Below are 461,373 nucleotides of genomic sequence, written 5' to 3' on the forward strand. Positions count from 1 at the left end.
CATAGCAGTAAGTAATAAATATGCGGGCATAGCTCAGTTGGTAGAGCGCTACCTTGCCAAGGTCGAGGTCACGAGTTCGAGTCTCGTTGCCCGCTCCAAATTAAAGCAAAAAGGTCTTTGGAAACAAAGACCTTTTTGCTTTTGTGGGAAAGCTGTATTTGCTGATTAAAGCACCAGCTGCTCCCGGCCAAGCTGTCTCACGGAAGCTCAATATTGAGCCAGAGAATCGTCCTCCCCATGGAAAGGGCCAGCCTGTTTTGGACGAACTTCAGCTTGTTTGTGGAAACTTCAATATGGATCTGCTTGCAGATATTATCGGTATGGCCGGCACCTCGCTGGTGGTCGGTGCCTTTTTCCTGTTACAACTCAACAAAGTATCACCCAAAGGTTTGGCCTATAACCTGATGAACCTGACCGGTGCTTTGTTTTTGTTATTCAGCCTTTGTATTAACTTCAATCTTGCCAGTTTTGTCATTGAAGTGTTCTGGATAGCTGCGTCAGTCATTGGTCTGGTGCAGTACCGCCGGAGCAGAAAGGCGCAAACAGTCGCATAAATAGCAGGTGCAAAAAAAACCGGGCAGCAGGCCCGGTTTTTTTATGGTCTCGTCCCAGCAGACTGGTTATACCCAGAAAGGCAGTATCAACTGGCAGAACAGGGTGATCAGCAGCACGCCGAAAATATTCAGCACCACGCCGGCACGGATCATGTCACGGATCTGCAACTGCCCACTGGCAAATACGATGGCATTCGGTGGCGTGCCGACCGGCATCATAAAACCCAGACTGGCCGCCAACGCTGCCGGCACCACTAAATACAATGGGGATAATTCCAGACTCAGTGCCACGGGCCCGAGGATTGGCAGAAAAGCGGCTGCAACTGCGGTATTACTGGTCAGTTCGGTCAAAAATACAATGAGCAGCGCGACACCGGCAATGATAAATAGCGCCGGTACGCCCTGTAACCCGTGAAACAACTGCGCCAGCGCATCGGACACGCCATGATGCTGCAACTGACCGGCGAGGCTCAGACCGCCACCAAATAACAGCAGCACGCCCCAGGGCAATTTTTCGCTGTCTTGCCAATTCAGCACTGGCTGGGCAGCTGCCGGGCCTTCGGTTACAGTCTTGCTGCGCGGTTGCCACACCGGTAGTAAAAACAGCGCAAAGGCGGCGGTTAACGCGATGATAGTGTCACTGAGGCTTAGCCCGCTCCATTTACTCAGCAGTGGCTGAAAAATCCAGCACAGCGCTGTCAGCAGAAAGATCAGTGCGACCTGACGCTGCGCTGCGGACAGTGGTAACGGCGATTTGTCCATCCGATGGGTTGTAGCTGGCAGCAAATGCAGCCGGAAATAAACCCGGCTCAGCCACAACCAACAGACCACTAACATGGCCAGCGCCAACGGCACTCCGAGTAGCATCCATTGGCCAAAACCGAGTTTAATTTGATAGGTTTTTTCCAGAAAAGCCGCCAGCAGCGCGTTCGGTGGAGTGCCAATTAAAGTAGCGATACCGCCGATACTGGATGCGTACGCCACGCCTAATAACAAAGCCGGTGCCAATGCCGCACGATTGCTTTGCGGCGCCACGGCGACAATCGACAAGGCGATAGGCAACATCATCACGGCCGTGGCGGTATTGGACATCCACATTGATAAAAATGCGGTGATGGCCATCAGTGCCGCCAGTTGCCGGGCAGGCGCGCCGCCAACATGGCGTAGCGCCCGCTCAGCAATTTGTTGGTGTAAACCGGTCTTTTCCAGCGCAATCGACAAACAAAAACCGCCAAAAAACATAAAAATCAGCGGATGCGCATAGGGCGAGGTCGCTGCTTCTGCGCTGCTGATCCCGAGGAGCGGAAACAACAGCATCGGCAATAACGAGGTGACCGGGATAGGCGCGGCTTCGCTGATCCACCAAATCACCATCCACAGCGTTACGCCGCAAAGCACACTGGCAGTGCTGCTAAGACCTGGCACAGACCAGAGGCTAAACAATAATAGCGCGGCAGGGCCTGCCAGCAGCCACCAGACTTGACGACGGGACATAGGGTACCTGATGGTGAGATTAAGGTGTTGTTAAAGACTCTAACTGCTTTTGCATCCCGGATCATCCATTTGTTGTGCTGCTGGTAAGTGCACAGGCTTGGACACAGGGTCTAACTCAGTTAGACTCGGTTAATTTTGCGAAAAGGAGCAGTTAAATGCTGGCTTTACAACAATATTTTCCCGATGTTTCTCCGTTGGTGTTCGGCTGTATGGGGCTGGGCGGTGACTGGAATTCTCCAACAACAACCACAGAGCAACAGCAACAGGGTTTCGCGGCCATCGAAGCCGCGCTGGAGCTTGGTTTTAACTGTTTTGACCATGCCGACATCTATACCCGTGGCAAAGCTGAAACGGTATTTGGTCAGTTTCTGGCCGCGCAGCCGCAGCTGCGGGAATGTCTGGTGTTACAAAGTAAATGCGCTATCCGTTTCGCAGACGAACATCATGTCGGGCGTTATGATTTCAGCGCTGGTTATATCGCCGACAGTGTTGAGCAAAGTTTGCGCCGGCTGCAAACCGACTATCTGGATATTCTGCTGTTGCACCGGCCAGACCCTTTGATGCAAATCGACGAAGTGGCTGAAGTGCTGCACCGGCTGCAACAAAGCGGTAAAGTCCGCCAGTTCGGTGTGTCGAATTTCGGCGCGCCACAGCAACAGCTGCTGCAATCAGCGCTGCAGCAGCCACTGGTGGTGAATCAGCTGCAAATGAGTCTGGCCAATCTGGACTGGCTGGAAGCCAATGTACTGACCGGTATGCCCCAAGGCGCTGGCCATTATTTTGGCTATGGCACTGTGGAATATTGTCAGCTGAACAAAGTACAAATTCAGGCTTGGGGCAGTCTGGCGCAAGGCCGTTTCAGTGGTGCCGGCAAAGATTTATCTGCCACTGACCAGCGTACTGCCGATTTGGTAGCAAAGCTTGCTGCAGACTATCAGGTCAGTGCTGAAGCCATCGTATTGGGCTGGCTGATGCGCCATCCGGCCGGCATCCAGCCAGTGATTGGTACTGTGAACCCTGAACGCATTCGCGCCTGCAGCCAGGCGGTGGATGTTAAGCTCAGTCGCGAACACTGGTATGCGCTGTATGTAGCCAGCCGGGGTCAGGCGTTACCCTGAGCAGGTCTTCAAAGTTTGAAGTGCAACACAACAACTTAAAAGGGAAGCAGATGGTTACGCAAAGTTTTACGCTCACTAACACCGGCAAAATTGAGTTTGCGCCGGGACAGAAATCAATCACCGCCGACAAAGGCGAGTCAGTGCAATTTGTCCTGACCAATAACAGTGGTCAGCACCTGAAGGATTGGGGGCTGTATTTTAACAATCCATTTGATGTCAGCAATTCGCTGCGTTATTCGTTTGGTGATTTGCAGGTAAACGGTAATGTCTACACGGCGGAGAAAACCATCAGTGTTGACACGGCAGAGGCTAAAGTCGCGAAGTACAACGCTTATGCGATTTACGTCACAGTGGAAAACAGCAGCGGAACAGTCACCATTTTTCAGCGTGATCCTGAGATCATCGTAAATGGCGGAGACGTTGAGGACTAGACCGTCAGATTATGTTGATGATTGCTTTTCAATTATATGGTGCTGGCGGGCTTGTTGCCTTCAGGGCGCGTCAGCACTTGCTGCTGCAATAGTTGTCTGAATTCTGGTTCAGATTGCACTGAATCAAAGTCATAACCTAACGCCAGTGCGGCTTGCAGATAGTCGACGGCCCGCTGGCGTTCGCCACTGATCTCACAGATTTGTGCTGCATTGATCAGTTGTAGCGGTTTCTTCAATGTACCTGCAGCCTTGAGTTCTTGCAGAGCTTGCCGGCTTTGGCCGTTTTTTGCCAGATAAAGACCCAGTCTGAGTCGTGCGTTTTGCAGCTTTGGTGTTTTCTCCAATAGCAGACTGACCAATCGGATCGCTTGCTGATAACTTTCTCGCGCTTTGTCCGGTTGTTGCGCCCAGCGATAGCTGTCTGCCAAATTGCCCCACAATTGGTAATTGTCTGGTTTTAACTCAACGGCCAGTGCAAAGTGCGCGCTGGCTTCAGCGTACTGCTGCTGATAAAACAGCAAAGTCCCAATGTTCGAATGATTCACGGCGTCGTCGTCGATGGCGACCGCTTGTTTAAATGTCGTCAGCGCCGCCGGGTAATCGCCGCGGCTAAATTGAATTGCCCCCAGTGTCTGCAAGACTTGTGCATTATTAGGTGCTAAACCGGCGAGTTCGCGATAACTGCGTTCCGCCTTGTCCAGCTGCTGATGCTGATAATAAAACACCGCGAGCGCATTGATAAAATACCAGTTTCGGCTGATCGCCGCCGCCTGTTGAAACTGTTGTTCAGCGGCAGCGGTTTGGCCGGCCAGATCAAAAGCACGGGCCTGACCATGGATTAACATGGCATTGTCTGGTTCTAATTGCAGTGCCTGACTGAACAGATCGATCGCCCGGGGATAGTCGCTGCGTATTTTCGCAATTTCAGCTTGTAGTGCCAGTAACCTGCTGTTTTCAGGCAGCTGCTGCGCCAACTCGTTAGTTAATTGCTCTGCTTGTGGTAACCATTGGTGGATATCGCGAAGGCGTGCCGTCTGTAACATGGCATCGATTAGGGCATAACGGGCTTCAATAAACTCAGCATCTGTTTGTACAGCCAGCAGCAGTTGCTGCAACGATTTTTCGATATTGTCTTTGTAATCATGGCGATACAAATAACTGATGCCGGTCAGATACGCTTTATACGCCGTATCATTGGTCGCACTGCCTTTGGAGAGGGGTAAAGCATCCGGCAGCTGCCAGTTCAACAGGTGCACCAGCTCAGTTCTGACTTGCTGTTGCGCCAAATCCCAGTTGTCTAATGCCAAATCCACTTCTGTAGATTTCAGGATGCGGCCGTCTGCACCGTTTTGTAGATTCAGCGACAAACGCCGGGTATTGCCAAGGTGCTGCAAGCTACCGCTGATCACCAGTTCGGTCTGAAATTGTTGGTAAATGGCTTTAGTACTGACTTCTTTGAGCTGGCCCAGTTCTGCCGGCGGTAACACCCAGACATTGCCGTTCAGCTGACCTATTTGCGCTAAATCCTGGCTCAAACTGAGCGACATCCCGGTCAGGAATTGTTGCACCGACGGATCTGCACCGATATTTTGCAGCGGCAGCAGCGCCAGGGTTTTGCCCTGACTGAGTAAACTCTGTTTATCGACGCTTTGCTGACCAAGCCACAAACTGAAAATTAGGATAATTGGAGCAAGTGCGGCCCAGAATTGCCAGCGCACCAATGGATACCAGATGCCTAAGCGCTGGCGTTGCAGTAATTCTTGCTGCAGGTTTGCTAGTAACACGGCGACTTTACTGAGATCCGCCGGGCGTTGTGACGGATGGGTGGTCAGACATTGGTCAATCAGGTTTTTTAGCGATTGCGGCAACTCCACCGGTTGCGCCGGTGGTTGTTTGATCTGTTGCACAATAGCCTGCATCGTTGCATCGGCATTTTCCCGCAGAAATGGATGCACGCCATAACAGAGCTCGTACATGATCACGCCAAAGGCAAAAACGTCGCTTTGAATAGTGGCATCCACGTCGCTTTGCAGCAGCTCTGGTGCCAGATAAGGTAACGTACCTTTGATTTGATGCGCCGTGGTGTGTTGTGACCACTGGGTGTTCAGCTGGCTGGATAACATCGGCGGTAAGCCGGCGCCTTCGGTTTCAGCCTGCTGTTGTAGCCGCCGTTGCCGGCTCGCCATACCAAAATCGAGAATTTTGACCTGTTGCGCCGGCAGGCAAACCATCAGATTGCTGGGCTTTAAATCGCGGTGGACCACGCCAGCCTGATGCGCGCTCGCCAGACCTGCGGCTATCTGCTGCAGTAAATGCAATTTATCCGGCAAACTCAGCGGGCGTTGTAAGTAATGGTCCAGCGTTTGACCTTCGAGCCATTCGGTGACGATGTAGCTTTGCTGCTCGGTTCGGGAGATGTCGTAAACAGTGACGATATTCGGATGCTGCAATGATGATGCGACGCGGGCTTCTTCCAGCAATTGCTGCTGATGAAACTGGCCCTGGCGTTGTAACTGCAGCACCTTGAGTGCGACCGGTCGTTGCAGGGCTGCATCATAGGCCTGATACACAATACCCATACCGCCTTGACCAGCCTGGCGCAGCAACTGGTAATGGCCATAAGGCGCTGCAGGCGGCAGATCGGCAGTGGGCCGGGCATGCGTGGTCGCATCCGCTGGCATCCAGGTATCCAGCTGCGACGGAAAGTCAGACTGACAAAAATCACATTGGCCGGAAGACGCTGAAATAGGCATGTCGCACTGCTGACAAATCACGCGTATTTAACCCCTCGAGCCGGATCTGAGGGGGTCACTGGCGGTATCAAGTAGTTGCAATGTGGCAGGTTTATGCGCACACACGCGGTTTTTGCCACTATTTTTCGCCTGATACATCGCCTGATCGGCACAATCAATAAAGCGGTAAGCCAGATTGTGCAGGGCATGGTGAAAGCCGGCTACACCAATACTGGCGGTGATCTTTAAGCTTACGCCTGTGACCAGCGGTTCGAGCGCGGCAATATCGGCCCGGATCCGTTCGGCATAAATCAACGCGCTGTCCGGCGAGGTGTTATTAACCAGCACAACAAATTCTTCGCCGCCCAATCGGCCGACCCGATCGGCTTTACGCGCCAGCGTTTTTAACAGACCGGCGACACAGCGCAATACTTCATCGCCGGCAAAATGGCCGTATTGGTCATTGATTTGCTTGAAGTTGTCTAGATCGATAAAAATCAGACTGCACGGCTGGCCATAACGTTTGGCCTGCTCCATCGATAAGGTGATCTGTTCTTCAATCATGCTGCGGCTGCACAAGCCGGTCAGATCGTCACAGAGCGCCCGACTGATGGTGATGGCGTTTTTCAGCGCCAGACCAAGCTGGGCCTGTAGTGTTTTACAGAATGTTTCCTGCAGCTGATTAAAACCATCGGTATGGGTGGTGTCCAGATACAGCAGGGCCAGCGTCTCGCCATTAGCCTGCAGCGGCATGGCCAATACACCCGTGACTTCGGCGTCAGGGCGCGGCGCGGCAAAGCTGGTTAGTTGGCCGGAAAACAGCAGTCTGAATTCCTGACGTTCAAAACATTCACGGGCGATCCACTCGCTAAACACAGTTCTATCATTTGCCTGAGGCGGGATATAGTTCCAACAAGCCTGCCGTTGTAGCGTTTGCCCGCGCTTATCAGCCATCAGCACAAAACCACGGCGGGCGCCCAGTACTTCAGCAATCATCGGCACTGCATGTTCGAGCAGTACCAGATAGCCTTGCGTCTGATTAACCAGAGTATTGAGGCGTTGCAACAGGCTGTTTTGCGCCGACCATTGCTGTGCCGCTTGCTGTAATTGCTGGAACTGCTGACACAGATGTTGTTGTAATTCTGATAACGGCTGCGCTTGCTGGCTTAACTGTAACAACGCGGCGAGGCTGTGTTGTTGCATATCATCGATGCGGTGTTGCAGATCATGTAAAGCCCAGACGGCAAAATCCTGTTCATGGTGTTGCGCGGCTTCGTATCGCAACGAAACTTTTTGCCGGCCAAACAAGAGTTCGCATTGCGGCGGCAGCAGCATACTTTGGGCGGGCCGCAATAAATGTTGATCAAGTTGGGTGCCAAAGCGTGAGCCTTTGTCGCGCAGCGCCGGGCCTTGTGCTGTCAGAAAGATTTCCGCATGTTGGCGCGATACACTGCTGTCATGCAGGACCAGCAGGTTGACCGGATCGCGCCCAATAGAAACAGGCGTATCGTCCAGCGTGAGCCGCACGGAATGATGCTTATCGCCTTGCAGCCAGTCGAGATCAAGCACCATGGGGTCATTCATGTTATGCACTCCGAAACGTCACGAGCCAGACTGCAGATGGTTCCAGTCGGTGGCTACCGATCGTTTAAGTCCTGCGCGTCTTCTGCGCTGTTCAGGATAAAACCGCTATTTTGCCGAGTTTATACCCGATTTAACCCCTGTAACAGTGACAATCTGCAGATATCGGTAATTTAGCCATGGCATCGTGCTGTGCCATGGCCAACGTGACTAGATCAAAAACCTTGCAGATACTGCTGTTTTGGCTGCTGCAGAATTGTCTCCCAGGAGCCATAGGTTGGGTTGGTCAGCATAAACCAGCGGCTGCCCCAATATTGCTGATATTGGTCGACCAGCTCAAAGCGTTTGGCCGGGGTAATATTGCTTTTGACCTGCGGCAGGAAATCACCAAAATCATCGCCAACCAGCATAATGACTCGATATTGTTGTGCGGCTTTTAACCGGCGGCTTTCTTTCTCTGAGGTCCAGTCTTTTTGTTCAGACTTGAGCCAGAGCTGACTGGCATCGACCTGCGTTATGCCCGTCGCCTGCAGGTTTTTCAGCGTATCGGTTTTTTGCGGGCAGCCATCTTTGACTTTGGCTCTTGGTGCACATTCACGGTTACTGATGTAGAGCACTGTTACGCCGTTTTTGCCGGCCAGATTGAGAAAATCCACCGCGCCCGGTACGGCTTTGGCTTTCGCGGCTGCAACCCAGTTATCCCAACGCTTGCCGTTAAAACCAGTGTCTTGCTCCAGAATGGCCTGGGCAGCCGCCGGGGAGTTGTCCAGAATCGTTTCGTCAATGTCGACGATGATGGCTGGTGGCAACTGCTGGAAATCGCTGGTTTGGCCCGGCAGCGCCGTCCAGTTTTTGTCTGTCAGCGCTTCTTTGAGTGTCAAACTGGCCATTTTATAAGTTTGCAGGCTGTTGGCGCGAAATTCCGCTGATGTCTGGTACCACAAAGTGGCATTGAAGTTGTCGTGTGGGGCAGAGACCGCAGCAGCGGCATACAAAATAGCGGCGGAGAAGGCCATATACAGATCCTGACAAAGAAAAACGCCGATCATACTGAGTTCAGGCTGAAATTCAACAAAAGCTGCGTTAAGCAGGGCTTTGCCAAGGCAAAACTGCGCTGGCATCGCCTGCTGGTGACTGAAGACGCAACAAAAAGGCAGCTTACGCTGCCTTCGTCGGTCTTACATATTCGGATAGTTCGGGCCGCCGCTGCCTTCTGGTGTGACCCAGCGGATATTCTGCGACGGGTCCTTGATATCACAGGTTTTGCAGTGAATGCAGTTTTGCGCATTGATCTGCAAACGTGGTTCACCGGCGTCCTGACCCACAATCTCATAAACACCGGCCGGGCAATAACGTTGTGCCGGTTCATCGTAAATCGCCAGATTCACTTTGATTGGAATAGTGCTGTCAATCAGCTGCAAATGACAAGGCTGTTCCTCTTCGTGGTTAGTGTTGGACAAAAACACGGAAGATAACTTATCAAAGCTCAATGCCTGATCCGGTTTTGGATAGGCGATTTTAGCGCAGGCCGACGCAGGCTTCAGGCAGGCATGGTCGACGCTGTTGTCTTTGAGGGTAAACGGCAGTTTGCCGCCAAACCAGTTCTGGTCGACCATATTAAAAGCGCCACCCAGAATAGAGCCAAATTTGTGCATGGCCGGACCAAAATTACGGGAGCGATATAACTCATCAAACAACCAGCTTTGTTCAAAACGGCCTTTAAAGCTTTGCAGATCCTCACCACCGGTATCACCACGGCTTAAGGCTTCAAACACCGTTTCCGCCGCCAGCATGCCGGATTTCATCGCCGTGTGATTGCCTTTGATTTTGGCAAAATTCAGTGTGCCGGCGTCACAGCCGAGTAACAGGCCGCCCGGGAAGGTCATTTTCGGCAGGCTGTTCAGGCCGCCTTTGGCAATAGCCCGGGCACCGTAACAAACGCGTTTACCGCCTTTGAGATACTGCGCAATCACCGGATGGTGTTTGTAGCGCTGGAACTCATCAAACGGGCTTAAGTGCGGGTTGCTGTAATTGAGGTCGATAATCAGGCCGACGACGATCTGGTTATTCTCGGCGTGGTACAGATAACCACCGCCAGACGTGCCTTGTTCCAATGGCCAGCCGGCGGTATGCACCACCAGGCCCGATTGGTGTTTGTTGGGGTCTATATCCCAAATCTCTTTAAAACCAATAGCATAATGCTGAGGTGAACAGTCTTTATCGAGCTGATAAAGTTTAATCAGTTCTTTGCCTAAATGACCACGGCAGCCTTCAGCAAATAGGGTGTATTTAGCACGCAGCTCCATACCGGCAACAAAACTGTTTTTCTGCTCGCCATGTTTATCCAGACCCATATCGCCGGTGATGATGCCTTTGACCACATTATCTTCGATGATAAGACTGGCTGCGCTGAAACCCGGGAAAATCTCCACGCCAAGCGCTTCAGCCTGACTGGCCAGCCAGCGGCAGACATTGCCCATTGAAACGATGTAATTGCCGGTATTGTGCATGGTTTTTGGCACGGCAAAATGCGGGATCTGGCGGGAATCATCAGCGTTTTGTAATAAATAGATATCGTCATGGCTGACCGCTGTGCTTAAAGGCGCGGCTTTGTCCTGCCAGTCAGGGATTAGTTCATTCAGGGCGCGTGGTTCAAACACGGCACCGGATAAAATGTGGGCGCCGACTTCAGAGCCTTTTTCCACGACACAGACGGTCAGTTCAGAACCTGCGGCTTTTGCCTGTTGCATCAGTTTGATCGCCGCTGATAAGCCCGCCGGACCGGCACCGACTACGACTACATCAAACTCCATCGATTCCCGTTCCATTTGCCACCTCGCTGCTGTGATTTGCGCTGCATCAACAGTTTCTGCACTGTTAACTGCTATTCTTGTCTGGTTTTTTTAAAAGCGTTGTCGGCAAGGGTATTTCAGGTTGACGTTAACGTCAACACTGGTTAGATTGTCCGGCATTGAAATGGTCTGAAGTTTACCTTTACGTAAACTTGACCCGAAAACAGCAGGGGTGTGCATTGATGAAAATTCTGGTGCCGGTCAAACGGGTGATTGATTACAACGTAAAAGTGCGGGTGAAAGCCGACCAGAGCGGCGTGGACCTGGCTAATGTCAAAATGGCGCTGAACCCTTTCTGTGAAATTGCAGTTGAAGAAGCGGTGCGGTTAAAAGAAGCCGGTGTTGCCACCGAAGTGGTGGTGGTGTCGATTGGACCTGGTCTGGCGCAGGAACAATTGCGTACAGCACTGGCGTTAGGCGCTGATCGCGCCATTTTACTGGAAACTGAACAAAGCCTTGAATCGCTGCAAGTAGCGAAACTACTGGCCAAAGTTGTTGCGAATGAGCAGCCACAGCTGGTGATCCTCGGCAAACAAGCCATTGATTCTGATAACAATCAGACAGCACAAATGCTGGCGGCTTTAACTGGCATGGGCCAGGGCACTTTTGCCTCAAAGGTGGTGGTTGCTGATGGTACAGTGAATGTCACCCGCGAAATCGATGGTGGCCTGCAAACCGTGGCGCTAAATTTACCAGCGGTAGTTTCGACAGACCTGCGTTTAAACGAACCACGTTATGCATCGCTGCCAAATATTATGAAAGCCAAGAAAAAACCTTTGGATGTGATCGCAGCCGATTCAATGGGCGTGTCATTGCACAGCCAGATTAAAGTGCTGAAAGTCACAGCGCCGGCGACTCGTCAGGCGGGTGTCAAAGTGGATTCAGTCGACACGCTGGTCGACAAGTTAAAGCATGAAGCGAAGGTGATCTGATGGCCATTTTAATCATTGCCGAACATAACAACGTCTTATTAAAAGCCGATACGGCGAAAACACTCACTGCAGCACTGGCAATCGGTGGTGATATCCACGTACTGGTTGCCGGGCAAAACTGCCAGAGCGTTGCCGCTGATGCTGCTGCGCTGCAGGGCGTCAGTAAAGTAATAGTGGCTGATGCAGCTGCCTACCAACATCAACTGGCTGAAGAAATGGCGGCGTTGGTGTTGTCTGTGGCTTCGGGTTACAGCCATATTCTGGCTTCAGCCACTACCAACGGTAAGAATTTCCTGCCACGCGTGGCGGCCATGCTCGATGTTGGGCAAATCTCCGACATTATTGCGGTAGAGAGTGCCGACACTTTTGTCCGGCCAATCTATGCCGGTAATGCCATTGCCACAGTGCAAAGCGCTGATGCGGTAAAAGTTATCACAGTGCGTAGTTCGGCCTTTGCCGCCACAGCAAATGGTGGTTCAGCGGCGATTGAAGCTATTGCTCCGGCTGCAGCTGCAGGTTTATCGGTCTTCGTCGACGAACAACTGACTAAATCTGAGCGTCCTGAGCTGACTGCCGCTTCTGTGATTATCTCCGGCGGTCGTGGCATGCAAAACGGTGATAACTTCAAATTACTCGAAGGTATTGCGGATAAGCTGAATGCTGCCATTGGTGCCAGTCGTGCTGCAGTTGACGCCGGTTTTGTACCAAACGATATGCAAGTCGGCCAGACTGGTAAAATTGTCGCGCCGGACTTGTATATTGCGGTTGGTATCTCCGGTGCTATCCAGCATTTAGCCGGTATGAAAGACTCTAAAGTCATTGTGGCGATTAACAAAGACCCGGAAGCGCCTATTTTTCAGGTGGCGGATTACGGCCTGGTCGGCGATTTATTCGCTATTCTGCCAGAGCTTGAAGCCAAACTTTGACCTGTTGCTTGTGGAAAAAGGTCGCTTAGGCGACCTTTTTTTATGTACAGGATGTACGGTACACCGACAATGCAGGAGCAATTGTCGGTGAATGACAGGATGTACGGTACAGTGAATCAGGGATTTCAGGATGCCAAGCTGTTGGCATCCTGCCTGATAAACGCTTCGAGCAAGGTGTTTTCTGTCATACTCGCTGACAATTTTTGTACAAGTGTTTGCGCAGCGTCTCTTGACTGCAAGTACTGGCTTGTTAATCTATCTGCCTTACATCATTTTAACAATTTGCGGCAGTGCGCTTGCTCAGGGAAGTTTGAATGTCATTGTTACGTACATGTTCGTTGGTTTCATTGCTGTGGCTCGCTGGTTGTGCCCAAACGCCGCCACAGAATCAAAATTTACTGACTGAACTTGATGGACCGCTGGCACAAATGCAGGTCGATGGCCGCCAGTTATATCAACGCATGCAAAAGCTGACGGCGGATAAAAGCTGCAACACTGACCAACAATGTCAGGTTATCGGTATAGGCTCGCGGCCTTGTGGTGGTCCTGAGCAGTTTTTATTGTTCTCTACACAGCAGACGGATCAGAAAATGCTGACCATTACCAACGACCGCTACACCAGAATAAGGCAGGAACAGCAACAGCGTTTAGGATTACGCAGTACCTGCCAGCAACTACCGGCACCGGTGCCGGCCTGCCGGCAACAGCAATGTGTGTTACTGGATGCGCAGCGTTAAAAAAAGACTTTGAATAAAAAAAGCCGCTATTCAGCGGCTTTTTTACTCTGGCAATGCAGCTTATTTATGCTGACTGTCTTTAAACTGTTCACAGCTGACTTTATCCACGCATTCGCCATACAGATACAGGCTATGGTGGGTTAGCTTGATGCCATTTTTTTCGGAAATTTCCAGCTGTTTGCGTTCGATTTCGTCATCTTCAAACTCAATGACTTTACCGCAGTTCAGGCAAACCAGATGGTCGTGGTGATCAATACGGCTTAGTTCAAACACCGATTTGCCACCTTCAAAATGATGGCGGGTGACAATGCCGGCATCGTCAAACTGGTTCAGTACCCGATAGACGGTTGCAAGGCCGATGTCTTCACCAATTTCCAGCAGGATTTTGTACACGTCTTCAGCACTGATATGCTGATGTGCCGGGTCCTGCAGGATCTCCAGGATTTTTACGCGGGGCAACGTGACTTTTAAACCTGCTTTTCGCAGCTCGCTGTTATGATCTGGCATGAGGGCATCACTAAAAAATATGGTTACCGGATTATAAGACTATTAATCGCTTGAGGAAAAGCGAAAATTGGCTTGTCGGCCGGATCGCTGGTCAGGCGCTGTGAAAAGCGGCATAATCACAGGACAGACCAGTTGAGGAGCAACAAATGAAATGGGCGTTTAAACCCGGTGTCATGCGGCATTTACTAAATTTCTGGCCGCCATTCTGGTTTAACGGTATCAAAGTCGCCGTGCTTTCAAGTGATTATCGTTATGCTAAAGTCGAATTGAGTGACAGGCCCTGGCGGCGCAATATCAATAGCAGCCAGTTTGGCGGTTCGATGTTTGCGATGACCGATCCGATTTACCCCTTGTTGCTGATGGGCGCCATGGGCAAAACCTATATGGTCTGGGATAAAAAAGCTGACATCGATTTTATCCGGCCTGGCCGTGGCACCCTGACCGCTGAATTCTGGTTGCATGACGCGACAATTGCCGAGATTAAAACCGCCACCGATGATGGGCAGAAGTATTTCCCGCAGTTTCTGGTGCTGGTAAAAAACAAAGCCGGTGAGGTGGTTTGCGAAGTCAACCGCACTGTGTATATTCGAAAGAAACCACAACACAGAGAAAACTAAAGGCAGGGTAATCATGCTGGGACTTCGTACTGTCATTTATCCGGTCGCTGATTTGGCGGCAGCAACTGCATGGTATCAACAGGTGTTTCAAACCGGGCCTTATTTTAATCAGCCATTTTATGTTGGCTTTGCCATCGGCGGTTTTGAGCTGGGGCTGGTGCCGGACGGGCAACCCAGCCGTGATGGCCAGGTGGTTTACTGGGGCACTGAAGACATCGATGCTGAACTCGAAAGGATCAGGGCGCTAGGTGCTGTTGTGGTTGCTGCAGTGACCGATGTCGGCGAGGGGATCAGGGTGGCAAGTCTGGGTGACCCATTTGGCAATGTGCTGGGGTTGATTCAAAATCCGCTGTTTAATTTAGCCCAGGTGCGCTAAACCGATCTGACTTGCAAAGACAACAAAGCCACCTGTTGGTGGCTTTGTTATTTAACCGAACTGCTAATCAGAGACCTTCAAGGTCTTTCAGGCTCAGCTCATCATAAACTTGCTTACACCATTGCTTGATCCGTGCTTCGCTCAGTTCTGGCTGACGGTCTTCGTCGATACCCAAACCAACGAAATGGTCGTTATCGACCAAGGCTTTGGAGGCGACGAAATTGTAGCCTTTGGTTGGCCAGTGACCGACGATGATAGCGCCTTTAGGTTCAATAATGTCACGCAGGGTGCCCATAGCATCTAGGAAATACTCAGCGTAGTCTTCCTGATCGCCACAGCCAAAAATTGCCACCAGCTTGTTATTAAAATCAATGTTTTCCAGTTCAGGGAAAAAGTCATCCCAGTCACATTGCGCTTCGCCGTAGTACCAGGTCGGGATCCCGAACAGCAGCAGGTCAAAAGCGGCGATGTCTTCTTTTGAGCTCTTGGCAATATCGTGAACATCAACCAGATTTTTACCCAGTTCTTTCTGGATTTGTTTTGCGACATGTTCAGTGTTACCGGTGTCGCTGCCAAAGAAAATACCAACAGTAGCCATAATTCAGCCTTCTTACTTTGTTATCAACGGCTTTGCTAAAGCCTGCGTTAACAGTTGTTCGATCAACGCACTGCGGGTAGTCTGCAGTGCCTGTGCTCTTGCATCCAGCTTTTGATACAAATCTTCCGGTATCTTCGACTCAATGCGTTTTAACCCTTTACTGCGATCTCGCCGCACCTGATTGCGCTTATTCAGTTTCAGCTGTTCTTCACGCGGCAGAGGATTGGTTTTCGGTCGACCCGGACGCTTTTCATGGGCGAACAGGTCAATTGTCGTTCTGTCGCTGGAAATTTTTGCCATCAGCCCATGCCCTGTGACTCGTAAATAACCTGAATAATTCCTTTGGCAATAAAACCAAAGCATCCAAGAAACAATACCAGCCAGACAAAAATTCTGCCGAATTTTGGCACATCACCTTTTTTCAGCACGTCCTGAATTGCCATCCCAATCAGGAAAAACAATGCAGCCAGCGCAAACCAGGTGCCAAAGGTTTCAATTTGTTCCATGTACTGATTTAACATGTCGGAGACCTGCAAAAAAAACCCGCGCAATATAGCACAAAGCGCAACAGAAAAAATTGCGTCAACTCAATAAAAAGTCTGCAGTAATTTTGGCAAAAGCCGCCGGTTTTTCGGCGTGCAGCCAATGGCCGGTGCCTTCAATGACTTTAGCGCGGGCCTTTGGAAACAGTTGTTGGATTTGTGGCTGATGTTCCGCCAGCAAATAATCGGAATTGCCGCCTTTGATAAACAGCACCGGAGCCTCAAAGGAGCCGGTGGCTTGTGGTGCAGCCAGCACCTGCGGGTATTGCGCGGTAAGCGCAGCCAGATTAAAACGCCACTGAAAACCCAGGTCGGTTTTCTGCAGGCTTTTGAGCAGGAAAGCGCGGGTGCCGGCATCGCTGATGCCTTGTTGTAACTGGCGGTCGGCGTCTTTGCGATCGGTAAGCGTGGTCAAATCGATACTATTTAATGCATCGAGGATACTCAGGTGACGGGCCTGACTGACCACCGGCGAAATATCTGCCAGTACCAGCTTGCTGACCCGCGTTGGGAATGAAAGCGCCAGTTGCATGGCCGCTTTGCCACCCATCGAATGCCCCAGCACCGCCGCGGTTGGGATGTTCAAAGCGTCCATGGTTTCTACCAGATCAGCAGCCATCAACGGGTAACTGAGTGCATCGCTATGGCCAGAGCGGCCATGGTTGCGCAAATCAATGTTGATCACGCGAAAACGGTCGGCTAACAACCGGGCTATCATGCCGAGATTTTCGCCACTGCCGAACAGTCCGTGAATTAATAACAACGGAGTCCCTTGGCCTGTGATGTCGGTATGTAATATCATGGATTTCCTCTTGATTCTGCCGCGGGTCTGCCGCTGGGCTGATTGGCCGTGCCGGACACGCGGGCAATGTCATTTTGGGTCTTTTAAAGGTATTTACATGAACACAATCGAAATTGACGACGAGCTTTATCACTTTATCGCCGGACAGACCCAACGCATTGGCGAGAGTGCCAATGATATTTTGCGCCGTATTCTACTGAATAAGCAGTCGGTTGCCCAGCCAGCTGCTGTGGCTGCAGCTGTCGCAGAAAATTCAAAATCCGGCCAGAAAGTCTTTGATATCCTGAGCAAACAGGATTTACAGGCAGAGTTGTCTGTTGTTGGCCGCTTTTTGATTATCCTGTCGGCACTGGCCCGGGCTCACAAACAAGATTTTGCTCAGGTGCTGGATATTAAAGGCCGTAACCGGGTGTATTTCGGCCGTAGTGACACAGATTTGCTGGAAGCGGGCAGTAGCACCAATCCAAAACAAATTCCTAACAGTGAATTTTGGGTGATCACGAACTCCAATACCACGCGGAAAAAAATGATGCTGACAGAAGCGGCATTAAAACTTGGCTACAGCGCAGAAGAAGCAGAAACGATCCGCGATTTTCTCTGATCTGCGCCAGTGACAGCGAGCCGGCTTTGCGCCGGCCTTTGTCCGGCTCCACGATTTGAAAAGGAAGCTTTATGTCGTTACATCCATTGGCCGGCCAGCAGGTGCCCCGCGCGATGCTGGAAAATATCCCCCGTCTTTGCAGTCACTATTACACCATCATTCCTGATTTAACCGACGCCGCACAGCGGGTTGCCTTCGGTACTTCCGGTCATCGGGGCGTGGCAAGCGCAGGTTCCTTTAATGAAGCGCATATCCTGGCGGTCTGTCAGGCGGTCGCCGAATATCGTGCTATGCAGGGAATTTCCGGGCCGATGTTTGTTGGCAAAGATACTCATGCTTTATCTGAGCCTGCGTTTCAGACTGCTCTGCAGGTATTGATTGCCAATGGCGTAACAGTCAAAGTACAACAAGGCTTTGGTTTTACGCCGACACCTGTGGTGTCGCATGCCATCCTGAATTTTAACCGCGGCCAAAGCGGCTCGCAGGCCGATGGTTTAATTATTACGCCGTCGCATAATCCGCCGTCAGATGGTGGCATCAAATACAATCCGCCACATGGTGGACCGGCCGATACGGACGCGACCGGCTGGATTGAACAACGCGCTAATCAGTTGATTGAACAGCATTTATCTGGCGTTCAACGGGTTAGCCTTCATGAGGCACTGGCAAGTCCGCTGTGCCAAAGCCATGACTATATCAGCGCTTATGTTGAAGATTTACAGCATGTAGTGGATATGGACGCTATTCGCGCTGCCGGCATCCGCATCGGCGTCGATCCGCTTGGTGGTTCAGGCCTTGAATATTGGCCGGTTATTGCTAAACGCTATGGCATTGATTTAACCGTGGTCAACGACCAGATTGACCCGAGTTTTGCTTTTATGCCACTGGATAAAGACGGCAAAATCCGCATGGATTGCAGCTCGCCCTGGTCGATGGCCAATCTGATTAAACTCAAAGACGATTTTGATATCGGCGTTGGCAACGATGCGGATTTTGACCGTCATGGCATCGTCACTCAAAGTGGTGGCTTGCTCAATCCAAATCATTATCTGGCGGTTGCAATCGATTATTTGCTGGCGAACCGGCCTTTGTGGCCGCAGTCGGTCAAAATCGGCAAAACTCTGGTGTCCAGTGCGCTGATTGACCGCGTTGTTGCGGGGCAGCAACGTCCACTCTACGAAGTGCCGGTTGGCTTTAAATGGTTTGTGCCAGGATTGTTTGACGGCAGTCTTGGTTTTGGTGGTGAAGAGAGCGCCGGCGCCAGTTTCCTGCGCTTTGACGGCACTGTCTGGTCGACCGACAAAGACGGCTTTATTCTCGGTTTATTAGCGGCAGAAATTTATGCCAAAACTAATCAGGACCCGCATCAGCGTTATTTGGCGCTGACTGAGAAATACGGTGCGCCTTTGTACCGCCGTCTCGATGCTCCGGCATCTATGGCGCAAAAAGCGGCGCTGAAAAAACTTGATGTATCCAGCGTCACGCAAACCACGCTGGCTGGTGATGATATTCTCGCTGTGATGAACCGGGCGCCGGGCAATCAGGCCGACATTGGTGGCGTCAAAGTCGTCACTGCCAACGGCTGGTTCGCCGCGCGGCCGTCAGGTACCGAAAACAGTTATAAAATCTATCTGGAAAGTTTTGTTGGCCCGGCGCACCTCGATGCGCTGGAGCAGGATGCTAAAGCCTTTGTGGCTGAGGTCTTCCGCCGCGCCGGCTGATTGTCAAGGCTTTGCATTCGTATGTAATTGGGTTACAGAATGCAAAGCGATACCTTTAGTTTCTTGCATTATCACGGTCTATTCTGTAATTTTGTTACATGATTATTTTGCTCTGGACTTTCGAAGTTAATCGATTAAGATCCAGATAAAGCGACGGTCATCGGACCCTTAACAGCTGGAACCTTATTATGAAAGCCAAAGTTACGACTGCTCCTGCCACGACTGCTGTCGGAGCGCGGCCAAATGCCGTGGAACTGAAAGAACGCATCGTCCGCCATTTGCACAGCACCCTCGGCACCGACGTCAACAAAGCCAGTCCACAAGCCTGGTGGCGTGCCACCTGCGCCTCGGTTAACGAATACGTGTTTGATGGTTTGCGCAACACACAACGCACGCACTATCAACAAAATACCCGCGCCGTGCATTATTTCAGTCTGGAATACCTGATGGGCCGTTTGTTCAGTAACAACCTGCATAATCTGGGTTTTTACGAAGAAGCCAAACAGGCACTGCTGGAGCTCGGCATTAATATTGCCGATCTGGAAGAGCAGGAAGAAGACATGGCGCTTGGCAATGGCGGTCTGGGTCGTCTTGCTGCTTGTTTTATTGACTCCATGGCGACGCTGAATTACCCGGCCATTGGTTATGGTATTCACTACGAACACGGCCTGTTTAAGCAGGAGTTTCAGCACGGCATGCAAATCGAGCGGCCGGATTCCTGGCGCGAATATGGTAATCCGTGGGAGATTTGCCGGCCGGAATCGGCGCAGGAAATTTCCGTCTACGGTTATGTTGAAACGGTGTATGACTTACAAGGCCGGATGAAAAAAGTCTGGCACCCGGGCCGCATCATTAAAGCGGTGCCTTGGGATATTCCGGTGGTGGGTTACAACGGCAGCTCAGTCAACGTGCTGCGTCTGTGGGAAAGTCGCGCCAGTGATTTTTTTAACTGGGACGTGTTTAACTCAGGCGGTTATGTCGACGCGGCGCGCGAGAATATCGAAGCCGAAACTATTTCCAAAGTGCTGTACCCAAATGATGAAACTGAAGCAGGCAAAGAACTGCGCCTGATTCAGCAGTATTTCTTCTGCTCCAGTTCGCTCAAAGACATCATCCGCCGGTATAAACGTGCGCAGGGTGATGACTGGTCACAGTTTGCCAAACAAGTGGTTATCCAGTTAAACGACACACACCCGACGGTAGCTATCCCGGAACTGATGCGGATTTTGGTCGATCGCGCTGAGATGACCTGGGATGACGCCTGGAATATCTGTCAGCATGTGTTTGCTTACACCAACCACACATTGCTGCCAGAAGCGCTGGAGCGCTGGCCGGTACGGTTATTTGAAAAAGTATTGCCGCGCCACCTGGAAATCATCTACGAAATTAACCGCCGGTTCCTGGTCGAGCAGGTCGACGTGCGCTGGCCGGGTGATGTCGAGAAAAAACGCAAACTGTCGATCATTGAAGAAGGCCACGAGCCGATGGTGCGGATGGGCCATTTGTGTGTGGTCGGTTCGTTCCGCGTCAATGGCGTGGCGGAAATTCACTCGCAGCTGGTGCAATCGGACTTATTCCCGGAAATGGTTGCACTGTGGCCAGACAAGTTCACCAATATTACCAATGGTGTGACGCCACGGCGCTGGTTAAAAGCTTGTAACCCACGCCTGGCAAAATTACTGGATAACACCATTGGCACCACCTGGCCCACGCAGCTGACCGAGCTTGCCAAGTTAAAAGCTTTTGCCGATGACCCGGCGATGCAAGACGCTTTTATGGCCATCAAACAGCAAAACAAGGCTGAACTGGCCACTGAAGTGAAAAAGCTGACCGGTGTGGATATAGACCCGCATGCGCTTTTTGACGTGCAGATTAAACGCTTGCACGAATACAAACGCCAGCATCTGAATTTGCTGCACATTCTGGCCTTATACCGCCGGATTCTGCAAAACCCTGATTACGACATGGTGCCGCGAGTGTTCCTGTTTGGCGCCAAAGCGGCGCCCGGATATAAACTGGCGAAGGAAATTATCTACGCGATCAATAAAATTGCCGACAAGATTAACCACGATAAACGGGTGAAAAACCGGATTAAAGTGGTGTTTATGCCAAATTATCGTGTCAGCCTCGCCGAGAAAATGATCCCGGCGGCCGATGTGTCTGAGCAAATCTCAACGGCCGGTAAAGAAGCGTCCGGCACCGGCAATATGAAGCTGGCACTCAATGGTGCTGTCACTGTCGGCACGCTGGATGGTGCCAATATCGAAATCGCTGAAGAAGTCGGTGCGGACAATATTGCGATTTTTGGTCTGACCGTCGACGAAGTCAAAGCGCTGTATCAGCAAGGCTACAATCCGCATGATTATTACCTGAATAACCCGGAACTGAAGGCCATTCTGGATTGGCTGGAAACCGATTATTTCACGCCGGGTAAGCCGGGTGAGCTGGCGGCTATTAAACGCAGCCTGCTGGAAGGTGGCGACCATTATCTGGTGCTGGCGGACTTTGCTTCGTATTGCGAAGCGCAGCAACAAATCGACACTTGGTACCGTGACCGCAGTGGCTGGGCGCGTAAAGCCATGCTGAACACGGCTAGCGTGGCGAAGTTCAACTCGGACCGGTCGATTGAAGACTATGTGGAACGGGTCTGGCAGCTTGAGCGCTGCAATATCACGGTAAAACCCTGAGCAAATAAAAAAAGCCGCTGAAAAGCGGCTTTTTTGTCAGGCAACATTCACAGGTAATATTCACAGGCAACATTCACCAGTAGCCTTTGCTATGCCGGATCCGGCATTTAAGGCGACTCTGAGTACCACAGGCCGGCCTGGTCCAGTTCGGCGATGGCCTGCTCAATTTGTTTTTGCTGAAATGCCAGCACGGAGTTTTTACTGAATCCGGCGGCGACTTCGGTCTGTGTCAGGCGTAGTGGCGTGATAGTAAGTTGCTGATATTCCGGAAAATTGGCTCTGGCGAACTGCAGATAATCCAAATCTTCCACCAACCCCTGCGCACGGTCTTTTAGCACCAGCTCGTTTTTGACGCGGCGCTCTGCGACTTCGATGGTTCTTTGCCGAAATGCCGGCTGTTGCAGCATTTTTTGCATTTCAGCCCCCATGAAACTGCCTTGAGTCAGGGCAATAGTGCCGGGAAAGTTGTTTAATGCCTGAAGAGTGCTGATTTGTTGCCATTGTGGGTCTGTCAGCGTGGTGGCAAAGGCCAGACGCTCAAGATGATGCGGCCGGCTAAACCAGATATAGTGTTGCCGGTCCGGCGTGGGGGTCAGGTTAAACATTAAATCAATGTCGCCTTGTTGCATCAGCAGCAGGGCCCGCGCCCAGGGCACGTCTAAAAACCGCACTGTACAGTTCAGCTTTTGTGCTAAGCGCTGTGACAAAACTACCCGGCTGCCTTGCCATTCGCCATCCTTCTGATAGGAATAGGGCGGAAAATCGCTGACCTGAACTTTCAGTTCACAGGCCCAAAGCGGCGTGCAGAGCAGGGATAACAAAAGCCAACGCATCATGGTCTCCGGCAGTGAAGCTATCTCATTAAAGCAGAGCAATCCCTGAGGCACAATCGACACGCAATCCACCCACAATCCGCAGTCCTGTAGTAATCTTTTACAAATATGGACTGGGGATCGCGGCGCGCGCCCCCATATCGTTAGCAAGTCATTATTTTCAGCAGATATCTGAGGTTGTTATGCCCGGTTTTGGCCAAAAAGGTCCGGTTTTTATTCAGTTCAAAGGGGGCCGGCCGGCCAGCTGGTTCAGCCTGTTGCTACTTGTTGCCGGCGGTCTGTTTTTATTCGTCTTTGGCGTTTGGCTGTTGATGATTGTCGCCACTTTGCTGGTGTTATTGCTGCCTTATCTGTGGTGGAAAAAGCGTAAGCTGATGCGGCAGATGCAGGCCCATATGCAGCAATTTAGCCAGCAGCAAGCAGGCGCCGAACCTGCCGATATTAATCCGGCTGCACAAACACAAACCCGGCCCCAGCAACCCGGGGCAAATCCAGGTCTGGTGATCGAAGGTGAAGTGCTGCAAAAGCGGCAGGAAGATTAAGAAAACTGTGATACAACCGCCAAATCGGTCTTAATAGCCTGGCAGCCCGGTGATATACTCGGGCTCCCTTTGCCTTCAGTTTTCAGTGTTATGATCCCGAAGTTAAGTCCAGAGCAGGCGTTAGCGCCGGTGGTTGCAGAATTTTGTGCACTGTTGCAACAAGCCGGTTTTAGCGGCGATATCGAAACCAGTTATGCCTCCCGTTTAGCGGTTGCGACCGATAACAGTGTCTATCAGGCACTGCCTCAGGCGGTGCTGTTGCCACGCCAGCAGCAGGATGTTGAATTGTTGACCCGGCTGGCCAGTGAACCGCGTTTTTCTGCGCTAAAGTTTGCGCCGCGCGGTGGCGGCACCGGCACCAATGGCCAGGCGTTAACTGAACATATTGTCGTTGATTTATCGCGCCACATGCGGACTATCCTGCAGTTTGACCCAATCAAACGGCAGGTGCGGGTGCAGGCAGGGGTAATTAAAGATCAGCTCAATGCCTTTCTGGCGCCGCATGGATTTTTCTTTGCACCGGATTTATCCACGTCAAACCGCGCCACTATTGGCGGTATGGTTAACACTGACGCTTCAGGTCAGGGCTCGCTGGTGTATGGCAAAACCAGTGATCACGTGCTGGCGCTGACCACAGTGCTGGCGGATGGCACAGTGTTAAATACCGCACCGATGCCTCTTGCAGCAGCTGCCGACAAAGCGCAGCAGGACACACCGGAAGGGCGGATTTATCGCCAGGTGCTGCAGACCTGTCGCGATTTTCGCACTGAAATTCTCGCCAAATTTCCGCGTCTGAACCGGTTTTTAACCGGTTACGACCTTGAACATGTGTTTAATGCCGATTTAACTGAATTCGACCTTGGCCGTGTCATCACCGGCTCTGAAGGCTCGCTCGGTTTTGTCACTGAAGCGCTGCTTAATGTCACACCAATAGCACGGCATAAGTGTCTGGTGAACGTCAAATATGACAGCTTCGAAAGCGCGCTGCGTAACGCGCCTTTTCTGGTTGCCGCCAATGCCACTTCGGTCGAAACCGTCGACAGCAAAGTGCTGGATTTAGCCCGCCAGGACATCATCTGGCATCAGGTCAAAGCCTATATCGAAGATGTGCCGGATAAAACCATGTTGGGCCTCAACATGGTTGAGTTTAATGATGAAGACGACGCCGGCATGGCGCAAAAGGTGGCGCAGCTCGAAGCGCGGCTGCAGGAAGCAGTGGCAACCGGTCAAAGTGGCATCATTGGTTATCAGCTGACGTCCGACCCCAAGGCTATTTTGCAGATTTATGCGATGCGCAAAAAAGCCGTGGGGCTTTTAGGCAACGCAAAAGGTGCGCAAAAGCCGCTGCCATTTACCGAAGATACCGCAGTGCCGCCAGAGAATCTGGCTGATTTTATTATGGAATTTCGCGCTTTGCTCGACAGTCATGGCCTCAGTTACGGCATGTTTGGCCACGTTGATGCCGGCGTGTTACATGTGCGTCCGGCATTGGATCTTTGTGATCCGACGCAGGAACAACTGCTGCGGACTATTTCCGATCAGGTGGTCTCGCTCACGGCCAAATATGGTGGTCTGATGTGGGGTGAACATGGCAAAGGCTATCGCAGCGAATATGGCCCGGCATTTTTTGGTGAAACTCTCTTTGCGGAACTGCGCAAGATCAAAGGCGTGTTTGACCCGCTGAACCGGATGAATCCCGGCAAAATCTGTACGCCATGGCAAAGTCAGGACCAACTGGTCAGCGTTGATGATCAAAAACGCGCTTTTTTTGACCGGCAAATTCCAACTACAGTGCGGCAGAGCTTCGAAGCGGCCACCAGCTGTAATGGCAACGGCCTGTGTTTTAACTATGAAGAAAACTCGCCGATGTGCCCGTCCAGTAAAGTCAGCAAAGACCGCCGCCACAGTCCGAAAGGCCGGGCAGGCCTGATGCGGGAATGGCTGCGGCTGATGCAAAACCAGGGCGTCGATGTGCTGGCGCAAGAGCAGCAGTTACTGCAGGCCAGTAGTGGTCCGGCGGCGCTGGTACAAAAAGTACAAAATACTGTCGGCAAATGGCGTGGCGAAGCCGATTTTTCGCATGAAGTGATGGAGGCGATGGAAGGTTGTCTGGCCTGTAAAGCCTGCGCCGGCCAGTGCCCGATTAAAGTTGATGTGCCGTCGTTCCGCGCGCGCTTTATTCAGCTGTATCACAGCCGTTATCTGCGGCCTTTGAAAGATTATGTAGTCGGCAATATTGAGCGTTCAGCGCCGTTATTGGCCAAAGCGCCGGGCCTGGTTAACGGCGTGGTCAAACTGGCACCGGTGGCCTGGGTGCTGAAAAAGGCGGTAGGGTATGTCGATACGCCGTTATTATCAACGCCGGTGCTGGCTGAACGCGTACAGCAATATCGCCCATTCGATTTAGCTGCTTTGCAGGCGTTATCAGCTGTAGAACAAGCCAAATTAGTGTTGTTGGTGCAAGACCCATTTACCAGTTTTTACGAGGCTGATTTGGTGGCTGACGCGATGGCGCTGCTGCATAAACTCGGTTTCGACCCGGTGTTGTTGCCGTTTTTGCCCAATGGCAAACCACAGCACGTCAAAGGTTTTTTACGCGAATTTGCCACGACTGCTCAGAACGCCAGTGAGTTTTTGCAGCAAGTGAGCCAGCTCGGTGCGCCACTGCTGGGCCTCGATGCGTCCTTGGTTTTGGTGTACCGCGATGAATATGTCAAAGCGCTTGGCAGCGCACGCGGCGATTATCAGGTCAGTTTGCTGCATGAATGGCTGGTCGGGCAGCAGTTGCCGGCGCTGCAGAGCTCAGGCAGCTTTAAGCTGCTGGCACACTGCACCGAAAAAACTGCGTTGCCGGCGACGGAAAAAAGCTGGCAGCAGATTTTTCAACAGGCCGGTTTGTCATTGCAGGTGGTTGCCACTGGTTGTTGTGGCATGGCCGGGACTTATGGTCATGAAGCGCAAAATCAGACCAATAGCCGCGCTTTGTACGATTTAAGCTGGGCCAGCCCGGTGCAACAGACCGCGCCGGACTTGTTACTGGTGACCGGTTTTTCCTGTCGCAGTCAGGTCAAACGCTATGAAGGGTTTAAGCCAAAACATCCGTTGCAGGCGTTATTACAACTGCTGCCTTAAAGCAGATGTGATGCCGCTCACAATACGAATGTGATAAACGCGCTGGCAGAAAAAGTCTCTGCTGCTACTGTTAGCAGCGGTGCCTTTTCTGACAGGAGCGTGAACTATGAGTGTGGAATATAACCCAGTGGGCTGGTTTGAGATCCCATCGCCGGACCTTGGCAAAAATCAGCAGTTTTTCCAGCAGGCCTTTGGTTTTGAGTTTGAAATTCTTGAGATGTCGCCTTACACCATGGCGATGTTTGCCGCTGATCACAGTAAACCCGGCTCGGCTGGGGCATTAGTGCAGGGGCCGGATGTGGTACCGGCGACAGTCGGCGTCACAATTTACTTTGGCTGTGCTGAAGTCAGTGCGCAGCTGGAGAAAATTGCAGCAGCAGGTGGCACTGTGTTGATGGAAAAGACGTCAATTGGTGAGCATGGTTTTATTGGCATGTTCCTCGACGTCGCCGGCAACAAGCTGGGTTTACATAGTATGAGTTAGGCCTGGCAAGGATAATAAAAACGGCAGCGCAAGCTGCCGTTTTTGCATCAAATAACCTGTCAGAAAAAAATCTATCAGAAGCGGGCTGTGAGACCCAAAGCCAGTGAGCGGCCCGGTAAAGGCACATCTGCTTTGACAAAAGAGCTGTGTACAAAACCCAGTTTATCCGTCAGGTTCGTCGCTTTCAGATAAGCGGTGAGATCCAGCGCAGATAAATCGAAGTCATAGCTGAGGTTGGCATCGACCAGCGTGTAACCGGCTGTGACGGTTTCATCCACGGCGATTTTGTCTTGTTTAGCGTAGTGGGTCAGGCCAAATTGTCCTGACCAGTTTTCTCCCTGATACTGATAGCTGACACCGGCTTTGTTAGGCGGTGTACGCGGCAGATCGCCGCCGGATTTCAGTTCTGCCCGTACGCTGTCGGTGAAAAATTCCAGCTGCTGCGCCGGCGCAAAACGCCAGGTCAGCGCAAATTCTGCGCCATAAAGCCGGGCATCGGCCTGACGGTATTGGTAGACGGCATAATCGTCATGCGCATGCTCATCTTCGGCTTCACCTGCATGCTCCTCGTGCGCATGCAGCTGTGCCATGGTCAGGCCTGTATTGGCCTGATAGACAAAATCATCGACTTCATTGAGGAAGAAGTTGTAGCTGAAGGTCAGCTCGCCTTTGGTCTTGGCAAAACCTAAATCAATGTTATTGGCGACTTCTTTAGCGACGGCAGCCGGGTGGTAGTGAATGTTACCATCTTCGCTGAGTTCATAACCCAAACCCAGCTCATAACCCTGAGTGGCGATATGCAGACCATTCGCAAACAGTTCACTGGCACCTGGTGCCCTTGCCGAGTGACTAAGTTGCAGCGACCATTGATAACCAGGCACAAATTGCCAGACCAGGCCGGAGGAAAAACTCGCTGCAGTAGCCGAATATTTATTTAGCAGCAGTTCCTCGTGCTCTTCGTCATCATGTGAGGTGTCGTGCTCGTCGTTGACTGGCGTATGACTGACGCGTTCTAAGCGAGCGCCAAGCTGCCACTGCAAATCGCCAAAGGATTTTTCTTCTAACACAAACAAAGCGTTGCTGTTTGTGTCAGTCGCCGGCGTAAAGGCTTCTTCGCCGCTGGCGGCAAACTCATTTTGTTGTTGGTGCAGCCCGACCAAACCATGCCAGCCGAGGAAGTCGCTATGTTCTATGCTGAGGCGATTTTCCAGACTGTCGTTGTCAAAGCGGGTGCCCGGCACACCGGCTTCAACTTCCGCGTGCTGATAGTCGGTGTAAGCACTTTGCAGCGCGATGGTTTCAATCCCGTTGATCGGGGTATACCATTCCGCCGCCAGGCCATAGCGGTTTTGCGTCAAATCAGCATATACGCCGTCGTCCGCATGCTCTTCCGCTGTGGCGGTTTCCTCTTCGCCATGATGGTGGTGGCCGGGAATACCATATTGGCTGTTGATCCGGCCATAAGACAGACCAATCAGGCCGTCAGTCGTGACCCAGCTGCCGCCAAGGTTAAAGGCCTGATTGTCGAGCTGGCTGTTGGCAATTTGACTGAGGGTTTCGCCTTCGTCATTAGTGAAAGTTGGGGTGTCGAAGTTATTGCTTTGGCGGTCGTAGCCATCAAAATGCCAGGCGAATTCACCAGCGCTACCGTCATGCGCCAGTGCTGCGGTTCTTTCATCGGCGACGCTGTTATATTTGGTATCAATCACGGTTTGTGGGCTGCGCATCTGGCGTGGAATACGGTTGTCGACCAGATTCACCACGCCGCCAATAGCACCACTGCCGTACAATAATGTAGCCGGACCACGTAACACTTCAATTTGCTCTGTGGTGATGGCGTCGGCGGAAATCGCATGGTCTGGGCCGACGCGGGACACGTCGGCGCTGTCGAGGCCATTACTCAGTACTTTAACCCGGGGACCATCTAAACCGCGGATCACCGGCGCTGCTGCGACCGGGCCATAATAGTTGCTGTGCACACCTGGGGTAAATTTCAGTGTCTCGCCAATAGTGGGTTCCTGCCGGCGCTGCAACGCTTCACCGCTTAACACCGAAGCCGGCTGCGCCATATCCAGATCATAATGATGTAAACCGGCTGCTGAGACGCGTAAATGCTCGATATTGCCTTTGCTCAGTGCAACTTTTAACTCGGGCTGCTCTGCTTTAACAAACTGGTCGTTAAAGCCTTTGGCTGCGATGTGGATTTCGGCGCCGGATTGCACGGTTAAACGAAATTCGCCGGCAGCGTTGGTATAAACATATTGTTGGCGGCCATGTACGTGGACTTTGGCATTGCTGACCGGTTGGCCTTGTTCATTCAGCACTTTGCCTTGTAACTGCAATTCGGCGCCTGCTGCCGTGGTGGAAACCAGCGCCAGACCCAGCGCAAAATTCAGGGCGGATAAACGAAATGTCATAGCAAATTACCTGATTGAGGTGTGATAACATCACATTTTAAAGGTAATGATATAAAGTAACAATACACTTCGTCGGCAAAATTTGGCAGTTGGCAGGCTGGAACCTTGATTTGTTGTGCTGTAAAAACTGCTGTGCAGTCGAGATCACAGCAAAATGTGCATAGATTATGCTAGATAAAAAACGAGCTTCTACACTGTAATTGCTGCGGTTTGTCGCCGATGAAGGGGGCTATATGCAACTGGCAATGAAAGTCGTGCGGCTGGAGCTTTTTTATAACCATGCGGCCAGCCAGCGTTTTTTACACGAGATCCGGTATTTGTCGCCATTTTTTGCCGAAGAGGTCGAACACTTCTGTTTGCGGCTGTTGTCGTTATTAAGTCTTTATGAATATGCACCGGCGCTGGCGGTGACCGCCGGCAAAGGGCCTGATCTTTTTGTCAAAGATGAGCACAGCCATTACCGGCTCTGGTGTCAGGTGGCGGTGCCAAATGACAAACAGCTACAGCGTGCTTGCCATCAAAGCGATCAGGTGTTGCTGATGTTGCCGCAAGCTGACCAGCAGAAGTATCTGCAGGCACATAAACAAAGCGCCAATCTGCAGATCTGTGGTGTCAGTGCTGACACCCTGACCGATTTTGCCCAGATGCTCAAAGCCAATATGCAGTTAAGTGTCTGGCGCGATGATGACATGCTGCAAATCACCGACGGCCAGCAGCTGCTTGAACTGGCCGCACCGCAGGTCAGCGCCACGCTGCACTGATTGCACTTTCATCTGCCACAGGTATAATTCGCCGCTGTTTTTCTGCTCCGGATTTGCGATCCGGCTTCTTGCAAAAAAGGTGAACTATGTACGTTGTTGCTGCGCTTTATAAGTTTGTGAATTTGCCCGATTATGTTGAACTGCGGGATAAGTTGTACCAGCATCTGGTGCTGAATAAAGTCAAAGGTACTTTGTTGTTGGCTGAAGAAGGCATCAACGGGACTATTTGTGGCACTCGTGAAGGCATAGATGCAGTCTGCCAGTGGCTCGATGCCGATGGCCGCTTTGAAGGCCTGTCTTATAAAGAATCATTCGCCGACGAGCCGGCGTTTTACCGCACTAAAGTCAAGTTAAAAACCGAAATCGTGACGATGGGCGTGCCGGGTGTGAACCCGCAACATATCGTCGGCACTTATGTCAAAGGCGAAGACTGGAACCGGTTGATTGAAGATCCGGACACAATCTTAATCGACACCCGCAACGACTATGAAGTCGCCATCGGTACTTTTAAAAACGCGGTGAATCCTAACACCACCAGCTTTCGCGAGTTCCCGCAATGGGCCGCTGACAATCTGGATAAAACCAAACATAAAAAAGTCGCGATGTTTTGCACCGGTGGTATTCGCTGCGAAAAATCCACAGCCTATTTAAAAGAGCAGGGCTTTGATGAGGTCTATCACCTGGACGGCGGCATTCTGAAATATTTGGAAGAGATGCCGGAGCAAAACAGTTTATGGCAAGGTGAGTGTTTTGTGTTTGATCAGCGCGTCGCGGTAAAACACGGATTGGAGCAGGGCAGTTACGACCAATGTTACGCTTGCCGCATGCCGTTATCACCAGCGGATATGCAATCCGACAAATATTTGCAGGGCATGAGCTGCCCGCATTGCCATGACCAGTTATCGGACGAGCAAAAAGCCTCGTTCGCCGAACGGCAAAAACAAATTGAACTGGCCAAACAACGCGGAGAGCAACATATCCGCGACGGCAAAGTCGATTTCTAAGCACTGAGTTTGAATAATGAAGGGCACCTGCGGGTGCCCTTATGCGTTTATTGGCGTCAGAACAGACTTGGGTCTATTTGTTGTAAAAAAGGTCGCAGGATCCCGGCCGCTTGCAGCGCAAAATCACAGAAATCCTCTTTGACAATATTGGTGTTCATCGCCAGAACCAACTGATAATCCGGATAAATCACCAACCAGCTCTGGGCACCATCTGAGACCCCGCCATGGTGGATGTAGCGGATAGTTTTTTTCAGCGGATTGTCTTTATCACAATACAAGTTGCCATGTTCAGTGCGCCGAAATCCCAAAGCGTAGTTTTGCGGATTGACACTGCCATCTGCCAGACGTTGTGGTGTCCAGAATTCTTGTTGTAACTGTGGTGGGATAAACGCCGGGTCGAACCAGGCGGAGCCAATGCTGACCAGGTCGATTGAGCTGGCCGCCAGACCACCGCCAGCCAGCTTCTGGCTAAGATCAACTGACCAGTGAGGTTTCACCTGATTGGCTTTCGACTGGTAAAAAGTCACCTGCTCTTTGTGTGGTTGATGCGCTGCGCCAAGACTTTGCAGTTGCAACGGCAGACTAAGCTGTAGCTGCAGATAGTCCAGGAAGGGCGTCTGACTAGCACTTTGCAACACACTGCTTGCCAAATTAACATCAAATGAGCTGTATAAAAAACTGTGGCCCGGCTGATACTGCAAAGTTGCATCATCAAAAATCTGCAATCCATCGTCGACATCTGGAAAATGTCGTTGCTTGAGCCAACTCTGGACAAACCCACGCCAGTCATCATTTTGCTCATAACCGGGTAAGCCTGCGGTATGAGACAGTAGCTGTCGCAGCGAGAATTCCCGCCATTTTGGATTGGGTAAATCGGCTTTATACCGGCTTATAGGAACATCCAGCTTTAGGATCCCGGCCGCTACAGCACGTGCTATTGCGGTTGCCGTGACCGCTTTGGATGTGCTGCCAATACGGAACTGACTTTGCGTGCTGGCGGCCCGCTGAGTGCTGATATCGGCATAACCGGCGGCACCAGCCCAGATGAGCTTACCCTGCCAGGCAACTGCCGCCGTCAGTGCTGGCATTTGTTGCTGTGCTCTGGATTGTTGCAGTGAACGGAACGCGCTCTGTGCAGCGCTTGAGAATTCATCCTGATAAATCTGTTGTGTCGCTGGTACCTGGTCTGGGATCTGTTGCCAGCCTGTGTTCAGGTACCACAGAGCAGGCGTGGCAATAACCAGTACTGGCAGCAGCACTAAAATTTTCCATATTTTTACATTCAACTTCAGCATCTTGGTGTTCCTTATGGCAAAAGCGGGCCCGACAGCGCCTGAAAAGGGCTGCTAGCAGGTGAGTGGTATTTCGGGAAGGGTTTAGATCAGGGCGACATCAGCGGGCGCCCCGCGCCAGCAAAAATTGCCGGGTTTGTTCGTTCGCAGCACGATTGAGTGCTGAACGCATTTGTGGGCCATCCGACAAAGGCGTTTCGACCTGCAGGTTAATCAATGCGCCGTGGGCCAATAATAATTGCAGCATAGCAAGGTCACCGCGGCTACTTGCGTTAATCAGTGCGCTTTCATCAGCAAGCACCACGGCGTTGACATCAGCACCAACCGCCAGGAGTTGCTGAGCCAGTGTGAGATTGCCCAGCTGACTGGCGATGATGAGCGCGTTGCCGTCGCCGCGGCTACTGACATTCGGATCTGCGCCGCGCGCTAACAGCAGGTTGACCATCTCTGGCAGTTGCTGGCGGACTGCTGCCATCAATGCATTGCCATCTCCAGGCATTGGTAAGTCCAAAGGTGCGCCTTGCTGCAGCAGCTTCGTTACTTGTGTTGTATTGTTTGTTTGCACCGCCTGGAGCAGTTCGGCCAAAGGCTTTAACTGACTGAGCCGTACCTGAGCATGCCTGGCCGGCAACTCGGCCAATTGCCATTGCTGCACCAACAACGAAGATGCGACAAGCCAGAGTATGAATGCAGAAAAAACGGCAGTGGATAACCATGCCGGGCTTGGAGCCCCGGGCTCTAGTACCGCATCAATGCGGGTGGTCAGGACGGCTTGACGCAGGAAATGCTGAGCAAAAAAAGCCCCGGTGTTTTTGTGTTGGTTCGCATAGAGAGCGCAGTCAAGCAGGGTTTGCGCATAGAGGGTCTGGTCGCCTTGTTTGACCGCGGTTTCTTTGTCGCAACGCAATTCGCGCCAGATATTGAATTGATTGGCGATCAGGCGCCAGGCCGGGCTCCACCAGAACAGGCAACCAACTAATTGTTGTAGCAGGTAAGCGCGCAGGTCCTGATGTTGCAAATGACACAGTTCGTGATTGAGCACACATTCGAGTTGTGCCGGTGATAAGTGCGTCAGATAACGCTCAGGCAACAGGATCTGAGGTCTGCGCAGCCCGACCAGCATTGCACTATGGATAGCAGGATGCTGCAATACCGGGACAGGCGCTACGAATGAATGCAATGGAGCCAGGCTGGCCTCCTGCCGAAGGCGTCGGACCTGATAGTATCCGCCAAGCAATTTCGCGGCGCGAACCAAAGTACCGAGCGGCAAAATCAGCCAGAGCCAAAAAGCCGGTGCCAGTAAATAGATAAGCTGCGAGGTCAATGGCCAGCTTACTTGCTGCACAATATCGCCGGCGACAGTGATCGAATGGGTCGCTTGGGTTATCGTGTTTTGTGCCAGGACGTGACTAACGCTGGCCTGAAACCATGGCATCAATTGTTGATCCAGCGCCCAGGGTTGTAGCAACAGCATTGGCGTGATGATGAGTAAGCCCGCTGCGATATGCCAGAGTCTTAGCATTGTCGCGGGTTGATGCCTAAGGCGGCTGCGGCCAGCAAACAATAAAACTGGTAGTAGCAGGGCTGCCAGAAATAAATGCAGAAGCAGATAGAATGCGAGCCAGCTGATTTCAACCATGACTTTACTCTTTGTCTGGGACTTGTTCTGTCGATGACTGTTGTGTGTTTGTCAGCTGAGTGGGCAGCGCAGCCAGATCGATCTTTTGTTGCAGCTGTTTAGCAAGATCAGCGGACAGCGCTGTTTCAGCAATCAGATGCTGCGCTAACAAGTCTGGCGAGCCAGCAAAAAACTTTTTCACCAGTGCCAACAATGCCTGGCTGCGGGCTTCCTGTTGGACTGTTGTCGCCTGATACAAAAAGGCCTTGCCTTGTTTTTCACAGCTGACGTGGCCTTTATCCAGCAAAATGCGACAAAGTGTTTGCACAGTGGTGTAGGCGACCGGCTGGTCTTGACTGAGTTCTGCGGCGATATTGCGGACAGTTAAAGGCCCACGTTGCCACAGCACCTGCATAATTTTTTGCTCAGCAGCGGTCAGTTCGTTCGATTTAGGCCTCGCCATGGCAGTGCTCCGATTAAAACTAATTGATTAGTTTTAACTCTACTGAAGCTGAGGCGGATGATCAACTAATTAATTAGTTTTTTCGCAATCGCGTAATTGAAAATAAGGAGAGTTATTTTGATAACCTGGTCTGACCCTGTACTTCAGACTTTCTTTGTCACCCGCACGGCCGCTTGTTGCGCCAGGGCAGGCTGCAGCGGCCAATTTGCGATGAGCCTGAGCAAAAGTGTCATAATTCTCTTATAAATTAGAATAATAAGGCCTAATTTTGCCACTATTTTTCGATTGTAGATTAAGCCAGAATGCAGTCAGGAGGGTTTATGACCACAAAAACGCAACATTATCATCCGCTGCATATTGCATTACATTGGCTGATGGCACTGATGATCCCGACGCTGTTTGGCGTCGGACTCTGGATGACCGGGCTTGATTATTACAGCAGCTGGTATAAAACCGCGCCGGATCTGCATAAAAGTTTTGGCATTTTGTTAGCCTTATTGTTGTTGTTTCGCCTGGTGGCGATCCGCCTCTTTGGCAAGCCAGCTGCACTGGGGACCGGCGTGCAGCAAAAAGCTGCTGCATTGGCGCACGCACTGATGTATGTGCTGCTGGTGGCAATTATGTTGTCCGGGTATCTGATTTCAACGGCGGATAATCGGGGCATTCCGGTATTTGGTTTGTTTGAAGTGCCTGGTTTTGGTGAGTTTTTCCCAGATCAGGCTGACATCGCCGGCACTGCCCATTTGTACCTCGCCTGGACTTTGATCGCACTGGTTGTTTTACACGCCGGTGCGGCACTGAAACACCATTTTATTGACAAAGATAACACCCTGACCCGGATGCTCGGCCGTCGTAACGCTGCTGCGTCTTCCATTGATAACCCGGAGATCTAAATGAAAAAATTATTGTTGGCCGCTGCTTTTGCCGCATCTGTTACTTCTGTTGCTCAGGCGGCGGATTATGTCGTGGATACACAAGGCGCGCATGCTTTTGTCCAGTTCAAAGTCAGCCACTTAGGCTACAGCTGGTTACATGGCCGTTTTAATACCTTTAGTGGCGATTTCAGCTATGACAGCGCCAATCTGGCTGCCGCCAAAATCAAACTGGATATCGATACTAAGTCAGTGGATTCTAACCACGCCGAGCGTGATAAGCACTTACGCAGTGGTGATTTCCTGAACGTGGAGAAACACCCGAAAGCCAGTTTTGTCAGCACTAAAGTGGTGCCAGGTGCCGACGGCAAATTTGATCTGGTGGGTAACTTCACGTTAAACGGCGTGACCAAAGAAGTGACGATTGCCGCGACGAAGACCGGTGAAGGCAAAGACCCATGGGGCGGCTACCGCGCTGGTTTCCACGGTACCACCAGCATCAAACTGAGTGATTTCGCCATCAAAAATATCCTTGGACCGGCATCAGAAACCGTGTACCTGGATCTGGTGGTTGAAGGTGTGCGTAAGTAAGTTTTAGCCTAAAGAAAAAGCCTGCTGTTGCAGGCTTTTTTGTGCGTTAAAAACCACTCTCTGCGGTTTTTGACTAGGGAATTTCGATATCTAAATCCGAGGCAGGTACACTGCAGCAGGGTAAAAACTCACCTTTACGCACAAAAGCCAGTGGTTCTTCCAGATAGCTGATTTGGCCGGAGATTAGTTTGCAGCGGCAGGCACCGCAAAAACCGGCACGGCAGTGGAAATTGACCTGTAATTTTTGTTGCTCCAGGCTGGTCAGCAAGTTCGGACTTTGCGGGTCAAAATCAAAACTGCTGCCATCCTGTAGCCGGATCCGATGCATCAGAGATCAAAGTCGCCAAAGTCAGCGCCATCAACTTCGTTATCAATCTGGCCGACCAAATAAGAACTGATCTCAGATTCCTGTGGCGCCACTTGTACGTTGTCAGACACCAGCCAGGCATTGATCCATGGAATTGGGTTTTGTGTGGTGCTGAAAATCGGCTTCATGCCAATAGCAGCCATGCGGATATTGGTAATATATTCAACGTATTGGCACAGAATGTCTTTATTAAGCCCAATCATCGAGCCATCTTTAAATAAAAACTCAGCCCATTCTTTTTCCTGCTCGGCGGCACGACGGAAAATCGCATAAGCCTGCTCTTCACATTCCTTCGCAATTTCACCCATTTCAGGGTCATCTTCACCGGCAGCCATAATGTTCAGCATATGCTGAGTACCGGTCAGGTGTAGCGCTTCGTCGCGGGCGATCAGTTTGATGATTTTGGCGTTGCCTTCCATCAGTTCGCGCTCGGCAAAAGCAAAACTGCAGGCAAAGCTGACATAAAAGCGGATAGCTTCTAACACATTTACCGACATGATGCACAGATACAGCTGCCGTTTCAGTTCTCGCAGCGACACCGAGCGGCTTTCGCCGTTAATTTGATGCGTGCCTTCACCGCACAGGTGATACAGGTTGATCGAGGCAATCAGTTCGTCATAATACCGGGTCACTTCATCAGCCCGTTCGATGATTTTTTCGTTCAGCAGAATATCGTCGAACACTTTGTGCGGCTCAGTGGTGATATTACGTACAATGTGGGTGTAGCTGCGGCTGTGAATGGTTTCGCTGAACGCCCAGGTTTCAATCCAGGTTTCCAGTTCCGGCAGCGACACAATCGGCAATAACGCCACGTTTGGCGAGCGGCCTTGTACTGAATCCAGCAGCGTCTGATATTTCAGGTTGCTGATAAAAATATGTTTTTCGTGATCCGGTAAATGCTGGAAATCAATCCGGTCTTTACTGACATCCACTTCCTCCGGCCGCCAGAAGAAACTCAGCTGCTTTTCGATCAATTTTTCGAAAATGCCATATTTCTGCTGGTCGTAGCGCGACACGTTTACCGAGTTGCCAAAAAACATCGGCTCTTTCAGCTGATCATTGTTGGTCCGGTTAAAAGTGGTATAGGTCATGGATTCTCTCGTTATTATGCGTTCAAAAATACAGGATCAGCAGTGTGGTTACTGACACAACAAAGCGGAGCACCAGGCTCCGCTCTTGCGATCGGCTTTTTATCAGATCTTACAGGCGCCACCGGCGCAGCCGTCATCTTCAGCGGCCGCAGGCTTGATATCTTCCTGCACATCAGACGCGCCATCACGGGTGTTGTGATAGTACATCGTCTTCACACCGAGTTTGTAGGCGGTCAGCAAGTCTTTCAGCAACACCTTCATCGGCACTTTACCACCGTCGAACTTGGCCGGGTCGTAGTTAGTGTTGGCAGAAATAGTCTGGTCGACGAATTTCTGCATAATAGCGACCAGGCTGATATAACCGTCATTGCTTGGCATATCCCATAACAATTCATACTGGTTTTTCAGCCGCTCATACTCTGGCACCACTTGTTTCAGGATACCGTCTTTACTGGCTTTGATACTGATGTGGCCGCGTGGTGGTTCAATACCGTTGGTCGCATTACTGATCTGTGATGATGTTTCTGACGGCATCAGCGCGGATAAAGTCGAGTTACGCAGGCCATGTTTGACCACGTCTTTACGCAGTTGCTCCCAGTCCAGCTGCAGCGCTTCGTTACAAACTTTATCCAGGTCTTTTTTGTAGGTATCAATCGGCATGATACCTTCAGCATAAGTGGTTTCATTAAACAGCGGGCAAGGGCCAAATTCCTGCGCCAGCTTGTTTGAGGCTTTCATCAGATAATACTGAATGGCTTCAAAAGTGCGGTGCGTCAGTGCATTGGCAGAACCATCTGAGTATTTCACGCCATTTTTCGCCAGATAATAAGCGTAGTTAATAACACCAACACCCAGCGTGCGGCGGTTCATCGATGCCTGGAATGCTGCAGGGATTGGGTAATCCTGATAGTCCAGCAGGCTGTCCAGCGCACGAACCGCCAGTTCTGCCAGCTCTTCCAGTTCACCTAAATGCTCGATAGCGCCGAGGTTAAAAGCAGACAGCGTACAAAGCGCAATTTCACCGTTTGGATCGTTAACGTCGTTTAATGGCTTGGTCGGCAGCGCGATTTCCAGACAGAGGTTGCTCTGGCGCACCGGGGCGAACTTCGGATTAAACGGGCTGTGTGTATTGCAGTGGTCAACGTTTTGCAGATAAATACGGCCGGTGGAGGCGCGTTCCTGCATAAACAATGTGAACAGTTCCAGCGCTTTCATGCGTTTTTTGCGGATAGAACCATCGTTTTCGTATTTGACATACAGCTGCTCGAACAGGTCCTGATCTTCAAAAAACGCATCGTACAGGCCCGGTACGTCAGATGGGCTGAACAACGTGATCATTTCATCTTTAATCAGACGCTGATACATCAGGCGGTTAAACTGCACACCGTAGTCGAGATGGCGCACGCGGTTTTCTTCAACACCGCGGTTGTTTTTCAGTACCAGCAAACTTTCTACTTCTAAATGCCACAGCGGGTAAAACAACGTGGCTGCACCACCACGTACGCCGCCTTGTGAGCAGCTTTTTACGGCAGTCTGGAAGTGCTTGTAAAACGGAATACAACCGGTATGGAAGGCTTCACCATTGCGAATTGGGCTACCCAGGGCACGGATGCGGCCGGCGTTGATGCCGATGCCGGCGCGTTGACTGACGTATTTGACGATAGCGCTTGAAGTAGCGTTAATCGAATCCAGGCTGTCACCACATTCAATCAATACACATGAGCTGAATTGGCGGGTTGGGGTGCGTACACCGGACATAATAGGTGTTGGCAGAGAAATCTTAAACAGCGACACTGCATCGTAAAAACGGCGCAGGTAATCCAAACGGGTGGCTTTTGGATAATTGGCGAACAGGCAGGCCGCGACCAGAATGTACAGGAACTGTGCGCTTTCATAAATCTGACCTGTGACGCGGTTTTGCACCAGGTACTTACCTTCCAGCTGCTTGACGGCGGCGTAGCTGAAGTTCATGTCACGGTTGTGGTCGATAAAACTGTCAATCTGGTCAATTTCTTCTTTGCTGTAATCGGCCAGAATGTGGGCGTCATAGCGTTTGGTTTCTACCATCTGCACAACATGGTCGTACAGTTTTGGCGGTTCAAACTGGCCATAAGCTTTTTTGCGCAGGTGAAACACCGCGAGGCGGGCTGCCATGTATTGATAGTCTGGCGTTTCTTTAGAGATCAGGTCGGCGGCAGCTTTGATAATAGTTTCGTGGATATCCGCAGTTTTAATGCCATCGTAAAACTGAATATGGGATTTCAGTTCAACCTGAGAGACAGATACATTTTGCAGACCTTCGGCCGCCCAGTCGATGACGCGGTGAATTTTATCCAGGTCCAGAGGTTCGCGGGTACCGTCTCTTTTGGTTACGTATAATGGCTGATTCATTGCGAAAGAGTTCCGTCTTAGTTGTAATTTTTAGGGTTGTCGCTGACTGCTGTCAGGCTGCCTGCCCGCAAGAGAAGGGCTATCCGGCGCCTTGGGTGGCAAAAAAACCGGAAGCACTAGATATAGGGCTAAAAGCATAACGAATCACAAGATAAGGTGGATCAAATTCGAATGCAACCCTAAAAATTTTACTAAAATGGGCTTGATTTTTGCTATGTCAGTGGTCACTAACTTGTCAGCTTCGAGCGGTTGAACGGATCGCAGGAAGCAAGCGATCCGCACAAAAAAAACAGAATTAAATTGATCGGTTAAAAAGTAAAAAGCACTGACTGAAAAGCAAACAGCATGCGGCCAGACGTCTGCTGAAAAGCTGAGCGTTGCTGCAAACAAAGGGTAAATCCCCGGTAAGTAAAAAGCGTTTTACCACACCGAAAAAAACCGCCAGAGCGGCGGTTTATTATCTCAAGTCTGACAATGCCAGTAAGTGGTCGACCCGGCAATCGGCACCCCACAGCTCTGGTGTATCGGTATCAGCAATAAAACCATAGTCGGCGATGATTGACGTCATGCCAGCCCGGTTGGCCGCTTCGATATCCCGTTCGGCATCACCGATGTACCAGCAGTCTGCAGCCGGCACACCCATTTTATGTGCTGCGACCCACAAAGGTACCGGACTGGGTTTACGCTGATGCAGACTGTCGCCGCCAAGCAGAATTTGGCATTGTTCCATACCGCGCATTTGCCTGAGCATGGCTGCTGCCAGTTTATACGGCTTGTTAGTCACAATGCCCCAGGGGATTTTGCGCGCGTTCAGCAACGGCAAAAATTGGTCGGCGCCGCCAAACAGCTGGCTGTGCACCGTTAAATGCTGCTGATAATACGCCAGCAGCTCGTTGCGCAGTTGGGTAAATGGCAAGTCATGCAGCGCGTCGGCAAAACCAAGCTCCAATAACCCTTTGGCACCGTGTGACGCCACAGGCCGGTATTGTTGTGCAGCTACAGGCGCAAAGCCATATTTGACCAGCACATGATTCAGCGCCGCGCCTAAATCATCGGCGGTGTCGACTAAAGTGCCGTCTAAATCAAACAAAACCGCCTTGGCTGGCCGCAGCACCTGACCGGTTTTCACAGAGATCAGCATGGTTTACGCGCCACCACAAAGTAATTGACGTCGACGCCATCACCAATGCGGAAGCTTTGATTGAGCGGGTTATAGTGCAGGCCGGTACAATCAACCAGCTCAAGGCCGGCCGCTTCAATAAAACGCATCAGCTCAGAAGGGCGAATAAATTTCTGGAAATCGTGGGTGCCTTTGGGCACCAGTCTCAATAAATGCTCGGCGCCGAGGATGGCAAATAAATAGCTTTTGGCGGTTTTATTTAATGTGGAAAACACCAGCGTGGCGCCTGGCGCGGCTAAATCCGCACAGGCCTGCACCACAGAAGCCGGTGCCGGCACGTGCTCGAGCATTTCCATGCAGGTGACCAGCTCAAATTGCGCTGGATGCGCAGCGGCAAACTGCTCTGCGGTACTTTGCTGATAACTGACACTGACGCCGGCTTCCAGCGCATGTAACTTCGCCACCGTCAATGATTCCGGCGCCATATCGATGCCGGTCACCACAGCACCGGCTTTTGCCATGCTCTCTGCCAGAATACCGCCACCACAGCCAACATCAATGACCTGTTTGCCAAACAAACCCTGCAGCTGATCGCTGATGTAGCTGAGCCGGGTCGGATTTAACTGATGCAGCGGTTTAAATTCACCGGCCGGGTCCCACCAACGGGAAGCCAGCTCATTAAACTTATTAATTTCAGCCTGATCGACATTGGCAGGCGCGGGAGAAGTGAACTCAGTCATAAGGCAGTCCAGGAGAAATTTGCGGCCATTATAAAGGCTTAGTCTGAACACGCAATCCACCGGCAAAACCAGCGCGAAAAAGTTGCCACACATGATCATGGCAACATGGCGCTATTGTGTTAGAATCCCCGGTTCGTGGTTTGCCGAGATAACAACTACACGCAAGCCAACCCACTGATTTTAAGGGATATAACGCTTTTTATGACAAATCTGGCCAAAGAAATTGTTCCCATCAATATTGAAGAAGAATTAAAGAACTCTTATCTGGATTACGCGATGAGCGTAATCGTCGGCCGGGCGCTGCCGGATGTGCGCGACGGTTTAAAGCCAGTGCACCGCCGTGTTTTATTTGCGATGAAAGAACTCGGTAACGACTGGAATAAAGCCTACAAAAAATCTGCCCGTGTGGTCGGTGACGTCATCGGTAAATACCACCCGCACGGTGACAGCGCTGTGTATGACACTATAGTCCGGATGGCCCAGCCGTTTTCTCTGCGTTATATGCTGGTTGATGGCCAGGGTAACTTCGGTTCTGTTGACGGCGACTCTGCAGCAGCCATGCGTTATACCGAAGTGCGGATGGCCAAAATCACCCAGGAATTGCTGGCTGATTTGGACAAAGAGACCGTGGATTTTGTGCCGAACTACGACGGCACTGAACAAATTCCGGCCGTATTGCCGACCAAAATTCCTAACTTACTGATCAACGGTTCCAGCGGTATCGCGGTTGGTATGGCGACTAACATTCCGCCACACAACATCACTGAAGTGATTAATGCCTGCTTGGCAATTATCGCCAATCCGGACATCACTATTCCGGAACTGATGGAATATATCCCGGGCCCGGATTTCCCGACTGCCGCTATTATCAACGGCCGCCGTGGTATCGAAGAGGCGTACCGCACTGGCCGCGGCAAAGTCTATATCCGCGCCAAAACTCATATCGAAACGGATGACAAATCCGGCCGCGAGTCGATTGTCGTCACTGAAATTCCGTATCAGGTCAACAAAGCACGTCTGATTGAAAAAATCGCCGAACTGGTCAAAGAAAAGCGCATTGAAGGCATCAGTGCGCTGCGCGACGAGTCTGACAAAGACGGCATGCGCATCGTGATTGAAGTCAAACGTGGCGAATCCAGCGACGTGCTGATTAATCACCTGTACGCCAATACCCAGATGCAGACTGTGTTTGGTATCAATATGGTGGCACTGGATCAGGGCCAACCGAAGTTACTGGGTTTAAAAGAAATTCTTGAGTGTTTTGTGCTGCACCGCCGCGAAGTGGTGACACGCCGTACCGTCTACGACCTGAAAAAAGCCCGTGACCGCGCCCATATCTTGGAAGGCCTGGCAATTGCGCTGACCAATATCGACGAAATCATCGAACTGATTAAAACGTCGAACAGCCCGTCAGATGCCAAATCTGGTTTAGTCTCACGCGGCTGGAAACTTGGTAACGTGCAGGAAATGCTGGAGCGCGCCGGTGAGAGTGCTGCGCGGCCAGAATGGCTGGAAGCGCACTTTGGCATCCGCGATGGTTATTATTACCTGACCGAGCAGCAGGCTCAGGCCATCCTGGATTTACGTCTGCATAAATTAACCGGCCTTGAGCACGAAAAAATCCTCGGCGAGTACAAAGAGCTGCTGGATTTAATCGCTGAATTGCTGCATATCCTTGCCAGTTCGGTCCGGTTGATGGAAGTGATTTGTGAAGAATTAGAAGCGGCGAAACTGCAATATGGCGATGCCCGTCGTACTGAGATCCAGGACAATGCGCTGGATATCAATATGGAAGACCTGATCGCCGAAGAAGATGTCGTTGTGACCTTGTCGCACTTGGGTTACGCCAAATATCAGGCGCTGACCGATTATGAAGCGCAGCGTCGCGGTGGCCGTGGTAAAGCGGCAACGACTGTCAAAGACGAAGACTTCGTCGACCAGTTACTGATCGCTTCCACGCATGACACAATTTTGTGCTTCTCAGACCGTGGCCGCCTGTACTGGTTGAAAGTGTATCAATTGCCGCTGGCATCACGTCAGGCGCGCGGTAAACCTATCGTCAACCTGTTGCCGCTGGAAGAAAACGAGCGCATCACCGCCATTCTGCCGGTGCGTGAATACGAAGAAGGTAAGTTTGTCTTTATGGCGACCGCTAACGGTACCGTGAAGAAAACTGCGCTGACCGAATACTCACGGCCACGTTCGAACGGCATTATCGCCGTGAACCTGAACGAAGGCGACCAGTTGATTGGTGTTGATATCACGGACGGCAACAGCCAAATCATGCTGTTCTCTGATGACGGTAAAGTGGTTCGCTTCCACGAGGAACAAGTGCGAGGTATGGGCCGCACCGCAACCGGCGTACGTGGTATCAAGCTGCGTGAAAACGGCTCTGTGGTGTCATTAATTGTGCCGAAGTCGGATGGCGCTATTCTGACTGTAACTGAAAACGGTTATGGCAAACGCACACCGTTAGACCAGTATCCAGAGAAGAGCCGTGCAACGCAGGGGGTGGTGTCGATCAAAGTGTCAGAGCGTAATGGTCTGGTGGTTGGCGCCGTGCAGGTAAACGCGCTCGATGAAATCATGCTGATCTCGAACAAAGGCACATTGGTGCGGACACGCGTGAAAGAAGTGTCACAAGTCGGTCGTAATACCGCTGGTGTCATTCTGATCCGTACGCAGGAAAATGAAAAAGTCGTTGGCGTACAACGTATCGACGAAATTCAGGACGCTGAGGAGCTGGCCGCGGCAGAGGCAGAAGTGCAGCAGCTGGATGCGCAGAACCGGGTCGATGTTGAAGTCGAAGCGGATACCGCGGACGACTCCGAAGAGTAAAACGAAAAGGCACCTGCGGGTGCCTTTTTTCTGTCTGCGGGTTTCTGCCGGTCGTAAAATGCGATACAGTGAGCCTCATAAAAAGAGCCATCCAGATGGCGAAAATTGCTGCAGTGCCGGTACTTCGATAATAACAAAACCGCCAAAGTCTGCCGCCAGGTCCCAAGCCCGTTTTAATCCGCGAATATTATGTTTGACGCAATGAGGTAAAAATGACGACCTATAACTTTTGTGCCGGTCCGGCAATGTTGCCGGTGGAAGTGATGCAGCAAGCACAGGAAGAGCTGATCAACTGGCATGGCCGGGGTTGTTCCATTATGGAAATGAGCCATCGTGGCAAAGACTTTATCAAAGTCGCGGCACAGGCAGAGCAAGACTTACGCGATTTATTACAGGTGCCGGCCAATTATAAAGTGCTGTTTATGCACGGTGGCGGCCGCGGCCAGTTTTCTGCGGTGCCGCTGAATTTACTCAAAGCCGGGCAGAGCGCTGACTACATCGTTTCCGGCGCCTGGTCGAAAGCCGCAGCTGAAGAAGCGCACAAATTTGGCACTATTGCGGTTCAGGGCATAGCGCAAAAAACCGAAAACGGCCTGCGTAGCCTTAAAGCGCCGGCAGACTGGCATCTGGATGCAAAATCCGCGTTTGTGCATTTTTGCCCGAATGAAACCGTCGACGGCCTCGAATTTACTGATTTGCCGCAAACACAAGTGCCACTGGTAGCCGACTTATCTTCAACGATTTTATCGCGGCCTATCGATGTCAGCCGTTATGGCGTCATTTATGCCGGCGCGCAGAAAAATATTGGCCCTTCAGGCCTGACGCTGGCGTTGGTAAGAGAAGATCTGTTACCGCCAGCCGGAGCCGCTATTCCGGCCGTGCTGGATTATCGTCTGGCCGCGGAAAACGACTCAATGTTTAACACACCACCGACTTATGCCTGGTATCTGGCGGGGTTAGTGTTTCAGTGGCTCAAACGTCAGGGTGGCGTCGAGGCGATGGGCAAGCTGAATCAACTGAAGGCGCAGACGCTGTATAACTATGTCGACCAGAGTGATTTTTATCGCAATGATGTCGATACGCGTTACCGTTCCTGGATGAATGTGCCGTTTTTGCTGGCCGATGAGCGCCTCAACGACAAGTTCGTTGCTGAAGCTGAAACCAATGGTTTATTGGCGCTGAAAGGGCATCGGATGGTCGGCGGCATGCGCGCCAGTATCTACAATGCGATGCCGCTGGAAGGCGTGCAGACGCTGGTGACTTTTATGCGTGAATTTGAGCGGGTGAATGGCTGATGAAGACCTTAACTCTGCATAAAATCAACGGCGTACAAGGCACAGTACATTTACCGGGTTCAAAGAGTATTTCCAACCGGGTGTTGCTGCTCGCCGCATTGGCAAAAGGCGAAACCCACATCAGCAATCTGCTGCACAGCGACGATATCGAACATATGCTCAATGCACTGACCGCTTTGGGTGTGTCGTACCAACTGTCTGACTGTAAAAGCAAGTGCGTGGTTCAGGGCCTTGGTGGTTTATTTAATCATCCGGCGCCGCTGGAACTTTTCCTCGGTAATGCCGGCACTGCGATGCGGCCATTAACGGCTGCGCTGGCAGCATCGAATGTGGATGTGACGCTGACCGGCGAGCCGCGGATGTACGAGCGGCCTATAGGGCATTTAGTCGACGCGCTGCACCAGCTTGGCGCCGATATCAGCTACTTGCAACAGGACGGTTTCCCGCCGTTGCAGATCCGCGGCAAATCGTTAAGCGGCGGCACTGTCAAAATTAACGGCAGTATTTCCAGCCAGTTTTTAACTGCGGTGCTGATGGTGGCACCTTTATTAGCCGCAGACAGTGCAATCGAGATTGTTGGTGATTTAGTGTCTAAACCCTATATCGATATCACGCTGGCATTGATGAGCCGCTTCGGTGCCACCGTCGATAACCAGAATTATCAGAAGTTTGTCATTGCGGGTCGCCAACAGTATGTGTCACCAGGCAATTGGCTGGTCGAAGGCGATGCGTCTTCCGCCAGTTATTTCCTTGCTGCAGCTGCGATTGGCGGCAGTGTCAAAGTGACCGGTATTGGCAAAGACGCGGTACAAGGCGACATCCGCTTTGCTGATGCGCTGGAAGCAATGGGCGCGACTGTTGAATGGGGCGATGACTATATTTCGGTTACGCGGAACCAGCTAAACGGCATTGATCGCGATTACAACGCCATTCCGGATGCGGCCATGACCATTGCCACCACAGCGTTATTCGCCAAAGGCCCGACGCTGATCCGCAACGTTTATAACTGGCGCGTCAAAGAAACCGACCGTTTGCATGCGATGGCGACGGAACTGCGTAAAGTCGGTGCCGAAGTGGAAGAAGGTGAAGACTACCTGAAAGTGACGCCACCGGCACAGATCCAACACGCCAGTATCGCCACCTACAATGACCATCGCATGGCAATGTGTTTCTCAATGTTGGCTTTTGCCGATTGTGGTGTGACTATTGAAGATCCGGATTGCACCCGTAAAACATTTCCGCAGTATTTTGAAGTGTTTAACGGCTTAGCAACCTAAAACGCGTAACCAATATCAAGTGACGCTAAGGCGCGGTTTTTCTTAGAGAAACCGCGCTTTTTTTAACATTTGTCTGTATAATGCCGGCCTTTAGTGGTTTTACCAGTTATCTGGAGGCAGCATGCAGAGTATTCCGGTCATCACGATTGACGGCCCCGGCGGTTCCGGTAAAGGCACAATTTGCCGTCTGGTCGCCCAACAACTGGGCTGGCACCTGCTCGACAGCGGTGCAATCTACCGGGTACTGGCGCTCGCAGCGATTCATCACGACATCGCTGCCGATGACGAAGAAGCACTGCAACCTCTGGCAGCACACCTGGATGTACAGTTTAATTCGGATGATGCCGGTCATGTCCGTATTACGCTGGAAGGCGAAAACGTCACTCATACTATCCGCACCGAAGAAGTCGGCTCCGTCGCCTCAAAAATTGCCTCTTTACCACGGGTGCGTGAAGCCTTATTACGCCGGCAGCGCGCCTTTCGCGAAGCGCCGGGTTTAGTCGCCGATGGCCGTGATATGGGCACTGTGGTTTTCCCCGGCGCTGAAGTGAAAATCTTCTTAACAGCCGCGGCTGAAGAGCGCGCCAAACGGCGTTATTTAGAGTTGAAACAAAAGGGCCATGATGTTAACATCGGCGACCTTTTGAGCGAAATTCAGGCAAGGGACGAGCGCGATATGAATCGTGCAGTGGCGCCGCTGAAACCGGCTGCCGATGCGTACCTGCTGGATTCGACCGATAAATCTATTGAACAAGTGTTGGCAGAAGTCCTGAGCTTCATGAAGAAGCAGTTGAACCAGGCCTGACATTACTTTGGACAGCCGCAGACAAGGATGCCTCGCGGTAAATTAAGCAACCCCACCCAATATGGACCTAAGGTGGAGCAACTAACCGAAACAGTGAAAAATGACTGAAAATTTTGCACAATTATTTGAGGAAAGCCTCAAGACTATCGAAACTCGCCCAGGTTCAATCGTTAAGGGCACCATCGTAGCAATCCACAAAGACGTAGTACTGGTTGACGCCGGTCTGAAATCTGAAGCTGCGATCCCGGTTGAACAATTCAAAAACCTGGCTGGCGAGATTGAAGTGAACGTTGGTGACATCATCGACGTAGCTCTGGACGCAGTTGAAGATGGTTTCGGTGAGACATTACTGTCTCGCGAAAAAGCCAAACGTCACGAGTCCTGGGTACGCCTGGAAAAAGCCTGTGAAGAAAAAGCTACCGTTATCGGTGTTATCACTGGCAAAGTTAAAGGCGGTTTCACTGTCGAAGTTGACGGTATCCGTGCATTCCTGCCTGGTTCATTAGTCGATGTCCGTCCAGTACGCGACACGCTGCACTTAGAACACAAAGAACTTGAGTTCAAAGTCATCAAATTAGATCAGAAGCGTAACAACGTTGTAGTTTCTCGCCGCGCTGTTATCGAATCTGAAAGCTCAGCTGAGCGCGATACTCTGCTGCAAAACCTGGAAGAAGGCATGGAAGTCAAAGGTATCGTTAAGAACCTGACTGACTACGGTGCATTCGTTGACCTGGGTGGCGTAGACGGCTTACTGCACATCACTGACATGGCTTGGAAACGCGTTAAGCACCCAAGCGAAATCGTCAATGTTGGCGACGAAATCCCAGTGAAAGTTCTGAAGTTCGACCGCGAGAAGCAACGCGTTTCTCTGGGTCTGAAACAGATGGGCGAAGATCCATGGGCAGCTATTGCTTCTCGTTACCCAGAAGGTGCTCGCATCACTGGTCGCGTAACCAACCTGACAGATTACGGCTGCTTCGTTGAAATCGAAGAAGGCGTTGAAGGTCTGGTACACGTTTCAGAAATGGACTGGACTAACAAAAACATCCACCCATCTAAAGTTGTTAACTTAGGTGATTCAGTGGAAGTTATGGTTCTGGAAATTGACGAAGAACGTCGTCGTATTTCTTTAGGTCTGAAACAGTGCAAAGCCAACCCATGGGAAGAGTTTGCTAAAGGCTTCAACAAAGGCGACCGCGTTTCCGGTAAGATCAAGTCAATCACTGACTTCGGTATCTTCATCGGTCTGGACGGCGGCATCGACGGCCTGGTTCACCTGTCAGACATCAGCTGGAATTCAACTGGCGAAGACGCCGTACGTGAATTCAAGAAAGGCGACGAAGTGTCTGCCGTTGTTCTGCAAGTTGACCCAGAGCGCGAGCGTATCTCTTTAGGCATCAAGCAATTAGACGAAGACCCGTTCAACGGCTATCTTGCTGATAACAAAAAAGGTGCTATCGTTAAAGGTACAGTGACTGCAGTTGACGCGAAAGGCGCAACAGTATTACTGGAAGGCGGCGTAGAAGGTTATGTTCGCGTTTCTGATATCGCTCGTGAGCGTATCGAAGATGCAACTACTGCGCTGAAAGTCGGTGAAGAAGTTGAAGCTCGCCTGATGGGTGTTGACCGCAAAAACCGCGTGATCAGCCTGTCAATCAAAGCCAAGTTCGAAGCTGAAGAGAAAGAAGCGTTAGAATCAATCAAGCAGGACGATTCTGCTTTTGGTGGTAACGCAATGGCTGAAGCATTCAAAGCAGCTCAGAAATCTGAGTAATTGATGCAAGCCGGTCGGTTGGGGCATTTGCCTCAACCGGCATTTTCCAGCAACAGTGTAAGCGGAGTCCTTATGACCAAATCTGAGTTGATCGAAAAGTTAGCAACTGATTTTCCTCATATCCAGGTAAAAGATGTTGAGTCCGCCGTTAAAGAAATTCTCGAGCAAATGGCCGGTTCTCTGGCAGCCAATGAGCGCATTGAGATCCGCGGCTTCGGTAGTTTCTCCTTACACTTCAGAGCTCCACGGGTAGGTCGCAATCCGAAAACCGGCGACAAAGTTGAACTTGACGGTAAATACGTCCCGCATTTTAAACCAGGTAAAGAATTACGCGACCGCGTCAAAGAAAATACCTGAGTCTTGTCCGCGCTGAAACAGCGACGGTGCTAACGGAGCCGAGTTTGAGAAAGCTGATTTTTTTCCTGTGTTTTTCTGTGCTCATCCTGATTGGTCTGTTTTTCGGCTCAATCAACCAGCAAGTCGCTGAATTAAATTATTTTATTGCCAAAGCTGAGCTGCGGGTTGTCGATATCGCCCTTTTATTTTTGCTGCTTGGCTTTGCTATTGGGCTGAGCCTGTCTTTGACCATTCTGGTGAAGTTGCGTACCAAACGCTGGATTAACCGGGCGATGAGCAAGACCTAATCCTATGCTTGAACTGCTATTTCTGTTGTTGCCTGTTGCCGCCGCTTATGGCTGGTTTTTTGGCCGCAACAGTCTGCGGCAGGAAGAGCTGAAAAACAAAGCTAACGTCGCGAAAAACCTGTCCTCCGGGTTAAATTTCCTGCTGACCGATCAGGAAGACAAAGCGATTGAGCAGCTGCTGCAACTACTCGATATCGAAGCGGCCACCATCGATACTTATCTGGCGCTTGCCAATTTATTCCGGCGCAAAGGCGATTGGGATAAAGCTATCCGCATTCATGAAAAACTGCATCAGCTGAAGCTTCCTAAAGCACAGGCCCAACAAATTCAGCTGGAACTGGCCAAAGACTATTTCTCCGCCGGCTTATATGACCGCGCAGAAAGTTTGCTGCGTAAGCTGGTCGATAGCGACCCTCTGCAGGAAACCGCATTAAAACAACTGTTTGCCATCTTTGTCGTGACGCATGACTGGCATAAAGCCGCTGACTTTGCGCCGCAGGTCGATAAAACCGATTCGCGCTCGCTGCGTATTGCGCTCGCCAATATGCGCTGTGAAGATCAGAAAAAGCCGATGGATGTGATGGCGCTGCGGATTCTGGCACAAAAATATCCGCAGGCGATCCGGCCACGCCTGCAGCTGGCAAGACAGTTATTAGCCGAGCAATCTTTAACAGACGCCGCCGTCGCATTTAAATCGGTACTGACACAAAAACCGCAATGGGCCGCCGATATTCTGCCTGAATTGCAACGCTGTCAGTTACCGGAAGAAGAATGGTATCCGCTGTTGAGTCAGCTGGTGCATAAAAATAAGAATATCACCGCGACTATCTTCTTGTGTGACTGGCTGGTACAAACTGGCTCGCCGGCCGCGGGCGAGCAGCTGCTGCTGGAAAAACTGCAGCAACAACCGAATATCCGCTTGTTTCAGCGTTTGCTGCAAGTCCGACAGCTGAACCAACCTGCACAGATGGAAGCCTTGCAGGCCATCGATGGCTTGGTGCGTGCTTATCTTGATACTAAAATCCTGTATAGCTGCCGCAATTGCGGCTTTAAAACCCGGCAGCAATACTGGTTATGTCCGTCGTGCCAGCAATGGGAGACGGTTGAACCTCTGGGCGGCATCGACGGCCGCTAATCTTGTCCTTTCAGTTTGTGGAACTATCGTTATGCAATTAAGCCCTGTTGTGGTGGCGCTGGATTATGAAGACCAACGCGCAGCATTAAATCTGGTGAGCCAGCTTGACCCGGCGTTGTGCCGGCTAAAGGTCGGTAAAGAGATGTTTACCCATTTTGGCCCAGATTTTGTCCGTGAACTGCAACAACGCCGCTTTGACGTTTTCCTTGATTTAAAATTTCACGATATTCCAAACACAGTGGCTAAGGCGGTAAAAGCCGCTGCAGATCTTGGCGTCTGGATGGTAAACGTGCACGCCAGTGGCGGTAGCCGGATGATGGTTGCGGCGCGTGAGGCCTTACAAAGCTTTGGTGCAGACAAACCGCTGCTGATTGCTGTTACTGTGCTGACATCGATGGAGCAGGCTGATTTACTGGAATTAGGCATCACATTGACGCCTGAACAGCAGGTGCTGAAACTGGCGGGCCTGACACAGCAAGCGGGCCTTGATGGCGTCGTTTGTTCGGCGCATGAAGCCAGCCTGCTGAAACAGCAGTTCGGTAAAGCTTTTCAGTTGGTGACACCAGGCATTCGTCCGGCTTTTGCCGGTGCAGACGATCAAAAACGTGTGATGACGCCGGCACAGGCTGTAGCAGCTGGAGTGGATTACATGGTCATTGGCCGGCCTATCACAAAAGCGGCAGATCCGCTTGCCGCCTTACAGGCGATTTATCAGGAACTCCAGGCGAGTTAACCTAAGGATGTTTTATTGGATGCAGTCAACCTCAATATTCTGATTTTTGGTGCGCTGTTCACCGTCAGTATTATTGCAACTCTGATCTCAGCGCGCTTTGGTGCGCCTTTGTTGTTGATATTTCTGCTGATGGGCATGTTGGCCGGTGAAGATGGGGTTCTGGGCATCCAATTTGCAAATCCTGACGTGGCGCTGCTGATAGGGTCAGTCGCGCTGGTTATTATCTTGTTTGATGGCGGGATGCGCACGCATCCTGACCGGGTCAAAGTGGTGTTAGCACCCTCTGCGGCGCTGGCGACTGTCGGCGTCGTCATTACCTGTCTGATTTTGGGCCTCGCGGCCATGTATCTGTTTAAGCTCACTTTATTAGAAGGCTTGTTGCTTGGGGCAATTCTAAGCTCGACCGACGCCGCTGCGGTGTTTTCTATTTTTCAGTCGGCCGGTCTTAATATCAAAGAACGGGTGGCGTCGACACTGGAAATAGAGTCGGGCAGTAACGACCCGATGGCTGTGATGCTGACTTTTACGCTGGTCAGCGTGGTCGCAGGTGAAGCGGCGCTTGGCTGGAGCACTATGCTGGTGTTTGTGCAGCAGGCGCTGGTCGGTGCTTTGTTTGGTTGGGCTGGAGGCAGGGCGCTGATTTGGCTTTGCCGTAAGTTACCGTTAAGCCCGGCATTTTTCCCGTTATTTGCTATTTCCTGTGCCTTGTTGCTGTACGGTCTGACTAACCAGTTTGGCGGCAGTGGCTTTTTGGCCGTGTACCTTGCCGGTTTTCTGGTGGGCAATGCGCGGCTTGCCCCAGTGCAACATATTCTGCGTTTGCAGGATGGTTTGGCATGGCTCAGTCAAATTATCATGTTTTTGATGTTGGGTTTGCTGGTGACGCCAACTGATCTGCTGGACTATCTGCTGCCAGCTATCTCGCTGGCGCTGGTGATGATCTTCATCGCGCGGCCGCTTGCCGTGGTGCTGAGCCTGCTGCCGTTTCATTTCCCCAAACGTGACCAGATTTTTATCAGTTGGGTAGGGCTGCGCGGCGCTGTGCCGATTATCCTCGCATTAATTCCCTGGCTTGCCGGCGTGCCCAATAAAGATTTGTACTTTAACGTGGCGTTTTTCGTGGTGATTGTATCGCTGTTAATTCAGGGCTGGTCGATAGCGCCAGTCGCGCGTTGGTTAAAACTGGAAGTGCCAAAAGCCCCCGGCGCAGATTATGTGATGCCGCTGGAAGTCGCACAAAGCAAAGACGTGCTGCAGGTGTTAGCGTATCAGGTAAACGCCGATTCACCGGTACTGGACACCGACTGGACCATGTTACCGGTGCCATCTTCAGTACAGTTTTTAGGTATAGTGCGCCACGGCGAGTGGATCCAATGCCTGGATTGCACACGTTTTAAAGCTAACGATACGCTAATGGTGATGGCCAAAGCCGCTGACAGTGCAGTGGTCAGCGAAGTGTTATCCAGTTACGCGGCTGAGGCCAGCCAAAGCAAACAAGACTTCTTCGGTGAATTTGTCCTCAACGGCCAAATCACACTGGCCGATCTAGGCGCTTTCTACACCATAGATTTTGGTCAGTTGGACCCAACACAATCCATCTCAGACTATATCAGCGCGCGCTTTTTCCGCCGCGTCGTGGTTGGTGACGACGTCCAGCTCGACCAACTCATTTTGACTGTGCGGCAAATTGATGAACAAGATCGTATTTTGCAGGTTGGTATAAAGCCGGCTTGAAAACCGGTGTTTCACAGGTATCTGTAGCTGGTGCATTAGGAGAGTTATTCATGATAACTTTCATGTACTTACTAGATATACTAAATGTCCCATAATGAAAAGATTACGTTAAATAACAATGACTTAAAAAAGGCCCGTTTACAAAATCGGGCCTTTCTGTTTTTATGTGATTCTATTAACAATCGTTCCAAAATGGAACAAGGTCCGGCTATTACTGTGCCGGACTAGTAGTTTCGGTTCAGTCTGAGCAGTTGACCCTGAAAGATACTTTTATTAACCGTTGAGTTCATGGATGAAGATGAAATACCTCAAACTCGCTGTTTTGTGTTTTCTGTTAGTACCTTCAGTGTCGAATGCTAACAAGTACAGCCTCCGCGGAAAAAACACGAAAGCGGAAGTGATAGAGCTTGGCATAGTAGTTAGGAACGTTACAGCTGATAGCGGCGTGAGCCTGATAAATGCAAAAGCAGGGATTCAAACCTTCGAAGTCAAAACAGATAAATTTAAACCGTGCCAACCGCAAAGAGTTGGTATAACACTTTATATTCCACCTCAAGGCATCATATTTTCAGGTGAGTTGAATGAGGTTTCCCATGGTAATTTTAAATTTCGTATCCGAAGTGGCGAAGAGGACAGTGTGTTACTTACTGTCGTGTGTAGCGGAAAAAATAATTACACGTTTCCATTGGTTAGCTAATTTATTTTTTGTTTAAGGAGGAATGTTTGGATTCTTTAAGTGTTTCTGTTTTTACCGGGGTTGTTGCTGGTTTGATCACTAGTGCATTTTTAATTGTGCTTAGACGCATCTGGATAAATACGTTAGTGCCTGCATGGGAAGATGCAGTTTATAAAGATGTAAAAATAGAGGGAAGATGGAAAGCGTCGCTTAATTTATATTCGGTTGATCCAACAAGGGTTCGTTCTCTAATAAGTAGAGCAAGAGCCTCGGAAAGAGAGAAAGTTCTTGCAGAAATTGAAAGAGAAAAAGTAGATGGCGGTGATAGTAAACAGGTAAATAATGTAAAAAAACCTTCTGAAACTAATCATGGAAAAGACAGAAAAGTAACTATTACACGCAAAGAACCACTTATAGACGAGTTTATTTTGACCCTAAAACGGACAGGTCACAATATAGAAGGAACTATGTTGTGTACAAAAGGCGAAAACGAGGGTAGAGCATACAATTTAAAAGGTTCGCTACGTAATTTAATACTTTCTGGGGTGTTTGAATCCGAGTCGAGATCGATGTTAGAGCGTGGAAGTATTTCTTTAGTTCTTGCAAATAATGGTTCGGCTTTGGTTGGGTATCTGTTGGTGTATAGTGATGATGAGCATGTAATTAGTCCTATGAAAATTGAATGTAAGAGAGAGTCTTGATTCATTCAAAATAACATAAATCATAAAGTATTAAGGTTGCAGAATTAAATGAGCAAGTACTATCCTCCGAAGTTAAATGAAGCATCTTTTAATTGTGCTCTTTGCGGTGTTTATGCCAAACAAGAGTGGGATACCTTAGCAATTACTTCTAGTGTTGGGCCTAACAAATATACAGATTTCAAAAGCAGTAGATGTTGTCATTGCGTTCAAAGAAGTTACTGGTTTCTGAACAGAATGATTGTTCCATCCGAAGCTCCAGTGCCACCTCACCATGTCGATACCCCCGCATCTTGTGTAGATTTGTACAATGAGGCAAGAGACATAGTCAGTAGGTCCCCAAGAGCGGCTGCAGCTTTGTTAAGGTTATGCGTTCAGAATTTAATGATTGAACTAGGTGAAAAAGGCAAAAATATTAATGATGATATTGCTTCGCTCGTTAAAGGCGGTTTGCCTGTTGAGGTGCAACAGGCGTTAGATTATTGTCGTGTGATTGGTAATAACGGTGTTCATCCTGGGGAGATTGAATTAACTGATAGACCAGAGATGACACATAGCCTTTTTGAAATGATAAATTTTATCATCGAAGATAGGATTGCTAGACCTAAAAAAATTAGAGAGCTTTACAACACTTTACCTGAAGGCGCTTTAAACGCGGTAAAGAAGAGAGATGGTGATTGAGATTTGTACATTAAATGTTTTAGTGAGTCGGAAAATCATTCATTTTTCAGGGAGAAGCTTCGCTTCGGCGGCCAGCTGGCACTGGCCTTGAGTTACCGCGCTCCGCGCTACATCAGGGGGCTTTGCCCCCTAATAACCCCAGCCCGTTTCGTTGATAGCTCAGACCCAGAAGCAAAAAAGGCCCGATTGGGCCTTTTTGTTTGAGTCACTTTAAGCGGATTTCGTTTGGGTCATGCTCAGCCAGCCAGTCTAGCAAGGCTTTATCCATCCGAGTCTGCCAGCCAGTACCGGTGGCTTTGAACTTATTAATCACTTCCTGACTATAACGGACAGACACCAGTTGCTTTACAGGCTCTTTTTGCTGACCGCGTCCGCGGCCAGACAAAGTCGAGCGTAAAGCAGCAGGCAAACCAGCAAAAGACACTGATTTTTCCACATCACCGGCAGACCACTCTGGATTCTCGTCCAGTGGCAGGTCAGACACTGCTGGTTTTTTCATATTCGACTACCTCTCGCTTATTCGCTTTGCGAAAGCTGATGACGCGAATGCCACCGGCGATTTCAGTAAACACAATGGCATGCACACGGCTAGCTAATCCAATCAGGCAGGCCCAGCGCCCGAATTCGGGTTTCGCCATAGTCTTGGCGATCATCAATGCATTTGTGGCTTTGTAAAAAGCTGACAAAAGCGAAGCAGGGCGCTGATTTTATTAGTCTTTTAACGACAATTCTGTCTGGATTTTCTGTTGAATTTCAGTTACCTGGTAGTTGGCTTGTGCCGCGAACCGTATCAATGGTAATCCCGCGCTGGCACATGCGGATGCGATCACAAAATCCCGTTTTTGGGTTTTACCTTTTTGATGGCTTTTGTCATCCAGTTCAATCACTGCAATGACTTCAAGCGTTTGTTTGTTGCACAGCACAAAATCAAAATGCTTAGCGGAAATTTTATTAAAGGCAATTTTCCAGTGGCTTTTGTTCAGGCCTTTGCCTGGTAACAAAATATCAGCCACCCGGACTTTGCCAAAAACTCGGTATTGATCGGCAATTGCTAAATCCAGCACGCCAAGAAAAGAACGCTCAGCGGGCGTAAACAGCGTTTTGTTCAGAACATAAGGATAAGGCTGGCCAGCTGCGTTGTTTTTGCCAAATAACAGCTTCAGCACGATAAGCAGCAAAATAGCGCCGAAAAATATCAGTACAGCATCAGACATAAAGCTCTCCATAGCGGTGAAAATTCAACAGTGCTTGGGACGCAAACCAGCGCAGCACTAAAGGCAATTTGCCATAGATCATCAACACAGAAAAGTCTTTAACTTTGACTAAGTTAGCTAGCAAAACCAAGGTTAGCATTTCACATAATCAACACATTAACGGACATATAGTGGCACTGATCCACAACGGTGATTGTTTGAATTGAAAAATTGCAGATAGCTGGCAAGTTCTGTGGATAAAACGGTGATAACTTTTTAAATTAGAAAAATGCATATAATATTGATATTAATAGAAATATAGCTGTTTTGATATCATATATAATATCCCATAATGTATATTATGTTAAATGCAGTGATTAAGTCTTAACTTGCTAGCACACCACTTTATCCTGACACACTTCAGGCTGTTCCCCAAACAGATATTCTATTAATTTAACGTTTCCGTCTAATTTTCGCGGTTTGATGCTGATTTTACTCAGTTTTCTTCGGCTGCTGAAAATTCGTTTTTAATAACCAAATGGAATTTATAGAGTTATAACGATGCAAATAAAATCTAAAGAAGATAGCCAATTATTATTCCTAACCGGCTTTTGTAAGACTGTGATCAGCAAAACTTCCGTCAAAACTGTGCCTGATCTGAGCAAAATCGCCGCCTTCTTTTTGGTGAGCATTCACACTGCCAGGCGCTGGTTGCGCGATGGCCTGCCAAAAAAAGTAACCCATCAGCTGAAAATGCTCAGCTCCGGGCACCTGTTACCGCCCCCATGGCAGCGGGCTCAATTGACGATCTGCGCCGAAGGGATCGTTTTACAGAATGGCCGCATCCTTGATTTGGCCTGCATTCAGTTCTGGCCCTTTATTGCACCTCATGTGGACTGGAGCCGTGTGCCGTCACTCGTGATCCAACGCATGCGTTAGAGAAACCGCACGCCCTGGGTTCCGCCACAAAGCCCGTTTTTCATTTCATTTTTAAAATGGGCTATATCATTGTTTTATATGCTATTTCTCAAACAGCCTTTTAACTGGCTTCAGTGAAAAAACCCACGAAATCCACGAAAATCGTAATGAATTGAATGGCTTAGCTTTTGGGCCCACACGCATTTTCCCCCACCAAAACTGAAAAACACTGAAAAAAAGCGCGATCTTTTCAGATCCACGATCCATGCAAGCCTTTAGAAATGGCGCGGTCTGCGCCCATGAAATGCACGTTCAGAAAACTGAAAAAAAATTAACATTTAAAGCCCGAAGGAGGGTGTGGAAGAGTCCGGATTTCGTGGCGGGGTTTTTGCGTTGGCTTATTTTCCGCGTAGCGGCTCCCCTGTTGCTCTATGCTTGGTTATTTGTGCGTATTCGTTGCCGTGATGCGGTTTAATTCGCGTGGCGTGGTGGCTTTTGTGGTGCGTTTGGTGTGGTACTTCTGGGTGAACGTTCACTGGCTGGCCGTCGCGGCCAGCACAGCTTTTTGCGGTCAGTTATGCAGCGTCGATCACCGCGTGTAGGTCTATTTCGTGAATGATCATGATTGGGTGGCCGTTCTTCTTCAGCTTGATGGCTGCATCAATTTTGCTGCCGTAACTGCCGAACTTCCATTTCGGTTGGCCTTTGTTGCCGATCACCAGGTAATTGAGTCTGGTGGTGATGTCTTCAGTCACTTTGCCGCCAAGGCCGGTGATGACTTTCTTAAACTCCGAACGGCTGTACCTGGTGGACGCGCCCGTAAAACAGAACACGCCATTTAAATCGATGTGCGGATTTTTTTCGCACAGGCTGTTGTCGTTCACTGTTGGGTTGGTGATGGTTTTATCATCCAGCATTGAAACAAATTCACCGAACAGGCTCAGCAGTTCCTTTTGTTCCTGCAGGTCTATCAGCTCGTCTTTGAGCACTTTTGTTATTTTGGTGCTGACTTCATCGTATGGGTAAGAGTTCTCGAGGTGGCTATGTTCTGCCAACCATCCGGATAGACCGGAAAGCTCTCCCATTGAAACCGTCGCATCCGCCGCGATACCGGCCAGCAGTGTATGCAGCCTTTGAATATCTGCAGTAATGGTGCTGAAGTATTCGTGTGCAGCCAACGAATTACACGTCACTTTAATTAACCGAAGCTCTTGTTGTGTGAGTACCCCATCCGAAATAACTTCTGCTACCAGTGGTAGCAATTTGTCGTAAGGCGGGTTTGACTCGTTGATGCGGTGTTCATGCATCCAGTTTTCTAAAAACTGGATCTCTTCGTCGTTGATAGCACCGTCTATCGTGATGCCTTCAATAATACCTAACAGTGAGTTCAGCGATTTTTCAAAATCAGCCCTTCTCTCATAGGTTGAATTGTTTTGCGGCAAGCTCATGCGATTGTCCTTATCGGTAGTTATTTTTAGATTCCGTTATCAATAGCGGAACATAACTACACTGCAGCAGAGCTCGCCCGGTGGCAATACTGGTTATTTTTACACCCTAAAGCCTTGCTTAGTTGTAAGAAGCACCACTAAAATTGTGAGCGCGAATTCAAAAGTGTAGTGGTTGTGTTTCCTCCATAACACACGGTCAAAATGCTAACGTTGACCCTTCCCGAAAGCCCTATGCCAATAGGGCTTTTTTATAACTCGAAACATTGTTGCACCGATTCGAACTAAAAACTGATTGTCTATGGTGCCAGGTTGTGTAGACGAACATGACTGCACTCGATACAGCCACTTATAGTCGTGGCTTGGTGGCACCGAACGTTATGGCGCCGTTCAGTGGGTAGAACGTCAGGCCTTCCAAGTTTTTGGCTACGCATTGATGGGTATAACTACTTGAAAGCGTCGCGGTGTCGTCTTCTGTCAGCTGAATTTCGATCAGTCCTTCGCTGAACTCGATACCCTCGCCCAATGCTTTTGTGACAAGTACTTGGCCGGTGCGGCCATACAATTCATACTTTGCATCGCTGATGCCTGATACCGGCTCGTTGTCGATGGTATGTTCAATTTGCAGCAGCGCGCTGGCGCCCTGCTTAAAGTTTAATTCCTGCATATAACCCCCGCCGCTTTGTGTTTTCAGCTCGATTTTGTGCCGCGATACTGTGTGGTAAATCTTTTTGGTGATGGACCGTGATTCGATGCGCCGGATATACACGGCCTTTTGCAAAATGGTATTGACCCGGCTTGTGCTCACCGTTGCGGTACATTTTGCTGATCCGCGCCCGCTGCTGTGCCGGTTCTGCCCGTTGCTGGTTGTGGAAATTGCGGTAGCGCTTGCGGCCTGTTTTGTACTTCCAGATGTGCTTCGGTGCTGGATATTGCCAAGGTCAACGGTATTGACCCAGCCGGTGCCGGCGATGAAGCCCGCGACCGATCTCAGCTGGCCGGCGCTTTGGCAATGCTGGCTGTTACTGGCCGCCGTGTCTGCCGTGCCAGTGCCTGCCTGTGCGCTGGTGCCTCTGCTCTGGTGATGCTGGTTGTTCAGTGCTGAAGTGGTGGCCTTTGCCGTTGCAGATTGCGCGGCGCTGCCCGATGTTCCCCGGTGCTGAACATCGCCAAGGTCAACGGTATTAACCCAGCTGGTATCTGCAATAAAGCCCGCAACTGACAGCAGCTGGCCGGCGCTTTGCCGGTGCTGGTTGTTCAGGGGTGTGCTGCTTACCTGTGCTGTATATATCTGCGCGGCGTTTCCTGCGGTGGCTTTGTTCTGACTGTTACTGGCCGTTGTGTCAGTTGTGCCTGCGAATTCCTGCGCTGTGGTGCCTGTTACCTGGTGGTGCTGGTTGTTTAGCGGTTCGGTTGTGGCTATCGCAATTGTAGTTTGTGCAGTACTGCCAGCTGTTACCCGCTGCTGGCCATTTCTGGCCGTGGTGTCTGCTACCTTGCCTGCCGATTGTGTTGCTGTGCCTGTTGTTGCCCGGTGCTGGCTATTTCTGGCCGAGTTGTCTGCTACGCTGGTTGCCGCCTGCGTAGCCGTGCCGCTGGTGCTTTGGTGTTGTGTGACTCCGCCATAGTAAATCCACCAACTATCAGCAGCGCCGGTTGCGCTGGTGATGGTGATATTTCTGGTTGCACTGTCATCTGCCCAGTTCCCACCAGTACCGCTGGCTCCTGTTTCGTCCCACTGAGCTTGGTATGTCGCATTGCCGCCGTAAGTGCGAACGCCATACAGCTCAAATGTCTGTGGTGATGGCGACGATGTACCGACCCGTCCTATTTGATTCCATGCAATGTTTGTAGTTAGTGAGTTCGCTGCGGCGACATATGGGCCGGCGATCCTTACGCCATTTTTTGTCAGATATAGCGACGTCGTAGACTCTTCGTATTCCGCACCATATTTTGCACGTTCGTTCATCGGGGCGGCGCCAGCTGCGCTGGCTAAATAGACAGTTCCACTGTACCGCCACTGCAAAATGCCAGTCGCAACCTCAATTCGCAGCGCCGTTGTGTTATTGCTGCTGATCCCCGCGATATTAAAAAAACCAGCCGCATTTCCGCCTATCGGCTTAATGTCGAATTCAATACCGCTGACATCAGTATTCGCACCCGCATTAATGGAACAGGCGGGCATCGTGAGAAATACAGAACTGCCCTGGCCAACAGTAGATATTGCAAATGGCATTATCTTGTACTCACTGAAGCATTTAACTGGTAGTCACACTTCCAGCGCAGCTTTCGCGGGTATAGGTTGTGCGGCAATGCTGCGGTGTATTCTCTGGCTGCTAACAATCCATGCAACGCTGTTGCGTGATACCACTCAGATTGACCTTCATCATATTGGTCTTGCATCTGGATCACGATAGAAGTGTGCTCAGGTAATCCCACAGACAACCGAACCACGAATGTGGGCGCATCTGTTGCGGCTAACTCGTGCCACTGGCCATCCAAAGTGGCTGACCGCGCGGCAATGACTTCCGCCAATGTCACCCCGCTGTAAGGCCGCTTTTTGTTTGCCATGTCATACATCACAGCGCGAAACTGCTGCAGCTTCACTGCCAAGTCCGGCAAATTGGCAATCATACTGTCAAGCATGGCCAGATTGCCGTCACCCGCGGCGGTGCCTCCGATGAAGTTAAACGGATGGTCGCCACCAATCGACAAAATCACCGACGCCATTTTGTGGCGGAACTGATGGTCATGTGTGGCCGCAATGTCTTGAATAAAGCCAGTCAAATCCAGCTTTGCAAACAGCTGATTGACTGTCGTTGCCGGGATCAGGTTTTCCGCTCCAACTGTCACAGCTCTCAGCGCTGACAAGGCCTGTTCGTCAGTTAAAGCCGCATACTCGGGTTTTGATAACTCTTCAGTCAGCGTTCTCATGTGGCACCCCTTATGGGTTGTCGCGGATCAGTTTCGTGGTGTCGGCGTGCACCGTAAAACTGCGCTCAGTTGCGGCGCCTGTGAAGTTAAACGGCTCGTCTGGCACGATGTATCCCAGATAGGTGGTGTTTTCCCACAACCCGATAAATTGGGCGTTCTGGTTGTTGGTCAGGTGCAAACTAAACACGACATCTGCGTTTAGTTCTGACACTGCCGCGGTAACAGCTGCGACCGGCGCATCAAACACGCAGTTTTGGCGGGCGTATGGTGCATCGGTCAGTTCAGAACCTGCGGCCGGGTTAGTTCCGGTGCCTGGGTTGGTGGCATGCAGCGACATTTTGTTTGCTGCGTTGATGGCTTTGCTGTTGCCTGCGAAATTAAACATGGTGAACCTCTTTGTATTTTCTCTGACGTTTATGTAGCGACTATCGGATCAAGCGTGTTGTGCAGGTTGTCTGCATCGGTTTTACGGCTGGTCATGTTTGCGGCGATATCTGGCGCTTGTGACAGGGTTGAACCGACTAAATGTTTGTGTTTTGCGCAGTGGTCTGCGAGCTGTGCCACGCATTGCATGAGCTGATCCAACAGGTTGTAGATATTCACGCTGTCGGTGCCGGCCCAGTGCGTTGCTGCTTCGAAGCGCTGCAGTTCTGTAGCAACTGAGTGGCGTAACTTGCCAATGGTTTCCGTTAACTCGCCCGCCGTTGCCAGACGGGTGTTGCCCAGTGATCCAAGCGTTAAATCATCACCGGCCAACACATCAACAGCGCCCAGCGCTTCAATCACTTTCTTACCGGCAACTTCTTCAATGGAGTGCTGGCCCACTTTGGCATGCACAGTTCCGGCGCTGATTTCATACAGATCGGCTGCAGTGATTTTGTGATATGCGCAGTGCTCCTGGCGCTGGTCTGTTGCGCTTATTTGGTTGCCTGCGTTATCGGTGCGCTGATAAACCTCTGCACGTTGCTGCTGCAGCTGTTCGCCTGGCTCAATCGCCGGCAAAGGAAAACCGGTACCCAATACTGTCCGGATAAATGGTTGGTCGGCGCGGCCATAGGCAAAGCCAATTTCAACAAGTGCCCCTTCTAACGGGTACTGCAGCAAGCCCTGCTCTGCGCCTGCAAACATCACCGGCAATGGGATGGCTTTATAAACCGGTACCGCTGTGTCTGGCTGGCCGTTTTCGTCCAGCAACTGCACGTCGACGGCATAACGGGGCCGGTAAGGGTTATTAATATCCCCTGCAGCAGCAAAGTCAGAAATGGCTACAACGCGGGCGAAGCGCGGCAGATGGTAACCGCCGGCCAGTTCCGGAAAAGCGGTTTTTACCTGGCGTTCCAGCTGGTTGTTGTCGGCCGAATTGGTCATCCATGTAATGGTCATGGTGTCGCCTGAAAGCTCCACCTGATTGATCCGGTTGTTGTTCACCATCGCGCCCGGGCGCATGGCTGGCATGGCCAGTAACTTCCAGTTGTTGTTGTTTTGTTCCTGGCTGAGCTGACGCGGTATTTCTACCGGCTTTGATGCCCAGCGGCATTGCTGGTATCCGCCGACATAAATCTGGCCATCTTGCTGCTGATACCACACGCCATCTGGCACCGCAAAGGCACGAAACAGGTTATTCAGCAGCTGATAACCCGTGCCTTGTGATGTGAAATTGGCAATTGGTGTGTCGGTATATACCGCACCTTCTGGAATGATAAAACTCAGTCCGCTGTCTTCGGCCAGCTGTTTTACCACTTGGCGCATGGTGGCGTGGCGAATCGATACCGGGAAACGCTCGGCCAGTATGCCGGCCAGTTCCCGCACCATAATTTTATTCGTGCCGTTTCCCGCAGGCGTCACTTTGCAGATGTAGCCAGTAAAGTAGCGCACCAACTGATTGTCATAGCCGATATCGAGGCTCACCAGTTGGCCTTTGCTGGCATCGCCTTTGACCGTCAGAATGCCACGGCCGCCGGCCGACAGTTCCAGCACAATGTGGTGCGAAACGAATTCTGTTTGTGTACTGCCGATGGTCAGGCGCTTGGTTAGCTTCATGCCGTGGCCTCTTCTTTCGGCGCGCCAATGGCTGTGTCGATGTTCTTGAGGAATTTTTCAATCGACGAAATTTCTACCTGTGGCGGCGCCTCTTGGCTCATGGCGGCTGTTGGGATCACGCTGGCTGTTTGTTCGCTGGTCTGCGCTGTGCTGGCCGCAGCCTTTGGCTGGCGCTGTTCTGTCACTTCCGGCACGCTCAAATATTCGCGCAGCTGAAAACTCACCTGCCATGCCATCAGCGTTTGATGTTCTGGCGCTGATACGGTGCCGTGAAACTTCACCTGCCGGATTTTTGCCGTGCGGCCAATGGCAGCCCCCAGACGGCGCACTACTCTGTTGCCTTTGTCATCTTTGGCACTGGCCAGTTCAAACAACCTAGCCAACTGTGCACTGTCAGTAAATGGAATAAGCCCGCTGATGCGCAGTTCCTTGGCTTTGTCGCCCTGTTCGCTGCTGCCAGTGGCCGATGTCTGGCCGGACATATCCTGATCTGCAAGCTGCATGGACAGTTCCATTTTGCAGCTTTTGAGGTTTATCAGTTCACCGTCTAATGCGATTTGGCTCATTGCAGTAGCTCCTGAAAAAACGTCAACGGCTGTGTGCTACTGATCACCATGGCCACGCTCACCGGTTGTTTTACCGGTGCGGCCGTGTTTTGTAATTCTGTGGCAAGCGCCGCTGCGCTGCCGTTATAGGCAAAACGCCAGATACTGCCGGCAACGCCCTGCAGTGCAGTTAAATCTGTCTGCAGTGCACCAATTAATGCGCTGCGTTTGTTGGCCAGCGCGGTCAGTTTGGTCAGTGGCGTTGCGGCATCAGCACTCAGGCTTTCCAGCTGAGCGATTTGCGCACCCAGCAAAGTGCTGGCGCTTCTCAGTGGCTGCAAATTCAAGTCGCTTATTTGTGTCCAGCGTGGCGTCAGTGCCGGTGCATTTTGCTGCATTTTGTCGGCAGCTAAGCTGGCTTCTTTTTGCAGTTGGCGCTGATAGGCCAGCAACGTCGGCACGGCTAACAAATTACAAATGGGTGTGAGCTGGCTTAGTAACTGTGCCGGTGATGCGGCACTTAGCAGCAACACTAAAGCATGGGTTTGATTACCTGGTGTGTGCCGGTCTGCGTTATCACGCAGTTTTGCGGCCAAGGCATTAATCGCCTGCTGGGTTGATAAAAAGCCATCGTTACCTAAGCCATAAACGGCCGGTGTTACCGTCAGTGTTTTGGCCTCCACCATCAGATCGTTTAGTTGGCTGCGAAGGTTCAGCAGCGCTTCTGCCTCGCTGCTTAAGTCGTGCCGGCTGATCGTTATTTTTGCTTCAGTGGCAGCGACTCTGCCAATGGCGTCCGACATTACACCGCCGACCTGGTTGAGTACCTCGGCGGTGCTGTCAGATATGGCCTGTGCGCTCGCTGGCCAGTTGGCGTTTGCGTTCAGCCATGCCATTAAGCAACGTACCTTTGTAGGTCGTTAAAGAGCCCGTTCGGGTGGTTCGACTTTGGCATTTGCAGTATTTCCGCCACCGCCTCGCTGCAGTATTTCTTTTTCTGGCTCTGCTTTAAAAACGGCACCCGGTAGCGCATCGCACCGGTGTAGTCGTATTTCGCGCTGCTGTGCTGATAGAACCACTGCCATGCATCGCTGACCGTTACGCCCTTGTTCACGGTGATGACTAACCAGTCAGCAGTGCTGATGTTAATCAGTTTTACCCGCACACCGCCGTCCATCATGCTGGCTGATACGCATAGCGCCCAGCCGTTCGGGTATTGCTCCAGCACCACTTCAACGTGCGAAAACGGCCCGCCTGTCAGGTCGGCAATGATGCGGTTGGCCAATCGCTTGCGGCCACGATAAAACGCTACCTTCATGGTTAACCCCTTACGCTAAAAAGGTGATGTCTTCGTGCTGCAACTTCCAGTTGGCGCCGATGCGCTGTATGGCTTCGTTGTTGCGCTCGATAATAATTTTCCAGTCGCCTGACCACGGAATAGTCCCCGTCGCTGTCAATACACCGTCTTGCAGCGTGACGTTCAAATAGATTTCGTCTTGAGTTGGCTTTCCATTGGCGTGGCGAATAAGTGGCATTTTCAGCGTGATAGGCAAGTTCATCTGCGTTTGCACATTGCCGGCATCATCGGCAATTTCGCCCTGCATCTGGATCGTGTCACCCGGCTGGCAATAGTGATTTCCAGCGAAGAACTGCACTGGCTGCCCGTTGGCGGTGATCTGCTGATTTTTAATTTTGTACATGGTGCGGTTGTCCAGCGGCGCATAGACTGGATCGCCTACAAAAAATGCTTCCATGGTTACTTCACCCTTAAATACTTGTTTGCGTTGATTGTCACAGAGCCAAGGCTATACGGCAGGCCGACTGCATTGCCTAAATGGCTAGCGCTGTTGTAAGTAATGTTGCTATTAACGCGCATCCCATATGTTTTGTTCCCTACCACAGTCCAGCCGCCGACGCTTTGTATTGAATTCGCCGTAGTGATCCAATTAAGACCATCTTTTGAGTACATCTGTGGGTTTTGACTGCCGCCGCGCGGATCGCCCAGCCACACACTAAGTTCAGAGTTCCAGCGACCTGCTACCCCTGCAGTTTCGCCAAGCGTCCACGTGGTTATGTTGTTTGCAATAGCGGCCACGGTCACGTTTCTGATGGTGTTTTTGAACGCCGTCTGCCACTTGCTGTTACCGAATGCCACATGGCCGGTAGCTGTGTGGTTCGCCGGGCAGTTCTGCGACGTCCAGCTGGTGCCGTTCGCGCTTCTGTAATAGACAGACATGCCGGACAGCATGGCCATAATATTGTTACTTTCATCTACAGCCAGCTTGCCAGCATCGGTGACCGCATTAGCTGCCCACGCCTGGCGCTGTGTCCAATTTAGGCCGTCGGTGCTGCTGAAGATGCCAGCACTGGTCAATGCCACCCAGATAGACGGTAGGCGGATAACATCAATGACATGGCCTGCCAAACCGTTGATCGCCTCAGGCGTCCATGCTGTCCCATTGGTTGTTTTGAACCTGTTAGCGTGATTTGCTACATAGCAGCACAGTGCACTGCCTACACTGTCCCAGACCAATGTTGGTGCTGATGTTGCTTGCACGGTCAGTGTGGCTGTGGCGTTGTCTGCCCAGTTCGTATAATCCGTCGAGCTGCCGATTTGAAATTGACCGCCGCCAGAGGCGTATGACCGCGCAATAATCCATCGGCTGAACCGATATTCAATCTGCGATGTTTGTGCCGACGCGAATGTTGTGCCGTCAGCAGGAGGGTACAACCATGACATCTTAGTGGCCAATGGGTAGTTCTCCACCGCATTGGATACGTAACCAGTGCGAAAATAAGTGGCGCCATCCCGCTCTACAACTGGTTCAAACTCATAAAGATCAATGAATGAATTGACTGGCACAACACCGCCACCATTTAACAGGCTCAAATCCATAATTAAAATCCCCCTGCATATCGCAGCTGGTTTGCTGCCACACACTCAAAAATTAATACTCCAGATCTTCCAGCTGGAAGCCAGTGGTTTAGCTCGCTCACCCCGTTTGGCAACACGATATTGACGGTTCCCACGATGTCGATGCGCCCTGCTTTTGCCAGCTTGTGAACTTCTATCACGTCGCCAGCTATCAGGTTTGCGGCGTCTAGCGTCACCGTTTTTGATTGGCCTTGATCAAACACGATGGTTTCACGCTGGGCGGCGCCGGCGGCTGTGTAGTTGTTTGGGTTGTGCACCAGTTTGTGCGTGACGCGCTCTTTTAACTCGGTCAACTCTTCAGAAATCGCTGCAATTTCAGCACTAAAATCGTACATCCAGCTTTCTGCCGATACGACAATCGGCACTCCGTTCGCAATGCCAAGGTGTTCGATCACCATGTTTCTCACGATCACGTTGCCAACCGATGCGCCGGCAGTTTTTACTTTTTGCGTCAGCGGTACATAGGCAAACATCACCAGTTGGTCGCCGTTGACCGGATGTGTATAAACCAGCCCAATCCAGTTAAAACTAAAATTGCCTATTTCCGTGGTCAGCATCTTTGCGTAAGTGACGCGGTTGTCATCGATGATGCCCTGGCCCGTTGGTGCGCTTTGATGCACAACGTGCGCTGGTGCTGGCATTGGTTCGTTGGCTGGCTCTGGGGCGGTATGTACCAGCCCCGGAATGTTAGCGAATACAAATTTGGTAATCTCCAGCTCTGGTCCTACGCCTACAGCTGCAGCAACCATGGTTTCGCCTATGGTGGTTAAACGCGCCATTAACTGGCCCTCGCGGTTAGTGTCTGAAAATCTGCATTGACTTCGCTCACCGCCAAAATGACGGACGTCGCTTTGTTTGAGACGTACTCATAACGGCGACAAGTGCGGCCATAGTCCTGAATGATGGTGGCCATCAGTGCGGCACTCGATACTGAGGTGTCATCTATTTCAATCGAAACCACATCCCAGTCTTTGTCTGGCTGACGCTCAGCGATGCTTATTACCGGCACCCCCAAGCGGTTAAAAATATTGATAAACCCCTGGGTGCTTCCGGCGTCTTTGGCGTTAACAAAGGCAAAGGCCACACGCTTGCGATACAGCCACAATGGTTCATCGCGAAAACGGGTTATTCGCCGCTCCCACGCCAGTAAATGCAGCATGTCAACTGAACAGGTCAACGGGTCGCTTTGGGTGAGTGGCCACAACAGCCAGCCATGCACACGCTGCCAAAAACTTTGCATGCCAGTGGTCAGCATGGCCGGTTCCTGTGGCTCTGGGCTCTCAGTTAAAGTTTTACCGTCCATCCAAAACGGCAGGTTCAGTGCTGGCAGCTGCGGGCTTTCTTCGCTGTGGTTAATGCTCACGGCGCCACCCCGCTATTGGTGATGGTTAAGCTGTTAATCCGTGGTAGCACCAGGGCATTTTCAATGTCTTCAGTGGTAAACCGAATGCTTTTTAAACCCGGCAATGCACTGTGCAATTCCTGAATTAACTGTGAAAACGCGAACACGCTTTGTGGCAAGGTGCGCGTGATATCCGGATATAAATCTGACTCCCGAAAAGCCGCCCTTACCCGCGCTTCGATACCAGCTTCCAGTGCGTCGATTTCCTCCACGCTCAGGTTTTCGCGGTGCCAGAACTCCAGCTCTATATCAGCCGGCGCGGCCGGTATGGCAATCGCCAACAGATCATCACCATGGCCGTGATAGCCTTGGTTGGTGATGTAGTCGTTGATGCTGTCTATCAGGCTTGATGGTGTTTCACCGACCGGCATCATCACAAAGCAGTTTGCTGTGCCTGGCCCGCGCGGTGCGTTGTGTTCGAAAAAAAGCAAATCACTTTGAATGCCGGCAAAACTGGCAATGGCCGCACGGTAAACGGCGTCGATATGGTAATTCCCCACACTGGCAAACTGGTCCCGAATGCGCAACGCTAATGCTTCGTCTTGTTCGAGGTCTGCGCCAGATCGCGTAATCCAGTTGGCGTCGTTGGTGACTGAGTCAATGCCTGGCACAACGCTTTGCATGACATTAAAAAAACCAGCTGGCAGGTTATAACCTGCACCGGCTTCCAACGCTTCACATAATACCGGCGCACTTAAAGTGCCTGTCGGGATCAGCGTATTGTTAAGCACCACAACTTTGTAGACGGCGCCCAGGGTGCTGTCGGTTTGGATGATGGTGCCCGCTTCAACCACAACCGGTGCATTGATATCCAGCTTGGTAAAACTGATATTGCCCTGAGTTTTTACTGCAGCTTTTCGCGTCAGACCTACGTCCCACGCTTTAAGCTCTAAATATTTTTTGGTCGCAGTGGCCGCAAACATGGCTGGCAGTACATGGTTTGCCAGCAGCGTTTTAATCAGCCACAGCACTGGAGTGACCACACAGGCAGAAAACAGCCGCCAAAATGGGCTCATGGCGCTATTGTTGGAAATAATTGAGTTGGCCGCGGTTACATCGGCTTCTAACAGCGCAATCACACCTTCCGTGCTGGTTGGCATGCCCTGTTCTGCTAGCAGTTTTTCAAAATCAACTGTTGGCCGCATTTAACTCTACCTCTGCTGTCATGTTGCCAAATTCGTAAGTTGTGGCGGTGATCAGGATTTGCTGCTCATTGCTGGCATCAATTTCAATGGTGCCAGGCACTAAACGTGTGTCTGTCTCTATCAACAGTTCCATGGCGGTATACACGTCATTGCGTAGCGCTGGGCTACGCTGGGCCAGTAGCTTTGTGACCAATCCGGATTCCAGCAGCATGTGCTTTACGTCCTGTGCAATGCTGGCGCGGGTGGTGATCAGTTCTGGCTGTGGCAGCGTATCCAGTGCCAACGCACCCTTGTTGATGAATAAATCGCTGTATTTTTGCAGTGTCATGCGGTGCGTAACTCCTGCTGATCGGCAAGCTCTGCCAGGCTGAAGCTTTTCGGCGGGTTCTGCACTATCACATCACCAAAGCTGATGGTTTTGCCGCTACTGACTGACTGGGTCGCCTTTCTAACCGCTTGTGCTGATGCCGCTGCCTGCTGGTTGTATTTCGGCGTGATGGTGCTGGTCAGCATGTCTGTTGCAACCGGCTTAATATCCAGTTGCTGTTGGAGTTTTTCCGGTGTGTAAGGCTTCGGCAAATTGCGTTGCACGTTCAGCTGCTGGCTTAACTGCTCCGGCACATAAGCTGCAGGTTTTACCAGTTGCAATTGTTGCTGCTGAGTGACGGCCTCTGGCTGGTATGGCTTCGGCAAATTGCGTTGCACATTCAGCTGCTGGCTTAACTGCTCCGGCACATAGGCTGCAGGTTTTACCAGTTGCAATTGTTGCTGCTGAGTGACGGCCTCTGGCTGGTATGGCTTTGGCAAATTGCGTTGCACGTTCAGCTGCTGATTTAACGGCTCCGGTACGCCCATTTTTGTTAGTGATCCGGCATGTTTAGGCAAAGCGCCGTTAAATGCGCCAGTATCGTTTGCCGCCTGGCGCAGCATCCATTGCGGCATGGCCTGCTGGTTTGGCATGTTTTCAGGCAGCTTGGTTGCGTTTTGCAGTTTCTGTGTATCCACTGGCCCGACAATTGGCTTTAGTTCGATGTCGACACCTGGCAAAGTGTTGAGCTTGCCGGCTATCCAGTTGTAAAAGCTGATAAACTGGTTTTGGATGCCTGTTATCATTTCCCCAAAAAAATCGCCAACCGCTTTTATCCAGCCCCATTCTGAAACAGTGGCTTTGAGTTCATCCCAGTAATAAATAATCGCCCCGACAGCGACTATCGCGAGAGCAATACCGGCGATTAGAAATCCGATTGGGTTTGCAGCCATCGCAAGGTTTACCGCTAACGTCCAAGCTCTCATCGTCTTCATAACGGCGGTATATTTAGTCCCGGCCCATGCGGCTGCATCCGCGGCCAACTTCCATGTTGTAAGTGCCATTTTTCCAGCACCTAACATCAGCGTAACCAAACCACCTGCTGCGACTGCCAGCAACAGGCCTATACCGAAGTAGCCCAGCCAGCGCGTGATGTTTGGAAACTTGCTTGTGAAGTCGATAACTGAACTGCTCATGCTGGCTAGTTTGCCAACGAATTGGTTAAACGCCGGCAGAATTGCAGCACCGAACGCGGCCCGGATCACAAACCAGCTTTGGGAAAGCCGCTCGCTTTGGTCTGTCATGGCAGCGGCCATTTTTTCGGCTTGTTCCATGCCGTTGACTTTACCGAGTTGGTTGATGGAACCAGCGAGGCCATTGACGTCATTGAGCAACAATTTCACCAAGGAAACAGCCTCTTGCGAACCAAAGGCCGTGGCTAGTTGATCACCTTCGGCAACGCTGATGGTGTCGCCGTATTTTCCTTTTATTTTGTTCAAGATGTCGATCATTGGCAGCATATTGCCGTTGGCGTCAGCAAACTGCAGATTCAGTGCTTTTTGCGCTTTGCCCACACCGGCTAAAAATGATTTGTACTTGGTGGCCGACTCGCTGCCCTCCATCGTGGCCTGCAGGGTGCCCATGATGGCCATTTGCTCTTCTAGCGGCGCAAGACCTGCCGATGCACCGAGGGCTGCAAAAGCATCCGACATTTTTTTACCGTCGGTTTTAAATGCCACGACAGCGCTGGCTGTCATGCCGGTGACGCGCTCTATCCAAGCGCCCTCACCCATGTTTTTAGCATCATTTTTAAAGATGCCGTACATGGTGCCCATGTAGCTGGTCACGGTGGCCGCATCGGCTTTGGTGGCTTTGGCCAGTACGTTTGAGGCCATTGTAAATCGGCTTAAATCAGCATCGTTTAGGCCGCCAATGGCAGATTGGATATCGTAGCTTGAGCGCACAAAATCGACTGCTGATGCACCATATTTCAGCGCGTAGTCATATGAATTTTGAGCCAGCATTTTCAGGGCACTGTCACGCACACCCAATGACTCTACTTCACCCAATGCCCGGTCCATTTCAATGGCCGGCATCAGGGCATTTTGCAGGGCATAACCACTTGCTACCACGCCACCGATGCCGCTCGCCATTTGCATGGTGCCCGCCTGGTAGTTGGCTGACAGGTCGTTTAACCGGTTGCTGATTTTGGCGATCGGCTTGGTTATCTGGTCAATCAGCCCGACAGTGAACATCAGTGGTGCAGGTAAACTCATGGGTGCCCCGGTTTATTTACCGCTGAAGGCGCGGTTAACGCCATTGGCGGTGATAGCTTCTAACGATTCGAAGTGGTTTTTGTGCAACCACAGGGCGCGGGCTATCGACTCTTCACTATCGTCTTCGCCTGGTAACCAATGCCGGCGCAGCGCCAGCATTTGTTCCAGCTGGTTGTTTTCCAGCGCTGCGACCAGCTCCGTTATTTTTTTACGGCAATTTCCAGTACTGGCGAGAACTCGGCGCCCAGCTCCGAAGCAATTTGCACGGCCGCACCTGGCGATTGTTCCAGTAACTTTTTCAGCTCGTCTTTTTGTGCCGGTTCGATGGTACGCATCACCAAGTTATGCGCTGACGCGGTGATGGATTCACGGCGGGCCGCTGCATCCACAAAGCTGTTGTGGTCTTGCGCCGTTACGGCAAAGCTAAAATCTGTACCTGCGATGGTTAATACGATGGTCTTTTTCATGCTGCGTCCTTATCTCTTCGGTTGTTTAATAGTTCTTTGAGGTTGTCGAAACCGTCTTTCATTTGCCGCTCGATGCGCTCACCCAGTTTCTCTACTTCAGTTTTTGGCGAGTAGTACTCGGCAACGTGCGTCTTATGGTCGCTTAACTCTTTGCTGGTCTTGTGCACCGTGCCGTATAGGTGCCCGATCAGCGGCACCATGACGGCAAGCACCAGGCTGATTAGCCCCACAATCACCAGTATCCAGTTGGTTAATTCCATGCATGCGTCCTTACTTCTGCTGGCCAGTTGGCGCCTGCGTTGCAGTGCCCATGCTTAAGGTTTTTTCCCGTTCGCTGGCGTCTTTGGTTGAACTCACCCAGTAGTACACCGCGGCCGAGACGAACGGCAGGAAGTTACCCGACAGGTACACCAGCAAATCGCGGTTTTCGGGCGGTATTGGCATGTAAAACAGCACTGCCATCTGAGCAGCCAACATCAACAGCAAAAAGATGGTGATGGCTGATGGCATCCAGTGGTCTTTATGGATGATCCGCGCCTGCTGCCGGTCCTGCAGTTCTGCTTTGTATTCATCCAATGCGATTTTTTGCAGTTCAACATGGCTTTGGCGGATCTGCTCCCGTTCAAGCGCGGCCCATTCCTGCAGCTTTAACGCGGCATTCGGGTCTTTTTTCAGCGCTGCTGACACTGCTTCAGGGCTGTTGTCAGTACCCAGTGCGCCGGCGATTTGGCTGCCGATACTCACGGCCAAGCCAGCAGGGCCACCCAGTAACGGGGCCACGGAACCGGCAATGCTTCCGACGGTGCTTGCGATATCTTTCCAGTTCATACGGTCCCCGCTTTGCAGTGTTGTTGTAGATAACTCGCTTCGCGTTGGCGGCGGGTTACGTACCTGTCGCCGAAGTTATTCAGCTCCCGGATCATGGCTACAGCGTCACCCGCTACCGCTGCACGCCAGAACGTAGGGCAGCGCCTGGCTAAATCGCCATATTGAAACGCGACGGAGGCGATCACCGTTTGCATGGCAGTCGGTAACAGGGCAAAGCCTGTTTCTGATGCGCTGTCGTACCGCTGCTGCAGCTGGTTGAGCAGCTGTTGTTTCACCGCGCTATCAATCACCTGTGCTTCATTTTCGGTTATGCGTAACGGGCTGTTGACCAGTACGGCCAGTGCTTTATTGCGTTTGTGGCCACAGTAAATGGCCAGCTTGTCGACCAGTTCGCCATGCTCTGGCAGCAGCGCGACTAAATCGCTGTCACTACGACAGCCAAGGTCAAAACCGGTGGCAATCGTTACCCCCGAACTGGAATGCTCCGGATCCGGCACATAGCCATTGAGCGCCGGGCCACCTTCTAATGACGAGATAAAACCAAAATCAACTGCTGCCATGGCCATTGCCTTTTAATATCCGAGCACAGCTGCAGCGCAGTCATTGGTGACTGCGCTGGCCGGCGTTATTGCTTAATATTCTCGATTTCTTCCGGACGCAGGTATGGCACACCATCGATGTGCACAAAGTCCGGGCTGGTGACGTCGTAAGGGATTTTGAACATGCTGGCCTGACCGCCTTTGCTGTCTAAATCCAGAATGTCTGACAGCTTGATGCGACAGCCGAACGCTTCAACTTTCACTTCGTCTTTGGCGGTTTTGCCATAGAACATGATGTCGAACGTCTGCATGGCGCGCCACGCACCAGCGCTTTTTGCTGCTGCCGAAATCAGTGCAAACTGGCTGGCATTGACATTCAATTCACCGTTTGCTGCAACGTCGCCATCGACATAGCCATCAGGGACGCCGCTGGTTTGGCTCACCGCACTGTTGTCGGTAATGGACAAAGTGGCGGTATCGACATGGATCATGATATCGCCAAGATTTACGTTAAAATTCATGCCTGATAAACGCATATTATTTCTCCTACACGCTGCTCAATCTGAAGCTGGCTAAAAGTTAAACGCTGCTTAAATCAAGCAGAATGTTCACGGTAATTTCTTTCGGTGAGTTGTAAGGCCGCACCACCATGTAGATGGTCACTGCCTTGTTGGTGGTCCAGACAATGCTGATATCTCCATCACGCGGTGGCTGAATTTCACCAGGGAACTGAGTACCTAAAATCACTGTGCTTTTGCTCATATTGCGCAGCGGCTTCATGAAGTAGGATTTGTTTAATTGGATGCTTGCCGGCGTTGAGTTCAGCGCCCGGTTCGCAATACGGCGAATGGCTAAAATGCGTACTTCGCGGCTGGCTTTGTGCACCGGGCGTAAATGCTCGATATATTGGTAATCACCGCCTGCTGCATCCAACGTGCTGCCGTCGCCCCAGTAAGTGCCTGCCAGATCCGGATACCACTGAGGTACGCTTAGGCGCGCGTTTGCCAGTGTTCCCAGCGTGGCCAGTGTCAATGGCTTCTCTGAACTGTCGACCGGTGCAGCACCCAGCCCCAATACCGCGCCTGTTGCCACCCGCATTGGGCTATCTGCGATGCTGACTCCCCGATTACATAAACGCCCAGCCAGCACACCCACGTTGTTGCCGTGTAGCAATGGCACCGGCACAATTAATGGCGCTGCAATACCAGCCTGAATTGCCACGGTGGCGGTTTCGTACTGAGCCCAGGTTTGCACTGCAGTAATGCCTGGCAGCGCCGCAATGCCAAACACAAATCTGCCATGGCTTGCTTTGAGGCTTTCCAGATAGCCGTGTTTAGCGGTCAGCGCGGCGCCTGTTGTGCTCACATCACAAAAAACCACGGCTTCAAAGCTCTGTACTTCGTTTGCTGCAGTGATGGCATCAAACACGCTTTCACCATCTGCCAGCGGGTACACTGCCGCTGTCCAGTTCTGGCCAGCGTTGAGCTGCGCTGCAATGAGTTGATCACGCAGCGGGCTATCCGCGAACGTTGCTTCTAAGTCAGTCTGGGCGCCAACACTGAACAGCTGGCTTTCTTCGGCTTCAATGCCGGCAAGGCCCACAAATAAGAAGTGCCGTTCAATGGCCGTAATATCACCCTGGCCTTGATTTAAATTGTTTACCTGTACCTTACCTAGTGACATTTTCAGCCCCTTCTATTGTCTGTTAATTTGTTCAAAGATGCTGACCAACTGCCGCTGTACGTTGTCGGTCGTATCACCAAGGAACGGTCGCGCCGCTACGGGAATGTCCCAGCGCTGTTTTTGTGGTTTGTCGCGCAATTCGCGCAAGATCAACATGGCCTGCCCTTGCCTTAGGGTTTCCATAATTTCGCGCAGGCTGGCCCGGCGGTAACCCTTACCATTGGCTTTTCTGACTTTGTACCCTTCGGCGGATAACGCCTTGGCCTGTGGGCGGGTGCACGGTGCTTTGTAATCTGGCTGCCCGTGAATTCGCGCCATTTTGTTGGCGGTCATTTTTTCGCTGCCGCCTTCCTGGTGCATGGCCGCAATTCGGCCGGTAAGCGCTGCCTTGTGTTTCAGCTCTAACCGGTTGGCGTTTTTTACATAGGGCTCTAAGGTTTTACCCAGCCGCTTTAACATCCGGTCTTTTTTACCGTTACTTCTCGGGGCAAACGCTTCACCGTCTGTGGTTGTTTGGCTTGCAATGCGCTTGCGGGCCAGTGTGCGTTCGTACCGCCCCAGCGTTTTTAAAATGCGTGTCCGCTTTGCTGCCGGCAGCTTTAACAACTGCAGCTGCATGCTGGCGCTCAGTGCCTGTTCTTTGTTCGGCGTGATAATCAGGCTCATGCGTCACCGCCTGGCACAACCTGCACGTTGATTTCTTCTGCTACGTTGATTGCAACCAGCGCCACGCTGTATCTACTGCCGTTAAACAGCACGGGGCCGTTCGCATTCGGGATCAGGTCAATGTTATCCAGCAGCTCCACTTCAATGATCACCGTGGCGTTGTCATCGCTGATTGGATCAATATCCAGTGTCGGGTCTGTAAGCCCAAGTTCATCGCGTGGCCATGCGCTATCGAGTAAAAATGCGGCCAACATGGCCAGCAGGTTGTACGGGTCAACCTGCTGATGCGGAAAGTTCTCGATGGCGATCACGGCGTTGTACTTCCACTTCGCTACCTGGTAGCCGGTGCCCAAATCTTCACCGCTTAAAATCAGGGTGCCGCCCTCTTGCCATGCATCAATGTTGTTGGCTTTGACATAGGGCTTCATGCTCAAAAGCAGAAACTCTGTCAGCTGCTGTAACTGGGTTTTGGTGGCGCTCATAACGAATGCACCCCCGCACGGCCAAGCCCTAGCAACAAACGCACAGAACGGTTTGATTGCGCCAATATTGCATCTTGTTGTGCTGTGTCTGTGGCTTTGTTATTGCCGGCTTCTTTTTGGTCTACAGCGGAAAAATAACCCAGCAAATCGGCATGCGAACGGGCATATACTGCGCCGCGGTAAATGCTGATTTGCTGTTCACTGAAATCAGGAACTAAGCCAATGCCCAGGGTGAAAGTGACATCCGTGTCAGTGCCGACGTTTCTAACAAAATTAATTATTTGCTGCTGGACCTCCGCGACACTGCGGTTGATAGCGTCAGCGATGGTGGCTTCTTCAAAATACTCAGGGATGCGGCGGTGCTGACGAAATTCGCAGGTTGACAGCACTGGCCAGCCGCTTGCGTCATCAATATCGATGCTTTCTTGTGCCGGTGACTGAAAACCAAATCCGCTCATGTCTTGCCCTTGCAGTTGAATAGGTTCAGTGCGGTTAACGTCGACGTGGTTTTTAGCAGTCGCCTGCTAAACACTCAGTTAGCGCACTGGAGGGTTGGAGCCTGTTTTACTCCGGCTCGCTTTCGCTCTGCCGGTTTAACTCTTCAATTGCCCGCAGTCGCATGGCAATTTTGTTTCTGACCGTTTTTACCTGGGCGTGCTTATGCAATTCCGCCGCTTTTTCTAAAAGCTGATCGGCTCGCTTAAGCCTGTCGACATCGCCAATGTGGCTTGGGGCAATGTCGCCGTTTTTTGCCCGTAATAAGGCAAGGCCGGCGAATTTGTAAAACTTTGCGGTAACGGGTTCTGGTAGTTTCCACTGCCCAACCACCCGGTTAAACACGGTGCCGAAATAGGGTTCGATGCTGTGGCCGTGCTCAGCTTGCAGCTCTGCCCAATCAAAAACAGTGTCTGCGATGAAACCAGGCCATTTTCTGCGGATACTGCCGGCCATTGGCTGGCCAAGTTCAATTGCAGTAAAGGCAAATTCGATGGCTCTGCCGAGATTGCCGATGTCGAAAAGCCAGACAGTGACATAAGCAAAAATGGGATGATCCGTAACAGTTTTTTCATGGTCTTTTTCCTTTCGTTCATTGAGGTATGCTTCGACGATTGGCAGCCACTTCGGCAGCAACACGTCGCGTTTATGGGCGATTTTGTCCGCACGTCGGTCAAAGGCTTTTAGCCTTTTGAGGTCTGCATCCAGTTCAATCAGCTGTAAATGCAGGCTTGGCGCGTGCTGCGCGTTACCGGTTAGCCTGACTTTTTCAAGTTGCTTTTCCGCGGTGCGGCTTTCCCGCCACGCGAGGATTTTGGCGCCTCCAACGGCTTTTTTAATTCAGCGGTCGCCTCTTTTAATTCAGCAGTTACCTGGCCGATATCTTCAGCGCTGTACGCTAACTGGTTGGCTGTGTCTTCCAGCCCACCCGCTGCGCTGCTGATTTGATCGGCTGCACCTGAAACTGCATCTGCCGCACCTTCGACGGTGCTGGCGCTTGATTCAATGTCTGTGGCTGCGCGTTCTAGATCCGCTGTCACTGTGTCGTTTTGCGGTTCTGCTACGGTGATTTTTTCAATTTCCCCGCTGGCAGATATTTGAACATATGCAGTAACGGTTTTGTCATCACCACTGGCTAAATCAACGTTCATTTTCACTACATAAAAACCGTCGATAATTGCCTGGCGCCCTTCTTCCAGTGCTTCTTGCGCATCACAACCCAGCAAGGCTGCCAGCAACTGCAGTGCTTCATTTTCCGGCACTGGCGTTTCGGCCGAGGCATCGCCGGCAGTGTTGTTTTGTAATTCGCGCTGCGCTTGACGGCGTTTTTTAAAGTCTGCAATGGCACTCATGGCGATTCCTGCTGGTTTGTTGCTGCTAAATATTGTTCGGTTAAAATGCCAGGCACTAACAAGCGCCTGGCGTTGCTACTGCTACCGGTTAAGGTTTAGGGCCGATGTTGACCGCTGATTCATCTACAGCGCCGTAGGCCAGATATTCGTCCACCGCGTAACCTTCAAAGCGCCAGTATTTGTCTTCCCAGCGTTTGCGGTCTTCCACGTTTTCAGATTTGCGCGACCGGGTGCCTTTTTGGGTGTAGCAGTGCAGGTTTTGCAACATGGTGACCACGATGCGTTTGCCTGGGAAAAATGGCGGTGTGTAAGCTTTCAGGCCACCGATAGATTTATCCATCATCTGGGCGGCAACGCGCTCAGTTGGCTTGTCTGCCTGATTCATCAGTTTGATTTGTGCAGCGGCGATTAAGTCGCTACCCACCAGCACCACCAGGCGCGGATCGTTGCGGAACTGCTCAGGAATGAGCGTTAGCTTAATTTCGGTAACAATGGCATCCAGCGTTTTATATTCGCCAGCGGCCAGTACACCTGTTTCATCCGGATTGAAGTAGATAGGGTCAGTCATGACCTGATCCGGTGCTTTTTCTTTTACCAGCTGATGCCAGCCTTTGTTCACGTCCTGACCTAACGGATTGGCAACTGGATCCGTGGTTGCGGCTGCAGATGTGCCGTTAAAACCAACGCGCAGAATGTCTAACGCAAAACGCATCGTGGCGTTTTCACTCATTAACCGCATAAACTCGCGTTCTGTGCCAGCGTTCGCCCACACAGCCAGTGTTGCCCATGGTACAAAGGCGCATGAGTCGGTTTCTTTCAGTTCGTAGTCGTTGCCGTCAACGCCCTGGCCTGTGGTAAAACGGCCTGTAGCGCTCCGGCCAGTGGCGATACCGGTATTGCCCACACTTACGACCTGACCTTTAATCTGGTCAACGTCCATTAATGTGATCAGTTTTAAAAACTCAACTGAATCCAGAATGGCGGCGCGTAATTTGGTTTCCATTGGACCTGTCACAGCAAACTGTTTGCTGGAGTCCGGAGTGTCGTAGGCTTTGGCCAGCTGACTGCTGTAAGCCATTACGCAGGCTAATGCGGCTTTAGTTAAATTCATCTTGTTCTCTCGCTGCTAATTTTTACAAAGGTTTAAGTGCTGATCGTTTTGCAAATGTCAGCGATTAAACGACCGCGTACGTTTCACCACCACCCGCTGGGTCTGGCTTTTGGCCCGGCGCTTCCTGGCTCATTTCTTTGAATTTGGTTTCCAGTCCGTCAACTTTTGCTACCAGGCCAGTCAGGCTGGTATTCAGTTGGTTGAACTGCTCAGCGGTAATGCCTGTGTCGGCAGGTTTATCCGCTGGTTTGTCTTCGACTTTGTCAGCAGGCTTTTCTGCCGGCTTATCACCTTCCGGTGCTTTGCTGAATTTGGTTTCCATCTCTGAAACCTTATTTTCAATGCCGCCGACTTTAGCCATCAGCGCGTCAAATTGTTCTTTGGTCATGGGTTCTTCCTCGGTGGTGACTGTTGCCGGATCAGGCGTATTAAATTTTTTGATGGCGTCGCTAATGGCTTTACCAAGTTCGGCAAACAAGCCCTTTTCCGTGGCTTTATGTTGTTGGTTTGGTTCTTTGATGAAGTCGGTGCTTAACAGCTCTTCCAGTTGGCTGACTTCGTGATCAAAGTCGTTTTCGCCCACTGAGAATTTCAAACGCGTGGTACCGGTTGATGCTGGGGAGTCTGTAACCGCAATGCCTTGCAGGTAGGCTTTTCCCGTTCCTTTGTAGTCGATGTTTGGTTCAATCGACATAAACAGCTTTTGGCCGTCTTTGTTGGCAGCCAGCAGATAATCGTTGGCAGTTAATTTGATGTATAGGCGCAGTTTCCCGCCATGGGTGGCGGCTTTTACTTCGTCAACAGTGCCCCAGTTCTTACCTTCGAACGGTCCCCATGAGGAACGGAAATGTTCCGGCCAAATCAACGCTGTGTACTCTTCGGTCGAATAAGATTCGGCCATTTGCTGGATCCACTCTTTGGTGATTGTGCGGCCGTCGACTGTTGCTCCTTCGGTTGCTGCGATTACCCACCCAGTTTGTTTTCCTGCCATGTGCCTGCTCGTTTTAACTGAAAAATACCTTTGAGGCCTTAAGCTTAAGGCGTTGTAAATGGTTAATCACGGGGCGTTGTTCTTGGAGGTTCCGATTTTAGAATTATCAGAATGTGCAGGAAAATTAGTTAGTTAACCCATCCTTTGCAGACAATACACTAGCTGTATTGTGTCAGTTAACCCGGCAAATTTCCGCTTTTATGGCCTACTCTCCCGAAATCCGCGAATCAGCAAAACGGCTGTATTTGAAGCGCTGGACGCCCGACGAAATTCGTGACGACCTAGGGCTGCCAAACAACCGCATTGTGTATTTTTGGGCCGATAAGTACGGCTGGCGTGATTTGCTGCGTGAGGAAGAAGTAGACGAGGCCATCGCGCGCCGCATCGTGGTGCTGACTGACATCCCAGATAAAACCGGCAACCAGATCAAAGAACTGGACATGCTGATTAACCAGCATGTCCGGCTAAAGAAACAGCGGATTGATGCAGAGCGCAAAACACACGCTGAAGAGACTGGCCATCAGCAAAGCGACAAACGCAACGATGTCGGCAGTAATGCCAGCGGTCAGGACAGCACAGAAAAGCCCGGAGCCAAACGCAAAGGCCGCAAAAAGAAAAACGATGTCAGTGAATTAACCGCCGAAGATTTTGCAACCTGGCACGATACGCTGTTTGGCTATCAAAAAACGATGCACCAGAATCTGGGGCAGCGGATCCGGAACATTTTAAAAAGCCGACAGATTGGCGCCACTTACTATTTTGCCGGTGAGGCGTTTGAACAGGCCACGTTGACCGGCGAACCGCAGATATTCCTTTCGGCATCGCGCAGCCAGGCAGAGGTATTTCGCAGTTATATTATCGCCATTGCTCAGCAGTTCTTTGAAATTGAACTGACCGGTAACCCGATTGTGCTGCACACAGCCAAAGGCGATGCCGAATTGCGGTTCCTCAGTACCAACAGCAAAACTGCCCAGTCATACCACGGCCATGTTTATATCGATGAATACTTCTGGATCGGTAAATTCGACGTCCTGAACAAACTGGCGTCGGCGATGGCCACCCACAAAAACTGGCGCAAAACCTACTTTTCCACGCCATCGACCAAAGCCCACCCGGCGTACCCATTCTGGACCGGTGACCACTGGCGCCAAGGCAAACCCGACCGCGAACAAATTGAGTTCCCCAGCTTTGATGCGCTGCGCGACGGCGGCCGGCTGTGTCCGGATAAGCAATGGCGCTATGTGGTTACCATCGAAGACGCCATAGCCGGCGGCTGTGAACTGTTTGATATCGATGAACTGCGCGACGAATACAACGGCGATGACTTTGCCAACCTGTTTATGTGTGTGTTTGTCGATGACGCCGACAGCGTATTTAAGTTTGCAGATCTCGAAAAATGCATGGTCGACGCGGCCCGCTGGCAAGACTACAAACCGGCTGCGCCCCGGCCATTTGGGAACCGCGAAGTGTGGCTCGGTTACGACCCATCCCGCACCCGGGATAATGCAACCTTGGCGGTAGTCGCACCAGGCGAAACCAAAGGCGAAAAATTCAGGCTACTGGAAAAGCATTACTGGCGCGGCCTGAACTTCTCCCACCACGTCAGCGAAATCCAAAAGATTTATGCCAAGTATCGTGTGACTTATATCGGCGTGGATACCACCGGTATTGGCTCCGGCGTTTTCGATTCCATCAGCACCCTGTACCCGCGTGAAGCTACAGCCATTCACTACAGCGTATCGAGTAAAACGCGGCTGGTACTGAAAATGGTCGACGTGATTGAGGGCGGCCGCATTGAATGGGATGCATCCCACAAAGACGTGGCTATGAGCTGCCTGGCTATTCGCCGCACCGTCACCGACAGCGGCGGCGCCATTACTTTTAAAGCCAGCCGGGACAACGCCACCGGCCACGCTGACATATTTTTTGCCATCGCCCACGCGGTGATTAACGAGCCCCTTAACCACGAACATCAAAGGAAATCCTCATGGTCGATACCCAACTAACCGCCCCTGATCAGCTAACTGCTGAAGAGGATAAAAAGCCCGGCACCGTGGTTTTTTCCATGCCTGAAACCGTGATGCCGAAAATGTGGCTGACTGACTACGATTCTCTGTACTACAACCAGCACGACGATTACTGGGAACCGCCGATAGACCGGCACCTGCTGGCGAACCTGCCACGGCGCAATGCCCAGCATGGAGGCATTTTGCAAAGCCGCGCCAATATGGCGGCAGCGCGGTATAAATCCGGCGGTATGAGTGCGCAGGAAATTGGTTCTGCATTTTTAAACCTGATCCAGTTTGGTGATGTGGCTTTACTAAAGATCCGCAACGGCTTTGGCAAAGTGCTTGGCCTATTTCCGCTGCCCAGTTACCGGTCCCGTGTGACCGAAGACGGCGGCTGTGCGGTGCTGGAACGCGATCGGCAAATTAAGCGTTACAAACCCAAAGATATTATCTGGTGCCGGATTTACGACACTGTGCAGCAGGTTTACGGCTGCCCTGATTACCTAGGCGGTTTGCAGTCTGCCATGCTCAGCGAAGATGCCACGTTGTTCCGCCGTAAGTACTACATCAACGGCGCCCACATGGGCTTTATTCTGTATGCCACTGATCCGAACCTGGACCCAGCGGTCGAAAAAGAGCTGAAACAAAAAATTCAGGACTCAAAAGGCGTCGGCAATTTCAATTCGCTGTTTGTAAACATCCCGAACGGCAAAGAGAAAGGCATTCAGATTATCCCGGTCGGCAACTTTGAAAGTAAGGATGAATTTAGCCAGGTGAAGTCAGTCAGCGCGCAGGATGTGTTTAACGCTCACCGCTTCCCCGCCGGCCTTGGCGGTATGATCCCCACCAACACCGCAGGCCTTGGCGACCCGACCAAATACAACGAAGTTTATTTTGAAAGTGAAACCAAGCCACTGATTAATATTCTGGTGGATGCGGTAGCTCGTGATCCTGAAGTGCCGGCAAATGTACGGCTGGTGTTTGATATGCAGGCAAAGGCAGCGCCGGCAGTTTGATCACCGCTTTGTCCCATAATGAGCGAAGCCCGCATTGCGCGGGCTTCTCTTTTTTACTTTGCACATGAGCGATCATGTTAATTGAGCCACCATGGCAGTCTTTCCTTGTTTAAACGTTCCCTTTTGAATTTTTAATCCACTCCTTTAAACGGCGTCTATAGACTACGCCGCTTGATGCCCTTTTAACTTTTCTTCAGCCTGATACGTTTTGTAATCAGCTTCCAAGTTAAACAGCATCTTGATTGACAATCCAAAGGCCCGATGGATCTTTGCTGCCATATCTGCGGTTAAATCACCGCCTTTCACCAACCGGTTTACAGTTGATGCTGCACAGCCGAGCGTTTGCGCGGCCTGATTCTCACTAAGGCTTTTACGGGTTAAAAAGTCGGCGAGAAAAAGGCCAGCGTTACGCGGCGTGACATTTGTCAGTTGCGTCAGTTCGCTTAGCGTTAGTTCTCTGTCCATACCCCTCTCCAGTGTTGCTCCGTTGAATTTAAAACATCTTATGTTAAGCTGAGTGAAAGCGCCCTTATCGGGCGCATCACCTAAAAGTACCGTGTCATTGTTACTTTCAATTTATTGTCTTCCGTTAAGGTGGCTACCAGACTTCCCACAGTCATTTGGTAGTTTTCCTTAACTGGAAGAGTAAACCCTTCCAGCGTCACGTCTATCAGTTCCAGCCCTGTGTTTGCAAAGTCCGCTATCGTTGGTGCCGCAATCATTTCTTGTAACGCGGTAACAAGATATCGTTTTGCATTCTCAGGTAGTTCTACTAGCGCCTGCCTGAAGGGATCATCAGCTATGATCAACATAAAATGTCCCTCTTAGGTTAGTGCCGGCATTGCTGTCGACAAAAGAATAATACTCTAATTGTGCGTTGTGCGCAATGCGCACAAGGAAATTTTATGTTTATTCTTTGACCAATTCAAAACGCCAGCTCCTGCTGCAATTTTTTGCGTTGCTCTGGTGACAGCGCCCTGGCCAGCGCAGCGACAACTTCGGTGGCCGTCTTCGCTGATGGACTGATGGTGTGTGAAAACGATACGTTGGTAACGAAAGTGTGGCCGCACTCCGGATCCTTGCATGAACAGTACAGGTTTGTAACAGCTACGCTGAGCCGGTCAGTTTTCCCGATCACCGCTTTTTGGCCGCACACTGTGCACAATATCCGCATGAGTTACCCCTTTACTCGCTGCTGGCTAACAGCGCAGCAAGAATTGCTTGTTTTTCCGGTTGCGGTAGTTCTGAAAAGTTTTTTGCCCATCGAGCAGCCTTGCGCTGTATTCTTTGCCGGTCAGTGGCATTTTTACCGGCATAGCGGTGGTAATGCACTTTACCTGGCTCAAAGTTGCACCAGACTGTCTCTGTTCTAACTCCGCCTCTGGTCATGGCCTGAAAATCCTTACTCCACCAGTCGGCTAATGTTTTGTCGTATATGTCGTTTCTGTAGCCAGACAAGATCACGAACGCAGGTACCTGCTTCAAAATTTCCAGCAGTTCTCGGTGCTGTGCATCCGTTAACTCATGTTGATATCTGGCATTGCTTGTTCTGGTGCTGTGCACATATGGCGGGTCACAATAAATCAGGGTTTTTCCAGCTGCAGCGTAGTCAAAATCAGCTAAAAAACTGAACGCATCTCCTACAAATAATTCTGGTACCACGTAGTCAGCACCGTCTATTTCCGGTGCACCATAGTCAAAACCGTTTACGCACTGCTCGTTTTTATCTATGCCAATACTGCGTTTGGCTGGCGCTTTCCGACGCATCACTGCGCCAGTGCCTAAAAACGGCTCGATATATGTTTCATGTGGTGGCATCAGATTGATAATGGCCTGATAAACGCCACTGCCATTTTTTGCGCCTAAGTAGCTAACAGCTGCTGACATAGCTACCCCTAACTATTCTGGCCAGCGTAGTCAGGTTTGACTGCGCTCGATTGAAGTTGGATTTGACTATTCGTGCCGGCACCAGGTGCCATAGACAAATCTGGCTTTTTCTTCCGTCGACGTACCACAAAATTCACGCGCTGGCTTGGGTGCGGCGGTTCCGGCACTTGTTCCAGGTTGCCGTAACGCAATTTCCAGCGCTGGCCGTCGATGTTGACCGTACAGCCTCGCTGCAACAGAGTCATTTCCTCCGGCCCAATCCCGTAAAGATGGGATTTTGGCGGTGGATTTGGCGTTATGCTTTGATTTCCGGCCGATTTTGAGTCCGTACAGTTAACGCCACAAGTCCAAGATTGTCTGGCTGCGCCAGACTTAACAGCGTTCCGACGCATTTCCCACTTATGCGGTCGCGTCAGGGCAAAGCCTTTTTCGGCTTGCAAACCCTTTATTCGTTTGACCGCTTCGCCATATTCGTTGCCGTATGGCGTGACCTCGTATTTTATTTCGGTTGTCATGGTGCGCAGCGCTCTGATGAAATTTACAAAGTCGTTGCTTTCAGCCGCCACGCGCAATTGTTCCAGCTCTTTTTGATGCTCTTCGGTGAAGGCTTCGCGCACCCGGCGGATTTCGCGGTATGACGTGATCGGATCACAGCCCTGAAACTGAAACTGCCGGATATTCCAGACACTGGCCCACGTTTTTACGTTCATCACGCCGTCACCCAGCGTTTTGCCGGTTTCGCTGTCAATCAGATCGGCAACTTCAAAACCGTTGATGTTTTTGCTGATGTACTTGGCGATATAGGCTGATGCGCTGCCTTTGCTGGTATCGATATATTCCGCGTCAAAGCGCGGCTGGAATGGGTAGTGAAACTTGCGCGGCTCGGCGACTTTCTTGCCTTGCGATTTTTGATAACCCCACTGCTGGCGCGCCCTGCGGTATAACTTGCTCAGTGCCTTACGCTTTTTAAACCGGTCCATTAACTCGCCGATTTCTTCCTGGCAGAAGTACCAACGGATGCAGCGGCAAATGGCTTTCAAATCCTGCTTTGGTGCAAACAACATCATGTGCCAGTGTGGCGTCGCATCTTGGTGCGGCTCTGATACCCGTACACCAAAATATTTGGCATCCAGCCGTTTCAGCTTTGCCCGTGCTTTGGCCCATGTGTCGACCAAATAGGCGTTGGTGTCTTTTGGGGTGCTGCCGTTCCAGTTTGCCGCGTTGGCGTGAAACTTTGCCGGCGCAGTCACTGTGATAAACACCGCTGAAAAGCCGATTTCCTCCGCCCACTCTTCAATGCCGCGGATGCGTTTCATTAATTCTGCCCGGGCGTTTTCTGGGTTGGCGGTACTGGCTTCAATGGCATTGATCAGCGCCAGTTCGTCGCCGCACTCGTTGATCAGCGTTAACGATTCAGCCCAGCGGCGCTGCGCTGCTTTATCACGAACAAATTCCGCAATGGCGCGTTTGCTGGCATAGGCGCTGACGCCTTTGCCGACATTACCCTGGATGATTTCCAAGGTTTCCAAATGCTGCCGGCGCAGTTTAAGCAACTTTCGGCGCCACCACTTCGGGCACTGCAGGCGCAGCAGCGCGCATTCTTTGGCTAATACGTCGGTTTCCATACCCCACAGCGGCGGCGTGACATGCGGCAGGCGTTGCAGACTGAGTTTGCAGACCGTTTCATACACCTTTTCCACGCGGATTTCGTGGTCATCGTCACCGGTTAAACCTTCGGCGGTTTTAATCATGTCCTCAAAACACAGCATGGCCAATTCGTCGGCCAGTTTTTTGGTGCGGTCTTTTTGATTGATTACTTTTGCCGGAATTCTGAACTGCTGCAGGTACAGCAATTTGCGCCCGTACTGCTGGCGCTTTTTGCTGGCTGCTTTGCGAAAAGCAAGGTTGTTCTCTTTGGTTGGATTGTCTTTTGCTGCCTGCGCCAAAGGCCAAAGGCTGTGCACCATTGGCTTTGGCAGCCCGCGCAGCATCTTTTCCACAAAGCGTTTTTGGTCACGGTTAAGGACTGGGCTTAAATGCATGGACAGATCACCGACTTAATCAAACTACCTAACGCAGAGAAAACAAAAACTGAAAAATAAGCGCAAACAGTCAGAACCAGCACAGTGACAAAAGCCCGGGTCATATTCGGCCCCGGCCTTTTTACCGCTGCGTGGTTCCGGTTCATTGCGGAATGTCCTCGTCGTAAGGTTCTTCTTTTTGCATCTGGCTCAGTTTGGCCAGTTCAATATTGATCAGCGCCTGAATCGCTACTGCTGCAACTTGCGTTATTTCCGACTCAACCGAGTTTCGACCGGTGCTGTTTTTCATCCAGCCGTCGATTGCTTCTTGAACTTCCGATTGCAGAACCAGTAAATGCCCTTCAACCGACTGCTGCCGGATATGCTGTTGGCCCCATTTGCAGTTCTGGTAGCTAATTTCAGCGGCAACCAGCGAAAGCACTTTGTTTGTTACAAGGTTCGTTTCAAGGCTCTCAATACTCATGCCGCCCGCTCCTGCTGTTCTTTGTTGTAAACCGCTAACAGCTCCTGCGCTTTTTCTCTGTTGTCAGTTCTGCATGAAATGCTGCGCTGAACGTCGAAAAAATGCAGTTCTGCGCCGGTGTATAACGCCCGGCTTTGCGCCGTGTCGGCGTTTGAAATGATCACAGGAACAGCGCAGGTTTTGGCTAAGTGCATCAGATAACGTTGGTGAACAATGCCAAAGCCTTCCGCTGAATAAGCAGTAAAGTTTGCGGTTTCACTGGCCGGCATGTATGGCGGATCGCAATACACAACGCTGTCTGCTGGAATGTGTTTGAAGGTGATATCAAAGCCCCGGCAATGCAGCTCGGCGCGCTCTAACTTGCTGGCAAAAGCGACCATTTCTTCGGCTGGAAAGTACGGGTCTTTGTACTTACCAAACGCCACATTGAATTCGCCCGACTTGTTGTAACGGCACAGGCCGTTGAAGCAGAACCGGTTCAGATAGACAAACAGCAGTGCTTTTTCGTACTTGTCAGACGTGCTGTTAAACTTGGCTTTTAACTGCCGGAACATGGCATCATTGTTATTGGCCGGTACAAACAGCTCCCGTGCATCGGCGATAAATAACGATGGATGCTGTTTCAGCTGGTTGAATGTATTAATCAGGTCCGGATTGATATCGCACAGCACGTAATGATCAAAGTCGGTATTCAAAAAGATGCTGCCAGCGCCTACAAACGGCTCGACCAGACAACTGGCTTTTGGCAGTACTTCGCTGATGCGGGCGGCTAATTTTGACTTGCCGCCGGCCCATTTGAGGAATGGTCTATTCATGATCCAGCCCTCACATGCATTCAAGAAAAGAAGCGATAACTTCAACAATCAGTTCTGCTGCGGCTATTTGCCCAGCAGTGCCTGACTTCATGTTGCCGCTTTCATCTATGAGGTTGCCGCGCCACATCTCGGCTGATTTGTTCCAGTCGATGCCTTTCAATGCGCGCTCAACTTTGTAAAAATCAATCCGAAGCCCGTATTTGCATTTCAGCAGGTGGAAAACCCGCCCCAGTGTCATCAAACCAGCTGCGGTAAATGCCAGGCTGTTGGCCGCGGCTTCGCGTATTTCGATGCACTTCTTATCGTCTTTTGTTTCTGCGATGCGATCGGCGATGTCCCAGCCAACTACCCGTGTAACGATGTTCCACCAGTTGCTGATATCGTTCACGCTGAACTCGTCCGGCGATTGCTTAGCACTTAATCCCAGCACTAATCGGCTGGCTTGAACGGCGTGACGGAAAGAGAACAGGCAGCCATGGGCTTTTGCCACGTTGTTTTCGTGGTCGATGCGGCCTTCCCATGCGGTGACTTTATTAATCTGATCAGCGATAGCTAAAACAGCATCATTGCGCTTGTCATAAACCATGTTCAGGCTGGTGCTGACGGCTTTAGCATTTGCGTTGATATCGCTAAATGCCTGCTGCCGGTCGGCCAGTGTCATATTGACGAACAGCTGGACGTTAACTTGCTGAGATTTCAGGGCTGGGTATTGCTCTTTGAGCGCGGCCATGATGCCGGTTGCCCGGTGCTGGCCGTCGAACAACTTGATCACGGCATCCATTGACAAACTCAACTCACCAACAGGCGACTTTTCATCGGCGCTGTTGAAGATCAACGTTTCATCTTCAACCACACCAGTCAGCGCTGGCAGAACAAAACTATCAATGTTGTCCAGAATGTACTGGCTGATTGCCTTTGCTCGTTTAGGATCAACAGCTCGTTGGCTGCGGTCCAACACGTTGCCGGTATCAATGGCCAGCAGACGTGCCAGCATGCCGAACGGAATGCAGGCTGTGTAAAATGTGCGGCCGCCTTGCTGGCCTCGGGCGGCTGGGAAACCAAAGCGCATGTTATCCATGATTCACCTCGGCAACTTCAGCAACCATATTCAGCAAAACAACTTGTTCATCAGCGGCAATGCCGGTGACATACCAGTCATCAGCTGAGAAGTATTCAACGAAAAACACTGAATCATCCGGTTCGTCTATCGCGCAATCAACCGGATCTACGATTTCGCCAAACACCATTTGCATAGAACCGTCGCCGTACAGGACGCTGACTGCAACGCATTTCGCGCCATGCAGTTTTTCCATGCCGAATTGTTCAATGGCCTGACGGCCGGTAATGGGTAATCCTGAAATCATGCTGGCAGTCTCCGTCCTTGGCTGTTTCTGATAAAACGCTCAATGCGGGCGTTGCCAATTCTGGTTGCCACTTCCCGCGCAGGTAGGCTGGCGTAATGCAGCATGGAAATTGGCTTTTTAGCGGCTCTGAGCCACTCTTGCTGATGTTCCTTTGGCATAAACTTGGCTTGGATCAGCAATAAATCTTGGGTCCACAGCAGCGCAACGGCTGCAAAGTTTTGTTGTGATTTCATAATTGCGGCAGCCCCATCAGTCGGTTTGCGTAGATGGGCCGTGCAGTGGCGGGTGCTTTTGGCTTGACCAGGCTGGCTTTGATTTTGTCGAGGTTTGCGGCGTTCAACGCGGCTTGCTGTGGGTTGACCACGGCGCGTTTTGCGGATTCTTTCAGCCAGGCGATGTCTGCTTTGATGCTGCGAAATGCAACAGGGTCTTTGGTGGCATTGGCGGCCATGGATTCTAAAAGCGCCAGTTGCTCAGTCAGATTGGGTTCAGTTTCGGGAACTACTGTATATATATCCATGTATGGATACTCCTTTTGTTTGATTTACCGCCCTACATCCCGCCCCTACAGCGGTTGGGGACCATCAAACCGGAGAAGTAAGATGGCCCCCGTAGGGATTTGCGCTGCTGTGTTCTTGGGGAACGTCGAACGCGGAGAAATGGTATGCAATGCGCATTGAACCTTCAATGCCGATTGTATAGTTGTAGGGCATTGGGTAGTCGCCTAGAATTCAATCGTTAAAATTGTTCTTGGGGAACATAAATGAAAACTGTCGATTATCTCGATGCGGTGAAGGCCGCGTATTCTCTAGGGTCTGATTATCAGCTTGCTAAAAAACTTGGTGAAAGCCCTGCTCGGGTTAGCCAATACAGGTCAAAGCCTGTAAGCATGGATGATGATATGGCTATCAAAATTTCCTACCTACTCGACCTAAACCCTTTGGCTGTGCTGGCTGACGCGCACATTGAACGCGAAATGAAGCGTGGCAATAGTTCACTGGTAATTTTCTGGGAAGAAGTGAAGCGATCAGGGAAAATGGACGTTCAAGTGCTGACTAAAATGGTGGCTTAAGTGGTTTTTTGTGGCGTTTTTGTGTCGGTCAAAATAGACATTTCAGGAACGCCCTTTCCGCTCTAAGTTGCTGTTATATATTGCTATTTTATCCGCAATAGCAATTATAGTGTATATTATGTTAAATCGTATTATGCGGAAGCGCTCGCTTCACTCGGACTTGGTGTCAGAGTTAGGCTCATCGTCAGAACGATGGCCGCAAAGGCTCCCGCTAATCTCTTTAGTACTTTTTCAAACTCTGCTCTTACTGCCGGTGACTTTGCCTTTTCCATATCCAACCGAACAAGAACTTCCCCAATGTCCATTTTGCAGCGCTCAGCGATAGTCATTGCTTGTTCTGGCGTCAGGTGCCGTAATCCAGTTCTAATCTGGCTAACGTTACCAACAGTCATTGCTGGCAATTCAGAAGCGATAACTTTGTCAGATTTTCCGCCATCAAGTTTCTTGTATTCGTCGATTAGATAACCGCTGTAATTCATTAGGTTGTCCCCTGCAAAAACTCTATAGATTCTACCTGCTCAGCCGCAGGTTTCAAAATTACTCCAAAAATGAAGTTGACTAATCAAAAAGTCAGGATCACAATCACTCCAGTTTTGGAGTAAATGGATCTGCTATGAACGCGTTAGTCACTCACTACGAAAAAACCGAAGCCCTCAAGCAACTCGAAAAGTTCTTCCCGCATTTCTCCCTTGCTGTATCTCCGTCAGAAATCGCGTTTCTGTATGACTGCCTCGATGTGCCAGGCGATGAAAGCGACATCATTTCTGACCCGTTTGGCTTCCTGCTGCGTGATCTCGAAACCGGCGCTGTAGTCCTGTTCTCTGGTGGTGATAACGATTCTGTCATTTGTCACGGCGTATTCGCAGAACCCCAAGGTGCGTTTGATTTGGCCTGTGATTACATCGGCGCTGAACTGCATATCACCGAATTTGCAGCGATTTCTATCCCGGCTTTATCCACAGAATCGGTGGATAACTGATGTTCCGTGACTCACCAGGTGAATCAACTGTGACTGCGCCGGCAGATTTCAGTCTTGAAACTGTGACTCGCCTGGCTCCGAAGCCAGTTCCGTCAAACCGGCTGATTTTGTCTTTATTCCCCGGTATTGACCTGTTTTCAAAGCCGTTTGAAGCACTTGGTTTTTGTGTTGTTCGTGGCCCTGATTTGCTGCTCGGTCAGGATGTACGCGATTTTCATGTGCCGTCTGGTGTTTTCGCCGGGATTATCGGCGGCTCGCCTTGTCAGGAATTCTCTGGCCTTCGTCGTCAGGAACCAACTGGCTACGGCTTGGAAATGCTGTATCACTACAACCGCATCGTTAAAGAAGCTGAGCCGGATTGGTGGCTGCTAGAAAACGTCAGCCGCGTACCGGATATGCTCGTTGATGGCTATTCCCGTCAGCGCTTTGAACTCAATCAGGCGTGGTTTTCAGATACCAGCCGCTTGCGTCATTTCCAGTTTGGCTCCCGCTCCGGCATTTTGCTCAATCCGCCCTATTATCCCGGCCGCTCTGCTCAGAACGGCTGTGCGACTGCATCCGATGACCGGTCATTTGAACAGCTCAAATATTGTCAGGGATTACCCGAAGATTTCGATTTACCGTCTTTTAACGTCGAAGGCAAAAAACGTGCGGTTGGCAATGGCGTTCCATTGGTGCTGGGTCAGGTCTTGGCAGACCTGATTAACTTCCATATCTACGGCGTGACTCGCCGGCCGCAGTCAGATGTGACTGACCAGGTGAATTCCCCTGTGACGCATCGAGTGCAAAACCTTGTGACTCGTCCAGGCGATAAAGCTGTGACTGCCCGGGTCTGTTTATGTGGCTGCGGCCGCGTCGTCGTTGGCAAAGCCAAGTATCACAATCCCGCCTGTAGAAAACGCGCATCACGCGCAAAGGTGGCGGCATGATTGACTTCGGCGCCTTCTCAGTGTTTTTCAAGGATGAATTTGCCATCAAGCTGACTGATGACGAATTCAAACTGGACCCTGAAGTATTAAAGCGCCTCGGTGTTCGCCTGACTGGCCAAATTGATTTTGATGAAGACGGCAATACCCAAGTGAGCCGCCTTGTTCACCATTACGAATCAATCCCTTCGAGCTTTGCCTCGATTGCGTTCTGTATCGTTGATGGCTCGGATTTTCACAAATTCCCGTATATCCGCATCTGCGGCTGTCCCGCCAAGGTCTTACAGGGTCACAACGTATTTGGCTCTGACAATGCTGATTTGTGCTTTTTCGCTGTCCTCGAAGCTTTCATGCTGGCCATGCCGGAACTGGCCGGTTATCTCGACTGGCCAACCACCTCAATTGATTATTTCGATGTGACTTACACCGCCCGCGTGATGAACGATAACAACGCGGTTCAGGTGATTAACATGCTGAAAAACGTCAAAAGCGGCCAAACCAAAAACCGTTCAACCGATGACCATTTGACCACTGTGACTTGGGGGAAAGCCTCAGGTCGCAATGGCAAATCGTCCCGGCGTAAGCAGCTCAAGGCTTATATGAAATTCCCTGAGCTGCAGAACCAAATCCGTGAACTGACCAAACGACTGCGCCAGAACAAAGGCGATGCAATTATTACAGAAGGTCTGAATCGGCAACTGTCAGCCATTCAGCACCCTGTTGTGCAGCAGATGGCGATGGGCGCTATCCGTTTTGAATCCCGACTATTCGGCCGCTGGTTAAAAGACCGGGGCATTAACACCAACCTGTTTTCATTCATCAACCTTGCCATCGGCAACCCAAACCTAATGACTGACCTCTGGCGCGATAGCTGGAAGGATGTTTTCGCTACCTTTGAGGGCGCATCCATGAAACTGACTGATCACAACACTGTACTTGAAGCACTGAAAGCCAATTACATGACCGTAACACCGAAAGGTAACCCGAGCTTTTCCAAAGCTGAAAGCCTGTTCGCGTTCTATTGCCAGATTGAAAGCCTCGGTTATGACAAGGCGTATCGCCTGAATAACCGCATGAAATGGTCCCGCTATACCCGTGACCTGTCGGCCATCGGCATCAGTAAAGCTCAGCTTCAAAATATGACCGGTCAGCATAACAACGTGGTTCCGCTTATCCGGTTAATCAATATCGATTTCTCTGCCCAATTGCCGGCCAATTGGGTGGAGCCTCTGCCGTTACGTGAGCAAATTAAGCAGCGTAACCCCTTACTTAAACTCGCATCTTAGGAAGATAACCCATGCAACCAATCAAATTTAACGGCAAGTACCTCGGTGGTCTGTTCCGTGGCCTTCGTCAGGACGGCAACAAAACGGACCAAAAAAACAACCCGGTGATGGTGCTGTTGTTACAGACCGAGCAAATCAAAGAAGTGCTCGGCCTTGAACAGAAATCAACGGTTATCGAAAAAGTGCGGGTTCCGCAGTTCCTGATTGAAAAAGGTGCTCTGAACGATTTCGCCGACTACCTCGATTTGGAAATTTTGCTGCCTATCAATGAACGTGACTGGGAAATGAAAGGCCGCGAAGGCGACATGATGCGCGGTGTCACTTTGACCCTCGCCAGCGAATACAAAACGTTTTTAGCGCTGACAAACAACAAGCCATTGCCAGGCGGGCCGAAGAAGGAACCATTTTAATGAACCGTTTCGCCGCCCTGCTGCTTTTGTGCATCTCCACTGCCAGTCACGCGCAATGCGCGTTACCCCAGCAGGACGGCACCTTTATTTTCACAGCGGACACTGCTGCCAACTGTACCGGTTACTGGTTAATCCCAGCAGCCGAATACAGCGCTTATTTGTCCTCCGTGGAAATAACCGCCTCAGAAGTCACTGAGGCTTTTATGTGGGGCTTTGGCGTCGTTGTGACGTTCTCCGGCCTCGCTTTCTCTGTTGGCGTCGCCCGGAAATTGGTTAACAAAATCTGACGCCTTTGGGGGGTGTATGAACGACTTATTGGCATTGATTGCTTCAGGTTTGCAAGTAGCTACCACTGCAATGATTGCCATCGGCGTTTTAATCGTCGGCATCGCCTTGGTATATCGCGGCGTCGACATTGCAAACCGAGTGATCCAAAGAGTTGGGGTTTATTCATCCGCTCGTGAAGCCGACGAAGAAGCCTATCAAGACTATTTAGAGCGCTCAAAAGACCTGTAACTTTAACTGGAGAAATAAAAATGGCTGATATTTTTGCTGCTATCGACCTGTCTGCTGTAACTACTGCTGTTGTTGCCGCTGGCGTTCTGATTGTTGGTATTGCTCTGGCAATGAAAGGTATTTCATTGGCCAAACGCGCTATCAACAAAGCGTAATCGGACGGGGCCAATGCAAATGCAAAGGCCCCAACCTCTATGGCCGGATTAATTGTCGCGCTGATTTATACGCTGGTCGCACTCATCGGGGCTTTGTGCGGCTTTATCGTTGCCACTCTGATGTTCAGGACCTGAACCATGAAAACACTACTCAAGGCCCTGCTTATTGCGGGGCTTTTTCTTTCTGTAAACCTTAAAGCTGCCCAGATTGGCGGTATCGATTTTAACGCCGGCAATTATCCACCCGGCAAAGTTGATAAGACTGTTTGCACTGGCTTTAATCCTGCCCTGCCTACAAACGACCCTAATTTTCCTAAGTTTCAAATCGACGGAAAAAAGAATGGTTATGACTGCACTGTTGCAGCAACAAAAAAGTATCAGGGTGAATACATGGCACACATCAATAAAAACGCTGAGTGTCCCGCCCTTGTTGTTAGCGTTTTTACAGGTGGCTTCGACTATCAACCACGTTATATGTATACAAACGCCGCAACAGGTGCCAGAAGTTGCCAAAATTCCGGTGGCACTGTCGGCGCCAGTGTTGGTAGCTCCGTTGTTGAATGGATATTGGAAAGCTCTTGCCCTCCAGAGTTAACAGGAAATCCAATTGAAGACGCCAAACGAAAAGATTATATCGTGCTTGGCTTTTTACCGAATTCACAAACCAAAGTCTGTTTTAAGCCATTACCTCCACTTGATTGCTCAAAGCTTTCAGGCATTGCGGCAACCGGCCAAGACTCATTTATTACCAACACCCCCGGATATACAAATCCATCCTGTGTGACTAAATGCGGCACTGACGCCGGTGGCCAGCAGCAATGCGGGAACTGCAAAGTGATTGCTAAAAGCTGGATACAAACCCCGCTGGGTGGCGATATGAAAAAATGGTACCCGCAAGTCGGTACGTTTACTGGCGCTGCCTGTGCTGACAACGAGCAAGACGTTCCGCCCCCTGAACCCCCAAAATGCTGGGTCACAAAAAACAATCTCAAGATGTGCCAGCAGGACCCTGCCGAAAAATGCGTGACGATTAACGGCGTCCAGCAATGTGAATCTGGTTGTGGCTATATCAATGGTGATTTCTTTTGTCAGGATAAAAACGATACGGTACCGCCAAAGCGCACCGACGATGACAAGCCATTGCCGCAAGTCGATGACTCCATCGACAACCCAGAAAAACCAATGGCCGATATGGTCAAAGGCGACTTTAAAGATGTGCAAAAAGGCGTTGAAAGTCGCCTTGCTGTGGTCAGCACCGGCATCGGCAATCTTGAAAACTCAGTTGATACCGGCAATCAGATACTGCAACAAATCGAAGAAAACACCGAAGGCGCATTGGCAGACAATCAGACCCAAATCGGTCTGTTAGGCGACATTAAGGACGCCTTATCCGGCAACGGTGAATGTGACCCGGCCACCGACCCGAACTGCACACCGCCCCCTTGCGACCCTGCCAAAGATAACTGCGATGACTTCGACACCGGCGCGCCGAAATCGTGGTGGAATTCGAAGTACCCGGACGGTTTGCAAACTCTGTTTGCCAATAAAAAAGCCAGCTTTATGTCCTCTGACGCATATCAGGCGATGACCGGCGACGGCATCACCGATTCAGGCGGCGGCGCGACCCAGTGGCAAATCTGCCTGCCGTTTGGCTTTGCTGATTACGGTTGCCATACCTTAGAAATTTCACCGGCCATTTGGGCCTTTATCCGGGCCTGCATCCTGTTTGGTGCAGCCATCCTGTGCCGTCGCATGTTAATCGGAGCGTAAACAATGGAAGAAACTACCCCAGAAACGCCGGTCAATACCGGCCCTGAACCCACAGACATTGATACGCTGGATTGGTTAGCCGTCCAGTTTCAGAGCTTTATTTTAACCCTGTGGGACATGCTCAAAGACTTTTTGCTCCTCATCGTCGATTTGTTTATGGACCTTGGCTTGGTCATCCTCAATGGCTTTGCCAGTGTGCTTCAGCTGATTGACTTGTCTCAGTACATCACCGGCATGCCGCCAGAAGTGCAAACCGTCTTTGCCAACACCGGTCTTGGTGGCGCTGTCGGCATGGTCATGCTCGCCGGTTCTACCCGGCTGCTGATGCAGCTCATTCCTATTGTGAGGTTAGGCTCATGATTAACGGATTGTCCGGCCGCCCTGGCAGCGGCAAAAGCTATGAGGCAGTCATCCGGCACATCATGCCGGCCTTACTGAAACAACGTAAAGTTGTGACCAATATCCCGCTGAACGTCGATTGGTTCTGCTCGGTGGTTGGTGAGCACTGCCGGGATTTAATCGTGCAGATTGAAGGCGGTTTTCATAACTACGGCGGCAAGCGCTATTTCTCTGATGCTGAGCATTTTTTGCGGTATCAGGATTGGCGCAATGAAGAAAACCAAGGCGTTTTCTTTGTCGTGGATGAATGCCACTTGTGTATGCCGCGCACAGCCGGCGCTGGGGAAGATAGGGTTTCGACGCAACAGGAACTGAAAGAATACCTATCAATGCACCGGCACTATGGACATGACATTCTGTTGCTTTCGCAGAATTTCCGCAAAGTCGATCGGGATGTGGTCGACATGATCCAAAACTGCTATTACACCATCAAAAAATCCTTTCTCGGACAGGATGACAAATACATCTGCAAAGTTGCTGATGGTGTCAGTCGCAACATCGTTGCCACCCATGAGCGCGAATACGAACCGAAGTATTTTGCTGCGTATCAGTCGCACACTAAAAGCGTTGGCTCTGTTACAGAAGCAAAAACCGTTGATGTGAAGCCGTGGTGGCAAAATAAGTTCTTCGGCATGGCTGCGGCCCTCCTAATCGCTTTGGTGGCCCTGCTGGCCCTCCTGTCTAGCCAGATTGAAGAATCGAAGCAGCGCAAAGCTGACATTTTGGCGAAAAACACCCTCAACAAGCCTGCACCGGCTCCGGCTGTTCAACAGCAACAACAGGCGCAGCCAGTCGCACCTGTAGCGCAAGCCAAACCATCGGTAAAAGCCGAAGAAGGCCCACAGCCCAAAAAACATCCCTTGGATGGTTTGCAGATGCACCTGACAGCAACCGCTGAGGACTGGACCCGGCACAGCCGGTACCAGAAAACGATTTATGTCGCGGTTAGCCGAAACGGCCAGATGCTGAAAGAGATCACCGCCGCAGATTTGGCGCTCGCTGGGTACCAATGGACCCTGCTGAATGACTGTATGCTGGAAATTAAATACAACGACGTTTATCAGGACTGGATTTTCTGCGATGCACCGACTCAGGAGGTGCAATTCACCAAGACCGCCAAAGAAGAAACAGCCGGTTAACTGGGGAGGGACCCGCGCCAGCGGGAGGGGTTCCCCAGTAAACCGGCAGGCGGTCTGGGGTTATTAGGGGCGAAGCCCCTGATGGTAGCGAAGCGGTAACTCAAGGCCGGTTTACCGGCCGCCGAAGGGCAAAGCCCTTCCCTCTGCCAAACCAGCCCCGAAAGGGGCTTTTTTATGAGGGCTCAGGCGAAGCCGCGCAGCCCGAATTTTGGACCTGCGTCCACTATAGTAATAGTGGACTCTTGTAACATAGCGTTACACCGCACCCCGTTTTTCACCCCGTAAAGCTACCCTGTATTCCGCTCGGAATTGCAATCCTGCTTCATCACCAATACAGTGGCTTCAAACATTAAAAAAAGGACTTTTTATGAATATGCTGAAATGGTTTTTTGTAATTTTCTTTGCGGTATTTTTTGCCAACATTGCGTCAAATTTTGCGACGATAGCCCTATCCCTAGCAGGCACAAAAGCTGCCATTCAGAATCTGCTTCCTCAAGCTGCAAAACCGGCGTCAGTGCGTGTGGCTCACCCGTTAAAACCCGGTGAAAGCCCAAGAGAGGCGCTCTGTACTTCATGGCAGACGTTATACCGTGATAATCCTAAGACGCCCTATCTGCAACAAATGGAATTGGCATGTAAGTCCGTACATGGTGAAGACTGGGCTTACAACCCTAATCCTTAGATTCACCTCTCTGCTCCCCAGTTCGAGTTCTGTTACACTCGAACTGAGTCCGGACTTCCGGACTACTCCGGACATCTACGAAACACCAAACTCGCTCTAAATGTCTGTTTTGTATAAACTATTTCAATAATTCTCTAAGATTTGCACAGTTACCCAGTTCCGGTACAGGATTCCACTTCCAAAGCAGTACAGGACGCACTTAAAAATGGAAAAAAATCGGAAAATCAGACCTGAAAAACTCGTGGATTTTAGAGAGCTTTATTACGACGCTTTCGGTTTTGGCGATGGCAGGCATGAACGGGCAGCAGAATTCTTTGGCGTACCGGTGGCTGAGTGTCAGCGCTGGCACGATGAACGCCCTCACCCGACCGCGCATAGGTATCTACAGGTTCACTGCAAGGGCTATTTGCCCTACAACACCAACTGGAAAGAATGCCGCATCAGAGAAGACGGCATGGTCATGACGCCTTGGGGTAATTGCATGCCATCTGATATGGCTTTCATGAATCGTCGCAAATGGACAACAGAGCAGACTCGCCTTCAACTTGTTAAGTGTCGCCAGCAGCTGGAAGAACTCAGATCTGGCACCAAAATTAAAATGGTCATTCATACAGCAGATTATCTCAATAGGCTGGTAAGCGAGCTTTTTAGCGACAATTGAGTATTTTTTGTGACATTTACCGCTTTATCGCTCTTTATGAGGCTTTAGTTGAGCGTTTGTGCAACTTTCAGAATTTTCATTTGCTATAAGTTGTAAAAGTCCAGAATTTGCAACTTATAGCACCTTTTACGGCGTAACTTATAAACAATGGTTGACACACAGCCTGCGGTTACCAATAATTAGCAAGTTAGCATTTGCTAATTCCTTTTCATGTCCCCTAAGAGGTGTCTATGCCTGTTATAGCAAGGGATAATTACCCCGAGTTGAACAAGATTCTTTGGGATATTAAAGCTGATAAAATTCAGCCTAAAGATGCTTTCGAGATCTATGAGCGTCGTTGGGGCTATGTTGAACAACAAAACCTAACTCAACCAGAACGTAAGCTTATCGCTAAGCTAGCACGTTTGTTTGGGAACGGTATTTTTGCTCCACTAAATGTCTAATCCTGTTTATCGTCTTAGTCAACATCAAGCTATACATTCAGTTTTAGAGTGTTTTGATGCAACTTTTTTCATACAGAACAGAATTATGTTTGGAGGCGGCACGAGAATTGCGCTCCAGTTTGATGAATTTCGTGAATCAATAGACGTAGACTTGTTTTGTCCAGACAAAGAGTCCTATCGAGCTGTGCGAAATACGGTTTTAAGCAATTCTCTTGGCCAGTTAGTTTTGCAAGATTTCACTTATCTCCGTGAGATAAGATTTGATAGAGATAAGGTGGTGTGTTTTTTGAAGCACCAAGGTTCGGATATCAAACTTGAAATTCTCAGCTGCGATTCGTATTCATTGGTACCGGATGTTGGTCAATTATTCCCTATCCCGTATTTCGATTTGGATACGTGCTTTTACACAAAGCTGCTTGCTAATTCGGACCGCTGTCGCGCTTATCCATATAAAGATATAGTGGATATATTGATGCTTTTTAGGCATTTACGTCATATTCCTCTCACCTCAATTCAGCGTGCAGAGTCACATTACGGTGATGTTGTTAAACGAGATTTATTATTTGCGTTAGAGCACGTAAGAACTGAACCCCAAAAGTATCATCAGACTATGGCTTCATTATCTATTTCTCAAGGACTTATAACTGAACTCTTACAGGATGTTTGTCCTCAATTGATCCAGTGGCTCCCTCAATGGGGCCACTAAGATCCATTATGTTAAATCGGATTGTGCGGAAGCAGATGCTTCGCGCCCACTGTGACATTGCTCCCATAAATCTTACCGTTGTATTTAACGCGTGCTATCGCAATGTTGTAGCGCGCGTTGGCTTGATTAGGTGCCTGTTGAGTATGGTGAAATTTTCAGTCGCATCTTTGGTGTTGATGTATCAGAATTGCCCATCCCAGTTCCACTGTGCTTTTAGCCAGGCGGTTCGGCCAGGTTCATTGACGCGTAAGGTCTGGACATAACCTGGGATGCCGCCCCCCATGCCATTGCCGGCGGCGCGGCTGACAAATTCGGCATAAGTACGGTCGAGTAAATTGTCGACGCCGGCGGTCAACAATAAGCTTGGTACCGGCCGCCAGCTGCTATTCAGGGAAAGCACGGCGAAACCTGGTGTTGCACCTAAATCTTTGCCTACAATGTTCCCTTTGTTCCGGTCGAAGTTGCTCTGTGCGTCAACGATGCGGACTAATGAACCCACCGACCAGTTATCCCTAGCGTAGCTCAGGCCTAGTTTGATTTCCAGCGGCGAAATCTGTGGTAATGCAGTGCCATCGCTGTTGTTATCGCCGCGGGTGTATGCCAGCGTCGCGTCAGCTTGCCAATGGTGGGAAAATTTTTGCTGTACGCCAAATTCAGCGCCGTAGCTGCTGGCGTCGATGTTCCTGACAAAACCATTTGATTTCATTATGTTGCTGTAATCAACCAGAATGTAATCACTGATCTCATTGTAAAACGCCGAAGCTGACCACTCGGTGTCGGCATCTTTAAACAGATAACCCAGGTCCAGCTGCGTGGTTTGTTCCGACGCAATGTCGGCAAATGCACTTTTCGATTTGATGCCCTCTTTGGCAATCAATTCCCAATAATCCGGGAAACGTGCTGTGCTGCCAACGCCAATGTACCAGCTGGCTGGAATGCTACTGAATTGATGTTCATAACGGGCGAAACCGCTGTGCAGGTCGTCGTCGCGCTGTTGTCCCGCCGTTGGGTTTGGCATCGAGCTCATCATGCCGGCGATTTTGAGCCTCTGGTCTGTGGCCTGCCATTGGTCCAGCCGATAGCCGGCCACGACGGTATCAAATTGCGCCAGCTGATAACGCCATTCTGCGAATACGCCGACCTGAGAGATCTCGGCATCATCCAGTAAAGCACTGTAAATACCAGACGCGGGAGCCGAGCGTGAACTATGCCCACTGTCCTGTTGGTCTGCGCCCAGCGTCACTTTGTAGTTCATTGACGGTGTAAAGACTGCACTGAGGCGCCCGCCTTTGGTATCACGAAATAAATTGGCATAGCCCATCATACCGGGTTTGCGTAGTTGCTGGTCGTCCATCAAATGGTCGACTTCGTTATCGAACCAGTGGAGTTTCAGTTGCTCAAGCCAAGGGGTAATGTTGGATTTTTCAATACGTAAATTCACGCTATCACGCCTGAAAAGGGTGCCATCCATGCCGCGGTCGGCATAAGCGGCTTCGCCGTCACTGCGGGCACCGGACAGCTCGACTTTGGTATCGACATCCGGTGTCCAGCCGACTGCGATATTGCCGCTGTAACGCTGATACCGGGAGTGGATATTGTTGCCATCGCCGTCCTGATAGTCATCTGCAGCTGAGTTACTGCCACTGAGTAACACATAGCCATTTTGTTGACCGAACTGCAAATCAGCCAGTTCATCATGGCGGCCAAAACTGGCGCTGGTCAGGCTGCTGTGAGTACGAAATCCGGCTTGTGTAAAAGGCGCGACGTTGCGCTCAAACAGAATCACTGCGGCAGAATGCCCTGCTCCATGTGTCACTGATTGCGGGCCTTTTATCACCGTCATTGAATCATGCAATTCCGGGTAGATATACGCTGTTGGCGCATCCATTCTGGCGTTGCAGCCGCCTAAGATATTCTCGCCGTCCACCAGAATACCAAGCCGCGAACCAGCCACACCGCGGAACACTGCATCGCCGTCAGCGCCGCCTTTGCGGGTGACGGAAAAACCCGGGATAGTTTTCAGGTAATCCGCACCGTCGTGCGCCGGCAATGGCTGGCGCGGCGCTTTCGGGTCCATCACCAGCTGACCGGGCCCGTTCAGCACCACGCCTGTGATCTGGACCCGTTCGATGTCTTTTTCGGCTTTATCAGCAGCTGCATCGGCATCTGCCACTGTACTCGCCAGAACACAAACCGGCAGGCAGAACAGGCTAAGCGCCAGCGTCAGACGGGATAACTGATATGAAACGAGAAATGGATGTTGAATGGTCACGGCACACACCTTCATAGATTAGTAATGCATGTGCCTGATTTTACGGAAAAGTTCCTGCTGGCCCTATGCGGCAAATTGTCGCAGCAGGCCTTACAAGGCGTGGTACCTGTGATTTAAAGCAGAATGTAGTCGTTGCCCTGTTGTGCTTCTGCATAAGCGCCGGGCACCAGATGGACAAAACGACCTTCAACTGCATCAATTGCGATACAATCGTCGACGTCATACAGATTGTCCGTGTGTGGTTTATCCCACTGCTGAGGCATGCGCTGTTTACCAAGCTGCTTGGCTTCAACCGGATCGTGCGCGACCACCAGTAAATACTGATGATCTTCGCCAAAACTGCCGGGTAAATAACCGCCGAGATTTATAAAATAGAGGCGTGGCTCGCCGGCTTTGGGTGCCACATCGCTAAAATGCAGCTGATAACCATCGACGCCCTGCACCTGCCACCAGGAGTCGATATGCAGGCCTTTGGCTGCGCCAAACCACTGTTGTCTGAGCTGGTCATAACAATCGCTGAGCTGCTGGCCAAAGGCAAATACCACGTCATGTACTTCAATTTTGGCGGCCGGGTGTTTGCCACCCAGCATCACAATAAATAACATCCGGATGTCCCTGCGCTGTTTGTGTGCGGCCAAGCATAAAGAAAACTGGCCGCCCGTCAACAGTTGTCCATACCAGATATTTTCTATTGTCGGGTCTGGAGTTTAGCTTTTGTTAAACCGCAGCGATTTGCTGAAAAACATGCCGCTGTTGCAATCGGCGGCGGTTTTGTCGCCCGGCGTGACCACCCGTAGCTGATCATAACTGCCGGTGGGCAGTTGTGCCGTGACTTGTTGTTCAAACACTTTGGCGACCTGGCCGATGTGGTCACCATAGCTGCTGATGGCGTCGATATCGCCCTGATAGCTGTCGGTAATATCTTCGATGCGCTCGGCCGTCATGCGGGTTTGCTCCAGCAGTTCGTCGTCCGGTATGCGGTGACTTTTGGTTTGTTGCTCCAGCTCTGCGCTCAGTTGCTCCATTTTATCCTGATGTGGCTGCAGCGCTTTGCTCATTTGGTCCAGCGGGATTTGCAGCTGATCCATTTTCAGTTCGGCTTTTTTTAAGTCTTGCCAGGCGCTGATTTCTGCCGGCGTCAGGTCGCGTTCGGACTGCAGTTTGCAGTCTTTCAGCACCTGTAATTTGTGTCCGGTTGCCACTGTTTGTTGGGTTATGGCTTGCTCGGCTGTGGCCTGCTGTGAGGCAAGCACCAGGCTGCAACTGCCCAGTAGTAAAATAGCGAAGGTGAAACGATGAAAATGATGGGTTGGGATTTGGCGTTGAATCTTAGCTTGCATGTTGACCTCGGGCTCTTCACAAAATGTTGATGCCTGTTGGTCGTAGTGCCGTTGCAAATAGTTGGGCGGAAATGCAGAAAAACAGAAAATTTCCGGCGAAATACTCCAGGGTATTTCGCCGGATCTGGTCTGTCAGCTGCTGACGCGTTTATACAGCCGGTATTCTGGTTTCCAGAAATTGCTGTTGATTTTGCGCAGCAAACGCTCGTCATCCATTTCTAAGGCATGGCCTTGCGCCATCGCCATTTTCGCCACGGCAAAGGCAATTTCTTTTGATAACTCAGATAATTGCGTCAACGGTGGCAGAATACCGCCCTCGCCTGTATTGGCCAGTGGCGACGCTGCAGCCAGCGTCTCACTGGCGACCCGCAGCATCTCGTCACTGATATGGCGGGCTTTACAAGCCAGCACGCCAAGACCGATACCAGGGAAGATATAACTGTTGTTACACTGCGCCACCGGATAAGTTTTACCTTTATATTCAATCGGCTTAAACGGGCTGCCGGTCGCAATAATGACTTCGCCATCAGTCCATTCAATGATTTTTTCCGGGCGGGCTTCAATCTGTTTGATGGGGTTACTGAGCGGCATAATGATTGGTAAAGCACAGTGTTTTTTCATCGCTTTCACCACCGCTTCAGTGAACAGCCCGGCAACGCCTGAGACACCTATCAAAATGTCCGGTTTTGCACAGTTCATCACGTCCCGCAGCGAGGCGTAATCGCCGCTGAAAGACCAGTGGCTGATGGCGGCTTTGGTTTGCACTAGCGCTTGCTGGAAGTCGCGTAAATCTTCCATGCCTTCGGTCAGCAAGCCATGGCGGTCAACCATAAACACCTGGCCGCGCGCCGTCGCATCATCGATGCCTTCGCTGACCATCTGGCTGATCACTTGCTCGGCAATACCACAACCGGCAGAACCTGCGCCGACAAACACTACTTTTTGATCAGACAGTTTCATGCCTTTAGAACGACAAGCTGCCAGTAAAGTACCAACAGTGACGGCCGCAGTGCCCTGAATGTCGTCGTTAAAACAACAGATCTGGTCACGGTAACGTTTCAGCAGCGGCATGGCATTTGGCTGGGCGAAATCTTCAAACTGCACCATGGCTTCCGGCCAGCGGCGCTTCACCGCTTTGATAAACTTGTCGACGAACTCATAGTAGTCGTCGCCGCTGATACGACGGTGACGGTTACCCATATAAAACGGGTCGTTCAGCAGTTTTTCGTTGTTGGTGCCCACATCGAGGCACACCGGCAAGGTATACGCCGGGCTGATGCCGCCACAGGCGGTATACAGCGACAACTTACCAATCGAAATGCCCATACCACCAATACCCTGGTCACCGAGGCCCAGTACACGTTCGCCGTCAGTGACGACAATGACTTTGACCTTTTTCTTGGTGGCGCTACGCAGCACATCGTCTAACTGGTCGCGGTCGCTGTAAGAAATAAACAAACCACGGGCGCTGCGGTAAATATCAGAAAAACGCTCACAGGCATCGCCAACCGTTGGCGTGTAGATAATAGGCAGCATTTCTTCGAGATGGTTTTGCAGCAGGCGGTGAAATAAAGTTTCATTATTGTCCTGCACTACACGCAGATAGATGTGTTTGTTGATTGGCTCTTCAAACGACGAATACTGCATATAAGCACGGGCGGCCTGCTCTTCGATGGTTTCATAGCGCGGTGGCAACAGGCCGGTTAAGTTAAATGCGGCGCGCTCTTCGCGGCTAAATGCACTGCCCTTATTCAGCAACGGCGTTTCCAGCAGTGCCGGGCCGGCATAGTGGGTGTACAAAGGGGTGTTATCTGCTTGACTCATAATATTCCCGGAAATAGCGGCCATCTGGCGAAAAGTGGGCGGATTCTACCGCTGTTCAGACCCTGTAGTAAAATTTCAGACAACTGGTCGGACATTTACGGCTACCGGTGGCTGAGCGCATTTTGTCGTTGCCTCACCACAGCTACTGTTGCTACGACTTTATCGTTTAAATTTGGTTTCGAGGATCACCGAAGAATTAGTCCGTTCCACGCCGTCCAGATCACCAATCTGATCAAGTAAATGACTGAGCTGCTCAGTGCTTTGCGCCTGCACCACTGCAATCAGGTCATATTCACCGCTGATGGCATAAAGCTCGGCGATTTGCGGGATTTGTTTCAGCTCGTTATTGGTTTTGACCGTCAGCTTTTGTTTCACTTTAATCGACACATGCGCTGACACTAAAGATTTGGTATAGCTGTCGCCGTAGTCGAGCACATAACCACGGATCACACCGGTTTGCTCCAGTCGCGCGATACGCGTCTGCACTGTAGAACGGGATAAATCTAGCAGCCGAGCCAGATCCGATACACTGGCCCGGGCGTTGGTGCGCAGCAGCGCCAACAGTCTTTCATCTTCTTTGCTTAGCATTTTGTCAAAACGCTCCGTCAATATGGCAAAACAAATCATATATTTGCTGATTATGATACTGCAGTTTGACTGCCCTGCCCAATATAATAAAGGCATTCCGTCCTGGAATGACGCATGCCTCTTTGTTAAATGGCAATTGCAGAACAACACCAGGGCTTCAAAAAGCCGCTATAGACGGCGACACCACTCACGAGGAATTCGCAATGCAATTAACCCGCGCCCTGTTTGATGAAGTTATGGTCCCGAACTACGCCCCGTCACCGATTATTCCGGTACGTGGCCTTGGTTCCCGCTTATGGGATCAGCAGGATCGCGAGTTTATCGATTTTGCCGGCGGTATCGCCGTCAACTGTCTGGGCCACTGCCATCCAGTGCTAGTCAAAGCACTGACTGACCAAGCCAACAAACTGTGGCATTTGTCCAATACCATGACCAACGAACCGGCGCTGGCGTTAGCACAGCGTCTGGTCGACACCACGTTCGCGGAAAAAGTTTATTTCGCCAACTCTGGCGCTGAAGCCAACGAAGCTGCGCTGAAACTGGTACGCCGCGTCGCGCTGAATAAATTCGGTGCCGAAAAATCGCAAATCATCGCCTTTAAAATGGGCTTCCACGGCCGCACGCTGTTCACAGTCACTGTCGGCGGTCAACCGGCTTATTCTGACGGTTTCGGGCCAAAACCAGCCGACATCGATCACGCCGAATACAATAATTTAGACAGCCTCAAAGCGCTGATCTCCGACCGTACCTGCGCTGTGGTGTTAGAACCCCTGCAAGGCGAAGGCGGCATCATCAGCCCAAGCAAAGAATTTATCCAGGGCGTGCGTGAGCTGTGTGACCAGCATAATGCGCTGCTGGTATTTGATGAAGTGCAAAGCGGCGTCGGCCGTACCGGCGAGCTGTACGCTTATATGGGCCTTGGTGTCACGCCAGACGTGTTAACCACCGCCAAAGCTTTGGGCGGTGGCTTCCCGATTGGCGCCATGCTGACCACCACCGAGATTGCCAAACATTTAGTCGTTGGCACTCACGGCAGTACTTATGGCGGCAACCCGCTGGCTTGTGCTGTGGCACTGGCCGCTTATGACACCGTCAACACGCCGGAAGTATTAAACGGCGTGAAAACCCGCGAGAAGCTGTTTAAAGATGCGCTGCACGCGATTAATGCCAAATATCAGGTGTTCAGTGAAGTGCGCGGTCAGGGCCTGTTGATTGGTGCCGCGCTCAATACTGAGTGGGCCGGTAAATCGCGTGATTTTATGCTGGCGGCTGCTGAACAAGGTCTGCTGGTACTGATGGCTGGTTACAACGTGGTGCGTTTTGCGCCGTCACTGGTGATCCCGGAGCAGGACATTCTGGACGGTATGGCGCGTTTTGAAGCGGCCATTGCCAAGCTGGTCGCAGCACGCGGCTGATCTATGACTTTGACAAGCCGGCACCAGGCGCCGGCCTTTGCCAGGATTTAAACATGTTATTGATCCGCCCTATCACCCAAGCCGATTATCCGGCGCTGATGCAAATCGCCATCGAATCCGGTGCCGGTTTCACCTCGTTGCCGGTCAACGAGCAAAAACTAAAACAAAAAATCGCCCACTCAGAGCACAGCTTTGGTATCGACACCGAGCAGCCCGGCAATCAGGGTTATTTGTTTGTGCTGGAAGACACCGAAACCGGTGAGATTTTAGGCACCTCCGGCATTGAAGCCTCAGTTGGCCTCACCACGCCTCTGTACCATTTCCACAAAAGCACTGTGGTGCATCACAGCAACGAGCTGAACGTTTATAACCCGGTTGAAGTGCTGACCATGTGTAACGACTACACCGGCGTGTCAGAGATTTGTACGCTGTTTTTGCGTGAACCTTACCGCAGTGGCATGTACGGCCGGTTTTTATCGAAAGTCCGTTTTATGTTTATGGCGGAACATCCAAAACGTTTCTCGAAAATCGTCATTGCCGAGATGCGTGGGATGGCTGATGAAAACGCGCTGCCGCCGTTCTGGCAATGGCTGCAGTCGTATTTTTTCAGCATCGACTTCCCGACTGCCGACCATATGATTGGCATTGGCAACAAAGGTTTTATCGCTGATTTGATGCCACGCCATCCGATTTATGTGTCCTTACTGCCAAAATCAGCACAGGACGTGATTGGTCAGGTGCATGTCAACACAGCACCAGCGCTGAAACTTCTCGAGAACGAAGGTTTTATCCATCGTGGTTATGTTGATTTGTTTGATGCCGGCCCGACCGTTGAAGCGCAGCTGAAGCAAATCAAATCGGTGCGCAGCAGTCACCGGATTAAAGTCGCTATTGGCGTGCCGGTCGAAGGCCCGACGCTGGCGATTTCTAATCCGCAGGTGGCTGGTTTTCGTGCAACTATCAGCAATCAGGCGCAAGTTGACGGCGATGTGTTGATTATCACTCAGGCGATCGCCGATGGGTTGCAAGTCAATGCCGGCGATGAAGTGCGTTATTTAAATCTGGATCGGGGGGCAAAATGAGCCAGGCAACAAAAGTTATTCAGGGCTTGCAGCTGATCAACGGTGAGTGGCAGGCCGGTGCTGGCAGCTTGTTTCAGTCAATGGACCCGGCGACGAATCAGATGATTTGGCAAGGCCAGGCCGCAGATGAAGCACAAGTGCAACAGGCTTATCAGGCGGCGCGCAGCGCATTTTACAGCTGGTCGGCGCGTCCACTTGCTGAACGTATTGCGATTGCTGAAGCTTTTGCCGAACAGCTCAAAACCAACACTGAAGCCTTAGCGCGCACTATTGCGCTTGATACCGGTAAATCTTTGTGGGAAAGCCGCACTGAGGTCGCGGCAATGATTGGCAAAATCGCCATTTCAGTTAAAGCCCATCAGGAACGCACCGGCACTGTAGAAAACCCGATGCCGGGCGCGCGTGCTTTTATCCGGCATAAACCGCACGGTGTAGTGGCTGTGTTTGGCCCTTACAACTTCCCTGGGCATTTACCGAATGGCCACATAGTGCCGGCGCTGATCGCCGGTAATACCGTGTTGTTTAAGCCATCGGAATTAACGCCTTTGGTTGCACAGCATACGCTGGAACTGTGGCAAGCCGCCGGTTTGCCGGCCGGCGTGCTGAATTTGCTGCAAGGCGAAGTGGCTACCGGTAAAGCCATTGCCAATTTAGCGGGTATCGACGGTTTGTTTTTCACCGGCAGCTCGAACACCGGGCATTTGCTGCACAAACAATTTGCCGGTCATCCGGGCAAAATTCTGGCGCTGGAAATGGGCGGCAATAACCCGTTGATTGTCAAAGACGTGGCTGATGTCAAAGCCGCAGTACATGACATTATCCAGTCGGCTTTTATCACCAGCGGTCAGCGCTGTACCTGTGCGCGCCGTTTGTTCATCGAACAATCCGCCAATGGCGATGCCATTCTGAACGCTTTAGTGACTGCAACTAAGCAGTTAGCTGTCGGTGCACCTTTTGCCGAAGTGCAGCCGTTTTACGCCTCGATGATTAGCAGCAAAGCGGCTGCTGGCATGGTGAAAGCGCAGGCGGAGATTGAAGCTTTAGGTGGTGTTTCTTTGGTGCGGCTGACCCAGCTTGACCCGGCTTTGGGTTTTGTCACGCCAGGTATTATCGATGTGACACACGCCAAAGCCCTGCCGGATGAAGAGCATTTTGGCCCGCTGCTGAAAGTGTACCGTTACACCGAACTGCAAAAAGCCATCGATGAAGCCAATAACACCAGCTTTGGTTTATCGGCCGGCTTGCTGGCGGATAATGCCAGCGATTATGAGCTGTTTTTCAGCCGCATTCGCGCCGGTATCGTCAACTGGAACAAACCTATCACCGGTGCGTCCAGCAGTGCGCCTTTTGGTGGCATCGGTGCCAGTGGTAATCATCGCGCCAGCGCTTATTATGCGGCCGATTATTGCGCTTACCCGGTGGCGTCGGTCGAAGCGGACAAAGTCAGTCTGCCGGCAACATTAAGCCCGGGCCTCAGTCTCTGAGCCCGGCCGCTTAAAGTAAAAAAGTTTTAGCAAGATCAAAGTAGTTCCGGCCGCAGCGCTTTAAAATCTGCGGCCTTAGCAGTAAATAACAGGCAAACCCATGCATAGCAATTTTAAAGATTTATTCGCCGCTCTGTGGCAAGACTACCTGCAACTGACGCCGTCAGCAGAGAAAATCCATGCCCTGCTCGGCTCCGGTCAGCAGGATGATGTGATCAACGACCATATCGCGCTGCGTACTTTTAACCTGGACAAAGTTGGCTTGGATAAACTGGCCGCCCATTTTCTGGCTGTGGGTTACCGCGAAGCCGGTGAATATCACTTCGAAGCGAAAAAACTCTACGCCAAGCATTTTGAGCATCCGGACCCAACAGCGCCAAAAGTGTTTATCTCTGAGTTGCTGGTAGAAAAATGTTCGCCAATGCTGCAGCAAGCGGTACAAAAACTGGTTGATCAAATTCCGGTTGAAGCTGTGACTGCAGAGAATTTTATCTACTCAGGCCGGCACTGGGATATTGATCAGGCGACTTACCGTCTGCTGCTGGAAGAGAGCGAATATGCTGCCTGGATGGCGGTGTGGGGTTTCCGCGCCAACCACTTCACAGTGTCAGTCAATGCGCTGCAGAATTTCAGCACGCTTGAAAGTGTCAATCAGGCGCTGAAAGACGCCGGTTTCCCGCTCAATACCTCAGGCGGCGAAATCAAAGGCTCGGCCGACGTGTTACTGGAGCAATCTTCGACGCTGGCTGATGAAGCCGAAGTCGCTTTCACCGATGGTGTGTTGTCGGTGCCAAGTTGCTTCTATGAATTCGCGCTGCGTTACCCAACGGCTGACGGCTCGCTCTACACCGGTTTTGTCGCAGCTTCTGCTGACAAGATCTTTGAAAGCACCAATGCCCGATAACGCGCTCGATACCGTGCTCGCTGAGCACAGACTCTGAGCATCTGCTCTGAGTCACCGGATCGCAGGTTTGATTTGCCGGGGGGCAAATCGCTTGCTAGTCCGACGTCCCAGAATTCACCTCAAGAGTGTGTCAATTGAAGTGAAGATGTAGAAAAAGCCAGCGGGCCTTCGGGCCCGCTGTTTTTTTGCTGCAGATTAGAAATCGCCGCTTTGTATCCAATGCTGGCAACGCTGCCAGAAAACCGCGGCAGCTGTGGCGTCATACCCTGTCGAGTGCGGGTTAATAAAACCATGCCGTTGTGGCCAGTGCTGTTGTCGCACATTGCCGGAGTGGCCGAGCTGTTGTTGCAGCGCCATCACATCAAAATGACTTTCATCACTCCACAGGCAAGTCACTGGCCAATGCGGAGTTAATTCACGATGTTGCCGGATTTGGCCGCCATAACAGAACAGCGCTTGTCCGGTTGAATCAGCACAGTCTGCACTACTTAACGAACACCAGAGTGCGGCAGCACCGGCACTGAAACCCAGCACCAGATCAGGTTGCAGCGCCGTCAGCGTTTGCAGCACCTGCTGTTGATATCGCTCAAGTCCGCCCTGTTGTAAAAAAGCCTGATAGGCCAGGTGATCATCCGTAAAAACGGTTGAGGTGTTCACACAGCTGTCCGGCTGGCATAGTGTGAGTTGTAACTGCCCGCTCAGAATTTCTGGCAATGTCGCCAACGTTTCCCGCAAGGCTGGCGTCGCGCCAAAAATGTCAGTGGCCACCAGCAGATGTCGTTTGTGCTGCATCTGTTTTAAAACTGATTCAGTGGCAGCTTCAGGTAACGGATGCCGTTGGCTTCTGCCGCTGGCAGCTCGCCGGCTTGCATATTGACCTGCACTGCCGGCAGCAGCAATTTCGGCATGCTGAGTGTTGCATCGCGGCTGGTGCGCAGCGTGACAAAATCGGCCTCAATGCGGCTCTGCCCGACATGGATATTCTGTGCTTTTTGCGCGCCGACACTGGTTTCATTGGCGACATCGGGCCGGCCCGGCGCCCCGTAGTCGTGGCACATTAGCATTCGCGTATTATCCGGCAGCGCAAACAACTTTTGGATGGAACGATACAATGTAGCCGCGTCGCCACCGGGGAAATCACAGCGGGCAGTGCCAAAATCCGGCATAAACAAGGTGTCGCCGACAAAAAGCAAATCGTCAATCAGATAAGACACACAAGCCGGGGTATGGCCTGGGGTATGCAGCACACGGATAGTAGCTCCGCCCAACGGCAAAGTGGCGTCATCGGCCAGTAACAGGTCAAAAGGTCTACCGTCGGCCTGGGTTGGCAGCGCAAACAACGCGCCAAACACCTGTTGCACCCGGCAAATCTGCTCGCCGATCCCGACCGGCACAGCGCCGCCACAAAGCGCTTTTAATGCCGCAGCACCGCTTAAATGGTCGGCGTGTACATGGGTTTCCAGAATGTAAGTCAGTTGCAGCTGATTTGCTTTGATGTCCTGCACGATGCGCTCTGCTGCGACTGTGCTGGTGCGGCCCGATGCCGGGTCAAAATTTAATACCGGGTCAATCACCACTGCAGCCCTGCTGGCCATCTCCCAAACTAAGTAACTAAAAGTATTAGAGTCTTTGTCGAAATAGCTTAAAAACTGCAGTGATGACATAGGTGCCCCGTCTGGCAAACGAACTCAAAAAATCTGCTAAAACTATATCAAAATAAATCTATAACTATAAGCGCTAGATATATGCAAAAAAGTAATATGCGGGTTCTTGCTTGGTAAACCAGCAACTAAGCTTGTTTGGCCATCTAAACGGCTCGTGTGTCACAAATTTGTCATCTAATCCACCTAAGCTCTGCGCGATCCCTGCCGACGGGCTGGTTTGATGGTGGAACAACGCAAATGAAAATTGCACAAAGACTGATGTGGGTAATGGGTGGTACAACAATCGGCGCTATGGTGCTGGCTGTTGCGATCAGTAGTTCAATTGCCGGCAAAAATGCCGAAACTGCACTGAGCGACAGCATCGAACAACGTTTTTTAGCGGTCGCAACAGGCCGGCGTCAGGCACTGACGCAATATATGGATCAGCAGCGCGACCTGCTACAGAGCATGGCTTCGAACCGCATGACACAAGAAGCGTTACAGGCACTGAAAAATCCTTATCAGTCGTATCGTTACGAAGTCGAAAATCCCGGTATCGATGCATTACGCACCGAAGTTGGCCAGTGGTATCAACAACGTTATCTGCCTTTGGCCAGTGAGTCGGGCGCGAAACCTGCCGTTGCCAAATGGCTGGAAAAAGCCTCGCTGGAAACTTTATTGCTGCAGCGTTATTACCTGGCGACCAATCCAAATAGCCCGGCAGAACTGGCCAAAATGACCGACCGCGCCGATGGTTCTGTCTATGGACAACAGCACAAAAGATTTCATCAGAGTTTTCGTGAGCTGGTGACCCGCCTGCACTATGACGATTTATATCTGGTGGATGCGAAGTCCAAAGCAGTGTTGTACTCAGTCAACAAAGGCCCGGCCTTTGCCACATCGCTGCAGGACGGTGCTTTTGCCAACACAGCGCTGGCGGCCTTGGTGCGACAGGTGGTCAAACAACCTGCAATGGGCTGGCAAGTGTCCGCTGCAGCGCCTTTTAGTGCACAGTTTGACCAGCTCACGCTGTTTATGGCAGCGCCGGTGTTAAATCCGCAGGATCAGAAGCTGAACGGCGTGCTGGTGCTGCAGCTGCCGCTTCGTACTGTCAGTGCTTTGATGTCCGATCAGCAAAACTGGCGCGGCATTGGTCTTGGCGATTCCGGCGACAGTTACCTGCTGGATAACAACGGTCAGCTGTTGACTGAGTTACGTAACAACACAGCACCGGTGCCTGCAGCCGCTGAGATCCCGCATTATCTGCAGGGCAAACAACAAATCCGCCAGGTGGTTGCCGCCGATGGCAGTGACTGGTTACAACGCACTGAAGCGCTGTCATTGGGTGGCCATCCGGTATTGCTGGTCACGCAGCAGCCGACGGCTGAGCTGTATCAGTCGTTGCAGCAGTTAAAGCAACAGCTGTGGCTGAGCAGTGCGCTGACAGCTATTGGCCTCGCTGTCTTGCTGTTCTGGCTGACGCGCCGTTTGGGCTTTGGCATTGCCAAACCGCTCGAGCAGTTGTCGGCGCAGCTGACGCAGGCGGCTGAGCAACAGGACTTACGCCAACAATTTGTACCGCAGCGCGATACTGAACTCAGTCAGACCACTTCGGCGCTGCAGCAATTATTCAGCCGTCTATCGGTACTGCTGCGTGGTGTGCAGCAAGCCGGTCAGCAAAGTCAGGAATTGGCGGCGCAGAATCTGCAAATCAGCATGCGCAGCAAAACGGCGGTTTATCAGCAAAAGGCCGCGCTGACGCAGTTAGACGCCGAAGCTGCGCAAGCCTCAGCGGCCCTGTTGCAGCTGCAACAGCAAATTGCGCTCGCCAATGACGACGCTGCTCTGACTCATCAACAGGCCGTGTCTGGTGAAGACAGCGTCAAAACACTGAATCAGCAGATTGGCCAGCTGGCGGAACAGGTTAAACATTCCGCCGGCAGTATGCTGACGCTGGATAAAGCCTCAACGGATATCATGCAGGTACTGGAAACTATCCGCGGCGTGGCGGAGCAAACCAACCTGTTGGCGCTCAATGCGGCTATTGAAGCGGCACGGGCCGGTGAGCATGGTCGCGGTTTTGCCGTGGTCGCCGATGAAGTGCGGCGTCTGTCGGCCAATACCGCCAACGCAACTGCCGAAATTCAAACGATGCTGAACCGCTTAGCCGGCTCAGTCGCCCAGACCCGTCAGGGCCTGGAGCAGGAACAACAAACGGCAGAACACTGTCTGCAAAGTGCGGCGCACGCCGATACGATGCTAACGCAAATTCGTGCCGCAGCCGCCAGAATTGTGCAGGTTGCCACGCACATTCATCGCCTTGGCAGCGACGAATGTGCGCGCAGCCAGCAGATCAGTGCTGCGCTGGCACAAATTCATCAGTCGGCGGTAGAAACCGACAGCGCTATGAGCATGCTGGCGGAGCAATCCGAAGTGCAGCAACGGCTCAGTGCGCAGTTGTTGACTCAGGCCAGCCAACTTAAAGTCTGAAGCCGTATCACAGGGCCAGCCACTGCCTGCCAGTGGCTGCAGCGGTTTAAGCCCAGATATCCTGTTGTAACTGCGTAATGAGGTCAGTGACTTGTGCACTGGCCTGTTCCATCTGTAACAACGACTGCTGCATGGCAGCAAAATCGCCGCGTTGTCCGGCTGCTAAGGCTTCACGCCCGGACTGATGCACCGCCTTGTGTGGTATGTCGAGCTGCTGAAAACTGCGTTTACCGCTGTAGCGCTTTTTACCTTCGCCTTCGAAGTACCATTTGCCTAAGCGGCATTCAGTATGCGCATTCACAGTGTCAGCGAAGCGTTGTTGTTGGATCAGCTGATACACCTGATGTTTCCAGACAGCGTGGTCGAGCTTGACAGTATTCAAAAACGCCATCGTTGCGCTTTGATTAATGACGCTCTGCATGTGACTCGAGGTGTTGATCACTTGTTCAACTACAGCACCAATCTGGCTGCTGGAAGTAGCGACATCATTGGCGCTGTGCCGGCTTTGTTCAACTGTGCTGCGAATTTGCCCGGTCTGGTCAATGATTTGCCGCACCAGCTGTTCAATCTGATTACTGGCCTGATGCGCTTTACCGGCCAGCTGACGCACTTCATCCGCGACGACAGCAAAACCACGACCTGCTTCGCCAGCCCGCGCCGCTTCGATTGCGGCATTTAATGCCAGCAGATTGGTCTGGTCGGAAATTTCCTGAATGCTGGAGATCAGCTGATTGATGGCATTTGCTGTGCCGTCCAGTATCGCAGTGACGGACGCACTTTGTTCAGCGTCTTTGCTGATTTGGCTGGCCCGCTGGTCCAGATTCGCCAGCGCCTGATGAGTCTGACCGAAAATATCATCGAGCGCCGATAACGCCTGATGTTCATGTTCCAGCGCACCGGCATTTTTTGCCAGTTCCTCCCGGATTTGCCCCAGCATAGCGCCGCCCATTAACATGGTCGCGCAAACCGACTGCTGATGTGTTTCCTGCTGCCGGGCGGTTTCATGTTCTACGGTTTGTTGTTGTAACTGCTGCTGCAGTTGGTTGATTTCCTGAATGTGCTGGATCTGCTGTTGGTTTAGTTGTTGTTCGAGTTCAGCGATGCGTTGTTTGAATGCTGAGGTAAAAAACATCAATCTTGCTCCGGCGTGGTCAGAGGGTTCTGAGAAATTTGGGGCATAACACCAGGGTCCATCGGTGTTAGCAATGACAAATGGCGGGAGTGGTGGCGTACCAAGCTGCCAACCAGGCCGTCGACCGCCTACCTTGTCAGTGCGGCCTGGTTATCGCTTTATCGTGACACAAAAACGATTAAGTCGACAGTTCGACTATTGTCTTAGGTCAAAGATGTGGTTGATTTATTGTGCCCGGACATCCTGCTGCAGCCGCTCAATGGCCCCAACCACTTGTTGCGCAGCAGCTTCCATCTGTCCCAGTGCACGTGCCAATGTAGTGGTATCGCCGTTGCGGCCTGCCTGCACCGCTTCACGGGCAGCCTGATGCATGCCACGGTGCGGGCTTTCGATGCTGCGGAAACTGCTGAGCTGGCCATAGTGTTTGGCGCCATAACCACCTGCCCCGCACCATTGCTGAAATTTTTGCTCGGCTTGCGATGCAGATAAGTCGCGTTGTTGGGCTATCGCCTGATAAACACCGGCTTTCCAGCTGATGTAATCCATTTTCAGGCCGTCCAGATAAGTTAACGTGGTGGTGCTGCGGATTAGTTTTTTCATCGCTTCCGAGCGATTAATCACTTCGTTGACCACAGAATCAATTTGTTTGGATGACAAAGACACATCCGCGGCACTTTGCTGGCTGTGTGACACCATGGTTTTGATATTGTTGGTTTGTTCTATGACCTTACGGATCAAACTTTCAATTTGTTTACTGGCTTCATTGGCTTTGCCGGCAAGCTGACGAACTTCATCGGCAACCACGGCAAAACCGCGGCCGGCTTCACCGGCGCGGGCCGCTTCAATCGCTGCGTTGAGTGCCAGTAAGTTGGTTTGGTCGGAAATTTCCTGAATGCTGGAGATCAGCTGATTGATAGAGCTGGCCGTGCCATCAAGCACAGCTGCTGTTGCTGCGCTTTGGTTGGCGTGGTCGGTAATTTGCACGGCGCGGTCTTCCAGGGTGCGAATGGCACTTTGGGTCTGACCAAAAATATCTTCCAGTTTTGCCAGAGCAGTGCGTTCAGCGATCAGATCGTCAGCATGGCGGTCCAGACTATTGCGGACCTGATTCAGTACTTCACCGCCTTGTAATTGCAATTCCTGCCATTGGTTTTGCTGCTGTGCAGCCGCATGCTGCTGGACCTGTTGTTCGAGCTGGGTGAGCTGCTGCTCTAAATGTTGTGTGCTGTCCCTGGCCTGGCGTTGTGCTTCTTTGAGCTGCTCTCTGAGTTGTTGATTTTCTTCTTTCAGCGCACGATTAAAAAACATGAGATTCCCCGACTTCTTATTATTGAAGAACCATCCTAAGACAAGGCTAAGGTGCTGAGAAGCCCCTGAGCCGGTAAATGGATTAAGAAAGCCAGATAATTGCTGAAGTGGCAGTCGCGGGGCAGAAAAAAAGCACCCGAAGGTGCTTTTTTGCCGGAAACTATCCGGTTAAATCATGCCAGCGCCAGTTGCTGAGCCAGATAATCGTCGTAACTACCAACAAAGTTACGCACGTCATGATCGGTGATCTCAATAATGCGCGTTGCCAGTGAAGAGACGAATTCGCGGTCGTGGCTGACGAATAACAAGGTGCCTTTAAACAGCTCCAGTGCCATGTTCAGCGATTCAATCGATTCCATATCCAGGTGGTTGGTTGGCTCGTCCATAATCAGGATATTTGGTCGTTGCAGCATCAGCTTGCCAAACAACATCCGGCCTTTTTCACCACCGGATAACACTTTGACTTTTTTCTTAATGTCGTCCTGGCTGAACAGCAAACGACCGAGGATACCGCGCACCGCCTGTTCATCGTCAGATGGTTGTTTCCAGTAAGACATCCAGTCAAACAACGTCATCTCTTTCATGTCGCCGGCGAACTCGTATTCGTGGTCCTGCGCGTAATAACCGATATTGACGTTTTCAGACCATTTCACCAGACCGCCGTCGACCGGATATTCACCGACCAGACACTTCAGCAGCGTGGTTTTACCGATACCGTTGGCGCCGAGGATGGCCACTTTTTCGCCGACTTCAATCATCATGCTGACTTTATTCAGCACTTTTTTGCCATCAAAGCCTTTGGAAACATCTTCCACTTCCAGTGCCAGCCGGTACAGTTGTTTCTGCTGTTCAAAGCGGATAAATGGATTCACCCGACTTGAAGCTTTCACTTCTTCCAGCTTGATTTTATCCATTTGCTTGGCGCGTGAAGTCGCCTGACGGGCTTTGGAAGCGTTTGCCGAGAAACGCGCAACGAAGGCTTTTAATTCATCAATCTGGGCTTTTTTCTTGGCGTTGTCCGACACCAGACGTTCACGCGCCTGCATCGCAGCCAGCATATATTCGTCGTAGTTGCCCGGATACAAGCGCAGTTCACCGTAATCCAGGTCGGCCATGTGGGTGCAGACGCTGTTTAAGAAGTGGCGGTCGTGCGAGATGATGATCATGGTGCTGTTACGCTCAGCCAGGGTGTCTTCCAGCCAGCGGATGGTATTGATATCTAAGTTGTTGGTCGGTTCGTCCAACAGCATAATTTCCGGATCAGCGAACAGCACTTGAGCCAGCAACACCCGCAGTTTCCAGCCCGGTGCCACTGCGGACATCGGACCATAATGTTGTTCAACCGGAATACCGACGCCTAACAACAATTCACCGGCACGGGATTCAGCGGTGTAACCGTCCATTTCACCAAAAGCGACTTCGAGATCAGCGACCTTCATGCCGTCTTCTTCCGACATTTCAGCGATCGCATAAATGCGGTCGCGTTCGGCTTTGACCTGCCACAGTTCGGCGTGGCCCATGATCACGGTGTCGATGACACTGTATTGTTCAAAGGCGAACTGATCCTGATGCAACTTGGCGACGCGCATATTCGGCTCGACCATCACGATGCCGGCGGACGGGTCCAGCTCACGGCTCAGGATCTTCATAAAAGTGGATTTACCACAGCCGTTGGCGCCGATCAGGCCATAGCGGTTACCTTGACCGAATTTAACCGAAATGTTTTCAAACAGCGGCTTGGCGCCGAATTGCATCGTAATATTGGCAGTAGAGATCACAGTCAGGGGTTCCTGTTGGCCGAGCGGGCCCATTAGCGTGTTAGCAAAAAAAGCCCGGCACATGGCCGGGACAAAAAGCGCGCTATTATAGCGGCTAACCCAAATTTTTGCTACGCCGGCATGTGCCAGAAAGCAGAGTTCACTGAAGTTTCATTAACCAAAGCGCCGCCCGAGCACAATGCAAAGCACCACCAGCGCGGCGATGCCATACTGCAGCGCACTGATTGGTTCACCAAGACAAACCGTGGCCCAGCCTAAACCCAGAAACGGGCTCAGTTGCTGCAGCTGACTGATCTGCGCTACGCCGCCTAACGACAGGCCGCGATACCAGGCAAAAAAGCCCAGAAACATCGAAAAGACCGCCAGATAAGCAAAACCAAGCCAGGCCGACATCGAGATAACTTGACCTGAAATCGCCGGCAGCTGTAACAAAGTCAAGGGTAATGACAGCGGCAGCGACAGCACCAGCGCCCAGCAAATCACCTGCCAGCTGCCAAGTGTTTTCGCCAGCATGGCGCCTTTGGCATAGGCCAGACCACAGCAAAGACAAGCCAGTAACAGCAAAGCATCAGCCAGCGCCAAAGTGTTAATCTGATGCTGGGCCAGGCTATAGCCGAGCACCAGCAGCGCGCCAGCGCAGGCAAACAGCCAAAAACCAAACCTTGGCACCTGAGTGCTGAGCCAGGCGCCGAAGATGGCGGTAAAAAGCGGCATCAGTGCTGTAACTAACGTCGCGTGGCTGGCATCGGTCCACTGCAGCGCCAGGGCGGACAACAGCGGATAAGCGAAAACAGCGCCACCCGCGACAACCAATAAACCCGGCCAGTACCGCCGCGCTGGTAAGCGTTGCTTTAAGGCAACCAACAGCAGCAGGCTTAAGACGCCGGCAACCGCCGCGCGGCCGGCGCCGACAAACACTGCAGGCAGTTCCAGCACCGCCATCCGCGTCGCGACCAAGCCGCCGGAAAACATCAGCACGCCGCTTAAGCCCCACAAATAAGCGATGGTCACTGGCGATAACGTCTGAGTGTTGACTGTATCCTTTGGCAAAACCTGCTCTGACATAAAAAACTCCGTGCTTTGCACCTGCAATCTGATCTGCGACTGACAATAAAGCAGAAATACCTGTACACTCAGGACAGTTGTCAATGATGTTTTCAAACTGTACTGATTGTTTTGCCATGACAGTCAACAACAGGCGGGAGAAAAACCATGCAGGTGGTGCTACAGGATTTTCAGCTGGACAGTGCAGCAGCTCTTGGGCTGACCCAACAGTTGCTGCAGCAGAGCAAACAGCAGATCCAACAAGGCAGCTGGCCGGCCGGCGCCCGCCTGCCCTCAGTTCGTGCGCTGGCGTCGCATCTGGGTATCAGCAAGTTTACCGTGGCTGATGTTTACGAGCGGCTCAATGCCGAAGGGTTAGTGTTAAGCCGGCCCGGCAGCGGTGTGTTTGTCGCAAGGCGTAATCCGGCACTGCAGCTGCAGGACAATAGCAGCCCGAGCGAGCTTGCCGGCGAAGTGGCGCTGATGCGCCAGACGCTGCAGCGCGAAGCGAATTGGCTGAAACCGGCTGCCGGCTGGTTAACACCGGATTTTTTGCCACAACAAGAGATCCGTGCCGCGCTGAAAGAAATAGCCCGGCAAGAACAGGCGCTGACTGATTATGGACCGGCACAAGGCTATCTGCCGCTGCGTCAATATCTGGTGAACCGGCTGGCGGAACTGCGCATTGCGCTCACGCCGCAGCAGCTGTTATTGACCCACAGCGCGACCCATGCACTGGATTTAGTACTGCGCTTGTTGTTAAAGCCCGGCGACAAAGTGATTGTCGATGACCCGGGTTTTTATAACTTTCAGGCGATGCTGCGCTTGCATCAGCTCGAGCTGCTGTACCTGCCCCGCTGTACCGACGGCCCGGATATGCCGGCGCTGAGCGCCCTGCTCAGCAACCACAAAATACGTGCTTATCTGACCAATTCAGTGCTGTCCAATCCGGTCGGCACTTGTGTCAGCCCGCCCAAAGCGGTGCAGGTGTTGTCGTTGCTGAAACAACATCAGGTGCTGTTAATTGAAGATGATATATACGCCGATTTTGAGCAGCAACCGGCGCTGCGTTATGCCAGTCTGACCGGTTTGCAGGATGGTGTTTATCTCGGTAGTTTGTCCAAAACCATTTCGGCTGATTTGCGGGTGGGTTATATCGCGGCGTCGCCGGCCTTGATTGCGTCACTGACCGATTTAAAACTCATCAGCAGCACTTCGACACCAGCCACAGTGGAACGGGTGGTTTATCAGGTGCTGACCAGTGGCAGTTACCGCCGCCATCTGAAGCAATTACAGCAGCGGTTAGACGGGCTGCGTCGTGAAGTCATTGCGGAATTTGCCAAACGCGACATTGTGCCATGGTTTGTACCTGAGGCTGGTTTTGCCCTTTGGCTTCAACTGCCGTCTGGCATCAGCAGCCGGGCACTGACAGCGCTTGCGGCCAAGGCACAAGTGGTGCTGGCGCCGGGGCCAAATTTCAGTCAATGGCCGGATGCTGACCAGTTTATGCGGGTTAATATCAGTCAATGCGCCGAACCAAGGTTGTGGCAAGTGCTGGATCAGGCTCTTTTACAGCTAAAAGCCTGACAGCCGGTGTGCTTTTTGTGCACGGACATCAAAATAAAAAACCGGCAAATGCCGGTTTTTTTATGCTGTAGCAGCGCTTAAGCCTGCGCTTTGGCGACCGCGTCTTTGCAAAGCTGCGTGATACGATCCCAGTCACCGGCGACAATAGCATCATCCGGCACAATCCAGCTGCCACCAACACAACGCACATTTGGCAGCGCCAGATACTCGAGGAAGTTTTTCTCGTTGATGCCGCCAGTTGGACAGAAACGGATATCAGAAAACGGCCCATGAATAGACTTTAGTGTCTTCACACCACCAGCCGCTTCCGCCGGAAAGAATTTAAAATGGGTATAACCTAAACCTGTGCCTTCCATCAGTTCAGAAATCGACGCAATGCCCGGAATCAATGGAATTGGCGCTTCTTTACCGGCCACCAGCAATTCACGGGTCAGGCCCGGGCTGATGGCAAATTTTGCACCGGCTTCAACTACTTTTTGCAGCTGATCGGCGGTGGTGACAGTACCGGCACCGACAATAGCGTCCGGCACTTCTTTCGATAACAAGGCAATAGCTTCCAGAGCGACCGGCGTGCGCAAAGTCACTTCCAGTACTTTGATGCCACCGGCTAACAAGGCTTTCGCCATCGGCACGGCCGTAGCCAAATCTTTAATCACGATCACCGGAACAACCGGGCCTTGCGCAAATAAGGTGTCTGGTTGTAACTGCCAGTTTGAAAACGACATAATCAGCCCGCCAATTTTTGTTTTAAATAAACTGCACAGCCGAGTAAGCCCGGTTGCTCTGCAGTGACGATATAAGTTGCGATTTGCCGGTTGAACGCCGCAAAGCGCCCTTTGGCTTCAAATCTGCTGCGAAACTCGCTCTGTTCCAGCAATGGTAAAAGCTTTGGCGTAATACCACCGGCGACATAAACCCCGCCGAAAGTACTTAAGGTCAACGCCAAATCACCGGCCAGACTGCCAAGTGAAGCAAAAAACTGTGCAACCACGGCCTGACTTACAGCACAACTGCCATCCAGCGCCTGTTGGCCAATTTCTGCGGCGCTTTTGGCCGGCACGTCCAGCTGCTGATAGGCAGCGAGCGCCAGATACAAACTTTCCAGGCCCGGGCCTGACAACAGCCGCTCCGGCGATACATGGCCATAATGCGCAGCCAGATAACGCTGGATAAACCATTCCTGCTCGTTCTGCGCTGTCCAGTCGGTGTGACCGCCCTCGCCCGGCAGTGGAATATAACCCTGCGCGGTCGGAATTAAATGCGCCACACCTAAACCAGTGCCAGCACCGAGCACAGCCATAGGTTTGCTCAAATCACGCTCGCCGGCGCCGGTTTTCACCAGTTCTGCATCACGAATAGCCGGAAGCGACATCGCCACCGCGGTGAAATCGTTCAGCACGATAAATTCAGCCAGGCCAAGCTCGGCTTTGATTTGCGCGATGGAAAATTCCCAATGGAAATTGGTCATTTTGACAAAATCGCCGGTGACCGGACAGGCAATGGCCACGGCCACATGGGCGATGTCGGTCAGGCCTTGTTGTTCGCGATAGTACTGCAGCGCTAAGGCCAGCGTGGCGAAATCCGCGCACGGATACACCAGCACTTTATCCAGTTCCAGCGTGGTCAAATCAACCCGGCTGAAACGCGCATTGGTACCGCCAATGTCTGCGACTATGGCGAAGCGGATAGCTGCATCAGCCATTGAGGTGCTCCTCAGTGGTAAACAGACTGCAGGCCCCTTGTTCAGCACCGGTCAGCACTGTGCGCAGGCCACCAAAAATTTCGCGGCCCATGCCGTAATAACTTTCTGACATATCGCAGGTGGCCAGTGGCCGGGCGTTAAATTCCGCTGCATCGACCAGCACTTGTAACTCGCCGGTTTGTGCATTGACGCGGATCATATCGCCATCCTGAATACGGGCGATTGGGCCGCCTTCAATGGCTTCCGGCGTAACATGGATAGCGGCCGGCACTTTACCGGACGCGCCGGACATGCGGCCGTCGGTGACCAGTGCTACTTTAAAACCGCGGTCCTGTAATACGCCAAGCGGCGGTGTTAATTTGTGCAGTTCCGGCATACCACAGGCCTTTGGTCCCTGGAAGCGCACGACCACCACACAATCTTTATTCAGCGTACCTGCCTTAAAAGCAGCATCGAGTTGATGCTGGTCGCTGAACACCACAGCAGGGGCTTCAACAATGTCAGTGCCCTCACGCAGTGACGAAGTTTTGATTACGCCACGGCCGATGTTGCCGGCTAATACATGCACGCCGCCGGTGGCTTTAAATGGTTTGGCGACGGATGAAATCACCTTGTCGTCCAGCGACTTAGCCGGGCCATCGACCCAAACCAGCTCGCCGTTTTGCAGCTCTGGAACCTGGGTGTAACGACGCAGACCAAAACCGGCCACGGTGTGCACGTCTTCATGCACTAAACCAGCATCTAACAGTTCACGAATAAGCACAGCCATACCACCAGCCTGATGGAAGTGGTTGACGTCGGCTTCGCCGTTTGGATAAATTTTTGCCAGTAATGGCGTGGCTTTGGACAAATCTTCAAAATCGTCCCAGTTGACGATAAAGCCAGCGCTGCGGGCTACTGCCACTAAGTGCATGGTGTGGTTGGTAGAACCACCGGTTGCCAGCAAACCAACAATACCGTTGACTACAGCTTTCACATCAACAATCTGGCCGATTGGTGTGTAATTCGCGCCCAGATCAGTCAGACGAGTGACCTGACGTGCAGCCGCTTTTGTTAATGCATCACGTAATTCTGTGCCCGGATTGACAAAAGACGAACCGGGTAAATGCAGGCCCATCATTTCGACCACTAACTGGTTTGAGTTGGCTGTGCCGTAGAAAGTACAAGTACCAGGTGCGTGATAAGATTTGGCTTCTGAATCCAGCAACTCTTCTTTGCCAACTTTGCCTTCGGCGTACAGCTGACGCACCCGCGCTTTTTCTTTGTTTGGAATGCCCGATGGCATTGGACCGGCCGGTACAAATACAAACGGCAGGTGACCAAAACTTAACGCCGCCATCAGTAACCCCGGCACGATTTTATCGCAAATCCCGAGCATCATGGCGCCGTCAAACATATTGTGTGACAGGCCAACAGCAGCTGACATCGCAATGATGTCACGGCTGAGCAAACTAAGCTCCATGCCCGGCTGGCCTTGCGTCACACCGTCACACATCGCCGGCACACCACCGGCAAACTGCGCGACGCTACCTACTTCAGCACAGGCTTGTTTAATCAGTGCCGGATAGGTTTCATACGGCTGATGCGCCGACAACATGTCGTTGTAGCTGGAAATAATACCAATATTGGCTTTGGTCAGACTGCGCAGGTCTGTTTTTTCCTGTGCATTACAGGCAGCAAAACCATGCGCCAGATTACCGCAGGCTAAGGCGCCGCGATGCGGGCCTTTGTGCCGGGCTTTTTCCATCCGTTGCAGATAAATAGCCCGACTTTTTTCACTGCGCGCTAAAATCCGTTCTGTAACCTGTTGTATGACCGGGTGCATATAAACCTCTATTGATCTGCGTACATAACTGACAACTCTGGGTCTGTCAGCTGAATAAAAGCACGGATTGGCATTGCTGCCACATCAGTGCCGGCAGCGGCTAGCTGCAGTACCTGTAATTTTTTGCTGCCAACCAAATGCAGATAAATCGCCCGCCCCTGCGCCAGACGCTGTTTGCTGAAGCTGATGCGCTGATAAGGTGCAGTCGTTGGATTGGTCGCCAGTAAATCGGCAGCATCATCGGCAAGGCCGGCCGCCAGTTCTTTACTGCAAGGAAATAACGATGCGGTATGACCGTCTTCGCCCATACCCAAAATCACCACATCAAAACGCGGCAAATCCCGCACGCGGGCTAACAATGCAGGCACGGCCGCTTCAGCGCTGTCAGCCGGTGCATACAAGCTGACAAATGTGGCCGCGGCGGCTTTATGTTGTAACAAAGCAGACTTCACCAGCCGCTCATTGCTGTCTGGCGCGTCGTCTGGCAGATAACGATCATCTGCCAGGGTAATAGTCACTTTCGACCAGTCTAAATCTGTGTTCGCCAGCGTCTGGAACAATGGCAACGGCGTGCGACCGCCGGACACGACAAAGACCGCTGCTCCGCGTTCATTGATCGCCTGTTGCAGCTTCGCGCTGATTTCTAAGGCAAAAGCCGCGTTCAGCGCTTGTGAGTCTGAAAATTGCTGCAGCTGCATGTTATTCGTCCCAGTTCCGGTCATCGCGAGCCAATAAAGAGATGGCGGCAACCGGGCCCCAGGTGCCGGCTTGATAGGCTTTTGGCGGCTCGTTGTTGACGCGCCAGGCATCGAGAATACCGTCGACCCATTTCCAGGCCTGTTCCACTTCATCACGGCGCACAAACAAATATTGGTTGCCCAACATCGCTTCTAACAACAAACGCTCGTATGCATCCGCGATACGTTGTGACTGGAAAGTTTCATCGAAACTTAAATCCAGTTTGCTTTGCTGCAGCTGCATGGTTTCACCCAGACCTGGGATTTTGTTCATGATCTGGATTTCGACGCCTTCATCCGGCTGTAAGCGGATGATCAGTTTATTCGCCGGCAACTGTTTATAAGTTTCATGGAAAATGTTGTGTGGCTGTGGCTTAAAGCAAATCACCACTTCTGACACTTTATTTGGCATACGTTTGCCGGTGCGCAGGTAAAACGGTACGCCGGCCCAGCGCCAGTTGTCGATATCAACTTTAATCGCGACAAAAGTTTCGGTTTTACTGTTTGGCCGTGCGTCTTCTTCTTCCAGATAACCTGGCACCGCTTTACCACCGACAAAACCGGCGGCATATTGGCCACGCACGGTTTTTTCCTGCACGTTTTGCAGGTTAATCGGCCGCAGTGCTTTTAACACTTTCAGTTTTTCGTCGCGGATGCTGTCGGCATCGAGGCGCGCTGGTGGTTCCATCGCAATCAGCGACAACACTTGTAACAAGTGGTTTTGCACCATGTCGCGCATCTGGCCGGCATCATCGTAATAACCCCAACGGCCTTCTACCCCAACTTCTTCCGCCACTGAGATTTGCACATGGTCAATGGCATTGTGGTCCCAGTTCGAGGCGAAAATTGCATTGGCAAAGCGAAGCGCTAACAGGTTTAGGACTGTTTCTTTACCTAAATAGTGGTCGATGCGGTAAATTTGCGATTCTTTGAAATAACGTGCCACTTCGTCGTTGATGACTTTGGACGATTCCAGACAATGGCCAATAGGCTTTTCCAGCACCACACGGGAAGGCTCGGCAGAAAGACCCGCTGAATCCAGGCCTTTACAGATATTGCCGAATAATGACGGTGCTGTAGCGAAATAACTGACCGGAATGCGTTTTGCCGGGTTCGTCACTTCTTTTAACTGCAGATAATCCGCTTCTTTCGACAGATCGATCTGGACATAAAGCAGTTTGGATTGCAGCCGTTGCCATACCTCTGTTTCAATCGGTTCTTTGATAAATTTGTGTAAGTTGGTTTCAACTAACTCGACATAATCCGCGAGGCTCATGGCATCACGGGCTACCCCGATAATACGTGAATCCGGATGTAATAGCGCGGCGCGTTCCAGTTGATATAAGGCAGGTAATAACTTACGGCGCGCCAGGTCGCCTTTGGTGCCAAACAGAATTAAATCGCAGGCTTTATTTGATTGTGCTGTTGCTGTCATGCAAATGACCCTTGAATAGATGTAATTTTACAACACTTAGCCGCATACTAGCCGACTGAAAAGCGCTTGTAAACCTAATAAGATGTAATTAAATTACACAATAACTAAAGATTTTGACGGGCCGGTAGCCATCAGGCAGTCTTTGACAACTATCATCCAGAGTGTGGTAAATTTAGCACTTTTGATGTAGCCGGCTTTGTCAGACTACAGATAATATTACATCAACCTGCCGTCGCAGGTCTCATAACAAGCAGGTAAAAGCGGATGAATGTGCTGGAAAAAATCGTCAACAGTGTCAACAGCTTTAGTAAGTCAGAGCGTAAAGTGGCAGATGTGATCCTGGCCAACCCGCAAACGACCATTCACAGCAGCATCGCAGCACTGGCCAAAATGGCCGATGTGTCTGAGCCGACCGTGAACCGCTTCTGTCGTCGCCTTGATACAAAAGGCTTTCCGGATTTTAAACTGCATCTGGCGCAAAGTCTGGCTAACGGCACTCCATATGTAAACCGTCACGTGGAAGAAGATGACGGCCCTGAGGCTTATACCGCCAAAATTTTTGAATCTACCATGGCAGCGCTAGACGCGGCGCGGCAAAACGTCGACATTCCAACCATCAACCGTGCTGTTGATGTGCTGACGCAAGCGAAAAAAATCTCCTTTTTTGGCCTCGGTGCTTCCGCTTCTGTTGCCCACGACGCGCAGAACAAGTTCTTTCGTTTCAACGTGCCTGTGGTTTGTTTTGACGATATAGTCATGCAGCGGATGAGCGCCATTAATAGCGCTGAAGGCGATGTGGTGGTCTGTATCTCTCACACTGGCCGCACCAAAAACCTGTGTGATATCGCCGCTATTGCGCGCGAGAACGACGCCACAGTCATCGGTATCACCGCTTACGACAGCCCGCTTGCTAAAGAATGTACGCTGGTGTTGTCGCTGGATGTGCCGGAAGACACCGATATGTATATGCCGATGGCGTCCCGGGTTGCCCAGCTGGTGCTGATTGATATTCTCGCCACCGGCTTTACGCTGCGCCGTGGCACTAAGTTCCGGGAAAATCTGAAGAAAGTAAAAGACAGTTTGCGTGGCTCGCGCTTCGATAAAAAGGATTTTCATAGCTGATCGGAGCAGTTAAGCGGTCAAAGTTGTAGTTTTTTTTCAGATGCTCGCTATATTCTGTAATTTAATTACATTAAACTAATGCAGTTCGAACCGGGCACCCGCCCGGTTTTTGCCAATCAACAGGCAGGAGTTGCCAATGCCAAGAAGAACCAAAATAGTCGCCACGCTAGGTCCAGCCACTAATACCCAGGCCGCCATTGAAAAATTAATTCAGGCCGGCGCCTCAGTTTTTCGTTTTAACTTCTCTCACGGCACTGCCGATGATCACAAACAACGTGCTGCTATGGTGCGCGCCGCTGCTGCGGCCTGTGGCGCCCATGTTGCCATCTTAGGTGATCTGCAGGGCCCTAAAATTCGCGTATCAACTTTTAAAAATAACAGTGTTGAGCTTAGCGAAGGTCAGGACTATGTGCTGGACGCTACGCTTGGCAAAGGCCTTGGTGACGAAACACAAGTTGGTATCGACTATAAAGAGTTACCGGGTGATGTATTCCCGGGTGACTTATTGTTGTTAGACGACGGTCGTATTCAGCTGGTGGTATCGCATGTTGAAGGCAGCCGGATTGTCACCAAAGTGACGGTTGGCGGCAAGCTCAGCAACAACAAAGGCATTAACCGTCAGGGCGGCGGTTTGTCTGCGCCGGCACTGACGGATAAAGATAAAAACGATATCGCGCTTGCTGCTGATATCGACGTCGATTATCTGGCCGTGTCTTTCCCGCGCACTGGTGATGATTTACGTTTGGCTCGTCAGCTGGCCCGCGCGGCCGGTTCTGAAGCCTTAATTGTTTCCAAAGTAGAACGCGCTGAAGCTGTTGCTGATGACGAAACGCTGGACGATATCATTCGGGCATCTGATGCCGTGATGGTTGCCCGTGGCGATTTAGGCGTAGAAATTGGCGATGCCGAATTGGTTGGCCAGCAAAAGCGTATTATCGCCCGCTCCCGTCAGCTGAACCGTGTGGTGATCACGGCGACGCAAATGATGGAAAGCATGATTGAAAGTCCGATGCCTACCCGCGCTGAAGTGATGGACGTCGCGAACGCTGTGCTCGATGGCACTGACGCCGTGATGCTGTCTGCCGAAACTGCCGCAGGCAAATATCCGACTGAAACCGTCAAAGCCATGGGCCGGGTTTGTGACGGCGCTGAGAAACATCCAAAAGTGTTGTCGTCTAAACACCGGATGGACGTGACTTTCACTGAGATCAGCGAAACTATCGCTTTATCAGCGATGTATGCGGCAAACCATCTGGCGGGTATTAAAGCGATTATTGCGCTGACCGAATCTGGTTATACCGCCAAGCTGATGTCGCGTATCACCTCGTCGCACCCGATTTATGCGTTATCGCGTCATGTGAAAACGTTAAACAAGATGGCGTTATATCGGGGTGTTTACCCGGTGTCGTTTGACAGCCATGGCATCAGCAACGACCACATTGCCGATGAGGCTGTTGCCGCAGTGAAAAAAGCGGCAGGCCTGCAAAGCGGTGACCTGGTGATCCTGACTCACGGCGACGTGATGGAAACTGTTGGTGCGTCAAACACCTGCAAAATCGTCACGGTAAAATAACCGCCATAGCAGTGTAAAAAACGCTGCATAAAAAAGGTCGCTGTTGCGACCTTTTTGCTTTTCAGTGGGACCCGCGATGGTCGAACAAGTTGCAGCAACAGCCCCGCCCACCGCCGGCAAGAACAGCCAGCCGGATCAACCAGCTTGGCGTTTGCCGGCCAGATGATGTTTTAATAGCGGTGATAACGCTGTGATGGCTGAACCGGCAACCACCAGTAAAGCCCCGGCAACGGACCAGAAATTCAATGCTTGTGCCGGCGCAGCATCTGGAAACAACCAGCTGACAATATTGGCGAACAAAATAGTCAGCAGCGGCGTAATAGCAAGCACTGCACTGACTTTCGACGCTTCCCAATGTTCCAGCGCTTCGGCAAATGCACCATAAGCAATAATGGTATTCAGACAACAAAACGCCAACAAGCCCCACTGTAAACCGGACAATTGCAGCACTGGAGTCAAATCAATCAACGGCAGGAAACACACTGCGCCGGCCAGATAAATAAACCACATAATTTGCTGCGAGTTAAAGGTCATTAATAGCTGTTTCTGCGCCAGAGCATAACAAGCCCAGGTCACAGCGGCGATTATCACCAGCAACACGCCCAGACTGTCCTGATTAAACTGGGTCAGCAATACCAATAGTTTTTCGTTAAAAAACAGCAGTAATCCGATCACTAACAGCGTCGCGCCAATCTTTTGCCACAGTAAAAGCTGCTCACGGAAGATAAAAATACCGCCCATCATCATCAAAAAAGGCGCCAGCTGGATCACCACTTGTGCAGTTTCCGCCGTCAATAAATGCAGCCCCATCAGGTATAAGATGTAATTAGACAACAAACCGCCGATGGCGATGAGTAGCAGGGTCAGTGCTTTTTTACTCAGGCCACGGACTGCCGGTAGTGCATTCTTGTGCCAGAGCACCGCACTGACAAATAATGCGGCGACTAAAAACCGTACCCAGGTGATGGTATTCGCGCTGAGATCCACCAGTAAGTGCTTTAATGCGATGGGCAACATGCCCCACAGCACAGCTGTGATTAATGCCAGAATAAAGCCGTAAAAACTGCGGCCGGACGCCTGATGCATACCCTACCCTTAGTTAAAAAAAAGCGCGCTATTGTCGTTGTTTTTGCCACATTTGTCGCCTGTTATCCGTGATTCCTGCCGCATTTTGTCGTGAACTGAGCGGTGTTTGCGTTATATCAACCCAAAGTCGTCGACCGTGGTTTATGCTGCTGTAAAAAGACAGATTGCAGGTAAAACAAATGAAAAAAATAGGTGTCCTGACTTCAGGTGGCGATGCACCAGGCATGAATGCGGCTGTCCGCGCCGTGGTGCTGACAGCCAGCCAATATGGCATCGAAGTGGTTGGCTTTCGCCATGGCTTTAACGGCATTTTTCAGCGTGATTTTCAGCCGCTGACTGCGGCAGATGTGCGTCAGATAGCCCACCTTGGTGGCACTATCATCAAAAGTGCACGTTGCAAACAGTTACCAGAGCCTGGTGGCCCGCAGCAAGCAGCCGACATTCTGCATGAACTTGGCATCGAAGCTTTGCTGGTGATCGGTGGCGACGGCTCGTTTCGAGGTTGTGTAGCATTATCACAATATTATCGCGGGCAGCTGGTCGGCTTACCCGGCACTATCGACAATGATTTGGACGGCACTGATTTAACCATAGGTTTTGCCACCGCGCTGGAAACCGCCCTGGAAGCTATCGATAAAATCCGCGATACCGCCGATGCGTTTGAACGGACTTTTTTAGTGGAAGTGATGGGCCGTCATACCGGCTATCTGGCATTGTCCGCCGGTATCGCCGGCAGTGCTGAACAGATTATTTGCCCTGAGTATGGCGACACTGTTGATGTCGCGGATATTGCTGCTGACATCCGCAGTTATCAGCAACAACACGGTGCCTGCAGTTATATCATTGTACTGGCTGAAACAATGTATCCAGCTGGCGCAGCTGCTTTGGCGCATGAGTTGTCAGTACAAAGCGGCACTGAATGCCGCGCTGTGGTGCTTGGGCATTTACAACGTGGTGGCAGCCCGGTGGGTTCGGATCGCATTCTGGCCACTAAAGTTGGGGCTTATGCAGTGGAGCAGCTAGTGGCTGGCCATGCCCATATGATGATGGCCGGAGAACAGGCCGGTCAGGCGGTGTTGTTTCCGCTGCGGCTCACTGGTGCTCAGCACAAAAAAGCGGACCCGTTTTTATTGGCTTGGCAGGACCGGATTCTGCAGCAGCATTAAGGCGTTGCCTAAAGAGCGATTAAACACAAAACGACGTCAGATAGACGCCGTTTTGTCTGTGTTGCACCCAGCTTAACTGCCAAATACAGTTTTGACCCGGTCTTTGTAGCTGCGGCTGACTTTCACTGACTGACCATTGGTCAGCATTAACTGATGTTCGCCATTGGCCAGCATCTGCAATTTGGCGATAGTGCCGACATTAACAATAGCGGAGCGATGTACCCGCACGAACAAACGTGGGTCCAGTTCCTGCTCCAGCTCTTTCATGGTGCGGCGCAGAATGTGGGTTTGACCGTCATTGGTATGAATACACATATAGTCGCCGGCTGCGTCAACCCAATCGATATTTGCCACCAGTACACGGGTGATTTCGCCGGAGTCTTTAATACTAATAGCGTCCGGGAACTTGTCATTCATCACCGGCTGTTCGTTATCGAGCCGGCCCAAAATCTGCGCAGTGTCTTCACCGGTGAGTTTAGCCACCACTTCAGCCAGCTGGCCTTTGTGCTTGTGGTCGTCGCGGGCTTCATAAACCCGCAGCAGTTTTTCCACGGCGGCCTGCAGCCGTTCGGTTTCCACTGGCTTTAACACATAATCGACCGCGCTGACGTCAAATGCACTCAGCGCATAATGATCAAATGCAGTGACAAAAATCACATAAGGCAGCTGTGTCAGTTGTTGCTGTAATTGTTTGAGTACGGCAAAACCATCTAACACCGGCATCTCGACATCCAGAAATAACACGTCTGGCTTGTGCTCCAGCACCGCCGCAATGGCTTCTTCGCCGTTACTGCATTGCGCCACTACTTCCAGTTCTTTGAATGCAGCAAGCCGCATCAGCATGCCCTTTCGTGCCAGCGGCTCGTCGTCGACAACGACAACTTTAAGAATGTTCTTCATTCGTCTCTTCCACCTCAAACGGGATCCGGATATTCACTTTGACACCTTGCGGCTGATTGTGAGTCAGCACCAGTGAAAAATTCTTGTCGTACAATGCCGCCAGTCGCTCGCGGGTATTTACCAGCCCTAAGCCGCTGTTTTCCTTCGGCAGACCGGCATCTATTGGCATGCCCGGCCCATTGTCAGCCACTTCAATCAGCAAATCATGACCAAATTTACGCGCCTTAATCGCGATCAGACCACCGGTTGCTTGTCGCGCAACCGCATATTTAATGGCATTTTCTACCAGCGGTTGCAAAATAAGGCTTGGTACCAGTGCGACTTCGGTGTTTTCGGCGATGTCGTATTCAATAGTCAGGCGCTCAGAAAAGCGGACTTTTTCAATCTCCAGATACAAAGCGGCGGCATGAATTTCCTGCGACAGCGCGACCTTTTTGATTGGGTCTTTGTAAAGGGAATAACGCAAAAAGTCACTGAGCCGGCTCAGCATTTTGTTGGCGGTGTCGGCTTCGCCGAGCATTACCAGCGTCGAAATGGCGTTTAACGTATTAAACAAAAAATGTGGGTTGAGCTGATAGCGCAGCATCTTCAGCTGGGCTTCGTGCGCTTTATTGGACGCGGTCAGCAGTTTTTGTTTTTCCTGCTGCAAGCTTTGGTAATACCGTACACCGAAATACAAACCGCTCCAGCTCAGCATCACATAAAAGGCGACCGGTGTTTGCTCCAGATACTGCAACCAGTCTTTTGGCCGAAAACCATGCCGGTAGATTTCCCAGTAGTTGAAGTTCTTGATGACGGACCAACAAGCAGCGGTCACCAGAGATGCCAACAGCACTGTGGCGATGAGTGCAACCGGATGCCAGCTGCGGATGCGCTGATAAAAATAACGCAGTGGAATGGTCAGCAGCCAGCCGGCATAAGCGTCGAGCGCGACAACCAGCAAGTAGGCGTCGCGCATCTCCTGAAATAACGAGCCGAGAAACGCGACCAACGCAAAACCCAGCCATCCGAGGCTGTGCAAAATCCAAAACTGGCGGTGTCGGTCTTCAAAAATTCGCAGCAAGCGCAGATTTCCATCTAAATAAGGACGCCGATTATACCAAAGCTGCCTTCGGCTGAATCGACATTAATCCCGCGCCAGTCTCTGTTAGTCGCAGCGAAGTATCAGTTTGGTGTTAACCCAGCACTGGTGTTGGCTTGCGATCAGGCCCGAGCGCGACAAAGGTGAAAGAGCCGGAAATCGCCCTATGCTGATCGTCGCTGTACATATTTTCAACAAAAATATCGACATTGACGCGGATACTGGTGCGGCCAACATGTTCGATGCGGGCAACCAGCTCAATGATAGTACCGGCCGGAATTGATTCTTTAAAGTCGACCCGATCAGAGCTCACTGTGACCAATGGTTTACGGCAAAAGCGGGTGGCAGCGATAAAAGCGGCTTCATCCATCCAGGCCAGCGCTTCGCCACCAAACAGCGTATTGTGGTGGTTGGTGCGGCCAGGAAATACGGTTTTAGTGACGCGGGTGACGGCTTGTTCAATCCGCACTGCAACTTGTGCTTCGTTCATCATATCGGGAATGCCCTCTTGGAAAAGCCGCGCATTCTAGTTGATGCACGGCATATCCGCAAAACTCATCAGCGCGCCAGCATCGCGCCTAATGCTTTACCGCCGACCAAATGCATGTGCAGGTGGAATACTTCCTGCCCACCATGTTGATTGCAGTTCACAATCAAGCGGTAGCCGTTTTCTGCAATACCGGCTTCTGCAGCGAGTTTGCGTGCGACGGTGAACAGCCGGCCCAGTGCCGCTTCGTGCACTGCCTCGACGTCATTGGCCGTTGGGATTAAGACGTTTGGAACAATCAGAACATGGGTCGGGGCGCGTGGATTGATATCGCGAAAAGCCGTAACCAGTTCGTCCTGATATAAAACGTCGGCTGGGATCTCGCGGCGGATAATTTTACTGAAAATCGTTTCTTGTGCCATTTCAACTCCTTATTATGCAGCGCCGGCGTTATAATCCGGCGAAACAGCAAGCCGGAAGTATATGTGATGAATGAAGTTCGTTACCAGCTGGAACTGGCAGATTTAGCCGGTCATTATCTGGATGTCCAACTCGAGCTGATGCCGCAGGACGATGCTGCAGTGTGTTTAACTTTACCGGCCTGGATCCCGGGTTCTTATATGATCCGCGATTTTGCCCGCCATTTGTTGGATATCCGCGCTCAGGATCAGGCAGGCCCCTTGCCACTACAGCAAACTGATAAACAAAGCTGGCAGCTACAGCATCGTGGCTCGGCAGTTACAGTGCAATACCGGCTTTATGCCTTTGATTTGTCAGTGCGCGCGAATTACCTCTGTGCCGATATTGCAGTGATTAATCCTGCGGCGAGCTGCCTACAGGTAATTGGTCAGCAGCATCTGCCGCATTGGGTTCAGGTCAAACGCGGTCAGGCGCCAGAGCACTGGCAACTGGCGACAGGCTTACCGCGCGCAATCGACACTGCACCTCTGCAGTTTGGTTTTTACCGCGCGGCGAATTATGCGCAGTTAATCGACAGCCCGCTGCTGGCAGGCAAGCTGGATGTCGCCAGTTTTGTGGTCGATAACGTGCCGCATCATCTGGTGTTATGTGGTGCGATAGCAACAGACGTGCAACGCATCGCAGCTGATTTGTTGCCGCTGTGCCAGGCACAAAAACAGGTGTTTGGTGCCCTGCCGGTAGATTTGGACGAGTATTGGTTTTTGACCTGGGTGGTTGACCAGGGTTACGGCGGCTTGGAACACCGCAATTCGACATTGTTGTTATGTAACCGCTTTGATTTACCCAATCCACGTCTAGCCGATGAATATACCGAGGATTATCAGAATTTCCTCGCATTGTGCAGTCACGAGTATTTCCATACCTGGTGGGTCAAACGCGCGAGGCCGACGCCTTATCTTGACTATCAGCTGCAAGCCGAACAGTACAGTACGCAGTTGTGGTTATATGAGGGCTTTACCTCTTATTACGACGATTTGAGTTTGCTGCGCACCGGCATTCTGACGCTGGAACAGTATTTGACTGGCCTTGCGAAGACCATCAGCCGGTTACAACGCGCGCCGGCAAATCAGCGCCAGAGCCTGGCCGACAGCAGCTTCAATGCCTGGACCCGGTTTTATCGACAGGATGAAAACGCCGTCAATGCGGTGGTCAGCTATTACGCGAAAGGCGCTTTGTTGGCATTTTGTCTGGACGCAGAGCTACAGCAACTGAACCTCTGTTTAGACGGCTTGATGCAGCTTTGCTGGCAGCAGTTTGGTCAGAACGAAAGCGGTAGCGCAGAAGACAGCTTTTTTTCGCTGTTGTTGCAATATTCGCAGTCCGAAGCGCTGGTAAAAAAAGTGCAGCATTGGGTGCAAGACGCAGCTGAACTGCCGCTGGTTGACGCCGCCTTGGCGCTTGGTCTTGAATTGAGCTGGCGTCAGCCTGAGCATCATCAGGACCAAAGTGGTCAGAAGGTGCTGCCACTCGCATCGCTGGAGCCCGGTTTCCACTATGAAGTGAAGTCCGATGGTCTGTTGCTGACGGCGGTGCGTAATGATACACCGGCACATCGCGCTGGTTTGAGCAGCGGTGACCTGCTGATTGCTGTGGGTCAGTTAAAAGCCACGGAGCCGACCTTCCGGCAATTGCTATTACGCGCCGCGCCAGGCGATGTACTTTGTTGCCATCTGTTTCGCCAACAACGTTTAGTGCAGCTCGACCTGCAACTTGAAGCTGCGCCGCAGACCGTTGCGGTGTTTAAAGTTGTTGCGCAGCGCACCAGTTGGCCTGGTGTATTTTGGTCTGGTGCAGTTGGGCCTGTGGGTAGCGAGAACCAGTGCTGACTAGCGTTGACAACTACCCCAGCCAGAAACAATGAGCCCGCGATGATCGCGGGCTCGTTCTATGCTGCTGGTTGAGGCTTTCAGGCAAATGCGATAGCGCCTTTGCCGACTCCTTCATACGCCACTACTTTATAGGCTGCTGGTTCCAGCGCCTGTAATGTGTTGGCGATATACTCGGCCAGACACTCGACTGTGGTGTCACAAGGCACGATTTCGCAGTGACTGACTGGCAAGGCGATTTCAAACCAGCCTTGCGGGGCCTGATAGCGGAAAAAGTGACTATTGTCTTGCGGTTGTAACCATTGGCAATCAGCGGCCTGCACCTGATCTTCGGCGGTACCGAGGTAAATATCGGTCCAGCGTTCAGTCCAGAATTTGTTCAGGCGTGGGCTTAACATATTGTGCTGATAAATTTCGATAGTTGAGCGATGGCCATGTGCAATACGCTGGCAGTTACCATCATGTTTTTTCAGGCCATGGCTGTAATGATAATAAAAGCCGTTGGCTTTTTCCGGCCGCAGCACAAACAGCAGTTGCTGCACGTTATCCGGTAACAGCGGTTTGATTTGCTGTTGCAAAAAAGCCGTCAGGCTTAACTCATCAACTTTTTCCGCCGGGATGGCGACATGGGCGTCAGCCGGCGATGCGATTTGCACCGGGCCGCGTTGACTATTGAGTTTTAAGATCTCGGTCTGACCGTCCTGACGTTTGCTTACCGCCGGATGTAACGCCGGATAGGCCAATTTGTGATCAACCAGGCTATCAATGGCTTTTTTTATCAGTTTTTTGACATGGGCGAAATCCAGCACCATAGACGTAGCGTCGAGGCCGCCGTGTAACTCGACATCGACGATAAAACTCTCGCCTAACAAACCGCGTTGCGGACAGAGGTAAGAAAAATCGATCACAGTTAAATCACGGACAAACAGAATCATGGCGGTACTCAACGCAGAAAACGGACGCCTATTATACGGCATCGGGCTTCGACAGTCACAGCTGAATCGACATCAACGCTGATGTTCATTCAGCCAACTATTGAGCAGACCAACCTGCCCTAACTTGTGCGCTGCATACATCAGCCGTATGGCATTACTGAGGAGTTGGCTATCATTCCAGTCAGTTTTGTCGACAATTTCCTGATAACAGCTCAGGGCTTCCGGCGTCAGATAACCGCGTAGTTCCTTTTTGCCGGATTGACGTTGTTTTTCCCGGTATCTTTGTTGCTTTTCGGCGTTGGTCAGAGCAGGCTGGGCTGATTTGGGCATAGCAGATTAATCTCGGTCGAAGCGTCGGTTGGTGCCGTTGTCATCTGGCTGTCTTGTGTCCGGATTATGTTCTGCAACCAGCAGAAATCGACTAATCGGACTTGTTTAGCGTACAACTGTTCGCTAAAGTGACCCGGCATTTTTTACGGATTTAACATACATGACTCAGAATAGCTTTACAAAAGAAGAATTAATCGCGTGTGGCAAAGGTGAATTATTTGGTCCAGGCAATAGTCAGCTGCCGATTGACAATATGCTGATGATTGACCGGGTGCTGCATATTTCTGAGGAAGGTGGTAAGTACGGCAAAGGCCAGATTATCGCTGAATTCGATATCAATCCGGACCTGTGGTTCTTCGCCTGCCATTTTCAGGGTGACCCGGTGATGCCAGGCTGTCTGGGTCTGGATGCAATGTGGCAGCTGGTTGGTTTTTTCCTCGGCTGGTGTGGTGGTCCTGGTAAAGGCCGGGCACTGGGTGTTGGTGAAGTGAAGTTCACCGGACAAATCCTGCCGACCGCGAAAAAAGTCACTTATACCATCGATATGAAACGAGTGATCAAACGCAAATTGTTTATGGGTATTGCCGATGGTGTGGTCAGTGTTGACGGCCGTGATATCTATGCCGCCGAAGAATTAAAAGTGGGTCTGTTCCAGGATACTTCCAGTTTCTAAGCTGATGTAGTGCAAGCTCTGTAACGACAAACCCCGCTATCGCGGGGTTTGTTCCTTAATGCATCAGTCTCAACAGACTGGGATTATTGACCTTTACTAAACAGACCACCACCGCGGTCTTCCATCGCCTCGCGATACCCCCCTAACCACTGCGAGCGCGCATCAATACTCTGATACGGACAAAGCTCCTTTGAACGGCCTGTAACACCTGCACGATAACCTTGAGCATGAGCACGTTCTAAACGATCACGTTTTTGTCTTTTCATACGGCAGTCTTCCTCAACTCTATGTGTTCTTCACAGAAAGTACCGGCTGCAGGGGTGCAACACCGGCACACAGTTAATAGATAGACCTGTGTAGCAAAAGGTTCAACCGAAAATAGCAGAGATACTAATTGACTTTCGCTAACAAACTGAACTTCATTGCAATTTGACGACAAAAAAATGAAATTATTTTTTGTATAAACGCGAATTTAGCCAGCTGAAAGTCGCTGCTACGCACGTTTGCAGAACGGGCTTGTTGATTTGATGTCTGCAGGCAGAAAAAAACCCGCAACGCGGGTTTTTTTAGCAGCGATTTGTCGACTTAACGCCGGCGACGACGCAGCGCGAGTGGCAGCAGTGCTAACAAACCAAACAAACCAAAGCTGGCGCCCTGCCGCTCGTAGGTTTGTTCTGCGCTGTTATCGCAGTTGTCGATTGTGCCGTTGGCGATTGGATTTAACTGCACTGCCACGGCAACTTCTTCTTTGAGCACATTACCGGCGCTGTCTTTCACCAGCTCACCTTTAATGTCGCGCCGCTCGACTTCTTTAATAGCTGTCGCGACAATGACGTTTTTCTCGTTAATGTCAGTCGCTGTAACAATTGTGTAAGCCGACTTACAGGTAAGCAAAGTGTTGATGTCTTTAAAGGTATTGGCATTGATGTCATAGAGGAAACCAACATTACGGCGCGTGGATGTACCAGCGGTAGAGGCTTCTGTGGTACCAACAACCAGATTGTTGTCATTGATGGCTTCAGGGGCCGTCGAGGCTGACGCAAACAAATCTGCCGGGAACGTCAGCTTTTGTGTGTTGTAATCATAAATAAAGAAACGATTACGCTCAGCGCTGTTGATATTTTTGACCGCAAAACCGGTGATAATATTTTTATTATTAACGCCGGTGGCATAGCTTGCGCTCCACTCTTTGGTATCAATAAAAGATTTCAGCTCAGTGCCGTCGAAAATGGTGGCGTGAAGGGCGTGATACACCTCATCACGACCCGATAAACCGATGATATAGAAACGGATATCATCACTGTCCGAGTACATCGAAGCACCAACGACCAGACCATTGTCATTAATGTCGTTCGGCGTGCTGGTGTAAGTAACGGTTGGGTAATCGGTCCGGGTATGCGCTTTACCGGAGTTTTTGTCACCAAGGAATCCCAGCAATTGCGGCGTGCCCGGTTTGCCATTGGCATCCAGCTGCCACACCATACCGCGAGTCTCATAAGCATTACCGACTGCGTTGCGGTAATAACATAAATCTTTTGGCTCTGTAGTGCCATCGCAGGCTTTGGCGATAGCGGTCTGGGTATCTGCCGCCATAGTGCTGCTGCCATAACCAATCACTTTGCCAGTGTTGTTTAAGCCCCGGCCAACGCTGTAACCGCCACCGTAGTCGGTGTACGCCGGTGGTAAGGTGTATTTACCTTTATCAGTGAAAATGACACCTGCCATATGCATAGGAGCCGGCACCCATAATTGCTGTGCAACAGGGTTTGGCGTCGTGGTAGTCGCCGCAGGGGTAAAAGACTGACGGTTGAACGGTGCTGTGGCGTAACCGACCATCTGGTTCAGGTCATTAATCCCTAACAGATATTCGTTATTGGTTTGCACAGTTGCTGTTTCACGAACGCGTACCAGCTGTTTGGTGTCGAGCCGGACCGGATAAGTGCCGGCAAAACGTTGGGTGGTATAAATCCCACTGGCTGATTGCAGATAGTTGATAAGCACAGTCAACGCTTTGGCGCTGATATTGCCCTTTTTAACTTCTTCAATTTCTGCCGCTGTTAGATTACCGGTGATAACGGTATTAGTGAAATCGACAGAATTCAGGTCAATTGGATAATTAAATCTGTTACTTAAATTGCCGACGACCTGGTTATTGTTATTGAGGCCAGAGACGAAACTTGATTTATAACCATCGATAGGTCCAAGTTCGACGACCTGATAAGTGGCTGCCTGCCCCGTAAAGGCCACAACGGCCGGTAACATGGCGACAAACAACGGCGAAAATTTCATTCAATTCCCCTGCTACTGCTGGTTTAATGCTTCTAATTGTTCCCAACGCTCGTATGCGTGCGCCAGCTTCGACTCGACTTGCTGAATTTGGTTCAATAGAGCTGTGGTGACATCGGCACTCTGGCGGAAGAACTCCGGATCATTGACCTGCGTCTGTAAGGCGCTGAGCTGTCCATCAAGACTTTCGATCTCGGCGGGCAACAGTTCCAGTTCGCGTTTCTCTTTGTATGATAACTTCTTCGGTGCTGAAGCTGAAGCCTGCGCGGCAGATTGCTCAGCGGGTTTTGTAATTATTTGTTCATTCGACGGTTTTTTCACTTCCGTCTTACTTTGTTGCAGCTGTTGGTACGCCAGTACATCGTCATACCCGCCGGCGATTTCAACTATCCGGCCGGTGCCGGTAAACCATAATGCGCTGGTGACGGTGTTATTGACGAATTCACGGTCGTGACTGACCAATATCACAGTGCCCTGATATTGCTGCAGAATATCTTCTAACAGCTCCAGCGTTTCGACGTCAAGGTCGTTGGTAGGTTCATCGAGGATCAATAGGTTGCTTGGTTTAGCGAATAACTTCGCCAGCAACAGCCGGTTTTTTTCGCCGCCGGACAAAGCCCGCACCGGTGTGCGTGAACGCGCCGGTGCAAACAGGAAATCCTGCAGGTAGCTCAGCACATGGCGGCTTTGGCCATTTTGCACGATTTCCTGCCGCCCTTCTGCGACGTTATCCTGCACTGTGGCGTCTAAATCCAGCGCCATGCGGTGCTGGTCAAAATAAGCCACTTCGAGGTTAGTGCCGCGTTTAATTTCACCGCTTTCAACCGGATATTCATCCAATAACACTTTGATTAAACTGGTTTTGCCGACGCCATTTGGCCCGACTAACGCCACGCGGTCGCCACGCATCAACAGGAAGTTAAAATCCTGCAGCAGGGTTTTGCCGTCAAAACTTAAATTGAGTTTTTTGCCTTCAAACACCAGCTTGCCGGATTTCGCCGCCTGTTCAATGGCAAAATCGACTTTACCCAGCTGTTCAACGCGGGCAGCACGTTCTTTACGCAGCTCTTTCAGTGCGCGTACCCGACCTTCATTACGCGTGCGTCGCGCTTTGATGCCCTGACGGATCCAGACTTCTTCTTCAGCCAGTTTTTTATCAAACAGCGCATTGTGCTGCTGTTCAACCTCGAGCATCTTGGCTTTGCGTTCCAGATACTCGGCATAGTTGCCCGGGTGAGAAGTTAACTGGCCGCGGTCTAAATCGATGATACGCGTCGCGACATTGCGGATAAAAGCGCGGTCGTGCGAGACAAAAATAATAGCGCCGGCAAATTGCAGTAAAAACTGTTCCAGCCATTGAATAGCAGCCACATCTAAGTGGTTGGTTGGTTCGTCCAGCAGCAGAATATTTGGCTTGGCAATCAGTGCCCGCGCCAGGGCGGCTTTGCGTAACCAGCCACCGGATAAACTCGCCAGCGTGGCATCAGGGCCCATCACAAACTGCTCACAAAGCTGAAGCACACGGGCTTCTAATTGCCAGCCGTCCCGCGCGTCCAGTTCACTTTGCAAACTGGCAAATTCGCGTTGTTGTGCGTCATTATCGGCGTCATATTCGTTGGAAATTTGATAAAAACGCTGCAATTTAGCCGCAAGGTCGCCAGCACCCTCGCGGATAAAATCAGCGATAGTCACGTCAATCCGTGCCGGCGGGTCTTGTTCCAGCCGCGCCAGCACCACGTTGTTCTCTTTGACGACCTGACCGTCGTCCAGCACTTGCTGGCCGGTTAATACTTTGAGCAGCGACGACTTACCGGCGCCGTTGCGGCCAACTAAACAAACCCGCTCGCCGGCAAACAAACTAAAGTCGACATGGTCGAGCACCGGATTGGTGCCAAAGGCCAGGCAGGCTTGTTGAAATCTGAGTAATTCCACGCTTAATCTTTCCTGTTCACAGCGCTGGCTGTGTGATAAATCTCTGTAGTGCGGCCGCATCAAAGGGCCACTTCAATTCATAGGTTTGCCCGTGCTGCAGTCTGGTCAGTACCGGGATCTCTGTGCGATACAAAGCAAAAGCGGCCGGCTCGTCGACAATGTCGACCAGGCTGAACTCAAGGCTGGCTGCATGCAGCAGCGCTTCCGCCTCTTCACATAAATGGCAACCCCAGGTGCTGTAAAGCGTCAGCATCAGGCGCTCCGCGTCAGCTCAAAACAGACGTGAATTTGCGGGGTACGCTTAAAATCCTCCGGCAAAGACGCGGCGCTGATGTCTTTAATCGACCAGCCGGCCGCTTCGAGTGCGGCGCGGTCGATTTTAAACTTACGTTTGTTATTGGAGAAAATCACTTTACCGTTGGGTGCCACCAGCTTGCTGATCATCGTCAGTAACTTCACATGGTCACGCTGTACGTCCCAGGTATCTTCCATCCGTTTTGAGTTGGAAAAAGTCGGTGGGTCGACAAAAATGAGATCAAACTGGTTTTTACAATCAGCCAGCCATTCCAGCACGTTGGCCTGGATAAACTGGTATTGCTTACCAGCGAGATCATTCACGGCAAAATTGCGTTTGGCCCAATCCAGGTAAGTATTGGACATATCAACAGTCGTCACGCTGCGCGCACCGCCCAATGCGGCGTGCACAGAAGCCGAACCGGTATAAGCAAACAGATTCAGTACGGCTTTGTCTTTGGCTTGTTGCTGGATACTTCGCCGGGTCAGTCGGTGGTCTAAAAACAGCCCGGTATCGAGGTAATCACGTAAATTCACCAAAAATTTGGCGCCATATTCGCTGACCGTTTTGTACTGGCCGGCTTTGGCGAGCGCCTGATATTGCTCTTTGCCTTTTTGCTTTTCACGGACTTTTAGAACTATGGCGTCGGTCGATACCTGCAGCACCTGCGGCACCAGGTTGACGATATCAAACAGGCGTTTTTGCGCGATTTGCTCGTCAACATTCGAAGGCGCGGCATATTCGTGGATCACTACTTCGCCGTCGTACCAGTCGACTGCAACGTTGTATTCCGGAATGTCTGCGTCATAAAGCCGGTAGCAGCTGATTTGTTCGCGCTTGGACCACTTTTCCAGCTGTTTGACGTTCTTTTTCAGCCGGTTGGCAAAAGACTCACTTTCAGCAAAAAACATCGACGGGCTTTTACTGGTGATTTGCACCTGTTTTTCCGTCAGGTCAAACAAACTGAATTCACAGTCCAGCGGGCCGTTGGCAAATTTATACGATTTGAGCTTGGACAACTTCAGTGAACGTAGTAAGTCAGTGTTGCTGGTGATAATCGCCAGCCGCCAGTTAGCGTAATGTTGCTTCAGGCGTACTGAAAATTCGCTGTAGACCGGGATCAGCGACGGGATATCGCCCAAGCGCTCACCATAAGGTGGGTTACAAATCACCACGCCGGGGATTTGGGTGCCGGCAGCCTCTAGAGTAGTGGCATCACCGGCTTTAAATTCAATAAATTCAGCGACACCGGCACGGGCGGCGTTTTGGCGGGCTTTGTCTAATTGACGCGGGTCTGTATCAAAACCGATGAACTTAGCCGTTGCTGCTAAAGCCCGGCGTTGCCCCAGCGCTTTGGCCCGTAGTTCCTGATACAAAGCGGCATCAAAATCGCTGTCGTTTTCGAAGGCAAATTTTAAACGCTTGAGGCCCGGCGCTAATTGCCGCGCCATCAGCACAGCTTCAATTAATAAAGTACCGCTACCACAAAATGGGTCAACCAGCGGTTGCTCAAACTGCCAGCCGGAACGGATCAGCATGGCCGCAGCTAACTGCTCTTTTAACGGCGCTTCGCCCTGCTCTTTACGGTAACCCCGCTGATGCAGCGACGGGCCGGAGAAATCTTTTAAGAAATAAAAATGTTGGCGTTCCATTCGCAGCTGAAAACGCACGTCCGGTTCCAACCGGCTGACGTCCGGCCGCTCGCCGAATTTCGCTCTGAATTGGTCGACGATGGCATCTTTCACGCGCATCGCGCCGAACTGACTGTTATCAATAGTGGCATGTTTACCGACACACTCGACCGCGAGGCTTTGACGCAGATCCATCTGTGCGGTCCAGTCCAGCTCGTTGGCGACGGCATAGACATCGGATTGTTCATTAATAGCGAGTTGATCGAGCTGGCGCATGATCCGGGTAGCGAGGCGCGACCACAAACAGATTTGGTAGCCCTGCTCTAACGTTGCCTCAAACCGCACAGCGCCAAGGCTGACTTTACTGACGGTGGCGCCGAGGCTGGTCAGTTCACTGGCCAGTACTTCTTCAACGCCTTTGGAGGTTAACGCCCAGAATTGCAACATAAAAAAATCCACGCAAAAAAATTGCGCGAAGTATATCAGAAGTTGCAGCAGGCCCGCTGCCGAATTTGGCTTTTGCTGGTGGCACATTATCGGGTTACAGCTAATTCGATGATTTAAAACACAAGATGCTGATAAAACCAGCAGTCAGTGCGTTGTCGCTGGTTTTATGTCAATTGTTGCTTGCTATCGATATCTAAAAGCAATAAGATGCGCCCCGCAATGACGGACGCGGGATGGAGCAGCCTGGTAGCTCGTCGGGCTCATAACCCGAAGGTCGTCGGTTCAAATCCGGCTCCCGCAACCAACTAAGTCATTGCAAAACAATAGATTACATTAACTGCTCAAATGTAATTTTCGGACGCGGGATGGAGCAGCCTGGTAGCTCGTCGGGCTCATAACCCGAAGGTCGTCGGTTCAAATCCGGCTCCCGCAACCAACTTAAGAACCAGCATGATGCTGGTTTTTTTGTATCTGAAATTCGGCAATCTAAATTGAAACAGCCCGACGACAGTCGTCGGCTTGTGTTTCATTACCCTCTTCTACCCAACCCCTCAAGCCGCCACAGCACTTGCCTGTTCCAGCCATTCTTTCGGCGATACACCAAAACGTTGGCGAAACACCCGGTGAAAAGCTGCGACGCTTTGATACCCTACGGCGGGTGCGATTTGTTTCAGTGCATTGCCGGATAACAGCTGCTTACGTGCCAGCGTCAGACGCCAGTTTTGCAGGTAATCGGCCGGGGTTTGCCCGACGATTTTGCGAAAATGCTCGGCAAAGCGGGCGCGTGACATGCCCGCTTCCAACGCCATACTGTCTAAAGTCCAATCCAGCTGGGGTTGTTGATGCAAAGCAGTGATCACCGGCGCCAGTCGTTTATCAGCGAGGCCGGCAAATAAGCCTGCTTGTGGCGGTTCTACCGCCATAATGTGGCGCAACAACAAGATCAGCAGATATTCGGTCAGGCGTTGCAACGCCGCGTCGCGGCCACAGTATTGCGCTTGATTTTCCTGCCAAATCAAAGAAATGGTACTTCTGAGCGACGAGCAGCCGGACAGCGGAATTAAGCTTAAATCCGGCAATGCGGCCAACAGTGGGTTGCCGGCGGTTTCACCGCAGTCCAATGTTGCGCAAAACAGCAACAGCGACTGTTGATGGTCCACTTTAAATTGATGCGCATGTCCGCGCGGAATAAACAACAAACAAGGTTCAGTGATGACATGGCTACGGCCATTCACACTGACTTCCCCTTGCCCGGCCTCAATTAAATGCAGATAAGCCCGGCCACTTTGTGGACAAAATTGGGTTTTCTGGCAGCTGCTGCCGTGGAAATAAATCGAGGCCTGTGGTGAAAAATGCGCGAGCAAGGGGGTTAATCTGTCCATCATGATACTCTCTGCAACTGTATAGGTACATTTTGTAACTAATCGTTCCCGATAATAGCAGCCATTACCGCAAACGCCAAGGTGGCGTGGGTGCACAGAGGAACACACCATGACTTTCAGTTTCAGCGTCAGAGTGAACCGGGCTATTTTACGCGCTTTGGTCCTCACTTTGTTTTTATCCGGTTTCAGTCAAATGGCCCAGGCGAAAAGTCTGCAGCAGGCTATAGCTGTCGATTACCTGCAGGGCGAAGGCGATGTACAGGGCTTAAAGCTGGCCTATCAACATCATGTGGACTGGCTGCATGGCCTGGACCCACGCCTGAACATGTCATTTGAAGCCAGTGCCAATTTCTGGCGCTATGGCCCGGCCAACAGCTCAGACAGTAATGCCGTGTTGGCGGTGTCGCCGGTGTTGCGTTATCCGCTTGGGCAAGCCTTTGATTTAAATTGGGATCTGGAGTTCGGCATCGGTGTATCCCTGCTGGATGACACCCGTTTTGCCGGTAAGGATGTCAGTACTCATTATCAGTTTGAAGACAGGCTGGGCTTAGTGGCATGGCTGGCGCCGGACCGTAGCCTGACCTTGCGTTACCTGCATTATTCCAACGCCGGTTTTAAACGACCAAACCCTGGCCTTGATTTTGTCAGCCTGTCTTATGGCTGGTATTTCTAGGAGGCGCGGATGAAAATTATACTGCTGTTCAAACTAACTGTACTGGCGTTACTGCTGTTGATGCCACAGCAAGTACCTGGTGCGGCAACTCAGTCGCTGCCAAATACGGCGCTCCAAGTCGGTTCAACCGAGACTGTGCTGCGTAAACTGGACTTCGAATTGCGTGTGCTCAGCCAGGCATTACCACAAATCCACCGTGTCTCAGCGCAGCAATTGCAGCAAATCGAAGATTTATGGCAGCAGCTGTTTGCGCTGAGCCAAAGCCCGCTGCTGAACAAACTGTATAACCAGTATCAGGTTCAGTTGCAGCAAGCCCTGCAGAGCAGCAAAGAGGCTGCAGGTGAAGTTGATGCAAGACAAATGATCGCGCTGCGTCAACGCCTGATGGCGGCGCTGACCTTACAGCAACAGCAGCAATAAGTTTTTTGCCGGGACAGCTCCACAGCGTAGCAAAATTTTCGCTACTGCCCTTGAATTGTCAGGAACCAGCGCCATCAAACAAAGATAACCAGCGGTGTTTTCCCGCTTATTTATCTTGATGCCATGGAGCTGCCAATGTCTTTCACTCGTCCTTTGTTAACAGCCGGCCTGGCTTTTTTGCTGACCAGCTGTGGTTATCTCAGTGAAAATCCCAAATCTGCATTAGAGCAACAATGGTTGCAACAAGATCCACAAATCGCCGAAGCAGTGAAACAAATCCGTGAACAGGGCCTTGCTGCTGTTGCCGGCAGTGCTGAAGCCGGTACCGTAGCCGCTTGCGTTGCAAGCCGGTTGGCGGCAGATCCGATGGGGAAACTCATTACGGTGGAAGGTGCTTTGGTCGAATCGGCCAAAGTAGCTAAGTTGCTGGCTGACATCGAACAGATGTTTTCGCAGGAAATTAGTTTTGACAGCGTCGCGGCGATGCTGGAACAAGGCGCAGACGCTGCCGCTTATGCCAAAACGCTGATTGACCAGCAAGGACTGGAACAAGCGCTGGCGACACTAAAAACGCTGGTGGCACAGAGCCAGCAATTTGCCAGTAAAGATTTAGGTGGCCATTTGCAGGCGCTGATCAGTACCTGCAAAGCCTATGAAGTGCCTGCTGAAGCACCGGCAGATGCCGCCAATAAAACCTGAGCCTGTTTACCTGAAACCAGCCCGCCCTAAACCGATCAGCCCAGCTCGCTGATCCGGCGCAGATGCGCAGAATAGAAACCATCAAAACCGGTTGCCGCCGGACTGATTTGCTGGTCTGACAGCAGCACAAAATCCGGCCGGGTGGCTAAAAACAAGTCAATTTGCCGACGGTTTTCGCTGGGGAAAATGGAACAGGTGGCGTACAGCAGCTCGCCACCGACCGCCAGCATTTTGCTGTAGCGCTGTAAAATGTCCTGCTGCAGTTGCTGCAATTCCGCCAACCGCATCGGCGCACGCCATTTTGCATCCGGATTGCGCCGCAGCACGCCGCTACCGGTACAGGGCACATCCAGTAACAGGTAATCAGCTTTACCGGCCAGCCGTTTGATGGTTTTACTGCTGCTGATGAGCCGGGTTTCGATATTGCCGGCCCCTGCTCTGTTGGCGCGCTGCTGCAGATTATCCAGCTTCCATTGCTCGACATCCATCGCCAATAAGCGGCCCTTAGCCTGCATCGCTGCGACCAGTGCCAGCGTTTTACCACCGGCGCCGGCACAGGCGTCAATGACCCGGCTGCCGGGTTTGACTGGTAACGCCGCAGCCACTAGCTGCGAGCCGGCGTCTTGTTGTTCAAACCAACCCTGTTTAAAAGCCTGAGTTTGAAACAGCGCGGCGTCAGAGGTGATTTGTAGCGCCGTGTCGACGCCATGGACCGGCTGATTCTGAATGCCGGCTTGTGCCAGTGCTTGTTGCAGCTGTTCCTTGCTGGCCTTTAGCCTGTTGACCCGAATGTATCTGGGTGCCGCCTGCGCCAGTGCTGCGCGCTCTGCCGGCCAGTCAGCCCCAAGTTCAGCCTGGCCGAGTTGTTCCAGCCAATCCGGGCAACCATCCTGTAGCTGAGCCGGCAGTTGTTGCCAGCGCGTCTGTGCTTGGGCTGTGGCCTGCACTTGATTCAAATAGGCCGCAATGAGTGCTGGCAGACTTTGGTCCGCGCCGGCCAGCGCCTGATAGGCATTGAGCCGTCGCAGCAAAGCACCACAATGCGCCACGGTCTGAGCTTGCTGTGCGAGCGTTGGTTTGTGCTGGCTGAACACCTGCGACATCGCACGCTCCAGTTGCTGGTCCTGCTGTAATACCAGTTGCAAAATGGCGCTGATAAGCGTTGTAACTGTGTCTTGTGGGCTTAATGACATGTTGAGTTCCGGGCAGCACGCAGCAGGATAACTCCCCGCTGCAAAGTGGCGCGATCATAAAAGCTGACAAGCGCTAACACAAGCGCTGAGATGCCAGCGGTGCTAACACCGCGAAAAAGTTGCTACGGCCGGTTAATCAACCTGCAAACAAGCCCTTTGTTGCTGCGCCAGCCGGAACTGGCTGGGCGCGACGCCGGTCCACTGCGCAAACTGCGCACGAAAGGCTGAAGCGCTGGTAAAACCACATTGCCCGGCGACTATTTCAATCCGCTCACCGCGGCTTAACAGCACTTTTGCCTGCTCAATCCGCGCCTGTTGCAGCCACTGTTTGGCACTTTGACCGATACTGCTTTGAAAATGCCGGTCAAAGCTCCGCCGGCTCATCCCAGCTTGCTGCGCCAGAGCATCAATTTGCCAGTCCCTGCTTAAGTCTGCCAATACAGTGTCGATTACCCTGGTCAGGGTTTTACTGGCGGTTGACACCGGCAACTGAATAAATTGGCGTTGGCCGCCCTGCCGGGCAAGCGGCACCACCAGGCGTCGTGCGCTGCTATTGGCCTGCTGCGTGCCAAAATCCGCTTCAATCAGCGCCAGCGCAAGGTCAATGCAGGCCGCGCTGCCGGCGGAGGTAAAGATGTGGCCGGCCTGCACGAACAACGGAGCGGTATCAAGCTGAACTTTCGGAAATAACTGTCTGAATTTTTTAGCGTATTTCCAATGTGTTGTCGCAGTTTTCCCATCCAGCAAGCCGGCATAGGCCAGGATCACTGCACCGGAACAAAAACTGACCAGCCGCGCGCCTCTTTGCGCTGCCTGCTGCAACGCCTGCAGTAATTGTTGGGGTGGCCGCTCGTTAATATCGCGCCAGCCCGGCAGTACTATAGTGTCGGCCTGTTGCAACACCCCAAGATCATCGGGTAACCATAAACGGCTGCCATCACCCAATGCTAATTGCGGACCATCACAGCTGACGACTTCGCCCTGATACCAAGGGCTATTCGTCCGGCCATGGCTGATAAAAATTTCTACTGCGGCGCCGTATTCCAGCATCGACAGACCGTGGTAAGCGCAAATCACCACGTGATGGGGTTTTTCAGATGTCATCATTTCACCGGTTTGATAGCCATTCAGCTGCCCATTTGCACATCCATGGCTTATTCTGCCGCCGTCGTTTGAGCAGGACAAGGTGTTGGCTGAAAACAGGCGATTATTGGTAAATCCGACAGTGTTGCCTGGCGAAATTTATTGGTCAAATAAGCCATCGCTGTTTAATCCCAATCCAGGAGTAGATCATGACATCACAAGTTTTAACCAACACACAACCTTCGTTAGTCTGCCAATATCCCGCTGCAACCGCCGACACTGCTATCGATTGGTTCAGCCAACGTTTGATGCTGGAGACTGACTGCAGCGATGTGCACAGCGCATTACAAGCCGGTGCGACCGACTTTGTGTTATTGGATGTCCGCAGTAGCGCAGTTTTTGCCGCAGGCCATGTGCCGGGAGCAGTTAATTTGCCGCACCGGCAAATCAGTGACTCGACACTCGCGACACTACCGCCACACCGGCTGCTGGTGGTGTATTGCGCTGGACCGCATTGCAATGGCGCCGATCAGGCCGCGCTGAAAATTGCCCGGCTCGGTTATTCGGTCAAAATCATGATTGGCGGTCTGCAAGGTTACATCGACGAAGGTTTTTTACTGCAAACCGGGGCGCCGGCGCGGCAAAATGCCAGCAATGGCTGCTAAACCCTGAGTCAGTGCTAGCTGAGCTGGCAAGCGAAATCAAGTACCGGTAAACTTGGCGCCATTGGAGTGGCTGCAGGTTGTTGCCGATGACGCGTTCTGCGGAAGTGTTTTACTTGTTTTTACGGCTGGGTCTGACCTCTTTTGGTGGCCCGGCGGCACATCTGGTTTATTTTGAACAGTGGGTCGTCCGGCAAAAAGCCTGGATGGACGAGCAGCAATATCGTCAGCTTGTCGCGTTGTGTCAGTTTTTACCCGGGCCTGCTTCCAGTCAGGTTGGCATTGGCATTGGTCTGCAGCATGCCGGTTTTACCGGTGCCCTGCTGGCTTTTATTGGTTTTACCTTACCGTCTTTTCTGCTGATGACGTTGGCTGGTCTTGTTGGCAGCCAGTGGTTCAGCCCGTTGGCACAACAAGGCGCATTATGCGCACTGGTGGTGATTGTTGGCCACGCAGTGTGGCAAATGAGCAACAGCCTGACGCCTGACTGGCCACGCCGATGCCTCGCCGGCGTGGCACTGCTGTGTTTTCTGCTCTGGCCTCAGCCTTTTTATCAGCTGCTTATTTTACTGGTTTTTGCCCTGTTCGGTGCCTGCTGGTTACAGCCGCACACAGTCGCTACTATCACGGCAAGTCCGCAGAAAACCCACGCCACAACCTACACTACAGTGCTGCTGTTAACGTTGTTTGCTTTGCTGCTGTTTGGTTTACCTGTTGTTGTGCTGCAAACCGCTGATGCTTTGTTACAACTGGCTGACGCCTGTTACTGCGCCGGCGCCATGGTATTCGGCGGTGGTCATGTGGTATTGCCGCTGTTGGAACAAAACACTGCCGGCCTTATCAGTGAAGCGGATTTTCTCTCTGGCTATGCGCTGGCCCAGTTAGTCCCGGGGCCGTTGTTTAGTTTTGCCGCGTATATCGGCGCTGCAGCCGGACAAGGCGTGACCGGCGCTTTGCTTGCGACTGCGATGTTATTTTTACCCGGCGCGCTGCTGGTCTGTGCTTTATGGCCCTGGTGGCACCGGCTGAGTCAGTATAGGCCTCTGCTCGGTGCAGTTACTGCGGTGAATTGTGCAGTAGTCGGCTTGCTTGGCGCAGCCTGGTGTCAGTTTATCGTGCCGCATGCAGTCAGCAGTAACTGGCACTTACTAGTGATCGCGGTCGCCGGACTGGTGGTGTGGCGTCGTTGGTGCCCGCCAATTGTGCTGTTGCCACTGCTGATGATTGCCGGCGCGATGCTCGGGTGGATTTGACAGCAGGATGTTTTGTTTCATCATCAAAGATGTGGCCCATCGGCAGCACCTTTAACCGGAGAAAAGACCCACCAATGCGTATTGGCCAACACAACAAGTTGTTTTGCAAGTCACTCACACTGCTGCTTTTTTGCTTTAGCAGCGCTTTGCTGGCGCAGAATTTAACGCCGGCGCGCATTCTGACGTCGGAAAAAATGCCGTTTAATTATCTCGAGGGCCAGCAGATCAGCGGTTTGTCGGTGGATTTACTACAACTGATGTTTAACGGCAAATTACCGGCACCGGTTGAGCTGATGCCGTGGCCGCGCGCCTATGCCACTGCGCTGGAGCAGCCTGATGTCCTGCTGTTTACGATGGGGAAAACAGCGGAGCGCGAAGCATTGGGTTTTCAATATATCGGGCCAGTATCACGACGTTTTCACTCGTTATACGCTGTGCGCAGTGATTTACCGCCGGTTAAAAGCTTTGCAGATATCAAAAAACACCGGTTGGTAGTGGCAGGCCTTCGCGCCGGTTGGCTCAGTGAGCAGTTTAAAGCCGCGGGCATCGCGATTGAAACTGTCGGCAGTTACCAGCAAGGTATGGACATGTTACTGAAAAACCGTGCTCAGCTCTGGCTGTCGACCGATCTGGAAGAACAGGTGTTGCAGGCGCAACTGACAGCAGCGCCTGTGCTCACGCCAGTCTGGCGGGTGCTTTGTTCAGAAAATTATTTCGCGCTGTCACCGGGCTCAGACCCGGCTCTGGTACGCCAGTTACAGCAAAAATACCGCGATATTCTGCACTCAGCGGCGCCGCAAGCCATCCGCCAGAAATGGCAAACTAAACTTGCTTTGCCATTAGAATTCGCGCCTGTTGCCGGCTTTTATCTGAAAGATGCCGAACTTTTGCGCTGTAAACCAACCAGCCAGGCCGGTTAACAGCGCTGAGTTTCAGTGTCCGGCAGGTAATGCAGCCAGTGGCCAGGGCGTGAGGCCGCGGATCTCTTTGATGCCTAAACCCGGGCTTTGATTTAGCAAGATCTGCGGGCCGTCAAACTGGCAGCCGCCGCTGACCGGATCAAAACAGCTCAGGGTCGGACCGTCCAAATCCAGATAACGGATTTGCTGCGGATAAGCCGCCGCTAAATGCGCAGCTGCAGCCACACTGATGGATGATTCCAGCATAGATCCCAGCATACAGGGTTTACCGGCCGCCGCCGCAAGCGCCAGCACCTGCAATGCGCCGCTGATGCCGCCGGTTTTCATCAGTTTGATGTTGATGATGTCGCAGCAGTCCAGTGCCAGCAGTTTCGCGACATCCTGTGGGCTATAGGCACTCTCATCGGCCATCACCGGAGTCAGGACTGCGTCTTTGACTGCTTTTAACCCGGCCCAGTCCGCAGCCGGCACTGGTTGCTCAACCAGCTCAGGGAAAACACCGCCCGCTTCAATTTGCCGCAACACCTGAATACTCTGTTTCGCGGTCCAGGCCTGATTCACATCAAGCCGTAATTTTACTTCGGCCGGTACTGCCTGATGAATAGCCAGCACGCGTTCGACATTCAGCGCCGGCTCGCCACCTAGTTTGATTTTCAGTTGCTGGTAACCGGCAGCTACTGCGTTTTTTGCATCCTGCACCATCTGATCCGGACCGTTTAAACTGATAGTGATGTCGGTCATAAGCAGCGAAGGCGCAGCGCCGAGCAGCTCGCACAAAGGCACTCTAAATAATTGCGCCCGGGCATCATAAAGCGCGATATCCACAGCAGCTTTGGCGCTGCTGTTGCCAACCACCGCCTGCTCCAGCCGGTGCAGCAACGCCTGGAAATTGACAATGGACTGACCCAGCAGCAGCGGCTTAAATACAGTCTGGATCACCGCCTGCATCGACTGCAGGCTTTCGCCGCTAATGACTAAGGTCGGGGCTGCTTCGCCATACCCACAGCAACCATTTTCCAGCTCAATGCGCACTATTAAATCCTGTACAGCGTCCACGCGGCGCAGTGCTGTGACAAAAGGTGTTTTCAGCGGCACTTCCAGCAAAAAGGTGTCGAGTTTAACGATGCGCATAAGTCTCCCGGCTCAGGCTTTTGATTTGATATAGCGCCTGCTGATAACTGGTCTGTGGGTTGAGTTGTAACGGCGTGAACTGGGTGACGCTGACACCATTAAGTTTGCTGTGATAATAGTCACCGTTCTGCAGGAAATAACTCAGGCCGTTGACGGCGTGGATCACAAACATCTTGTTTTGATCGCTGCGGCCCAGTATCAGCATGACATGGCCAGGGATCATTAATAAATCACCGATATCGGCTTGTTCAAGTGCTTGTTGTTTTTCACTGGCTGTTGTTTGTTCAAGCTGAATAAAGGCGCCAAAACCCAGATCAGCCAGACTGCCGGTATTGCGCGGCAACAACAGGCCAAAAGTTTTAAATACTTCATTGATAAAACCAGAACAATCCCTTGCGTTGTAATCGTGACCCCAGCCATAACGCTCGCCTAAGAATTTAAACGACTGGCGGATAATATTGGCGCGGGTCAGTGGCAGATAACCGCTCTGCACATCCTGATTGCGGCTAATCAGTGCCGGCAGTAACGCCAGAGTGCCATCATGTTGGCGAACCGGTAACTGCACGGCATAACTAAAAGCCGGGTTTTGTTGATACAACAGCGCCGGTAGTCGTTGCAGCAGCGGCAGGCGCACGCCCATCTCGAGCGCTACCTCAGAAACCTGTGGCTGCTGCGGATTAAAATTGGTAAACACCCGAGCGCCGGTCACCAGCAAAAAGTCGGGTTGCCGGGTAAAATCCAGCGCAGTCTGGTGATCGGTCAGCGCCAGATGCTGCACCTGCAACCAGCCGTTGTAATGATAATGCCGGACATAAGCCCACAATTTGTCCTGACTGTAATGCAGCACCTGTAGCGCCTGCCCGGGAAACACTGCGGTTTCCTGAAAACGGTCAATGTCAAAGTCCATTTGCTGATTAAACACCCGATCCAGAGTCGGGAAAGTGCGGATGCTGCCCCGGCTGGTCACCAGTGCAGCTTTTGCCGGCACTTGTGCGGTAATTGCCGGTAACGCCATCGCCTGCTGGTAACGGCTAAAATCGGCTTCGCTCAGCTGGCGGCCGTCGGCATAAAAACGTGCGGCCTGCGGCCGTTGACTGCTTTGCGCGATGAGGGCGCGCACTTCAGCACCGGTATAACTTTGTGGTGCTGTGGCAAAGTCGAACATGCCAGCCGTGCTGCGAAATAACACCGCATTGTCGGCCTGAATTTGCGGCGCAGTGCGCAGGATTTGGTCAGGCGCCGGGCTTCGCGCCAGCCAATAATCAACCTGAAGCTGCGCCGGTGTCAGGCCTGGAATGTCGTGCACGACGGCGTTGGCGTTAGGCAATGACAGCCACAACATGCTGAATAGCAGCAGACAATGAAAAACGTAGGAAGAAAAATTGTGGCGGGGTTTGCGGCTGTGCATGGATAAACCTATGACATGGCGGGAATTTTTTATTCAAGTATACTGGCCACAGATCAAATGACAAGCGCAGGCGTCCGCATGAAAGTAGTACAGAGCTTGATGAAACATCTTTGTAAATCAATTACTTTTGACACTTTATCTCGCTCGTCAGCGCAGCGCAGACCGCAGCGGCATGTCGCCGGCACTTTGGTGTTGACGGTTTTATTGCTCAGTAACATAGGATGCAGCCAGTCGCCGCAGCTGCCGGCCTCGTCTGGTGAAGCACTAGCGGCAGCGCCGGTGATCCCTGCGTCCACCAGACAACTGGTGATAGTCGTCAGCGACGACTGGGGCGCCAGTACTGGTCGTTTATATCTGTTTGCCCGCAGCGTCGGCATGCCGTGGCAAGTAGCTGGCCCGGCAAGCGCTGTTGACCTGGGTCGAAACGGCAGCGCCTGGGGCCTGGGTTTACATCCGCCACAACAAGGTCAGCAAAAACAGGAAGGTGACGGTAAAGCGCCAGCCGGCCTGTTCCGGTTAAGTTCGGCTTTTGGTGCCTTACCTACTTTGGTCACACCGATGCCGTACCAGCAAATGAGCCGTTTTGACTATTGTATCGATGTGCCGACTTCGCCTTTATACAATCAGACGCTGGATGTCCGGCAATACCGGCCGGAATGGACCGCCGGCAGCTCAGAGCCGATGCGACGCGATTTGATGGCAACCCCGGATGCGGTGTATCAGCAAGGTTTGTTTATCGACCACAATTTCAGCGACGGCGAGGCCCGCCAGACGGGTGCCGGCAGCTGTATTTTTCTGCATCAAAAAGCAGCCAATGGCCGAAAAACCGCCGGTTGTACAGCTTTAGACCCGGCAGCACTCAGCGCTCTGCTGCGTTGGCTGGACCCACAAAATGCGCCGCTTTATCTGCTATTACCCGTCGCAGAATATCGCCGCCTGCAGCAGGACTGGCAATTACCGGTGCTGGCCGAATGATGTCAGAGACAAGTGGAGTGACCTCAGCAGTGGACTTATTCAAACAGATATTCCGGCTGATGCCTTTTTGCAGCCTGCTCCTGTGGTTAAGCGGCTGTGCCAGTCAGCCGGGCGCTCAGCTGCGTCAGGAACTCATCCAACAAATTCAAGCGGCCGGGTTACAGCCTGATCAGGTTGCATTGGTGGTGATGCCGGTCGAGCCCGGGCACCTGACCAGGCCTTTGATTGCACATAATGCGGATTTATTGATGCAACCGGCCAGCACTTTAAAACTGCTGACCAGCGCGGTCGCCTTAGACCAGCTGGGCCCTTTGTGGCGTGGTGAAACTGAGCTGCTGGCCAATCCCGCGGATTTGACGCAGGCGCGGCAACAAGGTGTGTTGCGCCAGCCGCTTTTTGTGCGTGGTAAAGGCAATCCGGATCTGGATTACGCCGCGCTGTCGTTTTTATTGGCACAGTTATACAACGAAGGCGTGCGTGATTTGCAAGGCGGTGTGGTGCTGGATCGCAGCTGGTTTCATCCGGCCCTGCCCGACCCGGCTACGCCAGCTTTTGATGAGTCGCCGCGCGCCCGCTACAACCACATTCCCGATGCACTGAGCCTGAATCAGCAGATGGTGCAGCTGCGGCTACAAAGCGACGCCAATACAGTGCGGCTCAGTACTTTGCCGGCATTTACCAATTTGGAACTCAGTGCGCAGCTTCGCCTGACGGACAGCCGCTGTGACCAGTTTAATGGCCAGCTTTTGCAATTAAACGAACAAACATTGCCTGATGGCCGTATCAGGCTGGTGCTGCGGGGGGAATTTCCACGCCACTGTTTACATGAAGAAGATGCCGCCTGGTTAAGCCAAGAGGCGCAGTGGCAACTCAGCCTGCAGCAGTTCTGGCGCCAGCTTGGTGGCAACACAACAACGCCGCTGCAGGTGCGTCATGGCCAAACGCCAGCCGATGCTGTGGTAGTGGCACAGCACTTCAGCCGGCCCTTGCCGCAATTGCTGCAGCAGCTGAATAAAAATTCCGACAATGGTCTGGCGCGTACTTTGGCGCTGCAACTTGGCGCACAGTTTCAAAGCGTGCAGCAAAAAAACGAGCAAACCGCAGAAAAGCCTGCAGCAACTGACAGCGTTGAGGCGGCAGAGCAGATGGTAAAAAGTTGGCTTATACAGCGGCAGTTACCGGCAGAGGGACTGGTGCTCGACAACGGTTCCGGTTTGTCACGTCAGGCTCGGATCAGCGCAAGTCAGCTGGCCGCTTTGTTGCAATATGCCTGGCAACAACCCTGGGGACTGGATTTAGCCAGTAGTCTGCCGCGCGCCGGCACCGATGGCACTTTGCAGAACAGGATGCGGACGTCAGTGGCGCGCGACCGTGCCCGCCTAAAAACCGGCACTTTACGCAATGGCACCGGCCTTGCCGGTTATGTGTTTGACCGTCAGCAACGGCCGTGGATTTTTGTTGGTCTGGTCAATGCCGAGCAAGGGGTGGCCAAAGGCCGGCCTTTGTTAGACCAATGGGTGCAACAGGTCAGCCAGTTTTAACTGGCTGACTGTCAGCGTCAGACGCTGAATTTATACGCGGTAAACAACTGTTGCGCCTGATGCCACAGTGGGCCCGGTTGCCCAACGCCGTCAAGCGTAGTCCCGACCGGCACACCATCAATAGCCACAACAGGCACGACCTCTTTGGACGAACTGGTCAGCCAGACTTCGTCAGCGCACAGCACTTCAGCTTTGCTGATCACCCGCTCCTGCACTTCGATAGCGCTGTAACTGCGCAGAATATGCAGCAACAACAACCGGGTGATGCCCGGCAGGATTTGATGATCCAGCGGCGGCGTGCTGACCATACCATCTTTGACGATAAAAGCATTACAGGAACTGCCTTCGGTTAATTCATCGCGCTCATTAAATAACAGCGTTTCCTGAGCACCTGCATCGACTGCTTGTTGGTGATGTAACACGTTCCCGAGCAGCGCTGTGGATTTGATATGGCAACGTTTCCAGCGTAAATCTGTAGCCGTAATGACCTGCATCGGTTTGGCGCTGCCAGGAAGGCCATTTGGCGGTGGATTAATCGCAAAAGTAAATGCAAACACGGTCGGACTGACACCGGCCGGGAAGGCATGGCCACGTTTTATGTCAGCACCGCGCGAAACCTGTAAATAAACACCGAGGTCGCCCTGACCGTTGCGCTGTAACAGGTCGTTAATCAGTGCGAGCCAGCGGTCGTGATCCCAGGCCAGTTCGATGCCAATCTCAGCAAGGCCCCGTTGCAGCCGGTCAATATGCGCAGTGAAGCCCACCAGCTTACCCTGATAACTTGGGATCACTTCATAAATGCCGTCGCCAAACAAAAAACCACGGTCCATTGGCGAAATACGCGCTTCGCTGGCCGGCATAAAACTGCCATTTAAAAAAACTTCAGACAAGAGACTGTCCTTAAACCGGCACGGGCCGGTGTTGCTGATAAAGTTGATAAATGTGTTGGCACAACGCGGCACCAACTTCTGGCGTGAGGCCATCTTCGGTCAGGGTATTTTGCCGGGTCACCCCATCGACGCTGCCATGAGCTGATAAAAATTGCAGCACTGGTTTTGCATCGCAGCAAGCAAACAAATCCTGACCGCTTTGTAGCGACAAAAAACAGGCCAGGCCATAAGCGCCCCAGTTTGACACATCCGCCACAATTAATTCGTCACAGCAGGTTAGCGCTGGCCGGATATCCAGCGCACCAATGATATTGGCGATATTGCCCATGCCTATTTCGTTGCCACCGTCGCCGATACCGACAGTGGCGACACCTGAGTCGCGCGCCAGCTGCACCAATGCATCCAAATCAGCGACTCTGCAGCTGATATCTTCATGGCGCATATTGTAATAACGCCCATCGGCGGCTTTACCAGGTCTTTCGATACAAAGTACCGCCGCCGGCTGATAGATTGTCAGCAGTTCGCTGGCACGGGTATGGCCATCAGAGCCAAGCTGCATCTGTTCTACCTGAAAGTCGCGCTGCAGCGCAGTATATAAAGGCTCACCACAAACCAGCACTGGCTTGATACCAAGTTGTTGCAACATGCGATAGATGGCTATAGCGCCGACCGGGCCGTCGGTTTCAAAAGTACCGGCCACCGGAAAACCGGTGCCAATCAGCACGTGTTGGCCAGGTTTAAACAGCAATGCTGCCGTGCGAGCCAGATATCCGGGCCGCAGCGCCTGGCGCGCCAACGCCATACCGCGCAGGTTACGCTCAACCAGTAAACCTTCTATCTGCTGGCTGAGCTGCAGAACTGCTTGCGACGCGACTGTTGTTTGCTCTGTTGCTGCCATTTAGTTGCCCATTTGGCGAATTTCCGTGCTATCGCCAGCTTGTACCCACTGCGCCGCCAGATGGTCCAGCTGCAGTTGTAAAGCCAGCAAGCGCTGCCGCTCCTGCAACACTGCTGTTGCCGCGTCCAGCCAATAAAACCTGACCAGGTTACCGGTCATCAGCTGGCCGATTTGTTCACAGGCGCCGCGGCTTAAGGCGCCGGTTTTGGGATAACCGCCAATGGTCTGATGGTCGTTTAGCATCACAATCGGCAAGCCATTGGGTGGCAATTGCATGGCACCTAAACAAATCCCTTCAGAATAAAGCGATTGCGCCCGGACGGGCAAAGGTTCACCACCGAGCAACATGCCCATACGGTCGCTGCGCGCTGTGACGCGAAATAACCGCTGTGGCAATAACCGGATAAGCTGTGGGTCCAGTGTGTCGAGCTGGGCGCCACCAACCAGTGCTAAAGCGCGAATGCTGTGATGGTGATAATGCTGATGATAAGGCAAAGACAGCTGTGGATCGGCTTGCCGCCAGGGTTGACATGGCAGTAAAGAACCAACGGTGACAGCGCTGCCCTGTCCATCCGGCCCACCGACTTTTTCCCGCAGCACGGTGGCGACACTGCCACAAATAAGCGGCGCTTCAAAGCCACCGGCGACGGCCAGATACGCCCTGGCGCCAGCCCGGCTGTAGCCGATTTCAAGTAAATCCCCGGCCTGCAATAACAAAGTGCGATATCTGGCCACCGGCTGACGATTCAGCAGCAATGGCATCGCAGCGCCGGTGACAGCCAACAGCAGCGGCTGCTCAGCGCGAAATGCTGCATTGCCTAACGTGATCTCCAGCACCGGCGGACAAGGACCAGTCACACTGTTGTGATTACCAACCAGCGCATTGGCCAGTCGCGCCGCGGTTAAATCCACAGCGCCGCCCTGCGTCAGGCCCGCAGCCGCGCCGCCAAAACGGCCGGCATCCTGCAATTGCACGCTGCTATGGCTTTGCAACACCCACAGGCCCGATGTGCTGGCTGGTAGTCGCTGTGTCATAGCTGGCCACCTAAACGCAAAAACTCGGCCCGCTCGACCGCGACAAAACGCACGGTATCACCGACGGCAAAAGGCATCATCGGACTGGCGTTTAAATCAAATAACAGTGTTGGGCAGTTGCCAAGCAGACGCCAGCCACCGGGAGATGCTGCCGGGTACACGGCGGTTTGCCGATCGGCAATAGCGACACTGCCGGCGGCAACCTGCGGTCTTGGCGTAGCAAGCCGTGGTGTCTGCAGACGCTCATTGATAAAACCGAGATAAGCAAAACCCGGTGCAAAGCCGATAGCATAAACCTGATACGCCTGAGCGCTGTGCAGCCGGATAAGCTCGGCAGGGCTTATCTGATGCAGCGCAGCAACCTCCAGCAGATCAGGGCCGGTTTCAATGCTGTAATAACATGGCAGTTCGATGAATTTGCCCGCAGCGGCCATATCTGCCGGGCGGAATAACCAGGCACTGGCGTCAAACAGCTGTTGGCCGATGTGCTGATGGTCGGTTTTCAGCACATCAAAAATCAGCAGCACCGAAGTATATGATGGCACCAGTTCCAGCAAAGCATCACCAAGCAATAACGGCAGCTGCAGCCGCAGATGTTGCAGCAACTGCATCAGCTCAGGACCGGGGCCGTCAGGCGCGAGGGGCGACAAATCCAGCAACAAAGCCTGTTCGCTGTGGACACAAAGCCGCACCGGAATGTCCTGGCTCAAAGGCACTGACAGACGCATCTACAGCACCGCCAGACTGGCATTGGTCAAGTCCGTCACCAGCATACAACCCGGACTGTGGCTAAAAGCTAAGTCCGGTCTGGCATGGCGAATAGCAACCTGCGGCGTGACACCACAGGCCCAGAACACCGGCAGTTCGCCGGCGCGGATGGTGACTGCATCACCATAATCGGGTTGATGAATGTCACGGATACCAATCAGTGCCGGATCGCCAAGATGCACAGGCGCGCCATGCACAGTCGGAAACCGGCTACAAATCTGAATGGCGCGAATGGCATCGGCAGCCAGCATTGGCCGCATACTGACGACCATCTGGCCCTGAAAAGGCCCGACCGGTGTGAGCCTGAGATTAGTGTTATACATCGGCACGTTTTTTTGTTCGCTCTGGTGGCGCAGTTCAATCCCGGCTTGTTGCAGTGCATCTTCAAAGGAAAACGAGCAGCCAAGCAGAAAACTGACCATATCAGCACGCCAGTACGGCGATAAATCATTGACACTTTCTACCAGCCTGCCATCGCGGAACAAGTTGTAACGCGGGGCGTCGCGGCGGATGTCGAGTGTATGCCCACCGACCAGCATTTCATATTGACCCGGGTATTCGGCCACCGCAATTAACGGACAAGGCTTTGGATTGACAAGACAAAATTTGAGGAAATCAGCGGCCAAAACTTCAGGCAATATCGCCAGATTGGCCTGCACATAACCATTGGCGAGACCTGCAGTCGGCCCCTGCAACAAACCTTGCCGGGCGGCCGTGCGTACGGCTTGCGGCATAGAGCTGGCGTTTAGGTGCATCGGAGTTCCTTTGTCTCGGCTAGGTTCTGTATACACTGGCATAACCGCTGCGCGCCTGCCAATGATAAAATGCTGAAAAACAACAAATATCCCGATAGAATGATGCAGCTACGCACGCCTGTGGTGCGCAGAATTCAAGTGTGAGGTTGCCGATGAACCTGAACCGACGCTGCTGTATCCGTGGCCTGAAGTGGTTGCCATTGTTGTTGCCCTGGCTACTGGCTGCATGCAGTGTCAAACCGCCGGTGCAGATCAATCACCAGATCAATACTGAGCATCAGTCGGCCAATCGCAATGAGCGGGTGCGGCTTTTGGTGCTGCATTATACCGCGATTAACTGGGAGCGTTCGCTCAAGGCTTTGACGCAGCCCGGAGCGACCGCGGTCAGCGCACATTATCTGATCCCGGAGAGTTTTGACCCAACCTATCCGGCCGGCAAAGCACTGCAGGTGTATCAGTTAGTGCCGGAAACACAACGCGCCTGGCATGCCGGCACCAGTCAATGGGAAGACCGGCAGGCATTAAATGACCAGTCGATTGGTATTGAACTGGTCAATCAGGGCTGGTGTCATCAGCGTGAAACTGTTGTTAGCAGCACCGCCCGGGCCGACGCAGTGAACACATTGTGCCTGACACCGGATTTTGACCCGGCGCAGCTGCAACTGCTGGCGACTTTATTAACAGATATTCTGGCGCGAAATCCGGAGATCACGCCGACCCGGGTGCTGGCGCACAGCGATATTGCGCCATCGCGTAAACAAGACCCGGGCCCGCGCTTTCCATGGCAATGGCTGGCACGTCAGGGTATTGGCGCCTGGTATGACGACGCCGTTTTACTGAAGTATTGGCATGGCCTGCAAAGCCTGCCGCCACCGGACTTGGTGCAGCGTGCACTCAGGCGCTACGGTTACGGCATTGCAGTCACCGGGACTTGGGACCAACCCAGTCGCGACGTGTTGACTGCCTTTCAGCGCCATTTTGTACCAAACCGCGTCAGCGGAGAATTAGACATAGAGACTGTCGCCGTGCTTTGGGCCTTGCTGGAAAAGTATTTTCCTGACAGTCTGACCGGAAAACAAAGTCTGGCGCTGCCGTTGCAATAAGGCGCCTGGCTCCATAAAAAATAAAAAAAGAGGTGATCTTTGGCAGAATGGATGACGCTCATCCCGGCAGTTGTGGCTATTGCTGTGGTGTTGTGGCGTAAAGAAGTCATAGTGGCGCTGGTGTTGTCACTGTTTAGCGCTGAACTCCTGCTGCTGCTCAAAGGCGGCAGTTCTTTGGTGGGCGCTTCAGCCCTTGGTGCTGTCAATACTCTCGAAGCCCTTACCACTGTGCTGACCGATCCGGGTAATGCCCGTTTGCTGTTGTTTGCACTGATGGTGGGCGCCCTGATGGCCTACATGCGTTACTCCGGTGGTGTCGCTGCGCTGGTGACCAGTCTGGTCAATCGGGGTGTCGCAAAAACGCCACGGCAAAGTAAATTGCTGGCATTCTGGACCGGCGTCGTCATTTTTATCGAATCGAATTTGTCGGTGCTAACCGCTGGTATTTTATCGCGGGGATTGTTTGATAAATTCAAAATCAGCCGGGCTGAACTGGCGTATATCATCGACAGTACCAGTGCACCGATTTGTATCCTGATTTTACTGAACGGCTGGGGTGCTTATGTGCTGGGGCTGATTTCGCCTTATGCGCTGACCGACAATCCGGTATCGGTGTTAATGGCCACTATCCCGCTGAATTTCTATGCGATTTTTACATTGTTGCTGCTGTTTTTTACCATCTGGACCGGCCGTCATCTGGCACCGATGCGCCGTGCGAACCAAGAGCTGAATAAAATTGACGGTCATGATGAGCAGGAAGTCGCGCCGACTAAAGCGCGTTTTATGCTGGTGCCGCTGCTGACGATGATTTTTGGCATGGTCGGTTTTATGCTCTGGACCGGCAATGGCGATTTATCACAAGGCTCTGGCTCGAAATCGGTGTTGTACGCCACCACGTTAAGTTGTGTCGTCGCTTATCTGATGCTGTTATTAAGCAAACGCTACGACCATCAGCAACTGGTCAATATCGGTTTTAAAGGTATGAGTGAACTGCTGGGGCTGGTCAGTATTTTGTTACTGGCGCTGGCTTTGGGGCAGAGCTTAAAGAATCTCGGTACCGGTTTATATATCTCCGGCGTCGTGGCGGAAACCTTACCGCTGTGGTTAATTCCGGCGATGTTATTTTTAGCTGGCGCGCTGATTTCGTTTACCACCGGCACCTCCTGGGGCACTTTTGCCATCCTGATCCCGATTGGCATGCCGCTGGTGGTGAATCTGGGGTTACCGCCGCCGCTGGTGCTGGCAGCCATTTTAGGTGGTGGTGTATTTGGTGATCACTGCTCGCCGATTTCAGACACCACTGCGGTGAGTGCAGTAGCCGCCGGTTGTGATTTGCTGGAGCATACCCGTACCCAACTACCCTACGCGCTGATTTGCGCTACGCTGGCACTGTTGGGGTATCTGCTGTGTGGTGCGCTGATGATTGGCTAAGCCAAGTGCTGGCGCAAATTAAAAAAGCAGCCGTTGGCTGCTTTTTTAATTTTTACGGTGAGGCTGTGTTGCTGCTTCAGGCTGCGTTGGCCGGTGTCAGCTCCGTCAGTTGCTGTGCCAACAACTCAGCCTCTACCGGCCAGAAGGTTTCGTCGCGGGGTTGTTCTACACCTGTCACTCCATCCTTTGGACGGCAATTTTTTAAGGCGTCGCGCCATTCCTGCGGTACCTGTTCGATGCCGCCGATAGCGCCAAACACCGCCGCAACAATCACCGCGTTAGTACCGGTGTCACCGCCCAGACGGATAGTGTCGACCAGGGCCTCGCCTAAGGATTTGGCATATAACAGCTGAAACAACAGATTTTGGAAAGCCGCTAAGGCCGGATTTTGCTGCCGAAGCTCGCTGCTGCCCGGCATAAACAACGCTTGCGCAATAGCTGCGCGGATCTGCGGGTCTGATTTGAGTTCCAGCGCCCAGGTCTCAACGTCCTGATACAAAGTGTCGGCATCAGCGCCACTGTCGATGGCTTTGGCCAGTAACATCGCATACAGGCCGCTGATTTCCTGCATCAGCACGGCATTTTGCGTCAACGCAGTATCGGCCATCGCCCAGGCGGCAATTTGTGGCAGCGAAAAATGGACCCCGAGAATACACAGCGGCGTTAAACGGGCTAAGGCATTGGCGGTATAGTCGTGCTCATCCGGCCCGCCGACAATGGCGCGTTGTAATGAGGCACCAAGTGCAAAAGGTTCGGTGCTGAGCCAATACCGATAAGCAGACAACGCCTGTTCATCCTGATAACTGCGGCAATATTGCAGCATTCTGGCCTGCAGCAACATCAGCTCGCCTTCTTCAGTTGGCTGCCCGGCCAGTGTGTGCCAGGGACCGCAATCCTGCAGTTGCAAAAGCTCTGCTGCCGGCTTACGTCTGAGTTCCGCCGGCTGACAAAACTCAAACTGGGTGCCCAATGCATCGGCGGCCAAAGCCGCAGTCAGCGCACCCTGCGCCCGTTGCAAAGTAGTTAAAGCCATGACACCTCCTGTATGCAATAAATCTGATGCACAGTCTGCAGGCTGAGCCTGTACATTGCAAGCTTCTGATTTTACAAAAGTCCCTGTTGACAGGGCCTAGAGCGCATTTGTTGTTGCTGACTGTGTAAATAACCGACAAAAAAGCCAACCCAAAGGTTGGCTTTCAGATGACCCGACAGATCAGGTGGCTTTTCAGCCGCCGTATTTCTCCGCCAGATATAACCAGGTTTCCAGCACTGTATCCGGGTTCAGCGATACAGAATCAATGCCCTGATCCATCAGCCAGGCGGCGAAATCTTCATGATCCGACGGGCCCTGGCCACAAATACCGACATATTTGCCTTTGGCTTTGGCGGTAGAAATCGCCATCGACAACAGCTTTTTAATCGCCGGATTGCGTTCATCAAACAGATGGGCAATAAGGCCTGAATCACGGTCCAGACCCAAAGTCAGCTGCGTCAGATCGTTCGAGCCAATCGAGAAGCCATCGAAGAATTCGAGGAACTCCTCAGCCAACAGACAGTTCGATGGCAGCTCACACATCATGATGACTTTGAGGCCATTTTCGCCACGTTTTAAGCCTTGCTCAGCCAATAAACCAATCACAGCTTCGGCTTCGCTTAAGGTGCGCACGAATGGGATCATGATCTCGACGTTGGTCAGGCCCATGTCGTTGCGCACACGTTTTAAAGCTTCACACTCAAGGGCAAAACAATCGCGGAAATCTTCCGAGATATAACGCGACGCACCACGGAAACCAATCATCGGGTTCTCTTCGTGTGGCTCGTATTGACGGCCACCAACCAGGTTGGCGTATTCGTTTGATTTAAAATCGGACATCCGCACTATCACGCGCTCTGGCGCAAAAGCGGCCGCCAGCGTGGAAATACCTTCAGTCAGTTTGGCGACATAAAATTCCACCGGCGAGGCATAACCGGCCATCATTTCATCGATTTGAGCTTTGACATCCGCCGGTTGCACACTGTAGTTCAGCAGTGCTTTGGGATGCACCCCAATCATCCGGTTGATGATAAATTCCAGACGCGCCAGGCCAATACCGGCGTGTGGCAGTTTGGCAAAACCAAAAGCACGCTCCGGATTACCGACGTTCATCATGATTTTCATCTTCAGCGCCGGCATGCTGTCAACGCGGGATGTCACGACGTTAAATGGCAGAATGGCGTCATAGACATAACCGGTGTCACCTTCGGCACAAGACACTGTGACTTGCTGACCGGTTTTGACTTTGGAGGTCGCATCGCCACAACCGACCACAGCCGGAATACCCAGTTCACGCGCGATAATCGCCGCGTGACAAGTTCGGCCGCCACGGTTAGTGACAATAGCTGAGGCGCGTTTCATGATCGGTTCCCAGTCCGGGTCTGTCATGTCGGTAATGAGCACATCACCCGGCTGGATTTGGTCCATATCGGCGATGCTGGCCAGCACTTTGGCCGTGCCAGAGCCGATTTTGTGGCCGATGGCGCGGCCTTCAGTGACAACTGCGGCGCTGCCTTGTAACTGGTAACGTTCCATCGAGTTGCTGTCTTCGCGCGAACGTACCGTTTCTGGCCGTGCCTGGACGATGTAAAGCTTGCCGTCGATACCGTCTTTCGCCCATTCGATGTCCATCGGCCGGCCATAGTGTTTTTCGATGATGATGGCCTGACGGGCTAACTCTTCCACTTCGGCATCAGTAATGGAGAACTGACGGCGTTTGTCGGCGGCGACATCTTCAATCCGCACTTGTTTGCCGTGGCTATGTTCGCCGGAATACACCATCTGCACCGCCTTACTGCCTAAGGTGCGGCGCACCACTGCCGGACGGCCGGCGCTGACCGTTGGTTTATGCACATAAAATTCGTCCGGATTGACGGCGCCCTGCACCACCATTTCGCCAAGGCCAAAGCTGGAGGTGATAAACACCACGTCTTCAAAACCTGATTCGGTATCAATCGAGAACAACACGCCGCTGGAGGCGCAGTCAGAGCGCACCATGCGCTGTACACCGGCGGATAACGCCACGCCGCGGTGGTCGTAGCCCTGGTGCACGCGATAAGAAATGGCGCGGTCGTTAAATAACGAAGCAAATACGTGTTTGATGGCTTCGATGACGTGCTCGTAGCCACGCACGTTTAAGAAGGTTTCCTGCTGACCGGCGAAAGACGCGTCCGGCATATCTTCGGCGGTGGCGCTGGAGCGTACTGCGAAGGAAGCATCGTTGCCCATACCGGCGCAGAGCTCATCAAAAGCCTGACGGATGGCGGTTTCAAACTCAGGTTGGAATGGTGTGTCAATGACCCACTGACGGATTTGCGCACCAGCTTTGGCCAGAGCTGTTACATCGTCAACATCCAGGCCGTCGAGCAGCTGATAAATCCGCTCGTTCACACCGCTTTGCTCAAGGAATTGGTTAAAGGCTTCGGCGGTGGTGGCAAAGCCACCCGGCACTTGCACACCGACGCCAGAAAGGTTACTGATCATCTCACCCAAAGAGGCATTTTTGCCTCCAACCCGCGGGACATCGTGCATGCCCAAATCCTGATACCAAACAACGAATTCTTGCACAGTATGTCTCCAATTTTTGTTGCAGGTTATGTAAGCTTACAGCGGCAGACACGTAAGCGAAATAATTCTACACTGCTGGCCGTCTAAATTAAAATGCTAATTTTTAATGAAAATTTATAACAACAAATGGGGTTTTTGATGCGTACAGCCTTTTATATCTCTGATGGTACGGGCATTACGTCCGAAGTGTTCGGACACGCTTTGCTGTCGCTGTTTGAAGCCGAATTCGACCATGTCACTATCCCATTTGTCGAAACTCCGCTGAAAGCCGAACAAGCCAAGCAACGGATTAACGATCGTTATAAAACTACCGGAGTACGGCCGCTGGTGTTCCTTACTTTTGTTGATGAGCAACTGCGCGCAATTATTAACAGCTCTGAGGGCGTCTGTTACGACTTTCTCAATGCTTTTGTTGAGCCAATGCAAAAAGAACTGGGCATTCCAGCCAAACCGAAAACCCACCGTACCCACAGCATTCATGAAAAAACTTATGACTATCGCATCGACGCTGTGAACTACGCACTTGCCAATGACGATGGCGCTAATCTGAAAGATTATGCCAAGGCCGATATCATCTTAGTCGGCGTTAGCCGTAGCGGCAAAACGCCGACTTCGCTTTATCTGGCACTGCAGTACGGCATCAAAGCGGCCAACTATCCTTTTGTCGAAGAAGATATGGATTCACTGCATTTACCGGCAGCGTTAAAGCCGCACCGCAACAAGCTTTTTGGCCTGACCATTACGCCAGAGCGTTTAAGCCAAATCCGTGAGCAGCGCCGGCCTAACAGCCGCTATTCGTCGCTGCGCCAATGCAAGCTGGAACTGGATGAAGTGGAAAATCTGTATCACAAAGAGCGGATCCCTTATTTGAACTCCACCACTTTGTCGATTGAAGAGATCAGCGCCAAAATCATGGCCGAAACCGGCTTAAAACGGCAAAAGTACTAAGAGATTTGACAGCGTCAGCAGAGTTGCAGTTGACGGCAAAGTTGCAGCGGTTCTGCTGTATACAGCGGCTCTTGTTGTTTTTGATGCACCAGGTCGACAATGGCCTGGTTAACCGGCGTGTTGATACCGTGTTGCTTAGCAAGCTGCACCACAGCGCCATTTAGAAAGGCAATTTCGGTGCGACGGCCACTGCTGAGATCAGCCGACATCGACAGTCGCGCTTGCGGGTCTATCCGCAGCATCTTGGCGGCCACCCGGCGGAACAGCCAGTCCGGTAGCCGTAAGACCAAAGGCAATAACGTCGGTTTTAACGCGGTAAATTGCATTGGCGTGACTTGTTCACAAGCACAAACCGCCAGCCATTCCCGCATCGCTGCGCTAAGCAACAACCGCCAATGCCGGTTCAGCAACTGGGCGCGCAGCGGCAAGCCAGACACGGCGTTTAACGCATTATTCAGATTAAGCAGTAATTTGCCATATTCTGCCGCTTTCATATCGTCGACGGCCTGTACTTCCAGACCGCGGCTGTAAAACGCCTGTTGCAGATATTGAACCACAGCTGTATCCACCGCAGGCCAGAGCAAATTGCCACTGCTGCTTTGCAAAAACTGCCCCGGCGCGGGACTCACCACATTAAACGGCACTATGGCGCGCAGCACCGGGTTATGTAGTTGTGATTGGATAATGTCGGTGATGCCGATGCCATTTTGCAGCGCAATGACCGGCACATCAGGGCGTAAATGCGGTTTAATTTGTTGTAACAGTGCACTGAGCGCAGTGGCTTTGACGGACAGCAACACCACATCGGCTTCAATCAGACTGACGAAAGAGGTGTAAAACGCGACTGCGGAAGCGCTGGCCTGATAGTGTTCTGCGGCTTGTTGCCAGCGAGCAGTCAGTCCATGTGCCGCCAGTTCCAGCCCCATATAATCGCGGCCAAACAACATCAGTTCCAAATCAGCGTCTTGTGCCAGAATAGCGCCTAAAAAACAGCCGATGCTGCCTGCGCCGACAATGCCCACCCGGTATTTACGCCCACTGGTTTGCACTTTGCTTTGCAGGTCCTGCATCGGCTGTCCTTAGCCGGTCCACCGGCTGTTTATTTACGCACGTTTCGAAGTGTATCTGCGATCAAAAACGCCAGCTCCAGCACCTGATCGGCATTTAGACGCGGGTCACACTGGGTGAAATAACGCTGACTTAAATCGTTCTCAGACAGGCCGTAAGCGCCGCCGGTACATTCGGTGACATGTTCACCGGTCATCTCCAGATGGATACCGCCGGCATGCGAACCTTCTGCCTGATGCACCGCAAAGAAGTTGCGTATCTCACGCAGAATAGCCTCAAAATCACGGGTTTTGTATTCGTTGCTGGCTTTGACGGTGTTGCCGTGCATCGGATCTGAGCTCCAGACCACTTTACGGCCTTCACGCTGCACCCGGCGCACTAAGGCTGGCAGTTTGTCTGCAAGTTTATCAGCGCCCATCCGCGTGATCAGCGTCAGCCGGCCCGGGATATTGTCCGGGTTCAGCGCGTCGATTAAGCGGATAAGATCCAGTTCATCCATACCAGGGCCAATCTTCACACCTATCGGGTTATGAATACCGCGGAAAAATTCGATATGCGCGTGGTCCAGTTGCCGTGTACGTTCGCCAATCCACACCATGTGCGCCGAGCAGTCGTACCACAGCCCGGTTAACGAATCACGTCGCGTCAGCGCTTCTTCGTAATTGAGCAGCAAGGCTTCATGCGAGGTGTAGAGCGTGGTCTCGCGAATAGACGGCGAGGTCTGGGCGCTGATGCCGCAAATTTCCATAAAACGCAGCGCTTCCTGAATACGCTGCGCGATATCCTGGTAACGGCCTTTTAATGGGTTGCTTTCAACAAAGCCCATATTCCAGCGGCTGACCTGATGCAGGTCGGCCAGGCCGCCCTGAGCAAAAGCCCGTAACAGGTTTAGCGTCGCGGCGCTGTGGTGATAAGCCGTCATCAGCCGGTTTGGATCTGGCTGGCGGGCGGCTTCAGTGAATTCAAAACTGTTGACGATATCGCCGCGATAACTTGGCAGGCTGATGCCATCGATAGTTTCTAAATCGCTGGAGCGTGGCTTGGCATATTGACCGGCCATGCGGGCGACTTTCACCACAGGACAGCTGCCGGCAAAGGTCAATACCACAGCCATCTGCAGCAGGACTTTAAAAGTGTCACGGATCTTCGGCGCATTAAAGTTGCTAAAGCTTTCCGCACAATCACCACCCTGCAATAAAAACGCATTGCCCTCGGCCACCTGGCCGAGCTGACTAAACAGATCACGGGTTTCCTGAGCAAAAACCAGCGGCGGATATTTGTGCAGCTGCTGCTCTACCGAGGCTAATAAAGCCTGATCTTCATAATGGGGTTGCTGTTGGATCGGAAATGCTCGCCAGCTTTGAGGCGTCCAGGTAGTCACTTTAAAATTCCTATGTCAGGTGTTTGTGGATGTAAATTTCGCTTGGGTTATGGCTCCACCGCACAAGGTAAAGGCACTGGCAGCGAAATTCAACGCTTTCACCGGATAAATTTCAATCTGGACGTATAAACGGCTATTTAATGCTCAGCCTTGCTTTAAATGCCGCACTAACTGCTGACAAGCCTGCTCAATCAGATCAAATACCACAGCAAAGCCACGTGGGCCGCCATAATAAGGGTCCGGTACTTCCTGCCATTTTGGATACTCCGGGTGATACTGCAGCAGCAGTTTTAATTTGTGTTGCTGCTCAGGTGGGCAACGACGGGTTAAATCAGCCAGATTTTGCTGATCCATCGCTAAAATTAAGTCATAGTCATGAAAGTCAGCCGGTAGTACGGGCCGTGATTTGATGCCTTTAAAGGAATAATCCGGTGCCGCCTTGATACTGCGCGGGTCCGGTGCGTCACCTTTGTGCGAAGCACTGGTACCGGCCGATTCGACTTCGCACACCAGCCCTTGAGTGGCTGCTAACTGACGAAATACCGCGTGTGCGGTCGGCGAGCGACAAATATTTCCCAAACAGACAAACAGTATTTTCACTGACAAGGCCCTGACTCTAAACAAGTTGCGCCAGTATACGAATTTTGTGACTATTTGAAAGTAGCAGCAGCCAGACAAGGAAAAAGCAGTGACTGATGTATCAAATGCGGCTGTACTTCACCAGGTGGAGCAGCAACTGAATCAGGTGATCCTCGGTAAACCGCAGCAAATCCGGCTGGCGCTGACCTGCCTGCTGGCCGGTGGCCATCTGCTGCTGGAAGATATGCCCGGCATGGGTAAAACCACACTGGCGCACGCCTTAGCCCAAAGCCTCGGTTTGAGTTATCGCCGTGTGCAGTTTACCAGTGACCTGTTGCCGGCCGACCTCACCGGTTTTAACCTGTTTGATGCGCGCACCCAGGAGTTCAGATTCCAGAGCGGGCCAGTATTTAGTCAGGTATTGCTGGCCGATGAAATCAACAGAGCCAGTCCGAAAACCCAAAGCGCACTGCTTGAAGCGATGGAAGAGCATCAGGTGTCGATTGATGGTGCTACCCGTGAGTTACCCGCGCCATTTTTTGTTATCGCCACGCAAAATCCACAAAATTACAGCGGCACCAATGCCCTGCCGGAATCTCAGCTCGACCGGTTTATGCTGCGTTTGAGCCTGGGTTTTCCTGACCGTGCCGCCGAGCTGCAGCTATTACAACAACAGGCCGGCCGCAGCGCGGCGCTGCAGGCCATACTAAATCCGCTGACTTTAGTGGAGTTACAGCAGGCGGTGGATGCGATCCACTGCAGCGAGCCGCTATTGCTGTATGTGCTGGATTTGGTCAGCAACAGTCGTAGCCGGCAGGATATGCAGGCGCTGTCGCCGCGGGCAGCCAAAGCGCTGGTTAGAGCCGGTCGCGCGTACGCCTTAATTTGTGGCCGTAGTTTTGTCACAGCCGACGACATCCGGCACATTTTTCCGGCTGTGGCGGAGCACCGGTTACATCCGGGCGGCCATGCCGGTGAAACCAACGCCAGTACTCTGTTGTTACAACAAACGCCTTGCCAAATCTGAGATGAAAGCGATTTTAGCTGCCATCAGAGCCAGAATTCGTCAGCGCGTCTGGCACTGGCTCGATCAGCGCATTCCGGCGGCAGCCGAACAAAAACTACGCCAGCACATGTTGTTTGTCTTTCCGACGCCTTTTGGTTTTGCCCTGCTGGCCTTAGTGGTGTTGTTATACATTCTTGGTACTAACTATCAGAATAATCTGGTGATCTTACTTGGTTATCTGCTGCTGGTACTCTGCCTCGCGGCTATCCTGCTGGCATTTCTGAATTTACATCACACCATAGTAAAAGCCGAAGTTCCCGGCGATACCTGTGTTGGCGAATCCGTGCACATCATGCTGCACCTGCAACGCACCAGCGGTTTGCCACAAACGCTGCAACTGGGCTGGCAAGACGAGGCATTTATGCTCGCGACGGGCCACACTCAGTTATTGACCTTAGCAGCGGTCAAACGCGGCTATCACGCGATCCCCCGCCTTAAGCTGCAATCGGTTTACCCTTTTGGTCTGGTCCGCTGCTGGAGTTATGTCCGCCTCGATTGTAACTATTGGGTGTTTCCAAAGCCGCGGCTGTCGCAGTTCAGCGCATTACAGGCTAAGGATAACAGCGGCAACCGTGAAGAATGGTCCGGACAGCGCCAATATCAGCCTGGCGATGCCTGGCGGCAGCTGGACTGGAAGCGCTTCAGCCGGCAGCAGCAGTTAATGGTGCATCAGTACAGCGCTGTCAGCCAACCGCTGCGGGAGATTTGGCTGACCGCCGATGCACGGATTGACGGGCTGGAAGCGCAGCTGTCAGACCTTGCTGCCCGGGCGCAGCTGCATGAACAAACGGCTCAGCCCTTTGGCTTGCGTCTGGCGCAGCGCGAAGTGGCGATTGGTGTGGGGCCGGCGCATTTGCGCCAGGTGTTACAGGAGCTGGCATTATGCTGACGTTGAGCCCGGCACTGTTTCAGGCGTTGCAATGGCGTTTGTGGTTGTTTCAGCTGCTGCTGTGGGCGCTATTGCTGCCAGCTTATACCTCCTGGAGCCTGGCGGTGTTTGCGTTGTTATTGCTGGCTAAGCTTTGGCAATTGTATCGAAACGGTAAGCCATGGAGCCTGGGTTACAGCAATTTGCTGGCCGGTGGGATGCTGCTGGCGTTGCTGCTGAGCGCCCGCGAGCTTGGCGTCATGCACCTGATGTTTCATTTCCTGTTGCTCGCTGCAGTACTACGCTTATTAGGTCTGACACCACAGCGGCGCACGGACGTGGTTCAGCTGATTTGGGTCCACTACTTTTTGCTGGCCTGCGCTTTTATTCTGCATCAGGACTTGTGGCTCGCGGCCATTATTCTGGCTGCCTTTACGCTTAATCTCTATGCACAGTACCTGACGTTCTGCACCGAAATACCGCGTCTGCAATGGCGAATTCTGAGCCGAAATACGCTGTTGGTGATGCTGTTCACCAGCGCTTTGTTTGTGTTGTTTCCGCGTTTGCCACCGTTGTGGCAATTGCCGGGCGCCAAAATGACACAAACGGGCCTTACCGACAACTTAGCACCGGGCGCCGTAGGCCAGTTACTGCAGTCAGACGCGCTGGCGTTTCGGGTACGCTTCAGCGGTCAGGCGCCAGCGGCATTCCAGCGTTATTTTCGCGCCAAAGTTTACGACGTGTTTGACGGCAGCAACTGGCGTGCGCAGCGCTTGCAGACCCGGACTTTGCCGCCAGCTAATGGCGTGGCGCAATTTAGCTATACCCTGGTGGCGGAACCACATCAGCAATTCAGTTTATTTAGCCTCGGCGTGGTGCAGCAGCACAGCCAGAACGTGCAGGCGACGAACGAGGCCTTGCTGGTGACTGAGCAGCCGCTGAGCCAGCGACTCAGTTATCAGGTGGCCAGCAGCATCAGCCCGCTAAAAGCCAGTGGCAATATCAACCGCTACTTGCAGCTGCCGGCTGGTAACCCGCAAAGCAGGGCGCTGGCCCGGCAATTGAGCGAAAATACTGCCACCGCAACTGTTTTAGTCCAGCGCATCAGTGATTATTTCCGCGAGCAGGAGTTTCGTTACAGCCTGAGGCCCGGTGAGCTCAGTGGTGCCCAGATTGACCAGTTTTTATTTGAACGCAAACTCGGTTTTTGCAGTCATTACGCTGGCGCAACGGTGTTTTTATTGCGCGCCGCCGGCATTCCTGCCCGCTTAGTCGGCGGTTATTTAGGTGGCGAGTGGCAGGATGACGGCGCTTACCTGCAAGTATTGCAAAAAGATGCGCATGCCTGGGTGGAATATTATCAGGATGGCCAATGGCTCAGTTTCGACCCCACCGCTTTGATTGAGCCGTCATTGCTGCAGGAAACTTTGTCAGATACCAATCTCGGCGACTTTGCCGGTGCTGGTGGTGACTGGATGCTGGCGAAGCTGCGGTTGATGGTGCTGCAACCGTTGCGCGATCTGGACTATTACTGGTCGATGTGGGTGCTGAGCTTCGATTCGACGCAGCAACAAGGTTTGTTTGGTCAGTTACGGCAATGGCAACAGGATTTCCGCCTGCCGCCGTACTTCTGGGTGTGGCTGCTGGTACCCGCTGCAATCGCGGGCGTTTGGTATTGGCGGCGCCGGCCGCAACAAGACCCGACCACCCGCTTATTCCAGCCATTGCTGCGATTGCAGCCCAAAGCGCTCGATCAAAGTTATCAGCAATATTTAACACTGTGGGCGCTGCAACAGCCGGTACTTTCCGCAGAGCTGGCCGTGCTAAATGACAGTTATCTGCGTTGGCAATTTGGCGGCGAGACAGCTGCGTATGCCGAGTCCCGCCTGGCCGTGCGCCAGCTGCTGACGCGGCTTAAACGGCTAAAATCCTGAGCGCGGTTTGCACATGTTCGGCGCAGCTGCGGCCAAGGTCGGTCAGGTAACCACCGTCGGCCTGAGTTAACAGGCCCTTTTGATACAATCGACCAATGGCCGCTTTGGTTTCGTCATCAGCGTCTTTGTGGGCTTTGATGCCCTCCAGACTGCTGTCGAGATTAAATAAATTCAGCACGCGGATCTCAACATTCAAATCGGCATTAATTGGCATAAAGACTCCTTGGTGTTGTTTTGTTCTAACCATAGCCTGCAGCAAAAGCCACGGCAACTCAGTTCAGTGCGTCATCACGCCAGAACTTGGTGCCTTTAATAGTTGCTTGCAGTGCCAATCCGGTTTCTGTCAGCTGATAAATAGTGATGTTGTCGACCGTGATCTCGCCGCCAATGGCGTCGCCTTTTTCATTGGCTTTGGCTGCTGCGTCCATCTGTCCGCCGAAGGCCCAGCCGTCATCGACAAAGCGATTCAGTGCCTGCTGGTTGTGGAACACAAATACCAGCCGGTAGTCTTTGGCACCTATCCCAAGCCCAAGTCCAACCTCGCCCATTTTCATATATGTCACAGTGCCATTATTGCTGTGGACCACGCCATGCCCGCCACCGGCGCTGGCGAAAATTAAATTGACGTTGGCATTGGAAAATACCGCATAACCGGCCGCGCGCTCGATACTGTCGGCGGCGTAAGGTTTTTCTTTGTAGAGTTTGTTTAAAGTCGAAGCACGCATTTGTTCAATGGACTGCCGTTTTTGGTCAGCGGTCTGGCCGCTGGTACTGGCGCAGCCGCCAAGCAATAAACTACAGGTGAGGGAAAAAGCAACCAGCCATTTTGTCATTATTTTGCTCCGGGATCAGAAGTGTTGCAGATTCTGACCTGCGCCCGCTGCAAAAGGTTGCAGAAAATTCGGTTAAACGCGGCAGGTCAAAGCAGAAATTTATATTGCTTCATAAACTTAGCCCCGGCAACCAAAAATTGTCCGACGTTAAAAAGCAAAAGGCCGCATGGCGGCCTTTTGGGATGAAGCTTACGGATTAAGTGGCGCTGCGCAGTGCCGCAATGCGTTTTTCCAACGGCGGATGGCTCAAAAACAACTCGCTGCTGGCTGGTTTGTTGGCGATACCAAAGGCCATCATTGAGCCTTCCAGCTGACTGTCGTGGTTGTTACGCAGCCGTTCCAGCGCAGCGACCATTTTGTTGGCACCGACCAGTTTGGCGGCACCGGCATCAGCGCTGTATTCCCGTTTACGCGAGAACCACATCACAATGATGCTGGCAAGCACACCAAACATCATTTCCAGCACAAACACTGTGGCCATGTAAGCAAAACCGCCAGACTCTGACGATTCATCATCGCTGCTGCGGGTGGCATTGTGGATAGCGCCGGCGATGAGTCGCGCCAGGAAAATTACGAAGGTATTGACCACGCCCTGAATCAGCGTCAGCGTCACCATGTCACCGTTGGCAACGTGGGAGACTTCATGCGCCAGGACTGCTTCGACTTCTTCTTCGCGCATGTTACGCAGCAAACCAGTACTGACTGCAACCAGGGCATTGTTGCGGCTCATACCGGTTGCAAAGGCGTTCATTTCCGGCGAGTCGTAAATGGCAACTTCCGGCATGCCGATACCGGCTTGTTGCGCCTGACGCCGTACTGTGTTGACCAGCCAGTGCTCAGTTGCGTTTTGTGGCTGCTCAATCACCACTGCACCTGTGGAGCGTTTTGCCATCCACTTTGACATCGCCAGGGAGATAAAAGAACCGCCAAAACCAAACACTGCAGCCAGTAATAACAGACCGCCCATGCTTTGCCGGTTGATGCCAAAGACACTGAACAGGATGCTCAGCACCACAGACAACACCAGCATCACCGCCAGGTTTGTCATAATAAACAACAGTATACGTTTCATCTCTACCTCAAATTTCTGATGACCTGCCTGTAAGATATGGACTTTAGTGCTAAATTCAAGCCCGATGCGACAATTCGCCTGCCGAGTCCTGCCACCGGCTTGCCGCCATGGTTTTGCAGCAGCTACACTGCGCCATCAAACCAACGAGACCTTAAAATGAACTTACTTCTGCTCAGTAGTTCCCGTGCTGGCGACAGTGACTATCTGGCCCCGGCACTGGACCTTATCGCAGCACAGCTGGCAGAACGCCGCGAAGTGCTGTTTGTGCCCTACGCCGGCGTCACTGTGTCTTACGACGATTATCAGCAAAAAGTTCAGGCGGCGTTAAAGCCCTTGGGGCTGAAAGTGACTTCCATTCACCAGTTTGCTGACACAAAACAGGCGCTGCAGCAGGCGCAAGCGGTGATGGTCGGTGGCGGCAATACTTTTGCTTTGCTACAGCGGCTATATCAGCACGATTTAGTGGAAGATTTACGTCAGCTTGTGTTGCAGGGACTGCCTTACACCGGTTGGAGCGCGGGTTCTAATATTGCCGGCCTCAGCATTCGCACCACCAATGACATGCCGATCATTGAGCCGCCGTCGTTTCAGGCGCTCGGGCTGCTGCCGTTTCAACTGAACCCACATTACGCCAACTTTGCCCCGCCGGGTTTTCATGGTGAAACCCGCGATATGCGCATCGCCGAGTTTATGCAGCTGAACCCGGACACGCCTGTGGTTGGCTTGCCGGAAGGCACTGCGCTGAAACTGGTGAGCGGCAAACTCAGCTATGTTGGCAACAGCGACGCGGCGTTATTTCAGCGTGGAGTGAAATCGGTCATAGCACCAGACAGTGACCTGTCGGCGCTATTGATCTGAGTGATTGCTGGCTGCCAGCTGCTGCTTCAGCGCAACAGCCAGCTGTAAACATAAAGCATCGTCGGCCCCGTCTGGCGAAAACGGCAAAGTCGCAAGCTGTCGCAGTTGCAGACGGTTTGACAGGTCCGCCAAGGTTTCTGCCAGATAGTGCATATCCGGCGTGAGGATATTGGCAATGTAACCCAAAATCGGCACGCCGGCGCGACGTAGTTCGCGAACTGTCAGCAGACTGTGGTTCAGGCAGCCCAGTTTCACCCCAACCACCAACGCCACAGGCCATTGATGCCGCACCACCCAATCTGCCAGGTACTCGGTGGCGTTCAGCGGCAATAACCATCCGCCGGCGCCTTCAATCAGTTCAAACTGGCTGTTATGTTGTGGTAACAAGGTATCGAGCTGATGCAGGCTCAGCGTCTGGCCTTGTGCCAACGCCGCCAGATGCGGCGCTGTGGGCAGACTAAAACACAGTGGATTGACGGCGCTGAGACTTTGGCCTGTCACCGCCGCCAAGGCTTTGGCATCGGCATTGTTGCCGTCATGGTCGACGCCACTGGCCAAAGGTTTAAGCGCGCTGCAGTGATACCCCAGTAACTGCAGGCCCCGCAAGATGGCGCTGCTGCAATAAGTTTTGCCGGCGTCAGTATCTGTCCCCGTGACAAAAAACCGCTGCGGCCTTGTGTTTGATGCTGCGTCAGTCATGGCATCTGACCAAAAATAAACAGCACCTGATAACTGAGTGGCAGGCCTTGTGTCGTCAGATTACGCTGATAGGCGTCGGCAAAACGTTGCCAATAGCCGCGGCCAGCCAGACCTGGTACGCTGCCAGCCTTCAGGCCGGTATAGTTGGCTCCAACCTGCTTAAACTCGCGGGCCAGCGTAAAAACATCCGGAAAAAACAGCTGAAAAGTTTTTTGCTGGCCATGACAGCTCAAGCCGTTGGCTTTGGCTGCACGCAGATAATCAGCGACCGGACTGAAACTTAGCGTCGGCGGCACCTGACCGGTCTGGCGCCAGGCCTGCTGAAACTCATGCATCGACTCTTCCACCAGCGTAGTCAGCACAAAATGGCCACCCGGTTTTAACACCCGGGCAATTTCGGCAAAGACTGGCGCCGGGTCCGGACACCATTGCAGCATCAGCGAGCTGAACACTGTGTCGACGCTGTCATCCGGCAAAGGGATTTGCGCGGCATTGGCCTGAATAAACTGCCGGGCGATACCATGGCGTTTGGCTTGCTCCAACATGGCAGCACTTAAATCCAACGCGATCAGCTCGTCACAATAACTACTCAGATTGTGATGAAACCAACCCGGACCACAGCCTAAATCCAGCAAAGCGCCCTGTCGTTGCTGCGGCAAAAAACGCAAAGCATCAAAAGCCACCTCGCGCTGTAACCGCGCACTTTGTTCGTAAGTTTGTGCCGCTTTTCCGAAATGCGCACTGATTTGTTCTGCTTGCAGTTGGCTTTCCACCGAAAAATCCTGTGATAAATCTGTTAGTTAGAACCCACGATAACAGGCCTGGTTTGTACCAGGGCGCTTATAAGCACCGCAATTTGTGCCGGGCTGTGTGCGGCGGATAAACAAATGCGCAGCCGCGCCTGCGGCACTGTTGGCGGGCGAATGGCGTGCAGCCAAATACCGGCTTGTTTCAGCGCCTGACTCCACAACATCGCTGTGGTATTGTCCTGACAAAGGAGCGGCTGTATGGCAGTGACAGAAGCCGTCAGCGGTAAGCCTGCAGCGGCTGCCCCGCTGCGAAACAACCCGATATTTTCTGCCAGTTTGTCACGCCGCCACTGCTCGCGCCGGCATAAATCAATGCTATGCACCATAGCCAGGCAAAGCGCCGGCGACAGCGCCGTGCTGTAGATATAATGCCTTGATTGTTGCCGGATATAGTCAATCACATCGCGGCTGCCAGCCAAAAATCCACCCTGGCCTGCCAATGCTTTACCAAAGTTCGCCATCAGGCATTGCAGTTGCGTCGCTGTTGCTCCGCTGTGCTGCCAGCTGCCGCGCCCTTCTTCGCCAAGTACACCAATGCCGTGGGCGTCATCGAGCAGCAGCGGTTGCTGCGGCGATAACAGGGACAGCAGCGCGTGGCTGTCGGTGATGTCGCCGTCCATGCTAAACACGCCTTCGGTCGCCACCACTACGGCTTTATCCTGTGCTTTGACTAATAGCTGCCCGAGCGCCTGAAAATCCTGGTGTGGAAAACGCTTAAAACGCAGCTGACCATGCATCAACACATCCTGCATCGAGGCATGACAATATTTATCCAACAGCAACAGCTCGTCCGGCGCCACCAGCGCGCTCAGCATCGCCTGATTGGCGGCAAAACCGGAGCTGAATAACAACACGGCTTCGACACCCAGCCAGTCGCATAGTACGCTGCAAAGCTCCGCATGAGCCGGCTGAAAACCTGTCACCAGCGGTGAGCCGGTCGCTGCACTGCCGACACTTGACGCGGCATCAGCAAACGCCTGACGCAGTGATGGCGCGCTGGCAAGGCCCAGATAGTCGTTGCCGGAAAAATTCAGCAGCGTCTGGCCGTCAAAGCCAAGCAGACCGTCTGGCAAGGGTTGCAGCAACTGTTCCTGACGGTACAAACCCTGGTCGCGGCGCTGCGCCAACCATTGTTGCATCTGGGATAATTGCATTTTACTCAGACTGCGGCATGAAACAGACTGGGTTCCAGCTGCTCCTGAATAGCCTGCGCCATCGCGGCTTCGTGCGCTTCGTCAGACACATCGCCGCGCTGCTCCGGTTTTAAGCCGAGCTTAGCGAAGAGCTGCATATCGGCGTTGGCTTCCGGGTTTTCTGTAGTCAGTAATTTATCACCGTAAAAAATTGAGTTGGCGCCGGCCATAAAACACAGCGCCTGCATTTGCTCATTCATCCGGGTCCGGCCCGCAGACAAACGCACATGGCTTTTTGGCAACATGATGCGAGCAACGGCAATAGTGCGGATAAATTCAAAGCCATCTAAATCTTCGACATTTTCCAGCGGTGTGCCGGCAACTTTGACCAGCATATTAATTGGCACTGATTCCGGATGTTCCGGCAGGTTAGCAATCTGGCGTAACAATGCGGAGCGATCATTGGCGCTCTCGCCCATACCGACGATGCCACCGCAGCAGACTTTCATACCGGCGTCGCGCACGTGTGACAGCGTATCTAAACGGTCCTGATAAGTGCGGGTGGTGATGATCTCGCCGTAAAATTCCGGCGAGGTATCCAGGTTATGGTTGTAATAATCGAGGCCTGCGCCGGCCAGTTCCTGCGCCTGTTCGGCGGTGAGTTTACCGAGCGTCATACAGGTTTCCAGACCCATGCCTTTGACGCCCTGGATCATTTCCATGATGTAGGGCATATCGCGTTGTTTTGGGTTACTCCAGGCCGCGCCCATACAAAAGCGGCTGGCGCCCTGCGCTTTGGCGGCTTTGGCTTGCGTCAGAACTTTTTCGACTTCCAGTAAACGCTCACGCTCGAGGCCGGTATTGTAATGACCACTTTGTGGGCAATATTTGCAGTCTTCCGCGCAGGCGCCGGTTTTAATCGACAACAAGGTGCTGACCTGCACTTCATTGGCCGGAAAGTTTGCCCGGTGCACCAACTGAGCGCGAAACATCAAATCGTTAAATGGCAGCGCAAACAGTGCGTTTACCTCGGCCAAAGTCCAGTTGTGGCGCACTTCAGTCAGGCTTGGGTCAGTAAAAAGCGAATGCATAAGAGTCCCTGTATTTCGTTTGTCTTTGTCTGGGTTTGCCGCTAGTCTATCGGCGCGCCGCGCCTTGTCAACGCGTACCAGTTAATCAGGTTTACCAGTGGTTATTTTATGAGCATTGATTTGCAGTTTGACCGCCAGCATCTGTGGCACCCTTATACTTCGATGGCAAATCCTTTACCGGTGTACCCAGTCAAAAGTGCCACCGGCGTCTGGCTTCAGTTGGATGATGGCCGGGTTTTAGTCGACGGCACGTCCAGCTGGTGGGCCGCCATTCACGGTTACAACCACCCGCAGCTTAACGCGGCGGTGACCAATCAACTGCAGCAGATGAGCCATGTTATGTTTGGTGGCATTACCCATGCGCCCGCAGTGGAGCTGGGTAAGCTGTTATTGCAACTGGTGCCCCCGGCGTTACAACATATTTTTTATGCCGACAGCGGCTCTATTGCTGTGGAAGTCGCACTGAAAATGGCGCTGCAGTATCAGCTGGCGCGTGGTCATTCCGGTAAAACCCAAATGCTGAGCCTGCGTAAGGCTTACCATGGCGATACTTTTGCCACTATGGCGCTGTGTGATCCGGTCGATGGCATGCACGCGATGTTTCAGCGCCAGCTGACTTCGCATGTCTTCGCGCAAGCGCCACAGCGCGCTTTTGACGATGTATGGCAACACAGTGATGGTCAGGCACTGCGGGACATATTTCAGCAACATCACACCCAACTCGCGGCCTTTGTGCTGGAACCTGTACTGCAAGGCGCCGGCGGTATGCGGCTCTATCATCCGGAGTATCTGCGCCTCGCGCGGGAACTCTGTGACCAATATGACGTGTTATTGATTTGCGATGAAATTGCCACCGGCTTTGGCCGCACCGGCAAGCTCTTTGCGCTCGAGCACGCCGGTATCATTCCGGACATCATGTGCCTCGGCAAAGCCTTAAGCGGCGGTTATATCACGCTGGCGGCTACGCTTTGCACTAAGGCAGTGGCTGATGGCATCAGTAGCGGCGCTGTCGGTGCTTTGATGCATGGTCCAACCTACATGGCCAATCCGCTCGCCTGCGCCGTTGCCTGCGCCAGCTTGAAAATTATTCAAACCGGCGCCTGGCAGATGCAAGTCCAGCAGATAGAACAGCAGTTACAACAGTTAAAACGGCTCACGCAGTATCCGGCCGTCAAAGCCGTGCGGGTCTTAGGCGCGGTGGGTATTGTGGAGATGCAGAGCAATATTAATGTCGCTAAAGCGCAGGCGCTGATGGTGGCCCGCGGTGTCTGGATCCGGCCTTTTGGCAATCTGTTTTATCTGATGCCGCCGTATATTATCGAAGAAGCTGAGCTGTCGCAGCTGATTGCAGCGCTGGAGTTTATTGTGCAGCAGGATGTACTGCATCAGGCGCAGGCTTTGCCGGGCGCCTAGATTTGGTAGAAGAAACTTAACGCCGCCATAGCAATCAGCAGTAACGCCACCGAGTTGTATTGCTGGCGGTCAGTCGCACGGCGCAGCCGGAACTGATTTAATACTATGCTGAACAGACTAACCAGACAGCACCACCACAACAAATAAATCAACTGACCGGTTAAGGTCGGCTCCCAGTAATCGCGGATCTGAATGCCCCAATAGCGCACCAGGCCGGAATTCATTTCCGGTTTGGCCATATGGCTGAGGCCGAGCGCCACAATCAGAATGACCCAACCAATCACCGACAACCAATGAAAACTCAGCACCACCCAGTCCGGGCCTTTACGGCGGTTTTTACGCGGTTGGCTGCGAAGAGGCTCGTTCACTGCACTGTTCCTTCGGTTTGTGACAAGTTTTGCTTGTGCTTAGGCGCTGCCTGCGTATCATTACACCTCCTGAATTAAAATCAAACTTTTCTGAAGCGCAAGTTGGAGCCTGATGCATGACGCATGCAGTGATTAAAGACGTACTTGCCGGCCAGTATGCTGCCGGTGCCACTATTACCGTCAAAGGTTGGATCCGGACCCGTCGTGATTCCAAAGCCGGTATTTCTTTCCTCGCCGTACACGACGGCAGCTGTTTCGAAGCACTGCAAGCCGTCGCTCCGGCTGATCTGAATAATTATGAAACTGAGATTAAGCGTCTGACGACTGCCTGCTCTGTGATTGTCACCGGCACCGTGGTGAAATCTGAAGGTCAGGGTCAGTCTTATGAAATTCAGGCCACTCAGGTTGAAGTGCTGGGCTGGGTGGAAAATCCGGATACTTACCCGATGGCGCCAAAACGCCACAGTATGGAATATCTGCGTGAACAGGCGCATTTACGCGCCCGCACCAATATGGTCGGCGCTATTACCCGTGTACGGCATTGTCTGGCGCAAGCCATCCACCGTTTTTTCCACGAGCGTGGTTTTTACTGGATCAGCACGCCAATCATCACAGGCGCCGATGCTGAAGGCGCCGGTGAGATGTTCCGCGTCAGCACTCTGGATTTAGAAAATCTGCCGCGCGATGACAAAGGCCATATCGACTACAAACAAGACTTTTTCGGTAAAGAGACTTTCCTGACCGTTTCTGGTCAGCTGAACGTTGAAACCTACGCTTGTGCCCTGTCCAACGTTTATACCTTTGGCCCGACGTTCCGTGCTGAAAACTCCAACACCACACGCCATTTAGCAGAGTTCTGGATGATTGAGCCAGAAGTGGCTTTTGCTGAACTCAAAGACGTGGCGCAGCTTGCAGAAGACATGCTGAAGTACGTATTCAAAGCCGTATTGGCTGAACGGGCGGATGACATGGCGTTTTTCGCTGAACGCGTTGACGACAAAGCCATCAGCCGCCTGCAACAAATCGTTGAATCCAGTTTTGTGCGGATGGACTACACCGATGCCATTACTATCCTGCAAAACTGTGGCAAAAAGTTCGAATATGCCGTGGAATGGGGTGTGGATTTACAATCTGAACACGAGCGTTACCTCGCCGAAGTCCACGTCGGTGCGCCAGTGATCCTGCAGAACTATCCAAAAGACATCAAAGCATTTTATATGCGGATGAACGAAGACGGTAAAACCGTGGCGGCGATGGATATTTTGGCACCAGGCATCGGCGAAATCATCGGCGGCAGCCAGCGTGAAGAGCGCCTGGAGCAGTTAGACGCGCGGATGGATGCCATGGGGCTGAATAAAGAAGATTACAGCTGGTACCGCGACCTGCGCCGTTATGGCACTGTGCCACACGCCGGTTTTGGCCTCGGCTTTGAACGTTTAGTTTCTTATGTCACCGGCGTCGGTAACGTACGGGATGTGATTGCATTCCCGCGCACACCGGGCAACGCTGAGTTCTAAGCTCTGCCGCAATAAAAAAAACCGCCATCCGGCGGTTTTTTTTATTGGTGTTATTTATTGATAGTCGCTGAAAAACTCACTGACTTCCAGCACCGGCCGTTGCGGCGCCTCTGAGGCACAAGTACCGAGATAGAGATAACCAACAATTTCATCGTCTTCGGTAAGGCCCAGTGCCTGACGGACAAATTCGTATTGGGTGTAAGCACCAGTGCGCCAGATGCCACCAAAACCTAAGGCAAATGCGGCTTGTTGCATCGCCATCACAGCACAGGCTGCGGACTGTACCTGCTCTGCCACCGGCACTTTATGATGCTCGCGGCATTTGGCGATACAAGCAATCACCATTGGTGCGCGCAACGGCAATTGGCGGGCGCGTTCTAATAAATCGTTGGCAATGGCCGGATCTTCTTCCAGCGCTGCCTCAGCAAAAATATCACCGAGTTTTGCCAGGGCCTGTTTTCCAATAAACACGACAAAACGCCAGGGCCGCAGGCCACCGTGGTCCGGTACCCGCAATGCGGCTTGTTTAATCAGCTGTAAGGCTTCGCCTTGTGGCGCCGGCTCGGTCAGGCGGGAAGAGGAATAGCGGGTAGTTAATAAGGTAATGGCGTCCATAAATAAACCCTTAAGAAAGTCCCGCTAAGGCTAGCAAACTTCAGCTTCAAACGACAACATGATTTGCCCCTGCCACAGCTGAATGCGTTAAATTCAGGCTAAAACCGTTATTTTTCAGCAAATTAAACGCCAAGCGTACTTTGATAAAAGTCCTGATAAGCGATGCTGGCCTGTTGCCAGTCAAATACCTGGGCCATGCCGCGTTGTTGCACACTGCGATAACTGCGTTTGTTCTGATAAAGCGCCAAGGCCTGCTGTAAGGCGTCATAAAGCGCGTCGGCACTTGGCTCAGTAAACACGATACCGGTTGCACCCCGCGCCGGAAAACCAACTACAGTGTCTTTCAGGCCACCGGTGGCGCGTACCACTGGCACGGTACCGTAGCGCAAACTGTAAATCTGATTCAGGCCACAAGGTTCAAACAAACTCGGCATCAGGAAAAAATCACCGGCTGCTTCAACCTGATGTGACAGCGGTTCATCAAAACCTTCCAGCAACCGAAACTGCTGCGGAAACTGCTGTTCCAGCTGGCGTAGCGGCTGGATAAATTGCTGCTCACCGGTCCCCATCACCACCACCTGCACGGCAGTGTCGGATAAAAAGCGCTGTAACGCCGGAATTAGCAGACTAAAACCTTTTTGACCAGTGACCCGGCTGACACTGACAAACAGTGGTGCCGTGCTGTCCGGCAACTGGGCTTGCCTGCGCAGTTCTGCTTTACACAGCTTTTTACCGGCCAAATCGCTGGCATCGTAACGGGAAAACAGACTGAGATCGGTGGCCGGGTCCCAGCGGCTATAATCGCAGCCATTTAAGATGCCGCGAAAATATAGTTGTTTTTGCTGATACAGCGCCGACAAACCATTGGCAGCCGGTTCAGACAACAATTCGTCGCGATAACCCGGGCTTACCGTGTTGACCGCGTCGGCCTGCCACAAACCAAGCGCCAGCAAAGTAGTTGGCAATTCGGCCGGCAGCTGCCAGTGCGCAAGGCCCAGCAAGCTCAGTTCATGCCGGCCAAAGCCTTGTTGATAAGCGGCGTTGTGCACCGTCAATACAAACTTACTGTTTGCCAGCGGGCCATGGCGCATCTCTTTGAGGTAACAACTGGCCAGCGCACTTTGCCAGTCATGGCCGTGCACAATATCAATGGGGTCGGTTTTCTGCGCCAGATACTCCAGCGCAGCTTTGCAAAACATAGCAAAACGTTCGAGATTGTCCGGATAAGGTTGTTCGCCATCATCATAAGGCCGTGGCCGCTGAAAAAACTGGTGATGTTCAATCAGCGCCACCGGAATATCATCGACCACTGTATGCCGGACGGCACAACCATAGCTCTGACTGCCAAGGTTAAAATATAGCGACTGCCACTCTGGCGTGCAGCTGACCCCGTACAAAGCGCCATAACGTGGCATGATTATCTGCACTGAATGGCCGGCCTGCTGCAGGGCCTTGGCCAGACCGCGGGTTGCATCGGCTAAACCACCAGTTTTCAGCAAACCTTCAAATTCACTGCAGATAAACGCCAAACGCATGCCAACTCCTTAATCAAACCCGACCATAGCCCCTTTCGGGATCACCACCACGCCATCCGGAGATACATGGAAGCGTTGTTTGTCTAATACCGGATCTTCGCCGATCACAGTGCCGGGCGCAATCTTGACGTCTTTGTCGATAATAGCGCGGCGAATACGACAGCCCCGTCCGATGTCGTTATTACCCATCAGCACACTCTTTTCAACATAAGCATGGCTGTGTACGTGCACGTTGTAACCAAGGATGGAGTGATAGACGATAGCGCCACTGACGATACAGCCCGCCGCCACCATTGAACTGATCGCTTGACCAGTGCGGTTGGCTTCATCGTGCACAAACTTCGCCGGCGGCACTGGCGGTGTATAACTGCGCATTGGCCAGTATTTGTTGTAGAGGTCAATCGGCGGTACCACCGAAATCAAATCCATATTGGCTTCATAGTACGAATCGATAGTGCCGACATCACGCCAGTAACCACGGACTTCTTCTTTTTCACCGCGAATACGGTTACTGGAGAAGTCGTACACGTAAACATCGCCGCCTGGGAACAATTTGGGAATGATGTTATGGCCAAAATCGTGTTTGGAATCAACTTGCGCCGCATCTTCTTCCAGTACTTCAACCAAAGTTTTAGCTTCAAAGATGTAGTTGCCCATCGACGCAAGCACATAATCCGGCCGGCCCGGAATGGTTTTTGGATTGGATTTTGGTTTTTCTTCAAAGCCAATCATCCGGCCATCGGCGTCGACCTCGATAATGCCAAATTCGTGCGCATCAGCGACAGGCACCGGAATAGCGGCGACTGTCAGTTTGGCATTGTGCTGACGGTGGAATTCCAGCATCTGACGCACGTCCATTTTGTAGATATGGTCGCCGCCAAACACACAAACATGCTCTGGGTCCAAGCCTGAGATTAAATGCAAATTCTGATACACGGCGTCGGCAGTGCCCAGATACCAGTGTTTACCGGTTTGCATCTGCGCCGGGATCGGGTCGATAAACCGGCTGGTTAAACCGGTCACCCGCCAGGCCCGGCTTAAATGTTTCATCAGGGAGTGCGATTTAAATTGGGTAATGACAAAAATCTGCAGCAAATCTGAATTAACGAAATTGTTCAGCACAAAATCAATAATCCGGTAATTGCCACCAAAAGGTACTGCGGGTTTGGCACGGATACCGGTCAGCGGCGCTAAACGCGTCCCCTCACCACCGGCCAGAATCATCGTTAACACACCTGACATATCAGACTCCCTGTAGATTTCGACAAACTGCGCTTGCTGTTGCTGAATCAACTAAGCAAGGCCAATACCATGATTGGCAGTTACGCCGATAAATCCCGCTGTGCTCGGGATATACCACTGCGGCGTCCGGACCAATTTATGGCGGTCCGATGGCAACAGTATGACAACTCGCATTATTTTGGTGCAAAGTCTGTAGCTTGCACCAATTTGGCGTGTTGCATCCGTATGACAGCTACTAAACGTGGGAATCTGCTTTGGAGCAAGTGAAATCTGAAAAAATTGTTTTCAGGGCGGGCAACAACAAGCACGAGCGCTTCGGCCTGTTGTTGCCTGAGATATGAGAATGAATCACTACAGGCGTTAAATCCGTGCAGCGAGTTCAGCCCCCTGCCGGATCGCGCGTTTAGCATCAAGCTCTGCTGCAACTGAGGCGCCGCCGATCAGATGGCTGGTTACGCCCATGCAGGTCAATTCATCATGCAGACTGCGTTGGCTTTCCTGACCGGCGCAGATCACCACATGGTCAACATCGAGGCAACGCTGCTGGCCGTCCACTTCAATCCACAGACCTTCATCATCAACCCGCAGATATTGCACACCGGCTAACATGTCGACACCTTTTTTCTTCAGTGAACTGCGGTGGATCCAACCGGTGGTTTTACCAAGGCCAGCGCCGACTTTGCTGGTTTTACGCTGCAGCAGATAAATTTTACGTGGTGATGCCGGACTGATTTCCGCCGGTAACAAAGCACCGCGCTTTGCAAAAGATTTATCAATGCCCCAGTCCTGTAACCACAGATCCGGCTGTAAGGTCAGCGAATGCGGCTCTGTCAGATATTCCGCGACATCAAAGCCAATGCCACCTGCGCCGATGACGGCGACTTTTTGCCCAACCGGTTGATGGTCCCGCAATACATTGAGGTAACTCAGCACTTTCGGGTGGTCGGCGCCCGGCAGTTGCAGTGCTCGTGGCACTATGCCACTGGCAATGACGATTTCGTCAAAACCACCGGCTTTGAGGCTATCGGCAGTTTGCGGGCTGTTCAGCTCCAGCCGTACGGCATGACGCTTCAGCATCTCGGCAAAATACCGCAGGGTTTCATGGAACTCTTCTTTACCCGGCACTTGCTTGGCGTAATTAAACTGGCCACCAATTTTGTCGTCCTTATCAAACAAGGTAACCTGATGGCCGCGTTGTGAGGCATAGACTGAAAACGCAAGGCCGGCCGGCCCGGCACCGACCACAGCAATTTTCTTTGGTGTTGCAGCTGCACTGAAATTCAGTTCAGTTTCATAACAAGCCCGCGGATTCACCAGACAAGTCGCGCGTTTTTTCTGGAAAATATGGTCCAGACAAGCCTGATTACAGGCGATGCAGGTGTTGATGAGTTCAGCATGACCTGCAGCTGCTTTGTTGACAAATTCCGGATCGGCCAGAAATGGCCTTGCCATACAAATCAAATCTGCTTCGCCTTTGGCGAGGATGTCTTCACCGACTTCCGGCGTGTTAATCCGGTTTGTGGCCACCACCGGAATGCCGACCTGCTGTTTAATTTGTGCTGTGATCCAGCGAAACGCTGCGCGCGGTACCATAGTGCCAATGGTCGGCACCCGGGCTTCGTGCCAGCCGATGCCGGTATTGATTAAGGTAGCGCCAGCATCCTGTACCGCTTTGGCCAGCTCGACCACTTCATCGTAACTGTTGCCGTCTTCGACTAAATCCAGCATCGACAGGCGGTAAATAATAATAAAGTCGGCACCGCATTTGGCGCGCACCGCGCGGATAGTTTCCAAAGCCAGCCGGCAGCGGTTGGTAAAGCTGCCGCCCCATTCATCTTGCCGTTGATTGGTGCGCTGACAGATAAACTGATTAATCAGATAGCCTTCAGAACCCATAATCTCAACGCCGTCGTAACCGGCTTTTTTCGCCAAAGCCGCCGAATGGGCGAAATCTTTGATTGTGCTGCGGACCTGGCGGCCGGACATTGCTGCAGGTTTAAACGGCGTGATCGGTGATTGGATGGCACTCGGTGCCTGATTGAGCGGATGGTAGCCGTAGCGGCCGGCATGCAGCAGCTGCAAACAGATTTTGGCGCCATACGGGTGTACAGCTTCGGTCAGTAACCGATGTTTGCCGGTCTGCCAGAACCAGCTGAGCTGACTGCCAAAAGGCACCAGCGAACCACGTAAGTTAGGGCTGATGCCGCCGGTGATGATGAGGCCAACGCCACCTTTGGCGCGCTCAGCATAAAAAGCTGCCAGTTTGTTAAAGCCGTCTTTTTCTTCCTCAAGGCCGGTGTGCATGCTGCCCATAATCACCCGGTTCTTCAGCTGGGTGAACCCCAAGTCTAGCGCTGCTAATAAATGTGGATAAGACACTTTGGCCCCTCTGGTCATACCTGTTGAATATTGCCGAATGTAGCTGCTTTTTCTGTTGCTGACAAGCACCGATGTCCCGCGCGAGCGCGTCACTGACACACATTTTCTTACAAATTGCCGTCGAACCCCGCTGCTGAATTGGGTATCTTAGCCATAACTGTAAATGTATCGAAGGTTAGTTGAATGTCTGAGCAAAAACCTGGTTTTATCCGTCGTTTGCTGCAATCCGTGTGGCATGGGTTCCGGTTTATCCGCAATTTTGTATTAAATTTTGTATTTGCCGTGCTGTTTATTGGTTTTATCGCGGTGCTTTTCAGTGAGGAGGAATCCGTCCAGGTCGAGCCTTCAACTGCGCTGGTTTTGAACCTCAAAGGCGATCTGGTCGAAGAAAAACGCTGGGTTGACCCGGTGGAAAAAGCCATCAGTGAATCCACCGGTTCCGAAGAAGAACAGCCTGAGGTGCTGGTCCGTGATTTAGTGAAAGTCATTGATGAAGCGACGAAAGATGAACGGGTTAAAGTCATGGTGCTGACCTTGTCAGATCTTGGCAGCGGTTCACTGGATAAATTGCAGACCGTCGGCGCGGCGCTGGAGCGCTTTAAAGCTGCGGGGAAAAAGATTTTTGCCACTGGTGCTTATTACAGTCAAAACCAGTATTTCCTCGCCAGTTACGCCGACAGTATCAATTTAAATCCAATGGGCGCGGTGATTTTAGAAGGTTATGGCTCTTATCCGATGTACTACAAGGCAGCGCTGGAAAAACTGCAAATTTCTACGCATGTATTTAAAGTAGGCACCTACAAATCGGCGGTAGAGCCATTTACCCGAAATGATATGTCGCCGGAAGCCAAAGAAGCCAACAGCGCCTGGTTGCAGGAACTGTGGCAAAATTACAAACAACAAGTGGCAGAGCGCCGTGGTTTTGCGCCCGATAACTTTGACGAAACTTTTGCCCGCCTGTACGAGCGCATTAACGCCGCCAATGGTGACATGACGCAATATGCTTTAGACGCCAAACTGGTCGATAGCATCAAAACCCGTGAAGAGTTCCGTCAGGACATTATTGCACTGGTTGGTGAAGACAAAGAGCATCACACTTTTAATCAGGTGCATTACGACGATTACGCCAGTCTGGTGATCCCGCCTTTCCCAGTTAACAATCCGATGACTGACAAAGTCGGTCTGATTATTGCGCGCGGCACTATCGTTGATGGTAACGTCAAAGCCGGCATGATCGGTGGCGAAAGTACAGCAAAACTGCTGCGTAACGCTCGATATGACGAGAAAATCAAAGCTGTAGTGCTGCGCATTGACAGCGGTGGCGGCAGTGCTTTTGCTTCAGAACAAATAGCGCAGGAGATCCGGCTGTTAAAGGCAGCGGGCAAACCGGTGATTGCGTCGATGGGCGCTGTGGCTGCCTCGGGCGGCTATTGGATAGCCGCCCCTGCCGATCAGATTTTTGCCGCACCTACCACTATCACTGGTTCAATCGGTATTTTTGCGCTGTTCCATACCGCTGAAAATGCGATGTCAACGATTGGCCTGAATGTCGATGGCGTTGGTACTACTGAGCTGGCTGGCTTCTCCTCTGGCCTGCCACTGTTTAAAGGTTTATCAGGTGATGCGGAAAAACTGCTGCAACGCAGTATTGAAAATGGCTATGACGAATTCATTACGCACGTCAGCACGACCCGTAATATCGACAAGGCTCAGGTCGATAAAATCGGCCAGGGCCGGGTCTGGACCGGTCAGAAAGCCCTGGAATTAGGTCTGGTGGATAAGTTAGGCACGATGGAAGATGCCATCGCAGCGGCAGCAGAAAAAGCCAGCCTGAAACATTTTGATGTGCAGGTAATTGAACAGGAGCTCACAGAGCAGGAAAAACTGTTAGCCCAACTGTTTGGCAGCGCTAAAGCCTTTGGTTTATTGCCCGAGCAATCGGTCAGCCAGACACCGGTGCAAAAGCTGATGAAACAACTGAATCAGGAACTGTCGGTATTAAGCCAGTTTAATGATCCGAATGGTCTGTATTCGGTCTGTTTCGCCTGTCAGGTGCAATAACAACGCTGTTGATACAAGAAGCCGGTTCACACCGGCTTTTTTTATGTCCAGGGATGGACGGTACGCCGCAAATGCAGGTACGTGGTACCCAGAGCTTTTTTGGCGATGTCCTAAAAGCAAAAACCCCGCTTAAAAGCGGGGTTTTCTGTAATTTGGCGGAGAGAAAGAGATTCGAACTCTTGAAGGGCTACTAACCCTCGCCGGTTTTCAAGACCGGTGCATTAAACCACTCTGCCATCTCTCCGTGGCGCTTATATTAATCAAGACACTAAAAAATTCAAAGCACTTTTTTATCAATTAACATCTTGAATTGACTGAAAGAATGTTTTTTGTTCAGTCTGGCGGTTTTTTAGCAAAAGCAGTAGTCACCGGGAATTATTTTCAGTCCCAGTGGTCTTTTTAGTCATAGCGTCGCTGGCAACGATTCGGTATAGTCCATTGGTAACCAAGGAGAGTCTATGCAATATCAACAATCACAGGCCCTGACCAGCCACGACAGTGCTGCGGTCAATAAAGTTCTGCGTAACACTTATCTGCTGTTGGCGATGACGCTGACCGGCAGCGCTGTAGCAGCTGGCATTTCGATGGCGTTGGAACTGAGTGCCATGGCTGGCCTCGGTTTGTCGATACTCGCTTTAGTGCTGGTATTTGTTGTGATGAAAACCGCAGATAAAGCTTCAGGTATCGGCTGGGTGTTTTTATTCACCGCCGTGATGGGCGCGTCGATTGGTCCTATGCTGAACCGCTATGCCGCCCTGCCAAATGGCCCGGAACTTATCATGCAGGCATTTGGCGCTACTGCGCTGATTTTCTTCAGTTTGTCGGCTTATACCCTGACCAGTAAAAAAGATTTCTCATTTATGGGTAATTTTTTGTTTGTTGGTTTAATCCTGGCGTTTGTTGCCATGATTGCGAATATCTTCTTTCAGGTACCGGCGCTGCATCTGGCTATAAATGCAGTTATTGTGCTGATCATGTCTGGTTTTATCCTGTTTGATACCAGCCGCATCATTCATGGCGGCGAAACCAACTATATCCGCGCCACTGTCGGTCTTTATCTGAATATTTTTAACCTGTTCACGGCCTTACTGCAGCTGTTAGGTGTTTTCGGCAGCGACGACTAACGACAAGCCGGTCCATTTCCTCTAAAATGCCCCACTCGTTGGGGCATTTTTTTTAAGTCTATGGCCAATTTTGTTTTGTACATCCAATCAGACTGCTATGCCAGTCCGGTGCTTGACGACGTGCAGCGTTTTGTCACTGCGGCTATCGCACTCGGTCATCAGATTGACCATATCTTTTTTTATCAGCAAGCCGTGCAGGTGATTTGTCCGGAGATTGATTTACCGTCCGACGAAGCAGATCTGGCCGGACGTTTTTGCGACTTTGCCAGTATGCAAAATATCCCTTTATTATATTGCGCAACAGCAGCAGAAAAACGTGGCCTGCTGCGGGCCCGCCCCGGCTTTACTCTGGCAGGTCTCGCCGAATTTGGTATGCGTCTGGCTAACGCCGACAAACTGGTGCAATTCTGATGCGCCGCTGTGTCATTATTCAGCAACACAGCGCCTGGGTTGGCAGTGCCGCGCGCGAAGCGCAGGACCTTGCGCTCGCGCTGGCTGCCACTGACCATCAGGTCACGCTGCTGTACAGGGGCGCTGCAGTTACGCAACTTTTGCCACTGGCTCAACCGCTGGTAGTCAAAGATTTTACCGTCACGCAAAAACTGTTTGCGCTTTATGACATTACATTAGTTGCCGTCTGTCAGCAGGCGATGGCTGAATTTCAGCTATCAGCCGATGCGTTGCGTCTGGCAGTTGAAGTGCTGGATGAGGCTGGTCAACGCGCTCTGCTGGATCAGGCAGACTTTGTGTTGGTGATTTAAATGCGATTATTTCAAATCCATCAGGCAAGCTTGCCATCTCTGCTCACGCTGGTTCAGCCGGATGACAGGCTGTTGCTGCGCCGCGATGCGGTGTATTTGTTATTGCGTACACAAAACTGGCCTTGTCAGGTCAGCGTGCTGCAACAAGATTTACAGCAACGTGATGTTGCTTGCCCGGAGTCAGTCTCAATATTAAGCGATGAAGAATGGGTGGAACTGACCCTGCTGGCGTCACAGGTGATTGCATGTCCGGACTAAGCGCAGAGTTTTCGCATATCCCGCTGGATAAACATGGTTACCTGGCAGATTTAGCGCTTTGGAGCGAAGCTCTGGCGTTGGAGTTTGCCAGGCAGGAACACATCAGCATGACAGCGGCGCATTGGGAAGTCGTTTGGTTTGTCCGCGAGTTTTATCAGGAATACAACACCTCGCCGGCAGTACGTATTCTGGTCAAAGCCATGGCGGAAAAACTAGGCGCGGAAAAAGGCAACAGCAAGTCTCTGTTTTTGCTATTTCCGGACGGACCGGCAAAACAGGCTACCCGTATTGCAGGTTTACCCAAGCCGGCAAAGTGCTTATAGCATCAACGTTTTCCGGCGCTTGCCGCAGCGCGGCTATAACCCTTTAATGCGCGCTGTTTTTGTAAATCATCCAACCAGCTTCGAAGCTGATGTAAAGCACGATGCCGACAATAGCCAAAGTGATCAGCCAATAAACAGTGCGCAAAAATACCTTTACCGGGCTGGTTCTGGTGCGTTTTATCGCCACTTTTTTCGTGATGCCTGGATTTCTGTGTTCAGCTGGCGTTGGTTTTTGCGGTGTTGCAGTCATAACATACTCATTTGGATCAGTCATACCGGCGGCAATGCCGCCGGTATGATGGAAGCTTAAGCCAGAACCGTTTTACCTGCCATATAAGGCTGTAACACGGCTGGAATAGCGATGCTGCCGTCGGCTTGCTGGAAGTTCTCCAGAATGGCGACTAAAGTGCGGCCGACTGCTAACCCTGAGCCATTAAGCGTATGCAGCAATTCAGGTTTTTTACCCTCTTCCGGGCGGAACCGCGCTTGCATCCGGCGCGACTGGAAATCGCCCATGTTGCTGCATGAGGAAATTTCCCGATAGGTATTTTGCGCCGGTAACCAGACTTCTAAATCATAGGTTTTGCACGAACCGAAACCCATATCACCGGTACATAACAACATCACCCGGTATGGTAAACCTAACAGCTGCAGGACTTTTTCAGCATGACCGGTCAGTTCTTCCAATGCAGCCATCGACTGTGACGGATGTACCAGCTGTACCAGCTCAACTTTATCAAACTGATGCTGACGAATAAGACCTCGGGTATCGCGGCCATAAGAACCGGCTTCACTGCGAAAACACGGCGTGTGCGCTGTCATTTTCACCGGCAGTTCTGAAAGTTCATAAATCCGGTCACGCGCCAGATTGGTCACCGGCACTTCTGCCGTTGGGATCAGGCTCATGCCGACGCCTTCTTCAGTCGCCGGCTGCGTGTGGAACAAATCTGCACCGAATTTTGGCAGTTGACCTGTGCCATACAATGAATCTTTGTTGACCAGATAAGGCACATACATTTCGGTATAGCCGTGCTGCTCTGTGTGTAAATCCAGCATAAACTGGGTCAATGCACGATGCAGTCGGGCAATTTGACCTTTCATCACCACAAAACGTGAGCCGGCAATTTTCACTGCGCTTTCAAAATCGAGGCCTTTATCTAATGCTTCGCCAAGCGCGACGTGGTCTTTGACATCGAAGCTATACAACGCCGGCGTACCAACCCGACGGACTTCGACATTGCCGGTTTCGTCTTTGCCTACCGGCACTGATAAATCCGGTAAATTCGGAATTGTCGCTGCAATACCGTCCAGTTCGGCCAGCACGGCATCCAGCTGAATTTTCGCTCTGTCGAGTTCTGCCCCTAAACCATCCACTTCAGCCAATAACGGCGCAATATCTTCACCACGCGCTTTGGCCTGGCCAATGGCTTTGGATTTGCTGTTGCGCTGATTTTGTAATTCTTGTGTCGCCACTTGCAGTTCGCGGCGCTGTTCTTCCAGTGCGCTGATCTTTGCCACATCCAGCACAAAACCCCGGGTGGCCTGACGGGCCGCTGTTTCCGCCAGTTCGGCGCGTAAATATTTGCTATCTAACATGTCTGCTTACTTCAAAGTCCCAAGCTTGATACCAAGCCAGGTCAGGGTTAAACACAACACCAGGTTGGCCAGCACATTCAGCGTCGCTTTGATAAAAGCACCCTGCTGCAGCATCAACACAGTGTCCATAGAAAAGGTGGAGAAGGTGGTAAACGCGCCCAAAACGCCGATGCCGATAAATATTCGCCATGGATTGGGCGCCAGTTGTTCAGTCAGGATCAGACCATACAACAGACCGATAATAAAGGACCCGAGAATATTAACCAGCAAAGTGCCAAAAGGAAATGCCCGGCCGAAAAGATGTAACATGGCATCGCTGAGCGCAAAACGCAGACAAGCCCCGATGGCACCGCCCACAGCAATAGCCGCATAGTTAACCCACATCAGGCTTGTCCTTGTCATCCGTGGTCGCATTGGCATCAAGACCACGTAAATAACTCAGCTTTTCTGAAAGCTGACGCTCTAAACCGCGATCGGTCGGCTGATAAAATTGCATCTGCTGCATTTCTGGCGGCAAATACGTCATGCCTGCGGCATAAGCGCCAGGCTCATCATGGGCATAACGATAGCCTTCGCCATAACCCAGTTCTTTCAGCAAACCGGTGGCGGCATTACGCAGTTGTATCGGTACTTCAAATGCCGGCTGTTCACGGACAAAAGCGCGCATTTGATTAAAGGCGCTGTAAAGCGCATTACTTTTTGGCGCTAAAGCACAGTACACCGCTGCCTGCGCAATAGCGCGCTCACCTTCAGCCGGGCCAACCCGCTGGAAGGTATCAAAAGCAGCCAGCGCCAGCGACAAGGCGCGAGGGTCGGCATTGCCGATATCTTCTGAGGCTATCGCTAACAAACGTCTTGCTACATAAAGAGGGTCACCACCGCCTTCAAGAATACGGCAATACCAATACAGGGCCGCATCCGGCTGTGAACCGCGGACTGACTTGTGAAAAGCAGAGATCAGGTCGTAATACAGCTCGCCCTGATTATCAAAACCAGGTAACTGTCGTTCCACCAGCTGTTTTAGTAAGTCGGTATCAATCTGGCCATCGGCACTGCTTTGGGCGGCGAGTTCCAGAAGGTTCAGCATCTTACGTGCATCGCCGTCGGCCAACTGTAACAACAGTTCGGTGGCGTGCGGCGCAAGCACAATCGGAAACTGCAGGTTCAGAGTTTCATCGGCCAGGGCGCGTTGCAGTAACTGTCGCAAATCATCACTGCTGATTTTACGCAGCACACAGACCCGGGCTCGCGATAACAGTGCGTTATTGAGTGCAAACGACGGGTTTTCAGTGGTCGCGCCAATAAAGATGATGGTGCCATCTTCGATATGCGGTAAAAAGGCGTCCTGCTGGCTTTTGTTAAAACGATGCACTTCGTCTACAAACAACAGTGTGCGCTGACCTTGTTGTAAGCGATTCGCGGCCCGCTCGATGGCTTCTCGGATCTCCTTAATGCCGGCGGTGACTGCCGAGATTTTCTCAATGGCAGCTGCTGTGCTGCCGGCAATCAGTTCCGCCAGACTGGTTTTACCGGTGCCTGGTGGCCCCCAGAAAATCAGTGAGTTCAGCTGTCCTGCTTCAATAGCCCGACGCAGTGGCGTGCCTGGGCCCAGCAAATGCTGTTGACCGACATATTCCTGTAGATTTTTTGGCCTTAACCGTGCCGCCAAAGGCCGCACGTCCGGCGCAAAACTAAAAGACAGATTGCTCACTTGCCGCGTAAATCAACAATGTCTACGCCCTTAGGCGCACTGAACTTAAACTGGGCACTGTCGATACTGACATTACTTTGCATCGCAATGAACTCAAAACTGCTGGTCTGCCCATCCTGACTGGCTACCGCCATTTTGGCGAGACCAACCCCTGAGAATTGCAACGTCAGCTTTTGTACCGGATTATTTTGGTCCTTGGGTGTGATAACAAAAGTTTCACCCTGACCGCTCACATCGTACAAAGACCAGAGTTTGGCATCGCTGGATGTCAGCAGCACAAAAGGCGTTTTGTCGACTTCTTTTGCCGCGTCATAGACTTTCAGCTCTTCCAGAGTTTCGTCGTAATGCCACAAAGTGCGACCGTCACCAATTAACAGATTCGGCGTCGGGCTGATGGTCTCAAAGCGAAATAACGCCGGCTGTTTCAGGCTCAGATAACCTTCACCGGTTTGTACCTGTTTATTCGTAGCGTCAGTGACCGTTTGTTGGAAACTGGCCTGATAACTGTTGAGGCGCGCCAGTTTGTATTTGAGCTGCTCGGCGGCCGTTTCAGCCGCACTAACCACACCAGAACACACTGCGGCAAGCAACAGACCCGTTATGGAAAACACATGTTTCATTTAAAACCCTTTTGGCGGAGGCGGAGCTAATACTTCACGGTTACCGTTGTGGCCAGGGCCACTGACAATACCGACTTGTTCCATCGTTTCGACCAGACGTGCAGCCCGGTTATACCCAATCCGGAAACGACGCTGCACACCGGAGACTGACGCTTTGCGACTTTCGGTAACAAAAGCCACCGCTTGGTCGAATAACGGATCGGCTTCAGCGTCGTCTTCTTCCAGCGTCTCGCCAGGCAACAGATTTTCTTCATTGGTCTCGCCAGACAGAATTTCCGGAATATAGTTTGGACGACCTCTGGTTTTCCAGTCAGCGACTATAGCGTGCACTTCGTGGTCGTCGACAAAAGCGCCGTGCACCCGGTTTGGTACGCCAGAGCCCGGCGGCAGATACAACATATCGCCCTGACCTAACAAGCTTTCTGCGCCTTGCTGGTCCAGAATGGTTCTGGAGTCGATTTTTGACGACACCTGGAAGGCAATCCGGGTTGGAATATTGGCTTTAATCAGGCCGGTGATCACATCAACTGATGGCCGTTGTGTCGCCAGAATTAAGTGAATGCCGGCTGCCCGCGCTTTTTGTGCAATACGCGCGATCAGCTCTTCAACTTTTTTACCAACAATCATCATCATGTCGGCAAATTCGTCAATCACCACGACAATGGACGGCAGCTTCTCGAGCAATGGCGGCTCGCCGCGCATATCATCGGTTGGACGCCACAATGGGTCGCGCAGTGGCTTGCCTTCGGCAATGGCCTCGGCAACTTTGGCGTTGTAACCTTTAAGGTTCCGTACACCCATCGCTGACATCAGCTTATAACGTCGTTCCATCTCGCCGACACACCAGCGCAGGCCATTAGCCGCTTCTTTCATGTCAGTGACCACTTCGGTCAACAAATGTGGGATACCTTCATAGACCGATAATTCGAGCATTTTCGGGTCGATCATCAGGAAACGCACATCGTCCGGCGTTGATTTGTATAACAAACTACAAATCATTACGTTGACGCCAACTGACTTACCTGAGCCCGTAGTACCGGCCACCAGCAGGTGCGGCATTTTTGCCAGATCAGCCACCACGGCCTTGCCCGCGATGTCTTTGCCGAGCACCATGGTTAAAGGCGACTTAGACTGCTCAAATACTTCATCGCCGATGACTTCAGATAACCGGACTATTTCACGGTGCTGATTCGGCAGTTCCAGACCGATAAAAGATTTACCCGGGATTACTTCCACCACCCGCACACTGATGGCAGATAAAGAACGGGCTAAGTCTTTGGATAAACCAGTAATTTTGGAAACTTTTACGCCTGGTGCGAGGTCCAGTTCAAACCGGGTAACCACAGGGCCCGGATAAACACCCACGACTTTGGCATCTACGCTGAAATCCAGCAGTTTCACTTCAACCAGCCGAGACACCCGCTCCAAATCTTCTTCCGAAATTGGGTTGACGGTGCGGTTCGGCCGCTCTAATAAGCTGATCGATGGCAAAGCATCAACCGGCGGCACTGGTTGTGGATACAGGATTTCATCCTGCTCTTCTTCTTCGTCAGTGCTGGCTAGCTGTTGCGGCTGCACCGAATCCGCTGGTGTCTGGGTGTGCAGGAAACTCTGTGCAAGTTCATCTTCGGCATAAGTTTCATCGATTGCACTGTAACTGAGTTCATCCCCGGCGATCTCGTCAATGCTGACAAAAGCGCGGGCATCAGTGCGGATATCCAAAGGCTGGATAGGTAATGGCTCGACACGGGCGTCAGCATCCGGGAAAAACGCCCGGCTCTGCACCGCAGGGTCAATCTTAATTGGGCTGACTGGCTTCACTTGCGCAGGCACTGTGGCGTCCGCACTGACTAAAACAGCTGGAGCCTGTGTTAGTGGCATGATTTGTTCAGGAGCATAGCTGCCAGGCTGTTGAGCTGGTTCAGACGCATCGGAGTCAAAAGCCTGATCATCGTGACCTGTTACTACATCAAAACCAATCTCTGGTTCAATCCGGCTGCTGGTTAACGACGGCTCTGCGCGATCAGTTTCAGGCTCTTTTTCCGGCGCAGACGTTTCTGCTTTAACCATCATTGGGGCTTTTATTTCTTGCTGATACGGCGTGCCCTTGATGTCACTGCGTTGCAGCGGTGCAACCACCCGGACTTTAGGTTTAAGTTTTCGCATCAGCGCATCGATAGTGGCGTTGAAGTTCCACAACCGGCGGGCAGTCGTCACAGTGAAAGCACCCAATTCATCGGCGACAGTCAGCCAGGAAATACCGGTCAGTAGCGTCAGGCCAATACAAAAACTGCACAGTAATAATAAGCTGGAACCGACAAAGCTCAGCTGGGGTAACAAAACGGCCACCAGCACGTCACCAACCACACCGCCGCTGGAGTACATATAAATGTCGTCGAAGTTAATACTGCTAATCGCACAGGCGCTGATCACGGTGAGCAACAGGCCCAACAAGCGCATGCCGAGCACGAAATAATCTAATGACAATAGGTCGGTAAAACGGCGGAACAACAAGTAACCGCAAAAAGCCAGAAATGGCGGCACCAGATAAGACAACCAGCCGAACACTGCGAACAAAATATCTGCGACCTCAGCACCTATTGGACCGGCAATATTGCGAATGTCACTGTGATAGCCGGTTTGCGTCCAGCTCGGGTCTGCCGGGTCAAAACTCAGCAGTGCCAACAGCATAAATGTGGCAATCCCCAGACAGGCAATTAACCCGACTTCAACCAGCCGCTGGACTCCGTTCAGCGAAAATACAGTTTTTGCTTGCAACAGCATGACCCTATAAAAACTTGTCAGAAACACAGCAAAGATACCAGACTGACTGGTTTGCTGCACATATTTCCTTGCCGTAAAATCAGCGCAAAAAGCACTTTGCTGATTTTTTATCCAGTATTGCTGTTTTCAGCCGGTGACTGCAACAAAAGTTGTTTGTTTGACCTCTTCCATCACCACATAAGTCCGACTTTCGCGCACGCTGGGTAATCGCAATAAGGTTTCTCCCAGTAACTCGCGGTAGGCGGCCATATTGGCAACCCGGGTTTTCAACAGGAAGTCAAAACTGCCGGAGACCAGATGACATTCCAAAATTTCATCCAGCTTCTGGACCGCCTTACTGAACTCGTCGAAATCTTCCGGTGAGGTTTTACTCAGCGTGATTTCAACAAACACCAGCAAAGCAGCGCCAACCTTATTGGGATCCACCCGGGCGTTGTAGCCGAGGATAAAGTGTTCCTGTTCCAGCTTACGCACCCGTTCCAGACAAGGTGTAGGACTGAGCCCTACCCGCTTGGCCAGTTCCACGTTAGCGAGTCGGCCATCTTTCTGTAATTCCGTCAGAATTTTACGATCAATACGGTCCAGTTTACGGCCGCTGTGTTGTGGCGAAATTGGCAAGTCAATAATCCTGCTATAGCTAGTTTATCGATATATTATGCTGCCAATCAAAAATAAAACAATCAGCAATCCTGCTTTATGCGCTTTATACTAGCGAAAAATTTTACCACCCCCTGCAACAATTCAAAAAGGCAACAGTTATGATTATTGGCGTACCAAAAGAGATTAAAAACCATGAATACCGCGTCGGTATGACGCCAGCCAGCGTGCGCGAACTGGTCGCACATGGCCATACTGTTTATGTTGAACACAATGCCGGTGACGGTATTGGTTGTGGTGACGCCGAGTACCAGGCGGCCGGTGCCAAAGTTCTGAACAGTGCCGCAGAAATCTTTGCCATCGCAGAGATGATTGTTAAAGTCAAAGAACCTCAGGCTGTTGAACGTGCGATGTTACGTGAAGGCCAAATCCTGTTTACCTACCTGCACCTGGCGCCAGACCTGCCACAAACTGAAGATCTGATTAAATCTAAAGCCATCTGTATTGCTTACGAAACTGTCACCGACGGTCGTGGTGGTCTGCCACTGTTAGCACCGATGTCAGAAGTGGCTGGCCGGATGTCGATTCAAGCCGGTGCCCGTGCTCTGGAAAAATCTTGTGCCGGCCGTGGCATGTTACTGGGCGGTGTGCCTGGCGTTGAGCCGGCTAAAGTCGTGGTGATCGGTGGTGGTATGGTCGGTACCAACGCAGCGCAAATGGCCATTGGTTTAGGCGCTGATGTGGTTGTACTGGACCGCTCTGTTGACGTCCTGCGCCGTATCAATGCGCAATTTAATGGTGCAGTCAAAGCCATTTACTCTACTGCTGACGCTCTGGAAAAACACGTGCTGGAAGCCGATTTAGTCATCGGTGGTGTGTTAATCCCAGGCGCTGCGGCACCAAAACTGGTGACCCGCGAGCATATCCGTAAGATGAAACCAGGCTCTGCCATCGTTGACGTGGCGATCGACCAGGGCGGCTGTGTTGAAACATCACACGCCACCACACACGCAGAACCAACCTTTATTGTTGATGACGTGGTGCACTACTGTGTGGCGAACATGCCAGGCGCAGTACCACGCACTTCAACTTTTGCCCTGAACAATGCGACTTTGCCATTTATCATCAAACTGGCGAACAAAGGCTACAAACAAGCGTTATTAGATGACCAACATCTGTTAAATGGTCTGAACGTGATCAACGGCCAGGTGGTGAATCAGCACGTTGCTGAAGCGCTGAACCTGAGTTATGTTGACCCGCGTCAGGCGTTAAACGCCAACTAATCCGTCAGAGGGTCATTGCGCTAAAGCGATGGACGGATGTAAGTGTCAGGAACACTTGCAGGATAGTCTGGAGACTGTCTGTCACAACACAGGACAGTGTGAAGAATAGCCGGGGCAACCCGGCTTTTTTTCGCGTAAAAAGCTGCCTTGCGTGGTACTTATCTTTTAAACCTGTATTTAGCGTGAGCCGAAAAACACCCCAAGCAGAATTGCATTTGCAATCAGACAGTTTAAGACGGCACAATAAAGCAGTTGCAACCGGAGTCTGTGATGCGTCAATTTGCCTGGATTTGTCTGTTACCCTTAGCCGCCTGTCAGGCTGAAGTCCCTGTTTTTCCACTCATTCCGTTACAAGCCGGCGAACAGCAGTTGCAGGTACAGCTGGCTGATACGGTAGAACGGCGCATGCGTGGTCTGATGGAACAGGCACCGGTCAAACACGGTATGTTGCTGCTGTACGACACACCAAGGCCAATGACGTTGTGGATGAAAAATACCCCGACGGCACTCGATGTAGCCTTTATTGACCCAGAGTGGCGCATCAGCAAAATTCAGCCAATGATGGCCAATAGTGAAGATTTACATGAATCACCGGGCAAAGTGATCGCCGCACTGGAAATGCCGCTGGGCTGGTTTGCCGCCAACGCGGTCAAGGTAGGACAGGCGGTCAGCAGCTGTCAGGCCATTGCGGACAGCTGTCACAACAAAGCCGCAAAATAACGCGCCAAATTTAGCTGGCGGCGTCCGGCTCGTCTTTATGTAGGTAGATGTCGGCAAAGCCCATGCGTTTAAATTCGCTTTGCCGGAACTCTTTGATCGCAGACTTATGTTTGGTCGTCATCGCAATCTGCTGTTCCATCTGCAAAAACTTTTTCAGATCTATGCCTTCAGCGGCCGCTACCGCTTCATGCACGTCGCGGAACTTGTCATAGCTGAAGGCTATGCGTCGCGGTTGCCCTTTGAAGGTATAAGTAATGTGGCGCGCCATGCTTATTGTTCCTGCACTTTTTGTGCGTTTTTCAGTGGATTGGCGTACATAGCACGGGCATAACTTTGAATTTCCGGCAGCATATGCGCCAGGCGACTGGCAAACTTGGCGGCAGCCTGTTGATCGCTGACGTGTTCCCCGGCCGCATATTGATTCGCCGGATAAATTTTATAGCCTTGATAAATCTGCCGATCTATTAATTCAGCAAGTTGTTCCGGGCTGTCAAAGCCATCTCGGATCACCTCACCAAAATGCAGGTGCACACGGCCTTTGTAGCCGGTAATGCCTTTGATAATATTATCGATGTCTTCGAATTCAGCCTTTTGGTAACCACCGTCTTCGGCTCTTTGATAAAGCTCCAACGCTTTGGCTTCATCACAAGGGTCGTATTCGTAGGAAATCACCACGGGCACAATATTGAGCTGCTGCATATAATCGGCAAACTCATGGCCCTCGGCTTTACCGGCCATGTAAAACATTTTTAAAATCGCCGGGTCGGTCTGGTCAAAACCATCTTTGGCCCGGCCTTCTTTTTGTGCGATCCAGATATGCTGGCCTTCAGACAACGAATGGCGGATATAAGCAGATAATTGGCTGAGCGCCTTCAGCATTTCGCGCGGGCCTTTGGCACTTCGGCGCACGATAAAACTTTTATTCAGTTTCATCAGTGCCGTGACACAAGGTTTTTTCAGCAGGTTGTCGCCGATGGCAATGCGGGCGGTGTCAAAGTCATGCAAGTGCAAGCACCAGTTGACTAAAGCCGGGTCCATCGCGATATCACGGTGGTTACAGACAAATAAATAGGCCTGATCTTTCGGCAAGGAATCCAGCCCACTGCAACTGACGCCATCTGTGGTGTGCTGCAGCGCCTGTTCCAGATAACCGGACACATAACGTTGCACATCTTGCACCGTCTGCAACCGCCGCCAGTGCCGGCGTAAATACCAGCCCAGTAACGGGCTTAGCAGCTTGCTGAGACCACCAAAAGCTCTACCAAATTTGAAGCGGATAATGGCCGCGGTAAATTCAGGATCTGAAATGATTTGTTCGATCGCCTGCGGTACTTCGGCATCCGAATACGGCCGGATCTCATCAAAATTCTGCACTTCAGTCTTCACACGCGTTACCTGTTTCTGCTGTTAACGGCGTATTTTTACCGATCTGCGCGCGACTGCCTAGCTTTTATCTTAAGAACCGCTGATGTTTTCAGCAAAAGCCACAGATCTCCGACCAGATCAGGCTGATTTGCGCCAAGGGGTTTGTGGTGGGTGGTACAGGCTCAGCCGGTCATGCAGACTACTGAAGCTATGGCCAGCATGAAACACACGGCCGGTCAGGGTTTCCAGCTCGGACAACAGCATCAGCCGGCTTTGTGTGGCGGTGGAGTCCAGCACTAATGCCAATGCCTGATTGCGGCCACACAGCTGCACCAAACTAAAGGGGGTTGGATGCTGGTGACTATGGGAATTTTGCAGATAAAAACTTTTGTGCGCGTCCGCCACACCAAATTCAAGATGCGCGACAGCGTCAATACAGGCGGCAAAAACTGCTTCGGCCGGCCAGTGCAAAGCTTCCAGCGCAAACAGGCTTTGCCAGTAGAGCTCAGCCTGGCCTAAAGTAAAATCAACCTGCAGCATGTCACTTCTGCACAGCAACGGAGTACGGTGTAGCCCCTGTGCGGTTTTTAAACACAGCTGGCCCTGCTGTTCACACCATTGCCAGTCAAAATGAGGTTCTGTCACACTGGATCCGCTCAAAGATTTTTAATAACGCTGTTATAACGCAATCTGATCAAGGCTTTAAATACTGTTTTGCACTAGCCGGCCTTGATCAGATCTGGATCGTTATAAGGCGCTGACGATCTGTTTGATGAGCGCCGGCCCCTGATAAATAAAGCCGGTATAGACCTGCACCAGCTGCGCGCCGGCAGCGAATTTTTCCTGCGCCGCTTGTGCGCTATCGATGCCACCGACGCCAATGATCGGAAAATCAGCGCCGACCGCCTGGCGTAATTGATTGATCACTTGCGTGCTTTTTTGCCGGACCGGCTGGCCACTGAGGCCACCCATTTCATTGCCATGCTCTAAAGTTGCCACTGCCGTTTTATCCAACGTGGTGTTGGTGGCAATAGCACCATCCATTTTGCTGCGCAGCAAGGTTTCAGCCACTTGCTCCACCGCCACCGCATCCATGTCCGGTGCGATTTTGACAAATACCGGCACATACTTACCGTGTTTGGCGGCTAAATCGAGCTGTTCGTTTTTCACCGCCACCAGTAAATCTAATAGGGCTTCGCCAAATTGCAGATCGCGCAGGCCCGGTGTGTTCGGCGACGAGATGTTAACAGTAATGTATGTGGCATGAAGATAAACCTTACGCATACAGGCGACATAATCGTCTTTGCCCTGCTCGTTTGGTGTGTCTTTGTTTTTGCCGATATTGATGCCTAACACCCCTTTGTACCGGCTGTTTTTGACGTTTTCGACCAGATAGTCAACGCCTTTGTTGTTAAAACCCATCCGGTTGATGATGGCATGCGCTTGCGGCAACCGGAACAGCCGCGGTTTGTCGTTGCCGGCCTGCGGTCTTGGCGTGACGGTGCCCACTTCAATAAAACCAAAACCCATAGCAGCGAAAGCGTCGATACAGTCAGCGTTTTTATCCAGACCAGCCGCCAGGCCCACCGGGTTATCAAAGGTAATGCCCGCGACTGTGACCGGCTTTGACGGCACCTGTTGTGACCACAGCAGATTCAGCGGTGTATATTGTAAACGTTTGAGGCTTTCCAGCGCAAAATGGTGAGATTTTTCTGCATCCGTTTGAAACATCACCGAACGCGCCAACTGATAGAACATAAAATTTCCTTAAAAAAAGCCCCGCTAATTGCGGGGCATTTTACCTGTCTGTTGGTGTCGACAGAAGTTTTTCTTTGCGTTCTGCTTACTTCACAGAATCACAATGGTGGCTTAATAACATCAGCTCACGCAGTGCGACTGAGAACTTGGCAAACTCATGGCTCTTCGTCGTTTTGAACTCAGCCAGCATCAGGCGCCAACGGGCCAGAATGGCGTCGTTAGCAACCAGCCAGTTGGCCACCACGTCGTCTGCTACACAACTGCCGTTGCAGCTGTGCACGACCACTTGCGCCAGTGCACGTTGTTGCCAGTCCAGCTCTTCGCGGTACGAGGCACGTGCTAAGGCTTGCCAGTGGTTGGCCACCGGCTGCTGGGTGATTTGCTCCAGGAACCAGTGTAAATCCAGCTTGTCGCCAAGCTTGAAGTAGATTTCCGCCACCAACAGCAAGTCAGCTTGTTCGGCCGCGGCCACCTGCGCGATATCCATCACTGAGAACACTGTGCTGAGCTGCGCCATATAACGCGCCACTTCAGCCGGAACTTGCTGTTCCTGCAGTTTCTGAGCATACAGCGCCAGTGAATCGGCTTCAGCACGCGCCAGTAAAGTATCCAGTTTTTCACTGACACGGCTCAGGGCTGGTTTGAAGAACTCAACAGTGTCGGAAACGCTCAATGCCTTATTGCGATGACGCAGGAACCAGCGGGTGACGCGGCGCATCGTGCGGCGTAACTGGAACAACAGACGCGTCTGCAGGTCCGCAGGAATTGCGGTATCCAGCGCTTCGAGTTTGCCCCAGATACCTGGCAGGTCAAACAGGTCACGGGCAATCGCGTAGCTGATGGCGACTTCAGACACGCTCGAGCCGGTTTCTTCCATCATGCGCTGTACGAAGTTAGCGCCCATGTCGTTGACCAGCATGTTGGCCAGTTTAGTCGCAATGATTTCGGCTTTCAGCGGATGGGTTTCCATCTCGGCGGCGAATTTCTCGACCAGTACCGGCGGGAATGCGCCCAGCAGTAACTGTTTGAAATATGGCGTTTCTGACACTTCAGGTGTCACCAGCTGCTCTTTCAGCACCATTTTGCCGTACGCGGTTAAAATCGACATTTCTGGTCGGGTCAGGCCCTGGCCTTTCACCATGCGCTCAGCCAGCGCTTCGTCCGTTGGCAGGAATTCCAGCTCACGGTTCAGCTTGCCGTCTTTTTCCAGTGCGTGGATAAAGCGGGTGTATTCTTTCAGTTGCTCAGCACCTAACAGCATCGATACTGAAATCGACTGGGTCTGGCGATAACAATCGCTGATCACGATGTCAGCAACGTCGTTGGTCATGCTGTAAAGCAAGTCGTTACGTTGTTTCAGCGTCATATCGCCGCTGGCAACCAGAGCGTTCAGCAGGATTTTGATGTTGACTTCGTTATCTGAACAATCCACACCGCCGACGTTATCGATAAAGTCGGTATTGATGCGGCCACCGTTCATGGCGTATTCAATACGGCCACGCTGGGTAGTCCCTAAGTTACCGCCCTCGCCGATGATCTTGGCTTTGACTTCTTTGCCGTTGACGCGCAGTGGTTCTGATGCCCGGTCACCGACTTCAGCATGGCTTTCATCAGTCGCTTTGACATAAGTACCGATACCGCCGTTCCAAATCAGGTCGACTTCCATCATCAGCGCGGCACGAATAAATTCGTTTGGCGTCAGGCTCGCAACGGTTACACCGAGCATTTGCTGCATTTGCGGCGTCAGTTTGATGGACTTGGCGCTACGCAGGAAAATACCACCGCCTTCTGAAATCAACTCTTTGTTGTAATCATCCCAGGTTGACGTCGGCAGATTAAACATGCGCTGACGCTCAACAAAAGATGCGGCCGCATTTGGATTCGGGTCGACAAAAATGTGCATGTGATTAAATGCCACCTGCAGGCGGATATGTTCCGACAACAGCATACCGTTACCGAACACGTCACCGGCCATATCACCGATACCCACACAAGTAAAATCTGTGGTCTGACAATCAATACCGACTTCACGGAAGTGACGCTTCACGGATTCCCAGCCACCGCGGGCTGTGATGCCCATGCCTTTGTGGTCGTAGCCGTTAGAGCCACCGGAGGCAAAAGCATCGCCTAACCAGTGGTTGTATTCCAGTGAAATACCGTTGGCGATATCGGAGAACGTTGCGGTGCCTTTGTCGGCTGCAACCACCAGATACGGGTCGTCTTCGTCCAGGCGAACCACTGATTTTGGCGGCACAATGGCGCCTGCGACGATGTTGTCAGTGATATCAAGCAGCGCACGGATAAAGGTACGGTAACAGGCTTTACCTTCGTTGAGCCAGGCTTCGCGGCCACCGCTCGTTGGCAGTTTCTTACAGACAAAACCACCTTTAGCACCGACCGGCACAATCACAGTGTTTTTGACCTGTTGCGCTTTCACGAGGCCCAGTACTTCAGTACGGAAGTCTTCACGACGGTCTGACCAGCGCAGACCACCGCGCGCCACTTTACCGAAGCGTAAATGCACACCTTCCACTTTCGGTGAATAGACGAAAATTTCAAAGAACGGCAATGGCAGCGGCATATCCGGGATCATCGACGGCCGGACTTTAAAGGAGATATAAGGTTTCTGTGTACCGTCCGCAGCGTTCTGGAAGTAGTTGGTGCGGACAATCGCCTGAATAATAGCGAGGAAACGGCGGATGATGCGGTCGTCATCGAGGTTAGCCACTTGTTCCAGCTGCGCCAGGATCTCAGCTTCAATCGCAGCCGTTGCATCGCTGCTCGCTGTTGCCGCCGGGTCAAACTTACTGTTAAACAGTTTCACCAACAGATTGGCCAGTTGCGGGTAACGGCCAAAGGTGGACTCGACATAGGCCTGGCTGAAAGTCCCGCCAATCTGACGTTTATATTTGGCAAAAGCACGTAATAACGAGGCTTCGCGGCCGGTCAGGCCAGCCCCCAGAATTAAACGGTTAAAACCGTCATCCTCAAGGTCGCCTTTCCAGACTTTATCAAAACCTTCCTGGAACAGCTGCTGGGCTTTTTCGAAGTCTGCCGGCATTTTGCCGTTGACTTCCATGCTGAAATTCAGCACCCAACTGACTGAACCATCCGGGCAACGCACGGCATATGGCGTTTCACCAATGACACGTAAACCGAAGTTTTCCAGCATCGGCAACACGTCAGACAAATGGATTGGGCTGTCTTTATGGAACAGGTTCAGCCGCACTGCTTTGCTGTCGGCCGATTCTTCCTGCGGCCGATAGAACAACATTTCCAGCGGATGGTCAGCGCTTAATGCTTCGAGCTTAGCGATATCCACTAAGGCGTCGTTTGGCAGCATTTCGTCTTTGTAAGCACGTGGGAACGCATTAACATATTTATTGCCAAGCTCACGGCCGCGTACTTCACCAAAACTGCCAACCAACGCAGTGGCCAGTTTATCTTCCCAGGTACGGGCGGCTTCAATCAGATTTTGTTCGATTTCTTTCACATTGAACTCGACTGTGCTGTCGTTGATCCGCACAAAATAATGGGTGCGTGCCAACACGGATTCAGAGAAATAGGTGGTAAATTCCACCGGCTCGTCGCTGCCAAGGAAACCCTGCAGGATCTTTTGCGTGTCTTTACGTAACTGCGTGTTGTAGCGCTCACGCGGTACATACACCATGGCAGAAACAAAGCGGCCAAAAGCATCTTTACGCAGGAACAAGCGTGTCATATCACGCTCCTGCATTTGCAGCACGCCGGTGGCGACGTCTAACAACTCGTCGTGATCAGCCTGGATCAACTCATCGCGTGGATAAGTCTCCAGAATGTTCAGCAGCGCTTTATAAGCGTGAGTACCGACCGCAAAGCCGGATTGCTCCATCACTTTGGCCAGTTTGTTTTTCAACAGCGGAATGTCGGCCGCACTGTTGTTATACAGCGAGCTGGAATACAGACCGATAAAGCGGTCTTCACCGACCACCTGGCCTTTGGCATCAAAACGCTTAATGCCGATGTAGTCGATATAGGCTGGTCTGTGTACGCGGGACTTGTTGTTGGTTTTGGTCAGGATCAGTAAATCAGAACTCAATGCCTGTTTGCGCGCAACATCCGGCAAGTCGCTTAACATCAGATCGCGCGACGTGCTGCGGCGCATTAAGCCAAGCGCACTGTCAGCGATACCTTCGATTTTATGGTCGCCGGAAATAGGCACTATGGCGTATTGGCGGTAACCCAATAAAGTGAAGTTGTCTTTGACCAGCCAATTGAGGAAATCCGTCGCCTGCTGCAACTGTTCTGCAGAAGCCAAGCCGGCATTTTTCGGTAAATCAGCAATCACCTGCTCCAGCTTGGCACGTGTTGGCTGCCAGTCTAAGACGGCCAGCGACACATCCTGCATCACAGAGGCCAATTCTGCCGTCAGTTGATCCATCGCCGTTTTGTCAGTCATCCGGTCGATTTCAACATGAAACACCGTTTGTTTGGTTGACGGATTGGCTTTGGTCCCTAATTTATAGAATTCGGTGATATTGCCTTTATCATCGCGGAAAGTTTGCAACGGATGATGTAATAACAGGTGGGCGGTAATGTTGTGGCGATTCAGCGCGATACGCAGCGAATCCACCAGGAACGGCATATCTTTAATCACCAGCTCCACGATAGTGTGCTTGGATTCCCAGCCGTGTTTAGCGATTTCAGGGTTAAATACCCGGATCATCGCGTCGTCGCTGTGGTGAGCATTTAACGACTGCCACAGGCTTAATGCTGCGCCATATAAGTCGCTGTCAATCCGACCAACCAGGTCGTCATGGGCAACGTTGCCATATAAGGTGAAGGCGAATTTTTCAACCAGGTCGACCTGATCTTTGACTTTCTGACGAATTAATTTGCTTACGTTTTGTAGTAGTACAGATGGTTGACCGTCTATCAGTGCCATTTTTGTATCCTTGTGTTGTCTATGCCCGGGGGGGAGCATGACATTTGTGCATAGTATACAGAGCGTGTCAGGTGCGAAGTTTATTGAGAATTGTAGTGCTTTTCGAGCTTTATTTCTGGCTTTGCAACTGGTTGTACCAGAGCTAAAAGCCAGATTTGACAAGATATTCAGCGGGATTAAATAACAAAATGGCCTTTCGGCCATTTGTATAAGGATTTTTGCATAAAGATGCGAATTGCATCTTTATGCATTTTTGCCCTGGCCGGCCAGTTTATTTGCGCTGTGGCCAGAAAAAAGCTGCCAGTGCCGGCAGGACAAACACTGCACCTAACATGTTTACGACAAACATAAAGGTCAGCAGAATGCCCATATCGACCTGGAATTTCAGTGCCGAGAATACCCAGGTACTGACACCAATCGCCAGCGTGACGGCAGTGAACAGCACCGCACTACCGGTCGACTTCAGCGCGTTAAAATACGCGGTGCGCAGCGGTACGCCATCGCGCAGCGGCTGGGTCATATTGGTCAGGATATAAATGCCGTAATCCACGCCAATGCCAACGCCCAGCGCAATCACCGGTAATGTCGACACCGTCAGACCAATTTCCAGATAAGTCATCAGCGCCGTCGCCAGCATGGTAACGACATACAGTGGGATGATCACCGCTGTGGTGGCCCGCACCGAACGGAAGCTCATTAAACATAAAGCAACCACCGCAGCGTAGACATACCAGGTCATCGGATCCTGCGCTGCAGCCACCGCTTCATTGGTTGCCGCCATCACACCAACCGGGCCTGATGCCAGCATAAACTTAGTTTGATCTGTGCCCAGTTCTTTGCCGATGCGTTTGGCTTCCGCCACCACTTTTTCAATGGTCTCGGCTTTATGGTCCTGCAGGAACAAAATGACCGGCATCACCGAACAATCCGGGTTTAACAGGCCAGTACTGGTTTCCACCCGGCTTGACGACTGCACCAGCGATTCCGTGGTGCGTGGCAGTACGCGCCACTTCACGTTGCCTTCGTTAAAGGCGGCATTGATGGTTTTGGATACCGAAGCCAGAGACACCGCACTTTGCACACCCGGCACGTTTTCCATCTGCCACTGGAACTGGTCGATTTTTTCCATGATTGGATGGAAGGTACAACCATTGGCGTCAGTTTCCACCATCACATTGATGTAATCGACAGAAATCGCATAGCGGTCAGTGATAAGGAAAGTGTCCTGGTTATAGCGGGAGTCGGAGTGCAGCGCAGCAGCGCCTGGATGTAAGTCGCCGATTTTCAGCTCTTTACTTTGCTGATAACCAAACACAAACAGCGCGGCTGTCAGCAACAAAATGGGTGCTGCGACCTTCTTCTCAGTACAGGCCGACAGCACATACCAGAATTTATCTGCTTTAGGCGTTGGCGCTGACACCGCCGCCACATATTTATCACTGAATTTGATGTAAGACATCAGCACCGGCAACAAAATCAGGTTGGTCAGAATGATGACGCCAACACCTAAACTTGCCGTGATAGCTAGCTCCCTGATCACGCCGATATCAATGGCCAACAAAGTGATAAAGCCAACAGTGTCGGACAATAACGCCACGCCACCCGGGATCAGCAGTTTGCGAAAGCTCGACTGCGCCGCAGTTTTGGCGTCCAGGCCTTCAGCGACGCTTTTGCCTGTCGCGTTAATCATCTGCACGCCATGACTGACGCCAATTGCAAAAATCAGGAAAGGCACCAGGATAGACATAGGGTCAATACCGAAACCGACCACCGTCAACAAGCCCATTTGCCAGATCACGGCAATCAGAGAACAACCAATGGGCAGTAAGGTCAGCTTCATGGAACGCGAAAACATATAGACCATCAGCGCTGTGATGAGGATTGCAACCGCGAAAAACACCAGAACGCCTTTAGCGCCTTGCGCCACATCACCAACCATCTTGGCAAAACCGATGATATGGACCGTGATTTTGTCGTTTTCATACTGGCCGCGGACTTCTTTTTCCAGCTGGCTGGCGAACGCGATGGTATCGAGTTTTTCCAGCGTATCCGGATTTACTTCCTGCAGTTGCGCCGTCACCATGGCGCAGCTGTAGTCATCGGCCACCATCCGGCCAACAATGCCGGCTTTGTCGACGTTTTGCCGCACAACAGCCAGGCCCTTTTCATCCGACGTAAAGTCGGCCGGAATGACCGGCCCACCAGCAAAACCGTCTTCAACGACCTCAACAAAACGGGTACTGGGGCTGAATAAAGATTTAACCAACACGCGGTCCACACCCGGCATGTAATACACCTGGTCATGGATTTTACGGAAAGTGTCAAAGAAATTCGGATTAAAGATGTTGCCGGACGCATCACACACCGAAATCAGAATATTGTTGGCGCCGCCAAAATCTTTGGCATGCTTCATATAAGTCTGCATGTACGGATGTGCCAACGGAATATTCTTGGTAAACGCTGCATCCAGCTTGATTTGACTGGCTTTGAACAACAGGAAAAAAGTTGCCAGCACGAATGCAATCACCACGAAACCACGATGGCGGAACAGCGCGTACTCACATTTATTGATAATACGATTTGCACTCATAATTATTGGCTTACCACTTGTTGCACTGTTTTGACCCCAACTTCAGTCGCCAGCACTAAATCCGTACCAACCACCAGGCCGTTGAGCACCGCTTTGCCTTCAGTCTGTGGGATCAGCTGAAAACTCTGGCCATCATCACGGCTTTGGAAAATCACGCCACTATTACCGAACAACCAGACCTGTGAGTCCGCTGCGACCACTGAGTTCAGTGTCGCCGGCGACGATAAGGTCAGTTGTTGCCAGCTCTGGCCGTTGTCGCTGCTGCGAAAGGCGTGGCCACGCAGGCCCACAGCAAACAAAGTGCCTTGTGGCGATTGTGCGACAGAAAACAAGGAGCCGTTATAAAACTCCGGTTGACGCTGCCAGCTGTTGCCGCCGTCGGTACTGGTCGCCCAGAAACCGGCTTCACCGACCATCACCAGTTTATCTTTTGCCGCAAATACCCGGTTGATGTGCGGCAACACTGAGCCGAGTTCGGCCTGATAAGCTTCAGGGTCTGAATCTTTCAGTTCAGCCAGCATGGCCTGGTCATCGGCATTCGCCAGCTCTGCATGATATTCCTGCTGCCAGGAGTCACCACCATCTTTGGTGCGATAAAACAGACCATAGGCTCCGACCGCAAAACCTTGTTTTTCATCAGTGAAATACACATCAAACAAGGGTTTATCCAGCTCTGGCAAAAACTGCTGTAGCTGCCAGCTTTGGCCGCCGTCTTTACTGGCGATAATACTGGCGTCATGACCGACAGCCCAGCCATGGCTGGGATTGACGAAAAACACAGAATTCAGATTGGACTGCAAGGGTGTTGGGCTCTGTTGCCACTGCTTACCATCCTTGCTCAGCAAAATATGACCACGCTCTCCGGCGGCCACCAACATATCTGCTGACACACGCACGAGATCAGTGAGCACTGATTTTTCTGCATGCGGCAGCAGATAAGCACTTTGCGGTTTGATGCTGGTTTCTGCCAGCGCAGGCCATAAGGTAAACAATAAACTCAGGCCGGATAATAATTTAAACTTCATTAGAGTCTTTACTCGAGATGAGATTTGAAACAAAAACGGTTGGCAAGTTGCCAACCGCTTTTTCGTTCTGTTTTGCCTTACCGCGTGCCTTCACGACGCAGCGCTGCTGGTGTGAAGTCGTTGTCTGACAATTTCACTGAGAAATCATACATTTTGTCTTCGTTATCCAGACCGATAGCGATATAACGGCGTGAATTCAGATCATGATAGACTTCGAGCGTACTCCAGTGCGTTGGCACTTCGTAGTAGTTCAGACCGTGTGCGACGGCAACGCGATATAACTCACCGCGCGCGTCATACAAGTCTGCCACATGAATTTGCCAGCTGTCTTCGTCGATAAAGAATACCCGTTTGCCATACACATGACGCATACCGTCTTTCAGCGTGGCTTCAACCTGCCAGACGCGGTGTTTTTCCCAGCGTACATACTCAGGGTTGATATGGCCTGGTTTTAAGATATCCGCATACTTGGCATCTTTGCTGTGCAGCTTGTAGCTGTTGTATGGAATATACATTTCCTTTTTACCAACCAGCTTCCAGTTGTAGCGATCTGGTGAGCCGTTAAACATATCGAAGTCATCAGTGGTACGCAGGCCGTCTGATGCCGTACCTGGCGCATCATAGGCGACGTTTGGTGCACGGCGAACACGACGCTGACCGGTATTATAAGTCCAGGCCTGACGCGGGGTTTTCACCTGATCCATGGTTTCATGCACTAACAGTGCTGTACCGGCCAGACGGGCTGGTGTGGTAACGCTTTGTTTGAAGCGGAACAGGATATTTTCTGCCTGCAAGGCTTCAGCAGTTGCTGCTTTATCAGAATATTTGAACATGATTTGTTCATCAAAACCGATCAGCGTGTAATCACCGGTGGCTGTTGGTGCAGCCTGACCACCATTACGCGTCGCGGCGACACCACGATAACGCACAGTATGGTTCCAGATTGCTTCCAGACCATTGGCAGGGATCGGGAACGGAATACCAATAGCAGCATTGATAATACCGTTACCGCCCTGCACTAACTCCGCTTTGCCGGCGATGTTTTTGGTCGCATCGTAGACATACTGCGGGTATGACGCAGTGCGGCGGGTCTGGTACACGTTCATCTTGTAAGTCGGATACAGGTCAAACAGCGCTAACTGACCAGGTGACAATGTATCTTTGTACTTCGCCAGATTCGATTTATCGATAGTAAACAGTACTTTATCACCAGAAAACGGGTCCGGGTGATGGTCACCTGGTTTGTAGCCGGCAGGCGCAGAAGTAATACCACCATCCCAGGCTGGGATTGAACCGTCTTTATTACCGGCTTTTTCCGCACCCAGCGGCGTCAGATCAGCACCTAAACGGGCGACCTGATCCGGGCTAATTTTTGCAGCTGCCGAGCAGCTCAGTACCAGCGCAATGGCGCTCGATAACAGGGTGAGTTTTTTCATAATTCTGTCTCGTCCCTTCTTATAAAGAGTATTTGATGTTAAAAGACACGAAATCACGGTCTTCAGTGTTATTGGTTGTACCTACACCGTCGAAAAACGCGTTGTAAGATAACTCTGCTGACCAGGCGTTCAGATAGTCAAAAGCCAATGAATAACTCAGCGCTTTTTTGTCTTCTGAGAACATAAACAGCGGGTCTGGCGTAATACCGTTGACGTCATGCGAGAACGTCAGACGTTGCGTCAGGTTCACGCCGGCCAATACGTTGTTGTAGTTGGCGATGGCAACCAGACGGTAACCCCAGGCTGATTTAGTCGGGAACGGGTTGGTTTCCGCGCCGTTTGATACCCCAGTGTGCAGACCGGTTTTCAGGATCAGCTGGCCTTGCGCGTTGGTACCCATCAGTGGATAGCCGCTGCGGTCAGTGTTTGGACCGTTCAGACGTAATACGTCCTGCGCCGGCATATCTTTAATATCGATACCACCAATTTCAGCCAACACTGTGAAGTTGTCAGTATTCAGTACCGGGCCAAACAAATGCGTCACAGTTAACTGCGCCTGCATCGTGTCGCTTAACACATAACCTTGTGCAAACTGGCCTGGTTGTACTTTTTTGCCATCGAAACGGCCGATTTGTGAAATACCGGCTAAGTCTGGACGGATACCGGCATTTGCCAGCTGTTCCGGCATACCGGCGTACAGAATTTCCACGTCATCAATTTGCAGCGGCTCATCCTGGCGATACGCCAGTTCACCGGCGATTGAAGTGCCTTCTAAGGTGGTGTTGAAGCTAAAACCATAAAGCTTGATGTCTTCCGGATATTCAATCAGACCTTTTGACATTGCTTTGAGGTTACTGACATTGTCCGCAGTCAGCGTATTGGCTGCCATGTAGGCGATATCAGACTGAATTGCCGCTGTACGGAAGTCAGATGCAATCCCTGAAATCACCGGTGTACGGCTGTGGTAATTCATGTGATACAGCGCAAACTCAGTGTCACCGAGTTCAGGCGAGAAGTATTCAAGCTTCAGACCGTACTGACCAGAATCGCTGGGTTCAATTTCACCGGCATCGCCTTTTGGCCGCAGCGTTACTTTGGTTGGATAAGCCAGGTAAGCGGCAGAGAGCTGAGTCAGACTACCCTGCGCCTGAGCTTTCTGAGCTGCTGTCGCTGCCGGATTTTGCAACACTGCCATCGCAGCTTTGACGCCATTACCAATGCCATTCAGACCAGCCAGTAAAGTGCTGAGGTCCAGATCCGGGTTACCGGCAAAACCTAACTGAATGTTTTGGTTATAACCGCCTTTACCGGCGAAATCGTTGGTCGAGAAATAAGTGCCTGGGACCGGCAGATAACTGTTTTGCCAGTCGTATTGATAAAACACTTCAGCAGACAGTTGCTCGGTCAGACCCAAAGACGCCCAGGCCATACCAACTGGAATATAAGCCTCTTTTAAGTCAGCACCAGGCAGACGGGCGATACCCACGTCGATTGGCGTGATGTTAATACCGTGCTGGATCAAGGTACTTTCACCCCAGCTCAACACCTGCTCACCGACACGGATCGACAGCGGGTTGGCGCCATCATTCAGGGCGAAATTAGCAAACACATAAGCGTCGAGTAAACGGACATCGCGACAGGCTAAATCACGGGCATCATCGTCCTGACATGGGTCAACGCGATTGCCGGAGACCGGATTGTTATAGGCACCGTCGTTATCCATCAGCGCCGCATCATAGAAGTACATAAAGCGGGTGAACAGACCAAAGTCACCTTTGGTGATTGATAATTCGTGGGTACCTTTAAACAGCTCGGAGAAAATATCGCCTTTGTCGTAATTCAGGTTACCGGCGTCGCCGTTTGATGAATAACCACCAGGCTGAGCCCAAATTTCTGAAGAAGGATAAATCACGTTGGTAGCGGCGTTATAACCGGTCCAGTTAAAACGCGGATGGTTGACTTTACTGATGGTGTCCCAGTTGCGGTCTTCTGCCCGCCAGCTGGCACCATATGAAAAGGTTGAGTCAAATACAACTTCGACATCCTCGCCCAGCGTGACGCTGGCTGCTTGAATGGACGTTGCAGACAAGGCTAACAGTGCAGACGCGACACCAAGCACCAGTGGCTTTTTGGTGAAGGCTAAAGGCCTTTTGTTCATGTTCGATTCTCCCCCCTGTCCCTGCAGGTATATTTTGTTTTTGTAATCGGTCGCGTTGATCAACTGCTCTGATCTCTGCGCACGTAGCAGAAATAATTACATCATTTTCCGGAGGGCGCAAGGCTTCAAGTTGGGTAAATCTGTTGATTTACCTTTAGTTTTTGCCGTTTGCCTGAAGTGGTGGCAGCAACACTCCCCCCATCAGTTTAACTGAAGCTTGGGGTTGTGCTGACAAAATGCTTAACTCGCTGAATTAAAACGGCAAAAAGCAGAAAACTAGCGAACAGGTTTTAATCTATCGTTTAAAGTATTCACTCTAATTTATTTTCTGCAGCGCCTTAAACTTGCCGTTTTCGTCAGTTAACAACTCAAAACGGCCATCGAGCCCTGAATGTTGAAAATAACGGCGAAAATGCCGCAAATCGAGCTGGACGCGCAGGCCATTGTCGGCCTGCACGACCACTGCAGTGATATGTCCCTGATAAAAACTCAGCACCTGCTCTGCGCTGAGTAATAACCGGAAGCGATAAGAGCGCTCAGCCATCAAGTGCTTTGTTCAGCTTTTCACTGAGATCAGGACTCAGTTGTTGTTGCATAAGCTTTTCAAGTGCTGCACGCATCAGCGACTGCCGCTTTGGCTCAAAGCGCCGGAACGATAACAGTGGCGTCACCAGCCGCGATGCCAGCTGCGGATTGATGCTGTCGGCTTTGGCAATCACGGCGGTCAAACGCTGATATCCCTGACCGTCAGGCTGATGAAACATCACCGGGTTTTGCTGACCAAATACCGCGTATAAAGCGCGAACCCGGTTCGGGTTTTTCCAGTCAAACAAGCCGGTTTGCTCGACCTGGTTCATCAGCGCAAACACACTGTGGTCGGGAATGGAGGCAACCAGCACAGAATGTTTATCAAACAGCTGCACGTTGTCCCCATACTGTTGCAGGAATTGCTGCAGCATCTGTGTCGTCGCTGCATGCCCGGCTTTGACTAAGCCCTGCAGCACAGCCAGTTTGTCAGTCATATTGTCGGCATCGGCATATTGGCGTTGCCAGAACTGCTCTGGCGTCGCTTGCACGCGCAGCAGGTAGCGTAAAGCGGTATTACGTAGCGACCGCAGGCCAACCTGCGCCTCAGTGTACGCATAAGGTTGTGGTTGCAAGCGCTGATACAAGCTGAGCCAGTCGGCAGCAAAAAGTTTGGCTAATTGTTGCTGGTAATGCTCTAACGCCTGCAGGATAAGGTCCACCGGGATTTGTTCGTACTGCTCGGCCAGACTGTCAAAGCCGGGCAAGGTCAGCAATTCAGCAGTAAACGCTTGATCTGGCAGAGGTTGACGGATTAACTGCGCCAAAACTTCCAGCATTTGCGGCGGTACTGGCACAATGTGCTGCTGTTGCACCGACTGGCGGACCAAATCTGACCACAGCTGTTGCATCGCATCCCAGCGCGCCACACCGTCCAGAGCATGCTGACACAGATACAATAATTCTTCGGTCTGATAGGCGTAGTTCAGTTTCACCGGCGCACTGAAATCAGCCAGCAATACCGGTATCACCGGCATCACTAAGCCTGCAAAAGAAAAAGATTGCTGCGCTTTAGTGCATTGCAGAATGCCGGTTTCCACCCGGCCACTGGCGTCGTGGAATTCATAACGCAGCGGCAACAACAATGGCTGCTTCTGTGCCTGATCTGCGCTGACTGGCGTCTGTTGTTGCAGATGTAACTGCACGCCAGTCCCGGTTTGTTCAAGCTTCGCGGTCAATTCTGGCGTACCGGACTGGCTGTACCACAAACTAAACTGACCTAAATCAACCTGATTGGCATCCTGCATCGCGGCTAAGAAGTCGTCACAGGTGACAGCCTGACCGTCGTGTCGCTTGAAGTACAAATCCATACCGCGGCGAAAGCCTTGTGCACCCAGCAAGGTATGTTGCATCCGGATCACTTCAGCGCCTTTGTCATACACTGTCACGGTGTAGAAATTATTCATCTCTTCCACCACATCAGGCCGGATTGGGTGCGCCATCGGACTGGCGTCTTCGGCAAATTGGGCGGTGCGGATAGTCTTAATCGCATCAATCCGGCACAAAGTGGCGGAGCCCATCGCCGCACTGAACTGTTGGTCGCGAAATACCGTCAAGCCTTCTTTTAAACTGAGCTGAAACCAGTCGCGGCAAGTGACTCTGTTGCCAGTCCAGTTATGAAAATACTCGTGGGCGATAATACTTTCGATGTTGAAATAGTCGGTGTCAGTTGCAGTCGCGGCATCGGCCAACACATACTTACTGTTAAAGACATTTAACCCTTTGTTTTCCATCGCGCCCATATTAAAGAAATCGACAGCGACGACCATGTAGATATCGAGGTCATACTCAAGACCGTAGACTTCTTCGTCAAACCGCATCGCGCGCTTGAGCGCCTCCAGCGCAAAGGTTGCCTTAGTACCCTGACCTTTATCGACATAAAATTTCAATGCAACGTGCCGGCCGCTTTGGGTGACAAATTCGCCGCACAGTTCATCAAAATCGCCGGCGACTAAAGCAAACAAATAACAGGGTTTTGGAAATGGGTCATGCCAGCTGACGCGCACCCGACCATCAGCCAGCTGATGTTTCGCTATCAGATTGCCATTGGATAACAAAAACGGGATCGAATCATCGGCTATGATGTGGGTGGTAAACACCGCCATCACATCGGGCCGGTCCGGGTAAAAAGTGATGCGACGAAAACCTTCGGCTTCACATTGGGTGCAATAAGCACCGTTCGACAGATACAGCCCCTCTAAGGCAGAATTGGCTGCCGGGTCCAGCACTGTTCGCACTTTCAGTTCAAACTGCTCAGGTAAACCGGACAACAAAATCCCGTCGTCATTTTGAGTTTTCTGTGTCCACGCCACACCATTGACTTCCAGCGACACCAGTGTCAGTTGTTGACCATCAAGCCAAAGCGTGTCCGCTCCTGCTACAGCACGCTGCACCTGACTGACCGCCAAAACTCTGGTGGCTGTCGGATTTAGTTCAAACTCCAGTTCAATCTGACTGATCTGATAAGTTGCGCGCTGATAATCCAGGCGACGTTTGGCGATATTGGCTGACATCAATTACTCCTTTAAACAGCAGAAAAAAGCCTGCAAGTGCGCAGGCTTATCCAATCAGGCTAGCGGTCTTTCCACCACGGGCCTGAGCGTATCTGGCGGTGTTAAGCGCAGAATTTTTATGCCGAGATAAGCATAGACAATCGCCAGCAGTGGATTAATTAAGTTAAAAAATGCATAGAAGATGTAGTCGAGCGGGCTGACGCCCAGTACCCCATGCATATAGGCACCACAAGTATTCCACGGGATCAGCGCACTGGTAATAGTGCCGCCATCTTCCAGAGTCCGCGACAGATTCACCGGTGCCAGCCCGCGTTTTTCAAACTCTTCTTTGTACATGCGCCCTGGCATCACAATCGCCATATACTGGTCAGCCGCCAAAATGTTTGTGGCAATACAAGTCAGAATTGTACTGGTGATTAACGAGCCGGTACTGTGGGCCCGGCGTAAAATCGCCTGGACAAAACGGCGCAGCAGACCCGTGTGTTCAAGCACTGAACCAAACACCATCGCCGACATAATCAGCCAGACCGTATTCATCATCTTCGACATACCACCGCCGCTGAGTAGTTTGTCCAGCTCGACGTTACCGGTCTCAATGACAAAACCGCTGTGTAAGGTGGTCCAGACCACTTTTAACTGACCAAGCACCATCGGATACGCCTGGTCGGTCATTTTTTCAATCAGTGGCTGCTGAAACAACACGGCCCACAATCCACCAAGCAAAGCACCGATAAACACTGTCGGGAAAGCAGGCACTTTTTTCACCGCCATCACTAACAAAATCAGCATCGGTACCAAATGCAGCGGGGAGATATCAAAATGTTGCTGCAGGTCGTGGCTGATTTGTTCAATTTTTTCTACATTCGCTACGCCGTTGGCATTAAAACCAATCAGCACAAACAGCACAATTGCCAGAATTAAACTGGGAATAGTGGTCCATAACATATGACGGATATGTGAGAACAAATCAGAGCCGGCCACCGCCGGTGCCAGATTGGTGGTATCTGATAACGGAGAGATTTTGTCGCCGAAATATGCGCCTGACACAATGGCACCGGCAGTGATCACCGGCGACAACCCCAACCCCATCGACACGCCGATCAAAGCCACACCCACAGTGGCTGCTGTGGTCCAGGAACTGCCAATGCCCAGCGCTACGATGGCACAAAGCACACAAGTCGCGGCGTAAAACCAGCTTGGGTTTAATACCTGCAAACCATAATAAATCAGTGCCGGTACTGTGCCGGATAATAACCAGGTGCCGATTAAAGCGCCGACCGAAAACAGGATTAACACAGCACCGAGCGACAACGCGATACCGCGGATCATCGCCTGTTCCATTTCCTCCCAGCCGAAGCCGTTTTTCAGGCCAATCAGCACGGCGATGCCGGCTGCGACAAATAACGCCATTTGATTCGGACCAAAGGACGAATCGCTGCCGTACAGGTAAACCGACAAACTTAACAGAAAAATCAGCGCGCCGAGTGGTAGCAAGGCATCCAGCATGCTCGGGGCTTTGGTGGTTTTAGATGTTGTCATTCTTTGCTCTATTTATTGTTTTATTTGGCCCGTCGGGCGGGCTTTTATTTTCAGAGTACACCGGTCAGGTTCAGAAACACGGCGAGGATTGCCACCGGCGTGAACCAGCGGATACAGAACAGCCAGATACTATAAGCAACCGGCGAGGTATTCAACTCTTCACGGCTGGCATTTTGTCTGACTTTCCAGCCAGCAAAAATAGCAATCGCCAGACCGCCCAGTGGCAACATAATGTCAGAGGTCAGATGGTCAATGATTTCGAACAGGTTGTGCACTTCTTTGCCGACAAACACAAAATGCCACTGCGCCCACTCTGCACCCGCGAAACTAAACACCGTCAGCAGGCTGAGCAGCCACAACACCACGCCGGAAAACACACAAGCCTGCAGCCGGGTAAAACCTTTGGACTGGGTCAGCCAGGCCACCACAGATTCAATCATCGCAATAGTCGAGGTAAAAGCAGCAAACACCAGCATAGTGAAAAACAAGGTGCCAACAATTTGCCCCCCAGGCATCTGACCAAAAGCGACCGGCAAGGTGACAAAAATAAGCCCAGGGCCTTGTCCTGCGTCTAATTGCTGCGCGAACACAATCGGATAAATGACCATGGCGGCTATCAGCGCAACTGAGGTGTCCGCCAATGCTATCCAGATAGAAGTGCGTGCGATCGAGACTTTACCTGGCATATAAGCGCCGTAAGTGATCATCACACCAGACGCCAGGCTCAAAGTGAAAAACGCATGACCAAGCGCCATCAACATGCCGGCAACGGACAATTTGCTGAAATCCGGCGCAAACATAAAATGCAATGCCTGAGCGAAATCACCTGTGACGCCAGCATAGATGGCAAGGCCAATCAGCAGCACATATAAAGCCGGCATCATCCAGCGGATCACACGCTCCAGTCCCTGCTTCACACCCCGGGCAACCACGGCGCAGGTCAGCACTATGACAACGGTTGTCCAGAATAACAGACTGGGTAAATCAGCCGAGAACTGGCCGAACATCGCGCCGATTTGTCCGGCATCGAGGCCCTGAAAACTGTGTTGTGCCGCCTTACTGACATAAGCAAAAGCCCAACCCGCGATCACCGAGTAAAACGACAGAATTAAAAAACCACCGACCAGACCCATCCAGCCCGCGATTTGCCACAGTGGATTGACTTTGGCTTCAATCGCCAGCGCGTTCACCGACAAACCAGGGCTTTGCCGGCCACGCCGGCCAATCATCACTTCGGCCATCAGCACCGGAATGCCGATCAGCAAAATACACAGCAGGTACATCAACATAAATGCACCGCCGCCGTTTTGCCCCATGATATAAGGGAATTTCCAGATATTACCCAGCCCGACGGCAGCGCCAGTGGCGGCAATAATAAACATCAGTCGGCTGGACCATTGCTGATGGACGGCAGCTGTAGCAGTCGTCATAAGATACTCTTTTACAAAGTTGCAGATAAAACAAAGGACTGCAGGCAGTCCTTTGTTCAGGGGTTATGCTGGAAATTCGCTATTTTTTGGCGATCTTGCTGCTCATCACCAAATCTTCAGTGATCAGTACAGTTTCTTCCAATAACGGATCTAACTTCTCCAGCACTTCAGGCGCATCATCGACTGATTTCACCGGCGGAAGTTTTAACCGCGCCAGACGCTCGTTCAGCCGTTTCAGCTCACGGGCCGTTTCGCTGTCTTTTTTCGCCAGGCGTTCTTTTTCGTTGAGAGACACGGTCTTTTGGTCTTTTTCCTGGTTATAAAGCGCGATATCGTCATTGAGGTATTTAAACTCAACTTCTTCAGCGATGCGTTTCTGATGTTTGGCTTGTAACTGCGGCAATGCCACTTTGATATCCGGCGCGCTGGTGTAACTGGCTGGCGCTATTGAATCCCATGGCAACGCGTTTTCTTCTTTACTCTCGCCCCACTCGTCAGGATTAATCGGCGTCGGATAAGTAATATCCGGCACCACACCTTTGTGCTGCGTGCTGCCACCGTTGATCCGGTAGAATTTGGCAATGGTGTAGTTCAGCCCGCCAAGCTCTGCATCAAAAGTGTCGTAAATCCGGCCTAAACCGCGGTGTTGCTGCACTGTACCTTTACCAAAGGTGTGTTCACCAACGACCAGTGCCCGGCCATAATCCTGCATTGCCGCAGCGAAAATCTCAGAAGCAGAAGCACTGTAGCGGTCAACTAATACTGTCATCGGGCCGTCGTACAACGTGGAGCCGTCAGTATCGTCATTTTGCGTGATACGGCCATTGCCTTCGCGGATTTGCACCACAGGGCCGCGGTCAAAAAACAGCCCGCTCAGTGAGATGGCTTCCGGCAGAGAACCGCCGCCGTTGCCGCGCAAATCAATGACTAAAGCGTCGATTTTTTCGCCCTTCAGTTTGGTGATTTCTTTGCGGACATCTTCGGTCAGATTGTTGTAGAAACTCGGGATATTAATCACACCGACTTTTTTATCGGTCTGGTGTAATTGCGATTTAAAGACTTCACCTTTGGCGGCCCGGTCTTCCAGCCGGATTTTATCGCGGACAATTTCGATCTGCTGCGGTGTTGCGCCGGCTGTGCCGCTGGCGGCAAGCACCTGCAAGCGCACTTTGGAGCCCTTCGGCCCTTTGATCAGGTCAACCACATCGTCCAAACGCCAGCCGACGATATCAACGAATTCGTCATTACCCTGGGCAACACCGACAATTTTGTCTTTTGGTTTCAGCTTTTTCGTCAGATCAGCCGGACCACCGGGTACCAGGCTGGAAATAACAGTGTAATCGTCATCTGCTTGCAACACTGCACCAATACCTTCGAGCGACAGGTTCATTTCCTGCTGGAAACGATCGGTATTACGCGGTGATAAATAATAAGTGTGCGCTTCGATCGAACGGGCGTATGAATTCATCACCAGCTGAAACACATCTTCACTTTCTGTTTGCGCCAGACGTTTTTTCGCCGACTTGTAACGCTTGGTCAAGATATCTTTAATCTCTTCCGGCTTTTTACCGGCGAGTTTCAGATTTAACGCATCGAATTTGACGCGCTGGCGCCATAACTCATCAAGCTGCGCCTGCGTTTCTGGCCATGGCGCATCTTCGCGTTCATATTCGTAGGCATCTTTGCTATTAAAATCAAAGCCTTTATCCAGCAGCGATAAAGCGTAGTCAAAACGCTCGGCACGACGTTGCAGGCTCAGATTAAACATCTGATAAGCAAAATCAAATTGGCCTTTTGCAATAGCGTCATCAAACTGAAATTTGTACTGCTCAAAGGCCGCAACATCCGACTTGAGCATCACGTTGTGAAAATAATCCAGGCTATCCAGATACTGGTCATACACTTTGGCTGACAGCTTATCGTCAATCTGAACCGGCAGGTAATGGCCGCGGGTCAGGATAGCCGCGATGCGTTTACTGGCAGTAAAATGTTGATCTAACTGAGTCAGTTCCGGCAGCGTGACTTTCTCTGCGACCGGTGCTGCAATAGTGGCGCCACAAAACGCCAAAAACAAACCTGCGGCAATACCTGATAATTTTCTCATCGGACACTCTTTGAATTAGGCCTGAAACAGACTTCCACGCTGGGTTTTAACGATCATACCTGAGGCCAGCTGCACCACAACATCTTGTTTGGCAAGCTCAACCACAGTTGCAGCTATTGGGCTGGCGCCGAATTTAACCAACACCTTACCGCCCACCACTAACTGACCATCTTCCACGGCTTTGAGTTCAACCGGCGCTGCTTTTAATGGCTCAGCTGCAGGTTTAGATTTCAGCGTAGCGGCTTTTGCAGCTCTGTTGTTTGGTTTATGTTCCGGTTTTTTGTAAGCAGGTTTTGCAGCTTTTGGCGCATCGGCTGGTTTTCCCGCATCGCCAGCTGCTACGGCAGCGGCTTTTGCTTTTGCACGTTCCGCTTGTTGCCGGGCTTTACGAGCTTCCTGCGCCTTGGCCTTACTTTCGGCTAAAGTCGCAGCTGCGTGTTCGGCCTGCGAGGCATCAATTACGGCACCGTCAACGCCTGCCAGATCAACGCGGAATGCACCTTCCTTAACGGCTTCCAGATACCGCCAGCTACTGGTGTAAACCCGTAATGCCTGCCGTAACATGGTTTTGCTGATCAACGGATTTTCCTGCAACTTTTCTGCAAGATCCTGAAAAATACCGACTTTCAGCGGCTTTGCCGGACCAGTCAGACTAAAACACAATGGAAATTGTTCGGCCAGGAGTGCCACAACTTCTTTTACATTGTGTGGTTTGACTTGGGCTTCAACTTGACTGGTCATGGTTTAATACTCTTCTTCATCAATGACATCTTCGGCGTCGTCATCTGCGTCTTCATCATCTTCGTCGTCAGACGGCGCGCCCTGTTGTTCTATAAATTGGCGACTATGCGCAAGCGCCCAGTCGACCAGTTCGTCTTCATCTGCTTCGATCATCACTTCGCTGCCGCGCAGCTGATCCCAGATATCCCGCATCAGCCGGTCGATTAACGCGACCGAGGCATCGTCGGGAATGATTGGCCAGACCGCATGGTAAATCGCATTAATGCGGTCTGCGACCAGTTCTTCTTCGCCTTCCCAGTCACCGACATCCCGGACGTCATACAAATAATCCTGGACGGACAACCAGTCTTTCATAAGGTTTGTTCCAGACGTTGTTCCAGAGCACTGACAAGTCTGGCAAGGCCAGCCTGATCAGCGTCATCAAAACGGGCCAATGACGGGCTATCAATATCCAGCACCCCGATGATTTCACCGCGCAGGCGCAGCGGAAACACAATTTCTGAATTACTGGCAGCGTCACAGGCAATATGGCCTGGAAATTCGTGCACATCTTTCACCAGTTGCACTTCGCCAGTGGCAACAGCTGTGCCACAGACGCCTTTGCCAATGTCGATCCGCACACAAGCCGGCTTGCCCTGAAATGGGCCAAGCACCAGTTGCTGGTCTTTTAACAAATAAAAACCGGACCAGTTCAGGTCCGGCATTTCCATAAATAATAAGGCGCTGACATTAGCGAGATTGGCGATGAAATCGGTCTCGTCGGAGATTAACGCAGCGCATTGCGCCGTGAGCGTGTCATAAAAGGCTAGTTTTTCAGCAAACATCAGGTCTGAACGGGTTATTAACTCAAGGCCCCTACCATACTTGGTTTGCCCGAAAATTTAAACCATCCGCTTCACATTTCTCAGCGATTTATCAGTTCAAACTGTACCTGCAGGTCGGCACGGATCTGTTGCTGGCCAAAATTGACCGGCATCGCCTCCGCCGCCATCATCATGCCTTTGAACCGCGGCCCCGGTGCACTAGACTGTTCCAGCACCTGATTGACCTTACCGAGTTTGCGGCCACTGAGTTCGGCAAGCTGTATTGCTTTGCTTTTTGCTGCGGCAAAAGCCTGCTGCAACGCTTCGGTATAATATTGTTCGCTGTCGGCGGTTTGCAGTTCAACCGGCTGGATCTGACTGACTCCGAGCTTGGTCGCCGCTTCCAGTAAGGCCGGGTAGATTTTCAGGTCGCGGATGAGCACTGTGGTACTACGTTCAATGCGGAATTGGTCAAGTTTTTCCTCGCGTTGCTCCGGATAAATCACCAGCGGCGCATTGTTGATATCAGTAGCTTTAATCTGGTGTTGCTGCAAAATTGCGGCAAACGCGGCGCTTTGTTGGTCAACCAGCTTTTTGCCGGCCGCGACATCGGCCTGTTGGGCTGAGAACACCAGCGTCAGCCGCGCTTGTGTCGGTGTCACTGCGACGGCACCACTGCCGTTGACCAATACATAATCCGTTTCAGCGGCTTCGGCAGCACCAACAACACAAAAGCTCTGTAAAGCGCCAAGTAATAACAACGTAGGGTATTTCATCAAAATCTCCTTGTTAAACACCGCAACAGCTTAACAGAGCCCGAAGTCAACAGACTGTGACCAAATGTCAAAGTCCAAGCCGGTCCAGTTGTTGCTGCGCCAGCGGATGATAGCCGGGTCTGGCTTCGCGATAGACCTGTGCGGCCCAGCTGCGCCACTGCGGATTGGCTTTGAGCTCTGTATAAAGTGGTGTAATAAATTTCTGCCGGCCCACACTCAGTAAAAACTGGCGCAGTGGCTGAATAATCTGCTGATGATTCAGCGGGATCACCAGTTTGGCCCAGGCAGTGAAAATCTCTGCATTACTGCTTTGAGACAGCGAAAACGCCATCTCCAGCTCGCTGAGCTGTTGTGGACTCAGCTGGCGCGGCAATTGTTCAATAAAATGTAGCCACTCGTGTACGGACCAATGATTAGTGGCAAGCAGACTCAGGCTGGTTTCGCCGCGCAGCCATTGCTGCTGGCTTGCATTGATACGGCGAAAAGCATCGGACGCCGGCAGCTGAATTTCATCGGTCAGACCAGGCTGATGTAACCACTGTGACAGCGATGCCGCACTAAAACTCTGGTCTTGATTCAGCTCTTCGGAAAAAAACCGCACAAATGTCGCAGAATCTATCGATTGAAAGGCGAATTTGGCAAAATAACGCTGCAAAAACGCGTCAAATTTATCCTGTCCAAAATGTTGCGCCAACGTAGTCAGCAGCAATTGGCCTTTGACATAAGGCACCTGATGAAAAGCATCGTCCGGGTCCCGCCCGCTAAAATCAGGCTGCAGCCGCGTGTCAGCCGGCGGTAATTGCTTTAAACGCTCACGCAGCGCCTGCACGTTCAGCAGCAATTCCATGTCGGCGCGATTTTGGCCGTACACCTGCTGCATAATGCGGTTTTCGACATAGTTGGTGAAACCTTCATTCAGCCAGACATCGTTCCAGCTGGCGTTGGTGACCAGATTACCGCTCCATGAGTGTGCCAGCTCATGCGCCACCAGACTAATCAAACTTTTGTCGCCGGTGATAATAGTCGGCGTGACAAAAGACAACCTTGGGTTTTCCATGCCGCCAAACGGGAAGCTCGACGGCAACACCAGCAAGTCATAACGCTTCCACGGATACTGACCAAACAAGCGATTGGCAGCGTCCATCATTTTCTGGGTGTCAGCAAACTCGACACTGGCTTTATCCAACCAGATTTTCTCGGCGTACACACCGGTATCCGCCGACATCGCTTTAAAATGCAGGTCGCCTACCGCCAGCGCAATCAGATAAGACGGCACCGGTTGCGGCATATCAAAACGGTAGTGGCCATCTCGCTTGGTATTGGCGCTGTTGTCTGCGCTCATCACTGCCAGTAGTCCGGGTGAAGTCTGGACCTGTGCCTGATAAGTGATGCGATTGGCCGGTGTGTCCTGCAGCGGCAACCAGCTGCGGGCATGAATAGGTTGAGATTGTGAAAATAAAAATGGCTGCTTCTTCTCGCTGGTCTGGTCGGCGGTCAACCATTGCAGGCCACTGGCCTGCGGTGTGGTTTGGTAATACACCCGGACCGCTTGTGTGTCTGGCTGCAGCTGAATAGTCAGCGGCTGGCCTTTTAGTCTATCTGCAATGCTCAGCAGATAAGGCGTATTCTGCCAGTGCACGCCGTCTCGGCTGGCAGTCACTGCGGTTATTTTCAGATGGCGGGTGTCCAATATCAGGCGTTGTACCGTCGGATCGAGGCGCTCCAGCCGGTGCTCAACATAACCGGTCAGTTGTTGCCGGGTGAAGTCCACGGCCAGATCAAGCACCAGATGACGACTACGCACCTGTTTAAAATTGGCAAAACTATGTGGGTCCGGTGCCTGTAACGGCGTCACGGCGCCTGCGCTGCCACACAGCCAATACAACAGCAACAACCAACTTTTTCTGACCATGGCAGGACTCAAGACTCTTTTTAGCAATGCACCAGCATGTTAACTGCTATCGGATTGAAATCAAAGGTTTAGCTATTAGTCCGCCAAGCCTTTAATACATCCGCACGCAATTACGTCCCTGCGCTTTGGCCTGATATAAGGCATGATCAGCCGCTGCGGTCAGCTCATCCATGCGCTGCAGTTGCAGGGAGAATTCCGCAATACCGATGCAAGTCGTGACTTGGCCGCCATTAAGCGCCGGACACTGCCAGTCGGCAATTTTGACGCGGATGCGCTCTGCCAGCGCCACCGCGGAATGGGCGTTGGTATCGGGCAATAACGCGATAAATTCTTCGCCGCCAATGCGGCCGAAATCATCGGGTTTACGCAACTCAGACTGCACTTTGCTGGCGAAGCCTTGCAGCACCTGGTCGCCAGTGGCGTGGCCATACTGATCATTCACTTGTTTAAAGTGATCGAGGTCAAACAGCAGAATACTGAAATCCTGCTGATAACGACGGGCTTTTTTTAAGTGCAGTTCGGCAATTTCGAGGATGCGACGGCGGTTAAAACACTGGGTGAGCGGGTCATGATCTGCCAGATTCTGTAACTGCCGCTGCAGTTCTTTTAATTTACTGATATCAGCCGCGACCAGACCTGTCGCAAACAGCTCGCCTTGTTGGTTGGTGATGGGAAATTTCAGCGACAAAAACTCTTTTTCAACGCCATCGACTTCCACGCGTTCTTCGACGCTAATCGCCACTGCAGATTGCTGCGCCAAAATATCTGCCCGGCGAAATTGCAACGCGGTTTCCGCCGGAAACAACTCCGCATCGGTTTTGCCAATAAAATCTGTCACGGGACGGCTGAACAAACGGCCATATTGCTGATTCACATACAAATAATGGCCATCCAAATCCTTGGCGCCTATCACTGCACCTGAATGGTCGGCAATAGCCTGCAGGATCGCGATTTGCTGTTTTACTACCGAAGAGTCCACTCCAAGCTCCAGCCTGTTACTCCATCTGTCAAACAATAGCAAATCCACGGGCAGCTGCAGCTTATTTTAACTTTATCTTATATTCGGATTTACCGGGTATACCAAAGGCGGTTGCACCAGCTGATGACTGAACTTGCGGGTGTCTTTATGCGGCAGCTTCATAAAACCGCCGACACCTTCGCCGCGGATCAGCGGAATTTTCCGCACGATATTTGCCAGTAACAAAGCAAACTGCGGCTCTGCATCCGGGTCCAGCAAATGGAAATAGCTGTGGATTTTCATATAAAAGCTGGTGACTTCAAAGATAATACAACCGGTATGACGAATCAGGTTCAGCTGCGCCAGGTCGTCCATGATAGCGTCCGGCAGCGTCAGCTGCTCATCGGGGTCTTTACCATCTTCAAAATAAGAATGTTGTTTGCTGCTAAGCTCAGCGTTACTGACCGCTTTGACTTCATAAGGGATGGTTAAACCCGAAGGAATGGCGAACGCATCTTCAGCATGGTCGCGGGCCAGGTGGATGGTCTGGCGTGCATCAAACAAACAAGCCTTAAAGGTCCCCACTTTCGCGATGGCCCGCGCCAGCGTCACCACATTGTTTAATGCCAGCGTAAATGCATCGGTCAGCTGCTGTTGATACAAATGAAAATGGCAGTCGATATACACTCCCTGAGCTTGCCAGTGAATAGCTAAACCGCCGACCACCGGATAACGGCCAAGCCGGCTCACCGCGGCAACAAAAGCTTTTTCAGTTTCGCCCATGCCTTCGAGGTAGTTTTTGTAATAACGCTCCAGCTGCACGTCATCGATGTACTGAATGCCATCTTCTTCGCTGTGTTCACGCAAAAAGGATTTGCGCGATGAATAGACCACAGTGTCCAGCTCACGGCTTTGTTGATTGATACCAAATGGCAGCAAGGGGTTATCGTCCAGTATCTCAATGGGCGGCAGCACCAGATGCACCAGTCGTGGCATGGCTTTGAGGAAATAGTCACCGGCCTGGGCTCTGAGCTGCGGATCATCGGCCAGCAGGCTGTCGAGGATAGTGGCAAATTCATTCGGCAGGCCTAAACTTCGCGCCGGAATGGCTTTGCGACCAAAACGACAACTTTGCCCGGACGCCAGCGCATACAAAGTACCCGCCACGCCCTGCTCGTCAAAACGTGGGCTGGACAGCGCGCCGGCGCGTTGCTCAGCACCGATAAAATACACATCGCCAAGCCGCGCATTGGAATGTTGCAAATCGGCAGACATCAGACTCATCACGTTATTACCCAGATAGTTGCCCTGCTCGTCGGTCTGCGCAAACACAGAACTGCCCCAGTCAACCAAGCTGATTTGGCCGCTCACTTCGTCATACACCAGATTGGATGGTTTGATGTCGCCATGCACTATCGGGCAGGCATCGCCGTCTTTTTGATGGCTGCGCAGAAACTTCAGCAAACTGGCGAGCTGTGCGGCAATATCAATAATCAGCCGCACTGGTAAGCGGCCGTGACGCAGACTGTACTGCTCTAAATCAATGCCGCGCGCCCGGCCCATCATCAGAATGCCTTGTTTTTTCACCAGCTGATAAGTGATGTAACGCGGCACATTCGGGTGCTGGATTTGCGACAGCATGTAGGCCTCGTCGGCCAGCCGCTCCTGAATATGCTGCGGCAGATTAACCCGGGAGAATTTAAACACACATTGCTCACCGGCTTTATCGAGCCCGGCAAAAGCAAAACCATAAGCGCCTTTCCCCACAAGTTCGATGTCGCGATACCCGAGTTTACGCAGCTCGTCCATACAAAGCGCCACCCAGTCTTTGAGCTTTTTCGCGTCGTTGGCGTTGAGCAGGTAAATCGACTGCTCTTCCGGGATATAAAAGTTACGTAGTTGGTGTTTGTACATCGCCAAAACAAAAAAGCCCCTAATGGGGCTTTTTTAACAGGTTTTCACGCGGTTAGATAGTTCTAGCCTATCAACGCATCGCCACCAGCATGGCAGACGGCTCTTCCAGATACTTCTTCCACAGATTGGTGAAACGCGCGATAGTGCCGCCGTCAATGACCCGGTGATCGCCCGACCAACTAACCTGCATGATGGAGCGCGCTACCACATGGCCTTTGCTGTCAAAACGCGGCAGCTGCTGCACTTTACCCAAAGCCACAATCGCCACTTCCGGTTTATTGATAATCGGCGTCGCGACTGTCCCGCCGATAGCGCCGATATTGGAAATGGTGATAGTGCCGCCCTTTAAATCGGCCGGACTGACGCGGCCTTCGCGCGCCAAATCAGTGAGCCGCGTTAAATCCTGTGCAATTTCAACAATAGATTTACGCTGGCAATCTTTGACGTTCGGCACCAACAAACCAACTTTGGAATCGACCGCAATCCCGATGTTATGCTCGTCAAAATAAGTCAGCGCGGTGCAATCTGCGTTGACCTGACTGTTTAAGATTGGGAACTCGTTCAGCGCCAGTGACATCGCTTTCATAAAAAACGGCATCATAGTCAGCTTGACGCCTTGTTTAGCGAGGCCGTCTTTGAGGCTTAAACGCAGCGCAATCAGCTCGGTCAGGTCAATCTCTTCGCAATAGGTAAAATGCGGAATAGTCGCGACAGATTCGGCCATTTGCCGCGCCATCGCGGCTTTAATGCCCTTAATTGGCTCAACCCGGCGGCTGGTACTACAACTGCTGGCTGCCGGCGCAGCTTCGCGTGTCACAACAGCGCATGCTGGAGTGGCTACCGCTGCTGTGGCACCTGACACAAACGCCTGCACATCTTGTTTAAACACCCGGCCTTTAGGGCCAGTGCCCGGTACGCGGTGGATGTCAACGCTGAGTTCACGGGCAAGGCGGCGTACGGCCGGACTTGCCAGTGCTTTATGGCCAACCGGCAGGCTGGTCGCCACTGCCGATACCACAGCTGCTACTGGCGCAGCGGCCGGCACGCTCGCCTGAACCGCTGCTGGCGCACTGACGTGCGCAGAGCCCGGTGTAGCCGCGGCAAGCGCTGCATCCATTTCAATGGCAAACAGCGGTGCATGCACTTTGGAGATATGGCCTTTGGCCGTATACAGCTTCACCACTTTACCCGGATGTTTGGCCGGGATTTGCACTAAGGCTTTGTCGGTCATCACATCACAGACCGGTTGATCTTCGGCGATGATATCGCCTTCCTTCACCAGCCAGTCGACAACTTCACATTCAACAATGCCTTCGCCAATATCCGGCAGAATAAAATCTTCCACCACTTTACCGCCGACAGCCACTGGCGCAACCGGCGCGGCAACCACAGGGGCATCACCGGCGGCGACATCGACAATCATTTCAAACAACGGCGCATGCACTTTGGCGATATCGCCTTTGGCGTAATAGAGTTTGCTGACGACGCCGTTGTAGACCGCCGGAATTTGTACCAGCGCTTTGTCAGTCATCACGTCGCAAATCGGCTGATCTTCGACAATACGGTCGCCTTCTTTCACCAGCCAGTCGACCAGTTCACATTCGACGATGCCTTCACCAATGTCCGGCAGGATAAAATCTTTTTTCATCGATAACTCCGGCTCAGAAATTGACAGAAGCTTTAATGGCTTCAAAGGTTTTTAAATGGTCGGCGACATATTCTTTTTCCAGCGCCAGCGGGTACGGCGTATCCAGACCACAGACGCGCAGGATTGGGCTTTCCAGATGCAGGAAACAGCGCTGCTGAATAGTCGCGGCAATCTCACCGGCAAAACCACCGGTTAACGGCGCTTCGTGGTTAATCACCAGCCGGCCGGTCTTTTTCACCGACTCCGCCACTGTATCCACGTCCCACGGCAGAATGCTGCGAAGGTCAATCAGCTCACAGGAAATGCCGATGGCTTCAGCCATTTCCACCGCTTTTTCGACGATTTCCATCTGCGCGCCCCAGGCCAGCACTGTGACCTGTGTGCCTGTTTTCATCACTTCGGCCTGACCAATCGGCAGCTCGTAATATTCTTCCGGTACTTCACCGACCGACGCGCGGTACAGTTTTTTTGGTTCGAAGAAAATCACCGGGTCCGGGCAGTTGATCGAAGCCAATAACAAGCCTTTGGCCTGATGCGGATTCCGTGGTACCACAATTTTTAAGCCCGGCGTGTGGGCAAAATAAGCTTCCGGTGACTGGCTGTGGTAATGACCACCGGCGATGCCGCCGCCATATGGCGTACGGAACACCAGACCACCGACATTAAATTCGTTACCTGAGCGGTAACGGAACTTGGCAGTCTCATTGACGATTTGGTCAAAGGCCGGGAAGATATAATCAGCGAACTGAATTTCTGCCACCGGCTTCATTCCTTGTGCCGCCATACCGTTGGCAAAACCGGCGATGCCTTGCTCAGTTAAAGGCGTGTTAAAACAACGGGCTTTGCCGTATTTTTCCTGCAGTTTGGACGTTGCGCGGAACACGCCGCCAAAATGGCCGACGTCTTCACCAAAACACACTACACCGTCATCTTTGGCCATCGCTAAATCGAGTGCGTTGTTGATGGCCTGTAACATATTCATTTTCGCCATTACATTCTCCCCGACGTGATTGGATACGCATCCGGATATTTGCGGATGTGGTCTTTCAGGTCCGCCAGTTGGCGTTCCAGTTCAGGGATAGGTTCGGCGTAAACATCACTGATCAGATGTTCGATACCCGGCTTGGCGATTTTTTCCGCCACTTTTAATGCTTCCAGAATATCCTGACGCAGCTGCTCAGTGGCGGCTTTGTCGGCTTCATCATCCAGCCAGCCTTTTTGCAGCAGGAATAAACGAAAACGCGCGACCGGATCGTTTTTGCGCCACAGTTCTTCTTCTTCTTTTGAGCGATAACCACTTGGGTCGTCCGACGAGGAATGTGCACCTAAACGATAAGCAATGGATTCCAGCAGTACCGGCTCGTTATGCGCTAATGCATATTCACGCGCCATTTTAGTGGCCTGATACACCGCCAGAATGTCAGCGCCATCCACGCGGATTGTTTTCATGCCATAACCGACGCCGCGACAGGCAATGCCGTCGCCTTTAAACTGCTCGTTGGCCGGCGTGGAAATGGCGTAGCCGTTGTTGCGGCAGAAAAACAGCACCGGCGCTTTGTGCACCGCAGCCATATTTAAGCCGGCGTGGAAGTCACCTTCAGAAGCCGCACCTTCGCCGAAATAACAGATGGTGACGTTCGACAGGCCACGCAGTTTTTGCGCATAAGCGTAACCGGCGGCTTGTGGGATTTGCGTGCCAAGCGGGCTCGAAATCGTCATGTAATGAATGGCATTGCTGCCGTAATGCACCGGCATCTGCCGGCCTTTGCCTAAGTCTTTTTCGTTGGAAAACAGCTGGTTCATAAACTGTTCCAGCGTAAAACCGCGGTAACGCAAGGCGCCTTGTTCGCGGTACTGTGCCATGATCATGTCAGCGTCATCCAGCGCTGCGGCACTGCCGACAGTGGCGGCTTCTTCACCCAGACACTGCATGTAAAAACTGATACGGCCCTGGCGCTGTGCCCCTAACATCCGTTCATCTAATACCCGGATAAAGGTCATGGTCTGATACATTTTTAAGGCGGTGGCTTGGTCCAGCTCAGGCGCCGTGGCGCCTGCGTACAGCGTGCCGTCGTCTTGTAAAATGCGCAGTGTTGGGATCTGCAAGGCGTGGCCACTGGTGAATTCGGCCTGATGTACAGTCGAAATCGTGGCGTTATTCGGGTTGGTCATAGATCTCTCTTTGTCATGCGGGTAACGCGGACCTTGGTGTTTGCCTGCTTTACCTTGATGTTAAACCCATCTGACCGACAGTCTGGCGCTGTTTAGGTCAGCTTCTCCCCTGGATTTTTGCAGGCGCTCTGGCGCGTCGGATTATTTTACTTGACGTAGACGTCAACCAAACCCCTGCATTCTCGCTGTTGTTGTTTTAATTCAGCGCGGCTGACTTTACCTTTACGTAAACTGCATTGCAACTGCGCCAGCCTGTAAAACGTAGCACAGCTGTGGTTTTTACGGTGAATTTTTCCGAGGGCTCGGATAAGGAAAACTAATGTGAAGGAAAAACGGGCGCAAAGCCCGTTTGTCTATGCAGAGATCAGCCGTTAGTCACACAGTTGACCGGCGATTGACACTGGCTTCACCAGTAACATAGCGCGCTGGCCAATTGCGACATCGGCATTGGGGAAAATAATGGCTTCGCCCGGTTCATCGACGCGATATTCGATTGCGCCATCCCGTGCCAACACAGTACCGAGCGCAAATTGGCTAAAGTTTTCAATATTGCGGGCAAAACACAGCTCAAACTGCTCGGTTTGTTTATTCACCGCGCGGCTGACCACAAAGAAGTTGAACTGGCTTTCATCAAACTCAGCAAGCTCTGGCACTGTGTCAGTGACCAAAGCCCGCAGCATCAAATCACAAGCAGCAAAGCGGCTCATGTCGTTGTCGCCAAAGGGCCGCACTTTACCCAGTTCCAGCGTAAAAGCATGAGCGCCGCAGCTTTGCGCGCCAAAATAACTAAAAGTAGAAGCTGGCGTTTGCATGAGCAGAAAAGTTTCTACGCCGCAGGCATGTAGAAAACGCAGCTGAGTTTTGTTCCAGGGTTTGCCATGTAAAAACGGATAAACAGCAAATTTCTCAAACTGCGAACCGCGAATGGCAGTGTGCAGGTCATACAGCAGACGTTCGCGCCCTTCGCCACCGGTCTGATAAAAACGCTGCACATAGTGTTCAAGCTTTGCTGCGCGCTGGCGCTCCCAGCCAGGTTCCCCATCACCTTTACTATGATGGCCGGAGAATAAACGATTCAGGTTATCCTGCAGTTCCCGTTTGCCCGCGTTGATGGCCGGCGGATTGCCAAATAAAAACAAGGTGCGTTGCTTGAGTTGTAGCTTGCCAGTCAACAGGTCCTGACACAGTGCTGCACAAAGTTCGATTGGCGCCGTTTCATTACCATGCACGCCAGCAGACAACACAATGTCGGTATTGCCATGCTGCACTGGTGACAGACAGATGACGCCAGTGTCCCAAATCTCGGCGACAGTGCCGTCCGTAAGCACGTATGAAAATGGCGTTAAATGTTCAGGATGGCTCAGCGTCAGAGCCAGAAAATCACCGCTGGCTGCGAGATCTGCCGGGCTCAGTGCCCGGTCAAGGATATTAGTTGTCATATTTTTGGCTTTGTTTTATCAAAAAAAACGTTGGCACATTCTACGCAAAATCAGGCCCACATCACCAGTACAGCCGCCACCACGACCAGCGCCAGGCCCAGTAAGTCGGTGCGCTTGAGCTTTTCTTTAAACCAGAACACTGAGATCAACAAGGTAAACAGCACTTCTACCTGCCCCAGCGTTTTGACCAGCGGCACAGATTCGAGGCTCATGGCAGTAAACCAGCCGAGTGAACCGATGCAGCTGAAAAAGCTGGTCAGCATCGTCAACCGCGGCCTGTGCCAGAGCGCAACCAGCACAGCGTGGTCGCGAAGTAGCAGATAGCCCAGCAACATCAGGGTCTGGCAACTGATGACAAACAACAACACCCAGGCGGCGCCATAAGGAAAGGGTAAACCCAGCGTGAGGCTGGCTTCTCTGATCCATAAAGATGTCAGCGCGAACGCCGCACCACTGGCCGCGCCGATGGCGACGGTTTTAACTGGCAGTTCGGTCAGATTTCTCACACCGCTTAATAAAAATACCGCGATGGCGCCGACACCGACACCGATCCAGCCTAGCGGCGACAACACACTGGCAAAAAACAACACACCGAGCACTGCAGCAAAAATCGCTTCCGATTTCGCCAGGCCAACCCCGATAGCGTAATTTTTTTGTTTAAACAGCACCACCATCAGTGCAGTGGCCAAAATTTGCATCAAGGACGCTGCGAGGATAAAACCGGCAAAACTCAGCGAAAACAACGGGACTGCTGGCCGCTGTGCCGGCTCAGTCAGCGCATACAAAGCCCACAAATAAAGCGCCGCCAGTGGACTGGCATAAATAAAGCGCGCCAGCGTCACACCCAGCACTGAGACTTCTTTACTCAGTTCTTTTTGACAGGCATTACGCACCGCCTGCATAGACGCGGCCAATAAGGTAAATAAAATCCACATAAATTTTCCTGCCTAAGACGTGGTCCGGCTGATAAATGCAGACATCCGGATGGATGTAGCTGATTGATACCATAACCGAAATCGTCGCCTGAGTTTGGGCTATTTGTCTGATAATCCGGCTAAAAATGCCGCAGTCAGGCTGGATGGCATTGCAATCAGACAGAAAGACAGTAAGATAAGGCGCTCGTCGGTACGTAGCGCAGCCTGGTAGCGCACTGTCATGGGGTGTCAGGGGTCGTGGGTTCGAATCCCGCCGTACCGACCATTAAATTTCGTTGAAAAAAGCCTGCTTTTGCAGGCTTTTTGCTTTTTAAGCGCATTAGTTCAGGTTTCACTAAATTATGAAAACCCAATGACACCGTTGTCTTGTAACAAAATACGGACAGTCGTCGGTAGTAACCGGAGAACACGCTGTTTCAGCGTCTTGATCTGATGGAAATTTTCCAGTCATTGCAGATACGGCAACATCAGAACCAATAGCGCTGTGGCAGAAAACTGACAGCAGGCTGGAGCAGCTTTTTTAGTCACAAACCTTTACACTCACCCCGTTGCGGCCGGAACGGATAACCGTGCTCAGACGAAGATCCGCCAGATGCAGAAGTTTCTGACTATCTGTCGGCGGATCATCTGACTGCAACACATGACTGGCAAATTGCCGGTGTGGCCTGAGATATTACAGAGGTGATGTGATGAAGATGGAACAACAGAACAGAACATTTCAGCCGGAGTACTACCCGACCGCAGGGTTTGGCAGTGTGGCACCGCCTTGGATCAAGGCCGATTTGCTGATGTCAAATCCGCCTAAACCTGCCCCGTTAAAAACCGCCCCGCCAAGCTGGCAATGGCTCAGGCGCCAGCTCGGCTGGCACCTGGGATAAAGCTGCAAAGTGTTGCTGTTAATAAAACCAGCTGACCCAGTGCTGATACAGCGGTAAGCCAATCAGCACGTTGACCGGAAAAGTAATCCCCAGTGCCGCTAACATGGCAAGCCCAATGTTAGCACCAGGCACTGCGGCGCGGATCGCAGCCGGCGCGGCAATATATGACGCGCTGGCCGTTAAACCGGCAAGTACCACAGCACTGCCCTGCGGCAACTCTAGCCAAAGCGCAGTCGCTATCCCGCTCCAGGCCAGGGCAAACGGCATAATTGCAGCAAAGGCTAACAATCGCCATTGTGCCAGTGGCAACGGCGAGCAGACCTTCGCGGTACACAGGCCCATTTCCAGTAGAAACAGCGCCAGCATGGTTTTAAAACCGCCTAATAACGCCGGAGCAATAGGCTCCAGCCCCACAGGTCCATAAACATAACCAATTAACACCCCACCGCCGAGCAACAACACGCCGCGGCTGGTCAGAGATTCGCGCACGATACCGCCGGCACTGCCCTGACCGGTCAGGCGCCGGTGCAGCCACAGCATAGCGACAATCGCCGGCAGCTCCAGCAGCACCAGATAAAGCGTCGTCTGTGGAGCCACCGGTAAACCGGCGCGCTCCGTCATCGCCAGTACCAGCGCAAAAGTCCCGGCACTGACCGAGCCATAATGCGCAGCGATACTGGCTGCATCGTCGATATTCAGCCGCACCAGCTTGCGTAAAATCGGATAACACAGTAATGGCAGGATAAGACCCAGCAATGCCACCGGCAACAGTTCCAGCAGTAAAGTAGAAGTGACATTACCGTGCAGCGCCAGGCCACCTTTTAAACCCAGCACCAGCATCAATAAAATCGACAGCGTCTCATAAATTGAATGCGGTACTTTTAAGTCGGATTTCAACAAACCGGCGATTAAACCAAAGGCGAAAAACGCTATCACAATATCGGGCATCAATATTTCCTCCGCTTTGAGCCGGGCGCTATTGTGCCTGCGGACGGAACTATTGAATAATAAATGTATGAACACACTGATATAGATAATTATCTATGAATATCCGTCATCTGAGTTTTCGGCTATTACAGGTTTATCAAGCCGTGGTGCAGCAGGGCAGTATTTCGCAGGCTGCGCGGCAACTGCATCTGACCCAGCCTACGGTGTCTATCCAGCTGAAAAAACTCAGTGAATGGGCTGGCGAACCTTTGTTGGAGCCAGTGCAAGGCTTACTGATGCCGACGCCGGTGGGCGCCGAGTTATACCGCGCCAGCCAGGATGTGCTGGGCCGTTTTGCCGATTTTTCGCAGTTTGTACAAAGCGCTCGTGCCGGTAACAGCGGCAGCTTAAGCCTTGGTATCGTCACCACCGCCAAATACATTCTGCCCCCGTTGCTGGCAGAATTCTCCCGTCAGTTCCCGCAAATTGAGCTGACGTTGAATATTGGCAACCGGGCGCAAATTTTAAGCCGGTTTGAACAACAACAAGACGACTTGTTTCTGTTCAGCCATCCCCCGGCCGGCAATCAGGTGCTGGCGCGCCGGTTGCTGAAGAATCCGCTGCAACTGATTGCGCCGCCTGGCCACTGGGCGTCAGACCGACCTGATTTGACGATGGCCGATTTAAAAGCCGAACGTTTTCTGATCCGTGAACCCGGCTCCGCCACCCGGCTGATGCTGGAAACCTGGCTTAGTAACCAAGGGCTGGCGCTGGAAAAAACCATGCAAATTGAAAGTAACGAAGCAATCAGGCTCAGTGTCGCTTCTGGCCTTGGTTTGGCGGTATTGTCTGCTCATACGCTGAAGGCCGGCACTGAACCGGTGCAGATTTTGTCAGTGAAAGGGTTGCCACTGGAAAGTCACTGGTATCTGGTGGTCAGACGCGACCGGCGCCTGTCGGCGACCGCGACACAGCTTATCCGTTATTTGCCGCAGGGACTCCGGCAATATCTCGACCCGGCCTGGCTGGTCAGCGATCTCGACGGTCTGACTCAGGCTTTTGAGACCAGTCCGCAAGACCAGTCGCCCCTTTAGTCGCAGCCTCAATGCTGTTGGTCAGAATTCATGGTGCCAGCAGCTCCGATTTGCTTCGAACACTATGTTAAAGTGGCATCGTCACAGCTTCTCCCAGGGATCACTAATGATTGATTTTCGTTCCGACACTGTCACCCAACCTACTGCTGCCATGCGTGCTGCCATGGCCGCTGCGCCACTTGGCGATGACGTATTTGGTGACGACCCTTCCGTGAATGCGTTGCAACAATATGCCGCAGAGCTGCTGGGCTTTGAAGCGGCGTTATTCGCGCCAAGCGGCACTATGACTAACCTGATTGCGCTGATGAGCCACTGCCAGCGCGGCGATGAAGCCATCGTTGGCCAAAACTGGCACACCTACAAGTGGGAAGGCGGTGGCATGGCGGTGCTTGGTTCCATTCAGCCGCAACCATTAGCCAATCAACCGGACGGCAGCCTGTTAGCCGCGGACGTGCTGGCGGCGATTAAACCAGACGACCCGCATTTTGCCCGCACCCGCTTGCTAGTCATTGAAAATACCACCGGCGGCCAGGTTTTAAGCCTCGACTATATGGCGCAAATGGCGGCTTTGGCCAAAGCCAACCAGCTGGCCTGTCATATCGATGGTGCACGGATTTTTAATGCCGCTGTGGCGATTGCAACAAAAACTCAGGCAGATCCCTATCAGGTCGCCCGGCAGTTAGTCAGCGGTTATGACTCAATTTCGGTGTGTTTGTCCAAAGGACTTGGCGCACCGGTCGGATCTTTGTTGTTAGGTTCGGCGGAATTTATCGCCCGCGCCCGCCGCGTGCGCAAAATGCTTGGCGGCGGCATGCGTCAGGCCGGCGGTTTAGCTGCAGCTGGTTTGTATGCTTTGCAGCAGCATGTCAGACGGCTCGCAGATGACCATCAACATGCGCAGCAGCTGGCGTCAGGCCTCAAACAGATAGTGTCGGACTGCGGTTTGGAAACTCAGTTTTCACTGCAAATGCCGCAAACTAATATCATTTTCTGCGATCTGGACGCTGCGCTTGCCAACCATTTTGTGGCAGAATTAGGCAAACATCAGGTCCGGCTGACTAGCAGTGTGTATCAAAGTGCTGGCCAGACCAAATCCCGCTTACGCTTAGTCACTCATCTGGATATCACGTTGCCACAGATTCAGGCCATGCTGAGCTGTAGCCGGGATATTCTCAGCAATTATTAACACCTGTCGCGCAAGTGGCAGGTTTATTGAGGTCTGCCATGCTGCAGTTTTTCGAAAAACTAACCAATCCTTTTCCGGCAGAAGAGCCGACCCAACCGCCCAAAGGGTTGTATGCGTTCTGCCGTCATTACAGCAAAGGCATGGAAATTCCTTTAGCTGTGATGGCGCTGCTCACAGCCTTATTGGCGATGCTGGAAGTGTCGTTGTTCGGTTTTATGGGGCAATTAGTCGACTGGCTGGTGCAAAAAGACCCGGCGACTTTATGGCAAACCGAGCAAGACACGCTGATCCGCATGGGTTTATTAACCGCTGTCGGTATGCCGCTGTTGGTGCTGATTCACTCAGCCGTGTTACACCAGACCTTGTTAGGCAACTATCCGATGTCCATTCGCTGGCAGGCACATCGGTATTTACTTAAACAAAGTGTCAGTTTTTATCAGAATGATTTTGCCGGCCGCATCGCCACTAAAGTGATGCAAACTTCCCTTGCCGTGCGGGAAACTGCCACCAAACTGCTCGATGTCATGGTCTATGTGTTGGTGTATTTCAGCACTATGTTGTATCTGGTGTTTGACGCCGACTGGCGTCTGGTGTTGCCGTTACTGGTATGGCTTGCGCTATATATCTGCCTGCAAATCTACTTTATTCCGCGGCTGAAAAATGTGGCGAGCCGCCAGGCTGACGCCCGCTCTGATATGACCGGCCGCATCGTCGATAGCTACACCAATATCAATACCATTAAGTTGTTTTCGCACACCAGCCGCGAAGCCGATTACGCCAAAGACAGCATGTCGCGTTTCTTAAACCCGGTATATGAACAAATGCGCCTGGTCACCTGGTTAAGTTTCAGCGTGCAGGCGCTGAACTACCTGCTGGTATTCTCCATTGGCGCTTTGTCGATTTGGTTATGGATGGCGCAAGCGGTCAGCGTCGGCGCAATTGCCATTGCCGTCAGTCTGTCGCTGCGCTTAAACGGCATGTCGCAGTGGATCATGTGGGAAGTCAGTAGTTTGTTTGAAAATATCGGTACAGTGGCCGATGGCATTACTACGCTGGCACAGCCACAACAAGTGGTGGACCAGCCAGACGCCAAGCCGTTGCAAGTTGACGGTGGCGCTATTCATTTTGACCAGGTCAGTTTTCAATACGCCAGTCAGGGCCGTCAGGTGTTGCAGCACCTGAATTTACAGATAAAACCAGGTGAAAAAGTCGGTTTGGTCGGCCGTAGCGGTGCCGGTAAATCAACGCTGGTCAATCTGCTGCTGCGGTTTTATGACCTGGAAACCGGTCAAATCCGCATTGACGGACAAAATATCAGTGAAGTGAAACAAGAAAGCCTGCGTGCACAAATTGCGATGGTGACACAGGATACCTCGCTGCTACATCGCACTGTGCGGGAAAATATTCTGTATGGTAAGCCGGATGCCAGCGAAGCTGAACTACTGGCAGCCGTTAAAGCCGCCGAAGCCGACCAGTTTATCAGTGAACTGAGTGACCCACGCGGCAATCAGGGCCTAGACGCACAGGTTGGTGAACGTGGCGTGAAGTTATCCGGCGGCCAGCGCCAGCGCATTGCCATTGCGCGGGTGTTGTTAAAAAACGCGCCGATTTTAATTCTGGATGAAGCGACCTCGGCACTGGATTCTGAAGTCGAGGCGGCCATTCAGCATAGTCTGAACCGGCTTATGGCAGGCAAAACAGTCATTGCCATCGCGCACCGGCTGTCGACTATTGCGGCGATGGACCGGCTCATTGTGCTGGACCAGGGGGCTATTGTCGAGCAAGGCAGCCATCAGGAGTTAATTGCACAAGGTGGCATCTACGCGCAGTTATGGGCCCATCAGACCGGCGGTTTTATTGGGCTGGATTAAGCCCGTATTTCTGCCCCACTGACAAAAATGGCTGCAATTGCAGCCATTTTATTTGATTTGGATTCAACCCAACCTTGGATCTGTTTCGGCTACCCCGACTTCATCCTGATGGGCAATTTTAAACTGCAATAAAGCGCCAAACGGCTGCATATCGACCAGTTCACGGAAACAAATCCAGTCGACCAGACAATACAGGCTCATCGCCAGATAGTCCCACTGCTGAAATTCGCCAGCTGACACTTTGCTGTTTAAGATCTTCAGCGTGGCCTGAACCCGTTCATGCTGCAGATTAAAAAACAATTTGTTATCCCGGACATCAAAACCTGAGCGTTTACACAGCAGCAACTCAACGAGCGAATCATTGGCTGCGTTAATGATGGTCAGCAAATTCTCCTGCGGCCAGCTTAATGGGCTTAAGGCGAACTTCTGTGTCAGGTAACGATAAATAACGCCGGAATCAAACACCACCTGCTCGCCGTCGGCGAGCATCGGCACTTTGCGTGTCGGGTTCAGTGCAATCAGCCGCTCCCGGTCGGCCGACTCAAAAATATTCAGGCTGATAAACTCATGCGGGTGCTCTGCCAACAACAGACGCAAACGGCGGACAAACGGCGACGAGGTAGACCCATATAACTGCATAATTTCTCCTAAAAAAACCAGGCAGCCCGCAGGCTGCCTGATAGTGATTATTGAATACCGCTTTGTTCAATCACCGGCTGGCTAACCGGTTCCGGTTGCTGATACACCGGCTCAGGCTGTTGATAGACAGGTTCTGGCTGCTGATACACCGGTTCAGGTTGTTGATACACAGGCTCCGGCTGCTGGTAGACAGGTTCAGGTTGCTGATACACCGGCTCTGGCTGCTGGTAGACAGGTTCAGGTTGCTGATACACCGGTTCTGGCTGTTGGTAGACAGGTTCAGGTTGCTGTACAGGTTCAGGTTGCTGTACAGGTTCCGGTTGTTGATACACCGGTTCTGGCTGTTGTACAGGTTCCGGCTGCTGGTAAACAGGCAGCTCCGTGATCGGTTGCTCTGTCACCGGCTCTGGCATTGGTTCCACTGGCTGTGGTTGTTCAAACACCGGTTGTGGCTCAGGTTGTGGCAATACTTCTGGCGTCGTGATTTGTTCTGGCGAGCCAATTTGATCCACAGGCGCTGGCATATCTGTCACCGGTGTTTCATGCACAGGCTGCTCAAACACTGGTTGTTCAATCACACCATCTTTGTTGTTCTCAACGGTTTCAGCGACCGGCTGCACTGGAGTGGTGGTATCACCCTGGTCTGGTGTCACTGCCACTGGCTCAGTCTGCGGATTTAACTCATTGACTGGCTGGGCAAACACCTGATCGCGTTCCTGTTGCTGCCGGCGTAGCTGATCCAAATCGGGATCAGGCTGCGTGATAATTTGCTGGTCGCCAGGCATAGCAACATTGTTGTCCTGGCGTTTTTCTGCCGCCCAGCGCCTGCGGTCGCCTTGGTCTTCATAACGCCAGGTTTCGCCGCGAGTCTCACGCACAGGTTCATAACCCGCCTGATACACCACGCCGTGGCGGTGCTCAGGGTTATGCCGCCAGTGCCGGCGTTCTTCATGCTGATAGATATCATGGCTACGGTAATATTGCCGCGGGCGATAGTCATGATGATGGATCACAACGATTTCGTTGCGGGGCCAGTAAAAGGTAGAAAAATAGAAATTTGGTGCAACCTGTACGCCAGCACCCCAATAAAATGAGGTGTGACTGCGATAGCCGGTTGGGTATGGCCAGTGCACAGGCGGATAAGAACGCCACCACCAGTCGCCGTATACCACCCGAGTATCATAAACAGGTACGTAGATCACTTCAGGCCGTGCCGGCTCAATGACTATGACTTTTTCTTTGCGCTCAACCCGGATATGTTCCTGATTCTTCAGATTACCGGCGGTGTAGGCTTTTTCGCGCAGGCGCTGCACTGTCGCCATCACTTGTTTTTCCTGCACTAAAAACGCATCACCGAGTTTTTGCGTCCAGTCCAGTTCATTGTTCATCTTGGTGAGCAGGGGCGGAAACGCAACCAGCGCACGCACGCTGGGGTCCCACGCTTCGTTTTCAGCGGCTTTGAGCGCCTGTTCCGACGTCATGCCGGGTTTTGCTGATAACCAGCGGGTGGCTTTGATAATTTCCAGTGGATAAGTCGCGGCGATGAGGACATGGGATAACACCGTATCCGGGTACAGCGCCACAGGCGCCAGCATTTGGTCTAATTCAGCCTGAGAGAACTGCTTCTTTTGCTGTGCCGGCGCTTTTGCTGTGGCAGCTGCAGGTTGACTGAGTTGTTGTGTTGCCTTGGCTGCAGCCTGTTTGTCTGCCGCAACAGCCGGAAACTGGGTCACTAACGCGAGAGTAATGGCAGATAAAAACGGCACGCGGCACGACATTTTTGGCTCCTTGCTGCAGCTGATGCAGCATGTTTATCAAGGGTCACAGTCACAACATCTCGAACGATAACTCAGTTATATGCCGTTGTTTCTGAATCGCTTCTGAACACAACTCAGCTGTTCGACTGTTTCTTCGGCCACAAGTTCGACAGCGAAAATCCGGTCACCAACGCGGTACCGCAAAGCACCGTCAAGGCGCCTGCTAAGGTATGCCAGCCGACCGTTTCACCTAAAAACAACGCGCCCCAGCTGACACCAAACACCGGGATTAAAAAAGTCACGGTCAAAGTCGGCGTGGCGCCAATATCCCGCACCAATGCAAAGTACAGCAGATAAGCGACACCAGTGCACAACACACCAAGCAACAATAAGGCGATACCCTGTAGCGGACTTGGTACAGTTGTTGGCGGCTGCAACAATGCCAGCGGCAATAACCAGCAGAAAGCTGCCCACATACTGCCATGGGCATTAGCAAAAGGTTCCACAGCAGCAGCGCGACGGGTGTAATGGGTGGCTAAACCATAACAACAGGCGGCACCGGCAGCAGCGGCAATCGCCACCGCCGCATTGGGTTGCAGCACCACGGCATCAAAACCAACCAGTATGGCCACGCCGCTGATCCCCAGCAACAGACCGCTGACCAGTTTCAGGCTCAAAGGCTGGCGAAAAAACAGCACGCCAAGCACAGCCCCCCAAATCGGCGCTGTAGCGTTTAACACCGACAACACAGACGCAGTCAGCCAATGTGCGGCATAAGCAAAGAGTAAAAACGGCAAGGCTGAATTAATTAGCCCCAGGATCAGAAAATGCCGGATATTGCCACGCAGCAATAAAGGCTTGTGCCAGCACCATGCGATGATCGCCAGAAACAAGGCGGCGAGACCGACCCGGCCGGCCATCAAAGGGGCCGGACCAAAAGCAGCAACCGCCAGCCGGATAAATAAAAACGACGCGCCCCAAATTGCAGCAAGCAACAATAACCGGACAAAATCCCGCGCCAGCATTTGATTAACCCTGATGACCAGGATCGTCTTGCCCGATCCGGCTGGCGACTGCCCCGCTTTGCTGGCGATATTTGGCGTCTTCGCGTTTGTTATAAGGCCTGGCCGCTTCGCCGGTCATTAATTCAAAATTCAGCGCGCCGATTTTCATGTTCGGTCTAAGCGCCAGTGGCAAGCGGCCACTGTTGTAGAATTCCAGCACGATATTGCCAGACCAGCCCGGGTCAATCCGGTGCGCAGTGACGTGCACCATCAGGCCCAGCCGCGCCAGACTGGAACGACCGTCCAGCCAGCCGACAATATCTGCCGGCAGCGTGACTGATTCGAGTGTAATAGCCAGCGCAAGCTCGCCTGGATGCAGGAAAAATGCTTCATCATCGGTCAGTACAATTTCGTCACTCATTACCGAGTCGAGCGCAGCCTGCACTTCTTCGCGCGGGCCGGACAAATCGATAAAAGGCGCGGCATAAGCGCGAAAAGTACGGAATTTGTGGCCAAGCCGGATATCGACGCTGACGCCGCTTACCATGTCGGCAGCAGGTCTTGGTTCAATTTTGATCCTGCCTTCAGCCAGATATTGTTCGATGTCGCGATCACAAAGTCTCATGTTAATCATCCGTCATTAAAATTTCGACCGCCTGTTGCGGGCTGAGCCGGGTTTGCCAGTATAAAGTGAAGATCAGCTGCTGTGCTATTTTTCTATAGATTTCAGCTGTTTGATTATCTTGCGCTAATGCGATAGGTGTCCCGGCATCCCCTGCTTCACGAATTTTCGCCTGCAGTGGTAATTGCCCCAACACACTGACTTGATAACGCGCAGCCAACTCCAGCCCACCATTGGTGCCGAAAATATCGTCCTGATGACCACAGGACGGACACTGATAAAAACTCATATTTTCGACAAGGCCCAGCAACGGAATATTGACCTGACGAAACATCTGAATGGCTTTTTTCGCATCAGCAAGCGCCACATCCTGCGGCGTCGTCACAATCACAGCGCCCGCCACCGGCAGTTTTTGTGACATAGTCAGCTGGATATCGCCGGTGCCAGGTGGCATGTCGACCACCAGATAATCAAGCTCTGGCCATAAAGTTTCATTTACGAGCTGCATCAAGGCCTGGCTGGCCATTGGGCCGCGCCAGACTGAGGCATTGTCCGGGTCGACCAGAAAACCAATTGATTGCAGCACAATGCCGTGTTTTTGCAGCGGATTCAGATGTTTTTCGTCCGGTGAGGTGGCCCGGCTTTGCGCTTCGCCAAGCATCAGCGGAATAGATGGCCCATAAATATCCGCGTCCAGCAAACCAACTTTTGCGCCTTGCTGTGCCAGCGCGACCGAGAGATTCACCGCTGTGGTTGATTTACCGACCCCACCTTTGCCGGAAGCCACCAGAATCACCTGCCGTACTTTGGCAAAAGCAAAAGGCTGTTCTGGTTGCCAGTTAACCTGAACTTTGTAGCTAAGCCCCAGCGTTTGGCACTGCGCACTTAACCAGCCCTCCAGCCATAATGCCGGAAATGGCAGCGTCAACGACAAGGTGTTGCGTTCAAGGCGAATATTGGCGATTTCGCTAAGCGGCAGCGGAATGGCCTCATGACAAGGCGTTTCCAGTAACTGTCGTAGCGGCTCAGGTAAGCTTTCTGCGGAAGAAGAATCGGCTGTTTTTTTCCAGAATGAAAACATAACAAATCCTTTTAAAGTACAGGGGCACAACAGCCTGGAGCCTTTGCGCGGGCCAGACTAAAAGTCGGCAGTTATTGCGCTGCTGTCGCGCTTTGTGGCTGGCTATTGTATCATGATGCACATTGTTTTTATTGCATTCATCGATACAGAGCCGGTTCATGACGACACGTAAAATCTTAATCACCAGCGCTTTACCTTATGCCAATGGCCCTATCCATTTAGGTCACCTGCTTGAATACATTCAGACCGACATCTGGTCGCGGTTTCAAAAGGCGCGCGGCCACCAATGTTATTACGTCTGTGCTGATGACGCCCATGGCACACCAATCATGCTCAAAGCTCAACAGCTGGGTTTAACACCTGAGCAAATGATTGCCCAGACCGCCATTGAACATCAGGCTGATTTCGCAGAGTTTTTAATTGGTTTTGACAATTACCACAGCACCCACAGCAGCGAAAATCAGGCCTTTGCCAGCGAAATCTACACCAAGCTCGACGCCGGTGGTTATATCAAACGCCGGTCAATCAGCCAGCTGTTTGACCCGGAAAAACAAATGTTTTTGCCGGACCGTTTTGTCAAAGGCGATTGCCCGAAATGTGGCGCGCTGGATCAAAACGGCGACAGCTGTGACGTCTGTGGCGCCACTTATAGCCCGACTGAACTGAAAAACCCGAAATCGGTGGTTTCAGGTGCAACGCCGGTATTAAAAGACTCTGAACACTATTTCTTCGACTTGCCGGCCTTTGAACAAATGCTGCAGGACTGGACCCGCGGCGGCGCGCTGCAAAGCGAAATGGCCAACAAGCTGCAGGAATGGTTTAAAGACGGCCTGCAGCAATGGGATATCAGCCGTGACGCGCCCTACTTCGGTTTTGAGATCCCGGGCGCGCCGGGCAAGTTTTTCTATGTCTGGCTGGACGCGCCAATTGGCTATCTCGCCAGTTTCAAAAATTATTGCGACAAAACCGGCATCGATTTTAACCAGTTCTGGCAATTAGATTCTGATGCTGAGGTGTATCACTTTATCGGCAAAGACATTATCTATTTCCACAGCCTGTTCTGGCCCGCGATGTTACACGGTGCCGGCTACCGCAAACCGACCAGTGTGTTTGCCCACGGTTTTGTCACGGTCAACGGCGCCAAAATGTCGAAATCGCGCGGCACTTTTATCAAAGCCCGCACTTATCTTGAACATTTGAATCCGGAATATCTGCGTTATTACTTTGCGTCAAAACTAACCTCAGGCATCGTGGATTTAGATTTAAACCTGGAAGACTTCGCGCAGAAAGTGAATGCCGATTTAGTCGGTAAAGTGGTCAATATCGCCAGCCGCTGCGCCAGTTTTATCAGCAAAAAATTCAATGGGACTTTGTCGCCAAATCTGTCCGAGCCAGAACTTTTTGCTGAGTTTATTGCGCAAGGCGACAGCATCGCAGCCTCGTTTGAAGAGCGCGAATATGCCCGCGCTATTCGCGACATTATGGCGCTTGCCGACAAAGCCAACCAATATATCGACGCCAAAGCACCTTGGGTATTAGCCAAAGATGACAGCAAACAACAGGAAACGCTGGATGTCTGCTCTATGGGCATTAACCTGTTCCGCGTGCTGATGCATTATTTAAAACCAGTGCTGCCGAATATGGCGCGCGAAGTCGAAGCGTTTTTAAACAGCGAACTGCGTTGGGATAATTATCAGCAGCCACTGCTTAATCATGCGGTCAATCCATTTAAAGCGCTGATGCAGCGCGTAGATCCGGTCAAAGTGCAGGCGATGGTCGATGCATCGAAAGACAACCTGCAGGCGGCAGCCGCTCCGGCGGTGCAAGCATCAAGCACGCAAACTGCAGCTGCTGCTGAGATTGAAGCGATAGCCCCGACAATTAACATTGATGATTTTGCCAAGCTGGATTTGCGTATCGCCAAAATTGTCAGCGCCGAGCATGTCGAAGGCGCCGATAAGTTATTACGGTTGCAGCTTGACCTTGGCAATGAACAACGTCAGGTGTTTGCCGGCATCAAAGCGGCTTATCAGCCAGAGCAATTAGTCGGCCGGTTAACGGTGATGGTCGCGAATCTGGCGCCGCGTAAGATGAAGTTTGGCATGTCCGAGGGCATGGTAATGGCAGCTGGTCCCGGCGGCAGCGAGATTTTCCTGCTAAGCCCGGACGACGGTGCCACACCGGGCATGCGGGTCAAATAATGTAGCCAAAACCGCAGCCCCGCTGCGGTTTTTCTTTTAGAACAGACAAGGAACAGGCATGGCGGCGACTATCCGCTCGTTTTCTTCGTTATACAGCGCAACCTTGCTGATGGTATTGGCGGCAGGTTTGCTGACTACTTATCTGGGCCTGAAGCTCGCTTCAATGGAAGTCGCCAAGGTCTGGATCGGCGCCATGATGTCGGCTTATTACCTCGGGCTGGTGCTTGGCTCAAAAATCGGCCATAAGCTGATTGCGCGCGCCGGCCATATCCGTGCTTTTGTCGCCAGCGCCGGTGTCGTCACCGCTTCCGCGCTGGGCCACGCCATGATTGAACAGCTGGAAGTCTGGCTGCTGCTGCGCCTGATTGTTGGTATGTGCATGATGTGTCAATACATGGTGCTGGAAAGCTGGCTGAACGAACAAGCCGACAGTAAAAACCGCGGGACTATTTTCGCAAGCTATATGATTGTGTCTTATCTCGGGCTAGTACTGGGGCAAGGTGCGATGAGCTTAAACCCTGAACTGACCATCAAACCGCTGTTGCTGGTGGCGATGTGTTTTGCGCTTTGTATCGTGCCGCTGGCACTGACACGACGTATTCACCCGCAGCCACTGAAACCGGCCCCACTGCAAATTAAAGTGTTCTGGCAAAAAGTGCCGCAATCGCTGACCACTATTGCGATGGCAGGTGTGATAGTCGGCTCTTTTTATGGTCTGGCACCGGCTTATGCTGCCAGTCAGGGCATGAACACTGAACAGGTCGCAGCTTATATGGCCACCACAGTACTGGCTGGTTTGCTGGCACAGTGGCCGATGGGGAAATTGTCCGATCGGGTACGGCGCAGCCGGCTGATCCGCACTAACAGTGTGATCCTGGGTTTACTCGTGCTGGCGATGGCGCTGCTGCCGCTCAGCGGTGTGGTGCAACTTGGTTTTACTTTTGTGTTTGGCGTCTTTGCTTTTACGCTGTACCCACTGGGTGCAGCACTTGCCAACCAAAATATCGAACAACATGAACGTGTAGCGCTGTCTGCCACTATCCTGCTGACTTTTGGCCTGGGCGCCAGTATAGGCCCGTTGCTGGCATCGGCTTTTATGCAGCTTGGCGGCAGTCAGATGTTGTATGCCTTTATGGCGGCCGTCGCAGCCTTGTTATTTGTCCGCTTACAACAAGTGAATTACCAGCAAAAACAGCAGGAAAAAATTGCGCCAAAAGACTACATGATGGCAGCCGGTGATTTAGTCGGTTCTCCGCTCGCTGCCGCTTTGGACCCGCGCGTTGACCAGCAGACGGTCGACAGCCAGATGCGGGCAGAACGCTATCCGGTAAACGATACGTCGCCAGATCCGGCGCAGTTTGAACTGGATTTGACCGGCCAGGCCGAGCGAGCCGAGCAAGTCAACAGCCCGGCAAAAAATACCGACTAACCGACCTTTAACACCACTTTGCCCACCAGCTGATTGCTGGCCAATAACTGGTGGGCAGCATCCGCTTCCTGCCAGGGCAGCACTTTGGCAATCACTGGTTTAATAGCACCGCTGTCTAAAGCGCTGCCAAATTGCGCTAAAAACCGGCTGACTAAATCAGCTTTGTAATCGTCAGTACGATTACGCAAAGTTGAACATAACAGCTGACCGCGTTTTTTAAACATTTGGGTCAGATCAAAAGCCGGCACTGTCCTGCCACCCAGCATCGCCAATACCACAATGCGGCCATCCAGCCCCAACACTTGCAGGTTTTTTGGTAAGTAGTCACCGGCGACCGGGTCCACAATCACCTGAAAGCCCTGTGGCTGAGCGGCTTTTAATACATCCGCAAAGTCAGCGGTTTTATAATTGACCGCGAAATCAGCGCCAAGCTCTAGACAGGCTGTCGTTTTTTCATCAGAACCGGCGGTCACAGCAACCAGGGCCCCGGCCGCTCTTGCCAGTTGAATAGCGGCTGTACCGACGCCACTGGCACCGGCATGCAGCAACACAGCCTGATCAGCACGCAATTCACCCAGTACAAACATTGCCTGATAAGCCGTCAGGAAGACCTCGGCGCAGCCAGCAGCGGCCTCCACTGTCATACCCGCGGGACGGCGCAACAAATGCGCAGCAGGCATTCTGACATATTCGGCATAACCGCCACCCGGCACTAAACCAAAAACATCAACGCCAAGCCAATCGCTACTGACGGCTGCACCGCAAGCCACCACAGTCCCCGCCACTTCGAGTCCTAAAATGTCACTCTCCCCGGGTGGTGGCGGATAATAGCCGGCGCGCTGCGCTAAATCGGCGCGATTGACGCCGGCCGCGGCCACTTTAATCAGCACTTCTTTGCCACTGATGTCTGGCAACGGCACAGTGACAAATTGCAGCTGCTGTGCTGCTGTCACATCAATCGCCTGCATCGAGGCCGGTAGAGCAGTGAAAGTCGGCATTGAATTATCCTTTCAGGTAGTTTTTGCTGCGGCCACAAGCCCAACACATAGTTTTTCTTTAGCTTTTGCCACGACCGGACTAAAATGGCGCCCTTTTCAGGGCTCTGGCAACTCTTGCCAGCTCCCAGTCCACAGCAGATTATCAGACTCGGAACTTCTTATGGCCGCCAGCATCATTTTACAAGCCGATCGGGAAAAATCATTAAAACGCCGCCATCCCTGGGTGTTTTCCAAAGCAGTAAAACAGGTCAAAGGCAAAGCCAACAGCGGTGAAACCGTGGAAATTCGCAGCCACGACGGCGTTTTTATCGCTACGGGCGCTTATTCGCCAGAGTCACAAATCCGCGTCCGGGTCTGGTCTTTTGATGAACACGAAGCCATAGACGCCGCTTTTTTTCAGCGTCGCATCAGCGCCGCCTGGCAAGTGCGCCAGCAATTATTTGATCTCAATGACACCAACGGTATCCGCGTCGTGGCAGCTGAGTCTGACGGCCTGCCGGGTGTGACTGTCGATTTGTACCACGACATCCTGGTGGTGCAGTTGTTAAGTGCCGGCGCTGACTATCAGCGTGCCAACATAGTGGCGGCGCTGCGCCATGAATTTCCGCACTGCAGTATTTTTGAGCGCTCTGACGTTGATGTCCGTAAAAAAGAAGGTCTGGCACCGGTCACTGGCTGGCTGCACGCGCCGCGTGACAGCGGCGAAGTGGTGATGTTAGAGCACGGCATGAAAATTCTGGTGGATGTGATTAATGGCCACAAAACCGGGTTTTATCTCGACCAACGCGACAGCCGGGCAGCCGCCGCGCGTTACGCCAAAAACAAAACCGTGCTCAATTGCTTCAGCTACACCGGCACTTTTGCCGTGGCCGCATTAGCGGGCGGCGCCAGTCATGTTATCAACGCCGACATGTCAGAACTTGCGCTGCAAACTGCGGCACGCAACGCTGAACTTAATCAGCTGGACCTTAGCAAATTTGATTTTACCAAGGCCGACGTCTTTAAGCTGCTGCGCCAATATAAAGAACAAGGCCGCGAGTTTGACATGGTGATCCTCGACCCGCCAAAGTTTGCCGAAAGCAAAGCCCAGCTGATGGGCGCGTGCCGCGGTTACAAAGACATTAACCGCGTCGCGATGCAAATTGTGAAAAAAGGCGGTTGGTTGCTGACGTTTTCCTGTTCCGGCTTAATGGAAGACAGCCTGTTTCAGAAAATCGTTGCCGATGCGGCGCTGGATGCCGGCCGCGATTGTCTGTTTATTGAGAAGCTGAGTCAGGCCAAAGACCACCCGATCGCCAGCTTTTACCCGGAAGGCCATTACCTCAAAGGCTGGGTTTGTCTTATCCGCTAACACTGCTTTAGACTATAAAGCCCTGTATCCATGGGGCTTTTTTATTTGTCAGCATTCTTCGGCGGCAATATTTACCCAAATTCGGCGAATACACAGCCACAGACAGTAAAAACACTTGGACCTGTTTTGCCAGTCAAGTATGCTGCTGGACGCACAGCCACGCATTCATCCTTTATCGTTATTAACCGGAGTTTGTCATGAAAAAATTAATGCTCGCCCTGGCGCTTGCCGCCGGTTCTGCTCAGGCTGCCTGGCAACTGGACGCTCAGCAGTCATCTCTGCATTTTGTCACTGTAAAAAATGATGTGGTGGCCGAGACGCATAGTTTTAAACAGCTGCAGGGTCAGTGGGCCGATAATGGCCAGTTTAGTGTGGAGATCCCGGTACAAAGTCTGGATACCATGATCCCAATCCGCAACGAACGGATGCTTGAGCACCTGTTTAACGCCAAACAGTTCCCGGCGATCAAAGCCGCAGGCGCTTTGGATACAGCAAAGATCACGGCACTGAAAACAGGCGCTGTGCATCAGGAAAAAGTCGAACTGAGCCTGACCTTATTAGATCAGACGCAAAAAGTTACAGTGGATTTATGCGTGGTGAAATTGGCAGACAACAGAGTTTTGGCTTACACCAAAGCGCCGGTGCTTATCAAAGCCATCGACTTTAAACTGGATGGCGGCGTGAAAAAACTGCAGGAAATCGCCAAGTTAAACCGGATTGAATTAGTAGTTCCGGTCAGCTTTGATGTCCAGTTCAGCCGTTAAATCCGGTCGCTAAGCCTAACTGATAAAAAAGGGAGCCACAGCTCCCTTTTTACTTTTAACCAGTTAAATCAAACAACTAAAACAGCCAATGTGCCATGCCGGCAATAACTGGCAGCGTAATCAAAGTACGCAAAATAAACAGTAAAAACAGATCCCATAAAGTGACCGGAATTTTACTGCCAAGCAATAAAGCGCCGACTTCAGACATATAAATCAACTGGGTTACTGATAAAGCCGCAATAACAAAACGCGTCATGTCGCTGGGCACTTCGCTAACAAGAATTGACGGCACAAACATATCGGCAAAACCGACCATGACTGATTTAGACGCTTGTTCTGCATAAGGAATTTGCAGTAGCTCCAGCAGCGGTACAAATGGCGCGCCGAGCAGGCTAAAGACGGACGTGTATTCGGCGACAATTAACGCCGTGGTGCCAACGGCCATAATCACCGGCAACACACCAAACAGCATATCGACCACTGCCTCAACACCTTCACGCAGCGTCGCTTTGACGCCGCTGGCCTGGCTGGCTCTGTGCAAACCATGAGCTAAGGCCCGGCCAAACACCGATTTTTGTGGAAACTGTCCGCCTTCGGCACGCATATGGTCGTAGCCATCGATATAAGTGTCCGGTTTATTACGTAGCGGCGGCAGATAAGGCAACACAATGGCAGCGACTAAACCTGCAGTACAGATAGTGGCGTAAAACGGCAGAAACAAATGTTCCAACCGCACTTGCCCCAGCACCACGATACAAAAAGTTATAGAAACCGCAGAGAAGGTGGTGCCAATCACGGCGGCTTCCCGCGCCGTATAAAAGCCGGCTTCGTACTGTTTGCTGGTCAGCAGAATGCCAACGCTGCCATCGCCAATCCAGGAGGCGATACAGTCGACCGCAGAGCGACCCGGTAAACGAAAAATCGGCCGCATCACTTTGGTCATCAGGGTGCCTATCATTTCCAGCAGACCAAAATTTAACAACAACGGCAGTAACAAACCGGCAAACACAAATACCGACAACAACACCGGCAGCAAGTCATTCAGCACTAAAGCACCGGTGGCTTTACTGGTGACAAACTCCGGGCCAGTACCAGTCAGCACTAATAACAAAAACACTGCGCCCAACAGACGCACCAGCACCCAGCCCCAGCCGGGGCTAAATAATTTGCCGGCAAAACCGCCGGCGACAATAGCTTGTGGTTTGAATACTTTGACGCCCAACGTGACCAGCGCTGAGACCGTGACAATAAACGCCAGCAAATAAGGCATCCAACTCCCGACTGTGGTTTTCAGTGCATTCGCCATCACTGCGACCGGAATGGTCAGGCCTTTTTCTGCCGGGATGGGCGTCATAAATAAAAAGACGCCCAGTAAAGATGGTACTAACAGCGTCAGCCAGTTGCGCAGCGTAGAGTAATTTTCAGATGCAGGCATGATGAGATATCGGTAGTTAATATTGAACGGCGGCACAGCCTAATCAAAAGCGGCGCCACTGTCACGGGACAATCCGCACTTTGCGGCGGACCGGCGAAAAATTCAGCAGCAGGACAACATGATGCTCTGTATTAATGTGCTCAGTTCAGTTCCATAAAAGTCAGACCCAGCTGATACAAGTCTTCGGCTTCCTGGCTGCAACGCACGACTTTCGCATGCGCGTCCAGCGGCACTACTGAGCTGTTATTCGATTCAAGCCGCAAATGGATTAAGGTGCCCATTTCCAGCGGTTCATCCACTTCTACTGCCATGCCGGTTGCACTCAGATCACGACAAATACCGCTGAACACCCGTCCTGACTCAGGGTCGTTAATCATCATCTGAACTTCGGCGTTCACCATCATCCGGAAGTAGTTACGTTTATCGTTTCGGTTCAGCATGGCAACTCTCAAATAACCTGAAGCAAATTGTTATAAAGCTTTCTAGCTGACCTGTAAAGTCTGGCCTGTAAAGTCCCGGCGTCAGCACCAGCCGGCCAGCTGTTCAATCTGCCAGCTGATATCCCGCGCAGAAAAAGGCTTAGCAATAAGCCCAAGTGCCCCAGCCGCAGTGGCAGCTCTGACATCCGCCGGCGAGTCCAGCCCGGACAACATAATCACCGGAATATCTGCGGTGAGCGGATTGTGTTTGAGTAAAATGCACAGGTCGATGCCGGTGAGCCCCGGCATCAGAATGTCCAATAAAATCAAATCCGGTTTTTCGTCATGGATCTGCGTCAGTGCGGCCTGACCCAGGGCAACATAACTGAGCTGATAATGTGGCGCTGGCAACGCCAGCCTTAATAAGTCGAAATTAAAAGCCTCGTCGTCAACCAACAAAACTTTTTTTGTGCCGACGCACGCCACTGCCTGATCCATTGCAACTTCCTTTTTTGCGCTGCTGAAAAAGTTGTAGCTGAAATTCAGTCAACCGACAAGCAAGCTACCTGAGCTCCTGTACCGCCAGCAGCACCCGTTTGGCAGAGATTGGATATGGCGTACCCAGTTGCTGAGCAAATAATGAGACTTTTAATTCCTCCAGCATCCAGCGGATCTCCCGAACCGGCTCAGGCTGCACTTTACCGGCGTACTTGCCGAGTAGCTGCTGATACGCATCAGCAGCTTTTTGATATTCATGCATTTGCAGCCGATCACGCTGCGGATCTACCGGCAGTTTTTCCAATCGCTTCTGCAAGGCAAGCAAATATCGTTTGATATCGTCCAGCTTCCCTGCGCCAAATTCACTGACAAAACCTTTAAACAACATGGCATCCAGTTGTTGTTTGATATCGGCATTGGCATATGCCAGCGCCAGATCCATCCGGCCACGCAATTTTTTGCTGATGTCATGGCCAACAGTCAGAATTTGCTCCACCTGCAGCGCCACAGCAAGCACAGTATCACCAAGCTCGGCGCGAACCGAGTCACGCAGCTGCAAAAATTCCTGCTGATTGTGCGGCCATGATTGTTGGCTGATTAAGTGATCAATCCCTGCGGCGATACAGTCGTCAATCAGCTCCAGCACTTTGCCAAAGGGGTTAAAATACAGTCCCAGTTTGGCTTTGTTTGGCAAATGGTCTTGCAGATATTTCACCGGCGATGGCAGGTTCAATAGCATTAAACGACGTAAACCCAGGCGTGACTGCGCCGCCGCCTGCTCCGGGCTGTCCAGTAATTGAATAGCCACACTGTTTTTTTGGTCAACCAAAGCCGGGAAGGCTTTAATTTCATAGCCTGACTGGATACGGATATATTCGCGTGGCAACTCACCGAAGCTCCAGTCAGTCAGTTCCTGCTGTTCTATGCCCTTTTCGGCGACCTGACTTAAGGTTTCCTGTACCTGCCCCTGCAGCTTTAGTTTCAAAAGCGCCAGCGAGCGATGCTGCGCGATGACGGCACCTTTGTCGTCCGTGACTTTAAAGTTCATTTTTAAATGCGCCGGCAGCTCTGTCAGCTCCCAGGCGTCATCCGGAATAGTCACGCCACTCATTCGCTTCAGGCGCTGCGCCACTACTGCTAACAACGAGCCGTCGTCGGGCTGGATCGATTGCAATAAAGCGTCGGCATAATTTGGTGCCGGCACAAAATTACGTCGGTACATTTTAGGCAGGCATTTAATCAGCGCCACTAACAATTCATGGCGCAGCCCCGGAATAAGCCAGTCAAAGCCTTGTTCTTCCACCTGATTCAGCAGCGCCAACGGAATACACAAACTGACGCCATCGTCCGGCGCACCAGGCGAAAAATGGTATTCCAGTGGCAGACGCAAATTACCCTGACGCCAGAATTCCGGGTAACTGTCGTCGGTAATATGCCCGGCTTCGTGGCGCTTTAGCATCTCCGGGTCAAAATTCAGGTAGCTGGCGTCTTGTTGTTTCTGCTTTTTCCACCAGGTCTGGAAATCAATGCGGTTATTGGCGTGCACCGGTACTTTTTCGGCATAAAAAGCCACCAGCGTTTCTTCGTCGACCAGAATGTCACGCCGGCGGGATTTATCTTCCAAATCAGTGACCGCGTCAATCAGCCGGGCGTTGTGCGCCAGGAAAGGTTCATTTAAGCCAAGCTCCTGATTCACCAGCGCTTCGCGGATAAAAATTTTGTGGCACAGCTCCGGCTCGATTTTGCTGTATTGCACTGCGCGTTTGCCGACGATAATCAGCCCATACAAAGTCACCTGCTCAAAGGCGATGACTGCGCCGCGTTTTTTCTCCCAATGTGGTTCACTGTAGCTGCGGCTGACCAGATGCTGCGCCAGCGGTTCGACCCATTCAGGTTCAATTTTCGCGACGGTACGGGCGTACAACTTACTGGTCTCGACCAGCTCAGCGGTCATCACCCACTTGGGTTTACGTTTGAATAAATGACTGCCGGGGAACACATAAAACCGGCTTTGCCGCGCGCCGAGATAATCCGCTTCACTGTCTTTGCTGCCGATTTGGCCCAGTAAACCGGTCAGAATGGCGGTGTGGACCGACTGATAATCTGCTGCAGTGGTGTTTTTACTCAGGCCCAGTTCGTCGGCCACTTGGGACAGCTGCGCATACAAATCCTGCCATTCCCGCACACGCAGATAGTTTAGCAGTTCCTGTTTGCATAAACGGCGGAACTGATTATTACTCTGGCTGTCCTGCTGTTCCTGCAAGTAGCGCCAGAGTTTCAGCCAGCTGGCGAAGTCGGAATCTGGATCGGCAAAACGGCCATGGAGTTCGTCAGCTTTTTGTTTTTTGTCCAATGGCCGTTCACGCGGGTCCTGAATGGATAAGGCCGCGGTGATCACCAACAACTCATCCAAAGCATTGCGTTCGGCTGCAGCCAGCACCATTCGGGCTAAGCGTGGGTCTATCGGCAAACGGCTTAATTGCCGGCCTAAAGTCGTCAGCTGTAAGCCAGCTTTACGTTCAGTTTTCAGCGCCCCCAATTCATCCAGCAAACGAACGCCGTCGTTAATAAACCGGCTGTCCGGCTTTTGCAAAAACGGGAATTGCTGAATGTCACCCAGGCCCAGCGCCAGCATTTGCAAAATGACCGAGGCTAAATTGGTACGTAAAATCTCCGGATCGGTAAAAGCATCACGGTTATTAAAATCATCTTCGCTGTACAGACGAATACAGATACCGGCCGCGACCCGGCCACAGCGGCCTTTACGCTGATTGGCGCTGGCCTGGCTGATAGCTTCAATCGGTAATTGCTGCACTTTCGACCGATAGCTATAACGCGAAATACGCGCCGTGCCGGGGTCTATTACATATCGGATGCCCGGCACTGTTAATGAAGTTTCGGCCACGTTGGTCGACAACACAATGCGCCGGCCAGGATGGCTCTGAAAAATGCGGTTTTGCTCGGCAGCACTTAAGCGCGCGTACAACGGCAGGATTTCGGTATGTGGCAGTTTCAGTTTTTCCAGCGCATCGGCCGTATCACGAATTTCCCGTTCACCGTTTAAGAAAATCAGAATGTCGCCCGGCGGTTCGCGATATAGCTCTTCCACCGCATCAAAAATCGCCTGTAACTGGTCGGCGTCTTTGTCTTCATTTTCACTGGCGGCCCGGTAACGCACTTCAACAGGATAAGTGCGGCCTGAGACTTCCAGCATCGGTGCGTTAGAGAAATGGCGGGAAAAGCGTTCGGGATCAATGGTTGCTGAAGTAATAATCAGTTTCAGATCCGGTCTTTTGGGCAGAATTTGCTTAAAATAACCGAGTAAAAAGTCAATGTTGAGGCTACGCTCGTGTGCCTCATCGATGATGATAGTGTCGTATTGATTGAGAAACTTATCCTGCTGAATTTCAGCCAGCAGAATACCGTCGGTCATCAGTTTAACCAGCGTAATGGCGCCGGTATGGTCGCCGAAGCGCACTTTGTAACCGACCTGCTGCCCAAGCGGTACAGAAAGCTCATCGGCAAGACGCTGACCGACACTACGCGCTGCCAGCCGCCGTGGCTGGGTATGGCCAATCAGGCCAGCGACACCACGGCCCAGTTCTAAACAAATCTTCGGAATTTGGGTGGTTTTACCCGAACCGGTCTCGCCGGCGATAATCACTACCTGATGGGCCGCAATGGCGGCTTTAATATCGTCTTTACGGCCCACCACCGGTAATTCGCCCGGATAAGTGATCCGCGGCATCGCCTGTGCGCGCTGTTGGCGGATGGATTGAGATGCCAGAATGTCGGCCTGCAGTTGCAGCTGTTTTTTCTGATCAGGTTTTGCCTGCAGGTCGCGGCAGAGCCGGCGCAGACGGAATTGATCTTTAAGCAAACAAAAAGTCACTGCATCCTGTAAAGCACGCAGTGGTAACAATTCAACAGCAGACGATAAATCAGACAAAACACAGCCCCCACAACAACAAGGCGGCTATGCTAGCACAAAGAATAAGGAGCCGGCAGCGCCGGCGCTTCGGGAAATCGCAGCAGTCAGCTGACTTTGCGATAGTGAGAATGTAATTCCTGATCAATGGCCCGCAGCACGTCAGTCCGGCTAATCACGCCCTGCAACACACCATTGTCATCGACCACCGGATAAATTTTTGGTTTGGCCCCTAACATCAGCTGGGCAAGCTCAATAATGCCGCTGTGCATGTGCACGGTCAGCACATCTTTGCGCATCAGATCACGCACATAAGCAAGGCCTTCGTCATGGTAAGAGCTTAATAACATCCGGGCCAGACAATCCTGCTCCGATAAAAACCCCACCACTTTGTGGTTGGCATCGACTACGGGCCCACCTAACTGTGCCACGTCGGTCAAACGGTCCACTGCAGCTTCCAGTGTCATATCCTGATTAAAAGTCACCGGATGGTGGTTCATATGATCAGACACTTTTAATAAGTTCATGCATTTCCTCCAGATTTTACACCCTGAAATAGCAGGAACCCACAGGCTCCTTCACCCAAGCTTAGTGCAAAATCGGCGGCTTGCTTTGCTGCAGATCAATCTTTAAAAATGGCAACTTCAGCTGCTTTGCCTTGCTGACGTTTGGCGCGATACATGCCCTCTGAATTTAAGTGCCAACTCAGACCGCCTTTGTTATCGACCACAATCACACCGCCAAGGCCGCCGACAGTTTTCAGTTCCTGCATCACTTCATCCGCTGCAACTGACGCCGATTTACCCTGATAACGTACGCGGGCGCAGATATCACCGGCGACCTGATAACGAATAAAAAACTCACCATGGCCAGTCGCCGACACCGCGCAGCTTTGATTGTCGGCAAAAGTACCGGCTCCAATCAGCGGCGCATCACCAATCCGGCCATAGCGTTTTGCGGTCATACCGCCGGTTGACGTTGCAGCAGCCAATAGCCCTTGTTGATCAATGGCGACGGCACCGACAGTACCAACATTCCACTCCAGCGGAAAAGCCGGGCTTAAACGCAGCTGTGCCTGATGTGGGGTTTTGCTTAAAGCTTTTAGTGCTTTTTGCAACGCCTGATAGCGGAATTCCGTATCAAAATAGTTATTTTTCACCAGCTCCAATTGCTGCTCTTTGGCAAACAGCTCCGCGCCTTGTCCTGCCAATAACACATGTTCAGAACGCTCCATCACGGCACGGGCCAGCTTAATCGGGTTTTTCACTGTGGTAACACCGGCTACTGCACCCGCTCCTCTGTTATCGCCGCGCATAATCGCCGCATCCAGCTCGTGTTTACCGTCGTATGTGTACACAGCGCCTTTGCCGGCATTAAACAACGGCGAATCTTCCAGGATCACCACGGCAGCGCTCACCGCATCCAGACTGCTACCGCCATTCGCCAGCACTTGATAACCGCTATCCACCGCATGTTTTAGCGTCGTTTCATAAGCTTGTTGTTGTACCGGCGTCATACTGTCGCGTGAAATAGTACCGGCACCACCGTGGATCACAATGCCAAATGGCACAGGCGCGGCCTTAGCCTGTGACAAAAAGAGAAGATTTAACGCAACAACCACAGCTAATTGCAGTTTCATAAGTAAGGGCTCCGTTGAATTTTAAACCTACGATACGTCAGTACGCCCCGCTGTGACCAGCGTGTGGGACCAAATCACCATAGCTTGCGCCAGATCAAAAGCAGAGTGCCCAAGCCTGATTAGGATGTCGTCAGTTTATTCGTCACAGAAGGAAGATGGCATGAGCCTGGAAAAACATGATTTAGTCCACGAATTCCCTGAGTATCGCGAGAAAATTCACCAGTTGAAAACCAGTGACCACCATTTTGCACGCCTGTTTGCGCAATATCATGATATTGACCATGAAGTGTACCGGCTGGAGCAAGGCGCCGAAACCGCTGCATCTGACTATCTGGAAGAGCGCAAAAAATTGCGTCTGCAGTTAAAAGACCAACTTTATCAGAGCCTGTTACAAGCATAAGCTTTGGTTTTTAAGCACACAGCAGCCATCAGCGCTGCTGTGTTTGACAATTCCCGGCTAACTGAAATCCGGCCGCCTCTGCCGCCTGCACATTGGCAAACTCTCGCTGATTTGCTGCTTTGATCAGCGCATAACCACTGCAATGGCTGAAACGATACTTTTTGCTGTTTTTATTGCCACGCACCGGCGATTGGCTGGTTATGGTTTTTGCTTTGGGCTCGGGTGGCAGGCCAGCCGCAGTGCTATTCAGCGTTGTCTGATGCGACAGATAACCCGGGTACCAGCGCTTGTTGCCGCTGACAAATTCGTTCTGATGCCCCATTTGTTGAGCAGTGCGGCGCATTAACGCAAGTTCCCTGTCGTCAACCGGGTCTTGCTGATGCCAGCGCAGGAACAACTGTTGTTCTGCAGCAGATAACTGCAACTGATAACGATCCGCCATATAAAAATAGATACGGGCAATATCGCCACGGATCTCAGGGCGAGGCTGTGCTAACTGGCGTTTAAAATCGATGCGTACCGGACAGGCACCATGTTGTGGTGGTGTATCCGGTAATTCAGCAAAACGAAAATGCGCCCTGTCGCCATTCACTTCACCCAAAGCCGGTCTTAAATTAAATAAATCGGCTTCCATACGACGAAATGTCTGGTCCTGGTCGCCGCATTGTTCACGACCACCTTGTTGCCAGCATGCCCTGCCCGAACCGAATTGCTGCGCTGGCACTACATGCTCCCACTCAACCCGTTGTGCCCGTGGGCCATTTTTGCGCACCTGATAACCACAACTGCGCAAATCAAGTTGACCTTTGCCGCCGACCCAACGGATCGGGCAATTGCAGTAAAAATCAGTCGGCTCGTCACTATAAATCTTTTGCGCGATGCGCTTGGCGACATCAAAATCAGCCGGCGCGGCCTGAACAACAAAAGGAAATACCATCAGGGAAAACATGCAGAAAAGTCGGACAAATAGCACAAACAACCTCACAACTTATGTTTGATGCCTACAGCGGCGAGGCGCCAGCATAGCAGAAAGTTAGCGCTTCTTAAGCCTGCGCCTTTGACTTATACTGCGGCTTTTTGTGACCCGTAGATAGCAAAAGGAAGCTGGATTGAGCGCTGCATCTTTTTATTTTTATGATCTTGAAACTTGGGGCGCTGACCCGAAAAAAGACCGCATTGCCCAATTTGCCGGTGTCAGAACCGATCTGGAGTTGCAGGCCACAGCACCGGCGGATATGGCTTACTGCCAGTTAGCGCCGGACTATTTACCAGCGCCTGAAGCTGTGCTCATCACCGGTATCACCCCGCAAAAATGCCAGCAGCATGGTCTGCGCGAAGTCGATTTTATCCGGCAGTTGCACCAAAAACTGGCAGAACCCGGCACTTGTGTAGTTGGCTATAACAACATCCGCTTCGACGACGAAATGGTGCGCCACAGTTTATTTCGCAATTATATCGATCCCTATGCGCGCGAATGGCAAAACGGCAATAGCCGATGGGATCTGATTGATGTCGTCAGAGCCTGCTATGCGCTGCGCCCTGAAGGCATTCAATGGCCTTTGCGGGATGACGGCAGCCCGAGTTTCCGGCTGGAAGATTTATCCAAAGCCAATCAGATAGAACATCTGCAGGCGCATGACGCCAGCAGCGATGTGTATGCCACTATTGCGCTTGCAGGGTTAATCCGAAAAGCACAGCCGAGGTTGTTTGACTATCTGTACCAGCACCGGCAGAAAAACCAGCTCAGTGCGCTGATTGATGTTGCCGGACTCACGCCGTTAACCCATGTCTCTTCGCGGTTCCCGGCCATCCAGGGCTGTTGTAGCTGGATTGTACCTATCGCTTATCATCCGACCAATAAAAACGCGGTGATTTGTTTTAATCTGCAGCAGGACCCGAGTTTTCTGTTGTCTCTGGATGCAACAGAGTTACGCCGCCGACTATACGCCAAAGCCAGCGATTTGGCTGAAGACGAGGTGCGGCCGGCCATTAAATTGGTGCATCTGAACAAATGCCCGGTGCTCGCGCCTGCCAAAACACTATCAGCTGAACGTGCATCAGAGCTTGGAATTAACAGAGCGGACTGTCTGCGTCATCTGGAAATTTTGCGAAATCATAAAGCGGTGGTAAGTGCACTGTTGCTGGAAATATACCAGCAGTCAGAACCGGCTCAAACCACACACAACCCGGACTTCAGCCTGTATCAGGGCTTTATCTCCGACCATGACCGGCGACTAATACCGCAAGTCCATCAGTTATCACCACAACAACTGGCTGTTGCGCCTCCGGTATTTCAGGACGACAGATTAAATCAGCTGATGTTCCGTTTTCGCGCGCGCAATTATCCGGAATCACTAACTCATACCGAACTGGCGCAGTGGCAACGCTACTGCAAAGATCAACTGCAGTTTGGTGTCGAGCAACCCGCGAGAACATTAGACGATTTTGTTTTACAGCTGGAGTCCTGTGCTGAGCTTAAGCAAGACGATGCCAAAGCAATGGGATTACTCAAACAATTATTCAGTTATATCAGTAACATTTAATACTGCTGATTGTTCTCAATCAGCAGTGGTCAGGCAATTTTTTGCCGTGTAGAATACACACTGTTACGAATGTAAAATAATACATGTCAGAATTCTTTACGGTTAGCGAACCGGCCTTTCTGGCGCAGCTGATTATTTTAATAGAAACAACAACTTGCAATTGTGGCAGGCTTTTTGCTAATCACAAATGAATCGGATTTCGAGGTATTACGATGAATCAGCAGAACGAAGCTCAACAAGCTCAAATGGATCAGCAGCCTGAGCGCAGTGCGCAAAAAGCATTATCGCGCCGCAAGTTTTTGTTACAGGCTAGCGCAGTTTCTGTCCCGGCAGTGTTATCACTGAAAAGCGGCAAGGCTTGGGGATGTGTCGAATTAAACTGCACCCCTGGTGAGACAAGCCTGAGTAACTCGGGTTCTGCTGTTGCATCTGCAACATCTGAAACCAGCAAGACCAGTTATCAGCGGCCACAATGGTCTAGTGTCTCTCAAATCATCTCTGCTTTTAACGCAGACTTTGAAGACTGGTTGTTGTCAACTTACTGGACGACGCTTTGTACTGTTGAATCTAAGCGCCAGTCAGGTAAGAACTATTACCGTTACACTAAGCTTTCGTGTGATATGTACAGTTTCAACAGCTGGTGGAATCAGGTTAAGAAAGGTTCATCTGCTGTGGTTGTCACTAACAGCCCAACCTCTACTCTTGCCTCTAACAAGCAGTGGGTAACAACAGCACCAGTTAACTACAACAAAAACAGCTCACGGATGCCAGCAAACCACAGCAGCGTATTAGTGAAAGGTGACACTGACGCTTCTAAATTGTGTCCAGGCATGGTTGGCAAAGTCGGTGCAATCCTCAAGGGTGCAGAATGCGCTGAAAAATATGCAATGGCTGCAATCATTGGTGCGATCTGGGAACGTCACCCAGAATATACTTCTCGCTACGGTAGTGACAAATGTTTCCCTGAACCGCAGGAATTAATTAACGCCTACTGGACTGCCAAGTCTGAAGGCCGACTGAAAGACCTGCATAGCCTGTTCAAGTTGTATATGTCTCCGCTCTGATTTTGAAATCAGTTCCGCACTACGTAAAAGCACTACTCGGGTTCGAGCCAGAATCCGTTAGTGCTTTGGTTGTTTTTGATTGTCTGGACAACACCGACAAAATCATTTTTAATCGCTGGAACCACACCACGGATGTTAAAACAGCCGACGCGGCTATTCCGTCAGGAGAGACAGAGTCAACTTTGATATGACCAGATCATTCGCGCTCGAACTTGCTCCATTTAAATTTCTAATCAACACCAGCTCAAGCCACTTATATCACCAGCTCAGCGAACTCTATTCCCCGGAGATCCTGAACAGCAATGCGCTGAACTCTATTTATGACTTTAAGGTCAGTTATAAAAGCCGGAGCTGGCAACCCGGCGGTAGTATGGCATTTCAACTCGGCAATCAGCATTTCCGCTATGCGGACCCGGCGCAGGCAGTGCCGATGTTCGAATGGGGTCTGAACTGGTGTGTAGCCACCTACCAAAGCCGGTTTCTGTGTATTCATGCAGCAGTGTTAGAGAAAAACGGTGCTGCAGTGATCCTGCCAGCGCCACCCGGCTCAGGTAAAAGCACGCTTTGCGCCATGATGATGCTACAAGGCTGGCGGTTATTGTCCGACGAACATTGTATGGTAGACCCACTGAGTGGTGACATTGTGCCTTGCGTACGCCCGCTCAGTTTGAAAAACAACTCATTAGCCGTTATTAACCGCTTGTTTCCGGACGTTCAGCTGTATCAAAAAACTGAAAAAACCCATAAAGGCACCATGGCCTATCTGCAACCGACAGCCAACAGCTGGCAACAGCGTGAAGTTTCAGCACGCCCGCGATTGGTGATTTTTCCCAAATTTAATGCTGCAGCGCAAGGACTGTCTGGGTACGCCTTAACACAGTCGCATTTGTTTATGCAGTTAGCGGTCAACAGCTTCAACTATAGCGTGATGGGACAAACAGGCTTTGACACCTTGTGTCGGCTTAGCAGTGCTGTGGAAGGTTATTGCTTTGAATATAACGATGGTCAGCTGGCAATTGATGAGATTGAGGCACTGTTAAATGAAGAGTGAATGTATTGCCTTTGTCCGTGCCCCTGAGCATTACTGCCAAAACGCTACGACACAACAGTGGACAGCTTTTATTGATGAAGCCAGGCAATATGCATTGTTGGGAAGTTGTTATTTTCTAGCCCGTGATCACGACGTCTGGTCGCGGATCCCTGCTGCAGTGCAAAATCACATAGTCTCTGGTTATCATTACGCGGAAAAGCAAAAAATCACTTTGCTTAACGAGTTGATTGAGCTGGAAAAAGTCTTCGCCGACTCAGCTATTCCGGCATTACTGGTAAAAGGCGTAGCTTATCGGGTCGATGGTTATGCCCTCGCGCGTGGCCGGGTATTCTCCGATATCGATTTGTTAGTACCGGACAGCCATTTTGCGCAAGCGCTGGAAAAACTAAAAAACGCAGGTTACCTTGAATTTAGTATGTCGGCTTATGACCGGCGTTATTACTTGCGCTGGACGCACCAACATCCGCCGCTGACTCATTTCCTCAGAGGCGCCAATATCGATTTACACCACCATATTTTTCCAGTGTCGTCCCGCGAGAACATTAGAGTTGAGCCTATCATCGAACAAGCGGTTCGGCTAACTGATAGCGCGTTTTCGGTGCCATCCCCTGCTCATCTGTTTATGCATGCTTCCGTCCATTTGTTTTATCAGGATGAAACTCACAAACTGGTGAAAGATTTGGTCGATTTATATCTGTTGTATCAAGAGGTGATAACGCGGCAACCTTTCAGTGACCTTGTCACTGCGGCACAACAATCCAATGCGCAGGCTGCAGTTTTTTATGCGCTGTCAACCTTACAACAGGTTTTTGCGATCCAATTGCCTGCTGAAGCCGGGGAGCTTGCTCCGGCAGCAAGCCGCTACCGGAGCTGGCAAATGCAGTTCTTATTAACACATCTGTTGGACCATACCAGCGTCTGGCATCGCCCTGCGCACTTTTTTTGGTTTGTGCGCGGCCATTTATTAAAAATGGGGCCTCTGACGTTGCTGTATCATTCAGCTGCCAAATCCATAGAACAAATCAAAGAGCGCCGCGAGCTCAGTAAAAAACAACAGCTGGCGGATGCGCAGACCAGACCCGGAGACGCACATTGAACTTAAACACCTCATTCCGTGCCATTTTGGTGCTTTGCAGTGCGCTGTTCCTGACACAGTGCGTCGCTCCAGCCATGTTATTGGCACCACAAGGCCAGCTCATGTGGGCGTTACTCAAGCCGATGGTGGGTCTTGATCCAAAAGAAGCCAATTTATTTAAGCAACCGTTGATACAATCACGGCTGGAGCCTTTACTTGGCAGCCATTACGCCGGTGCAGTCCAGTTATTGGAGACCGCTGACAAAATACAGCAGGAAGGCCCGCTGTTTTATGTTGTGTCTAAATACACACCAGTGCCAGAGCTGGCGGAAAAAGCTGGTTTTGTCTGGAACTCTGAAACCAACCAAATGGCTGTTTTACTGGTAAGCGGTGGCGCCCCACAAATTTTTGCCGAAAAACTCAATAGCGAAATCGCTGAGCAAGTACCAGCCTGGCCGGCCGAGCTCAGCGATTACACAGATCCGACTAAATTAAAACAACAGGCACTCGAGCGAGCAAAACAACAAATCACTGACACTGTGCCGGTACCAGCAGCTATAGCGCCGGTTGCAGCCAAAGTGGAGCAGCTGAAAAACCTGAAACAGCAAACCGAAACTCAGATACAACAAACACAACAGGCAGTTGCGGCGCAAGTATTGTCCCCGGTACATCAGGTGAAAGACCAGCTTGAGCAACAAGTCGGGCAAGTAAAAGAACAAGCCAAAGCGACTGTGGCACAACCGGTAAAAGCAGCACAGCAACAAGTGCAGCAATTACAACAACAAAACGAGTCGGCGCTGCAACAACCCATCAAACAGCTGCAGCAGCAAAGCGAACAACAACTGCAACAGACCAAAGATCAAGTGAAGCAGCTGCTCCCATCTGCAGAACCAGCGGCCGTTAGCTCCGAGATTAAAAACGCTGTGCTGCCGGTCACGACAGACCATGCAGCAGCACAGGCTGCATTGACTTCACAAGTTTCTGCCAGTATTAGCGGTGCTGGCGCTGTTACCACAGACGTAAAAGAAGTCGCAACAGCCGCGCAACAGCAAAAGCAAAGCGCAGCGGCAAAACTGTCGGAAATAGCCACGCTAACGGAAGCCGCCGCCACTACACAAACAACGAGCGACAACGCTCCGGATGACGACTTAGCTGCAGAACTGGCAGCCGAACAACAAAGCCTTGCAAGCAGTCCTGGCCTGAAAGTTCTGCAACTCCAACAAGATATTGCAGCAACCAGCCGTAAGTTGAGCCAAACCGATAATGCTGCTGAAACGTTGGCGCTGAAACACAAATTACAACAGCTACAGGACGAGCTTAAGCGGCTGACATCAGGCAAGTGAGTAGAAGCAGGCTAGTCGCAAGTGCCTAATCTCATCAGTCGACTATCAAGCGCTTAAGCCCAGGCGACGAGCCACAAGCACTGGCGGCTCAGGCCGCCTCGGCTAACTCAGCAACAGGCTCGGCCTCATCTGTACTCTGCTCTGGCTCAACGCCCTGCTCCTCTTTCGATTTTTTTACCGCTTTCGTCTTGCCCTGTAACGCCAGCAACAATTCATCTTTTTGCTGTGCCAGATATAACGATAAAGCTTCAGTCTGGGCTTCGCCGAGTAAGTCACTGCGGCCGATAATCTCTTGCATCATTTCCGCAAGGTCGAGCATTTTGTCATAAGCATCCGCTTGCTGTTTGCTGGCAAAAGTCATCTTGGCTTCTCCATCACGTTCTACTACGTATTGAATGACAACTGGCATGATTAGCTCCTGAAGGTGAATCATTTCTCATCTACTGTTATTTTATACAGCATACACTGTATGCATGTCCAGCTATTTTTACCATTAGAGCAATGTCGCAGTTATCCAACAATTTCAGTAAGATAGGGAAATCAGCACAGGAGAAGTATATGGACATCTGGACCGCACGACATTTATCCAGTCAGGGCGAAAGACCGGGCGACCATCGTTCACCCTATCAACGCGATAAAGCCCGCATTCTGCATAGTGCAGCCTTTCGTCGCCTGCAGGCAAAAACTCAGATTATGAGCATCGGTCAAAACGATTTTTACCGCACCCGCCTGACACACTCGCTGGAAGCAGCCCAAATCGGCACCGCTTTAGTGGCTCAGTTACGTACGAAAGTCTTGCTGCCCGCAGTATCTGCTGATTTGTTACCTGACGAAGCGCTAATGGAATCGCTTTGCCTCGCCCATGATTTAGGACATCCGCCTTATGGCCACGGCGGCGAGACGGCGCTTAACGATAAAATGCGCGCTTTTGGTGGTTTTGAAGGCAATGGCCAGACGTTTCGTATCGTCGGAAAATTGGAACCTTATACCGAAAGCGGTGGTATGGATTTGTGCCGGCGCACGCTGCTCGGCCTGCTGAAGTATCCGGTGTTGCAACCGGAAGTCATGCCAGAGGGGCTCTGCAAGCCAATCAAAGCCATTTACCGCGAAGACGCTGCATTGCTGGACTGGGTGTTAGCACCTCTGTCTGGTGCCGATCGGGAGATTTTTCAGCGTCAGATAAACGCCGGCAATGTACCGCGCTCCTGCTACAAGTCGCTGGATGCATCCATTATGGAGCTGGCTGATGATATCGCCTACGGTGTGCATGACCTTGAAGATGCCGTGGTCACCGGCACCGTCAGTGCTGAGCAATGGCAACAGACACTGCAGGATGCGGCCCTCGATAACGCAGATCTGACTTTCCTGCGGCTCATCGGCACCCAACTGTTTCGCAGCGAACACCATATTCGTAAAACGGCTATTGGCAGTCTGGTAAACCGGCTGATCACTTCGATACAGCTTGCCGATGTGCTGCCTGAAGTGACTGAGCCACTGCTGCGCTACAACGCAGTATTGCCACAGGCCGAACATCAAATGCTACAGCTGTTAAAAAACTTCATTTATCACTATGTGATCCGACATCCGGAATTGCAGCAAAACGAATTTCGCGGTCAGCGCACAGTGCAGGCATTGTTTGACGCCTTCGCGGCAGAACCGGAACGGTTGTTGCCAGCCAACACCCGTCAGCGTTGGCGTTTATTGGCGGCGCAACAACGTGGCGAACGCGTGGTCTGCGACTATATCGCCGGCATGACCGACGAATACGCCAGCCGGATGATGCAGCGTTTATACGGAGGCATCAGTTGACGCACCCTCGACTGCAATTATTCGCCGGCGCCAACGCTTATGCCCGGATCCAGCGCGACGGTTTACGTGCACAGGACATCGACATGCTGGTCGGCGCCAGCGGTGGTCCCAAGTGGTTTAGTCTGTTTGGCCTGGACCAATACCTGCTCAGCACATTCTTTAAAGACCGCCAGCAACCGTTGGAATTATTGGGAAGCTCTGCCGGCGCCTGGCGTTTTGCCTGTTATGCGCAACATGATGGTGCTGACGCCTCCCGGCGCTTTTGTGATGCTTACCGCACTTTGTGTTATCCGGCCAAAGCGCCAACCAGCGAAGTAACCGCCATTTCCAAAACTGTATTGGATGCAGTTTTCCCCAATGCGACGCATGTGACGCAAGTGGTCAGTAATGCGACCTTTCGCCTGAATTTTATCGTGGCGCAGAAAAAAGGCCGGCCTTTGACGCAAAGCCGGTTTGGTCAGCTTGGTCAAATCAGTGGCACAGCGGCACTGAATCTGCTGCATCGCCCCTGGCTTGGCCGGTTTTACCAGCGTGTACTGTTTGCGCAAAAAGACAGTAGCGTGACAGCGCCGGTGGACCTGCCGACAGTCCGCCAGGTGCTGACCAGCGCGAACCTGCAAACTGCGCTGCTGGCTTCAGGTTCTATTCCGTTGGTGCTGGACCCGGTGACTGAAATTGCCGGCATGCTCCCGGGCCAATTTATCGATGGCGGCCTGACCGATTACCACTTCGCCTGGCCATTTCAGACATCAGGCCTGGTGTTGTTCCCGCACTTTTATCCACACGCAAGTCCAGGCTGGTTTGATAAATCACTGCCATGGCGCCGGGCCAAAGCCAAAGATTTTCAGCAGGTCGCGATGCTATGCCCGACACCTGAATGGGTGGCCAGCCTGCCGTTTGGCAAAATTCCGGACCGGACCGACTTTAGTAAACTCCCCGACCCGGTCCGTATCGCTTATTGGCAGGAAGTCACCGAGCGTTCGTTTGAACTGGCCGAGGACCTGGCCCAAGGCAACTTTTTGCTTCGGCCATTTGGCGAAAAAAACTAGCATTGTCGTAATTCCGTCACAACGAAGTCGCAGTTTTGTCACTGTGACTTCACACCAACGTCATTGAAGCTGCAGAGAATATCCGCGATTTTATAACAATACGGAGAATATCGTGCAGTTTCGCAAATCACTGATCAGCCTGGCTTTGACCAGCACCTTTTTTACCACGGGCCCTAGTTTTGCCTTAGCAGAAACCAGCGCCGCAGCAGATGCCAGCGCTGAAGCCGCTATCGAAAAAATCGCCGTCACTGGCCAACGCATTGCTTACGCCAATAACAGTACCGATGAAGCTATGCTGGACACGGTTTCGCCAGCCGGCAACGTGCTGGATGCCATTAAATATCTGCCAGGCGTCAGTGTTGGCCAGGGCGATGCTTTTGGTGCAGATGACTGGTCCACAACCATCTCGATGCGCGGTTTTAACGTCAATTTGAACGAACAACAGCTCGGTATCACTATTGATGGCCTGCCAAACGGTGGTTCAGCTTATGGCGGCGGCAGCAAAGCCAACCGCTATTTAGATACTGAAAACACTGCATCGGTTGAAGTGGCACAAGGCACTGCTGATATCGCGTCGGCGTCTTTAGATGCGCTCGGCGGCACGCTGAACTTTGTCTCAGCAGCACCGGAAGCTGAAGCCGGCGTACGTGCTGGTTTTACCGGCGGCGACCACAACGCACGTAAATATTACACCCGTTATGACACGGGCCAGCTGTTTGGCAACACCACGGCCTATTTCAGCTTGTCAGACGGCTTTAACAACCGCTGGATTGGCACTGGCAGCAATGGTTTTGCCGAGCGCACGCATTTTGAAGCCAAGTCAGTGACTGAACTCGAACACAGTAAAATCACTGCGCGTTTCTCCTATGACGACACGGCAGAAGACAACTACAACACCGTCTCGCTGGCTGATTTTGAACAAAACCCGACCTGGGACCGCCTGACCAGCCAATGGACCGGCGATCCTGAGATTGATCAGAATTTCGCCGAAACCTGGTCGACACTGCGCGAAAACAGTTTCAGTTACGTGAAATGGGAGCAGGAACTGGCCGATGAAACTGATTTAACCGTCACGCCTTACCTGCATTTACAAAGTGGTCGCGGCGACTGGCTGCCACCTTATCAGGTGTATGTCACAGACAAAGACGGCAAACGGGTGAACCGCGGTACCGGCAATGGCCAGCTGCAACGTTACACTCACGTCGATGCGCAGGGCCGGCCTATTCTGGACCCGAAAGCTGATGTATCCAAAGCCACCCGTGTCGCGTCATACCGTCATACTCATTATGAAAAAGACCGCGCCGGCCTCACTTCTGAACTGAAAATGCAGCTGGACAACCATCAGCTGCGCGCCGGGATTTGGTATGAACAACAGGACCGTAATGAAAGCCGTGACTGGCACCAGGTACTGGATACCAAAATCTATCATTATTTCAATGAAACACCTTATTGGGTGCATTACGACCGCGACTACAGCACAGACACGCTGAAACTGTTTGCTCAGGATACGATTGAGCTGGGTGATTTAACGCTGACTGCCGGTGTGAAACAGTTTTATGTCGACGTTGAGCGTCAGGACAACATCATCACCAGCAATGCCGGCGATTTATCCAGCGACTCAGATCCGTTGTGGTCGGCTGGCGCTGTGTACCGTCTGACCGATGAGCTGGAAGCCTTTGCCGGTTTTAGCCAGAACTTTAAAGCCATTGGTGATGCCATTCTGGAAACCAGCCAGGATTTCAGCAAACTTGAAGCTGAAACGGCTGACAACATCGATTTTGGTCTGCGCTATAACGCCGACAATCTGTCGTTAAACCTGACTCTGTACAGCACCACCTTTGACAACCGTATCACCTTCCTGCAGCCAGGTGCCAATCAGGGCGCTCCCGATTACCTGAACGAGCTTGATGGCACCTACATCAACGTCGGTGGCATCGATGCCAAAGGCGTTGAAACCAGCCTGAACTGGCAGCTGAACGACGTCTGGTCATTATATGGTGCCCTGACATTAAACGACGCTGTGTATAACCAAACCATCAATGGTTCCATCAAAGAAGGCAATCAGACGGTGAAGAACCCACGCGGCATCTTCAAGGATGACCAGGTGGCCGGCGCACCGGAAACTATTGTGACCCTATCCGCGCGTTTTACTACAGATAAATACAATGGCGCTCTGACTGCCCGTCATACTGCGGAATATTACGGCGCGGCAATGGGTGGTAACAAAGATGAGCTGCCAGCCTCTACCGTGCTGGATTTGTCTTTAGGCTACCAGAAGACGCTGAGTCAGGACGCGATGTTCCAATATGTGGACTTATCACTGCTGGTGAACAATCTGACCGACGAGGAATATCTGTCTGGTGGTCAGGAAGGCGCTTATTACATCGGCGCTGGCCGCACGGCGAGCTTCACAGTAAGCCTCGGTTTCTAACAAGTCAGTCATCACCAAATAATAAGGGCGCCATTTGGCGCCCTTATTTTTAGCGAAGCCTTCTTTACGAAGCCGGTGTTTCCACTGTGGTATGGGTTGCAGTGGCTTTTTTACCTTTAAAACGCGCTTTGATCCGGCGTTTCATTGTTTCCAGGCTGTCGTAGAAGGTTGGCACCACTAACAACGTCAGAATAGTGGAAGTGATGGTGCCGCCAATGACCGCGATGCCCAGCGGACGGTAGAAACCAGAGCCCTCGCCAACGCCAATAGCAACTGGCAACATACCGGCGACCAGCGCAAAAGTAGTCATCAGAATAGGACGCAGCCGTTCCCGTCCTGCAGCGATCAGCGATTCTTCCAGTGACAAACCTTCCAGCTGCTCCTTTTTACGTGCGCAATCGACCAGCAGAATGGCGTTTTTCGCCACAATGCCCATCAGCATCACCACGCCAATCAGGCTCATCAGGTTCAGTGTTGAGTTACCGATTAATAGCGCCAGCACCACACCAATCAACGACAGCGGCAAGGACATCATAATAGCCACCGGTGCCATGAAACTGTGGAACTGCACAACTAAAATCAAATACATCAGCACGACGGCAAGACCCAGAGCGCCAAAGATTTTCCCGAATACTTCCTGCTGATCCCGCCCTTCGCCACCAACGACTAAATCATATCCCGGTGGGAAGTCGATTTGTTTAGCCAGCTTCATCGCATCGGCAAAGACTTCACCGAAACTGCGGCCCTGTACGTTGGCAGTTACTGCCATCATGGTTTCGCGATCTAAGTGTTCAATCAGTGCCGGGCCTTTGCCCAAAGTTACTGTCGCGACCTGCTCGAGCGGCACTAAAGCACCGGTTTTACTGGATAACAATGGTAATTGTTCCAGATCGGCTACAGTCGCCCGCTCCTCCGGCCGCACCCGGACAAAGACGTTACGGGTTTCACCGGTCGGATCGACCCAGTCGCCAATTTCCGCACCTGCGAAGGCCAGCCGCATGGCATTGGCGGCATCGCTCATCGACAAACCAACACTGGCGGCCAGGCCACGGTCAAATTCAACCTGCAGCTCAGGTTTTGGGTCCTGCGCTGACAAACCTACATCCACTGCACCCGGTACTTTTTTCAGTTTCTCGACGAAATCCATCACAATGCCTTCCAGCACGCGGGTTTCCGGTCCACGGAACTGAATTTGCAACGGTTTACCATCACCACCACCGCCACCGTTTAAGTCGGCCGACACGGTAATTTCAGCCCCAACCAGCGCCTTGATTTTGCCACGCACTTCTTCTGCCACTTGTTTGGCACTGCGATTGCGGTCTTTCTCCGGCACTAACCGCACAAACACCTGAGCCCGGGTAATATTGCCCTGTACACCTATGGTGGTCTGGGTATAACGATGTTCCGGCAGCACCTGAGTGATTTCAGCCACCTGCGCCGCTTTGGCTTTGGTGTATTCGATACTGGCCTCACTTGGCGCCCGGATAGACACAATAAAGGCGCCGTTATCGGTGTCCGGCATAAAACCTGAGCCACCAAACTTACCTTGTAAAAACAAAGCGCCGAAGAAACTTAAAAATGCCAGCGACCACATCGACTTGCGGTGTTTCAGCGCCCAGCCAATCAGCCGTGAATAACGTTCCGCCTGATGATCAAACCAAATGTTGAACTTCTGGAATACTTTACCCAGGCCCCTGCGTTGTTTGTTTTTGTCGTGATCCGGGTCATGCCAGTAAGCCGACATCATCGGGTCGATAGTAAAAGAGATAAACAACGACACTAATACCGAACAGGCCACCGTCAGACCAAAGGGCTTAAACCATTGGCCGGTAATGCCGTCCAGAAAGGCGATTGGAATAAATACGGCCACAATCGACATGGTCGTTGCGATAACCGCCATACCAATCTCGCGGGTACCGTCACGGGCTGCGGTCATATTGTCTTTGCCCATTTCCATATGGCGCACGATGTTTTCCCGCACCACAATCGCATCGTCAATCAGCACGCCGATCGCCAGTGACAACCCCAGTAACGACATAAAGTTCAGCGTAAAACCACAAGCCCAAACTGCGATAAAAGACGCTAACACAGACGTTGGCAGCGCCAACGAGGTGATCAACGTCGAGCGCCAGGAGTTCAGGAACACAAACACCACTACTATTGTCAGCAGCGCACCTAAACCTAGTGCTTCAGTGACGTTACGCATACTGGCTGCAACGTCTTCACCCTGATCTGACACAATCACCAGCTCAGCTTCTTTTGGCAGGGTTTTCTGAATTTCTTCCAGTTTGGCTTTGATATCATCAGTGACAGAAATGGTTGATGCTTCGCGGGCTTTGGTAATATCGATACCCAAAGCTTTTTTGCCATTGAAATAGGATAAACGCCGTTGCTCAGCCCCACCGTCCACAATGTCCGCAACCTGGCCTAAGCGGATCGCCTGGTCGCCATTTTGCTTGACCACCATCTGTTCAAATTCAGTGACGTCCTTCAGCCGGCCCTGTAAGCGAATGCTTTGTTCTTCCAGCCCATTGACCACACGACCCACTGGTGCTGCCAGGTTTTGTGCGCGTAGTGCTGCTACTACTTCCTGTGCCGACACTTTGGCTTCACGCATCGCATGGCTATTGAGGAACACTGTCATTTCGCGTTCCAGTTCACCTTCGAGTTCAACCAGCGCAACACCCGGCACCGAGCGTAACTGCCGGCCAATCTGAATTTCTGCCAGACGGGATAACTCCAGCGGCGTTAACACATCAGATGACAAGGCCAGCGACATCACCGGTTGCGCGTTTGGATCGGCGCGGTTGATAAATGGCTCTTTCATCTCCGTCGGCAGCTTGTCACGCACCGTTGAAATACTGTCGCGTAACTCCTGCGCTGCAGCGGTTAAGTCTTTATCAAAATCAAAGAACACGACGATAGTCGCGCTCGATTCCCGTGCGTAAGAGCGGATATCACGGATGCCCTGAATGGTCGACATCGAGTCTTCGACCCGGTTTAAAATTTCCCGCTCGACCGTTTCCGGCGATGCGCCCGGATAAGGCACATTGACCACCAGTACCGGCGGTTGCACGTCCGGGAACTGGTTAGTTTTCAGGTTAGTCAGGGCAAAATAACCAAATAACATTAAAGCGATGGTCACGACCACCACGACCAGTGGCCGTTTAATACTAAAATCGGACAGGATCATAATTATTTCCCACTGACAGACTGAGTTTGCTCAGCTGCTTTGCTGGCGACTGTCGGCTCTGAACCAATAGTCACACTGATGCCATCTTTCAGCGCGCCTTGCGGGTGACGCAGGATTTGCTGACCGACCGTCAGACCACTGACTACCTGGACTGTGCCAAACCGCGGGTCTTTGGCGCCGGTTTCAACCTGAGTTTTTACCAGCTTGTTGTCTTTTAACAACCAGACAAATTGCAAATCACCTTCGTTGATTAGGCTTGCCGGCGACAACATCACACTTTGTTGTTGTTCGACGGAGATAAAACCTTCGGCATAAAGCCCAGCAACAAAACTGGCCTGTTCACGCAACTTCACAAACACCTGCACCTGACGGGTTTGTTCGTTGGCCTGCGGGTTAATACGTTCAATTTCGCCGTCAAAACGCCGGCCCGGATAGCCATTGACTTTAAAACTGACGGCGGAGCCGACCTTAATGCTGCCAACCTGATCTGCGGCGATGTAACCTTCAAAACGCATGCTTTCCGGATTGATGATCACCATCAGCGATTTGCCGATCTGTGCGGTATCCCCTGAAGATACTTTGCGTACCGCCACTACACCATCAAATGGCGCTCTGACTTCAGTACGTTCCAGTTGCTGACGGGCTTCGACAGTGCGGGCTTTGGCGGACGCTAAATCGGATTGGGTTTGATTGGCTTTAATCTCGGCCGTTTCTAACACTTCAGCTGTGACCAGATTTTGTCGGTTTAACTGCTGCATGCGTTTTAATTGTTTGGCGGCCTGATCTGAGGCTACATGGGCTGAGCGTTCAGCTTCCTGCGCCGACAGCAACTTATCGCGGAAAGTGGTCTGGTCAAGCTGCACCAGTACTTCGCCGGCTTTGACCAAATCACCGTTGTCTTTTAATACGCGGGTGACGATGCCACCCACTTCGGCGTTTAATTCAGCTTTAATCACCGGCTGTAACGTGCCGGAAATCATCGGTCCTTTTGACAGCTCACTGGTTGCTATAGTCAGAATATCCTGCGATACCAGCGCCAGACTGGAAACAGCGTCCGTCTCAGTTTCCGGTTGCGCCGGCTTCGAACAGGCGCTTAGCGTCAGCGCCATCACCAGGGCTAACAAAGTAAGTTGTGGGTGAGCTTTCATAAACGACTTCCAGGTAATTGAAAAAAATTATTCCAAATCCTAGTCTATCGAAAGCCTGAGCAAAACCAACTTGTTAACCGTAACAAGTTATGTCAGATTTTTGCCAACTAAAGCAGCCATTAGTTTGTGCAGGCCTGAGCCCGGCTCTGCACCGCAATAGCAGTAAAATCAGTAAAAACCCCGTCGATGCCCTGTAGAAAAACCTGCCGCAATTCTGTGGTCAGATCCGTCACGCCAGCGGGCAGAAAAGTCTTTTCCGCTCGAAAGGTATAGGGATGAACTTTGAGCGGCGAGCGCGCACTGAGAAAAACCTTTCGCTGTGGCTGGCTTTGGCTGAACCATTGCTCTTTCCAGGGGCCGATGCCATCGGCATAACTTTGCAGGAACTTCAGTCCCTCTGCAGTAAAAAATTGACCGTAGTGGAAATCTGCTTGTTGCAGCATTGGGTTGATCTGACGGGCCTCTCTGGCGGTCTTGCCCAGCAGGTCCCAGGGCTCAGCGAAATTAGACGCCGGATATAAACTGGTGCCGCTCATATCGCCAATCAGCTGGATGAGCTTTGCCTTCACCTGATATTGCTGTAGGCCCTGCTGGTGCATCCACCAGAGATTACTGATCTCAAAGGACTGAATATAGACTGGGTTGTCAGCCTGCCGTTGCCACTGTGACAACTGTTGCAGCAACATCATTGAAATGTCCTGATTGATCAAACTGCCATCGAGACGACGACCCTCAACACGGAAATAGGTCGGATGTTTGGTTTCCAGATAAAGACCAACCCGACGACCACTTTGCTGCTCAAAACGCTCAACCAGCTGGATGATTTCCGCCAAAGTGATGAGCGGATAACGGTCATTCTGGGCTGCGCTGTCAGGTCTTAATTCCGGTTTGGATTCACGCGCTTTGAGCTCACGCAGTTCTGCTAAGGTGAAATCCTCACTGAACCAGCCTTCAACCTCGATCCCATCAATGATTTTACGGCTTTTTCGCTTGGCGAACTGGCTGAGTGTGGCCACATTGGTACTTTGGCTCAGTTCATTTTCATGCCGGCTAACCAGTACACCATCTTTGGTTGGCACTAAATCGGCTTCAATAAAATCAGCGCCTTGCTGCATCGCCAGCCAATAGGCCGCAGCCGTGTGTTCCGGCAAGTTTCCGCTGGCGCCGCGGTGCGCAATGACCAAGGGCCAGACCGGGCAAGCCGCGCTGGCTGCATTGACAACAAACAGCAACATTCCGAAAAAACGCCACATTCACGCCATCCTCAACTGATAAAAATCAGCAGTCTGGCGTTATTGAATGACCGGATGATGACAGCGAAGGCTTAGCTATCAGACTGGTCTTGTCAGATACAGTGCCTGGCTACCATAAGTGGCGAGCGCGGCAGTTGCCTGCTCAGCTAAGTCTGTCTGCTGGATAAACAGTTGTTGTTGCCAGAAGGAGGCAGAATTTTGCACTGCGACTAAAGCCAGATGAGTCAGACCTAAAGTGCTGGCATAGCCGAGTGCACTTTGCAGCAACGCACTGGCAACACCCTGACCACGCGCATCCGGGCTGACCGCCATATCGTGCAAATACAAACAGTTCGCCTGCTCATACTGGCCAAATTCGGCGCCTAACGGATTGATTTGCGATAACTTTGATGGGTAAGTAAACAGATAACCCCAGATCTTGTCCTGATACACTGCCACCCAGCAGGATTGCGGGTACAACATTAACCTTTGTGATACCACTTGGGGGGATTCATAAAATTCGTCGGCATAACAGTGGTCCTGTAACCGGACCACTGCGCCGAGATCTGCGACTTGCATTAAACGGATTTGAAACATAACTCTTCAGACTGCGATAAAACCTGACCTACTGGCCGCAACGACTATTCAATCGCTTTAAGCAGCGTCTTGTCCAAACCATCTGCCGTCAATAACTTAATTACGGCGTGGCAATGGTCAACAGTAAAATCGCCTTCTTTGATTTGTGCGTTTAACGCGTCACGGCGCTTTTGCACCACAGCGTTTAACATACCAGAATCGATACTGCCTTTGGTTTTGGCATCCAGTTTATCCAGCCACGGATATAAACTGCTTTCTGCCGCATAGGCTTCTTTGCGCACCGACGGATGAAAATCCTGGCAGGCATTTAAATTCAACAGATAAAAGTTCAGATAACCCGCGACCGTGACTAACTTATAATCCTGATCTGCTGCCTGAACCGGCAACAGGCTACTCAACAATAATCCAGCTAAACACCATTTTTTCATCGGAAGCATCCCGCTTAAGTTGCGACATCTAATCAATCTAATCAGAAAAATCTTAATTTGCAATCAACTGCAGAAAAATCAATAACGAAGGGCGCTGTTGCCAGACTCCGCTTCGCTCTGTCAGTTGACTATGCCAGCGTACCCGCCGGCACCCGCACCATCCCTTCCATCAACACGCGGGCGCTACGGCTCATAATGGCCTTAGTCACCTGCCACTGCCCGTCCTGCAGCACGGCGGCGGCGCCAACCCGCAAAGTACCGCTCGGATGGCCAAAACGTACTGCAGTGCGCTCGCCGCCACCGGCCGCCAGATTAACTATCGTACCGGGAATCGCGGCTGCAGTGCCGATTGCCACCGCACAAGTCCCCATCATGGCGTGATGCAGTTTGCCCATCGACAGTGCCCGTACCAGTAAATCCACATCCGCCGCCCCGACTGCTTTGCCGCTTGATGCAACATAGCTCTTCGGTGCACTGACAAATGCAATTTTCGGCGTATGCTGGCGCGCAGCAGCTTCGCTTAAATCGTTGATCAAGCCCATTTTCAGTGCACCGTAAGCCCGGATAGTTTCAAAGCGCTCAAGTGCCTTGGCATCACCATTAATCGCTTCCTGCAATTCAGTGCCCTGATAACCAAGCTCAGCCGCATCGAGAAAAATAGTCGGAATACCGGCATTGATAAAAGTCGCCTGAAAACAGCCAATTCCCGGCACTTCTAAAGTTTCCACCAGCTGACCGGTTGGAAACATCGCGCCGCCGCCCTCGCCCTCATCAGCGGCCGGGTCGATAAACTCCAGCTGCACTTCTGCGGCCGGGAAAGTCACGCCATCGAGCTCAAAGTCGCCGTCTTCCTGCACCTGGCCGTTAGACATCGGGATAAAGGCGATAATGGTTTTTTGGATGTTTGCCTGCCAGATTTTTACCGTGGCGAGGCCATTTGCCGGTAATGTCGATGCATCGATTAAACCGGATTGAATAGCAAAAGAACCTACAGCGGCAGACAAATTGCCGCAGTTCCCACTCCAGTCGACAAAAGCTTTGTCGATAGCGACCTGACCAAACAGATAATCGACATCGTGACCGTCACGGCTGCTTTTACTGACAATCACCGTTTTGCTGGTGCTCGATGTGGCGCCCCCCATACCGTCGATTTGTTTAGCATAAGGGTCCGGGCTGCCGATGACCCGCAGCAACAACGCATCGCGAGCCGGTCCTGGATGTTGGGCCGCTAACGGCAAATCCTCTAAACGGAAAAACACGCCTTTACTGGTGCCGCCACGCATGTAAGTGGCCGGAATTTTTAACTGAGGTGCATAACTCATCAGATCACCTTAATTCTCATATGAAAAAGCCGGCAATAATGCCGGCTTAACTCTGTTACAGATTGCCGCCTAAGAAATCTTTGGCAAACCGTTGTAAGACGCCGCCAGCATCGTAAATCGACACTTCTTCCGCTGTATCCAGCCGGCACGTGACCGGCACCTGCAGCGTCTCGCCGTTACGACGATGGACCACCAAGGTCAGCGTGGCGCGGGGCAAACGCTCGCCAATCACGTCAAAACTCTCAGTGCCGTCCAGACCTAAGGTCAGCCGGTTGGTGCCGGCTTTAAATTCCAGCGGTAACACGCCCATACCAACCAGGTTCGTGCGGTGGATACGCTCAAAACCTTCGGCCACAATAGCCTCAACACCGGCTAACCGTACGCCTTTGGCAGCCCAGTCGCGGCTAGAGCCCTGACCATAGTCGGCACCGGCGATGATGATCAGCGGTTGTTTGCGCTGCATGTAGGTCTCAATAGTTTCCCACATCCGCAACACTTTGCCTTCCGGCTCCAGCCGGGCCAATGAACCTTGTTTGACCTTGCCATCCACTACCACCATTTCATTGATGAGTTTCGGATTGGCAAAAGTGGCCCGTTGTGCTGTGAGGTGGTCGCCGCGGTGTGTAGCGTAAGAGTTAAAGTCCTCTTCCGGCAGCCCCATTTTGTGCAGGTATTCACCGGCGGCACTGTCCAGCATAATGGCGTTAGACGGTGACAAATGGTCGGTGGTGATATTGTCGCCCAACAGCGCCAGTGGCAGCATGCCTTTGAGCGTGCGCTCACCGGCCAAAGCCCCTTCCCAATAAGGTGGGCGACGGATATAGGTACTTTGTGGCCGCCAGTCATACAGCGGGCTGATTTTTTCACCATAATCGACATCGACCGCAAACATCGGCTCATAAACTTTGCGGTACTGCTCAGGTTTGACACTGGCAGCAACCACCGCATCGATCTCAGCGTCGCTTGGCCATAAATCTTTTAAGCGAATTTCCGCGCCATCCGCAGCATAACCCAGCACATCTTTTTCAATGTCAAAACGGATAGTGCCGGCAATGGCATAAGCCACTACTAACGCCGGTGATGCCAAAAATGCTTGTTTGGCGTAGGGATGAATACGGCCATCAAAGTTGCGGTTACCCGACAGCACGGCGGTGGCGTACAAATCCCGTGCAATCACTTCCTGTTGAATAACCGGATCCAACGCACCGCTCATACCATTACAGGTAGTGCAGGCAAAAGCGACAATACCAAAGCCCAGTGCTTCCAAATCCTCAAGTAAACCGGCTTCCTGTAGGTACAGCTCAACCGCTTTCGAGCCTGGCGCCAGTGAGGTTTTAACCCAAGGCTTGCGCACCAGGCCCAGTTTCCGCGCGTTACGCGCCAAAATACCGGCCGCGATGACATTACGCGGGTTACTGGTATTGGTGCAGCTGGTGATAGCCGCGATAATCACTGCGCCATCCGGCATCAGGCCAGGTTCATTTTCAACCACACCACTGATGCCTTTGGCCGCTAAATCTGTGGTGGCGACCCGCGCGTGCGGGTTCGACGGACCGGCGATATTGCGTACCACAGTCGACAAATCAAAGTGCAGCACACGCGGATAAACCGCTGTTGTCAGGCTATCAGCCCAGAGGCCTGCAGTTTTGGCGTAAGTTTCCACCAGCTTAACCTGGCCCGCGTCACGCCCGGTCAGCGTCAGATAATCCAGCGTCTGCTGGTCGATGTAAAACATCGCAGCCGTGGCACCATATTCCGGCGTCATATTGGAAATCGTGGCGCGGTCGCCAAGGCTCAGGCTGTTGGCGCCTTCACCAAAAAACTCCAGATAAGCCGACACCACTTTTTGTTTACGCAGGAATTCGGTCAGCGCCAGCACAATGTCCGTCGCCTGAATGCCGGGCTGCGCTTTGCCAGTCAGCTCAACGCCGATGATATCCGGCAGCCGCATCCAGGACGCGCGCCCGAGCATCACACTTTCTGCCTCTAAGCCACCAACACCAATGGCGATGACACCCAGCGCATCAACATGCGGCGTGTGGCTGTCGGTGCCGACCAGCGTATCCGGATAAGCCACACCGTCTTTGGCGTGAATGACCGGTGACATCCGCTCCAGGTTAATCTGGTGCATGATGCCGTTGCCCGGCGGGATCACATCGACGTTTTTAAAGGCTTTTTTCGTCCAGTTGATGAAATGAAAACGATCGTCGTTGCGACGGTCTTCAATAGCGCGGTTTTTGGCAAAAGCGTCTTTTTCAAAACCACCATGTTCAACGGCCAATGAGTGGTCGACAATCAGCTGAGTCGGCACCACCGGATTGACTTTGGCCGGGTCGCCGCCCTGCGCTGCAATCGCATCACGCAGGCCAGCCAGGTCCACTAACGCGGTCTGGCCCAAAATGTCATGACAGACTACGCGCGCCGGAAACCACGGGAAATCCAGTTCTTGTTTGCGTTCTATCAGTTGCATTAAATAGGCGTTGAGCTGCACCGGGTCAGCCCGGCGCACCAGGTTTTCCGCATGGACTCGAGAGGTATAAGGCAAGGTGGCCCAGGCGCCCGGCTGCAGGCTATCAACCGCTGCAGCCGCATCAAAATAATCAAGGCCGGTACCGGCCAGAGGTTTACGGAATAAAGTGTTCATCGCCATCTCTTATTCAGAATGTTCAACAAGCTCAGTGCGCCGGTGGTCACCCGACCGGCGCCAGCGACTTTAGCCACGAGCGGCTATTGGCTGCACTTCACGTGGTTCCACCCCGACATAATCCGCGCTTGGCCGGATAATACGGTTATCAGCCCGTTGCTCCATCACATGCGCGGCCCAGCCGGCTAAGCGGGAACAAACGAAAATCGGCGTGAACAGCTTAGTCGCGATGCCCATGTAGTTATAAGCCGAGGCATGGAAAAAGTCGGCGTTACAGAACAGTTTTTTCTCCCGCCACATCACGGCTTCACAGCGTACAGACACATCGTATAAACGTGTGTCGCCGTTGGCTTTGGCCAGTTGCTCAGACCAGGCTTTGATCACGGCATTTCGTGGGTCGGATTCCGAATAAATTGCGTGGCCAAAGCCCATGATTTTGTCTTTACGCGCCAGCATACCGAGCAAAGTCTCTTCGGCGTGTTCAGGGTCACGCATATGTTCAATCAGTTCCATTGCGGCTTCGTTGGCGCCACCATGCAGTGGGCCGCGTAGCGAACCAATAGCGCCGGTGATACAGGAATGCATGTCGGACAGCGTCGAAGCACAAACTCGGGCGGTAAAAGTCGAGGCATTAAACTCGTGCTCTGCGTATAAAATCAGCGATGCGTGCATCACAGTGACATGCAAAGGCTCTGGTTTATTGTCATGCAAAGTCCAGAGGAATTGCTCAGCAATCGAATCCGCACCTGTTTCCACATTGATGCGTTTGCCATGATGGCTGTAGTTGTACCAGTAGTTAATCATGCCAGGAAAAATCGCCAGCATGCGGTCGGTAACGTCCTGCTGCGCGCTGAAACTGTGTTCAGTTTCCAGATTGCCGAGCATAGAGCAACCGGTGCGCATCACGTCCATCGGGTGTGCCGAGGCAGGGATACGTTCCAGCACTTCTTTTAATGCCTGCGGCAGGCTACGCAGCGCTTTCAGTTTGGCTTTGTAAGCAGCCAGTTCAGCTTCGGTCGGTAACTCGCCTTTTAAAATCAGGTGTGCAACTTCTTCAAATTCACATTTTGCGGCTAAATCTTTGACATCATAACCACGGTAAGTCAGGCCTGAGCCGGTTTTTCCGACCGTTGATAACGCTGTTTTCCCGGCGATTTGACCACGTAAACCAGCACCGGTCAGTTGTTTAGTTGTCGACATATTCGGTTCTCCAGAGGCAGATAAGTTATAGGTGTCTGTAATTATTTGTTTTTGCCTTGGGCAAATAACGAATCCAGTTTTTCTTCGTAACTGTGATAATTCAGGAAATCGTAAAGTTCAGCGCGCGTCTGCATACTGTCAACCACCGCTTTTTGGTCGCCGTTGCTCAGAATGGACTGATAGACGTTCAGCGCCGCTTTGTTCATGGCGCGGAAGGCAGAAAGCGGATACAGCACCATCTTGACGCCAACGCCGGCAAGCTCAGCGGTATTAAACAGCGGTGTCTGACCAAATTCGGTGATATTGGCCAGCACAGGGACCGATAGCGCCTGAGTAAAGGCCTGATATTGCTCCAGCGTATAGACAGCTTCGGCAAAAATGGCATCAGCACCGGCTTCGACACAAGCCTGTGCCCGTTCAATCGCCGCGGCTAAACCTTGTTGCTGCAGTGCGTCGGTACGCGCCATGATAAAAAAGCTGGCGTCCGTGCGGGCGTCCACTGCGGCTTTGACACGGTCGACCATCTCGTCCTGCGACACAATTTCTTTGTTCGGTCTGTGACCACAACGTTTTTGCATTACCTGATCTTCAATATGAAAACCAGCAGCGCCGGCCCGCGTCATTTCACGTACAGTGCGGGCAATATTAAAAGCCCCGCCCCAACCGGTATCAGCATCCACCAGAAGCGGCAGATCAGTGGCAGCGGTAATACGGCGGATGTCTTCACAGACATCATTGAGCGAAGTCATGCCCAAATCCGGCAATCCAAAAGAAGCGTTCGCGACGCCGGCGCCGGATAAATACAGCGCTTTGTGGCCAACACGTTCAGCCATCATGGCTGTGTAAGCGTTGATGGTTCCCACCAGCTGTAATGGCTGGTTGGCGGTGATGGCCTGACGGAGTTTAAAACCTGCAGTTGCTGTCATTTCAGTTCCCCTGTTGTAAATGTAATTCGATATTGCGGCGCGACGCGCTGATATGGCGGCGCATTAAAAGTTCGGCCAGTTCACCATCACGATTGGCAATGGCGTTTAAAATGGCTTTATGTTCGTCAAAAGCGCGTGACACGCGTGGACCTGCCATGCCCATCTGCACCCGGTACATCCGCACCAGATAATAAAGTTCGTCACACAAGATATTGATGAGATATGGATTTTTGCTGGCCTGAATAATGCGGTAATGGAAATCGACGTCGCCGGCTTCCTGATAATAACTCTCGCCTTCACGCACACGCTGTGTTGCCAGATGTTGGTCGAGCAGACTTTGCATTTGTTTGATGTCGGCATCGGACATTTGCTCTGCCGCCAGCCGGCACGCCATGCCTTCGAGGTTTTCCCGGATTTGATACAGCGAAATTAAACCTTGTGGTGTCAGTTTCACCACCCGCGCACCGGCATTGGGAATTCGTTCAATCAGGTGGCAGCGTTCCAACCGGGCTAAAGCTTCACGCAGCGGCGCGCGGCTTAAATCAAACTGCTTTGCCAATTCAGGTTCGGAAATCTTGCTGCCTGGGGCTATTTCACCAGCGACTATGGCGCGTTGGATCTCCAGCAGCACTCTGTCCGCGGCAGTAATTGGATCTTTTTGCATCAGAAAACCGCAATCTGTCGACATAAATTCATCATGGCGCAGTTTTAGAGGCTTTTGAGCACTAAGTCAAGCCAGACAAAAGTAGTATTGTCGACAATCCTTCAGTTAAATCGCTTTTTTTGGCAAGTTGCATGCACGGTTGCATGTAACAAATTTCTTCCAATTCGACTGGAACTCAGCGGCAAGAATTTTTTATTAGAATATTTGGTGATTAAAACTGAAGTGCATAAGAGTTAATTAATATGTCAACGATAAGTAGCATATTTAGGTAAACCTAAAGCAAAGCCATAGATAGCGCTTTGCCGGCTGGATAAAGCTGGGGATAACTTCTGCATAAGCTGGGTGCAAACTGTGATCTAATTACAGATTATTCACCAATTCAACATTTTGTTGCCTGCATGTCGCTGCGCAAAAAATATGCACTTAGCTACACTGGATTCATCTGTCTGGTGCAGCTGTTTGCACCTCTCCCTCTAGCGCACGGCTCATCTTTGAGCCATTCCCCTAAGCCCGGAACAATGCGGATTGGTTCTGGGCTTCTTTTCTTTTGTCGACAATGTTTGTTGAAAATTTGCGTGACGCCAGCGGCTGATTGACAGACTCAAGCGTTAGCGAGCGGAAATAGCCGGCGGAAATTCTGACTGGTTTGTTCGGCTAATAATTCGATGCCGACCTGGCGCTCTCGGGCGATGGCGGCAGCAACAGCAGCAACATAAGCGGGTTGATTGGTTTTACCACGATATGGCACCGGCGCCAGATAAGGTGAGTCCGTTTCAATCAACAACCGGTCTGACGGCACCTGCCGCACCACTTCCCGCAGCGCGTCGGCGTTGCGAAAGGTCATAATACCGGAAAAAGAAATATAAAAACCCAGGTCCAGCGCCGCTTTGGCCGTGTCCCAGTCTTCGGTGAAACAATGCAACACGCCGCCACAATCCTGCGCCTGTTCGCTGCGCAGCAATCCTAAGGTATCCTGCCGCGCGTCCCGGGTATGTACAATCAGCGGTTTTTTCAGCTGACGAGCCACAGCAATATGCGCGGCAAAAGCCGCTTGCTGAGTAGTTTTGTTATCGGGGCTATAAAAATAATCGAGGCCAGTTTCACCGACAGCCACCACTGAGCTGCTCTGGCATAAACGCAATAAATCGTCCTGACTAAAACCCAGTTGCTGATGCAGCGGGTGTTCACCACAGGACACTGAGATTTGCGGATAGCCTTTTACCAACGCGGCCATCGCCGGAAACTCCTGCAAACTGACACTGACACAGAGCATATGACTGACCTGCGCAGTTTTTGCAGCGGCGAGGACGGCCGGTAAATCCATCCCAAGTTTGTCGAGTTCAAGACGATCAAGGTGGCAATGCGAATCAATAAACAAAAGCAGCTCCGGGACTGGGTTGGCGACGGGGAAAACGGCCGCAGTGTACCTGAAGCAGCGCGGATCGTGAAGATTCGAATGATGAAGATACGAATCGCGAAGCTGCGTACCTATTATGTATGCAGAAGCTGTCTATCGGGAAGCCCTGTTCAGGCTTTGACCAAAAAGCACTAAAGCGTAAAGGTCAGCTCTGCTGATTCCTGCGTGCCGCTTAATAACTTTTCGATTTTGTCGCGTAAATTCAGTTTGTCATCAATGAATGCCACACCAATACCGGCCGGGCTGGTGTTTTGCGCACCTTGCGGTGTCAACCAGGCGACTTTGCCTGACACCGGAATAGCTTCCAGCGCGTCGGGTAAGGTCACCTGCAACGCCAGCGACTGACCCATTTTATAGTGCCGGCTGGTACGAACAAACAACCCGCCTTGTTTAAAAAACGGCATGTAAGAGCGGTATAACTCTTTTAAATCAGCAAAATCTAATGTCAGTTCTTCCACGGCATGCCTCTCAACAGCTGGTGCAGGTCTAACAACAAAGTCGTCAGCGCTAAAGATTTATTCTGCCCCAAAATCCGCTGTTCGTCACGGCACCATTGTGCCACGCGCTGAAAAAGCTGTACCGGTGGCAACGCTTGCTGCAGAGACCAGTGTCTGAGCGTGTAATAAAGCAAAGCTGGCAGTTCCGGCTGCGCTTCCAGTTGTTTTTGCAGGCTGCTTAAACCATTGCCACTTTGCAGAAATTGTTGCAATTGCTCTAACTGAGCCGCCAATGTCAGCGCTTCGCCGCTTTGCAGCAATTCCAGCGCCTTTAAAGGTGCACCGCCGCAAAGCTCCAGCAAAAATTCCGGTAGCGGGTCCGGGCTATGTTGCTGTAACCACTGCGCAGTTTGAGCGCTGTACTGGGCGGGGAGATCCCAGCGCTGACAACGCGACAAAATAGTCGGCATCAGCTGATCGGCATAAGCGGTCTGTAAAAGCAGATAACTGCTGTGGCCGGGTTCTTCCAGCGTTTTCAGTAGTGCATTGGCCGCCGATTCAGTCATTTTTTCCGCCTGCGGGATCACCACGACCCGGGCGCCGCCTTGCTGCGGCGCATTTTGCAGCAAATGACCGATGTCCCGAATTTGGTCGACTGAAATACTACTGCCCACTTCCAGCGTCAGCAGGTCCGGATGATGGCCGGCAGCACCAAGCAAACAACTTTTGCAGCGGCCACAGGCGCCTTCCGCCAAGGGATTCTGGCACAGCAGCAGATGCGCCAGTTGTTTGGCGAGGATGTGTTTGCCAATGCCAACGGGGCCGGTCAGCAAAATTGCATGATGCAATTGTTGATTGACGGCAAGCGTAAATAAACGCCGTTCAGTCTGCTGCAACCAGGGTAATGACGTAGTCACGCGAAATGTTGCTCCAGCGCCTGCAATAATTGCTGCTGCACATCAGCCAGTGGCTTTGCAGCATCAATAACTACAATATTTGGTTCAGCCGCGGCAACGGCCAGATATTTCGCCCTGGCACGCTGAAAGAAACTCAGCTGCTCCTGCTCAATCCGGTCGAGCTCGCCGCGGGCTCTGGCGCGTTCCAGGCCAATGACCGGGTCAATATCCAGATACAGCGTTAAATCCGGCCGTAAATCTGCCAATACCAACTGGCGGATCGGGTCCAGTACCTCGTCCGGAATTTGCCGGCCACCACCCTGATAAGCGCGCGAGGACAAATCGTGGCGGTCGGCCAGCACCCAATCCCCACGGGCCAGTGCCGGGCGGATCACATTATCCAACAGCTGGGCGCGGGCGGCGTACATCAACAGCAGTTCAGTGACCGGTGATACCCTCTCCTGCTGTACCGATTTTACCAGCGTACGGATTTGCTCGGCCAATGGCGTGCCGCCCGGTTCACGGGTTTGCACCAGCGAATGCCCCTGTTCACGTAGCCACTGCTGTACTGTCTGGATGGCCGTAGTTTTACCGGCGCCTTCCAGCCCTTCAATCACGACAAAACGGCCTTGATTCATGACTTTTTCCCAAAAATATACTGCTGTACCGCTTTGTTATGTTCCGTCAGACTTTGTGAAAACTGATGAGTGCCATCGCCTCTAGCGACAAAATACAATTTGTCAGATTGAGCCGGCTGCGCCGCTGCCTGCAAGGAGCCCCAGCTGACCAGTGCGATGGGCCCCGGCGGCAAACCGGCATACACATAAGTATTGTATGGATGCGGGTCTTTCAGATGCTCCCGTTTGATATCACCCTGATACCTGTCACCCAAGCCATAAATAACCGTCGGGTCGGTCTGCAGCTTCATTTTAGTCTGTAACCTATTGATAAAGACCGCTGCAATCAACGGTTTCTCCGGCAAATGTCCGGTCTCTTTTTCTACGATAGAAGCCAGCGTCAGCAGCTCGTAACGATTCTGCAGCGGTAAGCCGCCTTGTTTGCTCTGCCAGGCGGTGTCGAGCTTATCCAGCAACACCTGATTGGCTCTTTTAAGCACCACAGATAATTTGGTATGCGCGGTATAAAAATAGGTATCCGGAAACACCAGTGCCTCGGCAGATGAGGGCTGTGAGCCCCATTCTGTCGGCCATGGCAGCAGCTGCCGGGCTTTGTCGGCGTCGGCGACATCAGCGTCCAGATAAGGCAACTGTTGCAGCTGTTGCAGGTTCTGCGCAAAAGTCTGGCCTTCCCGGATGGTCAGACTGAATTGAGCAACTTTACCACTGCGCAATAACTGTAGAAGTTGCTGCAGGCGCATTGGTTGGACAGCATAAACGCCCGCCTGTAGCTGCCGTAATTGCGGATTCAACAGCGACTGCAATTTCAATTGCTGACATTGCCATGCAGTCAATAATTGTTGTTGTTGCCATTGCCGACATAAAGACGACAAATTCGCGCCGGATTTTAGCTCAAAATAGGTAGTGGGCAACTTTATCTGCACCTGCAGCACCTGCTGCAATTCGTTGCGAACACCAAAAGCCGCAACGGCCAAGACTATCAGCCCCTGCAACAAAAACTTTTTCATTCAGACTTCCTGTAATAATTCATCGACCTGACGCTGCAAGGCAACCGCAGGTGCTATAGCCAGCGCGCGGCCGGCAAAGGCAGAGACCGGCACTATACCCATCAGCGCATTACATAGTGCCAGCGTGGAGACTTCACTGAGCAGGCTAACCGGCAACGCTTGCACCGACACCAGCTCCTGATGCAATAACAGTTGACGCATCACCCCCGCTACACCTGCTTGTTGTAGATCCGGCGTCCACCACTGTTGCTGATGCCAGACCAGTAGATTAGCGGCACTGGCTTCGATTAAAAAATCATGCTGATCGCAGACCAGCAAATCATCGTATCGGCTTTGCTCCGCTTCGCGTTTTAACAACACGGTCTCCAAGCGACTACAGTGTTTAATACCGGCCAGCAAAGGTTGTTGCGAGAGCTGCATACTGGCAAGGCCAAGGGTGACGCCTCGCTGGCGCATGGTGCTATAGTCCGGCATTGGCGCCGTCCAGCAATAGATCTCTGCTTCGCTTATCCCTAAAGTGCCGTAACCTCTCACGCCTTGACCGCGGCTAATCAATACCTTCAGCACCTGATTGGGTGCACTGATTGCTGCGCGGACCTGCGATAACACCACCTCTTCACCCGGGGCGCTAAAGCCAAGCCGGTCCATAGAATCTGTCAGCCGTTGCCAGTGTAACGACCAAAGTTGTGGCTCACCATGACAAATCCGGATGGTTGAAAAGATACCGTCACCGTATTGAAAGCTGCGGTCTGAAAACTGGATCTGCATCGGTGTTGTGAAATAAATAGAGAATTGACCGGCAGTATGCCTGAAAAAAGCTAAGGGTTAAATCTGCCGGAACAGCAGCTTGCAAAAAACAAAAGGCTGCGACGCAGCCTTTTGTTTCATCTCGTCAGAGCGGCAAACTAGATTTTCTTAAATAAAATCGAGCCGTTGGTGCCACCGAAACCAAAAGAGTTGCACAGCGCATACTCCATTTTCGCCTGACGCGAATGGTGCGGCACATAATCCAAATCACAACCTTCGTCCGGATTATCCAGGTTAATGGTCGGCGTGACGATTTGGTCTTGTAGCGACAATACCGTGATGATCGATTCAACCGAACCGGCAGCACCCAATAAGTGACCTAACATCGACTTGCTGGAACTGACCATCAGGCCTTCAGGTTTGGCACCAAACACTGATTTAATCGCCATGGTTTCAGCAATATCACCGGCCGGCGTTGAGGTACCGTGGGCGTTAATGTATTGCACTTGCGATGGATTTACGCCGGCATCACGCAGCGCATTGACCATCGCTGAAGCGGCGCCACGGCCATTTTCCGGTGGCGATGTCATATGATAAGCATCGCCGCTCATACCAAAACCGACCAGCTCGGCATAAATTTTCGCACCGCGGGCTTTGGCGTGTTCATATTCTTCCAACATCACCACACCGGCGCCATCACCGAGCACAAAACCATCGCGGTCTTTGTCCCACGGCCGACTCGCCTGCTGCGGCGCGTCGTTGCGCGTCGATAAAGCGCGGGCCGCACCAAAACCGCCCATGCCTAAAGTCGTCGAAGCTTTTTCTGCGCCACCGGCTAACATTGCATCCGCATCACCATAGGCAATCATTCGCGCGGCGTGGCCGATATTGTGCACGCCAGTGGTACAGGCTGTGACAATGCTGATATTCGGCCCTTGTAAACCCAGCATGATCGACAGGTGTCCGGAGATCATATTGATAATGGTCGAAGGGACAAAAAATGGTGACAGCTTGCGCGGACCGCTGGCCAGCAGTTTTTCATGATTCTCTTCAATGAGGCCCAAACCACCAATGCCAGAACCGATAGCAGCGCCAATCCGGCCGGCGTTTTGTTCAGTGATTTCAATCCCGGAATCCCGGAACGCCTGAATACCTGCAGCAACACCATATTGGATGAACAAGTCCATTTTCCGCGCTTCTTTGCCGGAGAAAAAAGACTCGACTTCAAAATTTTTGACCAAGCCGGCGAATTTGGTGGTGTAGGCTTCAGCATCAAAATGGCTAATAAAATCAATGCCGCTTTTGCCTTGTTGTAATGCCTGCCAGGTAGATGCCACATCATTGCCTAACGGCGTTAACATCCCCATTCCGGTAACAACGATCCGACGTTTCGTCACTTTATCCTCCACAACAACCTGAAGTTGTTTGCAATCCTGCGGTTTTTCACCGCTACAAATAAAAACGGGTAGCCTGCGCTACCCGTCTGCATCGCGCCTGGCGATGACCTCACGCCTTATTCAGCGTGGGCTTTGATGTAATCGATAGCAGATTGTACTGTCGTGATTTTCTCTGCTTCTTCATCAGGAATTTCGGTATCGAATTCTTCTTCCAGCGCCATGACCAGTTCAACTGTGTCTAATGAATCAGCGCCCAGATCGTCAACAAAAGAAGCTTCGTGTTTCACGTCTTCTTCTTTAACGCCTAACTGTTCGATGATAATTTTCTTAACGCGTTCTTCGATGTTGCTCATCTTTTCTTCCTTTTTCTCATATAAATCGCAACAATTCGTGCAATTTTGTGTGGCGGCTAGTTTAGTGGTTCACTCAGGTCGATGCAAGCCATGCGTTTGGCATTTCCTGCTGGTCAAACCTGATATTTAAACCATGTACATGCCGCCGTTAACGTGAATCGTTTCACCGGTAATATACGCGGCCTGGTTCGATGCCAGGAACGCGACAGTGGCCGCAATTTCTTCAGGTTGTCCCAGACGATTCGCCGGTACCTGACCAAAGATCGCTTGTTTTTGCTCTTCTGTCAGCTCCTTAGTCATATCGGTGTCGATAAAACCAGGGGCAACAGCGTTGACAGTTATACCACGAGACGCCACTTCTTTCGCAAGAGATTTTGTAAATCCAAGCACACCGGCTTTGGCTGCTGCGTAGTTCGTTTGACCGGCGTTGCCCATAGAACCCACAACTGATCCGATAGTGATAATACGGCCAAAACGCTTTTTCATCATGGTCCGCATCACCGCTTTACTCATGCGGAACACTGACGTCAGATTGGTCTGAATGATATCAAACCATTCTTCATCTTTCATCCGCATTAACAGATTATCACGGGTGATACCGGCATTATTAACGAGGATGTCGATATCACCAAAATTTGTTTTGATGGTTTCGAGGCATTGTTCAATCGATTCTGCACTGGCGACATCCAGCACCAGGCCCTGACCTGCACCGAGATAGTCACTGATGGCCTGGGCACCTTTTTCACTGGTGGCAGTACCGATCACTTTTGCGCCAAGCGTAGCCAGCTGTTCTGCGATGGCCCGGCCAATACCGCGGCTCGCACCGGTCACCAACGCGACTTTGCCTTCCAGGGAGATAAAAGCAGTCATAAAAATCCTTAATCTTTCGCTGCCAGCGCAGCTTGTAACGACGCAACATCGTTAACCGATGTTGTCACTAATTCTTTATTGATGCGTTTGATTAAACCACTCAGCACTTTACCCGCGCCCAGTTCAATCACTTCAGTGACGCCTTGCGCAGCCAGATATTCAATGGTTTCAGTCCAGCGTACCGGACTGAATAATTGCCGGATCAAAGCGTCCTGAATAGCAGCCGCATCGGCGGCGACAGCAACATCAACATTATTCACTACCGAAATGACAGGCGCGTGAAACGGCAACGTTTGCAAATCTTTGGCGAGCTGCTCGGCAGCCGGGCGCATCAGAGCGCAATGACTTGGTACACTGACCGGTAAAGGCAAAGCGCGTTTAGCGCCTGCGGCTTTACAAAGCTCATTGGCCCGTTCAACGGCAGCTTTGTGACCAGCGATCACCACCTGGCCCGGAGAGTTATAGTTGACCGGCGACACCACTTCGCCTTGAGCGGCTTCTTCACAGGCTTTAGCAATCAAGGCGTCATCAAGACCAATAATGGCGGACATAGCACCGGTACCGGCCGGCACAGCGCTTTGCATATACTGACCGCGTTTTTCCACCAGTTTGACTGCGTCGGAAAGAGTCAGCACGCCGGCACAGACCAGCGCTGAATATTCACCTAATGAATGACCCGCCAGATAAGCCGGTGTCGCGCCGCCCTGTTGTTGCCACAAACGCCATACGGCTACTGAAGCGGTCAACAGCGCCGGTTGCGTGCGGTGTGTTTCATTTAAATCTGCTTCCGGACCATTGGCGACTAACGCCCAGAGATCGTAACCCAGTGCCGCAGATGCTTCGGCAAAAGTGTCACGGACCAGCGGAAATTCTGCATAAAGATCTGCCAGCATGCCGACAGTTTGTGATCCCTGACCAGGGAATACCAATGCAAGTTTTTGATTCATTGTTCTGCTCTGCAAAGTCTGAGATTAATAACGCACTAGCGCCGATGCCCAGGCAAATCCGCCGCCAAAAGCTTCCAGTAATAAAGTCTGACCACGCTTAATACGGCCATCCCGAACCGCTTCATCGAGCGCAGTTGGCACTGTCGCCGCAGACGTATTGCCATAACGGTCCAGGTTAATCACCACCTGGTCCATCGACATATCAAGTTTACGCGCAACCGCGGAGATGATCCGTAAGTTCGCCTGATGCGGCACCAGCCAGTCAATTTGCGATTTATCGAGATTATTGGCCGCCAGTGTCTGCTCAACGACTTCCGATAATTTGGTCACGGCAACTTTAAATACGTCATTGCCTTTCATAGAGCCCCAGCTTTCGTGGACTGAAGCTTCAACACCACGACGTGGATTGTCGACATACAACAACTCGGAGTATTTGCCGTCCGCATGAATGTGCGTTGAAAGGATCCCAGGCTGTTCTGAGGCTTCCAATACCACTGCGCCGGCGGCGTCACCAAACAGGATAACCATAGAACGGTCTTCCGGGCTCACCAGTTGTGACAGGCAATCGGCACCAATGACCAGTACGCGTTTTGCCATGCCGCCTTTAATATACTGGTCGGCAATACTCAGCGCATAACAAAAGCCGGCACAGGCGGCAGCGATGTCAAAGGCAGGAATACCAGGAATATCGAGCTCACGCTGCACTTCACAGGCAGCACTGGGCAAAGCGCGGGATGCACTGGTGGTCGCCAGCACAATCATATCAATAGTGTTTTTATCAATACCGGCGGCCTCGATGGCTTTGCGCGCGGCTTGTGTGCTCATTGTGGCAACTGTTTCATGCTCACCGATGATGCGACGTTCGCGGATCCCTGTGCGTTCGATAATCCATTCGTCGGTGGTTTCCACCATATCTTCCAGATCCGCATTGGTGCGGATTTGCGCCGGGAAATAACTCCCGGTGCCTATAATGCGAGAATACATGCAGACCTACGCTTTATCGATTAATAGGTGTTCCAACCGGTCTTTTATTTTCGCGGGCACCTGGCGTTCAACCTCGCGCACCGCCTGCCGGATGGCACTGAGAAATGCTTCTTTTGTCGCATTTCCATGACTTTTCACTACAATTCCGCGCAATCCTATCAGACTTGCACCGTTATAGTGGTCGGGGTTCACACCAGTTCCGATGCTTTTTAGCAGGGGTTTGATCATCCAGCCGAATAAATGCGCAGACATGCTGTTTTTCAGCGCAAATTCAAAGCGTTTGATGATGAGTTTAGCGACACCTTCGCAGGTTTTTAATGCCACATTGCCGACAAAACCATCACAGACGATGACATCAGCTTTGCCGGAAAAGATATCGTTGCCTTCGATATAGCCGATGTAATTGATATCAGCGCATTCAGACAACAATAATGAGGTGCGTTTAATCTGGTCGGAGCCTTTGATCTCCTCTTCGCCCATATTAAGCAAAGCGACTTTCGGTTGCTGGATAGATTCCACCTCTTCCGCCATCACAGCGCCCATCACAGCAAACTGAAACAGCGTATCGGAATCACAATTCACGGTGGCACCAAGGTCCAGCATAAACACCGGGCTGCCCGCTGTAGTCGGCAAGGCGCTGATTAATGCCGGTCTTTCGATACCATTGAGCATCTTCAGCACATAATGCGCCATGGCAATTAAAGCCCCGGTGTTACCGGCGCTGACACAGGCGGCCACTTTTTGTTGCTCTACCAAATCCAGCGCTACGCGCATGGAAGAATCACGTTTGGTGCGAAGGGCAACAGAAGGCTTGTCAGTCATCAACACTTGTTGACTGGCATGCTGGATTTGCAATTGTGGATGTTCAGCGTAACCGGCGTCGGTCAGAGCTTGTCGGATCGCTACTGCGTCTCCAACGAGAATAAGGTCAAGCAGGGAATTTTCAGTGACAGCCTCGATGGCTGCAGGAATAGTAGATAGGGGGCCATGATCGCCCCCCATCATATCTAACGCAATTTTAAGTCTGGTTGGTTGCACTTGGTGCACCGGGACTTATTTTACTTTGCGGCCTTTGTAGAAACCGTCAGCAGTAATGTGGTGACGACGATGCGTTTCACCGGTAGTTGCGTCAACTGACAGCGTTGGGCCAGTCAGCGCGTCGTGTGAACGACGCATGTCGCGGCGGGCGCGAGATTTTTTGTTCTGTTGTACAGCCATGGTCTTTCTCCTAAAAAATCACTTTTTCTTCAATTCTTGCAGAATTGCAAATGGATTCGGTTTCTCTGGTTCCGGCTCTATTTCGCCCCAGCTCATCTGCACTTTGTTGGAGTCACATTGACCTTCATCGTGCATCGGAAACAGTGGCAAAGCCAGAATTAATTCGTCCTCAACCAATTGCCGCAGGTTCACTTCGCCGTGTTCGTCAGTTTCGACCACGTCGTAGCGTTGTGGAATCTCTTCTTGAGCCGAATCATCCCCTTTAATCGGGGTATATGCAAAACTGCTGTCTATGTGCATTGTCATGTCATCGCCACAACGTTCGCAACGAACCTGAACAGTACAGTGGGCTTCACCCTCTATATAGACCAGACCTTGCTCGTCATTGCCGCAATGAATAACGACAGCCACATCACCATCTGTCTTCACAAGCTGCTCTGACAAACGCGTCAGATTTTGCAGCGGCAGTACCCCGTCAAAACTGCTGCGCTTTTGCGCGGCACGGGCGGGATCGATGGTAATTGGTATTTTTACTTTTTGCATAAGGCGCGCATCATATAGATCGATCCCCTTGCTGTCAAAGGGTTGATCAGACTTTTGTTAACTTTTCTGACGCGAAAATCAAAGAAAAATATTATAGTGCGCAGCATATCATTTGACGACTTCAATCAAACAAAAGGCAGAATATGTCCAAATCATTATGGCTGGCTTCAACGTCCATTTATCGTCGCGCATTATTAGAAAAACTGACCACGCAATTTCAGATAGCCAAACCTGAAGTCGACGAAACACCTTTGAACAGTGAAACAGCTGAACAGCTGGTCTTGCGCTTGTCGGCCGCAAAAGCGCAGGCAGTTGCTATGCAGCTCACTTCAGCTGCAGACGGAGCATTAGTCATTGGTTCAGACCAAGTCGCGGTATTTAATGGCCAAATTCTTGGCAAACCACATACTGAAGAACGTGCTTTTGCTCAGTTACGCAGCTTCAGTGGTCAAGAGATTCAGTTCTTAACCGGATTGTCAGTAACAGACACCCTAACAAATCGGACCGAAACAATCCTCGACCGTTTTATTGTACATTTTCGCGAACTGACTGACGCTGAAATCCACAGTTATATAAAACGCGAGCAACCGCTGAATTGTGCCGGCAGCTTTAAATCAGAAGGGCTAGGTATTACGTTATTTGAACGCCTGGAAGGCGACGACCCGAACAGTCTAATTGGCTTGCCGCTGATAAAGCTGCACGCCATGTTAAAGCGCGCTGGCGTTGATTTGCTGTTGCAGGGTATATAACCGGACGCGGGGGTGTCCCCCCGCTATCCTCAACGTAAAATATCTAACAGCGCCGGCAGGTTGTCGATCACTGCATGTGGCGCGAAAGGCGCAAATTCAGCATGACCATGCACGCCGTGTGTTACACCAATCCGATGCATGCCAATACTGTGCGCCATCATCAGGTCGTAGCGTGAATCACCAATCATCACAGCCTGCTGCGGTGTCAGTTGTAGTTCAGCCAGAATATGTTCCAGCATTTGTGGATGCGGTTTGCTTTGCGCCTCATCCGAACAACGGCTGGTGACAAAATGATGCCCGGTCTTCGTTTCATTAAACATCCGGTCCAGACCACGACGGGCTTTACCTGTTGCCACAGCAAGCTGATAGCCGCGCTGCCGTAATGCGCTGAAAACATGTTCTGCGCCGTCAAACAGTGGCGTTGGTGTGCAATCTACATTGCTGTACACATCTTTATAGTGTTCTGACATTAGTTCGCGTTCTGCAGCTGAACTCTGCGGAAACAAGGTTCTAAACGCCGGGTCCAGCGACAAGCCGATAATCTGTTTGGCCGCATGCTCAGTTGGCACCGGCAACGCTAACCGCTGCGCGGTAATCCGCACTGAGTTGACAATCTTGGCGATGGAATCCATCACAGTGCCATCCCAGTCGAAAATCACTACTTTGACATCTTGCATACCGGAGACTGCCCTACTTCTTTTTAACCAGCCTGGTCAGAACTTGACTCAAGGCTTTATCCAGTGGCGCTTCAAACGTCAGGCGTTGACCTGACACCGGATGTTCGAAACTGATGAGTTTGGCATGTAAGAACAATCGGTTCAGACCGAGGCCATTCATCTGACCGGTAAATTCGTTATCGCCGTATTTGTCATCACAGGCAATTGGATGACCGTTACAAGCAGTATGGACGCGGATTTGGTGCGTCCGGCCTGTCACCGGAAAAGCTTCTAACAAAGTGCCTTCTTCATAACGTTGCAGCACTTTAAACCGGGTTTCTGACGGTTTCCCGTCACGTTCATCGACCCGCACAATCCGCTCACCACTTTGCAGGGTATTCTTTTTCAGCGGCTCAGTGACTTTTTTGATTTTGCCATCCCATTGGCCGGCCACTAATGCCCAATATTTTTTCTCGACAACCTTTAAGCGCAGTTGCTCATGTAAAGCGGTCAGAATCGAACGTTTTTTCGCAATTAACAGGCATCCCGAGGTATCGCGGTCCAACCGGTGCACCAGTTCTAAAAACTTCGCCTGCGGCCGCAGTGCACGAAGTGCTTCGATCGCGCCGAACTGCAGGCCGCTGCCACCATGCACTGCCATGCCGGTCGGTTTGTTTAATACAATCAGCTCGTTGTCTTCGTACAAAATGTGCGATTCAAGCGTTTTCACTGCAGTCAGTTTGACTGACACCGGGTCGGCTTCAGCAGCCACCACCAGCGGCGGCACCCGGACCTGGTCACCGGCCTGTAACTTATATTCAGGCTTGATCCGGCCTTTATTGACCCGAACTTCTCCTTTTCGCAGCACGCGGTAGATGACACTTTTTGGCACACCTTTGAGGCGCGCCAACAAAAAATTGTCGATGCGTTGACCGGCGAATTCTGCATCTACATCAATAAATTGCACCGGGGTTTTTCTTTCATCTGTCATGCGTTTTTGCTGCTACATTTAGGTTGCTAATGCAACTTAATTAATGGGATAATCGACCCGCTAATTGAGCCAAAATGGCCGTTAGGGCGCTCAGAAAGACGTAAGAGAAGCTGTGAGGCACCGGTCGGGACGCAGATCATACCGAATCCGTGGTGAAAACCAACGATTTTATCTTCCCCGCCAACGAATAATGCTCTGTGCAACCAGTAATGTGCGTAATTTATTACTGTTCGAAGCACGACACAGCTGCCAGTTAACTGAGCAACACACAAAAAAGTAAAGCTATAACGCAACGCTGACGCGATGTGTGCAGATTCTCAATGAATGCCAGACCGGCCTGACAACCCAGTTGGTGTTCTGTTTTAAAAACAATTGATAATTAAATCGATTTTCAAGCATTCCAGTCGGGAGACTGCATTTTTATATGTTTGACGTTATCTGACACGCATAGATTGTGCGCGCTGTTGTTGTGGCTGAATGCAAGAGTCAGACACAATGAAAAGAATGCTCATTAATGCGACGCAGGAAGAAGAAATCCGCGTTGCGCTGGTCGATGGCCAGAAATTATACGATCTGGATATTGAAAGCCCAGGTCACGAACAGAAAAAAGCCAATATTTACAAAGGCAAAATCACCCGGGTTGAACCTAGCCTGGAAGCAGCTTTCGTCGACTACGGCGCTGAGCGGCACGGTTTTCTGCCATTAAAAGAAATTTCCCGCGAATATTTCCCTTCAGGTTATTCCTTCGACGGTCGCCCGAACATTAAAGAAGTGGTGCGCGAAGGCCAGGAAGTCATCATTCAAATTGATAAAGAAGAACGGGGCCAAAAAGGCGCCGCGCTGACGACTTTTATCAGTCTGGCTGGCTCTTACCTGGTGCTGATGCCAAATAACCCACGGGCAGGTGGTATTTCCCGCCGCATTGAAGGCGATGAACGGCAGGAATTAAAAGACTCTTTAGGTCAGCTCGAAATGCCGGATGGTATGGGGTTGATTGTCCGCACCGCAGGTGTTGGCAAATCTTACGAAGAGTTGGATTACGACTTAAAAGCGCTGATGAAACATTGGTCAGCCATCACCACAGAAGCACAAAACCGCCCTGCACCATTCCTGATCCATCAGGAAAGCAACGTGGTATTCCGTGCCATCCGTGACTATCTGCGCCGCGACGTCGGTGAGATTTTGATCGACAACCCGCGCATTTTTGAAGAAGCCAAACTGTATATCCAGCAGTTCCGCCCGGACTTCGCCCATCGCGTGAAAATGTATCAGGGCGAAACGCCGCTGTTTATGCATTATCAAATTGAAACACAAATTGAATCGGCATTCCGCCGGGAAGTGCGCCTGCCAAGCGGTGGTTCTATTGTCATCGATTCAACCGAAGCCTTAACCGCCATCGATATCAACTCGTCGAAAGCGACCAAAGGCGGCGACATCGAAGAAACCGCTTTTAACACTAACCTTGAAGCTGCCGATGAAATCGCCCGCCAGTTACGTTTGCGTGACTTAGGTGGTCTGATTGTCATCGACTTCATCGATATGACGCCGGTCCGTCACCAGCGTGAAGTCGAAAACCGCTTAAAAGAAGCAGTGAAACAAGACCGCGCCCGCGTCCAAATCGGCCGCATCTCCCGCTTTGGTCTGCTGGAAATGTCGCGTCAGCGCCTGCGTCCGTCATTAGGCGAATCGGCCACGCATGTCTGCCCACGCTGTCATGGTCGCGGCACTATTCGCAGCACTGAGTCATCTGCATTATCGATTTTACGTTTAATCGAAGAAGAAGCGATTAAAGACAACACCAGCCAGATCCATGCGCAGGTGCCAGTGTCAGTCGCAACTTACCTGATGAACGAAAAACGCGAATCGATCCGTCGCATCGAAGCCCGTCATGGCATTCGTATCTTCATTATTCCAAATGAACATTACGAGACACCGCATTACGAAGTGACGCGTATTCGTATTGACGAAGAAATTGAAGAGTCGAGCTATAACCTGGTGAAAGCGCCGGCAGTGACCAATACGCTGTATCACCCGGTATCTGATGCAGTGAAGGAAAAACCGGCGATTGCTGCCATTTCAATGACTGAAGCACCAGCCCCGGTGGCCGCGCCGGTGGTTAAAACTGAAGCTGCTCCTGTGGCCCCGGTTGCTGCTGAGTCTGGATTGTTGTCTAAAGTCAGTGCTTTCTTTAAATCGCTGTTTGGCGCACCAGCACCAGCGCCGGAAGTGAAAGCAGAAGCACCACAGCGCCGGCAGAATAACCGCGACAGCCGCAACCGTCGTGGTGGCCGTGATAACCGTGATGGTCGCAGCGATAACCGTCAGGACAACCGCGATGGTCAAAAACGCCGTGCCGAGCAGGATGACAGCCGTAACGAAGCCCGTCAGCCACGTCAGGACCGCAACGACAAACCGCGCAATGCTCGTCCGGAACAGAAAGCTGACAGACCAGAACGTGCCGAGCGTCCGGAACGTGCTGAGCGTATCGAACGGACTGAGCGTCTTGACAAAAAGCCACAGGTTGAGAAGGCACCGCGCCCGACGCCAGTGGTTGACGCTGATGACGAAATTCCATCATCCAGCAAAGTGGCAGAGCGCCGTCAGCGCCGTAATATGCGTAAATCGGTGCGCCTTGATAAACAGCAACAGGCTGAACAAGGTGTAGAAACAGAACTGCAGATCGTTGCAGAACCTGTGGCCGTGGTAGTAGCTCCGGCTGAACAGCCGGTGGTTGCAGTTGCAACTGATATCGCCGCTGAGCCAGTCACAACTGACATCAACGCTGAAGCATCAGACAACCAGGCAGAAGCCGCAGATGCAGCTAACGGCGAAAACCGCAGCCGCAGCCGTCGCTCACCACGCCATTTACGTGCCGCTGGTCAGAAACGCAAAAAAGAACAGCAACAAGGTGATACTGACGATGCTGTTGACGCCCGTTACCCGGAAGAAGATGTGGTCAGCGCCGAACAGCAATTAGACTTGCCAATTGCTGCTGAACCGACAGCTGCTGCAAATGCAGAAGTTGTAGTCGCGACTGTGGAAGAAATCGCTGTAGCCGATGCACCAGCAGCTGAAGCTGCGCCGGCAAAACCGCGCCGTCAACGTCAGCGCGAACCGAAAGTGGTGGAAACCACTGAAGTTGCCGCGACAGACGTTGCTGCATCAGAAGCTGTGGTCGAAGCTGTCATTGCCGCAGCACCAGCTGCGCCAGTCGCGGAAGTTGCAGCGCCTGCAGCAGCTGTTGTGACTGAAGTTGTTGCACCAGTTGAGACCGTAGCCGAAACAGCAGCTCAGCCAGAGCCTGCTGTTGTTGTACCGGTTGAAACTGCGGTGGTCGAAGTTGCTGCAGCAGAAGCACCTGCGCCAGCCGTTGTGACGACGCCAGCCAAGGCTCCGGCGGCAAAAGCCAACCGTTATGGCAATATGGTGGTTGCGACTATGACTAAACCTGTCGCAGTCGTGGACGACAGCCCTGCCGTCGTGCCACAAGGCGTGCAATATGAAGCCAAAGCCACAGTCGAAGGTACTGCTGGTTCTGCCTCAGCCCGCCAGTCTGCTGTTGCACCAATGACGAAGCCGCCTTCAGTCGAATAACTCAGGCGAAAAGACAAGAGCCAGCAATTGCTGGCTCTTTTTTTATCTGGGTTTTAGCGCATTGAGATCACGCCATACTTCGGCTTAGAACCCCGCGGCTTAGCACCCGACTATTTAGCTTCAGCTAAAAACGCGATGATTTTCTGCAGTGCCAGATCACGATGATGATCCGCTTCAAACAGCAGTTCATGTTTTGCGCCGGCAAATGTCTCAACCTTTCCGCCCGCGCAAAGTGGTCCCAATTCCTGACAAAATTGCTGTTGCGCACTGTTACTGACAGCCTGCTCAGCACCGGACTGCAGCATCAGCACCGGCGTTTTGATTTGTCGGGCCAACTGCGGCATTTGCTCTGCAACATTACAGGCCTGTGATAACCAGGACCAGGTCGGACCGCCAAGCTGAAGCTGCGGCTGCTGCTGATACAAATCCCGAAATAACTGATAACGGGTCTTAGAGCTGGTCAGGATATTGTCAGCAAAGCTCTGATCAAAGGGGTACGGCTGGGCCACAAAACCGGCATAACAATCCGGACAAGTCCAGTCAAAAGCGGCGGCCAGATAACAACCATCCTGCTCAGAAAACGCCACAGTCGCATTCGGCGCTATCATCGGCGATGTCAGCACCACACGCTGGAACAGCGCCGGCTGCCGCGCCAGTAATTGCACAGCAACAGCGCCACCCATTGAATGTGCTAACAGGTTCAGTGGTAATTGCGTCTGAGGTTTGACTACTTCCGCAATAAATTGCTGTTGATCCTGGCTGTATAACGCAAAATCAGTGATATGGCCTTTATGCGGGTCTCCGAGTTCCCGCGATGGCATGCCCTGACCACGATGGTCCAGGCTAAATACCGCTACACCTTGCGCGGCCAAATCAAAATACAGCTCCTGATATTTCAGATAGGCTTCCGTGCGCCCTTGCACTAATACCAGCGCATATCGGGCCTGTGGCGGCAGCACATAGGCATAAGCCAACTTTGTGCCATCCGGCGTTGTCATAGTGCCGGTATTGACCTGTTGTTGCCAGAAAGTCTGGATCTCAGTCTGGTAACGCGTCGCCAGCGCGGTTTCCGGCACTGCAGAAACCTGCAGTGCCGCGACAGACAAAGCCAGTGCGATGAAAGTCTGCTTAAACCGACCCAGCCACATCATTTTTTGCATCTTAAAACCAGAGCTTGCAAAGCAACCAGCTGCGCCGCAATAGTGCCGCGGATTTTTTCATCCTGCAGCGCGCCATCAGCGGCGAACACGCCACTGAACGCATTGACAAATACTTCAGGTTTATTGACAAAATGCAGATCCAGATACACTCCGACCTGACGCAAATGATATTGCGCCCGCGACGTGCCCATGCCACCACCAGCGCCCATAATAGCGGCTGCTTTGCCCACCAACAGTCGATTGTCCGGCTCCCGCGATGCCCAATCCAACGCATTTTTCAGCGCTGGCGCAATCGAATAATTGTATTCCGGACAGGCGAAAATAAAGCCGTCGGCTTGCTCCATCGCGGCCAATAACGCGACGACGGCAGCTGGCTTAGTGGTTAGGTCAGCATTAAAAAATGGCACTTCAGTTAAATCGGCTATCTCAAGCCTCACGCCTTGCGGCAACAGTTGCTGCGCGGTTTTGAGCAAAGTCATATTGTGTGATGCCTGACGCAGGCTGCCACAAATACCCAATAAACGTACTTCCGTCATTGTTGTTCTCCTTCCGGGGTCAACACCGGTTGACCAAAACGTTTTTTCAGTGCCCACCAGCACAGCAAAGTAACCAGTGGGATAGTGATGAGACTCACGACCATCAGCCACATCGGGTGCGGCAACAGATAAAAATTCGAAACGGCACCTAAAAACACCAGACTACCGATCGCCAGAGCAAAACGACCGCGGCAACGGCCGGCCAACAAGGTCGCAGCGGTAAGTCCGGTAAAAATACCCAGCAACCAGCCTGCCAGGACTAACAACAAGGCACCGACCGGTAACTGTTTTAAATAAGCCGAAACGGCAGAACTGTCCTGCCAGTCGAGTCCAACCGGTGCGCGGTACAGAATATGACCAAGCTGCTCGACTGCAGAAATAGTAAAGAAGGTCACGACCACGCCGGCAAGCAGCGCCAGAACGGTCCTTAACAAGGCTGGCATCGCAAAACTCCTGGTGCTTGGGTTGCGTTTGCAACAATAGTTTGCTGCCCGGCAACGACTGTTAAATGTGCCATAGCAGTATGACGATACTGTGCAGAATTTAGCAACTTTTTGCTGTCAGTTCTGTGACTTAGCCGAGAAATTGCTGAGTGCTGAAGGTAGAGGTGTGACTATTTGCCGGTTTTTATCAAGCGCTAACAGCAGCGGCTGGCCTGCCAGTTCGCCCCGCAACATCGCTTCAGTCCAGCGCTGAAACGGCAACATAAACTTAAATAGAGCAACTTTATCCATACCAACACCACGCTCGCGCCATAACGCCGCTTCCTGCTGCTGCCGCCAGACACAGACGGTCGGCCAGTCCGGCGCCTGCAGGTACAACATTGGCTGCAATAAAGACCAAAGCGGCTGATAATACTGTTGTAACTGGTTATTCTGAAACTGTCGCCAATGCGCCGCATCCGGCAATAGATCTAACGCATTGACCGGCACAGCAAGTTCAGCTGCGTTTTGTGGCAAAGCGCCGAGACACCAGCCTTCAATAATCAGCACGTCGTAGTGACGAAGCGGCAAATCCGCCACCACATCATCCAGCGCTTTATCAAAGCGTGGCAAAGTCAAAGGCTTACCAGCAAGATGCGCCGTTACATCTTGCTGCAGCCGGGTGATTTGATGGGTACCTGGCACACCGCGATTTATCAGCAACGGATGGACTTGTTCTGCCAGTTGCGCACGTTCGCGCCGGCTTAAATAATAATCATCGAGTGACACCACGCCCACACAGATGCCACATTGCTGCAATGCTTGTTGCAGCGCTCCGGCTAAGGTTGTTTTACCACTGCCCTGCGCGCCGCTGATGGCAAAAATTTTCAGCCGATATTGCAGGATATGCTGCACTAATACCCTAACTAAGTCCCTGTGCACTACATCTTTGCTGTCTGATCCGTGAAAAGCTTGCATCGCTTAGCTCCGCCCGGCGACTGATTCTCTCTTTAGAATCACCACATCAGGTCCAATAATTTCTACTGCAAAACCATCACGCCTTGCCAGCCATAAAAAGGTCTCCGCATGAAAGAAACTGACGTGTGTCGGGTCATTTTTGTAGTGCCATTTGGCAAAGTCAGTAGGATGCTCCGGCCTTAACCGCGTCATCAGCCCAAGCCAGCCTTCTGGTTTTAACAAATTCAGCCAGAGCTGCCATTCAGTCGCCGGCTGATAAAAATGCTCTATCGCTTCTGTTGAGCAGATGAAATCATACTGACGCTCAAGCAACGCCACGTCCGGCGCGAAGTACGGGTCGTAATTGTTGACCTGATGCCCGCCTTGCTCAAGTAACAGATACAAAGTCGGCCCGGGGCCTGCACCAAAATCCAGTCCCGACAACGGCGCTGTGCCAAGGCGCTGCAGCAAAGGTGCCGCCAGTTTGCTTAAGAATTGCCGGTAACCAGCATCGTATGGGTCATTCTGATGCTGCTGATAGATTGCCAGTTCGGCGTCGTTGCTCAGTAAACTTTGCCGGCTGGCAAATACCAGCTGACAGACCGGGCAATGCCAGTATTGGCGCGTTTTATCTGTGTAATAAGGTGTTGTTGCCGGATGCTGACACAAAGGGCAAGCATCAGGCTGTACAGCTGCAGCGGGCGCTGACATGGAAAACTCCGGCGTCATGTCTTTATTGTTGGGCCCTTATCATATCAGAGCACAGATAAACTGCTGCCACCGATTCAGTTAAAGCGCCCTTTCTGCTACACTCAGGCCCGCCTTTTTTCAGCGACAGAAGAAGTGATCATGACTCTTGCAACTCAGGTCCTGGCGGTCAACGATGATCTGCCGATCCGCACGCATTTACCTGTACATTCCGGCAAAGTCCGCAGTGTTTACTGGCTGACCGAACAGGACAGCGCCCGTCTTATCCGCGAGAAAAACTACCCGGTGCCGGCCGACACCCCGCTCGCCATCATGGTGATCAGCGACCGTATTTCCGCCTTTGACTGTATCTGGCAAGGTGAAAACGGCCTGAACGGCGTACCAGGCAAAGGCGCTGCGCTAAACGCAATTTCAAATCACTGGTTTTCGTTATTTAAACAACATGGTTTGGCCGACAGTCATATTCTCGATATCCCGCACCCGCTGGTGTGGATTGTACAAAAAGCCCGGCCGGTGAAAATCGAAGCCATTGCCCGGCAATATATAACCGGCTCCATGTGGCGAGCGTACAGCAAAGGTGAACGCGAATTCTGTGGCATCACGCTGCCGGAAGGCCTGCAAAAAGAGCAAAAGCTGCCGGAAATTCTAATCACCCCATCGACCAAAGGTATTCTGACCGGTCTTGCCGGCGTGCCGGAAGCCGATGACGTCAACATTTCCCGCGCTGACATTGAACGCCATTATCAGGCCTTTGGCTTTGAACAGCTGTCAGACATCGCTTTGTATGAAAAGCTGTTAAAACAAGGCTTTGCCGTGATAAGCGACGCTTTGGCTGCGCTTGACCAAATGTTTGTCGACACAAAATTTGAATTTGGTTATGTCAAAGACACCCAAGGCACCAGCAAACTGATTTATATGGATGAAGTCGGCACGCCTGACAGTTCGCGGATTTGGGATGGCGCTTGCTGGCGCGACGGCCAAATTGTTGAGCAATCCAAAGAAGGCTTCCGCCAGTGGCTGCTCAATCACTTCCCGGACCCGGATATTCTGCTGAATAAAGACCGGATGCCGGAGCGCGTGGCTCTCGCCCGCGACAACCTGTTGCCGACTGAAGTGATGATGGATATTTCGCGCACTTATCTGGGCATTGCCGAGAAAGTAATAGGCCGGCGCATCGAACTGTCGGCTGATCCGAAGGCGGAAATTATCGCAGTGCTGAAGCAGCACTACGGTTTAATCGACTGATGACGAAGGGGAGCTTGGCTCCCCTTCTTTTTTACTGCGCTGAAACTTGGTAACGGAGGTTTTATGTTCGGCACGCAGGACTTATGGTTATTTGTTATCTCGGGATTATTACTGAATATGACGCCAGGGCCGGATTCTATCCTCATCATGGCGCGAAGTGCCGGTCAGGGTTTTAAAGCCGGCGTCGCAGCCGTGCTGGGTATTTGCAGTGGGACTTGTGTGCATATTGCCGCGGCAGCCTTTGGCTTATCTGCGCTGCTCGCTACCTCAGCTGAAGCATTTTTACTGATTAAGTTACTCGGCGCCGCTTATTTACTGTATATCGGCGTACAGATGTTACGCACAAAAACAGCGACCAGCACGGCACAAGCCGCACCAACGCCGGCTTCACTCGGCACGATTTACCGCCAGGGCCTGCTGACTAATGTGTTAAATCCAAAAGTAGCGTTGTTTTTTCTGGCGTTTTTACCGCAGTTTGTCGCACCGGACGCTGCCGACAAAACTCTGGCATTTTTGGTTTTAGGCGCCATTTTTAATCTGAACGGCATGCTGTGGTGTTTGTTATTGGCCTGGACTTCCGCCATGGCCGCACAAAAAGTCAAAACCAGTCAACAAGTCAAACTGTGGTTAAACCGCACTGTAGGCGCTTTGTTTGTGGCGCTGGGCCTGAAGTTGGCATTGAGCCGGGCCTGATCTTCGCTTAAAAAAATGCCCGCATCTGCGGGCATTTTTTTAAGCTTCTAAACTACATCGAAATGCCACCATCGACCTCAACCACCCGGCCGGTGAAAAAGTCGTTTTCGAAGATATACTTGGCGGTGTGCGCAATCTCGGCTGCCTCACCTAAACGGCCAACCGGTTTCATCGCCACTAAACGGTCACGAGCTTCCGGCTTCATCGCATCGGTCATTGCAGTGCGAATGACGCCCGGTGCAATAGCACCGACCCGAATGCCATAACGGCCCAGTTCCCGCGCCCAGGTCACAGTCATCGCCACCACGCCGGCTTTTGAGGCTGCGTAATTGGTCTGGCCCATATTGCCACCGCGCGCCACACTCGACATATTGATGATGACGCCTTTGCGGCCGGTTTGCACCATCAAAGCGGCCGCTTCACGGCCACACAGGAACACACCAGTCAGGTTGACATCAATCACAGACTGGAACTGCTGCAGCGGCATTTTGCCGGTGAGCTGCCCGTCTTTGTATTTCAAAAGCAGCCCATCACGTAAAATACCGGCGTTGTTAATCAGGCCGTCAATAGCGCCAAAATCCGCCGCAATAGCCGCAAATGTCTGTTCAACACTGGCTTCATCCGAGACGTTTGCGGCATAAGTTTCAACCCGCACACCGGAAGCGCACAGCTCTGTCGCAGCAGCAGCGAGCTGCTCGGCGTTCATATCAATGAGCGCCAGCGCCGCGCCGTTGTCCGCACACATCCGCGCCATTTCGAGACCAAGGCCCTGTGCGCCGCCAGTGATCACTATGACTTTGTCTTTTAAATTCATCGCGTTAACCTATCTGCCCACGGCAGTTATTTTTTACTGAAAAAACGGAAAATACTGGAGAAATCGAGTTTACCGTTGCCCTGCCGCTGATGCTGCACATACAAATTACGCGCTAATGCCCCCATCGGCGTGGTGGACTGGCTTTGCTGCGCACATTCGCTGGCAAGGCCCAAATCTTTTGCCATCAGGTCGACCATAAAACCGCCCTGATAGTTGTTGCTGGCAGGCACGTTTGGCAACACGTCCGGGCATGGGTTATACAGTTCCAGTGTCCAATTGCGGCCTGAGCTTTTGAGCATAATCTCAGACAACACTTTCGGATCCAGACCGTTATCAATACCCAGCTGCAGCGATTCACTGGTGCCGACCATCAACACCGACAACAGCATGTTGTTGCAGATTTTGGCGATTTGCCCGGCGCCAACATCCCCGGCATGGAACAGATTTTTGCCCATCGCCGATAGGACGTCGTTGGCACGCTGGAAGTTCTCGGCAGAGCCGCCAACGATAAAAGTCAGAGTACCGGCTTTGGCACCACCCACGCCGCCGGATACCGGTGCATCAATAAAAGCAATGCCGGCATCAGCCAGTAAAGCACCAACCTGACGCGCGCTTTGTGCATCGATAGTCGAACAATCCAGCACCAAAGCGCCGGCTTTAATCTCACTGCGCACGTCCTGATACAAACCAATCACGTGTTTGCCAGCTGGTAGCATCGAAATCACGAAATCAGCGCCCTGCACTGCCGCACGCGCTGAATCGGCCGCTTTGGCCCCTTCTGCAGCAACAGCAGCTAAAGCGTCTTTATTTAAATCAAAGGCCTGCACCTGAAACCCGGCTTTTTGCAGGTTCAGCGCCATCGGGCCGCCCATATTGCCAAGACCAATAAAAGCAACAACTTGCATAGAATTCTCCCCTGTTCGCGATGCGTTTTACCCAGCATCTGCCTGTATTTATTGTGGTGGATGCAGCCGGCCCAGTGCTGCCAGCGGATGCTCGGCGGCCGACCAGGGTGAACTGAACAATTCGTCAATCACAGCCACCGGTACTGACGCCACGTCCGGGTACAACCACTGCGGCTGCTGGTCTTTATCAATCAATAACGCCCGCACACCTTCGCTAAATTCGCCGAGTTTGCCGCATTGCACACTGAGGCCAAGCTCTAAGCGGAAACTGTCGGCCAGAATTTTCGACTGCCCTAACTGCAGCAAACGGTAAACAATATGCGCCGTGATGGGGCTGCCGTACCGTAAAGACGCCTTGGCTTTACCAAGCCAGCTGTCTTCGTTCGGCATCGCCAGAATGGCATCAATAGCCGCGGGCAAGTCCGGTGTCTTCGCGAGCGCGGCGATAGGTGCCTGATGTAAACGAATTTGACTGGCCGGCTGTTGATTTAACGTCTGCGTCTCAATGCTCATCAGCAAGTCTGATAACTTCTGATGATTCAGCACCACCGTATTGCCCCAGCGGATGCTGAGCAAAGCTTCAACTACTAACTGCCGTTTATCATGCGGAATATAAAAGTCAGCTAAATCAATAAACTTAGCGTCGGCAGCATTAATAGACGCACCAGTCAGACCTAAAAACAAACCACAACCGGCTGGCATCCGGTTTAAAAACCAGCTGCCACCAACATCCGGATACAAACCAATCGCCATTTCCGGCATGGCAATACGGCTGGCGGCCGTGACGACCCGGTGCGAGGCGCCGGCCATCAAGCCTAAACCGCCACCCATCACAATACCGTTCCCCCACACCAGCACCGGTTTGTCAAAAGTGTGGATAAGGTAATCCAGCGTATATTCTTTGGTAAAAAACTCAGTGACATAAGGCTGAAAAGTACCGGGACTGGCTTTCATCGTGTGGTATAAATCGCGGATGTCACCACCGGCGCAGAAGGCTTTGTCACCTGCTCCCTGTAACAACACCATGGCGATGTCCGGATTGTCTTTCCACTGCTGCATTTGTGGCAGCAGCAGTTCTACCATCGGCAGACTCAGCGCATTCAGTGACTTTTCACTGTTAAGCGTCGCTACGCCAATTTTTTTGCCATTGTCGGCCGTCAGTTCGCTGAACAGTACAACAGCCTGGTTTTGCGTGATTTCGGTCATACCAGGCTCCTTAACCGTTCACCCATTGTGGCGGGCGTTTTTGCAAAAAGGCGCTAACGCCTTCGACCTGATCTTGAGTATCAAACAAACCGACAAACAGCTCCCGCTCGAGCGGCAATGCGGCATTAATAGCGCCACTGCGGCCCTGTTGGATCAGTTTTTTACAGGCCGTTACAGCAGACGGGCTTTGCTCAGCGACTTTGTCCGCCAGTGCCAAAGCGGCAGACAGTGCTTCGCCAGTGCCGACCACTTCTTCAACCAGGCCAATTTGTAAGGCTTTGTCGGCCGACAGACGTTCACCGCAGAGGATCATCCGTTTGGCCCAGCCTTCACCCACCAGCCAGGCCAGATTTTGGGTGCCACCGGCACAAGGCAATAACCCGACTTTGGCTTCCGGTAACGCCAGTTGTGCCTGCGTTTCGGCAATGCGGATATCACAGGCCAGCGCGACTTCGAGGCCACCACCCATGGCATAACCATTAATGGCGGCGATCGACACACCACGGAACTGGCTTAAAGTTTCAAAAGCTTCACCAAAAATCCGCGCCATATCGCTGGCCACGGCTTTATCGCCGTCAGCAAATAGTTTTAAATCAGCGCCGGCGGAGAAAAATTTCTGACCCTCACCGGTGATCACTAAGGCATAAACGTCGTTGTTTTGATTGAGGCTGCGCACAGTGTCACGCAAAGCAGTCAAAGTGTCCTGCGTCCAGGTATTGGCTGGCGGATTGGACATGGTCAGCAATGCGGTGTGACCACGAAATTCAAGATTTAACTGGGCCATAGGGATCCCTTAATCGGTATGACAAGCGGCAGGCTGCATCCGGCAGCCCGGCTCTTTGTTCTTGTTTTGCAAACAGACTTACAGAATATCAGAGGCTGCGCTATCCAGTAAGCGACGGCCGATGATCAGCCGCATGATTTCATTAGTACCTTCTAAAATCTGGTGTACCCGCACATCGCGGAAATGCCGCTCCAGCGGATATTCTTTGATATAACCATAACCGCCGTGGATTTGCAGCGCCTGATCACAGACCTGAAAACCGATATCAGTAGCAAACCGTTTCGCCATAGCGCAATAAGCAGTGGCTTCCGCGTCCTGTTGGTCCAGTTTAAAAGCGGCTAAACGCACCAGCTGACGCGCTGCCACCAGTTCAGTCGCCATATCCGCCAGTTTAAACTGCAGCGCCTGGAACGCCGCCAGCGGTTTGCCGAATTGTTCGCGCTCCAACATGTAATTACGGGCGGTGTTCAGCGCCTGCTGGGCAGTACCAATAGAACAAGTGGCGATATTGATGCGGCCACCGTCCAAGCCTTTCATCGCAAAGGTGAAACCCTGGCCTTCGGCGCCTAATAAGTTCTCCGCAGGCACCCGCACATTGTCAAAAGTGACTAAACGGGTCGGCTGCGCATTCCAGCCCATTTTCTCTTCGGCTTTGCCATAAATCACGCCTTCAGCATCAGCAGGCACCACAAAAGCCGAAATGCCTTTTGGACCGGCTTCACCGGTACGCGCCATCACCACCAGCACTTCAGTGCTGCCGGCGCCCGAGATAAACATTTTTGAACCGTTGATGACATAGCTGTCACCGTCTTTTCTTGCGCTGGTACGCAAAGAAGCTGCATCCGAGCCTGAGCCCGGTTCTGTTAAGCAATAAGACGCAAGCTGCTCACCAGTCACCAAAGTCGGACACCAGGCAGCTTTCACCGCTTCTGTGCCCCAGGTCGCAATCATCCAGGTCGCCATATTGTGGATGGTCAGCATCGCCGTCGTCGCGGTACACCCCATCGCCAGCTGTTCAAAAATAATCGATGAATCCAGCCGTGACAAACCTAAACCACCGGCATCTTCCGGTGTGTACAGGCTACAAAAACCCAGCTCACCGGCTTTTTGCAGGACATCTTTTGGGAAATGATGTTCACGATCCCACTGCGCGGCAAATGGTGCCAGTTCAGTTTCAGCAAACTGGCGTGCTGTGTCGGCAAAGGCTTTTTGATCTTCGGTTAAATTAAAATTCATGCTTGGACCTCAGTGTTTTAAGACCAGCCGCTGTGATTGGAAATGATGACCGGACTTGATAAAACATATTGGCAAAGCCACCGGTGTTTACTCGGTGGCTTTGCTTGGTATTAACGCAGATTGATCGACATATTCGGACCTGACACCTGCACTTCGTCGTCAAACCAACGCGCTGTGATAGTTTTGGTCTCAGTGTAGAAGCGCACCGCTTGTTTGCCGTACGCATGCTGGTCGCCGTAGAACGAACCTTTCCAGCCGGTGAAGGAGAAAAACGGCAGTGGTACCGGAATTGGGATATTAATCCCGACCTGACCCACTTCGATTTCGTGTTGATATTTACGCGCCGCATGACCACTGGCGGTAAAAATCGAGGTGCCGTTGCCGTATGGACTGGCGTTGACGACACCGATGGCAGCATCGAGAGAATCGACGGTCATAGTCGTCAACACCGGGCCGAAGATCTCTTCTTTATAAATGGTCATATCAGTCGTGACATTGCTGAACACAGTAGGACCGACCCAGTTCCCGTTTGGATAACCGTCGACTACAACACCAGAGCCGTCTAATAAACAGGTCGCGCCCTCTTCTTTACCTTTGGCAATCAGCGACAGCACACGCGCTCTGGCTTGCGGGCTGATTTGCGGGCCATAGGCCGCATTTGGATCTGTGTAGACGCCAGGACGGACTTTACCAATCGCTGCCGCCACTTCCGGGATCCATTCCGCCGCAGCACCCACAAACACCGCAACAGAAATCGCCATACAACGCTGACCGGCAGCACCGACTGAAGCACCCACTAAGGCATTGACCACTTGTTGTTTATTGGCATCCGGCATGATGACCATATGGTTTTTCGCGCCGGCAAAAGCCTGTACGCGTTTGAGGTTATCAGTACCGGTTTTGTAGATGTATTGGCCGACGTTGACCGAGCCAACAAAAGAAATCGCTTTGATATCCGGGTGATGCAGCAGCACATCGACCTGCTCTTTGCCGCCGTGCACCACTTGTAACACACCTTTTGGCGCGCCGGCCTGGGCAAAGAGTTCTGCGATACGGTTGACCGTCATCGGGTCTTGCTCAGATGGCTTTAACACAAAAGTATTGCCGCATGCGATGGCCATCGGGAACATCCACAGCGGGATCATCGCCGGGAAGTTAAATGGCGTAATACCAGCGCAAACACCGAGTGGCTGAATGTAGCTATAGGTATCAATAGACCGGGCAACGTTTTCAACGGTTTCGCCCATCATCAGCGACGGGATATTGGCCGCTTGTTCCACCACTTCAATACCACGCCAGACGTCGCCTTTGGCATCTTCAATGGTTTTACCCAGTTCACGGCAAATAATGTCGGCGATTTCGGCCTGATGTTCTTTTAACAGCACGGCAAAACGCATCATCAAGCGCGCACGCTCAGAAACCGGTGTTTCTTTCCAGCTTTGGAACGCAGTTTTGGCAGAAGCGATGGCCTGCGCCATTTCGTCCGCAGTAGCACAAGGCACCTGCGCAATCACTTCCTGAGTGGCCGGATTGGTGACCGGGATCAGTTTTTCACTTTTTGAGTGAACAAATTCGCCATCGATAAACAGCTGAACCTGAGTTGTCATAGCATTTTCCCCGTTGCGCGGCCTGCCTTCTGAGCGGCCGCTGCGATTGTCTTTAACCGGCTGGCCGGTCACTGTAATTTGCTGGCGCCCGAAGTCTGTGCTTCTTGCGGGCGCCCGGTTACTCCAACTCATGGAGCTGACCCTGTTGTTTTTTTACCTGGTTGCGCCTGTTGTTTCAGGCGCTTAGGCTGTTTGCCGGCTTTTTTAACGAAATTGATTAAGCGACTTCAACCGCCAATGCTACTGCTTCACCGCCGCCGATACACAGCGATGCGATACCGCGTTTGAGGCCACGGGCTTTTAATGCGTGAATTAACGTCACCAGAATACGGGCACCTGAAGCCCCGATTGGATGACCTAAAGCACAAGCGCCGCCGTTGACGTTGACTTTGGCTTCATCGAGACCCAGCTCTTTGACCGCCAGCATAGTGACCATGGCGAAGGCTTCGTTGATTTCCCACAGGTCAACGTCATGCACGCCCCAACCGAGTTTATTCAGTAGTTTTTGCATAGCGCCTACAGGAGCAACGGTAAAAAGCGCTGGTTCCATCGAATGAGTGGCGTGGCCAACAACAGTCGCCAGCACGTCACAGTTGTGCGCTTTGGCATCAGCTGCGCGCATCAGCACTAAGGCCGCCGCGCCATCAGAAATAGAAGAAGAGTTGGCGGCAGTGATAGTGCCGTCTTTGGCAAACGCCGGGCGCAGGCCTGGAATTTTGTCGATTTTGGCGTTGCCTGGTTGTTCGTCGGTGGCAAATACCACTTCGCCTTTACGGCTTTGGATAGTGACAGGAGCAATTTCAGCGGCGAATGCGCCATTAGCGATGGCTTGCTGCGCGCGCGTGGTCGACTGGATGGCAAAACGGTCCATATCTTCGCGGCTAAAGCCCTGTTCGTTGGCGGTGCCTTGAGCAAAACAGCCCATGGCTTTGCCGTCATAAGCGTTTTCCAGACCGTCCAGCATCATGTGATCTTTGACTTCGCCGTGGCCCATCCGCATGCCAGCGCGGGCTTTTGGCAGCAGATATGGCGCGTTGGTCATTGACTCCATACCACCGGCGACTACCACATCAGCACTGCCGGCTTTTAACAAATCGTGCGCCAGCATCACGGTTTTTAAGCCTGAGCCACAAACTTTATTCAGCGTGGTGGCGCCAGCTGACAGCGGCAGACCAGCCTTTAATACCGCCTGACGCGCCGGCGCCTGACCGAGACCTGCCGGTAACACACAACCCATCAGCACTTCGCTGACGTTGTCACCGCTGATGCCGGCTTGTTCCAATGCGGCTTTGATGGCCACAGCACCTAAATCCGGCGCTGTCACATCGCTCAGGCCACCCATAAAACCACCCATCGCCGTGCGCTTGGCACCAACAATCACGATTTGCTCAGACATGCTTTTCCTTACTGAAGGCTGCTTCAACCGAATTGTCGCTGAGCCTACACCAAATTTACGTTTACGCCAACGTCAACCATGCTGCACTTTGGTCTTATCAGTTGTTACGATTTGTCTGTATTAGCTGCCACAGGCTAGTCATTTTGGCAGCCAGCCTTTACGGATTATCCCTATGTAAGTCGCGAAGCCATCAACCGCACAGGGGCAAAACTGCAGAATTTTCTCAATTATCCTGTTGTATTTATTGGATTTACAGAATTCGGTAGCGCAGCGACACGCTGTACTCGCTCGCCCACCAGCTTTACCTTTACGTAAACTTCACTTATAGTGAGCCGCAGATCCGATGGTGGCCTTTATGACTGAAAAAGAACAGACAACTTATAGCATCAGCGAACTGGCAAAAGAGTTCGATATCACAACCCGCAGCATCCGCTTCTATGAAGATCAGGGGTTGCTGACGCCACAACGCCAGGGCCAGACCCGCATTTACAGCAAACGCGACCGGGTGCGTCTGAAGCTCATTCTGCGTGGCAAACGCCTCGGTTTTAGTCTCGCCGAGACCGGCCAGTTGTTTGAACTTTATGACGCCGACAAATCCAGCGTCACGCAGCTCACCACCATGTTACAGCTGATTGAATTGAAAAAAACTGAACTGCATCAGCAACTCGATGACATCAAAGTGGTATTGATGGAACTCATCACCGTCGAAAAACGCTGTCGTGACACGCTGACTGAAGCCCGCAGCAGCGAGCTTAAACACACCGAATTAAAAAGCAGTGAACATAACACTGCCAATAAATAACCCATTTCAAATCAACCATCCGCCCTTCACAGGCAAACGGGGATAAACCAATGATTAGCCACTACAAAACACTGAACTTTGACTTAGGCGAAACCGTGGACATGATCCGCGAACAAGTCAACGCTTTTGCCCGCGAAGAAATTGCACCACGCGCCGCCCAAATTGACCATGACAATGCCTTTCCGAATGACCTGTGGCGCAAGTTTGGTGATTTAGGCTTACTCGGTATCACAGTTGACGAAAAATACGGCGGCTCTGGCCTGGGTTATCTCGAGCACGTCGTGGCGATGGAAGAAATCAGCCGCGCTTCGGCATCTGTCGCATTATCTTACGGCGCGCACTCGAATCTGTGTGTGAACCAGATTTTCCGTAACGGCACTGAAGCACAAAAACAAAAATATCTGCCAAAGCTCTGCTCAGGTGAGCATATCGGCGCCTTAGCGATGTCTGAGCCAAACGCCGGTTCTGACGTGGTGTCGATGAAATTACGCGCCGAGAAAAAAGGCGACGTCTATGTGCTGAACGGCAACAAGATGTGGATCACCAATGGCCCCGATGCACACACTTATGTGATTTACGCCAAAACTGACGTCAACGCCGGCAGCAAAGGTATCACCGCTTTTATCGTCGAGCGCGGCTTTAAAGGTTTCAGCCAGGCGCAAAAACTCGACAAACTCGGCATGCGTGGCTCCAACACTTGCGAGCTGGTATTTGAAGATTGTGAAGTACCGGCAGAAAACGTACTGGGTGAAATCGGCAGTGGCGTGAAAGTGCTCATGTCGGGCCTCGATTACGAGCGGCTGGTGTTATCCGGCGGTCCGCTCGGCATTATGCAAGCCTGTATGGACATCGTTGTACCTTACCTGCATGACCGCAAACAATTCGGCCAGTCGATTGGTGAATTCCAGCTGGTACAGGGCAAACTGGCCGACATGTACACCCAGATGAATGCCGCCAAAGCTTATGTTTACACAGTCGCCAAGGCTTGTGATCGCCGTGAAACCACCCGTAAAGACGCCGCCGCTGTCATTCTGTACAGCGCGGAACTCGCCACCAAAATGGCGCTGGATGCCATTCAGCTGCTGGGCGGTAACGGTTATATCAACGAATACCCAACAGGCCGTTTATTACGCGACGCCAAACTCTATGAAATCGGCGCCGGCACCTCGGAAATTCGCCGCATGCTGATTGGCCGCGAGCTGTTTAACGAAACGAAATAATGACTGGAGCGGCAGCCTGGAGCTGCCGTTTTTTTATCCCGTGGCGCGGGATCTGACTGGACAGGTGAATGCAGTGAGCAAAATTACCAGTAAAATCAACACACGAAGCGCTGAATTTCAGCAAAACGCTGCGGCCATGCAGGTGCTGGTCGACGACCTGAATAATAAAGTGCAGCAAATTAAACTCGGCGGTGGCGAAAGCCTGATCGCCCGCCATGTCGCGCGTGGCAAATTGTTCGCCCGCGACCGTATTCAGAAATTACTCGACCCCGGCTCGCCATTTCTTGAAGTCGGTCAGTTTGCCGGCTGGGAATGTTATGACGACTATGTACCGGCTGCCGGCGTGGTCGCCGGCATTGGCCGTGTGAATGGCATCGAATGTATGGTGGTCGCCAACGACGCCACAGTCAAAGGCGGTACTTATTACCCGCTGACGGTGAAAAAGCATTTACGCGCCCAGGAAATTGCCGAGCGTTGCCACCTGCCCTGTATTTATCTGGTCGATTCCGGCGGCGCCAACCTGCCACGCCAGGATGATGTATTCCCGGACAAACTGCATTTTGGCCGTATTTTCTTTAATCAGGCGAATATGTCGGCCAAAGGCATTCCGCAAATTGCCGTGGTGATGGGCCTTTGTACCGCTGGTGGCGCTTATGTGCCGGCGATGGCCGATGAATCTATTATTGTCAAAGAACAAGGCACCATATTCCTCGCCGGCCCGCCGCTGGTGAAGGCCGCCACCGGCGAAGAAGTCAGCGCTGAAGATTTAGGCGGCGCCGACGTGCATTGCCGCATTTCCGGCGTGGCCGACCACTACGCACAAAACGACGAGCATGCGCTGCAACTGGCCCGTAACGCCGTATCCCGTTTAAACCGTGAAACGCCGGTATTGCGCGATGTCAAAGCCAGCGAAGAGCCTTTATATGACGCGCAAGAGCTGTACGGCATTGTCGGTACTGATCTGAAAAAACCGTTTGACGTGCGGGAAGTGATAGCGCGCATTGTCGATGGCTCTGATTTTGATGAATTTAAGCAGCTGTATGGCCCAACGCTGGTCTGTGGTTTTGCGCGTATTTTCGGTAATCCGATTGGCATCGTCGCCAATAACGGGATTTTATTCTCTGAATCGGCGCAAAAAGGCGCACATTTTATTGAACTCTGTTGCCAGCGCAAAATTCCGTTGCTGTTTTTACAGAACATCACCGGTTTTATGGTCGGCCAGAAATACGAAGCCGAAGGTATCGCCAAACACGGTGCCAAGATGGTGACTGCCGTGTCCTGCGCCAAAGTGCCAAAATTCACGCTGTTAATTGGCGGCTCTTATGGCGCTGGTAACTACGGCATGTGTGGCCGCGCTTACGACCCGACCATGATGTGGATGTGGCCGAACGCGCGGATTTCCGTGATGGGCGGCGAACAGGCTGCCGGCGTGATGGCGCAGGTCACCAAAGACGGCTTAGCGCGTAAAGGTGAAACTCTGTCGCCAGAAGCGGAAGCCGCCCTGAAACAGCCGATCATCGCCCAGTACGAACAACAAGGACATCCCTACTATGCTTCAGCGCGGCTGTGGGACGACGGCATTATCGACCCGGCACAAAGCCGGATGGTGGTGGGTCTGGCGTTAGCGGCTGCGCTCAATGCGCCGATTGAAGAGACACGCTTTGGCGTGTTCCGGATGTAAGGAGCTGTTGATGTCTTTAATCACCACTGAATTCTTACAATATGGCGCTGAATCGGCCTACGTCGGTGTGCTGCGGTTAAACCGGCCGGAGCTGCATAATGCCTTTGGCGACCTGATGATCGCTGAACTGATTCAGGCGTTGGATGCGCTGGCCGCCATGCCCAATTTACGAGTGTTACTGCTGGTATCGACCGGCAAAAACTTCTCGGCCGGCGCCGATTTAAACTGGATGCGCGCCATGGCGCAAAAAGACTATCAGCAAAATCTGACTGACGCCGGCGCATTGGCGCTGCTGATGCAAAAACTGAACAGCTTTCCGCTGCCGGTGATTGCGCTGGTGCAAGGCGCAGCCTTTGGTGGCGCGGTCGGCTTAGTCGCCTGCTGTGATATGGCAGTTGCCACGCCCAAAGCCAGTTTTTGTTTAAGTGAAGTTAAAATCGGCCTGATCCCGGCCGTGATTAGCCCCTATGTAGTGCGCGCCATCGGTGAACGCGCCAGCCGGCGTTATTTCACCACAGCTGAGCGCTTTGATGCAGCCACAGCTTTACAACTAGGCCTGATTAGCGAGATAGCCGTCAGTGACATCGCAGGAAGTGAAGAACAGGCCGACCTGCGCGCCAAAGCACAGCCACTGATCAACGCCATTATTGCCAATAGCCCGCAGGCTGTAGTCGCCGCCAAAGCTTTAGTGGCTTATGTCGCTGATGCGTCACTCACACCAGACACTATCGCCGAAACCTCCTGCCGCATCGCCGCTATTCGGGTGTCTCCTGAAGGTCAGGAAGGTTTAACGGCGTTTTTAGACAAACGCACGCCGGCATGGCAACAACCGACAAGCGCAGGCCAAACCGAGGAATAGCCCAGATGTTTAGCAAAATACTGATCGCCAACCGCGGCGAAATTGCCTGCCGCGTGATTAAAACCGCCCATCAGCTGGGTATTCGTTGTGTCGCGGTGTATTCCGAAGCCGACGCCAACGCCCGCCATGTGCAAATGGCCGACGAAGCCTTTTTATTGGGCCCGGCACCGTCCAAGGACAGCTATTTACGTGCGGACAAAATTCTTGCAATCGCCAAACAAAGTGGTGCCGAAGCCATTCACCCCGGATACGGTTTTTTAAGCGAAAACGAAGACTTTGCCAAAGCCTGCGCCGATGCCGGCGTGGTGTTTATTGGCCCGCCAGTGCCGGCTATTGCCGCCATGGGTTCCAAAAGTGCTGCCAAAGAAATTATGAGCAAAGCCGGCGTGCCTTTAGTGCCGGGTTATCACGGCGACAATCAGGACGAAACATTCCTCGCTGCTGAGGCCAACCGCATCGGCTACCCATTGCTGCTTAAAGCCGCTTATGGCGGTGGTGGCAAAGGTATGAAAGTGGTATGGCAGGCCTCTGAGTTTATGGAGCAGCTGCACAGCGCCAAACGCGAAGCGTTAAACGGCTTTGGTAACGACAAAATCCTGATGGAACGTTATCTGACTAAACCGCGCCATGTCGAAATTCAGGTGTTTGCTGACAACTTCGGCAATGCGGTTTACCTGCATGAACGCGATTGTTCTATTCAGCGCCGCCACCAGAAAGTGATTGAAGAAGCGCCAGCGCCAAATTTTAGCGCTGAGCAGCGTAAAGCCATGGGCGAAGCCGCGGTCACTGCCGCCAAAGCCATTGGTTACGCCGGCGCCGGCACCGTTGAATTCCTGTTTGATGAAGACGGCTCATTTTATTTTATGGAAATGAACACCCGCCTGCAGGTCGAGCATCCGGTTACTGAGATGATCACTGGTCAGGACTTGGTGAAATGGCAGTTATTAGTGGCCAGCAACCAGCCGTTGCCGCTGACACAGCAAGAAATTCCATTAGACGGTCATGCCATTGAAGTGCGGGTTTATGCCGAAGATCCGGACAATAACTTCCTGCCGGCCACCGGCAAACTGACCTACTTGCGCCAGCCGGATTGCCACCGCCATGTGCGGATTGATACCGGCGTGGTGGAATATGATGAAGTGTCGCCGTTTTATGACCCAATGATTGCCAAACTGATTGTCTGGGATGAAAACCGCGACCGCGCTATCGCCCGGATGCGCCATGCGCTGGACGAATATCGCATCGCCGGTGTCAAAACCAACTTAGGTTTTTTAAGCGCGCTGGTGTCGCATCCGGCTTTTGCGGCGGCAGAACTCGACACCCATTTTATTGAACATCATCAGGCTGATTTGTTTGCCCCTGCGCAGTCTGAATCACAACAAGCTTTATTGTTAGCGGCGTTGTATCTGCTGCTGAAACAACAACCGGCGCCGACCGACCGCTCGCCCTGGAGTTGTGGTTATGGCTGGCGGTTAAACGAAGCGCCACAGGTGCGGTTTAACCTACAAAGCGGCGATAACTCCTCGCAGGTGGTGATTCAAAGCACAGCCACCGGCCAGCGCCTCTGTGTCGGTGACTATTGCATCAACGCCCGCGCCGAACTCTCCGGCGATACCTTAACGGCGACGCTGGCGAACGCCGGCAACAGCCATCAGTTCCGCGTCCGCGTAAGCCATTATCAGCCGAACCCACTGACGCAAACTGTGTCGGTATTTATCGCTCATCAGCGCTTTGATTTCACCTATCAGACTCAGGTCGAAGTAGCTGCCGCAGATGAAAGCGCCGGCAGCTTAAAAGCGCCAATGAACGGCACTGTGGTCGCGGTGATGGCAAGCGCAGGTCAGCAGGTGCTGGCCGGCGACACCTTGCTGGTGATGGAAGCAATGAAGATGGAATATGCCATCAAAGCGCCGGCCAACGGCGTCGTGAACAGCGTGTTTTATCAGGCTGGTGATTTGGTCAAAGACGGTGCGGAGCTGGTCGATTTCAGCGCAGAGACAGGAGCTTCAGCATGACAGCTCAGTGGCCAAAAACAGTAAAAATCGTCGAAGTGGGTCCACGCGATGGCTTGCAAAATGAGCAGGCTGTGTCGGTCGAAGCCAAAATAGCGCTGGTCGAGGCCTTAGCTGAAGCCGGCCTCACCACCATCGAAACCGGCGCTTTTGTCAGCCCCAAATGGGTGCCACAAATGGCGGATTCGGCGTTGGTGTTCGGCGGCATCAAGCGCAAAGCCGGCGTCACCTACGCTGCCCTGACCCCCAATTTGCAAGGCTATCAGGCAGCACGCGCCGCCGGTGCCGACGAAGTGGCGATTTTCGGCGCGGCTTCTGAGGCTTTTTCACAAAAGAACATCAACTGCTCGATTGACGAAAGCCTGACGCGGTTTGCGCCGGTGCTGGCAGCAGCAAAGGCTGACGGTGTGCGGGTCCGGGGTTATGTCTCATGTGTGGTCGGCTGCCCTTATCAGGGCGCCGTCGCCCCCGCTGAAGTCGCCCGCGTCGCTAAAGCGCTGCTCGACATGGGCTGTTATGAAATCTCCTTGGGCGACACTATCGGTGTTGGCACGCCGGCAACGGTGCTGGCAATGCTCGATGCCGTGCTCACTGTGGTGCCGGTAGATAAAATTGCGATACATTTTCATGACACTTACGGTCAGGCGTTAACAAATATTTACGCCGCGCTAAGCCGCGGTATTGCAGTCATTGACAGTGCTGTGGCAGGTCTTGGCGGTTGCCCGTACGCCGCCGGTGCGTCAGGCAATGTTGCCACTGAAGATGTGGTGTATTTACTGGATGGTCTTGGCATCGAACATGGCGTTGCGTTACAAAGCCTCGCCCGCGCCGGCTGGGTCATCACGGCAGCCCTCGGCAAAGCGCCTAGTTCTAAAGTAGGATTGGCGCTTAAAGCCCAGTGCCAGCAGAATGCCGGACAGAATTAACAGCCGGTCTCACTAAAGCGACCGTCTGAGCATGCAATCTCATAGCAGCTAAAAATGCAGCTGCCCGATAACAACAGAGGAACAGCAATGGCAGGGTTTAACAAAGTCGTGCATAGCTACGACGAAGCCTTAGCAGGTCTTGCCGATGGCATGACCGTGATCGCAGGTGGCTTCGGTTTATGCGGTATTCCGGAAGGCCTGATTGGTCAAATCAAAAAAATGGGCACCCGCGACTTAACCGTGGTGTCAAATAACTGCGGTGTCGATGGCTTTGGCCTCGGCATTTTGCTGGAAGACCGCCAGATTAAAAAAATGGTCGCCTCTTATGTTGGCGAAAACGCTTTGTTTGAGCAGCAGTTATTGTCCGGCGAACTCGAAGTGGAATTGACCCCTCAAGGTACATTAGCGGAAAAAATCCGCGCCGGTGGTGCTGGTATTCCGGCGTTTTTTACCGCTACCGGTTACGGTACGCCAGTAGCTGAAGGCAAAGAAACCCGCGAAATCAATGGCCGCAATTATGTGCTGGAACCAGCCATTACCGGTGATTTCGCGATCGTCCGCGCCTGGAAAGCCGACCGTTACGGCAATCTGGTGTTCCGCCACACCGCAATGAACTTCAATCCGATGGTCGCCACTGCCGGTAAAATTACCGTGGCCGAAGTGGAAGAAATCGTCGAACCGGGCGAGTTGTCACCGACTGAAATTCACACCCCAGGCATTTATGTGCAGCGCGTGATCAAAGGCAACTTTGAAAAACGCATTGAACGTCGCATGGTTCGCAAAGATTAAGGAGAACGGCATGGCTTTATCACGTGAACAAGTGGCGATGCGTGTCGCACAGGAATTAAAAGACGGTTATTACGTCAACCTAGGCATTGGTATCCCTACCCTGGTGGCTAACTATGTGCCTGCCGGTATTGAAGTGATGCTGCAATCAGAAAACGGTCTGCTCGGCATGGGCCCTTATCCAACCGATGCAGAAGTAGACGCCGACATGATCAACGCCGGCAAAGAGACTGTCACCGCTATCAAAGGCGCGGCCATTTTCTCCTCAGCTGAAAGTTTTGCCATGATCCGCGGTGGTCATGTTGATTTGACGGTGTTAGGCGCTTTTGAAGTCGACCAGCATGGCAATATTGCCAGCTGGATGATCCCGGGCAAACTGGTCAAAGGCATGGGCGGCGCCATGGATTTAGTCGCCGGCGCGCAGAATATTGTCGTCACTATGACGCACGCTGACAAATACGGCAGCTCTAAACTGCTTGATAACTGCACCCTGCCGCTGACTGGTGTTGGCTGCGTGAAAAAGATCGTCACTGATTTAGCGGTGCTGGAAGTCAAAGATGGCGCTTTCCACTTGCTGGAGCGTGCGCCAGGTGTCTCTGTGGCAGAAATTCAGCAAAAAACTGCCGGTAAGCTGGTTATTAACGGCGATATCCCAGAAATGACATTCGCTGGATAAGCTTTTGATCATCAAATAAAAAAGGTCGCAAGTGCGACCTTTTTTATTTGTATTATTCTGTCAGTGTGCTGCGACTATCCGACCACTTTGGCTGAACAGATTGCCGCCGACTACAGCGGTCATCTCACCGGAGCGGATCAGACTGACTTCTTGTTGCGGGCCAATGAGCATCACAAAAGCCAGCTTGCGGTTTTGTAACAGATACCAGCCAACCTGATAACCCGGCAAGCGGATGCCATTCACAGCGATCGCCGGGGCATATTCACCCAGCTGATCTTGCGGCAACACATTAATCGCGCTGCTGGCCAGGCCAATGTTGTCGATTTGTGCATGATAAAAACCGGCCTGCAACGCCAGCCGGTTTTCTTCCAGTGTCACGCTGTTGCTGCTGATGCCCCAACTTAACACCATAAACAACATCGTTGCGCCAACCAAGGACCATAACGCCGGCCGCAGCGGAAATCGTCGCCACCAACAAAACAGCCAGACGGCAAATACCGGCAACAACACGACCAGACAAAACAGCAACAGATACAGTTGCCAACCAATTTCTAAAGCGTTCATATCAGAAAACACAGGCAGGATAATTAACAAAATTGTATCACGTCGGAAAATTCACGCGACAATATTTAGTTAAATTTACGTTTTGTGCTCACTAAACGTACAAGGCTCGAACCTGTCTTACTGATAAAAATGATCCCGGTACGCTTTGGGCGTCATCTGGGTGTATTGCTGAAACAACTTGCGAAACGACGAAACATCTTCATAACCTACTTGCTGTGTCAGCTGCTCCAACGGCAATAGCGTGGTTTCCAGCAAATTTTTTGCTTTATCTATGCGTAATTTTTGCAGCCATGCCATCGGTGTGTCGCCGGTTGCCGATTTAAAGCGGCGGATCAGGGTGCGGCCACTCATCGCAAAGCGCTGCGCTAATTGCTGTAAGTCCAGTGGCTCCGCCAGATGTTTGCGCAGATATAGCTGCACCGCGGCGATACGGTCATCCTGATGGCTGACCATTTGCTGCACTGACATAAAAGGCGCCTGACTATGAAACGCCGGTTCCACTAACATAATTTTGGCGAGCTGCCGGCTAAACCGGCTACCTGCAAATTCACTGATAAGTTGCAGGCAGAGCTGCAGATAAGCGCTGGTGGCACCGGCGGTAAAACAAGTACCACTGCGACAAACAGTGGCCTCCACCTGCAATTGCACCTTGGGAAACAGATGTTGGAAATATTCGCTGAGAAACCAGCAGGTGGTGGCTTGCCCATCGTCAAGCAGATCGGTGGATGCTAAGGCAAAACTACCGTTGCAACCAGCACCAATCAAAGTGCCGGCCTTGTTTAGTTGCGAAAACCACGCGCTGTGTTGGCGAAACAACGCAGTGACCTGACTCAGCTCGGCGCTTTGATGAGCATAACTGCCCGGGATCAACAAGGCGTCAATTTGCGGCGGTAAAGCAGTCACACAGGCTATTTGCAACACATCAGCCTGATAAGTGGCACCACCACCCAGCTGATAAAACCCTACCTGAAAACGGTCCGCTGCCGCCGCTGGCTCCAGATAACGCGCCAGTTCATTGGCAAAGCGGAACATCTCGGCCATGCCCGTCAACTGCCCTAAAGCCACGCCCGGATAGATCAGAATCACAACCTGCTTCATATGTCACTTTAAGCACTAAATATGTCAATATTGCCACTATAGCGCAATTTTCAGCCAGGTTAAACTCAATTCAAGTCAACAGGAGGTGCAACATGAAATTAGGTCTGAAACAAATCAGCTGGCTGACACTGGGATCACAAAGCGGATTGATTTTGTGGCTGAACTGGCGCAGTGAACTGGATGTGTTTAGTCAGCTGGTGCTGGTGCCGCTGTTATTGTTGTCGGGGCTGGCGCTGCTGAGCATGCAGCAGCGCGACGACTAGCCAGCTGGCCTAACGCGTTGGTGTTTTTAACCGGCGGATCAAACTCGAAGTATCCTGCCGGTTACCGCCGAGTGCCTGCACTTCGGCGTAAAACTGGTCGACTAATGCTGTAACCGGTAGCTGCGCACCGTTGCGGCGTGCTTCGTTCAAGGTGATGCTGAGATCTTTGCGCATCCAGTCCACCGCAAAACCGAAATCAAACTGGCCATCGACCATAGTGGCACCCCGGTTTTCCATCTGCCAGGATTGCGCGGCGCCTTTGGAAATCACCTCAAGCACAGCTTTGGCATCCAAATCAGCGCACTTCGCAAAATGTAAGGCTTCGGCCAGCCCCTGCACCACACCGGCGATACAAATCTGATTGACCATTTTCGCCAGCTGTCCGCTGCCGGCCGGACCTAATAGACGGGCACTTTTGGCATAATGACGTAGCACCGGCTCCGCCCGCTGAAAATCAGCCGCATCGCCGCCCAGCATGATAGTCAGGGCGCCGTTCTGCGCGCCCGCCTGACCGCCAGACACCGGCGCATCCAGAAACCCAATCCCTTTTGCGGCACAAGCGGCTGCAAGCTCACGCGCCAGGTCGGCCGACGCCGTGGTATGGTCAATCAGCACACTGCCAGGTTGCATCTGCGCCAGCACGCCCTGCTCACCGTACACGACGGCGCGCACATCATCGTCATTGCCCACACACAGCATGACAAGCTCTGCACCTGTTGCCGCTTCGGCCGGCGTCTGACCGCTTCGCCCCTGATGCTCGGTGACCCACTGGCTGGCTTTGGACGCGGTGCGGTTATACACAGCGACATCGTGACCAGCGGCTTTCAGATGACCGGCCATCGGATAGCCCATAACGCCTAATCCGACAAAAGCGATAACACAAGGCTCTGAAGCTAAAGAAGTTCTTTCTGACATACAATTGACTTAATTCTGTGACAGGCTAACCGCCACTGTACAAATTTATGCTACAAATAGCAAAATCATTCAAATCACATTTGGCAGGCGTTTTAGCCACGTCAGCGCCAAGGCAAACAAGAGGAATGTATGGCCAACGTCCATCACTTTAAGGTTCGCACGCCACAAGGCACGCCACTGGATTTATCCACCTATCGCGATAAAGTCCTGCTGATTGTTAACACTGCCAGTCGCTGTGGTTTTACACCGCAGTATCAGGATTTAGAGCGTCTGTATCAGCAATATCATCAGCAAGGTCTGGAGATCCTGGCATTTCCCTGCAACCAGTTTGGTGGCCAGGAGCCTGGTAATGATCAGGATATTCAGCAATTTTGCCAGCTCAATTACGGCGTCAGCTTTCCGGTGCTGGCGAAAATTCAGGTTAATGGGCCAGATGCAGATCCGCTGTTTGAGTATCTGAAAGATCAGGCTCGTGGCCTGATGAAAACCCGGGCTATTAAGTGGAACTTCACCAAATTTCTGGTGAATAAAGACGGTGTGGTGGTCAAACGTTATGCACCGCGGACCAGACCCAACCAGTTTATCGATGCGATTGAGGCAGAGCTCGCACTATTACCGCAGGCAACAGCCTGAATCAGCTCAGGAGGTAAGCGCCGATGACATCACAACTGCAGGTCACTGTTTACAGTACACAGCCTTATGATGCAGATTTTCTGCGCCAGGCTGCAGTCACCGGTATTCAGTGGCATTTTGTCGGCGAAGCGTTAAATTTGCAAACCGCGAGCCTGGCAGCCGGCAGTCAGGCCGTCTGTGTGTTTGTCAATGACGACCTCAGTGCGCCTGTACTGACAGCGCTCAGGCAACAAGGCGTTGGTGCTGTCGCGCTGCGCTGCGCCGGATTTAATAATGTCGATATTGATGCTGCAAAAAAACTCGGTATCCGGGTTGGCAGAGTGCCGGCCTACTCGCCCGAGGCGGTCGCAGAGCATTGCGTGGCGATGATGTTATGCCTGAACCGCAAACTGCATAAAGCCTATAACCGCGTACGTGATGATAACTTCAGCCTGCAGGGCCTGATTGGTTTTAATCTCGCCGGCAAAACTGTCGGTCTGATTGGTACCGGCAGGATTGGCGCTGCCACAGCGCGCATTCTGCATGGCTTTGGCATGCAGATTTTGTGTTATGACCCAAAACCGCAACCCGAGTTGCTGCCACCTTCAGCGCGCTATGTGGACCTTTCACAACTCTATCGCAATAGCGATATTATCAGCCTGCACTGCCCGCTGACCCCGGACAGCCATCATCTGATTGATGCAGAAGCGCTACAGCAAATGAAAGATGGCGTGATGCTGATCAATACCAGCCGCGGTGGCCTGATTGATACCAAAGCGGTGATTGCGGCACTGAAAAGTCACAAGATTGGTTTGCTCGGCCTTGATGTCTATGAACAGGAAGCCGATTTGTTTTTCAAAGATTTGTCAGATCAGATGATCAGCGATGAAGTTTTTCAGCGTCTGCTGACTTTCCCCAATGTGCTGATCACCGGCCACCAGGCCTTTTTGACGCAGGAAGCACTGACACAAATCAGCCAGACCACAGTGCAGAATCTGCAACTGCTATGCACAAATGCAGCCTGTAGCAACGAACTGACCAGCTAGAGCTAATTCATTGAAGCAGATAGCAAAAAGGTCGCAGCAGCGACCTTTTTTCTAGGCTGATCCACAGCTTAGTCTTTTAAAGTCCGGTTAAAGAAATCCGTGATGGTCTGGTGCAGATGCGTTTGCACCGGCTGGCCAAACATCGCGTGTTTACTGCCCGGATAGGTCATCATCTCAAAAGGTTTGCCCTGGCTTTGCAGCGCAGAAAACAACTTGGTGCTATGGGTAAACAACACGTTGTCGTCAGCCATACCGTGATAAATCATCAGCTTACCTGTTAAACCACCGACGTAAGGAAACACTGAACTGGCTTCATAGCCGGCGGCATTTTTGGCCGGATGGCCCAAATACCGCTCGGTGTAATGACTGTCATACAAAGCCCAGTCTGTGACCGGCGCACCGGAGACCCCGGCAGCAAAATAATCGCCGGCGCGCAGCATCGCCATAATGGTCATATAACCGCCGTAACTGTGGCCGTAAATGCCAATACGTTTAGCATCGACAAAAGCTAAAGTGCGCAGATAGTCGACACCGGTTTTCTGGTCGTCCAGTTCCACTCCAGCCAGTTTGCCAAAAATCGGATCTTCAAACGCCTTACCGCGGTTTTCTGAACCCCGGTTGTCCAGCTGGAACACCAGATAACCCTGCTGCACCAGATACTGGAAATACAAATCTTTGCTGCTCCAGCTGTTGGTTACGCGCTGCGCGCCCGGGCCACCGTATACACCAACTATTACCGGATATTTTTTCCCCGGCACCAGCGTTTCTGGCTTAAACAAACGGTAGTGCAACGTCTGACCATCTTTGGCCTTGAGCGTACCAAACTGTGGCGTCACCAATTCCTTGGCATAAGGCGTCAACGGATGTTTGTCATCCAGCGCATTGGCTTCCAGCACTGTCACGGTCTGCCCCTGCGCGTTTTTTAGCGACACTGTTGGCAGTTTCACCACAGCAGATGCCGTATCGATAAAACCGCTGCCATTCTTTGCCACGACAACCTGATGGTTATAACCCGGCTCGGTCAACCGAACTATGTTACCGCCCTGCACCGGCACCTTATACAGATGGCTCTCGAGCGGCGTATCTTTACGGCCGCTGAAATAAATCAGTCCGGCTTTTTCATCGACACTTTCCAGATGATTGACTATCCAGTTACCGGAAGTCAGCTGCTTTGGCGCGCCGCCTTGCAGTGAATACAGATACAAATGTTTATAACCATCGCGTTCTGACGCCCAGATAAAGGACTGTTTGTCGCTGAGGAAATGTAAATCGTCATGCAAATTGACCCAGGTTTTACTGGTTTCAGTCAGTAGAGTTTTTTGCTGCCCGGTGGCCAAATCCGCAAGTCTCAATTCCAGCAATTGCTGGTCGCGGCTTTGCAATTGATAAGTCAGTAAATTCGGGTTTTCTGTCCATTCTACGCGTGGCAGATAGATGTCTTGTTCTTTGCCGAGATCCAGCCAGGATAGTGTTTTGCCGGCGACCCCGACAACGCCTAACTTAATGCGGACATTGGCTTTACCGGCAAATGGATAGCGTTGGTTATAAAGCTTAATTTCATCGGCGTAAATTTCGTTACGCACCGCTTCCGGCACGGACGACTCGTCAAATTGGGTAAAGGCGATTTTGCTGTCATCCGGCGCCCACCAGTAACCGGTCATCCGGCCCATTTCTTCCTGCGCGACGAATTCTGCCATGCCGTTACGTACTGTGCCTTTCCCATCCGAAGTCAGCTGCGTTTCTTTGCCGGATTTGAGATCGATGACATAAATATTTTGCTCGCGGACAAATGACACATAACGGCCGGTTGGCGAAATCTGCGCATCAGTTTCAAAAGCTTCAGTGTCAGTCAGCTTACGGGCTTTTTGCGTGCTGAGCTGATAGTGATACAAATCGCCATTCAGCGGAAACAGCAGCGCTTTGCCGTCTTTCGACCACTGATAACTGACAATACCGCTGGCGAACAGCCGTAACCGTTCACGGCGGGCCTTTTCTTCATCCGACAGTATCTCTTCGCCGCTAAACAGCGTGTCGGAATCTACCAGCAGACTATGCCGGCCTGTCGCCAGCTCGTATTGCCAGAGATCCAGCCGGTTCGCGTCTTTGGCCTTGCCTTTGAGATAAGTGATGCGTTTGCCATCCGGCGCGTAACTCAGCGATTTGGGCGCCGTACCGCTCAAAGCTGGCTCTGCAAACAAGCGTGGTAAATCAAGTGTTTGCGCCGACGCTTGCGCCAGAAAACCGGCACCGAGGATGACGCCGGACAAAATAGTTTTTTTCATGAATAGTCCGAAAAAGAGAGTCAGAAGCTGCATCTAACTGCACTGGCCAGTTTTTTTCAAGCGCAAAAGCGCCGGTTGACGGCCCTGTCCGACCAGCGCCAATGCACGTCGCTGCTGAGATACACCCATTTCAGGGACTAAAAGGAGACAAACTTTGCAAACATTTTGAGACAGAACAACAAATTCAGCCGTTGGACAAATGAACTTAATTGCAATAAGTTAATCGTGCGCGCCAAAAAATAAAAAAAGTGCCGCAGTATATCCAGGATAAACATAATAAAAGGCAACCCAATGAAAATGACTACCTCAATTCATCCACTGTCAGCCTGCATCAAGGCTGCAGTGACCGGCGGTACGCTGATGCTGTTAGCAGGCAGCCCACTGGCTCTGGCACAGGATGCCGGCGCTGACAAAAAAGCCGAGCAAGACGTTGAAAAAATCGTTGTCGTCGGTTCACGTGGTGCGCCACGTTCAGTCGGCGATTCCGCAGTACCGGTCGATGTAATTTCAGCTGACGAATTTAATAAAAACGGTCCTAGCGACATGATGACGCTGATGAGCGCGGTCGTGCCATCTTTTAACGTCAACACCCAGCCGATCAACGATGCCTCCACTTTAGTACGTCCGGCCAACTTACGTGGCCTGCCACCAGACAGCACGCTCGTCTTAGTGAATGGCAAACGCCGTCACCGCTCTGCCGTGATCACTTTCCTCGGCGGCGGTTTGTCGGACGGCTCTCAAGGCCCGGATATTTCCACTATTCCTTCGATTGCGCTGAAACAAGTAGAAATTCTGCGTGATGGTGCCGCAGCCCAATATGGTTCTGACGCCATTGCCGGGGTGATCAACTTCCGCCTGAAAGATGCCAGTGAAGGCGGTGCTATCGAGTTAAAAACCGGCCAGCATTATGATGGCGACGGTGATTTACGTCAGGTCAGTGCCAATGTCGGCCTGCCGTTTACCGATAATGGTTTTGCCAATTTCAGCACCGAATTTAAACAATCAGATCCAACCAGCCGTAGCGTTCAGCGCGGTGATGCGGCGGGTTTAGTCGCCGCGGGCAATACCAATATCGCCAATCCAGCACAAGTCTGGGGCTCACCTGAAGTTAAACGCGACTTTAAGGTATTCGGTAATATCGGCCTTGAAGTGGCCAAAGAAAAAGAATTTTATGCCTTCGGTAACTTTGCCCAACGCGATGTAGAAGGTGGCTTTTATTACCGCAACCCACAGACCCGTGGTGGTGTGTATTCCAACGATGGTGGCGAAACCCTGTTAATCGGTAATCTGGATACCACCAAAGGCGCCTGCCCGACTATCGGCCTGACCGGTCAGTCACACAGTCAAATCACCAGTAAAGTGAATGCGTTACCAGCACACTGCTTCACTTTCTTTAAATCTTTACCTGGCGGCTTTACGCCGAAATTTGGCGGTATTGTTACCGATGCATCCTTGGCTGCAGGCTTAAAAGGCACTTGGTCTAACGGCTGGAACTTTGATTTAAGTTCTACTTATGGCCGTAGTGAAGCTGAGTTCTACATCAAAAACACCATCAATGCCTCAATGGGTGCTGCCACGCCACGCGATTTTAACGCGGGTAAATATGTGCAGCAGGAACAGGCGCTGAACTATGACATGAACAAGCTGATTGAAATCGACGCCCTGCCTTATCCACTGGCGGTTGCGGCAGGTCTTGAGTATCGCATTGATACTTTCGAGATTTACGCCGGTGATAAAAACTCGTTTGAAGTCGGGCCTTTAGCTTCTCAGGGCTTTGGTATCGGCTCGAACGGCTTCCCAGGCTTCAAGCCAGATGATGCGGGTTCTTTTAACCGTTATAACTATGCTGCGTACACTGAGTTTGGCGCCGAGTTCAGCGATCATTTCCGCTCCGATTTCGCCTTACGCTTTGAAGACTACGAAGACTTTGGTTCTACTACCAATGCCAAGTTGACTGGTCGTTATCAGTTTAACGACGAAGTTGCACTGCGCGCAGCAGCCAGCACCGGTTTCCGCGCTCCAACTATTGGTCAGTCAACAGTCCGTAACGTCACCACTTCTTTTACCGCTGGCAAAGGTCTGGTGGATAACGCGACTTTACCGCCAACCCACCCGATTTCGGTGTTAAAAGGCGGCAAAGCGCTGACACCGGAAGAGTCAGTCAACCTGTCATTTGGTACTGTGGTTGAAGTCGATGATTTATATGTCACTTTAGACTTCTTCCAAATCAAAGTAGATGACCGTATCAGTCAGTCGTCTTCACAGGAACTCACTGCTGCGGACATTCAGCAACTGTTAGCGCTGGGTGTGCGTGACGCCAGCAGCTTCACTGGCGTGAAGTATTTTACCAACGATTTTGACACCACCACCCGTGGCGCTGATTTCGTTGCGAACTATGGCATGGACCAGTTCGGTGGCCGTACCACCTTTGCCTTAGCAGCAAACTGGACTAAAACCTCTGTAGACCGTCACTCTGACTACATCTGGGAAGCCAAGGTCAAGCAGATCGAAGAAGGCCTGCCAAGCGTGCGCGGCAGCTTCACGGTCAGTCACAACCAAGGTGCCTGGAATGGTTATGTCCGGTTGAACCACTATGGCAGCTACTATGAAGACCACGCCGATTCTGGTGTTGTTTCTGCTGCAGACGGTGGTTTACCGCTGTATCTGGGCGCTGAACTGACTGTCGACGCCGAAGTGACTTACAACTTCAGCGACAACTACAGTGTAGCCTTAGGTGCATCGAACCTGTTTGATGAACTGCCGGATGAAAACGAATGGTCTGAAGTGCTGGGTGCAAAATACCCAACTACTGCGGTCATGGGTTTCAACGGCGGTTTCTACTACGCCCGTCTGACCTATAACTTCTAAGTATTGACCACGCCAAAAGCCACCTGCGGGTGGCTTTTTTTATGCCTGCTTTTTATGACTTTGACACCGTACCGACTTGATTCCTGCAACTGCCTTGTGGCAGTGTGATTAGAGTAATTACTTGAGAAAAATCATGCAGCTGATCCCCTGGCAACACCAAACCCGAGCTGGTTTCACCCTACAAGGGATGCGTAGCATTCCCAGTGGTAAACCGCTATTGCATCTGTTACATGGCAATGGTTTTTGCAGTCAGATGTATTGGCCTATGTTGTCTCTGCTGCAAAACGAGGTTGATCTGTTTCTGTCGGACGCCCAGGGCCACGGTCTCAGTGAACATGGCGGCAGCTTTGTCGGCTGGAACTTAAGTGCTGCTTTTGCTCATGAAGCGCTTCAGGCCCATTTAGCCGACTACAGAGACGTCCCGGTATATGGCATTGGTCATAGTTTTGGCGGTGTGCTGACCGCATTATTACACAGCGAACCGCATAGCCCATTTGCCGCTGCACTGCTGCTCGACCCGGTGCTGTTTACCCCAGCCATGCTACACAGCATGCGTGCTTTAGAATGGTTGGGGTTGTACCGGCATAATCCACTCGCACGCCGCGCCGTCAAACGGCGGCAGCACTTTGCAGACAAGCAAGCAGCCTGGGACTATTTCCATCAGCGCGGCATGTTCAGAGGCTGGCATCCCGATGCGCTCAACGCCTATATTGAACATGGCCTCACCGAAACCCCTCAAGGCTTAACGCTACGCTGTGCGCCAGAGCGGGAGGCGGAGGTTTTTGCCAGTTTTCCAAAACGACTGTGGTCGTCATTGCAAAACACCACAAAACCCATTGAGTTAGTTTACGGCGAAAACAGCTATCCCTTTGTGCGGAAGTCTGCGGCGTTTTTTCAGCAAAAATGCCCACAGCTGCAAGTGCAGCAAGTGAAAGGTGGTCATTGTTTTATGCAGGAAGCCCCAGAGCACAGTGCAGCTTTGGTGCTGCGATGGCTCCGGCAGCAGCAATAAGTGAATGCCCGCAGCCTGCTCTGCTGTTTGCTTCATTAACAGCATGGCGCTTCTGAGGTCCAACTGACAAAACGTCTGTATCAAAGCGAGATTTTCATTATAATGTCGCCAGTTTTCGGCCTTTGATGTCAAAGGTCTGTGTTCTGATGGGTGTAATGAATGAAACGTAGTCTGGTGCTCGCCGCAGTCCTGTTATCTGCCTGTACGAATTTACCGCAACAGAAGATGAAACCTGTGCCGGTTCAACCGGTACAACCTGTTGCCGCCGAACCTGAACTGGTACCCGGTGAAGTCGTGAACTCTGACAACACAGAGGCGATGCCAACAGATTTTGGCTTGATTTTTATTGACCGTGATATGTCATTTCATGGCACCCTGCCTTGTAAAAAATGCCCCGGCATCCAGTATCAGCTGAATATTCTGCAGGACGGCAAATTTGAATTACGCCGCGATTATATCGACCGCAACACCGTTGAACTGTTACAAGGCACCTGGCAGTTGGACGATCGCACACTGCATCTATCCAGCAAACAAGGCAAAGTCCCTTCGTTCCAGTTTGGCAGCAATCAGCATTTGATTCTGTTAAACGCCGCTGGTAAACCAATGGTATCAAAAGAGAACCAGACGCTGACCAGAACCAGCCAGTTCAGCCGCCTTGATACCCGGATGCCGTTATTAGGCCTGTATCAGCTGAAAAACAATGAAGCCAGTTTTATCGACTGCATGACGGGTGAGAACCATAGTATCGCCATGACTCAGCACCATATGCCGATGTTACGGTCCTATCAGACCGACCCGAAACTCAGTGGTAAAGCTGTCGTCGCAACCATGACCGCCCGTAAAAGTGCAGAACAACATCAGGCACTGATGGTCGATAAGTTTGATCAGTTCTGGCCAGGTGCTACCTGCCCGGATAAAGCTGCGACCGCTAAAGTACAAAATCTGGTGTGGCGTTTACAGACGGTGTCGCAAATCAGTGTGCCGCAGAAATTAAATATCCGTGTGATGTTTGACGACAACAATCGGGTTTATGGTTTTTCCGGTTGTAATAACTTTAATGCCGGTTATTCGCAAAAAGATAATCAGCTTAAAGTGATGCCAATCGTCAGTACCCGTAAATTCTGTAACGACGCTAATTTCTATGAACAGCAATTCACCAAACAACTGCAAACTGCAGATCGGATTGAAGTGAATCAGCAAAAGCTGCAGCTGTTTAAAGATAATAAAGTGATTATGGAGTTTCAGCCTGCGGTGAACTAAGCCCCGGAGCTCCACTTTGCATCATAAAGATTTAATAAAGACGCTGCGGCGTCTTTTTTTATTGCAGCTTTCGCGAGAAATTCCTGCAAAACCAGTAACAAAAAAGGCAGCCTAGGCTGCCTTTTCAACTACTTAATCAAGATTAAGCAGACAGTGCTTGTTTCGCTTTAGCAACTAAGGCAGCAAATGCGCCTTTGTCGAATACTGCGATGTCAGCCAGAATTTTACGGTCGATTTCAACAGATGCTCTTTTCAGACCATCGATGAAACGGCTGTAAGATAAACCGTTTTGACGTGAAGCAGCGTTGATACGCGCGATCCACAGTTGACGGAATTGACGTTTACGTTGACGACGGTCGCGGTAAGCGTATTGGCCGGCTTTGATAACTGCTTGGAAAGCTACACGATAAACACGGCTGCGGGCACCGTAGTAGCCTTTTGCCTGGTTTAATACCTTCTTATGACGCGCACGTGCGGTCACACCACGTTTTACTCTTGGCATGTCAGTCTCCTAAAATTATGCGTATGGCAGGCAACGAACTACTGAAGCGACGTCAACTTTAGCAACTAAAGTTTTCGGGCCCAGATGGCGCTTACGCTTAGAAGACTTCTTCGTCAGGATGTGGCGAAGATGTGATTGCTTACGTTTAAAACCACCAGAAGCGGTTTTCTTAAAGCGCTTTGCAGCGCCTTTGTTGTTTTTCATCTTTGGCATAGTGAACTCACTCGCAATTGTGTAGTTACAACGAATAATAAGGCGGAAAACCGCACCGCCACTGCGTTACCGCAGCGGAGCACGGATTCACTTGATTGCACTTATTACTTCTTATTTGGGGCCAGCATCATGATCATCTGACGACCTTCAACACGGCTTGGGAATGACTCACAGATAGCGATATCTGCCATGTCACCTTTAATCCGGTTGAGGACCTCAATACCGATGTCCAAATGCGCCATTTCACGACCGCGATAGCGAAGCGTTACTTTGGCTTTGTCACCCTCTTCAATGAAGCGACGCAGGTTGCGTAGTTTTACCTGGTAATCGCCTTCATCAGTTCCAGGCCGGAATTTGATTTCCTTGATCTGGATCTGTTTTTGCTTTTTCTTCTGTTCTTTAAGGTCTTTGCCTTTTTCAAACAGGAACTTACCGTAGTCCATTAACTTACAAACAGGTGGTTCAGCTGTTGGACTGATTTCTACCAGATCACAACCACCCTCATCAGCCAAACGGATGGCTTCAGCGGTACTGACAATACCTAATTGCTCACCTTCCAGACCAATCAGTCGTACTTCGCGTACGTTGATTTCTTCGTTAATACGATTCGGTCTGTTCGTTGCTAAAGGTTTCTTTCCTACTTTAATGGTACGTTCCTCCAGAGATTGAAATCGGTCAGACCCGGCTGTTGATTTCTGTCGTTAATTTGTCAACAAATGCTGCGACAGTCATTTTGCCAAGGTCTTCGCCTTTGCGCGTCCGCAGTGCCAGATCGCCGGATTCGACTTCTTTGTCACCGACTACAACCAGATATGGAACGCGGGCAAGCGTATGCTCGCGGATTTTAAAGCCAATCTTCTCATTTCTCAAGTCAGAAGTTGCTCTAATACCGTGAGATTTGAAAGTTTTTACCAATTCCTTGGCATAATCCGCCTGATTGTCGGTGATATTCATCACGACAACCTGAGTTGGTGCTAACCAGGCCGGGAAGAAGCCGGCATATTCTTCAATCAGAATACCGATAAAACGTTCCAGCGAGCCAAGCACAGCACGGTGGATCATCACAGGCACCTGACGGTCATTGCCTTCAGCAACGTAGCTGGCGCCTAAACGACCAGGTAATGCGAAATCGAGCTGCACTGTGCCACACTGCCAGGCCCGGCCTAAACAGTCATGCAAAGTGAATTCGATTTTCGGACCATAGAACGCGCCCTCGCCCGGCTGCAAATCAAAGGCAATGCCATTGGCTTCCAGCGCTTCGGCCAGCGCCTGTTCGGCTTTGTGCCACATCTCGTCAGTACCGATGCGTTTTTCTGGCCGGGTCGACAGTTTGACTGCCACTTCTTTAAAACCAAAAGTGCTGTACACATCAAAAATCATTTTGATACAGCTCGACACTTCCGCCTGAATTTGTTCTTCAGTACAGAAAATGTGCGCGTCATCCTGAGTAAAACCACGCACGCGCATCAGGCCGTGCAAGCCACCTGATGGCTCGTTGCGGTGACAACAACCAAATTCGGCCATCCGCAGCGGTAAGTCGCGGTAAGACTTCAGGCCCTGATTAAAAATCTGCACATGGCCCGGGCAGTTCATTGGTTTGATGGCGTAGTCGCGATTTTCTGAACTGGTGACAAACATATTCTCGGAATATTTTTCCCAGTGACCAGAACGCTCCCACAGCACTTTGTCCATCATAAATGGACCTTTGACTTCCAGGTAATCGTACTCAGCCAGTTTTTCGCGCACAAAAGCTTCGAGTTCGCGGAAAATTGTCCAGCCGTCGTTGTGCCAGAACACCATGCCCGGCGCTTCTTCCTGCCAGTGGAACAGGCCAAGCGCTTTACCGATTTTACGGTGGTCGCGTTTTTCAGCTTCTTCTAACTGCAGTAAATAAGCCGCCAGTTGTTTTTTATCTGCCCAGGCTGTGCCGTAAATGCGTTGCAGCATTTTGTTTTTGGCATCGCCGCGCCAATAAGCACCGGCCACTTTCATAATCTTGAAGTGCTGGCAGAAGCGCATATTTGGCACGTGTGGACCGCGACACATGTCGATGTATTCTTCGTGATGGTACAGACCTGGTTTGTCGTCTTTGGCGACATTGTCGGTCAAAATTTCCATCTTGTAGGACTCGCCACGGGCAGCGAAGGTGTCATAGGCTTCTTGCCAGCTGACTTTTTTCTTCACCACGTCGTATTCGGTCTTCGCCAGTTGCAGCATACGCGCTTCTAATTGCGCTAAATCGTCACTGCTGATTGGGCGGTCTAAATCCACGTCGTAGTAAAAACCGTTGTCGATGACCGGACCAATCGCCATCTTGACGTTTGGCCATAATTGTTTGATGGCATGACCAAGCAAATGCGCACAAGAGTGGCGCAGGATCTCTAAACCTTCCTGATCTTTGCTGGTAACAATGCTTAAGCTGCTGTCTTCGGTGATTAATTCACAAGCATCCACCAGCTGACCGTTAATTTTACCGGCGATGGTGGCTTTGGCTAAACCCGGGCCTATGTCTTTGGCGACATCCATCACAGACAATGGGGCTTCGAATACACGTTGACTGCCGTCTGGCAGAGTAATGACTGGCATGATAAATCCTCACAGTGGTGGCCCGTACCAAGGGTCACATGTTGAATAAGAATGGGTAATGGGCTTTTTGGTTTTGCCGTACGAGTGGCGAAACAACGCAGCCAGAGAACGTATCAAAGGCGGCGCACTAAAAAGCGCAGCCATATTACTGGCTGCGCCCGGCCGGAGCAAGTCTGCTGTCCCGTCTTCAAGCTGCCGATACTTTGTTTCTGATCAACACGGCTGGTCGGCGGAACCGGCAAAGTCGGCCATACTTCTTTAGAGCAACCTCTTTTTCACTGCGGAGCAACACGATGTGGCAAGCCATTTCAGACCAAATCAGTACCGAACTTGAGCAGGAATTCCGGATCACCCACAAACAACAGCTCGCCACTCATTCCGATAATCTGCTGTATCACCTAAGCGGTGGTGAACAGCACTATCTGGTCAAACTAAATCATCGTGAGGTGCTGGACAGCTTCGAAACCGAAGCGCTGTCACTGAAATTTATGCAAAACCGGCATTGCCTGAAAGTGCCGCAGGTGATCTGTGCCGGCCAAACCATTGAGAAAGCTTTTCTGGTGCTGGAGTATTTGCCGCTGGCCACTGATCATCCATACGGCTGGCAGGCGCTCGGCCATCAGCTGGCGTTTTTGCATCAGGCGGATGATCAGGCTATGTACGGTTTTGACTGGGACAACTATTTAAGCGCCACCCTGCAACCCAACCAGTGGAGTGGCAACTGGTCGGTGTTTTTTTCCGAACAACGCATCGGCTGGTTGTTGCAGTTATTAGCTGAACAACAACAAGGCTTTGGCGATATCGACAAAATTGTCGAGCGCGTGCGCCAGCGCCTACACCACCATCAACCTAAGCCTGCGCTGGTGCACGGCGAATGCTGGCGCGGTAATGTTGGCTTTTTAGGCGAAACGCCGGTGCTGTTTGACCCGGCCTGTTATTTTGGCGACCGCGAAGTAGATATGGCTTTTGCGGAGCTGTTTGACCCGATGCCGGCGGCTTTTTTTTCTGCCTATCAGCAAGTCCATCCGCTGCCGGAAGGATTTACCGAACGCAAAGACCTGTATAACCTGTACCATTTGCTGCACTTGGCCTATCTACGCGGCGGCCGCTACCGCTGGCAGGCGCTTGAGTTGGTGCAACAGCTGTTAAGCTGAGCTTATGTTGAGTTGAGCTCGCGCTGAGTGAAATAAGGAGATGAAGTGGTACAGGCAGTTATTTTTGATATGGATGGGTTGTTGCTCGATTCGGAAGATTTCTGGCAACAAGCTGAATTTGAAACATTTTCTGCTTTAGGTGTACCGCTCACGCTGGCAGATACCGCCAAAACCGTCGGCTGGCGTTGTGACTATGTGGTCGAATACTGGTACCGGCAGGCGCCCTGGACCGGGCCAACTCAAGGTGACGTGGCTGATCTGATTATTGATAAAGTGGTCACGCTGCTGCGCCGGCACGGCACCTTATTACCCGGCGCCCGTGAGGCGCTGCAACAGTGCCAGCGTTTAGGCTTGCCGGTTGCGCTCGCGACTTCATCGAATCACCATATGATGCTGGCGGCTTTAGAGCATTTTGAACTGACGCCATATTTTCAGGCGACCTGTTCTGCCCAGTATTTGCCTTATGCCAAGCCTCATCCGCAGGTGTATTTAAATGCCGCGGCGGCACTGAACATTGCACCTGAGCATTGTCTGGCGCTGGAAGACAGTGTGACCGGTGTGATAGCGGCCAAAGCGGCGCGGATGCGCTGCATCGCAGTGCCGGAGGCGCATCTGCGGCATGACCCCAGATACAGCATCGCCGATAAAGTGCTGGATTCGCTGCTGCAACTTGACGACAGCCTGCTGCTAAATCGCTGAACTGACGCCGCTTTCCCTGCAGAGCTTTACAGCGTGTGGTTTCAGCGGGAAACCAGGAGTTCGCTGCCGCTCGCCGCATCTGGCGTGCGGTTCTACACTGCAACAACGGCGCAAGTCTAATGAGGAGAATCTCATGCAACTCCTTTACAAAACCATCCTCTGCCCTTTTTGCGGCCACCCGACTCACATCACTTTGGATATCAGCGGCGATGATCAGGACGACATCGAAGATTGCAGCAATTGTTGCAACCCCATACATATCGTGATGCATAAGGACGAGTCACGGCATAGCGTACAGGTGTTTGTCGACGCTGAGGACGAACAGTTTTACTGACCACGTTGTGCCAGATAACGCTCGACGGTTTGCACTATGGTCACTGTTTGCTGATCGCATTCCAGATTAAGCCGGTCGCCAACTTGCTTGCTGCCAAGCGTGGTCACTGCCAGTGTTTCCGGAATGAGATGCAGCCAAAAACTGTCGCCTTCAATAGCACCAACTGTCAGGCTGGCGCCATCAACAGCGATAAAACCTTTCGGCTGAATAAAGGCCGCAAGTTCGGCCGGAAAACTAAGCTGCATCGCACAGTTATCTGAGCTGCGCTTTATCGCTAGTATTTCTGCAGTCGCGGACACATGACCGGATACGATGTGGCCGCCGATTTCATCGCCAAATTTCAGCGAACGCTCAAAATTAACCCGGTAGCCAGGTCGCAAAGTCCCTAGATTGGTTTTTTGCAGCGTTTCGTCGATGACATCAAAGCTGACCCAACCGGCAGCTTCGTCAAATTCGGTGGCGGTCAGACAAGTGCCATTGACCGCGATACTGGCGCCGCGCTGCAACGTCCCGAGCAGCGCCGGCGTTGCCTGTAGCGTCAACCGGATAAAGTTGTCGCGCTGCACCACTTCGTTCACCTGCACCTGTGCCTGAACTATTCCGGTAAACATGCTAATCCTCGTTGTGTTAACATTTATGCTTCTGAGCAAGATCTGTTGCCGTCCAAAGAGCGCCTCATGTTACCTTTTTCCCGATTTGAAGCAAAAACCATTCTGAAATTATCTGGCCCCATTATGGTGGCGCAGTTAACGCAAACCATGATGTACGTCATCGATACGCTGATGGCCGGTCGGGTTGGTGTCACCGATATGGCTGCCGTGGCCATTGGTTCTGCGTTATGGTTGCCGATTTTATTGACTTTTCAGGGCCTGCTGCTCGCGTTAACACCGATTATTGCCCAGCATTTTGGTGCCGGCCGCCACAAAGAAATTCTGCCAGCCACTTATCAGGGCGGTTTACTCGCGCTGGCACTGTCGCTGCTGATTTTCGTCGGTATGCAGTTTATTCATTTGCCACTGGGTCTGATGCAAATGGATGATGAACTGCGGCAAAAGGCTCTGGCCTATCTCGGGTACATCGCCTGGGGGGTGTTCCCCGCCGCCGGTTATATGATCCTACGCAATCTGTATGAAGGCATTGGTTACACCAAAGCGGCGATGTGGATTAGTTTTGTCGGTATTCTGGTGAATATTCCCGCCAACTACGTGTTTATCTACGGCAAATTCGGCATGCCGGCGCTGGGGGGCGCTGGCTGTGGTCTTGCCACCAGCCTGGTGTTTGTGGCGATGTTTCTGACTTTGCTGGGCTACGCCGCCTTCGGCCAGCGCACCGGTTTTATCCGTGCAAAGCTCAGGTCGTACCGGCCGGACTTGGCACAGATTTGGCAAATCATCGCGTTAGGCACACCGGTGGCTTTTGCCTTTTTCTTTGAAGTGACCTTGTTTACTTGTATCCCGCTGATGATTGCGCATTTAGGCCCGACCGTGGTGGCGGCGCATCAGATCGCCAACAATTTCTGCTCCATGGTGTTTATGTTGCCACTGAGTATTGGCCTGGCAACGACAATCCGCGTTGGTCATCTGGCGGGCGCCAGCGATGTCAAAGAGCTGCGCAAAGCCATCGCCACGGCCATTCAGATTGGTTTGCTGCTGGCTATTGGTATTGCCTTGTTAACCTTACTGACCCGGCATCTGGTGGCGGCACAATACAGCACAGATCCGGCGGTGCTGGAACTGGCGGCGGCAATTCTCATTTTGGCTTGTTTTTATCAGCTGTCTGATGCAGTGCAGGTGATTTGTAGCTGTACGCTGCGCGGCCTGAAATACACCAAACCGATTTTTTACATCACTTTTATCGCCTACTGGCCCATCGGCTTTGGTCTTGGCTGCGTATTGGGATTAACCGACTGGCTGGTTGCGCCAATGGGCGCGCAGGGTTTTTGGGTCGGCATTATCATTGGTCTGACCGTCGCGGCCATACTGCTCGGACGGTTATTAGTCTGGCAACTGAAGCGGATGGAAGATGGCAGCTGGCAACCGGCAGAGCCGCATCAAAGCACATTATTGCATTAAACACTGTTGCATTAATCACTGGGTCAGGTGTTGCCTGCTGCTGTTTGTTGCAGCAATGCAAAACGCCTGCACGCCTTATCCGGAATCGCTGCTCAGCGATTATCAAGCCCGGCTGCAACGGCTACTGCCGCAGGCACAGTTGACCGGGCAATTGACTAAAGTTACGGTACCGGCAATGCCGGACGTGCACACACTGACCCTGTCTGTCCCTGCCGCAACTATTGACCTCACAGACATGCTGGCGCTGGATGTCTGTGACTTAGAAACATTAATTGCAGAGCGTAACAGCAGCCTTGGCAAGGTTCAGACCGACGCCGGGCTGCTGCAATATGAACTGCGTTTGCTGGATAAACTCGGCCTTTGCCTGACAACACCGGCGCTGAGCAATCAGCTTGACGCAGAACTTATCGCCAAATTGCAACAGATCTACCAGCAAAAACAACAACAGCTACCAGCGGTGTTTGCCAATCTGCTCAGCCGCGACCAGACGCTGCGCCAGCAGTTAGCCGGCAGTCAGCGTGGTATAACGCCTGATCAGGGTGGCAGCGCCGAAACAGTGCAGGCACTGCAACAACTCAACAAGCTACGTCAGCTGGTCCTGCAGCGGGATTATCAGGCAGCAAGCAAAGTCGATATTAATCAGGCGCTGGGGACTTTACATCAGACGCAGCTGTTGGCTGATTTACAACACAGTTTGCGCCTGTCGCAGCAGTTTTTCCTGCAGCTGAATACCGCTTTGGCAAGGCTCAGCAACACCGAACGTTGTCAGGCCGACCGCAACATCCGGGATAATCTGCTGACGCAGATTTTTATTGGCCGGGTCCAGGCGGAGCTTGCCCGCCTCGATGGCATGGCAACCGAACTCAATGCCGCCCTGCTGCAGTTGTATCAGCAACATCCTTTGCAGCTCTCAGTGCAACAACGGCTGCAGGCACCGCAACTCGCCCTGCAACAACAACTGCGGCAACATGTGGCATTCTGGCAACGCTGGCGCCAATGCGACCTGCCCGGTTAAAGCGTGCCGTTTTAAGAGCGCCGGCGCGCAAAATTGCAGCGGTTAAACCAGCTTACCGAAAAAACTCTTGCATTCAATGAAGGCAAAAAATACTATAGCCGCCGTTGTCAGCACAGCTGATGACACAGGTTGCGTCCTTAGCTCAGTTGGTTAGAGCACCACCTTGACATGGTGGGGGTCGGTGGTTCGAGTCCACTAGGACGCACCAAATTCTCAAATAGCACGCCCAGATGCGTCCTTAGCTCAGTTGGTTAGAGCACCACCTTGACATGGTGGGGGTCGGTGGTTCGAGTCCACTAGGACGCACCAATATTTATTACCGCAATCCTAAATCTTCCTAGCTTAAACACTTGAGCCAGCTAGATATTTTTTGCTGAACCCTGCTGCTTTCCACAATTTACTCCATTATCTGCAATGCTTGCGGGAACAGTCTCCGGCAACGCATAATCGGTGTCTTTTCGTGCTATGGATCCGCAGCTGATGCCCCTTTCCGACATCGTGATTTTGTCTGCCGCCCGCACCGCCATTGGCAGCTTTGGCGGTGCCTTATCTGGTTTTAGCCCGGCCGAGCTTGGCACCGTTGCGGCGCAGGCTGCGATCAGCCGAAGTAGCGTACCAGTCAGTGATATCAGCTCGTCCGTGTTTGGACATATCATTACCACCAGCGCTGCCGATGTGTATCTGGCCCGCCAGATTGCGCTCAATTGTGGCATGCCAGCGCACAGTGATGCCTTTCAGGTGAATCGGTTATGCGGCTCTGGTTTGCAGGCGGTATTAAGCGCGGCGCAGCAACTGATGTTAAACGCCAATGCTACCACTCCCCCCGTCGCTTTGTGTGGTGGCGCTGAATCCATGTCGCAAGGTGCATTTTTGTTGCCCGGCGTGCGTAAAGGCCTGCGACTTGGCCATAGTACGGTCACCGATTTAACTCTTGGTATTTTGACCGACCCTTTTGGCAGCGGTCATATGGGCATCACGGCAGAAAACATCGCAAAACACTATCAGTTCAGCCGCACTGAACTCGACCAGTTTGCCTTGCAAAGCCAGCAACGCGCGGCGCGGGCGCAACAAGCCGGGTTGTTTGACAGCCAAATCGCGCCGGTGCATCTTATCGCCCGCCACAGCGAAAGCCTGTTTTCTCACGATGAACACCCAAGGCCGGACACGACGTTAGATAGCCTGGCGCAGCTGAAACCGGCCTTTCAAAAAGACGGTCTGGTCACCGCCGGCAACGCATCAGGCCTTAACGATGGTGCTGCTGCGCTGGTACTCGCCACCGCAGATTATGCCAGAGCCCATGGTCTTCGCAGCAAAGCCCGGCTGCGCAACTGCGCTTTTGCCGGCGTGGATCCGGCCATGATGGGACTTGGACCTATCCCGGCGGTACGGCAAGTGCTGCAACAAAGCGGGATAGCGCTTGCTGATATTGCCGTTATCGAATCCAACGAAGCCTTTGCGGCGCAGGCGCTGGCCGTCAGCCAGACACTTGGCTTTGATCCAAAGCGCGTCAATCCAAATGGCGGTGCTATCGCCCTCGGCCATCCGGTTGGCGCGACCGGCGCGCTGCTGGTGGTGAAAGCGCTGTATGAACTGGAACGCATCGATGGCCAGTTTGCGCTCGTCACTTTGTGTATCGGTGGTGGTCAGGGGATTGCGCTGCTGCTGGAGCGGACCAGTTAAGGCTTTTCATTGAGTACGGCCTGTAAGTTGTTGGGAGTCATGAATTTGCGGATTTTTCAGGTAATTTTGCTGCTGGTCTGTAATTTGTCTATCGCTGGGCTGCCGGTGTTTTCTGCGATAGCAACGGCAGAGGCCGCTGAACTGCTGCCCCGTCAGCGTTTTATCAATCTGAATACCAGTGACAAATCCGGCATCAACAGCTTGCTGCAGGATGAAAACGGCATGATCTGGGCCGGCGGCAGCAGCGGGCTTTATCGCATTGAACACAATCAGTTAGTCAAAATTCGCGACTTCCCCGCGCAAGCGGTGAATCAGCTGCTGCAGTTCTCTGGCCGGGGCGCCTGGCTTGCCGGCAACCTTGGTTTGTGGCGCTGGGATCGCCAGACCGACAACTTCAGCCAGCAGGCCTGTCAACCGCCAGGCGGGCTCTGGCAATTAGTCCAACCGCAACAAAGCACTGACATGATGTTGGCATTGGGGCCTGATGGCGTCTGGCGGGTAGATCCAGCCAACGGCAGTTGCGAGCGCCTGCAGATAAGCGGCTTACCTGCCAACAGCCGGATTGAACGACTGAGCTTTTTTCATAACCAGCTGATCATTGCCGTGCGCGAACAAGGGTTGTTCCGCTGCGAATTGCCTTGTCAGCAAACGCACCGGTTTGCCCCTGATTTGGCAACAGTGCGCTTTCGTACACTTGAGGTGCAGCAGGACAGTCTTTACGCCGGCAGTCACAAACATGGTTTTTATCAGCTGGACAGCGCCGGCAACATCCTTCGGCATTGGCACAAAGGCATAGCCAATACCTTACCAGTCAATGGTGTGATGTCGCTGCTGCAGGCGGAACAGAGTCTATGGGCCGGATTGTGGGCCGGCGGTCTGGTTGAATTTGACCACAAAGGCCAGCGGCGCAGCCACAGCAGCTTCCGGCCAACCGACCCCAGCGCCATCGGCGGCAATAACATTAAAACCCTGTTAACAGCCCGTGACGGTACTTTGTATGCCGGCCATGAATATGGCGTCAGCGCGCTGTTACCGGCAATCAATCAATACCAATGGCTGGGTCAGGCGCAAGCCGACCAGCCGGGCCTCAGCCAAAGTAAAGTGCAGGCTGTGTATGCGACCGGGCATGGCGATGTCTGGCTAGGCACCAGTGGCGGTGGCCTGTATCGTTTTGACCCGGTCAGCAACACCTTGCAGCGCTTCGCACCTGATGAAAGCGCGGCACAACATTTCCCCAGTCAGGCGGTGTGGGCTATTCGCCCTGATGCGGACGGTACCCTGTTACTTGCAACGTCGTCCGGCCTGGTCAGGTTGCAGCCGGACACACAACAATGGCAACTGCTGACCTCGGACCTGCCAAGTCAGGATGTGTTCCGGCTAAGTGTTGCGCCGGATCGCCGCATCTGGATCAGCATGTGGTCTGGTGGCATTGCCCGGCTAAATGCACAAGGCAAAGTCGAAGCACTGTGGCGCAGCAGTGACGGTCTCGAGCTGGACACCAATCTGGCGGTTGAGATAAGCCACGCCGGTCAGGTGTTTGTGTTAAATGCCGCCGGACTTTTTAAGCTCGATGGTGAGCGTTTCCGCGCTGTGGACCTCAGCAGCCATGGTAAAGCCCGGCAGCTCTGCAAAGACACAACAGGCCTGTTGTGGTTATTGACCGATGAAGGCGTATTGCTGCGTTGGGATGACAACACCGGTAAATTTCAGCAACAGCTTAAGCGCGCAGATCTCGGCGATGCAACCGAGCTTTTTGCTGCAACCACTAGCGGCCCGGTCAATATCTGGCTGCTGGCCAAACAACAGCTGATCGGTTTTGCTGCCGATGGTCAGTTGGTACAACAAATCAAGCTGACGGGCCTGCTGCCCAATACGCTGCTTAATACCGCCAGAATACAAGGGGAGCAACTGTTCCTCGGCGCTGAAGATGGCCTCTATTTTACGCCGCTGCAACAGGCCAAAGTCAAGCCGGTGCCGCAACCGCAACTAACCGGCATGCGCTTATTTAATCAGCCGCTGCGGCTGAGCCAACCGGTAACCTCAGGCAAGGACAACTCACAGCTGTTTGGTGCAGCATTGACGTTGCAGTATCATCAGGATTTAGTGACCTTTGAATTTGCCCTGCCCGGCATCGTGCTCCCATCGGTAGCAGGTCCGGCAGCGACAGACCCGGCTCCGCTGTTTCGCTATCGCCTGTTACCCTTTGACCGCAATTGGCTGAGCGCTGCCGCCGATGAGCCACGCGCCACTTACACCAGATTACCGCCAGGTCAATACCAGTTTGAATTAGAAGCTCAGTGGCCGGATGGCCGGACAAGCGCGGCATCCCCATTTCAGCTGACGGTATTACCGCCCTGGTGGTTGACCTGGTGGGCCAAAACCGCGCTGGCTGGCTTACTGTTGCTGCTGTTCAGCGCCGTGATGCTGCTACGCACCCGCTCGCTGAAACAACGCAATCTGTGGCTGACTCAACAAGTGCGCGAGCGCACCGAAGCGCTGCAACAAGCCAATCAGCGTTTGCAGCAGGCGGCCTACCGCGACGCATTGACTGGTTTACTGAACCGGCGCGGCCTGCGGGCCCAAACCGAACCGCATTGGGGCGAGTGGCAACAGCAGCGGGTGCTGATGATTGCCGACATCGACCATTTTAAACAGTTTAACGACGTACATGGCCATCAGGTCGGCGACGAAGTCTTAACCGCGCTTAGCGAACGGCTGCAAAGCCTTTGTCAGCCGGACGATTTGCTCGCCCGCTGGGGCGGCGAAGAATTTTTATTTATCCTGCAAGGCGCCGACGCCATTCAACGCGCCGACGCCCTGATCCGGGCTGTTGCGGCCGGACCTATGCCACTGTCGATTGGCCCGACGCCTGTCACTTTGACCGGTGGCGCGGTATGGCTGAGTGGCGAGTCGCTCGATGTGACGCTGCAACAAGCCGACGCCCTGCTGTACGCCGGTAAAAAAGCCGGCCGTAACCGGTTAGTAAAGCAGGGATAACAACCGTCAGTTCTTCGCAGGTGCGCCAGGATAAATGCCCCCGGGATTGGCGATTTTCAACGGTTCTGTCCGGCATTTGCCGCCAGCAGATGGACAGTCGCCTGCCGGCCATCCGGATCGGCCAGGGTTTGGTCGACCTGAAATTCCGCCAAGCCAAACATCTGCTGCCAAAACGGCGTCGCATCCGGCGCATCGTCAAAAGTGGTGATGGTCCAGGGGATGGCACGCGCTGCCAGAAAATGCGACACCACCTGCTGTGCCACGCCACGGCGTCGAAAGCGCCGCATGATAAAAAGGTCGGCTAATTCCTGAGCTGCAGCGACCGCTTCCGAGGGTTCAATCAGCGCAAAACCGGCCAGCGCCCCATCCACTTTGAGGATATAAGCGCTCCAGCGCGGTAATTGCCAGTACTGAGCAAAATAGTCTGCACACATTTTATATTTGCCATCGGCTTCGACGTCATAACCGTCATAAACCGAGGTGTCGTAACAATAAAACTGGAACATATTCCAGATGGTGTTTTGATACTCAGGGCCCGCCGGCAAAATTTGCAGCGTGTTTTTTTGCAGTGAGTTTTCACACAGCGAGTTTTCACACAGCGAGTTTTCAAGCAGAGAGTTTTCAGGCAGAGAGTTTTCGTGCATCGCTAGTCGTCACTTTGTAACATAAAAGTGCATGATAACCCGACAGGTATCTTTTTTGTTAATTGCCGATATTACCGCCAGGCTCTGCGCTTATTGGTTTTTGCAGTTCTGGCCGTTGCGGCGCCAACCACAAATACAACACAGTCACCAGCACCAGTGTCGCAACGACCGCCACACTGACCGAACTTATCCGATACAAAGCGCTATACATCAGGTCGTGATCTGAGCGCAGGTACTGACCAAAGATAATCGCCATCGTCGTCATGCCACCAAAGGCCACGCCAGAGCCCGGTCCTTCCAGTTGCTGCGCCCGGCCAAACAACAACATGCCAAAGAAAAACGCCAACAAGGTCAACGGCAGATGCTGATAGTTGTCATACAACAACAGCTGCACTGCAATGGCATAGGCTGAACCCAGCAGCACGCCACTGGCGCGTTTCAGCCCAGCCTGCACAATGCCGCTAAAGCTCAGCGGCAGCAGAATTAAAATAGAGCTGGCCTGTGCCGACAACGAATCCTGTAAATCCAACAGCTGAAACATCACAAAAGACACTGTCGCCAGCAAGGCTGCGATCAGGCTTTGCTGCAGCTGATCCGCCCGCGGCTTCGGCGGCAACTGCGGGATTGGTCGCTCTGGCAATGGAAAAACCATCAGCATCAGCCCACAAATCAGCAGCGCTGCCATAATCGCAAAAAGCGCATGGCCCAGCATCTGCGCCGGGTCCAACCCCGGATAACTGGCAAAATGCAAAAAGATGCTGCCATTGATGGCGCTGATCGCGGCAAACACAAAATAACTGCCTTGTGCCATTAGGCGGAACAACCACAGGAAATAACCAAACACCAGTAAGGTGATGACCAGACTTAAGCCACCTAACATAAAATAAGCTAGCACCACCAGCGCCGCCAGCAGGTTGGCGGCCAGATACTGCAATACCACAAAAGGCGTCAGCCGCGGGATCAGGCCAAGCAGCAACACCGGACTGATGGTAAAAAACACACCCCACTGGTCTGAATTCGTCAGCTTGGCCAGCAACAACCCCAGACTAGCACCAAACGCCAGCCGCAATACAGGGTAAAACACCGGATCAAAAAAACTGCGGTTCATTGGTATAAATGCTCCCGACATTGATAGATCCGGTATTAGTAATCCCGGTATTAATAAACCCGCTGTTAATATACCGGCTGTTAATAAACATAGTGCAGCAGGCTAATCAGGCGGATTTGTCCGGCCGCCAGCCACTGCAACCAGCTTTGTTCAGCGGGAATCAGCTGCACTGTGGCACGGGAGCCCACTACTAACTGCTGTGGCAGCTGGTCATCGAGCGCCAGATTGACCTTCAGACGCTGCGCGTCGCGCACCCAGCGGCTGCTGCTGTCCGCAGTCGCGAGCCTGCCATCCGGCGTGCTTTGGCCATTGGCCACGCCGGCATCAATATCACGCACCGCAGCGCTGAACACCTGGCCGGGTAACGCATCAAAAGTGATCAAAGCAATACTGCCCGGCGCCACGTGCAACAAACTTTTTTCGCGGAACAATGCACTGATCCAGCTTTGTTGGTTCGACACCAGCGCTAAAGTCGGTTGGTTCGCCGTCAGGTTGGTGCCGACTTCTAACTGCAGATCGCTGACGATGCCATCAACATCGGCATAGACTTTACTGCGTGACAACGCCAGACGTGCCTGTGCCAGCTGATTCCGCGCTTGTTTGATTTGCACCAGCTCTTCGGTCGGAATTCCCAGCTCAGCTTCTAAGGTGGCGAGGTCCGCCAGGCTGGCTTTGACTCTGGCAATGGCTTGTAACACCAACGTCTCGCTTTGCTCCAGTTGCTGGCGTGGGATCAGTTTTTCGGCAAACAGCCGCTGCAGCCGTAAGGCTTCGCGCTGTGCTTCCTGTAACGCCAGTTGCGCCTGTTCGACCTGAGCGTTGCCACTTTGTAGCGCAGCCGTCAGCTGCTGATGCTTTTGCTGGCTCTGCTCTAACTGCAAGCTGGCTAGTTCGACTTTAAGCTGATAATCGGCCGGGTCCAGTTCAAACAGTAAATCACCGCGCTTGACCTGCTGGTTGTTATGCACAGCCACAGCCACCACCCGCCCCGGCACTTGTGGTGCCACTTGCACGACAAAACGTTGCACCAGACTGTCGGTGGTCAGCGGCATATACAAATCTGCCGCCAGGTAATAAGCAAACACAGCGACAAAAGTAAACAGCGTGGCTTTGACCCAGCGACTGAATAACTGCTCGGCACTCATGACTGGCCTCCGGTTTTGTTGTCCTGCAACAACCGGGTCGCCTGCTGCAGCACCGCATCCAGCAACTGTGGTAATTCCTGCTGCTGTGTTGCCGTCAGGCCAGCCAGTAATTCCTGCTGCAGCGCCCGTCTTTTGCGGTCAATCTCGGTCACTATGTCTGTGGCTGCGGGCAAAAGATACAAGGCTTTTTGCCGGCGGTCCTGTGCCGAAGGCCGTCGTTCAATCAGGCCCTGCTGCTCCAGCTGATCTAGCACTGGTACCAATGAAGGGGTTTCCACACCTAACAAACGCGCCAGCTCAGTCTGGCTGACGCCCTGATTATCAGCGATATAAACCAGCGCGATACCAGACGCCTGCGTCAGGCTGTTACAGGCCAGTTGCTGATCTAACAAAAAGCGCCATTGCCGCGACAATAAATGCACTTGCAGACCTAAACTTTTGAAACTCATCATTCGCCCATTAATAATTAGGAAGCTAATATTATTTTAATTAGCCTCCTAATTAAATGCAAGTGAATTTGCGACTACAGCGCTTCTGTGCAAAAACCGGACATAAACCGGCTGCTACAGACGATTCGCTGAACAATGAACCGTATAGCTATCCCGCTGGCTGCGTCACTGCTTGTTTCTCTGTCAGGGTCTCGGTCAGAAAACGAATGATATCATCGAGAGGTGCAATAGCTTCGCGCTGAAAACAACTACCAAAATAGGCGCTGCAGCCACTGTCGAGATAAGCATGCTGCAAACCAGCGTAAACCTGAAAACGGGCCGGTTGACCGGCCGCCTGCAGGGCGTCGACGTACTGGCGGGCGGACTCGGGTGTGGTTAAGTTGTCTCTGCTACCGACATGAATAAACTGCGGCGGCAGTTGCCGGTGCTGCGCCTGCGGGATCAGAAATTGCGGAGACAAAGCCCGATACAGCTCAGAATGGGTGTTGACGCTGATGCCGGCGCCGAAGAATCCACGCGCACTGGCCTTCCCCATCGCCCAGAAGCCATTTTTTGCTGTTTCAAACTCGGCAAAAGCCCGAGCCTGTAAATCAAACACTGCATAACTGAGTACCGCTGCCTGCACCCTGATACCGCCAGCCGCCTGAATGCTTTCAGCCGTGGTGCCGGGTGGTAAATAACTCGGGTTAAAACCGGGCTGGCGACTGGCAAAACTTTGCGACGACAGGTTTTGACCACCGAGTACGACCATGGCCGCTAAATGACCGCCGGCGCTGTCACCGGTGACCGCCAGCCGCGCCGGATCGCCCTGATACCGCCCGATGTTGTGTTGCACCCATAAGGTCGCGCCCATGGCATCTTCAACAATCTGATACAACCGGGTGGTATTGTGGTTGGCACTTAATAAACGGTAATCGACGTTTACGACCACAATATCGGCATGCGTCGCCACATACTCGGCCATTTGTTGCATGATGCTTTTATTGTTTATCAGCCAGCCACCGCCGTGAAAAATCACTAACACCGGCATCAAGCCGCGAATGTTCTGGCGGACCGGCTGATAGATATCCAGCGCTAAAGCCTGGCCGGCGGGTGTGGCGTAGACAATATCGCGGTGCACCTGCACACCGGCTGGCTCACTCTTCTCGTCCTTCTCATCGGACTGCACTTGGGCAGACAGACTGAAAGCAGCAAACACAGTTAACAACGACCAACACAGAAAAAAACGCAGCCAGCGGATCCCGGCATCGAAAAACGCTGATATTAAAGCAATAACCCTGTACATCCTGACCTCCTGTTTCAGTACACCAGATTGACTCCAGCCAGGGTAAATTTCCAGCATTTTATGTAATCGGTTTCATTTTTAACTGCGCAAATCTTTGCGGTTAGCTTCTTTTGTCGGAGCTGCGGGGTTTTTTACCTCAAAATTCAATTTTTTACTTGCATCTATAGCCCAGCCATTGCTTTTATAGTGCACAAAATAACAGCGTGGCCGGGCCTTCCCCATAGCGCCCGGCGCTAGCACCTTATCGGTGTCACGTGATAACAGTAGCGAAAACGGCGGTTAAATCCGCTGATTAACTACCAATCAACAGGGAGACAGACTTTGATTCCAACAAAAAAACTGGCGGTTTTATTGCTATCCGGCGCACTTTCCTTCGGTGCGGCCGCGGCCGACAATCAACTCACCGCGCAAGAACAAGCCGACGGCTGGCAATTGTTGTTTGACGGCAACAGCATGGCGCAGTGGCGAAATTTCAAACAAAGCGGCTTAAGCGACAAATGGCAAATTGACCAGGGGGCGATGAAGCTAAGTGGTAAAGGTGGCGGCGATATTCTGACCAAAGCTAAGTACGCTGATTTTGAACTGCAACTGGACTGGAAAATCGCTGAAGGCGGTAACAGTGGCATTTTTGTGCTGGTTGATGAAACCGGTAACACTATCTACGCCCATGCGCCGGAAATTCAAATTCTCGACAACGAACGGCATTCAGATAACAAACTGCCCAGCCACAGATCTGGTTCATTGTACGACATGATCGCCTCCCCGCCGCAGTCACACAAAACAGCCGGTGCATGGAATCAGGTACGTATTCGCCTCGCAGCAAAACAGCTGACCATCTGGCAAAACGGCATCCAAACCGCTGCAGTCGAAATTGGCAGTGCCAACTGGCAGCAACTGCTTGGCAAAAGTAAATTTGCCAGCTGGCCGGGTTTTGCCGCGCAATCCACTGGCCATATCGGCTTACAGGATCATGGCGACGTGGTCTGGTTCAAAAACATCAAAATTAAAGAGCTGAAATGATGACGACTGCGCAGAGTGAAATGCCGGAAGTGCTGATTGTCGGCTCTGGCGCCGGCGGCGCTATGGCCGCCTATGAACTGACCCGCAATGGCCACAAAGTGCTGCTGCTGGAAGCCGGTCGCGATTACGACCCTAAAAAAGAAACGCCGATGTTTAAACGCAATGGCGACGCCCCGCTGCTCGGCGCGGCGACGCCGGACAAAGACTTCGGTTTTTATGACGCCACCATCGACGGCGGCTGGCAAGTGCCGAATGAGCCTTATACCAGCGCACAGGGCAGCGAATTTATGTGGTGGCGCGCGCGGATGCTCGGCGGGCGCACCAATCACTGGGGCCGTTATGCATTGCGTTTCAGTGAACACGATTTTAAAGGCAAAAGCCGTGATGGCCTGGGTGCCGACTGGCCTTTTGAATACAAAGACATCGCGCCCTGGTACGACAAAACCGAAGCTTTAGTTGGTGTGTGCGGCACCAATACTGGTCTTGATGATATGCCCCCTTCACCGGATGGGGTGTTACAACCCCCACCACAACCACGGGTGCCGGAGCTGCTGGTGGCTGCCGCGGCAAAAAAACTAGGTATTCCGGCGGTGCCGATGCACCGCGCTGTATTAACCCGGCCGCTGGATAACCGCGCCGCCTGTTTCTACGCCACACCTTGCGGCCATGGTTGTTCTATTGGCGCCGCCTTTCAGACCACCACCTCCTTACTGCCGATGGCCAAAGCGACAGGTCTGTTGGAAGTGCGTACTGATGCAATGGTGAAAACCGTCACCACGGATGACAAAGGCCAGGTCACTGGGGTCAGTTATATCGACAAAAAGACCGGCACTGAACACAGCCTCACAGCCAAGGTGGTAATTTTGGCCGCCAGCGCCTGTGAGTCCGCCCGCTTGTTGCTGAACTCAAAAACCGCCAAGTACCCGCAAGGCCTCGCTAACTCCAGTGGTCAGGTCGGCAAAAATTTGCTGGATTCTACCGGCGCCAACATCGGTGCTTTAGTGCCGGCATTACAAGGCCGGCCGATTTATAACGAAGACGGTCACACGGCCAATCACCTGTTTATTCCCTGGTGGGGCCATCAGGCGCAGGCCGAGAAAAAACTCGATTTCCCGCGTGGTTATCACTTTGAACTGGGTGGTCGTTTTGGTGAACCCGGTGCCAATATCGATACCGGCTTGCAGGGTTATGGCAAAGAGTTAAAACAGCAGGTTAAACACAAATACGGCGCTTATGTGTCTTTTGCCCTGCGCGGTGAAATGCTGCCAAACCCGGATTGTTTTATGGATATCGACCCGGACGTCAAAGATAAATGGGGTATTCCGGTGGCGCGTTTTCACTGGAAATGGTCGGAACACGAGCTGAAGCAGGTCGCGCATGGGCTAAAAACCGCTAAAGACATTCTGACGCTGATGGGCGCAGAAGTTGGTGAATTGCCGACACCAGAACAAGCCATTTTAAAAGGCGGCCAGATCATTCATGAGGTCGGCACCACCCGGATGGGCGCGTCGAAAACCGACTCTGTGACCAATCAATGGGGCCAGAGCTGGGATTGCCCGAACTTGTTTGTGATGGACGGCGGTGTATTTGCCTCTAACCCGCATAAAAACTGCACCCTGACTATTATGACGCTGGCGATGCGTAATTCGTCCTGGTTGTCCGCCCAGTTAAAGCAAGGAGCCCTGTAAATGAGCCACAAACCTGAGCAAGACGCAGCATTGCAACCCTATCAAACCAATATGACACGCCGTCAGTCGCTGAAACTGATGGCCGCGCTGGCCGCCAGCAGCATGTTACCAGCCTTAAGTGGCTGTGATACCGCGCCACCTGCAACGAAAACCGACGCGCCAACTACAGCGCTTACTGGCGCCCTGACTGGAGAACATTGGCCGGACTTAAAGCTCACGCCACTGTCAGGCACCGGTTATGGCAAAGATCCAAACCTCATCCTGCCCCCGCAATCGCCCTGGCCTTTGACGTTGACACCGGCGCAGCTGAGTTTGCTGGCGCTGCTGGCCGACATTTTAGTGCCGCGGGAAGGCGCAGTGCCATCTGCCAGTGAAGTCGGCGTGCCGACCGTGCTGGATGAATGGGTCAGTGCGCCTTATCCACGCCAGCAGCAAGACCGCGTCACTGTGTTGTCGGCGCTCGCCTGGCTGGATGATGAAGCCACCATGCGGTTTGGCAGCCGTTTTGGCGCCCTGACCCGGCCTCAGCAGATCACTATTATCGACGACATCGCATTTGATAACGCGGATACTAAACCGCAGTTTCAGCGCATGGCCAAAGCTTTTGCCGTGCTGCGCGGCCTGGTGGTTGCGGCATTTTTTGCCACACCGGAAGGCACCAAGGATATCGGTTATGTCGGCAATACCGCGATTGGTGGCGATTACCCGGGGCCAACGCCAGCAGCCAAAGCGCATCTGGATAAAGTTTTAACTGAACTTGGCCTTAAAGAGTTTGCCTGGCAGGCCTGAGTCAAAGGCCTGCAGGCATCATCAGCAATGTCAGGCCCGGCTATGCCCCGGGCCTGTGCGCTGTTAAGCTCGACTTATTAAACTGGGCTTATCATCACCGGAGTTTTCCTATGACCACGTCTTCATACATTCCACCCAAAGTCTGGCAATTTGACAATGAAAATGGCGGCGCCTTTGCTGGTATCAACAGACCCACCGCCGGCGCCCGCAGCCAAACCACCTTGCCACGCGGCCAGCATGCGCTGCAGCTATATTCGCTGGCGACACCAAACGGCATCAAAGTCACGGTGATGCTGGAAGAGCTGCTGGAGCTTGGCTTTGACGCCGCTGACTACGACGCCTGGCTGATTGATATCCGCAGTGGTGCACAGTTTGGCAGTGATTTTGTCGCCATCAATCCCAACAGTAAAATTCCGGCGCTGCTGGACTACAGCAGCAACCCGCCGACCCGCTTGTTTGAATCCGGCTCGATTTTGCTTTATCTGGCAGAAAAATTTGGCGTGTTGCTCGGTAACACCAGCGCTGAGCGCACCGAAATTCTGAACTGGCTGTTTTGGCAAATGGGCAGTGCGCCTTTTGTCGGCGGCGGTTTTGGCCATTTTTATGTCTATGCGCCGGAAAAGTACCAATATCCGATTGATCGTTATGCGATGGAAACCAAACGCCAGCTCGATGTGTTAGAGCGGCAATTAGCGCAGCAGCCCTTTATCGCCGGCCATAGCTACAGCATTGCCGATGTCGCCATTTGGCCCTGGTACGGCCAGCTAGTATTAGGGCAGCTGTATAACGCGGCAGAGTTTCTCGCGGTACATGAATACCCACAGCTGCAAGCCTGGGCAGCACGCATCGCAGCACGGCCTGCCGTACAACGTGGCTTCAGGGTCAACCGCAACTGGGGGCCGGAAGAACTGCAACTACCAGAGCGGCACAGTCGCAGTGATTTCTAAGCGCTGCCGCCCGGCGGCGGTAGTTGTTTCAGCGCCTGCTGCAGGCCAGGATGAGCCACCAGCCTTGCTATCTGCAGCAGATAGTCCCGGCTGCAGCCGAGCTGATATTGGCGGGCAATAAACAAAATAAAGGGCCGTAAATCCGCCGGATCCGGTGTTTGGCCCTGACTGCACATCGCCAGTTCCAAATCACACAATTCGGCCGGATAACCCCACATAGTCAGTAAATACACTGTCATGACACTATCACTGCCAACGCCATGGATAGTTGCCGGCACTGCAGGACCACCACCGGCGAGCAGCTGCAATTTACTCAGTGGTCCGAGCGCACTTAATAACGCCGACACATACAGCACGTCCTGCTGATCAGCTGACAATAACGCCGCCTGCGCCAGTTGCCGCACTGTACCGGCGAGCTGGAATGCCCGCTCGCTGAGGTGCCGGTGTTCACCGCCCTGCTGCTGGCTGCCAACCGACTGTTCTACCGCCATCAAAGTGACAATGGCTTCCACCAGACGTAGGCCAAGCCGCATCAGCGCTTCGGACAAAGAGTGCGTCGCGCGGCTATAACCGAGAAACGCCGAGTTTGCCAACTGCATCAGCCGCGCAGCGATCACCGGCTCGTGGGCAATCAAATCAACTATCCGGTCAAAATCCGGCTCTGGCGCCGTCAAAGCCTGGCGCAACTGCTGGATCAACGCCGGCAGCACCGGCAAATTATCGCCGGTGCCTAATTTACGGCGTAAGTCTTCCGGTAAATGCAACAACCGCAGCCGGTCAATACAACCGCATAAATCCTGCAGATCATGCTCGCTGAATGGCTTACTCAGCACAAAATGCGCCTGCACACTGACACTGCTGACCACTTCTTCAGTGGTATCTCCGGTCATTAACACCCGCACTGACTGCGGATACAAAGCCATCACTTGCGACAGCACCATGTCGCCGTTGAGGTCAGGCATCAGAAAATCACTAATCACTAAATCAGGCATCAGCCCGGGTGGCAAAGCACTGGGCCAGTGCTGGGCGTCCTGGCAGAGGAAATATTGCCAACCCGGCCGCAACCGTAGCACTGCCCGCAGCAGTGCTTTGAGCATAAAACTGTCATCATCGATAAACAATACAACTGGTTTATCATTCATCAGTCTGCTCCTATGACGGGATCCGACGCCCTGACCTGTGCCAGAAACTCTGCTTCAGCCACAGGCCGGGCCACCAGATAGCCCTGCGCCAGGTCGCAGCCCATGTCACGCAGCATCTGCAGTTGCTCAACCGTTTCGACCCCTTCAACCACTACTTCCACCTGCAGTGCATGTGCCATCCGGCAAATATTGCTGACCAGACTTTGGGTGTTGATATTGGCTTCCAGATCCTGAATGAGAGACCGGTCAATTTTCAGCACATCGACCGGCAAGCGGGATAAATAAGCCAAAGAGGAATAACCGGTGCCAAAATCGTCAATTGCAATGCGCACCCCCAGCGATTTCAGCGCCTGCAACGCCTGTGCACTCTGGGCTAAATCCTGCATCATCCAGGATTCGGTCAGCTCCAGTTCAAGCATCGACGGGTCGACGCCGGTTTCACTGAAAATACGCTGCACCTGCGCGATAAAATCAACTTGCGCCAGCTGAACACCTGAGATATTCACCGCCATCCGCGCCAGTGGCTGTTGTTCCTGACGCCAGCGCGCGGCAGTCAGACAAGCCTGCCGCATCACCCACAGGCCAATCTCAATGATCTGGCCATCGTGCTCGGCAATTGGAATAAACAAAGCTGGTGATACTAAGCCAAGTTCGGGGTGCCGCCAGCGCAATAACGCCTCACAGCTGTCGATGATGTTGCGGTGCAAATCCAGTTTGGCCTGGTAATACAATTCGAATTGCTCGTGCTCTACTGCGCGATACAGCGCGTCACTGATGCGCAGTTGCTGGCGTTTTTTATCTGCCACACCAGCGGAAAAACGCATAAAAAAGGCATGTGGGCTATGCAGATGAATACGGTTACTGGTTAACACATTGTTTAACAGCACTTTTGCACTGTCGCCATCCTCAGGTGCCATACAGTAGCTGACGGTAAACTGTGGCCGCAGCGCCGTCGCCTGATGCTCCAGTTGCAGGCGCACTTTGTGCAGCAAATCGGTCAGCTGCTGGTGCACGCTGACTTCGTCCGGCGCATCCGGTAACGTCAGAATAAACAACTCATTAGCCAGATAAGCCAGCGAACCATAAGGGCGGCAGGCTTGCATTAAAATTTGACTGATAGTTTCAAACAGCTGGCCTGCTTCGGCAAAACCGAGCATATCCGCCCAATCACTGAAGTTTTTTAGCCGCACTGCCGCCACAGCAAAAGGCCGCTGCAGCGCCAATAACGCGTCCAGTTGCTGCAACACCGCATGCTGGTCCATCAGGCCTGAGGTATAAATGGCGGCCGGGCCATCCTGTTGCTGCAGGCGTTTAAAACCGACCAACGTGGCTTCGGCGTCCTGATACTGCACGTGCAGTTCAAAGGCCTCACCGTTTTGGTCTTGCACATCCATCGAGCCGTGGATGTCCTGTAAAAATGCCTGCTGCTGGCTGTCGTTTAGATGAAACCACTGCTCAAACAAGCTGCCGGTCAGGCCAGCCGCATTTTGTCCCAATAGCTGTTGTGCGGCGCCATTGCTGCGCAGGATCACTGCTTCCGGGCTGAGTTCCAGTAAAGCGCCATTGCCGGCGATCAGTAATTGATTGCGCACCCGCTCACTACGCTGATGGCGATAGAGCCGAAACGCCGCACCAATTTCAGCCAGTAACTGGTCATCCTCCCACGGTTTTTGCAAAAACCGGAACGCAGCGCCGGAATTGAGCAATTGCAACACCGATTGGAAATCAGAAAAGCCGCTCAGCACCAGGCACACCGATTCCGGATATAAACGTTTGACTCTGACCAGCAATTCAGCGCCGTTCATTTCCGGCATGCGGTAGTCGGAGATCACGACCTGACAATTATTCTGCTGCAGCACCTGCAGCGCTTCAGCCCCGCTGGTTGCCGTAAACACCCGATAACCTGAACGCGTCAGCAAACGATCCAGCGCCTTGAGAATGGATACTTCATCGTCAACCAACAGGACTTTATTCGGCATCATCCGCTCCTGTGTGCAGCAGCTGCTGCACCAGCTGTAACAGCTGCTCATTGTCAAAAGGTTTAGGTAACGTGGCATCGGCGCCTAACGTCCGCGCTTTGGCCAGCTCTTCAGGCCCGAGGCCTGAGATCACCAGAATACGCACCGCCGCCAGCTCTGGCTGCTGGCGGATAAAACTCAGCACTTCAAAACCATCGAGGCCTGGCATCGATAAATCGAGTGTAATCAAATCCGGCTTACCGGTGCTGATTTTCACGCCGGCCTGAAAACCATCGGCGGCAAAATCTAATTGATAACCGGCGCCGAACAACACCCGGCGAATTGCATTGCGGTACGACAGTTCATCGTCAATCACCAGTATCCGGGCCGACAGCGCCGCATGGGGTACTGGCGTTTGCATGGCTTGTCCGGTGTCGATCAGGTCTTGCGGCATCGGCATCTGCTGTTGTTGTAAAAACCGGATGAAGTCATCGAGCAACACCCGATAATTGCCACGACCGGGTAATTTATGCCCTTTCAGCTGGCCGTTGGCGATCCACCGGCTAACCGTGCGGTGATGTACATCACAATAAGCGGCAATTTCACCGGGCTTCAAAGTTTTCATCAGGCTTTCCTGTTCTGCCAACTTGACTTCTGCATGGTATAGCATACATTTGCTCTTAAAGACAAATGCGACAAATGAGATATTTCAGGACTGCATATGGCGACTAACTCTGCGCAAGCGCTTCCGGTGTTGTTGTGTGTCGATGATGAACCCGGCATCCTGAAGTCGTTACAACGACTATTTGTCGGCCACCCCTACCAACTCGAACTTGCCGGCAGTGGCCGGCAGGCACTTGAACTGATGCAACGGCTCAGAGTAGAGGTCATCATCAGCGATATGCGGATGCCGGAAATGAACGGCGCTGAATTTTTAGCCCAGGCGGCACAGCTACAACCGGATTGTTACCGCATTCTGATGACCGGTTATGCCGACCTCGCCTCCACGGTACAGGCGATTAACCTCGGCAAAATCCACCGTTATGTGCAAAAGCCCTGGAACAATCAGGAACTGCTGACGCTGGTCGACGAAGGCCTGCAAATGTACCGGCTGATCCGCGCCAATAAACAGTTAACCGCCCAAGTTGCTAAGCAAAATCAGCAGCTTAAGGCACTGAACCATCAGTTGGAAGAGATGGTGCAACATCGTACCTTGCAGCTGAAAAAAACCTTGGCGCAATTAAAAGATCTGGTGCAGCAACTCGAACTGGACCATAAAGCGGCGCTGGAAGTGTTATACAACATTTTAAGCAGTGATCCGGCCTTATCCGGCGAATTCGCGTTAAATGTCAGCCAGACCTGCGCCGCACTGGGCCGGCAACTGGGACTTGAGCAGCTTCAGCGCCTGCAATTACGTCAGGCCGGGCTGTTCTCCGAGCTCGGTAAATTAGGTTTACCGACCAATTTACAAGGCACCCCCTACTACAAGCTGACGCCGCAGGAGCGCAGTCAATACCTGCAACATCCGCAATATGCTGAAGAAATCCTTCGCCCAGCCGTGCATTTACAGGCGGTCAAAGAGGCGATTGCCGAGCAATATGAGCGTTTTAACGGCAGCGGTGAACCGCAACACAAAGTGGGCACTGATATATGCCAGAACGCGCGCATTCTGGCGGTCGCACGGGACTTCTGGTTATTTGTGTTTCAGCGGCTGAGCCCACACAAACACACATTTGATGAAGCGCTGGAACAGATCCGCCGGCAACAAGGCACCTGGTACGACCCCGAAGTAGTGATTGCCTTGTCGACGCTGGTGCATACCGGCATGCGGCTTGGCTCTGAACAGGAACATCATGGCCTGACAGTCGCTGAACTGCAGCCGGGCATGCGCTTAAAACACAACTTATATAACAATAAAAAAATCCTGTTGTTACCCAAAGGCCAACTGTTGGACCCGGCTATCATCGATAGCCTCGCGCGCTATGAGCTGAAGCATAAAGAAAGTTTACAGGTGCCGGTCGATCAGATCTCACCGCTGGACCAGGCGGAAGAGGAATAAATGATGTTTAAATTGCTACAGATCGATGCCAGTAACAGCCAGACACTGACCACCGCGCTGCAATCGGCATTTGCCGATGAGCCGGCCAGTTTATTGATAGCCAGCGGCAATGTCGCCAGTATGCAGGCGCTCAGAGGCTTGAACAGAGCACAGCAGTATTCACAGAACTGGATTGCCTGCAGTTCCTGTATTGGCGCTGCGTCAACGGCAGGCGTGGATCAAAGTGCGGACCGGCGCCTGAGCTTGCTGGCGATCACAGATCCCGCAGGAAGTTACGGCGTCGCCAGTGTCGCGCAAACCGAGGGCCTTATCACGCAACAGGCGGCCACGACAATACAAACGGCGATTGCGCGGGCCGGCCGGCCGGCGGAGCTGCCGGCGCTGATCTGGTGTATGCAGGCGCCCGGTTTTGAAGAACAGATAATCGCCGGCATTCAGCAGGTGGTGGGCGACCAAGTTCCCATTCTGGGCGGCAGTGCGGCCGATGATGAGGTTCAGGCGTCCTGGTGCCAGTTCGATGGCCAGCAAGTTGCCAACGATTTGTTGGTTATAGCGGTGTTATACCCGACTGTGGCGATCAGCAGTTATTTCAGCAGCGGCTATAGTAACCAGCCTTTTCATGGCACTGTGACCGCAGTCAGTGGCCGGCGCGTGGTCGAAATTGACCATCAGAACGCGTTGCAGGTTTACAACGGCTGGCTGCAGCACTATGGCCTGCCGGCACAACAGCCGGGTCAGGTCATTAGCGACTGCACCTTTTATCCACTGGGCCGGCAACTGACCGCCCGCGATATTCCGTTTTCCCTGCTCAGTTTGCCGACCCACATCCACCCGGATGGCAGTATTGAAACCTTGTCGGAGCTACAGCCCGGAGAAGTCGTTACTTTAATGTCGGGGTCCAAAGAGCAACTGGTGCGCCGTGCCAGCCACGTGGTCAGGGTTGCCGCCAATAACTTAAGGTTGCGCCACGATACCGAGCCGGCGGCTGCACTGCTGGTGTATTGCGCCGGTTGTATGCTGGTGATCCGTGACCATATTGAGCAGGTGCAACAATCGCTGTTAGAAGCCCTGCCGGACATACCATATCTGGTTGCTTTTACTTTCGGCGAGCAAGGCTGTTTTGCCGACGGCTACAACCGCCATGGCAATCTGATGATTTCTGCGGTGCTGTTTGGCCAGCCACATCAGGAGCAGCAATCATGACGATGCCGGAACTCTGGCAGGAAAAAATCCTGCAACTGACCTACGAAAAACAACAACTGGAGCAATTCCGTCAGCTCAATGAACTACTCAGCAAGGGGCTGGCGGCGATATTGTCGTCGGAACAGCACGACACCTTGTTCAGCAAACTATTTGATGTGGTCACCAATGTTATTGAATACGACGCTATCCTGATTTTGCAACTGGCCGACAACCAAAGCTCGGCGCAAGTGCTGGCGAGCACTCCGGCGACGCTGACTCCGGCCGACATAGTTGTCGACGCAAATTGTCCGCTGTTTTGCAAAGACTTAAACTTGTTTAATCTGTCGATGCTGGACTGGTGGCAACAACACCTGCAGCCACTGACCGCAGGTTATCAGTCCGCCCTGACCTATCCGCTGCATACACCGCAATCGGCCTATGCACTGATTTTGCTGTCTCACCGGGTCGGCGCATTTTCTGCAAATAGTGCCGCCATATTAAGTTCGTTCAGCACTTTTATCGCCAGTACTTTGTCGCAGCTGGAAAAGCGCAAGTTGCAGGAAGAACGCGATAAATTGCGCGCACAGCAACACCGTATCGAACAAAGCTTATTGCGCCAGGAAAAGATGGCCGCTATCGGCCAGTTGGCCGCCGGGGTCGCGCATGAACTAAACAATCCGCTGGGTTTTATCTATTGCAATCTGAATACGCTGAAACACTATCTGGCGCAATACGACAGTTTTATCCGGCATAGTGTGTCACTAAATCCTGAGCTCTCGGCGCAAGCCAATACGCTGCAACTCGATTACATCCGGCACGAGAGTCAGGACCTGATAGAAGAATCGCTGGCAGGTGCCAGACGGGCGCGCGATATCATCAATAATTTGCGTACCTTCTCACATCCCGACGAAAAAACCATGCAGGACATCGACCTCTGTATTTTGCTCAAAGACACAGTGCGTATTGCGCAAACTCAGGTCAAACACAATGCGAAGTTACTGCTGGACCTGCCGGATACTCCGGCGCTGGCGCGCGGTAATGCCACTCAACTGGGCCAGGTCTTGCTGAATCTGCTGGTGAATGCCAATCAGGCCATTACTAATGGCAAAGGGCAGATCCGGTTGATATTGCAAGCCGCGCCCGGGCAATGGTTGCTGCAAATCGCCGACAATGGCAATGGCATGACTGACGATGTGGTGGCGCATATTTTTGAGCCATTTTTCACCACCAAACCTATTGGCCAGGGCACAGGCCTCGGTTTGTCGCTGTCCAGAGCCATCGCTGAGCAGCATGGCGGCAGTCTGACACTGGCCAGCACCGGCAGCGCCGGCAGTTGCTTTGAATTAAGGCTGCCGGTACTGGAGGCACGCTGATGGTGTGGCACAGCAGAGCCCTGACGCTCAAGCGGTTTAAATACTGGCTGCTGTTGGTCATTCTGGGTGCTTTGGCCAACATCACTGCGGTTGATTTACCATTTGTGGTGCCTTTTAGTGTCGGAAATATTGCGTTATTTCTGATCCTGTTTCGGCTTGGACTACTCTGGTCCATACCGGCCGCTTGTATCATTCTGCTGCCACTGCATCAAAACCTGGCATTTGTGGCAAGTCTGCTACAGCTCGGCGTTTTGTTATGTTTTAACCGGGCGATACGTCAGCACAGCATTGCCGCAGTGCTATTGTATGGCGTCACCTGTGCTGTGTTATTTGCGTTGCTGGCGCCGGCCAAAATTGCTGCAGACCCGCTTTATCTATTTTTACACTGTGGTCTCAGTACTGCCGTGTTTGCCTTCTGTTTACGCGCGATGTTAATCCTCGAGACGCTGACCTATGCCAATAAACTTGAGCATCAGTCGTTAACACTGCAGCTGTCACACCGGGTCGCGATGTACAGCAGTATTCCGTCCACATTACTGATAGCGCTGGTGCTGCACGGTGCAACAGCGCTGGATTTATCCAGAGCATCGCTGCGCTATCAAAGCGAGCAACATCAATTAGCGCAGCAGATCAGTCAGCGTCTGACCAGCTATCAGACTCAGCTGATGCTGTCCGCCAATATGCTGCAACTGGCATCGCCAGCGCAGGTATTACCGCTGTTAACCAAACAAAGACCTGAGTTTATTTCTGCTTTAATGACGGATACCGATGGCAATGTCCGGCATTTTTATAAGGCAGACTTGCCAGAATCTGCCAGAACAGGCACCAATGTGGCAGACCGGCCTTATTTTTCTGAACCGCAAAAAAATGGTCTTCCTTTTATCAGTGATACCTTTTTGGGGCGCAACCTCGGTCAGGATCAGCTCTTTGCTGTCAGTATCCCCTTGCACAGCGATAAGGCGTTTGCAGGTGTCATGGAGGTTTCTGTTGATCTGAAAGCGCTGACGGCAGCGATCACAACGACGGACACCGATATTTCTCATCGGGTGTTGCTGGACCGCCAGCAAAAAAAGATTTGGGGCACTGCAGATGGACGTCCACTCGGCCAGGTCTGGTCGGTCAGCGCGCAATCAGATCCGGCGGCCCGGCAATATTTGCGTTATAGCTGGTTTAACAGTGCAGGCCCGGTCACGCTGACGCAAAATGCCGCACACTTGTTACTGCTGCGCACCGTAACGCCTGGTCAGTGGCAACTGAAGTATTTTATCGATACTGACATTTTTGTGCAGCGTTACCATTTATTTCTGGCCGTCGCGATGCTCGTTGCCTTGCTGTTACTGGAAGCCATCACCGCCCTGTCACGTGCTTTTATCAGCCGTTATACCCGGGCCCTGGAACAGCTGGCTGATAATGCCTCCGGCTGGCAACCCGACGACCTGCCCAAACCGCGACTGATCTTTGAGCAATCGGCCGAAGAAATTGAAACTCTGGCCAACACTCTCAGTGAAATGCAACACCGGGTGCGGGCATCGAGGCGGGCGATGCAGCATTCAATGCAACAAATTGTCACGCTGAATAATGAATTGGAACAACGAGTGCAACAACGCACTGAAGAACTCAGCAAAGAACGCGACCGGGCACAGCAGCTGGCCTCAATTAAAACCCGTTTTCTGGCCAATATGAGCCATGAGATCCGCACCCCCATCACGGTGATTAAAGGATTTATTGAACAGCTGAGCCGGCAAGCGCAACAAGAGCAACAACCTACTATCGACTGCATTATGCAAAACACCTTGCATCTGCAACGGCTGATTGACGATATTCTCGATACCGCCAAAATCGACGAAGGCAAAATGCAACTCGATATTCAGCCAGTTGCCTTGCAGCAGTTTCTGCTTAGCCTGCAGCAGCAAATCGCTCCGCTTATCAGTCAAAAAGGTCTGCAATTGCAGTTCAACGTGATGATGACTCAAGGCATGTGGCTGCAAGCCGATCCGTTTCGTTTACGGCAGATTATGCTGAACTTGCTCAGCAACGCGATTAAGTTTACCGCCAAGGGCGAAATTCGCCTTAACGCCGAAGCCGGCCCCGATCAAAGCCTCAGTATCAGCGTGCAGGACGAAGGTATTGGCATCAGCCAAGCGCAACTACCGCTGCTGTTCAGTGCATTTTCGCAGGCAGATACCAGCACCAGCCGCACTTTTGGCGGCACTGGGCTTGGGCTTTATATCAGTAAGCAACTGGCTGACGCCATGCAATTTCAGCTCTCAGTCAGCAGTGAACCCGGTCAAGGCTCAACCTTCAGTTTGCAGATCCCGGCGCATTTACTCAGTGTCGGTGCGCCCGTTACGCTGGCTGAAACCGCAACGCCAGCTGCCGAAATCAAATTATTCCCTGCCCGCGTGCTGATTGTCGACGATGTTGCAGACATTCGCGCTTTGCTGGCGTCATATTTAGCTGAACAGCCATTACAACTGAGCTTTGCCGCCGATGGCAAGGCGGCGGTGTCACTGTGCCGGCAACAGTCATTTGACCTCATTATCATGGACCAGCAAATGCCCGAACTGGACGGTGCGCAGGCCACGCAGCAGATCCGGGCTCTGGGTATCTCCACCCCTGTCCTGTCACTCAGCGCTGACGTCTTTGACGACCCGCACCGGGCCATGGCCGGACTGTTCTGCCGTAGTATGAGTAAACCTTTTGCCCGCCAGCAACTGCTTGGCATCATGGCTGAGATCCAGGCCGAATATCCACCAGCTGTGGCGACAGCTACTGCTACCGCCACAGCTAAGGTGTTGCCGCAACCGATGCTGAGCACAGATGATGAACTACTTGAGGAGTATCGTCAGAGTTTACCTTTGCTTGCCAGTCAGCTTGAACAACTCTGCGCACCAGCAGATCTGAGCGCACTGACACGGTTGTTACACCAGATCAAAGGCACCAGTGCCTGTTTTGGTCTGACTGATATCAGCACTCTGGCGCAGCAGGCGGCGCAGCAGTTACGTCAACAGGACACCATCCCACAGGCATTCCCGGCATTGCTTATTGCACTGCGGACGCCTCAGTCTCCGGGCCTGCCACCGGCAACATGATGGTAAAACTGGCACCTTCACCGGGCGTGGAACGAACTTCAATCTCCCCCTGGTGTTTTTTTACGATGCTGTAAGATAACGACAGGCCAAGCCCGGTGCCGCTGCCGACCGGTTTGGTGGTAAAAAAGGGTTCAAACAGACGGCTCATATGTTCAGGCGCAATGCCGGGGCCCGTATCACGCACTTCCACGCAGACCGATTGGTCCTGCTGCCAGGCGCGCAGATACAGATGGCCTTTGTGCGCCATTGCCTGTGCGGCATTCACCAATAAATTTAAAAACACCTGATTGATCTGATTCGGCTGGCAATATACTTCCGGCAAATCTGTCGCAAAATCACGGTGGATCTCGACTTTATATTTGAGCTGATTGGCGGCAATTTTCAGGGTATTTTCCAGTCCCTCAACCAGATTGGCATATTGCCACTGAGCATTATCAACATGTGAGAAGGCTTTGAGATTTTTCACAATCTCCGAAACCCGCTCGATGCCGTCGATGGATTCGCTTAACAACTCCGGTAAATCCTGCCGGACAAAATCAAACTGCAGACGCTGTTGGGTATCGCGCTGCAGCGCCAGAAAAGTGTCGTTGCCGGTTTTGCTGATCACCTTTTCATAAAAAGCCGTCAGCTTGAGCAGGCGCGTGGCATAGTCCTGTAAGGTCTGCAGGTTGGAGCTGATAAAACCAACCGGGTTATTAATCTCGTGCGCCACACCGGCAGCGAGCTGACCGATGGCAGCCATTTTTTCCGACTGCAATAACTGGCTTTGCGCCATCGACAGTTTGTCATTCAAAGCTTTGAGTTCTGCATGTTCTTGTTCCAATCGGGCAGCCAACTGTTGCTCGGCCAGAAAATAACTCGCCAACTCAGTGACATCCTGAACCACCAGACAAATGGACCGCACTATGCTGTCCTCAGACTCAACCGGCAAAAACTCAATATTCTGATACATCAGCGTTTCTTCACCAGTGATAGGCCGGCTGGAGGAAAACGGAAAGACATGGGGCTGATGTTCCCAATAAGAAAAACTGGCGTTATTGAGCACGAAGACACTGTCGATTTTTTTCTTCAGGTAACGGGCTTGCTGCGGGAACAGCTCAAGCAGGCTCTGACCTTGCGCTGTGGCACTTGTTTGGCCGGTGCGGTCGCTGAAAAAATCGTTCCAGTACAAGATTTGATACTCTGCATTCAAGAGACAAATGCCAAGCGGCAACCGGTTATTCAGTTGGACATGCAAAGCGGTCAGGTCCATGACTCAGTCCTCCAATAGCTTGTTGAGTTTCTCAAGCAATACCGCAACAGCCTGTTGTTCCAGGCAAATGACAATCCGTGAATCAAAAGCGGTACCTTCGAGCTGAAACTCCACTTCCAGCAATAAAGTGCTGGACCAGCGGAAACTGTCAGCCTGGCGTAATTCCGCGTGAAACATCGTCGGCATACTGACTTTGGTCGGCAGGGCAAGTTGCGTTGAAAAGCCGCTCAAACAGGCTCCAGCCAGGATGTTGGCAAGCTCCAGCAGTAACTCTTTTTCACTGCGATCATCCAGCGGCAGCGCGTAATCGAGTATACCGCCGACCGTCTCAGTACCGGCGCGCGCCAGTAAAGTCAGCACTTCGCCTTTGACACTGCCGAGAAATGACTGACGGGTAAACCAATATCGGTCGGTACAGAAAATCTGCTGAAACTCAGCCGCCCCCACCAGCGAAATCTTTGGGATAGACAAAGTAATCTTGGCATCAATCAGTTGCGCCAGCGCATTGGCAGCCTGTCCCATCGAAATATTCATCAGTTCTTGCAGCGCGTCGCGCTGCAGTTCTGTCAGCTGCAGATTCATAACAACCCCAGCTCAGATAGCGTCTGGCGTAACGGCTCGGGCTGTAGCGGCTTCGACAAGAAACGATAAGCACCTAACGACTCCACCAGTTTACGTGCTTGTGGCTGAATATCCGCACTAATCACAATCACAACAGTCTTCGCATGATGGTCATGTAATTCACGCAGTACAGCAAAACCATCCAGTTCCGGCATCGTTAAATCCAGAAACAACACATCTGCTTTACCCGCGGCAACAGCCGCCAGCGCTTCTTTGCCATTACAGACTTCCGTGAGGTCAATATCCCAGTCTGCCGGCAGCGCCTTGCGCACCGTTTTGCGCGATAACAACGAATCATCAGCGATGGTTACAGGAATAGGCATACGACACCTCGGGCAAATGTCTCATTTGTCCTCAGTATTGTTGCCACTGCGGCTGCTGTCAATGAAATCGCCACAGAAATATCGGACCGCGACTTTGCACCTTGTTATTGGACAACTCACTAAATCGCTGAGCACATCGCCCACCAAACAACAAAGCCCGCAGCAGCGGGCTCGTCAGTGCAAAATGACAAGGCTAACCCGTCAGTAACGCCCTGATATTCCTTTTAGCGGCGACATTTTCGACTTTAGGTAACCAATAGCGCTGAATAAGAGTGACCTGTCCCCAGGTGACCAGCGCGGAGCAGGCAAACACCAGCAAGTATTTTGGGCCCCAGCTTTGTTCGATGATTTGCAAAAAGAAAATATGCCACAGGTAAATCCAGATGCTGTTGCTGCCGGCAAAGAGCACAAAACCTATCAGTCGGCTGCGGCGCAAGAGTTTCAGCAGCGGCTCCGCCATCAGCCAAAGCCCAAAAGCACACATCAGCGCATAGGCCAGATAATAATGTTGCGGCGGATACTTAAACAGTTGCGTCCGCTGAAAGCTGCCCTGTTGCCAGAAAAACCACAGCGCAAACAGCAAAAATACTGCCGTGAACAGGACTGATAAGCGCCACAGTTCTGCTTTGGGCATGGCAGGGATACGTAAACCTAAGGCGAACAACAAAGCAAAAGGCACAGCATCAAATACCGTGTTGCGCAGCACTGTGCGACTCATGCCGGAAAGCTCTGGCAACAGCATTACAACCGCCACTTCGTAGGCCAGATACCACAGCAGCAGGACACGGAAATATTGGCTGTTTTGTGGCGTACGTTGATGAAAACGGTAGATAAAAGGCGCCAGCAAAGCGACCAGTAAAAACACCCTGATGACCCAGACATAACCAATGCCATCAATCATGGTGTAAGAGCGTAAAACCTTCTGAAAATCCGGCAACGCCTGCGGGTAAGCAAAAGCCCATTGCACGGCGAAATACAGCGTCAAAAATAACCAGACCGGAAACACCAGTCGTTTCACCCGCGCCCAGACATACTGACCATAACTTTCTTGTTTGACCGAAGCACTAAAGGATAACGCCGACACTAACACCATCAGCGGCACGTCAAAGTTTCGTAGCTGCGCGACCCACATCGGCGGATAAACATGCGCCAGAATGACCATGGCGAGGCCAATAAAACGCAGTAAATCGATGCGTTCGTCGCGTTGTTGGGGTTGTGCCATCTGCTACTCCATTGTATGAGCCTGCGGCTTTCAGACTTTGATTGATAGTCCCATAATTTTATGAGTACTGACAAGCAGATAGCAATTTGGCGGCGATAACATCCGGCACTGTACCAAAGCACTATTGACGCAATGCGCACAGCGCGACAAGCTCAGACTATCACCAGCCGCCGGTGGCTTCGTATTACATCTTTTTAATCGGGATGACCTTTATGCAAAACAGAACCGCGGTTTATTCCGCTCTTTTCACTGCCAGCTGTCTGCTGCTGAGTGACGCCCTGTCCGCCGCTGAGCTGTCAGCCACTGAGTTGCCCGCACTGCAACTGGCACCAAAGTTATCAGTCTCCGGTTTATCCTCCGGCGGTTATATGGCCAATCAGTTCCATCTGGCCTTTAGCGATAAAGTCACAGGCGCCGGTATTATTGCTGCCGGGCCTTATGGCTGTGCGCAAAACTCTTTAGCAGTCGCACTTGAGCATTGTTTTAACAAAGACAGCAGCGCCCCCGATCTGGCCAAAGCTGCTGCATTGCTGCAACAGCAGGCCGCTGCCGGTACCATAGCGCCGTTGTCGCACCTCAAAAACAGTCCGGTGTTTTTATTACACGGCACGGCGGATAAAACCGTCCACAGCAAAGTCAGCGACGCCTTAGCAACGCAATATCAGCAGCTGGGCGCCAAAGTGCAGTATGTCAGCGATAAAGCCTTTGGCCACAATTTCCCGACCGCCAATGTTGGTGCTGGCTGCGAGCTGTCTGAAGCGCCCTATCTCGGTGCTTGTGGTTATGATGCCGCCGGTGCCCTGCTCAACCATCTGTACCCGGACTTACAAGCCAAAGCAGCTAAAACCAGCGGGCAACTGTTGCCCCTGAAACAACATGACCTTGCCGGCGATACCGCCGCGCCTTTAGGTGAAACCGGTTATATCTACATTCCGCAGAGCTGTGCCACAGGCGCTAGTTGCACTCTGCACATCAGCTTTCATGGCTGTAAACAATATGCCGGCGCGGTCGGCGATGCCTATGCCAAAGGTACAGGGTTAAATGAATGGGCGGACAGCAATAACATGGTGGTGTTATATCCGCAGACCGAAAAAAGTGCGATGGCGCCTTTTAATCCAAACGGCTGCTGGGACTGGTGGGGTTACACCGATGGCAATTATGCCAATCAACAAGGCCCGCAACTCAAAGCGGTGATGGCACTGGCCAAAGCTATTGGCTTTAAAGGTTAACCCAATAACTTAGCGTGACATGACAAAACGGGTGCTGCAAAGGCACCCGTTTTTTATCCAGACTCAGCGCGGAAACATACCAGCCATGGCTTGCAGCGTCTCACCGGTCACCCGGTTGATGCGCCAGTCGTGTAGCATCTGCGCGCCCAGCGACTGATAAAACTCAATCGCTGGCTGATTCCAGTCCAGTACCGACCATTCCAGCCGGCCACAATCACGCTCGACGGCTAAAGTCGCCAGATAAGTGATCAGCGCCTTGCCAATGCCAAGGCCCCGCAGCGCCGGGTCGACAAATAAATCTTCCAGATAAATGCCTGGTTTGGCGAGGAAGGTCGAATAATTATGGAAAAACAAAGCAAAACCGGCCGGTTTGCCCTGATAGTCGGCGATCACCACTTCTGCAAAAGCTTTGTCACCAAACAGCGTTGCACTGAGTTTGGCTTCATCGGCGACCACCATATCAAGCAACTTTTCATACTCGGCCAGTTGGCGGATAAAACTTAAAATCTGTGGCACATCATTGGCGGTAGCCAGGCGTAGGCTTAAACCGGGAATGCGGGTTTCAATCATCGATTTTATTCCTTGGAAATGCTTTAAGTGCGCTCGACGATACCGGCGGAGCTCACGCCGCCAGTGACTTCCACTGCGCGTAAGCGTGCAGCCAGTGCAACGGCTTCGCGATACCGCGGGCTTTGCGCCAGCTGCGTTTCAGTGGTGGTATTGTGATGTTTGAGCCTGCCAAGCCGGGTGCTGCTGTGCTGCCAGAACGCCTGTGGCAAAGTATCCAGTACTTCGATAGCACCTTTGCGGTCATTGCAGACCAGCACCATGTCACAGCCGGCGGTTAATGCCGCGTCGGCGCGTTGCTGATAACTGCCGGCCTGATGCGCGCCCGCCATACCTAAATCATCACTGAAAATCACCCCGTCAAACTGCATTTGGCCGCGTAGCACCGTTTGCAGCCAATAATCGGAGAAACCAGCAGCTTTATCACAAAACGCCGGATACACCACATGCGCCGGCATCACGGCGTCCAGCGCACCGGCTTTGGCCAGTTCGCGGAAAATAAACAAATCCAGCGCTTCAATGGCCTCGCGGCTGCGATTATCCACCGGCAGTTGCAGGTGAGAATCTTCTTTCACTGAACCATGGCCAGGGAAATGTTTGCCGGTGGTTTTCATACCGGCGCTGTGCATGCCTTTGGCAAAAGCCTGCACCATCGCAATCACTTCAGTTGGGTTGGCGGAAAACGCCCGGTTTCTGATCACATCACAGACGCCCCAGGCATCAGCCACGGGCGCAAAAGAAATATCAATATCCTGCGTCAGCACTTCCATCGCCATCAGCCAGGCCATCTCAGTGGCATATTGCTGCGCCTTGGCTAAATCACCGCCAGCGCCCGGCAAAATCTGCCCCATCGCCGGGATTAAAGTAAATTCAGGCCGAAAACGCTGCACCCGGCCGCCTTCGTGGTCAACTGCCAGCAACAATGGGTTCCGGCTGGCTGCGCGGGTGCGGCGGACTAATTCACGCAGCTGGGCTTTGTCCTGGTAATTGCGGGTAAAATAAATCACCCCGCCAACGGCCGGATGGTCTAACAATTCGATTTCTTCAGCAGTAATTTCCGGACCCTGCAGGTCCAGCATGACAGATCCAAACATGCGGTGTGTTATCTCTTGAGGTTATATGCAGGAATAGGCATTTACTTTACCCGATAGGCCATCAGAAGGCTATCGCTGTGGTTATCCCGCCTTGATTGCCAAGGCTTCACCAACATGCATAAAAAAAGGCGCCGAGGCGCCTTTTTTTTTGCATCAAAGCATTTATTACGCCTGCAGCGCGCGCGCTTCCAGTTCACCTGGTTTAAAGCTGTCAACACTGATAGCAGCAAACCGCAGTTTGTTCATCTGCTCCAGCTGTGCTACTTCATCTGCGCTTAACACACCGAGTTCAGCGGCTTTGTTGATAGTCACATCCAGTGGCAGTTTGCGGGCAATTTTGCCGTCTTTTTGCGCCTGGAAGATTTTCTTCATCAGCGGCTGCGCAGCATGGACAGCAAGGAATGCCTGCTCCATCGAACCTGTTGGGTCGTTTTCGCCTTCACCTAAGTAACACAGGTGCGTCAGACGGTCGCGGATCACGCTTGGTTTTAACAGCGCATCAGAAATTTGCATGGCCATTTCGTCATCCGGCAGCTGATAGTTGATACCAAACGGGAACACCAGACCTTTTAACAGCTTACCAACCAGACGGTTCGGGAAGTTGCTGAAGAAACCGGCAAAGGCGCGGCCGATCTCATACAGATTGCGCTGCACGCTGTAGTGCACAAACGGCAAGTCTGCGACCTGACGGCCATTGTCTTCGTAGAATTTCAGCACGGCCGATGCAATATACAAGTGGCTCAGCACGTCGCCTAAACGCGCCGACAACATCTCTTTGCGTTTTAAATCACCGCCTAACATCAGCATTGAGAAGTCGGCAGACAGAGCCAGGCCATTACTCATCCGCGTCAGTTGTTTGTAATACTGCGCCGTTTCACCAGCGACCGGCGAGCTGTTCAGCAGGCCACCGGTCAGGCCTTGGAACAAGGCACCAAAGGTATTACCGAGCGCAAAACCAACATGCTTCAGCAACAGCTCGTCGAATTGCTTCAGGCCCGCTTCGCTGTCCGGATTAGCCGCCGCTTCTAACTCTTTTAATACATATGGATGGCAACGGGTTGCACCCTGGCCAAAAATCATCAGGTTCCGGGTCAGAATGTTGGCGCCTTCAACAGTGATCGAGATTGGCACGCCCATATATCCATGTGCCAGATAGTTTTTCGGACCACATTGGATCGCGCGGCCAGCATGGATATCAAAAGAGTCGTTCAGTAAGGTGCGTGACATTTCTGTCATGTGATATTTAGCAATAGCAGTCACTACTGACGGGCTTAACTTCAGGTCAATGGCGCCGGCTGTCATCACGCGCATCGCTTCTAAGCTGTAAGTCAGGCCGCCGATGCGGCCTAAAGATTCCTGCACGCCCTCGAATTTACCAATCGACAAACCAAACTGCTGACGCACATAAGCGTAAGCACCAGTCATCCGTGTCGCCAGATGGCCTGTCGCAGTGCCCAGTGCCGGCAGTGAAATACCGCGGCCTGCCGACAGACATTCCACCAGCATACGCCAGCCACGACCAACATAAGCCGGGCCACCGATGACCCATTCCAGTGGAATAAACACGTCTTTGCCGTATGTCGTGCCGTTCATAAACGCCATATTCATCGGGAAGTGACGATCACCAATTAACACGCCTTCATGTGAAGTTGGGATAAGCGCACAAGTGATACCGATATCTTCTTTGTCCCCGAGCAGATTTTCCGGGTCATACAGTTTAAAGGCCAGTCCCAGCACAGTGGCAACCGGCGCCAGTGTGATGTAGCGTTTGTCCCAGTTTAACCGGATGCCGACAACTTCTTTACCTTCAAACTGGCCTTTACAGACCACGCCGGTATCCGGGATACCGCCGGCATCTGAACCTGCTTCCGGGCCAGTCAGGGCAAAACAAGGCACTTCTTTACCGGCAGCAAGGCCTGGTAACCAACGATCTTTTTGCTCCTGGGTGCCGTAGTGCATCAGCAGTTCGCCCGGGCCTAACGAGTTTGGCACCATCACGGTCACTGCCGCCGTTAAACTGCGGGTCGCGATGCGCGAGACGATAGTCGAGTTGGCAATAGCGGAGAACTCCCGGCCACCATAGGTTTTAGGAATAATCATCGCGAAGAAGCCATTAGCTTTGATGTAATTCCACACGTCAGCCGGCAAATCACGTTGTTCCTGCACAATTTTGTAGTCGTCGAGCATTTTCAGCAGCGTCTCGACTTCATTGTCCATAAAGGCCTGTTCTTCGGCACTTAATTGCGGTTTTGGAATTTGATGCAGCTTCTGCCAGTCTGGTTTACCTTTAAACAGTTCACCATCCCACCAGACGTCCCCTGCTTCCATCGCCTCGCGCTCGGTATCTGACAGCGGCGGCAGAATTTTTTTGAAAATGGCGAAAATTGGCTTAGTGATCAGGTTGCGCCGGATATCGGTCACACCTAACACCACTGCCAGGGCAACGATGAGCACAAATAAAATCAACATAAAGTGTTCCTCAGATCTGCAGGGTTAAACAGTTATTATTTATCAAATTCTTAGTAGATTATGCCGCTGACGGTGCGGCAATGCCGGCCGCCAGATATGGGATTAAGCGCTTAATCACGCCATCGATTTCAACCCGTTCATTAAAGTCGGCAGCAGCGATGTCTTTTAATGCCACATTCGACGCCATGGTAAACACGATAGTGCCAAGCGAAAAATGCAGTCGCCAGAAGATTTCACTGGGCGGCAATGCCGGGCAGCTTTGCTGCACCAGCAAGACAAACTTATCCAGGGTACGGCCATAATGATGATTAAAAAACCAACGTAAGTGGCCTTGCACATCGGTATAACCGCGACCCAGCAGTTGTAAAAAGGTACTGGTGCCTTGCGGTTGTACCGCACTCAGTTCCAGCAAGGGTTCAACAAACACCGACAGCACTGTAGTCAGTTGATTCGGCTGTTGCGCCGCCAGTAAACGATTAAATTCCTGATCCAGTCGCGGCATTAACACCGCCAGATAACGCTGCAGCACCGCCTGGATTAATTCTTTTTTCGAACCAAAATGATAATTGACCGATGCCAGATTCACTTCGGCCAGACTGGTGATCTGGCGCAGCGAGGTGGCACTAAAGCCGGTATCGGCAAAAAGCTGTTCTGCCGCTTCCAGGATCTTCAGTTGTGTGCTTTGTTTATTGCTCATAGACAGCGTTGATATCCGGCGATAACCAGGAACTGGTCATATCAGTAGTGAATTTAAACATACGTTTGAAATGTACGTTTGAAAACAAATGAAGTCAAGCGGCAAACTTTAATTTCAATGAGGCTTCAGCGCATTTTGCGCAAAAAAAATCCCCCGCTGTTTGCGGGGGATTTTGTTTTCTCACTCGTTTCTATTCAGCCTTATTTGGCGAATACTTCCAGCAAGGTCGAGGTGCGTGGTTTACCAGTCGCATCCTGCAGAGTGACGACGCCCATGTATGGTAATGCACCAGGGACCAGATTTTTGGTCGACACAGTGATCACGTTTGGACGGTCTTTCACAGCTCGGGTACTTGCAGTCAGCGTACTGGTTGCAGTATTGGCTTTGTCGACAATCCAGTAAGCCAGCGTGTAGTTCACATTCGCCGCACCTTTCAGATCACGTGGGTGTACCCAAACAATGTAAACGTCGCCATTTGCCGAGTTGTTCGCTGCGGCTGGGTTGCGCAGAACCACATCTTCGTTGGCTTCAGCATTTTGTGAAGTCGCCACTGATGAACAGCTCCAGCCCACACAACGATATACGTACAGATCCAGATCCGGCGCTGGCAGGTTGGTTAGACCGTTACGCAGTGTGAAACGTGCAACCTGAGTACCGGCAGGTACCGTCAGGATATGCGTGCCTAAGTTGGCTTCATTAAACGCAAAGGTTTTGTCCGGGTCTTGTTTAATAGTCGCTTTGGTACCAAACGCCTGTGACAGACCATAGAGTTTACCTGAAGTCGCGCCTGAGTACGCCATGTCAGCAGTGAACGACACGCGGCCTGTTGCAGCAGGCACCTGCGCGGTTAACGAACCTGGCGCCACAATGGCATCCGGCTCCATCACTTTTACCACTAACGGGCTGCGTACGTTATGCACACCATCGGTCAGTGTCAGGCTACCAAAGGCCCATTTGTTCAGCACGGCACTGCTGGTCGGCGTCAGAGTCAGCGCGTAAACCGCTTTACCACCGGCCGGAACATCTAAACTGCTGGCAGCGGCGAGCTGACCAGCGCCATTCAGTGTTTTGAACTCAACAGTAACACCAGCTGGTGCTTCAATTACCGGACGATAGTTGGCATTGCTGCCACCCACGTTGGTCACCACACGGACAATAGTTTTCGCCGCTTTTAACTGAGATACCGCGATTGACGGGTAGTTCAGCTGGCTGGCATCTGTCGGATAACCGGCAGCCACATAGTCAGCACAGTTATAACCAGATGCGCTCTTCACAAAGGCGCTGTTACCAATGCCACACAGGAACGCATAGTAATCAAAAGCGCTGGCGTCATAAACCAGACCCGGGTCCATTGCTTTGACCGGAGCAGCATGACCAGCACCAAAGTCAAACGGGTCAGCCAGCACAGAAGAACTGGCTTTAGTCACGTTTTGATGAGAAGTGGTCATCAGCGCTGATTTCACCATCGCCGGCGTCCAGTCCGGATGTTGCTCAATCAACAGCGCGGCCATACCAGCAATGTGCGGGCTTGACATTGAAGTCCCAGACAGGAAGGTAAAATCATTACCTTTTGGCTTAGTGAAGGTTGTTGGCGTGCCGGCAGCAAGGATATTGACACCTGGCGCAGTAATATCCGGCTTCAGAATGTCATAAGTCGCTTTGTTTGGGCCTTTAGAAGAGAAATCCGCCATGGCATTGCTGACAAAGTTCGGGTCCATCGTGACATTCACGACAGCACCGCCATTGATGGCATTAACGATGTTGGTACCATCAGTCAGGCTGACCATAACACCAGGGATGTTTGCACCGCCAACCACAGCACCACCCATCGCAATTGGATTTCCCGCTGCATTGTTATACGCGAGGATCGCTGAAGCACCGGCGTTTTGGGCATTCAGGACTTTATCGGCGAAACCACAGGTACCACGTTGGATCAGCACTATTTTTCCTGCAACATCAGCAGCATTCGTCAGTGCAGTACAGCCCAACGCAGGTTGTGCAATCACGACGTTACCGGTGACAGCGCCAGTGACATTTAACGGCTTAGTTACTGTGCCTTCAATCGCTGTTTGTTTGGATACTGGCAGACCGCTGTTGACGCCAATTGAATTGACTGAGAAGCCAGAAGCCGCCACGCTGACAACCCATGGCGCCGGCGTACCGACAGTCTCAATGGTATTATTTCCGCCATCGTTACCGGCAGAAACCGAGACTAAAACGCCGGCTTGCGTTGCGCGCAATTTCGCGGCTACAGCGATAGTGGTCAGGTCAGTCAGGCTACCGCCAATCGAGTAGTTGATAACATCCACACCATCGGCTACTGCCGCATCAATGGCCGCCATGGTATCGCCATAGAAACAACCACGCTCTTTAACCCCGGCCGGAGAGGTGTAGTCGCTGTTCCAGCACGCTTTGTAGACAGCGACACGGGCGCGTGGTGCGATACCAGTGATACTGCCATAGCTTTGACCAGCGATAGTGGCGGCAACGTTCGCGTTACCGGCAGCAGTGCTGGCAGTGTGGCTGCCATGATTGTCTGCATCGCGTGGCGAAATAAATTCGCCCGGCTGGATGGCATAAACAGACTGGAAGGATTCTTTGAAATAACGCGCGCCGATTAATTTATTGTTACAGGCAAAATCAGCATCCTGACCTTTGTCACAAGTACCTTTAAAGCGAGCCAGCGCTGCATAAGAACCGTCGTCGGCAAAACTTGGATTCGTTGGAGAAATACCGGTGTCCACGATACCGACGATAATATCTTCACCCTTGATCCCCAGCGTATGCTGACCATCTGGTCCGGTCAGACCTAATAAAGCCGGGGTGCGTGAAGTGGTCACTTGTTCTGCTTTATCTTCCCATACGCCGACGACTTCAGGATGCATCCGCAGCTGAGCAGCCTGCTCTGCGGTCATCCGGGCAGAAAAGCCGTTAAAAGTATGAGTGTATGAATAAATCAAACCGGTGTTGCTGTACTGGCTTGCCAGTTTTTCCTGCAGTTGCTTTAGTGCAGCGTTGTACGCCACGATCTGAGGATTGGTAGCGTCATACAGGTTCAGCGCTTTGCCGACCTGAGCGTTGTTCGGTGTCAGCTGGCCTAAATCAGATGCTTTTTCGACACCGGATTTACCAACCAACTGCACGATATAAGTAGCAATTTGCTGTGACTCAGCCGGCGTTGTCAGTTTGCTGGTATCAATTTGAACTTCATAGCCTGCCGCTTGCACGACGGACGTCTGGCAAACTGCCGCAACCGCCAGCGCCAGCACGCTTAAACGTGAACATTGTAAATATTTCATTTTATTCTCCGGATTTCCCGTTCCAACTGCTTGCTGCATCAATTTTTCTTTTGCTGTCATTATGTTGTCATCAGTCTGCTGCACACTGCTTTCGATATTTTTGACAGTGATTGTCAATTATTTCGACAGTTATTTCTTTCAGCAAAACGTCACATATAATTACATTTGTAGAACAGACGTAGCTTTAGCGCATTTTTATTAACAATTGGTCTTCGGGTTATTTATTATATTTTGTAAATAATTTTGACAGTAAAGGCCACAGTTGGTTGATTAGGCTGCCTGACGGCGGCGTAACATCAAACCTGCGAAACCCATCAACAGCAGCGCGGCAGATGCAGGCGCACTGACAGCCTGAGAACCTGGCGCTACCACGTCTTCACCTGTAAAAATTACTGATGAAGGGTCGTTGTAAGCTTTTGTTGCATCCGTTAAATCATAAAAAGCCACATCCAGGAAACCATCGTGGAAACCGAAGAAGTTGTATTGATTTCCCAGATCGCTGACGTCAAATGTCAGGAAAGTGAAGCCGGCGTAGAGATTGTTAATATCAAATTCTGCTTCAAACAGTGGTGCCGGGGTCGCAACGTCTACACCAAATAACTTAAAGCTTTTCCAGCCGTATGCCTTGTAAATATTGTCGTTCCACTGCACAGCTTCAGTTGGGTCAACAATCAGCTGCCCGAATAACACCAGGCTGTTATCCGCATTTTTGCCCCAAAAATCCTGCTTAATTACCAGACCAGCATGGACAGGAGTCAAAGCCGACACAGCTGCCAGCGCAAGCCCGAACATGGTCACTAACATTTTCTTAAACATATTTACCTCTGAATTTAAGGAAGGGTTATTGTTGTTATCGAAGTCGCGAGCGACTGGCCGAAACTAAGCACATTCGGTGCCATAAGTTAACTTTGTATTTGCATTTCATCGCAATGGCTAAATATTCAGTACTATTTTTATGTCTGTGCAGGAAAAATAATCACGCAACTAAAATGCTGCTGGTCGGCAGTGTTGGTTCTGGTTTAAAATACGCCCCCATTTTTGCCAAGGTATAATCAAACATGTCGCAACCCAAAGTAGGTTTTGTCAGTCTGGGCTGTCCCAAGAACCTGGTGGATTCTGAGCGCATCCTGACGCAGCTCAAAATCGAAGGCTACAACATAGTCCCGAGCTACGACGACGCCGAACTGGTGATTGTCAATACCTGTGGTTTTATCGACAGTGCGGTGCAGGAATCGCTGGATACTATCGGCGAAGCGCTGGCAGAAAATGGCAAAGTCATTGTGACCGGATGCCTCGGCGCCCGCGAAGATGAAATTCGTGAAGTGCACCCAAATGTACTGGGCATCACAGGCCCGCATGCGTATGAAAACGTGCTGGAACAAGTGCACCAGTTCGTGCCAAAACCTAAATACGACCCGTTTTTGCAGCTGGTACCGGATACCGGCGTCAAGCTGACACCTAAGCATTACGCCTATTTAAAAATTTCTGAAGGCTGTAACCATCGTTGTACCTTCTGCATTATTCCGTCGATGCGCGGTGATTTAGTCAGCCGTCCAATCGGCGAAGTGCTGGACGAAGCACAGCGTCTGAAAAATGCCGGCGTCAAAGAGCTGCTGGTGATTTCTCAGGACACCAGCGCTTATGGCGTCGATGTGAAACACCGCACCGGCTTCTGGAATGGTGCGCCGGTGAAAACTTCGATGCAGTCTTTGTGTGAAGCCTTGTCTGATATGGGCATTTGGGTACGTCTGCATTATGTCTACCCTTACCCGCATGTCGACGATGTGATCCCACTGATGGCCGCAGGCAAGTTATTACCTTATCTGGACATCCCGTTCCAGCACGCCAGCCCGCGTATTCTGAAGCTGATGAAAAGACCAGGCCAGGCCGAGCGTACTTTAGAGCGCATCAAAAAATGGCGCGAGATTTGCCCTGAGCTGACTATCCGCTCAACTTTTATTGTTGGTTTCCCGGGTGAAACAGAAGAAGAATTCCAGGAGCTGCTGAATTTCCTCGAAGAAGCCCAGCTTGATCGCGTTGGCTGCTTTAAATACAGCCCGGTTGAAGGCGCAAAAGCCAACGAACTGCCAGATCCGGTACCGGAAGAAGTCAAAGAAGACCGTTACCACCGCTTTATGGCGACCCAGCAAAAAATCAGTGCTGCCCGCCTGCAAGCAAAAATCGGCCGCACTATCGACGTGCTGATCGACGAAGTCGATGACGAAGGTGCCATTGGCCGCAGTTTTGCTGATGCGCCGGAAATTGACGGCGCCGTCTACTTAAACGGTGAAACCAGCTTAAAACCGGGTGATGTGGTGAAAGCTGTGGTTGAAGAAGCAGATGAATACGACTTGTGGGCGAGCCGTGTGCAGTAACACCGGCTTTCGCCTTGAGTCAGAGAACAAAAAACCGCCGGAAGGCGGTTTTTTTGTGATGCTGCAGCGCAGCATCATTCACAGCATGACGATTTAACGACGGGCACGAAAAGGTTGCTCAGCCCAGGGCTGTTGTTCCAAAGCGTCTAACAATTCATTGATTTCATCGGCGTCCAGTGCCACTTTGCGAAAATGCGAAATTAACGCGTCCCGGTTATAGCCTTGCGCCTGATACCGCTGCGCAGTTTCCAGATGGATTTTCTTGACGAACTCTGAGGTCATAGGTCCGACTCCTGTTGGCTGTAGGGATATCAAATCCTGCCTAAGCCTTGTTCATTTTTCAAGCATAAATCCGCAGAAGTTGCTAAGCCGCTGGATCTTAACAGGATCTATTTTTTGCAGGCCTGAAACAGCTCAAAACCCAAAGACCCGGCCTGATATTCCGGCAATTCTCGGGCTTGCCACAGCGGACTATCCAAGGCCGCTTCTACCAGCAATTTGTTATAAGGATGCGCTTTGGGATCCAGTAAAAACTGCTGCGGATCAAACCAGGCTGCAGCGGCTATTTCTTTATAGTCAGGTGCCACATGCGTTTGCTCGCTAAAAAGCCGCGCGACAATATAAAGATTGGAAGCGCCAAACTGGCCCTGATGATGATGTCGCATCGCGAACCAGCCCTGAAACGTCGCAGTGACACCGGTCTCTTCCAGCACTTCCCGTTCCAGCGCGGCAACAAAATGTTCTTTGGTTTCCACCATGCCACCCGGCAACTTAAAGTAACCGGGCTTTTTGCCCGGCAGCGGAATTTCCTGTACCAGTAAAATCTGCCCCAGTGCATTAAACACCGCAGCCCCCACACCAATGCTATGCGTAGCGGCCAGCGGTAAATAAGCATCAGCATGCAGCCGTTTCACCAGTGTCAGCGTGTTGTCCTGCACATGATGATAGTGAAATCCGTGCGCCAGTGCCGGAGCAATAAAGGCCGTTTCGTGCTCATTAAGCGCCAGCCAGCACAGTTTAAACTGCTGCAATGCTGACAGCTCAGCTTGCAGCCACAGACTGAACTGCGCGACGCTGACACCGGCCGCCTGCAACTGACCGGCGCTTAACACCGCTGCGCCATACGGGTTTTCTGCCAGCAGTGCGGTGATCAACGAAACAATACCTTCTCGCGCTGGAACCAGTGCACACACACTGCGATCAGCACAGCTGCCAGCACCACAGTCGACGCGATCACCAGGCTCAGAATGCCCATATCGATAGTGCCTTTTACCAACTCTTTGATACAAAGCGAGATATTAGTCATCGGGATCAGCGCAGTTTTCCAGGTCAGCTCCACGCCGGGCAGCAATGCCAGTGCCAGCGGCACAAACACCAGAATACTCATAGGGCCGATATAATTCTGCGCCTCTTTAAAACTGCGGGCGTAAATCGACAGCGACAACAACACGCTGGCAAAAATCATCGTCAGCGGAACAAGCATCGCCAAAATCAGCAGTAGGTCGGTTAACCCCAAAGCTGACATTGCTTTGGCAATGACGTCAACGCCGGCCAGCGAGCCAATCAGATAACCCCAGCCGCCAAAACTCAATACGGTAATGAGCGCCGTGGCAAGGCCGGTACTCAGCACCGTCATAAACTTACCCAACACCAGATTGGTCCGGCTGATCGGACAAATTAATAAGGTCTCTAAAGTGCCGCGTTCTTTTTCGCCGGCACCGATATCAATGGCCGGGTAAGAGCAACCCATAAAACACAAAGGCACCAGCAAATAGGCTATCCAGCCGCCGAGTTTTTCGCCGAGATCCTCGCGATTTTCCGCACTGGAGATTTTATTGATTTTGACCGGTTCCAGCACGGCATCAACCTGATCACCGGTGATACCCACCGCTTCCAGTCGCGCCAGCTGTAACTGCCGGCTGTAGTCTTTCACCAGATCTTTCAGATAATTGCCCACTAAATCCAGCACTGGCGCCGTGTTGTAAATCACAGTCCACTGGCTTTGCGCCAACGTCGGCGAACTGGCGTCAAAATCAGCCGGGATCACGACTGCAAGGTCAAACTTGCCATCGCGCACGGCCTGACGCAGCGCTTCAGGTTCAGTCAGCTCTGTACTGACCTGCTTAAAATTCTTGTGATAAAACAGTTTCTCAGCAAAAGCCGGCGCCCGCTCAGCGTGAATAATCACATAACGGTGTTCTTCGGCTTGTTTACTGGCGGTCACATTAGCGGCCACCAGGCCAATCAAACCAAAAATGACCGGAAAAATGAGGATCGGCAGCAAAATCACAAACATCAGCGTTTTACGGTCGCGGCTCAGTTCCAGCAGCTCCTTTACATAGACTTGCCACATGACTTTGCCTCCCCTTTAATCACTGCCATAAATGCTTCGCGTAAATCGCCGTTGCTGCTGAGACTTGAAAACGCACTCAGGCTGTCATCAAAAGCACTGATCCCCTGATTAATCACCACTACCCGGTCACACAGACTGCTGACTTCATCAAGGTGATGAGTGGAAAAAATCACCGGCGTTCCCGCTGCTTTCAGGCCACGAATAAAGTCCAGCACGGTTTGCGTAGTCATGATATCAAGCCCGGTGGTAGGCTCATCCAGCACCACCAGCGCCGGGGAGTGCACCACTGCGCGGGCGATCGCGGTTTTTTGTTTCATGCCCGATGACATCAGTTCAGCGCGGCGGCTGGCAAAACTATGCATATCCAACATAGTAAACAGCTCATCAATACGCTCACGCAATGCGACTTCACTCATGCCATGTAAACGGGCGAAATAAGCCACATTTTCAAAGGCGGTCAGGCGGCCATATAAGCCTGTGCTACTGGATAAAAAGCCGATTTTGCGCCGGGCCAGCACCGGGTCCTTCAGCACGTCTTCATTGCCAAGCAAAATGGAGCCGGCATCGGGTTTTAACGCGGTGGACAACATCCGCAGCGTGGTGGTTTTACCGGCGCCATTGGGGCCCAACAAACCCAACACTTCGCCCTGGGCGCAGCTGAAGCTGACATCGCGGACGGAACAAAAACTGCGTCCGGTATAACGGACATCCTGTAATTCGGCTTCGCTGAGCTTTTGGCCTTTTTCGAGCGCAAAAGCTTTCGCCAGCTGGCGGATCTCAATCATCGGTTGAACTTCCTTGGACTTACATAAAATCAGGGCTGCGGCGTGACTCGTTTTGGCCGGAAGTAATTCTGGTCCTGATAAAACTGTTCCGTCTGTGCCTGATGAGACCAGCCCGGGATACCGAGCAGCGGTAACGGACTCATCTGGTCGCGAAATTCAGTTAACGAGAAAACTGCAATTTGTTTACTTAACGCAGTATCAACGAAATCAACTTGTTGATGCAATGGCCAATTTTCAAAATCAGCTGGCACCTGCAATGGCCAGAGTTTCGCCGTCAGGCCGATAAAAGGCCGGGTCAGCATCTCAAAATTGGCATGACCAAACACCCAGGGCCACAGCCCCTGCTCCCAATCCAGCCGTTGCCGCAGAAAGACTTCTGTCCACTGATGCTGGCGCAGCTGTGCCGGTACCTGCGCTAACTCAGCGCGATGTAATAACAACAAGCCGCATTCATCAAATAATGTCAGCTGATGGCGCAGCGGCGAGCGGTTTTTGTTGCCATGTTGCGCAATTTCAGCGAGATGACGGCGATTGAGCGCCGCTTTGCTTTGCGGAAACAACAGCCAGACAAGCGCGCCAAATAAGTCATGCCAATTCTGACTGCGCGTCGGCACCGCCGAAGTCTCAGCAATATAAACTTCGTAATAACGTGGATCGGTATCAAGCACCGACGCATCAATGAACCTGACCGGATGCGTGGGCTGCAGCGCCTGACTCCAGGCCGTCAGCATTTCGACTGACGGAAAGTCGCTTTGCTGTGCTAACGGCAGCAAGGCGCAAAGCAGATGATAAGCCGGGTGATTGCGCAGAATTTGCGCATCCCAGTGCTCCGGCGGCACAAAACGTTGATTTTTTACAGTTATCATCGATTTGACCGCACCACTGAAAGGCTCCGGCCGCGGTTACTTTGCAAATTAGGCCAAAAAGCGCTTGCAATTTCTGCCCAGAGTGGCAGAGTCAAGCAAGTACGTCTAAACGTACATACTGCCAAATGAAATGATTTTTTTCGGATTAACCAATACGGAGTTTTTACCATGTGTTCGATATTTGGGGTGCTTGACATCAAAACTGATGTTAAAGCGTTGCGTCAGCAGGCGCTACAGTTATCTAAGTTATTACGCCACCGCGGTCCTGACTGGTCTGGGGTCTGGAATGATAATAATGCCATCCTCGTCCATGAACGTCTGGCAATTGTAGATACTGAGAACGGTGCGCAGCCGCTGATTAACCCAAATCGAAATCACATTCTGGCAGTGAATGGTGAGATTTATAATCACAAGAATTTAGAGAAAAATTTAACGGTCGACTATCAGTTCCAGACCAAATCAGACTGTGAAGTGATTCTGCCGTTGTATCTTGAGCATGGCGCAGAATTTGTCGACCAGCTGCAAGGCATGTTTGCGTTTATTCTGTATGACGCTGAGCAGCAGCGTTACCTGATTGCCCGTGACCATATCGGTATCATCCCGTTGTATTACGGCTATGACGAACACGGTCAGCTGTATGTGGCGTCGGAATTAAAAGCGCTGGTACCGGTTTGTAAACAAATGCAGGAATTCCCGCCGGGACATTATTTCGACTCTAAAGTCGGCAAGCTGGTGAAATATTATCAGCGCAGCTGGATGAGTTATGACGCCGTCAAAGACAATCCGGCTGATTTAGGTGAATTAAAAGCTGCGCTGGAACAGTCGGTGAAAAGTCACCTGATGTCCGACGTGCCATACGGCGTGTTGTTATCCGGCGGTCTGGATTCGAGTCTGATTTCGGCTATCACTCAACAATTCGCCCGTAACCGGGTGGAAGATGACGGCGCTTCTGAAGCCTGGTGGCCGCGTTTGCACTCTTTTGCGGTAGGTTTACAAGGCTCGCCGGATTTAAAGGCGGCCCGCACTGTCGCCGACTCTATTGGTACCGTGCACCACGAAGTGCATTTTACCGTGCAGGAAGGTATAGATTCACTGCGTGACGTGGTGTATTTCCTCGAGACTTATGATGTCACCACTATCCGTGCTTCTACACCTATGTATCTGATGGCGCGCAAAATCAAAGCCATGGGTATCAAGATGGTGTTGTCGGGCGAAGGCTCAGACGAAATTTTCGGTGGTTACCTGTATTTCCACAAAGCACCGAATGCCAAAGAATTCCATGAAGAAACGCTGCGTAAACTCGACCGGTTACATATGTTTGACTGTAACCGCGCCAACAAAGCGATGTCGGCCTGGGGTATTGAAGCACGCGTGCCATTCCTTGACAAACACTTTATGGACGTGGCGATGCGCCTGAACCCGCAAGCCAAGATGTGCGGTGGCGGCAAAATGGAAAAACACATTTTGCGTGAAGCTTTTGACGGTCTGTTGCCGAATGAAATCTTGTGGCGGCAAAAAGAGCAGTTCTCCGATGGTGTTGGTTACAGCTGGATTGACAGCTTAAAAGCCTTCGCTGAAAAAGAAGTGTCGGACCAGCAGATGGCCACCGCCAGCTTCCGCTTCCCGGTCAATACGCCGGACACTAAAGAAGGTTATTTGTACCGCACTATCTTTGAAGAGCACTTCCCGCACCCGGCAGCTATTGCCTGTGTACCTGGCGGTAAGTCTGTGGCCTGTTCCACCCCGGAAGCGCTGGCCTGGGATGCCAAAATGGCACAGCTGACCGACCCATCTGGCCGTGCGGTCAGAGACGTGCACGAACAAGGTTATTGATAACCCGCGGCAATGACACTTCGTCGACCAAACCCCGGCCTCAGCCCGGGGTTTGTTTTTTCAGCTGATTGCTGAATTCCTGCAACTTTCGTCGCAGCTCTCAGGATCTTCACCCCCTGCTGTATGCCGTCAGCTGAATTTCTGCTAGATTAGCCGCTTTGTTGTCAGAGCCGCCTGCGGTAATTCCCACCGCCGCACTGTTGAGAGCACCATGAATTTGTTACGTAAATCCCTGAGTTGTATTGGGTTCATTCTGATTGCAGCCACCCCGGCGCTGGCCAGTCAGGCTTTAACAGGCCAGTGGCTGACTGATCTGCAGGGTGAAACCCTGGCCGATCCGCAAACCTCTGGTCTCACCTGGCGCAATGACGAGCTACTGAGTCTTGGCGATCAGAGTGCGGCACCTGAGCTTCGGATGAAGATTTTCCGCATCAATCCAGCCACAGGCCGCTTTGTTACAGCCCCTATTCCTATCACTTTGTCGGATGCGGTCCGTAAAAGCTGTTTTGGTGACTACCTGGCCAATTCACCGGATTTAGAAGCCCTGACCTGGGACCGGCTGGATGCACAGACCTTAATCACAGTGACGGAAGACGCCAGCAGGGCGCAACTGAGCCCGGTCTGTGCGCGTAAATTCGCTCAGACCAATTCGACCGCCTACCCGACTTTATTGCTGAAGATCAGCACAGATGCTGCATTGACCCGCGCGGAAATTACCGCGGTGCGGCCTGTGCAGTTCCCGGCCGAGGCCAATGTCGGCAACTTACCCAATGATGGTATCGAAGGCCTGGCCATTGATGATCATCAGAACTTGTATCTGGGCCTTGAGAAAAACATGGCCGGCCTGCCAGCTATCTTTAAGACCCGTCTGACCGCCGATTTCTGGACCCGCGATAACTTTGTCAAAGTGATAGATGCCAATCTGACCTTGCCCGAGCTGGATGACCGTGGCCATCCGATTAACGACCTCGATTTCATGCCAAGCCCGGTGCCGGGCCATCCGGGGTATCTGATCGCTGCCGCCCGTAACGATGACGAACTTTGGGTGTTTGATTTAACTAACAGAGTCAAACCTTTTGTGCAGCCACTGCAGTTTTATGTCAGTACTGATAACTCCGGTTTATGCCCGGTGTATGAACGTGTGGTACAGACCGCGCTGGAAGGCGTGGCGGTGCATGGTCAAACCTTGTATCTGGTCAACGACCCCTGGAAGCAACATTACCCGGATAACGTGCAGTGTGAAGTCAATGCCAGACATTTTCTGAAGATGGCACCACTGCTGTTTCAACAGCCGCTGGATCCGCGTTGGTTCACCTTAAGCCGGTCTCAGCCTCAGCCCGCACTGCCCGGGATCAGCGGTATGGCCCAAATGGATACCGACCGTTATCTGACGGTGCAGGATAAAAAAATCTCCAATCCGGGCGAACGCTTAGGTGTCCTGCAGATCTATGCGGATAAAGCGCCCCGCTTCCAGCCGCTGACCGTCAGCAACTGGCCGGAAGCGCAAATGTCAAATGATTTGGAAAGTGTTTGCGCTTTACCCGGCCGGCCAAACGAATTTTTAATTGCCGAATCCGGTAGCTGGCAAGGTGAATTTGGGCGTTTGTTCCATATTCAGGTGCTGCAGACCAGCTATGCCCGTGTGCTCGCCAGTTATCCGTTGCCCGTCACAGCGGACAATGGCCCGCAACAACAGGGTGATCAGTTTGAAGGTCTGGCCTGTGCGCAAAAAGCCGCAAACCGTTATTTGCTGGTGCTGGGTGAACGCGGTGGCGAGCAAAAACGCGGTAGTCTGGTGTATGGCGAATTTGATATCGCAGCCGGACAAATTCAATGGTCGACCGCCCGCTTGACCGTATTGGCACCACAACCTGATCATGCTGAGCCTTATCAACGCGATATCGCCGATCTCTATCTTGAATCGAATGTATTGTGGGCCAGCGCGGTGCGTGAAGCAGGCCCTGCCGGTCCGTTCAGTTCTTTTATCTATCAGGTTGCTTTAGTCGACCCGCAAGCCGCTGAGCCGCTGCAACTTATCCGGGAAAGCCGGATTTACTGGCAAATTGACGGTTTAAAAATCGAAGGTTTGGCCTCACCAAGCCCGCTGTTACCAGGCTCCAGCCTGGCCATCGGCAGTGAAGATGAAAAACTTGGCGGTGTCTGGCGCTCGTTATTTGCGCCCGTCGGACAGCGTCCGCAAATCCCGGTTCAGCAGCCCGCTGAAAGCACTCAACCTGCGGTCACAGCGCCGGTGAAAGGACAATAATGCAACCCGCCCAACCGAAAAATCCGTTACACGGTTTTACCCTGCAACAAATTCTTGAGCTATTGCTGGCCCACAATGGCGGCTTTAGTGGTCTGGCAAAGCTGGTGAAACTGAATTGTTTCACCAAAGACCCCAGCGTCAGTTCCAGCCTGAAGTTTTTGCGCAAAACGCCATGGGCCCGCACTGAGATTGAACAGCTGTTTATCCGCCAGCAACTTTACTTGAAAAAAGACTAAGTCTTGGGCTCAGCACGTGCCCGCCGCAGCTTTGGCTGCACCAGCTGCCAGGACTGCTCTATCTGACGCTTCACTTCTGCATCCGGTACTGAGCCATCCAGCAGTAGCGTATTCCAGTGTTTTTTATTCATGTGATAACCCGGCGTCACGGCGCTGAACAGTTGCCGCAGCATCAGGGCTTCAGTCGGGTCCGCTTTGAGGTTAACGCGCGCGATGCCATCTTTTTCCGTTAAGATGGCGAAGACTTTGCCATGGGTTTTGTAGACATAAATATCCGGCCCAAACGGAAAATCTTCGCAACTGACCGCCTGAGCCAGACAATGCTGCTGCACCGCAGCAAAACTGTTCATCTTCATACTTTAAACTGCCCTACCGTCAGGCCTAGTTCGTTGGCAAGGCCAAGCAGACTTTGCGTATTATGCGCCACTTCGCTGATGGCGGTGCTGTTCTCTTCCGCAGCTGCGCTTAAACTCGACACACTGCGCGCTAAGGTCGCACTGACGCTGGTCTGTTCTTCAGCAGCTGTGGCGGTTTGCGCCATCAACCCTTTTAACGACATCAGCCGCAGATTAATTTGACTGACCTGCCCCAACATTTGCTCTGCTTCGGTTTTAGCCGCATCGGCAATTTGTGCACAATCGTCGCTGCTGCCGGACAAACTGGCCGAGATGTGCAAAATGCCCTGGATCACCTGAGCAATGTCACGCGTCGCCAGCTGCACTTTGCCGGCGAGCTGACGCACTTCATCAGCAACCACAGCAAAACCACGGCCTTGTTCGCCGGCGCGGGCGGCTTCGATGGCTGCATTTAACGCCAGCAGATTGGTTTGATCAGCAATGGCCGTGATCACCGCAACAACTGATGCAATTTTCTGGCTGTCCTGATCAAGCTGACCAACCTGACCACGCATCTGGCTGAATGCAGAAAGCGTCTGGTCCAGACATTGGCTGACATGCTGGATAGTCTGATTGAGCTCAGTCGCACTGTGCTGACAACCATTAACTTCATCAGAGGCTTTCACTGTGTTATTGCCAATCTCTGCGGCGGCGTAACTCATTTCCTCCACTGCCGTCGCCAGCATCTCGGTTTCGCGCGCCTGCAATTGCAGACTGCCATCCGCCTGCGTAATAGCGGCTGAATTTTGCGCCGCAGCCATTTCCAGCGCCTGACCGACCCCCACCAGCTGACTGACAATTTGCCGTAGCTGTTGCTGCATCCGGCTAAGCCAGCCCATCAGACTGGACGCAGTTTTTGCCTGCAGCGACATAGTTAAATCGCCTTTGGCGATGACGCTGGTTAAATGCACCATCTCGGCGGGTTCACCACCCAACGGATTCAGTACAAAACCCGTAACCAGACGCGCGACCAGTACCGCCGCAGCAATAGCGACTGCAATCACCGCAAGACCAATCCACAGCATGCGCTGCGCCGGTGCCGCAATTTCAGCCACGTCCACTTCGGCCAGTAAGGCCCATTGCAAACCAAAAACATCAACCGGTGCATAAGCCGACACCACCGGATTGCCATTGTAATCATCAATGTAACGCAGCCCGGACTGGCCCTGTAGCGCCGCTTTACTTGCAGCCGTATCCACACCGTGAGTAACCACGGCGCCGGCAAATGACGCTCGCACAGTGCGGTTTTTCGGGTCCAGGTAAGAATCCGAGCGCATGCGTAAATCCGGGCCGACCAGATAACTTTCACCAGTCTGCCCCATGCCTTCACGCACCTGCATCACGGCATTGATCTTGTCGATAGACAACTGGACAGCCACCACATACTGCTGGTTATCCAGCAGCAGGCTTCTTGCCATAAAAGCCGCCGGCTCGCCTTTTGACGGCGCATAAGGTTGAAAATCTTCCAGTGCCGGCTGTTCTGAATGCGCACGGGCGCGCTGAAATACTTTGGCAAGGTTTGAATCGGCATAAGGCCCGTTTATCAGATTGGTCTGGAAATCAGCTTCCCGCGCGGCGCTATAAATCACCATTCCATCAGGGGCTATCACAAACACATCATAAAACCCCAGCTCTTTGCCAATGGCTTGCAATGATTCATGTAACGCTAGTGGCTGAGTTGGATTCAAATCGGCTTTGACTACAGCACTGATGGTCTGTAAACCGGCGGCAAAATCACCGAACATGGCTTCGATTTGGCGTTGTTTGATTTCCCGTACGGCGGTGAGCTTGGCTTCGGCCTGACTGAACAATTCAGTCCTGGCGAGCAAAGTGACGATGAAGGTGGCAACTATCAGCGGGAATAACGCAGTGACAAGGCTAATCAGCCTGATTTTCGTGGTGAAACGCATATCCACATATCCTTATGTCAGGGCTTGTTTCGAGAGGTGAAACATATCCAGCTAATAGAGTATACAAGCGCCCTCTAAATGCAACTTCAGTGCAATCATTTGTAACTTATTTCCGATTTACGCACCAACACTGGGCATAAAAACAACAAAGCCCGCACAAGGCGGGCTTTTACTGCAAAAAAAGCTGACTATTTGGCCGTGTGTTGTTTCATCCAGCTGAAAATTTCATTGTACCAACGCTCAGCATTGGCCGGTTTCAGGATCCAGTGGTTTTCATCCGGGAAAATCACCAGCCGGGATGGAATACCTTTACGTTGTAAGGTGGTAAAGGCACCTAAACCCTGCGCATAAGGCACCCGGTAGTCTTTCAGACCGTGAATGACCAACATCGGCGTTTTCCAGTTATCGACAAAAGCTGCCGGATTAAACTTTTGATAATCAGCAGATTTATCCCAGACTGGACCGCCCATATCATGCTCAGGGAACCACAGCTCTTCAGTACTGCCGTAGAAACTTGGCATATCAAACAAGCCTGCGTGGGTGACCAGACATTTAAAACCGTCGTTCCAGTTGCCGGCGACCCAGTTCATCATAAAACCACCGTAAGACGCGCCTAAGGCACAGGCATTGTCTTTGTCCAGCCAAGGCTGCTGTTCAGTGACAAAAGCCAGACCTTTTTTCAGGTCCTCCAGCGGTTTACCGCCCCAGTCGCGGGCAATTGAATCGGTGAACGCCTGGCCATAACCAGTCGAACCGTGGAAATCAATCATCACCACGCCATATCCCTGCGCCGCCCATAACTGCGCATTCCAGCGGGTGTTAAACATGTTGCCGAAGCTGCCTTGCGGGCCACCATGCACGATAAAAGCGATTGGGTACTTTTTACCGGCCTCAAAGTTCCAGGGTTTCATCCAGTAGCCATAGACAGTTTCATCATTGGCGCCCGGGAAGCTGAATTGCTCAAATTCAGCCAGCTGAATGTCTTTGAGTGTCAGCGCATTCGCCTGGGTCAGCGGATAGGCTTCACCGCCGGTATTTTTCAGCTGATAAATATCCGCCGGAGCATTGAGCTGATGATTGGTGAAAAACACATTGCTGCCACGCACCGCAACATCACCGGCGCTGCCGTTACTGTACACTTTTGTGACTTCGCCAAAGGCGTGATCAATAGCAAAAATGCCCTTTTGGCCTAAATCCTGTGCTGTGGCATAAACAGTGCGGTTATCCGGTGCAAAAACAAAATCTTCAATTGAACGGTCCCACTGCGGCGCCAGCTCTTTACGCTCACCGGTGACTAAATCCAATAAAATGAGGCCAAAACGATCGGCTTCATACACTGGTTTTTTCATCGCAAGGTATGCCATGTAACGGCCGTCGCCGGAGAACTGCGGCTTGGCATCCCAGGCCGGATTATCTTTGGTCAGATTGATTTTCTGACCGCCATTGAGCGATACCTGGAAAATGTCAAAATTGCTGTGCCAGCTTTGGTCTGCCGCCGGGATTTTGGCGCTGAATACCAGATTTTTGCCGTCTGGCGTAAAAGCCGCTTCGCCTGTACCGGCTACGTCTGTGTCCCATTCCGGCATTAAGTCTTTGGCATCTTTAATTGCTGTTTCACCAAGATCTGCGACAAAGAAGTGGTTTTTCAGGCCATCTTCCCAGGTGTCCCAGTGCCGGACCATCAATGAATCGTAGGCTGTCGCGCTGTCTTTTTTCTCAGCCGTGGTTTTGTTGTGGGCCACAGTGCAGGCTAAATCTTTGCAGCCAGGTTTTACATCCAGCGTCAGCACAACTTTTTTGTCATCACCGGACACCATGTAACTCTGCACATCCAATGGCAAGTCAGTCACCTGCCGTGCTTCGCCGCCGCTCAGTGGCAAACGCCACAGCTGGCTGGAACCGGAGCGATCAGCCAGAAAGTACAAAGCCGTGCCGTCTGCACTAAAACGCACATCGTGTTCACGACCGGCGCTTTCAGTCAGCCGGCGCACTTTATTGCCATCCTGCACATCGAGCAGGTACAAATCAGCTGTCGTATCCGCGGGTGCCAGACCACCGTTTTTTTGGCCATAGACGACAAAACGGCCATCCGGTGACACTTGCACGTCGTAAATTTTGTTCAGTTTATTTAAGTGTTCGATGGTTAAATTAGTTTTCGCCTGCGCCCCTGCTGCCATCAGCAGTGCACTGACCAGAATTCCCCAAGCTTTCATCTGGTTACTCCGTTGTCGCAAATTGGATTTATATATTGTTTTTATTGTAAAAACGCGCCGAGAGCCGGCGCGTTGATTTTAAAAAGATTATCAGGCTTTTGCTGCCTCAGCGATTTTAACTTTCCAAATCGCCGGGCCCTGGTCATGGACATTATTGCCCTGACTGTCGACAGCAACTGTCACCGGCATATCTTCGACATCAAATTCGTAAATCGCTTCCATGCCTAAATCGGCAAAAGCAACCACGCGGGATTTTTTGATGGCTTTAGACACCAGATAGGCTGCGCCGCCAACCGCCATTAAATACACAGCTTTGTGCTCTTTAATGCTGGCGACTGTTTTATCACCACGTTCGGATTTGCCGATCATGCCTAACAGGCCAGTCTGGCCCAACATCATGTCGGTAAATTTATCCATCCGCGTCGCGGTGGTTGGGCCTGCCGGGCCAACCACTTCATCACCAACCGCATCAACCGGACCAACGTAATAAATAAAGCGGTTTTTGAAGTCGACACCATCTGGCAGCGCTTCACCTTTTGCCAGCATGTCGGCAATACGTTTATGCGCAGCGTCGCGGCCGGTCAGCATCTTGCCGGACAGCAACACAGTTTCACCGGCTTTCCATTCCAGAACATCAGCAGGTGTGACTGTATCAAGGTTAACGCGGCGCACGTTTTGCCCCAGTTCCCAGGTCACTTGTGGCCAGTCTTCCAGTTTTGGTACTTGCAAATGCGCCGGGCCTGAGCCATCTAAATGAAAATGCACGTGACGGGTCGCGGCACAGTTTGGGATCATCACTACCGGCTTGGACGCCGCATGAGTTGGCGCTGATTTGATTTTGACGTCAACCACTGTAGTTAAACCGCCAAGGCCCTGGGCGCCGATCCCGAGTTTGTTCACTTTTTCGTACAGTTCAACCCGCAGTTTTTCTTCACCAGTCTCTGCACCTTTTTCCAGCAGGTCCTGAATGTCGACAGGCTCCATCAGCGCTTCTTTGGCCAGCACTGCAGCTTTTTCTGCGGTACCACCAATGCCGATACCGAGCATGCCTGGCGGACACCAGCCAGCGCCCATTTTTGGTAAAGTTTCCAGTACCCACTCAACCACTGAGTCAGATGGGTTTAACATCACCATTTTGGTTTTGTTTTCGCTACCACCGCCTTTGGCGGCAATGGCCACTTCAACATGATGGCCAGCCACCATGTTGATATGTACCACAGCCGGCGTATTGTCTTTGGTGTTTTTGCGTGAACCGGCCGGGTCCATCACGATAGAAGCACGCAGCGGGTTCAATGGGTTCATGTAGGCACGACGCGTGCCTTCGTCGACCATTTCCTGCACTGTCATGTCGGTTTTGTCCCACTTGACGTCCATACCGATACTGACGAAGCAGGTCACGATGCCAGTATCCTGACAGATAGGCCGGTGGCCTTGTGCCGACATCCGCGAGTTAATCAGAATTTGCGCGATGGCGTCTTTGGCGGCCGGATTCTGCTCTTTGTGATAAGCCTTTTCCAGGGCCTGAATAAAATCCAGCGGATGATAATAAGAGATGTATTGCAACGCATCTTCGATGCTGTCGATAAAGTCTTGCTGGCGAATAACCGTCATAGGGTGCCCTTCTGCGTGGTTACAGGCAGTCAGTGTGCTGGCTGCCAGGGTATTTATACAGCGCCTGACCCTTGCCTGGTCTGGCACTGCTTCTCATTTTAAGCAGGGCTGCTATCATAACGCGCATCCTGTCGAGGCGGCTAGTCAGTTCATGCTGAATTCATCGGTTCTGTGCCCAAAGCCGCCGCTTATTGTTTGAGTTTTTTGTCATGTCTGTACAAAGTCTTGTCGCGTCAAACATCGCCGATTTAACCGGTTATTTTCAGGCGGTTGCCGCAGAGCCTTTTGCCATGTTGCTCGATTCCGCCGCGCCTGAGCATCCAAACAGCCGTTATGACATTCTGGTATGCCGGCCGCTGGCGACGCTGACTGCTGTTGGCCGTCAATGCACTGTACACCAAATAGCCGCAGACGGACTTTGGTCTGAACAACAGCAGGACGCTGATCCTTTTTTATTACTCAAAGCGTTACAGCAACAGCTGCTGCCAGCCCTGCCAACCGAGGCCAGCCCGTTACCTTTTACCGGCGGTGCTGTTGGTTACTTTGGTTATGACCTTGGCCGGGTCGTCGAAACATTGCCGGTACAGGCCAGTGCCGATATCAAGCTGCCAGATTTGGCCGTAGGCCTGTACAGTCAAGCGCTGGTGCTGGATAAACAGCTGCAGCAGCTGTGGTTTGTTGATTGCAACGGCGCGGCGGAAACAACAGCTGCCGGCTACTTGGCACAGTTTGAACCATCGACGGCAGCAACCCAATCCGGCACCGCTTTTAAACTGACCAGCGACTGGCAGGCCAATATGAGCCGCAGTCAATATCTGCAAAAATTCGAGCACATTCAGGCGTATCTGCAAAGCGGTGATTGTTACCAGATTAATCTGGCACAACGTTTCAGCGCCGGCTTTAGCGGTGATGCTTTTGCCGCTTATCTGCAACTGCGGCGTAGCAATCAGGCGCCGTTTTCGGCTTTTATCCGGCTGCCAGATGCGGCTGTGCTGTCAATTTCACCGGAACGTTTTATCGAAGTGAAAAACACTCAGGTTGAAACCAAACCGATTAAAGGCACCCGCCCGCGATTTGCCGACCCGGTACAGGACGCACAAAGTGCCGCACTTTTGCAGCAATCACCAAAAGACCGCGCTGAGAACGTGATGATTGTGGATTTGTTGCGCAATGACCTGGGCAAAGTCTGCCGGCCTGGCACAGTGCGGGTGCCGGCGTTATTTGCCATTGAATCTTTCCCGGCCGTGCATCATCTGGTCAGCACTGTCACCGGCGAGCTGGACGCGCAATATCAGCCGATTGACGCGCTGCGCGCAGCATTTCCGGGCGGTTCTATCACCGGCGCACCGAAAGTGCGGGCCATGCAAATCATTGAAGAGCTGGAGCCACACCGGCGCAGCGTTTATTGCGGCGCTATTGGTTACATCAGCCAACATGGCCATATGGATACTAATATTGCCATCCGTACCCTGATAGTTGCCGATCAGCAGATTTATTGCTGGGCCGGCGGTGGCATTGTCGCCGATTCGCAAGGCGAAGCCGAGTATCAGGAAACGTACGACAAAGTCGGTAAAATTCTGCCGGTGCTGCAAAGTGCGGACATCAGCAACAGATGAGTAGTTATCGGACCGATTTATGGCTCAGCCGCTATCTGCTGCAGGCGCCGCCGCAGCAAAAAACAGCAGCATTACCCAACGCGGCTGTGCTACTGCCACTGTTTCGCCACGATGGTGAATGGACCTTGTTAATGACTCGCCGGGCTTTGCATCTGCGCCATCATCCCGGTCAGCTCAGCTTTCCGGGCGGCCGGATTGAAGCCGGCGAAAGCAGTGCAGCTGCGGCGCTGCGCGAAGCCTATGAAGAAACCGGCATCGCCCCGACAAGGGTCCGCTTGCTTGGTCAGTTGCCGGCCATTAACACCTCGACCGGTTTTATTGTCCAGCCCTGGCTCGGTATATTAGACCAGCTGCCAGCGCTGCAGCTGCAACAGGACGAAGTTGATTCTGTGTTGTTGCTGCCTTTGCATGAAGCTTTGTCCGCCAGGCGCCGGCAAACCGAGGTCTGGCCGCTGCGGGGACAGCAACAACGCCTGCATTTTATCCCGTGGCAGCAGCATTTAATTTGGGGCGCCAGCGCCGAAATATTATATTTACTGGCACAACAAGTGGCAGCACCTTCACGTTAATCACTTAGCTGCTTAGCAACAAGGCGCTGTATCACTCCCATTTTGTAAGCAGCACTGACCAGTGACAGCATCAGTTACACAATGCCGGCACATCCGGTACAATCTCGCTCATTCTAATAAGGCAAATAAGACCACCCTATGATTATCAGCGCTTTTGACATGTTCAGTATCGGCATAGGCCCATCCAGCTCACACACTGTAGGCCCAATGCGTGCCGCCAAGTTATTCACCGAGAACCTTGCCGCCAGCGGCCGGCTTGGCGACGTCGCCAGTATTAAAACCGAACTTTATGGCTCTTTAGGCCAGACCGGCATTGGCCACGGCACCGGCAAAGCAGTAATTTTGGGCCTCTGTGGTTACTTACCGGAAAACTGCGACCCTGATCTGGTGCCGGGCATCCTGAAACAAGTGGATGAACAGGAACAAATTACTTTAGCGTCCGGCCATGTAGTCAGCTTCCCGCGGGAAGGCGCCATTGTGTTTCACCGGCGCAAGACGTTAAAAGAACACAGCAACGGCATGGAGCTGATTGCCTTTGATGCCAACAAAGAAATTGTGTTCAGCGAAATCTACTTCTCGATTGGTGGCGGTTTTATCGTCAAAGCCGAAGACTTTGCCAACGAGAAAAAAGCTGCCAGCCAGTTTGCCGCCGACAATCCACCGCCGTTTCCGTTTAACAGCGGCGCTGAATTGCTGAAACTCTGCAAAGAAAATGGCTTGTCGATTGCCGCACTGATGATGGAAAACGAAAAAGTGCTGCGCAGCGAAAGCCAAATCGAAACCGAACTGGGCCTGATTTGGCAAACCATGTACAACTGCGTGCAACGCGGCATGAAAACCGAAGGTATTTTACCTGGTGGTCTCAAAGTAAAACGCCGTGCCCCGGCGTTGTATCGCCGCCTTTGCGCGGAAAAAAGCTCAGATCCGCTGCAGGTCATGGACTGGGTCAATTTGTTTGCGCTCGCCGTTAATGAAGAAAACGCCGCCGGTGGGCGTGTCGTCACTGCGCCAACCAACGGTGCCGCCGGGATTATTCCGGCCGTGCTGATGTACTACGACAAATTTATCCAGCCAGTAACCCCGGATATCTACACCCGCTATTTGTTAACCGCAGCAGCTATCGGCATTTTGTACAAGAAAAACGCCTCGATTTCCGGCGCAGAAGTTGGCTGTCAGGGTGAAGTCGGTGTGGCCTGTTCAATGGCCGCCGGCGCTTTAACCGAAATTCTTGGTGGCTCGGTTGATAACGTCGAAAACGCTGCCGAAATCGGTATGGAGCACAATTTAGGCCTGACCTGCGATCCGGTTGGTGGCCTGGTGCAGGTGCCTTGTATTGAGCGGAATGCGATGGGTGCCGTGAAAGCCATCAACGCCTCGCGGCTGGCGCTGCGTGGTACCGGTGAGCATAAAGTGTCGTTGGATAAAGTCATTAAAACCATGTGGGACACCGGCCGCGATATGCAAAGCAAATACAAAGAAACCTCGCGCGGTGGTTTGGCAGTCAATATTATCGAGTGTTAAACCGCAGCTATTCTGTTTGATAAAAACGGGTGCTCATTGAGCGCCCGTTTTTTTATCCAGTAACTGATGGCAGACAAAACGAAAAATTTCAGCTGCAGTAACTGCATGCCCGTCATTTCGGCGCTGTTTGCACCAGGCCGCTGCCCGACAAGGGATCCAGGTGATCAACGACATCAGCTGCGAACTTGACGCATACGTTTTCAGTAGCGTTTACGGTCCGGTGTCATGTTGTTGTCAAACAGACTATGCTAGTTTTGCTGCAGCGCTTAACGCCCGCAGACCTTGCGGTGTTCGAGGATTTCTTAGCATAACGGAGTGACATCATGGCAATCAGCAAGCAATACCTGAAGACCAAACCGGCCTGTAAAGTGACGTTTGTCGTGCCGGCAGAACAGGCAGCCACAGCCGAATCAGTGGTGCTGGTCGGAGAATTTAACGACTGGCAGGACAATGCAATGAAAAAGCAGAAAAATGGCGATTTCAGCCTGACGCTGACACTGCCAAAAGACAGCAGCTATCAATTCCGCTATCGCTTAGGTCACAACGACTGGCGCAATGACGAACAGGCCGACGACTATGTGCCATCGCCATTGTCTTATGAGCAGAATTCGCTGCTGCGGCTGTGATAGTTCGCAGCCCCCCATCACCACCAGATTTTGCGGCAAAAAAAACGGCATTCCCATCTGAGTTTGCCGTTTTCCTTTTTAAATGACAGTCGCTTAACGCGCGCGTTTGAGCATCAGGCAACCAATTGAATAACCGGCACCAAAAGAGCACAACACGGCGTGGTCATGAAGCGCCAGCCCTTGTTTATTTTGATGGAACGCAATAATAGAACCGGCAGATGCGGTATTGGCATAAGTATCCAACACCAGCGGAGCTTCACCTGGCTCAGGCTCCCGGCCGAGAATTTTGCGTACCGCAAAGATGTTCATATTGATATTGGCCTGGTGCAGCCACAGCCGTTTCAGATCCGCGGCAGTCAGACCACAGGCCGCCATTTCGCCTTCAATCACTTCAGCCACCAACGGCAGCAACTCTTTAAACACTTTACGGCCCTGCTGGCGGAAAAACGGTACCAACGGCTCTGCGTCCGGGTAGCAGTGTTCGACATAACTGACGTCACAGCGGATATTGTTGGAGAATTCGGTTTTTAACCGCATGCCGACAATCTCAAAACTGTTGTCGGCAGTCGCGGTATCAGCGGCTTCAATGATGGTCGCGCTACAAACATCGCCGAAAATAAAATGACTGTCGCGGCTGGTGTAATTCACCTGCGGCGAGGCAAATTCAGGATTGACCACCAGCACCACAGAGGCAGTGCCACCACGAATGGCATTGACCGCATTGCTGATAGCAAAAGTCGCGCTGGAACAGGCGACATTCATATCAAAGGCATAGCCCTTAGCGCCTAATTGCTGCTGCAGCTCAATCGATAACGCCGGGTAAGGCCGTTGTAAGTTCGATGCGGCACAAATAATTAAATCAATCTGATCTGGCGTTTTACCGGCCTGGGCAATGGCTTCTTTGGCGGCGGCTAAGGCCATTTCAACCATTTCCGGCAATTCGTCTTCGCCACGGCGGCGGAATACCGGCTGCATCACTTGTGGGTCCAGAATGCCATCTTTGTACAGCACATGACGCGACTTGATGCCTGAAGCTTTTTCAATAAACTCGCAGCTGGAATATTCGAGGGCTGTGACTTCGCCTGCGGCAATGGCTTCGGCATTTTCGGCATTAAATAAGTCAACATACTGATTAAAACTGGCGACCAGTTCTTCATTCGTGACGGTTGCCTCGGGCGTAAATACACCGGACCCGGTGATCAGAATTGATTTCATGAGGAGCTCCACTACGCCGGATCAGTCGGATTGGATCTGGTCGGATGGGTTAGAAAAATTGCAGTATAACTCAGCTGCAGACACAAAGGCAGTAGCCTGTGGCGACTGCCTGCTGCTGAGCATGCTTCGTGTATGAGCGACCTTAATGCGTCAGCGGCCGTTTTTCCCGGCCGAGCCGGATCACGACTGTAGAGGCGACTTTGTCCTGGATCGCCTGGCGGTTGGGGTCCCACAAAATCTGCATAAACCCGAGTAAACCTGTCGCGAGACCTGCGCCATAACCGCCCTGACGGCTAAAGGCAGCAAACAAATTCAGCTCTTTGCCGTCGAGCTGGATCACTTTGATCCGCATCAGTTTTTTACCAATAGTCTGGCCATGGCACCAGGCGATAGTGGCGGTAAAATAAAACACCGCCCAACCCACACCAATACCTAAGTCGGCAAAAATACCCTTGACCCAGGCCACCACACTGTGGGTGTTTTCATCGGGCAGATACCAGGGTAAATCTTGCGGCGCTGGCTGCGCTGGTTTTGCTTCAACTGGCTTCGGTGGTGCAACTGCAGGAAAATCTGTTATCAGGGCGTCGCGATAAAGCGGCCACTGCTCTGCCGGGAAATCAGAGCCCTGCACCAGACTATCCATCATCTCGACCGCCGCAACTTTATTGACGCCGGCTTTTCGCAACATTCTGGCCGTTTTTTCCAGCTCTTTTTTCATACAACCGAGCTCGCAGCTCTGCGCCTGAATTTTCAGTGCTGTTGCAGCAAGCACCATAGCCTCATCAGCATTTAATGCGGTTTCACCGACCTCTTGCGCTGAGTCCTTTTCGACAATCAGCTCCGGCATCCAGGTGGCCGAGGCGGCCAAAAACGCCGTGACCAGCAATAACACAATGACATGATTAAATTTTTTCGCCTGCAGCCGGAACCAGATGAGATAAGTCATCACGGGTAAAATCAGCAACAAACTGGCCTTGGCAAGGCCTGAGATGATGATGCCGTCGATACCCATCGCAATAGCGCGGCGCAGTGGATGCGCAGTGGGTACACCGAGCAGATTCGGGCAGACTTCAAAGGCATAAGGCGTGACAATTTCTCGTCGCTCCTGCCGCGTCAGTGGTGCGCCGGTCTCACCCTGTGGCAGCGGCGTTGCCGGTAGTTCGTATTTATTTTCACGCATTGGAGCAGGCTCAGTCAGCAAAGAATTCACCCGATACTAACAATCCATTGCAGCTGCAGCAATGGTTTCAGTATTTGAGCTTTAACTGATTGATAGCATTGGCTAAACCGTCCAGCGTCAGTTCAAACATCCGGCCGGAACACAGCTTGTTTATTTGGGCGATGGAGCCATAATGCGACCACCAGTCCTGCGGCTGTGGATTCAGCCAGACCGCTTGCGGGAACTGCGCCAGCAAACGTTGTAGCCAGACCTCGCCAGCCTCGGCATTAAAGTGCTCGACGCTACCGCCCGGATAACTGATTTCATAAGGCCCCATAGTCGCATCACCGACAAAAATCAGTTTGTAATCATGACCATAGGTATGCAGAACCTGCGTGGTGGCGATTGCATCCTGCGGCCGGCGCTTTTCATCGCGCCACAGCGTTTCATAAACACAATTATGGAAATAAAAGAATTCCAGATGCTTAAATTCGGCGCGCACCGCATTAAATAGCTGCCGGCATTCGTGAATGTAATCATCCATCGAACCACCGATATCAAACAGCAGCAACAGCTTCACCGCATTGTGCCGCTCACGCTGGTAACGTAAATCAAGCAGCCCGCCTTGTTTGGAGGTCGCGCTGATGGTGTCGTTTAAATCCAGCTCACTCTGCGCGCCACTTCTGGCGAAACGGCGTAATTGCCGCAGCGCCAGCTGCAGACTGCGGTTATTCAGCACTTCATCACTGGACAGGCTCTGAAACTGCCGCTGGTCCCAGACTTTGACTGCCCGGCGCGCACCGCTGCCCTGCTGCCCGACACGAATGCCCTCCGGGTGAAAACCATAAGCGCCAAAAGGTGAGCTGCCGCCGGTGCCAATCCATTTATTGCCGCCGGCGTGACGACCTTGTTGTTCTTCCAGCCGCTCGCGAAAAGCCTTGAGCAAAGCCTCCAGACCACCGAGACTTTTAAGCGCCTCTTTGTCTTCATCTGAGAGCTGACGCAGCAAACCTGGTGTTAACCAGTCGTCCGGAATAGCGCTGATTAAATCCAGCTGCTCAACGCCGTCGAAGTACTCGCTGCAAGCGCGGTCGAATTTGTCATAATCGGTTTCGTTTTTGACCCAGCACAGTCGCGCCAGCTGATAAAACTGTTCCAGATCAGCAAAGACCAGCTGTTGCTGCACTGCGCGCAACAAATCGAGATACTCAGTGATACTGACTTTGACGCCATGACGGCGTACCGTCAGAAAAAAGCCACTGAACATCAGCGTGCCCTTTTGGCCATAAACAGCAGTTTTTCGACCAAAGCCACGTCTTGCTCGTTTTTCAGCAAAGCGCCAAATAACGGCATTAAGCCGCCGGTTTCCCGGCTTTGCTTCAGCTGCTCCGGCGTCACTTGTTCAGCCAGCAATAGCCGTAGCCAGTCAATCAGCTCAGAAGTCGACGGTTTTTTCTTTAGCGCCGGCAATTCGCGCAGGCCAAAAAAGCTCTGCAGCGCTTCGCTCAGCAGTTGCTTGGACAAACCGGGTAAATGCACATCAACAATCCGCTCAAGTGCGTCGGCATCGGGGAAGCGGATGTAATGGAAAAAACAGCGGCGCAAAAACGCATCCGGCAGCTCTTTTTCGTTATTGGAGGTAATAATCACCACCGGACGCTGGGCTGCGCGCACCGTCTGACCGGTTTCATAGACGTCAAAAGCCATCTGGTCCAGTTCGTGTAACAAGTCATTCGGAAATTCGATATCGGCCTTATCGATTTCATCAATCAGCAATACCGGGCGCTTAGTGGCCGTAAAGGCCTGCCATAACTTACCGGGTTTGATGTAATTGGCGATGTCATGTACCCGTGCATCACCGAGCTGGCTGTCGCGTAAGCGCGATACGGCATCATACTCATACAAGCCCTGCTGCGCCTTGGTGGTTGATTTGATATGCCATTGCAGCAGGTCGGTGCCCAGCGCCGCAGCCAGCGCTTTGGCCAGCTCAGTTTTACCGGTGCCTGGCTCGCCTTTGATTAATAAAGGTTTTTGTAAAGTGACTGCGGCGTTAACCGCGAGCGCCAATTCGGGTGTGACTATATAAGAGTCATTACTTTGAAAACGCATGGATGCCTCAAATTCGCGTCAAACGCTTATAACATTAAGTCATATAACTTATATCAAAACGCTACTTTCGTTTTTCATACCAGCGGTTATGCTGGGCCAAATTCTTTGTCTGTCTGGAGCTCTGTATGGCAAACATTTATGAAGACAACTCATTGTCAATCGGCCGCACACCGCTGGTCAAATTAAAACGCGTCACCGGTGGCAACGTCTACGCCAAAATCGAATCCCGTAACCCTAGTTTCAGTGTGAAGTGTCGCTTAGGCGCTGCGCTGATTTGGGATGCCGAGAAAAAAGGTTTGTTAGGCCCGGGCAAAGAACTGATTGAACCAACCTCCGGTAACACCGGTATCGCGCTGGCGTTTGTGGCGGCAAGCCGCGGTTACCCGCTGACTTTGACCATGCCTGCGACCATGAGCTTAGAGCGCCGTAAACTGCTCAAAGCCTTAGGTGCCAACCTGGTGCTGACTGAAGGCGCCAAAGGCATGAAAGGTGCCATTGAAAAAGCTAAAGAGATTCAGGCGTCCAATCCTGACAAATACCTGTTATTACAACAGTTTGAAAACCCGGCTAACCCACAAATTCACTTTGATACCACAGGCCCGGAGATTTGGAACGACACCGACGGCAACATAGATGTATTCGTTGCCGGCGTCGGCACCGGCGGTACTATCACTGGGGTGAGCCGTTACATCAAACTGGAGAAAAAACACCCGCTGATTAGCGTCGCGGTAGAACCGGCCGATTCACCGGTGATCAGCCAGAAACTGGCCGGCGAAGAAATCAAACCAGGCCCGCACAAAATCCAGGGCATTGGCGCTGGTTTTATTCCGGGTAATCTCGATTTGGAATTACTCGACCGCGTGGAAACAGTCAGCAATGACGATGCCATCGCGATGGCACATCGTTTGATGAAAGAAGAAGGTATTCTGGCAGGCATTTCGTCAGGTGCCGCAGTGGTTGCGGCCAAACGTCTGGCGGAGTTGCCGGAATTTGCCGGCAAAAACATTGTAGTGATCCTGCCATCTTCCGCTGAACGTTATCTGTCCAGCGCGCTGTTCGCCGATGTGTTTACTGAAGCCGAGCTGCAAGCCTGAGCTTAATGCTTTCAGAATAAAAAGGCTGCACTATTAGCACTAGTGCAGCCTTTTTTGCTTTACAGCAAAAGCACAGCGCAGCACACTGCAGGGACTTGCAGCAAAAGACTGCTGGTTCCGGCAGCAAAAGGTAGTAGCGAAGTGAACAAAAAGCATTGGTGTTTTTTTAGCAGTATGGCGGCGCTGACGTTGCTTAGTGCCTGCGGTGACTCCACTCCGGCCGCTCCGGCAGCCAGTTCAGAACCGGCAATGCAGGCTGTTGCGGGCTCTGCCGCAACAGCGACAGACTCACCTGAGTTGACCGCAGTTGATTTTTTCGAAGCTATTCTGGTGAATAACGATATCAAAGAAGCCAAACGCCACGCGATGCCGTCACTACGCCGGGTGCTGGATGGTTATGCAACCGGTAAAGCGGTTGGCAGGACATTGCTGAATATGAGCTTTGATAAAGTTGAAATTACTATCGAAGACACCAACAAAAACGTCCGCGAATTTTATACCGACCGGGCCGACGTGATGCTGATTTTTACCGGCATGAAAGACGACGCTAAAGTCGTCCATATGCGGATGGTCAAAATGGAAAAACATAAGGGTAAGTGGCTGGTCGCCGTGATCAAAGACGACCCTTTCGCCAGAACCGGTATCTAAACCAGATGTCTCAGCGCTGAAAAAACCGTTTGAGCGCTGTTTTACATTCATCACTGTGCAGCAACTGTTCAAATTCTGCCAGCTCCTGATGGAGCACATGCTGAACCTGTTGTTGCATCGGTTGTTTCAGCAGGCGTTTTGATTGTTGCACGGCCGTGGCTGGTAAAGCAGCCAGCTGCAATGCTTTTTGTCGGGCCAGCGCCAATAAATCCGCCGCCGCGACCACTTCATTCACCAGCCCCATTTGGTACGCTTGCCCGCCATCAAAGGCTTCACCGAGCAATAAATACTGCGCGGCACGCTGATAGCCAACTAAACGGGGCAATAACAGGCTGGAAGCGGCCTCCGGGCATAACCCCAAACTGGTAAACGGCATCTGAAAGCGGGCTGACGCGGTGGCATAGACCAAATCACAATGTAATAACGCTGTGGTACCAATGCCGATCGCAAGACCTGCAACGGCAGCAATCAGCGGCTTATCAAACTGCGATAATAAATGTAAAAATTGTACCGTCGGATGTTCATGATTCAGGCTACCGCCGGCGAGAAAATCCGCTAAATCGTTGCCGGCACAGAAGCAATCCGGGCCCCCTGTCAGCAACACCACCCGACACTGTGGATCGGCAGCAGCCTCAATCAGCGCCTGACTGAGTTGTTGGTACATCTGCGCCGATAACGCATTTTTTTTATCCAGACGAGACAGCGTCAGTGTCATCACACCATCCGCCTGCGCAATCATCACAGTCATCAGTAAGTTCCTATCATCAACACCAGTCGGACATCATTGACCTTTAGCCAAACCTTCACGACGCGGATCTGCTCCGGCCTGCCACTCTGCACCGGCTCTTTTGATCAGATGCAGGCCACTGTTCAGTTCACCGGTACGCACCTGATAGCCCATTTCCTGCAGCTGGCCGCTCAGATGCACCAGCGGTGTACCTTCTTCTATCGCCAGCACATCATTGCGATGGGTAAATTTTGCCAGATCTGCCGCTTGCTGCGGCCCCATCTGCCAGTCAATCATCGCAATCAGTGATTGTGCGACATAATTGATAATACGGCTACCGCCAGGCGAGCCGGCAATCATCTGCAGCTGCCCTTGCTGATTAAACACCAGCATAGGCGCCATCGAAGAGCGTGGCCTTTTGCCAGCTTCGACCCGGTTGGCCACCCACAAGCCGTTGTCACGCGCCTGCAGCGAAAAATCCGTCAGCTGGTTATTCAGCAGGTAACCATTGACCATCAGACCAGAACCAAAGGCATTTTCGATACTGGTGGTCATACTGACCGCATTGCCTTCTTTATCCACCACCGACAAATGGCTGGTGTTGGCATATTCTGGCGCTTTCGCCTCACCAAGCGGCACGGCGCCTTCCGGCACCCCGGCGGTGATTTGCTGATTGTCGGCTTTTAGATCAATCTGCGCTGCGCGCTGTTTTAAGTAATCGGCCGCCAGCAGGCCTTTTACCGGTACCGGACTAAAGGCCGGATCGGCGGCATAACGTTCCCGATCAGCAAAAGCCAGCCGGCTGGCCTGACTGATTAGATGCACAGCTGCGGCAGACTCGGGCTTGAGTTTGCTTAAGTCAAACTGATGCAGAATGCCAAGAATTTGCAGCACCGCGATACTGCCGGAACTGGGTGGCGCCATGCCACAAACTTTAAAGGCGCGATATGGCGCACAGATCGGGTCGCGCCAGACCGGTTGATAACCAGCGATATCTTCGAGCGTCATCTTGCCAGGATTAATACTGGCCTGGTTCACCGCCTGTAAAATCGCTTTGGCATTTTCGCCCTGATAAAAAGCCTCAGGGCCTTTTGCTGCTACCGCCGTCAATAAGGCCGCGTAAGCCGGATTTTTCCGCACAAAACCCACAGGCAGTGGCTGACCGTCCGGGAAAAAATACTCCCGGCTGCTGCTAAATTGTTTTAACCCAGGATGTTGGCTGCCAGCCAGCAACATATGTAGCCGCGGTGACACTTTAAAACCTTGCTGAGCCAAAGCGATCGCCGGCTTAAACAACTCGGCCCATGCCAGCTTGCCAAATTTTTGGTGCGATTGCGCCAGTGCGGCGATCACACCAGGCGTGCCCACCGCTTTACCACCAACAAAAGCCTGTGGCCAGCTCAGCAGTTTACCGTTTTGCACAAACCAGTCCGGCGTCGCAGCGGCCGGTGCAGTTTCGCGGCCATCCAGCGTGTGCAGTGTTTTGGTTTTATCCTGCCAGGCCAGCATAAACAAGCCGCCGCCAATACCTGAACTTTGCGGTTCAACCAACCCTAACACCAGTTGCACCGCAATAGCCGCATCCACGGCACTGCCACCTTGCTTTAAAATCTGATAACCGGCCTCGGTCGCATAAGGATTCGCCGATACCACCATAAACTCTTTGGCGCTGACCTGCTGTTTACGAACTATGCCGGTCGCGGCTTCCGGATCCTGCTGACTGCCCGCCAGCGCCGCAGCATTCCAGCTAGGCATACTTGTGGCAATAACGCTGAAAAACATCAGCGCGCGGGCACGATGAAAATAAGACATAAGCGGATACAACTCAGAGACAAAAAAAGTACCATAACGTACTCGCAACGCCTTCTGCAATGCCGGCCGCCAGTTTGCTCTTGTCATTGGCCGCAGACTGGCGCATTGTGCGCAAATCAGTTAAAACCAATGCCACAATTGCGTTACACTGCTGCCTGTTTTTACGTCGGGGATTGATTTTGAAGTTTTCTGCACTGCTTTCGGCCTGTTATGCTCCTGTTGCTCTTGCACTGCTGATGTGTGTCTTTGCTGTTTTTAACGATGACGTCACGCCTTGGCTGCAGTTTGACCGCCAGGCCATTTTGGCCGGTGAATGGTGGCGACTGTGGAGTGCTCACCTGCTACATACCAACAGCTGGCATTTGCTGATGAATCTGGCTGGCCTCGTGGTCATTATCATGCTGCATGGTAATTATTACCGCTCCTGCGCTTTCGCCTTTTTAGTGTTTGCCGGCTTTATGCTGATTAGCCTTGCGTTGTTATTCTGGAGCCCGGCGATTGGTCTTTATGTCGGTTTGTCCGGCTGGTTGCACGCCCTGCTGGTCTTCGGCGCCAGTGAAGATGTGCGCCGGCATTGGTCCAGTGGCTGGCTGATTCTGGCTGGGGTTGCGGCGAAGGTAACCTGGGAACAATGGCAAGGCGCCAGCAATGATTTAGTGATGTTGATTGAAGCGGATGTGGCCGTCGACGCGCATCTGTATGGCGCTATCACCGGCCTGACATTATTCGTGCTGATGCTGAGTTTTAAGCAGTTTTATCCGCCGAAACAAGCTTAAAACGCAGCTGCGAGTTCAAACTGGCACTCAGTGTCAGTTGCCGGATGCTGGAAACGGATTTGACAGGCATGCAGGCACAAACGCGCTGTCGCCTGACGCACGGCCTGCGGTGTGTAAAACACATCCCCAAGAATTGGATGGCCGATGCTTGCCAAATGCAGCCGCAGCTGATGAGACCGGCCCGTCACAGGTTCTAACAGCACCCGGCTGACGTCTTGCTGCGCGTCATATTGCAGGCGCTGAAACAAAGTGCGCGAGGCTTTGCCACTCTGTTGACAGATTTTATACAAAGGCCGGTGCTCACTATCAGCAGCAATAGGCAGGTCAATTTCCCCTTGCAGCGCTATCTCACCGGTCACCAGTGCCTGATAATACTTCTTGATTGTGCGGGCCTGAAACTGTTTGCTCAGATGCGACAAAGCTCTTTTGTTCAGCGGCAACAGCACTATCCCCGAAGTATCGTAATCCAGCCGGTGCACCACTTGCGCAGTCGGAAACTCAAGCTGCACCCGGCTCACCAGACAATCGTGGTTTTGCGGATGGCGGCCCGGCACCGTCAATAACTGCGCCGGTTTATACACCACCAGTAAATCTTCGTCCTGCGCCAGCAATTGCCAGGGTTCATTCGTGGCTGGCAGTATCGCGAGGTCAGTCAAATCAGTCATGCAAAATTCCACAGCACAGCAAAACGCGGCATTATAAAGGCCGGCGCTTTCATTGCGCCAGAAAATCGCTAAAATCCGTTTCTTTTTCGCCAGGGGAATTTGCCTTTGAGCACTGCAATCTCGTATCAGCCGCCCGGAGCGCTCTGGCCAAAAATCCTTTTTCAGGACAAAGATGTGCTGGTGGTGGAAAAACCGTCCGGGTTATTAAGTAACCCAGGGCGCGCGCCAGAGCTACAGGACTCAGTGCAGACCCGTCTGGCCGCGCAGTTTCCCCAGCTTTATCTTATTCACCGGCTGGATATGGCAACCTCAGGCCTGATGGTTTTTGCGCTGCGCCGAAAAGCCGAAGCGGCGCTGAAACAACAGTTTGCTGGCCGCAGCATCGACAAAACTTATTTGGCCCGCGTCGCCGGCGTACCAATGCCTGCTGCCGGTTGTATTGATGTGCCGCTTGGGCCTGTGCCAGACCTGCCTGCTGGCAGCGCACCGCGTCATCAGGTTTGTTTTCATAGCGGCAAAGCTGCGATGACCTATTACCATACTTTATGGCACAACAAAGACTCAGCGCTGCTGCAACTCAAGCCGATCAGCGGCCGCTCGCATCAGCTGCGCGTGCATTTGTTACACCTCGGTCATCCAATTCTCGGGGATGCTATTTACGCGAACGCAGCGCAGCAGCAGGCCGCGCCGAGATTGTTATTGCACGCGACCAAACTGGCATTTTTCCAGCCCTATAGCGGTGAACGTCTGGAGTTTTTTTGTCCGCCGGATCTTACGGATTTTGGCCTTGCAACGCTGCCTGCGCTAATCAGTGATGAGCAGATGTTAAAACTCTGACAGTCTCTTTCTCAGGCAAAAAAAAGCCCTGCACTGCAGGGCTTAGTTTTTTATGCTTTACAGCGTCCGATCAAACAACTTTTCAATGCGGCGGTATTCATCCAGCCAGCTGCTTGGCTGGCGGAAACCATGCGGTTCCACCGGGAAAATCGCCGTTTCAAAACTATTGATTTCATGCTCAATCAGGCGCTGCACCACGCGGACCGAATCCTGGAAGAACACGTTATCATCAACCATTGGCGAGTTAATTAATAACTGACCTTTTAAGCCTTGAGTGAAATAAATCGGCGAGCTGCGCTCATAAGCAATGGGATCCACATCCGGCGTGTTCAGGATATTTGACGTGTATGGGTGATTGTAATAAGCCCAGTCGCCAACCGGCCGCAGAGCGGAACCCGCTTTAAACAGCTCCGGCTGTTTAAACATCGCCATAAAGGTCATAAAACCACCGTACGAGCCGCCATAAGTGCCAATGCGGCTGCGGTCAACATGGGCGTTTTCCACCAGCCAGTTCACACCGTCGGCTAAATCTTCAATCTCAGGCGTGCCCATCTGACGGTAAATGGCAGTGCGCCAGTCACGGCCATAGCCTTTTGATGCCCGGTAATCCATATCGAGCACCACATAACCTTTTTGTGTCAGCAGGTTGTGGAAAAAGAACTCGCGGAAATAACTCGACCAGCCCAAATCGCTGTTTTGCAGATAACCGGCACCGTGGTTAAAAATCACCGCGCGGCGTTTTTCACCTTGTTTATAGTCTTTTGGCAGATACAACTTGGCATAGACCGGCGCTTTACCATGGCTCGACGGCACGGCAACGACTTGTGGTGCCTGCAATGCCATTTGCTGCAGCTCGTTCGACACTGTGTAAGTCAGCCGTTTTAACGCAGCATTCGGCTGGTTGTCCATCACGTACAGCTCTTCAGGCTGTAACGAGGTGGAATAACGCACCAGCAGTTTGCTTTCATCTGGTGCGAGTTTAAAGCTGACATTGCCGGTCAATTGCGTCAGCGGCTGTGACTTACCATTGTCGAGCGCCACTTTAAACACATTGTAAATGCCAGGATGCTGCGCATTGGCACGGTAATATACAGTGCGGCCGTCGCGACTCAGTACCGGCTGACTGACCTCAAAACTGCCGCTGGTCAGCTTTTTCGCCTCGCCTTTTAATGGTTTCAGGTATAAATGCGAATAACCGCTTTGTTCGGACAGGAAATACAGCTGGTTGTCATAAGCCCAGCCGAAGTTGTTGAAGTCGTAGTTAATCCAGGCATCGTCGTGCAGGCGGTGCTGCTCAACAAAACTGGCTTTATTCAGGTCAACCGAGGTCAGCCAGCGGTCTTTGTTATCCCAGGCCTTGAGCATCAGCGCCACCTGGCTGCCGTCGGCGTTCCAGCGAATGGCCGACTGGTCCCAGCTCCAGTCGTTAATCAGCGTAATGGCGCGGGCCTTTTTCTCTGATTTATAGGTTTTGCCATCGCGTTTAGCATTTTCGGCTTTAACCGCCGCCAGCACATCTTCGTCAAAACCAGACAAGACTTCTTGTTTCAGTTCAGTCGCCTGAGCCTTGGCCAAATCAATCAGGAAAAACTGCTCTGGCTCAGGTTTTTGGTCATGTACCCGGCGCCGTACCGGCTGGGCAGCGATATCGCCATTGTCGGTAATGTAATTAGGCATGATATCGCGCTCGTCATTCCAGCGCGTTTTGGCGGCAACGGCAGCAATCAGGCGGCGCCCGTCCGGAGATAATGCCGCATCGGAAATTTGTTTATCTTTACCCAGATAAACCGGTTGTACTGCAACAGTAGTGTTGTTTTTACGGATCGCTTCCTGCTGCTGATGCAGATCCAGCGCGTTTTTGTGCTCAAGTGCGACAAACTGAATAAGTTTATGCTGTTCCTGTGCCAGATACCCTTCCGGAACAGCCGGTGCTTTGGGTGCATCGTCCAGTTTCAGACTGGCAACCTGGCTCACCAGACCACTTTGTAAATCTACTGCGTAAAAATCCCAGCCCTGACGCCAGGCCACGCGGCCGTCAGTCAAAAACTGCAGCGCCTGCCGGTTGTCATTCGAGCGGGTCAGCTGGCTGATTTTGCCGCTGGCTAAGGCTTTGATAAACACATTGCCTTCAAAAATCCAGCCGGCAAACTGACGGTCTTTGGAGAACACCTGCTCACCGGCGCCGATATCATCGAGATTATTCAGCGCAACCACTGCACTTGCGGCGGCGGGGCTCTGGCCACCACTGACCGGCACCTGATGCCAGTCCCGCAGTTCATTGCCGGCTTGTTTACGCTGATAAATCACTGACTGGCTGTCGGCCGACCAATAAGCCAGTTCTGGCTGACGTCCTAACCAGTCCGGATGCGCCATGGCTTGTTCTATCGTCATCAGGGTCTGGCCGGTCTGGCCTTGAATTTGTTGGGTTTGCAGGTTGTAACTGGCATTTTCACGTGCTGCCAGAACCGGGCCTGATAGCAGAACAGCGCTGAGGGCCAGCGCGACAGCGGTATATCGGATTGTTTTCATTGTTGGTCGCCGCATAGAACTGAAGGGTTAACTGAAGCTGTTGTTATACAAAGCAGCCAGCTTAATTTCAATCTTCTGCGGCGTAATCGCCAAAGACCGGGATCAACGACCCGATGCAGCTGCTGCGCCCGTTGCGGTGAAGAACTGCTCCGGGCGCCTGGTATTGGCTTAAGCTGCTAAATCTGCGGTTAAGCTCTGGATCTGGGCTGCAGCCGCCGAGAGCGCTGAAGCGGCGCTGTCTGGTCCCATATTCAGACCTTCAGCATAAACAAAATGCACATTTTTCAGACCGATAAAGTTCAGGAAGCTCTTCAGGAACGGCGTTTGCGAATCGGCTGGTAAGTCTTTATAAATGCCGCCACGGGTGGCAAACACAATCACCGGTTTATCCGCCAATAAACCAACCGGACCTTGTTCAGTGTATTTGAACGTGATACCAGCACGCGCTAACCGGTCAAACCAGGCTTTCAGTTGGCTTGGCACACCAAAATTGTACATCGGCACGCCGAGCAAAATCACATCAGCTGCCACAACCTGTGCAATCGCATCATCAGACAAAGCTGCCAGCGCAGCCTGCTCGCTGCTACGGCTGTCTGCCGGTGTCATCCAGGCGGCGATTTCGGTCATCGCCAGGTGCGGATAATTTTTGCTGACTAAATCGACGTCAGTGCGGTCGAAACCGGCCGGCAATGCGGCAATAAACTGTTCGATTAACTGGTTCGACTGGCCTTTTTCGCCGCTGACTGAGCTTTGTACCACTAAAACGTTTTTCATCGCTGAATTCCTCGCAGGTTTGGATTTGGTTTGAAGCAATGAACACAGCATAAATAACAAATATCAGAACGTATATCGCATAAAAACGCTTCAAACATTCTATTTTTTAGAATTAAATTTTTTCGGTCTGGTTGAACCGGAAGTGTCAGGGCTGCGTATAACCACCAGACTCTGTTTTTAGGATGCATCAACGATGGATTTAGTGATGACAGCACGGCATCATGGGCCCGAACCTTCCACACAGGGAATGCATGATTTGACAGGCACTGACGCTTTGACAACTACTGAAGCGAAGACCCGCGACATAGGCCAGTGGGAACAGGCGCTGGCACTGGTTGCGCTGAGTCGCGACAAACAGGCGTATCAGGAGCTGTTTGGTTATTTCGCGCCACGGCTACGGGCTTTTGGCATCAAAATGTTCGGCAACGAACAACAAGCGCTGGAGATGGTGCAGGACACTTTACTGAATGTCTGGCAAAAGGCGGCATTGTTTGACCCCAACCGCGGCTGCGCCTCCACCTGGATTTTTACCATTGCCCGCAACGTGCGCTTTGACATGCTGCGGAAAAAACAAAGCCGCAAGGATGATATTTCCGCTGATGATTTGTGGGCTGACGGCGATTACCCGGAAGCAGAAGACCATCAGACACAAAAATGGGAGCTGTGGCTTATTACAGAAAAGCTGGCACCGCATTTTGCTGCTTTACCACCTGCCCAAAGGCTGGTGATGGAAAAAGTATATCTGGAAGAGATGTCTCATCAGGAAGTTGCTGAATTACTTGGCATTCCGCTGGGCACCGTCAAATCCCGGATCCGTTTGGCTTTAGACCGTTTAAGAGAGGCGCTGGATGACTCAGAGCGTTAATCATCACCCGAGCATCAGCTTGCTGGAACTGTACTGCGATGGCAGCCTGAATGCAGAAGTGGCATTACTGATCGCCACGCACCTGGACTACTGTCCACATTGCCAGCAGTTGCGCCATGACATTGAAACCGATTTGGGTGCCGAGCTGGCTGCCGCCACACCGGCGACAAATGCAACCGAAGTGCATAGTGGCGACTGGCTGGAAATGATGAATCAGATCATGGCGACGCCACTGCTGCCGCAGGCAAAACCCGCAGTCTTGCCGGAGAGCCAGCTGAGTATCGGCGGTTATCAGTTTGAACTGCCACGCAGCCTGCGTCGTATCGCTGGCAAGCGCAGTAAATGGCTGAGTATGGGTGGCATCGCTACGGCCCGTCTGCCCTCTGGTGAACCGCATCATGCTTCTTTACTGTTTATCGACAAGCATACGGATGTGCCACTGCATACGCATCAGGGGCTGGAAATGACGTTGGTGTTATCTGGTGAAATGGTTGATGAGCATGGCCGTTATGTGCCGGGCGATTTGATCATTAACTCACCGGACGATACGCACAAGCCACGCAATATCAGCGACGAGCCTTGTCTATGTTTGTCGGTATTAAGTGCGCCGCTGCAGTTTAAAGAAGGTCTGACGCGCTGGCTGAATCCGTTGCAACGCTTTTTTTATTAAGGCAGCAGCTTCACGCAAGCTCAGAAAGCAGAAAAAACCAACCCCGCCGTAGCGGGGTTGGTTTTTTATCAGGGAAACGCAGCTTAACTCAGCAACGCCACACCGCCCTTGAGGTTATAGACTTGCTCAAAACCGAGCCGGTTTAAGATCTTCGCCGCCAACAAACTACGATTACCTGAACGACAGACCAGCAATAATTGTTGCGACGGTTCAATAGCGCCACTGCAGAGCGCCCAGGCCAACTGTGACAAAGGCCAATGTTGTACTTTCGCATCCTGAGGCAACAGCGGTTCAATTTCACCGGCAATTTGTTCATGCGGTTCGCGCACATCGACAATCTGTAGCTGTGGATACTGGCTCAGTAACGCCGCGATGTCAGCCGGACCAATCAGCGCTTTGGCATCGGAATAACTGACTTCGACGATGCCACACTGATATTGCTGCTGTTGCTGCAACTGCTGGCTTTGCTGCGCCAGTTTGTCTTGCCAGCTTGCCGACAAACGACCGGCCTGCAGCACTTCGGCAATTTCCGGGTTTTCCTGCATCACGAGGCGCCAGGTCGTGAAAAACCGCTGCGCGTAGTCGTGGCTGCTCAGTAACAGCGTGTCAGCCTTCAGCACTTGTTGTAATTGTTGCAGACTGTGCACAAAAGCCTTGGTGTCAGAACCGGTTAAATCCAGCCGGCCAAAACCGCCAGGCAATAACAAATCCCCGACAAAAGCCGCCAGCAGCTGCTGGTCACGATATAACAGAAAACTACGACTGTCGGCGCTATGGCCCGGAGTCGTCAGTGCCTGCAGCATGAAAGTACCGACTTTCAGGGTAGCACCGAGCGGCCAGCCATTGCCATCCACAGCTAAAGGCTGATGAATCCCCAAGGCATTGAGAAAATCAGCCCGCACCGACGGGTGGTCCTGATGCTGATGGGTTTCCAGCACGGCCTTCAGCTGCAACCCCTGCCCCTGCACCAGATTTACCAGCCGGTTCATCAGTGGCTCGACCGGGTCAATCACCACCGCTTCGCGGCTTTGTGGGCAGACCAGCAGATAACTGCACAAATCTTCGTATTTGAGCTGCGTGAGGCCGGCCAGTGGCGGTGCCACGGCGTCTTGGGCGTCATTTAATACCAGGCAACAGTTGCGCACCACCGGCACCAGCCGGCGGATGGCTTTGCAGGCGGCATCGATTTCAGCTGCGGTCATTGCCGGGCCAAATGACAAGCGCACCGCGCCCTGACTGCGCCATTCTTCCAGCCCCATCGCATCGAGCACGAAGCTGCCGCTGGCTTTGGAACTGCAGGCAGAACCGGCACTGACACGGATATTACCGGCATCAAACAAATCGAGAATATCTTTGCTGAGAAACCCCGGCACAGAAAAATTAATAGTGGTCGGCACGATAAAAGGCGCGTCACTGTTCAGCACCAACTGTGGAAATAATTCCGTCAATGCCGCCAGCAGCTGGCTGCGATAAGACCATAAAGTGTCGACGCTGTGAAATACTGAGCCGGTCGGTTTGAGTAATTCGGTGAAAATCGCATGCAGCGCCGCGATGCCAGGTAAGTTTTCCGTGCCAGAGCGCAAACCACTTTCCTGGCCACCACCGGCGATAAACGGCTGATAAGGTGCGCCTGCGCGCACATACAAAAAACCAATACCTTTAGGGGCATACAGCTTATGACCGCTAAACGGTGCGTAATCGATGCTGCTGTTGGCGATATCCAGCGACATTTTGCCAAGCGCCTGAACACAATCGACCATCCAGCGCACGGCTGGATTGACCTTGCGGATCAAAGTTTCCAGCCTGGCCAGATCTTGCTTCACGCCAGTTTCGTTATTCGCGGCCATAGTACAAATCAGTGCGGCTTGTGGCAGCAGCTCGATCAGCGCCTGTTCGTTTAAAATGCCATGCTGGTCTACCGGGATCGCCTTGACGGTGGCACCGAGTTGCAATACCTGATTCCAGTGTTTCAGGCTCTCTGGCACCGCTTTGTGTTCGGTTGCCCCATATAACAACAAGGTTTGCGGGCCGGATTGACCACGGCTGCGCGCATCAAGCAAAGCCGAAACAATCGATGTCTGGATGCCTTCGGTCGCGCCGGAAGTGAACACGATTTGGCCCCGGCTGGCACCAATGACCTGGCGCGCCAGCTGACGGGTCAACTCCAATTCAACTTTGGCTTTAATGCCGGTGCTGTGGCTGCTGCTCGGATTGCCAAAACAGGTTTGCATATGGTGCAACACCGCTGCAGCGGCGCAAGGCAATACGGCCGTGGTGGCATTGTTATCCAGATACACTTCCGCCGGACAACGATCATTGCGGGATTGAAACATGATGCAGCCTATTTATAACCAAAAGGAATAACATATATTCTATAATGATATGAAGTTCAGTCTGCTCTGACAAGTCATTATTGGCCGGCGCTTCACAAAACGCGAATCGATGCCCGGCTGCGGCTTTAGAGGAAAAAAACTAAAAAAAACGCCGCGATTAAGCGGCGTTCAAAGTTTATTCAACCAGATCTTTTGGGATATCCGGCCGTAATTCCGACCAGACTTTACCGGACTCTTTACCGTATTTGCGCACCGCCATCACGACTTCGTCATGTTTGCCGGCTTCTGCATAGAGTTTTAACTGGTGGTAATAACGGCGCGCCAGCTCACGGGATTCCGGCTGTGAAAAATAAAAAGTGGCGATTTTACGGTACAGACCACGGAAACCATTGAGGATCAATACATAAATCCGGTTCGCCGAATGCAGGGCCAGTTCATGGTTTAAGTTGTAGTCAAAATCAGCGAATGCTTCTGGTGTGTCTTCCAACAGTTCAGCACCAGCGAATGCAGCGACCGCTTCAGCCTGATGGTTTTTAATAGCGCCACGGATATAGATGGCACTGATATTGGTACGGGCAGATAACAGTTCGTCAACCAGTTCAGGCATGCGCTCTTCATCTAAACGGGCCAGGGTTTCGAGGATATTTAAACCTGAAGTTTCCCAGAAATTATTCACGCGGGTTGGTTTGCCATGCTGAATGGTCAACCAGCCATCACGGGCCAGGCGCTGTAATACTTCGCGCAAGGTAGTCCGGGTAACCCCAATCAGCTCAGACAGCTCGCGCTCAGCAGGTAAAATAGACCCTGGCGCAAATTTGCCATTCCAAATCGATTCGACGATATATTCTTCAGCGAAGCCTGCAGGGCTCTGAGCTTTGATCAGGTTTGTCATCCGGATTTGTCCGTTGTAGTTGTAATGAATGGTAAATTTGGCACTGATTGTACCAGACGCGATTCAGTTAACAAGCCATGTGCGGAAAATTGCGGCTGAGCATCAGTTGGCAGTAGTTGTGTAAAAAAGTAATTTGGCTTAGATTGTGCGCTGGAAATAAGTCCTTCTTGATAAAGGAAATCAGATGTTTGCCGCTGTTTCACGCTTGCCTTTTAAAGCCTGGCCCTGGCTACTGATGTCAGCACTGGCTGGCGCTTTACTTATCGCCGCCCTGTATTTTCAATACATCATGGGACTGGCGCCTTGCATGATGTGTGTATATCAGCGCTTTGCGATTTGCGGCATTTTATTGAGTGGTCTGGTTGGCGCCTTTGGCTGTCAGCAAGCATTGTTACGTTGGCTGGCTTATATGGGCTGGTTGGTCAGCAGTGGCTGGGGCTTAAAAATCGCCCATGATCAGGTGTTAGAAGAACAATTGGTCCAGAGCGGTGGCTTTTCCAGCTGCGGCATTTTCCCGGATTTTCCGGCCTGGTTACCGTTACATGAATGGATACCGGCAGTATTTAAACCCACGGGCATGTGTGGCGAAGTGCTGTGGACTTTCCTCGGCTATTCGATGCCATTCTGGATGCGGATCACTTTTGCGCTGTTTTTCATCGCTGGTTTAGTGGTGATTGCCAGCCAGCTGAAAAAACACAAATACAATCCGTATGACTAAACACAGTAGCCGGACATAAAAAAACCGCCATCAGGCGGTTTTTTTATGACGAAATATCCCGTAAAAATCTTACAGGATATCCAGCAGTTCTACGTCGAAAATCAACGCGCTGTATGGCTTGATAGCACCACCGGCGCCCCGCTCACCATAGGCCAGATTGTGCGGGATATACAGACGGTATTTCGCGCCTACCGGCATCAGTTGCAGTGCTTCAGTCCAGCCGGCGATCACACCTGATACCGGGAACTCAGCTGGCTGACCACGATTGTACGAGCTGTCAAACACAGTCCCGTCAATCAGCGTGCCATGATAGTGTGTGCGGACTTTATCAGCACGGCTTGGTTTTGCGCCTGAGCCGGCGTTTAACACTTCATACTGCAGACCTGATGCTGTCACTGTGATCCCAGCCTTTTTCGCGTTTTCAGCGAGGAAAGCGTCACCAGCCGCGGCGGCTAACTGCGCTTTGGCAGCTTCAGCTTCCTGCATCCGGCCGCTGATCACCTGAAATGCGTCACGGATTTGATCTTCACTGACTTCCGGCTCGTCACCGTAAAAAGCCGCCGCCAGACCTGCCGCAACAGCAGCGATATCCAGACCGTCAAACGGGTTATCGGCCAGTTGTTGACCCATTTGCAGGCCGATGCCATAACTGGCGTGTTGTTCTAACGTAGTCAGATTCGACATAAAGTTCACTTCTAGTTGAGGCGCACAGCCAGTGCACTGACGCTGTACGCAGGGTTCGGGCAGCGGGCTGCCAAAAATGGTTATGCTAGCTTAAACCAGCAGGCTTGTCTTGCCTTCGGCTGCAAGCGCTGACCAAATCTGCCGCACCAAAGCAGCATCTGCGTCATTCAGTTCACCGCCTGCGATCGCCAGTGTCAGGCTTTGGTCAACCGCCTCAATCAGCTGCTGCTCAGTAAAGGGTTGCTCTTCGACCAAAAACCGACCGGCGGCGAGGTCCAGATGCCCCCTTAAATAGCCTTGGGCGAATAATTCGTCGTCGCTGGCGCTGACGACTGCATTGTCAAAAAAGTCCGCGCAATGGCGGATAAAATCCTGTGCTTGTTGCATTAGTCTTCGGCCCCCAGCCGGTACATCACATAATCGTTATAACCACATAAAATGCGCAGCATGCCACTGAGTTCAAGATCAAGCTCAGGGTCGCCGCTGTCACTGATCAGTGGCCGTCCGTTTAAAGCCTGAATTTTACTTTTAGTGGCCAGCAGATGAATGTTATGGCGGCCGATGGCGCGGATCACTGCAGGTGACAGCTGTTGATTGCCGCGGCCAAAGATGTGACCCTGACCGCCAATAAGCGTGATCACTAGCCGCGCAGGATGCTGCTGTACCAAGTCAAGCAGTTGGGCGGCCGTGACGTCGGCGGCAATCAGCTCACCGTTTTCAACGACGTCGACGCCCAACAAGGTGTTGGGCAGCCCCAACTCCTGCATCACGGCGGCGATTGTCGTGCCAGAGCCCATCACATAACGCACATCATCTTCCATCTGGCTGACAAAATACGCGGCGAGGTCGTCCAGCACCAGCACTTCAGATTCTTTACCGGCAGACTTGACACTCTGCACATAACGTAATGCCGTCGGGATTTGCATCTCACCGTAACGTTTGGCCCGCACTGTGCCCTGGCGAAACGCCACTTCGTCAATATCCATCACCAGTGCTTCCTGCACAGAGATGAGCTCGCCGCGTACCATCTGAGCTACCACTTTGCCAGCCGCAGCTGGGGTGATGGCATACACGCCGGAATGGATTTTACAGCCGGCCGGAATACCCAGCACTGTGACGCGCTCACCGACAGCACTGCAGATATTCCGTGCGGTGCCATCGCCGCCAGCAAACAACAACAAATCAATGCCGGCTGCTGCCAGTTGCTGGGCTGCGTGTTCACTGTCTGCTGCGGTGGAGGGCTGCTGCGCAGCCTGACAAATCACTTCGGTGGTAAAACCTAAACTGCGGGCAATATCTTCGCCCATAGCGCCGGCGACTGTGCGGATCACAATCTGCGCCTGCCAGGGCAGCAGCTCCAGTAACGCCTGCTGTGCGCGCTGCTGCGCCATCGGCACGGCGCCGAGCGCCAGCGCCTGCTCAGCAACGCCGTCGCTGCCTTTAAGGCCAACTGCGCCACCAAGGCCAGCATAAGGATTGATGATAAGTCCAAGACGAAACAAAGCAGAGGTACTCATTGCTCACTCCAAGCGACAAGCGCGGTACAGGCCGGAAAAAACGCGGCATTGTAACTGGGTCGCCCCGGCTTGCCCAGCATCTGATTGAACTTGTCAGCGTGCTCCAGTAGATTAGTGTTATCTCTTAGTTGGCCGGACCAGTCCTAATGTCCCTTGAAACGCAGTTTGCCCAGTTACGTAAAGATTATTTTCGCAACCCAAGCCCTGGGCTGTCGCAGCGCAAAGCGGCGCTCAAAGCATTAAGGCAGCAACTGCTGGCGATGCAGGCCGAGCTGTATCAGGCCGCAGCGACCGATTTCGGTCAGCGTTCTGCTTCTGAAACCCGGCTGCTTGAAGTGTTGCCAAGCATCAACAGTATCGATTACAGCCTGCGCCGGTTAAAAGGCTGGATGAAACCACAAAAACGCCACGTCAGCCCACTGTTCTGGCCGGCCAGTAATCAGGTGGAATATCAGCCGCTGGGGCTGGTTGGTATTATTGTGCCCTGGAACTATCCGATTTTTCTGGCGCTGGGGCCTTTAGTTGCCGCTATCAGTGCCGGCAATAAAGTGATGCTAAAACTGTCAGAATTCACGCCGGCTATTAATCAGGTGCTCAAGCAACTGATTGAAAAAGCCTTGCCGGACTGCGCGCTGGTGATTGAAGGTGAAGCGGATGTCGCAGCAGCGTTCAGCCAATTGCCATTTGACCATTTACTGTTTACCGGTTCCACCGCGGTTGGCCGCCATGTGATGCAGGCGGCGGCACAAAACCTGACGCCGGTGACGCTGGAGCTTGGCGGTAAATCGCCGGTGTTGTTTGGCCCGGACCTGCATCTGGATGACTACGCTGACCGCATCATTTTCGGCAAATGCGCCAATGGCGGTCAGACCTGCGTCGCGCCGGATTATCTGTTAGTGCCAGCCGGCAAAGAACAGCGCGCGGCAGAAAAACTCAAAGCGCATTATCACAAGATGTTTCCGCAAGGGCGGCAGAGCCAGGACTGGACTTCCGTGATTAACCAAAGACAGTGGCAACGCCTGCAGCAGGGCCTGCAACAGGCTGCAGCTGCCGGCGCACAAATCGTCTCCTGCGGTGACGCTGTGGATGTCAACGACCCGCTACGCCGGATGGACTTACAGTTAGTGCTGGGTGCCCCACTCGACTGCGCGCTCTGGCAACAGGAAATTTTTGGCCCGGTATTGCCAATATACGGTTACCGCAGCACCAAAGAAGCCATCGAATTTATTCAGGCGCGGCCACGGCCACTGGCGTTTTACCTGTTCAGTAACGACAAGGAACTGCAACAGCGCTGTCGTGAGCAAATCCACGCCGGTGGTGTCTGCATCAACGACACTTTGGTGCACGTCGGGCAGGATGATTTGCCATTTGGTGGCGTTGGTCCGTCCGGCCTTGGCCATTATCATGGCAAAGAAGGTTTTTTAACCTTCAGTCATGCCAAAGCGGTGCACCGCAAAGGCCGCCTCTCCAGCGGCATCTTTGCTTATCCGCTGTTGCGCCGCCGGTTACTGGATAAAGTGTTAGACCTGTGGTTTGGTTACCGCATCACTGACACCGACCGGCCGGATGACTCGCGGCAGGCCCTGCACCAACGCGAAGGCAACTAAGCAGGCTGCGGCAGCCCAGCTGAAACTGAGCTGGCTGCCGGCGCCGTCCTGCCAGGTCCAACCGGCAATGTAAGCGCCCAAAGCGCCACCGCCACCGTAAATCAAACCGGCATAGAGCGCCTGGCCGCGGCCGCGCTGCGCTGGTGGGAAAAACTGCTGGATAAACTGCATGGCGCAGCTGTGTGCCACGGCAAAACTGAAGGCATGTAATAACATCGATGCCGCCAGCACCAAAGGCTGGTCTCCAAACCAACCGACCACAGCCCAGCGCAGTGCCGTCAGCAGATAACAAAGCCCCAACAACATGCTGTAACTGCGCTGGCCCAAAATTTTTCCAGCATAATAAAAAGCAACAATTTCAGCCGCTACCGCTAACGCAATCAGTAAACCTGAAGCGGTGCCGCTATAACCCAAGTCCCGGCAGTACAAGGTAAAAAAACCATAAAAAGGTGCAAAGCTCAGCTGTAATAAAAACGCTGCCAGCATAAAAAGCACAAAAGGCCGGTGCAGCCACAAAGTGCGAAATTTAATGGCAATTTCCGCCGGCGCTGCCTTAAGCGAAAAGGCCGGCAATTGCCATAACGCCAACAGCATCAACAGTAAAAACAACAAAGCGCCGCCGGGTAAAAAACCCGGCCCGAGTTGTTCCAGCGCCATACCGCTGGCCACCACTAATAAAATGTAACCGACACTACCCGCCGAGCGCACTTTGCTGTAGCGGCCGGTATCATTGTTCAGATAAAAAAACGCCGCGGATTCCAGCTGCGGCAAAATCGCCGTCCAGCACAGACTGTACAGCACCAGCCCGAGTAGCAGCAGACTATAACCGGCGTCGATAAAAGTACTGCACCAGCCAAGCGCCGCCAACACGGCGCCAAGACGCATCACTCCAACCGGGTCGCCACGCCGCGCCGCCAGCAGGCTCCACAGATTTGGCCCAACGATCCGCATCGCGGTGACAATCGCTAATAAAGTACCTATTTGCTGCGAATTGAGGCCTCGGTGGTCGAGAAAAATACCGATGTAAGGCACAAACACACCTAACACAGCAAAATAAGCCAGATAAGCCAGGCTCAGACTTTGGGTGGGTTGCATAGAGATCCCGGGTAAAACAAAAAAGCACGGCGACAACAGTGCCATAAAAACACAACGGCTGAATCCTCAGCCGTTGTCATTAAAAAGTTCAGCCTATCAAAGTATTAGTTGTCTTGCTGACGGCTGATCGCAGCGATATCCGGCGTCGTGACCTGCACCTGATGGTTCTGCGCATGATGGCGCAAGAAATGGTCCATCAGCACTATCGCCAGCATCGCTTCGGCAATTGGCACCGCGCGAATCCCCACACAAGGGTCGTGCCGGCCTTTGGTCACCAGCTCCACCGGCTCGCCGCTGGTATTGATGCTCTGGCCTGGAATGCTGATACTCGACGTTGGTTTTAACGCCATGCTGACGCGGATATCCTGACCCGATGAGATGCCACCGAGAATACCGCCGGCATGGTTGGCCGTGAATCCCTGCGGGGTCAGCGCATCGCGGTGGGTTGAACCTTGTTGTTCGACCACCGCAAAACCATCACCAATCTCCACTGCTTTGACCGCATTAATGCTCATCATGGCGTGGGCTATATCGGCGTCGAGCCGGTCAAACACCGGCTCGCCCCAACCGACCGGCACATTGCTGGCCACTACATTGACGCGGGCGCCAACCGAATCACCGGATTTTTTCAAATCACGCATGAAAGTATCCAGCGCCTCGATTTTGTCGCTATCCGGGCAAAAGAAATCGTTTTGCTCCACTTGCGACCAATCCAGCCTTTCAGCTTTGACGGGGCCAAGCTGCGCCAAATAACCACGCACTTCAATGCCAAAACGTTGTTTTAAATATTGTTTGGCAATAGCACCTGCCGCCACCCGCACTGCGGTTTCCCGCGCCGACGAACGGCCGCCGCCACGATAATCGCGGATACCGTATTTATGGTGATAGGTGTAATCGGCATGGCCTGGCCGGAATAAATCTTTGATATTGGAGTAATCCTGCGAGCGCTGATCGGTGTTTTCAATCAACAGGCCAATAGAAGCGCCTGTGGTCACCCCTTCGAACACGCCGGATAAAAACTTCACCACATCGTCTTCCCGTCGCTGCGTGGTGTAACGCGATGTACCAGGTTTACGCCGGTCCAGGTCGTGTTGAATAGCGTCCAGATCCAGTTTTAAACCCGGCGGGCAACCATCAACAATACCGCCGATCGCCGGACCATGGCTTTCACCAAAAGTGGTTAAACGGAACAATTCACCAATACTATTGCCGGCCATGGCTTACTCCTGAAAAAAGGCCTGATACTGCTTTAACTGGGCTTTAGTCAGGGCAAACACACCGTGACCGCCATGTTCAAACTCAATCCAGTCAAAAGGAACCTGTGGGAAACGTTCGGACAGCGCCACCATGCTGTTGCCGACTTCACAAATCAGCACGCCGTCATCATTCAGATGTGCTGCCGCACCGGCCAGAATTCGCAGCGTGAGTTCCAGTCCGTCTTCGCCGGATGCCAGACCAAGTTCTGGCTCGTGACGGAATTCATCCGGCAAATCAGCCATATCTTCGGCATCGACATAAGGTGGGTTGGTGACAATTAAATCGTAAGTCTGGCCGGGAATGGCATCATAGCCATCAGACAGAATTGGGAACACCCGCTGATACAAACCATGCTGGTCGATATTAATGTCTGCCACGGTCAGCGCATCTTCACTGATATCAATGGCATCGACTTCTGCCTCTGGCAGATAGTGCGCACAGGCAATGGCGATACAACCAGAGCCGGTGCATAAATCCAGAATCCGTGACGGTGGATTCTGCGGAAACCAGCGGGAAAATTGCTGTTTGATCAGTTCACCAATCGGTGAGCGCGGCACCAGCACCCGTTCATCGACATAAAAAGGCAAGTCGGCAAAATAAGCATGCCGGGTCAGATAAGCGGCCGGAATACGTTGTTCGATACGCTGTTGCAGCAAGGCGGCAAACTGGCGTTTTTCACTACGGGTCAGCCGGGTGGTTAACAACACCGGGTCCGCGACATGGGTCATGTGCAGCGTGAAGGCCATCAACAGGCCGGCTTCATCCCATGGATTGTCGGTACCGTGACCGAAATACAGGTCTGCTGCGTTGAATTGGCTGACCGCAAAACGCAGCCAGTCGTGAATACTGTGTAAATCGGCTACGGCTTCGTCGATTAATTCCGCGGTCAGCGGAGAAGTTTGTGCTTCAGTCATTTCTTTCAGTGTGCTCATTGGATAGACTTGCGCCATGCGAAAGACACCACTAATAACCGATCAGGATATTCAGCTGTTCCGTGATGCGATCTCGGGTGCCCGCCCTATGGCGCAGGACAAGATAACGCTGACCCCGCCACGCAGCAAGAAAAAATCTGCCATCAAGACGTCTGAAAGTCAGCCGGCTGCCAGTTTATTCTATTTTTCTGATCAATACGAAGGTTATCAGTTTGATGGCGGTACTGTCAGTTATGTCCAGCCCGGCGAAGACCTGCATTTGGCCAAGAATTTAAAACGTGGTGAGTTTCAGCCCGGCGTGGTGCTGGACTTACATGGCCTCAGTCAGCAGGACGCCAAACATGAATTGGCGGGGTTATTGGATTATTGTCAGCGGGAACATCTGAACTGCGCTTGTGTGGTGCATGGTAAAGGTAGTGGGCTGTTGGCGCGCAAAGTGCCGAACTGGCTCATTCAGCATCCGAATGTACGAGCATTTCACACCGCCCCAACCCACTGGGGCCGCGACGGCGCTCTGCTGGTTTTGCTGAAAACGCCGGACAAATAATCAGGAACTAATCAACTGTAAATCAGCCGGGGCGATTTTCTCCAGCAACACCCCCTGACCACCAGGCGTGTATTCAATACAAGCCAGCGCTGCAGTATCAAAAATCGGCGTGTTGCCGCTGCGGGTAAAAGTTTCGACTAAAAAACTGACCAACGGCATGTGGGAGACAATCAGAATACGCGCTGACGGCGCTTCTGCTAATAAGGCATCCACATATAATTGCACCTGATGGCAGTCACCGTCCGGCACCAGCTCGGGTAAGGTCTGTAATTGCGTCGCTGCGCCCTGTTGTGTCAACATCAATGCAGCGGTTTGCTGAGTGCGGACATAAGGACTTGCCAGAATAAAATCGAAATGGGCGTAAACTTTTGTCAGCCACGTTGCCATCTGACTGACTTCGGCATCCCCGCGGGCATTCAGTTGCCGTTGACTATCCTGACTGCTTTGCGCCACTGCTTCGCCGTGCCGCATGATAACCAGATTGACCATTATGTACACCATCAACAACTTCGCGCCCAACGCGAAAAGAGTGCGCTATGATAATGAAAGATCTTTGCCACAGTAACTGATAATAAAGCATAGATTTTATTCTTTATATTCCTTAATCGTATGATGAGCCGCGGTACCACTCGTCGCATTTAGCCTGACAATGAGGCCTGATTTGAAAAAAACGCAACTCGTACAAAGCCCTGCCGACCATCGCCGTTATCAGCCATTGACGCTGAATAATGGTCTGCGGGTGCTGTTAGTTGAACAAGCGGACGCGGAAAAAAGCGCTGCCGCGATGTCGGTCAATGTCGGGCATTTTGACGACCCGGCCGATCGTGAAGGTCTGGCCCATTTTTTAGAGCATCTGGTGTTTCTCGGCTCAGAAAAATTTCCTGAGGCCGGTGACTATGCGCAGTTCATCAGCGGTCATGGTGGCAGTCACAATGCCTGGACCGGCACCGAACACAGCTGCTTTTATTTTGATATTGAAGACAATGCCTTTGCCGATGGGCTTGAGCGTTTTGCCGATATGCTCGGCGCCCCGCTTTTTGCTGAAGCGTCAGTACAAAAAGAGCGGCAGGCAATTGAAGCTGAATTTTCGATGAAACTCAAAGACGATGGCCGGCGCATTTATCAGGCGCATAAAGAAACCATTAATCCGGCCCATCCCTTTGCCAAGTTCTCGGTCGGCAATCTGCAAACGCTGGACGACCGGCCACACCAAAGTGCACGCGATGCGGTCCGTGATTTTTATCAGCAGCAGTATGCCGCCAGCCGGATGTGTCTGGTGTTGGTGTCTGCACTACCGCTGGCGCGCCAACAGCAACTGGCCGAGCAATATTTTGTACAAATGCCGGATCATCTACCGGCCAAAACCGCCTTAACTGCACCGCTGTATCAGTCCGAACACCTCGGCATCCAGCTAAACATTCAACCACATAAACCAACCCAACGTCTGGTACTGAGCTTTGCCCTGCCCGACATCCAGCCCTGGTATCCGTATAAAGTGGTTAGCTTTCTCGCCCATCTGATTGGTGATGAAGGCCCCGGTTCGTTATTAAGCGGACTAAAACAACAAGGACTGGTCAACGCACTGAGTGCCGGTGGCGGTATTGATGGTAGTAACTACAAAGATTTTACGCTGGCCTTTGAGCTGACCCACGCCGGGATGGCGCAGCGCGATTTAATCCTGCAAAGTTGTTTTGCCTATTTTGCCCTGCTGCGTCAGCAAGCGTTCCCGCTTTATCTGTTCCAGGAGCGCCAGCGCCTGATCCAATGGAGTTTCACTTATCAGGAACCCCGCGCCAGTTTACAACTGGCCAGCGACCTCGCCATTAACCTGCAGCATTATCCGGAACATGATTACATTTTTGGCGACTACCGGATGGAAACGCCGTCCGAATCGTTGTACCGCCAGCTGCTGAGTTATTTCCGCGCTGAGAACTTACGGGTCATGCTGATAGCACCAGAGGTCAGTGCCAGCCGGCAGGCGCGCTGGTATCACACGCCCTACAGTGTAGAACCGCTGGCGGCAGAACTGCTGGCAGGGCTGGCTCAGCAGCAGCCGATGCCGGGCTATCGTCTGCCGGAGCCAAATCCTTATCTGGTTGGGCAGTTGCAGCTCATTCCACTCAGCGGGCATCAACAGCAGCCAGAGCATCTGGTCGACACCGAACATTTATCGCTGTGGTTTAAAGCCGACACCGATTTTCATTCGCCCAAAGGCCATATTTTTGTCCAGCTGACCTTACCCAATACGGTACAGGATCTGACGCAACTGGCGCTGACCAAGTTGTGGCTGGAATTATTTCTCGACCGCATCAACGAACAATTTTACCCGGCCACCACTGCCGGTCTCAGCTACAACCTGTATGTACAGCAACATGGCCTGACCCTGCACAGCAGCGGCTTGTCGGCCAACCAAATCGCTTTGCTGCAGGATTTACTCAGCGAGCTGACCGATCGACAATTTAGCGAACAGCGCTTTGCCGAACTGCAGTTCCAGCTGGTACGGCACTGGCGCAGTCAAATCAGTGGCAAACCCATCAGTCAGTTGTTCAGCCAGCTGTCGTCGTTACTGCAGCCGTTAAATCCGGATACGCAGCAGCTGGCACAGCTGCTGGAACAAACTGATTTCGCTGCGTTTAACCAGTTTAGCGCCAACGCGCTGCAACAGGTGCATATTGACGCGCTGATGCTCGGCAACTGGCACAAATCAGACTCGTATCTGCTGGAGCGTATGTTGACGCAATGGCAACAGCAGCTGGGGTCTCCCGGCCAGCGCTTGCCACGGCAAAGCTTTTCCGTGCAGGGCAGCGGCCCGGTCTGGCTGCAACAGCAGCTGACGCATGACGACCAGGCGCTGGTGATTTATCTGCCAGCCAAAGATCGCAGCGCCGCAGCCATGGCTAAATTTATGCTGGCCAATCATTTGATTTCACCGGAATATTTTCACGCGCTGCGTACCGAACAACAGCTCGGTTATCTGGTCGGGACCGGTTATGTGCCGATGAATTTAAAACCGGGTATGGCGTTTTATGTGCAGTCACCAAAAACTGCCGCCGCGGATTTGTACTACGCCACCGTGATTTTTTATCGCAAATTCCTCGAAGAATTACCGGAAATACCGGCTGACGATTTTGCACAGATTAAATCCAGTCTGATCGCGCAAATCCGAGAGCGTGATACCAGCCTCGCCAGCCGGGCCAAACGGTTGTGGCTGGCGATTGGTCAGGGCGACTATCAATGCTCCTTGTCGCAGCGTATACAGGACGAGCTGGAAGCGCTGTCGCTGTCTGATTTCTGCAGTTTTTGCTATGAATTGCTGGCGCCGGACTATGATGCGATTTTTATGGCCACCGGGCCCGCGCCTGAACATAGCCTGATGCGCAGCATGACCACGGCGGAACTGGCGTCGCAGCTAGACTTGCAGACAGATTGGCTTTGACAGCTCGGGAGATTTTCTATAAGTTAGCCAAAAGCCCCACAAGCTGCGTAGATGTGTGAAAAATAACAATAATTACAGAAATTTCCGGCACTTGCTGTTGCCGGCTTTGCTGAGCATGCCAGCCCACGCGGTTGATTTCGACCATGCGATGCCTTATGTGCTGTCATCGATCTTATTGTTTTCCTTTGGCGCTTTGTTGCTGGCACATTTGTCGATTTTAAAAATGCGGCGTTATCAAAGCCGGCTGGAGCAAAGCGAAGAACGCTTGCGCCTGTCGCTATGGGGTAGCGGCGACGAACTCTGGGACTGGAACATTGCATCCGGCAGTTTATACCGCTCCAGTTCGTGGCAGCACCCGGTAGAACTCAAACCTGAAACCAATCAATTTCCGCCAAACCGCGATCAAATCCATCCACGCGATATTGAACGGGTAACCGAGCAGTTGTATCAGCATCTCGCCGGTGAAACCCCTTATTTTGAAGCGGCCTACCGCTTGCGCGCTTCTGATGGCGGCTGGATCTGGGTGCTGGACCGTGGCAAAGTGGTTTCCACCGATGCTGAAGGGGTTGCAACCCGGATGACCGGTACGCTGAAAAACATTCAATTACTGAAACAAACCGAAGAACGGCTCGAGCTGTTTGCCCGTTGTCTGGAGAATATCTCGGACGCAGTGGTGATTTGTGACACCAATTTTATCGTGCTGGAAGTCAACCATTCATTCAGCACTATCACCGGCAAAAGCCGGGATCAGGTGATTAAAAAGCCGTTTGATTTATCGATGTACCCCAGCCGGTTTCTGCAGGAAATTGGCCACGCGCTTCAGACCAGCGGTACCTGGCAAGGCGAAATTCAGGATCAGCGCATCAGCGGTGAGGTGTATCAGGCCGAGCTTAACTTTGACATAGTGCGGGACGACCACGGCGTTCTCACCCAATATGTGGCGGTATTCTCCGATATTTCTGAACGTAAAAAACGCGAAGCGGAACTGAGCCGGCTGGCCAATTCTGACACGCTCACCGGCTTGCCTAACCGCGCAATGTTTTCTGCTGAACTCGGCCGCTTAGTTGACCGTGAAGTCAAACATGCGCTGCTGGTGTTTGATTTGGATAACTTCAAAAAAATCAACGACTCGTTAGGCCATCAGCTGGGCGATTCTCTGCTGATTAAACTGGCAGAACGTTTGAGTCAGCTGACCCGGCAAAAAGAGCGTTTGTACCGGCTCGGTGGCGACGAGTTTGCCATCCTGCTGGAAAATACCAACGACATTCATACCATCACAACGATGGCAAAAGAGCTGATCAAACAGATTAACCTGCCATTTTTTATCAGTCAGCATGAACTCGCGGTGACCAGCAGTATCGGTATTGTGTTGTATCCGGAAGACGGCCGGGACCCGGAAGCTTTGCTGCGTAACGCCGACACTGCGATGTACCATGCGAAAAACGACGGCGCCAACCGCTATTTGTTTTTTAATGACAGCATGAACAAACTCGCCGTCAAACGACTGCAGCTGGAAAACCTTATTCGCCATGGCCTGAAAGAAGATTTCTTTACCGTCTACTACCAGCCGAAAATGGATATCCTTAGCGGCCAACTGGTTGGGATGGAAGCGCTGGTGCGTTTTATCACGCCTAAACGTGGTCTGATAAGCCCGGCGTCATTTATTCCGGTATCTGAGGAGACGGGCCAGATAGTCGAGATCGGCGAAGTGGTGCTGCGTAAAGCCTGCCTCGATGTGAAACGCTGGATTGATCAGGGCCTGTTCCATGGCCGGGTTGCGGTTAACCTGTCAGTTAAACAGTTTATGCTGCCTTATCTGTGTGAGCAGATTGACGATGTGCTGCAACAAACCGAACTGCCCTCTTATCATCTGGAGCTGGAGATCACCGAAGGCACCGTCATGCAGTCGCCAAAAATGGCGATTGATACGATGAAAAAACTGCGCGCCCGCGGCATCCATCTGGCGATGGACGACTTTGGCACCGGCTATTCTTCACTGGCTTATTTAAAACAATTTCCGCTCAATACTCTGAAAATCGACAAAGCTTTTATTGATGATATGAATACCGCCCGTGGCCGCAATATGGTGGATACTATTGTCACCATCGCCCACAACCTGAGCTTGACTGTGGTGGCCGAAGGCGTGGAACAAGCAGAGCAACTGCAGCAACTGAAGCAACTGCGCTGTGAAATCATTCAGGGTTATTATTACAGCAAGCCATTGTCCGCCGCAGATTTTACCCAGTTCCTGCTCGACCAGAAACAGAATAAACCGCGACTGGCTGCAGTGCCGGCTTCGGTATAAGACGAAGAGTGGTGGGCAGAATCAGGCTCGATACGCAGCTGACACTGATACCGACAGGTTAATACCATCAACGCAGGCTTATTAAAAACGCCAGGAGCGTTTTTAATAAGCCTGCGTTGGCCCAAAGGGTAAGCGTCACGGATGACTGCGCATAAAAAACGCCAGGAGCGTTTTTTAACAACGCATCGCGTTGGCCCAAAGGGTAAGCGTCACGGATGACTGCGCATAAAAAAACGCCAGGAGCGTTTTTTAACAACGCATCGCGTTGGCCCAAAGGGTAAGCGTCACGGATGACTGCGCATAAAAAAAGCGCCTTCAGGCGCTTTTTTTAACAGAACTCAACATGACTCATGACAGTGGATTAGTTGCGGTGCGCATCAGGATCTATGCCCTGACGAATTTTCTCCATCCTTTCCTGATGGTTTAACCACATTTTCAGACCACCGATTGCGATGCCTGCCAACGGGATTAAAAAAACCAACACCGCCGGGTTTAACAAACTTTGCAAAAATCCGTCCACAGCAAATTCCTTCTGTCGCGACCGGTGAAGCCGGTTCTGTTAATCGTTATCAGTTTCGACGTAAGAAAAATCATCGCTGCCGTCAGCAATGCGTTTTTTACCAAATACTGTATGAAACTTGCGCTTTTCCTGCACCCGCTGTTTGTACTTCAGCCAGGCTTTTTCATAAACGGTTTCGGCTTCAGCTTCACCGCGCATAACTTGTAAAAAGCGTTGCTCTTCTTCGTTCACCGGCTGGCGCTGGCCTTCTTCCAGTTCCTGCATCGATGCCCCGTGCTTCTCCAACAGATTGCCCTCTGCTAAGGTGAAGCGCCCTGACCGGGTAAACCCTTTCGGGAAATTGCGGTCATCAAAAAAGCGACGTTTAGCCACAAAACTTTGCTGCATCACTTTTTTCCCCTGATCTCGTTGAATCTAAAGCTATCCCAATTAAACTGTGCGGAGTATGGTAAACAAAATTCCGCACGTAAAACAAATATTTTTTATCATCACAATTAAAAATACTAAGGTCAATCTTTGGACACTGAACTACTGAAAACCTTTCTGGAAGTGCAGAAAACCCGTCATTTTGGCAAAGCCGCTGAACATCTTTATCTGACCCAGTCAGCGGTCAGTTTTCGCATTCGCCAATTGGAACAAAGCCTTGGTGTTGCTTTGTTCAGCCGCCACCGGAACAACATTCAGCTGACCGAAGCCGGTGAACTGCTGCTACCCCACGCCCAGGCTGTGATCAGCGCGCTGCAGGCTGCTAAGACGCAATTACAGCAGCAAAGTAGCCTGGCGCAACGTCTGACTGTAGCGGTCGAACCAGGGCTGCAGTTCCTGGCCGCTGAGTTACTGGAAATGTTAGTGGTGAATGTAGAGACTGCGGTGCATTTGCAGGTCAGCGACGCAGCAGTCGCATTGAACCGGCACGCCGATGTGATTTTAACATGCAGTACCGACAAACCAGCGGAGCCTGGTTATCTGCCGCAGTTGTGGCGCACTTTAACTTTGGTTGCAGTTGGGCCGATCGGCAACCCCGCGCAAGCGGAAGGAAGACTGGACTGGGCTGGGAAGTTGCCACAATTGTCCAAAGCGCCGCTGGCCTTTTGCTGCAGTGACCCGAGGTTATTACGGCAATGGCTGTTACGCAGCAATGGCACTGCTTTTTTGCCGACGACCTTTAGTCAGGAATTATGTCAGTCGGGCTTGTATCAGCTGTTGGCTTTGCCAGAGCAACAAGTGCCGGTACAACTGTGGATTGCTGAGAATGCGCCCGTACAATGGCAGCCGCCGGAAAAAACGAAATAACCCACAGGCAGCTACTGGACACTCAACAAGAACTCAGGGGCGGAACCGCACCGAATTGTGCCCACAGAGCTTTCGAAAAACCATACGACGATGATTTAAAAACAGTGGTACTGACACAGGCCCGGTGAATAGCGCCAGTACAACCCAGGGCCAGCCGCGTAATCCGGCTTGTTTGGCCTGAAGAAAACACCACACACTGACCAGTGGATGAAAGAGTAACCACAACACAACTCTGCTCCGTCATGTAAAAGACGCCGGATTATATCGAATAAATGGCCAGGAGCAATTTTAAACACCACGAAGTGCTGACTCAAAACGCGAGCATCATGGCGAAGGTGCGCATAAAAAAACCGCTGCGCGCTGCGGTTTTTTCACAAAAAGCTGAACAAAATGGCCTTAGTAAAAGGTTTTTTCCTGCTCTGCCATCGACAATAACAGTGGTGCCGGCGCAAAACGCGCGCCAAATTGCGCTTCAAAGCGGCGTAAATCTGCTACCAGATTGCCGGCGCCCAAACTGTCGATATAACGGAACGGACCACCGAGGAACGGCGGGAAGCCGATACCAAAAATTGCGCCGATATCGCCGTCACGCGCCGAGGCAATAATGCCCTCTTCGAGGCAACGCACCGCTTCGTTCAGCATCTGCACCATACAACGTTTGCTGATTTGCTCGCTGCTCAGACGACCGTTGGCTTGCACGCCCAGCAGGCCGTAAACGCTGCTGTCGACTTCTTTGCGGCCTTTTTTGGCGTTTTTGCCGTAGAGGTAAAAACCTTTTTCGACTTTTTTGCCTTTGCGGCCATCGGCGATCAACTTGTCAAAAGCAGCCGGCGCCTGGAAACGATCCCCAAGTTCCTTTTGCAGAATTGGCGAGATTTTAGCGCCAACGTCGATACCCACTTCATCCAAAAGCGTAATAGGGCCAACCGGAAAACCAAAGCGGGTCAGTGCTTTATCCAGTTTCTCCACTGACTCGCCTTCAAGCAGCAGATTCGCCGCTTCGTTCATATACAGCGCTAAAATCCGGTTCACATAAAAACCGGCACCGTCTTTGACCACAATCGGCGTTTTGCCTTGTTTGCGGGCAAAAGCCACAGTGGTCGCGATGGTTTCAGCCGAAGTTTTTTCATGCGCAATCACTTCCACCAGCGGCATTTTGTCGACCGGCGAGAAATAATGCAGGCCGATAACATTTTCCGGCCGCGCTGCTTTGGCCGCGATCTGCCCAATTGGCAGCGAACTGGTATTGGAGGCAAACACAGTTTGTTCGCTGCAGTGCTGTTCGATATCCGCCACCATTAGCTGTTTCAGCGCCAAATCTTCAAACACAGCTTCGACTACTAAATCCACATCGTGGAAACCGGAATAGTCCGTGGTGCCGGTCAATAACGACATTTGCTTTTGCAGCTCGGTTTTGCTGATAAAACGTTTTTTGTACTTTTTATTCAGCAGGCTGAAGCTATATTTCAGCGCATTGCCGATACCGGTCTGGTTGATGTCTTTGATGCGCACCGGCACGCCGGCTTTGCCTGCAGTGACGTTCGCGATACCGCCGCCCATCAGGCCACCGCCCAGCACTGCCGCTTTTTTCACTTTGCGTGGTTTGGCATCGCCGGCACCACTTTCTTTTTTCATCTGTGTAGTGGCGAAAAACAGATTGCGCAGGTTCGCCGACACCGGCGTCATGCAGAGCTCGCCAAAATGTCTGGCCTCGACTTCCAGGCCTTTTTGCATGCCGCCAAACACACCCGTTTTAATTGCATCAATGATTTTCAGCGGCGCCGGATAATGGCCTTGGGTTTTCGCCAGTGTTTGTTTTTGCGCCTGACTGAACAAAATGCCACGGCCAATGGACGTAAACTCCAGCAGCTGACCAACTAATGGCAATTTGACCGGTTTCGAGCGATCCGGCTTACCAGCCAACGCCATTTTCACGGCAGCTTCCAATAAGATACTACGCGGCACCACCACATCGACTAACCCGGCTTTTTTTGCCTGCACTGCACGTAATTGCTTACCGGTTAGCATCATGTCCAGCGCCTTTTGCAGCCCAACCAGTTTAGGCAAACGCTGCGTGCCGCCACTGCCAGGCAGCAGTCCGAGCTGCACTTCGGGTAAACCTAATACTGTTTTATTGTCGTCAGTGGCGACACGGCCATGACAGGCCATCGCCAGCTCAAGCCCGCCACCTAAACAAGGGCCATGGATCGCAGCGATTACAGGGATATGCAGTTTTTCCAGCTCGTTAAACATCTGCTGGCCCATGCTGGCGATGGCGGTGGCTTCGGCGGCAGTTTTACATTTATCCAGCATGCTGATGTCGGCACCGGCGATAAAGGAATCCGGCTTGCCGCTGATAATCACCACACCTTTGATACTTTTATTGCTGCGGACCTGTTCCAGTACCGCGTTAATTTCATCAGCAAATTCAGCTTTGAGCACATTCATGCTTTCGCCGGCGATATCCATGGTAATAACCGCAACACCATCATCGCGTTGGCTTAAAGTAAAAGTCGGCTGCATTATTCAGTCTCCACAATCATCGCGGCGCCAAGACCACCGGCCGCGCAGGCCGTAGTCAGGCCCACACCGCCGCCGCGGCGTTTTAATTCGTGTAACGTTTGAGTAATTAAACGGGTGCCGGTGGCGGCAAATGGATGGCCATACGCCAGAGAGCCGCCGTTGACGTTAAACTTCGCCATATCGATGTCACCAATGGCTTCAGTGCGGCCCAATTTCTCCTCGGCGAATTTTTTCGAGCCAAACATTTTCATGTTGGCCAGCGCCTGTGCAGCAAAAGCTTCGTGCATTTCGATTAAAGTCAGATCAGAGAGCTTCATGCCGGCGCGGTCCAGTGCCAGTGGCGTCGCGTACGACGGCCCCATCAGCATATCTTCCCACACATCAATAGCGGCAAAAGCGTAGCTGCGCACATAGCCGAGAATTTCATAGCCCAGCGCCTTAGCGCGGCTTTCTGTCATCATCAGCACGGCAGAAGCACCGTCGGTCAGCGGCGTTGACGTGGCTGCAGTGACAGTACCGTAGGTTCGGTCAAATACTGGTTTTAACTTGCTGTAGGATTCGAGTTTAGAATCAAGCCGGATGTTATTGTCGATATCAAGGAATTTGTTGTACGGCTCGACATGCGCGGCCATCACTTCTTCTTTCATCAGGCCATTTTGCCAGGCTTGCGCGGCCAGTGAATGCGAGCGGTGCGCCATGGCGTCCTGATCGGCACGGCTGATGCCGTGGCTCTTGGCCATTTGCTCCGCGGTATCACCCATCGACAAACCGGTGGTGTACTCAGCGACTGCCGGCGGTACCGGTAATAAATCTTTCAGGCCTAAACGGCGGAAAATCGCCAGTTTCTGGCCAAAAGTTTTGGCTTTATTGACATCAACCAACGCGCGGGCCAGCGCTTTACTAACGCCAATCGGTAATACCGAACTGGAATCGGCGCCGCCGGCGATAGCGATTTCGGTGATGCCGGCCATCATACTTTCAGTGACGCTGACGACAGACTGAAAGCTGGTTGCACAGGCGCGGGTCACGCTGAATGCGTCGGTGTGCACGTTCATGCCGGTGCCCAACACAATTTCGCGGGCGATGTTTGGTGCTTCCGGCATCTGCACAACTTGACCGTAAACAACCTGATCAATTAACTTGGGGTCCAGTTCACTGCGGATCAGCAGTTCGTTCACGACCAGTTTGCCTAACTCCAGCGCCGAAACCCCGTGGAATTCGGTGGCCTGCTTGGCAAATGGCGTACGTAAGCCGCGGACGATAGCGATACGATCGCCCTGCCGGGTCCTGAGTTGAATTGGGTTGGCCATATAAGTCCTCTGTTGCTGCTCGTTACAGGTCTGACCTGTGTTTTTCCCGATTGTAGCGAGAGTCAGACGAAATTAAAACAGTTGTTTTAATCAGCGCCGCCCATATATCCGCGAAGCTGGTCTTAGCCTAGCCGCATTTCATCGGATACGCCTGTGAAATCCCCCGTGATTTCATATAAATAACGCTGTTTAACCAGAGCCAGAGAGTATTGTTTGTGAACGCATTTAACCGGTTAAAATCCTATCTCGACAGCCAGGTGGTGGGCCAACCCGCCCTGACCGAAGGTATTCTGCTGGCGCTGTTGGCCAATGGCCATTTGCTGGTCGAAGGCCCGCCAGGCCTCGCCAAAACCCGTGCTGTCAATGCTTTGGCCCATGGTGTCGAAGGCAGTTTCCACCGTATTCAGTTTACGCCGGATTTATTACCGGCCGACTTAACCGGCACCGACATCTACCGGCCAGAAACCGGCAAATTTGAATTCCAGAGCGGCCCGCTGTTTCACCACATTATTCTGGCCGATGAAATCAACCGCGCACCGGCTAAAGTACAATCAGCCCTGCTCGAAGCCATGGCGGAAAAACAGATCACCGTCGGCCGCCACAGCTATAAATTACCTGAACTGTTTCTGGTGATGGCGACACAAAACCCGCTGGAACAAGAAGGCACTTACCCGCTGCCAGAAGCCCAGCTCGACCGTTTTCTGCTGCATTTAAAAGTCGATTATCCGAACGCAGCAACCGAATTGCAGATCCTGCGGTTAACCCGGGGTGAAGCCTTATCGCAACACAGCGAAACCCCACCCCGCATGACGCAGGCGGATATCTTTGCCGCCCGGCAGAGTATTCTGCAGCTGCATATCGCCGAAAGCCTGGAGCAATACATTGTGCAACTGGTGATGGCGACGCGACATGCCGGTAATTACGGTGCTGAGCTTGGTCGTTATATCGCTTACGGTGCCAGTCCACGTGCCACTATTGCACTTGAGCGCTGTGCCCGTGCCAAAGCCTGGCTCAGCGGCCGCGATTTTGTTACGCCGGACGATGTGCAGGCAGTGTTTCACAATGTGCTGCGCCACCGGCTGATTTTAAGTTACGAAGCCGAAGCCGAAGGCGTCAGTACCGATCAGGTGCTGACGGAGCTGTTAAAACGCGTGCCGGTCGCCTGATGTCCACCATACAAAGCCCACAAACCGTCGCGGCTCAGCTCAAAGCGCTGGGCACCGATGGTGTCCATCTGGATTTGCCGCAACTGCTGCAATACCAGCATCATACCTATTTGCTTGATTTGGCACCGAAGCAGGTGATCCAAAGCAAACTGGCGGGCAGTTATCTGGCTCGCAGTAAAGGCCGTGGCATGGAGTTTGACGAAGTACGCCACTATCAACCGGGCGACGATGTGCGCACCATCGACTGGCGCGTGACTGCCCGTACCGGCAAAGTCCACACCAAGTTATTTCGCGAAGAAAAAGAGCGACCGGTGTTTGTGCTGACGGATTTAAGCCCGGGCATGCATTTTGGCTCTGTGCTGTTGACCAAAGCAGTGCAGGCGGCACATCTTGCCGCACTGGTCGGCTGGCATGCGAAAAACCGCGGCGACAAATTCGGTGGCATTTTGTTAAACGGCACGCAGATCCGCGAGTTAAAACCGGCCAGTCGCAGCGTGGCGGTGTTGCGTTATTTGCAGCAATTGCTGGAGCTTGCTGTGCCGGCAACAGCGCCGGCAGAATCCTCGTTAAGCCTGGCCGACGCTGTGGGGCAGCTACGCCGGCTGGTGCGGCCAGGCAGTCTGATTTATATCATTTCCGATTTTTTTGCTCTGGACGCCAATGTGCTGCGCCATTTGCAATCGATGCGGCAGCACAATGAGATCCGGCTCTGCCAAATCCTCGACCCGCTGGAACAACAATTGCCGCTGCAGGTGCAAGGACAGATTTCGGTGCAGAGCCCACAGACGGTGCTACAGCTCGATTTAACCCCACAAGCGATTAAGCAGCAATATCAGCAGCAACAACAACAGCTGCTGCAACAACAACAGACGTTCTGGCGCAGCCTCGGCTTACGCCATGTGCAGCTCAGCACAGCGCTGTCGCTGCGTCAGCAATTAAGCAGCACTGATACGCTATCGGGTGTTATGGCGCAGGGAGCCGCTCATGGCTGAGACACCGTCACTGACCGACAATTTAAAGGCCGCACTGGCCGATATTCAGCAGCCGCCGCTGCCGGATGAATTTTATCTGGCGCCCGGCTATCTGCTGTTTGCTGTGCTGGTGTTCGCGCTTTTGAGCTGGTTTGGCTGGCGTCTGCTCCAACAGCGCCGGCGCAACAGCGCACGCCGCCTTGCGTTGCAACTGCTTGAACAAATCAATCTGCAGCAAAAAGATGCTGCCAATCAGATTTTGCTGTTATTAAAACAATATCTGCAGACAAAAAAAGCCGGCCATCCGGCGCTTGCGATGCAAAGCGGGCAATTTGTCGCGTTTTTGCAGCAAAGCGCGATGCTGACAACGCCCCCGCCGGAGCTCGACAACTTGTTGTATGGCCCGGTACCTGATCCTGCGGCAGTTTCAGCCTGGCATTTGTTTGCCAGAGAATGGCTCATCAAACATAAGGAACTTTCACTTTATGTTTGAATTTGCCCTGCCCTGGATATTTTTGCTGGCGCCGCTGCCGTGGCTATTGCGTCGTCGCAACCCACAAAGCGGCAATCCGCTGTATTTTCCGCCGCTGGCGAAGCTGGCTGCGCAGCAAGCGCAACACCAGCCAAGGGCACAATGGCGGCGCCCGGCCTTGTTGCCGTTATTATTCTGGCTTTGTCTGCTGGCCGCAGCTGCAGAGCCGCGCTGGCTTGGTGAACCCGTCACTTTGCCTCAGCAGGGCCGCGACATGATGCTGGCGGTGGATTTGTCCGGCTCGATGAACATCAACGACATGGTGATTGAAGGCCAGTCCTATAACCGGCTGGACGCGGTCAAACATGTCCTCGGACAATTTATCGCCAAGCGTCAGGGTGACCGGCTTGGGCTGGTATTATTTGCCGATGCCGCTTATCAGCAAACACCGCTGACTTTCGACCGCACCACAGTACAAAAAATGCTGGATGATGCAGTGTTAGGCCTGGTCGGTCAGCGCACTGCTATCGGCGAGGCAATTGGCCTCAGTGTGAAGCGTTTTAATACCTACCAGAGCTCCAACAAAGTGTTAATTTTATTAAGCGATGGTGCCAACACCGCCGGCAATATCCAGCCGCGTGAAGCACTGGCACTCGCCAAAGCCGCTGGTGTGAAGATTTATGCTGTTGGGGTCGGTGCCGAGCAAATGGTGCAACAAGGTATTTTTGGGCCGCAACTGGTCAACCCTTCGGCAGATCTGGACGAAAAGCTGTTAACCGAGCTCGCCAGTGAAACCGGTGGCCGTTATTTTCGTGCCCGCAATCTGCAGGAACTCAGCGAAATTTATCAGTTACTGGACCAGCTTGAACCTATTGAGCGCGACCAGCTGAACTACCGGCCACAACAGAGCCTGTTGCACTGGCCGTTGGCAGGCGCCCTGTTCCTGCTTGGTTTGGCGTTATGGCGCCGGAGTCGTTATGCCGTTTGATATTCATTTTTTAAGACCCTATGCGCTGTTGCTGCTGCCACTGGTGCTGCTGTGCTGGCTGCTGCTGCGCCGGTTGCCGCTCACCGATGCCTGGCAACAGATGCTGGCGCCGCATCTGTATCAGCAACTGCTGACAGTACAACAGACGAAAACACCAAGGCACTGGATGTGGCCGCTGTTATTGTTGCTTGGCATTGTGGCCGCAGCAGGTCCAAGCTGGCAAAAACTGCCACAGCCGGCGTTTCAGCTCAAACGTGCGACCGTACTGGTGCTCGATATGTCGATGTCGATGCGCGCGACCGACATCAAACCCAACCGGGTGACGCAGGCACGCTTTAAAGCACTGGATTATGCCAAGGCACAACTTGAAGGTGAAATGGCGTTGCTGACTTTTGCCGGCGACGCTTACGTGATTTCGCCACTAACGCCGGATCACAACAATATCAGCCTGCTACTGCCGGATTTAAAACCGGAGATTATGCCAGTGCAGGGTTCTGATTTTGCCGGCGCGCTGAAACTGGCGGACCAGCTGCTGCAGCAAGCGGGTTATGTCAAAGGCGATATCATCTTTTTCACCGATGGCTTTGACAGTCAGCAATTCACCCAAATCCGCGACCAGCTCAATGGCTTTCGTCATCGGGTGTCAGTGCTGGCTTTTGGCCAGACTGACGGCGCGCCTATCCAGCTGGAAAATGGCGAGCTGCTCAAAGACTCCCGTGGCAGCATTGTGCTGCCGAAAGTCCCGCTGGCCCAATTGCGCGAACTGAGCGCATTAACCGGCGGCGCCTTTGCCCAGAGTAGTTTTGACGACAGCGACATCAGCAAGCTATTGGCGCTGCCGGCTTTAACTTTGAATGAAGAAGCCACGCCTTCAGCCATGCAGGGCGACCAATGGCAGGACGCCGGCATTTACCTGTGTTATCTGTTGCTGGTTCTGGCAGTGCTGGCGTTACGCCAACAGCAACTGCTCGTGCTGCCGTTGCTACTGTTGCTGTGGCCGCAACCAGTTCCGGCGGCAGATGCGCAAAGCCTCGTAGCTCAGACAAATGCGACAACAGCAGAGACTGCTTCAGCAGCCGGCTGGCAGTGGCAGGACTTATGGCAAAGCAGAAATGAACAGGCCCGCGAGGCCTATGCCGCCGGTGATTACGCCGGTGCACAGGCAAAATTCAAAGACCCGTTATGGCAAGGTAATGCCGCCTATCGCGCCGGCGACTACGCTGGCGCAGCCAGCCTGTTCCAACAGGACAAATCTGCTGCCGGATTGTTTAATCTCGGCAACAGTCTGGCGCTGCAACAGCAATATCAGCAGGCATTAGCAGCTTATCAGCAGGCCGCACAGCAACAAGCTGATTTACCGGGCGTGCAGGACAATATCAAACTGATGCAAAAGCTGCTGGAACAGCAACAAGACCAGCAGGAACAACAATCCAAAGATCAGCAGCAGTCGCAGGACCAGCAACAGGACGGTGAACAAAAAGACGGCGAGCAAAAAGACGGTCAGGAGCAACAAGACCAACAAAGTCAGCAGCAGTCGCAGGACCAGCAGCAAAACGAACAAAATAAACAAGATAGCGCCGAGTCTGATCCGACACAGCAGCAACAAACTCAGCAGCAGAAACAACAACTGCAGCAGACTGAGGCCGAACAGCAAAGCGAAAAACCGGACCAGCAACAACAGGCAATTGAACAAGCATGGCCAAATGCCAGTCCGGAGCAAAGCCAACAACTGGAAAACTTACTGCGAAAAGTTCAGGATGAACCCAGTTTATTATTAAAAAACAAAATGTTGCTGGAATATCAAAAACGGCAGCAACAAGCCATCCCGCGTGGAGTTCAACAAGAATGGTAAAATTGTGTTTTCGCCTGCTGCTGGTTGGCCTTGCTCTGCTCTGGCAGGCTCAGGCCGCCACGCAACTGAAGGCCAGCGTTGATAAGAACCCGGCAATGTATGGTGAAGCCATCGTGCTGCAACTGGTACTTGATGAGAAAGTTGATGCCGGCGTGTTGGACTTTGCCGTGCTGGAAAACGATTTTCGTGTCTCCGGCCCTTCAGTCAGCCAAAGCAT

Annotated in this window: 423 protein-coding genes and 7 tRNA genes (1 of these 430 only partly in view); 168 read left to right on the forward strand and 262 right to left on the reverse strand. The window is 52.1% G+C overall.

Annotated elements, in window-relative coordinates:
* Window positions 1-22: 22 nt before the first annotated feature.
* Both ABNT34_RS11465 and ABNT34_RS11470 read left to right on the forward strand, forming a co-directional pair.
* Window positions 23-98: transfer RNA gene (locus tag ABNT34_RS11465), tRNA-Gly, on the forward strand.
* A gap of 60 nt (window positions 99-158) precedes the next feature.
* On the forward strand, window positions 159-554 hold the full coding sequence (locus tag ABNT34_RS11470) for a hypothetical protein (protein ID WP_348731734.1): 396 nt from the start codon (window positions 159-161) through the stop codon (window positions 552-554).
* 66 nt (window positions 555-620) lie between these two features.
* On the opposite strand, the gene ABNT34_RS11475 is transcribed toward ABNT34_RS11470, so the two are convergent.
* Window positions 621-2,048 carry an SLC13 family permease gene (locus ABNT34_RS11475; RefSeq protein ID WP_348731736.1) on the reverse strand — a complete coding sequence of 476 codons (1,428 nt, stop codon included), beginning with the start codon at window positions 2,046-2,048 and terminating at the stop codon, window positions 621-623.
* A gap of 155 nt (window positions 2,049-2,203) precedes the next feature.
* Between ABNT34_RS11475 and ABNT34_RS11480 the strand changes: the two genes are divergently transcribed.
* Window positions 2,204-3,166: an aldo/keto reductase gene (locus ABNT34_RS11480; protein ID WP_348731737.1), complete on the forward strand. Its 963-nt coding sequence runs from the start codon at window positions 2,204-2,206 to the stop codon at window positions 3,164-3,166.
* A 50-nt stretch (window positions 3,167-3,216) separates the two neighbouring features.
* Window positions 3,217-3,597 (forward strand): hypothetical protein, encoded by a 381-nt coding sequence (locus ABNT34_RS11485; RefSeq protein WP_348731739.1) that lies wholly within the window; start codon window positions 3,217-3,219, stop codon window positions 3,595-3,597.
* A gap of 32 nt (window positions 3,598-3,629) precedes the next feature.
* Here ABNT34_RS11485 and ABNT34_RS11490 read toward each other — a convergent pair whose 3' ends face one another.
* The 4 genes from ABNT34_RS11490 to ABNT34_RS11505 form a co-directional block, all read right to left on the reverse strand.
* A complete protein-coding gene (locus ABNT34_RS11490) occupies window positions 3,630-6,350 on the reverse strand; it encodes a protein kinase (protein ID WP_348731741.1) in 2,721 nt (906 codons plus the stop codon).
* A gap of 27 nt (window positions 6,351-6,377) precedes the next feature.
* Window positions 6,378-7,913: a diguanylate cyclase gene (locus ABNT34_RS11495; RefSeq protein WP_348731743.1), complete on the reverse strand. Its 1,536-nt coding sequence runs from the start codon at window positions 7,911-7,913 to the stop codon at window positions 6,378-6,380.
* 212 nt (window positions 7,914-8,125) lie between these two features.
* Window positions 8,126-8,926, reverse strand: a complete 801-nt coding sequence (locus ABNT34_RS11500; protein ID WP_348731745.1) for an HAD family acid phosphatase — start codon at window positions 8,924-8,926, stop codon at window positions 8,126-8,128.
* Between the two features lie 162 nt (window positions 8,927-9,088).
* Window positions 9,089-10,759, reverse strand: a complete 1,671-nt coding sequence (locus ABNT34_RS11505) for an electron transfer flavoprotein-ubiquinone oxidoreductase (RefSeq protein ID WP_348733709.1) — start codon at window positions 10,757-10,759, stop codon at window positions 9,089-9,091.
* Window positions 10,760-10,944: 185 nt separating this feature from the next.
* Here ABNT34_RS11505 and ABNT34_RS11510 point away from each other — a divergent pair, with 185 nt between their 5' ends.
* The 3 genes from ABNT34_RS11510 to ABNT34_RS11520 all read left to right on the forward strand — a co-directional run bounded on the left by ABNT34_RS11510 (window position 10,945) and on the right by ABNT34_RS11520 (window position 13,357).
* A complete protein-coding gene (locus ABNT34_RS11510) occupies window positions 10,945-11,694 on the forward strand; it encodes an electron transfer flavoprotein subunit beta/FixA family protein (protein WP_348731747.1) in 750 nt (249 codons plus the stop codon).
* A complete protein-coding gene (locus ABNT34_RS11515) occupies window positions 11,694-12,620 on the forward strand; it encodes an FAD-binding protein (RefSeq protein ID WP_348731749.1) in 927 nt (308 codons plus the stop codon). The genes ABNT34_RS11510 and ABNT34_RS11515 overlap by 1 nt, the downstream gene beginning before the upstream one ends.
* A 314-nt stretch (window positions 12,621-12,934) precedes the next feature.
* Window positions 12,935-13,357, forward strand: a complete 423-nt coding sequence (locus tag ABNT34_RS11520) for a hypothetical protein (protein WP_348731751.1) — start codon at window positions 12,935-12,937, stop codon at window positions 13,355-13,357.
* Between the two features lie 60 nt (window positions 13,358-13,417).
* Here the strand turns inward: ABNT34_RS11520 and fur are convergent, their stop codons facing one another.
* Window positions 13,418-13,864, reverse strand: coding sequence for a ferric iron uptake transcriptional regulator (gene fur / locus ABNT34_RS11525; RefSeq protein WP_348731753.1), 447 nt, complete (start codon window positions 13,862-13,864; stop codon window positions 13,418-13,420).
* 146 nt (window positions 13,865-14,010) lie between these two features.
* Between fur and ABNT34_RS11530 the strand changes: the two genes are divergently transcribed.
* Both ABNT34_RS11530 and ABNT34_RS11535 read left to right on the forward strand, forming a co-directional pair.
* On the forward strand, window positions 14,011-14,481 hold the full coding sequence (locus ABNT34_RS11530) for a DUF4442 domain-containing protein (RefSeq protein WP_348731755.1): 471 nt from the start codon (window positions 14,011-14,013) through the stop codon (window positions 14,479-14,481).
* Between the two features lie 13 nt (window positions 14,482-14,494).
* Window positions 14,495-14,857: a VOC family protein gene (locus tag ABNT34_RS11535; RefSeq protein ID WP_348731757.1), complete on the forward strand. Its 363-nt coding sequence runs from the start codon at window positions 14,495-14,497 to the stop codon at window positions 14,855-14,857.
* 67 nt (window positions 14,858-14,924) lie between these two features.
* On the opposite strand, the gene fldA is transcribed toward ABNT34_RS11535, so the two are convergent.
* From fldA to ABNT34_RS11555, 4 genes are all read right to left on the reverse strand, one after another.
* Window positions 14,925-15,455: a flavodoxin FldA gene (gene fldA / locus ABNT34_RS11540; RefSeq protein WP_348731759.1), complete on the reverse strand. Its 531-nt coding sequence runs from the start codon at window positions 15,453-15,455 to the stop codon at window positions 14,925-14,927.
* A gap of 12 nt (window positions 15,456-15,467) precedes the next feature.
* The gene (gene ybfE, locus ABNT34_RS11545) at window positions 15,468-15,755 is read right to left on the reverse strand and encodes a LexA regulated protein (RefSeq protein ID WP_348731761.1); all 288 of its coding nucleotides are present in this window, start codon (window positions 15,753-15,755) and stop codon (window positions 15,468-15,470) included.
* Window positions 15,755-15,976, reverse strand: a complete 222-nt coding sequence (locus ABNT34_RS11550; RefSeq protein WP_031564354.1) for a DUF2788 domain-containing protein — start codon at window positions 15,974-15,976, stop codon at window positions 15,755-15,757. The genes ybfE and ABNT34_RS11550 overlap by 1 nt, the downstream gene beginning before the upstream one ends.
* A 61-nt stretch (window positions 15,977-16,037) precedes the next feature.
* Entirely contained in the window at window positions 16,038-16,799 is a 762-nt protein-coding gene (locus ABNT34_RS11555; RefSeq protein ID WP_348731763.1) for an alpha/beta fold hydrolase, read from the reverse strand.
* Between the two features lie 97 nt (window positions 16,800-16,896).
* Here ABNT34_RS11555 and ABNT34_RS11560 point away from each other — a divergent pair, with 97 nt between their 5' ends.
* The 3 genes from ABNT34_RS11560 (at window position 16,897) to ABNT34_RS11570 (ending at window position 21,808) form a co-directional block, all read left to right on the forward strand.
* The gene (locus ABNT34_RS11560) at window positions 16,897-17,400 is read left to right on the forward strand and encodes a replication initiation regulator SeqA (protein WP_348731765.1); all 504 of its coding nucleotides are present in this window, start codon (window positions 16,897-16,899) and stop codon (window positions 17,398-17,400) included.
* 71 nt (window positions 17,401-17,471) lie between these two features.
* Complete coding sequence (pgm, locus tag ABNT34_RS11565; protein ID WP_348731767.1) at window positions 17,472-19,121, forward strand: phosphoglucomutase (alpha-D-glucose-1,6-bisphosphate-dependent); 1,650 nt, start codon at window positions 17,472-17,474, stop codon at window positions 19,119-19,121.
* Window positions 19,122-19,309: 188 nt separating this feature from the next.
* Window positions 19,310-21,808 carry a glycogen/starch/alpha-glucan phosphorylase gene (locus ABNT34_RS11570; RefSeq protein ID WP_348731769.1) on the forward strand — a complete coding sequence of 833 codons (2,499 nt, stop codon included), beginning with the start codon at window positions 19,310-19,312 and terminating at the stop codon, window positions 21,806-21,808.
* A 107-nt stretch (window positions 21,809-21,915) separates the two neighbouring features.
* Here ABNT34_RS11570 and ABNT34_RS11575 read toward each other — a convergent pair whose 3' ends face one another.
* On the reverse strand, window positions 21,916-22,641 hold the full coding sequence (locus tag ABNT34_RS11575; protein ID WP_348731771.1) for a transporter substrate-binding domain-containing protein: 726 nt from the start codon (window positions 22,639-22,641) through the stop codon (window positions 21,916-21,918).
* A 182-nt stretch (window positions 22,642-22,823) separates the two neighbouring features.
* Here ABNT34_RS11575 and ABNT34_RS11580 point away from each other — a divergent pair, with 182 nt between their 5' ends.
* From ABNT34_RS11580 to ABNT34_RS11590, 3 genes are all read left to right on the forward strand, one after another.
* A complete protein-coding gene (locus tag ABNT34_RS11580) occupies window positions 22,824-23,183 on the forward strand; it encodes a hypothetical protein (RefSeq protein ID WP_348731773.1) in 360 nt (119 codons plus the stop codon).
* Window positions 23,184-23,273: 90 nt separating this feature from the next.
* Complete coding sequence (locus tag ABNT34_RS11585) at window positions 23,274-26,315, forward strand: FAD-binding and (Fe-S)-binding domain-containing protein (RefSeq protein ID WP_348731775.1); 3,042 nt, start codon at window positions 23,274-23,276, stop codon at window positions 26,313-26,315.
* A 106-nt stretch (window positions 26,316-26,421) separates the two neighbouring features.
* Window positions 26,422-26,799, forward strand: coding sequence for a VOC family protein (locus tag ABNT34_RS11590; protein ID WP_348731777.1), 378 nt, complete (start codon window positions 26,422-26,424; stop codon window positions 26,797-26,799).
* 74 nt (window positions 26,800-26,873) lie between these two features.
* Here the strand turns inward: ABNT34_RS11590 and ABNT34_RS11595 are convergent, their stop codons facing one another.
* Window positions 26,874-29,216 (reverse strand): TonB-dependent receptor, encoded by a 2,343-nt coding sequence (locus ABNT34_RS11595; RefSeq protein WP_348731779.1) that lies wholly within the window; start codon window positions 29,214-29,216, stop codon window positions 26,874-26,876.
* A 233-nt stretch (window positions 29,217-29,449) separates the two neighbouring features.
* Between ABNT34_RS11595 and ABNT34_RS11600 the strand changes: the two genes are divergently transcribed.
* Together ABNT34_RS11600 and ABNT34_RS11605 are read left to right on the forward strand one after the other, a co-directional pair.
* Window positions 29,450-29,977, forward strand: coding sequence for a YaeQ family protein (locus tag ABNT34_RS11600; RefSeq protein ID WP_348731781.1), 528 nt, complete (start codon window positions 29,450-29,452; stop codon window positions 29,975-29,977).
* 86 nt (window positions 29,978-30,063) lie between these two features.
* Complete coding sequence (locus ABNT34_RS11605) at window positions 30,064-30,981, forward strand: rhodanese-related sulfurtransferase (RefSeq protein WP_348731783.1); 918 nt, start codon at window positions 30,064-30,066, stop codon at window positions 30,979-30,981.
* Window positions 30,982-31,037: 56 nt separating this feature from the next.
* On the opposite strand, the gene ABNT34_RS11610 is transcribed toward ABNT34_RS11605, so the two are convergent.
* The 3 genes from ABNT34_RS11610 to ABNT34_RS11620 form a co-directional block, all read right to left on the reverse strand.
* Window positions 31,038-32,276 carry a serine hydrolase domain-containing protein gene (locus ABNT34_RS11610; RefSeq protein WP_348731785.1) on the reverse strand — a complete coding sequence of 413 codons (1,239 nt, stop codon included), beginning with the start codon at window positions 32,274-32,276 and terminating at the stop codon, window positions 31,038-31,040.
* 97 nt (window positions 32,277-32,373) lie between these two features.
* The gene (locus ABNT34_RS11615; RefSeq protein WP_348731787.1) at window positions 32,374-33,912 is read right to left on the reverse strand and encodes a M56 family metallopeptidase; all 1,539 of its coding nucleotides are present in this window, start codon (window positions 33,910-33,912) and stop codon (window positions 32,374-32,376) included.
* Window positions 33,913-33,916: 4 nt separating this feature from the next.
* Window positions 33,917-34,354, reverse strand: coding sequence for a BlaI/MecI/CopY family transcriptional regulator (locus ABNT34_RS11620; RefSeq protein ID WP_348731789.1), 438 nt, complete (start codon window positions 34,352-34,354; stop codon window positions 33,917-33,919).
* A gap of 320 nt (window positions 34,355-34,674) precedes the next feature.
* Between ABNT34_RS11620 and ABNT34_RS11625 the strand changes: the two genes are divergently transcribed.
* Together ABNT34_RS11625 and ABNT34_RS11630 are read left to right on the forward strand one after the other, a co-directional pair.
* Entirely contained in the window at window positions 34,675-35,247 is a 573-nt protein-coding gene (locus ABNT34_RS11625; protein ID WP_348731791.1) for a cytochrome b, read from the forward strand.
* Window positions 35,248-35,817, forward strand: coding sequence for a YceI family protein (locus ABNT34_RS11630; RefSeq protein WP_348731792.1), 570 nt, complete (start codon window positions 35,248-35,250; stop codon window positions 35,815-35,817).
* A gap of 73 nt (window positions 35,818-35,890) precedes the next feature.
* On the opposite strand, the gene yfaE is transcribed toward ABNT34_RS11630, so the two are convergent.
* The 5 genes from yfaE to ubiG all read right to left on the reverse strand — a co-directional run bounded on the left by yfaE (window position 35,891) and on the right by ubiG (window position 41,526).
* Window positions 35,891-36,145 (reverse strand): class I ribonucleotide reductase maintenance protein YfaE, encoded by a 255-nt coding sequence (gene yfaE, locus ABNT34_RS11635; RefSeq protein ID WP_348731794.1) that lies wholly within the window; start codon window positions 36,143-36,145, stop codon window positions 35,891-35,893.
* Window positions 36,145-37,275 carry a class Ia ribonucleoside-diphosphate reductase subunit beta gene (gene nrdB / locus ABNT34_RS11640; RefSeq protein ID WP_348731796.1) on the reverse strand — a complete coding sequence of 377 codons (1,131 nt, stop codon included), beginning with the start codon at window positions 37,273-37,275 and terminating at the stop codon, window positions 36,145-36,147. The genes yfaE and nrdB overlap by 1 nt, the downstream gene beginning before the upstream one ends.
* Before the next feature lie 102 nt (window positions 37,276-37,377).
* Window positions 37,378-39,666, reverse strand: coding sequence for a class 1a ribonucleoside-diphosphate reductase subunit alpha (gene nrdA, locus ABNT34_RS11645; protein WP_348731798.1), 2,289 nt, complete (start codon window positions 39,664-39,666; stop codon window positions 37,378-37,380).
* A 457-nt stretch (window positions 39,667-40,123) separates the two neighbouring features.
* Window positions 40,124-40,807, reverse strand: a complete 684-nt coding sequence (locus ABNT34_RS11650) for an HAD-IA family hydrolase (RefSeq protein WP_348731800.1) — start codon at window positions 40,805-40,807, stop codon at window positions 40,124-40,126.
* Window positions 40,801-41,526 carry a bifunctional 2-polyprenyl-6-hydroxyphenol methylase/3-demethylubiquinol 3-O-methyltransferase UbiG gene (ubiG, locus tag ABNT34_RS11655; protein WP_348731802.1) on the reverse strand — a complete coding sequence of 242 codons (726 nt, stop codon included), beginning with the start codon at window positions 41,524-41,526 and terminating at the stop codon, window positions 40,801-40,803. The genes ABNT34_RS11650 and ubiG overlap by 7 nt, the downstream gene beginning before the upstream one ends.
* Window positions 41,527-41,727: 201 nt before the next feature.
* Between ubiG and gyrA the strand changes: the two genes are divergently transcribed.
* From gyrA to ABNT34_RS11720, 13 genes are all read left to right on the forward strand, one after another.
* Window positions 41,728-44,364, forward strand: a complete 2,637-nt coding sequence (gene gyrA, locus ABNT34_RS11660; RefSeq protein WP_348731804.1) for a DNA topoisomerase (ATP-hydrolyzing) subunit A — start codon at window positions 41,728-41,730, stop codon at window positions 44,362-44,364.
* A gap of 212 nt (window positions 44,365-44,576) precedes the next feature.
* Window positions 44,577-45,659, forward strand: a complete 1,083-nt coding sequence (serC, locus tag ABNT34_RS11665; RefSeq protein ID WP_348731806.1) for a 3-phosphoserine/phosphohydroxythreonine transaminase — start codon at window positions 44,577-44,579, stop codon at window positions 45,657-45,659.
* Window positions 45,659-46,936: a 3-phosphoshikimate 1-carboxyvinyltransferase gene (gene aroA / locus ABNT34_RS11670; protein ID WP_348731808.1), complete on the forward strand. Its 1,278-nt coding sequence runs from the start codon at window positions 45,659-45,661 to the stop codon at window positions 46,934-46,936. Before serC ends, aroA begins: the two co-directional genes overlap by 1 nt.
* 121 nt (window positions 46,937-47,057) lie before the next feature.
* Entirely contained in the window at window positions 47,058-47,741 is a 684-nt protein-coding gene (gene cmk, locus ABNT34_RS11675; RefSeq protein WP_348731810.1) for a (d)CMP kinase, read from the forward strand.
* A 100-nt stretch (window positions 47,742-47,841) separates the two neighbouring features.
* Complete coding sequence (gene rpsA / locus ABNT34_RS11680) at window positions 47,842-49,515, forward strand: 30S ribosomal protein S1 (protein WP_348731812.1); 1,674 nt, start codon at window positions 47,842-47,844, stop codon at window positions 49,513-49,515.
* Window positions 49,516-49,587: 72 nt separating this feature from the next.
* On the forward strand, window positions 49,588-49,872 hold the full coding sequence (ihfB, locus tag ABNT34_RS11685) for an integration host factor subunit beta (protein ID WP_031564422.1): 285 nt from the start codon (window positions 49,588-49,590) through the stop codon (window positions 49,870-49,872).
* A 44-nt stretch (window positions 49,873-49,916) separates the two neighbouring features.
* Complete coding sequence (locus tag ABNT34_RS11690) at window positions 49,917-50,159, forward strand: lipopolysaccharide assembly protein LapA domain-containing protein (protein WP_031564423.1); 243 nt, start codon at window positions 49,917-49,919, stop codon at window positions 50,157-50,159.
* A 4-nt stretch (window positions 50,160-50,163) separates the two neighbouring features.
* Window positions 50,164-51,294 (forward strand): N-acetylglucosaminyl transferase, encoded by a 1,131-nt coding sequence (locus ABNT34_RS11695; RefSeq protein WP_348731814.1) that lies wholly within the window; start codon window positions 50,164-50,166, stop codon window positions 51,292-51,294.
* A 31-nt stretch (window positions 51,295-51,325) separates the two neighbouring features.
* Window positions 51,326-52,027: an orotidine-5'-phosphate decarboxylase gene (gene pyrF / locus ABNT34_RS11700; protein WP_348731816.1), complete on the forward strand. Its 702-nt coding sequence runs from the start codon at window positions 51,326-51,328 to the stop codon at window positions 52,025-52,027.
* A 15-nt stretch (window positions 52,028-52,042) separates the two neighbouring features.
* Window positions 52,043-53,761, forward strand: a complete 1,719-nt coding sequence (locus ABNT34_RS11705) for a potassium/proton antiporter (protein WP_348731818.1) — start codon at window positions 52,043-52,045, stop codon at window positions 53,759-53,761.
* A gap of 298 nt (window positions 53,762-54,059) precedes the next feature.
* A complete protein-coding gene (locus ABNT34_RS11710) occupies window positions 54,060-54,458 on the forward strand; it encodes a hypothetical protein (protein WP_348731820.1) in 399 nt (132 codons plus the stop codon).
* Between the two features lie 26 nt (window positions 54,459-54,484).
* Window positions 54,485-55,138, forward strand: coding sequence for a hypothetical protein (locus ABNT34_RS11715; protein ID WP_348731822.1), 654 nt, complete (start codon window positions 54,485-54,487; stop codon window positions 55,136-55,138).
* Between the two features lie 48 nt (window positions 55,139-55,186).
* Window positions 55,187-55,816 carry a DUF4145 domain-containing protein gene (locus ABNT34_RS11720; RefSeq protein ID WP_348731824.1) on the forward strand — a complete coding sequence of 210 codons (630 nt, stop codon included), beginning with the start codon at window positions 55,187-55,189 and terminating at the stop codon, window positions 55,814-55,816.
* Between the two features lie 205 nt (window positions 55,817-56,021).
* Here the strand turns inward: ABNT34_RS11720 and ABNT34_RS11725 are convergent, their stop codons facing one another.
* Both ABNT34_RS11725 and ABNT34_RS11730 read right to left on the reverse strand, forming a co-directional pair.
* Entirely contained in the window at window positions 56,022-56,315 is a 294-nt protein-coding gene (locus ABNT34_RS11725) for a BrnA antitoxin family protein (protein ID WP_348731826.1), read from the reverse strand.
* A 211-nt stretch (window positions 56,316-56,526) separates the two neighbouring features.
* On the reverse strand, window positions 56,527-57,030 hold the full coding sequence (locus tag ABNT34_RS11730; protein ID WP_348731827.1) for a DUF2726 domain-containing protein: 504 nt from the start codon (window positions 57,028-57,030) through the stop codon (window positions 56,527-56,529).
* 540 nt (window positions 57,031-57,570) lie between these two features.
* Here ABNT34_RS11730 and ABNT34_RS11735 point away from each other — a divergent pair.
* Window positions 57,571-57,948 carry a hypothetical protein gene (locus ABNT34_RS11735; RefSeq protein ID WP_348731828.1) on the forward strand — a complete coding sequence of 126 codons (378 nt, stop codon included), beginning with the start codon at window positions 57,571-57,573 and terminating at the stop codon, window positions 57,946-57,948.
* A gap of 554 nt (window positions 57,949-58,502) precedes the next feature.
* Here ABNT34_RS11735 and ABNT34_RS11740 read toward each other — a convergent pair.
* From ABNT34_RS11740 to ABNT34_RS11880, 29 genes are all read right to left on the reverse strand, one after another.
* Window positions 58,503-59,375, reverse strand: a complete 873-nt coding sequence (locus ABNT34_RS11740) for a BRCT domain-containing protein (RefSeq protein WP_348731829.1) — start codon at window positions 59,373-59,375, stop codon at window positions 58,503-58,505.
* A gap of 346 nt (window positions 59,376-59,721) precedes the next feature.
* The gene (locus ABNT34_RS11745) at window positions 59,722-61,608 is read right to left on the reverse strand and encodes a hypothetical protein (RefSeq protein WP_348731830.1); all 1,887 of its coding nucleotides are present in this window, start codon (window positions 61,606-61,608) and stop codon (window positions 59,722-59,724) included.
* Window positions 61,608-62,306, reverse strand: a complete 699-nt coding sequence (locus tag ABNT34_RS11750) for a hypothetical protein (protein ID WP_348731831.1) — start codon at window positions 62,304-62,306, stop codon at window positions 61,608-61,610. The genes ABNT34_RS11745 and ABNT34_RS11750 overlap by 1 nt, the downstream gene beginning before the upstream one ends.
* 10 nt (window positions 62,307-62,316) lie before the next feature.
* On the reverse strand, window positions 62,317-62,691 hold the full coding sequence (locus ABNT34_RS11755; protein WP_348731832.1) for a hypothetical protein: 375 nt from the start codon (window positions 62,689-62,691) through the stop codon (window positions 62,317-62,319).
* 29 nt (window positions 62,692-62,720) lie between these two features.
* Window positions 62,721-64,346 (reverse strand): hypothetical protein, encoded by a 1,626-nt coding sequence (locus tag ABNT34_RS11760; RefSeq protein WP_348731834.1) that lies wholly within the window; start codon window positions 64,344-64,346, stop codon window positions 62,721-62,723.
* A complete protein-coding gene (locus ABNT34_RS11765; RefSeq protein ID WP_348731836.1) occupies window positions 64,343-64,912 on the reverse strand; it encodes a hypothetical protein in 570 nt (189 codons plus the stop codon). Before ABNT34_RS11765 ends, ABNT34_RS11760 begins: the two co-directional genes overlap by 4 nt.
* Window positions 64,909-65,787: a hypothetical protein gene (locus ABNT34_RS11770; protein WP_348731838.1), complete on the reverse strand. Its 879-nt coding sequence runs from the start codon at window positions 65,785-65,787 to the stop codon at window positions 64,909-64,911. The genes ABNT34_RS11765 and ABNT34_RS11770 overlap by 4 nt, the downstream gene beginning before the upstream one ends.
* A complete protein-coding gene (locus tag ABNT34_RS11775; RefSeq protein ID WP_348731840.1) occupies window positions 65,787-66,209 on the reverse strand; it encodes a hypothetical protein in 423 nt (140 codons plus the stop codon). Before ABNT34_RS11775 ends, ABNT34_RS11770 begins: the two co-directional genes overlap by 1 nt.
* A 10-nt stretch (window positions 66,210-66,219) precedes the next feature.
* Entirely contained in the window at window positions 66,220-66,645 is a 426-nt protein-coding gene (locus ABNT34_RS11780; protein ID WP_348731842.1) for a hypothetical protein, read from the reverse strand.
* A 2-nt stretch (window positions 66,646-66,647) separates the two neighbouring features.
* The gene (locus ABNT34_RS11785; RefSeq protein ID WP_348731844.1) at window positions 66,648-67,787 is read right to left on the reverse strand and encodes a hypothetical protein; all 1,140 of its coding nucleotides are present in this window, start codon (window positions 67,785-67,787) and stop codon (window positions 66,648-66,650) included.
* 2 nt (window positions 67,788-67,789) lie between these two features.
* Window positions 67,790-68,605, reverse strand: a complete 816-nt coding sequence (locus ABNT34_RS11790; protein WP_348731846.1) for a phage tail protein — start codon at window positions 68,603-68,605, stop codon at window positions 67,790-67,792.
* A complete protein-coding gene (locus tag ABNT34_RS11795) occupies window positions 68,605-69,189 on the reverse strand; it encodes a hypothetical protein (protein WP_348731848.1) in 585 nt (194 codons plus the stop codon). Before ABNT34_RS11795 ends, ABNT34_RS11790 begins: the two co-directional genes overlap by 1 nt.
* Window positions 69,186-70,373, reverse strand: a complete 1,188-nt coding sequence (locus tag ABNT34_RS11800) for a baseplate J/gp47 family protein (RefSeq protein ID WP_348731850.1) — start codon at window positions 70,371-70,373, stop codon at window positions 69,186-69,188. Before ABNT34_RS11800 ends, ABNT34_RS11795 begins: the two co-directional genes overlap by 4 nt.
* Window positions 70,357-70,701 (reverse strand): DUF2590 family protein, encoded by a 345-nt coding sequence (locus ABNT34_RS11805; RefSeq protein WP_348731852.1) that lies wholly within the window; start codon window positions 70,699-70,701, stop codon window positions 70,357-70,359. The genes ABNT34_RS11800 and ABNT34_RS11805 overlap by 17 nt, the downstream gene beginning before the upstream one ends.
* Window positions 70,698-72,956 (reverse strand): phage tail tape measure protein, encoded by a 2,259-nt coding sequence (locus ABNT34_RS11810; protein WP_348731854.1) that lies wholly within the window; start codon window positions 72,954-72,956, stop codon window positions 70,698-70,700. The genes ABNT34_RS11805 and ABNT34_RS11810 overlap by 4 nt, the downstream gene beginning before the upstream one ends.
* Window positions 72,957-72,968: 12 nt before the next feature.
* Window positions 72,969-73,115, reverse strand: coding sequence for a hypothetical protein (locus ABNT34_RS11815; protein ID WP_348731855.1), 147 nt, complete (start codon window positions 73,113-73,115; stop codon window positions 72,969-72,971).
* A 41-nt stretch (window positions 73,116-73,156) separates the two neighbouring features.
* Window positions 73,157-73,423 carry a putative phage tail assembly chaperone gene (locus ABNT34_RS11820; RefSeq protein WP_348731857.1) on the reverse strand — a complete coding sequence of 89 codons (267 nt, stop codon included), beginning with the start codon at window positions 73,421-73,423 and terminating at the stop codon, window positions 73,157-73,159.
* Complete coding sequence (locus ABNT34_RS11825; protein ID WP_348731859.1) at window positions 73,420-73,683, reverse strand: hypothetical protein; 264 nt, start codon at window positions 73,681-73,683, stop codon at window positions 73,420-73,422. Before ABNT34_RS11825 ends, ABNT34_RS11820 begins: the two co-directional genes overlap by 4 nt.
* Before the next feature lie 10 nt (window positions 73,684-73,693).
* A complete protein-coding gene (locus ABNT34_RS11830) occupies window positions 73,694-74,251 on the reverse strand; it encodes a hypothetical protein (protein ID WP_348731861.1) in 558 nt (185 codons plus the stop codon).
* Window positions 74,248-74,811 carry a pesticin C-terminus-like muramidase gene (locus ABNT34_RS11835; RefSeq protein ID WP_348731863.1) on the reverse strand — a complete coding sequence of 188 codons (564 nt, stop codon included), beginning with the start codon at window positions 74,809-74,811 and terminating at the stop codon, window positions 74,248-74,250. The genes ABNT34_RS11830 and ABNT34_RS11835 overlap by 4 nt, the downstream gene beginning before the upstream one ends.
* A 65-nt stretch (window positions 74,812-74,876) precedes the next feature.
* Entirely contained in the window at window positions 74,877-75,326 is a 450-nt protein-coding gene (locus ABNT34_RS11840; RefSeq protein ID WP_348731864.1) for a phage protein, read from the reverse strand.
* A gap of 43 nt (window positions 75,327-75,369) precedes the next feature.
* Window positions 75,370-76,473: a DUF2586 domain-containing protein gene (locus ABNT34_RS11845; protein WP_348731866.1), complete on the reverse strand. Its 1,104-nt coding sequence runs from the start codon at window positions 76,471-76,473 to the stop codon at window positions 75,370-75,372.
* Window positions 76,474-76,485: 12 nt separating this feature from the next.
* Complete coding sequence (locus ABNT34_RS11850; RefSeq protein ID WP_348731868.1) at window positions 76,486-77,139, reverse strand: phage virion morphogenesis protein; 654 nt, start codon at window positions 77,137-77,139, stop codon at window positions 76,486-76,488.
* Window positions 77,136-77,621 (reverse strand): phage tail protein, encoded by a 486-nt coding sequence (locus ABNT34_RS11855; RefSeq protein WP_348731870.1) that lies wholly within the window; start codon window positions 77,619-77,621, stop codon window positions 77,136-77,138. Before ABNT34_RS11855 ends, ABNT34_RS11850 begins: the two co-directional genes overlap by 4 nt.
* Window positions 77,618-78,079, reverse strand: a complete 462-nt coding sequence (locus ABNT34_RS11860; RefSeq protein WP_348731872.1) for a head completion/stabilization protein — start codon at window positions 78,077-78,079, stop codon at window positions 77,618-77,620. The genes ABNT34_RS11855 and ABNT34_RS11860 overlap by 4 nt, the downstream gene beginning before the upstream one ends.
* Before the next feature lie 106 nt (window positions 78,080-78,185).
* Complete coding sequence (gene gpM, locus ABNT34_RS11865; RefSeq protein WP_348733710.1) at window positions 78,186-78,956, reverse strand: phage terminase small subunit; 771 nt, start codon at window positions 78,954-78,956, stop codon at window positions 78,186-78,188.
* Window positions 78,872-79,468: a hypothetical protein gene (locus ABNT34_RS11870; protein ID WP_348731874.1), complete on the reverse strand. Its 597-nt coding sequence runs from the start codon at window positions 79,466-79,468 to the stop codon at window positions 78,872-78,874. Before ABNT34_RS11870 ends, gpM begins: the two co-directional genes overlap by 85 nt.
* A gap of 88 nt (window positions 79,469-79,556) precedes the next feature.
* Complete coding sequence (locus ABNT34_RS11875; RefSeq protein ID WP_348731876.1) at window positions 79,557-80,579, reverse strand: phage major capsid protein, P2 family; 1,023 nt, start codon at window positions 80,577-80,579, stop codon at window positions 79,557-79,559.
* Window positions 80,580-80,643: 64 nt separating this feature from the next.
* On the reverse strand, window positions 80,644-81,570 hold the full coding sequence (locus ABNT34_RS11880; RefSeq protein WP_348731878.1) for a GPO family capsid scaffolding protein: 927 nt from the start codon (window positions 81,568-81,570) through the stop codon (window positions 80,644-80,646).
* 200 nt (window positions 81,571-81,770) lie between these two features.
* Between ABNT34_RS11880 and ABNT34_RS11885 the strand changes: the two genes are divergently transcribed.
* Window positions 81,771-83,576 carry a terminase family protein gene (locus tag ABNT34_RS11885; protein WP_348731880.1) on the forward strand — a complete coding sequence of 602 codons (1,806 nt, stop codon included), beginning with the start codon at window positions 81,771-81,773 and terminating at the stop codon, window positions 83,574-83,576.
* Window positions 83,558-84,595: a phage portal protein gene (locus ABNT34_RS11890; RefSeq protein WP_348731882.1), complete on the forward strand. Its 1,038-nt coding sequence runs from the start codon at window positions 83,558-83,560 to the stop codon at window positions 84,593-84,595. The genes ABNT34_RS11885 and ABNT34_RS11890 overlap by 19 nt, the downstream gene beginning before the upstream one ends.
* Before the next feature lie 162 nt (window positions 84,596-84,757).
* Here ABNT34_RS11890 and ABNT34_RS11895 read toward each other — a convergent pair whose 3' ends face one another.
* From ABNT34_RS11895 to ABNT34_RS11940, 10 genes are all read right to left on the reverse strand, one after another.
* Window positions 84,758-85,060 (reverse strand): helix-turn-helix domain-containing protein, encoded by a 303-nt coding sequence (locus tag ABNT34_RS11895; RefSeq protein ID WP_348731884.1) that lies wholly within the window; start codon window positions 85,058-85,060, stop codon window positions 84,758-84,760.
* An 80-nt stretch (window positions 85,061-85,140) separates the two neighbouring features.
* Window positions 85,141-85,407 (reverse strand): hypothetical protein, encoded by a 267-nt coding sequence (locus tag ABNT34_RS11900; protein WP_348731886.1) that lies wholly within the window; start codon window positions 85,405-85,407, stop codon window positions 85,141-85,143.
* 373 nt (window positions 85,408-85,780) lie between these two features.
* Window positions 85,781-86,482, reverse strand: a complete 702-nt coding sequence (locus ABNT34_RS11905; RefSeq protein WP_348731887.1) for a DNA adenine methylase — start codon at window positions 86,480-86,482, stop codon at window positions 85,781-85,783.
* Window positions 86,483-86,490: 8 nt separating this feature from the next.
* A complete protein-coding gene (locus tag ABNT34_RS11910) occupies window positions 86,491-88,524 on the reverse strand; it encodes a replication endonuclease (RefSeq protein WP_348731889.1) in 2,034 nt (677 codons plus the stop codon).
* Between the two features lie 142 nt (window positions 88,525-88,666).
* Window positions 88,667-88,987, reverse strand: a complete 321-nt coding sequence (locus ABNT34_RS11915) for a hypothetical protein (RefSeq protein WP_348731891.1) — start codon at window positions 88,985-88,987, stop codon at window positions 88,667-88,669.
* Window positions 88,984-89,802: a Dam family site-specific DNA-(adenine-N6)-methyltransferase gene (locus ABNT34_RS11920; protein ID WP_348731893.1), complete on the reverse strand. Its 819-nt coding sequence runs from the start codon at window positions 89,800-89,802 to the stop codon at window positions 88,984-88,986. Before ABNT34_RS11920 ends, ABNT34_RS11915 begins: the two co-directional genes overlap by 4 nt.
* A 10-nt stretch (window positions 89,803-89,812) precedes the next feature.
* Window positions 89,813-90,880 carry a DNA sulfur modification protein DndB gene (locus ABNT34_RS11925; protein ID WP_348731895.1) on the reverse strand — a complete coding sequence of 356 codons (1,068 nt, stop codon included), beginning with the start codon at window positions 90,878-90,880 and terminating at the stop codon, window positions 89,813-89,815.
* Window positions 90,873-91,166 (reverse strand): hypothetical protein, encoded by a 294-nt coding sequence (locus ABNT34_RS11930; protein ID WP_348731897.1) that lies wholly within the window; start codon window positions 91,164-91,166, stop codon window positions 90,873-90,875. The genes ABNT34_RS11925 and ABNT34_RS11930 overlap by 8 nt, the downstream gene beginning before the upstream one ends.
* On the reverse strand, window positions 91,163-91,399 hold the full coding sequence (locus ABNT34_RS11935; protein WP_348731899.1) for a hypothetical protein: 237 nt from the start codon (window positions 91,397-91,399) through the stop codon (window positions 91,163-91,165). The genes ABNT34_RS11930 and ABNT34_RS11935 overlap by 4 nt, the downstream gene beginning before the upstream one ends.
* Window positions 91,396-91,686: a hypothetical protein gene (locus ABNT34_RS11940; RefSeq protein ID WP_348731901.1), complete on the reverse strand. Its 291-nt coding sequence runs from the start codon at window positions 91,684-91,686 to the stop codon at window positions 91,396-91,398. Before ABNT34_RS11940 ends, ABNT34_RS11935 begins: the two co-directional genes overlap by 4 nt.
* A gap of 243 nt (window positions 91,687-91,929) precedes the next feature.
* Here ABNT34_RS11940 and ABNT34_RS11945 point away from each other — a divergent pair, with 243 nt between their 5' ends.
* Window positions 91,930-92,238 carry a hypothetical protein gene (locus ABNT34_RS11945; RefSeq protein ID WP_348731903.1) on the forward strand — a complete coding sequence of 103 codons (309 nt, stop codon included), beginning with the start codon at window positions 91,930-91,932 and terminating at the stop codon, window positions 92,236-92,238.
* A gap of 131 nt (window positions 92,239-92,369) precedes the next feature.
* Here the strand turns inward: ABNT34_RS11945 and ABNT34_RS11950 are convergent, their stop codons facing one another.
* Window positions 92,370-92,717 carry a hypothetical protein gene (locus ABNT34_RS11950; protein WP_348731904.1) on the reverse strand — a complete coding sequence of 116 codons (348 nt, stop codon included), beginning with the start codon at window positions 92,715-92,717 and terminating at the stop codon, window positions 92,370-92,372.
* A gap of 134 nt (window positions 92,718-92,851) precedes the next feature.
* Between ABNT34_RS11950 and ABNT34_RS11955 the strand changes: the two genes are divergently transcribed.
* From ABNT34_RS11955 to ABNT34_RS12020, 14 genes are all read left to right on the forward strand, one after another.
* Window positions 92,852-93,217 (forward strand): hypothetical protein, encoded by a 366-nt coding sequence (locus tag ABNT34_RS11955; protein WP_348731906.1) that lies wholly within the window; start codon window positions 92,852-92,854, stop codon window positions 93,215-93,217.
* Window positions 93,217-94,146: a DNA cytosine methyltransferase gene (locus ABNT34_RS11960; protein ID WP_348731908.1), complete on the forward strand. Its 930-nt coding sequence runs from the start codon at window positions 93,217-93,219 to the stop codon at window positions 94,144-94,146. Before ABNT34_RS11955 ends, ABNT34_RS11960 begins: the two co-directional genes overlap by 1 nt.
* Window positions 94,143-95,429, forward strand: coding sequence for a phage/plasmid replication protein, II/X family (locus ABNT34_RS11965; RefSeq protein ID WP_348731910.1), 1,287 nt, complete (start codon window positions 94,143-94,145; stop codon window positions 95,427-95,429). Before ABNT34_RS11960 ends, ABNT34_RS11965 begins: the two co-directional genes overlap by 4 nt.
* A gap of 11 nt (window positions 95,430-95,440) precedes the next feature.
* Entirely contained in the window at window positions 95,441-95,839 is a 399-nt protein-coding gene (locus tag ABNT34_RS11970; RefSeq protein ID WP_348731912.1) for a hypothetical protein, read from the forward strand.
* Window positions 95,839-96,126 (forward strand): hypothetical protein, encoded by a 288-nt coding sequence (locus ABNT34_RS11975; RefSeq protein WP_348731914.1) that lies wholly within the window; start codon window positions 95,839-95,841, stop codon window positions 96,124-96,126. Before ABNT34_RS11970 ends, ABNT34_RS11975 begins: the two co-directional genes overlap by 1 nt.
* A gap of 16 nt (window positions 96,127-96,142) precedes the next feature.
* Entirely contained in the window at window positions 96,143-96,355 is a 213-nt protein-coding gene (locus ABNT34_RS11980) for a hypothetical protein (protein ID WP_348731916.1), read from the forward strand.
* Window positions 96,356-96,375: 20 nt separating this feature from the next.
* The gene (locus tag ABNT34_RS11985; protein ID WP_348731918.1) at window positions 96,376-96,510 is read left to right on the forward strand and encodes a hypothetical protein; all 135 of its coding nucleotides are present in this window, start codon (window positions 96,376-96,378) and stop codon (window positions 96,508-96,510) included.
* A gap of 138 nt (window positions 96,511-96,648) precedes the next feature.
* The gene (locus ABNT34_RS11990) at window positions 96,649-98,280 is read left to right on the forward strand and encodes a hypothetical protein (RefSeq protein ID WP_348731920.1); all 1,632 of its coding nucleotides are present in this window, start codon (window positions 96,649-96,651) and stop codon (window positions 98,278-98,280) included.
* A gap of 3 nt (window positions 98,281-98,283) precedes the next feature.
* A complete protein-coding gene (locus ABNT34_RS11995) occupies window positions 98,284-98,640 on the forward strand; it encodes a DUF2523 family protein (RefSeq protein WP_348731922.1) in 357 nt (118 codons plus the stop codon).
* Window positions 98,637-99,818 (forward strand): zonular occludens toxin domain-containing protein, encoded by a 1,182-nt coding sequence (locus ABNT34_RS12000; protein WP_348731924.1) that lies wholly within the window; start codon window positions 98,637-98,639, stop codon window positions 99,816-99,818. The genes ABNT34_RS11995 and ABNT34_RS12000 overlap by 4 nt, the downstream gene beginning before the upstream one ends.
* Before the next feature lie 367 nt (window positions 99,819-100,185).
* Window positions 100,186-100,500: a hypothetical protein gene (locus tag ABNT34_RS12005; protein ID WP_348731926.1), complete on the forward strand. Its 315-nt coding sequence runs from the start codon at window positions 100,186-100,188 to the stop codon at window positions 100,498-100,500.
* 205 nt (window positions 100,501-100,705) lie between these two features.
* The gene (locus ABNT34_RS12010) at window positions 100,706-101,161 is read left to right on the forward strand and encodes a hypothetical protein (RefSeq protein WP_348731928.1); all 456 of its coding nucleotides are present in this window, start codon (window positions 100,706-100,708) and stop codon (window positions 101,159-101,161) included.
* Between the two features lie 230 nt (window positions 101,162-101,391).
* Window positions 101,392-101,604 carry a hypothetical protein gene (locus ABNT34_RS12015; RefSeq protein WP_348731930.1) on the forward strand — a complete coding sequence of 71 codons (213 nt, stop codon included), beginning with the start codon at window positions 101,392-101,394 and terminating at the stop codon, window positions 101,602-101,604.
* A complete protein-coding gene (locus tag ABNT34_RS12020; protein WP_348731932.1) occupies window positions 101,597-102,310 on the forward strand; it encodes a nucleotidyl transferase AbiEii/AbiGii toxin family protein in 714 nt (237 codons plus the stop codon). The genes ABNT34_RS12015 and ABNT34_RS12020 overlap by 8 nt, the downstream gene beginning before the upstream one ends.
* A gap of 181 nt (window positions 102,311-102,491) precedes the next feature.
* On the opposite strand, the gene ABNT34_RS12025 is transcribed toward ABNT34_RS12020, so the two are convergent.
* The 5 genes from ABNT34_RS12025 to ABNT34_RS12045 form a co-directional block, all read right to left on the reverse strand.
* Window positions 102,492-104,582 (reverse strand): TonB-dependent copper receptor, encoded by a 2,091-nt coding sequence (locus tag ABNT34_RS12025; RefSeq protein ID WP_348731934.1) that lies wholly within the window; start codon window positions 104,580-104,582, stop codon window positions 102,492-102,494.
* A 113-nt stretch (window positions 104,583-104,695) separates the two neighbouring features.
* Entirely contained in the window at window positions 104,696-105,187 is a 492-nt protein-coding gene (locus tag ABNT34_RS12030; protein WP_348731936.1) for a DUF1543 domain-containing protein, read from the reverse strand.
* Between the two features lie 102 nt (window positions 105,188-105,289).
* Window positions 105,290-105,922 (reverse strand): hypothetical protein, encoded by a 633-nt coding sequence (locus ABNT34_RS12035; protein WP_348731938.1) that lies wholly within the window; start codon window positions 105,920-105,922, stop codon window positions 105,290-105,292.
* Window positions 105,923-106,054: 132 nt separating this feature from the next.
* The gene (locus ABNT34_RS12040) at window positions 106,055-107,746 is read right to left on the reverse strand and encodes an NAD-dependent malic enzyme (RefSeq protein ID WP_348731940.1); all 1,692 of its coding nucleotides are present in this window, start codon (window positions 107,744-107,746) and stop codon (window positions 106,055-106,057) included.
* 159 nt (window positions 107,747-107,905) lie between these two features.
* Entirely contained in the window at window positions 107,906-108,334 is a 429-nt protein-coding gene (locus ABNT34_RS12045; RefSeq protein ID WP_031564449.1) for an Lrp/AsnC family transcriptional regulator, read from the reverse strand.
* Window positions 108,335-108,537: 203 nt separating this feature from the next.
* Between ABNT34_RS12045 and ABNT34_RS12050 the strand changes: the two genes are divergently transcribed.
* The 4 genes from ABNT34_RS12050 (at window position 108,538) to ABNT34_RS12065 (ending at window position 113,219) form a co-directional block, all read left to right on the forward strand.
* On the forward strand, window positions 108,538-109,749 hold the full coding sequence (locus ABNT34_RS12050; RefSeq protein WP_348731942.1) for an aspartate aminotransferase family protein: 1,212 nt from the start codon (window positions 108,538-108,540) through the stop codon (window positions 109,747-109,749).
* A gap of 53 nt (window positions 109,750-109,802) precedes the next feature.
* Complete coding sequence (gene astA / locus ABNT34_RS12055; RefSeq protein WP_348731944.1) at window positions 109,803-110,831, forward strand: arginine N-succinyltransferase; 1,029 nt, start codon at window positions 109,803-109,805, stop codon at window positions 110,829-110,831.
* Window positions 110,828-112,315, forward strand: a complete 1,488-nt coding sequence (astD, locus tag ABNT34_RS12060; protein ID WP_348731945.1) for a succinylglutamate-semialdehyde dehydrogenase — start codon at window positions 110,828-110,830, stop codon at window positions 112,313-112,315. The genes astA and astD overlap by 4 nt, the downstream gene beginning before the upstream one ends.
* A 100-nt stretch (window positions 112,316-112,415) precedes the next feature.
* Window positions 112,416-113,219, forward strand: coding sequence for a DUF1338 domain-containing protein (locus tag ABNT34_RS12065; RefSeq protein ID WP_348731947.1), 804 nt, complete (start codon window positions 112,416-112,418; stop codon window positions 113,217-113,219).
* Window positions 113,220-113,414: 195 nt separating this feature from the next.
* On the opposite strand, the gene ABNT34_RS12070 is transcribed toward ABNT34_RS12065, so the two are convergent.
* Together ABNT34_RS12070 and ABNT34_RS12075 are read right to left on the reverse strand one after the other, a co-directional pair.
* A complete protein-coding gene (locus ABNT34_RS12070; protein WP_348731949.1) occupies window positions 113,415-114,011 on the reverse strand; it encodes a hypothetical protein in 597 nt (198 codons plus the stop codon).
* A 5-nt stretch (window positions 114,012-114,016) separates the two neighbouring features.
* Entirely contained in the window at window positions 114,017-114,883 is an 867-nt protein-coding gene (locus ABNT34_RS12075; RefSeq protein ID WP_348731951.1) for an MBL fold metallo-hydrolase, read from the reverse strand.
* 237 nt (window positions 114,884-115,120) lie between these two features.
* Between ABNT34_RS12075 and ABNT34_RS12080 the strand changes: the two genes are divergently transcribed.
* Window positions 115,121-117,352, forward strand: a complete 2,232-nt coding sequence (locus ABNT34_RS12080; protein WP_348731953.1) for a methyl-accepting chemotaxis protein — start codon at window positions 115,121-115,123, stop codon at window positions 117,350-117,352.
* A gap of 46 nt (window positions 117,353-117,398) precedes the next feature.
* Here ABNT34_RS12080 and ABNT34_RS12085 read toward each other — a convergent pair whose 3' ends face one another.
* From ABNT34_RS12085 to ABNT34_RS12100, 4 genes are all read right to left on the reverse strand, one after another.
* Window positions 117,399-118,484 carry a methyl-accepting chemotaxis protein gene (locus tag ABNT34_RS12085; protein WP_348731955.1) on the reverse strand — a complete coding sequence of 362 codons (1,086 nt, stop codon included), beginning with the start codon at window positions 118,482-118,484 and terminating at the stop codon, window positions 117,399-117,401.
* Between the two features lie 225 nt (window positions 118,485-118,709).
* Window positions 118,710-119,792 carry a methyl-accepting chemotaxis protein gene (locus tag ABNT34_RS12090; RefSeq protein WP_348731958.1) on the reverse strand — a complete coding sequence of 361 codons (1,083 nt, stop codon included), beginning with the start codon at window positions 119,790-119,792 and terminating at the stop codon, window positions 118,710-118,712.
* A gap of 173 nt (window positions 119,793-119,965) precedes the next feature.
* Window positions 119,966-121,570: an ABC-F family ATPase gene (locus ABNT34_RS12095; RefSeq protein ID WP_348731960.1), complete on the reverse strand. Its 1,605-nt coding sequence runs from the start codon at window positions 121,568-121,570 to the stop codon at window positions 119,966-119,968.
* 153 nt (window positions 121,571-121,723) lie between these two features.
* Entirely contained in the window at window positions 121,724-122,635 is a 912-nt protein-coding gene (locus ABNT34_RS12100) for a DMT family transporter (RefSeq protein WP_348731962.1), read from the reverse strand.
* Between the two features lie 147 nt (window positions 122,636-122,782).
* On the opposite strand from ABNT34_RS12100, the gene ABNT34_RS12105 reads away from it, so the two are divergent.
* Entirely contained in the window at window positions 122,783-124,201 is a 1,419-nt protein-coding gene (locus ABNT34_RS12105; RefSeq protein WP_348731964.1) for a PLP-dependent aminotransferase family protein, read from the forward strand.
* A 77-nt stretch (window positions 124,202-124,278) separates the two neighbouring features.
* On the opposite strand, the gene ABNT34_RS12110 is transcribed toward ABNT34_RS12105, so the two are convergent.
* The 5 genes from ABNT34_RS12110 to zwf are packed head-to-tail and all read right to left on the reverse strand — an operon-like array spanning window position 124,279 to window position 129,900.
* A complete protein-coding gene (locus ABNT34_RS12110) occupies window positions 124,279-124,926 on the reverse strand; it encodes a bifunctional 4-hydroxy-2-oxoglutarate aldolase/2-dehydro-3-deoxy-phosphogluconate aldolase (RefSeq protein ID WP_348731966.1) in 648 nt (215 codons plus the stop codon).
* Window positions 124,927-124,928: 2 nt separating this feature from the next.
* Window positions 124,929-125,903: a glucokinase gene (glk, locus tag ABNT34_RS12115; protein WP_348731968.1), complete on the reverse strand. Its 975-nt coding sequence runs from the start codon at window positions 125,901-125,903 to the stop codon at window positions 124,929-124,931.
* Window positions 125,896-127,728 carry a phosphogluconate dehydratase gene (gene edd / locus ABNT34_RS12120; RefSeq protein ID WP_348731971.1) on the reverse strand — a complete coding sequence of 611 codons (1,833 nt, stop codon included), beginning with the start codon at window positions 127,726-127,728 and terminating at the stop codon, window positions 125,896-125,898. The genes glk and edd overlap by 8 nt, the downstream gene beginning before the upstream one ends.
* A gap of 8 nt (window positions 127,729-127,736) precedes the next feature.
* Entirely contained in the window at window positions 127,737-128,426 is a 690-nt protein-coding gene (gene pgl / locus ABNT34_RS12125; RefSeq protein WP_348731973.1) for a 6-phosphogluconolactonase, read from the reverse strand.
* A 1-nt stretch (window position 128,427) separates the two neighbouring features.
* Window positions 128,428-129,900: a glucose-6-phosphate dehydrogenase gene (gene zwf, locus ABNT34_RS12130; protein ID WP_348731975.1), complete on the reverse strand. Its 1,473-nt coding sequence runs from the start codon at window positions 129,898-129,900 to the stop codon at window positions 128,428-128,430.
* Between the two features lie 264 nt (window positions 129,901-130,164).
* Between zwf and ABNT34_RS12135 the strand changes: the two genes are divergently transcribed.
* Both ABNT34_RS12135 and pyk read left to right on the forward strand, forming a co-directional pair.
* Complete coding sequence (locus tag ABNT34_RS12135) at window positions 130,165-131,022, forward strand: MurR/RpiR family transcriptional regulator (RefSeq protein ID WP_031564485.1); 858 nt, start codon at window positions 130,165-130,167, stop codon at window positions 131,020-131,022.
* 136 nt (window positions 131,023-131,158) lie between these two features.
* Window positions 131,159-132,595, forward strand: a complete 1,437-nt coding sequence (pyk, locus tag ABNT34_RS12140; protein ID WP_348731978.1) for a pyruvate kinase — start codon at window positions 131,159-131,161, stop codon at window positions 132,593-132,595.
* A gap of 135 nt (window positions 132,596-132,730) precedes the next feature.
* On the opposite strand, the gene ABNT34_RS12145 is transcribed toward pyk, so the two are convergent.
* Window positions 132,731-133,681 carry a DMT family transporter gene (locus ABNT34_RS12145; RefSeq protein ID WP_348731980.1) on the reverse strand — a complete coding sequence of 317 codons (951 nt, stop codon included), beginning with the start codon at window positions 133,679-133,681 and terminating at the stop codon, window positions 132,731-132,733.
* Between the two features lie 179 nt (window positions 133,682-133,860).
* Here ABNT34_RS12145 and ABNT34_RS12150 point away from each other — a divergent pair, with 179 nt between their 5' ends.
* Window positions 133,861-134,847 carry an ATP-dependent 6-phosphofructokinase gene (locus ABNT34_RS12150; protein ID WP_348731982.1) on the forward strand — a complete coding sequence of 329 codons (987 nt, stop codon included), beginning with the start codon at window positions 133,861-133,863 and terminating at the stop codon, window positions 134,845-134,847.
* Window positions 134,848-134,919: 72 nt separating this feature from the next.
* Here the strand turns inward: ABNT34_RS12150 and ABNT34_RS12155 are convergent, their stop codons facing one another.
* The 4 genes from ABNT34_RS12155 to hinT form a co-directional block, all read right to left on the reverse strand.
* Entirely contained in the window at window positions 134,920-135,747 is an 828-nt protein-coding gene (locus tag ABNT34_RS12155) for a LytTR family DNA-binding domain-containing protein (protein ID WP_348731984.1), read from the reverse strand.
* Complete coding sequence (locus ABNT34_RS12160; protein ID WP_348731986.1) at window positions 135,731-136,810, reverse strand: histidine kinase; 1,080 nt, start codon at window positions 136,808-136,810, stop codon at window positions 135,731-135,733. The genes ABNT34_RS12155 and ABNT34_RS12160 overlap by 17 nt, the downstream gene beginning before the upstream one ends.
* Before the next feature lie 112 nt (window positions 136,811-136,922).
* Window positions 136,923-137,321: an acyl-CoA thioesterase gene (locus ABNT34_RS12165; protein WP_348731988.1), complete on the reverse strand. Its 399-nt coding sequence runs from the start codon at window positions 137,319-137,321 to the stop codon at window positions 136,923-136,925.
* 65 nt (window positions 137,322-137,386) lie between these two features.
* Window positions 137,387-137,737 (reverse strand): purine nucleoside phosphoramidase, encoded by a 351-nt coding sequence (hinT, locus tag ABNT34_RS12170; protein WP_348731990.1) that lies wholly within the window; start codon window positions 137,735-137,737, stop codon window positions 137,387-137,389.
* A 66-nt stretch (window positions 137,738-137,803) separates the two neighbouring features.
* Here hinT and ABNT34_RS12175 point away from each other — a divergent pair, with 66 nt between their 5' ends.
* Entirely contained in the window at window positions 137,804-139,621 is a 1,818-nt protein-coding gene (locus ABNT34_RS12175; RefSeq protein ID WP_348731992.1) for a M61 family peptidase, read from the forward strand.
* Window positions 139,622-139,701: 80 nt separating this feature from the next.
* Here ABNT34_RS12175 and ABNT34_RS12180 read toward each other — a convergent pair whose 3' ends face one another.
* Together ABNT34_RS12180 and ABNT34_RS12185 are read right to left on the reverse strand one after the other, a co-directional pair.
* The gene (locus ABNT34_RS12180; RefSeq protein ID WP_348731994.1) at window positions 139,702-140,556 is read right to left on the reverse strand and encodes a 6-carboxytetrahydropterin synthase; all 855 of its coding nucleotides are present in this window, start codon (window positions 140,554-140,556) and stop codon (window positions 139,702-139,704) included.
* A gap of 72 nt (window positions 140,557-140,628) precedes the next feature.
* Window positions 140,629-140,886, reverse strand: a complete 258-nt coding sequence (locus ABNT34_RS12185) for a hypothetical protein (protein WP_348731996.1) — start codon at window positions 140,884-140,886, stop codon at window positions 140,629-140,631.
* Window positions 140,887-141,046: 160 nt separating this feature from the next.
* Here ABNT34_RS12185 and fabA point away from each other — a divergent pair, with 160 nt between their 5' ends.
* Window positions 141,047-141,559, forward strand: a complete 513-nt coding sequence (gene fabA / locus ABNT34_RS12190) for a 3-hydroxyacyl-[acyl-carrier-protein] dehydratase FabA (RefSeq protein ID WP_348731998.1) — start codon at window positions 141,047-141,049, stop codon at window positions 141,557-141,559.
* Window positions 141,560-141,642: 83 nt separating this feature from the next.
* On the opposite strand, the gene rmf is transcribed toward fabA, so the two are convergent.
* The 5 genes from rmf to rlmKL all read right to left on the reverse strand — a co-directional run bounded on the left by rmf (window position 141,643) and on the right by rlmKL (window position 148,150).
* Window positions 141,643-141,825, reverse strand: a complete 183-nt coding sequence (gene rmf / locus ABNT34_RS12195; RefSeq protein ID WP_031564511.1) for a ribosome modulation factor — start codon at window positions 141,823-141,825, stop codon at window positions 141,643-141,645.
* A gap of 319 nt (window positions 141,826-142,144) precedes the next feature.
* A complete protein-coding gene (locus ABNT34_RS12200) occupies window positions 142,145-143,848 on the reverse strand; it encodes a DUF3466 family protein (protein WP_348732000.1) in 1,704 nt (567 codons plus the stop codon).
* 12 nt (window positions 143,849-143,860) lie between these two features.
* Window positions 143,861-145,777, reverse strand: a complete 1,917-nt coding sequence (locus tag ABNT34_RS12205) for an ATP-binding cassette domain-containing protein (protein ID WP_348732002.1) — start codon at window positions 145,775-145,777, stop codon at window positions 143,861-143,863.
* A gap of 16 nt (window positions 145,778-145,793) precedes the next feature.
* Entirely contained in the window at window positions 145,794-146,030 is a 237-nt protein-coding gene (locus ABNT34_RS12210; protein WP_348732004.1) for a glutaredoxin family protein, read from the reverse strand.
* The gene (rlmKL, locus tag ABNT34_RS12215) at window positions 146,030-148,150 is read right to left on the reverse strand and encodes a bifunctional 23S rRNA (guanine(2069)-N(7))-methyltransferase RlmK/23S rRNA (guanine(2445)-N(2))-methyltransferase RlmL (RefSeq protein ID WP_348732006.1); all 2,121 of its coding nucleotides are present in this window, start codon (window positions 148,148-148,150) and stop codon (window positions 146,030-146,032) included. The genes ABNT34_RS12210 and rlmKL overlap by 1 nt, the downstream gene beginning before the upstream one ends.
* Before the next feature lie 227 nt (window positions 148,151-148,377).
* Between rlmKL and ABNT34_RS12220 the strand changes: the two genes are divergently transcribed.
* Both ABNT34_RS12220 and ABNT34_RS12225 read left to right on the forward strand, forming a co-directional pair.
* Window positions 148,378-148,454, forward strand: a tRNA-Met gene (locus tag ABNT34_RS12220).
* A gap of 55 nt (window positions 148,455-148,509) precedes the next feature.
* Window positions 148,510-148,586 (forward strand) — tRNA-Met (locus ABNT34_RS12225).
* A 115-nt stretch (window positions 148,587-148,701) separates the two neighbouring features.
* Here the strand turns inward: ABNT34_RS12225 and ABNT34_RS12230 are convergent.
* Window positions 148,702-149,535, reverse strand: a complete 834-nt coding sequence (locus ABNT34_RS12230) for an AraC family transcriptional regulator (protein WP_348732008.1) — start codon at window positions 149,533-149,535, stop codon at window positions 148,702-148,704.
* A gap of 106 nt (window positions 149,536-149,641) precedes the next feature.
* On the opposite strand from ABNT34_RS12230, the gene ABNT34_RS12235 reads away from it, so the two are divergent.
* From ABNT34_RS12235 to ABNT34_RS12245, 3 genes are all read left to right on the forward strand, one after another.
* Window positions 149,642-150,205 (forward strand): acyloxyacyl hydrolase, encoded by a 564-nt coding sequence (locus tag ABNT34_RS12235; RefSeq protein ID WP_348732010.1) that lies wholly within the window; start codon window positions 149,642-149,644, stop codon window positions 150,203-150,205.
* Between the two features lie 9 nt (window positions 150,206-150,214).
* The gene (locus ABNT34_RS12240) at window positions 150,215-150,625 is read left to right on the forward strand and encodes a hypothetical protein (protein ID WP_348732012.1); all 411 of its coding nucleotides are present in this window, start codon (window positions 150,215-150,217) and stop codon (window positions 150,623-150,625) included.
* Between the two features lie 135 nt (window positions 150,626-150,760).
* Window positions 150,761-151,324, forward strand: coding sequence for a hypothetical protein (locus ABNT34_RS12245; protein WP_348732014.1), 564 nt, complete (start codon window positions 150,761-150,763; stop codon window positions 151,322-151,324).
* Window positions 151,325-151,359: 35 nt separating this feature from the next.
* Here ABNT34_RS12245 and ABNT34_RS12250 read toward each other — a convergent pair whose 3' ends face one another.
* Together ABNT34_RS12250 and ABNT34_RS12255 are read right to left on the reverse strand one after the other, a co-directional pair.
* A complete protein-coding gene (locus ABNT34_RS12250) occupies window positions 151,360-152,517 on the reverse strand; it encodes an RsmB/NOP family class I SAM-dependent RNA methyltransferase (protein WP_348732016.1) in 1,158 nt (385 codons plus the stop codon).
* A 132-nt stretch (window positions 152,518-152,649) separates the two neighbouring features.
* Window positions 152,650-153,621: a helix-turn-helix domain-containing protein gene (locus ABNT34_RS12255; RefSeq protein WP_348732018.1), complete on the reverse strand. Its 972-nt coding sequence runs from the start codon at window positions 153,619-153,621 to the stop codon at window positions 152,650-152,652.
* A 188-nt stretch (window positions 153,622-153,809) separates the two neighbouring features.
* On the opposite strand from ABNT34_RS12255, the gene ABNT34_RS12260 reads away from it, so the two are divergent.
* From ABNT34_RS12260 to ABNT34_RS12270, 3 genes are all read left to right on the forward strand, one after another.
* Window positions 153,810-154,265: a rhodanese-like domain-containing protein gene (locus ABNT34_RS12260; RefSeq protein ID WP_348732020.1), complete on the forward strand. Its 456-nt coding sequence runs from the start codon at window positions 153,810-153,812 to the stop codon at window positions 154,263-154,265.
* Between the two features lie 86 nt (window positions 154,266-154,351).
* Window positions 154,352-155,515: a chromate efflux transporter gene (gene chrA / locus ABNT34_RS12265; RefSeq protein WP_348732022.1), complete on the forward strand. Its 1,164-nt coding sequence runs from the start codon at window positions 154,352-154,354 to the stop codon at window positions 155,513-155,515.
* A gap of 74 nt (window positions 155,516-155,589) precedes the next feature.
* Entirely contained in the window at window positions 155,590-156,435 is an 846-nt protein-coding gene (locus ABNT34_RS12270; RefSeq protein WP_348732024.1) for an ABC transporter substrate-binding protein, read from the forward strand.
* Window positions 156,436-156,447: 12 nt separating this feature from the next.
* Here the strand turns inward: ABNT34_RS12270 and ABNT34_RS12275 are convergent, their stop codons facing one another.
* Both ABNT34_RS12275 and ABNT34_RS12280 read right to left on the reverse strand, forming a co-directional pair.
* A complete protein-coding gene (locus ABNT34_RS12275; protein WP_348732026.1) occupies window positions 156,448-157,566 on the reverse strand; it encodes a dipeptide epimerase in 1,119 nt (372 codons plus the stop codon).
* Window positions 157,553-158,908, reverse strand: a complete 1,356-nt coding sequence (locus tag ABNT34_RS12280; RefSeq protein WP_348732028.1) for an SH3 domain-containing protein — start codon at window positions 158,906-158,908, stop codon at window positions 157,553-157,555. The genes ABNT34_RS12275 and ABNT34_RS12280 overlap by 14 nt, the downstream gene beginning before the upstream one ends.
* A 144-nt stretch (window positions 158,909-159,052) precedes the next feature.
* Between ABNT34_RS12280 and ABNT34_RS12285 the strand changes: the two genes are divergently transcribed.
* The gene (locus ABNT34_RS12285; RefSeq protein ID WP_348732030.1) at window positions 159,053-159,949 is read left to right on the forward strand and encodes a hypothetical protein; all 897 of its coding nucleotides are present in this window, start codon (window positions 159,053-159,055) and stop codon (window positions 159,947-159,949) included.
* Window positions 159,950-159,978: 29 nt separating this feature from the next.
* Window positions 159,979-161,490 carry a D-alanyl-D-alanine carboxypeptidase/D-alanyl-D-alanine-endopeptidase gene (gene dacB, locus ABNT34_RS12290; RefSeq protein WP_348732032.1) on the forward strand — a complete coding sequence of 504 codons (1,512 nt, stop codon included), beginning with the start codon at window positions 159,979-159,981 and terminating at the stop codon, window positions 161,488-161,490.
* A gap of 17 nt (window positions 161,491-161,507) precedes the next feature.
* Here the strand turns inward: dacB and ABNT34_RS12295 are convergent, their stop codons facing one another.
* From ABNT34_RS12295 to ABNT34_RS12315, 5 genes are read right to left on the reverse strand one after another with little or no spacing between them, the layout of a single operon-like run.
* Window positions 161,508-162,380: a D-amino acid aminotransferase gene (locus tag ABNT34_RS12295; protein WP_348732034.1), complete on the reverse strand. Its 873-nt coding sequence runs from the start codon at window positions 162,378-162,380 to the stop codon at window positions 161,508-161,510.
* A 10-nt stretch (window positions 162,381-162,390) separates the two neighbouring features.
* Window positions 162,391-163,278 (reverse strand): glutamate cyclase domain-containing protein, encoded by an 888-nt coding sequence (locus tag ABNT34_RS12300; protein ID WP_348732036.1) that lies wholly within the window; start codon window positions 163,276-163,278, stop codon window positions 162,391-162,393.
* Window positions 163,279-164,313, reverse strand: coding sequence for a biotin-dependent carboxyltransferase family protein (locus ABNT34_RS12305; RefSeq protein ID WP_348732038.1), 1,035 nt, complete (start codon window positions 164,311-164,313; stop codon window positions 163,279-163,281).
* The gene (pxpB, locus tag ABNT34_RS12310) at window positions 164,310-165,041 is read right to left on the reverse strand and encodes a 5-oxoprolinase subunit PxpB (RefSeq protein WP_348732040.1); all 732 of its coding nucleotides are present in this window, start codon (window positions 165,039-165,041) and stop codon (window positions 164,310-164,312) included. Before pxpB ends, ABNT34_RS12305 begins: the two co-directional genes overlap by 4 nt.
* Window positions 165,042-165,836 carry a putative hydro-lyase gene (locus tag ABNT34_RS12315; protein ID WP_348732042.1) on the reverse strand — a complete coding sequence of 265 codons (795 nt, stop codon included), beginning with the start codon at window positions 165,834-165,836 and terminating at the stop codon, window positions 165,042-165,044.
* 152 nt (window positions 165,837-165,988) lie between these two features.
* On the opposite strand from ABNT34_RS12315, the gene ABNT34_RS12320 reads away from it, so the two are divergent.
* The gene (locus ABNT34_RS12320) at window positions 165,989-166,939 is read left to right on the forward strand and encodes an N-acetylmuramoyl-L-alanine amidase (protein ID WP_348732044.1); all 951 of its coding nucleotides are present in this window, start codon (window positions 165,989-165,991) and stop codon (window positions 166,937-166,939) included.
* Between the two features lie 39 nt (window positions 166,940-166,978).
* A complete protein-coding gene (locus ABNT34_RS12325) occupies window positions 166,979-168,370 on the forward strand; it encodes a Na+/H+ antiporter NhaC family protein (RefSeq protein ID WP_348732046.1) in 1,392 nt (463 codons plus the stop codon).
* A gap of 76 nt (window positions 168,371-168,446) precedes the next feature.
* Here ABNT34_RS12325 and ABNT34_RS12330 read toward each other — a convergent pair whose 3' ends face one another.
* The gene (locus ABNT34_RS12330; protein ID WP_348732048.1) at window positions 168,447-169,403 is read right to left on the reverse strand and encodes an ADP-ribosylglycohydrolase family protein; all 957 of its coding nucleotides are present in this window, start codon (window positions 169,401-169,403) and stop codon (window positions 168,447-168,449) included.
* A 192-nt stretch (window positions 169,404-169,595) separates the two neighbouring features.
* Complete coding sequence (ppsA, locus tag ABNT34_RS12335) at window positions 169,596-171,971, reverse strand: phosphoenolpyruvate synthase (protein ID WP_348732050.1); 2,376 nt, start codon at window positions 171,969-171,971, stop codon at window positions 169,596-169,598.
* A 135-nt stretch (window positions 171,972-172,106) separates the two neighbouring features.
* Here ppsA and ABNT34_RS12340 point away from each other — a divergent pair, with 135 nt between their 5' ends.
* The gene (locus ABNT34_RS12340; RefSeq protein ID WP_348732052.1) at window positions 172,107-172,919 is read left to right on the forward strand and encodes a pyruvate, water dikinase regulatory protein; all 813 of its coding nucleotides are present in this window, start codon (window positions 172,107-172,109) and stop codon (window positions 172,917-172,919) included.
* A gap of 14 nt (window positions 172,920-172,933) precedes the next feature.
* Here ABNT34_RS12340 and ABNT34_RS12345 read toward each other — a convergent pair whose 3' ends face one another.
* The 3 genes from ABNT34_RS12345 to ABNT34_RS12355 form a co-directional block, all read right to left on the reverse strand.
* Entirely contained in the window at window positions 172,934-173,989 is a 1,056-nt protein-coding gene (locus ABNT34_RS12345) for a 2-dehydropantoate 2-reductase (protein ID WP_348732054.1), read from the reverse strand.
* Between the two features lie 29 nt (window positions 173,990-174,018).
* A complete protein-coding gene (locus ABNT34_RS12350; protein WP_348732056.1) occupies window positions 174,019-175,368 on the reverse strand; it encodes a 3-deoxy-7-phosphoheptulonate synthase class II in 1,350 nt (449 codons plus the stop codon).
* 144 nt (window positions 175,369-175,512) lie between these two features.
* A complete protein-coding gene (locus tag ABNT34_RS12355; RefSeq protein ID WP_348732058.1) occupies window positions 175,513-175,968 on the reverse strand; it encodes a low molecular weight protein-tyrosine-phosphatase in 456 nt (151 codons plus the stop codon).
* An 88-nt stretch (window positions 175,969-176,056) separates the two neighbouring features.
* Between ABNT34_RS12355 and ABNT34_RS12360 the strand changes: the two genes are divergently transcribed.
* Genes ABNT34_RS12360 through ABNT34_RS12370 form a run of 3 tightly spaced genes read left to right on the forward strand, consistent with a single transcriptional unit; the run spans window position 176,057 to window position 179,815 of the window.
* Window positions 176,057-176,974, forward strand: a complete 918-nt coding sequence (locus ABNT34_RS12360; protein ID WP_348732060.1) for a MoxR family ATPase — start codon at window positions 176,057-176,059, stop codon at window positions 176,972-176,974.
* Window position 176,975: 1 nt separating this feature from the next.
* The gene (locus tag ABNT34_RS12365; protein WP_348732062.1) at window positions 176,976-177,902 is read left to right on the forward strand and encodes a DUF58 domain-containing protein; all 927 of its coding nucleotides are present in this window, start codon (window positions 176,976-176,978) and stop codon (window positions 177,900-177,902) included.
* Window positions 177,896-179,815 (forward strand): DUF3488 and transglutaminase-like domain-containing protein, encoded by a 1,920-nt coding sequence (locus ABNT34_RS12370; RefSeq protein ID WP_348732064.1) that lies wholly within the window; start codon window positions 177,896-177,898, stop codon window positions 179,813-179,815. The genes ABNT34_RS12365 and ABNT34_RS12370 overlap by 7 nt, the downstream gene beginning before the upstream one ends.
* On the opposite strand, the gene ABNT34_RS12375 is transcribed toward ABNT34_RS12370, so the two are convergent.
* From ABNT34_RS12375 to htpX, 3 genes are all read right to left on the reverse strand, one after another.
* Window positions 179,796-180,029 carry a TIGR02647 family protein gene (locus ABNT34_RS12375; RefSeq protein ID WP_348732066.1) on the reverse strand — a complete coding sequence of 78 codons (234 nt, stop codon included), beginning with the start codon at window positions 180,027-180,029 and terminating at the stop codon, window positions 179,796-179,798. The two genes, ABNT34_RS12370 and ABNT34_RS12375, sit on opposite strands and share 20 nt — an antisense overlap.
* Before the next feature lie 58 nt (window positions 180,030-180,087).
* Window positions 180,088-180,648, reverse strand: coding sequence for a YSC84-related protein (locus ABNT34_RS12380; RefSeq protein WP_348732068.1), 561 nt, complete (start codon window positions 180,646-180,648; stop codon window positions 180,088-180,090).
* Window positions 180,649-180,844: 196 nt separating this feature from the next.
* Window positions 180,845-181,720, reverse strand: coding sequence for a protease HtpX (htpX, locus tag ABNT34_RS12385; protein ID WP_348732070.1), 876 nt, complete (start codon window positions 181,718-181,720; stop codon window positions 180,845-180,847).
* A 156-nt stretch (window positions 181,721-181,876) separates the two neighbouring features.
* Between htpX and pepE the strand changes: the two genes are divergently transcribed.
* A complete protein-coding gene (gene pepE, locus ABNT34_RS12390; RefSeq protein ID WP_348732072.1) occupies window positions 181,877-182,578 on the forward strand; it encodes a dipeptidase PepE in 702 nt (233 codons plus the stop codon).
* Here the strand turns inward: pepE and bioD are convergent.
* Genes bioD through bioB form a run of 4 tightly spaced genes read right to left on the reverse strand, consistent with a single transcriptional unit; the run spans window position 182,567 to window position 186,283 of the window.
* A complete protein-coding gene (gene bioD, locus ABNT34_RS12395; RefSeq protein ID WP_348732074.1) occupies window positions 182,567-183,277 on the reverse strand; it encodes a dethiobiotin synthase in 711 nt (236 codons plus the stop codon). The two genes, pepE and bioD, sit on opposite strands and share 12 nt — an antisense overlap.
* On the reverse strand, window positions 183,274-184,050 hold the full coding sequence (gene bioC / locus ABNT34_RS12400; protein ID WP_348732076.1) for a malonyl-ACP O-methyltransferase BioC: 777 nt from the start codon (window positions 184,048-184,050) through the stop codon (window positions 183,274-183,276). Before bioC ends, bioD begins: the two co-directional genes overlap by 4 nt.
* Window positions 184,051-184,073: 23 nt before the next feature.
* Window positions 184,074-185,240 carry an 8-amino-7-oxononanoate synthase gene (locus ABNT34_RS12405; RefSeq protein ID WP_348732078.1) on the reverse strand — a complete coding sequence of 389 codons (1,167 nt, stop codon included), beginning with the start codon at window positions 185,238-185,240 and terminating at the stop codon, window positions 184,074-184,076.
* A gap of 5 nt (window positions 185,241-185,245) precedes the next feature.
* On the reverse strand, window positions 185,246-186,283 hold the full coding sequence (bioB, locus tag ABNT34_RS12410; protein WP_348733711.1) for a biotin synthase BioB: 1,038 nt from the start codon (window positions 186,281-186,283) through the stop codon (window positions 185,246-185,248).
* Window positions 186,284-186,418: 135 nt separating this feature from the next.
* Between bioB and bioA the strand changes: the two genes are divergently transcribed.
* Window positions 186,419-187,723, forward strand: coding sequence for an adenosylmethionine--8-amino-7-oxononanoate transaminase (gene bioA, locus ABNT34_RS12415; protein WP_348732080.1), 1,305 nt, complete (start codon window positions 186,419-186,421; stop codon window positions 187,721-187,723).
* Here the strand turns inward: bioA and ABNT34_RS12420 are convergent.
* A complete protein-coding gene (locus ABNT34_RS12420) occupies window positions 187,720-188,091 on the reverse strand; it encodes a hypothetical protein (protein WP_348732082.1) in 372 nt (123 codons plus the stop codon). The genes bioA and ABNT34_RS12420 overlap by 4 nt on opposite strands.
* Before the next feature lie 116 nt (window positions 188,092-188,207).
* Here ABNT34_RS12420 and asnS point away from each other — a divergent pair, with 116 nt between their 5' ends.
* Window positions 188,208-189,608 (forward strand): asparagine--tRNA ligase, encoded by a 1,401-nt coding sequence (asnS, locus tag ABNT34_RS12425; protein WP_348732084.1) that lies wholly within the window; start codon window positions 188,208-188,210, stop codon window positions 189,606-189,608.
* Between the two features lie 54 nt (window positions 189,609-189,662).
* Here asnS and ABNT34_RS12430 read toward each other — a convergent pair whose 3' ends face one another.
* The 4 genes from ABNT34_RS12430 to ABNT34_RS12445 all read right to left on the reverse strand — a co-directional run bounded on the left by ABNT34_RS12430 (window position 189,663) and on the right by ABNT34_RS12445 (window position 195,379).
* Window positions 189,663-190,223: an NAD(P)H nitroreductase gene (locus ABNT34_RS12430; protein WP_348732086.1), complete on the reverse strand. Its 561-nt coding sequence runs from the start codon at window positions 190,221-190,223 to the stop codon at window positions 189,663-189,665.
* A 122-nt stretch (window positions 190,224-190,345) separates the two neighbouring features.
* Window positions 190,346-191,758, reverse strand: a complete 1,413-nt coding sequence (locus ABNT34_RS12435; protein WP_348732087.1) for a glycogen synthase — start codon at window positions 191,756-191,758, stop codon at window positions 190,346-190,348.
* A gap of 9 nt (window positions 191,759-191,767) precedes the next feature.
* The gene (gene glgC / locus ABNT34_RS12440; RefSeq protein ID WP_348732089.1) at window positions 191,768-193,000 is read right to left on the reverse strand and encodes a glucose-1-phosphate adenylyltransferase; all 1,233 of its coding nucleotides are present in this window, start codon (window positions 192,998-193,000) and stop codon (window positions 191,768-191,770) included.
* 360 nt (window positions 193,001-193,360) lie between these two features.
* Window positions 193,361-195,379, reverse strand: a complete 2,019-nt coding sequence (locus ABNT34_RS12445) for an NADPH-dependent 2,4-dienoyl-CoA reductase (protein WP_348732091.1) — start codon at window positions 195,377-195,379, stop codon at window positions 193,361-193,363.
* Between the two features lie 183 nt (window positions 195,380-195,562).
* On the opposite strand from ABNT34_RS12445, the gene sppA reads away from it, so the two are divergent.
* Entirely contained in the window at window positions 195,563-197,440 is a 1,878-nt protein-coding gene (sppA, locus tag ABNT34_RS12450) for a signal peptide peptidase SppA (RefSeq protein ID WP_348732093.1), read from the forward strand.
* 153 nt (window positions 197,441-197,593) lie between these two features.
* Here sppA and ABNT34_RS12455 read toward each other — a convergent pair.
* Window positions 197,594-197,684 (reverse strand) — tRNA-Ser (locus tag ABNT34_RS12455).
* 214 nt (window positions 197,685-197,898) lie between these two features.
* Between ABNT34_RS12455 and ABNT34_RS12460 the strand changes: the two genes are divergently transcribed.
* The 5 genes from ABNT34_RS12460 to ABNT34_RS12480 all read left to right on the forward strand — a co-directional run bounded on the left by ABNT34_RS12460 (window position 197,899) and on the right by ABNT34_RS12480 (window position 199,906).
* Window positions 197,899-198,564 (forward strand): Bax inhibitor-1/YccA family protein, encoded by a 666-nt coding sequence (locus ABNT34_RS12460; RefSeq protein WP_348732095.1) that lies wholly within the window; start codon window positions 197,899-197,901, stop codon window positions 198,562-198,564.
* Between the two features lie 75 nt (window positions 198,565-198,639).
* The gene (locus tag ABNT34_RS12465; RefSeq protein ID WP_348732097.1) at window positions 198,640-198,975 is read left to right on the forward strand and encodes a DsrE family protein; all 336 of its coding nucleotides are present in this window, start codon (window positions 198,640-198,642) and stop codon (window positions 198,973-198,975) included.
* Window positions 198,975-199,325 carry a DsrE family protein gene (locus tag ABNT34_RS12470; RefSeq protein ID WP_348732099.1) on the forward strand — a complete coding sequence of 117 codons (351 nt, stop codon included), beginning with the start codon at window positions 198,975-198,977 and terminating at the stop codon, window positions 199,323-199,325. Before ABNT34_RS12465 ends, ABNT34_RS12470 begins: the two co-directional genes overlap by 1 nt.
* Complete coding sequence (locus tag ABNT34_RS12475) at window positions 199,326-199,583, forward strand: DsrH/TusB family sulfur metabolism protein (RefSeq protein WP_348732101.1); 258 nt, start codon at window positions 199,326-199,328, stop codon at window positions 199,581-199,583.
* Window positions 199,571-199,906 carry a TusE/DsrC/DsvC family sulfur relay protein gene (locus ABNT34_RS12480; protein ID WP_348732103.1) on the forward strand — a complete coding sequence of 112 codons (336 nt, stop codon included), beginning with the start codon at window positions 199,571-199,573 and terminating at the stop codon, window positions 199,904-199,906. Before ABNT34_RS12475 ends, ABNT34_RS12480 begins: the two co-directional genes overlap by 13 nt.
* Window positions 199,907-199,949: 43 nt before the next feature.
* On the opposite strand, the gene ABNT34_RS12485 is transcribed toward ABNT34_RS12480, so the two are convergent.
* From ABNT34_RS12485 to lrp, 7 genes are all read right to left on the reverse strand, one after another.
* Window positions 199,950-200,156, reverse strand: coding sequence for a hypothetical protein (locus ABNT34_RS12485; RefSeq protein WP_348732104.1), 207 nt, complete (start codon window positions 200,154-200,156; stop codon window positions 199,950-199,952).
* Window positions 200,157-200,212: 56 nt separating this feature from the next.
* Window positions 200,213-201,502, reverse strand: coding sequence for a serine--tRNA ligase (serS, locus tag ABNT34_RS12490; RefSeq protein ID WP_348732106.1), 1,290 nt, complete (start codon window positions 201,500-201,502; stop codon window positions 200,213-200,215).
* Window positions 201,503-201,508: 6 nt separating this feature from the next.
* A complete protein-coding gene (gene crcB, locus ABNT34_RS12495; RefSeq protein WP_348732108.1) occupies window positions 201,509-201,886 on the reverse strand; it encodes a fluoride efflux transporter CrcB in 378 nt (125 codons plus the stop codon).
* Window positions 201,876-203,213 (reverse strand): replication-associated recombination protein A, encoded by a 1,338-nt coding sequence (locus tag ABNT34_RS12500; protein WP_348732110.1) that lies wholly within the window; start codon window positions 203,211-203,213, stop codon window positions 201,876-201,878. The genes crcB and ABNT34_RS12500 overlap by 11 nt, the downstream gene beginning before the upstream one ends.
* Entirely contained in the window at window positions 203,210-203,833 is a 624-nt protein-coding gene (gene lolA, locus ABNT34_RS12505) for an outer membrane lipoprotein chaperone LolA (protein WP_348732112.1), read from the reverse strand. Before lolA ends, ABNT34_RS12500 begins: the two co-directional genes overlap by 4 nt.
* Window positions 203,834-206,611 carry a DNA translocase FtsK 4TM domain-containing protein gene (locus ABNT34_RS12510; protein WP_348732114.1) on the reverse strand — a complete coding sequence of 926 codons (2,778 nt, stop codon included), beginning with the start codon at window positions 206,609-206,611 and terminating at the stop codon, window positions 203,834-203,836.
* Window positions 206,612-206,743: 132 nt separating this feature from the next.
* Window positions 206,744-207,229 (reverse strand): leucine-responsive transcriptional regulator Lrp, encoded by a 486-nt coding sequence (lrp, locus tag ABNT34_RS12515; RefSeq protein ID WP_348733712.1) that lies wholly within the window; start codon window positions 207,227-207,229, stop codon window positions 206,744-206,746.
* 146 nt (window positions 207,230-207,375) lie between these two features.
* Between lrp and ald the strand changes: the two genes are divergently transcribed.
* Together ald and ABNT34_RS12525 are read left to right on the forward strand one after the other, a co-directional pair.
* Window positions 207,376-208,497, forward strand: a complete 1,122-nt coding sequence (gene ald, locus ABNT34_RS12520; RefSeq protein ID WP_348732116.1) for an alanine dehydrogenase — start codon at window positions 207,376-207,378, stop codon at window positions 208,495-208,497.
* Window positions 208,498-208,767: 270 nt separating this feature from the next.
* Complete coding sequence (locus tag ABNT34_RS12525) at window positions 208,768-209,217, forward strand: DUF192 domain-containing protein (RefSeq protein ID WP_348732118.1); 450 nt, start codon at window positions 208,768-208,770, stop codon at window positions 209,215-209,217.
* A 10-nt stretch (window positions 209,218-209,227) separates the two neighbouring features.
* Here the strand turns inward: ABNT34_RS12525 and ABNT34_RS12530 are convergent, their stop codons facing one another.
* From ABNT34_RS12530 to ABNT34_RS12655, 26 genes are all read right to left on the reverse strand, one after another.
* Window positions 209,228-209,485, reverse strand: a complete 258-nt coding sequence (locus tag ABNT34_RS12530; protein ID WP_348732120.1) for a DUF2960 domain-containing protein — start codon at window positions 209,483-209,485, stop codon at window positions 209,228-209,230.
* Window positions 209,486-209,487: 2 nt separating this feature from the next.
* A complete protein-coding gene (locus ABNT34_RS12535) occupies window positions 209,488-210,603 on the reverse strand; it encodes a 1-acyl-sn-glycerol-3-phosphate acyltransferase (protein WP_348732122.1) in 1,116 nt (371 codons plus the stop codon).
* 117 nt (window positions 210,604-210,720) lie between these two features.
* Window positions 210,721-211,227 carry a hypothetical protein gene (locus tag ABNT34_RS12540; protein ID WP_348732124.1) on the reverse strand — a complete coding sequence of 169 codons (507 nt, stop codon included), beginning with the start codon at window positions 211,225-211,227 and terminating at the stop codon, window positions 210,721-210,723.
* Between the two features lie 102 nt (window positions 211,228-211,329).
* Window positions 211,330-212,340: a quinone-dependent dihydroorotate dehydrogenase gene (gene pyrD / locus ABNT34_RS12545; RefSeq protein WP_348732126.1), complete on the reverse strand. Its 1,011-nt coding sequence runs from the start codon at window positions 212,338-212,340 to the stop codon at window positions 211,330-211,332.
* Between the two features lie 85 nt (window positions 212,341-212,425).
* The gene (locus ABNT34_RS12550) at window positions 212,426-217,264 is read right to left on the reverse strand and encodes an NAD-glutamate dehydrogenase (RefSeq protein ID WP_348732128.1); all 4,839 of its coding nucleotides are present in this window, start codon (window positions 217,262-217,264) and stop codon (window positions 212,426-212,428) included.
* Between the two features lie 271 nt (window positions 217,265-217,535).
* Window positions 217,536-219,854: an MMPL family transporter gene (locus ABNT34_RS12555; RefSeq protein WP_348732130.1), complete on the reverse strand. Its 2,319-nt coding sequence runs from the start codon at window positions 219,852-219,854 to the stop codon at window positions 217,536-217,538.
* A 2-nt stretch (window positions 219,855-219,856) separates the two neighbouring features.
* A complete protein-coding gene (locus ABNT34_RS12560; protein ID WP_348732132.1) occupies window positions 219,857-220,879 on the reverse strand; it encodes a YCF48-related protein in 1,023 nt (340 codons plus the stop codon).
* A gap of 77 nt (window positions 220,880-220,956) precedes the next feature.
* Window positions 220,957-222,315, reverse strand: a complete 1,359-nt coding sequence (locus ABNT34_RS12565) for a DUF1329 domain-containing protein (RefSeq protein ID WP_348732134.1) — start codon at window positions 222,313-222,315, stop codon at window positions 220,957-220,959.
* A 19-nt stretch (window positions 222,316-222,334) separates the two neighbouring features.
* The gene (locus tag ABNT34_RS12570) at window positions 222,335-224,473 is read right to left on the reverse strand and encodes a DUF1302 domain-containing protein (RefSeq protein ID WP_348732136.1); all 2,139 of its coding nucleotides are present in this window, start codon (window positions 224,471-224,473) and stop codon (window positions 222,335-222,337) included.
* Window positions 224,474-224,789: 316 nt separating this feature from the next.
* Window positions 224,790-225,017, reverse strand: coding sequence for a DUF2835 family protein (locus ABNT34_RS12575; RefSeq protein ID WP_348732138.1), 228 nt, complete (start codon window positions 225,015-225,017; stop codon window positions 224,790-224,792).
* On the reverse strand, window positions 225,010-227,571 hold the full coding sequence (gene pepN / locus ABNT34_RS12580; protein WP_348732140.1) for an aminopeptidase N: 2,562 nt from the start codon (window positions 227,569-227,571) through the stop codon (window positions 225,010-225,012). The genes ABNT34_RS12575 and pepN overlap by 8 nt, the downstream gene beginning before the upstream one ends.
* 54 nt (window positions 227,572-227,625) lie before the next feature.
* Window positions 227,626-229,110 carry a Na+/H+ antiporter NhaC gene (nhaC, locus tag ABNT34_RS12585; protein ID WP_348732142.1) on the reverse strand — a complete coding sequence of 495 codons (1,485 nt, stop codon included), beginning with the start codon at window positions 229,108-229,110 and terminating at the stop codon, window positions 227,626-227,628.
* 50 nt (window positions 229,111-229,160) lie between these two features.
* Complete coding sequence (locus ABNT34_RS12590; protein WP_348732144.1) at window positions 229,161-230,540, reverse strand: sodium-dependent transporter; 1,380 nt, start codon at window positions 230,538-230,540, stop codon at window positions 229,161-229,163.
* 79 nt (window positions 230,541-230,619) lie between these two features.
* Complete coding sequence (gene prc, locus ABNT34_RS12595; RefSeq protein ID WP_348732146.1) at window positions 230,620-232,644, reverse strand: carboxy terminal-processing peptidase; 2,025 nt, start codon at window positions 232,642-232,644, stop codon at window positions 230,620-230,622.
* Between the two features lie 15 nt (window positions 232,645-232,659).
* Window positions 232,660-233,385: an RNA chaperone ProQ gene (proQ, locus tag ABNT34_RS12600; protein WP_348732148.1), complete on the reverse strand. Its 726-nt coding sequence runs from the start codon at window positions 233,383-233,385 to the stop codon at window positions 232,660-232,662.
* 3 nt (window positions 233,386-233,388) lie between these two features.
* A complete protein-coding gene (locus tag ABNT34_RS12605; RefSeq protein ID WP_348732150.1) occupies window positions 233,389-233,739 on the reverse strand; it encodes a hypothetical protein in 351 nt (116 codons plus the stop codon).
* A complete protein-coding gene (locus ABNT34_RS12610) occupies window positions 233,736-234,209 on the reverse strand; it encodes a GAF domain-containing protein (RefSeq protein ID WP_348732152.1) in 474 nt (157 codons plus the stop codon). The genes ABNT34_RS12605 and ABNT34_RS12610 overlap by 4 nt, the downstream gene beginning before the upstream one ends.
* Window positions 234,210-234,289: 80 nt before the next feature.
* Complete coding sequence (locus ABNT34_RS12615; protein WP_348732154.1) at window positions 234,290-234,964, reverse strand: SIMPL domain-containing protein; 675 nt, start codon at window positions 234,962-234,964, stop codon at window positions 234,290-234,292.
* Window positions 234,965-235,031: 67 nt separating this feature from the next.
* Window positions 235,032-236,876, reverse strand: a complete 1,845-nt coding sequence (locus ABNT34_RS12620; protein ID WP_348732156.1) for a M1 family metallopeptidase — start codon at window positions 236,874-236,876, stop codon at window positions 235,032-235,034.
* A 91-nt stretch (window positions 236,877-236,967) separates the two neighbouring features.
* Window positions 236,968-237,855, reverse strand: a complete 888-nt coding sequence (locus tag ABNT34_RS12625; RefSeq protein WP_348732158.1) for a GGDEF domain-containing protein — start codon at window positions 237,853-237,855, stop codon at window positions 236,968-236,970.
* A gap of 72 nt (window positions 237,856-237,927) precedes the next feature.
* Window positions 237,928-239,748 carry a protein kinase gene (locus ABNT34_RS12630; RefSeq protein WP_348732160.1) on the reverse strand — a complete coding sequence of 607 codons (1,821 nt, stop codon included), beginning with the start codon at window positions 239,746-239,748 and terminating at the stop codon, window positions 237,928-237,930.
* 70 nt (window positions 239,749-239,818) lie between these two features.
* Entirely contained in the window at window positions 239,819-241,396 is a 1,578-nt protein-coding gene (locus ABNT34_RS12635; protein ID WP_348732162.1) for a dihydrolipoyllysine-residue acetyltransferase, read from the reverse strand.
* A gap of 13 nt (window positions 241,397-241,409) precedes the next feature.
* Window positions 241,410-242,387 carry a transketolase C-terminal domain-containing protein gene (locus ABNT34_RS12640; protein WP_031564809.1) on the reverse strand — a complete coding sequence of 326 codons (978 nt, stop codon included), beginning with the start codon at window positions 242,385-242,387 and terminating at the stop codon, window positions 241,410-241,412.
* Window positions 242,387-243,568, reverse strand: a complete 1,182-nt coding sequence (locus ABNT34_RS12645; RefSeq protein WP_348732164.1) for a thiamine pyrophosphate-dependent dehydrogenase E1 component subunit alpha — start codon at window positions 243,566-243,568, stop codon at window positions 242,387-242,389. The genes ABNT34_RS12640 and ABNT34_RS12645 overlap by 1 nt, the downstream gene beginning before the upstream one ends.
* A gap of 371 nt (window positions 243,569-243,939) precedes the next feature.
* Window positions 243,940-245,007: a succinylglutamate desuccinylase gene (gene astE, locus ABNT34_RS12650; RefSeq protein ID WP_348732166.1), complete on the reverse strand. Its 1,068-nt coding sequence runs from the start codon at window positions 245,005-245,007 to the stop codon at window positions 243,940-243,942.
* Between the two features lie 50 nt (window positions 245,008-245,057).
* Window positions 245,058-245,942: a DMT family transporter gene (locus tag ABNT34_RS12655; protein ID WP_348732168.1), complete on the reverse strand. Its 885-nt coding sequence runs from the start codon at window positions 245,940-245,942 to the stop codon at window positions 245,058-245,060.
* A 188-nt stretch (window positions 245,943-246,130) separates the two neighbouring features.
* Here ABNT34_RS12655 and ABNT34_RS12660 point away from each other — a divergent pair.
* Window positions 246,131-246,207: transfer RNA gene (locus tag ABNT34_RS12660), tRNA-Pro, on the forward strand.
* A gap of 424 nt (window positions 246,208-246,631) precedes the next feature.
* Window positions 246,632-246,820, forward strand: coding sequence for a hypothetical protein (locus ABNT34_RS12665; RefSeq protein WP_348732170.1), 189 nt, complete (start codon window positions 246,632-246,634; stop codon window positions 246,818-246,820).
* An 18-nt stretch (window positions 246,821-246,838) separates the two neighbouring features.
* Here the strand turns inward: ABNT34_RS12665 and ABNT34_RS12670 are convergent, their stop codons facing one another.
* Complete coding sequence (locus ABNT34_RS12670) at window positions 246,839-247,768, reverse strand: sodium-dependent bicarbonate transport family permease (protein WP_348732172.1); 930 nt, start codon at window positions 247,766-247,768, stop codon at window positions 246,839-246,841.
* A gap of 95 nt (window positions 247,769-247,863) precedes the next feature.
* On the opposite strand from ABNT34_RS12670, the gene ABNT34_RS12675 reads away from it, so the two are divergent.
* The 3 genes from ABNT34_RS12675 (at window position 247,864) to ABNT34_RS12685 (ending at window position 251,898) form a co-directional block, all read left to right on the forward strand.
* Window positions 247,864-248,841 (forward strand): LysR family transcriptional regulator, encoded by a 978-nt coding sequence (locus ABNT34_RS12675; RefSeq protein WP_348732174.1) that lies wholly within the window; start codon window positions 247,864-247,866, stop codon window positions 248,839-248,841.
* Between the two features lie 106 nt (window positions 248,842-248,947).
* Window positions 248,948-250,027, forward strand: coding sequence for a low-specificity L-threonine aldolase (ltaE, locus tag ABNT34_RS12680; protein WP_348732176.1), 1,080 nt, complete (start codon window positions 248,948-248,950; stop codon window positions 250,025-250,027).
* 38 nt (window positions 250,028-250,065) lie between these two features.
* Window positions 250,066-251,898 (forward strand): ABC transporter ATP-binding protein, encoded by a 1,833-nt coding sequence (locus tag ABNT34_RS12685; RefSeq protein ID WP_348732177.1) that lies wholly within the window; start codon window positions 250,066-250,068, stop codon window positions 251,896-251,898.
* Window positions 251,899-251,961: 63 nt separating this feature from the next.
* Here ABNT34_RS12685 and ABNT34_RS12690 read toward each other — a convergent pair whose 3' ends face one another.
* The 5 genes from ABNT34_RS12690 to apbC all read right to left on the reverse strand — a co-directional run bounded on the left by ABNT34_RS12690 (window position 251,962) and on the right by apbC (window position 257,001).
* Window positions 251,962-252,537, reverse strand: coding sequence for a glutathione S-transferase family protein (locus ABNT34_RS12690; protein ID WP_348732179.1), 576 nt, complete (start codon window positions 252,535-252,537; stop codon window positions 251,962-251,964).
* A gap of 47 nt (window positions 252,538-252,584) precedes the next feature.
* Window positions 252,585-254,315 carry a DUF3300 domain-containing protein gene (locus ABNT34_RS12695; protein ID WP_348732180.1) on the reverse strand — a complete coding sequence of 577 codons (1,731 nt, stop codon included), beginning with the start codon at window positions 254,313-254,315 and terminating at the stop codon, window positions 252,585-252,587.
* Between the two features lie 113 nt (window positions 254,316-254,428).
* The gene (locus tag ABNT34_RS12700; RefSeq protein ID WP_348732182.1) at window positions 254,429-255,319 is read right to left on the reverse strand and encodes a DMT family transporter; all 891 of its coding nucleotides are present in this window, start codon (window positions 255,317-255,319) and stop codon (window positions 254,429-254,431) included.
* Between the two features lie 4 nt (window positions 255,320-255,323).
* On the reverse strand, window positions 255,324-255,923 hold the full coding sequence (gene dcd, locus ABNT34_RS12705; protein ID WP_348732184.1) for a dCTP deaminase: 600 nt from the start codon (window positions 255,921-255,923) through the stop codon (window positions 255,324-255,326).
* Window position 255,924: 1 nt separating this feature from the next.
* Entirely contained in the window at window positions 255,925-257,001 is a 1,077-nt protein-coding gene (gene apbC, locus ABNT34_RS12710; RefSeq protein WP_348732186.1) for an iron-sulfur cluster carrier protein ApbC, read from the reverse strand.
* Between the two features lie 158 nt (window positions 257,002-257,159).
* Between apbC and metG the strand changes: the two genes are divergently transcribed.
* Window positions 257,160-259,202 (forward strand): methionine--tRNA ligase, encoded by a 2,043-nt coding sequence (gene metG / locus ABNT34_RS12715; protein ID WP_348732188.1) that lies wholly within the window; start codon window positions 257,160-257,162, stop codon window positions 259,200-259,202.
* A gap of 58 nt (window positions 259,203-259,260) precedes the next feature.
* Window positions 259,261-260,631, forward strand: a complete 1,371-nt coding sequence (locus ABNT34_RS12720) for an MFS transporter (protein WP_348732190.1) — start codon at window positions 259,261-259,263, stop codon at window positions 260,629-260,631.
* On the opposite strand, the gene ABNT34_RS12725 is transcribed toward ABNT34_RS12720, so the two are convergent.
* Window positions 260,628-261,629: an NAD(P)H-quinone oxidoreductase gene (locus ABNT34_RS12725; protein ID WP_348732192.1), complete on the reverse strand. Its 1,002-nt coding sequence runs from the start codon at window positions 261,627-261,629 to the stop codon at window positions 260,628-260,630. The genes ABNT34_RS12720 and ABNT34_RS12725 overlap by 4 nt on opposite strands.
* 160 nt (window positions 261,630-261,789) lie before the next feature.
* Between ABNT34_RS12725 and ABNT34_RS12730 the strand changes: the two genes are divergently transcribed.
* Both ABNT34_RS12730 and ABNT34_RS12735 read left to right on the forward strand, forming a co-directional pair.
* Window positions 261,790-262,980 (forward strand): class I SAM-dependent methyltransferase, encoded by a 1,191-nt coding sequence (locus ABNT34_RS12730; protein ID WP_348732194.1) that lies wholly within the window; start codon window positions 261,790-261,792, stop codon window positions 262,978-262,980.
* A 197-nt stretch (window positions 262,981-263,177) separates the two neighbouring features.
* Window positions 263,178-263,744, forward strand: coding sequence for a YceI family protein (locus tag ABNT34_RS12735; protein ID WP_348732196.1), 567 nt, complete (start codon window positions 263,178-263,180; stop codon window positions 263,742-263,744).
* 76 nt (window positions 263,745-263,820) lie between these two features.
* Here the strand turns inward: ABNT34_RS12735 and ABNT34_RS12740 are convergent, their stop codons facing one another.
* From ABNT34_RS12740 to ABNT34_RS12765, 6 genes are all read right to left on the reverse strand, one after another.
* Window positions 263,821-265,179: a YjiH family protein gene (locus ABNT34_RS12740; RefSeq protein ID WP_348732198.1), complete on the reverse strand. Its 1,359-nt coding sequence runs from the start codon at window positions 265,177-265,179 to the stop codon at window positions 263,821-263,823.
* Window positions 265,180-265,319: 140 nt separating this feature from the next.
* On the reverse strand, window positions 265,320-265,619 hold the full coding sequence (locus ABNT34_RS12745) for a PilZ domain-containing protein (RefSeq protein ID WP_348732199.1): 300 nt from the start codon (window positions 265,617-265,619) through the stop codon (window positions 265,320-265,322).
* 81 nt (window positions 265,620-265,700) lie between these two features.
* Complete coding sequence (locus ABNT34_RS12750) at window positions 265,701-266,096, reverse strand: response regulator (RefSeq protein WP_348732201.1); 396 nt, start codon at window positions 266,094-266,096, stop codon at window positions 265,701-265,703.
* Between the two features lie 64 nt (window positions 266,097-266,160).
* A complete protein-coding gene (hrpA, locus tag ABNT34_RS12755; RefSeq protein WP_348732203.1) occupies window positions 266,161-270,045 on the reverse strand; it encodes an ATP-dependent RNA helicase HrpA in 3,885 nt (1,294 codons plus the stop codon).
* An 86-nt stretch (window positions 270,046-270,131) separates the two neighbouring features.
* The gene (locus tag ABNT34_RS12760; RefSeq protein ID WP_348732205.1) at window positions 270,132-270,551 is read right to left on the reverse strand and encodes a CBS domain-containing protein; all 420 of its coding nucleotides are present in this window, start codon (window positions 270,549-270,551) and stop codon (window positions 270,132-270,134) included.
* Window positions 270,552-270,646: 95 nt separating this feature from the next.
* Window positions 270,647-271,663 (reverse strand): isoaspartyl peptidase/L-asparaginase, encoded by a 1,017-nt coding sequence (locus tag ABNT34_RS12765; protein WP_348732207.1) that lies wholly within the window; start codon window positions 271,661-271,663, stop codon window positions 270,647-270,649.
* A 160-nt stretch (window positions 271,664-271,823) separates the two neighbouring features.
* Here ABNT34_RS12765 and ABNT34_RS12770 point away from each other — a divergent pair, with 160 nt between their 5' ends.
* Window positions 271,824-272,063 carry a DUF465 domain-containing protein gene (locus ABNT34_RS12770; RefSeq protein WP_348732209.1) on the forward strand — a complete coding sequence of 80 codons (240 nt, stop codon included), beginning with the start codon at window positions 271,824-271,826 and terminating at the stop codon, window positions 272,061-272,063.
* A 28-nt stretch (window positions 272,064-272,091) separates the two neighbouring features.
* On the opposite strand, the gene ABNT34_RS12775 is transcribed toward ABNT34_RS12770, so the two are convergent.
* Window positions 272,092-273,000: an endonuclease gene (locus ABNT34_RS12775; protein ID WP_348732211.1), complete on the reverse strand. Its 909-nt coding sequence runs from the start codon at window positions 272,998-273,000 to the stop codon at window positions 272,092-272,094.
* Window positions 273,001-273,172: 172 nt separating this feature from the next.
* Between ABNT34_RS12775 and sbcB the strand changes: the two genes are divergently transcribed.
* The 5 genes from sbcB to ABNT34_RS12800 all read left to right on the forward strand — a co-directional run bounded on the left by sbcB (window position 273,173) and on the right by ABNT34_RS12800 (window position 279,139).
* A complete protein-coding gene (sbcB, locus tag ABNT34_RS12780) occupies window positions 273,173-274,606 on the forward strand; it encodes an exodeoxyribonuclease I (RefSeq protein WP_348732213.1) in 1,434 nt (477 codons plus the stop codon).
* Between the two features lie 212 nt (window positions 274,607-274,818).
* Complete coding sequence (locus ABNT34_RS12785) at window positions 274,819-275,670, forward strand: hypothetical protein (protein WP_348732215.1); 852 nt, start codon at window positions 274,819-274,821, stop codon at window positions 275,668-275,670.
* A gap of 187 nt (window positions 275,671-275,857) precedes the next feature.
* Window positions 275,858-276,721 (forward strand): HprK-related kinase A, encoded by an 864-nt coding sequence (locus ABNT34_RS12790; protein WP_348732217.1) that lies wholly within the window; start codon window positions 275,858-275,860, stop codon window positions 276,719-276,721.
* Entirely contained in the window at window positions 276,711-277,817 is a 1,107-nt protein-coding gene (locus ABNT34_RS12795) for a nucleotidyltransferase family protein (RefSeq protein WP_348732219.1), read from the forward strand. Before ABNT34_RS12790 ends, ABNT34_RS12795 begins: the two co-directional genes overlap by 11 nt.
* Window positions 277,814-279,139: a hypothetical protein gene (locus tag ABNT34_RS12800; protein ID WP_348732221.1), complete on the forward strand. Its 1,326-nt coding sequence runs from the start codon at window positions 277,814-277,816 to the stop codon at window positions 279,137-279,139. Before ABNT34_RS12795 ends, ABNT34_RS12800 begins: the two co-directional genes overlap by 4 nt.
* A gap of 88 nt (window positions 279,140-279,227) precedes the next feature.
* Here ABNT34_RS12800 and ABNT34_RS12805 read toward each other — a convergent pair whose 3' ends face one another.
* Window positions 279,228-279,548, reverse strand: a complete 321-nt coding sequence (locus ABNT34_RS12805; protein WP_348732223.1) for a YebG family protein — start codon at window positions 279,546-279,548, stop codon at window positions 279,228-279,230.
* Window positions 279,549-279,697: 149 nt separating this feature from the next.
* Here ABNT34_RS12805 and ABNT34_RS12810 point away from each other — a divergent pair, with 149 nt between their 5' ends.
* The 3 genes from ABNT34_RS12810 (at window position 279,698) to ABNT34_RS12820 (ending at window position 284,428) form a co-directional block, all read left to right on the forward strand.
* Entirely contained in the window at window positions 279,698-280,948 is a 1,251-nt protein-coding gene (locus ABNT34_RS12810) for an anti-phage deoxyguanosine triphosphatase (RefSeq protein ID WP_348732225.1), read from the forward strand.
* The gene (locus tag ABNT34_RS12815; RefSeq protein WP_348732227.1) at window positions 280,945-281,997 is read left to right on the forward strand and encodes a patatin-like phospholipase family protein; all 1,053 of its coding nucleotides are present in this window, start codon (window positions 280,945-280,947) and stop codon (window positions 281,995-281,997) included. Before ABNT34_RS12810 ends, ABNT34_RS12815 begins: the two co-directional genes overlap by 4 nt.
* A gap of 112 nt (window positions 281,998-282,109) precedes the next feature.
* Window positions 282,110-284,428 carry a TonB-dependent receptor gene (locus ABNT34_RS12820; RefSeq protein WP_348732229.1) on the forward strand — a complete coding sequence of 773 codons (2,319 nt, stop codon included), beginning with the start codon at window positions 282,110-282,112 and terminating at the stop codon, window positions 284,426-284,428.
* Window positions 284,429-284,492: 64 nt separating this feature from the next.
* On the opposite strand, the gene ABNT34_RS12825 is transcribed toward ABNT34_RS12820, so the two are convergent.
* The 24 genes from ABNT34_RS12825 to yceD all read right to left on the reverse strand — a co-directional run bounded on the left by ABNT34_RS12825 (window position 284,493) and on the right by yceD (window position 309,236).
* Window positions 284,493-287,621 (reverse strand): efflux RND transporter permease subunit, encoded by a 3,129-nt coding sequence (locus ABNT34_RS12825; RefSeq protein WP_348732231.1) that lies wholly within the window; start codon window positions 287,619-287,621, stop codon window positions 284,493-284,495.
* A 2-nt stretch (window positions 287,622-287,623) separates the two neighbouring features.
* Window positions 287,624-288,769, reverse strand: coding sequence for an efflux RND transporter periplasmic adaptor subunit (locus ABNT34_RS12830; RefSeq protein ID WP_348732233.1), 1,146 nt, complete (start codon window positions 288,767-288,769; stop codon window positions 287,624-287,626).
* A 119-nt stretch (window positions 288,770-288,888) separates the two neighbouring features.
* Window positions 288,889-290,022, reverse strand: coding sequence for a glycerophosphodiester phosphodiesterase family protein (locus ABNT34_RS12835; RefSeq protein WP_348732234.1), 1,134 nt, complete (start codon window positions 290,020-290,022; stop codon window positions 288,889-288,891).
* A gap of 78 nt (window positions 290,023-290,100) precedes the next feature.
* On the reverse strand, window positions 290,101-290,598 hold the full coding sequence (locus ABNT34_RS12840; protein WP_348732236.1) for a GNAT family N-acetyltransferase: 498 nt from the start codon (window positions 290,596-290,598) through the stop codon (window positions 290,101-290,103).
* Between the two features lie 44 nt (window positions 290,599-290,642).
* Window positions 290,643-291,026 carry a hypothetical protein gene (locus tag ABNT34_RS12845; RefSeq protein WP_031564895.1) on the reverse strand — a complete coding sequence of 128 codons (384 nt, stop codon included), beginning with the start codon at window positions 291,024-291,026 and terminating at the stop codon, window positions 290,643-290,645.
* A gap of 128 nt (window positions 291,027-291,154) precedes the next feature.
* The gene (prpF, locus tag ABNT34_RS12850) at window positions 291,155-292,348 is read right to left on the reverse strand and encodes a 2-methylaconitate cis-trans isomerase PrpF (protein ID WP_348732238.1); all 1,194 of its coding nucleotides are present in this window, start codon (window positions 292,346-292,348) and stop codon (window positions 291,155-291,157) included.
* A 55-nt stretch (window positions 292,349-292,403) separates the two neighbouring features.
* On the reverse strand, window positions 292,404-294,992 hold the full coding sequence (gene acnD, locus ABNT34_RS12855) for a Fe/S-dependent 2-methylisocitrate dehydratase AcnD (protein WP_348732240.1): 2,589 nt from the start codon (window positions 294,990-294,992) through the stop codon (window positions 292,404-292,406).
* Window positions 294,993-295,061: 69 nt separating this feature from the next.
* The gene (gene prpC, locus ABNT34_RS12860; RefSeq protein ID WP_348732242.1) at window positions 295,062-296,192 is read right to left on the reverse strand and encodes a 2-methylcitrate synthase; all 1,131 of its coding nucleotides are present in this window, start codon (window positions 296,190-296,192) and stop codon (window positions 295,062-295,064) included.
* Window positions 296,193-296,233: 41 nt separating this feature from the next.
* Window positions 296,234-297,118: a methylisocitrate lyase gene (gene prpB, locus ABNT34_RS12865; RefSeq protein ID WP_348732244.1), complete on the reverse strand. Its 885-nt coding sequence runs from the start codon at window positions 297,116-297,118 to the stop codon at window positions 296,234-296,236.
* Between the two features lies 1 nt (window position 297,119).
* Window positions 297,120-297,806 carry a GntR family transcriptional regulator gene (locus tag ABNT34_RS12870; protein WP_348732245.1) on the reverse strand — a complete coding sequence of 229 codons (687 nt, stop codon included), beginning with the start codon at window positions 297,804-297,806 and terminating at the stop codon, window positions 297,120-297,122.
* 577 nt (window positions 297,807-298,383) lie between these two features.
* On the reverse strand, window positions 298,384-299,160 hold the full coding sequence (locus tag ABNT34_RS12875; RefSeq protein WP_348732247.1) for a YchF/TatD family DNA exonuclease: 777 nt from the start codon (window positions 299,158-299,160) through the stop codon (window positions 298,384-298,386).
* 170 nt (window positions 299,161-299,330) lie between these two features.
* The gene (locus tag ABNT34_RS12880; RefSeq protein WP_348732249.1) at window positions 299,331-299,657 is read right to left on the reverse strand and encodes a PilZ domain-containing protein; all 327 of its coding nucleotides are present in this window, start codon (window positions 299,655-299,657) and stop codon (window positions 299,331-299,333) included.
* The gene (gene holB / locus ABNT34_RS12885) at window positions 299,645-300,553 is read right to left on the reverse strand and encodes a DNA polymerase III subunit delta' (protein ID WP_348732251.1); all 909 of its coding nucleotides are present in this window, start codon (window positions 300,551-300,553) and stop codon (window positions 299,645-299,647) included. Before holB ends, ABNT34_RS12880 begins: the two co-directional genes overlap by 13 nt.
* Window positions 300,550-301,170, reverse strand: a complete 621-nt coding sequence (gene tmk, locus ABNT34_RS12890; RefSeq protein ID WP_348732253.1) for a dTMP kinase — start codon at window positions 301,168-301,170, stop codon at window positions 300,550-300,552. Before tmk ends, holB begins: the two co-directional genes overlap by 4 nt.
* Window positions 301,167-302,177: an endolytic transglycosylase MltG gene (gene mltG / locus ABNT34_RS12895; RefSeq protein ID WP_348732255.1), complete on the reverse strand. Its 1,011-nt coding sequence runs from the start codon at window positions 302,175-302,177 to the stop codon at window positions 301,167-301,169. Before mltG ends, tmk begins: the two co-directional genes overlap by 4 nt.
* Complete coding sequence (pabC, locus tag ABNT34_RS12900; protein ID WP_348732257.1) at window positions 302,178-302,945, reverse strand: aminodeoxychorismate lyase; 768 nt, start codon at window positions 302,943-302,945, stop codon at window positions 302,178-302,180.
* A gap of 137 nt (window positions 302,946-303,082) precedes the next feature.
* Entirely contained in the window at window positions 303,083-304,321 is a 1,239-nt protein-coding gene (fabF, locus tag ABNT34_RS12905) for a beta-ketoacyl-ACP synthase II (RefSeq protein ID WP_348732259.1), read from the reverse strand.
* Between the two features lie 116 nt (window positions 304,322-304,437).
* Window positions 304,438-304,674, reverse strand: coding sequence for an acyl carrier protein (gene acpP / locus ABNT34_RS12910; RefSeq protein ID WP_031564929.1), 237 nt, complete (start codon window positions 304,672-304,674; stop codon window positions 304,438-304,440).
* 126 nt (window positions 304,675-304,800) lie between these two features.
* Window positions 304,801-305,544: a 3-oxoacyl-ACP reductase FabG gene (fabG, locus tag ABNT34_RS12915; protein ID WP_348732262.1), complete on the reverse strand. Its 744-nt coding sequence runs from the start codon at window positions 305,542-305,544 to the stop codon at window positions 304,801-304,803.
* A gap of 8 nt (window positions 305,545-305,552) precedes the next feature.
* Window positions 305,553-306,491, reverse strand: a complete 939-nt coding sequence (gene fabD / locus ABNT34_RS12920; protein ID WP_348732264.1) for an ACP S-malonyltransferase — start codon at window positions 306,489-306,491, stop codon at window positions 305,553-305,555.
* Window positions 306,492-306,515: 24 nt separating this feature from the next.
* Window positions 306,516-307,475 carry a beta-ketoacyl-ACP synthase III gene (locus tag ABNT34_RS12925; protein WP_348732266.1) on the reverse strand — a complete coding sequence of 320 codons (960 nt, stop codon included), beginning with the start codon at window positions 307,473-307,475 and terminating at the stop codon, window positions 306,516-306,518.
* Between the two features lie 6 nt (window positions 307,476-307,481).
* The gene (plsX, locus tag ABNT34_RS12930; protein WP_348732268.1) at window positions 307,482-308,522 is read right to left on the reverse strand and encodes a phosphate acyltransferase PlsX; all 1,041 of its coding nucleotides are present in this window, start codon (window positions 308,520-308,522) and stop codon (window positions 307,482-307,484) included.
* Window positions 308,523-308,528: 6 nt separating this feature from the next.
* Window positions 308,529-308,693, reverse strand: a complete 165-nt coding sequence (rpmF, locus tag ABNT34_RS12935) for a 50S ribosomal protein L32 (protein WP_031564938.1) — start codon at window positions 308,691-308,693, stop codon at window positions 308,529-308,531.
* An 18-nt stretch (window positions 308,694-308,711) separates the two neighbouring features.
* Entirely contained in the window at window positions 308,712-309,236 is a 525-nt protein-coding gene (yceD, locus tag ABNT34_RS12940) for a 23S rRNA accumulation protein YceD (RefSeq protein ID WP_348732271.1), read from the reverse strand.
* A 143-nt stretch (window positions 309,237-309,379) separates the two neighbouring features.
* On the opposite strand from yceD, the gene ABNT34_RS12945 reads away from it, so the two are divergent.
* Window positions 309,380-309,985, forward strand: coding sequence for a Maf family protein (locus tag ABNT34_RS12945; RefSeq protein WP_348732273.1), 606 nt, complete (start codon window positions 309,380-309,382; stop codon window positions 309,983-309,985).
* Window positions 309,986-310,014: 29 nt separating this feature from the next.
* Here the strand turns inward: ABNT34_RS12945 and ABNT34_RS12950 are convergent, their stop codons facing one another.
* Both ABNT34_RS12950 and rluC read right to left on the reverse strand, forming a co-directional pair.
* Window positions 310,015-310,662, reverse strand: coding sequence for an HAD-IIIA family hydrolase (locus ABNT34_RS12950; RefSeq protein ID WP_348732275.1), 648 nt, complete (start codon window positions 310,660-310,662; stop codon window positions 310,015-310,017).
* 13 nt (window positions 310,663-310,675) lie between these two features.
* Entirely contained in the window at window positions 310,676-311,632 is a 957-nt protein-coding gene (gene rluC, locus ABNT34_RS12955) for a 23S rRNA pseudouridine(955/2504/2580) synthase RluC (RefSeq protein WP_348732277.1), read from the reverse strand.
* A gap of 495 nt (window positions 311,633-312,127) precedes the next feature.
* Between rluC and rne the strand changes: the two genes are divergently transcribed.
* Window positions 312,128-315,226 (forward strand): ribonuclease E, encoded by a 3,099-nt coding sequence (gene rne, locus ABNT34_RS12960; protein ID WP_348732279.1) that lies wholly within the window; start codon window positions 312,128-312,130, stop codon window positions 315,224-315,226.
* Between the two features lie 110 nt (window positions 315,227-315,336).
* Here the strand turns inward: rne and ABNT34_RS12965 are convergent, their stop codons facing one another.
* The 5 genes from ABNT34_RS12965 to ABNT34_RS12985 form a co-directional block, all read right to left on the reverse strand.
* The gene (locus ABNT34_RS12965; RefSeq protein ID WP_348732281.1) at window positions 315,337-316,386 is read right to left on the reverse strand and encodes an alpha/beta fold hydrolase; all 1,050 of its coding nucleotides are present in this window, start codon (window positions 316,384-316,386) and stop codon (window positions 315,337-315,339) included.
* Window positions 316,374-316,922 carry an NAD(P)H-dependent oxidoreductase gene (locus ABNT34_RS12970; RefSeq protein WP_348732282.1) on the reverse strand — a complete coding sequence of 183 codons (549 nt, stop codon included), beginning with the start codon at window positions 316,920-316,922 and terminating at the stop codon, window positions 316,374-316,376. Before ABNT34_RS12970 ends, ABNT34_RS12965 begins: the two co-directional genes overlap by 13 nt.
* Window positions 316,919-317,365: a hypothetical protein gene (locus ABNT34_RS12975; protein WP_348732284.1), complete on the reverse strand. Its 447-nt coding sequence runs from the start codon at window positions 317,363-317,365 to the stop codon at window positions 316,919-316,921. Before ABNT34_RS12975 ends, ABNT34_RS12970 begins: the two co-directional genes overlap by 4 nt.
* A 117-nt stretch (window positions 317,366-317,482) precedes the next feature.
* A complete protein-coding gene (locus ABNT34_RS12980) occupies window positions 317,483-318,322 on the reverse strand; it encodes a kinase (RefSeq protein WP_348732285.1) in 840 nt (279 codons plus the stop codon).
* Between the two features lie 3 nt (window positions 318,323-318,325).
* On the reverse strand, window positions 318,326-319,012 hold the full coding sequence (locus tag ABNT34_RS12985; protein ID WP_348732287.1) for a class I SAM-dependent methyltransferase: 687 nt from the start codon (window positions 319,010-319,012) through the stop codon (window positions 318,326-318,328).
* Window positions 319,013-319,150: 138 nt separating this feature from the next.
* Between ABNT34_RS12985 and ABNT34_RS12990 the strand changes: the two genes are divergently transcribed.
* Both ABNT34_RS12990 and ABNT34_RS12995 read left to right on the forward strand, forming a co-directional pair.
* Window positions 319,151-320,254, forward strand: a complete 1,104-nt coding sequence (locus ABNT34_RS12990; protein ID WP_348732289.1) for a phosphoribosylaminoimidazolesuccinocarboxamide synthase — start codon at window positions 319,151-319,153, stop codon at window positions 320,252-320,254.
* Between the two features lie 63 nt (window positions 320,255-320,317).
* Window positions 320,318-320,947: a LysE family translocator gene (locus tag ABNT34_RS12995; RefSeq protein WP_348732291.1), complete on the forward strand. Its 630-nt coding sequence runs from the start codon at window positions 320,318-320,320 to the stop codon at window positions 320,945-320,947.
* A 52-nt stretch (window positions 320,948-320,999) separates the two neighbouring features.
* On the opposite strand, the gene ABNT34_RS13000 is transcribed toward ABNT34_RS12995, so the two are convergent.
* The 7 genes from ABNT34_RS13000 to ABNT34_RS13030 form a co-directional block, all read right to left on the reverse strand.
* On the reverse strand, window positions 321,000-321,761 hold the full coding sequence (locus tag ABNT34_RS13000) for an SDR family oxidoreductase (protein WP_348732293.1): 762 nt from the start codon (window positions 321,759-321,761) through the stop codon (window positions 321,000-321,002).
* A gap of 26 nt (window positions 321,762-321,787) precedes the next feature.
* Window positions 321,788-322,666 (reverse strand): 3-hydroxyisobutyrate dehydrogenase, encoded by an 879-nt coding sequence (mmsB, locus tag ABNT34_RS13005; RefSeq protein WP_348732295.1) that lies wholly within the window; start codon window positions 322,664-322,666, stop codon window positions 321,788-321,790.
* A gap of 48 nt (window positions 322,667-322,714) precedes the next feature.
* Entirely contained in the window at window positions 322,715-323,872 is a 1,158-nt protein-coding gene (locus tag ABNT34_RS13010) for an enoyl-CoA hydratase/isomerase family protein (protein ID WP_348732297.1), read from the reverse strand.
* Between the two features lie 10 nt (window positions 323,873-323,882).
* Complete coding sequence (locus tag ABNT34_RS13015) at window positions 323,883-324,656, reverse strand: enoyl-CoA hydratase (protein ID WP_348732299.1); 774 nt, start codon at window positions 324,654-324,656, stop codon at window positions 323,883-323,885.
* Between the two features lie 78 nt (window positions 324,657-324,734).
* Entirely contained in the window at window positions 324,735-325,892 is a 1,158-nt protein-coding gene (locus tag ABNT34_RS13020) for an acyl-CoA dehydrogenase family protein (protein ID WP_348732301.1), read from the reverse strand.
* Window positions 325,893-326,002: 110 nt separating this feature from the next.
* On the reverse strand, window positions 326,003-327,499 hold the full coding sequence (locus ABNT34_RS13025; protein WP_348732303.1) for a CoA-acylating methylmalonate-semialdehyde dehydrogenase: 1,497 nt from the start codon (window positions 327,497-327,499) through the stop codon (window positions 326,003-326,005).
* Between the two features lie 217 nt (window positions 327,500-327,716).
* On the reverse strand, window positions 327,717-328,895 hold the full coding sequence (locus ABNT34_RS13030) for an acetyl-CoA C-acyltransferase (RefSeq protein ID WP_348732305.1): 1,179 nt from the start codon (window positions 328,893-328,895) through the stop codon (window positions 327,717-327,719).
* 355 nt (window positions 328,896-329,250) lie between these two features.
* Here ABNT34_RS13030 and ABNT34_RS13035 point away from each other — a divergent pair, with 355 nt between their 5' ends.
* The 8 genes from ABNT34_RS13035 to ABNT34_RS13070 all read left to right on the forward strand — a co-directional run bounded on the left by ABNT34_RS13035 (window position 329,251) and on the right by ABNT34_RS13070 (window position 337,857).
* Complete coding sequence (locus ABNT34_RS13035) at window positions 329,251-329,697, forward strand: MerR family DNA-binding transcriptional regulator (RefSeq protein WP_348732307.1); 447 nt, start codon at window positions 329,251-329,253, stop codon at window positions 329,695-329,697.
* Between the two features lie 50 nt (window positions 329,698-329,747).
* Window positions 329,748-330,917 (forward strand): isovaleryl-CoA dehydrogenase, encoded by a 1,170-nt coding sequence (locus ABNT34_RS13040; RefSeq protein ID WP_348732309.1) that lies wholly within the window; start codon window positions 329,748-329,750, stop codon window positions 330,915-330,917.
* A 136-nt stretch (window positions 330,918-331,053) separates the two neighbouring features.
* Window positions 331,054-332,598 carry a carboxyl transferase domain-containing protein gene (locus tag ABNT34_RS13045; protein WP_348733714.1) on the forward strand — a complete coding sequence of 515 codons (1,545 nt, stop codon included), beginning with the start codon at window positions 331,054-331,056 and terminating at the stop codon, window positions 332,596-332,598.
* 10 nt (window positions 332,599-332,608) lie between these two features.
* Window positions 332,609-333,457: an enoyl-CoA hydratase-related protein gene (locus ABNT34_RS13050; RefSeq protein ID WP_348732311.1), complete on the forward strand. Its 849-nt coding sequence runs from the start codon at window positions 332,609-332,611 to the stop codon at window positions 333,455-333,457.
* Between the two features lie 5 nt (window positions 333,458-333,462).
* Complete coding sequence (locus ABNT34_RS13055) at window positions 333,463-335,472, forward strand: acetyl/propionyl/methylcrotonyl-CoA carboxylase subunit alpha (RefSeq protein ID WP_348732313.1); 2,010 nt, start codon at window positions 333,463-333,465, stop codon at window positions 335,470-335,472.
* Window positions 335,469-336,395: a hydroxymethylglutaryl-CoA lyase gene (locus ABNT34_RS13060; protein WP_348732315.1), complete on the forward strand. Its 927-nt coding sequence runs from the start codon at window positions 335,469-335,471 to the stop codon at window positions 336,393-336,395. The genes ABNT34_RS13055 and ABNT34_RS13060 overlap by 4 nt, the downstream gene beginning before the upstream one ends.
* Before the next feature lie 87 nt (window positions 336,396-336,482).
* Window positions 336,483-337,184, forward strand: a complete 702-nt coding sequence (locus ABNT34_RS13065) for a CoA transferase subunit A (protein WP_348732317.1) — start codon at window positions 336,483-336,485, stop codon at window positions 337,182-337,184.
* A gap of 10 nt (window positions 337,185-337,194) precedes the next feature.
* Entirely contained in the window at window positions 337,195-337,857 is a 663-nt protein-coding gene (locus ABNT34_RS13070) for a CoA transferase subunit B (RefSeq protein WP_348732319.1), read from the forward strand.
* 60 nt (window positions 337,858-337,917) lie between these two features.
* Here ABNT34_RS13070 and ABNT34_RS13075 read toward each other — a convergent pair whose 3' ends face one another.
* Both ABNT34_RS13075 and ABNT34_RS13080 read right to left on the reverse strand, forming a co-directional pair.
* Window positions 337,918-338,421 carry a hypothetical protein gene (locus tag ABNT34_RS13075; RefSeq protein ID WP_348732321.1) on the reverse strand — a complete coding sequence of 168 codons (504 nt, stop codon included), beginning with the start codon at window positions 338,419-338,421 and terminating at the stop codon, window positions 337,918-337,920.
* A gap of 117 nt (window positions 338,422-338,538) precedes the next feature.
* Window positions 338,539-339,507 carry a helix-turn-helix domain-containing protein gene (locus ABNT34_RS13080; RefSeq protein WP_348732323.1) on the reverse strand — a complete coding sequence of 323 codons (969 nt, stop codon included), beginning with the start codon at window positions 339,505-339,507 and terminating at the stop codon, window positions 338,539-338,541.
* Window positions 339,508-339,611: 104 nt separating this feature from the next.
* Between ABNT34_RS13080 and ABNT34_RS13085 the strand changes: the two genes are divergently transcribed.
* Window positions 339,612-339,782 carry a hypothetical protein gene (locus tag ABNT34_RS13085; RefSeq protein WP_157836209.1) on the forward strand — a complete coding sequence of 57 codons (171 nt, stop codon included), beginning with the start codon at window positions 339,612-339,614 and terminating at the stop codon, window positions 339,780-339,782.
* A 9-nt stretch (window positions 339,783-339,791) separates the two neighbouring features.
* Here the strand turns inward: ABNT34_RS13085 and ABNT34_RS13090 are convergent, their stop codons facing one another.
* Complete coding sequence (locus ABNT34_RS13090) at window positions 339,792-340,697, reverse strand: NAD(P)-dependent oxidoreductase (protein ID WP_348732325.1); 906 nt, start codon at window positions 340,695-340,697, stop codon at window positions 339,792-339,794.
* A gap of 129 nt (window positions 340,698-340,826) precedes the next feature.
* Here ABNT34_RS13090 and ABNT34_RS13095 point away from each other — a divergent pair, with 129 nt between their 5' ends.
* Entirely contained in the window at window positions 340,827-341,330 is a 504-nt protein-coding gene (locus tag ABNT34_RS13095; protein WP_348732327.1) for a glutathione peroxidase, read from the forward strand.
* Window positions 341,331-341,353: 23 nt separating this feature from the next.
* Window positions 341,354-342,355, forward strand: coding sequence for a 2-hydroxyacid dehydrogenase (locus tag ABNT34_RS13100; RefSeq protein ID WP_348732329.1), 1,002 nt, complete (start codon window positions 341,354-341,356; stop codon window positions 342,353-342,355).
* Window positions 342,356-342,423: 68 nt separating this feature from the next.
* Here ABNT34_RS13100 and ABNT34_RS13105 read toward each other — a convergent pair whose 3' ends face one another.
* The gene (locus ABNT34_RS13105) at window positions 342,424-344,637 is read right to left on the reverse strand and encodes a S9 family peptidase (protein WP_348732331.1); all 2,214 of its coding nucleotides are present in this window, start codon (window positions 344,635-344,637) and stop codon (window positions 342,424-342,426) included.
* A 291-nt stretch (window positions 344,638-344,928) separates the two neighbouring features.
* Between ABNT34_RS13105 and ABNT34_RS13110 the strand changes: the two genes are divergently transcribed.
* The 3 genes from ABNT34_RS13110 to ABNT34_RS13120 all read left to right on the forward strand — a co-directional run bounded on the left by ABNT34_RS13110 (window position 344,929) and on the right by ABNT34_RS13120 (window position 349,777).
* Window positions 344,929-347,505 (forward strand): TonB-dependent receptor, encoded by a 2,577-nt coding sequence (locus ABNT34_RS13110; RefSeq protein WP_348732333.1) that lies wholly within the window; start codon window positions 344,929-344,931, stop codon window positions 347,503-347,505.
* Between the two features lie 133 nt (window positions 347,506-347,638).
* Window positions 347,639-348,517, forward strand: a complete 879-nt coding sequence (locus tag ABNT34_RS13115; RefSeq protein ID WP_348732335.1) for an alpha/beta hydrolase — start codon at window positions 347,639-347,641, stop codon at window positions 348,515-348,517.
* 159 nt (window positions 348,518-348,676) lie between these two features.
* Window positions 348,677-349,777, forward strand: a complete 1,101-nt coding sequence (locus ABNT34_RS13120; RefSeq protein ID WP_348732337.1) for an META domain-containing protein — start codon at window positions 348,677-348,679, stop codon at window positions 349,775-349,777.
* 142 nt (window positions 349,778-349,919) lie between these two features.
* Here ABNT34_RS13120 and rplT read toward each other — a convergent pair whose 3' ends face one another.
* From rplT to thrS, 4 genes are all read right to left on the reverse strand, one after another.
* Window positions 349,920-350,279, reverse strand: coding sequence for a 50S ribosomal protein L20 (gene rplT / locus ABNT34_RS13125; RefSeq protein WP_031565008.1), 360 nt, complete (start codon window positions 350,277-350,279; stop codon window positions 349,920-349,922).
* A 15-nt stretch (window positions 350,280-350,294) separates the two neighbouring features.
* Window positions 350,295-350,492, reverse strand: a complete 198-nt coding sequence (gene rpmI, locus ABNT34_RS13130; protein ID WP_084164043.1) for a 50S ribosomal protein L35 — start codon at window positions 350,490-350,492, stop codon at window positions 350,295-350,297.
* Between the two features lie 104 nt (window positions 350,493-350,596).
* Window positions 350,597-351,139, reverse strand: a complete 543-nt coding sequence (gene infC, locus ABNT34_RS13135) for a translation initiation factor IF-3 (protein ID WP_348733716.1) — start codon at window positions 351,137-351,139, stop codon at window positions 350,597-350,599.
* A gap of 28 nt (window positions 351,140-351,167) precedes the next feature.
* Window positions 351,168-353,078: a threonine--tRNA ligase gene (gene thrS, locus ABNT34_RS13140; protein ID WP_348732339.1), complete on the reverse strand. Its 1,911-nt coding sequence runs from the start codon at window positions 353,076-353,078 to the stop codon at window positions 351,168-351,170.
* A 293-nt stretch (window positions 353,079-353,371) separates the two neighbouring features.
* On the opposite strand from thrS, the gene ABNT34_RS13145 reads away from it, so the two are divergent.
* The 3 genes from ABNT34_RS13145 (at window position 353,372) to ABNT34_RS13155 (ending at window position 355,265) form a co-directional block, all read left to right on the forward strand.
* Window positions 353,372-354,232: a fructosamine kinase family protein gene (locus ABNT34_RS13145; RefSeq protein ID WP_348732341.1), complete on the forward strand. Its 861-nt coding sequence runs from the start codon at window positions 353,372-353,374 to the stop codon at window positions 354,230-354,232.
* Window positions 354,233-354,277: 45 nt separating this feature from the next.
* A complete protein-coding gene (hxpB, locus tag ABNT34_RS13150; RefSeq protein WP_348732343.1) occupies window positions 354,278-354,931 on the forward strand; it encodes a hexitol phosphatase HxpB in 654 nt (217 codons plus the stop codon).
* Between the two features lie 133 nt (window positions 354,932-355,064).
* Window positions 355,065-355,265, forward strand: coding sequence for a CPXCG motif-containing cysteine-rich protein (locus ABNT34_RS13155; RefSeq protein ID WP_031565019.1), 201 nt, complete (start codon window positions 355,065-355,067; stop codon window positions 355,263-355,265).
* Here ABNT34_RS13155 and ABNT34_RS13160 read toward each other — a convergent pair.
* Window positions 355,259-355,876 carry a riboflavin synthase subunit alpha gene (locus tag ABNT34_RS13160; protein ID WP_348732346.1) on the reverse strand — a complete coding sequence of 206 codons (618 nt, stop codon included), beginning with the start codon at window positions 355,874-355,876 and terminating at the stop codon, window positions 355,259-355,261. The genes ABNT34_RS13155 and ABNT34_RS13160 overlap by 7 nt on opposite strands.
* A 66-nt stretch (window positions 355,877-355,942) precedes the next feature.
* Between ABNT34_RS13160 and ABNT34_RS13165 the strand changes: the two genes are divergently transcribed.
* From ABNT34_RS13165 to ABNT34_RS13190, 6 genes are all read left to right on the forward strand, one after another.
* Window positions 355,943-357,337: an MATE family efflux transporter gene (locus tag ABNT34_RS13165; RefSeq protein WP_348732348.1), complete on the forward strand. Its 1,395-nt coding sequence runs from the start codon at window positions 355,943-355,945 to the stop codon at window positions 357,335-357,337.
* A gap of 55 nt (window positions 357,338-357,392) precedes the next feature.
* On the forward strand, window positions 357,393-358,352 hold the full coding sequence (locus ABNT34_RS13170) for a DUF3080 family protein (RefSeq protein ID WP_348732350.1): 960 nt from the start codon (window positions 357,393-357,395) through the stop codon (window positions 358,350-358,352).
* A gap of 131 nt (window positions 358,353-358,483) precedes the next feature.
* Window positions 358,484-358,560 (forward strand) — tRNA-Val (locus tag ABNT34_RS13175).
* A 24-nt stretch (window positions 358,561-358,584) separates the two neighbouring features.
* Window positions 358,585-358,661 (forward strand) — tRNA-Val (locus ABNT34_RS13180).
* A 171-nt stretch (window positions 358,662-358,832) separates the two neighbouring features.
* On the forward strand, window positions 358,833-360,032 hold the full coding sequence (locus ABNT34_RS13185; protein WP_348732352.1) for an acetyl-CoA C-acyltransferase: 1,200 nt from the start codon (window positions 358,833-358,835) through the stop codon (window positions 360,030-360,032).
* Between the two features lie 45 nt (window positions 360,033-360,077).
* On the forward strand, window positions 360,078-363,029 hold the full coding sequence (locus ABNT34_RS13190; RefSeq protein WP_348732354.1) for a diguanylate cyclase: 2,952 nt from the start codon (window positions 360,078-360,080) through the stop codon (window positions 363,027-363,029).
* A gap of 56 nt (window positions 363,030-363,085) precedes the next feature.
* On the opposite strand, the gene ABNT34_RS13195 is transcribed toward ABNT34_RS13190, so the two are convergent.
* The 5 genes from ABNT34_RS13195 to ABNT34_RS13215 all read right to left on the reverse strand — a co-directional run bounded on the left by ABNT34_RS13195 (window position 363,086) and on the right by ABNT34_RS13215 (window position 367,660).
* On the reverse strand, window positions 363,086-363,535 hold the full coding sequence (locus ABNT34_RS13195; protein ID WP_348732356.1) for a GNAT family N-acetyltransferase: 450 nt from the start codon (window positions 363,533-363,535) through the stop codon (window positions 363,086-363,088).
* A gap of 196 nt (window positions 363,536-363,731) precedes the next feature.
* Window positions 363,732-364,802, reverse strand: a complete 1,071-nt coding sequence (locus ABNT34_RS13200) for a DUF2955 domain-containing protein (protein ID WP_348732358.1) — start codon at window positions 364,800-364,802, stop codon at window positions 363,732-363,734.
* 59 nt (window positions 364,803-364,861) lie between these two features.
* Window positions 364,862-365,926 (reverse strand): HlyD family secretion protein, encoded by a 1,065-nt coding sequence (locus ABNT34_RS13205; RefSeq protein WP_348732360.1) that lies wholly within the window; start codon window positions 365,924-365,926, stop codon window positions 364,862-364,864.
* Complete coding sequence (locus ABNT34_RS13210) at window positions 365,923-366,375, reverse strand: MarR family transcriptional regulator (RefSeq protein ID WP_348732362.1); 453 nt, start codon at window positions 366,373-366,375, stop codon at window positions 365,923-365,925. The genes ABNT34_RS13205 and ABNT34_RS13210 overlap by 4 nt, the downstream gene beginning before the upstream one ends.
* A 148-nt stretch (window positions 366,376-366,523) precedes the next feature.
* Window positions 366,524-367,660: an alpha/beta hydrolase gene (locus ABNT34_RS13215; protein ID WP_348732363.1), complete on the reverse strand. Its 1,137-nt coding sequence runs from the start codon at window positions 367,658-367,660 to the stop codon at window positions 366,524-366,526.
* A gap of 321 nt (window positions 367,661-367,981) precedes the next feature.
* Here ABNT34_RS13215 and ABNT34_RS13220 point away from each other — a divergent pair, with 321 nt between their 5' ends.
* The 4 genes from ABNT34_RS13220 to yghU all read left to right on the forward strand — a co-directional run bounded on the left by ABNT34_RS13220 (window position 367,982) and on the right by yghU (window position 372,104).
* On the forward strand, window positions 367,982-368,680 hold the full coding sequence (locus ABNT34_RS13220) for a DUF1080 domain-containing protein (protein ID WP_348732365.1): 699 nt from the start codon (window positions 367,982-367,984) through the stop codon (window positions 368,678-368,680).
* Window positions 368,677-370,368: a GMC family oxidoreductase gene (locus ABNT34_RS13225; protein WP_348732367.1), complete on the forward strand. Its 1,692-nt coding sequence runs from the start codon at window positions 368,677-368,679 to the stop codon at window positions 370,366-370,368. The genes ABNT34_RS13220 and ABNT34_RS13225 overlap by 4 nt, the downstream gene beginning before the upstream one ends.
* Window positions 370,369-371,157: a gluconate 2-dehydrogenase subunit 3 family protein gene (locus ABNT34_RS13230; protein ID WP_348732369.1), complete on the forward strand. Its 789-nt coding sequence runs from the start codon at window positions 370,369-370,371 to the stop codon at window positions 371,155-371,157.
* 110 nt (window positions 371,158-371,267) lie between these two features.
* Complete coding sequence (gene yghU, locus ABNT34_RS13235; protein WP_348732371.1) at window positions 371,268-372,104, forward strand: glutathione-dependent disulfide-bond oxidoreductase; 837 nt, start codon at window positions 371,268-371,270, stop codon at window positions 372,102-372,104.
* On the opposite strand, the gene ABNT34_RS13240 is transcribed toward yghU, so the two are convergent.
* The 3 genes from ABNT34_RS13240 to ABNT34_RS13250 are packed head-to-tail and all read right to left on the reverse strand — an operon-like array spanning window position 372,101 to window position 375,829.
* On the reverse strand, window positions 372,101-373,246 hold the full coding sequence (locus tag ABNT34_RS13240) for an HDOD domain-containing protein (protein WP_348732372.1): 1,146 nt from the start codon (window positions 373,244-373,246) through the stop codon (window positions 372,101-372,103). The two genes, yghU and ABNT34_RS13240, sit on opposite strands and share 4 nt — an antisense overlap.
* Window positions 373,246-375,225, reverse strand: a complete 1,980-nt coding sequence (locus tag ABNT34_RS13245; protein WP_348732374.1) for an EAL domain-containing protein — start codon at window positions 375,223-375,225, stop codon at window positions 373,246-373,248. The genes ABNT34_RS13240 and ABNT34_RS13245 overlap by 1 nt, the downstream gene beginning before the upstream one ends.
* Window positions 375,215-375,829, reverse strand: coding sequence for a response regulator (locus ABNT34_RS13250; protein WP_348732376.1), 615 nt, complete (start codon window positions 375,827-375,829; stop codon window positions 375,215-375,217). Before ABNT34_RS13250 ends, ABNT34_RS13245 begins: the two co-directional genes overlap by 11 nt.
* 96 nt (window positions 375,830-375,925) lie before the next feature.
* On the opposite strand from ABNT34_RS13250, the gene ABNT34_RS13255 reads away from it, so the two are divergent.
* The 4 genes from ABNT34_RS13255 to ABNT34_RS13270 are packed head-to-tail and all read left to right on the forward strand — an operon-like array spanning window position 375,926 to window position 382,910.
* Window positions 375,926-377,263 (forward strand): HD domain-containing phosphohydrolase, encoded by a 1,338-nt coding sequence (locus ABNT34_RS13255; RefSeq protein WP_348732378.1) that lies wholly within the window; start codon window positions 375,926-375,928, stop codon window positions 377,261-377,263.
* 3 nt (window positions 377,264-377,266) lie between these two features.
* The gene (locus tag ABNT34_RS13260; RefSeq protein ID WP_348732380.1) at window positions 377,267-378,466 is read left to right on the forward strand and encodes an FIST N-terminal domain-containing protein; all 1,200 of its coding nucleotides are present in this window, start codon (window positions 377,267-377,269) and stop codon (window positions 378,464-378,466) included.
* On the forward strand, window positions 378,463-379,818 hold the full coding sequence (locus ABNT34_RS13265; protein WP_348732382.1) for an ATP-binding protein: 1,356 nt from the start codon (window positions 378,463-378,465) through the stop codon (window positions 379,816-379,818). Before ABNT34_RS13260 ends, ABNT34_RS13265 begins: the two co-directional genes overlap by 4 nt.
* On the forward strand, window positions 379,818-382,910 hold the full coding sequence (locus tag ABNT34_RS13270; protein WP_348732384.1) for an ATP-binding protein: 3,093 nt from the start codon (window positions 379,818-379,820) through the stop codon (window positions 382,908-382,910). The genes ABNT34_RS13265 and ABNT34_RS13270 overlap by 1 nt, the downstream gene beginning before the upstream one ends.
* On the opposite strand, the gene ABNT34_RS13275 is transcribed toward ABNT34_RS13270, so the two are convergent.
* From ABNT34_RS13275 to ABNT34_RS13290, 4 genes are all read right to left on the reverse strand, one after another.
* Window positions 382,861-384,162, reverse strand: a complete 1,302-nt coding sequence (locus ABNT34_RS13275; protein WP_348732386.1) for an ATP-binding protein — start codon at window positions 384,160-384,162, stop codon at window positions 382,861-382,863. The two genes, ABNT34_RS13270 and ABNT34_RS13275, sit on opposite strands and share 50 nt — an antisense overlap.
* 3 nt (window positions 384,163-384,165) lie before the next feature.
* Window positions 384,166-384,744, reverse strand: coding sequence for a chemotaxis protein CheC (locus ABNT34_RS13280; protein ID WP_348732388.1), 579 nt, complete (start codon window positions 384,742-384,744; stop codon window positions 384,166-384,168).
* Complete coding sequence (locus tag ABNT34_RS13285; RefSeq protein WP_348732390.1) at window positions 384,741-385,106, reverse strand: response regulator; 366 nt, start codon at window positions 385,104-385,106, stop codon at window positions 384,741-384,743. Before ABNT34_RS13285 ends, ABNT34_RS13280 begins: the two co-directional genes overlap by 4 nt.
* 193 nt (window positions 385,107-385,299) lie before the next feature.
* The gene (locus ABNT34_RS13290; protein ID WP_348732392.1) at window positions 385,300-386,328 is read right to left on the reverse strand and encodes an acyltransferase; all 1,029 of its coding nucleotides are present in this window, start codon (window positions 386,326-386,328) and stop codon (window positions 385,300-385,302) included.
* Between the two features lie 212 nt (window positions 386,329-386,540).
* On the opposite strand from ABNT34_RS13290, the gene ABNT34_RS13295 reads away from it, so the two are divergent.
* Window positions 386,541-387,557, forward strand: a complete 1,017-nt coding sequence (locus tag ABNT34_RS13295) for a PHB depolymerase family esterase (RefSeq protein ID WP_348732394.1) — start codon at window positions 386,541-386,543, stop codon at window positions 387,555-387,557.
* Window positions 387,558-387,620: 63 nt separating this feature from the next.
* Here ABNT34_RS13295 and ABNT34_RS13300 read toward each other — a convergent pair whose 3' ends face one another.
* The 6 genes from ABNT34_RS13300 to ABNT34_RS13325 all read right to left on the reverse strand — a co-directional run bounded on the left by ABNT34_RS13300 (window position 387,621) and on the right by ABNT34_RS13325 (window position 396,499).
* A complete protein-coding gene (locus ABNT34_RS13300) occupies window positions 387,621-388,127 on the reverse strand; it encodes a GNAT family N-acetyltransferase (protein ID WP_348732396.1) in 507 nt (168 codons plus the stop codon).
* A gap of 23 nt (window positions 388,128-388,150) precedes the next feature.
* On the reverse strand, window positions 388,151-389,218 hold the full coding sequence (gene nagZ / locus ABNT34_RS13305) for a beta-N-acetylhexosaminidase (RefSeq protein WP_348732398.1): 1,068 nt from the start codon (window positions 389,216-389,218) through the stop codon (window positions 388,151-388,153).
* A gap of 165 nt (window positions 389,219-389,383) precedes the next feature.
* Window positions 389,384-391,687, reverse strand: coding sequence for an acyl-CoA dehydrogenase (locus ABNT34_RS13310; RefSeq protein WP_348732400.1), 2,304 nt, complete (start codon window positions 391,685-391,687; stop codon window positions 389,384-389,386).
* Between the two features lie 58 nt (window positions 391,688-391,745).
* Window positions 391,746-392,384, reverse strand: a complete 639-nt coding sequence (locus ABNT34_RS13315; RefSeq protein ID WP_348732402.1) for a TetR/AcrR family transcriptional regulator — start codon at window positions 392,382-392,384, stop codon at window positions 391,746-391,748.
* Between the two features lie 200 nt (window positions 392,385-392,584).
* A complete protein-coding gene (locus ABNT34_RS13320; RefSeq protein WP_348732404.1) occupies window positions 392,585-395,683 on the reverse strand; it encodes a S8 family serine peptidase in 3,099 nt (1,032 codons plus the stop codon).
* 270 nt (window positions 395,684-395,953) lie between these two features.
* A complete protein-coding gene (locus ABNT34_RS13325) occupies window positions 395,954-396,499 on the reverse strand; it encodes a hypothetical protein (RefSeq protein WP_348732406.1) in 546 nt (181 codons plus the stop codon).
* A gap of 242 nt (window positions 396,500-396,741) precedes the next feature.
* Here ABNT34_RS13325 and rimO point away from each other — a divergent pair, with 242 nt between their 5' ends.
* Window positions 396,742-398,058, forward strand: a complete 1,317-nt coding sequence (rimO, locus tag ABNT34_RS13330; RefSeq protein WP_348732408.1) for a 30S ribosomal protein S12 methylthiotransferase RimO — start codon at window positions 396,742-396,744, stop codon at window positions 398,056-398,058.
* Between the two features lie 93 nt (window positions 398,059-398,151).
* On the opposite strand, the gene ABNT34_RS13335 is transcribed toward rimO, so the two are convergent.
* The 5 genes from ABNT34_RS13335 to ABNT34_RS13355 form a co-directional block, all read right to left on the reverse strand.
* Window positions 398,152-398,340: a hypothetical protein gene (locus tag ABNT34_RS13335; protein WP_208931155.1), complete on the reverse strand. Its 189-nt coding sequence runs from the start codon at window positions 398,338-398,340 to the stop codon at window positions 398,152-398,154.
* 107 nt (window positions 398,341-398,447) lie between these two features.
* On the reverse strand, window positions 398,448-399,212 hold the full coding sequence (locus ABNT34_RS13340; protein ID WP_348732410.1) for an NUDIX domain-containing protein: 765 nt from the start codon (window positions 399,210-399,212) through the stop codon (window positions 398,448-398,450).
* The gene (locus tag ABNT34_RS13345; RefSeq protein WP_348732412.1) at window positions 399,209-400,411 is read right to left on the reverse strand and encodes an ABC transporter permease; all 1,203 of its coding nucleotides are present in this window, start codon (window positions 400,409-400,411) and stop codon (window positions 399,209-399,211) included. The genes ABNT34_RS13340 and ABNT34_RS13345 overlap by 4 nt, the downstream gene beginning before the upstream one ends.
* Window positions 400,393-401,196 (reverse strand): ATP-binding cassette domain-containing protein, encoded by an 804-nt coding sequence (locus tag ABNT34_RS13350; RefSeq protein ID WP_348732414.1) that lies wholly within the window; start codon window positions 401,194-401,196, stop codon window positions 400,393-400,395. The genes ABNT34_RS13345 and ABNT34_RS13350 overlap by 19 nt, the downstream gene beginning before the upstream one ends.
* A gap of 29 nt (window positions 401,197-401,225) precedes the next feature.
* Window positions 401,226-402,062, reverse strand: coding sequence for a DUF3025 domain-containing protein (locus ABNT34_RS13355; RefSeq protein WP_348732416.1), 837 nt, complete (start codon window positions 402,060-402,062; stop codon window positions 401,226-401,228).
* A gap of 168 nt (window positions 402,063-402,230) precedes the next feature.
* Between ABNT34_RS13355 and asnB the strand changes: the two genes are divergently transcribed.
* The 3 genes from asnB (at window position 402,231) to ABNT34_RS13370 (ending at window position 406,397) form a co-directional block, all read left to right on the forward strand.
* On the forward strand, window positions 402,231-403,895 hold the full coding sequence (gene asnB, locus ABNT34_RS13360; protein ID WP_348732418.1) for an asparagine synthase B: 1,665 nt from the start codon (window positions 402,231-402,233) through the stop codon (window positions 403,893-403,895).
* 211 nt (window positions 403,896-404,106) lie between these two features.
* On the forward strand, window positions 404,107-406,161 hold the full coding sequence (locus tag ABNT34_RS13365; protein WP_348732420.1) for a hypothetical protein: 2,055 nt from the start codon (window positions 404,107-404,109) through the stop codon (window positions 406,159-406,161).
* On the forward strand, window positions 406,161-406,397 hold the full coding sequence (locus ABNT34_RS13370; RefSeq protein ID WP_348732422.1) for a VF530 family DNA-binding protein: 237 nt from the start codon (window positions 406,161-406,163) through the stop codon (window positions 406,395-406,397). The genes ABNT34_RS13365 and ABNT34_RS13370 overlap by 1 nt, the downstream gene beginning before the upstream one ends.
* On the opposite strand, the gene ABNT34_RS13375 is transcribed toward ABNT34_RS13370, so the two are convergent.
* The 4 genes from ABNT34_RS13375 to ABNT34_RS13390 form a co-directional block, all read right to left on the reverse strand.
* Window positions 406,394-406,747 carry an MmcQ/YjbR family DNA-binding protein gene (locus ABNT34_RS13375; RefSeq protein ID WP_348732424.1) on the reverse strand — a complete coding sequence of 118 codons (354 nt, stop codon included), beginning with the start codon at window positions 406,745-406,747 and terminating at the stop codon, window positions 406,394-406,396. The genes ABNT34_RS13370 and ABNT34_RS13375 overlap by 4 nt on opposite strands.
* 2 nt (window positions 406,748-406,749) lie before the next feature.
* Window positions 406,750-408,702 (reverse strand): methyl-accepting chemotaxis protein, encoded by a 1,953-nt coding sequence (locus ABNT34_RS13380; RefSeq protein ID WP_348732426.1) that lies wholly within the window; start codon window positions 408,700-408,702, stop codon window positions 406,750-406,752.
* Between the two features lie 188 nt (window positions 408,703-408,890).
* The gene (locus tag ABNT34_RS13385; protein WP_348732428.1) at window positions 408,891-410,915 is read right to left on the reverse strand and encodes a S9 family peptidase; all 2,025 of its coding nucleotides are present in this window, start codon (window positions 410,913-410,915) and stop codon (window positions 408,891-408,893) included.
* A 90-nt stretch (window positions 410,916-411,005) separates the two neighbouring features.
* Window positions 411,006-412,526, reverse strand: coding sequence for a fumarate hydratase (locus ABNT34_RS13390; protein WP_348732430.1), 1,521 nt, complete (start codon window positions 412,524-412,526; stop codon window positions 411,006-411,008).
* A 209-nt stretch (window positions 412,527-412,735) separates the two neighbouring features.
* Between ABNT34_RS13390 and pabB the strand changes: the two genes are divergently transcribed.
* From pabB to ABNT34_RS13410, 4 genes are all read left to right on the forward strand, one after another.
* A complete protein-coding gene (gene pabB / locus ABNT34_RS13395; RefSeq protein WP_348732432.1) occupies window positions 412,736-414,142 on the forward strand; it encodes an aminodeoxychorismate synthase component I in 1,407 nt (468 codons plus the stop codon).
* Complete coding sequence (locus tag ABNT34_RS13400; RefSeq protein WP_348732434.1) at window positions 414,139-414,711, forward strand: CoA pyrophosphatase; 573 nt, start codon at window positions 414,139-414,141, stop codon at window positions 414,709-414,711. The genes pabB and ABNT34_RS13400 overlap by 4 nt, the downstream gene beginning before the upstream one ends.
* Window positions 414,712-414,849: 138 nt before the next feature.
* On the forward strand, window positions 414,850-416,232 hold the full coding sequence (locus ABNT34_RS13405) for an L-serine ammonia-lyase (protein ID WP_348732436.1): 1,383 nt from the start codon (window positions 414,850-414,852) through the stop codon (window positions 416,230-416,232).
* 323 nt (window positions 416,233-416,555) lie between these two features.
* The gene (locus ABNT34_RS13410; protein WP_348732438.1) at window positions 416,556-416,858 is read left to right on the forward strand and encodes an isoamylase early set domain-containing protein; all 303 of its coding nucleotides are present in this window, start codon (window positions 416,556-416,558) and stop codon (window positions 416,856-416,858) included.
* Between the two features lie 93 nt (window positions 416,859-416,951).
* Here ABNT34_RS13410 and ABNT34_RS13415 read toward each other — a convergent pair whose 3' ends face one another.
* From ABNT34_RS13415 to ABNT34_RS13430, 4 genes are all read right to left on the reverse strand, one after another.
* The gene (locus ABNT34_RS13415; RefSeq protein WP_348732440.1) at window positions 416,952-418,073 is read right to left on the reverse strand and encodes a beta-ketoacyl-ACP synthase III; all 1,122 of its coding nucleotides are present in this window, start codon (window positions 418,071-418,073) and stop codon (window positions 416,952-416,954) included.
* Between the two features lie 142 nt (window positions 418,074-418,215).
* A complete protein-coding gene (locus tag ABNT34_RS13420) occupies window positions 418,216-419,253 on the reverse strand; it encodes an RDD family protein (protein ID WP_348732442.1) in 1,038 nt (345 codons plus the stop codon).
* Window positions 419,254-419,320: 67 nt separating this feature from the next.
* The gene (locus ABNT34_RS13425) at window positions 419,321-420,499 is read right to left on the reverse strand and encodes a VWA domain-containing protein (RefSeq protein WP_348732444.1); all 1,179 of its coding nucleotides are present in this window, start codon (window positions 420,497-420,499) and stop codon (window positions 419,321-419,323) included.
* Window positions 420,499-421,341 (reverse strand): MoxR family ATPase, encoded by an 843-nt coding sequence (locus ABNT34_RS13430; protein WP_348732446.1) that lies wholly within the window; start codon window positions 421,339-421,341, stop codon window positions 420,499-420,501. The genes ABNT34_RS13425 and ABNT34_RS13430 overlap by 1 nt, the downstream gene beginning before the upstream one ends.
* Before the next feature lie 125 nt (window positions 421,342-421,466).
* Between ABNT34_RS13430 and cysK the strand changes: the two genes are divergently transcribed.
* Window positions 421,467-422,435 carry a cysteine synthase A gene (gene cysK, locus ABNT34_RS13435; protein WP_348732448.1) on the forward strand — a complete coding sequence of 323 codons (969 nt, stop codon included), beginning with the start codon at window positions 421,467-421,469 and terminating at the stop codon, window positions 422,433-422,435.
* A 141-nt stretch (window positions 422,436-422,576) separates the two neighbouring features.
* Window positions 422,577-423,083: a hypothetical protein gene (locus ABNT34_RS13440; protein ID WP_348732450.1), complete on the forward strand. Its 507-nt coding sequence runs from the start codon at window positions 422,577-422,579 to the stop codon at window positions 423,081-423,083.
* A 10-nt stretch (window positions 423,084-423,093) separates the two neighbouring features.
* On the opposite strand, the gene ABNT34_RS13445 is transcribed toward ABNT34_RS13440, so the two are convergent.
* Entirely contained in the window at window positions 423,094-423,831 is a 738-nt protein-coding gene (locus tag ABNT34_RS13445) for an enoyl-CoA hydratase (RefSeq protein ID WP_348732452.1), read from the reverse strand.
* Window positions 423,832-423,864: 33 nt separating this feature from the next.
* Window positions 423,865-425,622 (reverse strand): gamma-glutamyltransferase, encoded by a 1,758-nt coding sequence (gene ggt / locus ABNT34_RS13450; RefSeq protein ID WP_348732454.1) that lies wholly within the window; start codon window positions 425,620-425,622, stop codon window positions 423,865-423,867.
* 236 nt (window positions 425,623-425,858) lie between these two features.
* On the opposite strand from ggt, the gene rrtA reads away from it, so the two are divergent.
* Window positions 425,859-426,398 (forward strand): rhombosortase, encoded by a 540-nt coding sequence (gene rrtA / locus ABNT34_RS13455; RefSeq protein WP_348732456.1) that lies wholly within the window; start codon window positions 425,859-425,861, stop codon window positions 426,396-426,398.
* Here rrtA and ABNT34_RS13460 read toward each other — a convergent pair.
* Window positions 426,395-427,063: an RluA family pseudouridine synthase gene (locus ABNT34_RS13460; RefSeq protein WP_348732458.1), complete on the reverse strand. Its 669-nt coding sequence runs from the start codon at window positions 427,061-427,063 to the stop codon at window positions 426,395-426,397. The genes rrtA and ABNT34_RS13460 overlap by 4 nt on opposite strands.
* A gap of 105 nt (window positions 427,064-427,168) precedes the next feature.
* Between ABNT34_RS13460 and ABNT34_RS13465 the strand changes: the two genes are divergently transcribed.
* Entirely contained in the window at window positions 427,169-427,900 is a 732-nt protein-coding gene (locus ABNT34_RS13465) for a pseudouridine synthase (RefSeq protein ID WP_348732459.1), read from the forward strand.
* A gap of 57 nt (window positions 427,901-427,957) precedes the next feature.
* On the opposite strand, the gene ABNT34_RS13470 is transcribed toward ABNT34_RS13465, so the two are convergent.
* Both ABNT34_RS13470 and ABNT34_RS13475 read right to left on the reverse strand, forming a co-directional pair.
* Window positions 427,958-430,429, reverse strand: a complete 2,472-nt coding sequence (locus ABNT34_RS13470; RefSeq protein ID WP_348732461.1) for a prolyl oligopeptidase family serine peptidase — start codon at window positions 430,427-430,429, stop codon at window positions 427,958-427,960.
* A gap of 168 nt (window positions 430,430-430,597) precedes the next feature.
* Window positions 430,598-431,203, reverse strand: coding sequence for an NAD(P)H-dependent oxidoreductase (locus tag ABNT34_RS13475; protein WP_348732463.1), 606 nt, complete (start codon window positions 431,201-431,203; stop codon window positions 430,598-430,600).
* A 274-nt stretch (window positions 431,204-431,477) separates the two neighbouring features.
* Between ABNT34_RS13475 and ABNT34_RS13480 the strand changes: the two genes are divergently transcribed.
* Both ABNT34_RS13480 and ABNT34_RS13485 read left to right on the forward strand, forming a co-directional pair.
* Complete coding sequence (locus tag ABNT34_RS13480; protein ID WP_348732465.1) at window positions 431,478-432,068, forward strand: sigma-70 family RNA polymerase sigma factor; 591 nt, start codon at window positions 431,478-431,480, stop codon at window positions 432,066-432,068.
* Complete coding sequence (locus ABNT34_RS13485) at window positions 432,052-432,738, forward strand: ChrR family anti-sigma-E factor (RefSeq protein WP_348732467.1); 687 nt, start codon at window positions 432,052-432,054, stop codon at window positions 432,736-432,738. Before ABNT34_RS13480 ends, ABNT34_RS13485 begins: the two co-directional genes overlap by 17 nt.
* Window positions 432,739-432,821: 83 nt before the next feature.
* Here the strand turns inward: ABNT34_RS13485 and ABNT34_RS13490 are convergent, their stop codons facing one another.
* Together ABNT34_RS13490 and fadR are read right to left on the reverse strand one after the other, a co-directional pair.
* Window positions 432,822-435,071 (reverse strand): aminotransferase class V-fold PLP-dependent enzyme, encoded by a 2,250-nt coding sequence (locus ABNT34_RS13490; RefSeq protein WP_348732469.1) that lies wholly within the window; start codon window positions 435,069-435,071, stop codon window positions 432,822-432,824.
* A 175-nt stretch (window positions 435,072-435,246) separates the two neighbouring features.
* A complete protein-coding gene (gene fadR, locus ABNT34_RS13495; RefSeq protein WP_348732471.1) occupies window positions 435,247-435,963 on the reverse strand; it encodes a fatty acid metabolism transcriptional regulator FadR in 717 nt (238 codons plus the stop codon).
* 184 nt (window positions 435,964-436,147) lie between these two features.
* Here fadR and dsbB point away from each other — a divergent pair, with 184 nt between their 5' ends.
* Entirely contained in the window at window positions 436,148-436,681 is a 534-nt protein-coding gene (gene dsbB / locus ABNT34_RS13500) for a disulfide bond formation protein DsbB (RefSeq protein ID WP_348732473.1), read from the forward strand.
* 69 nt (window positions 436,682-436,750) lie between these two features.
* Here the strand turns inward: dsbB and ABNT34_RS13505 are convergent, their stop codons facing one another.
* The 3 genes from ABNT34_RS13505 to ABNT34_RS13515 form a co-directional block, all read right to left on the reverse strand.
* Window positions 436,751-437,365, reverse strand: a complete 615-nt coding sequence (locus tag ABNT34_RS13505) for an FKBP-type peptidyl-prolyl cis-trans isomerase (protein ID WP_348732475.1) — start codon at window positions 437,363-437,365, stop codon at window positions 436,751-436,753.
* A 90-nt stretch (window positions 437,366-437,455) separates the two neighbouring features.
* The gene (locus ABNT34_RS13510; protein ID WP_348732476.1) at window positions 437,456-437,752 is read right to left on the reverse strand and encodes a YfcL family protein; all 297 of its coding nucleotides are present in this window, start codon (window positions 437,750-437,752) and stop codon (window positions 437,456-437,458) included.
* Complete coding sequence (locus ABNT34_RS13515) at window positions 437,752-438,882, reverse strand: ATP-NAD kinase family protein (RefSeq protein ID WP_348732477.1); 1,131 nt, start codon at window positions 438,880-438,882, stop codon at window positions 437,752-437,754. The genes ABNT34_RS13510 and ABNT34_RS13515 overlap by 1 nt, the downstream gene beginning before the upstream one ends.
* 146 nt (window positions 438,883-439,028) lie before the next feature.
* Between ABNT34_RS13515 and ABNT34_RS13520 the strand changes: the two genes are divergently transcribed.
* A complete protein-coding gene (locus ABNT34_RS13520) occupies window positions 439,029-440,489 on the forward strand; it encodes a coniferyl aldehyde dehydrogenase (RefSeq protein WP_348732478.1) in 1,461 nt (486 codons plus the stop codon).
* Here the strand turns inward: ABNT34_RS13520 and ABNT34_RS13525 are convergent.
* From ABNT34_RS13525 to prmB, 3 genes are all read right to left on the reverse strand, one after another.
* Complete coding sequence (locus ABNT34_RS13525) at window positions 440,403-441,584, reverse strand: MFS transporter (protein WP_348732480.1); 1,182 nt, start codon at window positions 441,582-441,584, stop codon at window positions 440,403-440,405. The genes ABNT34_RS13520 and ABNT34_RS13525 overlap by 87 nt on opposite strands.
* Window positions 441,585-441,688: 104 nt before the next feature.
* Complete coding sequence (aroC, locus tag ABNT34_RS13530; RefSeq protein ID WP_348732482.1) at window positions 441,689-442,801, reverse strand: chorismate synthase; 1,113 nt, start codon at window positions 442,799-442,801, stop codon at window positions 441,689-441,691.
* A gap of 3 nt (window positions 442,802-442,804) precedes the next feature.
* Window positions 442,805-443,755, reverse strand: a complete 951-nt coding sequence (gene prmB, locus ABNT34_RS13535) for a 50S ribosomal protein L3 N(5)-glutamine methyltransferase (protein ID WP_348733718.1) — start codon at window positions 443,753-443,755, stop codon at window positions 442,805-442,807.
* 34 nt (window positions 443,756-443,789) lie between these two features.
* Between prmB and smrB the strand changes: the two genes are divergently transcribed.
* Entirely contained in the window at window positions 443,790-444,320 is a 531-nt protein-coding gene (smrB, locus tag ABNT34_RS13540; protein WP_348732484.1) for an endonuclease SmrB, read from the forward strand.
* Here the strand turns inward: smrB and sixA are convergent, their stop codons facing one another.
* Window positions 444,321-444,809 (reverse strand): phosphohistidine phosphatase SixA, encoded by a 489-nt coding sequence (sixA, locus tag ABNT34_RS13545; protein ID WP_348732486.1) that lies wholly within the window; start codon window positions 444,807-444,809, stop codon window positions 444,321-444,323.
* A 172-nt stretch (window positions 444,810-444,981) separates the two neighbouring features.
* Between sixA and ABNT34_RS13550 the strand changes: the two genes are divergently transcribed.
* Both ABNT34_RS13550 and ABNT34_RS13555 read left to right on the forward strand, forming a co-directional pair.
* Window positions 444,982-447,756: an insulinase family protein gene (locus ABNT34_RS13550; RefSeq protein WP_348732487.1), complete on the forward strand. Its 2,775-nt coding sequence runs from the start codon at window positions 444,982-444,984 to the stop codon at window positions 447,754-447,756.
* Window positions 447,757-447,871: 115 nt separating this feature from the next.
* Window positions 447,872-450,061, forward strand: coding sequence for an EAL domain-containing protein (locus ABNT34_RS13555; protein ID WP_348732489.1), 2,190 nt, complete (start codon window positions 447,872-447,874; stop codon window positions 450,059-450,061).
* A 361-nt stretch (window positions 450,062-450,422) separates the two neighbouring features.
* Here the strand turns inward: ABNT34_RS13555 and ABNT34_RS13560 are convergent, their stop codons facing one another.
* Together ABNT34_RS13560 and ABNT34_RS13565 are read right to left on the reverse strand one after the other, a co-directional pair.
* On the reverse strand, window positions 450,423-450,581 hold the full coding sequence (locus ABNT34_RS13560; RefSeq protein WP_348732491.1) for a hypothetical protein: 159 nt from the start codon (window positions 450,579-450,581) through the stop codon (window positions 450,423-450,425).
* A gap of 39 nt (window positions 450,582-450,620) precedes the next feature.
* The gene (locus ABNT34_RS13565; RefSeq protein WP_031565234.1) at window positions 450,621-450,968 is read right to left on the reverse strand and encodes a DUF413 domain-containing protein; all 348 of its coding nucleotides are present in this window, start codon (window positions 450,966-450,968) and stop codon (window positions 450,621-450,623) included.
* A gap of 129 nt (window positions 450,969-451,097) precedes the next feature.
* Between ABNT34_RS13565 and ABNT34_RS13570 the strand changes: the two genes are divergently transcribed.
* On the forward strand, window positions 451,098-451,874 hold the full coding sequence (locus ABNT34_RS13570; RefSeq protein ID WP_348732494.1) for a LysR family transcriptional regulator: 777 nt from the start codon (window positions 451,098-451,100) through the stop codon (window positions 451,872-451,874).
* 396 nt (window positions 451,875-452,270) lie between these two features.
* Here the strand turns inward: ABNT34_RS13570 and fadJ are convergent, their stop codons facing one another.
* Entirely contained in the window at window positions 452,271-454,397 is a 2,127-nt protein-coding gene (gene fadJ, locus ABNT34_RS13575; protein ID WP_348732496.1) for a fatty acid oxidation complex subunit alpha FadJ, read from the reverse strand.
* Window positions 454,397-455,707, reverse strand: a complete 1,311-nt coding sequence (gene fadI / locus ABNT34_RS13580; protein ID WP_348732498.1) for an acetyl-CoA C-acyltransferase FadI — start codon at window positions 455,705-455,707, stop codon at window positions 454,397-454,399. The genes fadJ and fadI overlap by 1 nt, the downstream gene beginning before the upstream one ends.
* 209 nt (window positions 455,708-455,916) lie before the next feature.
* Between fadI and ABNT34_RS13585 the strand changes: the two genes are divergently transcribed.
* The 6 genes in view from ABNT34_RS13585 to ABNT34_RS13610 are tightly spaced (each overlapping or abutting the next) and all read left to right on the forward strand, a layout consistent with a single transcriptional unit that may run on beyond the window.
* Window positions 455,917-456,873, forward strand: coding sequence for a MoxR family ATPase (locus ABNT34_RS13585; protein WP_348732500.1), 957 nt, complete (start codon window positions 455,917-455,919; stop codon window positions 456,871-456,873).
* Window positions 456,873-457,865, forward strand: coding sequence for a DUF58 domain-containing protein (locus tag ABNT34_RS13590; protein WP_348732502.1), 993 nt, complete (start codon window positions 456,873-456,875; stop codon window positions 457,863-457,865). Before ABNT34_RS13585 ends, ABNT34_RS13590 begins: the two co-directional genes overlap by 1 nt.
* Window positions 457,858-458,337 (forward strand): DUF4381 domain-containing protein, encoded by a 480-nt coding sequence (locus tag ABNT34_RS13595; RefSeq protein ID WP_348732504.1) that lies wholly within the window; start codon window positions 457,858-457,860, stop codon window positions 458,335-458,337. Before ABNT34_RS13590 ends, ABNT34_RS13595 begins: the two co-directional genes overlap by 8 nt.
* Window positions 458,330-459,304 carry a VWA domain-containing protein gene (locus tag ABNT34_RS13600; RefSeq protein ID WP_348732506.1) on the forward strand — a complete coding sequence of 325 codons (975 nt, stop codon included), beginning with the start codon at window positions 458,330-458,332 and terminating at the stop codon, window positions 459,302-459,304. The genes ABNT34_RS13595 and ABNT34_RS13600 overlap by 8 nt, the downstream gene beginning before the upstream one ends.
* Complete coding sequence (locus ABNT34_RS13605) at window positions 459,294-461,156, forward strand: VWA domain-containing protein (protein ID WP_348732508.1); 1,863 nt, start codon at window positions 459,294-459,296, stop codon at window positions 461,154-461,156. The genes ABNT34_RS13600 and ABNT34_RS13605 overlap by 11 nt, the downstream gene beginning before the upstream one ends.
* Window positions 461,150-461,373: the 5' end (the start) of a BatD family protein gene (locus ABNT34_RS13610; RefSeq protein ID WP_348732510.1), read on the forward strand. Its footprint extends 1,423 nt past the window's final position; only the first 224 of its 1,647 coding nucleotides appear in the window; it begins with the start codon at window positions 461,150-461,152; its stop codon lies off the right edge, out of view. The genes ABNT34_RS13605 and ABNT34_RS13610 overlap by 7 nt, the downstream gene beginning before the upstream one ends.

The sequence above is a fragment of the Rheinheimera texasensis genome, assembly GCF_964031785.1.
Taxonomy (GTDB): domain Bacteria; phylum Pseudomonadota; class Gammaproteobacteria; order Enterobacterales; family Alteromonadaceae; genus Pararheinheimera; species Pararheinheimera texasensis_A.

Excerpts from the sequence above, each read along its gene's own strand:
- ABNT34_RS11475 (WP_348731736.1), bottom strand. The coding sequence starts at position 2,048 with ATGTCCCGTCGTCAAGTCTGGTGGCTGCTGGCAGGCCCTGCCGCGCTA.
- ABNT34_RS11480 (WP_348731737.1), top strand. The coding sequence starts at position 2,204 with ATGCTGGCTTTACAACAATATTTTCCCGATGTTTCTCCGTTGGTGTTC.
- ABNT34_RS11485 (WP_348731739.1), top strand. The coding sequence starts at position 3,217 with ATGGTTACGCAAAGTTTTACGCTCACTAACACCGGCAAAATTGAGTTT.
- ABNT34_RS11490 (WP_348731741.1), bottom strand. The coding sequence starts at position 6,350 with ATGCCTATTTCAGCGTCTTCCGGCCAATGTGATTTTTGTCAGTCTGAC.
- ABNT34_RS11495 (WP_348731743.1), bottom strand. The coding sequence starts at position 7,913 with ATGAATGACCCCATGGTGCTTGATCTCGACTGGCTGCAAGGCGATAAG.
- ABNT34_RS11500 (WP_348731745.1), bottom strand. The coding sequence starts at position 8,926 with ATGGCCTTCTCCGCCGCTATTTTGTATGCCGCTGCTGCGGTCTCTGCC.
- ABNT34_RS11510 (WP_348731747.1), top strand. The coding sequence starts at position 10,945 with ATGAAAATTCTGGTGCCGGTCAAACGGGTGATTGATTACAACGTAAAA.
- ABNT34_RS11515 (WP_348731749.1), top strand. The coding sequence starts at position 11,694 with ATGGCCATTTTAATCATTGCCGAACATAACAACGTCTTATTAAAAGCC.
- ABNT34_RS11520 (WP_348731751.1), top strand. The coding sequence starts at position 12,935 with ATGTCATTGTTACGTACATGTTCGTTGGTTTCATTGCTGTGGCTCGCT.
- fur (WP_348731753.1), bottom strand. The coding sequence starts at position 13,864 with ATGCCAGATCATAACAGCGAGCTGCGAAAAGCAGGTTTAAAAGTCACG.
- ABNT34_RS11530 (WP_348731755.1), top strand. The coding sequence starts at position 14,011 with ATGAAATGGGCGTTTAAACCCGGTGTCATGCGGCATTTACTAAATTTC.
- ABNT34_RS11535 (WP_348731757.1), top strand. The coding sequence starts at position 14,495 with ATGCTGGGACTTCGTACTGTCATTTATCCGGTCGCTGATTTGGCGGCA.
- fldA (WP_348731759.1), bottom strand. The coding sequence starts at position 15,455 with ATGGCTACTGTTGGTATTTTCTTTGGCAGCGACACCGGTAACACTGAA.
- ybfE (WP_348731761.1), bottom strand. The coding sequence starts at position 15,755 with ATGGCAAAAATTTCCAGCGACAGAACGACAATTGACCTGTTCGCCCAT.
- ABNT34_RS11550 (WP_031564354.1), bottom strand. The coding sequence starts at position 15,976 with ATGTTAAATCAGTACATGGAACAAATTGAAACCTTTGGCACCTGGTTT.
- ABNT34_RS11555 (WP_348731763.1), bottom strand. The coding sequence starts at position 16,799 with ATGATATTACATACCGACATCACAGGCCAAGGGACTCCGTTGTTATTA.
- ABNT34_RS11560 (WP_348731765.1), top strand. The coding sequence starts at position 16,897 with ATGAACACAATCGAAATTGACGACGAGCTTTATCACTTTATCGCCGGA.
- pgm (WP_348731767.1), top strand. The coding sequence starts at position 17,472 with ATGTCGTTACATCCATTGGCCGGCCAGCAGGTGCCCCGCGCGATGCTG.
- ABNT34_RS11570 (WP_348731769.1), top strand. The coding sequence starts at position 19,310 with ATGAAAGCCAAAGTTACGACTGCTCCTGCCACGACTGCTGTCGGAGCG.
- ABNT34_RS11575 (WP_348731771.1), bottom strand. The coding sequence starts at position 22,641 with ATGCGTTGGCTTTTGTTATCCCTGCTCTGCACGCCGCTTTGGGCCTGT.
- ABNT34_RS11580 (WP_348731773.1), top strand. The coding sequence starts at position 22,824 with ATGCCCGGTTTTGGCCAAAAAGGTCCGGTTTTTATTCAGTTCAAAGGG.
- ABNT34_RS11585 (WP_348731775.1), top strand. The coding sequence starts at position 23,274 with ATGATCCCGAAGTTAAGTCCAGAGCAGGCGTTAGCGCCGGTGGTTGCA.
- ABNT34_RS11590 (WP_348731777.1), top strand. The coding sequence starts at position 26,422 with ATGAGTGTGGAATATAACCCAGTGGGCTGGTTTGAGATCCCATCGCCG.
- ABNT34_RS11595 (WP_348731779.1), bottom strand. The coding sequence starts at position 29,216 with ATGACATTTCGTTTATCCGCCCTGAATTTTGCGCTGGGTCTGGCGCTG.
- ABNT34_RS11600 (WP_348731781.1), top strand. The coding sequence starts at position 29,450 with ATGCAACTGGCAATGAAAGTCGTGCGGCTGGAGCTTTTTTATAACCAT.
- ABNT34_RS11605 (WP_348731783.1), top strand. The coding sequence starts at position 30,064 with ATGTACGTTGTTGCTGCGCTTTATAAGTTTGTGAATTTGCCCGATTAT.
- ABNT34_RS11610 (WP_348731785.1), bottom strand. The coding sequence starts at position 32,276 with ATGCTGAAGTTGAATGTAAAAATATGGAAAATTTTAGTGCTGCTGCCA.
- ABNT34_RS11615 (WP_348731787.1), bottom strand. The coding sequence starts at position 33,912 with ATGGTTGAAATCAGCTGGCTCGCATTCTATCTGCTTCTGCATTTATTT.
- ABNT34_RS11620 (WP_348731789.1), bottom strand. The coding sequence starts at position 34,354 with ATGGCGAGGCCTAAATCGAACGAACTGACCGCTGCTGAGCAAAAAATT.
- ABNT34_RS11625 (WP_348731791.1), top strand. The coding sequence starts at position 34,675 with ATGACCACAAAAACGCAACATTATCATCCGCTGCATATTGCATTACAT.
- ABNT34_RS11630 (WP_348731792.1), top strand. The coding sequence starts at position 35,248 with ATGAAAAAATTATTGTTGGCCGCTGCTTTTGCCGCATCTGTTACTTCT.
- yfaE (WP_348731794.1), bottom strand. The coding sequence starts at position 36,145 with ATGCATCGGATCCGGCTACAGGATGGCAGCAGTTTTGATTTTGACCCG.
- nrdB (WP_348731796.1), bottom strand. The coding sequence starts at position 37,275 with ATGACCTATACCACTTTTAACCGGACCAACAATGATCAGCTGAAAGAG.
- nrdA (WP_348731798.1), bottom strand. The coding sequence starts at position 39,666 with ATGAATCAGCCATTATACGTAACCAAAAGAGACGGTACCCGCGAACCT.
- ABNT34_RS11650 (WP_348731800.1), bottom strand. The coding sequence starts at position 40,807 with ATGCTGATCTCTGTGAAAACCGGTCAGGTGCTGCGGCCAGCCAAGGCG.
- ubiG (WP_348731802.1), bottom strand. The coding sequence starts at position 41,526 with ATGACTGAGTTCACTTCTCCCGCGCCTGCCAATGTCGATCAGGCTGAA.
- gyrA (WP_348731804.1), top strand. The coding sequence starts at position 41,728 with ATGACAAATCTGGCCAAAGAAATTGTTCCCATCAATATTGAAGAAGAA.
- serC (WP_348731806.1), top strand. The coding sequence starts at position 44,577 with ATGACGACCTATAACTTTTGTGCCGGTCCGGCAATGTTGCCGGTGGAA.
- aroA (WP_348731808.1), top strand. The coding sequence starts at position 45,659 with ATGAAGACCTTAACTCTGCATAAAATCAACGGCGTACAAGGCACAGTA.
- cmk (WP_348731810.1), top strand. The coding sequence starts at position 47,058 with ATGCAGAGTATTCCGGTCATCACGATTGACGGCCCCGGCGGTTCCGGT.
- rpsA (WP_348731812.1), top strand. The coding sequence starts at position 47,842 with ATGACTGAAAATTTTGCACAATTATTTGAGGAAAGCCTCAAGACTATC.
- ihfB (WP_031564422.1), top strand. The coding sequence starts at position 49,588 with ATGACCAAATCTGAGTTGATCGAAAAGTTAGCAACTGATTTTCCTCAT.
- ABNT34_RS11695 (WP_348731814.1), top strand. The coding sequence starts at position 50,164 with ATGCTTGAACTGCTATTTCTGTTGTTGCCTGTTGCCGCCGCTTATGGC.
- pyrF (WP_348731816.1), top strand. The coding sequence starts at position 51,326 with ATGCAATTAAGCCCTGTTGTGGTGGCGCTGGATTATGAAGACCAACGC.
- ABNT34_RS11710 (WP_348731820.1), top strand. The coding sequence starts at position 54,060 with ATGAAATACCTCAAACTCGCTGTTTTGTGTTTTCTGTTAGTACCTTCA.
- ABNT34_RS11720 (WP_348731824.1), top strand. The coding sequence starts at position 55,187 with ATGAGCAAGTACTATCCTCCGAAGTTAAATGAAGCATCTTTTAATTGT.
- ABNT34_RS11725 (WP_348731826.1), bottom strand. The coding sequence starts at position 56,315 with ATGAAAAAACCAGCAGTGTCTGACCTGCCACTGGACGAGAATCCAGAG.
- ABNT34_RS11730 (WP_348731827.1), bottom strand. The coding sequence starts at position 57,030 with ATGTCTGATGCTGTACTGATATTTTTCGGCGCTATTTTGCTGCTTATC.
- ABNT34_RS11735 (WP_348731828.1), top strand. The coding sequence starts at position 57,571 with ATGCAAATAAAATCTAAAGAAGATAGCCAATTATTATTCCTAACCGGC.
- ABNT34_RS11740 (WP_348731829.1), bottom strand. The coding sequence starts at position 59,375 with ATGAGCTTGCCGCAAAACAATTCAACCTATGAGAGAAGGGCTGATTTT.
- ABNT34_RS11745 (WP_348731830.1), bottom strand. The coding sequence starts at position 61,608 with ATGCCATTTGCAATATCTACTGTTGGCCAGGGCAGTTCTGTATTTCTC.
- ABNT34_RS11750 (WP_348731831.1), bottom strand. The coding sequence starts at position 62,306 with ATGAGAACGCTGACTGAAGAGTTATCAAAACCCGAGTATGCGGCTTTA.
- ABNT34_RS11755 (WP_348731832.1), bottom strand. The coding sequence starts at position 62,691 with ATGTTTAATTTCGCAGGCAACAGCAAAGCCATCAACGCAGCAAACAAA.
- ABNT34_RS11760 (WP_348731834.1), bottom strand. The coding sequence starts at position 64,346 with ATGAAGCTAACCAAGCGCCTGACCATCGGCAGTACACAAACAGAATTC.
- ABNT34_RS11765 (WP_348731836.1), bottom strand. The coding sequence starts at position 64,912 with ATGAGCCAAATCGCATTAGACGGTGAACTGATAAACCTCAAAAGCTGC.
- ABNT34_RS11770 (WP_348731838.1), bottom strand. The coding sequence starts at position 65,787 with ATGGCATGGCTGAACGCAAACGCCAACTGGCCAGCGAGCGCACAGGCC.
- ABNT34_RS11775 (WP_348731840.1), bottom strand. The coding sequence starts at position 66,209 with ATGAAGGTAGCGTTTTATCGTGGCCGCAAGCGATTGGCCAACCGCATC.
- ABNT34_RS11780 (WP_348731842.1), bottom strand. The coding sequence starts at position 66,645 with ATGGAAGCATTTTTTGTAGGCGATCCAGTCTATGCGCCGCTGGACAAC.
- ABNT34_RS11785 (WP_348731844.1), bottom strand. The coding sequence starts at position 67,787 with ATGGATTTGAGCCTGTTAAATGGTGGCGGTGTTGTGCCAGTCAATTCA.
- ABNT34_RS11790 (WP_348731846.1), bottom strand. The coding sequence starts at position 68,605 with ATGGCGCGTTTAACCACCATAGGCGAAACCATGGTTGCTGCAGCTGTA.
- ABNT34_RS11800 (WP_348731850.1), bottom strand. The coding sequence starts at position 70,373 with ATGCGGCCAACAGTTGATTTTGAAAAACTGCTAGCAGAACAGGGCATG.
- ABNT34_RS11805 (WP_348731852.1), bottom strand. The coding sequence starts at position 70,701 with ATGACACTGCAAAAATACAGCGATTTATTCATCAACAAGGGTGCGTTG.
- ABNT34_RS11810 (WP_348731854.1), bottom strand. The coding sequence starts at position 72,956 with ATGAGTTTACCTGCACCACTGATGTTCACTGTCGGGCTGATTGACCAG.
- ABNT34_RS11815 (WP_348731855.1), bottom strand. The coding sequence starts at position 73,115 with ATGCTGGCGCTGCGCCGGCATTGGTTACCAGGCGAAGACGATAGTGAA.
- ABNT34_RS11820 (WP_348731857.1), bottom strand. The coding sequence starts at position 73,423 with ATGAAAAAGACCATCGTATTAACCATCGCAGGTACAGATTTTAGCTTT.
- ABNT34_RS11825 (WP_348731859.1), bottom strand. The coding sequence starts at position 73,683 with ATGGAATTAACCAACTGGATACTGGTGATTGTGGGGCTAATCAGCCTG.
- ABNT34_RS11830 (WP_348731861.1), bottom strand. The coding sequence starts at position 74,251 with ATGAACTGGAAAGATATCGCAAGCACCGTCGGAAGCATTGCCGGTTCC.
- ABNT34_RS11835 (WP_348731863.1), bottom strand. The coding sequence starts at position 74,811 with ATGGCAGCAGTTGATTTTGGTTTTATCTCGTCATTAGAAGGTGGCCCG.
- ABNT34_RS11840 (WP_348731864.1), bottom strand. The coding sequence starts at position 75,326 with ATGCGTTTATCAGGCATGAATTTTAACGTAAATCTTGGCGATATCATG.
- ABNT34_RS11845 (WP_348731866.1), bottom strand. The coding sequence starts at position 76,473 with ATGTCACTAGGTAAGGTACAGGTAAACAATTTAAATCAAGGCCAGGGT.
- ABNT34_RS11850 (WP_348731868.1), bottom strand. The coding sequence starts at position 77,139 with ATGAGCCTGATTATCACGCCGAACAAAGAACAGGCACTGAGCGCCAGC.
- ABNT34_RS11855 (WP_348731870.1), bottom strand. The coding sequence starts at position 77,621 with ATGAGCGCCACCAAAACCCAGTTACAGCAGCTGACAGAGTTTCTGCTT.
- ABNT34_RS11860 (WP_348731872.1), bottom strand. The coding sequence starts at position 78,079 with ATGAGCGGATTTGGTTTTCAGTCACCGGCACAAGAAAGCATCGATATT.
- ABNT34_RS11870 (WP_348731874.1), bottom strand. The coding sequence starts at position 79,468 with ATGAGTGCCATTGCAGACTTTAAAAAACGCCGTCAAGCGCAGCGCGAA.
- ABNT34_RS11875 (WP_348731876.1), bottom strand. The coding sequence starts at position 80,579 with ATGAATTTAACTAAAGCCGCATTAGCCTGCGTAATGGCTTACAGCAGT.
- ABNT34_RS11880 (WP_348731878.1), bottom strand. The coding sequence starts at position 81,570 with ATGGCAGGAAAACAAACTGGGTGGGTAATCGCAGCAACCGAAGGAGCA.
- ABNT34_RS11885 (WP_348731880.1), top strand. The coding sequence starts at position 81,771 with ATGGCCTACTCTCCCGAAATCCGCGAATCAGCAAAACGGCTGTATTTG.
- ABNT34_RS11890 (WP_348731882.1), top strand. The coding sequence starts at position 83,558 with ATGGTCGATACCCAACTAACCGCCCCTGATCAGCTAACTGCTGAAGAG.
- ABNT34_RS11895 (WP_348731884.1), bottom strand. The coding sequence starts at position 85,060 with ATGGACAGAGAACTAACGCTAAGCGAACTGACGCAACTGACAAATGTC.
- ABNT34_RS11900 (WP_348731886.1), bottom strand. The coding sequence starts at position 85,407 with ATGTTGATCATAGCTGATGATCCCTTCAGGCAGGCGCTAGTAGAACTA.
- ABNT34_RS11905 (WP_348731887.1), bottom strand. The coding sequence starts at position 86,482 with ATGTCAGCAGCTGTTAGCTACTTAGGCGCAAAAAATGGCAGTGGCGTT.
- ABNT34_RS11910 (WP_348731889.1), bottom strand. The coding sequence starts at position 88,524 with ATGCATTTAAGCCCAGTCCTTAACCGTGACCAAAAACGCTTTGTGGAA.
- ABNT34_RS11915 (WP_348731891.1), bottom strand. The coding sequence starts at position 88,987 with ATGAGTATTGAGAGCCTTGAAACGAACCTTGTAACAAACAAAGTGCTT.
- ABNT34_RS11920 (WP_348731893.1), bottom strand. The coding sequence starts at position 89,802 with ATGAATAGACCATTCCTCAAATGGGCCGGCGGCAAGTCAAAATTAGCC.
- ABNT34_RS11925 (WP_348731895.1), bottom strand. The coding sequence starts at position 90,880 with ATGGATAACATGCGCTTTGGTTTCCCAGCCGCCCGAGGCCAGCAAGGC.
- ABNT34_RS11930 (WP_348731897.1), bottom strand. The coding sequence starts at position 91,166 with ATGATTTCAGGATTACCCATTACCGGCCGTCAGGCCATTGAACAATTC.
- ABNT34_RS11935 (WP_348731899.1), bottom strand. The coding sequence starts at position 91,399 with ATGAAATCACAACAAAACTTTGCAGCCGTTGCGCTGCTGTGGACCCAA.
- ABNT34_RS11940 (WP_348731901.1), bottom strand. The coding sequence starts at position 91,686 with ATGGATATATATACAGTAGTTCCCGAAACTGAACCCAATCTGACTGAG.
- ABNT34_RS11945 (WP_348731903.1), top strand. The coding sequence starts at position 91,930 with ATGAAAACTGTCGATTATCTCGATGCGGTGAAGGCCGCGTATTCTCTA.
- ABNT34_RS11950 (WP_348731904.1), bottom strand. The coding sequence starts at position 92,717 with ATGAATTACAGCGGTTATCTAATCGACGAATACAAGAAACTTGATGGC.
- ABNT34_RS11955 (WP_348731906.1), top strand. The coding sequence starts at position 92,852 with ATGAACGCGTTAGTCACTCACTACGAAAAAACCGAAGCCCTCAAGCAA.
- ABNT34_RS11960 (WP_348731908.1), top strand. The coding sequence starts at position 93,217 with ATGTTCCGTGACTCACCAGGTGAATCAACTGTGACTGCGCCGGCAGAT.
- ABNT34_RS11965 (WP_348731910.1), top strand. The coding sequence starts at position 94,143 with ATGATTGACTTCGGCGCCTTCTCAGTGTTTTTCAAGGATGAATTTGCC.
- ABNT34_RS11970 (WP_348731912.1), top strand. The coding sequence starts at position 95,441 with ATGCAACCAATCAAATTTAACGGCAAGTACCTCGGTGGTCTGTTCCGT.
- ABNT34_RS11975 (WP_348731914.1), top strand. The coding sequence starts at position 95,839 with ATGAACCGTTTCGCCGCCCTGCTGCTTTTGTGCATCTCCACTGCCAGT.
- ABNT34_RS11980 (WP_348731916.1), top strand. The coding sequence starts at position 96,143 with ATGAACGACTTATTGGCATTGATTGCTTCAGGTTTGCAAGTAGCTACC.
- ABNT34_RS11985 (WP_348731918.1), top strand. The coding sequence starts at position 96,376 with ATGGCTGATATTTTTGCTGCTATCGACCTGTCTGCTGTAACTACTGCT.
- ABNT34_RS11990 (WP_348731920.1), top strand. The coding sequence starts at position 96,649 with ATGAAAACACTACTCAAGGCCCTGCTTATTGCGGGGCTTTTTCTTTCT.
- ABNT34_RS11995 (WP_348731922.1), top strand. The coding sequence starts at position 98,284 with ATGGAAGAAACTACCCCAGAAACGCCGGTCAATACCGGCCCTGAACCC.
- ABNT34_RS12000 (WP_348731924.1), top strand. The coding sequence starts at position 98,637 with ATGATTAACGGATTGTCCGGCCGCCCTGGCAGCGGCAAAAGCTATGAG.
- ABNT34_RS12005 (WP_348731926.1), top strand. The coding sequence starts at position 100,186 with ATGAATATGCTGAAATGGTTTTTTGTAATTTTCTTTGCGGTATTTTTT.
- ABNT34_RS12010 (WP_348731928.1), top strand. The coding sequence starts at position 100,706 with ATGGAAAAAAATCGGAAAATCAGACCTGAAAAACTCGTGGATTTTAGA.
- ABNT34_RS12015 (WP_348731930.1), top strand. The coding sequence starts at position 101,392 with ATGCCTGTTATAGCAAGGGATAATTACCCCGAGTTGAACAAGATTCTT.
- ABNT34_RS12020 (WP_348731932.1), top strand. The coding sequence starts at position 101,597 with ATGTCTAATCCTGTTTATCGTCTTAGTCAACATCAAGCTATACATTCA.
- ABNT34_RS12030 (WP_348731936.1), bottom strand. The coding sequence starts at position 105,187 with ATGTTATTTATTGTGATGCTGGGTGGCAAACACCCGGCCGCCAAAATT.
- ABNT34_RS12035 (WP_348731938.1), bottom strand. The coding sequence starts at position 105,922 with ATGCAAGCTAAGATTCAACGCCAAATCCCAACCCATCATTTTCATCGT.
- ABNT34_RS12040 (WP_348731940.1), bottom strand. The coding sequence starts at position 107,746 with ATGAGTCAAGCAGATAACACCCCTTTGTACACCCACTATGCCGGCCCG.
- ABNT34_RS12045 (WP_031564449.1), bottom strand. The coding sequence starts at position 108,334 with ATGCTAAGCAAAGAAGATGAAAGACTGTTGGCGCTGCTGCGCACCAAC.
- ABNT34_RS12050 (WP_348731942.1), top strand. The coding sequence starts at position 108,538 with ATGCAATTAACCCGCGCCCTGTTTGATGAAGTTATGGTCCCGAACTAC.
- astA (WP_348731944.1), top strand. The coding sequence starts at position 109,803 with ATGTTATTGATCCGCCCTATCACCCAAGCCGATTATCCGGCGCTGATG.
- astD (WP_348731945.1), top strand. The coding sequence starts at position 110,828 with ATGAGCCAGGCAACAAAAGTTATTCAGGGCTTGCAGCTGATCAACGGT.
- ABNT34_RS12065 (WP_348731947.1), top strand. The coding sequence starts at position 112,416 with ATGCATAGCAATTTTAAAGATTTATTCGCCGCTCTGTGGCAAGACTAC.
- ABNT34_RS12070 (WP_348731949.1), bottom strand. The coding sequence starts at position 114,011 with ATGCAGCACAAACGACATCTGCTGGTGGCCACTGACATTTTTGGCGCG.
- ABNT34_RS12075 (WP_348731951.1), bottom strand. The coding sequence starts at position 114,883 with ATGTCATCACTGCAGTTTTTAAGCTATTTCGACAAAGACTCTAATACT.
- ABNT34_RS12080 (WP_348731953.1), top strand. The coding sequence starts at position 115,121 with ATGAAAATTGCACAAAGACTGATGTGGGTAATGGGTGGTACAACAATC.
- ABNT34_RS12085 (WP_348731955.1), bottom strand. The coding sequence starts at position 118,484 with ATGTTTTTTACCTCAGCATTCAAACAACGCATCGCTGAACTCGAACAA.
- ABNT34_RS12090 (WP_348731958.1), bottom strand. The coding sequence starts at position 119,792 with ATGTTTTTTAATCGTGCGCTGAAAGAAGAAAATCAACAACTCAGAGAG.
- ABNT34_RS12100 (WP_348731962.1), bottom strand. The coding sequence starts at position 122,635 with ATGTCAGAGCAGGTTTTGCCAAAGGATACAGTCAACACTCAGACGTTA.
- ABNT34_RS12105 (WP_348731964.1), top strand. The coding sequence starts at position 122,783 with ATGCAGGTGGTGCTACAGGATTTTCAGCTGGACAGTGCAGCAGCTCTT.
- ABNT34_RS12110 (WP_348731966.1), bottom strand. The coding sequence starts at position 124,926 with ATGTCGTTTTCAAACTGGCAGTTACAACCAGACACCTTATTTGCGCAA.
- glk (WP_348731968.1), bottom strand. The coding sequence starts at position 125,903 with ATGGCTGATGCAGCTATCCGCTTCGCCATAGTCGCAGACATTGGCGGT.
- edd (WP_348731971.1), bottom strand. The coding sequence starts at position 127,728 with ATGCACCCGGTCATACAACAGGTTACAGAACGGATTTTAGCGCGCAGT.
- pgl (WP_348731973.1), bottom strand. The coding sequence starts at position 128,426 with ATGCAGCTGCAGCAATTTTCAGACTCACAAGCGCTGAACGCGGCTTTT.
- zwf (WP_348731975.1), bottom strand. The coding sequence starts at position 129,900 with ATGACAGCAACAGCACAATCAAATAAAGCCTGCGATTTAATTCTGTTT.
- ABNT34_RS12135 (WP_031564485.1), top strand. The coding sequence starts at position 130,165 with ATGAATGTGCTGGAAAAAATCGTCAACAGTGTCAACAGCTTTAGTAAG.
- pyk (WP_348731978.1), top strand. The coding sequence starts at position 131,159 with ATGCCAAGAAGAACCAAAATAGTCGCCACGCTAGGTCCAGCCACTAAT.
- ABNT34_RS12145 (WP_348731980.1), bottom strand. The coding sequence starts at position 133,681 with ATGCATCAGGCGTCCGGCCGCAGTTTTTACGGCTTTATTCTGGCATTA.
- ABNT34_RS12150 (WP_348731982.1), top strand. The coding sequence starts at position 133,861 with ATGAAAAAAATAGGTGTCCTGACTTCAGGTGGCGATGCACCAGGCATG.
- ABNT34_RS12155 (WP_348731984.1), bottom strand. The coding sequence starts at position 135,747 with ATGAAGAACATTCTTAAAGTTGTCGTTGTCGACGACGAGCCGCTGGCA.
- ABNT34_RS12165 (WP_348731988.1), bottom strand. The coding sequence starts at position 137,321 with ATGATGAACGAAGCACAAGTTGCAGTGCGGATTGAACAAGCCGTCACC.
- hinT (WP_348731990.1), bottom strand. The coding sequence starts at position 137,737 with ATGGCACAAGAAACGATTTTCAGTAAAATTATCCGCCGCGAGATCCCA.
- ABNT34_RS12175 (WP_348731992.1), top strand. The coding sequence starts at position 137,804 with ATGAATGAAGTTCGTTACCAGCTGGAACTGGCAGATTTAGCCGGTCAT.
- ABNT34_RS12180 (WP_348731994.1), bottom strand. The coding sequence starts at position 140,556 with ATGATTCTGTTTGTCCGTGATTTAACTGTGATCGATTTTTCTTACCTC.
- ABNT34_RS12185 (WP_348731996.1), bottom strand. The coding sequence starts at position 140,886 with ATGCCCAAATCAGCCCAGCCTGCTCTGACCAACGCCGAAAAGCAACAA.
- fabA (WP_348731998.1), top strand. The coding sequence starts at position 141,047 with ATGACTCAGAATAGCTTTACAAAAGAAGAATTAATCGCGTGTGGCAAA.
- rmf (WP_031564511.1), bottom strand. The coding sequence starts at position 141,825 with ATGAAAAGACAAAAACGTGATCGTTTAGAACGTGCTCATGCTCAAGGT.
- ABNT34_RS12200 (WP_348732000.1), bottom strand. The coding sequence starts at position 143,848 with ATGAAATTTTCGCCGTTGTTTGTCGCCATGTTACCGGCCGTTGTGGCC.
- ABNT34_RS12210 (WP_348732004.1), bottom strand. The coding sequence starts at position 146,030 with ATGCTGACGCTTTACAGCACCTGGGGTTGCCATTTATGTGAAGAGGCG.
- rlmKL (WP_348732006.1), bottom strand. The coding sequence starts at position 148,150 with ATGTTGCAATTCTGGGCGTTAACCTCCAAAGGCGTTGAAGAAGTACTG.
- ABNT34_RS12230 (WP_348732008.1), bottom strand. The coding sequence starts at position 149,535 with ATGATGGACAGATTAACCCCCTTGCTCGCGCATTTTTCACCACAGGCC.
- ABNT34_RS12235 (WP_348732010.1), top strand. The coding sequence starts at position 149,642 with ATGACTTTCAGTTTCAGCGTCAGAGTGAACCGGGCTATTTTACGCGCT.
- ABNT34_RS12240 (WP_348732012.1), top strand. The coding sequence starts at position 150,215 with ATGAAAATTATACTGCTGTTCAAACTAACTGTACTGGCGTTACTGCTG.
- ABNT34_RS12245 (WP_348732014.1), top strand. The coding sequence starts at position 150,761 with ATGTCTTTCACTCGTCCTTTGTTAACAGCCGGCCTGGCTTTTTTGCTG.
- ABNT34_RS12250 (WP_348732016.1), bottom strand. The coding sequence starts at position 152,517 with ATGTCATTAAGCCCACAAGACACAGTTACAACGCTTATCAGCGCCATT.
- ABNT34_RS12255 (WP_348732018.1), bottom strand. The coding sequence starts at position 153,621 with ATGACATCTGAAAAACCCCATCACGTGGTGATTTGCGCTTACCACGGT.
- ABNT34_RS12260 (WP_348732020.1), top strand. The coding sequence starts at position 153,810 with ATGACATCACAAGTTTTAACCAACACACAACCTTCGTTAGTCTGCCAA.
- chrA (WP_348732022.1), top strand. The coding sequence starts at position 154,352 with ATGACGCGTTCTGCGGAAGTGTTTTACTTGTTTTTACGGCTGGGTCTG.
- ABNT34_RS12270 (WP_348732024.1), top strand. The coding sequence starts at position 155,590 with ATGCGTATTGGCCAACACAACAAGTTGTTTTGCAAGTCACTCACACTG.
- ABNT34_RS12275 (WP_348732026.1), bottom strand. The coding sequence starts at position 157,566 with ATGCGCATCGTTAAACTCGACACCTTTTTGCTGGAAGTGCCGCTGAAA.
- ABNT34_RS12280 (WP_348732028.1), bottom strand. The coding sequence starts at position 158,908 with ATGTTGTGGCTGTCATTGCCTAACGCCAACGCCGTCGTGCACGACATT.
- ABNT34_RS12285 (WP_348732030.1), top strand. The coding sequence starts at position 159,053 with ATGAAAGTAGTACAGAGCTTGATGAAACATCTTTGTAAATCAATTACT.
- ABNT34_RS12300 (WP_348732036.1), bottom strand. The coding sequence starts at position 163,278 with ATGGCAGCAACAGAGCAAACAACAGTCGCGTCGCAAGCAGTTCTGCAG.
- ABNT34_RS12305 (WP_348732038.1), bottom strand. The coding sequence starts at position 164,313 with ATGACACAGCGACTACCAGCCAGCACATCGGGCCTGTGGGTGTTGCAA.
- pxpB (WP_348732040.1), bottom strand. The coding sequence starts at position 165,041 with ATGCGTCTGTCAGTGCCTTTGAGCCAGGACATTCCGGTGCGGCTTTGT.
- ABNT34_RS12315 (WP_348732042.1), bottom strand. The coding sequence starts at position 165,836 with ATGCACCTAAACGCCAGCTCTATGCCGCAAGCCGTACGCACGGCCGCC.
- ABNT34_RS12320 (WP_348732044.1), top strand. The coding sequence starts at position 165,989 with ATGAACCTGAACCGACGCTGCTGTATCCGTGGCCTGAAGTGGTTGCCA.
- ABNT34_RS12330 (WP_348732048.1), bottom strand. The coding sequence starts at position 169,403 with ATGGCTTTAACTACTTTGCAACGGGCGCAGGGTGCGCTGACTGCGGCT.
- ABNT34_RS12345 (WP_348732054.1), bottom strand. The coding sequence starts at position 173,989 with ATGCAGGACCTGCAAAGCAAAGTGCAAACCAGTGGGCGTAAATACCGG.
- ABNT34_RS12365 (WP_348732062.1), top strand. The coding sequence starts at position 176,976 with ATGAAAGCGATTTTAGCTGCCATCAGAGCCAGAATTCGTCAGCGCGTC.
- ABNT34_RS12370 (WP_348732064.1), top strand. The coding sequence starts at position 177,896 with ATGCTGACGTTGAGCCCGGCACTGTTTCAGGCGTTGCAATGGCGTTTG.
- ABNT34_RS12375 (WP_348732066.1), bottom strand. The coding sequence starts at position 180,029 with ATGCCAATTAATGCCGATTTGAATGTTGAGATCCGCGTGCTGAATTTA.
- ABNT34_RS12380 (WP_348732068.1), bottom strand. The coding sequence starts at position 180,648 with ATGACAAAATGGCTGGTTGCTTTTTCCCTCACCTGTAGTTTATTGCTT.
- htpX (WP_348732070.1), bottom strand. The coding sequence starts at position 181,720 with ATGAAACGTATACTGTTGTTTATTATGACAAACCTGGCGGTGATGCTG.
- pepE (WP_348732072.1), top strand. The coding sequence starts at position 181,877 with ATGAACTTACTTCTGCTCAGTAGTTCCCGTGCTGGCGACAGTGACTAT.
- bioD (WP_348732074.1), bottom strand. The coding sequence starts at position 183,277 with ATGACTGACGCAGCATCAAACACAAGGCCGCAGCGGTTTTTTGTCACG.
- ABNT34_RS12405 (WP_348732078.1), bottom strand. The coding sequence starts at position 185,240 with ATGCAATTATCCCAGATGCAACAATGGTTGGCGCAGCGCCGCGACCAG.
- bioA (WP_348732080.1), top strand. The coding sequence starts at position 186,419 with ATGAGCATTGATTTGCAGTTTGACCGCCAGCATCTGTGGCACCCTTAT.
- asnS (WP_348732084.1), top strand. The coding sequence starts at position 188,208 with ATGACGCATGCAGTGATTAAAGACGTACTTGCCGGCCAGTATGCTGCC.
- ABNT34_RS12430 (WP_348732086.1), bottom strand. The coding sequence starts at position 190,223 with ATGGACGCCATTACCTTATTAACTACCCGCTATTCCTCTTCCCGCCTG.
- ABNT34_RS12435 (WP_348732087.1), bottom strand. The coding sequence starts at position 191,758 with ATGCGTTTGGCGTTTATCTGCAGTGAATTTGAAGGTTTGCTGAAAACT.
- glgC (WP_348732089.1), bottom strand. The coding sequence starts at position 193,000 with ATGTCAGGTGTGTTAACGATGATTCTGGCCGGTGGTGAGGGGACGCGT.
- sppA (WP_348732093.1), top strand. The coding sequence starts at position 195,563 with ATGTCTGAGCAAAAACCTGGTTTTATCCGTCGTTTGCTGCAATCCGTG.
- ABNT34_RS12460 (WP_348732095.1), top strand. The coding sequence starts at position 197,899 with ATGCAATATCAACAATCACAGGCCCTGACCAGCCACGACAGTGCTGCG.
- ABNT34_RS12470 (WP_348732099.1), top strand. The coding sequence starts at position 198,975 with ATGCGCCGCTGTGTCATTATTCAGCAACACAGCGCCTGGGTTGGCAGT.
- ABNT34_RS12475 (WP_348732101.1), top strand. The coding sequence starts at position 199,326 with ATGCGATTATTTCAAATCCATCAGGCAAGCTTGCCATCTCTGCTCACG.
- ABNT34_RS12480 (WP_348732103.1), top strand. The coding sequence starts at position 199,571 with ATGTCCGGACTAAGCGCAGAGTTTTCGCATATCCCGCTGGATAAACAT.
- ABNT34_RS12485 (WP_348732104.1), bottom strand. The coding sequence starts at position 200,156 with ATGACTGCAACACCGCAAAAACCAACGCCAGCTGAACACAGAAATCCA.
- serS (WP_348732106.1), bottom strand. The coding sequence starts at position 201,502 with ATGTTAGATAGCAAATATTTACGCGCCGAACTGGCGGAAACAGCGGCC.
- crcB (WP_348732108.1), bottom strand. The coding sequence starts at position 201,886 with ATGTGGGTTAACTATGCGGCTATTGCTGTGGGCGGTGCCATCGGGGCT.
- lolA (WP_348732112.1), bottom strand. The coding sequence starts at position 203,833 with ATGAAACATGTGTTTTCCATAACGGGTCTGTTGCTTGCCGCAGTGTGT.
- ald (WP_348732116.1), top strand. The coding sequence starts at position 207,376 with ATGATTATTGGCGTACCAAAAGAGATTAAAAACCATGAATACCGCGTC.
- ABNT34_RS12525 (WP_348732118.1), top strand. The coding sequence starts at position 208,768 with ATGCGTCAATTTGCCTGGATTTGTCTGTTACCCTTAGCCGCCTGTCAG.
- ABNT34_RS12530 (WP_348732120.1), bottom strand. The coding sequence starts at position 209,485 with ATGGCGCGCCACATTACTTATACCTTCAAAGGGCAACCGCGACGCATA.
- pyrD (WP_348732126.1), bottom strand. The coding sequence starts at position 212,340 with ATGTTCTATCAGTTGGCGCGTTCGGTGATGTTTCAAACGGATGCAGAA.
- ABNT34_RS12550 (WP_348732128.1), bottom strand. The coding sequence starts at position 217,264 with ATGGCACTGATAGACGGTCAACCATCTGTACTACTACAAAACGTAAGC.
- ABNT34_RS12555 (WP_348732130.1), bottom strand. The coding sequence starts at position 219,854 with ATGAGTGCAAATCGTATTATCAATAAATGTGAGTACGCGCTGTTCCGC.
- ABNT34_RS12560 (WP_348732132.1), bottom strand. The coding sequence starts at position 220,879 with ATGAAGTTTAAATTATTATCCGGCCTGAGTTTATTGTTTACCTTATGG.
- ABNT34_RS12565 (WP_348732134.1), bottom strand. The coding sequence starts at position 222,315 with ATGAAAAAACTCACCCTGTTATCGAGCGCCATTGCGCTGGTACTGAGC.
- ABNT34_RS12570 (WP_348732136.1), bottom strand. The coding sequence starts at position 224,473 with ATGAACAAAAGGCCTTTAGCCTTCACCAAAAAGCCACTGGTGCTTGGT.
- ABNT34_RS12575 (WP_348732138.1), bottom strand. The coding sequence starts at position 225,017 with ATGGCTGAGCGCTCTTATCGCTTCCGGTTATTACTCAGCGCAGAGCAG.
- pepN (WP_348732140.1), bottom strand. The coding sequence starts at position 227,571 with ATGTCAGCCAATATCGCCAAACGTCGCCTGGATTATCAGCGCGCAACT.
- nhaC (WP_348732142.1), bottom strand. The coding sequence starts at position 229,110 with ATGACAACATCTAAAACCACCAAAGCCCCGAGCATGCTGGATGCCTTG.
- ABNT34_RS12590 (WP_348732144.1), bottom strand. The coding sequence starts at position 230,540 with ATGACGACTGCTACAGCTGCCGTCCATCAGCAATGGTCCAGCCGACTG.
- prc (WP_348732146.1), bottom strand. The coding sequence starts at position 232,644 with ATGAGAAAATTATCAGGTATTGCCGCAGGTTTGTTTTTGGCGTTTTGT.
- proQ (WP_348732148.1), bottom strand. The coding sequence starts at position 233,385 with ATGACCAGTCAAGTTGAAGCCCAAGTCAAACCACACAATGTAAAAGAA.
- ABNT34_RS12605 (WP_348732150.1), bottom strand. The coding sequence starts at position 233,739 with ATGAAAGACTGGTTGTCCGTCCAGGATTATTTGTATGACGTCCGGGAT.
- ABNT34_RS12610 (WP_348732152.1), bottom strand. The coding sequence starts at position 234,209 with ATGTTTGCTGAAAAACTAGCCTTTTATGACACGCTCACGGCGCAATGC.
- ABNT34_RS12615 (WP_348732154.1), bottom strand. The coding sequence starts at position 234,964 with ATGAAATACCCTACGTTGTTATTACTTGGCGCTTTACAGAGCTTTTGT.
- ABNT34_RS12620 (WP_348732156.1), bottom strand. The coding sequence starts at position 236,876 with ATGGTCAGAAAAAGTTGGTTGTTGCTGTTGTATTGGCTGTGTGGCAGC.
- ABNT34_RS12630 (WP_348732160.1), bottom strand. The coding sequence starts at position 239,748 with ATGTACAAACACCAACTACGTAACTTTTATATCCCGGAAGAGCAGTCG.
- ABNT34_RS12635 (WP_348732162.1), bottom strand. The coding sequence starts at position 241,396 with ATGAAAAAAGATTTTATCCTGCCGGACATTGGTGAAGGCATCGTCGAA.
- ABNT34_RS12640 (WP_031564809.1), bottom strand. The coding sequence starts at position 242,387 with ATGGCGAAAATGAATATGTTACAGGCCATCAACAACGCACTCGATTTA.
- ABNT34_RS12645 (WP_348732164.1), bottom strand. The coding sequence starts at position 243,568 with ATGACCAACCCGAATAACGCCACGATTTCGACTGTACATCAGGCCGAA.
- astE (WP_348732166.1), bottom strand. The coding sequence starts at position 245,007 with ATGACAACTAATATCCTTGACCGGGCACTGAGCCCGGCAGATCTCGCA.
- ABNT34_RS12655 (WP_348732168.1), bottom strand. The coding sequence starts at position 245,942 with ATGTGGATTTTATTTACCTTATTGGCCGCGTCTATGCAGGCGGTGCGT.
- ABNT34_RS12665 (WP_348732170.1), top strand. The coding sequence starts at position 246,632 with ATGAAGATGGAACAACAGAACAGAACATTTCAGCCGGAGTACTACCCG.
- ABNT34_RS12670 (WP_348732172.1), bottom strand. The coding sequence starts at position 247,768 with ATGCCCGATATTGTGATAGCGTTTTTCGCCTTTGGTTTAATCGCCGGT.
- ABNT34_RS12675 (WP_348732174.1), top strand. The coding sequence starts at position 247,864 with ATGAATATCCGTCATCTGAGTTTTCGGCTATTACAGGTTTATCAAGCC.
- ltaE (WP_348732176.1), top strand. The coding sequence starts at position 248,948 with ATGATTGATTTTCGTTCCGACACTGTCACCCAACCTACTGCTGCCATG.
- ABNT34_RS12685 (WP_348732177.1), top strand. The coding sequence starts at position 250,066 with ATGCTGCAGTTTTTCGAAAAACTAACCAATCCTTTTCCGGCAGAAGAG.
- ABNT34_RS12690 (WP_348732179.1), bottom strand. The coding sequence starts at position 252,537 with ATGCAGTTATATGGGTCTACCTCGTCGCCGTTTGTCCGCCGTTTGCGT.
- ABNT34_RS12695 (WP_348732180.1), bottom strand. The coding sequence starts at position 254,315 with ATGTCGTGCCGCGTGCCGTTTTTATCTGCCATTACTCTCGCGTTAGTG.
- ABNT34_RS12700 (WP_348732182.1), bottom strand. The coding sequence starts at position 255,319 with ATGCTGGCGCGGGATTTTGTCCGGTTATTGTTGCTTGCTGCAATTTGG.
- dcd (WP_348732184.1), bottom strand. The coding sequence starts at position 255,923 with ATGAGACTTTGTGATCGCGACATCGAACAATATCTGGCTGAAGGCAGG.
- apbC (WP_348732186.1), bottom strand. The coding sequence starts at position 257,001 with ATGTTTTCATTCTGGAAAAAAACAGCCGATTCTTCTTCCGCAGAAAGC.
- metG (WP_348732188.1), top strand. The coding sequence starts at position 257,160 with ATGACGACACGTAAAATCTTAATCACCAGCGCTTTACCTTATGCCAAT.
- ABNT34_RS12720 (WP_348732190.1), top strand. The coding sequence starts at position 259,261 with ATGGCGGCGACTATCCGCTCGTTTTCTTCGTTATACAGCGCAACCTTG.
- ABNT34_RS12725 (WP_348732192.1), bottom strand. The coding sequence starts at position 261,629 with ATGCCGACTTTCACTGCTCTACCGGCCTCGATGCAGGCGATTGATGTG.
- ABNT34_RS12730 (WP_348732194.1), top strand. The coding sequence starts at position 261,790 with ATGGCCGCCAGCATCATTTTACAAGCCGATCGGGAAAAATCATTAAAA.
- ABNT34_RS12735 (WP_348732196.1), top strand. The coding sequence starts at position 263,178 with ATGAAAAAATTAATGCTCGCCCTGGCGCTTGCCGCCGGTTCTGCTCAG.
- ABNT34_RS12740 (WP_348732198.1), bottom strand. The coding sequence starts at position 265,179 with ATGCCTGCATCTGAAAATTACTCTACGCTGCGCAACTGGCTGACGCTG.
- ABNT34_RS12745 (WP_348732199.1), bottom strand. The coding sequence starts at position 265,619 with ATGCTGAACCGAAACGATAAACGTAACTACTTCCGGATGATGGTGAAC.
- ABNT34_RS12750 (WP_348732201.1), bottom strand. The coding sequence starts at position 266,096 with ATGGATCAGGCAGTGGCGTGCGTCGGCACAAAAAAAGTTTTGTTGGTT.
- ABNT34_RS12760 (WP_348732205.1), bottom strand. The coding sequence starts at position 270,551 with ATGAACTTATTAAAAGTGTCTGATCATATGAACCACCATCCGGTGACT.
- ABNT34_RS12765 (WP_348732207.1), bottom strand. The coding sequence starts at position 271,663 with ATGAAACTGCAATTAGCTGTGGTTGTTGCGTTAAATCTTCTCTTTTTG.
- ABNT34_RS12770 (WP_348732209.1), top strand. The coding sequence starts at position 271,824 with ATGAGCCTGGAAAAACATGATTTAGTCCACGAATTCCCTGAGTATCGC.
- ABNT34_RS12775 (WP_348732211.1), bottom strand. The coding sequence starts at position 273,000 with ATGGTATTTCCTTTTGTTGTTCAGGCCGCGCCGGCTGATTTTGATGTC.
- ABNT34_RS12785 (WP_348732215.1), top strand. The coding sequence starts at position 274,819 with ATGAATCAGCAGAACGAAGCTCAACAAGCTCAAATGGATCAGCAGCCT.
- ABNT34_RS12790 (WP_348732217.1), top strand. The coding sequence starts at position 275,858 with ATGACCAGATCATTCGCGCTCGAACTTGCTCCATTTAAATTTCTAATC.
- ABNT34_RS12795 (WP_348732219.1), top strand. The coding sequence starts at position 276,711 with ATGAAGAGTGAATGTATTGCCTTTGTCCGTGCCCCTGAGCATTACTGC.
- ABNT34_RS12805 (WP_348732223.1), bottom strand. The coding sequence starts at position 279,548 with ATGCCAGTTGTCATTCAATACGTAGTAGAACGTGATGGAGAAGCCAAG.
- ABNT34_RS12810 (WP_348732225.1), top strand. The coding sequence starts at position 279,698 with ATGGACATCTGGACCGCACGACATTTATCCAGTCAGGGCGAAAGACCG.
- ABNT34_RS12825 (WP_348732231.1), bottom strand. The coding sequence starts at position 287,621 with ATGATCCTGTCCGATTTTAGTATTAAACGGCCACTGGTCGTGGTGGTC.
- ABNT34_RS12830 (WP_348732233.1), bottom strand. The coding sequence starts at position 288,769 with ATGAAAGCTCACCCACAACTTACTTTGTTAGCCCTGGTGATGGCGCTG.
- ABNT34_RS12835 (WP_348732234.1), bottom strand. The coding sequence starts at position 290,022 with ATGTGGCGTTTTTTCGGAATGTTGCTGTTTGTTGTCAATGCAGCCAGC.
- ABNT34_RS12840 (WP_348732236.1), bottom strand. The coding sequence starts at position 290,598 with ATGTTTCAAATCCGTTTAATGCAAGTCGCAGATCTCGGCGCAGTGGTC.
- ABNT34_RS12845 (WP_031564895.1), bottom strand. The coding sequence starts at position 291,026 with ATGAAAAAATGGTGTTTAGCTGGATTATTGTTGAGTAGCCTGTTGCCG.
- prpF (WP_348732238.1), bottom strand. The coding sequence starts at position 292,348 with ATGAGTTATGCACCTCAGTTAAAAATTCCGGCCACTTACATGCGTGGC.
- acnD (WP_348732240.1), bottom strand. The coding sequence starts at position 294,992 with ATGAACACTTTATTCCGTAAACCTCTGGCCGGTACCGGCCTTGATTAT.
- prpC (WP_348732242.1), bottom strand. The coding sequence starts at position 296,192 with ATGTCGACAACTAAACAACTGACCGGTGCTGGTTTACGTGGTCAAATC.
- prpB (WP_348732244.1), bottom strand. The coding sequence starts at position 297,118 with ATGACAGCAACTGCAGGTTTTAAACTCCGTCAGGCCATCACCGCCAAC.
- ABNT34_RS12870 (WP_348732245.1), bottom strand. The coding sequence starts at position 297,806 with ATGTCGACAGATTGCGGTTTTCTGATGCAAAAAGATCCAATTACTGCC.
- tmk (WP_348732253.1), bottom strand. The coding sequence starts at position 301,170 with ATGAATCAAGGCCGTTTTGTCGTGATTGAAGGGCTGGAAGGCGCCGGT.
- mltG (WP_348732255.1), bottom strand. The coding sequence starts at position 302,177 with ATGAAAAAGTTTTTGTTGCAGGGGCTGATAGTCTTGGCCGTTGCGGCT.
- pabC (WP_348732257.1), bottom strand. The coding sequence starts at position 302,945 with ATGCAGATCCAGTTTTCAGACCGCAGCTTTCAATACGGTGACGGTATC.
- acpP (WP_031564929.1), bottom strand. The coding sequence starts at position 304,674 with ATGAGCAACATCGAAGAACGCGTTAAGAAAATTATCATCGAACAGTTA.
- fabG (WP_348732262.1), bottom strand. The coding sequence starts at position 305,544 with ATGACTGCTTTTATCTCCCTGGAAGGCAAAGTCGCGTTGGTGACCGGT.
- fabD (WP_348732264.1), bottom strand. The coding sequence starts at position 306,491 with ATGAATCAAAAACTTGCATTGGTATTCCCTGGTCAGGGATCACAAACT.
- ABNT34_RS12925 (WP_348732266.1), bottom strand. The coding sequence starts at position 307,475 with ATGTATTCTCGCATTATAGGCACCGGGAGTTATTTCCCGGCGCAAATC.
- rpmF (WP_031564938.1), bottom strand. The coding sequence starts at position 308,693 with ATGGCTGTACAACAGAACAAAAAATCTCGCGCCCGCCGCGACATGCGT.
- yceD (WP_348732271.1), bottom strand. The coding sequence starts at position 309,236 with ATGCAAAAAGTAAAAATACCAATTACCATCGATCCCGCCCGTGCCGCG.
- ABNT34_RS12945 (WP_348732273.1), top strand. The coding sequence starts at position 309,380 with ATGTCCAAATCATTATGGCTGGCTTCAACGTCCATTTATCGTCGCGCA.
- ABNT34_RS12950 (WP_348732275.1), bottom strand. The coding sequence starts at position 310,662 with ATGCAAGATGTCAAAGTAGTGATTTTCGACTGGGATGGCACTGTGATG.
- rluC (WP_348732277.1), bottom strand. The coding sequence starts at position 311,632 with ATGACAGATGAAAGAAAAACCCCGGTGCAATTTATTGATGTAGATGCA.
- rne (WP_348732279.1), top strand. The coding sequence starts at position 312,128 with ATGAAAAGAATGCTCATTAATGCGACGCAGGAAGAAGAAATCCGCGTT.
- ABNT34_RS12965 (WP_348732281.1), bottom strand. The coding sequence starts at position 316,386 with ATGCAAAAAATGATGTGGCTGGGTCGGTTTAAGCAGACTTTCATCGCA.
- ABNT34_RS12970 (WP_348732282.1), bottom strand. The coding sequence starts at position 316,922 with ATGACGGAAGTACGTTTATTGGGTATTTGTGGCAGCCTGCGTCAGGCA.
- ABNT34_RS12975 (WP_348732284.1), bottom strand. The coding sequence starts at position 317,365 with ATGCCAGCCTTGTTAAGGACCGTTCTGGCGCTGCTTGCCGGCGTGGTC.
- ABNT34_RS12980 (WP_348732285.1), bottom strand. The coding sequence starts at position 318,322 with ATGCAAGCTTTTCACGGATCAGACAGCAAAGATGTAGTGCACAGGGAC.
- ABNT34_RS12985 (WP_348732287.1), bottom strand. The coding sequence starts at position 319,012 with ATGTCAGCGCCCGCTGCAGCTGTACAGCCTGATGCTTGCCCTTTGTGT.
- ABNT34_RS12990 (WP_348732289.1), top strand. The coding sequence starts at position 319,151 with ATGACTCTTGCAACTCAGGTCCTGGCGGTCAACGATGATCTGCCGATC.
- ABNT34_RS12995 (WP_348732291.1), top strand. The coding sequence starts at position 320,318 with ATGTTCGGCACGCAGGACTTATGGTTATTTGTTATCTCGGGATTATTA.
- ABNT34_RS13000 (WP_348732293.1), bottom strand. The coding sequence starts at position 321,761 with ATGAATTTAAAAGACAAAGTCATAGTGATCACTGGCGGCGCACAGGGC.
- mmsB (WP_348732295.1), bottom strand. The coding sequence starts at position 322,666 with ATGCAAGTTGTTGCTTTTATTGGTCTTGGCAATATGGGCGGCCCGATG.
- ABNT34_RS13010 (WP_348732297.1), bottom strand. The coding sequence starts at position 323,872 with ATGACCGAAATCACGCAAAACCAGGCTGTTGTACTGTTCAGCGAACTG.
- ABNT34_RS13015 (WP_348732299.1), bottom strand. The coding sequence starts at position 324,656 with ATGGCCCAGTTAAATCTTGAATTTCGTGGTCACACCGCATTGCTGACC.
- ABNT34_RS13020 (WP_348732301.1), bottom strand. The coding sequence starts at position 325,892 with ATGAATTTTAATTTAACCGAAGATCAAAAAGCCTTTGCCGACACAGCA.
- ABNT34_RS13025 (WP_348732303.1), bottom strand. The coding sequence starts at position 327,499 with ATGACAACTCAGGTTCAGCTGTTTATCGATGGCGAATTTGTTCACTCA.
- ABNT34_RS13030 (WP_348732305.1), bottom strand. The coding sequence starts at position 328,895 with ATGTCTGAGCAAATCGTGATTGTTGGTGCCAAGCGCACGGCGATGGGT.
- ABNT34_RS13035 (WP_348732307.1), top strand. The coding sequence starts at position 329,251 with ATGACTGAAAAAGAACAGACAACTTATAGCATCAGCGAACTGGCAAAA.
- ABNT34_RS13040 (WP_348732309.1), top strand. The coding sequence starts at position 329,748 with ATGATTAGCCACTACAAAACACTGAACTTTGACTTAGGCGAAACCGTG.
- ABNT34_RS13045 (WP_348733714.1), top strand. The coding sequence starts at position 331,054 with ATGCAGGTGCTGGTCGACGACCTGAATAATAAAGTGCAGCAAATTAAA.
- ABNT34_RS13050 (WP_348732311.1), top strand. The coding sequence starts at position 332,609 with ATGTCTTTAATCACCACTGAATTCTTACAATATGGCGCTGAATCGGCC.
- ABNT34_RS13055 (WP_348732313.1), top strand. The coding sequence starts at position 333,463 with ATGTTTAGCAAAATACTGATCGCCAACCGCGGCGAAATTGCCTGCCGC.
- ABNT34_RS13060 (WP_348732315.1), top strand. The coding sequence starts at position 335,469 with ATGACAGCTCAGTGGCCAAAAACAGTAAAAATCGTCGAAGTGGGTCCA.
- ABNT34_RS13065 (WP_348732317.1), top strand. The coding sequence starts at position 336,483 with ATGGCAGGGTTTAACAAAGTCGTGCATAGCTACGACGAAGCCTTAGCA.
- ABNT34_RS13070 (WP_348732319.1), top strand. The coding sequence starts at position 337,195 with ATGGCTTTATCACGTGAACAAGTGGCGATGCGTGTCGCACAGGAATTA.
- ABNT34_RS13075 (WP_348732321.1), bottom strand. The coding sequence starts at position 338,421 with ATGAACGCTTTAGAAATTGGTTGGCAACTGTATCTGTTGCTGTTTTGT.
- ABNT34_RS13085 (WP_157836209.1), top strand. The coding sequence starts at position 339,612 with ATGAAATTAGGTCTGAAACAAATCAGCTGGCTGACACTGGGATCACAA.
- ABNT34_RS13090 (WP_348732325.1), bottom strand. The coding sequence starts at position 340,697 with ATGTCAGAAAGAACTTCTTTAGCTTCAGAGCCTTGTGTTATCGCTTTT.
- ABNT34_RS13095 (WP_348732327.1), top strand. The coding sequence starts at position 340,827 with ATGGCCAACGTCCATCACTTTAAGGTTCGCACGCCACAAGGCACGCCA.
- ABNT34_RS13100 (WP_348732329.1), top strand. The coding sequence starts at position 341,354 with ATGACATCACAACTGCAGGTCACTGTTTACAGTACACAGCCTTATGAT.
- ABNT34_RS13105 (WP_348732331.1), bottom strand. The coding sequence starts at position 344,637 with ATGAAAAAAACTATTTTGTCCGGCGTCATCCTCGGTGCCGGTTTTCTG.
- ABNT34_RS13110 (WP_348732333.1), top strand. The coding sequence starts at position 344,929 with ATGAAAATGACTACCTCAATTCATCCACTGTCAGCCTGCATCAAGGCT.
- ABNT34_RS13115 (WP_348732335.1), top strand. The coding sequence starts at position 347,639 with ATGCAGCTGATCCCCTGGCAACACCAAACCCGAGCTGGTTTCACCCTA.
- ABNT34_RS13120 (WP_348732337.1), top strand. The coding sequence starts at position 348,677 with ATGAAACGTAGTCTGGTGCTCGCCGCAGTCCTGTTATCTGCCTGTACG.
- rplT (WP_031565008.1), bottom strand. The coding sequence starts at position 350,279 with ATGCCAAGAGTAAAACGTGGTGTGACCGCACGTGCGCGTCATAAGAAG.
- rpmI (WP_084164043.1), bottom strand. The coding sequence starts at position 350,492 with ATGCCAAAGATGAAAAACAACAAAGGCGCTGCAAAGCGCTTTAAGAAA.
- thrS (WP_348732339.1), bottom strand. The coding sequence starts at position 353,078 with ATGCCAGTCATTACTCTGCCAGACGGCAGTCAACGTGTATTCGAAGCC.
- ABNT34_RS13145 (WP_348732341.1), top strand. The coding sequence starts at position 353,372 with ATGTGGCAAGCCATTTCAGACCAAATCAGTACCGAACTTGAGCAGGAA.
- ABNT34_RS13155 (WP_031565019.1), top strand. The coding sequence starts at position 355,065 with ATGCAACTCCTTTACAAAACCATCCTCTGCCCTTTTTGCGGCCACCCG.
- ABNT34_RS13160 (WP_348732346.1), bottom strand. The coding sequence starts at position 355,876 with ATGTTTACCGGAATAGTTCAGGCACAGGTGCAGGTGAACGAAGTGGTG.
- ABNT34_RS13165 (WP_348732348.1), top strand. The coding sequence starts at position 355,943 with ATGTTACCTTTTTCCCGATTTGAAGCAAAAACCATTCTGAAATTATCT.
- ABNT34_RS13170 (WP_348732350.1), top strand. The coding sequence starts at position 357,393 with ATGCAAAACGCCTGCACGCCTTATCCGGAATCGCTGCTCAGCGATTAT.
- ABNT34_RS13185 (WP_348732352.1), top strand. The coding sequence starts at position 358,833 with ATGCCCCTTTCCGACATCGTGATTTTGTCTGCCGCCCGCACCGCCATT.
- ABNT34_RS13195 (WP_348732356.1), bottom strand. The coding sequence starts at position 363,535 with ATGTTCCAGTTTTATTGTTACGACACCTCGGTTTATGACGGTTATGAC.
- ABNT34_RS13200 (WP_348732358.1), bottom strand. The coding sequence starts at position 364,802 with ATGTCGGGAGCATTTATACCAATGAACCGCAGTTTTTTTGATCCGGTG.
- ABNT34_RS13205 (WP_348732360.1), bottom strand. The coding sequence starts at position 365,926 with ATGAGTGCCGAGCAGTTATTCAGTCGCTGGGTCAAAGCCACGCTGTTT.
- ABNT34_RS13210 (WP_348732362.1), bottom strand. The coding sequence starts at position 366,375 with ATGAGTTTCAAAAGTTTAGGTCTGCAAGTGCATTTATTGTCGCGGCAA.
- ABNT34_RS13215 (WP_348732363.1), bottom strand. The coding sequence starts at position 367,660 with ATGTACAGGGTTATTGCTTTAATATCAGCGTTTTTCGATGCCGGGATC.
- ABNT34_RS13225 (WP_348732367.1), top strand. The coding sequence starts at position 368,677 with ATGATGACGACTGCGCAGAGTGAAATGCCGGAAGTGCTGATTGTCGGC.
- ABNT34_RS13230 (WP_348732369.1), top strand. The coding sequence starts at position 370,369 with ATGAGCCACAAACCTGAGCAAGACGCAGCATTGCAACCCTATCAAACC.
- yghU (WP_348732371.1), top strand. The coding sequence starts at position 371,268 with ATGACCACGTCTTCATACATTCCACCCAAAGTCTGGCAATTTGACAAT.
- ABNT34_RS13240 (WP_348732372.1), bottom strand. The coding sequence starts at position 373,246 with ATGAATGATAAACCAGTTGTATTGTTTATCGATGATGACAGTTTTATG.
- ABNT34_RS13245 (WP_348732374.1), bottom strand. The coding sequence starts at position 375,225 with ATGCCGAATAAAGTCCTGTTGGTTGACGATGAAGTATCCATTCTCAAG.
- ABNT34_RS13250 (WP_348732376.1), bottom strand. The coding sequence starts at position 375,829 with ATGAAAACTTTGAAGCCCGGTGAAATTGCCGCTTATTGTGATGTACAT.
- ABNT34_RS13255 (WP_348732378.1), top strand. The coding sequence starts at position 375,926 with ATGGCGACTAACTCTGCGCAAGCGCTTCCGGTGTTGTTGTGTGTCGAT.
- ABNT34_RS13260 (WP_348732380.1), top strand. The coding sequence starts at position 377,267 with ATGTTTAAATTGCTACAGATCGATGCCAGTAACAGCCAGACACTGACC.
- ABNT34_RS13265 (WP_348732382.1), top strand. The coding sequence starts at position 378,463 with ATGACGATGCCGGAACTCTGGCAGGAAAAAATCCTGCAACTGACCTAC.
- ABNT34_RS13270 (WP_348732384.1), top strand. The coding sequence starts at position 379,818 with ATGGTGTGGCACAGCAGAGCCCTGACGCTCAAGCGGTTTAAATACTGG.
- ABNT34_RS13275 (WP_348732386.1), bottom strand. The coding sequence starts at position 384,162 with ATGGACCTGACCGCTTTGCATGTCCAACTGAATAACCGGTTGCCGCTT.
- ABNT34_RS13280 (WP_348732388.1), bottom strand. The coding sequence starts at position 384,744 with ATGAATCTGCAGCTGACAGAACTGCAGCGCGACGCGCTGCAAGAACTG.
- ABNT34_RS13285 (WP_348732390.1), bottom strand. The coding sequence starts at position 385,106 with ATGCCTATTCCTGTAACCATCGCTGATGATTCGTTGTTATCGCGCAAA.
- ABNT34_RS13290 (WP_348732392.1), bottom strand. The coding sequence starts at position 386,328 with ATGGCACAACCCCAACAACGCGACGAACGCATCGATTTACTGCGTTTT.
- ABNT34_RS13295 (WP_348732394.1), top strand. The coding sequence starts at position 386,541 with ATGCAAAACAGAACCGCGGTTTATTCCGCTCTTTTCACTGCCAGCTGT.
- ABNT34_RS13300 (WP_348732396.1), bottom strand. The coding sequence starts at position 388,127 with ATGATTGAAACCCGCATTCCCGGTTTAAGCCTACGCCTGGCTACCGCC.
- nagZ (WP_348732398.1), bottom strand. The coding sequence starts at position 389,218 with ATGTTTGGATCTGTCATGCTGGACCTGCAGGGTCCGGAAATTACTGCT.
- ABNT34_RS13310 (WP_348732400.1), bottom strand. The coding sequence starts at position 391,687 with ATGTTGATTTTATTTGTGCTCATCGTTGCCCTGGCAGTGGTGTTAGGT.
- ABNT34_RS13315 (WP_348732402.1), bottom strand. The coding sequence starts at position 392,384 with ATGAGCAATAAACAAAGCACACAACTGAAGATCCTGGAAGCGGCAGAA.
- ABNT34_RS13320 (WP_348732404.1), bottom strand. The coding sequence starts at position 395,683 with ATGAAATATTTACAATGTTCACGTTTAAGCGTGCTGGCGCTGGCGGTT.
- ABNT34_RS13325 (WP_348732406.1), bottom strand. The coding sequence starts at position 396,499 with ATGTTTAAGAAAATGTTAGTGACCATGTTCGGGCTTGCGCTGGCAGCT.
- rimO (WP_348732408.1), top strand. The coding sequence starts at position 396,742 with ATGTCGCAACCCAAAGTAGGTTTTGTCAGTCTGGGCTGTCCCAAGAAC.
- ABNT34_RS13335 (WP_208931155.1), bottom strand. The coding sequence starts at position 398,340 with ATGACCTCAGAGTTCGTCAAGAAAATCCATCTGGAAACTGCGCAGCGG.
- ABNT34_RS13345 (WP_348732412.1), bottom strand. The coding sequence starts at position 400,411 with ATGTGGCAAGTCTATGTAAAGGAGCTGCTGGAACTGAGCCGCGACCGT.
- ABNT34_RS13350 (WP_348732414.1), bottom strand. The coding sequence starts at position 401,196 with ATGATTGAGATCCGCCAGCTGGCGAAAGCTTTTGCGCTCGAAAAAGGC.
- ABNT34_RS13355 (WP_348732416.1), bottom strand. The coding sequence starts at position 402,062 with ATGATAACTGTAAAAAATCAACGTTTTGTGCCGCCGGAGCACTGGGAT.
- asnB (WP_348732418.1), top strand. The coding sequence starts at position 402,231 with ATGTGTTCGATATTTGGGGTGCTTGACATCAAAACTGATGTTAAAGCG.
- ABNT34_RS13365 (WP_348732420.1), top strand. The coding sequence starts at position 404,107 with ATGAATTTGTTACGTAAATCCCTGAGTTGTATTGGGTTCATTCTGATT.
- ABNT34_RS13370 (WP_348732422.1), top strand. The coding sequence starts at position 406,161 with ATGCAACCCGCCCAACCGAAAAATCCGTTACACGGTTTTACCCTGCAA.
- ABNT34_RS13375 (WP_348732424.1), bottom strand. The coding sequence starts at position 406,747 with ATGAACAGTTTTGCTGCGGTGCAGCAGCATTGTCTGGCTCAGGCGGTC.
- ABNT34_RS13380 (WP_348732426.1), bottom strand. The coding sequence starts at position 408,702 with ATGCGTTTCACCACGAAAATCAGGCTGATTAGCCTTGTCACTGCGTTA.
- ABNT34_RS13385 (WP_348732428.1), bottom strand. The coding sequence starts at position 410,915 with ATGAAAGCTTGGGGAATTCTGGTCAGTGCACTGCTGATGGCAGCAGGG.
- ABNT34_RS13390 (WP_348732430.1), bottom strand. The coding sequence starts at position 412,526 with ATGACGGTTATTCGCCAGCAAGACTTTATCGACAGCATCGAAGATGCG.
- pabB (WP_348732432.1), top strand. The coding sequence starts at position 412,736 with ATGTCTGTACAAAGTCTTGTCGCGTCAAACATCGCCGATTTAACCGGT.
- ABNT34_RS13400 (WP_348732434.1), top strand. The coding sequence starts at position 414,139 with ATGAGTAGTTATCGGACCGATTTATGGCTCAGCCGCTATCTGCTGCAG.
- ABNT34_RS13405 (WP_348732436.1), top strand. The coding sequence starts at position 414,850 with ATGATTATCAGCGCTTTTGACATGTTCAGTATCGGCATAGGCCCATCC.
- ABNT34_RS13410 (WP_348732438.1), top strand. The coding sequence starts at position 416,556 with ATGGCAATCAGCAAGCAATACCTGAAGACCAAACCGGCCTGTAAAGTG.
- ABNT34_RS13415 (WP_348732440.1), bottom strand. The coding sequence starts at position 418,073 with ATGAAATCAATTCTGATCACCGGGTCCGGTGTATTTACGCCCGAGGCA.
- ABNT34_RS13420 (WP_348732442.1), bottom strand. The coding sequence starts at position 419,253 with ATGCGTGAAAATAAATACGAACTACCGGCAACGCCGCTGCCACAGGGT.
- ABNT34_RS13425 (WP_348732444.1), bottom strand. The coding sequence starts at position 420,499 with ATGTTCAGTGGCTTTTTTCTGACGGTACGCCGTCATGGCGTCAAAGTC.
- ABNT34_RS13430 (WP_348732446.1), bottom strand. The coding sequence starts at position 421,341 with ATGCGTTTTCAAAGTAATGACTCTTATATAGTCACACCCGAATTGGCG.
- cysK (WP_348732448.1), top strand. The coding sequence starts at position 421,467 with ATGGCAAACATTTATGAAGACAACTCATTGTCAATCGGCCGCACACCG.
- ABNT34_RS13445 (WP_348732452.1), bottom strand. The coding sequence starts at position 423,831 with ATGACTGTGATGATTGCGCAGGCGGATGGTGTGATGACACTGACGCTG.
- ggt (WP_348732454.1), bottom strand. The coding sequence starts at position 425,622 with ATGTCTTATTTTCATCGTGCCCGCGCGCTGATGTTTTTCAGCGTTATT.
- rrtA (WP_348732456.1), top strand. The coding sequence starts at position 425,859 with ATGTGTGTCTTTGCTGTTTTTAACGATGACGTCACGCCTTGGCTGCAG.
- ABNT34_RS13460 (WP_348732458.1), bottom strand. The coding sequence starts at position 427,063 with ATGACTGATTTGACTGACCTCGCGATACTGCCAGCCACGAATGAACCC.
- ABNT34_RS13470 (WP_348732461.1), bottom strand. The coding sequence starts at position 430,429 with ATGAAAACAATCCGATATACCGCTGTCGCGCTGGCCCTCAGCGCTGTT.
- ABNT34_RS13475 (WP_348732463.1), bottom strand. The coding sequence starts at position 431,203 with ATGAAAAACGTTTTAGTGGTACAAAGCTCAGTCAGCGGCGAAAAAGGC.
- ABNT34_RS13485 (WP_348732467.1), top strand. The coding sequence starts at position 432,052 with ATGACTCAGAGCGTTAATCATCACCCGAGCATCAGCTTGCTGGAACTG.
- ABNT34_RS13490 (WP_348732469.1), bottom strand. The coding sequence starts at position 435,071 with ATGTTTCAATCCCGCAATGATCGTTGTCCGGCGGAAGTGTATCTGGAT.
- fadR (WP_348732471.1), bottom strand. The coding sequence starts at position 435,963 with ATGACAAACCTGATCAAAGCTCAGAGCCCTGCAGGCTTCGCTGAAGAA.
- dsbB (WP_348732473.1), top strand. The coding sequence starts at position 436,148 with ATGTTTGCCGCTGTTTCACGCTTGCCTTTTAAAGCCTGGCCCTGGCTA.
- ABNT34_RS13505 (WP_348732475.1), bottom strand. The coding sequence starts at position 437,365 with ATGTCGAATCTGACTACGTTAGAACAACACGCCAGTTATGGCATCGGC.
- ABNT34_RS13510 (WP_348732476.1), bottom strand. The coding sequence starts at position 437,752 with ATGCAACAAGCACAGGATTTTATCCGCCATTGCGCGGACTTTTTTGAC.
- ABNT34_RS13515 (WP_348732477.1), bottom strand. The coding sequence starts at position 438,882 with ATGAGTACCTCTGCTTTGTTTCGTCTTGGACTTATCATCAATCCTTAT.
- ABNT34_RS13520 (WP_348732478.1), top strand. The coding sequence starts at position 439,029 with ATGTCCCTTGAAACGCAGTTTGCCCAGTTACGTAAAGATTATTTTCGC.
- ABNT34_RS13525 (WP_348732480.1), bottom strand. The coding sequence starts at position 441,584 with ATGCAACCCACCCAAAGTCTGAGCCTGGCTTATCTGGCTTATTTTGCT.
- aroC (WP_348732482.1), bottom strand. The coding sequence starts at position 442,801 with ATGGCCGGCAATAGTATTGGTGAATTGTTCCGTTTAACCACTTTTGGT.
- prmB (WP_348733718.1), bottom strand. The coding sequence starts at position 443,755 with ATGACTGAAGCACAAACTTCTCCGCTGACCGCGGAATTAATCGACGAA.
- smrB (WP_348732484.1), top strand. The coding sequence starts at position 443,790 with ATGCGAAAGACACCACTAATAACCGATCAGGATATTCAGCTGTTCCGT.
- sixA (WP_348732486.1), bottom strand. The coding sequence starts at position 444,809 with ATGGTCAATCTGGTTATCATGCGGCACGGCGAAGCAGTGGCGCAAAGC.
- ABNT34_RS13555 (WP_348732489.1), top strand. The coding sequence starts at position 447,872 with ATGCCAGCCCACGCGGTTGATTTCGACCATGCGATGCCTTATGTGCTG.
- ABNT34_RS13565 (WP_031565234.1), bottom strand. The coding sequence starts at position 450,968 with ATGCAGCAAAGTTTTGTGGCTAAACGTCGCTTTTTTGATGACCGCAAT.
- fadJ (WP_348732496.1), bottom strand. The coding sequence starts at position 454,397 with ATGCAGCCGACTTTTACTTTAAGCCAACGCGATGATGGTGTTGCGGTT.
- fadI (WP_348732498.1), bottom strand. The coding sequence starts at position 455,707 with ATGGCCAACCCAATTCAACTCAGGACCCGGCAGGGCGATCGTATCGCT.
- ABNT34_RS13590 (WP_348732502.1), top strand. The coding sequence starts at position 456,873 with ATGTCCACCATACAAAGCCCACAAACCGTCGCGGCTCAGCTCAAAGCG.
- ABNT34_RS13595 (WP_348732504.1), top strand. The coding sequence starts at position 457,858 with ATGGCTGAGACACCGTCACTGACCGACAATTTAAAGGCCGCACTGGCC.
- ABNT34_RS13600 (WP_348732506.1), top strand. The coding sequence starts at position 458,330 with ATGTTTGAATTTGCCCTGCCCTGGATATTTTTGCTGGCGCCGCTGCCG.
- ABNT34_RS13605 (WP_348732508.1), top strand. The coding sequence starts at position 459,294 with ATGCCGTTTGATATTCATTTTTTAAGACCCTATGCGCTGTTGCTGCTG.